Genomic DNA, 452,994 nt, shown 5'->3' with positions numbered 1-452,994 from the left:
TGATGATCAGGCCGCCGAGATTCTCGCCACGCATGGAGTTCACGCCCTTGGACACGATCTTCAGGGCGTCGACGTCGAGGCCGCTGTCGGTTTCGTCCATGATGATGTAGTTGGGTTCCAGCATCAGCATCTGGAGGATCTCGTTGCGTTTCTTCTCGCCGCCGGAGAAGCCGGCGTTCAGGTAGCGTTCGACGATGCTCTCGTCCCATTCCAGGGTCTTGAGGGCGCTCTGGAGCTTGCCGTAGAACTCGGTGAAAGATACTTCTTCGCCTTCGGCCTTGCGGGCCTGCATGGCGAGGCGCAGGAAGTTGGCGATGGTAACGCCGGGAATCTCGACGGGGTACTGGAAGGCCAGGAAGACGCCGAGGCGGGCGCGTTCGTCGGGTTCCATCTCGAGGATGTTCTGGCCGTCCACGAGGACTTCGCCCTGCGTGACGGTGTATTCGGGGTCGCCGACGATGACCTTGGCGAGGGTGCTCTTGCCGTTGCCGTTCGGTCCCATGATGGCGTGCAGTTCGCCGCGGGGGACGATCAGGTTGATGCCCTTGAGGATTTCGGTGTCGCCGACGGTGGCGTGCAGGTTGCGGATTTCGAGCTGGTGGGTCATGCGGGCTCCTTCGGGAATCAGGGGGTTTTGTTAGGAATGATTCCTACTTACGGGTCCATTTTACCCGCATCGCCCCTCAAAGTCGAGTGATTCACTGCGGATTCTGCGGGGGCGCGGTGCGCGAGAGGCGGGGCGCGGCGCCGGGGAAAGTGGCCCGTGGTGTGTCATGAGGGGGCAGGGGATGAACCCCCGCCCGGCCGGTACCCGACCAGTGCCTGATCGGTGAAAGTAGAACACCCTCACGGCCGCCCGCGAACCGCGCCCCCGCCTCCCATCCTCATGAGTGCCGCGCACGCCCCTTTCACGCTTGCCACGCGCGTGCGTGCTACCCGTGGGGGACATGAACGTCATTGACCTCTTCCGCGCCGCCGGACCCCTGTTGTGGGTCCTGCTGGCCCTGTCCGTGTACGTCGTGTACCTGAGTGCCGCGCGCGCCCAGGCTCTGTCCCGCATGGGCGCCGACGCCCGCACCCTGATCGAACGCGCCCGCGCCGTCACCGCCGAGAGCGGCCCGGCCGCCGCGCTGGCCGAGGTGGACCGCGCCGCGCACCCCAGCCCGGCCGCGCAGGTCCTGCGGGCCGGACTGGCCCGCGCCGACCGTGGCGCAGACGCCGCGCAGGCCGCCATGCAGTCCGCGCTGCTGGCCGAGGACGCCCGCCTGTACGCCGGACTGGGAGCGCTGGGCACCGCCGCGCAGGTCGGGCCGCTGCTGGGCCTGCTGGGCACCGTGATCGGCATGGTGCGGTCGTTCCTGGTGTTCAGTCAGACGACCAACCCCACGCCCGCGCAACTGGGCACCGGGATCAGCGAGGCGCTGGTCAATACGGCGGCCGGGCTGGTCGTGGCGATCATCGCGTACGTGTGCCGCAACGCCCTGCGCCTGAAAGCCGACCGGCTGGCCCTGCAGGCCGAGCAGGTGCGCGAGGATCTGCCCGGCTGGCTGACCCGCCCCGCGCCCGCCGCCCGCCCCGCCGTCGCCGCCGCGCCCCTGCCGGAAGTCGCGCTGAACTTCGGCGCGGCGCGGTGAGGCCCGGCCCGATGAGGTCCGTCACTGCGAGGGCCGCGTGAGCGCCGCCCGCCGCCGCTTCCGCGAGGACGGAGACGACGTGACCTTCGACTTCGCGCCCATGGTGGACATCGTGCTGCTGCTGCTGATCTTCTTCTTCCTGACCAGCAACCTGGGCGCCCGGCAGAACGCCCTGCCGCTGGACCTGCCGCGCGCCAGCAGCACCGTGCAGGAAACCCCGGACCTGCCCATCGTGAGCGTCACCCGCGCCGGGAAGGTGTTCCTGAACGGCCAGGAAACCACCCTGACCCGCCTGCGCGGCCGGCTGGAACCCTTGGCGAAGGCCTCGGGCGGGCTGGTGGGCCTGCGCGCCGACGAACGCGGGAACTACGGCACGGTCGTGCGCGTCATGGACGAGATCAAGAAGGCCGGCGGCTCCCGCCTGGCGCTCGGCACCCAGCCGGACGGCGCGGCGGGGGAGAGCGCGCCGTGACCACCGCGCCGCGCCCCGGCCCCAGCGGCGGCCCCGGTCTGCCCTCGCCTGAACGGCGCGAACGGGTCCGGGCGGGCGTGGTGGCCGTAGCCGTCCACGCGGCCCTGCTGACCGGCCTGCTGCTGCTGCGCCCGCAACCGCTGCCGCCCGCCGCCCCGCCCGACCTGACCGGCGCGCCCATGGAAGTCGTGACGCTGGCCCCGCTGACGCCGACCCCGGCCCCCGCCCGCACGTCCCCGGCAGCCACCCCGCTGCCCGAGGTGCAGGCTCCCGCAGCCCAGACGAGGGCAGACCCAACGCCAGCAGACCCGAAGCCAGCAACCCAGACGCCGGAGGCGACCCCCACCGAACCGACGCCGGCTGAACCCACGTCAGCCGCGCCGGATGCGCCGCTAGAGGCCGCCCCGGCCGCGTCGCCTGCCGGGTCGGCCCAACCCGTACCGGCCCAGGACGCACCGGCACCGGCCGCGGCTCCTGCCACCACTTCAGCCCCAGCCACTCCAGCACCAGCCGGGGCGGTCCCAGCTCCAGTCGAACCCGTGCCCGCTGCACCCACGCCCATCGAACCGGCTCCCGTCGCGCCGGCCCGCGTCACGCCTGCCGAGATCACGCCCGTTCCGGACGCGCCGGAACCCGCGAGAACCGCTCCGCTGACCCCCGACCCGGTGCCAGCCGCGTCCCCACGGGCGGAGGCGGCCGCTCCGGTCGAGGCGGTCCCGGCCCGTCCCCGGCCGCAGGACGCCCCGGCCCCCGCCGGGTCGCTGGCGACCCTGCCGCGCCGCGAGGACGCCGCGCCCGCCAGCCCGGCCCCCGCCGACGCAGCGCCGCGCGCCGCTGCGGGCCGCCCCACGGCCTCGCCGGACCCGCAGACCGTCACGGCCATCCCGGCCCGCCCGCAGTCCCGCCCCGCGCCGACCGGCACGCCCGCCGAGAGTGCAGCCCGCGCCGCCCTGCCGGAAGCCTCGCCAGCCGCGGCGCCTGCCCCGGTGCCGCCCAGCCGCGCGCAGGCCAGCGGTCCCACCGACGCGGGCAACGCGGCCGGCCGTGAGCCGCAGGCGTCCGCGCGGCCGGCAGTCACTCCGGCTCCCGCTGGCCCCGCCGCTGCGGCTGGAGCGACCCCGCGCCCGGCCACGCCAGCCGACGGGGCGGCTCCGGCAACCCCGGCCGCGCGGCCAGCGGTCACGCCCGCACCTTCTGCTGGGGCTGCCCCGGCAGAAGGTGCGGCGGCGCGCACCCCGACACCGAACCCGGCTCCGGCGGCCGGGGACGGCGCTCCGGCGGCCAGCGCGGCTCCACGCACGCCGGTCGGCGCAGCAGATGACGGACCGGCAGGTGGCGGATCGGCCCCCGCCCCGGCGCAGGGCAGCCGGGGGGCGTCCGGCACGGGCAGCGACAGCCCGCCCGGCGCGGACGGCCCGGCCCCCGCCGCAGCTTCCCGCAGCGGTCCCGGCGGAACCGGCGCGGCCGACGCGCCCGCCCCGGCAGCCGGAACGGTCGCGCGTGGCGGCGGCGCGGCCAGCGAAACGCGGCCCCTGAACTGCACGGTCGCGGTGGATGTGCGCGGCCTGGGAAACTTCCAGCGGGACATGACCAGCGTCGTGTACGCCGAGGGCGGCACGCAGCTGTGGCCGGACGCCGCGCTCATCAAGGGCGTCAGCAGCAGCCTCGTGCAGGAAGGTAACCTGCACACCTACGTGACCAGCGAGGCCGAACTGTCGGCCTTCAAGAACGTCACCCGTGTGAAGGCCAGCCGCATTCAACCCAACCGCTTCGCGCCCAACTCGAAGGTGTTCACGGACGTGACGCTCCCGGCCAGCGCCGCCGCGCAGTTCCGGTCGGCCGGGCAGGCCTGCCGCGTCGTGTACCTCAAATCCTGACCGTTCCCACCGACCCGGTCAGAGGCGCGTCACGTTCACCTGCCCTCATGCCCGGTACGCATCCCCTGTTCCACACCCTCCCGGAGGTCCTCATGATCCGCACCCCCATCCGCCTGACCCTGACCCTGAGCCTCGCCGCGCTGCTGGCCGCGCCCGCCCACGCCTGGGTTCCCAAACTGGAAGACACCACCGCCCGGAACGTCATCGACGGCGCGTACGGCCGCCGCGACCCGGTGCCCACGTACCTGATCACCAGCCTGAAGGTCAGGGACGGCCAGTTCGAGGCCGGGGAGGGCGCCGTCACCGCCTTCGACGGCGGCCCTGCCTGCGTCGCCGACTGGCTGGCCGCCCCGCAGGACTACGCGAAGGGCAGTCGCCCCGTCGCGCTGACCGTCAGCGGACAGGCCGATCAGCTGTTCTTCCAGGCGCAGGACGCCCGCGACAACTTCAGGAACCTCAGCGTAAAAGACGCCCTGGGCGAGGAGTTCGCGGCCAAGCGCCTCCCGGACGGCCAGCTGCGCATCGACATCACTGTGCAGGGCCTCCCCAGCGAGAAGGCCCGCGCCGCGTACCTCGTGCGCCTGAAAGGTGCGGACGGCAAACTCGTCGCCCCCGTGAAAAGCACCTACGTGAACGACTTCAAGCAGGAGGGCGCCACCTGGAGCGGTACTCTGGTGTACTACTTCGAGCCCCTGAAGGCTGGGCTGGGTGCCAGCGACACCGTGAGCCTCCTGCTGCGCACCGAGGCGGACACGAACTGCGCGTACTCCATTCCCGTGAACCTCGGCAAGTTCAGCTGAAGAGGGCTGTAGGAAGCGGGGAGTGGGTCGGTGGCCTGGGCGGCTGACCCCTCCCCACTCTCTATTCCCTGCTAGTCCCCACGGTCCACAGCCAGCAGCCCGCGCACGGTGTCGATGGCGTCCGGGTTTTCCAGGCTGCTCAGGTCGCCGCCCGCCTGCCCGGTGATCAGCAGGTCACGCAGGACGCGGCGCATGATCTTGCCGCTGCGGGTGCGGGGCACGGTGGGCGTGACGATCACGCGGGCGGGCCGCGCGATGGCGCCCACGCCCCTCACGACCGCCTCGGCCAGTTCGCGGCGCAGCTCCGGGCTGCCCTGCGCGTCGCCGCGCGGCACCACGAACGCCACGGGTACGGCGCCCTTCACGTCGTCGGGCATGGCGACCACGGCCGCCTCGGACACCGCCGGGTGCGTGATCAGCGCCGCCTCCATCTCCATGGTGCCGATGCGGTGCCCGGCGACGTTCATCACGTCGTCCAGGCGGCCCGTCACCCACAGTTGCCCGTCGTGGTCCAGCAGCGCGGCGTCACTGGCGGCGTAAGCGCCCGGATGGTCGCTCAGGTACGTGGCGCGGTAGCGGTCGTGGTCGCCCCACACGGTCCGCGCCAGGCACGGGAACGGCTCGGTCAGGGTCAGGGCGCCCAGTTCGCCCGGCGCGGCCTCATCGCCGTCGTCCCGCGCGATGCGGGCGCGGTAGCCGGGCAGCGGATGGCCGCACGCGCCGGGGCGGGTGGGGGTCAGGCCCGCCATGCTGCCCGCCCAGGCGGTGCCGGTCTCGGTCTGCCCGTACGTGTTGTTGATGAACACGTTCCCGCCGCCCAGCGTGTCGTGCGCCCAGTGCCACGTTTCCGGGTCCAGCGGCTCCCCGACCAGTCCGATCAGTTGCAGTCGGCTCAGGTCGTGCCCGCGCAGGGCGTCGTCCCCGGCGCGGCGCAGCATCCGCAGGGCGGTGGGGGCCGTGAAGACCTTCGTGACGCCGTGGGCGGCGATCAGTTCGTACGGCCGGGCGGGGGTGGGCGTGTCGATGCTGCCCTCGTACACGACGTGCGTGGCCCCGTGTGCCAGTCCGCCCACCAGCGCGAAGATCGGGAAGGTCAGCCAGCCCACGTCGGCGGTACACCAGTACGTGTCCTGCTCGCGCAGGTTCAGGGTCCACTTCACGTTCGCGTACGCGCCGGTCAGGAAGCCCAGCCCGGCGTGCACGAGGCCCTTGGGTTTGCTGGTCGTGCCGCTCGTGTAGATGATGAACCCCGGCTCGTTCGCCTCCAGCATGACCGGGTCGGCGCGGCGGGTGGTGGCGTCCAGCAGCGCCTGGAAGTCCAGTTCGCCGGCTCGCAGCGGGTGACCCGCGTTCACGCGGCGGGCCACGATCACCTGTGCGGGCGGCAGGCCGGTCAGCGCCTCGTCCAGCGTGGCCTTCAGCGGCACGACCCGCCCGCGCCGCAGCGTGGCGTCCGTGCAGACCACCACCTTCGGGCGGGCGTCCTCCAGCCGGTCGCGCACGGCGGCGGCACTGAATCCCGCGAAGATCACCGAGTAGATCGCCCCGATGCGGTAGCAGGCGTGAATGGCGATGAACGCCTCGGGCACGTTCCCCAGGTAGACGGCCACGCGGTCCCCGCGCTCCACGCCCAGGTCCTGCAGGGCGGCGGCGAAACGGGCCGCCCCGTCCGTCAGCTGGCCGTACGTCCAGGTTTCCTGCAGGCCGTCCTCACGCTCGTAGCGCAGGGCGACGCGCTGCGGCGGGTGGCGGTCCAGGCAGTTCACGCTGACGTTCCCGGTCGCGCCCGGAAAGTACCGGAAGTCCCCCAGCGTGCCCTCCAGGGCCGTGGTGGGCGGCTTGTCCCAGGTCAGTTCCTGCGCGATATGCAGCCAGTAGGGTTGCGGGTCCAGGTGGCGCAGGCGCTCGGCCTCGGCGGGCGGGACGGGCGGACAGGCGCTCAGGGCGGCGGTGGGCGACACGAGCGGAACAGACAGCAGGGCAGCGTCCATGAAACAACCTCCAGCGGGAGAGAGGAAAGGATGTCGGGTTGTGTGGACCTTCAGGGTAACGCCGCCGCATGAGCGCCGCCTCCCTGTTCCCCGCACAGGAACGCCAGGGTGGTGTGGACCACCACGCCGCGTCGTTCCCGACCGTCCGGTATCCCGGTTGCCCCACACGTCGGCTGCTCTACACTGCGGGGCGTGCCCGCCTTTCCCCTTCTGGCCGTGGATATCGGCAACACCAGCACCGTCATCGGACTCGCAGACGAACGCCTGGACCTGACGCACACCTGGCGGATCCGCACGAACCGCGAGCATCTGCCGGACGACCTCGCCATGCGCCTGCACAGCCTGCTGGCCCTGACCGGCGCGCCCATGCCGCGCGCCGCCGTCCTGAGCAGCGTCGCGCCGCCGCTGGGGCAGAATTACGTGCTGGCGCTGCGCCGTCACTTTGCCGTGGAGGCCTTCGAGGTCAGCGCCACGAACCTGCCGGACGTCCACGTGGAACTCGACGTGCCGGACGCCGTGGGCGCCGACCGCCTGTGCAACCTGTTCGGCGCCGAGAAGTACCTGAACACCCACGAGTACGCCGTGGTCGTGGACTTCGGGACGAGTACGAACTTCGACGTGATCGGCCGGGGCCGCCGCTTCCTGGGCGGCGTGCTCGCCACGGGCGCGCAGGTCAGCGCCGACGCGCTGTTCAGCCGCGCCGCGAAACTGCCGCGCATCACGTTGCAGGCGCCGGGCACGGCCATCGGGAAGAACACCACCCACGCCCTGCAGTCGGGTCTGGTGTTCGGGTACGCCGAGATGGTGGACGGCCTGCTGCGCCGCATCCGCGCCGAGTTGCCGGGCCCGGCAGTCGCCATCGCCACCGGGGGGTTCTCGCGCACCATCGAGGGCATCTGCCGCGAGATCGACCACTACGACGAGACCCTGACCCTGCGCGGCCTCGTGGAACTCTGGGCCAGCCGCTGAGCAGGAGCCGCTGAGCAGGACGAGGGAAGGCCGCCGGGAACGTGCTTCCTCCCGGCGGCCTCCACCCCGTGCGGCGGGTCATATGGATTCCGTTTGTTTCGCCAACAATCCGGAACTTCACCGGATTGCCGGCTCCACGTCCGGAATCCGCTTTTCTCCTACTCGCTCCGCTCGGATTGAATGTTCTTTGCAGCCCATTCAATCGGAGTCCATATCAGGCCCAGGGGTTCAGGACGACCTTCACGCAGCCGTCGTGCTTGTCGCGGAAGGTCTTGTACAGGTCCGGGGCCTCGTCAAGGGTGGCGCGGTGGGTGATCACGAAACTCGGGTCGATCTCGCCCGCCTCGATGCGGGACAGCAGCGGCGCGATGTGCCGGTGCGTGTGCGTCTGGCCCATGCGGAAGGTCAGGCCCTTGGCGAACGCCGCGCCCATCGGGACCTTGTCGATCAGGCCGCCGTACACGCCGGGCAGACTGACCGTGCCGCCCTTCGCGCAGCTCAGCAGCGCCCAGCGCAGCGCCGTGATCCGGTCGAAACTCAGCCGCAGCCGCTGCTTGGCGGTATCCACCACCGCGCCGGGACCGTGCCCGTGCGCCTCCATGCCCACCGCATCGATCACGTGGTCCGGGCCGCGCCCGCCTGTCGCCTCGCGCAGCGCCACCAGCACGTCGTCCTGCTCGTAATTGATGGTCTGGCACCCGGCCGCCTCGGCCATCGCCAGCCGCTCGGGCACCCGGTCGATCACGATCACGTGCGCGGCGCCCAGCATCTGCGCGCTGCGGGCCGCGAACTGCCCGACCGGCCCCGCCCCGAACACCGCCACCACGTCGCGGCCCGGCACGATGCCGCACTGCTCGGCCGCCTGATACCCGGTGGGAAAGATGTCGGTCAGGAACAGCACCTGCTCGTCACGCAGGTCCGACTCGATGCGGTGCGGCCCGACATCCGCGAACGGCACCCGCACGTACTGCGCCTGACCGCCCGCGTACCCGCCGTACATGTGCGAGTACCCGAACAGCCCGCCCCCGCTGACCCCGCCGTACAGCGCCTCGGCCATGCGGTGGTTGGGGTTCGAGTTGTCGCAGGCGCTGAACAGCCCCCGGCGGCAGGGGTCGCAGGCCCCGCAGGCGATGTTGAACGGCACCACCACGCGGTCCCCGACCTTCAGTTTCTTCACGTCCCGCCCGACCTCGACGACTTCACCCATGAACTCGTGACCCAGGATGTCGCCGCGCTCCATGCTGGGAATCACGCCGTCGAGCAGGTGCAGGTCCGACCCACAGATCGCCGTCGAGGTCACGCGCACGATGGCGTCGGTGGGCAGCAGCAGCGTAGGGTCCGGCACTGTCTCCACGCCCACGCGGTTCGTGCCCTGCCAGACGATGGCCTTCATGCCTGACCGCCCGTCGCGGCGCGGCCGCTGCTCTGACCCTGCGTGGTCGGCGCGAACCCCAGTTCCTGCTCACGCTTGAAGCGCATCAGGTCGTCCCGCAACTGCTGGGCGGGTTCCTCGCCGGCCAGCCGCGCCACGACGGCCCCGGCTGTGCCTGCTGGCGGTCGGTACGCGAGCCGCACGACGACCTCGGTCCCCCGGTCACCCGGCGCGGGGCGGAACAGCACCTCGCCGTGATTCTCGACCGCCGCGCCCGGCAGTGACTGCCACGCCAGCCGCTGGCCCGGCTCGTCCGCCGTGAGTTCCGCCTCCCAGCTGACGGTGCCGGCAGGAGCCTTCACGGTCCAGCGAGAACGGCGCCCGTCCAGCACCTCGACGGCCTGAAGGTGGGTCATCAGGTCCGGCAGCCGCGCCAGATCCCGCCAGCGGGCGTACAGCTCGGCGGCGGGTTTCCCGACCGTCACGGCGTCACTCACGAGCACCTCGCCCTGCGCGTTCTGCCGGATCTTCAGCGCCGTCGCCAGCGGGTTGCGGCCCGAGGCGGCCAGCGCGGTCAGGCCCGCCCCGACGCCGCCCAGCACGATCTTCTGCAGTGGACGGGCGCTGCGCAGCCCCGCGCCGATCAGGGCGACGCCCACGCTGCCCACCACCGAGCGTTCCAGGGGCGGCATGTGTGCGCCGGTACTGCCCTCCCCGGCCGGGTCGGGCGCGTCACCGCCCCCCTGGTCGGAAGTCCGGACGGAAACGGCCTGCCCGTCGGTCTTCTGGTTGTCTGGCTTCATATCGTCTGGGCTCATGGGATGACCTCCGGCAGAAAGAAAGGAGAGAAGGATGAAAGAGGAGCAGTGGAGAGGAGCGCGGCGCGCGTGGCGCGGTAAAGCCGGTGCGGCCAGTCAAGCCTGTTCGCCAGGGTTTCTTTGCATCTGGGCGCACTGTGTGACCCCCGCGTGAAGGCTCAGTCTTCCCGGTCACCCGGCCCGCGCCCGTGCACCCGGCGCTGATTGAAGGTTCCCTCGGCGGCCCGCTTCATGGGATTTCCCTGAGTGAACGTCCCCTCGGCGTCCCGGCCCGTCACCGCCCGGTTCGACGCTGCTGGCCCCGGCAGCAGCCGCGCCGCGAAGCCCATCAGGGACGCCGTCAGTTCCGGGGCGGCCCCCTGCACGGCGCGCAGCACCGCCGCAGGACCGCCGATCATGGTTTCCGCGCGGCCGGCCTCCAGGGCGTTCAGGATCCGCCGCGCCGCCTCGGAGGCGTCCAGCGACACCACCGGCAGCGTGGCCAGCGTGGCGATCAGCGCGTACTCGCGCCGCACCTGCCCCTTCACCGGCGCGTTCAGGGGACTGCCGGTGCGCATCAGGCCCGGCAGGACCGTGCTGACCACGATTCCCTCGCGGGCCAGTTCCGCCCGCAGCGCCTGCCCCAGCCCCGCCGACGCGAACTTGCTGACCGAGTACGGCCCCAGGTGCGGAATCGCCACCCGCCCCCCCACCGACGACACGATCAGCACCCGGCCGCCCCCGCGCAGGTAGGGCCGGGCCGCGCGGACCATCCGCAGCGGCCCCAGCGTGTTCACCTCCAGCGCGTCGCGGTAATCCTGCTCGGTGGTGTTCGCCTCCGGCCCGATCTGGATGATGCCGGCGTTGTTCAGCAGCACGTCCAGCCGGCCGTGGGCGCGCAGGGCTTCCTGCACGGCCCGCTCGGCGTCCCCGTCGCGGCGCACGTCGCCCGTCACGGTCTGCACGCGAGGCCCGGCGTTCAGGCGGTCCTGCGCCCGGCGCAGATCGTCGGCAGTGCGGGCCATCAGCGTGACGTTCGCGCCGCGCGACAGGCACTCCTGCGCCAGCGCCAGCCCCAGCCCGCGCGAGCCGCCGGTGATCAGCACGCTCCGGCCCGTCAGGTCGTACCGGCCGGCCGGGGAATGAAGGGCGCGTCGGGCCGCCAGGGCAGCGGCGGCCGTCAGGAGCAGACGTGTCGGGACTCGCATGGCTGCCATTGTGTGCCCCGCCCGTCCCGGCGCGGCGCTGCGTGAACAGCCTGCCAACGCGGCCTCTCATACGGCCGGCGGGTACCCGGACCTCCCCACTGCCGCGCGGGCGGGGTGGCGCGGTCGTCCGACCGACCCGGCCGTGCCGGACTGCACCCGGCTGCACGAATCCCCCCGGCTGCCCGAATCCCGCTGCGCGAACTTCAACCGCACGCGCGTATGCCGGGCTGGCCGGATCGGATGACCCGGTACCCGCACGCAGCGCGGAAATAAACGGTTTTCTCAGACGGGCGCCCGGCCGCCCGGGCACGACCCTGACCGTGCCACACGCCCTTCCCGGCCCTCGACCGGCCCCGGCCCGCATGAGGGTGGGCGGCGCAAGTCGCAAGGGTCACCGCGATCCTCTCAAGGTCGTGCCACACGGCGCCCGCATCATCGGTGCCAGGAGGAACCACCATGACCAAGACCAAGATGATGACCGCCCTGACCGCCCTCGCCCTGACCGCCGGTGTCGCCTCGGCGCAGACCAGCAGCACCGGCAGCGTCGGCGTGAACCTCGGCGCCGGACTGGGTGCGGGCCTCGCAGGACAGGCGCAGGGCAGTGACGGCGCGGGCAGCGCCAGCCTGCTCGGCGCGGTCGACAGCGCCCTGAACGTCGGCGTGAACGCCAGCGGCAGCACCACCACCACCGACCGTGAAGGCCTGGAATCGGGCAGCGAGGGCAGCCTGAACGTGGGCCTATCCGGCGCCCTGAGCGGGCTGCTGGGCGTCAGCGGCAGCAACAGCCAGGGCAGCGCCGGCCTGCTCGGCGGCCTCACCAGCGCCCTGAACCTCGGCGTGAACGCCAGCGGCAGCACCGAACGCCCCTGAGGAACAGACGGCAGCGGGTGTTAATACCCAAGCGCACAGATAGATAGAGACAGCGCATAGAGCAGGGCACAGGGATGAACGACAGGGAAGCGGGGCCTCCGGACGGCAGTGACGGAAGGCCCCGCTTCCCTGTCCTGTGGTCTGCGCGTGTCGCCCGGTGGCGCGGCCACACCACGCCGGAGCGCGGCGGGCCGTACCCTGGACGGATGACCCACCCGGCCTCCACCGCTCCCGCCGACCGACCGGCCCCGACCCGCATCGTGAGCCTGCTGCCCAGCGCCACCGACCTGCTGTTCGATCTGGGTCTGGGCGGGCGGGTGGTGGGTGTCAGTCACTCCTGCGACCACCCGCAGGCGCGGTCACTGCCGGTCCTGACCCGGTCCATCGTGGACAGCGCCGCCCCGCAGGCCGAGATCGACCGGGCCGTCAGCGACGCCGTCCGCGAGGGCCGCGCGCTGTATCAGGTGGACGGCCCGCTGCTGGACGCCCTGAACCCGGACCTGGTGGTCACGCAGGGCGTGTGCGAGGTCTGCGCCGTCACGCCCGGCACCATCGAGGCGGCCGTGCGGTACCTGCCGGGCTGCCTGCCCGCCGCGAACGTCCTGAGCCTGGAGGGCCGCTGCCTGAGCGGCATCCTGGACGACCTGCGGGCGCTGGGCGACGCGGCTGGCGTGCCGGAGCGCGCCGGGGCGCTGGCCGCGCAGGCGCAGGCCCGCTGGGACGCCGTGCAGCCCGTCCCGCACCCGCCGCGCGTCCTGACGCTGGAGTGGACGGACCCGCCCTTCTACGGCGGTCACTGGGTGCCCGAGCAGGTCGAGCGGGCGGGCGGCGTGAACGTGCTGGGCGCCGCCGGCACCGATTCGGGCCGCGCGGGCTGGGCACAGATCGAGGCCCTGCGGCCCGACGTGACGGTCGTCCTGTGCTGCGGGTACGGGCTGGGCGACAACGTCGCGTTCGCCCGCGCCCTGGACCCGCAGCGGCCGCTGGGACAGGTGTGGGCGGTGGACGCGAACGCCCTGTTCAGCCGCCCGGCGCTGGGCGTGGTGCGCGGCGCCGAGGTCCTGGCGGCCCTGCTACGCGGTGAAGCCACCCCCGGCCAGAGCGAACGCATCCGGGGCTGAACTCCGAAGGGTGCTACAAGGCAGTGGGGGAGAACGGCACACCCATGGCGCCCGTCCTCCCCCAATTTCACTTCAGCTTCTGGTCGGGCGGTGATCAGCCCAGCAGCAGCAGCGCCTTGTGGAACAGCCAGCCCAGCGCGATGCACACGGGAATCGTGAACACCCACGCCTGCATGATGCGCCCCGCGACCTGCCACTTCACCTTGCGGAAGCCCTTGGTGGTGCCCACGCCCATGATGCTGGTGCTGATGGTGTGCGTGGTGCTGACCGGGATGCCCAGCGCGGTCGCGCCCGTGATGATGGCGGCGGCGCTGGCCTCGGCCACGAAGCCGTCCACGGGTTTGAGGTCCACGACCTTGAAGCCCATGGTCTTGATGATCCGCCAGCCGCCCACGCTGGTGCCCAGGCCCATCGCGGCGGCGGCCGACAGGATGATCCACAGCGGCACCTGCTCGACCTGCGTGCCCAGGTAGGCGCTCAGGGCGAAGGTCATGATGCCCATGGCCTTCTGCGCGTCGTTCCCGCCGTGACTGAAGGCCATGAAGGCCGCCGAGCCGATCTGCAACCAGCGGAACGTGCCGGTCACGGTGCGGGGCCGCATGTGCCGCAGCACCAGCCAGGACAGCAGCGCCATCAGCACGATCGGGACCAGGAAGCCCAGCAGCGGACTGGTGAACAGCCCGGTCACGGTCTTCTGCACGCCCTTGGGAATGATGATGCCCCAGCCGCCGGCGGCGACCCCGGCCCCCACCAGCGAGAAGATCAGCGCGTGACTGGAACTGCTGGGCAGACCCTTCCACCACGTGAACAGGTTCCAGAAGATGGCGCTCAGCAGGGCCGCGCCGGTCAGTTGCAGGGTCGCGTACTCCTGCGGGACGATGGACGTGGCGATGGTCTTCGCGACGGCCGTACCTGCCAGCGCGCCCACCACGTTCAGGATGGCGGCCATGGCGATGGCCTGCGCGGGCGTCAGGACCTTCGTGGCGACCGACGTGGCGATCGCGTTGGCCGTGTCGTGAAAGCCGTTGATGAAATCGAAGGCCAGCGCCAGGAAGATAATCAGAAGAAAGCCGATCAGCAGGAGATCCATAACAGTCCGGTCCCGGCGCTCAGGCGTTCTTCAGCAGGATGCTTTCGACCGTCTTGGCGACCCGCTGCGCCTGATCGCTGGCGTCCTCGATCAGGGCCACGATCTCGCCGCCACGCATGGCGCGGATCATGCCCGGCACGTCGTTCACGCCGTCGTACAGGTGACGCTGCACCTCGTCGCTGATGGTGTCGCCCTGATCCTCCAGCGCGCGGATCTCGCGGGCGATGCGGGCCAGTTCGCCCAGTTGGCCCTTGTTCTCGATCAGCGGCATGCCCTGGGCCAGCAGCGCGCACTGCTGCTCGACCACGCGGGCCAGCTGCGCCATCTGCGGCAGGGGCTTTTCCACGCCGTACAGGCTGAGCTTGCGCGCGGCATCCTCCAGGTCGTCCACGAGGTCATCGAGTTCGTTGTTCAGACTGATGATGTCCTCACGGTCGAACGGCACGATGAAGGACTCGGCGAGCAGGTTGGTGATCTCGCCCGTCAGGCGATCGCCCTCGTGTTCCAGGTCGCGGACGCGCTGCACCTTGGCTTCCACGTCGGTGTAGTTCTCGAGCAGATCGACCAGCGCGCTGGCGGTGACATGGGCGTTACGGGCGGCTTCAGCGAACTTCAGGCTGAATTTGGGGTTGGTGGGCATGAATTTAGACAGAACCATGACAATCCTCCTGATTGTCCGCCCAAATGTCATGGGAATGTCAGCCCGAACGGAGCAGAGAAGGCGGGAGGCCACTCACTGCGCCTCCCGCCGCTCGCTTCAGTGTACGGGCCGCGACGGCCCCGGCGTCCTTACGGCACCCGGACGGGCGCGGTAAAGGTCGCTCTGCACGAGTCCGCGCAGTTGGTGCTGTTCGCGCCGGCCGGGGTGCTGCCCGCGTCCGGGATGATGTCCCCGGCGCCGTACCCGTCCCCGCCGAAGATGCCGCCCACCACGTTCAGGCCGGCGGCCGGCGCGCCGCCGAGGCCCAGGGCGGACCAGGGGATAGCCATCTCGACGGTCTGTTCGGGCAGGGTGCCGGTGCTCACGGCGGTGTACGCGCTGCTGCTCACGACGCTGGTGGCCGCCGCGCTGCCCACCAGCCGCAGTTCCGGGGCCTGATTCTCGTAGCGGGCGATGAAGGCGTCCACGCCGCCCATGGCTCCGCTGAAGGTGGCGGCGCGTTTCCAGGCGTCGAAGCTGTCGGCCTGCGCGGCGCCGCCGGGGGCGGTGTCCAGGTATACGATGGCCGAGTTGCCTGCCACGCGGTAGCGGTAGCCCAGGTACAGGTACTGCGCGTCACTGTCCACCCGCAGGTCCTGGAAGTTGTTATCCGCGCCGAAGGTGCCGGCGGCGGGGCTCTGCACGGCGGCTTTCGGGGCGGTCCAGTCGGTCAGTTTGCCGTCGATGCGGTACTTCCCGACGACCGTGCCGCTCAGGGCACCCAGGGTGAAGTTCACGCCGGTCTGCGGGGCCGCCGCGTCCTGCGTGGCCGCCTCGAAGCCGTCCGCGCTGGCCCGCAGCGTGTGCGTTCCGGCCGGGGCGGGCAGGACGTACCGGCCGTCCGGGAAGGTCAGGGCGTAGTTCAGGGCCGGGTCCGCGCCGGTCTGCCCCCCGGCGGGCTGGCTGCTGGCCTCGACCAGCGCGCCGCCCAGCGGCCCGGTTCCCCCATTGACGGTTCCCTCGATGAAGGTGGTCGGGGCGGGCTTCTCGGTGAAGTCGTACGTGCCGCTGGACGCCGCGCCGCCGCGCACCAGCAGGTTGCGGTCGCCCTGGCCGGGGCCCTCGTAACCGCTGTTCTTCGCGCCGGGTGCGTCGTTCCCGTACTTGAACTTCACCTCGCGGAACAGTGGGAGGTTCAGGGTGGTCTTCCACTGCCCGCGCGTGTCCTGCGTCATGGGGTACTCGATCTGGTTGCCGGTATCGAAGCGGCGCAGCTCGATGGGGCCGTTGCCCTGGCTGCGGGCGTCCACGCTGAACGTGACGGGCACGGTGTTCTTCTCGCTCGGCGTGCCGGTCACGCTCACGCCCCGGCTCTCGGCGCCGGCGCTGTCCACCGTGACCACCCGGAAGGTCGTGGCGGTCTCGTTCGTCAGGCCGCGCGCCAGCAGCGACGCCTGCGCGGCCGGAATGGGCGCGAAGTTCAGCAGGCGTTCGCTGCCGCCCGCCGCTTTCACGTACACGCGGTACCCGCTGACGGCCGGGTTTGTGGCGGGCGTCCAGCTCAGCTCGGCGGCCCCGTCGCCCGCCGTGACCTTCAGGCCGCTCAGTTCCGGCAGGGCCGGGTTCACGGTGCCGCTGCTGCCCGCGCCGGCCGGGGCGGTGACGGCCAGCACACTGCGGGCGGGCACGCGGCCCACCAGCTTGCCGCCGCTGACGCTCAGTGTGTTGGCGCGGCCCGTCACCTCGGTCAGGGCGCCGCCCGCGAAGGTGCCCAGCAGCGGAATCCCGCCGCCACTCAGGCTGCCCAGGTCCAGTTCCGTGTCGCCGCTGTTCACCACGAACACCACCGGTTGCCCCGCCGCGCCCGTCACGCCGCTCACCACGCGGCGGTACGTCAGGACGGGCGCGCCGCCGTTCGGGCGCCAGAGTTCCTGCTGCGCGCCGCGTGTCAGGGCCCGGTACTTGCTGCGGGCGGCGGCCAGGGCGCCCAGGCGCTCGTCCAGCGTGCTGCTGCCCAGTCGCGTGAAGTCCATGGGTTCGCGGTTCCCCTGCCCCAGCGTGTTGCCGTACGGGTCGCCCAGCCCGGCCTGCGCGATCTCGGTGCCCTGCCACACGCTGGGCGTGCCGCGCGAGAGGTACAGGGTGGACAGCGCCATGTCCAGTCGCTCGGCGGCCTGCGCGGCGGTGCCGCCCCGCTCCGTGACCTCGCTGACGAAGCGGCGCACGTCGTGGTTGTCCACGAAGGTCGTCAGGCGCGTCGGGTCGCGGTACGCGCCGTCCTGCGCGAACACGTCCGCCACGCGGTCCAGGTTGCCGCCGGCGCTGCTCAGGTGGTCCTTGAGCGCGAAGTACAGCGCGAAGTCGAACACGCTGGGTGACCCCAGTTTGTCCATGAAGCTCGCCAGGTACGCGGGGTTGCCGTCGAACACCTCACCGACCGACCAGATCTTCGCCGGGTCGCCCGCCCCGCCCGCCGCGAAGAACTGTTTCCAGTACGCGTCCGGGACGTGCTTCATGGTGTCGATCCGCAGGCCGTCGATGCCGGTCGTGTCGCGCCAGTACTTCACGAAGTCGTTCAGGTACGCCGTGACCGCCGGGAGGTCCTGCTTGAAGTCCGGCAGGCCCGCCAGATCGCAGTCGGTGGTCTTGTTGCCCGAGGCGTCGCAGTCCGCCTTGGTGTTGAACCACTCGGGGTTCGTTTTCGTGAGGGTCGCGCCGTACCCGGCGTGGTTCACCACGATGTCCTGAATGACCTTGAGGCCGTTGCGGTGCGCCGTGGCGATCAACGCCCGGTACTCGTCGAGCGTCCCGAGGTGCGGGTCGATCTTCCTGAAATCCTCGGCCCAGTACCCGTGGTACCCGGCGAACGCCTTGCCCCGGTTGGGGCCGTCCCCGACCGGAATGGCCGGCACCTGCAGCACGACGGGCGTGATCCACAGCGCCGTGAACCCCATGCGTTTAAAGTACCCTTCCTCGATTTTCGCTTTCAGGCCCGCAAAATCGCCGCCCTGCCACGCCAGGGGATTGGTGCGGTCCGCGCGGTCCCCGGCGTCCCGGTTGGGGCCGTTGTCGTTGCTGGGTTCACCGTTCGCGAAGCGGTCGGTCATGGCGAAGTAGATGACCTCGTCCTGCCACTCGCGGGCCTGGGTGCTGGGGGCTTTGAAGAGACTGCAGGCCGACAGGGACAGCGTGAGGGCTGCCAGGGCACCGGCGCGCCCGACCATATGGAAGCGTTTCATGTAGGCTTTCATTGAAAGCGGAAGCGCTTCCGGAAGTCAACCTTCACTGTTTGCTCACGCGGCAAGCCTGCCGACAGTTCGCTCCGGACCCTCACCGCTACCCTGAGCAGCATGAAAGCCACCTGGAACGGAGAGGTCATCGCGCAGTCCGCCGACACGGTGGTCGTGGAAGGCAACCATTATTTCCCGGCCGACAGCGTCAATCCCGCCTACCTGATCCCCAGCGACACCCACACCACCTGCCCCTGGAAAGGCGAGGCCAGCTACCACACCCTGCGGGTCGGTGGACAGGACAACCGCGACGCCGCCTGGTACTACCCCGCCCCCAAAGACGCCGCGCGACAGATCGCGGGCCGCATCGCGTTCTGGAAAGGCGTGACGATCAGCCAGGACTGATACGGATTCCTGCTCAGGCGAGCAGGGGAGGGCCCACGGGACTTCCGGAACCTGTGGTGCCCAGCAGCACGCGGTTCCAGCCTTCCTCGCCGCCGCGCAGGGTGTCCTGGGCGGCGTGCAGAAGTGCGGCGGCGCTGTCGTGCTCGTGTGGGCCGTGGAACGCCAGCCCGATGCTGACCGTGGGATTCACGCCCTCCAGCGGCCGCGAGGCGATCCGCACCCGCAGGCGCTCGCAGGCGGCGCGCGCCGCGCGGGCGTCCGGGGCGCGGAGCACCACGACCAGCTGATCCGGGTTCAGGCGGCCCAGCAGGTCCTCGTCCCGCAGGCCCCCCAGGGTCACGCGCGCCACGTGCGCCATCAGCCGCTCCGTGAAGCCCTGCCCGCGCTGCGTGGCCAGCGCCGTCATGTGATCCAGTTCGATCACGGCCACGCCCAGTCCCTCCGGGCGGCGGCGGAACTCGCGGGCCAGGGCATTCTCGACACTCCAGCGGTCCGGCAGGCCCGTCAGGGCGTCGCGGCCGTCCGGCAGGCCCTCGCCCAGCAGGTCGCGCCGCATCAGGCCCAGGGTCCGCACGACGGCGTTGCGCTGACCGCCCAGCAGCAGCAGTGAGGCCAGCAGGATCTGCGTGACGGCGCCGGTCGTGGCCGAACCGACCGAGCCGGCCGGACCGAGCACGAAAGCGAGCAGCAGCGCGCCGGTCCCGCCCAGGCCCAGCATGTTCAGCGGCCGGCTGTCCCGGCCTCCCAGCGTCCACAGGTGCGCGGCCAGCAGGACCGGCACCCACGGTCCCACCCCGACCACGGCGGCCAGTTGCAGGGATTCGGGCAGGCGGAACAGCACGAACCACAGGTGCGCCAGCAGGTACGTCCAGCTGCCCAGCAGCGTGATCAGGTGCAGGGTTCGCACGGGAACACGCGGACTGTGCAGCGCCGCCACCACCAGCGCGATCAGGCCCGACAGTGCCGGCAGGGCCACCCGGTCGAACTCGCTCAGGGGCAGCGAGGCCATGCGGACCAGCAGCGCGCCCAGCAGCAGCAGCAGCAGGCGACGGTTCACCGAGCGGCGTTCCGAGGAGTCCTGCATGGTACGCCCGGCAGCGTGCGGGTGGAGCGGACCAGTGGCAGGATGAAGGCGCATTCTGAGAGTCAGTGCAACACAGCTACTCTAACTCTGACCTGACAGTCAGTTCGGGGCGGCGGGTGGGTCGGGGGTACTGCTGGAGCCGGTACTGCGGTGGCCAGTATTGCAGTCACCCGCACCCGGCGCTCGTCAGTGGCCGGGCGCGGCCACCCGCACGCCCGCCGATTCCAGCGCCGCCCGCAGGTCACGGGCCAGGGCCGCCGCCTCGCTGCCGTCCCCGTGCAGGCACAGCGTCCCGGCCGGCACCCGGACCTCCTCGCCCGTCACGGCCTGCGTGCGGCCCTCGCGGGCGATCCTCACGCCCTGCGCGGTCGCGGCCGGCGCGGGCAGCAACGCCCCCGCCTGACCGCGCGGCCACAGGCTGCCGTCCGGGGCGTACCCCCGGTCCGCGAAGCCCTCACCGACCGCGCGCAGGCCCAGGGCGGCCGCCTCGCGCAGCATCACGCTGTCCTCGCCGGCCAGTCCGAAGTACAGCCCGACGCCGCTGTCGGCCGCCGCCTGCGCGACCGCCCGAGCCAGCGCCGCGTCACGCACGGCCATGTTGTACAGCATGCCGTGCGGCTTGACGTGGTTCAGCCGCACGCCCTCGCGCGCCGCGACCGCCTTGAGCGCCTCGATCTGCTCGCGCACGAAGGCCGTCACCTCGTCCGGCGGGAAGTGCCACTCGCGCCGCCCGAAGCCCTCGCGGTCCGGGAACCCCGGATGCGCCCCGGCCGCTACGCCGAACCGCGCCGCGAGCCGCAGCGAGTCCCGCATGGTCCCGGCGTCCCCCGCGTGGCCGCCGCAGGCGATGTTGGCGCTCGACACGAAGGCCATCACCGCCTCCTCGTGGGCGCTGCCTTCCCCCAGATCCGCGTTCAGGTCAATCTGCATGACGCCCAGCATAGGGGGCGGCACAGGGGCCAGCCGTAGCGGGAAGGCCGGCCGGCGCGAACCACGCCCGCAGCGACCCTTCCGCCTGCCGCAGCGCCCGCTCCTGCGCGTGCAGGGCCGCGCGGGCCTCTGGCCGCGTCACGGGTCGGACGGTCACGCGGTCGCCGGGCCGCAGTTGCCCCAGCCGGGGCAGGTCGGCGCGGATCACCACCAGCGGTGTGGGGTACCCGCCGTGCGTTCCGGCGTCCGGCAGCAGCAGGATCGGCCGCCCGTCCGGCGGGAGCTGCACCATGCCCGGCACGTTCGGCACGCTGACCCGCCCCGGATCGTGCGGGGCCGCCACAGGTCCTTCCAGCCGCACGCCCATGCGGTCGGCCTGCGCGCTCACCGTGAACGCGCGGCCCAGCAGCGCCCCCTCCAGCGGGCCGGTCAGGTCGGGCGTGGCGGTCACGCGCAGCACCTGCTCGGGCCCCAGCGGGGTGTGCAGGTCCGGCGCGACGAACGCCCGCCGGGCTGTCACGGGGGCCGCCGCGCCGCACGTCAGCCGGTCCCCGGCCCGCAGCGCCCGGCCCTCCAGGCCACCGAAGCCGCCGCGCAGGTCGGTCGAGCGACTCCCGAACACCTCCGGCACCTCCAGGCCGCCCCGCACCGCCAGGAACGCCCGCGCGCCCACCGGCGTGCCACCCACCCGCAGGGTCTGACCGGCCCGCACGGCCACCGCCCGCCAGGGCGGGAAGGGCGCGCCGTCCAGCTCGGCGCCGAACGGCGCGCCGCACAGACTGACCAGCGCCGCCCCGTGGAACAGCAGCGTGGGGCCGCCCAGCGTGACCTCCAGCCCAGCCGCCCCCGGCCCGTTCCCGACCAGCGCGTTGCCCAGCCGCCGCGCGACCGGGTCCGCCGCGCCGCCCGCCGGGACGCCCAGCGCCCGCACCTGCCGCCCGGCGTCCTGCACGGTGGTCTGCAGGCCGGGCCGCCGCACCTCGATCAGGGGCACCTCGATCAGCGCCGCGCCGCTCATGCGGACTCCGATTGAAGGGGCTGCAAAGGCCCTTCAATCCGAGCGGATGCGACTCGTAGAGCTGCCCCGCAGAGTAAGAGAGAAACGGGTTCCGGGCGTGGAGTTGGCAACCCGGCGCGTGGGCGGGTTGTCAGCGAAACAGACGGAATCCGTATCACGCGCCCCCCGCATGGCCGGAAGGGACCGACCCAAAGCGCACCCGGTCCCCGGCCCGCCACGGCACCGGTTCGGGGCGCGACAGGTCGAACAGCCGCAGGTCCGTGCGGCCCACGATCCGCCACCCGCCGGGCGTGGCGCTGGGGTACACGCCCGCCCACGGCCCCCCCAGCGCCACGCTGCCCGCCGGCACCCGTTCACGCGGGGCGTTCAGGCGCGGCATCCGCAACTCCGGCGGCAGCCCGGTCAGGAAGGCGAACCCCGGCGTGAACCCCAGAAACGCCACCTCCAGCGGCGCCCCGCACAGCGCCTCCACGAACGCAGCCTCACTCAGGCCCGCGTGGGCGGCGCACCAGGCCAGATCCGGCCCGACCTCCCCGCCAAAGCGTACCGGCACCACCAGCGTCCGCACGGTATCCGCCTGTGCGGGTCCGGTCAGGTCCAGCGAGGCCAGCCGCGCCTGCAGCGCCGCCTCCAGCTCCGCCGCGTCCAGGCGCAGCGGATCGAACAGCAGCGTCAGCAGGTGCAGCGCCGGAACGACCTCCTCCACGCCCGGCAGCGGAGAGTGTCGCAACGACTCCAGCAGCGGCCGCGCGTCCGGCGTGCCCACCGCCAGCGCCGCGTCCCCCAGCCGCGTGAAGGACACCTCTACACCCGCGCCGTTCATGCGCGCATCATCTCACGCGCCGCCCGGTACGCTGGGGCGCACATGACCTCCAGTTCCCGCCGCGTCCGCGCCGTCGCCGTCCAGCCCAGGTGGCACGCCACCGACTTCGTCACCGCCGACGCCTTCCGCCACTGGATGCGCGCCCAGCTGGAAGAGGCCCGCCCGCACCTCGCGCCGGACCGCCCGAACCTGGTCGTCCTGACCGAACTGAACGGCCTGCCGCTCGTGCTGCGCGGCGGCGGCTGGGCGCTGCGCCTGCGGACCTTCGAGCGCGTGGCGCTGGCCCTGTTCGTGGCCCGCCTGCCCCGCACGCTACCCGTCCTGCTGCGCGAACGCGTATCTCCCATCCGCGCCCTGCAACTCGCGGGCACAGACGCGAACACCGCCCTGTACCTGCGCACCTGCCGCGACCTCGCCCGCGAGTACGGCGTGTACCTGTGCTGCGGCAGCGCCCCCATGCCCCGCTACACCCGGCGCGGCGACCGCCTGACCCGCACGCCCGGCCTCCTGACCAACCAGACGGTCCTGCTGGACCCGCAGGGCGACCTGATCGGCGTGACCGACAAGATCCACCTGACCCCCGACGAGCAGGGCGGCGGCGTGGACCTCACCCCCGGCGACCCCCGCGAACTGCGCGTGTTCCCCACGCCCGCCGGGGACCTGGGCGTCGCCATCAGCCTCGACGCCTTCCGCCCCGACGTGATCGGCTCCCTTGAGGCGCAGGGCTGCACCGTCCTGCTGCAACCCGACGCGAACGGCTCCCCCTGGACCGCCAGGGAAGGCCTGCCGCCCGACCCGGCCAACCTGCGGGACCAGCCGGTCGCGTGGCTCGAAAGCAGCTGGCAGGTCACCAGCACCACCCGCATCCGCTACGCCGTGAATCCCATGGTCGTCGGGAACCTGCTGGACCTCACCTTCGACGGGCAGAGCGGCATCACTGGCCCGCACGAGGAGGCCCCCCGGCCGCGCAGCTACGTCATGACCGACCCCCGCCCCGGCTTCCTCGCCCTGACCCCCTGGGTCGAGGACGGCCCTCCCGAACAGCTGCGCCGCACCGGACAGCTTCTCGCCGCCGGCAGCGGCCACCCGCGCGAGAACGCCTACCGCACCGACACCCTGCACGCCGACCTGACCCTGCCCCCCACCACCCTCACCCCGCCCGCCCCCACCCCCCACGAGGACGCCCTGCGCGCCCTGCTCCGCGAGGAAATCCGCCCACCCAGCCGCGCTCCATGGGCAGTCCTGGCCCTGCTGCTGCTGCCGCTGCTGCTGCTTGTGCGCCGCAACCGTTGACAAGATCGCAAAGCCCCCCTATACTTCCCCTCGCGCTCAAGGAAACCCCGACAGCGCGCCCCGCCAGAAGGGGGGGTTGGCCGAGTGGTTGAAGGCAACGGTCTTGAAAACCGTAGTAGGGCAACCTACCGGGGGTTCGAATCCCTCACCCCTCGCCAGATGAAAACACGGTACGGCCATGGAGAGATGGGTGAGCGGCTTAAACCAAGCGTTTGCTAAACGCTCGTAGGGGTTATACCCTACCGCGAGTTCGAATCTCGCTCTCTCCGCCAAGTACCACCCAGCACCACTAACCGCAGAACAGGATGTGCCCGTAGCTCAGCTGGATAGAGCGTCTGACTACGGATCAGAAGGCCAGGGGTTCGAATCCCTTCGGGCACACCACGCAGACCCCCTCCCAGAGGGGGTTTTTCATTTCGGGCACGCGCACGGTCAGGGGCGCGTGCCTTGTTCGTGCCTTGCGGTCCGGACTCCGGTTCAGTGGAGCAGAGCGGAATCCGGACGTGAGCCGGAGAGCCCGGAGCCCCATCCGGCCTACTGCGGAGCCGGAGCGGGCCGCAGCAGCGGCAGTTGCCGGGTCTGGTCGCTGGTCAGTCCGGCGGCGTGTTCGAGGGCGGTGACGGTGCGGTCGAGTTCGCGGGCGAGGTCGTGAAGGCGGGGGCGGGTGTGCGTGGCGGGCGCGGCGAGGTACTGGTCGCTGAGCAGGCGGTAGTACTGGAGGGTCCCGTCCCGTCCTTCCCGGAAGCGCCCGAAGTAACTGTCGCGCTGGTCGGCAGGCAGGGCGCTGATGTCCGCGAGGATGGTGCGGGCGTTGTGGAGTTTGTCGGACGCGCTGACCAGCAGCGCCGGGGCGGGCTGGCCGGTCAGGTGACGCAGGTACTCGGTCTTGCGGTCCGCCCAGGGGCGTTTGGGCTGTCCGGGGGGTGGGGTGTCGTCGGTGGCGCCGTGCACGAGGGCGGCGACGGGTTCGCCGAAGCGCCGGGCGATCTCGGCGCGCAGGTCCTCGGGGGTGCGGCCGGTGTGGGCGGGGCCGTCCTCCAGCGCGTCGTGCAGCAGGGCGGCTATGGCTTCCGGCTGGTCGGCGCCGTATTCCAGGGCGATGGACGCCACGCCCAGCAGGTGAGAGACGTACGGGAGGCTGGGCGTCTGACCAGGCGGGACCTTGCGGTACTGGCCGGTGTGCCACGCGGCGGCCAGGGTCAGGGCGTCGGCGAAGGTCGCGTCGAGCGGAAAGTCGGGCATGTCCGTCACGATAGGGCAGGGGAGAGGGCGGCGCGCACGTGGTTGTGCAGCGACTGGAAGGGGCCGCCAGGAGGGGCGCCGCGCCCGGTCTTCATGAGGTCCGGGTCAGTAAGTTTTATGTGAGTTCCCTGGGTTTATGGTTCAGCCACGTTGAACGGTGGGCTAACCGTCGCGAGGAGGAACTGACATGGATCACGGGAATATGCTCCACACGCAGTGGAACACTTCATACATTGTGCTGTCGTACGTTATTGCGGCGCTGGCGTCGTACGTGTCGCTGGAGCTGGCCGGACGTGCCGGGCAGAGCTTCAAGACCAGCGCCAGCCGCTTCTGGCTGATCGCGCAGGCCCTGGTGCTCGGGTACGGCATCTGGGCGATGCACTTCGTGGGCATGCTGGCGTACCAGGTGGACGCCGCCGCGAGCTTCGGCGTGGGCCTGACCATCTTCTCGGGCCTTATTGCCGTGGCCCTGATCTACCCGGCGCTGCGACTGCTGCACGGCGGGCCGCTGACGCCCGTGCGCCTGGGTTCGGCCGCCGCGCTGGCCGGACTGGGAATCGTCGTCATGCACTACACCGGCATGGCCGCCTACCAGCTGCCCGGCACCGAGGCGCAGATCGTGTGGTTCCCGCTGGTCGGGTCCATCCTGATCGCCGTGGGCGCCAGCGCCGTGGCGTTCTACCTGTTCCGTATGCTGTCCAGCAGCTGGGCCGAGCGTCAGTCCCGCCTGACCCTGACCGGCGTGAAGATCGGCGCCGGACTGGTCATGGGCGGCGCCGTGATCGGCATGCACTACACCGGCATGGCCGCCCTGCAGTACCGCGTCGTGGATGAACTGAAGGTCGGTCTGGCCTCCAGCGGCGTGGACACCTCACTGCTGGCGCTGCTGGTGGGCGTCGTGTCGTTCCTGCTGATCGGTCTGGCCGTCACGAGCCTCCTGATGGACGCCGGCCGCAGCGTCGACAGTGGCGAGATGGATTTTACCAGCGCCGCCGACTGACCTTCGGCCCGTCCTGCCGGGCCGCGCTCCGCGCCCGCATTCCCCGTCTTCCCGTTTCGCCCCACTCTCCCGGAATGTTCCGGCTCTCCCCGCCGCCCCTGGCTGCGGCCCGTAAAGGAAGTTGAATCTGCATGGCACGAATCCTGATCGTTGATGACTCCCCCGCCGACCTGAAATTCATGGAAGCCGCCCTGAACGGCTCTGCCCACACCGTGACCGCCCTGAACGACCCCAATCAGGTCGAGGCCGTGGCCGACCAGCTGCGCCCGGACCTGCTGATGGTGGACGTCGTCATGCCCGGCCGCAACGGCTACGAGGTCGTGCGCGGCCTGCGCCGCCAGCCCGGCATGGACGCCCTGAAAGTCGTGTTCGTGTCCAGCAAGGGCAACGAGACCGACGTGAAATGGGGTCTGCGCCAGGGTGCCGACGACTACATCGTCAAGCCGTACACCCAGGATCAGCTGCTGGGCGTCATCTCCAAGCTGCTCGGCTGATGCCGGACGCGCTGCTGGTCCGCATTCAGGGCACGCGCCTGGCCCTGCCCCTGTCGGGTGAGCAGACCATCGCCGAACTGGGACCGGTGGCGCCCCTGCCGAACGGCGAACCGCTGCTGCTGGGCCTGACGACCGTGCAGGGCCGCGCGGTCCCGCTCGTGAACCTCGCCCCGCTGCTGCCCTCCACGGAAACCGGTCCGGGCGGCGCGGGCGGTATGCCGGACGGCCTGATGGTCCTGACCGACCTGGACGGCGACCGCGTGGCCCTGCTGGTCAGCGAGGTGCTGGGCGTCACGTCCCTGCCCACCCCGGCCCCCAGCGCCGCGCTGCTGATCGACCTGCCCGGCGGCCCGCTGCTGAACCCATCCGCGCTGCTGCTCGAACTGCGCGACTCCCTCGAACGCTGATCCCTGCCCCCTCACCTGCCCGCCGCCCGCTGCCCGTCGCCCTTCTGCTTCACCCCCCCCCTTCCGGAGGTTCACCCATGCAACTCCAGTTCCAGACTGCCCGACTGTCCCGCCCTGCCCGCCCTGCCAGTGAACAGCGAGTCGGCTGGCTGGGACAACTGCGCGTGGGTCAGAAACTCTCGCTGACCGCGCTGGCGTTCGGTGTGCCGCTCACGGTGCTCGTCAGTCTGCTGCTGGCCGCCGAGCAGCGCGACATCAGCTTCACGCAGCGCGAACTGACCGGCATCGCGCTGTTCGAGCCGCTCAAGGGCATCGAGACGAACGTGAACGCCTTCGTGGACAACTCGCTGGAAGGCAAGCTGGAAGAGGCCGCCAAGAACGCCGCCGCCGTGGACGCCTCCATCGCCTCACTGGAACGCCAGGCGGACCCCATCTACCGCGAACGTATCCAGGCGTTCAAGAACGAGTGGAAGGTCCTGCCGGACTCCATCGGGACGCAGGCGGACCTGGCGATCATCCAGAACTTCCAGAACCTGATCAGCACCTACCAGCGCGGCATGACCGAGGACGCCCTGACCCAGTCGGGCCTGATGCTCGACCCGGTCGCCGACAGCTTCTTCGTGATGGACTCCACGCTGCGCGTCCTGCCGGACATCCTGATCCGTCTGAACATCGCGTACCTGACCACCGAGGCCGGTGTGCGCGAGGGCGGCGACCCCGCCCCCTACCTGGACGTGCTGCGCCGCCTGGGTGTGGAATTCGAGACGGCCCTGAGCACCTACAACGGCAGCGTGGAACGCGCCGTGCGCGCCAACCCCGCCCTGCAGGACACCCTCGGCAAGTCCGCGCAGGCCTTCACGGACTCGCTGACGCCCGTGATCGCCGACATCAACCAGGCCGTGGAAACCCGCAGCCTGAAGGGCATCAACATCGACAACATCGAGAACGGCGCCTCGCTCAAGGGCAGCGCCGCCCTGAACACCGGCACGCAGTCCCTGGCCGGCATCCTCCAGCAGCGTATCGACGAGTCCCGCCGCCAGCTGCTGCTGACCCTGGCGCTGGTGGCCGCCGCGCTGATCGTGGCGTTCACGCTGCTGATCCGCCTGTCGCGCTCCATCGTCAAGCCGCTGGCCTCACTGACCCGCGCCAGCCGCGCCATGTCGCAGGGCGACCTGAACGTGCAGGTGCCGGTGCAGACCCGCGACGAGCTGGGCTTCATGGCCCACACCTTCAACAACGCCGCCGCGCAGCTGCGCGTCAACGAACAGAAGAACGTCGCCGAACGTGAGGAAGCGCAGCGCCTGCAGGGCAACATCGGCTCGTTCCTGGACGTGACCATGGACATCGCCAGCGGTGACCTGACCCGCCGCGGCGTCGTCAGTGAGGACGTGCTGGGGAACGTCGTGGACTCCATCAACGTGATGGTCGACGAGCTGGGCGCCGTTCTGGGTGAAGTGCAGAAGGCCTCCGCGTCCGTGACCGACGCCAGCCGCGAGATGCTGGGCACCACCGACCAGATCGTGCGCGGCGCCGACACCACCACCACCGAGACCCGCCGCGTGGCCGAGCAGGTGCGCGCCGTGACCGACGGCTTCCGCGAGATGGCCGAGGCCGCGCAGCAGAGCGCCGAGTCCGCCCGTCAGGCGCTCGCGGCGTCACAGCAGGGCCGCGAGGCCGTGCTGGGCACCCTGGACGGCATGCAGAACATCCGCCGCGAGGTGCAGGGCGTCTCCCGCCGAATCAAGACCCTGGGTGAACGCTCGCTGGAAATTCAGGAAATCGTGGACACCATCTCGCGCCTGTCGAGCCAGACCAACCTTCTGGCACTGAACGCCTCCATCGAGGCGGCCGGTGCAGGGGCCGCCGGCAGCCGCTTCGCGATCGTGGCAGACGAAGTGCGTAAACTCGCGGACTCGTCCGCGCAGGCCACCGCGCGCATCGCCAGCCTGATCCGCACGGTGCAGCTGGAAATCACGGAGGTCGTCACCAGCGTGGAAGACGGCACCCGCGAGGTGGAACAGGGCTACCGCGTCGCCGCGACCGCCGGGGAGCGCATCGAGGAACTGGGTCAGCTGGCCGCGCAGGCCGCGCAGTTCGCCGAACGAATCAACAACGCCACCAACGAACAGGTGCGCGGCGTGGAACAGGTAAACGCCGCCGTGCAGCAGATCGGTCAGGTCGCCGAGCAGTCCCACGAGAGCGTCGAGCAGGGCCGCGCCGCCGCGCAGCGACTCCAGCACCTCGCGCAGAACCTGCTGCAGAGCCTGTCGCGCTTCAAGCTGCCCAGCTGAGACGTCCGCCAGCCGGGGTGATCACCGGAGGGGGCCAGCCCCCCCGCGCCCCCGCTCTTCACTGTCCCCCTTCATGCCCACTGCGAGGAATCCTGAGATGACGTCCGTCCCTTACAACCCGGTCACCCTGGACGCGGACCTGACCGCCACGTACCTGCAAGACGCCCGCAGCGTCACGGCCGGGATCGAGGACGCGACCGTCGACCTGTGGGTGCCCGCCACGCGCCTTCAGGCCATGGAAACCCTCTGGGTGCTCGGTCACCGCCTGCAGGGCACCGCCGGCCTGTACGGCTACCCGCAGACGGCGGCCCTCGCGGGCCTGCTCGAACGGCTCATGGAAGGCCGCGCCAGCCTGCCGGAGGAAGCCGTCCCGCAGATCACCGAGGTGCTCGAACCGGCCGTCACCTGCCTGAACGCCGCGCTCGACCGCATCGAACGCGGCCAGGGCGAAGGGGACGTGGGCCTGATGTTCGCGCACCAGGGCGGCCCCGCGCGGGTCACCACCCTGCTGCGCGAGTACCCCTTCGAACTGCGCGCCCGTGAAAGCCGCGACCACACCCAGGAGGAGCAGCCGTTCGCGGTGATCAACGCGCCCATCTGGGAGGACTTCGGGCCGGAAGCGGCCGAACTGACCGCCGCGCTGCGCCAGGGGTTGATGGCCGACACGCCGGACCTGACGGCTCTGTTCCGCGCCGCGCACACCCTGAAAGGCAGCAGCGCCATGGTGGGGTTGCAGGACCTTGCGGACGCCGGGCACGCCCTGGAAGACCTGATGTCCAGCGCCCGCGAGGACGGCATTCCGCTGGACCGCGCCCTGCCGCTGCTCGAAGACGGCCTGAACGTCGCCGAGGCCGTCCTGGCACACGCCGAGGGTCGCCTGCCGTCCCAGACGCAACGGGTGCAGACCTACCGCGCCAGCGTCGCGGCGCTGCTGGGCGGTCAGGCGCCCGCCCTGCCGGTCCCAGCCGCCACGCCCGGCGACGCCGCCCGCCCGGAAACCCGCCTGAGCGTCCGCGTGGACAGCGCCCGCCTGGACGGCATGCTCGACGACGTGGCCGGACTGGTCGCCAGCCGCGCCCGCCTGAACGGCCTGCTGCTGCGCCAGCAGGGTCTGGCCCGCAGCCTGGACGCCGCACACGAACGCGTGCAGCGCACCGTGCGCGACTTCGAGGAACGCTACCTGAACCCGAACCTCACGCCGGGCGGCGCGGCGGCGTCCGGCATGGCCGGCGCGGCCTCCCCCCGCCCTTCCGGGGACCTGCAACTCCAGGACCGCCTCGCGGACTTCGGGGCGCTGGAACTCGACACCTACGACGACCTGAACATCCTGGCGCGCGCCGTGACCGAGCTGAGCGCCGACCTGACCGAGATCCGCGCGCAGAACGCTCAGGCCATCAGCGCGCTGGGCGACGAGCTGACCGGCCTGGAAAAACTGACCCGCCAGCTGCGCGTGGAACTCAGCCGCGCCCGCCTGCTGCCGGTCAGCCGCGTCACCGCGCCCCTGCACCGCTGGGCGGGCCGACGCGACGACCTGACCCTCAGCATCCACGGTGAGGACAGCCTGATCGACGCGCAGCACGCCGGGCCGCTCGGCGAGGCGCTGCTGCACCTGCTGACCAACGCCGCCGTGCACGGCGCGCAGCCCCCCGAGGAACGCGCCGCGCAGGGCAAACCAGAACGGCTGCAGGTGAGCGTCTCGGCGCGCGTCGCCGACGGTCACCTGAGCGTCACCGTGCAGGACGACGGGCGCGGCCTGAACTTCGCGGCGCTGCGTCAGCGCGCCCTGCAGTCCGGGCACGCCAGTGCCGGCGAACTCGCCGCGTACACCGACGAGCAGACCGCGCAACTGGTGTTCCTGCCGGGCCTCAGCACCGCCGGGCAGGTCACGCAGGAAGCCGGGCGTGGCGTGGGCATGGACGCCGTGCGCGACGCCATCGCCCGCCTGGGGGGCCGCGTCACCCTGAGCAGCCGCCCCGGTCAGGGCACCGCCATCACCCTGCACGTCCCGGTCGCGCAGCAGATCACGGACGTGCTGGTCATGCGGGTCGGCACGCAGCGCGTCGCGGTCCTCGCGTCGCAGATGCAGGGCATGAGCATCCTGGACGGAGACGCGCCCGCCGGCAGCGTCGACCTGAACGACCTGTGGGGCGAAACGCCCGACACCGTGCGGTACGTCGCCCGCATCGCCCTGAGCGGCGCCGGCACCCTGCACGTCCTGGTCGACGAATTCCTGAAACTCGAGGAAATCGTGCTGCGACCCGCCGGGAAACTGCTCGGCAGCCTCGGCTACCTCAGCGGCATGACCACCCTGAACGACCCCTCCGGGCAGGCGTTCCCGGTCGCGATTCTCGACCCGGCCGGACTGGCGCAGGCCAGCGCCCGTGGCGTGCGCCGCGCCGCCCGCCCCGCCGTGACCGCCCCCGACAGCGCCCACATCCTGCTCGTCGACGACAGCCTCAGCGTGCGCCGTCACGTGGGCCGCAGCCTCGAACGCTTCGGCTTTCAGGTCACCACCGCCAGCGACGGCCAGGAAGCCCTGGAACGCCTGCTGGCCGGTCAGCGCGCCGACCTGCTGCTCAGCGACCTCGAGATGCCGCGCATGAACGGCTTCGAACTGCTGCGCGCCGTGCGCAGCAGCCCCGCGCACGCTACGCTGCCGGTCGTGATCATGACCACCCGCGCCGGCGAGAAACACCAGCAGCTGGCCATGGAACTCGGCGCCAGCGACTACCTCGCCAAACCCGCCGAGGAACGCCTGCTGCAACGCCGCCTGAACGCCCTGCTGCCCGCCGGGAAGGTCCGCGCGTGACCTGGACCGGGTCGGACAGTTGCTGCCTGGTGATCTCACCGCAGCTGACCCGCGCCCTGTCGCACGCCGCGCTGATCGAGGCGGCCGGATGGACCGCCTCCACCGCCGCCGGCGGCCTGCACGCCCTGACGCAGATCGAACGCGAACGCCCGTACCTGGTGATCATCGACCCGCAGCTGGAGGACCTGAGTCCGGCGGACCTGCACGAGATCCTGCGGGACGACCCGGCCACCGCCGAGACGATCATCCTGATTCCTGGCGCGCAGCTGCCCAGCCGCTACGGCGGCCCGCACGACGTGATCATGCCCGCCGGACTGAGCGTCCCCGAGGGACTGGCCCGCGCGCTGGCCCGGCTGGCGGAACTGACCGCGCCCCGCTGGTCGGACCCGGCCACCGCCGCGCTCGCAGGAACCCTGACCGACCTGAACCTGACCGACGTGCTGCTGTGCGCCCAGGAACTGCAGCTCTCGGGGCTGCTGATCGTGCACCTGGGCGCCGAACCTGCGCACCTGGTGGTCCGCCGGGGTGAGATCATAGACGCGGAGTACGGCGCCCTGAACCCCTCGCAGGCCGCGACGCACCTGCTGACCGTGGCGGGCCCCGGCGACTTCCGGTTTCATCTGATCTCGCCGGACGCCCTGAACGGCTACCCCCGGCAGATCTCCCTCCCCACGTCCCGCCTGCTGATGGAAGCCGCCGTGCAGGTCGATCACACGCGCGCCGCCAATCCGCTCAACTCTGCCCTGGAGGCCTCATGAACCCGTCCGATCCGCACACTCCCGCCCCTACCACCATCCTGGTCGTGGATGACAGCGTCAGCGTCCGCAAAGCCCTGGAACGCATTCTCGCGCCGCAGGGCTACGCGGTCCGCATGGCCGACAGCGCCGAGAACGCCCTGCTGGCCCTCGAACCGCTGCCCGACATGATCCTGGCCGACATCCTGATGCCCGGCATGAGCGGCCTGGAACTGGCCCGCATCCTGGGCGACCGTCAGCTGAACATTCCCGTGATGCTCATGAGCGGCATCGTGGACGAAGTGACCCAGCGCGACGCACAGGCGGCCGGAGCCTGCGGCGTGCTGCGTAAGCCCTTCACGCCCACCGAACTGCTGCCCGCCATCGAACCGCACCTGCAGGCCGCCCTCGCGCGGCGCCAGGACGGCCCGGCCAGCACCGAGCCTGCCCCGGCGGTCAGTGAGCCCACGCCGGTTCCTGCCCCGCAGGCCGCCGCTGCCCCCGCCGCGCCTGCCCCCACCGCGCAGGCACCGGTCGCCGCCGCACCTGTCCCCGCTGCCCCCGTCCCGGCCGCGCCGGTTGCCCCGACGCACACCCACAGCGGCCCGCTGGCCTCGCTGCGCGCCGTTCCCGGCGTCCTCGGCGCGGTGCTGTACGACGCCGACGGCGAACGCCAGGACGAGTTCGGCGAGGCGCTCCCCGAGAGCTTCGGCATGTACGCCCGCTTCCTGGTGACGGCCGCCGCCACCGCCAGCTTCCACCTGAACCGCGGCGACCTGAGCGGCCTGCAGGTCACGTACGGCCAGCAGACGCTGCTGCTGACCCCCTACCGCGACGGGCAGCTCGTGACGCTGCTGGCCGCCGCCAGCGCCGCCGCCGCCGTACACGGCTGGCAGGGCGCCCAGCTGAACTGATACGGACTCCGATTGAATGGGCTGCAAAGACCGTTCAATCCGAGCGGAGCGAGTGGGAGCAAAACGGGTTCCGGACGTGGAGTTGGCAACCCGGCGCCCTTCCGGGTTGTCAACGGAACAAACGGAATCCGTATGAAGACCGCTGTCGCACGAGGAGGGGGCAACCTGGGCACACGCCCGGATTGCCCCCCTCCTGTCCGGAATCCGGGTGCCCGTCAGCGGCGCAGCCAGCCCATCAGCGGCGCAGCCAGGGGGTGGCCCAGCGGGTCACGGCGGGCATGACGAGGTAGGTCATGGACAGCACGACCACAACCATCTGCGGCAGCGCCCGCACGGGCATGGGGTAGTGGCCCAGCCAGGGTTTCAGGGCCTCACCGAACAGCCACGACGTGCTGACGCTGACCGGGTACAGGGCGGCCAGTGTCAGCAGCGCCATCTTCCAGCGGGGCGGCTGGCGCAGGCGGGCGGCGGCGGGCGGCGTGAACCAGAAGTCCAGGCCCGGTTGTTTCTCGAAACTGACGTGCTCGTCGACCAGCGGCGCGATGCGCGCAAGCCAGTCGGCGCGTTCTGGCGAGAGTTCCCAGTCGGCGGCGGCGTTCAGCGAGTCGAAACGGGCCAGCAGGGTGTACTCCTGCTCGCCGGGTGGGGGGCGGACCACGCCGGTGCCGCGGTGGCCGGGAATGCGGGCCAGCAGGGCGTTCGCCTCGGTCAGCAGGGCCTCGTACTCGGCTTCGCGGCCGGGGCGGATGCGGCGGCGCACGACCAGACTGACCGGGTCGCTGGGCCGCGTGTCGGTCAGGTGCAGGTCGCCGCTCACGCGCCCTCCCCGGCGGCCGGCTCAGCGGTCGGTTCGGCGGCCGCTCCGGTGGGCGCGCGGTGGGGCCACACGACGAGCAGCACGCCGGTCAGGATGACGCCCAGCGCCGCCCAGCCCAGCGTGCCCAGCCGCTCGCCGCCCAGGCCGACGCCCAGCGCGACCGCCACGACCGGGTTCACGTAGGCGTAACTGGTGGCCAGCGCGGGCCGGGTGTTCGCCACGAGGTACATGTACGCCGAGTACGCCAGCAGACTGCCGAACACCGTCAGGTACGCCAGCGCCCACAGGCTCGCGGCGCTGGGCGCGCCCCAGCGTTCGCCCATCAGCAGGCTCAGCAGCAGCAGGACGCCGCCGCCGGTCAGCATCTCGGCGGCGCTGCCCATCAGGCCCGGCGGGAGCGGCAGGTGCCGGGACCACTGACTGCCGAAGGTCCAGCACAGCGGCGCCAGCACCAGCAGCGCGGCGGCCAGCGGCGTGGCCCGCAGCTCCCCGGCGTTCAGCAGCGCGATCCCGATCAGGCCCACGGCGATGCCCAGCCACTCGCGGCCGCCCGTGCGTTCCCCCCACAGCCGCCCGAACAGCGCGGCGAACAGGGGCGAGACGGCAATGATCATGGCCGCCACCGAACTGCTCGCGTCCCGCTCGGCCAGCGTGACCAGTCCGGTGCCGCCGCCCAGCAGCAGCGTGCCGACGGCGGCGCTGGCCGCCCACTGCCGCGCGGTCGGGAGGGCCGCGCCGCGCAGCCGCAGCACCAGCAGCAGTAGCGCGCCCGCCACGCCGAACCGCGCGGCCAGCATCCCCAGCGGCGGCAGGGTCTCGATGGCGACCTTGATCCCGAAGTACGTGCTGCCCCACACGACGTACACGGTGCCCAGGCACAGCAGGACCAGCGGCGTCAGGACCCGCGCGGGCGCCGGGCTCAGGGCGGGGGCGCTCACGACGGGTCGCGGGGCAGGCGGCTCTCGATGGCGCGGGCGTGCGCCTCCAGACCCTCGGCGCGCGCCAGGGTCGCCCCGGCCGGCCCGATGCGGCGCAGCGTGCCCTCGGTCAGGCCCACCACCGAGATGATGTTCTGGAAGTCCCGCACGTTCACCGGGCTCATGAAGCGGGCCGTGCCGCCGGTCGGCATGACGTGACTGGGTCCGGCCACGTAATCGCCCAGCGCCTCCATGGAGTACTCGCCGATGAACACGCCCCCGGCGCGCTGCACCTGCCCCAGCAGGCTCCAGGGGTCACGGGTCAGCAGGCACAGGTGCTCGGGGGCGTACAGGTTCGAGAGCTCCAGCGCCTCGTCCAGCGTGCCGGCCAGCACGACCTTCATGCGCGCCGAGACGCTGTCACGCGCCCAGCCCCGGTTGGGTTCCGGCAGCGCCTCCAGTTGCGCGTTCAGTTCGGCCTGCACGCGCAACAGCAGCTCGCGGCTGGTCGAGACGAGCACCGGTTCCGCGCCGTTGTGCTCGGCCTGCGCGAGCAGGTCGGCGGCCACGTGGCGCGGGTCGGCGCTGTCGTCCGCCACGACCAGCGTCTCGGTCGGGCCGGGCAGACTCTCGATGCCGGTCTGGCCGTACACCAGTCGCTTGGCGATCACCACGAACAGGTTGCCCGGCCCGGCGATCTTGTCCACGGCGGGAATGCTGGCCGTGCCGTACGCGAGCGCCGCGATGGCCTGCGCACCCCCGGCGCGGAACACCTGCGTGAGGCCCAGTTCGCGCGCCGCGACCAGGATGGCCGGGTGAACGCTACCGTCACGGGCGGGCGGCGTGGCGATCACGATGTCCGTCACGCCCGCCACCTGCGCGGGCACCGCCGTGTGAATCAGGGTGCTGATCAGCGGGGCCAGCCCGCCCGGCACGTACACACCCACGCGCGCCAGCGGCCGCACCAGTTGCCCCAGCGCGCCGTCCGGGCCGTGGTTCAGGAACCCGTGCGCGGGCTGCTGCTCGTAGAAGGCCCGCACGCGGGTGATGGCGGTCAGGATGGCGGCGTGCAGGTCGGCCGGTACGCTCGCGGCGTGCAGGTCGTCGGCGCTGACGGCCAGCGTGTCGGGGCGCGCGCCGTCCAGCCGCTCGGTCCAGTCGCGCAGGGCGTCGTCGCCGCGCTCACGCACGTCGGCCACGATGCGTTCCACGACCTGCGTGGGGGTCAGGGCCTCGCCGAAGGTCGCCTCGATCCGGGCCAGCACGGCGTCCGGCACGGGCAAGTCATTGAAGGTGCGCGTCAGGGCGCGGCGGGCGTCAGAGCCTTGCAGAACTTGCATGATCACTCCAGAAAAAGGGGAGAGGGTGGGGCAGCTGGGGCAGGAAGAGGTCGGCCCTCAGGCGCGGCAGTGTTCAGGTATGGCAGTGTTCAGGCGCGGCGGCGGCGGCGTTCCGGCGCTCCGGCCGGCGCGGTCCGGCGACCCGGCGCGGCCGACACGTTCGCCTCGACCGGCCCGAAATCGGTGGGCTGAATCAGACGCATCAGCCGCCACGGCGCGGCCTGCTCGACGAACACGTACGCGCTGCCGGGCCGCAGGTAGAAGCCGCTGCACGGCACGCCCGCGATCTCCTGATCCGGCAGCCGCTGAATCAGGACGCGGCCGCCCGTCAGTTGCGCGTGCGTGCGTTCCGGCGTGGCCGGGTCGCCGCCGTCCTCCGGGGTGGCCTGCGCCACCTGGGCGCGCAGCCACAGCAGCAGACTGACCGGATCCTGGTAGTCGGTGGTCAGGGGCGCGCTGGCCTCGTCGCGCCCCTGCCGGAGCGTGACCGTTCCGGCGCGCCGGTCGAAGTTCACCTCGAACGACGCGCGGCCCCGCCCGTCCCCCTCCGCGTACCCGAGGCTGGTGTGCTGCCGGGGGTGCAGGCGGCTGGTCTGCACCCGCCGGATCTCGGGCAGCACCCCGCCGAAATCGGTCTGCACGCGCGCCACGACGGCGCTGCGTTCCGGGTGGATGGCCCAACTCTGCTCGCCGGCGTACCGGCCGCCCAGCGTCAGGGTCAGCGTGAACGCCTCCGGCGCGGCGTACAGCGGGCCGGCCGCTGCGCTCAGGGCAGGGTCGCCGGGCGCCGTCACGTGAGAAGCGGCCAGAAACTCTCGCCCGGGCCGGTCCAGTCGGCACCCAGCGCGTCGGCGGCGGTCGCGCCCACGTCCGCGAAGGTGGCGCGCTCACCCAGGTCCACGCCCGCCGCCCCGGCGCGGTGCGCCAGCAGCAGCCCGTACTCGCGGGTGTGGTCCGAACCCTTCCAGGTGGGATCATTGCCGTGGTCGCTGATGACGATCAGCGCGCCCCCGGCGGGCACGGCAGCGATCAGGTCCGGCAGGGCCGCGTCGAACTGCGCCAGGCAGGCGCTGTAGCCCTGCGGGTCGCGGCGGTGCCCGAAACGACTGTCGAAATCCACCAGGTTCGTGAAGATCAGGCCGCTCGTGCCCTCGGCAGCCGCGCGGCGCATCCGATCCAGTGTCTTGGCGATGCCGTCGGCGTTGTCGTCGGTGTGGATTTCCTCGGTGAAACCCCGGTGCGCGTAGATGTCCGGAATCTTCCCGATCCCCACGACCGCCTGCCCCGCGTCCTTCAGGGCGTCCAGCACCGTGGGCGGCGGGATCAGGCTGAAGTCCTTGCGGTGCTCGTTCACCCGCTCGAACGGCCGCTCGCCCCGGAACGGCCGGGCGATCACACGGGCCACGGCGTACTCGCCCTGCAGGATCTCGCGCGCGGCGGCGCACCACGCGTACAGCGTCTCCAGCGGCACCACGTCCTCGTGCGCGGCGATCTGGAACACGCTGTCCGCGCTGGTATACACGATGGGCTGGCCGGTCCGCACGTGCTCCTCACCGAAGTCCAGCAGCACGTCGGTGCCGCTGTACGGGCGGTTGCACAGGTGCCCGGTGCCGGTCGCCGCGTCGAACCGGTCCATCACCTCGGGCGGGAAACCGTCCGGGAACACCTGGAAGGCGTGCTCCAGCTGCACGCCCATGAACTCCCAGTGGCCGGTGCTGGTGTCCTTGCCGGGACTGACCTCCCGCATTCGCCCGAACGCCCCCTGCGCGGGCACGGCCGGAATGGTCGCCTCGCCGGTCTGCACGGTCGGGACGCGCGTCAGCCCCAGCGCCGCGAGGTTCGGCAGGTGAACGGGCGCGGCCTGCAGGGTGTGGTTCAGGGTGTGGGCGCCGGTATCCCCGAAACTTGCGGCGTCCGGCAGTTCGCCGACCCCCACGGAATCCAGTACGACAATCGTCAGCAACATGCCGCCCAGTCTAATCCGCTGGCCCCCGCCTGCACTCCCCGCGCCCACACTCTGGCGGGGGCCGGTGCCTGGGCTGGTGGCTGGACTGGTGGCTGGGCCGGTAACGGGGGCCGATCCGGAACTTCATCACGGGGCTCATGGGGGGTGCGTGGTACGCTGCGGACGTGACCGCCCCCGCCTCCCAGACTTCCTCTCAGACGGCCGTCACGTCCGCTTCCGGCGAGCCGCTGCGCCCGGTCCTGCACGCCGAGCACCTGGGCAAAAGCTATGGCCGCCGCGCCGTGGTGCGCGACGTGAGCCTGACCGTCCGGCCCGGCGAGATCGTCGCCCTGTTCGGCCCGAACGGGGCGGGCAAGACCACCACCTTCTACATGCTGGTGGGCTTCATCCGCCCCGGCGCGGGCCGCATCGCGCTGGGCGACCGGGACGTGACGCGCCTGCCCATGCATGAACGCGCCCGCCTGGGCCTGGGGTACCTGCCGCAGGAGCCCAGCGCCTTCCGGAAACTCACGGCCCGCGACAACCTGCTGGCCATCCTGGAGTACCAGAACCTGAGCCGCGCCGAGCAGGAAGCCCGCGCGGACTCGCTGCTCGCCGAGTTCGGCCTGACGCATCTGGCGGGCAGTTACGCCTACCAGCTGTCCGGCGGGGAACGCCGCCGCCTGGAACTGGCGCGCGCCCTGACCACCGACCCCGACTACCTGCTGCTGGACGAACCCTTCACTGGCGTGGACCCCAAGAGCATCCGCGAGATTCAGCGCCTGATCCATGAACTGCGCGACCGCCGGGGCATCGGCGTGTTCATCACCGATCACAACGTCCGCGAGACCATCGCCCTGACCGACCGGGTGTACCTGATGTTCGACGGGCAGGTGAAGTTCGAGGGCACGCCCGCCCAGTTCGCGCAGGACGAGGACGCCCGCCAGTACTACCTGGGCGACGACTTCGAGCTGTGACCTCTGCCCGGAGACCCTGACGATGCTGTGGCTGTTCCTTCCCTTCGTGATCGTGCTCTCGGGCGTGGTCGCCTACGCCGCCGACACCATCGCCCGCAAGGCCGGCCGCAAGCACATCCGCCTGTTCGGACTGCGCCCCAAGACGACCGCGCTGCTCGTGGCGGTGCTGTCCGGCATGGGCATCAGCGCCGCCAGCCTCGCCGCGTTCCTGGCCCTGAACAGCAGCGCCGTGAACACCATCGCGCAGGCCGACCAGCTGCGCCCGCAACTCGAGGCCCTGCGCGCCGAGATCGGGGGCGTGCAGGCCGAACTGCGCGCCGCGCAGGCCGACCGGGACCGCGCGCAGCAGGAAGCGCAGACGCTGCGCGCGCAGCAGCAGAACGCGCAGCGCGACCTGAAAAGCACCCGCGCCGACCTGGACGCCGCGCGCGCCGCCGAACAGGCCCTCGGGAAGCAGGCTGCCGAACTCGAACGCCGCGTCCGCACCCTGACCACCACCCGCACCTCACTGGAACGCCGCGCCGAGGAAAGCCGCCTGAAACTCACGCAGAGTGAGCAGGCGCTGAGCCGCAGCCAGCAGCGCGCCCAGACGCTCGACGCGCAGGTCGTGGACCTCGGCGCGCGCATCGCCCTGAGCGAACAGGAAACCCGGACCGCGCAGGAACGCGCCGCCGCCGCCCAGCAGGCCGCCGAACAGGCCCAGCAGCGCGCCGCCGCCCAGCAGGCCGCCGCGCAGGCCGCGCAGCGCGCCGCCGTCCAGCAGGCGCAGCAGGCCCGCGCGCAGGTGACGACCCTGAGCGGGCAGCTGCGGACCCTGAACGCCTCGCGCGCCGCTGCCGACGCCGCCCTGAGCAGCGCCCGGCAGACCCTGAACGCCGCGCAGGACGCCCTGGCCCGCGCCCGCGAGCAGCAGCAGGCCGCGCAGCAGGCCCGTGACCGCCTGCTGACCGAACGCGCCCAGCTGACTGCCGAACGCGACGCTGCCGCCCGCGACCGCGACCGCGTGCGCGCCGAACTGACCACCCTGCAGGCCCAGCAGGCGCAACTCCGCACGCAGCAGACCCAGCTGCGCGCCAGCAACGAGGCGCTCGGCCGGGACCTCGCCGCCGCCCGCGAAACGCTGGGCCGCCTTCAGGACGAGTACTCCAGCAGCCGCGCCGAACTGAGCGCCAGCCGCAACACCGACCTCGCCTACCCCAAGAACGACCTCGTGTACGCCGCCGTGGTGCCCAGCGTACGCAACCTCGACGCCTTCCTGGCCGACGCGGCCCGCAGCGCCCAGGCGCGCGGCGCCAAGGGAACCCCCAGCGTCCGCCTGAATGCCGGGGCGCGCAGCCTGCTCGAAACCAAGCTGCGCGGCCTGAACGTCAGTACCTTCGTGCAGTGCCGCGCCGCGCAGAACGCCGCCGTGGGCTTCCCGGTGGACCTGAGCTGCGACGCCCGCCCCAACGCCGTCCTGTACCGCGGGGATCAGATCATCCGCCGCGCCACCCTGAACCTGAACGTCACGCCCGGCGCGCTGCAGGAACAGGTGAACGATCTCGTCAAGGACACCGTGCTGGACATCACGGCGCGCGGCGTGCCCAGCGAGTACGTGCAGGGCCTGGACGTGACGGAACTCGTGACGCTCCTGAGCCGACTGGGGACCCGCAGCGGCGCGGCCGCCACGGTCGGCATCGCCGCGCGCCAGGACGTGCGGCCCGGCACCCGCGTGGACCTGTACCCCGTGCTGCCCTGAGCGCCGGGCCCACCTGTGGGGGCAGCTTCCAGTCAGGCGCAGCAGGTACACTCCGCGCATGCGTTCCCTGGCTTGCCTCCTGACCCTGTCCCTGCTCGTTCCGGCCTCCGCGCAGGCCGCGCCGGTCCGCGTGGAGTTCTGGCACGCCATGACCGGCGTGAAAGACACCGTCGCCGCCTATGCCCGCGACTTCAACCGCTCGCAGAGCACCTACGAGGTCGTGCCGGTCGCGCAGGGCAACTACCGCGAACTGCTGCCCAAATTCCAGGCAGCCCAGAAGGCCGGGCGCGCGCCCGCGCTGGTGCAGCTGGAATTCACGCAGTTCCCCGCGCTGGCCGCTGCCGGTCAGCTGACGGACCTGACCCGCACCGTGGACGCCCTGCCCGACGCCCTGAAGAACGACTTCTACCCGGCCGTCTGGCGGGCCGGCGAGATGGGCGGCCGCACCTACGGCCTGCCCTGGAATGTCAGCGTGCCGGTCCTGATGTTCAACGCCCGCATCCTGGAGAACGCCGAGCAGAAGGTTCCGGACACCTGGGCCGACCTGGAACGCGTCAGTCGCGCGCTCGCCACGGGCGGCCGACGCCCGCTGGTGGTCGCCGCCGACGCCTGGACCTTCGAGGCGAACGTCCTGTCGCGCGGCGGGACGCTCAGCAGCGGCCAGGAACCCCGCCTGAACAGCCCCGACGCGACCGAGGCCCTCACGCAGCTGGCCCGCATGAGTGCCGCCGGGCACGCGCAGCCCCGCACCCTGAACGAGGCCACCCGCGCCGCCATCGACTTCGCGCGCGGCCAGAACGTGTTCGTGCTGGCCAGCGTCGCCAACTGGACCGACGCGCGCAAGCTCCCGCTGTTCAAGCTGGGCGTCGCGCCGTTCCCCTGCGAGAAGGCCGGCGCGTGCACCGTCCCGCTGGGCGGCGCGACCCTGGCGATCCCGAAAGGCACCCCGGCCACCGAGCAGGCCGGCGCCGCCGCGTTCTGGCAGTACCTGAACGCCCCGGACCGACTGGCCAGCTGGGTGCAGGTCACCGCCTACGCCCCGCCGCGCCGCGCCACCGTGCCGCTGCTGGAAGGCTGGTACGCCAGGAACCCGCAGCTGCGCGCCGCGCACGCCCAGATGAACCGCGCCGTGCCGCGCCCCACCACGCCCGAGTACGCCGCCTGGACGGTCCTGCTGGAAGACGCCATGCAGAAGGCCACGACCGGCAAGCTGAGCGCGAAGGCCGCGCTGGACGAGGCGCAGCGGCAGGCGCAACGCTGAGGGCGGTGATCGGCGCCGTATGCTGCTCTCCATGAACGCCCTGTACCTGCTGCTGACCCTGGCTGTCGCCGCGCTGCTGCTGCTGTTCCTGCTGCGGCCCGGCGTGGCCCGCGCCGGGACCGTCTGGGGACTGGCCGCGCTGCTGCCGCTGCTGGCGGCAATGGTCGTGGCTCTCGGCCGGCAGTAGGCAGGGGGCAGGGAGAAGCGGGCCGTGAGGATCAACCCACGGCCCGCACCCCGCCTGCGGTATACGGACTCCGTCTGTTTCGCTGACAACCCGGAACCCGTTTTTCTCCCACTCGCTCTTCTGCGAAGCTCTGCGAGTCCGCTCGGATTGAACGGTCTTTGCAGCCCATTCAATCGGAGTCCGTATTACTCGCCCAGGTAGCGGCGCAGTTCGTCTAGGGCGTGGGTCGTGCCGATCAGGACCAGTTTGTCGTGGGGGCGCAGTTCGTCCTCGGCGCCGGGCGTGACCTCGATCTTCCCGGCGCGGCTCATGGCGATCACCTGCACCCCGAAGCGGCCCGTCAGGTTCAGGTCGCGCAGCGTGCCTTTCAGGCGCTCGTTCGCCTCGATCTCCACGACGGCGTAATCGCTGCCCAGGTCCAGGGTGTCCACGATGTTCGGCGTGGCGATCTGCCGCGCCAGGCGTACGCCCATGTCATGCTCGGGCCGGATGACGAGGTCCGCGCCAATGCGTTCCAGCACCCGGCGGGCCATCTCGTCGATGGCCTTGCACACCACGTACGGCGCGCCCAGGCTCTTGGCGTTCATGGTCGCCAGGATGTTCGCCTGCACGTCCGTGCCGATGGCGACCACGACCACGTCGAAGTCCGCGACGCCCAGGGTCCGCAGGGCGCGTTCGTCGCTGGCGTCCAGGATGGCGGCGTGCGTGACGAGGTTCATGACCCGTTCGACGTTCTCCTCGTGGTGATCGACGGCCACGACTTCGTGGCCCATCTCGTACAGGGTGGTGGCGACGGCCGTACCGAAGCGGCCCAGGCCGATCACGAGGCATTGTTTGCTTTTCATGTGTGCTTCCTTTCGCGCGCCGGCGGTCGGCCGGGCCGGTGTCCAAGAGAGTACTTCAGGAGAGGGGCCGCCGGGATCACCCGACCAGGATGTCCCGTTCCGGCGGGTAGCGGACGCTGCCGCTGCTGGTCTCGCGCAGGTTCAGGGCCAGCGCGAACGTGACCGGCCCGATGCGGCCCAGGTACATCAGGACACTCAGGATGATCAGGCCCGCATCGTTCAGCAGGTGCGTGGTGTTCAGGCTCAGGCCGACGGTGGCGGCGGCGCTGACCGTCTCGAACAGCAGCGGCGTGAAGCGCAGCGAGGGGTTCGTGACCAGCATCAGGAAGAAGCCCGTGAAGACCAGCAGCGTGTAGATGGTCGTGATCGTCCCGGCCCGCACGACATTCTCCGGCATGACCCGCCGCCCGAAGGTGATGAGTTCCGTGCGGCCCCGGATCAGGTTCCAGGCGCTGCCCAGCAGGATCGCGAAGGTGCTGGTCTTGATGCCGCCACCGGTCGAGCCGCTGTTTGCCCCGATGAACATCAGCGCGATCACCAGGAAGATCGTGGCGTTCCCCATGGCCGTGAAGTCCACCGTGGCGAACCCACCCGAGCGCGGCGTGACGCTCTGGAACACGGCGGCCAGGAGCTTCCCGCCCGGCCCGAGCGGCCCCAGCGTGCCGGGATTCTTCCACTCCAGCGCCAGGATCACGACCGCTCCCAGCAGCAGCAGCGCCAGGGTGGTCCACAGGGTCAGGCGGCTGTAGATCAGCAGGCGGTTGCGGCGCGGGGCGCGCCAGTGGGTCAGCAGGTTCAACTGCACCAGGAAGCCCAGGCCGCCCAGCACGATCAGCGCGGCGATCACGCCGCTGACCAGCGGGTCGGTCGCGTAGGGGGCCATGCCGCCGGGCAGCACCACGAAGCCCGCGTTGTTGTACGCGCTGATCGAGTGGAACACCGCCTGGTACAGGCCCTCGCCCAGCCCGAACTGCGGCACGAAGCGCAGCGACAGCAGCAGCGCGCCCAGACCCTGCGCGGCGAAGGTGTACAGGAAGATGATCCGCACCAGCGCCACCACGCCCCCCACGTTCAGGGCGTTTACCTGCTGCGCGAGGTGCTGGCGTTCGCTGAAGTTCACGCGTCGCCCGGCCAGCAGCGCGAACAGCGTTCCGAAGGTGATGATGCCCAGCCCCCCGACCTGCGCGAGCAGGATGATCGTCACCTGCCCCAGCCGCGTGAACGCCTCGCCCGTGTCGGCCACCACGAGGCCCGTGATGCAGATGGCACTGGTGGCGGTGAACAGCAGGTCCACGGTGGTCAGGGTCACGCCGGGACGGGTCATGCCGGGCAGGTGCAGCAGCGCCGCGCCCAGCGCGATGCCCAGCAGGTACACCAGCGCCAGCAGCTGCGGGGGACGCAGCCGCCGTCGCAGGCTGCGGCGGGGACCACGTGAACGGAACCAGTTCATCCGATCAGGATGTCCTTCTCGGCCGGGTAGCGGACCACGTCACCGGCCCCGGAGCGGCTGAAGGCCACGGCGAACGTCAGGGGCCCGATGCGGCCCAGGAACATCAGGATGATCAGCACGACGTGCTGGTTGGCGTTCAGGAGTGGCGTGGTGTTCATGCTCAGGCCCACCGTGGCGAAGGCGCTGACCGCCTCGAAGAACAGGTTCACGAAGCGCACGTCCGCTCTGGTGTTCAGGGCCAGCAGCAGCACGAACATGATGTTCACCAGTCCGATGCTCAGCAGTCCCACCGTCATGGCCCGCAGGATCGTGTCGGTATCCAGTCGACGGTGGAACAGCGTGGCGTCCCGCCGGCCCCGCACCATGCTCCAGGCGCTGGCCATCATGACGTAGAAGGTACTGGTCTTGATGCCGCCCCCGGTCCCGCCGGGGTTCGCGCCGATGAACATCAGGATGATGGTGATGAACAGCGTCGTGAGCCCCATCGCGCCGTAATCCAGCGTGTTGAAACCGGCGGTGCGGGTCGTGACACTCTGAAAGAAACTGGCCAGCAGTTTGCCGCCGAGGCCCAGCGGACCCAGCGTGGCCGGGTTGCTCCACTCGAAGATCAGGTACGTCAGTGTGCCGACCACCAGCAGGACCGTCATCATGGTCAGCACCAGTTTGCTGTGTACCGCCAGCCGGTGGCGGCGCGGGTTCATCAGGTGCGCCACGACGTTCAGCTGCACCAGGAACCCCATCCCGCCCAGGATGATCAGCAGCGCCACCACGATACTCACCAGTGGGTCCGTCACGAAGTTCATCAGGTTGTTGCTGTACAGCGCGAAGCCCGCGTTGTTGAACGCACTGATCGAGTGGAACAGCGAGTAGAACAGCCCGCGCCCCCAACCTTCGAGCGGCACGAACCGGAACGCCAGCAGCGCCGCGCCGATCAGTTCGATCAGGAAGGTGTACAGGAAGATGCTGCGGATCAGGGACAGCACCCCGCCCGTGTTCAGCGCCCCCACCTGCTGCGCCACCCGCATCCGTTCGCTGAAGTTCACCCGTCGGCGCGACAGCAGCGCAAACGACGTGCCGAACGTGATGATCCCCAGTCCGCCCAGCTGGATCAGCAGCATGATGATCACCTGCCCCAGACGGTTGAAGTCCTTGGCGGGATCTATGACGTTCAGGCCCGTCACGCACAGCGCGCTGGTGGCGGTGAACACGGCCTGCAGGAAGTTCACGGAGCGGCGGGTGCCGTCCTCGTTCAGGCCGTGCGTGATCGGCAGGCTCAGCAGCACGCCCCCGACCACAATGGCGACCAGAAACGAGAGCGAAATCAGCTGCGGTGGGCTCAGACGCGAGTACAGCGTCTTATGGCGACCAGGGCGCGGGGCGTCGGACGAACCGACAGAAGGACGGTGCGGGGGTGGGCGGGTCATAGAATGGCCGGATTCTACGCCCCGCGCACCCCCACCGCGCCGCCGGCCTATACTGTCCTGCTATGCCCCGACCTGCCCGCACAGACCGCGCCTCGCCCTACGGGCGGAAAACCAGCCGACCCAAGGTCGATCACCGCACCCGCGCCCCCGCGCGGGAGTACGAACTCGAGGCGCTGGCCGGCCTGGAGCACGTGGCTGCCACTGAACTCGACACCGTGCCGCTGGCCCGTGACATTCGCGGCCCGCGCTTCTGGTACCCCGGCGACCCGGAACGCCTGACCCGCCTGAAAAGCGTGACCGCCGTGTACCGCGTGCGCGGCTGGGACGTGCCCCGCCCGCGCGGCCTGCTGGGCCACCAGCAACTCGGGGAACTGACCGCCTTCCTGAAGGAAGTGATCGAGGTCGGCGGTCACACCTCCTTCCGGATCGGCGCGGCGGGGCGTGAGAGCAGCGTCATGCAGCGCATCGCCGAGGAACTCCAGACGGCGCTGCAACTGCCGCACGAACCCGAGATCGGCGAACTGCTGATCCGCATCCTGCCGCAGCAGCAGGGCGAGGGCTGGGACGTGCTGGCCCGCATCACCCGCCGCCCCCTGAGCGCCCGCGCTTGGCGCGAGTGCAACATGGCCGGCGGCCTGAACGCCACCATCGCCTACGCCGCGCACAAACTGGCCGGGCAGCGCGACAACGACCGCATCTTCAACCCCATGAGTGGCAGCGGCACCCTGCTGATCGAACGCGCACTGATGGGCCCCTACGACGCGATGGTCGGCGTGGATATCAGCGCCGACGCGGTCCGCTGCGCGCAGACGAACATCCGCGCCGCCAAACGCGAGATCGAGGTCGCGCAGATCGACGCGCTGCACACCGGCCTGCCCGCCCGGTCCTTCGATCTGGTCATGGCGGACCTGCCCTGGGGCGACGCCATCGGCACGCACGGCGGGAACGAGGCCCTGTACCCGGCCTTCCTGAAGGAAATGCACCGCCTGACCAGCCAGCGCGGCCGCCTGTGCGTCATCACCCATGAGATCCGCCTGTTCGAACGGGTGCTGGCCGAGCAGCAGAAGTGGAGCGCCCACGAACTCTTCCAGGTTGCCAGCGGCGGGCATCACCCCAAGGCGTACCTGCTCAGCAAGACCTGATCCGGACCTCCGTATGACCACGCGCGCCCCCACTGCCAGGGGGGGCCGCCCGCTGGTAGCGGGGCAGAACTGGCAGTGGGGCAGAACTGGCAGCGGTGTAGAAGCAGGGGGGCGCCCCACCGGTTCACGGCGGACGCCCCCCTGCGGCGGATCCGGATCAGTCGGCGGCGGCCAGCAGACCTTCGGGCTGCATGACGTTCGCACCCAGGCCGCGCAGGCGCTCGGCGAGGCGTTCGTAGCCGCGGTTCAGGTACTGCACGCCGTCGATCACGGTGTCGCCCTCGCAGGTCAGGCCCGCGATGAACAGGGCCGCGCCGGCGCGCAGGTCGGCGGCCTTGACCGGCGCGGCGTGCAGCGCGCCGCCCTGGATGACCTGGGTGTAGCCGCTGACGGTGATGTTCGCGCCCATGCGGGTCAGTTCGGCCACGTGCGTCAGGCGGTCGGGGTACACAGGGTCCTGCACGACGCTGGTGCCGGGCACCGTGGCGAGCAGGGCGCTCATCTGCGGTTGCAGGTCGGTGGGGAAGCCCGGGTAGCTCTGGGTGGTGATGTTCACGGGGCTCAGGGTGCGGTCGCGGGCATCCACGGTCAGGGTGTTGCCCTGCTCGGTGATGTCCACGCCCATCTCCTGCAACTTGCCGGTCACGGCGCGCAGGTGGTCGGGGCGGACGTTCGTGAGCGTGACGCGGCTGCGGGTGGCGGCGGCCAGCATCATGAAGGTGCCGGCCTCGATGCGGTCGGGAATGACCGTGTACGTGCCGCCGCGCAGGGCGCTGACGCCGCGCACCGTGATGGTGTTCGTCCCGGCACCCTGGATGTCCGCGCCGAGGCTGTTCAGGAACTCGATCATGTCGACCACGTCGGTATCGATGCTGGCGTTCTCCAGCGTGACCACGCCGTCGCCCAGCACGCTGGCCAGGATGGCGTTGTGCGTGCCGCCCACGGTCAGCAGTTCGAAGATGAACTGCCCGTTGAGGCTGCCCTGGCGGGTCGCCTCGAAGTTGCCGCCGTCCTCGCTGACCTGCGCTCCCAGGGCGCGCAGCGCCTTGACGTGCTGATCCACGGGGCGCGGACCCCAGGCGCAGCCGCCGGGCATGGAGACGGTCGCGTGTCCGGCGCGGGCCAGGATGGGGCCCATCACGATGAAGCTGGCGCGCATCTTGCTGACCAGCGCGTAGGGCGCGTCGGTGTTCAGGATCTCTGGGGTGTGCAGCTCCAGGCTGTTCTCGCCGATCCAGGCGTGGCGCGTGCCGATGTGGGCCAGCAGGTCCAGGATGGTCGCCACGTCGCTCAGGCGCGGGATGCCGTGCAGGATGACCTTCTCACTGCTCAGGAGGCTGGCGACGATGATCGGCAGCGCCGCGTTCTTGCTGTGCTGAACGGCGATCTCGCCGCTGAGTTCGCGGCCTCCCTGGACGTGCAGTGGGGTCAGTTGCATGGAAGTATCCTTTCGTGAAGGTCACGGGCGCGCGGGGACTGGGATTGGGTGGCCGGCAGACGGCCGATTCCCCACGCGGCATGGGTGCATGTTACACATCTTGCTCAGGATGTGTCCACACTGACCATACATCCAGTGGCCGCCCAGAGGATGAGCCACATCTATAGCCCAGTCGTCAGGGGAGTCTCATGTTGAGGGCACTCAGGTTGCGTGCTACGCTGCGAGTACGATCACACCCACCACCGCGACGCCCACGGCAGCGGGAGGTCCCTTTCAGGAGAGGCATGCCCAAGAAGGAACGTAAACGCCTGCAGGTGGTCATCAGCGATGAGCAGGACGCCCTGCTGACCCGCACGGCGTACGAACTGTCCAGTCCCGAACGACTGATCAGCAAGAGCGAAGTCGTCCGTCTGGCCATCGAAAAGATCGCCCGCGAGCTCGGTGAAGGTGAGAACCTCGAGCAGTACCGCTCCATCCTGGACACCGAACTGCTCAGCGACGACGCCTGACCCGACCCGCTCCGCAACGCCGCCGCGCGCCCCCCGAACCGGGACGGCGCGCGAATTCCTGTCATGCGGACTGCGCCTGTTCCCACTCGCCCTGCGCCGCAGCACTCCGGGTTCACCCGGACGGTGTTCACGAACCGGCTGGGCCGGAGTCCGGACGCGGACCATCCAGCCGGGGGCGACTCATACGGACTCCGATTGAATGGGCTGCAAAGCTCATTCAATCCGAGCGGAGCGAGTGGGAGCAATACGGGTTCCGGACGTGGAGCTGGCAATCCGGTGAAGTCCCGGATTGTCGGCGAAACAAACGGAATCCGTATCAGGGCCGCGTGAGGGCCACCGGGCCGTCCAGCACCCGCCGCGCCCACAGGTAGCGCGGTCCCCAGTAGCGGTCGCTGCGTAGCCGGTCCACGGACACCCGCCCCAGGTAACTGTTCGCGCTGATGAACTGGTCGTCACCCAGGTAGATGCCGACATGCGACACGCGCCCCCGGCCCTCGGTGTCGAAGAACAGCAGGTCGCCGGGCCGCAGGTCGCGGTCGTCCACCGCCGCGCCCGCCCGCGCCTGATCCGCACTGACGCGCGGCAACGCCACGCCCAGCGGCGTGAACACCTGCCGCACGAACCCGCTGCAATCCAGACCGCTGCGGGCCTCGCCGCCGAACACGTAGGGCGTGCCGAGCAGCGCCAGGGCCGCCCCGCGCCAGTCGCCCGGCAGGGGAGATGCGACCACCTCGCCGGACGCCTCGCCAGCCACGGCAGCAACTGGCAGCGTGGCCGGACCCTGCACGCGCGGCATCTCGCGCGCCGGTTGCAGCACCGGCGCGACCGGCGCGGGCGCGGCCGGCAGGAACGGCGAACCGACCACGCCCGCCGGCAGCGGCAGACCAGCCGGAACGGGGGGAGCCGGAGCGGGCGCGCCGGTCACGCCGCGGTCGATCGCTCCGGCCGGCAGGGTCAGCACCTGCCCGGCCCGCAGCGCCGCGCCCGGCGGCAGGCTGCTGGCGGCCAGCAGGGCGTCCACCGTGACCCCGTAGCGGCGGGCCAGGGCGTACAGCGTCTCGCCGGGCTGCGTGACGTGCGTGCGCGGCCCGTCACGCAGGGTCAGCACCTGCCCGACCCGCAGGTCCGGGCGGGTCAGGCCGTTCAGGGCCAGCAGCGCCTCGACGCTCAGGCCGGCGCGGCGGGCCAGACTGAACGCCGTATCGCCGGGCTGCACGGTCACGCTGGCCGCGCCCCGCAGGTCAGGGGCCGTCACGACCAGCGGCGCGGTGAGTGTCTGCGCGGCGGCCGGTAGCCCCCCGAGCGACAGGGACAGGGCCAGCACGGTCAGCGGGGGGCGCAGGAGCGTCAGAACGCGGGAATCAGGCAGGGACATGAAGGACTCGCAGGAAAGACCCGGCCGGAACGCACCGGACCCGGAAAGAATACGGAACGACTGAGAAACGTGAACGTTGACCCGCGCACCGTAACACGCCCCCGCCCGCCCTGCCAAGCTGTCCACCCTGCCAAGCCACCCGCCGCGCCGGGGCAGGGGGGAGCGTCCCGTCAGGAAGGCCGGTGCGGTCCCGGCGGGGCGTATGGTGGCAGGCGTGACTGCCCGCGCCCAGGCGTGGCGTACGCGCACCTTCAGTGCCCTGCGCCACCCCCACTACCGCCGCTACTGGTTCTCGCAGCTGCTCTCGCTGACCGGATCGTGGATGCAGGCCACTGCCCAGCAGTACCTCGTGCTGGAACTCTCGGGCGGCAGCAGCGCCGCGCTCGGCTGGGTCACCGCCGCGCAGTTCATGCCCAGCCTGCTGCTCTCGCTGTTCGCCGGGGCCGTCATCGACCGCGTGCCGCGCCGGAACGTGCTGCTGGCCACGCAGATCACGCTGCTGATCACTGCGACCGCCCTGGCCGTCACCACGCACCTGGGTCTGGTCACGTTGCCGCTGGTCATGGGCATCGCGTTCCTGTCCGGCTGCGCGAACGCCTTCGACATGCCGGCCCGGCAGAGCATGGTCGTGGACTTCGTGCCCAGAAGCGACGTGCCGAACGCCGTCGCCCTGAACAGCCTGTCGTTCAACGTGAGCCGCACGGTCGGGCAGGCGCTGTTCGGGGTGGTCGCCGCGCTGGGCGTCACGCTGCTGGCAGGCGGGAACGGCGACGACATCTCGCGGCTGGCGCTGCCGTTCTACCTGAACGTCGCGTCGTTCTTCGTGGTGCTGTACGTGATCGCCACGCTGCCCTTTCCCCCCCGCGAGGGCGGCCCGCGCGGCAGCATGGCCGAGGACGTCCGCGAGGGCCTGCGCTACGTGCGCGGCACGCCCGCCGTGCGCAACGTCATGCTGCTCGTCGGGGCGCTCAGCCTGACCATCATCAACTTCAACGTGATCATCCCCTACTACGCCCGCGTGGTGTTCGGCGCGCGCGAGGCGACCTTCGGCGCGCTGTCGGCCGCCTTCGGGATCGGCGCGATGGCCGGCGCGCTCTGGCAGGCCAGCCGTCCCAACCCGCTGCGCAACCTGCGGGTCGGCGCGGTCATCCTGACCCTCAGCGCCGTCGCGCTGGCCTTCACGCCCGGCCCGGCGCTGGCCTTCCCGGTCCTGGCCGCCTGCGGGTTCGGGATGCTGACCCTGCTGGTCAGCGCGAACTCCAGCGTGCAGCTCACCATCCCCGACGCGCTGCGCGGCCGGGTCATGAGCCTGTACTCGTTCGTGCTGGTCGGCATGGGCCCCCCCGGCGCGCTGATCGCCAGCAGCCTGATCAGCAGCAGCGGTCCCTTCGGGCCGCGCGCCGGCCTGATCGTCCTGGCCGCGCTGGGCGCCGCCGCCACTGCCGCCCTGTGGACCCGCCTGCCCCGTGATCCCCTCCCGAAAGCCTGAACCGAGCCTAAGCCCGCACGCCGCGAACGGCTGTTATGCTGCGTGCATGGCTTCAGACCGCAATCCTGACCAATCGCACGCCCTGATGACGTGGGCGCTGATCGTGGTTGCCCTGGGCGCGATCATCGGGATCGGCACCACCGCCGCGCTGTTCGCCCGCAAGGGACGCCCCCTGCCCGACGACCCCGACGCTCCCCTGTTCATCTGACCCGCCATTGCGGTTGAACAGTCTGCCAAACCGTTCAACCGGAGTGGCTGTGAGCAGAGAAACGGATTCCAGGCGTCGAGTTGGCAACCCGGCGCCCTGTCAGGTTGTCAGCGAAACAGACGGAATCCGCACGACCCGCGACCCGGCCCGGCCGTCTGTACAGACCGCCGGGCCGCAGTCCGTGTTCAGAACGGCCAGACGCGCGGAATGATCAGCAGGGCCGCCACGAACGTCACGGCGGTCAGGCCCGCCCCGACCCGCACGAAATCCATGAACGAGTACCGCCCCGGCCCGTACACCAGCATGCATGACGGCTCCAGCGGCGTGATGAACGAGTTGCTGGCCGCCACCGTGATCCCGATGATGAACGGCCGGGGATCGTAGCCCAGCGCCTTGGCGGTTCCGATGGCCAGCGGCAGCATGACCAGCGCCGCCGCCTGGTTACTCATGGGCTGGGTCAGCAGGACCGTCACCAGGAACAGCGCGCCCAGCAGTCCGTACGGCCCCAGCGGCTCCAGCACTCCCGACAGCGCGCCGGTCAGGGCGCGGGCCGCGCCGCTGTCCTCGAAGGCCGTGCCGAAGGCCAGCATGCACGCCACCAGCACGATCACCGGCCACTCCACCGACCCGTACGCCTCCTCGGGCGTGATCAGGCGGAACATCAGGCTCAGGGCGACCGCCACGACCACCGCCACCGCCAGCGGCACGACGCCCAGACCGCCCAGCAGCACGGACCCTCCGAACAGCAGCAGCGCCAGCGGGGCGCGCCGCAGGTCGCGCTGCCGCTCGGTCAGGTCACCCATGACCACCAGGTACTCGCCCAGCGAATCCAGGCGGTCCGCGCCGCCCTGCACCATCAGCACGTCACCGACCTGGATGCGCAGGCGGCCCAGGCGTTCGACGTTCCGCGCGCGGCGGTGCAGCGCCAGCACGGACGCCCCGTACCGCTCACGGAAACGCGCCTCTTTCAGGGTGCGGCCCAGCAGCGGCGAGCCGGGCATGACGACCGCCTCGACCAGCCGCACCGCGCCACCCTCGTCCTGCGGGAGTTTCTGCTCGCTCTTGCTGACCACGCCCAGCGTGCTCTTGCCCGCCAGGATGCGCTCGGTGGGCCCCTCGACGGTCAGGGTATCGCCCTCCTGCACGCGGAAGTCCGGTCCGGGCGCGTACTGCGTGGCCTCCTCGCCGCGCCGCACGGCGACGACCGTCAGGCCGTGATCGCGGCCCAGTCCGGTTTCCCGCAGGGTCTGCCCGGCCAGCGGACTGCCGGCGGCGACCGTCAGGTCCGCGAGGTACGCCCGCAGCGACTCCTCGAGCTGCGCGTCACGGGCGGGCAGCAGGCGCGGCGCGACGAAGAACAGGTACGCCAGACCCAGTACCGCCACCGGCACGCCCACCCACGCCAGTTCGAAAAACCCCAGCGGTTCCTGCCCGGCCGCCGGCAGCGCGCCCGACACGACGAGGTTGGTGCTCGTGCCGATCACAGTGATCGTGCCGCCCAGGATGCTCGCGAACGCCAGCGGCATCAGCGCGCGGCTGGCGGGAATCCCGGCGCGGCGCGCCGTGCCCGCCACGACCGGCAGGAACACGGCAGTCGTGGCGGTGTTGCTGGTAAAGGCGCTGACGCCCGCCACGGTTCCCAGCAGCGAGCGCAGCGTGGCCGTGGCGTTCCGGGAGCGCCGCGCGATGCTCACGCCGACCCACTCGATCACCCCGGCCCGCAGCAGCACCCGCGTCAGGATGAACAGCGACGCCAGCGTCAGGACCGTGTCGCTGCCGAAGCCCGCGAACGCCTCTTTCGGGGTCAGCAGGCCCAGCAGCAGCAGCGCCGAGAGCAGCCCCAGCGCGGTCACGTCGACCGGCAGCCACTCGGTGGCGAACAGCACCAGCGCGGCGACGAACAGAATCAGCAGGATCAGGATGGGGTCCATGTGTCACCGGGAAGCGTGCCGCGCCCACGGGCTGGCCGCGTGAGAGAAACCAGAAGACGTACCCGCTTGATTTCCGTGACCCTGCTTCCGGTTCAGGCCGGAGCGGACCAGCCGGTGGCGAGCCGGGTCAGGGCCTCGCGCAGCACCGTGACCGCCCGGTCGTATTCCGCCAGATCCAGGCGTTCCTCCGGCGTGTGATCCAGGGCGCTGTCGCCCGGCCCGTACGCCAGCGTCGGCACCGGCCAGTGCCCGGCCACCACGTTCATGTCGCTCGTGCCGGTCTTGACCTTGAACACGGGCGTGCCGCCCTGCGCGCGGATCGCGACCCGCATGGCCCGCGTCAGCGCGTTGTCCCGGTCGTGCCGCACGGCGCTCTCATGGCCGGTGAAGGTCACGGTTACGCTGTCCAGGTCGGCCAGCAGCTCACGGATGACCGCCTCGGCGTCGGCGGGGCTCACGGCGGGCGGCAGGCGCAACCCGAAGGTGCCGCGCGCCCGCTGCGTCAGGCCGTCCGTGCCGCTCGTGATGTCCTGCACGGTCGCCTGCACCCCGCCGAACACGCCGCCCGGCTCGCCCGCCCCGGCCGCCCAGGCCCGCACCCGGAACCACGCCTCGGTCAGGTCGTCCCCGGCGCTGCTGCCCTCGCCCGCCGTGTGGAAGTTCTCGCGTTGCGCCTCGGCCCGCACGACCAGGCGACCCTTGTAGCCCAGCGTCAGGCCCTCCCAGCCGCTCGGTTCGCCGATCAGGACCACGTCCGGGCTCAGCACCTCGCGGATGTGCCGCGCGCCCCGGCTGCTGGGCGCCTCCTCCTCGGTCGCGCCGATCACCACGAAGCGCGCCGCCGCCAGCGCCTCGGGCGGCAGGGTCGCCACGGCCGCCATGAACGCGCACAGCGGCCCCTTGGCGTCCACGCTGCCGCGCCCGTGCAGCACGCCGTGGCTGTCCACCCGCACCGGAATCTCGCCCGGCACGGTGTCCATGTGGCCCAGCAGCGCCACCGTCAGTGGCCCACTGCCGCGCTCGCCCACAGCGTTCCCGGCATCGTCCACCCGCGCCGTGAAGCCCCGCGCGGCCATCCAGCCGCTCAGGAAGTCGGCCACCGGCCCCTCCTGACCGGACAGCGACGCGGTCTGCACCGCACGGATCAGCAGCTCCCGCGCGTCCTGCACGTCCGGCGCGGCGGCCGGAACGTCAGTCGACATCCATCACCCCGCCCGAGGTGCCCGACGCCCGCGCCAGCGCCACGAGCAGCCGCGCGATGTCCGCCAGCGCCATCAGCGCGATGGTGCCCACGCCGCCCGCCAGCAGCGTCCAAAGCGCCAAGAGTTGCTCGCCGCCCGAGAACTGGAAGAACGCCAGCGCGACCGACGCCACGAACAGCACTGCGCCCAGCACCCGCAGGCGACCCGTCAGGCTGTCCACGAGGTCCGCCTGCCGGGTCAGCGCCGCCACCGCCGACGCCGCGCCCCGCAGCGGCACGCCGGCCGAGGCCGGAGCCGCCGCCGGCGCTGCGGTCGGCATCGGGACGGGGGCGGGCGCCGGGGCGGGCGCGACCTCGCTGCGCGGCGAGGCCGGCGATTTGGTGAGGTCCGGGGTGCGGCTGGGCGAGAAGCCGCTCGACGAGATCACGACCGGCGCCGCGCTGACCGGCGTGTGAACCGGAGCGGGTGCCGGCGTCGGTGCCGGACTCGGTGCGGGTGCCGGGGTGGGAACCGGCGTGGGTTCGGGAGCGGGCGTGGGAGCAGGCTGGGGCGTGGGCGCCGCCGGTTCCGGGGTGACCTCGGCCGCCTGCGCCGCTTCCTGCGCGGCCACGCGTTCCTTGGCCTGCGCGGTCGCGTCCCTGACCTGCCCGAAGAACGCCTGCACTTGCGCCGGATCGAAGCCCAGCAGGCTGGCCGTCAGGGCCGTCCCGGCCGGCGTCTCGACCCGCAGCGTGCCCTCCTGATCACTGTGGATGCGGGTCAGGTCGCGCAGCGTGACCCGGCGCGTACCGTCGCCGTCCTGGAACAGCAGCGTGTCGGCCGTCAGGACGAACAGCGCCTCGTCGCGTTCCAGCGACGTGAGGGGAGAAGCGGTCATTCCGATGGTCTGCAGGGCCTGCACGGCACGTTCACTGGGGGCACGCTGGGTCATGATCACTCCTTGAAAAACCCACAGGAGCCGGGCGCCGCCTGAACCGGCCCTCTCCTGCACCTGGGCGGCCCCGGTCACGCTACGCGCGGCCCGGAACCTGTCGGCACAGCATACCCAACCCTGCCCAGGCGCGCGGCGCCGCTCCCGGCTGTCACGGCCGCGCATGAAGACACGCCCGCGCCGCCTCTCACCGCGCCCCCCGGTAGGCGCGCCACACTGGGCGCATGACCGACCCACTGCACGACACCACCCCCCTGGGCCGCAGCGTCGAGGACATCGAACGCGAGAGCGGCAACCTCGTGAACGACCCGCGCGAGGGAGAAACCCTGCGCCGCGATCAGGGACCGGCCGTCATTCCGGCCGTGGCGAACGCCAACACCACCGGCCTGATCGCTGCCGTCGCCCCCGCCGACCTGATCGAGCCGGGCAGCGGCCCGGACGACGGGACCAGCACCGTCAACCGCGACAGCAGCGAGGAGTAAACCGAGACAGGAGTGGGCGGCACCGGAAGTTCCCCTGGTGCCGCCCACTCCTGCCCTGTGCGCGGGTCGCGTCAGCCGGTGCCCAGGTCGCGCGGGCGGTACGTGACCGCCTCGGCCAGGTGCGCCTCGCGGATGTCGGGGCTGCCCGCGAGATCCGCGACCGTGCGCGCCACGCGCAGCAGGCGGTCGTAGCCGCGCCCGGTCAGGCCCAGTTGCTTCGCGGCGGCCCGCGCAAAATTCTCGGGACCGGCCGCCAGCGGGGCGTGCTGCCGCAACGCCTGCCCGCCCAGATCCGCGTTCCGGCCGCCCTGCCGGGCCAGCATCCGCTCGCGGGCCGCCGCCACCCGTGAACGCACCGGGGCCGTGGGTTCCGGCTCGGGCGCGCGGGTCAGTTCCTCGACCGTCAGGCGCGGCACCCGCACCGTCAGGTCGATGCGGTCCAGCAGCGGCCCCGACAGCCTCGCCGCGTACCGCATCCGCTCGGACGGCGTGCACACGCAGGCCTTTTCCGGGTCGCCCAGGTGCCCGCACGGGCAGGGATTCATGGCGGCGATCAGCTGAAAGCGCGCCGGGTACTGCACGGTCGCCCGCGCGCGGCTGATCACGACCGCGCCGTCCTCCAGCGGCTGGCGCAGCGTCTCCAGGGCCTTGCGGCTGAACTCCGGGAATTCATCCAGGAACAGCAGGCCCCGGTGCGCGAGGCTGACCTCACCCGGCCGGGGCACGCCGCCCCCACCGATCAACCCGGCGTCCGACACCGTGTGATGCGGCGCGCGGAACGGCGCGCCCAGGTTCAGGCGGCCCCGCGACGCCAGCAGGCCCGCCGCCGAGTGAATCCGCGTGACCTCCAGCGCCTCGGCCCGCGTCAGGGGCGGCAGCAGCCCCGGCGCGCGGCGCGCCAGCATGGTCTTGCCGCTGCCGGGCGACCCGACCATCAGCAGGTTGTGCCCGCCCGCCACGGCGATCTCCAGCGCCCGGCGCGCCCCGCTCTGGCCCTTGAGGTCCGCGAGGTCCAGCAGCGTGTCCTCCGGCCCCTGCGCCTCGGGCGCCGGCGTGACCGGCAGCGGGTGAGAGCCGCCCAGGTGCCGGGCCGCCTCGGCCAGGGTGCCTGCCCCGAACACCGGCACGCCCTCGATCAGCGCCGCCTCGGGTGCGTTTCCCAGCGGCAGCAGCGCCGGCAGACCCAGCTGCGCCGCCAGCAACGCCAGATTCACCGCGCCCGAGATGGGCCGCAGGCTGCCGTCCAGCGCCAGTTCACCCGCCACCAGCGTGCCCGCCAGCGCCGCCGCCGGCAGCAGGTCCTGCGCGGCCAGCAGCCCCAGCGCGATGGGCAGGTCGTACAGCGGCCCCTCCTTGCGCAGGTCCGCCGGAGCGAGGTTCACCGTGATCCGCGCCGCCGGGAACGGCAACCCCGCGTTCCGCACGGCGGCCCGCACCCGCTCGCGCGCCTCGCTGACCGCCTGATCCGGCAACCCCACCACCGTGAAGGCGGGCAGGCCCGGCGAGACGTCCACCTCGACCTCGACCGGAACGGCGTCCACGCCGATCAGTGCGACACTGCGGGCGCGGGCCAGCATCAGCGGCCCCCACGAACTGTGCGGAATTTCACGCTTGCCAGCGTACCAGACGCTCCGCTGTGCGCCGGCCGCAGGACCTCACACCCCCGGCAGGGGACACGCGGGGCGCGGCCGGGGCCGTCAGCTGTGGGTGGGCTCCTTGGCGACCGTGACGGCCGGGGTGCTGTCCGGCGCGGCCGGCTGGGGCACCTCGACCGGCTGCACCGTCAGCGGCTGCACCGTCGCCGGTTGCGCCGCGACAGCTTGCGCTGCAACGGGCTGCGCCGCCATGGGTTGCGCGCCCGGCGCGACAGCCGCCGCGACCGGAACGGCCGCCTGCGCGTGAATCGTCTGCGCGGGAGCGGCGGGCGGCGGGTCGTTCAGGGTGCCGTCCAGGCCGTCTTTGAGGCTCTGGGTACTTTTGCGGAATTCACGCAGGCCAGCCCCCAGGCTCTTGCCCAGTTCCGGAAGTTTGCGGGGACCGAACACCACGAGCGCGACCAGCAGGATCACCAGCAGTTCAGCAGGACCGATATTGGGCATAACACTTGACCTCCAGGGAAAATCGGCGGTGACCACACCACCAGCCGGCAGACGACCGTCCGGCGCGGCCCGCCAGGAACCACCCCCGCAGTGTAGGGCCGCCCGTCCAAGCAAATGTCACGCGCCACCTTCAGCGCGGCGCGACCGGCCCCGGCACGCCCGCCGCTGCGGTCCCCTTCGCGTCGGCGGGCGGCACGTCCCGGTACGCGCGCAGCGTGCCGTTCATGAACGCCACGTACAGCGTCCCGTCTGCCGCCAGTGGCGTGGCCTGCACGCCCTGCGCCTCCCGGTGCGACCAGCGTACCGCCCCGCTGCGCACGTCCAGCGCCCGGAGTTCCCCCGCCTCGGACGCCAGAAACACCATCCCGGCGCTGATCACCGGACTGGCCGTCACGCGGCCCTCCATGCGGTGCGACCACAGGTCCTCGCCGTCCGACAGGCGCAGCGCCCGCACCTCGCCCCCCCACCCGGCCAGGATCGCCACGCCACCGTCCCGGTCCGCGCCGGTCAGCGCCGGGGACGCCCACACCTCATCCTCCAGATCGTACGTCCACAGCGTCGGCTCTCCCTGCGCCAGCGCCGGCCGCCCCCCCGCCGCGCTGAGCGCCAGCGCATGCACCTCGCCCTCCCAGGTCGCCACGACCAGCGTCGCCTCGCCCGGCCGGGTCGGCAGCAGCGCCGGCGTGCCGTGCACCGTCCCGATCTCGACCTTCCACATGGGCGCGCCGCTGCGGGCGTCCAGCGCGTGCAACCAGCCGCTCTCGTCGCAGATCAGCGCCGCGCCCGCCCACACCAGCGGACTGGCCGCCACCGGCCCGCCCGTCCGGTACGCCCAGCGCAGCTCGCCGGTCCGGTCGTCCAGCGCGTACAGGTGCCCGTCCCGGCTGCTGGCCAGCACCTGCCCGCCCCACAGCGTGGGCGCGCCCGTCAGTTCCGCCCGCGCCCGGTGCAGCCACACCTGCGCGCCGCTGTGCAGATCCACGCGCCGCAAGGTGCCGTCCCACGCGCCGAACAGCACCTGCCCGCCCTGGAAGGTCGCCGGGGCCGTCACCTCGTCGCGCGCCGCGTACGTCGCGAACGGCCGCCCCGACGCGTGCGTCAGGACCAGCTGCCCGCCGCGCGTGCCCACCGCCACCAGATCCCCCTCGCCCATCACGGCGGCCGGCCACGTCACCTCGCCCGGCAGCGGCACGCTCCAGACCTCCCGCAGGCCCGCCACGCGCGCCGGTCCGTCCGGATGCTCACCGGTCCGGGTGCGCCCACCCCGGTACTGCCCGCGCACGTGCGCCGTCCACACGTCCCGCCGCGCCAGCGCCCACAGGTGCGCCAGCGCCTCCCCACTCTCCGGGCGGTCCTCCGGACGCTTGGCCAGCAGCGACAGCAGCACCCGCGCCACCGCGTCCGGCACCGCCGGGTTCAGCTCGCGCGGGTCCGGCGCGGCCTCGTACACATGCTGGTACAGCACGCTCTGATCACTGTCCCCCACGAACGGCGGACTGCCGCACGCCACCCGGTACAGCACCGCGCCCAGCGCGTACAGGTCACTCAGCGGCCCCACGCCCACCCCGCGCGCCTGCTCGGGCGCCATGTACGCCGGGGTGCCCAGCGTCACGCCGCTGCGCGTCAGCTGCCGGGTGTGCTCACTGAGCGCCACCAGCCCGAAATCCATCACGCGCGGTAACCCCGCCCCGTCCAGCAGCACGTTCCCCGGCGTCAGGTCCCGGTGCGTGATCCCCTGCGCATGCACGAAATGCAGCGCCCGCGACACGAACGCCGCCGCCGTCAGGAACCGCCCCAGCGGCCCCGGCGCGTCCTCCAGCGGTCCCAGCGTCGTCACCGGCCCGCCCGTCATCAGCGGCATCGTGAAAAACGGCCGACCCCCCTCCGGCTCCGTTCCCAGGTCCAGCACCGGCACCACCCCAGGGTGCGTCAGGCGCGCCAGCGTCCGCACCTCCCGCAGAAAGCGCTCGCGGTCACTGGGCGGCACGTGCGCGTGCTGCACCTTCACGGCCACGTCCCGCCCCAGCAGCGTGTCGTGCGCCCGGAACACCCGCGCGCTTCCACCCTCGCCCAGCAGACCCAGCAGGTCGTACCGACCCACCAGCACAGAGCCCGAATCCAGCGGCATACTCCGCGAGTGTAGCGCCCGGCAGCCACGAGGGAGGCGCGGGGCGCGGCTCGCAGTGGGTGGGGAGTGGGTCGGTGGCTGACCTGCCGCCCTGCACCCCACTCCCTCCTGCGTTACTGGCCCATGGCCGCCAGCTGCCCCGGCGTGACGGGTTCGCGCAGCAGGTGGGCGAAGGTGTCACTGCCGCCGCGCTCGACGGCCTGCCGCACCAGATCGCCGCCGACGGCGTACGTGAAGATGTACGACCGGAAGGTGGGATTCCCGATGAACCGCAGGGACTGCCGGGCGCGCGCCTCGCTGGCCAGGGCGTAGGTCTGCAGGAACTCCAGCACCTCGCCTTCCGGGGCGCGGTCGGCGTGCAGGCGCATGGCCGCCTCGCCGCTCACGCCGCCCAGCGCCCGCTTGACCTGCGTGACCGCCAGGAACGCGCGGATGTCGTCGGCGTCCAGCCCGGCCAGCGCGGCGAGTTCCCCGGTCAGCCACGCCTCTGCCTCGTCCGGCGTCATGATGGCGCGCAGGGCGTTCACGGCGATGCCCTCCGACACCACACACTCCGGCGCGTTGATGAGTTGGATGCTGTGTTCCAGCCAGCCGCGCCCGCGCACCAGCCCGGCCTCCTTGGTGGCGTGCTCGGTGTGGTGGCCGGGGTAGCCCTCGTGCGCCAGCAGGTCCGGCAGGGCGGGCAACAGCACCGGCAGGTCCGTGTTGATGTCGATGCGACTCTTCAGGTTCCCCAGCGGCCAGTTGTACCCGCTCCAGGGCCGGTCGTTCACGAGTTCGATACTGAAATCCTCGCCGTCCGGCAGCCCGAAGCGTTCTGATACGCGTGAGCGCAACTCCGCCAGGATCGGGGCCGCGACCCGCAGGATGTCCCCGCGCGGCACCGCCACCCGCGAACGCAGCGCCTCCTCCCGCTCGATCAGGGAGCCGCTGCCGGGCAGCGCGGCGTCCAGCGCCCGCAGCGCCCCGTCCAGTTCGCCCAGATCCGCGCGGCGCGCCTCGATGTCGTACAGGCCGCGCACCTCATCGGCGTACGCGATGGCCTCGCCCGACAGCAGGCGCGTCATGGTGTGCATGGCCCGCACCTGCACCGTCAACCACTCGCGCCGCGCCTCCTCCGGCACACCCGCCACGTCCGCCAGCAACGCCGACGCCTCTGCCATCAGCGCCTGCGGCTCGCGGGCCTCCCGCACCGCCCATTCCGGCGGCCCCCCGTACCCGTCGATGAAGCCCTCCGAGTGCGCGTCGATGGCGTGCGCCAGCCGGATGTACCGCTCTGCAATGTCCGTCATGCAGGGCAGGATAGGCGCGCAGCCTTCCGTGCGGGCCACCCGTCGTCCCGCATGGCTGGCACCCCGACGCCGGGCGGGGGCCGGTTCAGTCGCCCACGAACACCAGCCGTTCGTAGGTGCCGTCCGTCCGGCGGGCGGGCAGACCTGCCTGGGCGGCCTGTTTCAGGCGGGTCAGGGCGGTGGCCACGGCGGGGCCCTCGCCGTACATGCGCCCGGCGTCGTCGGTCAGCTGGATTTCCAGGCCGCGTTCCTCGCCGTGCGTGGCGCGCAGGACCACGCCCGCGCCGGGCACCTGGGTCACGTGGACCCCGGCGGGCAGGTCGGCAAGTTCGATCTGGTGGCGGAGGGTCTGTTCGTCCATGCGGTCATTGTGCGCCGTGGGTGGGGGGCGCGCACCCCGCACCGCGCCTCAATTCCCCGACCGGCCCGCCCGTATCCTGCACGTGTGACGCTGTTCGACCCGCCCGCTCCCCTCGCCGAACGCCTGCGGCCCCGCACGGTCGCGGAGGTCGTGGGACAGACGCACCTGCTCGGCCCCGGCCGACCCCTGACGCGCGTGCTGCAATCCGGGCGGCTGGGCAGCCTGATCCTGTGGGGGCCGCCCGGCGTGGGCAAGACCACCCTGGCCCGGCTGCTGGCCGGCGAGGTCGGCGCGCATTTCATTCCGCTCTCGGCGGTCACGGCGGGCGTGAAGGACGTGCGGGACGCCACCGCAGAGGCCGAACGCCTGCGCGGCCGGGGCCAGAAGACCATCCTGTTCCTCGACGAGATCCACCGCTTCAACAAGGCGCAGCAGGACGCGCTGCTGCCGCACGTCGAGTCGGGCCTGCTGACCCTGATCGGCGCGACCACCGAGAACCCCAGCTTCGAGGTGAACCCCGCCCTGCGCTCCCGCGCCCGCACGCTGGTCCTCGAAGCCCTGAAGCCGGAAGAAGTACGCGGCCTGCTGGAACGCGCCCTGACCGACGAACGCGGCCTGAGCGGCGTGACCGCCGAGGAAGAGGCGCTGGACCTGCTCGCCCGCCTCGCGGAAGGGGACGCCCGCCGCGCCCTGAGCACCCTGGAAGTCGCCAGCACCCTCAGTAACCCCGTCACGCAGGGCGCGATCACCGAGGCGTTCGGGCGGCACCTGCCGCAGATGGACAAGAACGGCGAGGACTTCTACAACCTCATCAGCGCGCTGCACAAGAGCGTGCGCGGCAGCCACGTGGACGGCGCGCTGTACTGGCTGGCCCGCATGGTCGAGGGCGGCGCCGACCCCCTGTACGTCGCGCGGCGCGTGGTCCGCATGGCCGCCGAGGACATCGGCCTCGCCGACCCGCAGGCCCTGCGGCTGGCTGTAGCCGCGCGCGACACTGTCGAATTCCTCGGCAGTCCCGAAGGCGACCTCGCCCTCGCGCAGGCGGTCGTGTACCTCGCCCTCGCCCCCAAGAGCAACTCCGTGTACGTGGCGTGGAAGAACGCCCTGAACGCCGTGCGCGAGGGCGCCGGACCCGACGGAGGCAGCCTCGCCATCCCGCTGCACCTGCGCAACGCCCCCACCGCCCTCATGCGCCAGCAGGGCTACGGCAAAGGCTACGCGTACTACTTCGACGATCCCGAAGGCAGCTTCAACCAGAACTACCTGCCAGACGGCGTGCAACTGGACCTCTACGCGCCCACCGGCGAAGGCTGGGAAGCCCGCGTCGCCGAACGCTGGCGCAAACTCCGGGACGCCCACGGGGACGGGGAGAGCGCCGGGAACTGAAGACCGCTGTCAGCCCAGGCCCAGCCGCCGGGTGACGCTGGCCTGCGCGTCCTGTTCGGGGACGTCGGTCACGACCGCCTCGATCCGCCCGTCCGGCCCGGTCAGGACCAGGGTGGGGTAGACCTGCACGCGGTACGGGCGGCGCAGGCTGCCGTCCGTGTCGAGGTGCAGCGCGTCCCCGTAGGCGTGGGGGGGCAGGTCGCCGCGCCGCGCGTCGATCACGCGCAGGTCCAGCCCATGCGCGTGTGCCAGCTGCCCCAGAAACACGTCCAGCGTGTCGCACGCCACGCACGCCTCGGTCTTGAAGGACAGCAGCGTGCGCCGCGTGACGTTCAGCGCGGCGGGTGGCGGCACGACCGCGCCCGGCTGAATGGTGCGGGCGGCGACCAGCCGGGTCAGCAGCGCCCCGAGTGGGCGGGGCAGGCGGATGCGGATGGCTCTGGGCGCCGTCGTCATGGTGGGACCTCCGGGGATGCTGGAGCGGATGTGGTGGGTGGACTCCCTGATGGTACGTGGCAGGCCCGGCGGGCGGGACCGCACCTGCCGCACGAGCTGTCTGCGCGGGCCGTCAGCGGAAACCCCCCGCCGCTCCGGCGTGCGGAGGCTGGTGGGGGGCTGTGAAACTGGAAGTCTGTGAAGCTGGAGGGAGCGCCCGTCGTCGAGGCCGTGGGAGTGAGGGGTGCGCGGTGCCGGGTGAGGGGTGCCGTGTGCTGGGCGTGCCCGGTGGGGCCGGTCGGTCCGGCGACGCCGCCCCGGCGTCTTCAGGGGTGCAGCCTTTTCCCCGCTGCGAGGTAGGTCTCCGCCCGCGCGGACGCTCCCGACCGGCAGTGTGGGCTTACTCGGGCAGGTCCGTCAACCAGTTCGCCTGTTGCAGCTGCGTGTCCAGTTCCCGGCGTTCCTTCGCCAGGGCGTCCACCTGCACCTGCAACTCGCGGGTGGGAATGGCGGACAGGATCCGCACCTCGCTGTTGCTGTAGCGGGTGGGGCGGTCGCTGGCGGTCGCGGCGGCGCGGCGCAGCACCCGCAGGCGCAGGTCCAGCAGGTCGCGGCGGGTCAGGGCGTCCGTCAGGGTCCGGCCATCCGGGAGGGTGGCGCGCAGGTTCGCGCGGTGAATGCGGGGCAGCAGGGCCTCCAGCCGCGCGGCGACCTCCGCGAACTCGCGCAGCAGGGCCTGCGGGTCCTCGGCGGGCGCCTCGCCTTCCTGCACCAGCAGGTTCTTCACGAGGCGTTCTTCCAGTTGCGCGGCGCGTTTTTGCAGGTCGGCGCGTTCGATCAGGGCCTCGGCGAGTTTCATGCGTGCAGGGTAACGCGCGGCGGGTCTGACCTGAACGGCGTGCTGGCCTGAATGGTGGGCTGGCCTGAATTGAGATAAGGCTTTCTAAGCCACTCGGCGCACGGTGTTGGGGGGGCGGGGCCGGTATGCTCCCTGTGAGATGTCTTTCGATGCCCGCGCCCTGTCCGCTCTTGATTTTCCCCGTGTTCTCGATGCGCTGGCCGAGCGCAGTGCCACGTCGCTGGGCGTAGAACGTGCCCGTGGGTTGCGGCCCTCGGACGACCCGGAGCGGATCGCGCGGGAACTCGATGAGGTCGAGGACGCGCTGTTCGGCGTGAGCCTCAGCCTGGGCGGCATTCAGGACATCCGCGAGTTGCACGCCCGCGCCGCCGAGGGCCGCGTCCTGTCGGGTTCGGAGCTGCTGAGCGCGGCGTACTCGCTGGACGGCGCGATGACCGTCAAGCGGGCCATCGGCGTGAACTCGCGCGGGCCGCTGCGCGAGGTGGCGGTCGGGCTGGGCGATCACAGCGAACTGGTGCGCCGCGTCCTGAGCGCCCTGGACCGGGACGGCGCGGTGCGGGACGACGCCAGCCCCCGCCTGCGCGACCTGCGTAAGCGCATCGAGCCGCTGCGCGGCCGCATCCGCGAGCGCCTGACCGCCACGCTGGAGAAGTGGTCGGACGTACTTCAGGAGCACATCGTCACCATCCGCCGCGACCGGTACGTGCTGCCGGTGCAGGCCAGCCGCGTGGGGCAGGTTCAGGGCATCATCGTGGACGCCAGCGCGACCGGGCAGACGTACTTCGTGGAACCGGCCGCCGTGACGCAGCTGAACAACGAACTGACCCGCCTGATCCTCGACGAGGAAGCCGAGGTGCGCCGCATCCTGACGGAACTCTCGGGCCTGCTGGCGGGCGACGCGGACGTGCCCATGACGCTCGTGACGATCGGGGAACTGGACCTGATCGCCTCCAAGGCCCGATTGGCGCGTGACTGGCGCCTGAATCGCCCTGAGCAGGTCACGGACGGCACGTACGACCTGCGCGAGGTGCGCCACCCGCTGATCGAGAACCCAGTCGCGAACGACCTCTCGCTCGGCGAGACGAAACTGCTGCTGATCACCGGCCCGAACATGGGCGGCAAGACCGCGACCATCAAGACGCTGGGCCTCGCGGTCCTGATGCACCAGTGCGGCCTGTACGTCGCGGCGGCCAGCGCGAAACTCCCCGTGGTGCGCGACGTGCTGGTGGACATCGGCGACGAGCAGAGCATCGAGGCGAGCCTGTCCACCTTCGCCTCTCACCTCAAGCACCTGCGGTACGTGCTGCGGCACGCCGCGCCCGACACGCTGGTGCTGGTGGACGAGCTGGGCAGCGGTACCGACCCGAACGAGGGCGCGGCGCTGGCGCAGTCCCTGATCGAGACGCTGCTGGCGCAGGACGCGCGCGGCGTGATCACCTCGCACCTGTCCCCGCTGAAGCTGTTCGCCCTGGAAACACCCGGCCTGAAGAACGCCTCCATGGGCTTCGACGTGGACACCCTGGCCCCCACCTACGTGTTGCAGGTCGGGCAGCCGGGCCGGTCGTTCGCACTGGCCATCGCGCAGCGCATGGGCCTGCCCGCCGACGTGCTGCGCCGCGCCGAGGACCTGCTCGGTCCCGACGCCGGCCTGATGGAACGCATGCTGGAGGGCCTGGAACGCGAACGCGAGGACCTGCGCGCCCAGCTGGAAGGCACCGCCGCCGCCCGCCGCGACGCCGAGGCCGAACTGGGCCGCGTGCGCCAGGAACGCGAGACCCTCGAGCTGCGCCGCAACGAGATGCTCGCCGAGGCCAGCCAGAAGGCCGAATCCCTGTACGCCGACGCCATCGAACGCGTCCGCACGCTGCGGGCCCGCGCGCAGGAGGACAGCGCCCGCCCGCGCGTCATGCAGGAACTGCGCGAACTGCGCGTCTCGGCGCAGAAGGCCCGCCCGGCGCCGATCGTGCGGGAGGAACGCGGCGACCCCATCCGCGTGGGCAGCCGCGTGGACGTCCCCGCCTACAACGCCACCGGGCAGGTGCTCGAACTGCGCGGCGACGATCTGGTCGTGCAACTGGGCGTCATGAAGGTCGGCGTCAAACGCCGCGACGTGCGCCTCAAGCAGGAACCCAAGGTCACGGCCCCCAGAACGCGCGGCCCGCGCACCGCCTTCGCCGGGGCGGTCGCCGCCAGCACCTTCCAGAACGAACTGCAACTGCGCGGCATGGGCGTCGAGGAAGCCGTCGAGGAACTCCGGACCGCCGTTCTGGAAGCCCACGCCCTGAAGGAAAGCCCGCTGCGCGTCGTGCACGGCAAGGGCCAGGGCGTGTTGCGCCGCCTGCTGCGCGAGTACCTGAAGAGCGACAAGAAGGTCGAATCCTTCCACGACGCCGAGGCCAACCAGGGCGGGCACGGCGTCACCATCGTGAACATCCGCCGCTGACCCTGACCTGACCCGCCGCCTCATGAGGTCAGACTTTGACTGAACTCAGGCTCAGGCCCCAGGATGGGCGGGTGCGTTTCCTTCCTGAAGCTTCCGCCCTCCGTTCCCTGATGCTCGCGCTGACGCTGGGCAGCCTGCCGGGCGCCGTCGCCTCGGCGCAGACGGCCACCCCTGCCGCGCCGACCAGCACCGGCTTCAAGCTGCCCTCCGATTACCTGAACCGCTTCGGCAGCGCGCAGTTCGTGGCGTCCACCACCGACGGGTTCGGCGTGCGCTACCTGCCGCTCCCGCTGGACCGTGACGTGCGCTTCACGCTGCTGAAAGCCCCCACCTACTGGGATTACGGCCTGACCGCGCAGTTCGGCAGCCTGAGCGCCGCGCTGGGCCGCTTCTACAACGTACCCAAGGCCGAACTGACCAGCGCGCCCGGCAGCGGCCTGCAGTGGAGCGCGCTGGTGCAGGGCGGCGCGTCCCACTCGCACGCCACGGTCGGGTACGCCACGCAGGTCTGGGAGGGCCGCGTGCGCTTCCTGAACAACGTCGGGGTGGCGCAGCAGGGCGACGTGACCGCCGCGTACACACAGACGGAAGTCAGCGGCGGGTACAGCCGGGCCTACGGCAAGGTGAACACCGGCCTGTACTCCACGGTCCGCATGTACGCCTTCCCCACGCAGGGCAAGGCGCAGGGCAGCGCGGACGTGACGGCCGTCATCGGCGTGCCGCTGGCCGCCGGCCTGAACCTGGACGCCTCGCACTTCGAGCGCTTCGCAGTCGGCCAGACGGCCATCGGGGACTTCGGCTTCGGCCGGGCGCAGTCCAGCAACGCCAGCCTCACGTACCGACTGCCGCCCGCCGAGGGCTTCGGGCTGGGGGCCGTGCGGGTCCGCGCCACCCGCGACTGGCTGGGCAAGTCCGCCACGGCCGACGCGGACGTCGCCTTCCGCATCGACGGCCTGCCCGCCCTGATGGGTGGCAGCGTCGGCTACGAGTGGTACGAAACGAACGCCACCGCGAACAAGTGGCGCTTCGCGCTCGTCGCGCTGCCCCGCTGACCCCCTGCACCGCTGATTTCCTGCACCGGGTCTGAACATTAAGGCCAGCCCCTGGACAGGACGGGTCCGGCCGGGCAGCGCGGGTGATAGCGTCCCCGCGTGAGTCGTTCCGGGAAGCTGCCCGCCCATCCGTCCCCCACTGCCGCCGGGGGGCGGATGCCGCTGTCCCTGCTGGCGACCGGCACCGCCGCGTTCTTCACGCTGGGCCTGATCCAGGCGATGTACGGCCCCAGCTTCCCGCTGTTCCAGGCGCGGTACGGGGTCAGCACGGCGGGTGTGGGCGTGATCGCCAGCGCGCACTTCCTGGGGTCGGCCATCGCGCCGCCGCTGGTGGGCCTGCTGCTGCGGCGCCTGAGCGTCCGGGCCGGCATGTCGTTCAGTCTGCTGGTCCTGGCGGCCGGCATGCTGGGCGTGGTGTTCGCGCCCACCTGGGCGCTGGCGGTCGCGGCGGCCTTCGTGGGTGGCCTGGGCCTGGGCGGGGTCAGCGCCTGCCTGAACGCCGCGTACGCCAGCGTGGGCGCGCGGGCCGTGAATCTCGTGAACGCCGTGTTCGGGGTGGGCAGCATGGTGTCGCCGCTGCTGGTCGCGGGCCTGACGGGCGCGGGGGCCGGCGTGGCGACCGGCATCCCCGGCGGGCCGTTCCTGGTGGTGGCGGCCCTGTGCGCCGTGACGTTCGTGGTGGGCCGCGTGTGGGGCGTGCCGGACATCGCCCCGGCCCCCCCGGACGGCGCTCCGGCGCGGCCCGGCGTGCAGTTCGCGCTGTTCGCGGCATTGATCGCCAGTTACGTGGGCCTGGAAGCCGGGTACGGCGCGTGGACCGTGCGGTACCTGACCGAACTGCGCGTGGCGGACGCCGCGCTGATCCTGAGTGCGTTCTGGGCGGCCCTGACGGTCGGCCGGATCCTGACCGGCGTGTTCGCCGCGCGGCTGCGCCCCGAGCGGGTCGTGCTGGGCAGCGCGGCCGGGCTGCTGCTGTGCGCGCTGGCGGCGTCGGTGCCGGGACTGGCTGGCGCGGCGTTCGTGCTGGCGGGGCTGGCGCTCGCGCCGGTGTTCGGGACCACCCTGGCGTGGCTGACCCGCACCCTGTCGGCGCGGCTGGTGCCGTTCCTGCTGGTGGCCGGGTCGCTGGGCGGCGTGGTCGCCCCGGCGCTGCTGGGCGTGCTGTTCGCCCGCTGGGGCGCGCCGGCCATCCCGGTATTCCTGGGTGTTCTGGCCGCCCTGCTGGCGCTTTTCACCGTGCTGGCGGCCCGGCAGGCCCGCGCGGGGGCGGGGGGGGCGGCCATGCCCTAGCAGGGCGCATTGTCAGGGGTGGGGGCGTGTGGCAGAATGCGCGCTGATTCTCACCCAACCCGCGTCCCCTGCTTTCCCCCAGGGGAGCAACCGACTTCAGTTCATGAGTCCTCGCCGGAGTACCCGGCGGCGCAACGGAGGCCTAGAGTGGCACAAGCGACCAGACAGGTGAAACTCACACGTGAAGGGTTCGAACGCCTTCAGAAATCACTCGATCAGGAGATGGGCCGGCTGGCCGAGGCGACCCGCATCCTGCAGGAGCAGATGGAAACCAGTTCCGACACCGAGGACACCGGACTGGAGGACGCCAAGCGCGAGAAGATGAACATCGAGGCGCGCATCGAGGAACTCGAGGACACCCTGGCCCGCGCGACCGTCATCGAGGACCACGAGAACGAGGGCCGCGTGGAACTCGGCGCGATCGTGGTGCTGGGCAACGAGACCACCAAGAAGGACATGAAGGTGCAGGTCGTCAGCGCCCCCGAGGCGGCCGTGACCGGCGGGAGTCTGCCGCGCGTCAGCGAGGACAGCCCGGTCGGGAAGGAACTGATGGGCCGCAAGAAGGGCGAGGCTTTCGTGGTGAACCTCGACAACGGCCGGCAGATGAAGTACAAGGTCAAGAGCATCGAGTACTGATCGGGTTCCGTTTGTTTCGCTGACAATCCGGAACTTCACCGGAGTGCCAGCTCCACGTCCGGAACCCGTTTCTCTCCTACTCGCATCCGCTCGGATTGAACGGCCTTGTAAGCCGTTCAATCGGAGTCCGTATGACCTGCCCCGGCGTGGGCGGGTGACGGGTGGGGCGTGGGCGGTGGCCTGCGCCCCACCTGCCGTTCAGCCGGAGGCTGTCCCGGCTGGCGGGGAGGGGTGTGGCTGGACGTCGGTCCCGTCCGGGCTGGTGGGTGCGGCCTATACTGGCCGTTATGTCTGATGGTTCCACTCCCACCAACCGCCGCGAGGGTCTGCACGAGCAGACCGTCAGCCGCCTGAACAACCTGGACGCCCAGGTGGCCGCCGGCTTCGAGGCGTACCCGTACACCTACGCACGCACCCACCACGCCCGCGACGTGCTGGCCGCGCATCCCGCCGATGCGGTGGGCGAGGACGGCGCGCCGAAGTGGGAGGCCGGGCAGGAGTGGCCGGAAACGGAGTACGCCCTGGCTGGCCGCGTGACCCTGATGCGCCACATGGGCAAGGCAGCCTTCGCGGACCTCAACGACGAGTTCGGCAAGATCCAGTTGCACTTCTCCAAGCAGGACACCGGGAACTTCGATCCCACCAAGAAGATCGACCTGGGCGACATCATCGGCGTGCGCGGCTTCCCGTTCGTCACGAAGACCGGGCAGCTGACGCTGCGCGTGACCTCCTGGCAGCCGCTGGTCAAGAGCCTGCACCCGCTGCCCAGCAAGTTCCACGGCCTGCAGGACGAGGAACTGCGTGCGCGGCGCCGTTACCTGGACCTGATGGTCACCGACGGTGCCCGCGAGAAGTTCCAGGCGCGCAGCCGCATGATCCGCTTCGTGCGCAATGAACTGGACCGCATGGGATTCATGGAGGTCGAGGGGCCGACCCTGCAAGTAACGGCCGGGGGTGCCGAGGCGCGGCCCTTCATGACGCACCACAACGCGCTCTCACACGACTTCAAGCTGCGGATCAGCCTGGAACTGTACCTGAAGCGGCTGCTGGTGGGCGGCTTCGAGAAGGTGTACGAGATCGGCCGCGTGTACCGCAACGAGGGGATCGACCGGACGCACAACCCGGAATTCACGATGCTGGAACTGTACTGGGCTTACGTGGACTACGCGGACATCGCGAAGCTGGTCGAGGACCTGCTGAGCGGGCTGGCGATGGAGGTGCACGGCTCGTACAAGTTCGGGTACCAGGGCCGGGAGCTGGATTTCACGCCGCCGTTCGCGCGCGTGGATTACCTGGGTGGTCTGCGTGAGCACGTGCCGGGGCTGGATTTCGATCCGCTGGATCTGGATCGCCTGCGGGCGTTCTGTGACGAGCGCTTCCCGCAGTGGAAGGCGGTGCCCAGTTACAAGCTGCTGGACAAGCTGTTCGGGGAGTTCGTGGAGCCGCTGCTGACCAACCCGACGTTCGTGATGGACCACCCGGCGGTGATCAGCCCGCTCGCCAAGCGGCACCGCACCCGCACGGAGGACGTCACGGAGCGCTTCGAGGTGTTCTGCTCGGGCTTCGAACTGGCGAACGCGTTCAGCGAACTGAATGACGCCTTCGATCAGCGCGAGCGGTTCGAGGCGCAGAGTGCCCGTCAGGCGGCCGGGGACGACGAGGCGCACCCGCAGGACGAGGATTTCCTGCTGGCGCTGGAGTACGGCATGCCTCCGGCGGGTGGCCTGGGGATCGGCATCGACCGTCTGGCGATGCTGCTGACTGACAGCGACTCGATCCGGGACGTGCTGCTGTTCCCGCTGCTGCGCCCCGAGGGCACGGGCGGCGAGGCGGAGGCTGGCGAGTAGGACGCGGCTGACCAGCTGCTCTGACCGGTCGCTTCCCATGTGGAGGCGGCCGGTTTCTTCTGTCGGCTGGCGGGGGAGGGCGGCGGGCCGGGTACAGAGGGCTCGGATTAAATCTGTCTAGACAAATGAAACCGGTTTAGTTAATTCGTTTGTTTGACAAACAAAATACGCAACGCGCAAGATGACTTCACACAAGATTCATCTCAGGTGAGCAGGGCAGCCGTGACCGACGGCCCACCCGCCACGCTCCGTCGCGTTCTGATTTCCGTGCAGACGCCGCATTCCCCTCTGCTGCGCCCCGAGGTTCCCCCGCATGATCCGCACCGAACACCCCACCACGGACACCCTGGACCTCGCGGCCATCCGCGCGCGGCACACGCTGCTGCTGCTGGACCTGCTGTGGAACGGGGACCTGGCACGGGTGGACATCGCCCGCGAACTGGGCCTGTCGCGCAGCGCCATCAGCTCCATCGTCACGGAACTGATCAGCGTCGGACTGGTGCAGGAAGTCGGGACGCGCGGCAGCGGCGGCGTGGGGCGGCGCGCGACCCTGCTGAACCTCAACACCCGCGCCGCCGCCCTGCTCGCCATCGACCTGGGCGCCAGCCACGCCCGCGTGGACGTGCTGGACCTGCACTGCCACACTCTCTCCAGCCTGACCGTCCCGCACGACATCGTCAGCGGCCCGCAGGCCACCTACACCCTGCTCGGCGCCCTGAGCGCCCAGGCCATGCGCGCCGCCGGCATCCAGAGCGCGCAGGTCGCCCTGGTCGGTATCGGCGTGCCCGGACCGGTCGACCACGACACCGGCCGCGTCGTGCAGCCACCCAACATGCCCGGCTGGGACGGCGAGAACATCCGCGAGGCCCTGCAGAACCTGCTGCACCTCGAAGTCCTCGTCGACAACGACGCCAACCTGGGCGCCCTCGCCGAGGCCCGCTTCGGCGCGCACCGGGGCACGCAGGACCTGATCTACGTCAAGGCCGCCACCGGCATCGGGGCCGGCGTGCTGCTCGGCGGCCGCCTGCACCGGGGCGCGCGCGGCGGCGCCGGCGAGATCGGTCACATCAGCATCAACGAGCAGGGACCGGTGGGCCGCAGCGGCAACCCCGGCAGCCTCGAAAGTTACGCCGCCGCGCAGGTGCTCGTGGCGCTGGCCCGCTCCCGGCGGGCGGCCGGCGCGCCCAGCCAGCTGCCGGAACCCATCACCCTGGAAGGCCTGCTGGCGCACGCGAACACCGACCCGCTGGCCCGCGCCGTCTGGGAGGAAGCCGGGCACCACCTGGGCGTCGCCATCAGCACCACCCTGAACCTGTTCAACCCGCAGGCCGTGGTGATCGGCGGGCGGCTCGCACAGGCCGGCGAGGTGCTGCTCGGCGCCATCCGCGCCAGCGCGCAGGGCCGCACCATGCGCATCAACGTGGACCGCGCCCGCATCGACCTGGGCACCCTTGGCGTGGACGCCGGCGTGCGCGGGGCCGGCGCCATGATGCTCGACTCGCTGTTCACCCCGCGCGGCCTGCCGCACCTGTACGGCATCGCCCGCATGGCGCAGAACACCCGCGACATCGGCGAGGCCTCCGCCAGCCGCGCCCCACCGGCCGGCCCGTCCCCACCCCGCCCCGCCGAGCGCACCACCCACCCCCCGACCCGTCCCGTTTCTCACGGAGGAACACCATGAAAAAAGCACTGCTGATCGCCGCCGCCCTCGCCGTCACCACCAGCGCCTCTGCCGCTGGCAAGCTCGAGATCTTCTCCTGGTGGTCCGGTGACGAGGGTCCCGCCCTGGAAGCCCTGGTCAAGCTGTACAAGGCCAAGTACCCCACGGTCGCGGTGGACAACGCCACCGTCTCCGGCGGCGCCGGCACGAACGCCAAGGCCGTCCTGAAGACCCGCATGCTGGGCGGCACGCCCCCCGACTCCTTCCAGGCGCACGCCGGTCAGGAACTCATCGGCACCTGGGTCGTCGCCGGGCGCATGGAAGACCTGAGCAGCCTGTTCAAGAGCGAGGGCTGGGACAAGGCCTTCCCCAAGGACCTGCTGAAGCTGATCAGCACGAACGGCAAGCCCTGGAGCGTGCCCGTGAACGTGCACCGCAGCAACGTCATGTGGTACAACCCCGCCAAACTGAAGGCCTGGGGCGTCACCGTGCCCAAGACCTGGCCCGAATTCCTCAAGACCTGCACCACCCTGAAAGCCAAGGGCGTGGCCGCGCCGCTGGTCGTCGGCGAGAACTGGACCCAGCAGCACCTCTGGGAGAGCGTCATGATCGGCACGCTGGGCGCCGCCAACTGGGAGAACCTGTGGGCCGGCAAGCTGAAGTTCACGGACCCCAAGGTCGTCGCGGGCTTCACCACCTTCGGCAAGGTCATGGACTGCGCCAACAAGGACGCGTCGGGCCTCAGCTGGCAGCAGGCCAGTGACCGCATCATCGACGGCACCAGCGCCTTCAACGTGATGGGCGACTGGGCCGCCGGGTACTTCACGACCACCAAGAAACTCGCCCCGAACACCGGCTTCGGCTGGGCCGCCGCCCCCGGCACCACCAAGACCTTCGTGATGCTCGCCGACTCCTTCGGCCTGCCCAAGGGCACCAAGAACCGCGCCGAGGCCATCAACTGGCTGAAACTGATGGGCAGCAAGGCCGGCCAGGACGCCTTCAACCCCCTGAAAGGCTCCATCGCCGCGCGCATCGACAGTGACCTGAGCAAGTACAACACCTACGGCAAGAGCGCCGCCGCCGACTGGAAGAGCAACAAGATCGTCGGCAGCCTCGTCCACGGCGCCGTCGCCCCCGAAAGCTTCATGAGCGCCTTCGGCGCCGTGATCGACCAGTACGTGTCCAGCCGCAACAGCGCCGGCGCTGCCGCCGCCGCGCAGCAGCTGGCCGTGCGCGCCGGCATCGGCAAGTAAAGCAAGTCAGCGGTGCGCGGAGCGCGGGACGCGGTGAACAACCGCGCGCCGCTTCCCGCGCACCGCATCCTGTGAAAGGAGGCCCACCATGAAAGGCCTGAGTAAAGATCGCCTGTGGTCCATGGCCGTGCTGGCCCCCAGCGTCATCCTGATCGCCGTGTTCGTGTACGGCTTCATCGCGCGCAGCGTGTACGTCAGCATGACCGACTGGGGGAACGATCCAGCGCAGGCCCTCGCCCTCGACCCCATCATCCGCTGGGTGGGACTGGCCAACTACCAGGAACTGTTCACCGGATTCCTGCAGGGCCGGTTCCGTCAGGAACTCGTGAGCACCATCTTCTTCACGGTGTTCTTCATCCTGGGCTGCCTGGGCCTGGGCCTGGGCCTGGCGCTGATCCTGGACCGCAACCCGAAAGGGGAGGGACTGTGGCGCACCATCTTCCTGTTCCCCATGAGCCTGTCGTTCATCGTGACCGGCACCATCTGGCGCTGGATGCTGCAACCCGGCGGCGGCGTGAACCAGGCCCCGACCCTGCTGGGCGGCGAGGCCAGCACCTTCGGCTGGCTGAGCAGCACCGACGCCATCCTGAAATTCGACTGGAACAGGCTGCCGCTCCTGACCGCCGGGGTCGTGGGCGTGGTCCTGATCGTCCTGGCGGTGCGCGCCGCCCGCAGCGGTGACCGCACCCGCACGCTGGTCGCGGGCGCCTGCGCCGCGCTGCTGCTGGGCTGGGCGCTGCTGATCGGCCCGAACGTGAAGATGCTGCCCGCCCCGGAACTGCACGGCTTCAACCTCGCGCTGATCGGCATCATCATCGCGGCCGTGTGGCAGATGAGCGGCTACACCATGGCCCTGTACCTCGCGGGCCTGCGCGGCATTCCCGAGGAACTGCGCGAGGCCGCCAAGGTCGACGGCGCCAGCGACCTGAGCCTGTACCGGCACGTGATCTTCCCGCTGCTGGCACCCATCAGCCTGTCGGCCATGATCGTGCTGGGCCACATCAGCCTCAAGATCTTCGACCTGGTGTACGCCATGGCCGGCCCGGACAACATCTCGACCAGCGTCCCGGCGCTGAACATGTACCTGACCAGCTTCCGGCAGAACCAGTTCGCGCTGGGCGCCGCCATCGGCACCATCCTGCTGATCCTTGTGGCGTTCGTGATCGTGCCGTACCTCTCGTCCCAGTTCCGCTCCGAGGAGGGTCACGCATGACCGCCACACCCGCCAAGGCCGCCGCTGCCGCGCCCATCACGCCCCGCCGTCCCGTCCAGCCGGGCCGGGTCCTCATGTACGCGCTGCTGGTCGTCGCGGCGCTGTTCTTCCTGGTGCCGGTGTACCTGCTGTTCGCCACCGCCCTGAAAAGCCCGGACGCGATCAACCTCGCCACCACCTGGCACTGGCCGGCCGCGCTGAACTGGGCGAGCTTCAGTGAAGCGTGGGGCAAGATCGGCGGGAACATGCTCAACAGCCTGTTCCTGGCCGTGGTCGCCACGCTGCTGAGCGCCATGCTGGGCAGCCTGAACGGCTACGCCCTGAGCAAGTGGAAGTTCCGGGGCGCCAACACCCTGTTCGCGCTGATGCTGTTCGGGATGTTCATTCCGTACCAGGCGGTGCTGATCCCGCTGTTCCAGTTCATCAAGGAACTCGGCCTGTACGGCAGCATCTGGGGACTGATCCTGGCGCACGTCGTGTACGGCATTCCGATCACGACCCTGATCTTCCGCAACTTCTACGCCGACGTGCCCGACGCGCTCGTCGAGGCGGCCACCATCGACGGCGCGGGCTTCTGGGCCATCTACCGCCTCGTGATCTTCCCGATCAGCATCCCCGGTTTCGTGGTCGTGATCATCTGGCAGTTCACGCAGGTCTGGAACGAGTTCCTGTTCGCCGCCACCCTGACGAACACCACCAGCCAGCCGGTCACGTACGCCCTGTCGCAACTGGCGGGCGGGCAGGCCGTCAGCTGGAACCTGCCGATGGCCGGCGCGATCCTGGCGGCGCTGCCCACCCTGCTGGTGTACATCCTGCTGGGCCGTTACTTCGTGCGCGGCCTGCTGGCCGGGTCCGTCAAGGGCTGATCCTTCCCGCGCCCCCCGTCGTCCCCCAGCCCTGCGCGGCGCGGGGGACGCTTCCGTACCGGCCTCTGTAGTTTCTGCCGCGCCGGGAGCCGGAGGCGCGCGGTACACTCGGGGAACTTCATGACGACTACAGAGACCCTGAACGTGTTCGTCGTCGCCGCAGATCCGGGCCGCGCCCTGCAACTGCGGCCGCTGCTGGCGCGAGCGGACGTGCATCACATCGCGGACGCCGAGACGCTGCTGCGCGAGTCGCACGTGACGGTGCCGGACGTGGCGCTGCTGTACACCAGCACGCCCGGCGTGCCGCTGCATCAGGTGCTGCCCATGCTGCGCCAGCGCGCCGAACTGAGCGGCACGCAGTGGCTGGCGGTCGGCACGCAGGGCCTGGGCGAGATGCTGGCCGCCGGCGCGGACGCCCTGATCAGCGACGGCACGCCCCCCGAGGCGCTCGCCCTGCAGGTGCGGACCATGCTGGGCCGCGCGCAGCAGCACCGCGAATCCCTGACGCGCGTGGCGAGCCTGCAACGCCGCATGGACACCTGGGAACACGAGGAGCGCGTGCGCGACCAGCTGGTGCACATGCTCGTCCACGACCTGAAGAACCCCATCGCGGCCGTCATGGGCCTGATCGAGATCGTGCAGGACGACCCGCGCGTTCCCGAGGACAACCGCGAACTGCTGAAAGTCGCGCACGACGAGACGCAGCACCTGCTGCACCTCGCGGCGAACATGCTGGACGTCCGCAAGATCCAGGCCGGAAAGATGAACCTGAAACGCGAACTGATGTTCACGCCCATGTTCCGCGAGGTGATCGAGCAGGCGCGCGGCGACGTGGGCAGCGGCCTGCGCGACCGGCACGTACGGGTCGAGATCGAAGCGGACCTGAGCCCCGCGAGCGCCGACCCGGAAATCCTGCGGCGGGTGCTGGCGAACCTGATCAGCAACGCCCTGAAACACACCACGACCGGCGGCGTGATCACCCTGATGGTCCGGGGCCTGCCGGACGGCGTGCAGATCGTGGTCCGCGACGACGGCGAGGGCATCCCCGAAGAGGACATCCCCAACCTGTTTGCGGCGTTCGAGCAGTCCCGCCTGACCCTGCACGGCCGTTTCGATACCGGCATGGGGCTGGCGTTCTGCAAACTGGCCGTCGAGGAACACGGCGGGTCCATCCGCGTGGAATCCGAGCGGGGCAAGGGCGCGACGTTCATCTTCACGCTGCCGTCCCTGGAAGACAACGAGGACGACGACTTCGTGGAACTGGTGTAACCGGGCTGGTGTCATCGGGCTGGTGTCATCGGGAAGGCGGCCGCTCATACGGACTCCGATTGAAGGGGCTGCAAAGGCCCTTCAATCCGAGCGGATGCGAGAAGGAGAGAAACGGGTTCCGGGCGTGGAGTTGGCAACCCGGCGCCCTTCCGGGTTGTCAGCGAAACAGACGGAATCCGTATCAGGGCACCCCGGCCAGGGCTGGACCGCTGGCGTACAGGTCGATGTCCAGGCCCGCGCCGAGCGCCGCCAGTCGGCTGAGGTCTTCCCGCCCGATCGGCGCGCCCCACATCTGTTCCGCGTAGCCGCAGTACCCGACCGTGACGTTGATGTCGCAGGCGTCCCCCAGCGCCCGGATGCGCGGCGCGGCCTCCTGCGTCAGGTCCAGCAGTCGGGTCAGTTTGTCCTCGAACTCACCGGGTCGGTCACCTTCGGGGCAGAGGGTCCAGCGGGTGAACGTCCGGCGTGATGGGTGGCGTCCGGGTCGTGCCCAGGCGTCTCCGACACTGTAGGCGTCCGTGGGTTCCAGGCCCGTGGTGCGGGTGATGTCTTCGGCCAGCAGGGTCTCGCTGACGATGGACAACGCTACCCGCGCGCGTGCTGAAGCTCGCGCACCCAGGACCTTCCAGCCGTCCGGCGTGTCCAGCACAATGATCACGAGGAAATAGTCCTCGCTCTGCGGCCTGAAGTGCACCTGATGCACGTCACCGTCCATCAGGACGCCGTGGACGAGCGGTTCGCCGTCGGCGTGTTCGAGAACGTGCGGGGCGAAGAACTGTGTGGTGGTGGCGCAGGTCGGTGAGCGGAGTTCTGCGAGGGCGGCCTGCTCGGCGGTCGGTCGGGGTGCGGGCATGTGGGATGACCATACCTGTCCCTGACGGGGGCGGGGTTGGCTGTTTGTGCCTGCATGTCGTGTGAACCGTGATAAAACAGGGTGTACCAACAGTTCAGAAGTGCAGTTCGTTTCAGGATTTCTCTTTTTTTCCAGAACCTAGTGCCGTTTTTCACGAGCAGTGTGGAGTGGAACGCGGCGCAGACGCAGAAAGGAGACCGACCATCGAATACGCCAACTTCGTCATCATGCTGCTCGTCGCGCTCGGCATCGGCATCGTCGCCGTACTTGCCAGCGCCCTCCTCGGCCCCAAGAAGGCCAGCCGCGCCAAACTCATGGCCTACGAAAGCGGCAACGACCCCGAAGGCGGCGGCGTCGGCACCGGACAGCGCTTCCCGGTGCACTTCTACCTCGTGGCCATGCTGTTCATCATCTTCGACATCGAAACCGCCTTCTTCTACCCCCTGGCCGTCGCCTACCAGAAACTCATTCCCTTCGCCTTCTTCGAGGCCATCACCTTCGTGCTGCTGCTGCTCGTCGGGTACGTCTACATCCTGAAGAAGAAGGTGCTGGAATGGGCCTGACGCACGCCAGAAGCAGAAGGCAGATGGCAGATGGCAGATGGCCCGCAGTCTTCAGGCCATCAGCCATCTGCCATTGGCCCCAACCGGAGGTCGCCCCATGCCGCTGAAGGAACTGTTCGAGAAGGACTGGCAGGAACTGGAGTCCGAGGGTGTGCTGTTCTCCAGCCTGGAGAAGCTGGTCGCGTGGGGCCGCAGCAACAGCCTGTGGCCCGCGACGTTCGGGCTGGCGTGCTGCGCCATCGAGATGATGAGCTCCACCGACGGTCGTAACGACCTCGCCCGCTTTGGCAGCGAGGTGTTCCGCGCGTCGCCCCGGCAGGCGGACGTGATGATCGTCGCCGGCCGCCTGAGCAAGAAGATGGCGCCCGTCATGCGCCGCGTGTACGACCAGATGCCCGACCCCAAGTGGGTGATCAGCATGGGCGCCTGTGCCAGCAGTGGGGGCATGTTCAACAACTACGCCATCGTGCAGAACGTGGACAGCGTGGTCCCGGTGGACATCTTCGTGCCCGGCTGCCCCCGCGACCCGAGGCGCTGATCTACGCCGTCATGCAGCTTCAGAAGAAGGTGTGCGGCGAGGCCTTCGATCAGCTGGGGCATCAGCTGCCCATGGTGGACGCATGGACCCGCTGAACCCCACCGGTGCCAGGCCCATGGGCCGCGAGGGCGCCGCGCAGTCCAGCGCCAGCGCCGCGCCGGTCGTCACGCCCGCCCCACCGGCCCCGGCCGCACCCAGCCGCGACGTGAGCCCCCTGATCCGCGAACTGGGCCTGACCGAGGACCACGCCGCCGAACCCACCGCGCTCGTCACCCCGGACGACCTGCTGCGCGTCGCCCGCGCCCTCAGGGAACGCGGCTTCATGCTGATGGACACCGTCGGCCTGGACTACAGCACCTACCCAGAACGCCGCCCCAAGCGCTTCGCCGTGCTGCACAACATCTACCAGCCCCGCGACCACCGCCGGCTGTTCCTGCGCGTCTGGCTGGACGACGGCGAACCCCTGGCCAGCCTGTACCCCGTCTGGCGGGCCGCCAACTACCTGGAACGCGAGGTGTACGACCTGATCGGCGTGCCCTTCACCGGCCACCCCGACCTGCGTAAAGTCCTCACGCCCGACGACCTGGAAGGGCACCCGCTGCGCAAGGACTTCCCGCTGGGCGAGACGCCCACCCTGTTCCGCGACGGCCGGTTCCTGGACCCCGCCGCCTTCCGCGCCGGCCTGACCGGACAGACCGGCGGCCTCACCGGCTACCGCGGCGAACTGAGGCGCGGCCAGGGTGACGACCGCACCCCACCTGTCATGCCGGAAGGAGGGCCGAAATGAGGTTGATGGTCGACAGGAACCAGTTGATGGAACAGGGGCAGTCTGCCCTGCTTGCTTCCATCACCCATCACCCATCACCCATCACCCGCACCGGAGGTGCGCCGTGACCACCGCCCCCGAACGCCCCGCCGCGCCTGCCGAAGGGCAGATGCACACGCAGATCATGAGCCTGAACGTCGGCCCGCAGCACCCCAGCACGCACGGCGTGTTGCGGCTCGTGGTGGACATGGACGGCGAGGACGTCGTGAAAGTCACCCCGCACATGGGGTACCTGCACACCGGCTTCGAGAAGACCTTCGAGAACCGCACGTACCAGCAGGGCGTCACGTACGCGCCCCGCACCGACTACCTGCACTGCTTCGGGCATGAACTCGCGTACGTCCTGAGCGTCGAGAAACTCCTCGGGGCGGACGTGCCCGAGCGCGCCACGACCGTGCGCGTCATCCTGCACGAACTCGGACGCATCCACAGTCACCTCGTGTTCGTCGGCACCGGCCTGCTCGACCTGGGCGCCCTGACGCCGTTCTTCTACGCCTTCCGCGAGAAAGAAGCCCTGCAGGACCTGTTCGAGGCGGTGTGCGGCTACCGCATGAACCAGGGGTACTTCCGGGTGGGCGGCCTCAGCCGCGATATTCCCGACGACTGGGCGCCCCGCGTCGAGAAATTCCTGGATCAGATGGAACGCGGCGTCACCGAGTACACCACCCTGTTCGCGCAGAACCCCATCTTCCTGGACCGCGCCAAGGGGGTCGGTGTGATCCCGCCCGACGTGGCCCTGGACCTGGGCCTCACCGGACCTAACCTGCGGGCCAGCGGCGTGCCCCTCGACCACCGCAAGGACAATCCCTACTGCGGCTACGAAACCTACGACTTCAACGTCATCACCAGCCCCGACGGGGACAGTCTGGCGCGATTCAACATGCGCCTCCTGGAATTCGGCGAGAGCATCAAGATCGTGCGGCAGGGCCTGAAACGCCTCAAGCCCGGCCCGGTCAAGGACCCCAACCGCAAGATCAGCCTCCCGCCCCGCCCGGAACTCGAGACGAGCATGGAGGCGGTCATCCACCACTTCAAACTCGTCACCGAGGGCTTCCATCCGCCGCTGGGCGAGGTATACGTGCCGGTCGAGAGCGCGCGCGGCGAGGTCGGCTACTACATCGTCAGCGACGGCGGTTCCATGCCGTATCGCGTGAAGATCCGCGCGCCCAGCTTCGTGAACCTCCAGGCCCTCGAATATGCCTGCGTCGGCGTGCAGTTCGCCGACCTGATCACCATCCTGGCAACCATCGACCCCGTGCTGGGCGACGTGGACCGGTAAGGAGTCCTCACCTTGACGTATTTCGAAAACAGACAACCACTGGTGGCGGATATTTTCAGCCGTTACCCGGATTCGCCGCAGGGCCGCCGCTCGGCGCTGATGCCGCTGCTGCGCGAGGTGCAGGACGCAGAGGGCTTCGTGTCCGAATCTCGCATGGCCGAGATCGCGGCGTTGTGCGGCACGACGGCGACCGAGGTGCGCTCGGTCATGAGCTTCTACTCCACGTACCACACGGTTCCGACCGGGCGGTATCACCTGCAGGTGTGCTCCACGCTGATGTGCGCGCTGGCCGGGTCGGACGAGCTGTGGGATCACCTGGTCGAGACGCTGGACGTGCAGCCAGGTGAGGTCAGCGCGGACGGGCGGTTCAGCGTGCAGAAGGTCGAGTGCCTGGGCTCGTGCGGCACCGCGCCGATGATGCAGATCAACGACGACGGGTACTACGAGAACGTGGGGCCGGGTAAGTGCGCGCGGATTCTGGAGTCGCTGCGAAACGACCTGCAACCGCTGCCGGACAACCCGGTGCCGGTCACGGTGGGCGCGGACGGGCGGCAGGTGCTGGCGAACGGGCAGGCGGTCGGGTCGAGCGTGACGGGCCTGCACCGCCTGCCCGGACAGGCCGGAGGTGACGCGTGACCGTCACCGCCCCCACGCCGCCCAAACCGATCACCAGCGCGAAAGACCCACGCTTCGCGCCGACGCTGTACGCCCACGTTGGGCAGGCAGAAAGCTGGACGCTCGCGTACTACCGCGAGAACGGCGGGTACGAACCAGTCAAACGTGCCTTTGCGATGGGGCCGGACGCCGTGATCGACGAGGTGAAGAAATCCGGCCTGCGCGGGCGCGGCGGCGCGGGCTTCGCGACGGGCCTGAAGTGGTCGTTCATGCCTCTGAAGGACGGCAAGCCGCACTACATCATCTGCAATGCCGACGAGTCCGAACCGGGCTCCTTCAAGGACCGCTACCTGCTGAGTGAGGACCCGCACCAGCTGATCGAGGGGATGATCATCGCCGCGTACGCCATGCGCGCCTCTGTGGGCTACATCTACATCCGTGGTGAGTACGTGCATGCCGCCGAGCGCGTCTGGGCCGCCATTCACGAGGCCCGCGCGGCCGGGCTGCTGGGGCAGAACATCCTGGGCAGCGGCTTCGACTTCCAGCTGTACGTGCACCGGGGCGCCGGGGCGTACATCTGCGGCGAGGAAACCGCGCTGATGAACTCGCTGGAGGGCCTGCGCGCCAACCCGCGCCTCAAACCGCCCTTCCCGGCGGCGGCGGGCCTATACGGGCTGCCCACCACCATCAACAACGTCGAGACCTTCTGCGCCGCCACGCAGATCCTGCGCTACGGCGCGGACTGGCACGCGGGCATGGGCACCGAGAAGAGCAAGGGCATGAAACTCTTCCAGGTGTCGGGGCCAGTCGCGCGGCCCGGCGTGTACGAACTGCCGCTGGGCACCACCTTCCGCGAACTCATCTACGACTGGGCAGGCGGCCCCCTCGAGGAGATGAAGGCCATCATTCCCGGCGGCAGCAGCTGCCCCATGCTGCCCTGGACCGACGCCATTCTCGACACGCCCATGGATTACGAGGCGATTGCCGCCGCCGGCAGCATGCTCGGCACCGGCGGCGTGACCCTGATCCCGAAGGCGGACTGCATCGTGAACGCCACCTGGAACCTCGTGCGCTTCTACGGCCACGAAAGCTGCGGCAAGTGCACCCCCTGCCGCGAGGGCATCAGCGGCTGGATGACCCGCATGTACCAGAAACTCGTCACCGGACGCGGGCAGCCCGGCGACGTGCAACTCATCCTCGACATGAGCGACAACATCGGCGGCCGCTCCTTCTGCGCGCTGGCCGACGCCTGCCTCGGCCCGGTCCTGAGCTCCATCAAACTCTTCCGCGAGGAATACGACGCGCTGGCGACGACGCAGCAGCCGCTGTACCCCGCGCGCAAACGTTGGAAGGACGCGTGAACGGGCAGATGGCATATGGCAGAAGGCAGATGGTGAAGATGACGACGGATTTGATCCCTGGCCTTCAGCCTTCAGCCTTCTGCGCCGACCGAAGGGAGGCCCTGTGAAAGTTCATGTGGATGGAATCGAAGTCGAACTCCCGGCCGGTACCAGCGCCATCGACGCGGTGTTCTCGTCGGGGGGTGACGTGCCGTACTTCTGCGCGCACAAGTATTTAAGTCCGGTGGGCGCGTGCCGCATGTGCCTCGTGGAGTCCGGCTCGCCCCGCAAGAACCCGGACGGGTCGTTCGTGATGGAGGGCGAGGGGGACGCGGCCACGCCGAAGATCTTCTGGTTCCCCAAGCCGATGGCGTCCTGCACGATGCAGGCGACCGAGGGCATGCACATCCGTACCGCGAAAACCAGCGAGGTCGTGGCGAAGGCGCAGGCGGGCATGATGGAATTCACGCTGCTGAACCACCCGCTCGACTGCCCCACCTGCGACAAGGGCGGCGCGTGCGAGTTGCAGGACCGCGCGTTCGAGTACGGGTACGGCGCCAGCCGTTTCGGCTTCGACCGGCGCCATGCGGACAAGCACTACCCGCTGTCTGATTTCGTGATTCTAGATCAGGAACGCTGCATTCACTGCAAGCGGTGCGTGCGGTACTTCGAGGAGGTGCCGGGCCAGGAGGTGCTGGACTTCATCGAGCGGGGTGGGCACACCTTCATCGACACGCAGGAGGGCGGGCTGCCCACGGGCTTCTCGGGGAACATCACGGACATCTGCCCGGTGGGGGCGCTGCTGGACAACGTGGCGCGCTTCCGGGGCCGCAACTGGGAGTACGACCACACGCCCACCACCTGCACGCTGTGCCCGGTCGGGTGCTCGATCACGGTGGACGCCCGCAACGGCCGCCTGGAACGCATCGTGGCGGGCGAGAACCGCGACGTGAACGAGGCGTGGATCTGCGACGCGGGCCGCTTCGGGCACGTGTTCGCCAGCGAGGAGCGCCTGACCACACCCCTGATCCGCGACGAGGACGGGCAACTGGTTCCGGCCACCTGGGACGCCGCCATCGACGCCATGAAGCGCGGCTTCTCGGGCATGCGCACGGCAGACGTGGCGCTGTACCTGGGCGCGGACAGCACCCTGGAGGAGGGCGCGGCGCTGGAGGCCCTGGCCGCCGCGACGGGTGCGCGCAGCGTGGATCACTCCCCCCGCTACGAGGTGAGCGTGACGGCGCCGCAGGCGACCCTGACGGACGTGGCGACCGCCGACGCCGTCGTGGTGATCGGCGCAGACCTGGGCGAGGAAGCGCCCGTGCTGGAACTGCGCATCCTGGAGATGCTGCGCGGCGGCCTGATCCCGCCTGAGTTCGCGCACGGGACGGCCATCGCGGACCTGCGCCTCGTGGAACGCCCCGCCCGGAGGCCCGAGCGGCTGGCCGTGATCGGCCAGGAGAGCCGCCTGTGGGCGCACGCCGGGCACCGCGTCAGCGCGAATGGCAGGGGCGCCCTGGCCCGCCTGACCCACCCGGACACCGATGAACTCCGGGCCGTCCTGGCACTGCTGGAGGGCGCCGAGCGGCCCGTGATCATCCTGGGCGCGGACGTCCTGAACGGCGCGAGCGGGTCGTTCAGCGCGAACCTGTCGGACCTCGCCGCCCGGACCGGCGCGAAGGTCATCGCCATTCCCGCCGCCGCGAACAGCCGGGGGCTGGGGGCGCTGAACCTCGTGCCGCGCGCGGGTGGCCTGCCGCTCTCGCGGGCGCAGGAGGCACCTGCGGCGTTCATCAGTCGCCTGGACCCCGGCGTGCGCGCCGCCGGGTTCACGGTCGTGCACGACACGCACCTGACCACCACCGCCCGACTGGCGGACGTGGTCCTGCCCGCCCTCACGAACTACGAGAAGCGCGGCACCGTGCAGAACCTCGAAGGTCGCCTGCTGCCGCTGCACCCGGCCGCCATCCGCAGCGGTGAGGCCGCCGACCTGATCCGCACCCTGGTCGCCCTGGCCGAGGCGCTGGGCGTGAAGGCTCCCGCCCGCGGACTGCGCGGCGCACACGCGCTGCTGGCCGACCGGGTGGGCCTGAACCTGACCGACCTGCCCGCACGCGGCGCGCTGCACACCTTCCACCAGACCTTCGCGGCGCCCGCCGCGCCGCACACGCCGAAACTCTGGACGGAGCGCATGCACGCCCGGCGGCTCACCTGGGTGGACCGCATCGAGGAGCTCGTGCAGGGCGACTGGCAACTGCCCGTGGCGCCCGCCGCGCCGCCCGCCCGCGCCGGAGGGGACGACTGATGCCGGACCTCATCGCCACCCTGCTGATCTCGCTGCTCAAGGCCGTGCTGGTCGTCCTGGCCCTCCTGACCACCTTCGCGTACATGACCCTGATCGAACGCCGACTGCTGGGCCGCATGCAGCTGCGCCCCGGCCCGAACCGCGTGGGTCCCATGGGCCTGCTGCAACCCGCCGCCGACGCCATCAAGAGCATCTTCAAGGAAGACGTGACCGTCACGCTGGCCGACAAGCTGGTGTACACCCTGGCGCCCATCATCGCGATCGGCATGGCCCTGACCGCCTTCGGCGGCATTCCGGCCGGTCCCGCCGGGAGCCTGTTCGGCGAGAACCCCTGGGTGTACAGCCTGGACGCCGGGATTCTGGCGCTGCTGGCCCTGACCTCCATGGGCGTGTACGGCATCTTCCTGGGCGGCTGGGCGTCGGGCAGCAAGTACCCGATGCTGGGCGCGCTGCGCTCGAGCGCGCAGATGATCAGTTACGAACTCGGCATGGGCCTGAGCATCCTGGGCCTGCTGATGATCGTCGGCACCACCTCCTTCCAGGGCATCGTGGGCTGGCAGGCGCAGAACGGCGTGCTGCTGCTGTTCCAGTCGCTGGGTTTCGCGCTCTTTCTCATCTCGTCGTTCGCGGAGGTCAACCGTACGCCCTTCGACCTGCCGGAAGCCGAGCAGGAGATCGTCGCCGGGTACCTCACCGAGTACTCCGCCATCAAGTGGGCGCTGTTCCAGATGGCCGAGTACGTGAACATGATCACCGCGTCCGCCGTCATGGCCACTCTGTTCTTCGGCGGCTGGAAAGGCCCGCAGATCCTGAACGCCGTCATTCCCGGCATGTCCGACTGGCCGATCGTGTGGCTGGTCGCCAAGATCGCGTTCTTCCTGTTCCTGTTCATCTGGGTGCGCGGCACCCTGCCCCGGCTGCGCTACGACCAGCTGATGCGCTTCGGCTGGAAACTGATCCTGCCGCTGGCCCTGGCGAACACCGTCATGACCGCCGCGTTCCTGGCGTTCCGCGGCACCGGCGGCCTGTGGTTCCTGGGCGTCCTCAGCCTCGCCGGACTGCTGGCCCTGCTGATCATGAGCGACCGCGTGCGCGTCCTGTGGAACCAGCCCACCGTGCGCCGCCCCGAGAGCGAAGCAGTCCGCGCCGGAGGCGACTGATGAGGGGGTGCGCGGTGCTGGAGCCGCAGCCTGTCTCCCACCCACTGCCCACTTTCCACTCCCCACTTCCCACCCACAAAGGAGCCACACATGGGCGTTCTTGAGATTGCCAGGGGCATGGGCGTCACGCTGGGGAAACTGTTCCAGAAGCCCGTGACCGTCAGTTACCCCGAACAGCGAGCCACGCTGCAACCCCGCTTCCGGGGACGGCACGTCCTGACCCGCCACCCCGGTCAGCGCCCCGGCGAACTGGGCCTGGAAAAGTGCATCGGCTGCTCGCTGTGCGCCGCCGCCTGCCCCGCCTACGCCATCTACGTGGAGGCCGCCGAGAACGACCCGGCCAACCCCACCGCGCCCGGCGAACGCTACGCGAAGGTGTACGAGATCAACATGCTGCGCTGCATCTTCTGCGGCATGTGCGAGGAAGCCTGTCCGACCGGCGCGGTCGTCATGGGCAACGAGTTCGAGATGGCCGACTACCGCGCGGGCGACTTCGTGTACGCCAAGGAAGACATGCTGGTCGGCGTGACCGGCAGCCTCCCGCAGCGCCGCGAGGCCGCCCGGAGCGGGAAACCCGTGCGGCTGGGCTTCCAGCTCGAGGGGCAGCCCCGCGCGGAACTGGAAGGAGTGAAGTACCCGTGAGAGTCGATGGTCGATGGTTGAAAGTTGATGGTTGTCCTGCGCCCCGCGCCCCGCGCACGGCGTCCTTCCCGTGTCCCACTCCCCACACCCCACTCCCCGTGGCCGGAGGCCGCCCATGATGCTGGCGTTCATCCTGCTGGGTGCGCTGGCGATCGTGGGCGGCGTGATCACCATCGCGGCGCGTAACGCGGTGCACGCGTCGCTGGGGCTGGTGGGGACGCTGCTGTGCGTGGCGGGTCTGTTCGCCACGCTGAACGCGTCGTTCCTGGCGGCGACGCAGGTGATCGTGTACGCGGGCGCGGTGATGGTGCTGTTCCTGTTCGTGATCATGCTGCTGAACGCCAACCAGCCGGTCACGTCGCGCGACCCGGTGCCGTACGTGCGGGAACTCGCCGGGATCGGCGGCACACTTCTGGCCGGGGCGTTCGTGGTGCTGGCGTTCACGTTCAGGGATCCGCGCCCGCTGGCCGAGGGGGCCGAGGCGCTGCGCGGCGGCACGGCGATGGTGATGGGGGAGACCCTGCTGACCCGTTTCCTGCTGCCGTTCGAGGCGGTCAGTGTGCTGCTGCTGGTGGCGATCGTGGGGTCGGTGGCGCTGGTGCAGCGCCCGGCCGCGCAGCCGGACGGCGTGCCGGATGAACTGGAAGAACCGCTGGTCACGGCACGTGAGGAACGGGTCGCCGCGCCGCGCGGGGCCGCCCCGGCGCTGATGCAGGCCGCTCAGGACGGGGAGGTGCGTGCCTGATGGTGCCCACCACGTACTACCTGGCGCTGTCCGGGATCCTGTTCGCGCTGGGCATGATCGGCGTGCTGACCCGCCGCACCGCGATCATGGTGTTCCTGAGCGTGGAACTGATGCTGAACGCCGCGAACATCGCGCTGGTGGCGTTCGCGCGCTCCTGGGGCGACCCGACCGGTCAGACGGCCGTGTTCATCGTGATGACGCTGGCCGCCGCCGAGGTGGCGATCGGTCTGGCGATCATCGTCGCCATCTTCCGTAAACGCGAGACCACCAACGTGGACGACCTCGCGGCGTTGAAAGGCTGAGTGCTCATGGAGAGTCTTCCTGCTCTGTACCTGCTGCCCCTCCTGCCCCTGCTGGGCTTCACGGCCCTGATGGTGCTGCCCCGGCTGTTCCCCGGCAAGTCCGGGGGGTGGCTGGCGACCGGTCTGGTCGGCGCGGCGTTCGTCGTGGCCGTCATCCGTTACCTGAACCAGGGGGCCGCCCCCGCCCACGAGCTGCTGTGGACGTGGCTGCCGAACATGGCCCTGAACGCGAACCTGTCGGTGGGCTTCTGGCTCGATCAACTCTCGGCCCTGATGGCGCTGATCATCACGGGCGTGGGGTTCCTGATTCACCTGTACTCGATCTCGTACATGGGGCACGACCCGAAGTTCACGCGCTTCTTCGCGTTCCTGAACTTCTTCGTGGCGATGATGCTGATCCTGGTGCTGGCCGACTCGTACCCGCTGATGTTCGTCGGGTGGGAGGGCGTGGGCATGGCGTCGTACCTGCTGATCGGCTTCTGGTTCAGTGGCCGGAACAGCGAGGCCAGTGACGCGCAGGTCCGTGCCGCCAGTGACGCGGAGGCGGTCAGCAACTCCAACGCCGCGCGCAAGGCGTTCATCATGAACCGCATCGGGGACCTGGGCTTCATGCTGGGCATGTTCCTGCTGTTCAAGCTGTACGGCACCCTGAGCATCCCCGAACTCGCCGAGCGGGTCGAGGGCGCGCAGGTTGCGCAGGCGGGCATCGAACTGGCCTGCCTGTTCCTGCTCGTCGGCGCGGTCGGCAAGAGCGGCCAGCTGCCCCTGACGACCTGGCTGCCGGACGCCATGGCGGGCCCCACGCCCGTCTCGGCGCTGATCCACGCGGCGACCATGGTCACGGCCGGCGTGTACCTCGTGGCGCGCAGCCACTTCCTGTATGACCTCGCCCCGAACGCCAGCACCTGGGTGGCGTGGGCGGGCGGCCTGACCGCGCTGTACGGCGCGCTGTCGGCGCTGAACCAGACGGACATCAAGAAGATCCTGGCGTACTCCACGGTGTCGCAGCTGGGGTACATGTTCCTGGCGGTCGGCCTGCACGCCTACTCGGCGGGCGTGTTCCACCTGCTCACGCACGCGTTCTTCAAGGCGCTGCTGTTCCTCGCGGCGGGCGCTGTGATCCACGCGCTGCACGACGAGCAGGACGTCCGCCGGATGGGTGGCCTGCATAAATTCATGCCGTTCACGCACCTCGTGTCCGTGGCGGGCGTGCTGGCGATCGCCGGGATTCCTATCTGGAGCGGCTTCTTCTCCAAGGACGCCATCCTGGCCTCCGCGTACGAGCAGAACACGGCGCTATACCTGATCGGGCTGGGCGTGGCACTCCTGACCGCCTTCTACATGGGCCGCTGGTACTTCCTGGTGTGGCGCGGCGCGTACCGTGGGCACGGCCACCCGCACGAGGCCGACACCCTGACGAAGATCCCGCTGGGCGTGCTGGCCGCGCTGGCGACCCTGGCGGGCTTCCTGAACATCCCCACCTTCCTGGGTGGCAAGCACGCCTTCGACGACTACATCGGGCGGGCCGTGCCGCTGCACGCGCACGAGATTCCCGTCAGTACCGAGTGGCTGCTGACCGTCCTGGCCGTGCTGGCGGGCGTGATCGGGCTGGGCTGGGCGTTCCTGGCGCACCGCGCCGGGCGGCTCGCCAGCGGCCCGCTGGGCGCCGTCAGCTCGAACGCCCTGTACCTGGACGCCCTGTATGACGGCGTGATCGGCAACCCCAGCCGCGCCGTCGCGGGCGCGCTGGACACCGTGGACCGCGGCACCGACAGTGCCCTGAGCGGCATTGCCCGCAACGCCAGCGGCCCCGGCGGGCTGTTCACGCTGTGGCAGAGCGGCTTCGTGCGCGCCTACGCGGTCAGCATGCTGCTCGGCACGGCCGGCATCATCGGCTACTGGGCCCTCAAGACCATTGGAAGTGGCGCATGACCTTCACCGACTGGCTCCCCACCCTCATGATCTTCCTGCCGCTCCTGGGCAGCCTGCTGTTGCTGGTCACCCCGAAAACCTTCCGGGACGAGGTGGCGGGCTTCATCGCCGCCCTGACGCTCGGCGCGGGCCTCGCCATCTGGCGCGGTGGCGGCTCCGAGCTGTTCCGCTGGGACTGGATTCCGCCGCTGGGCATCACCTACTCGGTGCAGCTGGGCGGCGTGAGCCTCGCGCTGGCGCTCGTCACGGCGTTCATGTCCTTCATCGCGATCCTGTACGCCGCGCGCCGCATTCCCAACCCCGGCCCCATGCTCTCGCTGATCCTGGCGATGGAAACGGGTCTGATCGGCATCTTCGCCGCGCAGGACCTGCTGCTGTTCTACGTGTTCTTCGAGGACGCCCTGATTCCCGCTCTGCTGATGCTGGCCATCTACGGCAAGTCCGGTCGCATGGCGGCCCTCACGAAATTCGCGGCCTACACGCTGTTCGGTAGCCTGCTGATGCTGGTCAGCATCATCGGCGTGCGCTACATCGGCGGCAGCCCCACCTTCGCCATGACCGACCTGAAACAGCACCTCGTGCAGGGAAGCGCGCAGACGTGGCTGTACCTGGGCTTCCTGGCGGCCATGGCCGTCAAGCTGCCGCTGTGGCCCATGCACGCCTGGCTGCCGGACTTCCACGAGCAGAACCACGACAGCGGCATCCCCGACGTGATGGGCACCCTGTACAAGGTCGGCGGGTACGGCCTGTTCACCTTCGCCATCCCGCTGTTCCCGGACGCCAGCCTGGAACTGCGTCCCATCCTGATGGGACTGGCCGCCTTCACCGCGCTGTACGCCGCCTGGATCGCCTTCGGGCAGACCGACTGGAAACGCCTGCTCGCCTACGCGGGCCTCAGTCACATGGGCTTCGTGGCGCTCGGCGTGTTCTCACTGAACGAGACGGCCGTGATCGGCGCGATGTACCTGCTGGCCTTCCAGAACCTGTACACCGGCGCGCTGTTCCTGTCGGTCGGGATGCTTCAGGAACGCATCGGCAGCCTGGACACCCGCGTGGGCGGCGTCATGACCCAGGCGGGCGCGCTGGGCGGCCTGACCATGGCCCTGTGGTTCGCCAGCATCGCCGTGCCCGGCATGGCCGGCTTCATCGGGGAGTTCAGCATCCTGCTCGGCGCGTACCAGGTCTCGCCGTGGCTGGCGTTCATCGCGGGTGTCACCACCATCGGCGCCGCCGCGTACGCCCTGACCGCCTTCCAGACGACCTTCTGGCAGGCCCGGCCCGCCGGGTCCGTCGCCGTGCGCGACCTCGTGCATACCGAGTGGCTGATCCTGGCGTTGCCGCTGGCGGTGCTGGTGCTGTTCGGCGTGTACTCGGCGCCCGCCCTGAACCTCATGCAGCCCGCCGTGCGCGCCGTCCTGACCGCCCTGGGAGGCAACTGACATGCTCCAGCCGCCCGACGTTTCCCTCACGCCGCTGCTGCCGGTCCTGATCATCCTGGCCGGCGCGGTCAGCAGCACCCTGCTGGGCTTCTGGGTCAGCCGCCGCGTCCTGACCTTCATCAACCTCGGCGCCGTCACCCTGAGCGCCCTGAGCCTCGGGCTGCTCTGGAACGGCGCTGCCAGCGCCTTCGGCGGCAGCCTCCAGGCCGACAACGCCGCGCTGCTGCTGGCCTTCGTGATCCTGACCGGCACCCTCATGACCCTGCTCGTCACGCTGGACACCGCCTGGCGCGCCCGCGTGTCCTTCCCGGAATTCGACGCGATGCTCATGTACGCCGTGACCGGCTGCCTGCTGATCGCCTTTTCCGGCGACCTGATCGTCCTGCTGATCGGCCTGGAAATCATGAGCCTCAGCGGCTACGTCCTGGCGACCCTGCAGGGCTCACGACGCGCCGAGGAAAGCGGCCTGAAGTACTTCCTGCTCGGCGCGGCCGGCAGCGCCGTCCTGATCTACGGCATCGCCTTCGTGTACGGCGCGACCGGCAGCCTCAACTACGCCGCCATCGCCGAGAAGACCAGCGTCCTGAACCCCGAGAACACCGCCATCCTGGTCGGCGGGGCGCTGCTGATGCTGTGCGGCTTCGCCTTCAAGGTCGCCCTGGCCCCCTTCCACCAGTGGACACCCGACGTGTACGGCGGCGCGCCCACCAGCGTCAGCCTGTTCCTGAGCACCGTCGTGAAGGTCGCCGCGTTCGCCGGGATGCTCCGCGTCTTCTCCGGCGCGCTGGAAAACGCACCCGGCTGGCACTCCGTCCTGGCCGTCCTGATCGCCGCGACCCTGATCGTCGGGAACCTCGCCGCGCTGCGCCAGCTCAACTTCAAACGCATGCTGGCGTACTCGGCCGTCGCGCACACCGGCTTCCTGGCCATGGCCCTGCTCGGCACCCCCCAGGCCGGCGGCGCGGCCCTGACGTACTACCTGCTGGTGTACACCCTGATGACCGCCGCCGCCCTGGCCATCGTCGCCGCCCTGCAACGGGGCGAGGAAGGCATGAGCATCCCCGACCTGCGCGGCCTGTACTACCGCCACCCCGCCTACGCCGTCGCGCTGGCCGTGTGCCTCGCCTCGCTGGCGGGCCTGCCGCCCTTCGCCGGGTTCTTCGGCAAGTACCTGGTGTTCCAGGCGGCCTTCCAGAACGGCTACGAGTGGCTGAGCATCCTGGCCGCCCTGACCAGCGTCGCCGCCCTGGTGTACTACCTGCGGCCCGCCATGCTGCTGTTCATGCCCGACCGCACCCCCGCCCGCGAGTACGGCCTGGGCCAGCGCACGCCCACCACCCTCACGGTCGCGCTCGGCGTGGTCGGCGTCACCGCGCTGGGGCTGCTGCCGAACATCTGGTACAGCTGGGTCGCCAACCCCGCCATCTGGACGCTGCTCGTCGGGCAGTAATACGGACTCTGATTGAAGGGGCTGCAAAGACCCTTCAATCAGAGCGGATGCGACTCGTAGAGCTGCCCCGCAGAGTGGGAGAAAAACGGGTTCCGGACGTGGAGCTGGCAATCCGGTGAAGTTCCGGATTGTCGGCGAAACAAAGGGAATCCGGGTAAGAGGGGAGTGGGTCGGTGGCCGGTCTGCCGCCCCACTGACCGGGCACCCGGAGAAACACACCGCACGGAAGTGGCCCGCCATCTGCGTTGCAGAGGCGGGCCACTTCCCATTTCCCGTCTGCTCTAGCCCCGCTGTTCGCGCTGGTACTTCACGCGGTAACGGCTGCGGCTGGCCGCCTCGACCAGGTCGATGGGGGTCTGGATGTCCGGGCCGGTGCGGGCGGCGCCGACGCTGGTGCGGACGTGCAGGTCGCGGTAGCTGAGCTGGTCGAGGGAATCCTGGAGGCGCTGGGTGACGAGGGCCATGTCCTGGGTGCCGGCGTTGTCGAGCAGGACGGCGAACTCGTCCGGGCCCCAGCGGAAGATCAGGTCGCCGCGACGTTTGTGTTTCATGATGCGCCCGGACAGGTCGCGCAGCAGTTCGTCGCCGGCCTGCAGGCCGTACTGTTCGTTGACCTTGCGAAAGCCGCTCAGGTCGACGAGCAGCAGGCCGAGCGGGCGGGCGGCGCGGGTCGCCCAGCGCTGTTCGAGGGCGCGGGTGAAGGCGACGCGGTTGCCGAAGCCGGTCAGGGGGTCGCGGACACTGAGGTTGCGCAGGTTCCACCAGCGTTCCAGCACGACGAGGGCAGTACCCAGAATCGCGGCGTACGAGAGGGTCACGCCGGGCAGCAGGATGTTGCCCAGCCACAGGGGAATGGCGGCGCCCAGCGTCAGCATGGCCAGCGCGAAGCCCCACATGCCGCGTGCCAGGACGGCGGTGATGGCGGTGGCGACGGCCAGCAGCGCGGTCAGCCACTGCGGGAGCCGCGTGAAGGGTGGGCTCAGGAGGCTGGACACGGCGCGCGCCTGCAGGGCCGCTCCGGCGACGGTCTGTCCGGTCACGTCGCGGACGCTGGGGCCGCCGCTGCCGGTGGCGGTCAGGCCGATGATGACGATCTTGCCCTGAATGTCGCCGTAACGGACGTTGCCGTTCACCACGTCCCGGAAGGGAATGACGGGCAGACGGTCCTGGTCGGGGGAGCTGTAGCGCAGCAGTTGCGGTTCGGTGCTCAGGGGAACGCTGCTGCCGGCGGCGACAGCCAGCTGCCGCGCGAAGCTGGGGCCGGGCGTGCCGTCGCTGGTGGGGTAGCTGGTCTGGAAGGTGCGGACCACGCCGTCCGGGCTGACGTTCAGGGCGCTGATGCCGGTCGGGGAGAGCCAGTCGGGGCTGGCGAGCAGGCCGCTCTCGCCAGGGGCGGTGGCCAGGACGACGTTCGGCTGGCTGAACGCGTCGGCGAGGCGGCGGTCGTTCAGGGCGGGATCGCTGAGCAGCACGTCGATGCCGATGGCGGTCGCGCCGGCCTGATCGAGGGTGCGCAGAGCCTGACCGTACAGTTCGCGGGGCCAGGTGCCGATGCGGCCGTAGTCGCGCAGCGAGGCGTCGTCGATGCCGACCAGGACGACGCGCCGGTCGGTGGCGCTGGGCAGCGCGCGGTTCAGGGCGTCCCACAGGCGGGTGTTGTTCGGCAGCAGGAAGGTCAGCAGCAGCGCCAGGATCGCCGCCGCCGGGACGGTGTACAGCGCCAGTGACCGGTCAGGGGATCTCAACATGGCGTTCGTTGCCTGCCTCGTCCCTGGCGTTCAGGGTGACGGGAGTGCCGGGCGTGGCCAGCGGCAGGGTCCAGTGGAAGTCGGGGTGGTCGGTGGTGACGGTGCGGGTGTATGTCACGCCGTTCACGGTCGCGCGCAGGGTCACGCGGTTGCTGGTGTCGGTGCCGGGCTGCAGGCTGGCGTCCTGCACGCGGCCGGTCAGGGTCAGGACGCGGCCCTCGCGGCGGCCCTGCACGGTCACGGCCGGCGCGGTCCGGTCGATGACCAGCGGCAGCTGGCGCGTCAGGCTCTGGCCGTAGCGGGTGGCGGTGACGGTCACGGCGTACGTGCCTTCCGGCAGGCTGTCCTCCAGGCGTTCCAGGCGGAACACGCCGTCCGCGCCGCCCAGGGGCACGGTGCGTCCGGCGACGCTGGCCTGCACGGACGCGTCGGGCAGGCTGCGGGCCAGCAGGGTCAGGTCCTGCAGTTGCCGCGGGCCGCGCGGCAGGTCCAACGTGAGGGGCCGGGCGCGTTCGGCGTCCAGCGACTGGTTGAAACGGTCCAGGGCGTCGAGTTGCAAGGTGCCCACCCCGCCCGCCTCGGCACGTTGCTGCCCGGCACTGACCGCCTGATCGCTCTCGCCGGGCAGGGCCACCTGACCCTCGAAGACCTTCACGGTGCCGCTGGCATCCACCCGGAAGACCGTGCCGCGCACGGCGGTACTGACGACCGGGGTGTCCAGGCGGTAGCCGCCCTGCCCCTTCTGCACGACGTTCCAGGCGGTGCCGCGCGAGAGTTTCAGCAGCACCTCGCGGCCCCGTTCGGTACGTTCGACCGCCAGCACGCTCAGTTCGCTCTGTTCGTTCAGGCGCAGGTACCCGCCGCCCGTGAAGCCCACCTCGGCCCACGCGCCGGCGGCGGTGTTCAGGGTCACGCCGGGGTCCAGCGCGTCCCCGACGACCGCCACGCGCGCCTGTCCGGCGCGGTCCACGCGCACCTGCCCGCGCGTCGCCTCGACGGTGGCGCTCCCCAGTCCCCGGTACTGCGAGGCGTACCAGGGGTCCTGCTCACGGAAGGCCGTGACCCGGCCGCTGTTCAGGTCCACCTGCTGCGCGGCGCGCAGGGTCACGAGCTTGCCGTTGAGGCTCAGGCGCGCCTGTCCCTGTAAGACGGCCACGCGGCGGGTGGCCCTGCCGCTCAGGTCCACCCGTATCTGCCCGGCGCCCTCCATGACCACGTGAATGCCCTGTACGTGCACGGCCACCGGGCCGCGCAGGAAGAAGCGCCCGTCGAGCAGGTCCGCCTCGTCGAGGTAGCGGCGCAGCCGCGAGGCGCTGCCCACCACGACCTGCCCGGCCCCGGATTTCAGTTCGGCGCGGCCGGTGCCGGTGCGCAGCGAGGTGGTCACGTCGATCCCGGTGCCCTGAGGCGCCCAGGTGTTGGTGGTGCCCAGCACCTCAACGCTGCCCTGCGCGCCGCTGAGCAGCAGGGGGCCGCCGGCCGCGGTGCCGGCCGCGAGACTGGAAGAGGCGCTGCCCAGCAGGAGCAGCGCCGTCAGGGGAGCGACCCGGAGGTTCGAGTGGAGCTTCAGAACTGCTGCGGGGGCCGTCACCTTCATTCTGTCTAGTCTACGAGAAAAATCTGACAGTTTCGTAACGGGCGTATACTACAGGGCGTGCTTGTTGCCGTCGTGGATGCCAGTAAGGAGTACGGTCCGCTGACCGTGCTCAGCGAAGTGAATTTTGCCGTGCAGCCGGGCGACCGGGTGGGTCTGGTCGGCCGGAACGGGGCGGGCAAAAGCACGCTGCTGGGGCTCCTGACCGGGCGGCTCACCCCCGACGGGGGCACCGTGAAACGCGCGCCCGGCGTGCGGGTCCGGTCGCTGCAACAGGACCCGGTGTTCCCGGACGGCGCGACCATCGACAGCGTCCTGAACGCCGCCTTCCAGGACCTCGACGAGCTGGAGGCCGAACTGAGCGCCGCCGCCGACGCCATGAGCAGCGGCACGCCGGACAGCATCCTGCACCACGAGGCGCTGCTGGAACACTACCAGCGCCGGGGGGGCTTCGAGCGCCGCAGCCGCAAGGACGCCGTGATCCTCGCCTTCGGGTTCCGTGGCCGCGAGAACGACCTGGCGTCCAGCCTCAGCGGCGGGGAACGCACCCGGCTGGGTCTGGCGGCGCTGCTGGTCGAGAACCCGGACGTGCTGCTGCTCGACGAGCCCACCAACCACCTGGACATCGTGATGGTCGAGTGGCTGGAAGCCTTCCTGGGCCGCTATCCGGGCGCGGTACTGGTCATCAGTCACGACCGCACCTTCCTGGACACCGTGACCCGCGAGACCGCGTACCTGCGCGGCGGCACCCTGAAGATGTACCCGGGGAACTACACCAAGTTCCGCGAACTGCTGGAAGTCGAGCAGGAGCAGCAGGCCGCCCGGCACGCCATCGAGAGCAAGCAGATCGCCAGCCTGCAGGCCAGCGCCGACCGCATGAAGATCTGGGGCCTGGGCATGAGCAAACTCGCCCGGCGCGCCAAGGCCATGCAGGCCCGCGTGGACCGCATGCAGAGCCGCGCGACCGCCGCCCCGCCCGCCGATCAGCGCACGGCCCGCATCACCTTCCACGCACCCGAAAGTGGCGACGTGATCCTGGACGCCCGGCACGTGACCCGCGTGCTGCCGGGGGGCCGCACCCTGTTCCGGGACGTGAGCGTGCAGATCCGCCGGGGCGAACGCATCGCCATCATCGGGCGCAACGGCGCGGGGAAGACCACCTTCCTGCGCACCCTGCTGGGCCTGGAGAAGAGCGACGACCCCCGCACGCGCCTGCTGACCGGGGCGCGCGTGACGGTCGGCTACTACGATCAGGCGCTGCGCGGCGTGGACCCGAACGACACGCTGTACGACGTGGCCCGCACCTACACCCAGAAGGACCCGCAGGCGCACGACCTGCTGGGCACGTTCATGTTCCCCTACGACCAGCACGACAAGCAGACCCGCATCCTGTCGGGCGGCGAGCGGGCGCGCCTCGCCCTGCTGAAACTGGCCCAGGAGGACCACAACCTGCTGGTCATGGACGAACCCACCAACCACCTGGACATGGAGATGGTCGAGAGCCTCGAAGTGGCGCTGGAGGACTTCGGCGGGACCCTGATGATGGTCAGCCACGACCGCGCCTTCATCGAGGGCCTCGCCGACCGCATCTGGCTGATCGAGGACGGGCAGTTCTACGAGTACCCCGGCTGGGAGGACTACAAGGCCAAGCACCGCACGGCCGCCGAACTGGAAGCCGAGGCACTGGCCGCCGCGCCGAAGGCCGCCCCGAAACCCGCCGCGCCGAAGGGCAAGGGCCTGTGGCACCTCAAGCGCGAGGTCGAGGCCATCGAGGCCGACATCGCCCGCCTGGAAGCGGCGCTGGAAGAGGCACAGGCCGCCCTGAACGCCGCCCCCGTGGGCGCGGACTTCGTGGCGCTGGGACAGGCCGCGCACGACCTGGAAGTGCAGCTGGAAGCGAAGATGACCGCCTGGAGTGAGCGGCAGGCCGAGGTCGAGGAGAAGGGCGGCTGATACGGACTCCGAGTGAATGGGCTGCAAAGACCGTTCAATCCGAGCGAAGCGAGAAGGAGAGAAACGGGTTCCGGACGTGGAGCTGGCGATCCGGTGAAGTTCCGGGTTGTCAGCGGAACAGACGGAACCCGTATGACAGCCGGGAGGGCAGGCGACAGGCGGGACAGGTCCGGCCCCCTCGGACAGTCCCCCCCGGACGGTGCTTACGAATCTCACCCCCGCCCCCTTATCCTGAGTCCGGAAGTCAGGATTATGACCAGCCCCCACACCCAGACCCCCCAGGCCCCCGCCCCCACCGCCGCGCACGCCCGCTCGCTGCACCGGGCGGCCGAGGCGTTCCTGGCGCACACCCACCCGCGCGCCCCGCTGCGCCTGGACCGCGTGACCCTGCACGGCGTGACGTACGCCGCCGCGCCGGACCCGGCCGCGCTGCGCCTGAACCGAGCGCTGGCCGAGGAAGTCGTGATGGTCGCCCTGGCCCCCGCCGAGGCCGCCCACCTGAGCGGCACGCCCACCCCCGACGGCGGCCGGGACGCCCGCATGCTCCTCGACTGCGCCCTGACCGACCCGGACGAACGCGACACCCTGGACGCCTACCTGAGCGTCCTGCGGGGCCGCACCCGCGCCAGACTGCGCCGCGCCTGGACCGAGATCGAGGTCCTGGCCGCCGGACTGCGCGAACACGGCGAACTGGACGCCGCGCAGGTCGCGCACCGCGTCGCCTGCGCCCAGGGCATCCGCGCCAGCCTGCTCAACTGAAGCCGGGCTCCAGTCGAACGCCCTGTTGCCGGGCATGTGAAGGGCATGAGCAGGCCTGCCGTCCCCGACCGGTCCAGCATCGCCCGGAGTCGCCTCCAGCAGCCTCAAAAGCGCCTGGAACGGAGAAAACAGACCCGTTTACTCGGAATCCGCCCTTTCCCTTCACCGTGCAGCGCAGCTCACCATCCCCTGCCCGCCCCGGCCGCACGCTGAAGGCAGGAGGGTCCCATGAACGACGACACCCAGAGCATGGTCAGCCGCTGCGACGCCACCACCTGCCGCTTCAACGAGGACATGAACTGCACCGCCGGCCAGATCGAGGTCAGCATGAGCGGCCAGACCGCCCAGTGCCTCACCTTCGCCCCGGCCGACGCCATGAACGAAAGCCAGAGCGCCCGCGCCGACAACTGAACGCCCACGATCAAGGGCCGCCTTCACATGGAGGCGGCCCTGACTGTATCTACCGGGCCGTGACGATCCTGGGAGCGTTCAGGTCCGTGTAGTCCAGCACCACGCCCGCATGCGCTTCCGGATCGGCCTCGCGGAAGTACAGGCAGTGGCCCTCCACGTAGCGGCGGTTGCTGTCTGCCCGCGGATCGGGCGAGCCGTATCCCGGCCCACGGGCGGCGCCGCGTGGCACCGACACCTCGAACGGCACGCGCAGGAACACCGAATCGTGCCACCAGTCGCGCAGCTCCGGGCGGTGCAGGAACAGGCCGTCCACGATCAGGACGCTGCCCTGCCCGGCTTCCTGTGCGGGGGCATGAACAGGTTCGTCGCGCGTGACGTCAAACACCTGCGGGCGGTACTGCCCGCTGCCACCCGGCGACAGGGGAGAGAGTACCTCGCGTTCCAGCGCGGCCAGATCGTACGAGTCACGGTAGAAGCCCTCCGGTGAGGTGCGGCCCCTGCGGTACCGGGCCACGCGCGGCTGGTGGAAGCCGTCGATACTGACGCGGATCACGGGCCGCCCCAGCCTCCGCAGTCGCCGGGCCAGCTCGTCGGCCAGGGTCGTCTTGCCTGCCCCGGCCACGCCGTCCACGGCCACCCGCGCGACCGGAAGGGCCGGGAGGGCGTCCCAGCGGGCCGTCAGCCACGCCAGCACATCCTCCCGGCTGTCGGGGACGCGGCCGCTCAGATTTTCAGCTCGCCCTGTGGCGTGACGTTCAGGTCCTGCGCGAGTTCGCGGGACGCCTGCTGCCGCTCGCGGTCCAGGTACGTCTGCGCCTGCGCGACCTCCTTGTCCAGTACCTGCATGGTGTCCTGGAAGCGTTCCAGCGCCTGCTGCCGGTACGAGCTGATGGCGTCCAGCGCGCCGTACACGTCCCGGAATGCCGCCTGGATGATCTGCGGGTCCACGGTGGCGCTGCCCGCCTGCCGCTGGATCTCGGTGCTCTGCTGGCGCAGCAGGCTGGCGGTCGAGCCGATCATCTTGCCGGTCGTGTCGTTCAGGGCCGTCACCTGCCCCAGCACGGCCTGCTGCGTCCCGAGGGCCTGCGAGACCATCAGCGCGGTCTTCAGGGCGCTGACGGTGGTGGTCGTGGCGCGGTCCACGCCCTTGATCAGTTCGAGGTTGTTGCGCCGCACGAGGTCCAGCGCCAGGTACCCCTGGATGCTCACGGCCAGTTGCGTCAGCAGGTCGGTGACGCGCTGCCGCACCGCGAACAGCAGTTCCTCGCTGACCATGCGGGCCTTGTCGGGGTCGGTGACCTGCAACTCCTGAAGGCGCTGCGTGAGGGCCTCATCCACGGCCTTCCCGACGTGCGCGTACTGCCGGAGTTTCTGCATGGTGTCCCACAGGTGGACCTTCTCGGTCTCGATGGTGGCGTTGTCGCGCCGCAGCTCGTCCTGACCCCGGTACAGCGCCTCCAGGATGCCGTTCAGGTGCGACTGCGCGCTCTGGTACTTGTCCAGTGCGTTCTGCACCTTCTTCCCGCCGGGCAGCAGCCCCAGGAAGCGGCGGGGCGTGGCCGCGCGGCTGGGGTCCAGGTCCTCCACCGTGCGGCGCAGGTCCGTCAGGCCGCGCAGGATGTCGCTGCCCTCGGCGAGTGCGCCGACCTTGGTGGCGCGCAGGGGGCGGTCCAGCATGCGGTTGCTGCTCTGCGCGGCGGCCCGCTGTTCGGGCAGGCCGAGTTCATGCACGGCGTCCAGTTTGCGTTTGAATTCCGGGGTGTGCGCCCCGGCACTCAGGACGTCCTGCGCGAAGGCGCGGGCCATCTGGTCGAGCCGCGCGCGGTCCTCGGCGGACAGCGGCACCATCTCCGGCGCTTCCTGCGCCCGCACGGCCGGGACGGCGTCCGGCGCTTTCAGCAGGGAGTCGGGGGGAGTCAGCGGACCGGAAGTACCATCGCTCATGCCCTCCATTACGCACCCCGGACATGAGGAGTTGCATCCGGCAAAAGGCGCATGTCCCCACAAGCCCGGCCGGGGTACGCTGCGCGCCGATGCCCGCACAGCCCAGCCTGAACCTGCCGACGCTGACCCTGCCCGCCCTGACCTTGCGCAGCCGCCGCGACGACGATCTGCCCACCCTCTGGCGCTGGCTGCACGCGGAGAGCGACCCGGAATGGAAACGCTGGGACGCCCCGTACTTCCACGCGGCTGGCGGGCCGTCCACGCTGTCCCTGACCGACTTCACGGCCCGCGAGCACCGCCGCGCGCCTGACCCGCACGGGCGGATCATCGCGCTGGACGGCGCGTGTATCGGGCAGGTCACCCGCCACGAGGAAGCCCCGGAGGGCGGCGGCTGGTGGGATCTGGGCGTGCTGATCTTCGCCCCCCGGCACTGGGGCGGCGGGCTGGGCACGCAGGCGCTGCGGCTGTGGACCGACGCCACCTTCGCCCAGACCGGCGCGCACGTCCTGACCCTGACCACCTGGGGCGGAAACGAGCGCATGATCCGCGCAGCGGCCCGCTTGGGCTTCCGCGAGTGCGCCCGCATCCCACAGGCCCGCGCCTGGGCCGGGCAGCGCTGGGACAGCGTGAAACTCGCATACCTGCGAACCGACTGGGCGACCGGGGCTATGCCCTGACAGACCGGCACGAGAGAGCGGGCCGCGTGGAAGGCGGCCCGCTGCCCGGTGCGGGGGTCAGTTTTCCAGCGTGACCGGGTAGTCCTCGGCGACGATGCTCACGCCCGCCCCGTTGAAGTACGCGCGGATGGTGTACTCCCCGGCGGGCAGCGCCTTGCCGTCGCTGCCCCGGCCGTTCCAGCGGACGCTCTGCACGTCCATGGTCTCGCCCGGCGCGACGTTCGTCATGACGAGCTGCATGGTGCAGACCGTGTTCGTGGGGTTGGCGCGCACGACCTGCCCGGCGGCGTTCAGGACCTCGAAGCGCACGTCGCACGCACCGTGTTGCAGGTCGATGACGGCCTCGCCCAGGTTGGTCAGGTTGAAGGTCCAGGTGGTGTCCTGACCGCCGCGCAGGCTGCCGGGGCCGCTCAGGTTGGCGCTGTGCGGGGTAGCCAGCGCAGGGTTCAGGGCGGGCCGGGTCGGCGTGACGGGTGCGGGGGTCGTGGGCGCGGGCGTCGTGGGTGCCGGGGCGGCGCTGCGGGGCGGCAGGGCCGGAATGGTGAAGATGCTCACCTGGGCCTGGGCGGACAGCGTGCCCAACAGGCCGGTGGACAGCAGGGCGGTGGACAGCAGGGCCGTGCGGATGCGGGGCGTCATGCCCCTCACTGTGCGCGGCCCCGCCTGACGCTGCGTGAGGAACCCTGAGCGAACCTTCAGGGAGGGCGCGGTGTGTGGTGGGGGCGGGGTCAGCGCAGCAGGCGCAGCACGCCGCCGTACAGCGCCAGGAACTGCGGGTCGTTCAGGGCGCGGGCGTCGTTCCAGGTGGCGCTCACGCAGTACGTCCGGCCCGCCGGGGTGGTGACCTGGGTGGTCAGATTCAGCACGCCGGGTTCACTGCCGCCCTTGAAGCTGACGCTGCGGAAGGCGGCGGGGTCGGCCACGCCGGGGTTCAGTTGCGTTTCCTTCAGGGCTGCCACGTCGTTCATCAGGCGGCACAGGCGTCCCGTGCTGGCGAACCATTCCACGTCCCGCGCCAGGGGGCCGCCCGCAAAGGCCGAGGCGGCGGGCAGCGGCGCCACGCGCGCCCGTTCCAGCACCGCCTGCCGCGCCGGGACGTTCAGGACGGCGGCGCGGTACTCGGCGAGCAGCGCGGCGTTCGCGGGGTTCTTCAGGGCGAAGGCTTCACGGGTGCCCGGCATGGGCCTCTGACCGAACCGGGCCTCCACGCCCGCGCGGCCCACGGCGTTCAGCAGCAGGTCCGTGGCGGTGTTGTCACTCTGCGAGATCATGCGCGCCGCGAGGTCCCGCAGCGTGTACCGGCTGCCGGTCGGCGCGTCCTGCAACGTGCCGCTGGGGAGGCTGCGGTCGGCGTCCGTCAGGGTCAGTTCGTCGGTCCAGGCGCGCTGCCCGGCGCTGACCTGCGCCTGCAACTCGGCCAGGATCGCCAGTTTGAAGGTGGACCCGACTGCCAGGGGCCGCGCGGCGTTCAGGGCGATGAGCGGGGCGCCGCCCTGAACGCCCACCTCCTGCACCAGCAGGCTGACCTGTCCGGGCAGCGCGGCAAAGGCGGCGCGCGCCTCGTCGGGCGAGCCGAAGGTCACTTCTGGCGTGACGGGCGCGACGACCAGCCCGGTCACGCGGCCCTGAGCGTCCAGCGTGAACTGCGTGACGTTCAGCGGGCCGTTCTCGAAGATCAGGGTGGCGCCGGTCGCGCCCACCTGCACGTCCTGAAGCGGGCCGTACTGGGTGCGCAGGCCCTCCAGGAAGGACCGCAACTGCGCTTCGGGCAGCGCCTCCAGGAACGACGGGGAGAACAGCGCCGGGTCCAGCGGCCCGCTGAAGATGCGCTTCAGCAGCTCACGCGGCGAGTCGGCCCCGGTCGCGTCCGCGTTCGCCACCAGCGGCGCGAAGCGCAGGCCCGTGAAACGCCCCTGGTCGTCCAGCGCGGCCTGCACGCCCAGTTGTCCCTTCTCGAACACCGCGACGGTCACGCCGCCCTGCGTTCCGGCACTCACGAAGGCTCCCAGCTGCGCGCGCAGGCTGTCCAGCCCCGCCTGAAGCTGTTCGGCACTCAGGGCCGCCTGGAAGTCCGGGGCCAGCCACGCCGCCTGCACCGGCCCACTGAACAGCCGCGTCACGGCGGCCGGGATGTCCGGGGTGGCCTGCGCCTGCGCGGACGCCAGCAGAGAGACGCTCAGGAAGACCGGGGCACGCCAGGAAGGTCGCATGGCACCCGGTACGCGGCCCGCCGGGTCCGGGTTCCGCGCCTCTATACTTCTGGGCATGATCGACGCGGCCCAGATAGACCACCTCGCGCAGCTTGCCCGGCTGCACCTGACCCCGGAGGAACGCACCGCCATGCAGGGCGACCTGACCCGCGTGCTGGGGTACTTCGACCTGCTGGGCGAGGCGGACACCAGCGGCGTGCAGGAAATGCAGCGCCCGGTCGACCTCGTGAACGTGCTGCGCGACGACGTGCCCGGCGCGGTCTTCCCGCAGGCCGCCGTGACCGCCCTGGCCCCCGAGAGCATGCCCGACGGTCACATCCGCGTGCCGCGCACCGTGGAGGCCGACTGATGTTAGACCTCAAATTCATCCGCGAGAACGCCGGGGCTGTCAGGCACGCCGCGCAGGTCAAGGGCGTGAACATCGACATCGACGACCTGCTGCGCGTGGACCGCGAACTGGTGGACCTGAAGCAGCGCGTGGAGGCCATGCAGGCCGAACGCAACGCCAACGCGAAACTCGTGCCGAAAGCCGCGCCCGACGAGCGCGCCGCCCTGATCCAGAAAGGCAAGGACCTCGCCGAGGAGCTGAGGGCGCTGGAACCCGCCCTGCGCGCCCACGAGGACAGCCTGAAGCTCATGCTGCTGCGCGTGCCGAACATCCCGCACCCCTCGGTGCCGGTCGGGAAGGACGACAGCGAGAACGTCGAACTGCGCCGCGAGGGGCAGCTGCCCGAGTTCGACTTCACGCCGCTGGATCACGTGGAGCTGCTGGAGAAGCAGGGCTGGAGCGACCCCGAGCGCGTGGCCCGCGTGTCCGGCAGCCGCAGCTACCTGCTGAAGGGCGAGGCGGTCATGCTGGAGATGGCGGTGCTGATGTTCGCCATGGACTTCCTGTCCGGGCGGGGCTTCACGCCGCTGTCCACCACCGCCCTGGCCCGCCCGGACGCGTTCGTGGGCAGCGGGCACTTCCCCGGCGGCGAGGATCAGGTGTACAAGATCGAGGGCGACGAACTGATGCTGGCCGGGACCGCCGAGGTCCCCGTGAACAGCCTGTACGCCGGAGAGCAGCTTCAGCACGAGCAGCTGCCGATCACGTTCGCCGCGATCAGCGCCGCGTTCCGCAGCGAGGCCGGCAGCGCCGGGCGGGACGTGCGCGGACTGATCCGCGTGCACGAGTTCCGCAAGGTCGAGCAGTACGTGCTGTGCGAGGCCAGCGAGGAAGTCGGCCTGGAATGGTTCGCGAAGATCCTGGCAAACGCCGAGGCACTCCTGGCAGCCCTGGAACTCCCGTACCGCGTCGTGCAGAACTGCACCGGCGACATGGGTGCCGGCAAGGTCCTGATGTACGACATCGAAACCTGGGTGCCCAGCGAGCAGCTGTACCGCGAGACGCACTCCTGCTCGTACCTGGGCGACTGGCAGGCCCGCCGCACCGGCCTGCGCTACCGCGACGCGGGCGGCAAACTGGTCTTCGCACACACCCTGAACAACACGGGCGTCGCCGCGCCGCGCATCCTGGTGCCGCTGCTGGAAAACCACCAGCAGGCCGACGGGACCATCCGCATTCCCGCCGCGCTGCGCCCCTACCTGGGCGGCAAGGAAGTGATCGGCCAGCCCGTCCGCTGACGGACGGGAGGCGGGAGGGAGTGGGGTGTGGGTCGGTGGCTTGTCTGCCGGCCCGCACCCCACACCCGTTACGCTCAGGGCGTACTGGTATGCTGACCACATGGACATTCCAGCGGAGTTGGTGCAGGACACCCAGGCCCGGTTCCTGAATCGCCGGGCGCAGCGGACCGAGCAACTGGAGCGCCTGAACGTGCGCGGCCTGATCGAGACCGACTCGGCCGCGCGCGTCGAGGCCCGCCTCGCGCGGCTGGGCGTGCCCATGCCGGACGCCCACGCGCTGGTGCAGGGGCACGAACCGCTGGCGCAACTCACCTCGCGCCTCCCGCAGGACACCCGGCAGAACGTGGAACGCCTGCTCGGCGCGAACGATCTGGTGGGCGTGGCGTACCTGGACCTCGCGCGCGCCGCCGCCCGCGCCGTGGCCCGCGTGGTCCTGCGCGACCGGCGGGGCCGCACCACCGGGTACGGCACCGGCTGGCTGTGCAGCCCCCGACTGCTCATCACCAACAACCACGTCCTGACTGGCCCCGACGACGCCCGCACGGCCGCCGCCGAATTCGACTACGAACTGCGCCCGGACGGCACCCTGCGTGACCGCGTGACCCTGTCCCTGGACCCCGACACGCTGTTCCTGACCAGCGAGCCGCTGGACTACACGATCGTGGCCGTGGGGGGCGACACGGCGCCGTTCGGGTGGATTCCCTGCTTCGGCGGGGCCGACCGGAACGTGCTGGGCGAGGCCCTGAGCATCATCCAGCACCCCAGCGGCGAACCGAAACAGGTGGCGCTGCGCGAGAACCGCCTCGTGGACCGCCTGCCGGACTTCCTGCACTACGAGACCGACACCGCCCCCGGCAGCAGCGGCAGCCCCGTCTTCAACGACGCCTGGGAGGTCGTGGCCCTGCACCACAGTGGCGTGCCCCGCACCGACGCGCAGGGCCGGGTGCTGCGTCGCGACGGGCGGCCCACCGCGCCCGGCGACAGCGACAGCGATATCGACTGGATCGCCAACGAGGGCGTCCGCATCAGCCGGATTCTGGAGGACCTGCGCGCCGGCCCGGACGCCGCGCACCCGCTGATCGCGGAACTGCTCGCCGCGCCCCGCCCGCCCCGGCCCGCTCCCGAGAGGACGGTGGCGCCGACCCGCTCCGCCCAGGACCGCGCCACCCTGGACCTGGGCGAACTGGACCTGAAGGCCCTGAACGCCGATCCGGACGGCCGCGTGACCCTGCCCGTCACGCTCACGCTGCGGCTGAAAGCGCCGGAAGGGAGGCCCGCGCCGGTCGGGAATCGCCCGTACCTCGACCCGGCCGACGCGGACGCCGCCCGCGCCTACTACGCCGCGCTGAACGCCGACCTGAACGGTGGTGCCACGCCCCGCGAGCGGTTCCTGGCGCTGTCGGAACTCGTGACCGGCACGCACGCCCGCGTGCTGGCCTACGCGCCCGCCGAGCAACTGTACCCCTGGGTGGACGTGTGGCCCGACGGGCGGCTGCGCAGCCTGTACTCGGGCCGCGAGCACACGCCCGCCGAACTGATCGAGGCGGACCGCGCCGCCCAGGCCCGCCGCGACCGCCTCGCCGCCGCCGAGGGCCTGAACGCCGACGCGCTGGAGGACGCCCTGCCGTACAACTGCGAGCACGTCGTGCCGCAGAGCTGGTTCGCGAAGCGGCAGCCCATGCGCGGCGACCTGCACCACCTGTTCGCCTGCGAACCCGACTGCAACTCCTTCCGGGGCAACACGCCGTACTTCGACTTCCCCGACTACGGCGAGGCGATCCGCAGCGACTGCGGCCGCCGCGAACCCGGCGAGTTCGAACCCGCCCACGGCCGGGGTGCCGCCACCCGCGCCACGCTGTACTTCCTGCTGCGATACCCCGGCGTGATCCGCCAGTACGCGCCCCGGCACCTTCAGACGCTGCTGGCGTGGCACGCCGCGCACCCGCCCGGCGACTGGGAACGCCACCGCAACGCCGCCATTCACGCCGCACAGGGCAACCGCAACCCCCTGATCGACCACCCGGACTGGGCCGCCACGACCGACTTCACGGAGGGCCTGGGCCGCTGAGCAGCCCCCGGGAACTGCCGGGGAAGCAGGGTGTCTGTGGGCACCGGGCGCTACACTGACGGCATGACACAATCCCTGACGGACCCGGCCGTGCTGGCCGTGATGGGCGCCACGCCCGACGACGTGCGCGCCCGCCTGACCAAGGAACTCGACCGCTTCGAGGCGCAGCTGCGCACCCGGCAGGCCGACTGGACCCGCGTGCAACCGGGCCGCGAGTGGAGTCCCGCGCAGGACGCCGAGCACGTCATCCTGATCAACGATTCGATCTCGCGCGGCGTGGCGCTGCTGCTGTCGGACCGGGAGCTGCGCCCCTCGCCCCGCGCGCCCGGCGAGACCACCCCGGACGGCCGCCGCGTCGCCCCGCCCCACACCCGCCCCAGCGACACCGGCCTCGCCTGGGAGGACCTGGACACCCGCTGGGCGCAGAGCCGCGCCGGACTGGAACGCGCTGCCGCCGATCTGCGCCACACGCCGGGCCGCACGCTGTGGCACCCGTTCTTCGGGGAACTGGACGCCATGGACTGGATGCGCATGGTCGCCATTCACCTGAACAACCACCGCAAGCAACTGGAAGCCAGCGCCAGCGCATGACCGACCCCGCCTCCACCCCCCCTGCCTCCACCGCGCCCGCCAGCACCCGCACCGACAAGGGCGTGCGCGGCTTCGAACTCGACATCCACGTGGCGTTCACGCAGCCGCTCCCGGCCGCCCAGGCCCGCGCGGCCCTGCTGACCCTGGACGGCTTCACCGTGGACCTGTACCGCCCCCACCCGGCCGCGCTGCACGCCGACCAGTCCGGCGAAGATGCGCCCGACGAGGTGCCCTCGGCCCGCCTGACCGGCCCCCTGCGCGACCCGGAAACCCTGCGTGCGGGCCTGAGCGCCCTGCTGGGCGGCCCGGCCCGCTACGTGGAAGTCGGTGTGCGCGGCTTCCTGCGCAGCGCCGCCGGGCAGACCGAATGGATGCCCTGGAAACGCAACGCCGTGCTGCCCCGCGCGGACGTGGCGCGCGTGACCTTCGAGGAAGGCGTGCGCTTCGTACTGGAGTGAGATGGACTCCGATTGAATGGGCTGCAAAGACCATTCAATCCGAGCGGACTCGTAGAGCTTCGTAGAAGAGCGAGTAGGAGCAAAACGCCCCTCCGGGCGTGGAGCCGGCAACCCGGCGATGTTCCGGATTGTCGGCGAAACAAACGGAGTCCGTATGACGTCAGCAGCGATCAAGGGGCCGCCCCGCACCTGAATTGAACAGGTGCGGGGCGGCCCGTCTGCCTGCGCTCAGGCGCTCTGCGGCAGCACCAGCGCGCGGGCCTTCACGCCCTCCTCGGCCGGACGCAGGGCCAGCACCAGCAGCTTCGTGTCCGGGCGCAGCAGGTACGGCAGCACGCTGTTGTTCAGGGCGTTCAGGGCGCGGCCAGCCTCGCCGACCGGCAGGTCACGCAGGACCAGGACGGCGCGGGCGGCGGCCACGTCGGTCCAGATGTCCACGCGGCCCAGCAGGTCCTCGCCGCTGCGGGACCGGTACTCGAATTCATGGTGGCGTCTGAGCTGATGCATGGAAGTGGTCTTCTCCTCTGGGTGGATCGGGGCAATGAAACAGGAAGGCAGGCAGAGGCAGGTGAACGCCGGGAACGGAGGCGACTGAAACAGCCGGAAGTAAGCTGAGGGTGTTGTGCCGCACAGCTTAAGCGCTGCAGATGTGTCCTTTGTCCCGCCTGTCTGTGTTTTCTGTGCGTGGCCTGCCGCCGCAGATGCCCGCCCGCCCGCAGCGTGCCGTACCCCGATCAAACGTGCGTGAAAACGCACGGACTGACCCGCCCGGCCCCGTACACTGAAGGGGTGACCACGCCAGTCAGCGAACTGCTGCGCGAGTACCAGGGCTACGTCCTGGCGTACCGCCTGCGCCGCGCCGTGGGCGGCCGGGTCGCGCCGCCCCGCGAGCAACTGACCCTGGCGCAGTACGCCGCGCGGCGCCTGGAACGCCAGGAACTCGCGCGGTCCCTGATCCGCCGGGGCATGGGCAGCGGGCAGATGCGCCGCCTGGACGACCTGTCCGACGAACTGATGTTCGGTTTCTGGCTGAACCCGGCCGAGGTCGCGGCGTTCCTGCGCGCCGCGATCCGCGAGGGCAGCCACCCGGCGCTGGGCGACCCGGCCGCTTTTGCCGCCCTGCTCAGCTCCGCCGAACGCGCCCGCCTGGGCGAGAGCGGCGTGCGGCGCGTGTGCGCGCACCACATCGCCAGTTTCTCTCTGGCCGCGCCCATGCTCGACCCGACCGGCCTGAACGCCGCGTGGCAACGCATCGAGGACAACGAGCCGCCGCTGTTCGTGGATGAACTGCAACCGGTGGGCTCCTGAACGCCGCGCAGCTTCTCGGGGACGCCTTGCGCGCCCTGCTGCCGCGCGCCTGCCCCGGCTGCGGCGGGCAGCTGGGCCGCGCCGCCGGACTGTGCGCCGCCTGCCGCGCCGCCCTGCACGCTCGCGTCGAGGCCCACAGTCCCCTGCGTGCCCAGCCGGTCCCGCACCTCGTGACGCTGGGCGCGTACCGGGGCGTGAACCGCCGCGTGGTGCGCACCCTGAAATTCGGGGAGGCCCGCGACCTCGCCGCCGTGCTGGGCGAGGCCCTCGCCGGGGGCGTGCCCGCCCACTGGAACGTGCAGGCGGTCGTGCCCGTGCCGCTGCACCCGGCTCGGCAGCGGCAACGGGGTTTCAATCAGGCGGAACTGCTGGGCTGCGCCGTGGCTGCGGGGCTGGGCGTGCCGTGCGTGCCGGGCCTGCAACGCACCCGCCACACCGCTCAGCAGGCCCGCCGTCACGCCGCGCAGCGCGAGGACCTGCACGGCGCGTTCCGCGCCCGCCCGGACGCACTGCCGGGCGGCCCGGTCCTGCTGATCGACGACGTGTTCACCACCGGCAATACCCTGCTGGCCTGCCAGGACGCCCTGAAACAGGCGGGCGTGACGGAGCTGTACGCCGCCGTCATCGCCCGCTGACCAGCCCTGGGTGGATCAGGGCAGACGTTCGCCCGCCGTGACCGCGTCCGGCAGCCAGTTCTCACGCGGGGGCAGCGGGCAGGTCCAGCCGTCCCCGTACGCGCAGTACGGGTGGTACGCGAGGTTGAAATCCACCCGCACCAGCGCGCCCTCGCCGCCCAGCTGCCGGTCCAGCGCGGCGTCCAGGTAACGGCCCGCGCCGTACGTGCCGCCCTCGGCCGCGCCGCTCGTGGCGTCCCGGAACGGAATGAACACCCGGGCGGGCTGATCGTCGCCGGGCGGCGTGAACACCCACAGCGTGCGCTCGCCGCCCGGCAGCGGCAGCGTCACCTGCCCGTAGCGCACCATCACGCGTGTCTGGCCGGTGTTCGTCTCCAGCGTGAACTCGCCCCCCTCGTCCTGCGGCAGGCGGTCGAGCAGCACCGTGAACGCCCACGACTCGTCCGGCGCGAAGTACCGCAGGCCATGGAACGACTTCGGGTCCACCGGTCCCTTCCCGGCCGCGAAGTGCTGGTCCTTGCGGTTACGGAAGTCCAGCACGGCCTCCTCGTACAGGCCCACGCTGCTTACCACTCCACCGTGACGCGCTGCCCGGCGTACTCGATGATGTCGCCCCGGCGAAGCTTGCGGCGGCGGCGCGTCTCGATCTGCCCGTTCAGGCGGACCTCGCCGCCCTGCACGCGGAACTTGGCCTCGCCGCCCGTCTCGACCATGCCGCGCAGCTTCAGGAAGTCCTGCAGGTCGATGGTGTCCGGATCGTAGGGAGAGTAACTGGAATCGGTCATGCCGGGCAGCGTAGCAGGGCGGGCGGCGCGGGGACTGTACGCCCGTTCCTTCCCGCCCGGCGGCGCGGGTCAGCGTCTGCTGTACTGCTCGCTGAACAGGCGCAGGTCGGCGTCGTCCACCCGGCGGTCCTGGTTCAGGTCGCCGGTCGTGGTGCTCTTGCCGTAGTTGTTCATCAGGATCGCCAGGTCCGTCAGGTCGATGCGCCCGTCGCCGTTCAGGTCCGCGCCGCTCAGGCTGGTGCGGGCGGCGGCGGGCGTCCAGGCGCTCAGGCCCAGTTCGCGGGCCAGGGCGATCTGCACGGCCTCCTGAAGGGGGAGGGGACCGCGCGGGTTGAACTCGATGCGGCGCTCCGTGCCGCTGACGAACAGCCGCGCGGCGACGTCCGGGTTGAACGGCGCGGCGCTGGCCCCGCTGCCTCCCAGCGTCAGCAGCGGGCCGCCACTGGTGTCCAGCGTGACCGGCAGTTCCGGCGTGCTGATGGCCGCCAGCGCCGCCCGCACGGCCTGCGTCAGGGCCTCGCCCTGCGGGCGGAGCTTCACGCTGGCCGCCCCGGCGTGGCCTGTCAGGGCGGCGGCGAGCAGCAGCGTGACCAGTCGGGCGCCCCTCACGGGCGGGCCTCCCGCGCGGCCAGGATCGCGGCGCGCAGCTTCGCCGGGTCCGTGATGAGCGGGTTGGCCGGGTTGGCCGCTGGTGGGTCGGCGGGCGTACTGCCGGGCGCCGGGATGGGCGCGGGACTGGGCGCAGTGGTGGGTGCCGGAGTGGCCCCACCGCTGGCCGGGGCGGTGCTGGCGGGAGCGGCGCTGGCGGGAGCGGTGCTGGTCGGCGGGGTGGCCGTCCCCAGCGCAACGCCCGGCACGAGGCTGCCGTTCACGACCGGATACAGCCCCTGGTTGAAGCCCACCAGCGGACTGTCCATCCGCGCCGAGTACAGCAGCGCGATCACGTCCTGACCGGCCCGCAGCTGCGGCAGGTCGGATGCGCCCTTCAGGAACAGCAGCGCCGGAGCGCCTTCGTGGCGCGGCAGGGTGGCCGGGTCGCCCGCGATGGTTTCGGTGACGGTCAGCGGGTACGCGACGTACGTCACGTCGCCGTCCCTGACATCGACGGGCGAACCGAGGGTCGCGCGGACGATCACCTCGGCGCGGCGCGCCTGCTGCTCCAGGCTCAGGGTGGGGGCGACCGTGGCCTGCGCCGCGCCCAGCCCCAGCAGCCCGGCCAGCAGCGCTCCACGCAGGAACGCGGCCCTCACGGGGTGCCTCCGGGCGGGGTGCCTTCGCGTGGGGTGCTGCCGGGTGGAGTGGGCGCCGCCGGGTCCGGGGGACCGGCCGGGGCGGGGGAGACGGGCGTGCTGGGGGCCGGGGGAGTGGAGGCCGGGGGGACCGCTGGAGTGACGGGCGCGGCGGGCGCCGCCGGACCCGCCTTCTCGGCCGCAGCCCTGTCAGCCGCAGCCCTGTCCGCAGCGGCTTTCTCTGCGGCGGCTTTCGCGGCGGCCTCGTCGCGTTTCTTCTGCTCGTCGGGCATCAGTTTCTCGCTCAGCAGCTTGCCCTGACCGTCGCGCGCCTCGAAACCCAGCGCCGACCCGGCCAGCGTGACGGGTTTCGTGACCTTCAGGCTGAGTAGCGCCACGCGCGCCCCGCTGCGCGGCACGGTCTTGAAGCCCACGTCCACGGTCAGGCGCTGGCCGTCCTGCCGCCAGAACAGCACGCCGCCCGTCTGGCCCGGCTGCGCGCCGCTGACACTCACGCCGGCCGGCAGGTCCCACACCAGCCGCGCGGCCCGCACCGTCCGGGGCGCGCTGATCGTCACGGGAATGCGCGTGTCTCCGCGAATCTCGCCGACGGGCAACGTGGGGGCCAGCGACAGCGCCGGCAGGTCCTGCACGGTCAGGCGGTACTCCTTGCTGCGGGTGGAGAGCGTGGAGTCCGTGACCTCGACCGTGAAGGTGTACGTGCCGGTCCTGTTCGGCGTGCCGCTCAGGTTCAGGCCGCTGAGGGTCAGGCCCGGCGGGAGGGTGCCGCCCGCCAGCCGCGCCGTGTACGGCCCCGCGCCGCCCGCCGGGGTCAGGGTGGCCGCGTAGACCTCGCCGGTGTACAGCGGCGGCAGCCCGGACGGACTGTCCGCGAAGTACAGTGCGTCCTGCGTGCTGCTGGTCGTGCCGGTGATCTCCTGACCGCAGGCTGCCAGCAGGGCCGTGAGCAGGCCAGCCAGCGCGAGCCGGACGGCGGGTGCGTGAGGTGCCATATGTCCCGCAGTGTACCCGCCGCCGCCCGCCCCGGCGGTGAGATTCCCATGACATCCGCCCCGGCCGGGCGGCGGGCGGCGGGAATCGTCGCGAATCTCAGCGTTCCGGGCGCAGGCGCGGGATTAGACTCGGGAGCATGACTTCACTGCCAACTGCTGCGCTGCCATCTGCGCTGCCCGCCGCGCCCCGCGTGGGCGAGCGCCTGGGCCGTTACACCGTCGAGCGGGTCGAGACCCTCCCGGAAATGCAGGGCACGCTGGTGCTCCTCTCGCACGAACTGGGCGCGCGGCACGCGCACGTGATCCGCGAGGACGACAACGCCGCGTTCTCCGTGACCTTCCCGACCGTCCCGAAGGACAGCACGGGCGTGGCGCACATCCTGGAGCACATCGTCCTGATGGGCAGCCAGCGTTACCCGGTGCCGGACCCGTTCTTCGCGATGCTGCCGCGCAGCCTGAACACCTTCATGAACGCCATGACCAGCAACGACTGGACCACGTACCCGTTCAGCACCCGCAACGAGCAGGACTTCTTCAACCTGCTGTCGGTGTACCTGGACGCCACGTTCTTCCCGCTGATGCGCTACGAGTCCTTCCGCCAGGACGGGCACCGCTTCGAGTTCGAGACGCCCGACGACCCCACGACCCCGCTGAAGTTGCAGGGCGTGGTGTACAACGAGATGAAGGGCGGCATGGCGAACCCCGGCTCGGTCATGTGGCGGGCGTTCGGGAAGGCGCTGTACCCGGATCTGACGTACGCGAACAACTCCGGCGGCGCGCCCGAGAACATCCCGGAACTCACCTACGACAACCTGCGGGCCTTCCACGCGGCGCACTACCACCCCAGCAACGCCTTCTTCTACACCTACGGGAAACTCCCGCTGGAGCGCATCCTGGACGCCATCGAGGTGCACGTCATGGGGCAGTTCACGGCGCAGGTGCTGGACGTCAGCATTCCCGACCAGACGCCGTTTGCCGTGCCGCGCGCCGAGCGGGCCGAGTACCCCGGCACCGACACGGAACGCGGCTCGCAGGTCAGCGTGCTGTGGAAACTGGGCCTGAGCAGCGACGCCGACGCCAACCTGCGCTGGAGCGTGCTGAGCGACGTGCTGCTGGGCAACCCGGCTGCGCCGCTGACCCGTCCGCTCATCGAGTCCGGGCTGGGCGCGGGCCTCGCCGACCTCAGCGGCTACCGCGACTCGTTCCGTGAGGGGGCGTTCGCCGTGGGCCTCAAGGGCCTGGGGGCCGGGCAGGTGCAGGCCGTCGAGACGCTGGTGCTGGACACCCTGCGCGCCATTGCGGAGAGCGGCATCGACCCGGAACTGATCGAGAGCAGCCTGCACCAGTTCGAGATCGGGCAGAAGGAAGTCAGCAACGCCGGGTACCCCTTCGCGCTGCAGGTGATGTTCCGGATGCTGGGGCCTTGGCTGTACGGCGGCGACCCGCTGACCGGCCTGCGCCTGGACGCCGAACTGGACCGCCTGCGCGCCGACCTGAACGCCGGGCGCGTCTTTGAACCCATGATCGAGCGGGAGTTGCTGAACAACCCGCACCGCGTGACGCTGGAACTCGCGCCGAACCCGGAACTCGCCGCTCGCACCGAGGCCGACGAGCAGGCGCTGATCGACCGCCTGAGCGCGGGCTTCACCGACGAGGACCGCGCGCGCATCGTGGCCGAGAGCCTGCGCCTCAAGGAATTGCAGGGGCAGGAACACCCGCTGGATACCCTGCCCACCCTGAGCCTGTCGGACGTGCCGCCCAGCGTGCTGCGCCTCCCGTACCACACCGGGCAGGCGGGGGCCGCCCTGGTCGCCCGCATTCCCCAGCCGACCGGCGGCCTGAGCTACCTGGACGTGCAGGTGCGCCTGCCCGACGTGCCGGACGACCTGCTGGACGCCCTGCCGCTGTATGCCTTCGCGGTCACGCGCGGCGGCGCGGCCGGGCAGGACTACGCAGCCCTGGCGCGCCGCATGGAGGCCGTCACGGGCGGCGTGAGCGCCAGCGTCAGCAGCGGCGTGCGCCCCGACGACCTGAGCGCCCTGCGCCTGAGCCTCAGCTTCAGCGGCAAGGCCCTGGCCCGCAACGCCCCCGCCCTGACTGACGTGATCCGCGACCTGCTGGCCGCGCCGGAATTCACCCGCGACCGCCTGGAACAGCTGCTGCGCCAGCGACTCGCGGGCCTGAAGGCCAGCGTCGTGCAGAGCGGCAACGCCTACGCCGAGCGGCTGGCCGGGGCGCAGGTCAGCCCCGCCGGGGCGCTCGGCGAACGCTTCGGGGGCCTGAGCGCCCTGAACACCCTCAAGGGCATCGTGGAAGGCCGGGCCGTGGAGGGTCAGAGCGGCGGCATCAGCGGCCTCGACGACCTGATCGCCCGCTTCAGCCGCATCCGCGACCTGATCCTGGCCGGCACGCCCGTCCTGGCCCTGACCGCCACTGAACCGGACCTGACGCTGGACCTGAGCGGCGTGACCAGCCTGTTCACGGGCAGCGCCCCCGTCGGTCGCCCGGCCCCCGCCACTGCCCCCCGCACGCCGCAGGCCCGCACGACCGACTCGCCCGTCGCGTTCAACGCCGTGGCGTTCCAGACCGTGCCGTACACCCACCCGGACAGCCCGGCCCTGCTGGTCCTGTCGCGCCTGCTGCGCAGCAACTACCTGCTCAAGGAAATCCGCGAGAAGGGCGGCGCGTACGGCGGCGCCGCCAGCTTCGACACCCGCGAGGGCGTGTTCGCCATGAGCAGCTACCGCGACCCGAACATCGCCCGCACCTACCGCGTGTTCCGCGACGCCCGCGCTTTCCTCGACACCCCCCTCGGGCAGCGCGAACTGACCGAGGCGATCCTGGGCGCCAGCAAGGTCCTCGATCCCCTCACCAGCCCCGACACCGCCGGACGCATGCGCTTCTACAGCGACCAGGCCGGCTACACGCCCGACGTGCAGGAGGCCTTCAAGACCCGCCTGCTGGCCGTCACGCTCGACGACCTGCGCCGCGTCATGGACACCTGGCTGACCCCCGACCGCGCCGCGTACGCCGTTGTCACTGGCCGCGACCCCAACGACGACACCCTGAAAGAACTCGGCCTGACCTTCGAAGTTCAGGGCGTGTAAAGGAGGCCGGAGGGAGTGGGAGGGGCTGGAGGCGGCCCCTCACTTCCCACCCCCGAAAGCCGCACGACAGAGGAGGGCCGCACGGACGCGTTCCGTGCGGCCCTCTCTGTCTGTGGCGGGCGGTCAGCGGCGGGGTCGTCTTTCCCACTCTCCACTCGCTACGGCCTACTCCCCCCGCTTCAGCTCCAGTTCCAGAGGGTCGGTTCGTACTCGTACGAGCGGGCGTTCAGGCGGCGCAGGTGGCCGATGGCGTGGAACGGGAAGTGGTAGCCCGTCACCCACAGCCCTTCGGTGACGATGCGGTTGAAGATCCGCTGGCGGGTCTGCGCGGCCAGTGCGCCGTTCGTGTCGAAGCCCACGTACGCGCCCTGGTGCTTGAGGGAGATCAGGAAGTGGCCGCCGGCGTCCCCGAGAATCATGATGCCCTGCCCGCCGCTCTGCGCCAGGACACTCAGGTGGTTGGCGGTGTGGCCGGGGGTGGGGACGCTGGTCAGGCCGGGGACGATCTCCTGGCCGGGCGCGATGAGCCTGAACCGGTCTTTCAGGGCGATCAGGTTGTTCTTCACGGCGTCGTTGGGGTTGGCCTGCGTGACCCAGAAGTTGAATTCCGCCTCGCCCATGACGTGCTGCGCGTTCGCGAAGGTGGGTTTCCCGGCGGTGGTCAGGCCGCCGATGTGGTCACCGTGTCCGTGCGTGATGAACACCGTGTTCACGCTGTCCGGCTCGATGCCGGCGCGGCGCATGTTGGCCACGAGTTGCCCGTTGGCGCCGCCGCGCCCGGTGTCGATCAGGATGCGCTGCCCGCCCTGTTCGACCAGGACCGGGTTGAAGTGGTTGACGGTGTTCGCGGCGGCCACGTGGTACTCGGCGAGCGTCTGCGTGAATTCGGCCTGCCGGTCCGGGTTGGCGCCCCAGGTGGGGAGCAGCGCGGCGAGTGGCGCGGTGCCGTCGCTGAAGACCGTGACGGTCATGTCGCCGATCTTCTGGCGGTAGAAGCCGTTGCCGTTCATGGGGGCCATGGCGGCAGGCGCAGCGGGGGCCGTCTGGGCGCGGGCGAGCGGAGCGGCGGCGGCCAGGGCGCCGGCCGTGCCGATCAGGCGCAGCGCGTCACGCCGGGCAAGGGTGGGGGTGGGACGGTCGTCGGTGGGGGTATGGTTGGACATGCAGGAACCTCCGTGAAAGTGATCTGTAACCGCTTCACGTTAAACAGTGAGGCCATGCCGAATAGCAGCGCCGCCTACCCTTCCCTTGACCGTCCGTTCATGATCACCGCCCGGAGGGCACCCCGTCCCGGCACCCCCCTCATGGGGATTCCGTCTGTTTCGTCGACAATTCGGAACCGCACCGGTCTGCCAACTCCACGCCCGGAGGGACGTTTCTCTCCCACTCTGCGGGGCAGCTCTACGAGTCGCATCCGCTCGGACCCAGTGGCTCTACAAGCCACTCAACCGGAGTCCGGATCATACGGATTCCGTCTGTTTCGTTAACAACCCGGAACAACACCGGGTTGCCAACTCCACGTCCGGAACCCGTTTCTCTCCTTCTCGCTTCGCTCGGATTGAACGGTCTTTGCAGCCCATTCAATCGGAGTCCGTATCAATGGTCACGCAGCCAGGACAGCAGTTCGGCGCGGCCCAGCGGCGGCGTGATCGCATACCCCTGCGCGGCGTCGCAGCCCAGGCCGCGCAGCATGTGCAGCTGCTCGCTGGTCTCCACACCCACGGCCACCACGCCCAGCCCCAGCCGGTGCGCCAGGTCGATGGTCCCTTGCACCAGCGCCAGCGACTTGTCGTCGCCCGGCAGGCGGGCCGTCAGGGTCGGGTGCAGTTTCACGGCGCTCAGCGGGAAGCGCGTCAGCGACGCGAGGCTGCTGGCCCCGTCCCCGAAATCGTCCACGCTCAGGCGCGCGCCCAGGGACCGCAGCTGCTCGAGCAGCCCCAGCGTCTCCTGACTGTGATCGAGCAGGCTGCCGGCTGCCACCTCGATATCGGGGGCACCCTCGGCGGACAGCAGCGGCAGCAGGCGGCGCAGACCGGCGCTGCGGCGCAGTTCCTCCAGCCCCAGGTTCACGCTGACCGTCCAGTCCCCGTACCGTTCCGGCAACGCCGAGCGCACCGCCGAGCGGCCCAGCACGGCCTCCTGCACCACCCACTCGCTGATGCTGGTGATCAGGTCGCTGCGGCTCGCCAGATCCAGGAACCGGTTGGGGCTCAGCATGCCCAGCGTCGGGTGGTTCCAGCGCAGCAGCGCCTCGGCACTCACGGGCCGCCCCTCGCGCAGCGAGATCGCCGGCTGGTACAGCAGCGTGAACTGCTCGCCCTCGACCGCGCCGCGCAGCGCCTCTTCCAGCTCGAAGGCGCGCGCCACCTGCTCGCGCAGGTCCGGGTTGAACACGCTCACCTGATCACGGCCCTGCCGCTTGGCGTGCTGCATGGCCACCTCGGCGTCCCCGAGGGCCACGTCGCCCGGCACGCCCGCCGCCAGCATGACCACGCCCAGCGCCACACTGACCGACACGTCCCGCTGACCGACCCGCAGCGGCACCTGCTGCAGCGCCGCCCGCACCCGCCCCGCCGCGCCCAGTGCGTCCAGGCCCGGCAGCGTCACCGCGAAGGAATCGTCCGCCAGTCGCGCCGCCTGCCCGCGCGACTCGTTGGCCAGGTCGTTCAGGCGCGCCGCCACCTGAATCAGCAGCCGGTCGCAGGCCGTGCGGCCCAGCGCGGCGTTCAGCGCCCCGAACCCGTCGATGTCCAGGCACACCACGCTGCCCGCCCCGCCCGCCACGTTCAGCGCCTCGCGCAGCCCGGTGCGGTTCAGCAGCCCGGTCAGCGAATCGTGCCGCGCGTCGTGCCGGATCTTCGCCTGCGCCCGGCGCAGCGCCGTCAGGTCCCGCAGCGTCAGCAGCACGCTGCCGCGCGCCCCGCCGGCCTCGCCGCCCACGCCGGTGGCGCGCAGCTCCATCTGCCGCACCGTGCCGTCCGGCAGGGCCAGCAGCACCTCGCGCCGCAGCGGCAGCGGCACGTCCTTCCAGTCCGGCATGACCAGCGGTTCGCCTTCCGGCGTGAACAGCCGCACGCCCAGCTCTCCCAGCACCCGCGACACGCCCAGCCCCACCAGTCGCGCGGCCTCCACGCCCAGCAGCGCCGACGCCCGCTCACTGACCAGCTGCGCGCGGCCCAGGTGATCCACCAGGATCGTGGCGTCCTCGGACAGCGCCAGCACCTGCGTCATCACGCCCAGCGGCGCGCGCCCGTCACGGCCTCCCGCCTCGCCCTGCGCGACCAGCAGCCCCTCCTCGGAGGTGCGCCGCACACTGAGGGTCAGCGTGCCGCCCCCCTGCAATTCCACCTCGGCGCGCGCCGCGCCGCCCGTCGCGGCCAGCCGCACCAGATCCCGCACCGTGTCCGACGGAACGTTCGCGAAGCACGGCCACGCCCACAGCGGCGCGCCCGTCACGACCGGCGACGCCGCCGGCAGCAGTTCCAGCAGCCCGTGACTGGCCTGCAACACCGCCCCGGAATCCGACAGCAGCGCCGCCGGGGTATCGGTATCCAGCAGCGCCGAGACCCGCGCGGCCCGCTCGTACTCGCCCGTCACGTCCTGCAGGGTCAGCATCACGCCCGCCACCGCCCCGCCGTAGTACGGCCGGGCCTCGCCGCGCACCCACACGACCGCGCCGCCCCGGCGCACCTGCTCGTCCGGCAGCCGTACCGAGCGGCCCGCTCCGGCCTGCGCCAGCACCTCCAGGAACGCCTCACGCCCCGCGAACACCTGCTGCACTCCCTGACCGACCACCTGCGTTTCAGGCAGCCCGAACAGCTCCAGGAACGGGCGGCTGACCTTGCGGAACGTCAGTTCTCCCGTCAGCCACGCCGTCGCCACCGGCAACTGCGTGACCAGCACCTCGGTCTCGCGGTTCGTGCCGTCCACCCGCGCGGCCGCCAGCAGCATCGTCAGCACCTGCACGGCCGCCGCCGGCACATCGCCGTCCTCGGTCCACAGCAGGCCCAGCAGCGCTCCGTCCCGCGTGAGCCACGTCATCTCTCCCCGGTCGAACCACTCGTCCGGGGGTACCAGGTCCGGCCCGACCGACTCGGCCGGCGCGTCGGCCCGCACGCGCAGCACCTCATCGCCCAGCGAGGCCAGCAGCGTCGCCTGCGGCGCATGCACGCGCAGCAGGTCACTCAGGGTGGCGTGAACAGCTGAAAAAGTAGCAAGGGGAGTCACTTCTGGATTACCTCGCGTTCCGGAGCCGCGCAGCGGCGAACGCATGAAAGACGCGGATGAGGACAGCGGGAAGCAGGTGCAGGGACCAGCGCGGGCCGGTCACGCGGCGGGCAGGACCGGTCCTATCGTGTCACCTCAAGTCTTACCACCTTCATGCAAGCCCGGCCCCGACCTCCCCCCCCGCTCCGGTACGCCCGCGCCCGGCGCGCACTATCCTGAAGGCATGAAGCACAAGCTCTCCACCCTGGTCGCGCAGGCCCGCGGAGGCCGGGTCGTCCGCACCCCCTTCCTGGACGGCGACGACATCGACCGCCGACTCCTGACCGGCGACGACCTGAACCACAGGATCGCCGGCGGCTTCCCCGACGCCCGCCGCGTCATCCTGACCCTGCACCCCGCCCACATCCCCGAGGTGGACAGCGGCGTGCAGGTCTACCGCGTCACGCCCGAGGACGCCGCCCCCCACTGGGACGCGCAGGACTTCAGCGTGCAACTGCGCCGCCTGGAACTGGACGAGGAGCAGCTCGGTGACCTGCGCGAGGACCGCGGCGACTTCCTGATCGCCGCGACCGGCAAGGCCGCCCAGACCCTCGCCGCCCTGACCGAACTCGGCGGACGGCAGGTCACGGTGCAGCCCGTCGGCGAGAGCGCCGGCAAGAGCAGCAAGGTGCGCGAGGTGGTCGTGCCCTCCATGCGCGTCGACGTGGTCGGCGCCAAGGGCTTCGGCGTCAGCCGCGCGTACTTCCAGCAGGGCATCGACGGCGGCAAGGTCCGCCTGAACGGCAGCCCGGCGCGCGCCAGCAGCGAAATCCGCGAGGGCGACAGCCTCAGCGCCGACGGCCTGGGCCGCATCGACTTCAAACGCGTCGTGAACGAGACCCGGCGCGGAAACTACAAAGTCGAACTCGACGTTCACAAGTGACGCCCTCACAAGTGACGCCCCCACAAGTGACGCCCCCACAAGTGACGCCCCCACAAGTGACGCCCCCACAAGTGACGCCCCCACAAGTGACGCCCCCACAAGTGACGCCCCCACAAGTGACGCCCCGCCCGTGATCGACCTCACCACCCGCAACCCCGCCCTGCAGCCTGAACAGCTGACCCGCGACCTGACCCCCAGCCAGCGTTACGGACAGGTGCGGCTCAGCACCTACACCCCCAACCCCGCCTACCCCAGCCAGGAACAGGCCCGCACGGCCGTGCAGGTCTTCCTGAAAGGCGCGCAGGTGCGCCCCGGCGGGTTCCGGCTGTTCCGCCGCTCCAAACCCGAGGGACGCGGCCTGTACCTCGACGGCGGTTTCGGCGTCGGCAAGACCCACCTGCTGGCCAGCGCCTACCACGCCGCGCAGGGTGAACGCGCCATCATGAGCTTCCAGGACCTGATGTACATCATCGGTGCGCTCGGCATGACCCGCGCCGTCGACGCCTTCCGCCAGCACGACCTGCTGCTCATCGACGAATTCGAACTCGACGATCCCGGCAACACCCACATGGCCAACACCTTCCTCGGGCAACTCATGCCCGGCGGCACCAGCGTCATCGCCACCAGCAACACCGAACCCGGCGCGCTCGGCCAGGGCCGCTTCAACGCCAGCGACTTCCAGCGCCAGATCCAGGGCATCGCCGACCGTTTCGACACGTGGCGCATCGACGGCCCCGACTACCGCCAGCGCGGCGTGCGCCCCGAAGACACCCTGACCAGTGCCGAGTACGACACCTGGGAAGCCCGCCAGAACCCCGCCACGCTGGCCCGCCTCACGCACCGCGACCTGAGCCGCCACCTGCTGCTCGTGCACCCCAGCCGCTTCGGCCGCCTCCTGGCGGACGTGCAGGCCATCGCCATCACCGACCTGACCCCCATGCCCGACCAGAACGTCGCCCTGCGCTTCGTTCACTTTATCGACAAGCTGTACGACCTGGGCCTGAGCGCCGCGTTCACCGGCACCAGCCTCACCGGGCTGTTCAGCGACACGTACCGGCACGGCGCGTACGCCAAGAAGTACAGCCGCTGCCTGTCCCGCCTGTCCGAGATGCTGCAGGAAGCCCGCCAGCCCTGACCCCCGGAGTGTCCATGCACGACCTGCCGAACGACCTGCCCATCAGACGCTTCAGCCGCCGTGACGGCCTGCCCGGCACGCAGGTTCACGCGCTGACGTGCGATCACCTGGGGCGGTTCTGGTTCGCGGGGTCCAGTGGACTGGCCAGCTACGACGGCGTGAGGGTCCGCCGCTACCAGCAGCGCGACGGCCTCTCGACCCACGGCCTGCGCGCCCTGGCCGCCCGCCCCGGCGCGCCTCACGAACTGCTGGTCGGGAGCGACGCCGGCGTGGACCTGCTGGACCTGCGCGAGATCGGCCCGCCCCGCGTGCGGCCCCTGCTGACCACCCCCACCTGGACCGGCGGGCGGGTCGAGGCACTGCTGCCCGACCCGGACGCCGGCAGCGGCCTGTGGATCGGCACGGCGTCCGGCCTGTACCGCTGGGACCCGGACAGCGGCGCGCACCCCGTGACCGACCCGACCCTGGCGGGGCAGCACATCACCGCGCTGGTCCGCAGCGGCCCGCTGGTCTGGGCCGCCACGCAGAGTGGCAGCCTGCACTGCCACGCCCCCCAGCCCGGCGGCGCGCAGGGCGGCTGGACCGTTCCGGACCCGGCGCCGCTGCCGGGCGGGGCGATGACGGCGCTGTGCGCCGCGCCGGACGGCACGCTGTTCATCGGGGGAAGCCGCCAGCTGACCGAACGGGCCCCGGACGGCGCCGTGCGCGCCACGCTGCCGCTGCCCGCCCCGGTCACGGCGCTGCTGTTCCAGCCGCCCAGCGAGACGCACCCGGCGGAACTGTGGGTCGGGGTGGGCGCGCAACTGCTGACCTTCCGGCGCGGCGCGAGCGGCTGGCAGGCCCACGGCCCCGCGCTGTCCGAGGGCCGCGTGAACGCCCTGCACGGCGACCCGTTCGGGAACGTCTGGGCCGCCACCGACAGCCGGGGGGTGCTGCGAGTCAGTGCGCTGCGCCGCGTGTACCAGCGCCCCCTGACCCCCTCCCCGCAGGCCGCGTACTCGGTGCGGCCCGGCGGGCCACGCGGCTGGCTGATCGGCACCGAGCAGGCGCTGTGGCGCTTCGAGGAGAACGCGACCCCGCCGTCCGGCTGGCAGGCGCAGGTGATCGCGGACCTGCCCGCCGTGTGGGACACGCTGGAACTCGACTCCGGCGAGCGGTGGTTCGCCACGCAGCAGGGAGTGTGGCGCGCCGCGCCGGGGCAGGCCCCGCAGCCGGTCGCGCCGGACGACCCGGAAGCGCAGGCCCCGGCCCGCGCGCTGCTGTGCCTGCGCGGCAGGCTGTGGATCGGCACGGTCCGGGGGCTGCTCAGCGTGCTGCTGGCCGACCCGCAGGCCCCGCTGCGCCGCCACCTGAGCGGCGGGACGCCCCTGGGCTACGTGTACACCCTGTGCGCCGGACACGACGGCACCCTGTGGATCGGCACGCTGGGACAGGGCCTGTGGCGCGAACAGGACGGACCGCTGAGCCGCGTGACCGACCCGGCGCCGGACCTGCTCGGCGCCACCGGGAACGTGTACGCCCTGGCCCCCTGCGACGACGGCGACCTGATCGCCGTGCAGGACAACCGCGTGCTGCGCCTCGGGGCCGGCGGTAACCGCCTGCTGGCACGCAGCGAGGAGGCCGTGGCCGGCTGGACGCTCCTGGTGCAGGGCGACCGCCTGTGGGTGGGCGGCAGCGACGGCCTGTTCGAGTACGACGCCCGCAGCGGTGAGCGGCGCCGCCAGGGCAACTGGCCCGGCGCGGACAGCTGGGAATTCACCACCAGCCGCAGCCTCGCCGCCGGCCCCGGCGCGCTGCTGTGCGGCCTGAACACCGGCCTGCTGAAAGTGGACCTGACGGAACTCGCGCGCCTGACGGTACCGCCGCCCCCCACCCTGGCCTCGCTGGAATTCTGGCCCGGCCCGGCCCCGCTCCCCCCGGAAGTCGCGCAGGCCAGCGGGGCCGGGCCGCACACGCTGCCGCAGGGCCACTGGGGCCTGGAAGCCTGGCCCGCCTGCCCCTGGTACCTGGACGAGGACACCCTGCGCCTGCGTCACCGCCTGCTCGGCTGGGAGGCCGACTGGTCCGCTCCCCACCCGCCGGGACCCATCCGGTACCAGTCGCTGCCCGCCGGACGCTACACCCTGCAGGTGCAGGCCTTCGCGCCCCTGACCGGCTGGAGCGCCCCGCAGTCGCTGCTGCGGCTCCACGTGCAGCCACCCCGCTGGCAGCGGCGGCTGTACGCCGCCTTCACGACACTGACCGGCCCCTTCCTGCAGACCCGGCGACTGCGCCGCCAGAACCTGGCGCTGGAACAGCGGGTCCTGGAACGCACCCGCGAGGTCGAACGCGCCCACGACGCGCTCCTGAACGCCAACCGGGAACTGCACACCCTGTCCCTGACCGACGCGCTGACCGGCGTGCCCAACCGCCGCCAGTTCGACGCCGCGTGGCAGCAGGCCGCCGCGCAGGTGCAGGCGGGACACTCGGTGACGCTGGCCCTGCTGGACATCGACCACTTCAAGGGCTTCAACGACACCTACGGACACCAGGAGGGCGACCGCTGCCTGCAACGGGTGGCCGGCGCGCTACGCGGCGCCCTGCGCGGCCCCGCCGACCTGCTCGCCCGCTACGGCGGCGAGGAGTTCGCGGTGATTCTGCCCGGAGAATCGCTGCGCGACGCGGCCGGCGTCATCGAGCGCCTGCGCCGCAACGTCGAGGAGCTGGGCATTCCGAACGCCGCGTCCCCACACGCCACGGTCACGGTCAGCGTGGGGGCCGTGACCGTGGCGCCCGGCGCGCCGGGGCTGCCCGCAGACTGGCTCAGTCTGGCCGACGCCGCCCTGTACCGCGCCAAGGACCTGGGCCGTAACCGCGTCGTCCATGACCGCCCCTGATCCGCACTTCCCACGCCCCGCCCACGGCCCACCCGTGGCCCCCCGCTTCAGGCGCTGCGGCGGCTGCGTTTCTCGGCTTCTATGGCGCGTTGAAGATCCTGGATCTGGCGCAGCATGTCGAGTTGCTGGGCGGGCGGCGCGGCCGTCAGCTGGGTCTTGAGGTGGGTGACCTCGGCGCGCAGGGCGTCGATGCTCATGCTGACCTGAATGTCGTCGACGGCGGTGGCGGCGTACGCGCCGACTTTCTGTTCGTACTGCTGGCTGTTCTCGCGGCTGATGCTGCCGGCGTCCCGGCCCTCGAACATCAGGCGGATCAGGAGTTGCTCCTCGGGCTGCCCCCGGAAGATATCCAGCACGCCTTCCGGGGTGGGGGAGCCCTGCAGGGCCAGCATGACCTTGCGGACCGTCTCGTTACGCCAGGGGGTACTGCCGTCCAGTTTCGCGCGGAGGCTGGGGTCGACCAGCAGTTGCCGCAGCAGGGCCATCTCGCGGTCCTCCTCGCCCCGGTGGCTACTCATGCCCGCCAGGTGCGTGTCGGTCAGGACGCGGCGTTTGGCCTTGCTGGCAATCCATTCCAGCAGCGCTTCGGGCTTGATGCCCAGCGTCTCGCAGGCGGCGGCGCGCACGCCCTCGGCAATATCGTCGAGGGGGTCGAGGTTCTGCATGCGGGGCAGGAGTTCCATCAGGATGCGGCGTTTGCCCTCGCTGGTGCCCACTCCGTGTTTCTCGATGGCGGCCTGCACGCGGTAGTGCACCTCGTCGAGGCCGCCGCCGATGGCCTGCCGCAACTGCTCGTCCCCGCCGGCCAGGAGGGTGTCGGCGGGGTCCTTGCCGCTGGGGACGCTGGTGGCCCGCACGCGGAACTTGGCGCCCAGCACCTGATCCAGCCCGGACAGCGTGGCTTTCAGGCCCGCCTCGTCACGGTCGAACAGCAGCACGAGGCTCTGCGCGCCCAGGCGCTCCAGCAGCGTGGCGTGCTCGGCGGTCAGGGCGGTGCCCAGACTGGCGACCGCGCCGGTGAAGCCGTGCTGGTGCATGGTGATCACGTCCATGTACCCTTCCACGACCGTCAGTTCCGCGCCGCTGCCCAGGCCCGCGCGGGCCTTGTCCAGCCCGTACAGCAGTTCGCCCTTGCGGAACGCGTCGGTTTCCGGGGTGTTCAGGTACTTCGGTTTGCTGTCGTCCAGCACGCGCCCACCAAAGCCCACCAGTCGCCCCAGGTGATCGCGGATGGGGAACATCACGCGCGCACGGAACCGGTCGTACACCCGCCCGGACTCCGGGTTCTCGATCAGCAGCCCGGCCTCCAGCAGTTGCCGTTCCGTCAGGCCCTTCACGCGCGCGTGCTTCAGCAGGCCGTCCCAGCCGTCCGGCGCGAAGCCGATCTCGAACGACTCGATGGTCGCGTCCGTCAGGCCGCGCCGCCGCAGGTACGCCAGCGCCCCTTCACCCGCCGCGCCGGTCAGGTGCTCGCGGAAATACGCCAGCGCAAACGCGTTCACGTCGTACAGGTCGCGGTTACTGCGCTCGCCGTACTTCGCCTCGACCTGCACCCCGGCCCGCTCCGCGAGTTTGCGCAGCGCGTCCCCGAAACTCAGGTTCTCGGTGCGCTGCACGAAACTGAACACGTCCCCGCCCGCCTTGCAGCCGAAGCAGTAGAAGTACCCCTGATCCGTATCCACCTGGAACGACGGCGACTTCTCCTTATGAAACGGGCACAGCCCCTTCAGGCGGCCCTTCCCGGCAGGGGAAAGGCGCACGTACTCGCCCACCACCTCCGCAATGTTCAGGCGTGAACGAACCTCTTCTTTCGTTCCCATGCAACCTCACCCCCCCTGGACAGGCCGCCCGCACAACTGCGCAGGCGGCCCGGTAGACCCGCAGTGTACTCCACCCCCCGCCCACACCGCTACACCCCGAATTGTGCGTCTGGCACGAATAAAAACATGAGAGGCGCGGCGAGGGCCGTGCCACACGCACCCGCCCGCGTGAACGCACGCCCAGCGCTCCCTTCAGACCCCATGACCGCCCCTGAAGGCCCCCCTCACACCCCCGACCACCACGCGGCGCACCCTGAGGGGCATGAACTCCTACAAGGTCAGCCAGCACGACACCACCCACGGCAAAGACGGCGAACATCACCTCGTGAAAGGCCAGCACAGCCACATGCGCCTGTGGCACCGTGAGGAACCCAACGCCGACAAACCCCAGAGCACCAACCCCTACGAAACCCTCGGATACGTCATCGAGGGAGCCGCCGACCTGATCATCGACGGGCAGAGCATCGCCCTCCAGCCCGGCGACTCGTACCACGTGCCCGCGAACACGCCCCACACCTACCGCATCACGCAGACCCTCACCGCCGTTGAAGTGAACACCCCCGGCACCGACAAGTAACAGAAGACCCCTCACCCTTCCGCTGCTTCGCAGCTCCCTCCCTCTCCCCACAGGAGAGGGAATTTGCATGCCCGGCTACACACAGTCCCGCAACTCAAGCCGCGCTCAACCCCCGCTCAATGCGCCTTCAGACCCCCATCACGCCCCGCACCCCCCCACACGCCACGCTGAACGCATGACCGACCAACCCCTGAAAGGCAAGACCATCGCCATCCTCGCCGCCGACGGAGTCGAGCAGGTCGAACTCGTGAAACCCCGCGAGGCGCTGGAAGCCGCCGGGGCCACCACGCACCTCATCAGCCTCAAGAGCGGGCAGATCCAGAGCATGAAAGGCGACCTGGAACCGCAGGACAAATACGACGTGGACCACACCGTCACGCAGGCCAACCCCAGCGACTACGACGGCCTCCTGCTGCCCGGCGGCACCGTCAACCCCGACAAGCTGCGCCTGGACGCCTACGCCATGCAGTTCGTCCGCGCGTTCTACGACCACGGCGCACCCATCGCCGCGATCTGCCACGGCCCCTGGAGCCTCAGCGAGACCGGCATCAGCAAGGGCCTGAAGATGACCAGCTGGCCCAGCCTGAAACACGAACTCACCCTCGGTGGCGCCGAATGGGTCGACCAGCCCGTCGTCGTGGACAGAGGCATCGTGACCAGCCGCAACCCGGACGACATTCCCGCCTTCATCGAGAAGATGATCGAGGAATTCCAGGAAGGCGACCACAGCAGCAACCGCTGACCCCACCCCACCGACCCCAACGCAGCACAGCGGCCCTTCCATTTCTGGGAGGGCCGCTGTGCTGCTGCACACTTGCCTGGGCTGGAACGCCTGGGATTGAACGGCCTTGCCAGCCATTCAATCGGAGTCCGTCTTACTTGCCGCCCCCGATGCCGATGCCGATCCCGACACCCACGCCCACACCGACGCTGACGCCGCCCGACCCGCCAGCCGACCCGCCAGCCGACCCACCGGCCGACCCACCGGCCGACCCGGCTGCCGACCCGTTCCCGGCAGCGCTGCCCGAGCCGCCGCCCGTCGCGGGAACCGAACCAGCCCCGGCCGCCGCGCCCGAGACGAGTACCTGCACCAGCGTCCGCGCGCCCGCCTGCGTCTGCACCGCCACGTTCTCCAGACGCACCGCGCCCGAAGCGTCCACCAGCACGCGACCTGCCACGTCATACGTTCCCGCGCCCGCACCGCCCGACACGACCACGTCCGTCACCAGCGCCGCCTGCGCGCCACCCGCCCAGCGGCCCGCCGCGTCGAACTGACCCAGCACCTGCCCACGCGCGTCCAGCAGCGTCACCACGCGACCCTGCAACGCCGCGCGACCCTCGGCCGCCGCGCGCGCCAGCACCTGCCCCTCCGCGCGGATCGCGCTGCCCAGGCTCACGCCCGCCCCGCGACCCGACACCACCAGCGACTCCAGCGTCACGCGCCCCTGCGCCGCCGCGCCACCCGCCAGCCGGAACGACTGCTGCGCCCCGTTCTCGAACGTCACACGCGCCGTGGCCGCCGCGCGACTCGCGCCGCTGAACACCACCTGACCCGCCCCGTTCACCGTGCCGACCACGCGGCCCTGCGCGTCCAGCAGCACCACCGCGCTCGCCTGAACCGCCACGCCCGCCGAAGCGGCCGCCGCCGCCGAACCCGACGCGGACCCCACCGCGGAACCCGCCGCCGCCAGCGACACCGGAGCCAGAAGAGAGACCGTCATTACTACAGGAAAGAGAATTCGTTTCATGGTCACATCCTTTCCGGGCACCACAACCGCCCGGTGAAGCGGACTATAGAAAACGAATCTGAAAAGAATATGATTGACCCGAACTATATAGAAAGCGACGAAAGATCAATGATCCGCAACCGGAATCATTGAGCGCACCCCCGGCCACACCACCCACGCCGGACGCCCCCACTTCACCAGACCCCCCACAAAAAACCCTCAAAACACCCCCCCACACCCCTACACTGCACCCCATGACCCGACCCTGGCTCGTCACCGGCCTGACCGGCACCCTCGCCCCGCACGTCGCCCACGCCCTGCAAGCACAGGGGCACACCGTCACCGGCTGGGACCGCCACACCACCCCCGCTGACGACAGCGCCGCCGCCCACGCCTACCTGCAAGCCCTGAACCCCCAGGGCATCCTGCACCTCGCCCTGGGCAGCGAAGCCTGGGCGCACGCCCTCGCCACGCACGCCCACACGCACGACCTGCCGTTCGTGTTCACCAGCACCGCCATGGTCTTCGACCACCACCCAGACGGCCCACACCACCCCACCGACCCCACCACCGCCCAGGACGACTACGGCCAGCTGAAAGCCCGCACCGAACACGCCATCCGCACCGCCCACCCCCGCGCCGTCATCGCCCGCATCGGCTGGCAGATCCACCCCACCGCCACCGGCAACAACATGACCCAGCAACTCCAGGCACAACACGACCAGAACGGCCATATCCGCGCCAGCCGCCACTGGACACCCGCCACCTCCTTCATGACCGACACCGCCCACGCCCTCGCCACCCTCGCGCAGGACGGCACCACCGGCACCGTCCACCTGGACAGCAACGCCCACGACGCCCTCACCTTCCCGGAACTCGTGCGCGGCCTCGCCCGGCACCTGAACCGCGACTGGGTGGTCGAGGAGACGGACGACTACACGCACGACCAGCGGCTCGTGGACGACACCACCCGCCTGCCCAGCCTGCGCGAACGCCTCGGGTTGGCGTAAAGGTCACTTGAGATCAGTAGGCGCCTGTTCCGACTGAGTGGCGTGCTGCCCCACCCCCCCAGCCCCCTACCCCAGAGGCGCAGGGGGAGCAGTCGCTGCGCTCGGCAAGAGGTTCTACTGACACCATTAGATCTCCTGCGAAAGTGGGTTTTCGGCAACCTCGTTTCTTCGCTGTCGTCTGCAAGAAGGAATCCCTGCGCATGTTCAGGAGCTGGGGTGGCTTTCGCGTGAGATTTATTAAAAAATTATCAAATATATTATATCGCGAGATTGTTAACTGAAAATTAATCTCGTAAAACTAACTTCTCAAATTCATCAATGTTTAATACTGCCCTTCTAATCGACCTGTAGTCGTCCTGAGGTACTTCAATAAATGATTCCGACTCATCACCTGTGTCAAATAAGCCTTTTGGCGCATTTGAAGTATTTAGCAGTTCTACATAGCAGCCATAATCGATCTTGAATACCGTAAACCTTTTTCCCGGCTGATCTTTTGCGGACGAACTTCGTTTTAATATGTGCAATACGCGAGAATCGTATAAAAATGCCAAAAGAGGATTTGTTTTTGCTGAAGACTGTGGAACGAGAAAGGCGCGAGCTTTCCTTTGACCTATTATCTCATCTATTATATGCCGCAGTATTGATTCGGCTTTGCTATTGGCTGAGATTGTCTGCTCTTTGTCTCGCTGATACCACCTTCTTGCTGCATTGCGAATTATAGGAATTGAAATTTGATCCCCGTCGGCAGCTTGAGCTGCCATCATCGCAATATTTATTGCATCGCGAGGCACCCCTTCTGCTGCCTTAACTAGCTCATCGAAAGCATTTGACTGCGTGAAAGCCTTTCTGATGAAATCTGCTGAGTTAAGTATATTAAGTTCAGGATTTTCGGTTTTAAGGTGTTTGTAGAAAAGATTGCTAAAAAAGCCTGCTGCTTTTGCGGCATCATTATCAAAAACCATGAAATCGTCGAGATTAACATCAGCGGAAATATCCGCCCCTAGTTCTAGGCCCAGATAATTTTTCCCCGATATGTTTAATAGAAAATTAGATCTCTGCTCAATTGCGGCGATCTTTACGCTAATCTGCCTAACAGTCATATAAGATCGCTTGAGCATGTCAGCTAGATAAGGTTGTAATTCTTCTGGAATCGCGCTCCATTCGTCTAGAATGATATACAGTCTTTTATCTAGCAATTCCAGTAGAGAGCTAATTGGTTTATGGGTTGCTCCAAAGTGCACATTGGCATACATCATACCCTTTTTTGCGGTTTTCTCTAAAGTTTTTTCTTCACTAGTATTCGAATTAGTATTCGAATATTCTATCAAAGGATCCTTCCCTGCCGCTATCTTTAATCCGCTCGAAGAATTCCTATTTCGGGTGTCTCCCGCTTCAGTCTCTGAAGAAATTTCCCCTGTTATCTTTGTTGAATCTAAAGCAGCTGCAAAACTACTTAAATGTCCGGTGGCAATTGTGAATTTCTCGTTGCTATCTAATAGGCCCGGATTCATTACAGTAGTTTGGAGCTTATCATGTATTTCATTGCTAACATCAATGAGTAGGCGAGAAACCCGCTCGCTAATAGGCAGGCTTTCGTCATTATAAATTGAACCGTTTGATCCTATGGTGCGTAAATCTATATATATAGATAGGTTTTCTTTATTAGAAACGCTTTTGGAAAGATAAGTGAGCGCATGGGTTTTTCCTGTTCCTCGACGGCCGTAAATAACTTGATGATCGTAAGAAAGAAGCATGCTTCCGATCATGCCGGTATCGACGAATGTGTCAACTAATAGCTGGGCTTCGGACTGCTCAGCTCTACGAACTAGTCCTGACATCGCCATATTAATCAAGCTGGCCATGCCAAATCATAACATGTAAAAAAGTGTAGTAGGATCTTGTGTCTATTATCTAGGTACGCTTAAACTCCCCCCCAATCATCCATGGTGGGCAGCTGCACACAAAATTCCTATCGCCGTTGTCTACTCTATTATCGTTGGGCCAACATTTCCACTGCTTTTGCATGCTGATAGGGTAGGCGGCGGTTTCGCGACTGTACGCGCGGTTCCAGCCCATCTCGATCAGGTCGGCCTGAGTGTTGGGCGCGTGCGTCGCGCACGACGGCTCGGGGCTGGCGTCCCCACAGTAGTCGGGACAGAATGGGGCACAGCAGAAAGCCTCCCAGTCAGGGAGGCTCTCTGATTCACGGACGCTCTGGGTTTACGCCTCGATGTAGTCCTCAACCGGCGGGCAGCTGCACACGAAGTTTCTGTCGCCGTAGACGTTGTCCACGCGGTTGACGCTGGGCCAGTACTTCCACTGTTTCTGCGTACTGGTGGGGTAGGCGGCGGTTTCGCGGCTGTACGCGCGGTTCCAGTCCATGTCGATCAGGTCGGCCTGGGTGTGGGGCGCGTGCTTCAGCGGGCTGTCGGCGGCGGTGATCAGTTCGTCCTGCACGTCCTGAATCTCGCGGCGGATGCCGAGCATGGCCTGGATGAATCGGTCGAGTTCCGCTTTGGGTTCGCTCTCGGTCGGTTCGATCATCAGCGTGCCGGGGACGGGGAAGCTCATGGTGGGGGCGTGGAAGCCGTAGTCCATCAGGCGCTTGGCGACGTCCTCCTCGGTTATGCCGCTCTCGGCCTTCAGGGGGCGCAGGTCGATGATGCACTCGTGCGCCACACGGTCGTTGCGGCCGGTGTACAGGACGGGGAACGCGCCTTTCAGGTGGTGGGCGATGTAGTTGGCGTTCAGCAGGGCGACCTGCGTGGCGACTTTCAGGCCGCGTGCGCCGAGCAGGCGGATGTACAGGTAGCTGATGGGGAGGATGCTGGCGCTGCCGTACGGCGCGGCGCTGACGGCCCCCGTGCTGCTCTCGCTGGTGGGGCGCACGGCGTGGTTGGGGAGGAACGGGGCGAGGTGCGCCTTGACGCCGATGGGGCCCATGCCGGGGCCGCCGCCCCCGTGGGGAATGGCGAAGGTCTTGTGCAGGTTCAGGTGAGACACGTCGCTGCCGATCAGGCCGGGTTTGGTCAGGCCGACCTGGGCGTTCATGTTCGCGCCGTCCAGGTACACCTGCCCGCCGTGCTGGTGGATCAGTTCGCATGCTTCGGTCACGCGTTCCTCGTACACGCCGTGCGTGCTGGGGTACGTGATCATCAGCGCGCCCAGGTTCTCGCTGTGCTTCTCGGCCTGGGCTTTCAGGTCGTCCATGTCGATGTTGCCGTCCGCGTCGGTCTTCACCACGACGACCTGCATGCCCATCATGGCGGCGCTGGCAGGGTTCGTGCCGTGCGCGCTGGCGGGAATCAGGCAGATGGTGCGGTGGCTCTCGCCCCGGCTCTCGTGGTACTTGCGGATGACCAGCAGGCCCGCGTACTCGCCCTGCGCGCCGCTGTTCGGCTGGAGGCTCACGGCGTCGTACCCGGTGATGTCCGCCAGCCACGCCTCCAGTTCGGTCAGCATCTCGGCGTAACCCTCGGTCTGGTCGGCGGGCGCGAAGGGGTGCAGCTGGCCGAACTCGGGCCACGTCACGGGAATCATCTCGGTGGTGGCGTTCAGTTTCATGGTGCAGCTGCCCAGCGGGATCATGCCGTGCGTGAGGCTGTAATCCTTGTTCTCCAGGCTCTTCAGGTAGCGCAGCATGCCGTGCTCGCTGTGATGCGTGTTGAACACCGGGTGCGAGAGGTAGTCCGAGGTGCGCTTCAGGTCGGCGGGAATGCCGTCCACGGCCTGCGCGTCCAGCGCCAGCACGTCGGCGGCGCGGCCCGTGATGACCTCGATGATGTCCGCGAGGTCGGCCACGGTGACCGTCTCGTCCAGGCTGACGCTGACGCGGCCCTCCTCGTAGCGGAGGTTGATGCCCTTGCCCTCGGCGCGGGAGCGGATGGCCGCGCTGTCCCCGTCGAAGGTGACGGTGTCGAAGAAGCGGCGGCTGACGTTCAGGCCCGCGTCACCCAGCGCGGCGGCCAGGATGCCCGTCAGGCGGTGCGTGCGCTCGGCAATCGTGCGGATGCCTTCGGGGCCGTGGTAGACGGCATAGGCGGCGGCCATGTTCGCCAGGAGGGCCTGCGCGGTGCAGATGTTGCTGGTGGCCTTCTCGCGGCGGATGTGCTGCTCGCGCGTCTGCATCGCCATCCGCAGCGCGGGGCGACCCTTCACGTCCCGGCTCACGCCGATCACGCGGCCGGGCATGGAGCGCTGGAAGTCGCTGCGGCACGCCAGGAACGCCGCGTGCGGCCCGCCGAAGCCCATCGGAACGCCGAACCGCTGCGCGCTGCCGATCACGATGTCCGCGCCCATCTCACCCACGGGTTTCACGAGGGCGCTGGCCAGCAGGTCGGTCGCGGCGATCAGCAGCCCGCCGCTGGCATGCACACGCTCGGCGATGGGGGAGAGGTCGTGCAGGTCGCCGTACGTGCCGGGCGTCTGCACGAGTGCCGCGAACGTCCCTTCGGGCAGTTCGGCGTCGGCGGGTCCGGTGACGATCTCGAACCCGAAGTACTCCGCGCGGGTGCGGATCACGTCGATGGTCTGCGGATGCACGTCCTGCGCGACGTACAGCGTGTTGCCCTTGCTCTTGCCCGCGCGCTTGGCGAGGGTCATGGCCTCGGCGGCGGCGGTCGCCTCGTCCAGCAGCGACGCGTTGCAGACGGGCATGGCGGTCAGGTCCATGATCGCCTGCTGGAAGTTCAGCAGCATCTCCAGGCGACCCTGCGAAATCTCGGCCTGGTACGGCGTGTACGCGGTGTACCAGCCGGGGTTCTCCAGCATGTTCCGCAGGATCACGCCCGGCGTGTGCGTCCCGCTGTACCCCATGCCGATGTAACTGCGGAACACCCGGTTCTTCGCCGCGACCGCCTTCAGGTCGGCCAGCGCCTGCGCTTCCGTGACCGGGCCGCCCACGTTCAGGTCACCCTCGAAGCGGATGCTCTCGGGCAGGGTCGTGTCGCTCAGCTCATCCAGGCTGCTCACGCCCAGCTCCGCCAGCATGGCGGCCTGCTCGGCCTCGGTCGGGCCGACGTGACGGTCGAGGAAATCAGCGGTCTGAAGCAGATCAGTCAGGGAACGGGTCATGGAGTACTCCTGGGGGTGGGGCGTCGGGGGGGCATGGCGGCGCTGCGGCTCACCCCTTCCCGACCTCCCCCCGGTCAGGCGGAGGGAGGCAGACGTGTGAGCCTCTCTGGGCTCCCTCCCCCTTCAGGGGGGAGGGCTGGGGAGGGGGTGCTGCGGGAACGCGCGGCCCGCTGGGGGGTCAGTTGTTCGCGGCTTCGTACGCGGCGGCGTCCATCAGGTCGCCCTCAATGGTCACGTCGAGTTTGAACAGCCAGCCGCCCTCGTAGGGGCCGCTGTTCACGAGTTCGGGCGTGCCGGTCAGTTCGTCGTTCACGGCGACGATGGTGCCGCTGGCGGGCGCGTAGATGTCAGAAGCGGTCTTGACGCTCTCGACGACGGCGACGGTCTCGCCGGCGGTGACGACGCGGCCCACTTCGGGCAGTTCGACGTACACCACGTCGCCCAGCTGGTCCTGCGCGAAGTCGGTGATGCCGACGGTCCCGTCAGCGGCGAGCCATTCGTGCGAGGCGGCGTACTTCAGTTCGGTGGGGGTGTTCGTCATGGTCGTATTCTCCGGGTTTCGGGGGTGGGGGGTGTGTGCGGGGGGGCCGCAGTGCGCGGGAGGCGGGGTATGCCGCGTTCGGCTTAGCGTTTGTAGAACGGCAGTGGCACGCGCGTGGCGGGGTGGTCCTTGCCGCGCACCTCGACCTCGAACGCTTCGAGGGTGGCGTGCGCGGCGTCCACCAGTGCCATGGCGATGGGGTGTCCGAAGGTGGGGCTGCTGCTGCCGCTCGTGACGTGCCCGACGATCTCGCCGCCGACCTTGACGGGGTAGCCCTCACGCACCGGCACGCGCTCCAGCTTCAGGCCGATCAGGGTCTGGGTGGGGGCCGTGCGGATGTGCTCGTGCCCGACGTGGGTCTTGTCTTTCACGACCCAGCTGTAGGTGCTGCTCAGCGGGTGGATGGTGTCTGAAAATTCGTGCCCGTACAGCGGGAAGCCCGCTTCCAGGCGCAGGGTGTCACGCGCGCCCAGTCCGGCGGGCGTCAGGCCGATGGCCAGCAGTTTGTCCCAGATGGTCTCGGCCTCGCTGGCGTCCGTGAACACCTCGAAGCCGTCCTCGCCGGTGTACCCGGTGCGGGCCAGCATCACGTCGAAGCCGAAGAGCTTGGCGGGGAAGAAGGCGTTCTTCTTCTTGCTGCTCAGGTCGGTGTCGGTGTGGGGTTGCAGCAGGCTCTCGGTCTGGGGGCCCTGTGCGGCCAGCAGGCCCCAGCGGTCGCTCTCGTCGGTCAGGGTGACGTCGAACCCTTCGGCGTGGCGTTGCAGGTGCGCCCAGTCCTTGGCGATGTTGCTGGCGTTCACGACCGTCAGGTACTCGTCTGGCGCGACCATGTAGATGTAGATGTCGTCCACGAGGCCGCCGGACACGCCGGGCAGCCAGTTGTACTGCGCGCGGCCGGGTTTCAGTTTACTGACGTCGTTGGTGGTGACGTGTTGCAGGAACGCCAGTGCGCCGCTGCCCTGCACGCGAAATTCGCCCATGTGGGACACGTCGAACACGCCAGCCTTCGTGCGAACGGCGTCGTGTTCGGCTTTCACGCCGGCGTACTGCACGGGCATGTCCCACCCGCCGAAGGGCACCATTCGGGCTCCGGCGCGCAGGTGCGCGGCATGCAGGGGCGTCCGCTTCAGCGGCTCGGTGGGGGACTGGTTCACACCTGAAACTGTAGCCGACCCACCCCCGGCGCGTCCGGGCCGCCCGGACGCCCGTGGGGTGTACGCTGGGGCATGACGACCGGGAAAAAAGGCGTTCCGGAGGGTGAAAACGCCCGGACTGACACGGTGTACGAACAGCTGACAGGCCGGGCACTGGACGGCGCACGGCAGGGCCTGACCCCCCGCGAGGCCTGGGCCGCCGCGCAGCGTCTCGTGGAGGGAACGCCCAGTACCCTGAACAAGGGCTGTCCCCGCTCCACGTTCGTCTCGCTGGCCGAGCAGGGGTACGTCCGGGGCGTGCCTGCACAGGCGGCCACGCGCCCCCTGACCCTGAACGCCCGGCATGCGCTGCACGCCTGGAAGGTCGCTCAGGCCGACCCCACCCTCCTGAACCGCAAACGCGCGTGGTGGGCGGCGACCCGCGCGCACTCCGGCACCAGCCGCGAGAACCACGCGGGCATTCTGGACGTGCTGCGCGTCCTGATCATGCGGAACGCCCTGACCGACCCAGCCGCCCCGATCATCCCAACCGGCCCGTGAGCCCCTCGCACCTGCTGGCGCTGCGGCCCCCGCCGGACATCGAGGCCCGCGTCGTGGCTTTCCGGCAGGCTCAGGGCATCCGCGACGCGGCGGCCGTCCCTCACCTCACCGTCAAGGCCCGCAGTGGCCTGGACGACGACCTGGGCTGGCTGGAACTGGTTCCGGCGGTGGCAGCGGCGACCCCGCCCGTCCCGGTCGAACTGCTCGCGCCGCGCGTGTTCCCGAACGGCCGCGCCCTGTACCTGCCCGCCCGCAGTCCCGGTGCCGTGCGGCTGCACCTCGACCTGCTCGGCGCCCTGCGGCCCACCCGGCGCTTCGGGTATGAGGGGCCGCACCTGACCCCGCACCTGACGCTGGCGCTGGGGCGGCGGGACATGAGCATGGACGCCCTGCTGGACGCCGCGCGGCAGGCCTTCCCGCACCCGCTGTCATTCACCGCCACGGACCTCGTCTGGATGCGCAAACCCGGCCCCGGCGGCGCGTACCAACCCGTGCAGAGCTGGACGCTGGGCGGCACGCGCGACCCGTAGAGTGGCGGGCATGCCGACCCTCGCGCAGCTCCGGGAACTCCAGGCCATCGCCCAGGAGGGCCTGACCTACTCCCGCGATCCCTTCGACCTGACCCGCTTCGCGCGCCTGCGGGACCTGACCGCCGAACTGCTGGCCGAGCAGACCGGGCAGACGCCCGCCACCGTCGCCGGGTTGCTGCGGGTGGAGGAGGGGTACCTGACACCGAAAGTGGACGTGCGTGCGGTCGTGCTGAACCCGGCCGGCGAGGTCCTGTTGACCCGCGAGCGCAGCGACGGCGCGTGGAGCCTGCCCGGCGGGTGGGCCGACCCCGGCGAGAGCCCCACGCAGATCGCCGTGCGCGAGGTGTTCGAGGAGACCGGGCGCACGGTGCGCGCCGCGCGCCTGCTGGCCGTGATGGACAAGGCGCAGCATCCGCACCCGCCGGACCTGTGGGCGGTGTACAAGCTGTTCGTGCAGTGCGACCTGACCGGCGCCGGGGGCGCGGCCCACGCGGAGAACCTGGAGACGCTGGACAGCGCGTTCTTCGCCGTAGACGCCCTGCCGCCCCTGAGCCTGCCCCGCAACCTGCCGGAGCAGGTGCGGCGCGTGGTGGCGCTGGCTCGCGACCCGCACAGCGCCGTGCACTGCGACTGATACGGGTTCCGTTTGTTTCGCCGACAATCCGGGACTTCACCGGATTGCCAGCTCCACGTCCGGAACCCGTTTTTCTCCCACTCGCTTCGCTCGGATTGAACGGGCTTTGCAACCCATTCAATCGGAGTCCGTATGAACAGCGGGCGACCTGTACGCGCCCGTACCGACGCGCCGGGGCGTTTGAGGTTCACTGCCGTCATGAACACCCTGATCATCGGAGCGACCGGCGGGATCGGCGCGGCCACGGCCCGCGTCCTGGCCGCGCAGGGCGACACCCTGACCCTCAGCGGGCGGAACGAGGCGACCCTGACCGCCCTGGCGGCCGAACTGGGCGCCGCCCACCACGCCGCCGACGTGGGCTACGAGAGTCACGTCCGCACGCTGCTGGAGGGCGTGCCGCCGCTGGATACGCTGGTGTACGCGGCGGGCGCGGCCCTGCCCGAACCGCTCAAGGACGCCGATCCCGGTCACGTGCGCGCCGTGTGGAACGCCAATTACTTCGGGGCGCTGTGGGTGCTCAAGCACGGGCTGGGCCGCCTGAACGCGGGTGGGCGCGTGTACCTGATCGGCGCGCGGCCGGAACTGGTCACGGCGCGCGGTTTCAGTCAGTACGCGGCCAGCAAGGCCGCCCTGGCCCGCGCGGCCGAGATCGCCCGGCTGGAACACCGGGGGGTGGGGATCACGCTGGTGCTGCCGCCTGCCGTGGACACGGCGCTGTGGGCGCAGGTGGGCCGCGTGCCGAAAGGCGCGGTCACGCCGGACGTGGTGGCCCGCGCCATCGCCGCGCACCGCGCCGCCGAGCCCACCCCAGAACTCAGGGTGGACTGACCGGTCCGGTCACCGCGCGCGCACCCGCCTCGCTCAGCAGCCACCCCACCGGGCAGTCGTGCGGGTCGGTGGGCAGGCGCGGCACGATCAGCGCGCCCTGAATCACGCCCACCGTCAACCCCCGGAAGTCCGGTAGCAGGCGGTCGTAGAAGCCCCCGCCGTAGCCCAGGCGCACGCCGCGCGTGTCGAAGGCCAGCGCGGGCAGCAGGATCGCGTCCACCGAGTCCAGGGGCTCCTGCGGCGCGTCTGCGGGCGGTTGCAGCGCCCCGAACCGGCTGAGTTCCGTCGCCGACTCCCACGCGTGCAGCGTCAACCTCGGCACCGGCCGGAAGCGGGCGCGGGGGGTCAGCAACTCGAACTCGCCGTGCAGGGCCGACACGTCCGGCTCTCCCGGCAACGCCCGGTACGCCAGCACCCGCCGCACGCCGTGCGAACGCAGCAGCGCCCGCAGGTGGCCGCACAGTTCCGCCGACACGTCCGGCAACTCCGCGCGTGCGGCCCGCGCCCAGGCCCTCCAGGCAGCCTTATCAGGCAGGTCGGCGGGTGGGTCGGGTCGGGTCACGCCCGCCATTGTGCCCCGCCCACGCCACATAACGGTGAACGCCCCCACCGCGCAGGCAGGGGCGTTCACCGGAAACAGGCGCGCGGAGGGGTTACTGCGCGGCGAGTTTAAGCGCGAGGGACTTGAGCTCGACGCCGGTCAGTTTGCCGCTCAGGGCAGTGGTGGCGCCGCTGGTCAGGTTCACGGTGTACAGGTTGGTGTCGTTGCCCGACACGCTGCTCAGGTACGCGCTGTTGGCCCCGGCGATGTCGAAGCCGGTCGTGCCCGCCGTGACGTCCACGTTCAGTTTGCCCATCGTGACCAGGGTGTTGAACTGCGGGCCGACGGTGTTCATGATCAGCGTGTCGGCGCTGCCGTCGATCGTGTACAGGGTGGTCGTGGTGCCGGGCGCAATGGCCTTGGTAGCGCTGTTGTCGAACGAGTTGGTGTACGCGGCGGCCACGAGGTTGACGTTGATCGTCCCGTCGGGGTTGACGAAGGCGCCGTCGTCCGTCGTGCCGGTCGTGCCGGCCACGGGGTCAGCCATCAGCGTGTGGCGGAAGTTCTTGGCATTCGTGCCGGCCACGCGCAGGCGGTTGGCGGCGGGGTTGAAGTCCACGGCGACCACCGTGGCGTTCGCAATGGTGCTGTCCACCGTCGCCGCGCCGTTCTCGGTGCTGATCATGAACACCTTGCCGCTGGTCGCCACGCCGTACAGTTTGCCGTCGGTGTTACGCACGTCCAGGTCCACCAGGGTGTCGGTGCCCAGGCCCGTGATGTCCGTCTTCACGTAGCTGGCGTCGGGGTTGCCCAGGCCGAAGGTCACGAGTTTGCCGTCGTTGCTCAGGCCGTAGGCGAGCTGGCCGGTGGGGGCGTCGGGCGTGCGGTTCATGTTGCAGGAGGCGAGGGCGACGGTGGAGATCAGGGTCAGCAGGGCAACTTTTTTCATGGTGGTTCCTCCGGGGAAAGGGGGGCTTCGGCGGTCTGTGCGGGCGGGGCGACGGGTGGGGCGGTGCACGGAACTGCAGTGACGCTCTGTTCAGGTGTATGCGGCGCCGCCCCAGCTGGATCACCGGCGGGACTTCACATGAACTTGACCGGTTTGCCATGTAGGCCTCATGCGGCGGCGGGACGGGCCGCCCACCGGGGCGCGCTATGCTGCCCCGCGCACCCGCCCATGCTGATCGACTCCCTGACCCACCCCACACCCGAAGCCCTGCTGACCTTCCTGCGCGCGCACCTGCATGCCCGCGTGACCCTGCATCTGGCGGGTGAGGTCGAGGTGCTGTATGCCGGGCGAGCGACCAGCATGGCCGAGGCCGGGGACCGCCTGCTGCTGCTCAAGCCCGACGGTTCGTTGCAGGTGCATGGGCCGCGCGGCGTGAAACCCGTGAACTGGCAGCCGCGCACGGACCACCTGAGCGCCGAACTGGAGGGCGGCTGCGTGGTCCTGCACGCCGAACGCCGCAGTCCCGCCGAGGTGGTGCGGGTGCGCGTGATCACCTGCGCGCAGGTCACGGCGCTGCAACTGGGGGACGAGGCGCTGTTCCTGCTTCAGGGCAGCGAGGCGCAGATGCAGGCCGCGCTGGCCCGCACGCCCGAGCTGATCGAGCCGGGCCTGAGTGTCCTCGACCGCGAGCTGCTGGTCGGGGTGGGCGGCATCGACCTGTACGCCCGCGACAGCCAGGGGCGGTTCGTGGTGGTGGAACTCAAGCGCGGCAAGGCCGGGCACGAGGCGGTGCATCAGCTGGCCCGGTACGTGCAGGCCGTGCGGGAACAGGTGCCCGGCCCCGTGCGCGGCATCCTGGCCGCCCCGGACATCACGGTTCCGGCCCTGAAGGTCGCGCAGGCCGCCGGACTGGAGTACGTGAAAGTCGAGGCGCTTCCCCAGGTGCCCGAGGAAGCGCTGCAACCCACGCTGTTCTGAGGGGAGTGTGGGGCACAGTGACCGCCGCCGCCGCCCCCCTCGGCCCACTTCTTGCTTCCCTCAGCCCACTTCTTTCGGGCCTTTCAGGCCGGTTTTCCCCTCGCGTTCGTGCAGCACGGCGGCCACATCGGCGGGGGAGACGCCGACCTCGGCCATGGCGAACAGGGTGTGGAACAGCAGGTCGGCGACCTCGGTGGCCAGTTCGGCGCGGTCGTGGTTCTTCGCGGCCAGCAGAACCTCGCCGCTTTCCTCGCTGATCTTCTTCAGCACGCGGTCCAGGCCTCCGGCGTGCAGGCGGGCCACGTAGCTGTTCTCGGGCAGCGTGGCCAGCCGCTCGGTGATGGTCGCGTACACGCGGTCCAGCGTGCCGTCCAGCCCGGCGGGCGGGGCCTGGGTGGTCAGGAGCGGCTGGTGGTAGCAGGAGTACGCGCCGGTGTGGCAGGCGGGGCCGGTCTGCACGACGCGGTACAGCAGGCTGTCGGCGTCGCAGTCGGCCTGCACGTCCACGACCTGCTGCGTGTGGCCGCTGGTGGCGCCTTTCACCCACTGCTCCTGCCGGGAGCGGCTGTAGTAGGTGGCCTCGCGGGTGTCCAGGGTACGTTCGACGGCGGCGCGGTCGGCCCAGGCCTGCATCAGCACGGCGCCGCTGCGGGCGTCCTGGGTCACGACCGGGATCAGGCCGGTCTGGGGATCGAAGTTCAGGGAATCCAGGGAAATGGGGAGTGTCATGTCATGGCCCTCCGGAGGCCAGGGTGCAGTGGGGTGGGGGCGGGTTCAGGGGCGGTGCGTGTCGTGCCAGTCGGGCCGCACGGGCAGCCCCTCGCCCTTCAGGTACGTCTTGACCTGCGGGACGGTCAGTTCCCCGAAGTGGAAGACGCTGGCGGCCAGCGCCGCGTCGGCCCAGCCTCCGTCCTCGCCGCCGCGCAGCACGTCGCGGAAGTCCTCGAGCTTCCCGGCGCCGCCGGACGCGATCACGGGAATATCCAGCGCGCGGGCGACCGTGCGGGTCGCTTCCAGGTCGAAGCCGGCGCGGGTGCCGTCGGCGTCCATGATGTTCAGGCAGATCTCGCCCGCGCCGAGCGCCTGGCCGCGCACGGCCCACTCGATCAGGTCCAGGCCGGTGTCCACGCGACCGCCGGCCCGGAACACGTTCCAGCCGTGGCCGTCCGGGCGGCGTTTGGCGTCGATGCTCAGCATCACGCACTGCGCGCCGTGGTGGTCGCTGGCCTCGCGGATCAGTTCGGGGCGGCTCAGGGCGCCGCTGTTCACGCTGATCTTGTCCGCGCCGGCCATCAGCAGTTGCCGGAAGTCGCTGAGGGCGTTCACGCCGCCCCCGACGGTCAGGGGCATCATGACCTGCTCGGCGACCCTGGCCGCGACGTCCAGCATCAGGCTGCGGCCCTCGTGGGTGGCGGTGATGTCGTAGAACACCAGTTCGTCGGCCTGCTGCGCCTCGTACGCCTGGGCCAGCACCAGTGGGTCCCCGGCGTCGCGGTGGTCCTCGAAGAACCGGACGTTCTTCACCACGCGGCCGTTCTGCACGTCCAGGCAGGGAATGATGCGCTTGGTCAACATGGGGGCAAGTCTACGCGGTCAGGGTGCTGCAGGGCTGTGACCGCGTCATACGAGGGTCGTCCGGATGGCCGGATGTGGGGGCCGCGCCACCGAACAATATTAAACCGACTTTAGAAAGCCCTCATGTAACCTGCTAAGCTGATGGTCACCAGCGGCACGAGGCCGCCGGACGTCACCGCAAGCACGACGGCTGCCACCCCTGGGGGAACCGTGAACATCCGCAGGATTCTGATCATCGACGACAACCCGAACGACGTGGAACTCGCCCTGACCGCCCTGGCCGACGCACCCGCCGGCAGTCCCGGCCACGAGGTCAGTGTCGCGTCCGGCGGGCCCGAAGCGATCGAATGGCTGCGCGTCGCCCGGACGACCGGCACCCTGCCCGACCTGATCCTGCTCGACCTGAAGATGCCCCACATGGACGGTATCGCGGTCCTCGACGTGATCCGCGCCGACCCCGGCCTGCGCGGCATTCCGGTCGTCATGCTCACCACCAGCGGCGAGGGGCGCGACATCAGCGAATCCTACGCGCACGGCGCGAGCGCCTACGTCATCAAACCCATGGACTTCACGCAGTTCCGGGACGCCATGCAGACCATCCAGGCCTTCTGGACCACCCTGAACCGCCCCCCCAGCCTCAACGGCTGAGCCGGTCCCCGTCGCCGGGGCGACCCTCAAGAACGGCGCAAGACCCTCCGGTCCCCACCGCGCCCCGCTGGCCGCTACCCTGGCAGGCATGCGCGTGTACATCGGCTGCGGCGGCTACAGCAACGACGACTGGACGGCCCCCGGCCTGATCTACGAGGGCGTCCGCAAGGACGACTACCTAGCCACGTACGCCCAGCACTTCGACGCCGCCGAACTGAACAGCTCCTTCTACGCCATTCCGGGCCTGAAAGCCTTCGCGGGCATGGCCCGCAGGAGCGGCGGTCGCGTGCGCTTCACCGTGAAACTCCACCGGATCTTCACGCATGACCGCGCGCCCACCGACGCCGACTTCGACCGCATGCTCCAGAGCCCCGAACCGCTGCGCGAGGCCGGCGTCATGGGCCCCTACCTCGCGCAGTTCCCGTTCTCGTTCCACCGCACGCCCGCCAACCGCCGCTACCTGGGACAGCTGGCCGAACGCTTCGCCGGGCACGAACTGGCCGTCGAGATGCGCCATGAGGGCTGGGATCTCCCCGAAGTCCGCGAGGGCATGGCCGAGCGCGGCCTGATCTGGGTCAGTCCCGATTACCCGCCCGCCGGAGGCCTGCCCGAACCGCAACTGCACGTCACCGGCGACGTGGGCTACCTGCGCCTGCACGGCCGCAACGCCGGCAGCTGGTGGGAAGGGCAGAGCGCCGCCGAACGCCACGACTACCGCTACACCCGCGCCGAGATGGACGAGTGGGCCCAGAAGATCGCCCTGGCCGCCCCGGACCTGAGCGAACTGTACGTGCTGTTCGAGAACACCACCAAAGGCCACGCGCTGCACAACATTCCCCAGCTGCGCGAGGCCCTGAACGCCCACGGCGTGCCCGTGCAGACCCCCGACCCCGGCCCGGAACAGGGACGCCTGCTCTGAGCGCGCCCGCCCGGACCAGGCATGAAAAACCCCCACCGAAGTGGGGGCTTTGCGTGGCTCGGCAGGTTGGGGTCGAACCAACGACCGTCCGATTAACAGTCGGATGCTCTGCCACTGAGCTACTGCCGAATACCTGTGGCGGGCCGTTTCCGGCGCGAGAGGGATAGTAGCACGCACCCATATGCCGCGCAAGTCCTCCGGGTGTGGGGCACCCACCTGTCCAGACACCCGGCCCGGTTCAGGGCCAGTTCCGGGCTGGTGCAAGGGCCAGTTCAGGCCTGAGCGCCGCCCGGCATGATGGTGTCTGCCGTCACGCCCAGCCGGTCCAGCGCCGCCTGCCAGCGCTCCCCGGCCGGCACGTCCCACAGCAGTTCCGGGGTGTCCTGCTCCACCCACACCCAGCTGCCCTCGCGGGCTTCCTCGGTCAGCTGCCCCGCGCCCCACCCGGCGTACCCGAGGACCAGCATGAAGCGCTGCCCCGAGGCCATCACGGCGCGCAGCACGTCCAGGCTGCTGGACACGTTCAGCTCCGCCGTCAGCCGCATCTCGCCGTCCAGGCCTACGGGTTGCGGGTACAGGCACCACCCGAGCGTCGGGTCCACCGGGCCGCCCAGCCAGGCGGCGTCGGGTTGTCCGGGCGTGTCGGGCAGCAGGTCGCTGACGCTCTGGGTCATGGGGGCGTTCACGATCAATCCCATCGCGCCCTTGGTGTCGTGTTCCAGCAGCAGGATCACGGCGTGTTCAAAGACCCCGCCGCGCAGGTGCGGGCTCGCCACGAGGAAAGTCAGTGGACCGCTCATCAACTGGCAGGATACCGCGCTGCGACGGCGCCGGGCGGCACGGTCCCGCGACACGGAAAACCCCCACCGCGCCACGGGGCGGGTGGGGGCAGGGGAGGGCGTCGGCGCCTGGCAGTTCAGCTCAGGCGCGGGCGTCGGCGCTGCGGCGGGTGCTCTTGCGCTTGGCGGGCGCGCTGCCGTCGCGGGGCGTTTCCAGGGCTTTCAGGCCGCCCACGAGGGCCACGTCGAGCACCTGATCGACGGTCTCGCAGGGGTGGAAGCGCATGCTGGTGCGCAGGTGCTCCGGGATGTCGCGCAGGTCGCTCTCGTTCGCTTTGGGCATGATGATGTGCTTGATCCCGGCGCGGCGCGCACCCAGCACCTTCTCTTTCAGGCCGCCGATGGGCAGGTAGCGGCCGGTCAGGGTCATCTCGCCGGTCATGGCGACGTCGTGGCGGGCGGGAATGCCGGTCAGGGCGCTGATGAGGCTGGTGACCATGGCGCCCCCGGCGCTGGGGCCTTCCTTGGGGATCGCGCCGGCCGGCACGTGAATGTGAATCTCGCTGTCGTCGATGCGGGCCTTGTCGATGTGGAAGCGTTCGGCGTTGCTCTTGATGTACGTCAGGGCGGCGCGGGCCGATTCCTTCATCACGTCACCGAGCTGCCCGGTCAGGACCAGGCCCTTGCCGGGGCTGATGCTGGTCTCCACGAACAGGATGTCGCCGCCGACCGGGGTGTAGAACATGCCGGTGCTGACGCCCACGGTGTCCTCCTTGCCCTCGGTTTCCGGGGTGTGGCGGGCCTGCCCCAGGTAGCGGTCGAGTTCCTTGTCGGTGACCTTGGCGCGTTTGGTCTCGCCGGTGGCGATGCGGCGGGCGACCTTGCGGGCGACCGTGCCGATCTCGCGTTCTAGGTTACGCACGCCGGCCTCGCGGGTGTAGTGGCTGATCAGTTTTTCCAGCGCGGCGTCCGTGAACGCGATCTGGTTGCCTTTCAGGCCGTTCTGGGTCAGCTGGCGGGGCAGCAGGTAGCGTTTGGCGATCTCCAGTTTTTCCTGCTCGATGTAGCTGGAGAAGTCGATGACTTCCATGCGGTCCATCAGGGCCGGGGGGATCTGCTCGGGGTAGTTGGCGGTGGCGATGAACATGACCTCGCTCAGGTCGAAGGCCACGCCCATGTAGTGGTCGGTGAAGTGCTGGTTCTGCGCGGGGTCGAGCACTTCCAGCAGCGCGGCACTGGGGTCGCCCTGGTAGCCGCTGCCGAGCTTGTCGACCTCGTCGAGTAGGATCACGGGGTTCTTGGTGCCGGCGGTGCGGATGCCCTGGATCAGGCGGCCGGGCATCGCGCCGATGTACGTGCGGCGGTGACCGCGGATGTCGCTCTCGTCACGCGCGCCGCCCAGGGCGATGCGCACGTACTTGCGGCCCAGCGCCTTGGCGATGCTCTGCGCGATGCTGGTCTTGCCGACGCCGGGAGGGCCGGTGAACACCAGGATGGGTCCCTTGTTCACGTCCTCGGCGCTCAGTTCGCCGCGCGCGGCGCGTTCCTTGCGCAGTCGGCGCACCGCCAGGAATTCCAGCACGCGGTCCTTGACCTTCTCCAGGCCGTAGTGGTCGTCGTCGAGGATGGCGGCGGCGGCGGCCACGTCCAGCTGGTCCTCGCTGCGTTCGTTCCAGGGCAGTTCGGTGATCCAGGTGAGGTACGTGCGGATCACGCTGGCCTCGGCGGCGTCGGGGTGCATGCGGGCCAGTCGGTTGACCTCGCGGTCGATTTCCTTCTTGACCTCGGGTTTCAGGCCCAGCGCGTCGATCTTGGCGCGCAGCTGCTCGGCCTCGTCGCCTTCCTCGCCGTCCTCGCCGCCCTGGAGTTCCTTCTGGATGACTTTCATCTGCTCGCGCAGGTAGTACTCGCGCTGGTTCTTGTCGATCTCTTCTTTCACCTGCGCGCGGATCTTGGCCTGCACGGCCTGCACTTCCTGTTCGGTGTCGAGCAGGGTCAGCAGTTTGCGGATGCGGGCGGTCAGGCTGGGCAGTTCCAGCAGCGCCTGCTTGTCCTCAAGTTTGAAGTCGAGGTTGAAGGCGATGTGGTCGGCCATCTCGCCGATGTCTTCCTTGTTGCCGATGGTCTGCACGTTCTCAGCCGTGATCTTGCCGCCCGAGGCGATGGCCTCGAACCGTTCGCGCAGTTCGCGGCTCAGGGCCTGCAGTTCCACGGTGTCGCCCTGTTCGGGGGTCAGGAGCGTGATGTCGGCGCTGAGGTGGTCGCCGCGCGTGTAGTTGCTGGCGCGCACGCGGGCCACGGCGGACACGAGCATCTGCACGGTGCCGTCCGGGTTCTTGCGGACACGCAGGACGTTGCAGGCGGTGCCGACGTCGTACAGGTCGCTGCCTTTGGGATCGTCGATGTCCTTGTCTTTCTGCGAGACGATCAGGATGACCTTGTCGCTGGCCATGGCCGCCTCGATCGCGCCGATGGAGATGGCGCGGCTGGCGTCGATGTGCTGGACCATGGTGGGGTAGATGACGCTGCCGCGGACGGGGCAGACGGGGACGTTGCTGGGCAGGGTGTGGGTTTCGGTGGGCATGCGGAACTCCTTTGGCCCGGTCGGGTCTGGCTGAGATGCGGGGTTCCTGGCGTGCTCGATACCAAGAAACTTGAGTGCCACTATATCAAGTTGGAGGAGTTGCGGCAAGCGCGCCGCGCCCCTCCGCCGAACGGCCTATTCCCTGTGCTTCACGCTGAAATCCTACGCCCACAAGCCTGACACAACCCTCACGGGAAGCTGATGGGGCGTTCACACATGCGGCCCCCCACCTACGCGCTGGCCGGCGCGCTGGCCGTCCGCGCGCCGGGTCCCGTTATGCTGCGCCGCATGGCACGCCTGCGCTGGCGCATATCCCACCTTCCGCCCCTGCCCACCGGCAGCGCCGTGTTCCTGACCGGCGACCACCGCGCCTGGAGCAGCGATCCCACCGGCTGGACCTTCGACCCCGCCGGAGAACTGCTGGGCGAGCACCCGGAAGGCACCCTGCTGAGCGTCAAGGTCCGCGCCCGCCACCCCGACGGCACCGTCACCGAGGAAGGCGACGCCTGGGGAGGCCGCGCCGCCCCCCACCGGCACGTCGTGACCGGCGACGCTGGCATCGACCTGCACGTGGCTGGCTGGCAGGACGCCAGGGGAGGGCTGGACCGCCCCGCCCGCAGCGCCCCACCGCGCGAGGAAACCGTGCTGGAAGCCCCCTGGGGGGAACAGCCCGTGCGCCTGTGGTGGCCCACAGGACAGGACGGCCCGCTGCCGCTGCTGATCCTGCATGACGGGCAGAACGCCTTCGACGAGGCCCCCACCTTCGCCGGGGAGAGCTGGGACGCTGCCGGGGCCGCGCAGGCCCTCGCAGACGCCGGGCACCCGGTGCGCATCGCTGCGCTGCCCGTGAACCACGACCGCAACCGCCGCTACGTGCCGTTCCCCTTCGAACTGAACGACTTCGCCAGCGGCGCGGACGAGTACGCCGACTGGATCAGGGACACCCTGTTGCCGCACCTGCACGCCCGCTTCGGTCTCGTGCCCGCGCAGGACACCGCGCTGGCCGGCTCCAGCTTCGGCGGGCTGATCACCGCGTACGCGGGCCTGCGCGACCCCGGCACGTACGGCACGCTGGGCGTGTTCAGTCCCGCCGTGTGGCCCGCCGACCACGCCTTCCTGCGCTGGCTCGCCGGGCGCAGTGACCCGCAGGCGCGCGTGTGGGTGGACATGGGCGACCACGAGGGGAGCAGCGTGCAGGGCGCGCAGGACGTCATCACGCTGGCCCGCGACCTGACCGCGCAGCTCGCCCCGCACGTCCGCGAGGCCCGCTTCACCGTCGGCGAGGGCCACTGGCACGACGAACCCGCGTGGCGCGAACGCCTGCCCGCCTTCCTGCGCTGGTGGCGGACAGATCAGGGCTGATCAATGGTGCGGACAGGTTCAAGCAGCTTTGACGCCGAGATCCAGCGGCCTGGACGGATGTTCCTCCAATTCAACGAATCGCCGTGAAAGACCCAGATTGGCCAGAATTCGCGAGGCGAACAGCCGGTTAAACGCGCGCCGCTTCACGTCCTCGTACGAAAACGGCACCACATCAGCCGGTCTGCCCGTACGGGCAGACCGCTCCAGTAGGTACTCCGCACGACCCAACGAAAGCGCAAAACACGCGGCGTTCCAGTGATTCTCCAGCCCCGTCGTCGACCGGAGCTGGCAGGTCGTCAGCCCCGCGAACTGCTTGGCATCACGGAAGACGAACTCCAGCTGGAACCGGGCGCTGTACAGCGCCCGGATCTCCTGTGCCGGCATGGTCGTGTCCGTGCTGCACAGCACCACATGGGCCTTCACCTGACCCTTCCGATCAAGACGCTCGATCACCACCACCCGCAGAAAGCGGCCGAAGTGAGGGGCCCACACCACCCGCGTCCACACCCGCTCCTGAGCGTCACCCGGAACGCTCTGCCACCCGCTCCAATCTTTGAAATCGACCTTGCCACCCCACTTCCGCCGGGCACCCCGGCGTGTGGGATGCGCGCCAGTGAACGGGTAGAGCAGGTTGGCATTCGACTGGAGCTTGGTGACGAAAGCGATCTTCTCGGCATGGACGGCGTCCATGAACATCTTCTTGGCGTACTGGCCGTCAGCCACGACCGCGCGCAGATGGCCGGACAGCCAAGCGCGTCGCTGGGTGAAGACGTCTTTCAGTTGCTCCAGATACTGTTCGAGGCGATCTGCCCGGTCCTGTTTGGGCCGGGTCTGACGGATGTCCAGCGGGAAGGCATGCTGGCCGGTGAGGCTGATCAGGGCCAGGCAGGACAACTCCAGTCCGGTGTCGGAACGGCTCTGCGAGCCGTTCCAGAACGCCCCGAGCCCTTCGGTTTTCTTGCCTGACTTGGGGATGAAACTGGCGTCGATGGCCAGGATGAACCGTGAACCGAGGACCCCCCAGCGAATCAGGAGTCGCACCAGTCCCCAGTGGAGTTCATCCCAGGGCAGCGTCTTGTGCATCCATCGGCGGAAGGTGCGCTCGTCCCACTCGCTGTAGCGGCTGAAGTTCCTGGCGTTGACCCGGCCTGGAATGGCTTGCCAGAGGGGAATGAGGTGAGCGAAGAAGCGGGTCTGGTGGGCTGGGAGTCCGAGGAAGAGCAGCAGCAGGGGTAACATGGGTCAGGTCTCCTTTCGGTGGTGTCGTTTCAACTTCACCGTACAGGAGACCTCTTCCTTGCACCTTTTGAAAGTGTCCGCACCATTGGCTGATACGGACTCCGATTGAATGGGCTGCAAAGACCGTTCAATCCGAGCGGATGCGACTCGTAGAGCTGCCCCGCAGAGTGGGAGCAGGGCGGGTTCCGGACGTGGAGCTGGCAATCCGGTGAAGTTCCGGATTGTCAGCGAAACAAACGGAATCCGTATGGCTTACCGCAGCAGGTCGCCCGCAATGATGATCTTCTGGATTTCGCTGGTGCCCTCGTAGATGCGCAGCAGGCGCTGGTCGCGGTAGTAGCGTTCGACGGGGCTGTCTTTCATGTAGCCCATGCCGCCCGCGACCTGCACGGCCTTGTCGGCCACCTGCGAGAGCGCCTCGGTAGCGTGGTACTTGGCCACACTGGCCATGCGGCGCACGTCCTGGCCCTCGTCGACCATCCACGCGACTTTCTGCCACAGGACGCGGCTGGTCTGCACGGCGATTTCCATTTCGGCCAGCATGAACTGCACCGCCTGGAATTCCGCGATGGGCTTCCCGAACTGCTCGCGGGCCTTGGCGTGCGCGACCGAGAGGTCCAGCAGGCGCTGCATGGCGCCCGTGCTGCGCGCGGCGATGCCGACGCGGCCGTTGGTGAGGATGCCCAGCGCCTCGCGGTAGCCCAGGTGTTCGGGGCCCAGCAGGTTCGCGGCCGGGATCTCGGCGTCCTGGAAGATGACTTCGGCGCTCAGGGCGCCTTTCTGGCCCATCTTCTCGTCGATCTTGCCGATGCTCACGCCGGGCGTGGTCTGCGGTTCGACCAGGAAGGCACTCATGCCTCTGGTGCCCTGGCTGGGGTCGGTGATGGCGATGACGGTCAGCAGGCCCGCGATGGGCGCGTTGCTGATGTAGTGCTTGGTGCCGTTCAGGACGTACACGTCGCCTTTTTTCTCGGCGCGGGTGCGGATGTTCGCGGCGTCGCTGCCGGAACTGGGTTCCGTGATGGCGAAGCCCGCGACGCACTCGCCGGTCGCCATGCGCGGCAGGAAGCGGGCCTTCTGCTCGGGCGTGCCCAGTTTCACGAGGCCGCTGGTGCCGATGCTGGCGTGCGCGCTGATCACGCCGCCGAAGCCCATGTGGCCTATGCCGAGCGCCTCGTACGCGGCGCAGCGGCCCAGCGCGCCCAGGCCCACCCCGCCGTACTCCTCGGGGATGCTCAGGCCGAACAGGCCCAGCCCGGCGGCCTCGCGCAGCAGTTCCGGGGGGACGCTGTTCGTCTCCTCGATCTCGTGCGCTCTGGGTTCCACGCGCGACAGCATGAAATCACGGACGGTCGCCTGCACCTCGCGCAGGTCCTCTGGCAGATTGAAATTCATGTGACGACACACTACCGCTCCGGGCGGGCAAGGGCAGTGCAGATCACACGCCGGCCCCGCAGAACCTGTCAGGATACTTACAGTTCGTTCATTCCCCGGAGGTCGTATGAGTGCCCCCCAGTCCCACGCCGATCCTGCTCCCGCGCCCACCTGGCTGCTGCGCACGCTGGGGCAGGCGGAAGTGCTCGTGAACGGCGCGGCCGTCGTGTGGCCCGCCCGCAGCGCCGGGGAACTGCTGTGGTACCTGCACGCCCACCCGGACGGCCGCTACCGCCACGACCTGCTGCGCGACCTGTGGGACCTGGACGACACGCCCGCCGCCCTGAACCGGTTCCGGGTGACGCTGCACCGCCTGCGCCACGCGCTGGGCCGCGCGGACGCCGTCACCGAGAGCGGCGGCCGCTACGCGCTGCACCCGGACCTGCTGGCCGCCAGCGACACCGCCACCCTACACGACGCGCTGCGCGGCGCGCGGCAGGCCGGCCCCCCACGCGAACGTGAGGAACTGCTGCGCCGCGCCCTGGCCAGCGCGGACGGCGAGTACCTGCCGCACCTGAACGGCGACTGGGTGCAGGAGGCCCGGCAGGCGCACCGCGCGGCCGTCGTGGAAGCCCACCTGACCCTGGCGCGGCTGCACTGCGACGCGCACGAATGCCCGCTGGCGGCGCAGGAACTCGTGCGGGCCGCCGCGACCGACCCCCTGATCGGCGAGGACCACCACCAGCGCCTGATGGCCTGCCTCGCCATGACCAGGGACCGTTACGCCGCCACCGAACACTACCGCCGCTACCGGGCGTTCCTGGCCACCGAGATCGGCGACACGCCCATGGCGGACACCGTGGCCTTCGCCGAGCGCCTGAAAGGGGGCGAGCTGCCCTGCGTGGACACCCCGTTCCGACCGGCCGGCTCCCGCGACTGACGCGACTCCGGTTGAATGGGCTGCAAAGCCCGTTCAATCCGAGCGGAGGCGAGAAGGAGAGAAACGGGTTCCGGACGTGGAGCTGGCAATCCGGTGAAGTTCCGGATTGTCAGCGAAACAAACGGAATCCGTATGATTGACGGCCCCACGGCCTCACGTACCGACCTGCGTCACCGACTGCTGCGCCCCCTTCCCGCGCCCTGGCCGATGTCGGCGCACGCGCCTGTGCGGGCCTTCCGCATGGGCCGGCGCGTGGCCCGCATGGTCGCCCGTTCCCGTAATGCCCCGGTAACGCGCCGGTAATGCCCTCGCCGGACCCTCCAGGCATGGAGGTTTCCCATGCGAGTTCTTGACCTGATGAGTACCCCGGTGATCACGGCTGTTCCCACCCTCTCCCTGCTGGACGCCGCGCACCTGATGCGGTCGCACGGCATCCGGCGCCTGCCGATCGTGGCGGGCGACACGCTGGCCGGGATCGTCACCGACCGCGACCTGCGCGAGGCGATGCCCAGCCGCGTGTCCAGCCTGTCCCCCTGGGAGGCCACCACGCGGCTGGCCGCCGTGACGGTCGCCGACGTGATGCGCCGCTCGGTCCTGACCACCACCCCCGACGCGGACGCCCGCGACGCGGCGCACACCATGCTCCTGCACCGCGTGGGCGCGCTGCCCGTGATCGACGCGGCGGGACGCGTGGTGGGGGTCGTGACCGTCAGCGACGTGCTGCGCGATTACGCGGCGACCAGCCCGGCCGCCGCGCTGGCCGCCGCCCCGGACGGCGCGCGGTGAGTGTTCCGCCCCCCGAGGAGCGCGGCGCGGCCCCGCGCGGCACGCTGGTCGTGGTCCTCACGCTGCTGCTGAGCATCCTGGGCCTGTGGATGCTGGTGCTGGGCGTGTTGCAGGGGCGCGCGTGAGCGGCGCCGACCCCGCCCCCCGTCTGGACCACCACACCCTGGAACGCTACGAGACGGCGTGGCTGGGCATCGCGGTCGTCATGACGGTTCTGCTGTTCGTGGGTGTGATCGCCAGCCTGATCAGCGGCACGTACCCGCTGCTGAGCGCCGGGACCGGCCACGCGCACGAGGGGCCGATCGTGAAGGGCCGCGTGGACCCCGCGCAACTGGCCGCCACGCCCTTCGCGAAACCAGGACTGGTGGTGGACCGCGCCGGGCAGCCGGTCATGAACGACCGGGGCACCCTGGACGCCTACCTCGTGGCCGGGGGCTTCACGTTCCAGCCGGCGGTGCTGCGCGTCCCGGCAGGCGTGCCCGTCACGCTGCACGTGACCGCCACCGACGTCGTGCACGGCTTCCAGGTGACCGGCACGAACGTCAACGTGGAGATCCTGCCCGGCCACGTCGCCTCACTCACCGTGACCTTCCGCCACCCCGGCGAGCAGCACGTCATCTGCAACGAGTACTGCGGCGCCGGGCACCACAACATGATCACCCGCTTCATCGTCGAAGCGCCCACGGAGACCCCATGACCACGGCCCTTCCGTCCCGACCGACTTCCAGCCCGGCGCTGCCCGGCCTGGACAGCGCCACCCTGACCAGCCTGAAGAAACTGACGCAGTACTACGCGGTCACGGCCTTCCTGGCCCTGATGATCGGCGTGCTGCTGGGGCCGCTGCAGGCCCTGAACTACGGCGGCGTGAACGTGTACGAGTTCCCGCTGCTCAGGGTGCTGATCAAGTCCTACTACCAGGGCCTGACGCTGCACGGCGTGCTGAACGCGCTGGTGTTCACGCAGTTCTTCATCAGCGGCTGGATGCTGTACCTCCCGGCCCGCGACCTGAACGTCCGCCCGAACATGCGCTTTGCGTGGTTCACGTACCTGACCATGACCGCCGGGCTGCTCACGGCTGCCGTCCCGCTCCTGATGAACGACGCGACCGTGCTGTACACCTTCTACCCGCCGCTGGAAGGCAGCCCCGTGTTCTACATCGGCGCGGCCGTCATGGTCGCCGCGAGCCTGCTGGTGGCCGGGCAGGTCGTGGGGCTGTGGCTGAGCTGGAAACGCGCCCACCCGGGCCGCGTGACGCCCGTCGTGACGTACATGAGCGTCGCCACGTGGCTGATGTGGATCGTGGCGGCTCTGGGACTGGTGACCGAGGTCGTGGTCATGCTGATTCCCTGGTCGCTGGGCCTCACGCGTGGCGTGGACCCGCTGCTGGCCCGCACGCTGTTCTGGTGGACCGGGCATCCCATCGTGTACTTCTGGCTGCTGCCCGCGTACATCTCGTGGTACGCGTTCCTGCCCCGGCAGGCGGGCGGCCGCATGGCCAGCGAGGGCCTGACGCGCCTGGCCTTCGCGATGTTCCTGGTGTTCAGCGTGCCGGTCGGCCTGCACCACCAGTACGCCGACCCGAACGTGCAGAACACCTGGAAGGTCATTCACATGTTCCTGACGTTCCTGGTGGCCGTGCCCAGCCTCCTGACGGCCTTCAGCGCCGCCGCGTCCCTCGAGGACGCCGCCCGCGCCCACGGGGGCCGGGGTCTGGTCGGCTGGGTGCGCCGCCTGCCGTGGGGGAACGCCAGCATGACCGCGCAGGTCCTGGCCATGGTGTCATTCATCTTCGGCGGGGCGGGCGGCATCGTGAACGCCTCCATGGCCTTCGCGCCGGTCGTGCACAACACCGCCTGGATTCCCGGTCACTTTCACATCACGGTGGGCACCGCGACCACCCTGACGTTCATGGGCGTGATGTTCTGGCTGGTGCCGCACCTGACCGGCAAACGCCTGTTCTCGCCGCGTCTGGCGCTCGCATCGGTGTGGTGGTGGTTCGGCGGCATGATGCTGTTCGCGCTCGGCATGCACTGGCAGGGACTGGCGGGCGTGCCCCGGCGCGCGCAGGTGAGCGCCGCGGCGCAGCAGGCGGCGTACGACAGCATGAACATCGCCCTGCCGAAACTCCTGACCGCGATCAGCGGCGGCGTGCTGTTCGTCGCGTCGGTGCTGTTCTACACCGTCCTGATCCGCACGCTGCTCTCGCCCCGCCTGGACGACCCGGAAAGCACACCCATCCCGGTCAGCGAGGCCATCAGCCCCGCCGGGGAGAACCTGCGCGGGGCCAGCCTGCTGGTGCGCCGCACTGAACCGCTGCTGGCCCTGACCTTCGCCGCGCTGGTGCTGGTGATCCTGGTGTACGGCCCGGTGATCGCCCCGATGCTCGCGAACTACCAGTTCATTCCCGGCCAGAGGCTCTGGTGAGCGGCCCCCACCCCGGCAGCCCCCGCCCCGGCCCCGAGGACCGCTGGTTCACCCGCCGGCAGGTCACGGCCCTCGTCGCCGTGCTGGCGCTGGCGGCCGCGCTCGGCACCGCCGCGTACCAGGCGGGCGAACGGCTGGCCGGCACCGGGGGCGGCGCGGTCGTCACGGCCGCCACCGGCACCGTCCCCGACGGCGGCGCCCTGTACGCCGCCAGTTGCGCCGGTTGCCACGGCGCGGACGCCGGCGGCGCGCTCGGCCCGGCCCTGCGCGCCTCGGCCGCCTGGAGCGGCGCCGACTTCACGCAGGCCGTTCTGGAGGGCCGGACCCCCGACGGCCGCACCCTGGGCGCGGTGATGCCGCGCTTCGCGGCTGCCGGTCTGGACGGCGCGCCTCCCACCCAGGCGCAGCTGGACGCCCTGCACGCCTACCTGAAGACCCTGCCCTGAGCGGCGCGGCGTGGGGGCGGGATTGACACATCGCCCCCACGCCTTTAAGCTGTGTGGGCCTGACAGGACGTGGGCAGAGATACGGTGGGTTTAGCTCAGTTGGTTAGAGCGCCGCTCTGTGGAAGCGGAGGCCGGGGGTTCAAGTCCCCTAATCCACCCCACACCTTCCGGCCCACAGCAGCGATGCGGCGGGCCGGAATTCTTTTATTACAAAACGGCGGTGCGCGGGGATGGCGGAACTGGTAGACGCACCAGACTTAGGATCTGGTTCCCGTAGGGAGTGAGGGTTCAAGTCCCTTTCCTCGCACCACAGCGCAGGCCGGCTCCTTCCTTGCGGGGGAGCCGGCCTGCGCGTGCGCCTTCGCTGGGGCAGGCGCGGCCAAATGCACTATGATGCTTGGCGGCATGTCGCGCGGCCCCGCCCCGGTGGGGCCGCAAGCGGCACGGCAGAATCAACAGAGGAACGCGTCCCTGACCGCCGCCCCCCTGTGGGGCGCAGGTCCGGACACGCAGACGGGAGACCCAATGGCAGAGCTGATCAGCAGAGAAGGCAACAAGGTGGAATTCAAGGTGTCGGTGCCGGCCGCCGAAGTGAACCGCGCATACGACCAGGTGTGGGCCGGACTGGCGCGCGACGTGCGCGTCCCCGGTTTCCGCCCCGGCAAGGCGCCCCGCAAGGTCATCGAGGGCCGCGTCGGGAAGGGTTACGTCGAGCAGGAAGTGCGTGACCGTCTGCTGGAAACCCACTACTCCCAGGCTGCCCGTGAACTGAAGCTCAGCCTCGTGGACGCCAACATCGACCCGCAGCCCCTCAAGAGCGGTCAGGCGTTCGAGTTCACCGTCAAGGGCGAGACCTACCCCGAAGTGAAACTCGCGGACTGGAGCGGCCTGAGCCTCAGCGCCGCCGCGCCCGAGATCACCGACGAGGTCCTGGACCGCACCCTGAGCGACCTGCAGGAGCGCAACGCGACCTTCGACGACGCCGACCGCGCCATCGAGGCCAGCGATCAGGTGACCATCGAGGAGCAGGGCGAGGACGGCGGCACGTACCCCGTGTACCTGGACGTCGCCGAGGCGCACGTGCGCGACGCGCTGCTGGGCAAGAACAAGGGTGACACCGTCGAGATCACCGTGCCCGCCCACCAGCACGGCGACCACGAGCACGCCGAGCACACCGTCACCGTGAAGATCGTGGACGTGAAGACCAAGAAGCTGCAGGCACTGGACGACGAGTTCGCCAAGAGCCTGAACTTCGACTCCCTGGAGCGCCTGCGCACCGACCTGAAGGCCGAGCTGGAACGCCGCGCCACCCAGGAAGGCGAGGCGGCCCGCCGCGAGGAGTTCATCGATCACCTCGTCGCCGGCATGACGGCCGACATTCCCCAGGCGCTGCTGGACCGCCGCCGCGAGTCCATGCAGGCCGAGATCCAGGATGACCTGGGCCGCCAGGGCGTCAAGTGGGGCGAGTACGAGGCCTTCATGAAGGAGCAGGGCAAGCTCGACGAGTTCATGGCCGACCTGGGCAAGAACGCCGAGACCCGCGTGAAGCGCGACCTGGCCCTGGAGAAACTGGCCGAGGACCTGAACGTTCAGGTCAGCGACGCCGAGTTCAACCAGACCATGACGGCCCTGGCGCAGGCGAACGGCCTGAGCCCCGCCGACCTGAGCAAGCAGCTCGGGCCGAACGGCATCAACTCGTACTACATCAGCCTGACGCGCGAGAAGGCGCTGCAGCAGGCCATCGCGCAGCTGTCCAAGGGCAGCGAGGCCACTGCCGGCGACGCCAGCAGTGACGAGGCCAGCAGCGCCGAGTAATAGCGAAGGCGACTCGTTGCTCTGCAGAGCGCGAGAATAACCGGCGGACTCCGTGTCAGGAGCGCCGCACGGGGCAGGGGGTGCAACGTCCGCACAGGGCGTTGCACCCCCTGCTTTCCTTGCGGGCCTGTGGGGACGCTGGTGGCGGTTGGCGGCTCCCCTGAACTCCGGGCGTGGAACTGCCAGATCGGTGATGTTCCGGCCAGCGAAACAGACGGAACCCTTATCATCGGGTTCCGTCTGTTTCGTTGACAACCCGGAAGGGCGCCGGGTTGCCAACTCCACGCCCGGAACCCGTTTCCCTCCTACTCGCATCCGCTCGGATTGAACGGCTTTGCAAGCCATTCAATCGGAACCCTTATCACCAATGGTGCGGACAGGTTCAAGCAGCTTTGACGCCGAGATCCAGCGGCCTGGACGGATGTTCCTCCAATTCAACGAATCGCCGTGAAAGACCCAGATTGGCCAGAATTCGCGAGGCGAACAGCCGGTTAAACGCGCGCCGCTTCACGTCCTCGTACGAAAACGGCACCACATCAGCCGGTCTGCCCGTACGGGCAGACCGCTCCAGTAGGTACTCCGCACGACCCAACGAAAGCGCAAAACACGCGGCGTTCCAGTGATTCTCCAGCCCCGTCGTCGACCGGAGCTGGCAGGTCGTCAGCCCCGCGAACTGCTTGGCATCACGGAAGACGAACTCCAGCTGGAACCGGGCGCTGTACAGCGCCCGGATCTCCTGTGCCGGCATGGTCGTGTCCGTGCTGCACAGCACCACATGGGCCTTCACCTGACCCTTCCGATCAAGACGCTCGATCACCACCACCCGCAGAAAGCGGCCGAAGTGAGGGGCCCACACCACCCGCGTCCACACCCGCTCCTGAGCGTCACCCGGAACGCTCTGCCACCCGCTCCAATCTTTGAAATCGACCTTGCCACCCCACTTCCGCCGGGCACCCCGGCGTGTGGGATGCGCGCCAGTGAACGGGTAGAGCAGGTTGGCATTCGACTGGAGCTTGGTGACGAAAGCGATCTTCTCGGCATGGACGGCGTCCATGAACATCTTCTTGGCGTACTGGCCGTCAGCCACGACCGCGCGCAGATGGCCGGACAGCCAAGCGCGTCGCTGGGTGAAGACGTCTTTCAGTTGCTCCAGATACTGTTCGAGGCGATCTGCCCGGTCCTGTTTGGGCCGGGTCTGACGGATGTCCAGCGGGAAGGCATGCTGGCCGGTGAGGCTGATCAGGGCCAGGCAGGACAACTCCAGTCCGGTGTCGGAACGGCTCTGCGAGCCGTTCCAGAACGCCCCGAGCCCTTCGGTTTTCTTGCCTGACTTGGGGATGAAACTGGCGTCGATGGCCAGGATGAACCGTGAACCGAGGACCCCCCAGCGAATCAGGAGTCGCACCAGTCCCCAGTGGAGTTCATCCCAGGGCAGCGTCTTGTGCATCCATCGGCGGAAGGTGCGCTCGTCCCACTCGCTGTAGCGGCTGAAGTTCCTGGCGTTGACCCGGCCTGGAATGGCTTGCCAGAGGGGAATGAGGTGAGCGAAGAAGCGGGTCTGGTGGGCTGGGAGTCCGAGGAAGAGCAGCAGCAGGGGTAACATGGGTCAGGTCTCCTTTCGGTGGTGTCGTTTCAACTTCACCGTACAGGAGACCTCTTCCTTGCACCTTTTGAAAGTGTCCGCACCATTGATCACATGGCGTGGCGCAGGGTGAAATCCCGTATGCTCCTCGTTGCTCATGTCGAAACCTTCCGGAGAGTTTGACCTTACCCAGGGCCTGTTCGCGGGGGGTGGGGAGATGGCGCGGCGGATGCTGGCGCTGGACTGGACTCGCACCACCCTGGGACCTCCTCACCAGTGGCCGCAGAGCCTGAAGACGGCCGTGCGGATCATGCTGACCTCGCGTTTCGCGATGTGGATGGCGTGGGGTCCGGACCTGACCTTCTTCTGCAACGACGCCTACCTGCCGACGCTGGGCGTGAAGGGATCGTGGGCGCTGGGGGCCCGCTCGGACGTGGTGTGGGCCGAAATCTGGAAGGACATCGGGCCGCGCATCTCGCAGGTGCTGTCCGAGGGGCACGCCACCTGGGACGAGGGCCTGCTGCTGTTCCTGGAACGCAGCGGGTACACCGAGGAGACGTACCACACGTTCTCGTACTCCCCGCTGGCCGACGATACCGGCGCCGTGACCGGCATGCTGTGCGTGGTGACCGAGGAGAGCGAACGGGTCGTGGGCGAGCGGCGGCTGCGGGTGCTGGGAAGTCTGTCGTCCCGCCTGAACGGCGCGCGCACCACTGACGAGGTCTTCCGCGCGCTGCACGCCGGACTGCAGGACGAACCGCAGGATCTGCCGTTCGCGCTGGCCTACCTGCCCGCCCAGGAGCGCGACACGGCCGAGCTGCGCTGCGCGCTGCGGTTCGGTGTGGGGGCCGACCATGCGCTGGCGCCCGGAGTGATCGGTCCGCAGGGGGAGTCCGGTCAGCAGGAGCCGGCGCCGTGGGTGGTGGCTCCGGTCCTGTCCGGCGCGGTGCCGGCGCAGCTGCAGGACCTTCAGGGGTGGCCGGACGTTCCGCGCGGCCCCTGGGACCGCCCGCCGCTGCGCAGCCTGACCCTGCCGATCATTCAGCCGGGCATGACCCTGCCGGCCGGGGTGCTGATCGTGGGCCTGAACCCTTACCGGCCGCTGGACGACGCCTACCGCAGTTTCCTGGACCTGTGCGTGACGCAGCTGGCGTCCGCGCTGACCAGCGTGACCGCCTACGAGCAGGAGCGGCAGCGGGCCGAGGTGCTGGCGCAGCTGGACCGCGCCAAGACGGCTTTCTTCGCGAACGCCAGCCACGAGCTGCGCACGCCCCTGACCCTGATGCTGGGGCCGCTGGAGGACCTGCTGACCGGCGAGCAGGGCGAACTGAGCGCGCAGCAGCAGCAGACGCTGAGCATGGCGCACCGCAACAGCCTGCGGTTGCTGCGGCTGGTGAACAGCCTGCTGGATTTCTCGCGGCTGGAGGCGGGCCGGGCGCAGGCGCGGTTCGTTCCCACGGATTTCGTGGCGCTCAACGCCGATCTGACCAGCAGTTTCCGGTCGGCCATGAACCGCGCGGGCCTGGCGTTCCGGGTGGAGCTGGAGTCGCTGCCCGCCCCGGTGTACGTGGACCTGGACCTGTGGGAGAAGGTGCTGCTGAACCTGCTGTCCAACGCTTTCAAGTTCACCCTTCAGGGCGAGGTGGCCGTGACGCTGCGCGCCGAGGACCGCCACGTGGTCCTGGCCGTGCAGGACACCGGCGTGGGCGTTCCGGCGGCCGAGGTGGAGCGTCTGTTCGAACGCTTTCACCGGGTCGAGGGGCAGCGGGGGCGGTCGTTCGAGGGCAGCGGGATCGGGCTGGCGCTGGTGCGTGAGATCGTGTTGCTGCACGGCGGGACCATCGAGGCCAGCAGCGAGGAGGGGCGCGGCACGACCTTCACGCTGCGCCTGCCGTTCGGTTCGGCCCACCTGCCGCCGGACCGGGTCGCGGCGCCCACCGGGGAGCAGCCCAGCACGCAGGGCGCCCTGCCGTTCGTGGAGGAGGCGCTGCGCTGGCTGCCCAGCGCGCCCGCACCGCTGGCCGACCCTGAGCCGGACGGTCCGGCGCAACCCACCGAGCGGCGGCAGGTGCTGATCGTGGACGACAACGCCGACCTGCGCGAGTACCTGCAGCGGCTGCTGGAGCCGCACCATGACGTTCAGGTGGCGCGCGACGGCCTGGAGGCGCTCGAAGCGATTCGCGGCCGCCTGCCGGATCTGATGGTCACGGACGTGATGATGCCCCGCCTGGACGGACTGGGCCTGCTCGCGGCGGTGCGGGAGTCGCCCGCGACCCGTGACCTGCCGGTGATCATGCTCTCGGCCCGCGCGGGCGAGGAGGCGCGCGTGCAGGGGTTGCAGTCCGGGGCGGACGATTACCTGGTCAAGCCGTTCAGCGCGCGGGAGCTGCTGGCGAAGGTGAACGCGAACCTGAAGCTCTCGCAGCTGCGGCGCGAGGCGCTGGAGCGTGAGCAGGCGTACTCCGCCGAACTCGAGGCGCGTGTGGAGGCCCGCACCCGCGAGCTGCGCGAGGCGCTGGATCACAGCGAACGCCAGACGCTGGAACTGAACACCGTCCTGGCCAGCATGCCGGACGCCGTGTACGTGGGCGACCTGAGCGGCATCCAGCGGGCCAACCGCCCGGCGCTGGACATCGTGGGGTTCGGCAGCATGGAGGAGTTGCGCCGGTCGGTGATCGACCTGAGCGTGCAACTGCAGAACCGTGATCTGGAGACCGGCGCGCCGCTCCCGCCGGAGCAGACGCCGTTCGTGCGGGCGCTGCGGGGCGAGGCGGTGCGGCAGGACGTGCGGCTGCGGCACATGCGGACCGGTGAGGACCGCGTGGTGCGGGTGGCGGCGGCTCCGCTGCGCCGCGACGGGCAGGTGTTCGGGGCGGTGGCGGTGGTGTCGGATATCACCGATCAGGTGGCGTTGCAGGGCGATATCCTGCGCGCCAACCAGGAGCTGTCGCGCAGCAACGCCGAACTGGAGAGGTTCGCGTATATCGCCAGTCATGACCTGCAGGAACCGATCCGGACCGTGGGTTCCTACGCGGGCCTGCTGGCCCACCGTTACGGTGACCGGCTGGACGAACGCGCCGAGATGTACCTCCAGACCGTGCAGAAGGGCGCCGAGCGGATGCAGACGCTGGTGAACGACCTGCTGGTGTTCTCGCGCCTGAACGGCGAGCGGCCGTTGCCGTCGCCCGTGCCGCTGCGCGAGGTGGTGCAGGAGGCGCTGGCGCGGCTGGAAGCGGCGCGGGTCGAGGCGGACGCGCAGGTGGAGCTGGGCGAGTTGCCGGTGGTGCTGGGGGCCGCGTCGCGTCTGGCTCAGCTGTTCCAGAACCTGATCGGGAACGCGCTGAAGTTCCGGGCGCCGGACCGCGCGCCGCTGGTGTCGGTCCGCGCGGAGCGGGAGGGGGCGTTCTGGCGTGTGAGCGTGCAGGACAACGGGATTGGGATCGCGCCGGAGTACCACCAGCGGATCTTCGAGATGTTCCAGCGGTTGCATATCCGTGATCAGTTCGAGGGCAGCGGGCTGGGGCTGGCGATCTGCGAGAAGATCGTCGCGCAGCACGGGGGCCGCCTGTGGGTGACGTCCGAGCCGGGGCAGGGATCGGCGTTTCACCTGACGCTGCCGGCCGTGTCCGACGACGGGAGCGGCTGAACGTGACCGCTGACCGGTGAAGGCGGCACGGACGGAGCCGTCGGACTGGCCGGGTTCCGGGCGGTTGAACTCTGTACCGAATTCATTGAACGGCCGTTCAAAGAATGTTAGCGTGCGGGCATGAGTGACCCCTCCGCCCGCCCCAGCCTCGGCATCACCGCGCTGGGCATGTACGTCCCGGACCGCGTGGTGCCCAACGCGGAATTCGAGGCCCGCATGGAGACCAACGCCGACTGGATCGAGTCCCGCACCGGCATCCGCGAACGCCGCTTCGCCGCGCCGGAACAGTTCACGTCCGACGTGGGCGTCATGGCCGTACGCAACATGCTGGAACGCGACCCACAGGCCCTCCAGGGCGTGGACGCCATCATCTGCGCCACCGTCAGCCCCGACGCGCTGATGCCCTCGACCGCCGCCCTGATCGGCATGCAGGTCGGTCTGGTCGGCGCGGCCGCCTTCGACCTGAGCACCGCGTGCAGCGGCTTCGTGTACGGCCTGAGCGTCGCGCAGGGCCTGATCATGAGCGGCGCGGCCCGCCGCGTGCTCGTCGTGGGCGCCGAGGCCCTCAGCAAGATCGTGGACCAGGACGACCGCAACACCGCCATCCTGTTCGGGGACGGCGCGGGCGCCGCCGTGGTCGGCCCGGTCCCCGCCGGGTACGGCTTCCAGGAATTCGTGATGGGCGCCGACGGCAACGGCGGGTCCAGCCTCTACCTGCGCTGCGTGGCCCCCACCCTGCCCGGCGGCTTCGACATGGGCCACTCGGTCGGCATGAACGGCCGCGAGGTCTTCAAGTTCGCGGTGCGCGTGCTGGGCGAGAGCGGCGCGCAGGTCCTCGCCAAGAGCGGCCTGACCAGCGCCGACGTGGACTGGGTCATTCCGCACCAGGCGAACGTGCGCATCATCGAGGCGGCCATGGACCGCTTCGGGCTGCCCATGGAGCGCGCCGTCGTGAACCTCGACCGCTACGGCAACACCAGTTCCGCGACCGTGCCCATGGCCCTCGACGAGGCCGTGCAGGACGGCCGCGTTCAGGACGGCCAGCAACTGCTGCTGATCGCCTTCGGCGGCGGCCTGAGCTGGGTGGCGGGCACCATGAAGTGGTGGGACGGCGCACCCAGCCTGAAGCCCGCACCGCACGCCGGGGTGAGCGCATGAAGATCGCTGCTCTGTTCCCCGGTCAGGGCAGCCACAGCGTCGGCATGGGCACCGACCTGACCGCCGCGTTCCCCGAGGCCGCCGAGGTGTACACGCAGGTCGAGCACGTCCTGCCGGGCCTGCGCGCCCTGATCGAGTCCGGCCCACTGGACGACCTGACCCTGACCGCCAACCAGCAGCCCGCGCTGGTGGCCGCCAGCGTCGCTGCTTACCGTGCGTGGCGGGCGCAGACTGGCCTGACCCCCGCCTTCGCGGCCGGGCACTCGCTGGGCGAGTACTCCGCGCTGGTCGCCGCCGACGCCCTGAGCCTCGGGGACGCCCTGCGCCTGACCCGCCGGCGCGGCGAACTGATGCAGGCCGCCGTGCCCGTCGGAGCCGGAGCCATGAGCGCCGTCATGGGAGACCCGGCCGTCGTCCAGGAGGTCTGCGCCGCCACCGACGGCGTGCAGCCCGCCAACTTCAACGCGCCCACCCAGACCGTCATCAGCGGCACGAAAGAAGGCGTGGAAGCCGCGAACGCCGCCCTCAAGGCACGCGGCCTGAAAGCCATTCCCCTGAAGGTCAGTGCGCCCTTCCACTGCCCCCTCATGGACCCCGCCGCCAGCGGCCTCGCCCCGGACCTCCAGACGACCGCGTTCGCGCCGCCCGCCTTCCCGGTGTACGCGAACGTGACCGCCCAGCCGAACACCGACCCGACCGCCCTGCCGGGGCTGCTGACCGACCAGATCACAGGTGCGGTCCGCTGGGTCGAGACCATCCAGGCCCTCGCGGCGGCCGGCGCGGACGTGTTCATCGAGTTCGGTCCCGGCACCGTCCTGACCGGCCTCGTCAGGCGCATCCTGCCCGACGCCCGCACCATCAACGTCGGCACGGCCGCGCAGGTGCAGGACTTCACGCTGTAATTCACCCGCCCCACCGGAGAACCCACCCATGACCGAAACCCCCCGTAAAGTCGCCCTGATTACCGGCAGCAGCCGTGGCCTGGGCCGCGCCATGGCCCTCAAACTCGCGCAGGACGGCTTCGATGTCGCCGTCCACTACGGCCGGAACGCCGACGAGGCCCACAAGGTCGCCGACGAGGCCCGCGCTGCCGGCGTGCGCGCCGAGGTGTTCGGCGCCGACCTGACCGTGCCCGCCAACGCCGGAACGCTCGTCGAGACGGTCATCAAGGAGATGGGCCGCCTGGACGTGCTGGTCAACAACGCCGGGATCACCCGTGACACCCTCGCCATCCGCATGAAGGACGAGGACTGGGACGCCGTCATCCAGACGAACCTGTCGAGCGCCTTCATCGCCTGCCGCGCCGCGATCAAGCACATGATGCGCGCCCGCTCGGGCCGGATCATCAACATCGCCAGCGTGGTCGGCCTGACCGGCAACCCCGGACAGGCGAACTACGTGGCTAGCAAGGCCGGACTGATCGGCCTGAGCAAGGCGCTGGCCAAGGAGTACGGCGGGCGCGGCATCACCGTGAACGCGGTAGCGCCGGGCTTCATCGAGAGCGACATGACCGCCCAACTGCCCGAGAACGTGCAGCAGGGGTACCTGGGCAGCATTCCCCTGGCGCGCTTCGGGCAGCCGCAGGAGGTCGCGGCGGTCGTGGCGTTCCTCGCCAGTGACGCCGCCGGGTACGTGACCGGGCAGACCATCGGCGTGGACGGCGGCCTGAACCCCCACTGACCGGGGCAGATCCGGGTGGCGCCGGGGGAGTTGAACCCCGTTCAGATCAGCCGACTCTCATGGGCGCCGCGTGTAGACTGGCGCAGACTTCAGTATCAGGAGGTACGAACTCATGGCAACTTTTGATGATGTGAAAGACGTGATCGTTGACAAGCTCGGCGTGGACGGCGACAAGGTGGTCCCCGAAGCCCGCTTCGTGGAAGACCTGGGCGCCGACAGCCTCGAAACCGTGGAACTGATCATGGGCCTCGAAGACAAGTTCGGCATCACCATCAGCGATGAGGACGCCGAAACGATCCGCACGGTCCAGGCCGCCGTGGATTACATCGAGAGCAAGCAGTAAACGCGCTGGCCCCCTCCGACCGTGGGGGCCACAGGATGACGGGGCGGGGCGCGGTGCATTGCCGCTCCCGCCCCCATCCGTTGCGTGACCGAACACCTGCCACGCCGCAGGTCAAACCAGCACCACTGCCAGCAGGTCGCGGCGCCGTCGCGCGGACCTCCGGCACACCAAAGGGGGGGATGCAGTGAGCGTCTCAGGGTTGAAACGGGTTGTCATCACGGGCCTCGGGCCGGTCACGCCGATCGGCGTGGGCGCGCAGGCCTACGCGCAGGCGCAACGCGCCGGACAGAGCGGCATTGCCACCATCACGCACTTCGATCCGGCCGACACGGCCAGCCGGATCGCCGGGGAAGTCAACGACGACCTGTCGCCCTTCGTGGACCCCCGCGAGGCCCGCAAGCTCGACCGCTACGTGCAACTCGCGCTGGCCGCCGCCGCACTGGCCGTGCAGGACAGCGGCCTGACCGAGGAACAGCTGCGCGGCGAGGGCACCGGCACCATCGTCGGCAGCGGCATCGGCGGCGTGAAAACCTTCGAGGATCAGGCGGGCGTGCTGCACTCACGCGGCGCGGGGCGCATCAGCCCCATGTTCATCCCGATGATGATCGCCAACATGGCCACCGGGCACGTCGCCATGCGCTACGGCGCGACCGGCCCCAGCAGCACCGTCGTGACCGCCTGCGCCACCGGCACCGGCGCCATCGGCGACGCCGCCCGCTACATCCAGCTGGGCCTCGCGGACACCATGATCGCCGGGGGCAGCGAGGCCGCCGTCACGCCCATCGCCATCGGCGGCTTCTCGAACATGAAAGCCCTGTCCACCCGCAACGACGACCCCCAGCGCGCCAGCCGCCCATTCAGCGCCACCCGCGACGGCTTCGTGCTGGGCGAGGGCGCGGGCGTCGTGATCCTCGAGGAGTACGAGAAGGCCGTGGCGCGCGGCGCGACCATCTACGCCGAGATCGTCGGGTACGGCACCAGCGCCGACGCGCACCACATCACCACGCCCGCCCCCGAGGGACGCGGCGCGCAGGTCGCCATGCGCATGGCCCTGAAGACCGCTGGCGTGAACCCCGAACAGGTCGGGTACATCAACGCGCACGGCACCAGCACGCACTTCAACGACCTGCACGAAACGCAGGGCATCAAGCACGTGTTCGGCCAGCACGCCCACACCCTGGCCGTCAGCTCCACCAAGAGCATGACCGGCCACCTGCTCGGCGCGGCCGGCGCCATCGAGGCCATCGCCGTCGCCCAGGCGCTGCGGGACGGCATCCTGCCGCCCACCATCAACCTGACCGACCCCGACCCGGAACTCGACCTCGACTACATCCCCGAAGGCGCGCGCGAGGTGCAGGTCGAGTACGCCCTGAGCAACTCCTTCGCGTTCGGTGGACAGAACGCCGCGCTGCTGTTCAAGCGCGTCTGATCGCACAACCGGAACGCGCCGGTTGCCGCTCCTGGCCCTGAACACCAGGGCGCAGGAATCGGCGACCGGCAGCGGCGATGGTCACATCGAGCATCGTCCCGTCTGGCCCCGGTGAACATGAAATCCGGGGCCAGCGGCCTGCCAGGATGCTGGCCCAGACCGCCGCAGGAACGGGCGGCCGGGCCGGCGCAGTCGCACGGGCGCGGGCGGCGCGGCGGGGCGTCTGCTTTAATGCGGGGGATGATCGTGGGCGCGCCGTGGGTGACGCTCACCTGACTGCCCGCCCGTCTACTGAAGAGGAGTCATGACTGTGCCCCCCAAGAACCCCGAGCGTTCCAGCCAACCCCCGTCCTCCGCGACCCCGCGCCGGCCGCGCCGCGCCGCCGACCGTCCTGCCAGTGGGGCGGGGGAGACGCGGACGCACAGCGCTGTCGCGAATGCCCAGAGTCCGTTCCTGAACCGCGAGCTGTCGTGGCTGGCGTTCAACGAGCGGGTGCTGGCCGAGGCGCGTGATGAACGCAATCCGCTGCTGGAACGCCTGAAGTACACGGCGATCTGCGGCAGCAACCTCGACGAGTTCTTCATGGTGCGCGTGGCGGGCATTCACCGGCAGATCGCGGCGGGCGTGAACGTGCCCGGCCCGGACGGCCTGCAGCCGCGTGAGACGCTGGCGCTGGTGCGTGAGCGGACGCAGGTGATGCTGCGCGAGATCGAACGGACGACCCGGCGGGTGCTGCGGGACCTGCACGCGCAGGGCGTGCGCCTCACGCGGGTGCATGACCTGGGCAAGCGGGCGCGGGCGCAGCTACGTGAACACTACCTCGCCGAGATCCAGCCGGTGCTGACGCCGCTGGTCGTGGATCCCAGCCACCCGTTTCCTTACCTCAGTAACCTCAGTCTGAACCTGGCGGTGCTGCTGGACGCCGGCGACGGCGAGGAACCGGATTTCGCGCGGGTGAAGGTGCCGGTGGGTGTCCTGCCGCGCATCGTGGTGATCGGGGAGGCGCTGCTGCTGCTCGAGGACGTGATCGCGGCGCACATCTCGGAGCTGTTCAAGGGGCGGCGCGTGCTGGCCGCGCACGCGTTCCGGGTGACCCGCAACACCGACTACGAGTTCGAGGAAGAAGAAGCCGAGGACCTGCTCGCCACCATCGAGGACGGCCTGCGCCGCCGCCGCTTCGGTTCGGCCGTGCGGATGGAAGTCATGCGCGACACCCGTCCGGAGATCATCAGTTTCCTGCAGGTGCGGCTGCGACTGGCGCCCGAGGACATCTACCTGCTCGAGGGGCCGCTGGGTACCGCCGACCTGATGGGCCTGCCCGTCAACCGCCCGGACCTGTCGTACCCGGCGTACGTGCCGGCCGTGCCGGACCTGGACGGCGACGAGGACAGCGGCATCTTCGAGACCCTGCGGGCCGGGGACGTCGTGCTGCATCACCCGTACGACGGATTCACGAACATCCTGGATTTCCTGGAGGAAGCCAGCCGTGACCCGCAGGTCCTGGCGATCAAGCAGACGCTGTACCGCACCGGGGACGACCCGCGCCTGCTGGGCGCGCTGCGGACCGCCGCCGAGAACGGCAAGCAGGTCGTGGCCCTGATCGAACTGAAGGCCCGTTTCGACGAGCAGCGCAACATCTCGTGGGCGCGGAAGCTGGAGCGTGCCGGGGCGCACGTGGTGTACGGCGTGCCGGGCCTGAAAACGCACGCGAAGGTCGCGATGGTCGTGCGGCGCGAGGCGGGCGGCCTGCGCCGCTACGTGCATATCGGGACCGGGAACTACAACGCCAAGACCGCGCGCCTGTACACGGACCTGAGCCTGCTCTCGGCGCACCCGGACCTGGGGGCGGACGTCGCGGAACTGTTCAACCACCTGACCGGGTACGCCGCCGCCGAGTACACGCACCTGCTGGTCGCCCCCGACACCGCCCGTCCGGGCCTGGAGGCGCTGCTGGAACGCGAGGCCGTGCACGCCCGCGCCGGACTGGACGCCTGGGTGCGCGTGAAGGTCAACCAGCTGACTGACCCCGGCATGATCGACGCGCTGTACCGCGCAGCCGGGGCGGGCGTGCGGATCGAACTGATCATCCGTGGCGTGTGCTGCCTGCGTCCCGGCGTGAGCGGCCTGTCGGAAAGCGTCCGCGTGCGCAGCCTGCTGGGCCGCTACCTGGAGCACGCGCGGGTGTTCGCGTTCGGCAATGCCGGCAGCCCCGAGGTGTACTTCGGCAGCGCCGACTGGATGAGCCGCAACCTGGACCGCCGCGTCGAGGTGATTGCCCCAGTCCTGGACGACCGGCACCGTGAAACCTTCCTGAGCATCCTGGATACCGAGTGGGCCGACACGCGCGGCTCCTGGGAACTGAGTGCCACCGGAGAGTACGAGAAGCTGCCGGGCGATTTCAGCGCGCAGCAGGCCTTCGCGGTGGCCCGACACCCCGCCTGACGCGCCGGGCGGAGGGGGCAGCCGAGTCTCAGCTGCCCCCTCCGCTCTTGCTCCGCGCAGGAAACGGGAACTCCCGGCCAGACCACGAGGGTCCGGTCGGGAGTTCCCGTTCAGGGTGGGGGCTCAGGCACTTCTGCCTGAGCGTCCCGCTTAGCCCTGGTTGTCTTCGGTGGTGGTGTCGGCCTGCGCTTCGGGGGCGTCGGCTTTCTTGTCGCCGCCCAGACCGAACTGCGCGAACAGGTCGGCGTACACGTCACCCAGTTTGGTGCTGATCTTGCCACCCTGGCTGGCGTCCTTGGCGTTGTACGCGTAGTCCGCGTCGCCACGGCGTCCGCCACGGCCACCGGCGCGGGGTGCGCCGCCGCCCTGACCGCTGCTGTAGCGGTCGCTGCGGGCGCCGCCACCCTGGCTGACGTAGTCGCGCTGGGTGGGGACCGGGCCGCCGCCCAGGAAGCGGCGACGGCTGAGGCTGGCGCGCTGCTCGACGGGGTCGATGTTCAGGATGACGGCTTCGATCTCGTCGCCCTTCTTGAACAGGTCGGCGGGGTTGTTGACGCGCTGCACGTCGAGTTCGCTGATGTGGATCAGGCCCTCGATGCCTTCTTCGATCTCCATGAACACGCCGAAGTCGGTCATGCCGGTGATCTTGCCCTTGACGGGGGTGCCGGGCGGGTAGCGGTCAGGCAGGGCGCTCCAGGGATCGTCGGTGGTCTGACGAATACCCAGGGAGATGCGGCGGTCCTTCGGGTCGATGCGCAGGATGACGGCCTCGACTTCGTCGCCTTCCTTCATGACTTCGTTGGGGTGACGCACGCGCTTGGTCCAGCTCATCTCGCTGACGTGAACCAGGCCTTCCAGGCCGGATTCCAGTTCGATGAAGGCGCCGAAGTTGGTGAGGTTCGTGACCTTACCGCTGACCTTCTGGCCGATGCTGTAGCGGTCGGTGGCACCTTCCCAGGGGTCCTGGGTGAGGGCTTTCATGCTTAGGTTGATGCGCTCGCGGCCGCCGTCGACGTCCATGACCTGCACCTGCACCTTGTCGCCCACCTTGACCACGTCGCGGGGGTGGTTGAAGCGGCCGTAGGTGAGTTCGCTGCGGTGAACGAGGCCGTCGATGCCGCCCAGGTTCACGAACACGCCGAAGTCGGTGATTTCCACGACTTCACCCTCGAACTGCGCGCCGGCTTCCAGCTGGCCGACGGTTTCTTCGCGGGCCTTGGCTTTCTGGGCTTCGAGGATGGCGCGGTGGCTGATGATCACGCGGTTGCGCTTGCGGTTGAGCTCGATGAGCTTGACCATCAGGGGCTTGCCCACGTAGGGGTCGAGGTCGTTCACGCGGCGGGTGTCCACCTGCGAAGCGGGCAGGAAGGCGCGGATGCCTTCCACCTGCGCGACCAGACCGCCGCGCACCTTCTCGAGCACCTCGACTTCGAAGGCTTCGTCGGCCTCCTGCATCTTCTCCAGGACGCGCCAGCCCTTGTCCTGATCGGCGCGCTTCTTGCTCAGCACGATCTGGCTGTTGGGCAGGTCGACGCGCACGACGTACGCTTCGATCTGCTCACCGGACTTGTACATCTCCTGGGCCTGTTCCAGCGTGACGGGCTCGTCGCCGAGCTGGTTGAGGGGGATGATGCCCTCGACCTTCGCACCGATGTCCACGGCAATGCCTTCCTGGCCGATGAACACGATGGTGCCGTCCACGATGTCCCCACGGGTGACGCTCTGGGGTTCCTGCGCCTCACTGGCGAGGATGTCCTCCATGGTCATGGCGGGGTACTCGCGCTCCTCCACGGGGGTGGGAACGCTGGTCTGGGTGGTGCCCGTCGCGGGCTGAGTCCCGCCTTGCTGGGCGGGGGTCTGGGTGTTGTCTTCCATGAACTCCTGTCCTCCTGGGCGCGCCTCCCTGCGGACGGCGCGCCAGCCTGATACCTGTCTTCCGTGCGAGCCCGGCCCTGGGGCCAGGGGTGCATACGGCGCGGCAACACCTTAGTGTACCAGAGTCTGAGGAGCGCGGCAACTGCGGTCTGTACGCGGTCCAGCGAGTCCTGGCCCGCGTTCGCTCTGGCGGGACTGACACGCAGTGCAGGGGGGAGGCTTGACGGACCGGCAGGGCTGTGGCTATACTCCCTCACGCTTCCCTTCAAGGAAGTTCGGTCAGAGCGAAGCCGCGTTGGGGCATCGTCTAATGGCAGGACAACAGTCTCTGACACTGTCGATCTAGGTTCGAGTCCTAGTGCCCCAGCCAACTGAAAGAACCCCCGTCTCCGGACGGGGTTTTTTCTTGTGCCTACCCTGCGGCTGACATCCGCCTGCTCACAGCCCGCGTTGAGAACCGGTTCACGCCCGGCCCTCATGGCAGCGCTTCCAGCGGCAGGCTGAATTACACTGCGGGGCATGACCCAGTCCTCCCTGCCCGAGTGGTACAAGAGCGCCGTCTTCTACGAACTCTCGGTCCGCACCTTCGCGGACGGCAACGGCGATGGCAAGGGTGACTTTCCCGGCCTGACCGGCAAACTCGATTACCTGAAGAACCTGGGCGTGGACTGCCTGTGGCTGCTGCCGTTCTACCCCAGCCCCCTGCGCGACGACGGCTACGACGTGGCCGACTACACGGACATCCACCCGGACCTGGGCACCCTGGAGGACTTCAAGGTCTTCCTGCGCGAGGCCCACGCGCGCGGCCTGCGCGTCATCGGGGACTTGGTCACCAACCACACCAGCAGCGACCACCCCTGGTTCCAGGCGGCGCGGCGCGGCCCCATCCTTCCCGACGGCAGCCCCAACGAGTACCACGACTACTACGTCTGGAGCGATACCGGCACCGAGTACGCCGGCGCGCGGATCATCTTCACCGACACCGAGACGAGCAACTGGACGCTGGACGAGCAGACCGGCCGCTACTACTGGCACCGCTTCTTCTCCAGCCAGCCGGACCTGAACTTCGACAACCCCCGCGTGGTCGAGGAACTGCTGTCGGCCGCGCGGTTCTGGCTGGACCTGGGCGTGGACGGCTTCCGGGTGGACGCCGTGCCGTACCTGATCGAGCGCGAGGGCACCAACTGCGAGAACCTGCCGGAAACGCACGACATCCTGAAAAAGATGCGCCAGATGGTCGATCAGGAGTACCCCGGCCGCCTGCTGCTGGCCGAGGCGAACCAGTGGCCCGAGGAGGTCGCCGAGTACTTCGGGACCGAGCAGGACCCGGAATTCCACATGTGCTTCAACTTCCCGGTCATGCCCCGGCTGTACATGAGCCTGAAAAAGGAGGACACCACCTCCATCCGCGAGATCATGGACCGCCTGCCCGCCATTCCCAGCTTCGGGCAGTGGGCGACGTTCCTGCGTAACCACGACGAACTGACGCTGGAGATGGTCAGCGACGACGAACGCGCCTTCATGTACGCCGCGTACGCGCCCGACACCCGCATGAAGATCAACGTGGGCATCCGCCGCCGCCTGGCGCCGCTGCTGGACAACGACCGCCGCCGCATCGAGCTGCTGAACACGGTCTTGCTGGCCCTGCCGGGCAGCCCGATCCTGTACTACGGCGACGAGATCGGCATGGGCGACGACCTGTCGCAGGCCGACCGCAACGGCGTGCGCACCCCCATGCAGTGGAACGCCGGCATGAGCGGCGGCTTCTCGACCGCCACGCCGGACCAGTGCTTCTTCCCGCCCATCAGTGACGCCGTGTACGGCTACGCCCGCGTGAACGTCCACAGCCAGGAACGCGATCCCAGCAGCCTCCTGAAGTGGACCGCGCGGCAGCTCGAACTGCGCCGCAGCCACCCGGCCTTCGCCACGGGCGAGTTGCAGTTCGTCGATACCGACAACCCCGCCATCCTGGCCTTCACGCGCCGCACCGCCGACGAGACCCTGCTGATCGTCAGTAACTTCGCCGGGAACGCCCAGGCCGTCCACCTGAACTTGGGGGAGCACGTGGGCCGCACGCCGGTCACGCTGGCCGGCGGCAGCCACTTCCCGCCCGTGACCGAGGCGGCGTACCCCATGATCCTGGGCAAGTACGACTACTACTGGCTGCGCCTGAACTGAATCCGCCGCGCACAGAAGGCCCGCCGCATTCAGCGCGGCGGGCCTTCTCGTGGACTGGTCGGGTCAGCCGTTCAGGCGGGCCGTGACCTCGACGAGGCGGCGGGCCTGATGGGCGATGGTGGCGCGGTCCTCGTCGCTCAGGGGCTGGCCGCCGGCCGTAACGCTGGCGCCGTAGGGGTTCCCGCCGGACGCGAAGATGACCGGGTCGGTGTAGCCGGGCGGCACCAGGATGGCGCCCCAGTGCATGGCGGTGGTGTACAGGGTCATGAGGGTGGTTTCCTGCCCGCCGTTGGGGTTCTGGGCGCTGGTCATGGCGCTGAAGGTCTTGTTCGCCAGTTTGCCGGTGCCCCACAGACCGCCGAGCGTGTCGATGAAGGCGCGCACCTGGCTGGCCGCGCCGCCGAAGCGGGTGGGGCTGCTGAACAGGTAGGCGTCGGCCCATTCGAGGTCGGCGGGCGTGGCGGTCTGGACGTCCGCGCTGCGTTCCTGCTGGGCTTTCCAGGCGTCCTGGGTGTCGATCACGGCCTGCGGGGCCGTTTCCGGCACTTTCAGCAGGTGCACCTCGGCCCCGGCGGCGCGGGCGGCCTCGGCGGCGACCTGGGCCATGGCGTGGTTGGTGCCGTAGGTGGAGTAGTACACGATGGCCAGTTTCACCGGGGTGGGAGTGGGGTTCGTCATGACCGGAGTGTACGGCTCGAGGCTGAATAGTTCAATGTTAAGCCATTTAGCAAACATGAAGCAACAACTCATTATTTCTCATACCGGTACTGGCTCCCCCACGCCCGGCCGACAGCACGATCCTCCACCCCAGGAGGCGCAGGGCCATCCCGGAGCAGGGGAGAACAGAACGGGTCAGTTGCGGCAGGTCAGACGCGGATCGTGACGCGTGCCCCGTCGTCTTCCAGGTGCACCGAATCGATGAACCGCACCACGCGCGTGGCGTACCCCATGACCAGCGTGTGGGTCCTGGCCCCGCCACCGAAGTGACGCACGCCGCTGAGCAGTTCGCCGTACGTGATGCCGGTGGCGCTGAACACCATCTGCGACCCCGGCGCGAGGTCGTTGGTCTTGTACACGCGCTTCTCGTCCACGCCCATCGTCTTGAAGCGCTCACGCATGGCGTCGTCCTCGGCGATGAAGCGGCCCTGAATTTCCGCGCCCAGGCACTTCATGGCCGCTGCCGACAGCACCCCTTCCGGCGCGCCGCCCGACCCCATCAGCGCGTGAACGCCCGTGCCGCGCACGCCGACCTGCAGGCTGGCGACCACGTCGCCGTCACCGATCAGTTTCACGCGGGCGCCCGTGGCCCGCACCTGCCGGATCAGGTCCGCGTGCCGCTCGCGGTCCAGGATGGTGATCATCAGGTCGTCCACGTCGCGCTCCAGGCTCTGCGCCAGCACGTTCAGGTTCGCCTCGACCGGCCAGTCCAGGTTCACCTTCCCGGCGGCGGGGGGCGGCACGACCAGCTTGTCCATGTAGCAGTCCGGCGCGTGCATCAGGCCGCCCCGTTCGGACAGGGCAATCACGGCCAGTCCGTTCGGAAGGCCCTTGGCGGTCACGCTGGTGCCCTCAACCGGGTCCACGGCGATGTCCACCTCGTACTGCCCGGTGCCGACCTGCTCGCCGATGTACAGCATGGGCGCCTCGTCCATCTCGCCCTCGCCGATCACGACCGTGCCCCGGATGTCCAGCGAGTTCAGCAGCTCCCGCATGGCCTCGGTGCCGGCGCCGTCCACGGCGTTCTTGTCGCCCATGCCCATGAAGCGGCTGGCGGCCAGCGCCGCGCCCTCGGTCACGCGCGCCGTTTCCAGCACCAGCGCGTGCTCGAAGTGGTTGCTGCCCGCGCGCGTCTCTGCGCCCTTCCCGGAAATCCTGTCCGTGCCTTTCTGCCGTTTGACCGTCATGCACCGAACGTAACACGGCCCACATGAGGCGCGGCGCCGGGAGCGATTCCAACCCGCGCGCCGCGTGTCACCCGCCGGGGGAGCGGCCCCCGACCAGCGGCTCACTGGCCCGGCGGCCCGTCACTTCAGGACGCCCGCCCACACCAGCAGTCCCCACAGCACCACCGGAATCGCCAGCGACCCCACGATCAGCTTCAGCAGCCGCCACCAGTCGTTCAAGAACTCCCTCATGCCGCCCAGCGTAGCAGCTGCCCGTCACCGCGACCGGGTCACCCGTCACCGGGAGGCCCAGCCACCGGAAGGCCCAGTCGCCGGGCGGCACTTCACGCTGTCTTACCGCAAGCGCCTGCGCGGGGGCCGCACTCCTTACACTGGGCGGCATGACCCTCAGCGAACTGGCCGGTAAACGCGCTCCCCGGAGCCTGCTGACGAACATTCCCCGTCTGGTGGCCCACTACTACGAGACCCGCCCGCTGCCCAGCGACCCCCTGCAACGCGTGGCGTTCGGCACCAGCGGCCACCGTGGCAACAGCATCGCCGGAACCTTCAACGAGATGCACATCCTGGCCATCGCGCAGGCCGTCGCGGAGTACCGCGCGCAGGCCGGGATCACCGGGCCGCTGTACATGGGCCTGGACACGCACGCCCTGTCCGAACCCGCCTGGATGACCGCGCTGGAAGTCCTGATCGCCAACGGCGTGCGCGTGCGCGTGCAGCCCGGCCTGTTCACGCCCACGCCCCTGGTCAGCCACGCCATCCTGGAACACAACCGCGCGGGCGTGGACGGCGTGGCCGACGGGATCGTGATCACGCCCAGCCACAACCCCCCACAGGACGGCGGCTTCAAGTACAACCCGCCCAGCGGCGGCCCGGCCGACACCGACGTCACGAAAGTCGTGCAGGCCCGCGCCAACCAGATCATGGAAGACGAACTGCGCGACGTGCAGCGCGTCTCGCTGGAAGACGCCATGGCGGCCCTGGAGGAATTCGACTTCATCACGCCCTACGTCACGCAACTGCCGGACGTGATCGACCTGGATGTCATCCGCGCCAGTGGCGTGCGGATCGGCGTGGACCCGCTGGGCGGCAGCAGCCTCCCGGTCTGGCAGGCCATCGGGGCGGCGCACGACCTGAACCTGACCATCGTGAACGACGTGATCGACCCCAGCTTCGCGTTCATGAGCGTGGACCGCGACGGCAAGATCCGCATGGACTGCTCCAGCCCCCACGCCATGGCGGGCCTGCTGGCCCTGAAAGGCGACTTCGACGTGGCCATCGGGAACGACCCGGACGCCGACCGGCACGGCATCGTCACCGCCGACGGCCTGATGAACCCCAACCACTACCTCGCCGTGATGATCGAGTACCTGTTCCAGAACCGTCCCGGCTGGCGCGAAGGCGCCGCCATCGGCAAGACCCTGGTCAGCAGCGCCCTGATCGACCGGGTGGGCGCCAGCATCGGCCGCCGCGTCGTGGAGGTGCCGGTGGGCTTCAAGTACTTCGTGGCGGGCCTGCAGGACGGCTCCTTCGGCTTCGGCGGCGAGGAGAGCGCCGGGGCCAGCTTCCTGCGCCGTGACGGCCGCGCCTGGAGTACCGACAAGGACGGCCTGATCCCCGGCCTGCTCGCCGCCGAGATGACCGCCCGCACCGGCCAGACCCCCAGCGCGCGCTTCGCGGACCTGACCGCCCGCCTGGGCGCGACCGCCTACGACCGCCAGGACGCGCCCGCCACGCCCGACCAGAAGAAGATTCTGGGCAGCCTCTCGCCCGAGCAGGTCACCGCCACCACGCTGGGCGGCGACCCCATCACCGCGAAACTCACCCGCGCGCCCGGCAACGACGAGGCCATCGGCGGCCTGAAAGTCACCACCGACGAGGCCTGGTTCGCCGCGCGCCCCAGCGGCACCGAGGACGTGTACAAGATCTACGCCGAGAGCTTCCGGGGCGCCGACCACCTGAAACAGGTCATGAACGAGGCCCGCGACGTGGTCGCCGCCGCGCTGGGAGGGCAGTGACCATGAGTCACGCCCCCACCGATACCCCCCTCACCGAGGAGGAACTGTTGCAGGTCGTCATCACCCGCGAGGAAATCCGGGACGTGGAATTCGACTGGTTCGCCACCGACACACGCGGGCACGTCGCGCAGTTCCTGGCCGCCGGGGACGACACCGTCCCCCAAGCCGCCCTGCAGAGCGAGGGCCTGCTGGAACGCACGCACGTCTGGATCGACGTGCGCCCAGAAGCCGAGGAACCCAACGCCCCCGCCGGAGGCTTCGACGAGCACCTGACCCCCGCCCAGCGGCGCGGCGCGTTCGTCTACGACCGCCTGCCCGGTCAGACTGGCGTGTACCGCCTCGTGGCCGCCCCCCGCGCCCCCTTCACCCTCAGCGACATGCCCGCCAACCTCCAGGCGTACCTGAACACCCTGCGCCTGAACGTCAGCTTCGGCGCGCCGCACCTGTTCATCGGCCCGGACGGCAGCGCCCACGAGATCACCCCCGACGAGCAGAGCCCACCCCCGACCTGAACGCCGCATGAAGGCCGGGCGGAACGGGCGGTACAGTGACCCCCGTGAGTCTCCCGCCGTCCGGCCCGCCCCCCGCACCACCCGAACTGAACATGTCCTTCGAGGACGCCGGGCCGCCCGCCGCGCCCCCACCCGCCGGGCCGAAAAAGTCCCTGCGGGCCAACACCATCATCGTCATGCTCGGCACGCTCGGCTCACGCCTGAGCGGCATCCTGCGCCAGATGGCCCTGAACAACCTGTTCAGCGTGACGCTGGTCGAGGCGTTCAACACGGCCGTCACGATCCCGAACCTGCTGCGCGAACTGCTGGCCGAGGGCGCGCTCGTCAACTCGTTCATCCCGGTGTACAAGACCCTGGACGATGCCGAGCGCAGAAAGCTGGCGCAGGCGTTCAGCGGCGTACTGATCGCCGTGAACCTGCTGCTGATGGCGGCGGGCATCCTGGCCGCCCCGTACCTCGTGGACCTGCTGCTGGCCGGGCAGTCGAACATCGACCGGGAGCTGGCGCTGTTCATGACCCGCATGGTCATGCCGTTCCTGATGCTGATCAGCCTGTCCGCCATCGCCATGGGGCTGCTGAATGCCGACGAGCACTTCCGGGAAAGCAGTTTCGCGCCCGTGGCGTTCAACATTGCCAGCATCGCGGCGCTGGTGCTGCTGCCCAAGCAGGCCGAGTGGCTGGCCTTCGGCTGGCTGATCGGGGGCGCCGCGCAACTCCTGGTGCAGTTGCCCGCCCTGCACCGCTTCGGACTGCTGCCCACCCCGGCCCTGAGGGGGCACCCGGCGGTGGGGCGCGTGCTGCGCCAGATGGCCCCGTTCACCCTGACGGCCGGGGCGCGGCAGTTCCTGAACGTGTACGTGCTGCGGCTGCTGTCCGACGCGCGGCTGTTCGATTCCGGCACGCAGGCCGGGTACTTCAACGCCCAGGCGCTGTTCACCACCGTGAACGGCCTGTTCGTCGTCTCACCTGTCCTGGCCGTCTTCCCGCGCTTCTCGCAGGCTGCCGCCGAGAAGAACTGGCCGCAGTTCCGCGCACTCACCGCCAGCACCATCCGCACCACCACGTTCCTGGCCGCGCCCATGAGCGCCCTGATCATTGCGCTGGCCCCCCACGTGATCAGCGTCATCAACACCCACGCTCCCCGCACTCCGGAGGAAACCGTGAAATTCCTGGCCGGGGCGGGCATCCTGAGCAGCTGGTCTCTGGCTCTGGTCCCGTGGGCGCTGGTCACGGTGCTGCTACGCACCTTCTACGCGCGTGAACGCACCCGTGAGGCCGTGACGATCAGCGCCATCGGCTTCGTGCTGGAGGTCGGGCTGTACCGCCTGCTGGTACCCAGCCTGGGCCTGATCGGCTTCGGCCTGAGCACCACCATCAGCGGCCTGCTGATGACGGCCGCGCTGATCATCCTGTACCGCCGCGCCGTGGGCTTCCCAGCGCGCGAGGTGACGGGCCATCTGCTGCGCGTCGTGCCACTGGCTGCCGTCTCGGGCGGCGTGGCGTGGCTGATCGCGCGGGCCGTGCCGATCGAACCGGGCTTCATCCTGACCAGCATTCCCGTGCTGGCCCTGGCGGGCGGGGCGGGCCTCGCCGTGTACCTGGGCGGCGCGCTGGCCCTGAGAATGCCGGAAGTGGCGGCGGTGACGCGGCGACTGAAACGCTGATCGATAGAGGAAGTGGGGTGTGGGTTGTGGGAGCAATCTCCTACAACCCACACCCCACTTCCTACACCCCTTCTACAGCCGGATGCCGATCAGGGCGTAGGCGGCCAGGGCGACTTTCTCGCGCAGCAGGTACGAGCGGCTGACCCGCGCGCTGAGGGGGCTGGCGCTGACGTTGGCGTTCAGGCCGATGGCGCGGGCCAGGGCCAGGGCGCGGGGGGCGTGGGCCTCGTCGGTGACGAGCGTGACGGGTGTCTCCGGGCGCAGGGCGGCGCGGGCGTTCTGGAGGTTCTGCACGGTGGTGCGGCTGCGTTCCTCGGCGATCAGGTCGCCTGCGGGCACGCCCTGGCGGGCGAGGTAGGCGGTGCCGACGCCACCTTCGGTGTAGGGGTCCCCGGCGCGGCGGCCGCCCGTGACCACGATCTGCTCCACGCCTCCGGTGCGGTAAAGGGTCAGGGCGTGGTCCAGGCGGCGCTGGAAGGCGGGGCTGGGTTTCCCGGCGTACTGCGCGGCGCCCAGGACGACCAGGGTGGGGTGGGGCGTGGCGGCGTTCTGGACGCGCAGGTTGGGCGTCAGGACGAATCCCGCGACGAGCAGGGCCGCCACGGCCAGTGGCAGCAGGGTGAGGGTGGCGCCCCGGGAACGCATCAGCGGCAGCCTAGCATGAAGAAAATGATAAGCCTGACGGGTTGCGTGCCGGTCCCGCGCGGCGCCGTCCGGGTGAGGTGGCCGGGCGGGTGGGATGGCCGGGCGGGTGAGGGGCGTACAGTGTGGGACCTCGGCCGGAGTCGGAACGGGAACGCGTGCTACGCTCGGCCCGTACCCCGGCCTACGGGGGAGAGACCTTACTTATGCCCAGAACCCTTGTCATTGTCGAGTCGCCTGCCAAAGCCCGCACCATCGAGAAGTACCTCGGACAGGGGTACGCGGTGGAGTCTTCCATCGGGCATATCCGCGACCTGCCGAAAAGTGCGGCGGACATCCCGGAGAAATACAAGGGCAAGGCCTGGGCCCGCCTGGGCCTGGACGTCGAGCATGACTTCCAGCCGCTGTACGTCGTGTCGCCCGAGAAGAAGGCGCACGTGGCGAAACTGCGCAAGCTGGCGGCCGAGGCCGACGAGATCATCCTGGCGACCGACGATGACCGCGAGGGTGAGAGCATCGCGTGGCACCTGTTTCAGGAACTGAACCCGAAGGTGCCGGTCAAGCGCATGGTGTTCCACGAGATCACCCGGGAAGCCATTCAGGCGGCGATTGCCAGCCCGCGCCAGATCGACACGAACCTCGTGGAGGCGCAGGAGGCCCGCCGCGCCCTGGACCGCCTGTACGGTTACGAGGTCAGCCCGGTCCTGTGGAAGAAGGTCAAGCCGAAGCTCTCGGCGGGCCGCGTGCAGAGCGTGGCGACCCGCATGCTGGTGGAACGTGAGCGCGAACGCATGCGCTTTGTCAGTGCGTCGTGGTGGGATCTGCTGATCACCGGGAAAACGGCGGACGCGCAGACCTTCCCGGCCCGCCTGACCGACGTGGCCGGCCCGGATAAGACGGTGCAGAAGCTGGCGCTGGGCCGTGACTTCGACCCGCTGACCGGGCGACTGAAAGCGGGTGTGACCGCCCGATTGCTGACCGAGGCCGAGGCCCGCGCCCTGGCCGAAGGTCTGACCGGGCAGCCCCTGACGGTCACGAGCGCCGAGGAGAAACCCTTCACGCAGCGGCCCTACCCGCCGTTCATCACGTCCACGTTGCAGCAGGAGGGGAGCCGCAAGCTGGGCTTCGCCGCCACGCGCACCATGCGCGCCGCGCAGCGACTGTACGAGCAGGGCTACATCACGTACATGCGCACCGACAGTACCAACCTGAGCACCGAGGCGGTCACGGCGGCCCGCACGCAGGTCACGCAGATGTACGGCCCCAGTTACCTGTCGCCGCAGCCGCGCGTGTACGCCAAGAAAGCCAAGAACGCCCAGGAGGCCCACGAGGCGATCCGCCCGGCCGGAAGTGCCTTCCGCACGCCCGAGAGCCTGCGCGCCGAACTGAGCGGCGACGAGTGGCGCCTGTACGACCTGATCTGGAAACGCACCGTCGCCTGCCAGATGGCCGACGCGCGCGGCCGCAGCCTGCGCGTCCGCCTGGGCGGACAGACCAAGGCGGGCGAGGCGGTCGGCCTGAGCGCCTCGGGCCGCACCATCGACTTCCCCGGCTTCCTGCGCGCCTACGTGGAGGGCAGCGACGACCCGGGCGCCGCGCTGGAAGACCGCGAGACGCCCCTGCCGCCCCTGAAGGAAGGCGAGCGCGTCACCGCCGAGAGCGTCAAGCCCGAGGGCCACGACACGCAGCCCCCCGCCCGCTACACCGAGGCGTCGCTGGTGCAGTCGCTGGAAGGCGCGGGCATCGGCCGCCCCAGCACGTACGCCAGCATCCTGGGCACCATCCAGGACCGTGGGTACGCCACCAAGAAAGGGCAGGCGCTGGTGCCGACCTGGACGGCCTTCGCCACCAGCGCCCTGCTGGAACACCACTTCGCGTCGCTGGTGGACTACGACTTCACCGCCAAGATGGAAGAGGACCTCGACGACATCGCGGGCGGCCGCGCCCAGCGGGTGCCGTACCTGCGGCGCTTCTACCTGGGTGACCAGGGCGAGGGCATGGCCCTGCGGCCCCTGATCGACCGGCAGATGGGCGAGATCGACGCGCGCAGCATCGCCACCATCAGCGTGCCCCGCCTGGAAGGCACCGGTATCGAGGTCCGCGTGGGCCGCTACGGCCCGTACATGGAACGCGGCGAGCAGAAAGCCAACCTGCCCGAGGACATGGCCCCCGACGAACTGACCGCCGAGAAGGCCGAGGAGATCATGGCCCGCCCCAGCGGCGAGCGGCCCCTGGGCACCGACCCCGACACCGGCCTGCCCGTCGTGGCCCGCGCCGGACGCTACGGCCCGTACGTGACGCTGGGCGACACGAACCCCCCGGTGCGCAGCGCCAGCCTGTTCCCCACCGACGACCTGGACACCCTGAGCCTGGACCGCGCCCTGAAACTCCTGAGTCTGCCCCGACTGGTCGGCACGAGCGGCGGCGAGGAAGTCTGGGCGCTGAACGGCAAGTACGGCCCGTACCTCAAGCGCGGCAGCGACAGCCGCAGCCTGACCAGCCACGAGCACCTGTTCGAGGTCGGCATCCAGGAGGCCGAGGCGCTGTTCCTGCAACCCCGCTTCGGGAAGGGCCGCGTGGCCGCCCCGCCCCTCCAGACCTTTGAGATCGAGGGCCGCGCGCCCATCCTGCTGAAATCCGGCCGTTTCGGACCGTACCTGACCGACGGGGAACGCAACGCCACCCTGCGCAAGGGCGAGGACGAGGGCACCCTGAGCGCCGAACGCGCCCTGGAAATCCTGGAGGAACGCGGCAAGGAACCCAAGAAGAAACCCGGCAAGGCCAGCCCGAAGAAAGCGGCCGCCAAAACCCCGGCCAAGGCGGGTGCCAAGAAACCCGCCGCCAGCAAGGCCAGCACCGGCAAGAGCAGCACCGGTAAGGCCAGTGCTGGCAAGACCGCCACCAAGAAACCGGCGACCAAGACCGCTGCAAGGAAACCCGCCGCGAAAGCCGCGCCCGCCAAGGCGACCTTCACCTGGGCGCAACTCAAGGCCCACCTGGGCGTCCTGAGTGCCCAGGAGCAGCAACTCGTGACCGCCACCCGCGAACAGGGCCGCAAGGTCGACGACGTGGCCCCCGAACTGGGCCTGGATGTCAAGAAGGCCAAGGGCATGGCGTTGCAGGCCAGCAAGAAACTGAACCAGGCGGCGCGCGGAGAGTAAAGTGCCGACCCGCGCCCGCCCCGACACCCCCCAGGCCCTGCACCTGCCCCGGCTGGCGCAGGGCACACCCGGCGAGTGGGTGCGGCTGCCGGGCGGGAACGTGCAGGTCGTGACCCTGAGCGGCACGCTGACCGGCCCGGCCACGCCCGGCTGGCTGGTGTGCCTGACCGGAGAGGCGGTCGTGGACCTGCCCCTGAACAACTTCGTGCGCCTGCGCCCCGGCGAGGGGTACCACGTGACCCCGGAGCAGCCCTGGACGGCCTTCGGGACGCGCGACGGCACCACGCTGCTCCTGAACGCCGGGGAGTCCTTATGACCCGCCCCGTTCCGCACACCCGCGCACAGTACCCGTACCACCATCCCACCCCGACCCGCTGGGCGGACAACGACGTGTACGGGCACGTGAACAACGTGACGTACTACGCGTACTTCGATACGGCCGTGAACGCCTACCTCGCGGCGCGCGGCGCGCTGGACATTCATGGGGGGGCGGTGATCGGGCTGGTCGTGGAGAGCGGCTGCGCGTACTTCGCTCCCGCCGCGTTCCCAGACACGCTCAGCGTGGGCCTGCGCGTGGGCCGCCTGGGCAGCAGCAGCGTCCGCTACGAACTGGCCGTGTTCCGCGAAGGGGACGACGCGGCCTGCGCGCAGGGGCATTTCGTGCATGTGTACGTGGACCGGGACACCCGCCGCCCCGCCCCGCTGCCACCCGCGTTGCGCGCCGCGCTGGACGCCCTGCACCCCGGCTGACGGCCCTTACGGAAGGCAGGCGCCCGGCAATTGCAGTGCCGGGCGCCTGCCGTTTACGGGCTCAGCGTTTCTTCTTCGCGGCCTTCGCCGCTTCCTTGGCCGCTTCCTTGGCCGCTTTCTGCTCGGCCTTGCGGCGCTCCTGCATCTCGCGGCCCATGTCTTCCATCAGCTGCGCGCCCTGGGCGTCCACGGTACGCTGCAACTCCAGCAGGGTCGTGGCGACCATGTTGTTCAGCACCCGCTCGACCGGCGTACGCACCCAGCGGTAGCGGACACGGGCATTCAGGCTGAACGTCACCTCGGTCCCGCCGGGCATCGGCTTGAACACCCAGCCCTGCGTGAGCTTCTCCAGCGGCCCCACATGCCGAACGCTCTCCCAGCCGCCCCGCTGCGGCGCCTGCAACTGCCCGTACTTCGCGGTGAAACTCAGGCCCAGCAGGCGGCGCGTGAACTTGAACCGCACCAGCGTGTTGTTCGCCAGCCGGGCGTTCTCGCCCTCATAATCGGCTTTCGCGAGGTTGGGGTCCCACTTGACGCGCCGCCTGGGTTCCAGCGCCAGCCGGTACAGCACGTCCGGACGGGCCCTGACCACGATGGTCTGCTTGATACTGATGGACTCGGACATAGTAACCGTCACTGTAGCGCGAAGCCGCCCGCACCCGCGCGGGGGCGGTCAGTCCAGGTAGGCCCGCGCCGGTAGCTGCGACACGCGCAGGTTGAAGCGCTCGGCGTACCGCACGCCCGTCAGCCGCCCCACGCCCGCGCGGCCCTCCAGAAACTGCTCTTTCGTCCACTGCCAGCGGTAGAAGTCGTGGTAGTACTCCATCACGCGGCCCGCCACGTCGATGGTGTCCGTGATGTCCACGCTGACCTCCGGGTACGGACTGGCCGGCGCGTAGTACTGATAGAAGCGCACCGGCTCGCGCCACGCGTCCAGACGGCGCACGTCCTCGCCACTTTCCACGGCGTCGTCGCCGCTCAGGTCCGGGGCGGGCGGCATGGCCACCCCGCCGCCCACCTCGTTCACGATCTTCGGAATGCGGGCCAGCGTGACCGCATCGAAGGCGATCTTCGCGGTCATGCGGTGATCCGGGTGCGGGTGATCGTCACTCCAGGTGATCACGGCGTTCGGCCGGAACCGCGCGTACAGCCGCGCCAGTTGCAGTGCCTCGCCCCGCCCGCCCGTCATGCGGCTGTCCCCCATGTCGAAGAAGTGATGCTGCGCCCCGATCTGCGCCGCCACCCACGCGCCATGCTCGCGGCGCACCCGCGTGACCTCCGCGTGAGGCGCGTCCCCGAACTGACTGGCCAGTTCGCCCAGCGTCGTCCAGACCAGCATGACCTCGTCGCCACGCGCCGCGTGCTTCGCCAGGGTCCCCATGCACCCGATCTCGTCGTCCGGGTGCGCAAACACAGCCATGATCCGCATGCGACACAGCATACGCGCCCGCGCCCAGATTCCTCAGCGCAGGAAACGGATGCTCAGCGGGTACCGGTACGGCTGCCCCGCACTGACCCGCACGACCGCCACGATCATGAACACGAACGGCACCAACCCCAGCACCGCCATCACCGGCAGGAAGAACAGAAAGAACGCCCCGAACGTCCCCAGGAACGCCAGCGCCCCCAGGTCCGGCGTGCCCGCCGCCGCCCCCACCGCCCCACCGATCAGGCCCGCGCTGAACAGCACGAACGCCAGCACTCCCACCACCAGCCCGTACAGCCAGAAACTCAGCTGGAAATTCAGGGCTTCCTTCCCCTGCTCGTCCAGCGCGCTGCTCCGGTCCCGGAACGCCAGCCACGCCACCAGCGGCCCCAGCACATTCCCCAGGGTCGGCAGCAGCAACCCCGCCAGCGGCGACAGGTGCGTGATGATCGCCGGAGTACGGTCGGGTTCCGGAATGACAGGTAACGGACGGCTCATGCTTGACAGTACGCCCCGCGCCTCCCTACAGTTCCCGGACAATGACCCGCCCCCGCCCCGCCCCCCGCAAGTCCCCCGCCCAGAAAGCGCAGGACGCCGCGCGCGACCGCCAGGCCCTCCCGGCCGGCATTCAACCCGCGCAACCCGTGGTGGGCGACCACGTCGAACTGTACAGCGACGGCGCCTGCGACACACAGGCCGGACACGGCGGCTGGGCCACCATCCTCAACTGCAAAGGCAAGGAACTCGTCCTCAGCGGCCACGAGGAAGGCACCACCAACAACCGCATGGAACTGCGCGGCCTGCTCGAAGGCCTGAAAGTCCTCAAACGCCCCTGCCACGTCACCGTCGTCACCGACAGCCAGTACCTCCGCAAGGCCTTCACGGACGGCTGGATCCTGAACTGGCAACGCAACGGCTGGAAAACCGCCGCCAAGGACCCCGTGAAAAACCAGGACCTCTGGGAAGAACTGATCGCGCAGGCCAAAACGCACGCCCTGACCTTCGTGTGGGTCAAGGGCCACGCCGGGCACGGCGAGAACGAACGCGTCGACGAACTCGCCGTGCAGGAACGTAAGAAACTGCGGCAGAAGTAACTCAGCGCCCCAGGGTGCAGCGGTAGCGGCGCAGCATGCCCGGCAGGGTAGAGGGGAGGGGCGCGGGGGTGCATCGGCCAGTGTGCGGATTCGCGGCGGTGGGCGCTGGCCTAGGCTGGGCGTATGACCCTGCTGCCGCCTGCTGACTCCCTGCCCGACCCGCCCGCCCTGTCGGACGCGGCCCGCTGGCGGACGTTCCTGTGGCTGTGGGGTTCGCAGGCCTTGAGTGTGCTGGGGGGCGGCCTGAGTGCGTTTGCCATGAATATCTACCTGACGCAGTCCCGCTTTCCGCTGGAGGCGCAGAAGCCGGAGCTGGCGGCGGCGCTGGCCCTGACCGGGCTGGGGTGGGGCGCGGCGGCGATTCTGGGGGCTCCGCTGGCGGGGGCGCTGGCGGACCGCTGGAATCGGCGGCGCATGATGATCACCTGCGACCTGCTGGGGGCGCTGCTGCTGGCGCTGGGCGTGCTGATGGTCACGCTGGGCACACCGCCCGTGTGGCTGCTGACGCTGTTCACGGTGGGTCTGGGTCTGGTGGGTACGTTTCACGGGTCGGCGTTCGACACGAGTTACTCGTCGCTGGTCACGCGGGACCGCCTGCCGCGCGCGAACGGCATGATGCAGACCCTCTGGAGCCTGTCGGGGCTGCTGAGTCCGGCGCTGGCGGCGCTGCTGATCGGGTTGCCGGCCCTGGCGCGGCAGGGAGAGGTGCCCCTTGTGGCGGGGGCGCTGGCGGGCCTGCCGGACGGCGTGGCGCTGGCGCTGGGCATCGACGCGGGGTCGTTCCTGCTGGCGGCGCTGGTGGTGTCGCGCCTGCACTGGCCGCAACCGCCGCGCCGGGACGGGGGGCGCGGCCGGCCCTCGCTGGCGCAGGACATGCGTTTCGGGTGGACGTTCATCGGGCGGCGGCCCGCGCTGCTGCACCTGCTGCTGACCTTCGCGGGCGTGAACCTGCTGACCAGCGGCGTGGGCGTCCTGCACCCGCTGCTGCTGCGCTTCACGCTGGGCGTCCCGGCCGACGGGACCGGCGCGGCCCTGGCGACCGTCTGGACGGCCCTGAGTGCCGGGGGGCTGCTGGGCGGCCTGCTGGTCAGCGTGACGGGCGGCCTGAAGCGGCGGCGGGTGCTGGGCGTGCTGGTGCCCATGATCGCCGCCGGAACCGCGCACGCCCTGAGCGGCGTGGCGGGCAGCCTGCCGCTGACGGCCGCGTGCGTGCTGGCCTTCGGGGTGATGACGCCGATCATGAACGCGCACTCGCAGAGCATCTGGCAGGCGCAGGTCGCGCCGGAACTGCAGGGCCGGGTGTTCAGCGTGCGCCGACTGATCGCGCAGTTCACCGCGCCGCTCAGTACCGCGCTGGCCGGACTGCTCGCCGCGCACGGTGGGGCCGGGTCGATCCTGCTGTGGTCCGGAGTGCTGATGGCCGTCCTGGCGAGCGCGCAACTCCTGAACCCGCACCTGCGCCGCGTGGAGGACCCGCTGCCCGAAGCGCCGCCCCTCACGGCGTGAATCCAGCATGAAGGGGGGACGCCACCGGTCGGCGTCCCCCCTTCATATTCCGTTCTTCAGCCCTGCCGGTCGAGCCAACCGGCCAGCCACGGCAGTTTCGTCTGCACCTTCTCGCGCAGGCCGCTCCAGTAGCGGTGGGACCAACCTTCGAGGTTGCGCTGCTTGCCGCGCGCGACGGCCAGGGCTCCCTCGGGCACGTCGTCGTGGACGGTGCTGCCGCCCGCGATGAAGGCGGCGTCCCCGATCACGCGGGGCGCGACGATGGTGGAGTTACTGCCGATGAACACGCCGGCCCCGATGCGGCTGGGGTGTTTGTTCACGCCGTCGAAGTTCGCGATGATGGTCCCGGCCCCCACGTTCGTCTCGTCGCCGATGCTCACGTCACCCAGGTACGCGAGGTGCCCGGCCTTCACGCCCTGCGCGAGACGGGCGTTCTTGGTTTCCACGAAGTTCCCGATGTGCACCGCCTCGCCCAGCACCGTGCCGGGGCGCAGGCGTGCGAACGGCCCCACATCACTGCGGGCGCCCACCTGCGCGCCTTCCAGCACGCTGTGGGGCTTCACGATCACACCCTCTTCCAGCACGCTGTCCGTGATGACCGAGTACGCACCGATCTGGGCGCCGTCCGCCACGCGCGTGTCGCCGCGCAGGATCACGCCGGGCTCCAGGGTCACGTCGCGGCCCAGCACGACCGTGTCCTCGATGTACACCGTCTCCGGCATGTGGATGGTCACCCCGGCCCGCATGTGCGCCTGCGTGATGCGCGCCCGGATGATGTTCTCCGCCTCGGCCAGCCCCGTGCGGTCGTTGGCGCCCATGACCTCGTCCGGGTCGTTCAGGCGGAACGCGTGCGCCTCGGCCCCCTCGGCGCGGTACAGGCCGAGCAGGTCCGTCAGGTAGTACTCGCCGCTGGCGTTCTCGTTCGTGATGCGGTGGGCCAGTTCGTTCGCGCGGGCGTCCATCAGGTACACGCCCGAGTTGAATTCACCCACGGCGCGTTCCTCGGGCGTGGCGTCCTTCTGCTCCACGATGCGTTCCACGTTCCCCTGCGCGTCCCGGATGATCCGGCCGTACCCGGTCGCGTCCGGCAGCACACCGGTCAGGACCGTGAACGCCCCGCTACGCTCGCGGTGGTCGGCCAGCAGGTCGCGCAGCGTCTCGGTGCGCAGCAGCGGCGTGTCGCCGTACAGCACCAGCACGTCCGCCTCCCGGTGGTCGTCCAGGGCGTCCATGCCCGCCAGGAACGCGTGCCCGGTGCCCAGCTGCTGCTCCTGGCGCGCGAACACCACGCCGCTCCCGGCCAGGGCCGCCTCGACCGCCTCGGCCCCGTGCCCGGTCACGACGACCACGTTCCGGGCGCCCAGTTCCCGCGCGGCCTTCACGGACCACGCGACCATCGGGCGGCCCGCGACCGGGTGCAGTACCTTCGGCAGCGAGGATTTCATGCGCGTGCCCTGACCGGCGGCCAGGATCACCACGTCCAGCGGACGGTTCGTATCAGTCATACCGCCGCCAAGTGTACCAGCGGCCCCACACTCTCGCGGTCAGGGCGCGTGGCCCATCACAGCAGCAGGGGCCGCCACGCGTTCAACGTGGCGGCCCCTGCGTGCGTGCGGGTCAGGAAGGTTTGAGGGTCGTGTCGGCCGGCGCCGCGGCGGGCGCACCCTGGCGGCGCAGGCGCACCAGCATCCAGATGCTGATCAGGATCAGCGGAATGCTGATCACGTGCGTGTCGGTGAACAGGCCGATGCCGGGGGCGTCCAGACCCTGGTCCAGGTACGCCTTGGGCGACAGGGGGTTCAGGCGGAAGGTTTCCTCCCAGCCGGCGCGCAGCACCGAGTACCACAGCCAGAACTGCCAGAACGCCCAGCCGGGAATGCGGCTGCGCAGCCAGAAGTACGCCGCGACCGACAGGATCACGCCGATGATCACGCCGTACAGCTGCGCGAAGTGAACGGGGGCGGTCATGACCATCTGCCCGCCGATCTGCTGGCAGTACTGCGACAGGTCCAGGTCCGCGTTGGGGTTGCGCACGCACATGCCGTCATGGAAGGCGCGGGCGCTGTCGGGCCAGCGGTAGCCGACCGGCCAGCCGGTCACGCGGCCCACGGTGTCCGTGCCGTTCATGATGTTCCCGATGCGCCCACCGATGATCCCGAACGCCACGCCGGGCACGCACAGGTCCGCGTAGCGGTAGAAGTCCATGCCCTTGCGTCGCGCGTAGTACAGCATGACCAGAATCCCGCCGATCAGGCCGCCGTGAATGCTGATGCCCCCCTGCCGGAGGTTCACGATGTCCAGCAGCACGCGCGGGAACGGCGTGTTCTCGAACTGGTTCCAGGAGGTCGCCACGAACACGATCCGCGCGCCCACCAGTCCCCAGATGATCATCCAGAGAATCATGTCGTTGAAGAGGTCCACGTCCAGGCCGCGTTCGCGCGCCATTTTCGTGCCGACCCACACGCCTGCCACGATGCCGAGCGTGATGAGCACGCCATACCAGGCAATCGTGAAACTGCCTATCTGAAGAAATACAGGATCCATACGTGCCTCGCAGTCTAGGGCTTTCTGCCCGCCGGGGTCCGGGCCACAGCGCCCGGCACCTGCCCGGCATGAAGAGGCGCGTCCGGCTGCTGCGAGCCTGAACGCGCCAGGGAGAGGGGGCGGTGAGGATTACAGACCCAGGGCGGGCGTCTCGTCGGTGCTCTCCTCGATGGGCGGCAGGCGGAACGCGCGGGACAGGATCACGCCGAGTTCGTACAGCACGTACAGCGGCACGGCGACCATCAGCATGCTGGTGGGGTCCGGGGTGGGCGTGATGACGGCCGCGAAGATCATGATCACGATCAGCGCGATGCGCCAGCCCTTACGCAGCATGGTGTGATTCACGATCCCGATGCGGGTCAGGATCACCGACAGGATCGGCAGTTCGAACGACAGCCCGAACGCGATCAGGAACGTCGTGACTGTCCCGATGTAATCGCGCAGGTTCAGCAGCGGCGTGACCGTTCCGGCCAGGAAGTCCAGCAGGAACCCCACCATGGTCGGCAGGACGAGGTAGTACCCGAACACCGCGCCGCCCATGAACGAGAAGCCTGCCCCGATGATGAACGGCAGCGCCCAGCGCCGCTCGTGGTCGTACAGGCCCGGCGCGATGAACGCCCACACCTGCGACAGGATGAACGGCAACGCCAGCGCGAACCCGGCCCAGAACGAGATGTTCAGCGACAGCACGAACTGGTCGGTCAGGCCCTGCGTGACAACCTCCACATCTCCGCCGCGGTACTGCTCGCTGGCGTTCAGCGGCACCTTGGTCAGGTTGATCAGCTGCACGCGGTACTGAAAGGCCACGACCAGTCCCACCGCCAGGAAGATCACACTGATCACGATGCGTTTACGCAGTTCGTCCAGGTGGTCGAACAGCGGCGCGCTTTTCAGGTTGGCGTTCGGATCGGCGCTCACGGCCCGGTCCTCAGTTGCGCCGTTCGGTGACGGGCGCGGCCTGCTCGGTGACGATGGGCGCGCCCGTCACGGGGTCCAGCTGACGCGAGGCGACGTCCGTGACGGGCACGACCGGTTCGTGCGTTTCCTTCTTGAATTCCTTGATGCCCTGCCCCAGGCCCTTGCCGAGCTCCGGGAGTTTGCGGGCGCCGAAGATCAGGGCGATGACGACAACGATCAGGATGATTTCGAGGGGTCCCATGAGTGGCTCCTTGCGGGCCGGGCAGGTGCGCGGCCACGGGTGAATGAGGTCGGGGGTAGGGAAGGGGGGTCCGAAGCGTCCGGCCTCGTGGCCGGGCGGAAGCTCCTCTGACATGAAGGTATGCGATGACGCCCGAATCGGATCAGACGCAGCTTACCTATCAAACCTTAATGGGGGACGGTCAGGGAAGCGTAAAAGCCGTGCAGGGCGGCGCATGTATTGGGCGTCAGATGCTCCAGCCACCGTCCACCAGCAGTTCCTGACCGGTGATGTACGCGGCTTCCTTCGAGGCCAGGAACGCCACGGCGGCCGCCACCTCGTTCGGCTCGCCGAAGCGCCGGGCCGGGATGCGCGCCGCGAGCTTCTGCGCGTCCTGCGGGTCGGCGTGCAGTTGCCGCAGCCGCTCGGTGGCGGTGTAGCCGGGCGCGACCGTGTTGCAGGTCACGCCGTCCGGGGCGACCTCCAGCGCCAGCGTCCGCAGGTAATTGGTCACCCCGGCCCGCAACGCGTTACTGACCGGCAGGGTGGGTGAGGGGCGGCCCACCGTCAGGCTCGTGATGGCGATCACCCGCCCCCAGCCGCGTGAACGCATGCCCGGCACGGTGGCGTTCGCCAGCCGCACGGTGCTCATGAAGGTCGTCTGGAAGCCCTGCGCCCAGGCGTCCTCGCTGACGCCGCTGGGCAGTCCGGCCGCCGGGCCGCCCGCGTTGCTGACCAGGATGTCCACGTCACCCGCCGCCGCCACGGCCGCCGCCACACCCTCCGGGGTGCTGACATCCGCGACCACCCAGCGCGCCCCGATGGCGTCGGCGGCGCGTTTCAGGGCGTCCTCGCCGCGCGCCGCGACCGTCACGTGCGCCCCCATGCGGATCAGGTCGTGCGCTGCCGCCAGCCCGATCCCCTTACTGCCACCCGTCACCAGCGCGCGCCTGCCGTCCAGTCGAAACAGCGTCATACCCACCAGGGTACACCCGCCCCCGTCCACCTACGCCCGCCGCGTTACCCTGCCCGCATGACCCACCCGGACTCCACACTCCTGGCCGCGCTGATCGTGGTCGCCACGCCCGGCGAGGCCGCGCACCTGACCCCCCTGACCGGCGCGTTCCGGGAGCGGCTGCGCGTGCAGGTCACGGTCAGCGGCGTGGGGCCGGTCGCGGCCGCCCTCGCCACGCAACGCGCCCTGCTGAGCGCCCCGTACGCCCTGGCGATCAGCGCCGGGATCGGCGGCGCGTACCCCGCCTCAGGCCTCGCGCCGGGCGACCTGGCGGTGTCCAGCCGCATCATCCAGGCGGACCTGGGCGCCTGGGACGACGGGCAGTTCCTGAACTTCACGGCGCTGGGCCTGTCCGTATTGCCCGGACCACTGGAGTCACCTGAACCCCACGCTGATCCAGATGTGCAGGCCGGGCACTTTCCCGCCTGGGAGAAGGCCGCGCAGGTCGCCGCGCGCGCCGGGGCGCAGCTGGGGCCGCTGCTGACGCTGGGCAGCGTCACGGGCGACCACGCGGCGGCGCGGCACCTCCAGGCCCGGTACCCCGGCGCCCTCACCGAGGGCATGGAGGGGGCCGGGGTGGCGCACGCCGCGCTGCTGGCGGGCGTGCCCAGCCTGGAAGTGCGCGGCGTGAGCAACCCCGTCGGCCCCCGCGACCGCGCCGCGTGGCGCATCCCGCAGGCACTGGCCGCGACCCGCCGGGGCGTGGAGGCCGCGCTGCTGACCCTGCTCGACTGAACGCACGACAAGCACGCCGCCCCGCACGAAGGGAACGGCGCGCTGCGGCGGGTCAGTTCAGTTGGGGTTCAGGAGCGACTGCACCGGCGTCACCTGCGCCGGGAAGTTCACGGTGATGTTCACGGTCGTGCCGGGAGGCGTGGCGGGGTCCACGTTGATCCAGTGGCTCGCCAGGACCGGCGGGTTCGGCTGCGGGTCGATGGCGCGCACCAGCACGCGCCCCTGCGCCGGCACGAACGCGCACCAGCTTTCCGGCGCGGCCGTGAACGCCCGCACCGGCAGCACGCTCTGCAGGGTCAGGTCGTCCGGCGTCGCCCAGTACTCGATCAGCAGGCTCGCCTGCACGCGGTTCAGGTCGGCGCTGGCCACGTCCAGCTGGATCTCGACGGCGTCCGCGCGGTTCGGCACGAGGTTCATCCAGCCGGGAACCACCAGGCGGCCACTCTGGGCACTCTTGAACTGCTGCGGAGCGGGATCAGTCATGCCCGACAGAGTAGCGCGCCAGGGTCGTTCCCGCCGCCCACCCGACGGGCGGCCTGCCGGACCCTCAGCCGCGCTGCGCCGTGCGGATCACGGCCCGCACCGCCAGGAACCCCACCACGAAGAACAGCAGCGGGGTGAGGTTCACGCTGATCTCGGCATCTTTCTCGGGCTCCAGCGGGTTCTGACGACGGTACTTGATCATGCCCCCAGCCTACGGCACCCCGCCGGGCCGGGCCTTAAGTCACACTTGCGACTCCCGCCCCCCGCCCGGCCGTCCAGCCCAGGCGACCCCCCTGTAAGCCCGGCCGTTGCGTCCGCCCCGCGCGGGGGGGTAGAACTGCGCCCGTGACCTCCACCCCGACCGACGCCCCCGCCACCATGCGCGCCCTGAGCAAACAACACGCCCAGGAGGGCATCTGGATGACCGAGGCGCCGGTCCCCACGCCCGGCCCGAACGACCTGCTCATCCGGGTCCGCAAGGGCAGCATCTGCGGCACCGACGTGCACATCTACAAGTGGGACACCTGGGCGCAGAACACCATCCCCGTGCCCATGATCGTCGGGCACGAGTACGTGGGCACGGTCGCCGGGATGGGAAGCGAGGTGCGCGGCTTCCAGATCGGGGACCGCGTCAGCGGCGAGGGCCACGTCACCTGCGGGCACTGCCGTAACTGCCGCGCCGGCCGCCGCCACCTGTGCCGCAACACCCTGGGCGTCGGCGTGAACCGCCCCGGCTCCTTCGCCGAGTACCTCGTGCTGCCCGCCTTCAACGCCTTCAAACTCCCGGACGACATTCCCGACGACATCGCCGCCATCTTCGACCCCTTCGGGAACGCCGTCCACACCGCCCTGAGCTTCGATCTGGTCGGCGAGGACGTCCTGATCACCGGCGCTGGCCCCATCGGCGTGATGGCCGCCGCCGTCGCCCGGCACGTCGGCGCGCGCAACGTCGTGATCACCGACATCAACGACTACCGCCTGGACCTCGCGCGCCGCATGGGCGTCACCCGCGCCGTGAACGTCGCCCACGAGGACCTGCGCGCCGTCATGCAGGAACTCGGCATGACCGAGGGCTTCGACGTCGGCCTGGAAATGAGCGGATCGGGCCCCGCCTTCGCACAGATGGTGGACGTCATGAACAACGGCGGCAAGGTCGCCCTGCTCGGCATCCCCAGCGGCCGCGTGGACATCGACTGGAACGCCGTCATCTTCAAGATGCTGACCATCAAGGGCATCTACGGCCGCGAGATGTTCGAAACCTGGTACAAGATGGCCGCCCTGATCCAGTCCGGCCTGGACCTGACCCCCATCATCACGCACCACTACCCCATCAGCGAGTACCAGAAAGGCTTCGACGCCATGCTCGGCGGCCAGAGCGGCAAGGTCATCCTGAACTGGGAGTGAGGGACGCGGTACGCAGGAGGCGGGGCGCGGGCGAGAGCGATTCGCCGCGCACCGCTTCCCCCTCGCCATCTGGCGGATGCCCAACTTCGCGTCCCTGCGGCATGCTGCCTCGCATGAGCGTTCTTGTGCAGGTGTGGTGGCCCGGTGATCCGGGTGCCCTTGCCTGTTGACGTTCATCGTCGCGCCGCGCCCGGATTCAGTGTCCGGGCGCGGCTTTTTTGTGTCTCTGGTGGAGGAGTGGATCATGTCGAGTACAGGAACTGGAATGGGGCAGAGGATGGAGGGGCGGCCGCGTGTGCTGACCGGGGACCGCCCGACGGGACGGTTGCACCTGGGGCATCTGGCGGGATCACTGCGGTCGCGGGTGGCGTTGCAGGACTCGCATGAGGTGTTCGTGCTGGTCGCGGACGTGCAGGGCCTGACCGATCACTTCGACAGGCCGGAGGTGCTGCGCCGCAACATTCCGGAAGTGATGCTGGATTACCTGGGCGCGGGCCTGGACCCGGCGCGGGTGACGTTCGTGCGGCAGTCGGGCGTGCCGGAACTGACCGAGCTGACCGTGTACCTGCTGAATCTGGTGACCGTGTCGAAGCTGCGGCAGAACCCGACCGTGAAGACCGAGATCGCGCAGAAGGGTTTCGGCGATTCGGTTCCGGCAGGGTTTTTCATCTACCCGGCGGCGCAGGTGGCGGACATCGTGGCGTTCGGCGCGCAGGTCGTGCCGGTCGGAGAGGACCAGCTGCCCATGCTGGAACTGACGCGCGAGGTGGTGCGGCGCTTCAACGGGCTGTACGGGCCAGCCACTGACGGGACGCCCGTGCTGGTGGAACCGCAGGCGCTCCTGTCCGCGTCGCCGCGCCTGCCGGGCCTGGACGGGCAGGCGAAGATGGGCAAGAGCCTCGGGAACGCCGCGTACCTGAGCGACCCGCCGGACGAACTGCGCCGCCGGGTGATGGGCATGTTCACGGACCCGGCCCACCTGCACGCCGACGACCCCGGACAGGTCGAGGGCAATCCCGTCTTCGCGTACCTGGACGCCTTCGACCCGGATGCGGCCCGCGTGCAGGCCATGAAGGACCACTACCGCGCCGGGGGCCTGGGCGACGTGACCGTCAAACGGCACCTGCTGGACGTACTGGAGGCCGAACTGACCCCCATCCGTGAACGCCGCGCCGCGTGCGCGCAGGACCCGCAGGCCGTCATGGACCTCCTGCGCGACGGCACCGGGCGGGGCCGCGAGGTCGCCGCGCACACGCTGGGGCAGGTGCGGGCGGCGCTGCAACTGGGGGAGTAGGCGGCCCGGCTGTAGCAGGGAGGGAGCGGGGAGTGGACCCCCCACCCACTCCCCGCTGCCTACGCCCCCCCCCGTGTGCTCCCGTGCCTACTTTTCCTGAGTGTGGTCGTGTTAACCTGCTGGCTGGAGGCCCGGCACCGGCCCTGGCGGCTTGACGCTGCCTGTGGGAGTCTGGAAGGCGCCGAGGCGATAAACGACTCATGGACTACTACGAACTGCTGGGCGTGGCCCGTACGGCGAGTGCCGATGAAATCAAATCCGCTTACCGCAAACTGGCGCTGAAGTACCACCCGGACCGCAACAAGGAAGAGGGCGCGGCCGAGAAGTTCACGCAGATCAACGAGGCGTACGCGATCCTCAGTGACGCCGAGAAACGCGCGCACTTCGACCGGTACGGCAGCGCGCCGGGCGCCGGGATGCCGGGCGGCGATCCGTTCGGCGGGATGGGCGGCGCGGGCTTCGACCCGATGGACATCTTCGAGCAGCTGTTCGGGGGCGCGGTGGGCGGCCGGGGTGGCCGCCGTGGCCCGGCACGCGGCGACGACCTGGAAACCGAGGCGCACGTGACGCTGGCCCAGGCCCGCGCGGGCGAGGAGATTCAGGTCAGCGTGGACCGCCTGACGGCCTGCGATCACTGCCACGGTACGAAAACCGAGCCGGGCGGGAAGCCCCCGAAGACCTGCTCGACCTGTGGCGGCGCGGGCGCGGTGCGGGCGCAGGCGCGCACGATCTTCGGCGTGGTCGAGACGCAGCAGGCGTGCCCCACCTGCCGGGGCGAGGGTCAGATCGTTCAGGACCCCTGCACGGTCTGCAAGGGCCGGGGCCGCACCCTGAAGTCCGAGAAGGTCAGCGTGAAACTCCCCAGGGGGATCGACGAGGGCTACCGCATCCGCGTGAGCGGCATGGGCAACGAGGGTCCGGGCGGGAACGGCGACCTGTACGTGCACATCGAGATGGAAAAACACCCGGAGTTGCGCCGCGAGCAGGAGCACCTGATCTATGCGGCAAAAATCGGGTTCGCGAAGGCCGCGCTGGGCGGGCAGGTCACGGTCCCCACCCTGGACGGCCCGCAGGTGGTCGAGGTGAAGGCCGGCACGCAACACGGCGAACTGCACCGCCTGCGCGGCCAGGGCATGCCGCGCCTCCAGGGATCCGGCAGCGGCGACCTGATCGTCGAGTACGACGTCATCGTGCCGAAACCCGGTCAGTTGACCCCCGAGGCGCGCGAGGCCCTGCACGCCTACGCCCGCGCCGTCGGGGACGAGGTGAACGAGCGGCACGAGGGGCTGCTCGGCAAGGTCGGGAAGATCTTCCGGGGCGAGTAGGGGAGTAGATGGTTGAAAGTTGATGGTTGATGGAGTCAGACCCCGTCAACCATCAACTTTCGACTTTCAACCTGAATTCATCCTGTAGGGCGGCCAGCGCCGCGTGGTGGCCGGCCATGCCGTGAATGCCGCCGCCGGGCGGCGTGGCGCTGGAGCACAGGTACACGCCGCGCACCGGCGTGCGGTACGGGGTGGGCGTGAGGACCGGGCGGGCCAGCAGGCCGGGCAGGTCGCCGCGCCCGCCGTTCACGTCGCCGCCATGAAAGACCGGGCTGAAGGCCTGGAGTTGCGTGGCGGTCGTGCGGGTGCGGGCCAGGATAAGGTCGCGCCAGCCGGGCGCAAACCGGTCGATCTGACCCTCGATCTGTGCCTGGGCGTCGTGGTTGCTGCCGTTTGGGACGTGCGCGTACGCCCAGAAGGTGTGCCCCCCGGCGGGGGCGCGGCTGGGGTCGAACAGGGTGTGCTGCGCGGCCAGCACGTACGGGCGCGGGTGCAGGCGGGTCTGCGCGGCGGCCTCGGCGGCGGCGATATCCGGCGCGTACCCGCCGATGTGGACGGTCGCGGCGCGGGCCACGCGCGGGTCCTGCCAGGGCATGGGGCCGGACAGGGCGTAATCGAACTTCTGAATGCCCGGGCCGTAGCGGTAGCCTTCCAGCGCGTCGCGGTAGCGGGCGGGGGCGCGGTCGCCCAGGATGCCCAGCAGCACGGCGGGACTGCTGTCCACCAGGGTCACGCGGGCGGGTGGCAGGTCGCGGGCGTCCGTGACGGTCACGCCGGTCACGACCGTGCCGCCCAGGTACTCCAGGTAGGCGCGCAGGGCGTCGGCCAGCGCCTGCGCGCCGCCGCGCGGGAACGGCCAGCCGACCGCGTGGCCCAGCAGCGCCAGCACCAGCGTCATGGCGGACGTGCCGGGCGTGCTCAGCGGCAGGGTGCTGTGCGCGGCCAGTCCGGCCCACAGGGCGCGGGCCTCGGGCGTGCGGAACAGGGTGTCTCCCAGCAGCGCGGCGGGCGGCAGGCCCCGCACGCCGAAGCGCGCCAGGGTCAGCGGGTGGCGCGGCACGCGGGGCAGCGGGCGCAGGATGTCGTCCAGCAGGCCCTCCCAGTCGGCTAGCAGCGGGGCCATCAGGCGCACCCAGGCCGGGCCGTCGCGGCCCAGGGCGTCGGCGGTGGCGTGCAGGTCGCGTTCCAGCGTCACGCTGCGCCCGCCGGGCAGTGGGTGCGCCACGGGCGCGTCCGGGTGAATCCAGTCCAGCCCGAAGGCGTGCAGCGGCCACTGCCGGAACGCGGGGCTCGCGGCGGCCAGCGGGTGAATCGCGGACCCGAAGTCATGCACGAAGCCGGGCAGGGTCATGGGCGCGCTGCTCAGGCCGCCCCCCACCTGCGCGCGCGCCTCGATCACCTGCACGCGCAGGCCCGCGCGGGCCAGGGTCACGGCCGCCGACAGGCCGTTCGGTCCGGCCCCGACGATCACGGCGTCCAGCGCGGGGGGCGGTCCTGCGGGGGGAGCGGTCATTCGGGCAGCGTACCGCCCGTCGCCCCCCGTCCCCGTTGAGCAGACGTTCATGTGGGCGCGGGGCGGTGTTCCCGGCGCGGGCACGCCCCCGTTCCATGACACCTGTGGGGGCAGACGGGTATGCTGCTTGGCGGTCGGTTCCATGCCGGGAGGCTCTGCTTCCAGTGGCGTTCACGGGAACCGCGTTGCGTGCCGCCCCACCGCCCCCCTTTCCTTCCGGAGGATCACCCCTTGCCCGTTTCACACCGCGCCCCGTCCGAACTGCTGAACAGTCGTCGTTCCCCCCTGCTGGTGTTCGCCGGTCAGAGCAACCGCGCCCTGGCCCAGTCCATCTGCGATCACCTGGGGGTTCCGCTGGGGCGCAGCAAGACCGAGAAGTTCACGAACGACAACCTCATCGTGCACTACGAGGAGTCCCTGCGGGAAGGTGACGTGTTCATCGTGCAGACCTTCAGCACCCCCGTCAGCGACGCCATCATGGAACTGATGCTGATGATCGACGCCGCCAAGAGCGCCAGCGCCGGGCGCGTCACGGCCGTCATCCCGTACTACTCGTACGCGCGCAGCGACAAGAAAGACAGCCCCCGCATCTCCATCGCGGGTCGCCTGGTCGCGGACCTGCTTCAGGAGGCGGGCGCGGACCGCATCCTGACCATGACCCTGCACGCCCCGCAGGTGCACGGCTTCTTCAAGGTGCCGGTCGATCACCTGTCCGCCGATCTGGTCCTCAGCCAGCACTTCAAGAGCTGCGTGCCCGACGCGCACAACGGCGTGGTCCTCGCGCCCGACGCCGGGAGCATCAAGCGCGCCTCTCAGATCGCCCGCCGCCTCGACAGTGGGCTGGCCATGATCGACAAGGAACGCATCTCGGACACCGAGGTCCGCCCCCGCGCCCTGATCGGCGACGTGGACGGCAAGACCGTGTTCATCGTCGACGACGAGATCAGCACCGCCGGGTCGCTGGTCGAGACCGTGAACATCGCCCGCAGCATGGGCGCCAAGGACGTGTACGTGGCCGTCACGCACGGCGTGTACACCGGCCCCGCCATCCAGCGCATCGCGGGCCTGGATGTCACGCAGGTCGCCAGCACGAACACCGTGCACGTCAGCCAGGACAAGCAGGAAGCGGCGGGCGGCAAGCTGGCCGTGCTGGACGTGGCCCCGCTGTTCGCGGACGCCATCACGAACATCCACACCGGCGCGAGCGTCAGCACGCTGTTTACGTAAACGGGCGGCGCGGACGGTGGGCGGCGGGTGATCCCGGCCGCCTGCCGCCCGCTGTCGTAAGGGACGGTGACGGTCCGCTGCACCGCTGCCAGCGGCCGGCGGTGCATGCTGAGCCATGAACACCGTGCTGCCGGACGCCCTGCGGCCCCTGACCCCCCTGATCGAGATGCACCTGGGCGCGGCGGTGCAGGGTGGCGTGCGCCTGCACGGCGGGGACATCAGCGCCGCGTACCGCCTGCGGACCACGCGCGGCGACTTCGTGCTGAAGGCCGCGCGGCCCGTCGGGCCGACTCCTGCCGGCTCGCAACACCTGCCCCTGTACGCGCCGGAAGCCGGGGGGCTGGCGCTGCTGCGCGCGGCGGGACCGCTGGCCGTGCCGGACGTGATCGCGTTCGGGGACGGGCCGGGCGGCTGGCAGTACCTGCTGCTGTCGTACCTGACGCCCGCCGACGACACACCGGCCCTGCACGCGGCGCTGGGGCGGGGGCTGGCGGCGCTGCATGCGCGGCCCGCGCCGGGGTTCGGGGGCACGCCGGACAACCTGTTCGGGTCACTCCCGCAGCGCAACCGGCCGGCCGGGTCGGCGGCCGAGTTCTTCTGGTGCAGTCGCCTGCTGCCGCAGCTGGAGCGGGCCGGGGCGGCGCTGGGGGCGGCCGACCGGGCACGGTTCGCCGAGCTGCGCGGGCGGTTGCCGCGCCTGATTCCGCCGGAGCCCCCGGCGCTGGTGCACGGGGATCTGTGGCACGGGAACCTGCTGTTCACGGCGCGCGGCCCGGCGCTGATCGATCCGGCCGTGGCGTTCAATCACCGGGAGGTGGATCTGGCCGCCATGCAACTGTTCGGCGGGGTGCCCGGACAGGTGTTCGCCGCCTATGCCGGGGCGCTACCACCTGCCGAGGGCTGGGAGGACCGCGTGGCGCTGTGGAACCTGTACCCGCTGCTGGCGCACGTGAACATGTTCGGGGCGGGGTACCTGTCGCGGCTGCGGGAGGCGCTGGAGGCGTCGCTGCGCCTCCCCGAACGCTGGAGCGGCTGACCGCCGGGGGAGGGCAGACGCCCCCTGGTGATAAATAAACCGGTTGATTTTATAAACCACCGAGCGCACACTACAGGCATGACTGCCGCCCCCACCCTGCCCGTCCTGCCCGCCAGCACCCACGTCGGCGCCGTGCACCTGAACGTCCGCGACCTGCCGGGCCTCACGCACTTCTACGCCGACCTGCTGGGCCTGGACGTCCTCTGGCCTGACTCCACCCAGGCGGTCCTGGCCGCCCACGGCACACCGCTGCTGCACCTGCACGCCGCGCCGGACCTGCCCCGCGCGCCGGTCAGCCGCCCCGGCCTGTACCACACCGCCTTCCTGCTTCCCACGCGCGCCGACCTGGGCCGCTGGCTGGCACACGCCGCGCGGCTGGGCCACCGCATCGGCAGCGGCGACCACCTCGTCAGCGAGGCCTTCTACCTGAGCGACCCCGAAGGCAACGGCACCGAGGTCTACGCCGACCGTCCCCGCGACACCTGGACGTGGCGGGACGGACAGGTGCAGATGGGCACGAACGCCGTGGACGCCGCCGGGGTCCTCCAGGCGGCCGGGATTGACCCCGCCACCCTGGACGGCGCCGCACCCTTCAGCGCCCCCGCCGGAACCACCGTCGGGCACGTGCACCTGAAAGTCGGCAGCGCCGCGCAGGCCGCCCGCTGGTACGCGGAGACCCTGGGCCTGGACGTGGTGGCGGACCTGGGCAGCGCCGCCTTCCTGTCCTGGGGCGGCTACCACCACCACATCGGCCTGAACGAATGGCACAGCGCCGGGCAGCCCACCCCCGCCGCGCCCGCCGCCGGCCTGCGCGCCCTGACCGTGCAGACCCCGGACCTGAACGCCCTGCGCGCCCACCTGCATGGCCGCCCGGACGTGCAGACCGCCCCGGACGCCCTGACCCTCACCGACCCCTGGGGCAACCGCGTAATCGTGACGCCGGGCTGAACCGCCCCCCCGGACTGAACCTTGCCCCGGACGGAAGAGGGTACGCTGGATCATGCGCCCCTTCCTCCGGTCCCTCCCGCTGGCCCTGGCACTCGTCACGGCGCAGGCCGCCGCGCCCGCCGGACTGCACCCGGTCCTGGCTGTCATGCCCGGCGCCCCCAGCTCCGATACGCCCACCGCGTACCTGCTGGGCGGCTGGGAGGGGGGCCGCTGGCTGAACGCCACGCAGACCCGCGCCCGCCTGCGCGGCAACGAACAGTACCGCCGCCTCGCGCCCGGCGCGGCCCCCACCCCGCTGCGCGCCGGAGGGCCCGCCGCGTCCCTGGGCGCCCCCTGCGAGGAAACCTTCGAGGTGCCCGTGCCGTCCCTGCCGCGCGGACTGGCCGTCCTGGCGCCCGCCACCCTGAACGCCCAGCCCCGCCCCGTCACGGAACTGCCCACCCGCAACGCCACGTACGAACGGATCGTGCGGGACGAACTGATCCGCCGGGGCGTCCGGTCCCCGCAGGTCACCCTGACCCGCCTGACCCGCACCGACCTCGACGGCAACGGCACGCAGGAGGTCATCATCGAGGCCCGCCGCTTCCGCGAATCCAGCGGCGACTTCCCGCCCCCCACCGGCCAGCCCGGCGACTACAGCCTGCTGCTGCTGCGGCACGTAGCGGCCGGACGCGCCGTCACCACCGTCCTGGCCTCCCACGTCGCCCCCCGCACCCCCTGGAACCCCGAGAGCAGCGACCCCATGCCCATGGCCACCCAGTACCGGCTGGCCGGCGTGGCCGACCTGAACGGCGACGGCCGCATGGAACTCGTGCTGCACGACGCCTACTACGAGGGCGCCGGCTTCACCGTCAGCGAGTGGACACCCGCCGGCCTGCGCGCCACCCCCCTCGATAGCGGCTGCGGTGCCTGAACGCCGGCGCGCCGGACGCTACACTCGGCAGTCATGAGCGACTCCCAGCGCGTCCTGGCCGGACCCATCACCGAGATGCCCGAAGGCCACCAGAGTACCGTCGACCTGAACGGCGTCAGCGTCCTCGTCGTGAACTTCGAGGGCACCTACTACGCCCTGCGGAACAACTGCACCCACAAGGACTACCCGCTGCTGGGCGGCGACGTCAGCATGGGCCGCATCACCTGCGAGAAGCACGGCGCGAAATTCGAACTCGCGACCGGCAAGGCCAGAACCCTGCCTGCCGTGAAGCCGGTCAAGCTCTACCGCACCGAGATCGAGGACGGCCTGCTGTACCTCTCCGAGCTGTAACCACGTACCAGAAGGCGGTACGCCGTCACCGCGCCCCGCCCCCGTTTTTCTTTCAGAATCCCCGGTCGCCGTCGCCGCGCACCTGATGCTCCAGTTCGCTCGGCTCGCCTTCCGGCAGGTCGCCCGGACGCTGACTGACATGCGGCGGTCCCTGCTCGCTGGGCGGCGTGTAGCCAGGATTGGGGTCCACGGCCGCCTGACGCGACTCCAGGGCCGTCAGCGTGGACGCCGTGATGCCCACGCCCGCCGACGGCACGATCGCGTCCAGATGCTCGCCGCCCAGGCCCGCCACCGTCTGCGCCCCGGCGAACTCGGCGTCCTGCGGCGTGTGCTCCATCGCCGTCACGTCGCGCGTGGCGAGATGATCGAACTGCCCCGTCACTTTACGGGCACTGTCCACCTCGACCGGCTCGTACTTGCCCTGATCGGCGCTGCCCACGCGGTCACCGCCGGGTGTCGTCGTATACGCCTCCTGATGGTCGTCCTTGCGGTCCGGCGTGTCGAAGCCGGTCTGCGCGCCGTGCTCGCCCGTCCGGGGCGGATTGCCGTTGCGTTCGCTGTCCATACCCGTCAGTCTGCGCCGCCCCGACCGCCCGCGCATTCCGGCTTTCTTGAGGCAGAGCGACACGAACCTTCAGAGAAGCGGCGCCCCCGCGTCCAGCGGGCGTTCCAGCGCCTCCGCCAGCCCCGCATGCCCCTCCTCGCGTGCCAGATCGGCGGCGCCCTGACCCGCATCAGTCACGGCGTCCACCCGCGCTCCCCGGCCCCGCAGGAACAGCACCAGCCCCGCGTCGCCGTTCTGCGCCGCCGCCATCAATGGCGTGAACCCGCCCGCCTGCGCCGCATTCACGTCCGCGCCTGCCATCACCAGCGCCCGCGCCAGCCCCGCGTGACCGCCCGCCACCGCCGAATGCAGCGGCGTCACCCCCATCGCGTTGCGGCTGACCGCGTTGACGTTTGCGCCGCGCGACAGCAGTGCCTCGGCCGCGCCCGCCTGCCCGAAGAACGCCGCGAGGCCCAGCGGACTGAACCCGTCCCCGCTCACGCCATTCACCAGCGCCGGGTCGGCGTCCAGCGCCCGCGTCAGGGCCGCCTCTTCCCCCAGGGCCGCCGCCTCGAACACGTTCAGCGGCGCGCCCAGCTCGACCAGTACGCGCGCCATGTCCGGGCGGCCGTAGTACACCGCGAACAGCACCGGACTCACGCCCATCGGGCTGGGCAGGTTCAGCAGCCCCGCGTCCCCGTCCACCAGAGCGCGCAGCAGCGCCTCGTCCCGCGTCTTGATCGCCAGGAAGAACGCCGCCTCGCGGTCCCCCACCGTGTCTACACCGTCAGTCATGCGCCCAGGGTAGAGGGTCGGGCACTCAGCGTGTGGCCCTCGCCGTAGTGCGGGGCGCACAACCCCACGCTCAGGGGTGCGTCCGGCGCGGGCCAGCGCACCTCCCAGCGGGCGCCGTCCTCGATCAGCAGCAGCGTCAGGGCCAGCGTCCCGTCGGCCTGCCAGCCCGCCCGGACGGTCAGGGCGACGGTGGTGCCCCAGGTGTCCAGCGTCTGCTCCTCCCAGGTGTTCAGCGTGAAGCGGACCGTGTTCGGGGTCGGCCCGTCAAGGGCGAGTGTGCCGCGTTCACCCGTGACGGTCAGGGTCGCGGCCTCCCAGCCGTCGTCGTTCGGGTCGAACGTGAAATGCGCCTGCGTGTCCCGCAACGGGGGCGGATCGAGGAGCTCCGGCACGTCCAGCGTGAGGGTTTCACAACGCACCCGCAGCGCCTCCGTGTCCGCACCGGGCGGCAGGGGAGACTCCTGCGCGTTCCCCAGCAGGTGCGTCCAGGTGTGATCCAGCACCCGCCCCATGTCCCTCACGCCCGCCGTGACGGCCAGCACCATGTCCTGCCCCGGCAGGACCACGCAGAACTGCCCGAATGCGCCGTCCGCCCGGTACGCGCCGTGACGGCAGCGCCACAGCTGGTACCCGTACCCCTGCGCCCAGTCACTGCGTTCGTCGCCGGGGTTCGTGCCGGGCGGGACGTGCGCGCCACTCATCGCGTCCACCCACGCCGGAGCCAGCAGCGTCCGCCCCTGCCACTTTCCCCGGTTCAGCAACAGCTGCCCGAACCTCGCCGCGTCCCCGGTCCGCAGGTGCAGGCCCCACCCGCCCAGGTTCACGCCCCCCGCGTTGCTCACCCAGCGCGCCCCCCGGAACCCCAGCGGCTCCAGCAGGCGCGGCGTCAGGAACTCCAGCAGCGTCTCCCCGGTCACGCGCTGCACCAGCGCCGACAGCAGGAACGACGCGCCGCTGTTGTACACGAAGTGCGTGCCCGGCGTGAACTCGACCGGTTGCGCCAGAACGGCCCGCACCCAGTGCTCCTCACCCGCCGCGTACAGGACGTCCGTCACGTCCGCCGCGTGTCCGGTGCGCATGGTCAGCAGGTCCTCGACCCGCATGGCCCGCAGGTGCTCACCCACCACCGGCGGCAGCGCGTCCGGAAAGAGGTCCACCACCCGGTCCTCCACGCTCAGGCGACCCTCCTGTACCAGCAGCCCCACGCCCACCGCAGCGAACGCCTTGCTCAGCGAGTACACGTGATGCACCCGCTCCGGCCCGTACGGGAACCAGTGCCCCCCGGCCACCACCCGACCCGAGCGCCGCAACGTGAACCCGTGCAGCTCCAGCCCGTCCGCCGCCAGGGCGTCCAGCCACGCCAGCACCGCCCCGGACGGCAGACCCTGAGACTCCGGCGAAATCTGATCAAGTGAAAGAGGCACGCCCCACGCTATGGGAGATGCCACGGCGGCGGCATCCGCCAGGTGGCGCACCGACCGGTGAACTTCCGCACTGGTGACACGGTGGCCTGCTCATCGTTGCCCTGCGCCCGTCCACACCCGCAGCCTCTCGATTCCGCTGTTCATGCCAGGATGCCGCATGCACTCCCCAATTCGACTCCTGAACGAGGCTGGCGTGACCTTCTTTCCGGCTGTCACTTTGACGCAGATTCAGGTTGTCGAGGATAGATTCGGCTTCTCCCTTCCAGATGAAATCAGGTCGCTGTACCTCGACCACGATGGGGAGCAGGAGAGTATGGACCCTGTTCTTGTCGAGAGGTTGCAGAGCCTCGCTGAATTAATGAGCACACTGGACGAGATGGACGAGTTCCTGCTTGAGGAGGCTCCAGCTCTTAGGGGATTGTTCATGCCGCTCTGGTCAGACGACGGCAGTAACTTTTTCGTGTTCTTCCTGCATGGGGCCGAGCGCGGAATGATCGGCTGGACGAACCATGAGGAGCCCTATTTTATCGCACCACACTACCGGGACATGGCTGGGCTGTATGCGGCACTGGTGTCGGCATACAACCGTAACGGTTTTGAGCTCAAGAGGGAGTACACCGGGGATTCTTTGATTGGCGAGCGTGAAGAGCGAGTGTTCGACGCGCATCTCGCCGCGTACGATCCTGCCCTGGACGCGCCGCTCAGGGAATATCACGGAGCGTTCCTCCTGACCCTGTGCCCCCTGGGCCGTGAGCAGGAGCTGCTGCCCCTCCTCCGTGATGATGGCCTGGCAGTGTTCACCAGTCGCCTTTTGGTTCGGCGGAAGTGTCACTGGGCATTGCCAGCCCTGACTGACGCCGTGCGGGAGCATGCCTCGAATAGCTCCATCTCGTTCAATCTGCTGAACGCCATCACCGACCTGGATGCCCCGAACACCGGCGAGGCGCTGGTGAATCTGGCGCGCGACTACCCCGTCACATTGAGCGCCCACTATCTGGCCGAGGCGCTGCAACGCTGTGGCTTCAGGGTGGAACGCCCGCAGAATGCACAGGGTCGTTTCGTGCAGGCCCGGATCAGCGTCGAGACGGAACCGGACGGTTGGCTGGTCCTGGCGTGGGCAGACCGTTGATGGACGTGTGGCCTGCGCAGGGAGGCTGAGCGGTATGTGAAAGACACGCCCCCACTTCTGGAGGCGTGTCCCGGCAGAAAATTCGTCAGGTGGCGCAGCGTTACGCCCGCGCGCGCACCACGACGGCGATGCCCATGCCGCCGCCGATGCAGAGGCTGGCGACGCCGGTTTCCTTGCCGAGGCGGCGCAGCTGGTGGATCAGCGTGACGAGCACGCGCGCCCCGCTGGCCCCGATGGGGTGCCCGAGGGCGACGGCGCCGCCTGTGACGTTCACGCGGGCGGGGTCGGCGTTCAGGTCGCGCACGACGGCGAGGGACTGCGCGGCGAACGCCTCGTTCAGTTCGAACAGGTCCACGTCGGCGACGCTCATTCCGGCGCGGTTCAGGGCGACGGGAACGGCTTTGGCGGGGCCGATGCCCATGATGGCGGGGTCCACGCCGATGGCGGCGTAACTGGCGATCTCGGCCAGGATGGGCAGGCCGTGCGTCTGCGCGTACTCCTCGCTGGCGACCAGCAGCATGGCGGCGCCGTCGTTGATGCCGCTGGCGTTCCCGGCGGTGACGGTCCCGTCCTTCCTGAACGCGGGGCGCAGTTTGGCCAGGGCCTCGGCGGTGGTGGCGCGGGGGTATTCGTCGGCGCTGAAGGTGGTGGGGCCCTTGCGGCCGGGGACTTCCACGCTGACGAGTTCCTCCGCGAAGAAGTTTCCTTCCAGCGCGGCGGCGGCGCGGGTCTGGCTTTCCAGCGCGAAGGCGTCCTGTTCCTCGCGGGTCAGGTGCCACGCCTCTGCGATGTTCTCGGCGGTGATACCCATGTGGTAGTTGCCGAACACGTCGGTCAGGCCTTCCGAGAGGATGCTGTCCAGCGCCTGCGCGTGCCCCAGCCGGTACCCTTCGCGGGCGCGGGGCAGCAGGTACGGGGCGCCGCTCATGCTCTCGGTGCCGCCCGCGAGGTACAGCTGCCCGTCCCCGGCGCGGATGCCCTGCGCGGCGCTGATGACGGCCTGAAGGCCGCTGCCGCACACGCGGTTCACGGTCAGGCCCGGCACGTCCTGCGGGAGGCCCGCGCCGATGCCGATCTGACGGCCCACGTTCATACCGTTTCCGGCCTGAAGGACGTTCCCCACGATCACGTCGGCCACGTCCGCGCCATTCACGCCGTCCAGCACGGCCTTCGCCGCCGTGACGCCCAGGTCCGCCGCCGAGACGTCCTTGAGGCTGCCCATAAAGCTTCCGATCGGCGTGCGCTTCGCCGCCACGATCACCAGTTTGCTCATGCCCGGAGAATAACGGTCGTTAGGGGGCCGCGCCGGTCACCGGGGTGGGAACGGGGGCGACCGGGGGTCTGGTGCGGACCACAGGGTGTGACGGCATCGTGTCGCCGCGCCGCTATACTGGCAGGCACCACACAATTACAGGACGAGCCGGGGAAGTGCAGAGGCCACCGGGGCCTCGCCCGGATCGGGAGGTCCAGATGGGAATCAACCGCCGTAAGTTCCTGAAGGGCGCCGCCGTCACCGCGGCCGCCAGCACCGTCTTCTCGCCGCACAGCTTCGCGCAGAGTGGCAACGTGCGCTGGCGCTGCGCCTCGAGCTTCCCCAAGAGCCTGGACACCATCTTCGGCGGGGCCAGCACGGTCGCCGACCGCGTGGCCGCCATGACCGACGGGAAGTTCCAGATCCGCGCCTACGAGGCCGGGGAACTCGTGCCGGGCCTGCAGGTGCTGGACGCCGTGCAGCAGGGCACCGTGGAGTGCGGTCACACCTGCGGGTATTACTTCGTGGGGAAGGACGCCACCCTGGGCTTCGCGACCAGCGTGCCGTTCGGCCTGAGCGTGACCGAGCAGAACGCCTGGATGTACCACGGGGGCGGCATGGCGCTGCTGCGCGAGGTGTACGGGCAGTTCGGCGTGATCAACTTCCCGGCCGGGAACACCGGCGCGCAGATGGGCGGCTGGTGGAAGCAGGAGGTCAAGACGGCCGCGCAGCTTCGCGGGAAGAAGGTCCGCATTCCGGGGCTGGGCGGGCAGGTCATGGCGAAACTGGGCGCGAACGTGCAGGTCATCCCCGGCGGCGAGATCTACCTGGCGCTGGACCGAGGCGCCATCGACGCCGCCGAGTGGGTCGGGCCGTACGACGACGAGAAACTCGGGTTGCACAAGGCCGCGAAGTTCTACTACTACCCCGGCTGGTGGGAACCCGGCCCGAACGTGGATTTCATCGTGAACCAGAAGCAGTACAACGCGCTGCCCAAGGCGTACCGCGAGATTCTGGCGACCGCCTGCGCCGAGGCGAACGTGACCATGATGGCCGAGTACGACGCGAAGAACCAGGCGGCGCTGGTGCGCCTGCAACGTGGCGGCACCCAGTTGCGCCGCTTCTCGAACGACATTCTGTCCGCCGCGAACAAGGCCACCCAGGAGCTTCACGCCGAGAACGCCGCCAAGAACGCCCGGTACAAGAAGGTCTACACGCAGTGGAACGGGTTCCGCGCCAGCGTCCGCAACTGGCATCAGGTGAACGAGAAGGCCATGATGGACTTCAAGAGCTGATACGGACTCGGATTGAAGGGACTGCAAAGACCCTTCAATCCGAGCGAAGCGACTCGTAGAGCTGCTTCGCAGAGTGGGAGAGGAAGCGGGCTGCCGGGCGTGGAGTTGGCAAGCCGGCGATGTTCCGGGTTGTCAGCGAAACAGACGGCAGTCCGTATGAAGGTCCGTCCGGGCGTGCGCTCCTGCTTCAGGGTGGGAGTGCACGCCTTCTGTGTGGCCCCCGGCGTTTCACCTGCATGAAAGAAAGCGCCCCTGGCCGGGGAGCGGGTGGCCAGGGGCGTAGGAGCGGGTGAGGTCAAGGACCGGCGGCGCGCAGGCCCGTCAGGCCGGGGAACACCATGCACAGCGCCAGCACGAGCAACTGGATGGCGATGAACGGCACCACCCCACGGTAGATGTCGGCGGTCGCCAGGGCGCGCCCGGCGATGCCGCGCAGGTAGAACAGACTGAAGCCGAACGGTGGGGTCAGGAAGCTGGTCTGCAGGTTGATGCCGATCAGGATGCCGAACCAGATCATGTCGATGCCCAGTTCTCGCGCGACCGGCGCGAACAGCGGCAGCACGATGAACGCGATCTCGAAGAAGTCCAGGAAGCAGCCCAGGATGAAGATCACGAGGTTGGTCAGGATCAGGAATCCGATCACGCCGCCGGGCAGGGTGGTCAGCAGGTTCTGCATGAACAGGTCGCCGTCCAGCGCGCGGAACACCAGCGCGAACGCGGTCGAGCCGATCAGGATGAACATCACGAAACCCGTCAGGCGCGCCGTGGAGAGCGTCACGTCCCACAGGGCCGCGCGGGTCAGGCGGCGGTTGGCCAGGGCCAGCAGCACCGCGCCGAGCGCGCCGACCGCGCCGGCCTCGGTGGCGGTCGCCACGCCGTAGAAGATCGAGCCGAGCACCACGAAGATCAGGATCAGGGGCGGCACCATGGCGCGCGCCACCTGCTTCAGCAGCGCGCCCCGGCTGATGTTCAGTTCCTCGGCGGGCATGGCGGGCGCCAGGGCCGGGTTCAGGCGGGCGCGGATCAGCACGTACGCGATGTACAGGCCGCCCAGCATCAGCCCCGGCACGATGGACCCCAGGAACAGGTCACCGACCGACACGCCCAGTTCGCTGCCCAGCACCACCAGCACCACGCTGGGCGGAATGATCTGCCCCAGCGTGCCGGACGCGACGATCACACCGCTGGCGAGCGCCTTGTCGTAGCCGTACTTCAGCATGATCGGCAGGCTGATCAGGCCCATGGTCACGACGGTCGCGGCGACCACGCCGGTCGTGGCGGCCAGCAGCATGCCCACCAGCACCACGGCCACCGCGATCCCGCCGCGCAGCCGTCCGAACAGCAGGCCCGCCGTGCGCAGCAGGTCCTCGGCCAGTCCGCTCTTGCCCAGGATGCCGCCCATGAACACGAAGTACGGAATGGCCAGCAGCGTGAAGTTGCTCATGTTCCCGAAGATGCGGTCCGGCAGGGCGCGCAGCAGCAGCGCGTCGAACTGCCCGGTCGCCAGTCCGATCAGGCCGAAGACGATGGCGGTCCCGGCCAGCGCGAACGCGACCGGGTACCCGGTGAAGATCAGGGCGAAGGCGCCCAGGAACATCCACAGTCCCAGGGCGTCCATCAGTTGCCTCCGGCGGGCGGGTCGCGCCGCAGCGCCTCGACCCGCGCGAGTTCCAGTTCGTCCAGCGCGCGGCGTTCCTCGTCACTGAGTTCCACGTCGGCCAGCGCGGCCTGCACCTCGTCATGCTCCTCGTAGTGGTGGTGGCCGCTCAGGACGCCCAGCGCCTTGAGGGCCATGCCCACGCCCGCGATCAGCAGCAGCACGAAGCCCAGCGGCACCAGCAGTTTCACCGGCCAGCGCAGCAGACCGCCGGGGTCCGGGCTGCCCTCGTTGCCCCGGTAGCTCAGCAGGAACCACGGCCAGGACACGTTCAGCATCAGGACGCAGAACGGCAGCAGGAACAGCAGCGTGCCCAGCAGGTTGATCCAGGCCCGGCCGCGCTGGGTCAGGCGGGTGTACAGCAGGTCCACGCGCACGTGCTCGTCGCGGCTCAGCACGTACGCGCCGCCGATCAGGAACACCGCGCTGAACAGGTACCACTGCGCCTCCAGCAGCGAGTTGCTGGACAGCGCCGTCCCGGCGTAACGGTCCACGAACCGGCCGATGACGTTGAAGAGGCCCACTCCGATCATCAGGAGCGTGATCAGGCCGGTCAGGATGCCCAGGCCATGCGAGAAACGGTCAATGCCCCGTGCGAGGCCCATCAATGCCGACAAGATGCCCACCTTTGCCGGATGCGCCGTCACGCCTGCCGGAACCGGTCAGAGCGCAGAGCCTCCGGACTTCCTGAACTGTGTACTTGGGCACAAGTATACGGGGTGGGTGTTACGCGCGTGTCGCACATCGACACGGACTGCGACGGAGCTGTCATACGGACTCCGATTGAATGGCTTGCAAAGGCGTTCAATCCGAGCGGATGCGAGTGGGAGCAAAACGGGTTCCGGACGTGGAGCTGGCAATCCGGTGAAGTTCCGGATTGTCAGCGAAACAAACGGAATCCGTATCAGCCAGGACGGTCGGTCCGCCCCGCGCGCCACACGGCCCACATCAGCAGGGGTTGCAGCGGCAGCCGCGCCCACAGCGCCCAGCCGGGCAGCCCGAACTGCTGCGGGTGCTGAGCCATGTTCACGTTCGCCGGGAAGACCGCCAGCAGCAGCGCCAGCAGACCCCAGCGGGCCGCCGGGCGCGTGGCGGGGTGCAGCAGCCCCAGGCCGCCCAGCACCTCGGCCGCGCCGCTCAGGAGCGTGGCGGTGCGCGCCGGGAACGGCACCCACGCGGGCACGATGCTGTCGAAGGGGCGCGGCGTGACGAAATGCAGCGCGCCCGCCCCGACGAACAGGGCGCTCAGCAGCAGCACGCCGGGCGTGGGGCGCTGCGCTTCACGGGGGCGGTGGTCATGGGCTGGGCGGGGCATGGCGCAGCCTCGCGCATTTCGGGGCAAAAGAAAAGGAGCCCGCAGGCTCCAGGAGAAGATAAAGAGGTGTTCAGCCGTTGCTGGAGGGAACGTTGCGGGCTTCCTCGCGGTCCCTGAGTTCCTTGTCGCTCAGGCCGTTGTCGTTGTTGCGGGGGGCCTGGGCTTCGCGGTCGTTGGCACTCTTGACCGACGGCTGGTTGTCGTGCTCGATCTCGTGCACTTCCTTCTTGTTGCGGTCGTAATCCTGGGGCTGGCTGGTGTGGCCCTTGTTCTTGTCGTCTTTGTCAGGCATACCCCTACCCTGACAGGTCGGTGCCAGCCGTCCTTGTGCCGCGCGTGAACGGCACTTCAGAGATGAAGTGAGCCTCAAGTCGCTATGCTGCGCCGCATGAGGGTCGCGGTGATCAGTGACGTGCACGGGAACGCCTTCGCGCTGGAGGCCGTGCTGCGGGACATCCGGGCCGCCGCGCCGGACCTGACCGTGAACCTGGGCGATCAGGTCGAGGGCAGCGCCGACCCAGCCCGCGCCCTGAGCATGCAGGCGGAACTGGCAGCAAGCGGGGCGCTGGAAGTGCGGGGCAACAACGAGGAGAAACTCTGGCCGGGCGGCCGCCGCTCGCCGCTCTCGCAGTCATACGGCGCGTGGCTGACGGCGAACACCGACCCGGCCCTGCTGGCGCGCGTGGCCGCCCTGCCGCTGACCGCGCGCGCCGGGGAGCTGCTGGCCTTTCACGGCACCCCAGACAGCGCCTGGGACAGCCTGCTGTGGGTGTGGGACCCGGCCGGGTACTACCGCGCCCGCGACCCCCGCAGTCTGCTGGCGCTGGTGCAGCCGCTGGACGCCGCCGTGGTCGTGTGCGGCCACACCCACCGGCCCGGCGCGACCCGCGTGGCCGACACGCTGGTCGTGAACGCCGGGGCGGTCAGCGATCAGGTGGACGGCGACCCCCGCGCCCGCTGGACGCAACTGGACCGCGTGAACGGCCACTGGACCGTCACCTTCCACGCCACGGAGTACGACATCGAGGCGGCGGTCGCCTGGGCCGCCACCCACACACCGTTCGGGAACGGGGAGGGCAGCCTGCTGCGTACCGGCACGATGGACGCGCGCGGCGACGGCGTGTGGGAAGGGCCGGCCCGCGCAGGGGACGTTCCGTAGAGCGCCGGGCCGTAGAGCGCCGGGCGTCAGGGGAGGGCCGCGCCGCATGAGGACTCCCGGCGCGCGGTACGCTGACACCATGCGCAACAGGGCGGAACGGGCCGGAGGGGCGGTAAGCAGGCCGGACAGGGCAGCAGTGGGCAGAAGCGGAGGGGGGGCAGGCCGGACGCGGCCGGGCAGGGCGGCCCGCACGGTGACGCTGCTGGCGGCCCTGCTGGGGGCGGGCAGCGCCGCCGCGCAGGACCAGGCGGCCTGCGGCGGCACGCCCGGCGCACCCGCCTGGGCTAGGAACGCCGCGTACCGGGGCACGCTGGGCGCCCACCCCATCGCGCTGCAACTTCAGCTCACGCCGGGCCGCTTCGAGAGCCGGTACTTCTACGAGCGGCGCAGCCTCGACATCACCCTGGAGGAATTCCGGTCCGGCGAGCAGCTGATCCTGCAGGAAACGGTGCGCCGGGAACGCGGCGGCGACAGCGTCGTGACCGGCTGCTTCACCCTGATGCCCACCGACAGCGGACTGAAAGGCACCTGGCAGGCGCCGGGAGGCCGCGCTCAGCCCGTGACCCTCGCCGCCTTCGACCCGCTGAAGACGCCGCTGAAAGCGCCGGACTCGCCGGGCCTGCAACGCCTGCGCCGCGAGGACCCGCTGGCGTTCCTGAAGTTCAACCGCGCCTGGGTCCGCACGCCGACCAGTGTCCGTGAGCCGCTGTCCGGCCTGAGCTACCCGCGCGTGGCGAACGCCAGCGGCCCCCTGAACGCCGCCCTGCAGGACCGTCTGCTGGAGAACGCCGTGAGCGCCCTGGACTGCCGCAGCCTGCTCCCGCAGGACGTCCAGGCGGACCCGGCAGCCGGGTACGAACTGCGCGCCGCGCTGACCCTCCAGAAGACCCGGCTGGTCAGCCTGCGCGAGGACGTGTACTACGAGTGCGGCGGCGCGCACCCGGACAGTTTCACGCTGGGTCTGCTGCTCGACCGCCGCACCGGGGCGTCCGTGCCGGTCACGGCCCTGTGGCCGAAACTGAATGCGGCGCGCCAGAAGACGCTGTACCTGAAGGCCGTCAGTGGCGGCCTGGAACCCGACTGCCGCGAGGTCCTGACCGAACGGGCCTCCCGTTTCACCGCGTACCTCAGCGCCGCCGGGTTGCACCTGACGCCCACGGACCTGCCGCACGTCGTCGCCGCCTGCGCGGATACCGCCGTCCTGCCGTACGCCACGCTGCGCGCCGAGGCGAACGCCGCCTCGCCGTACTTCGCGGACCTGTACGCCCGCTGACGGGGGCTGCAAGCACTTCACTGCCGGGCAGCGCAGCCCACACAAAAGCCCCAGCTGAATGCTGGGGCTTTTGTGTGGGTCGCGCGGATCAGTCGCGGCTGCCGCCACCGATGCCGAACAGACGCAGGATGAACAGGAACATGTTGATGAAGTCCAGGTACAGGGCCAGCGCGCCGTTGATGGCGGCCCGCTCGGCCTGCTCGCCCTGCACGCCGCTCAGGGCGAGGTTGCGCAGCATCTGGGTGTCGTAGGCGGTCAGGCCCGCGAACAGCAGCACGCCCACGACGGAGATGCCCAGCGTCAGGGCGCTGCTCGCCACGAACAGATTCACGATCATGGCGACGAACAGGCCGATCACCGCGAACATGAAGAAGCGGCCCATGGCGCTCAGGTCCTTCTTGATCACGAAGCCGGCCACGCTCATCAGGCCGAAGGTGCCGGCGGTCGTGGCGAACGCGGCCGTCACGGCGCTCGCGTCATAGGCCAGCAGGATCGAGGAGAAGGTCAGGCCGGTCAGGGCGGCGTACACGATGAACAGCACCCCGGCCAGGGCGCTGGGAAGCCGCTGCGCGCCGAGGCTCAGGACGAACACCAGGGCCAGCTGCGCGATGATCAGCGGCATGCGCAGATTCAGGACCTGCAGGGCGAGGACCTCGTTGCTGGCGGTCAGCCACGCGATGCCGGCCGTGAGGGCCAGACCGGCCGCCATCCATGAATACGTGCGGGCCATGAACGTCCGGACGATGTCCGTGGTTCTTGACTGGGTGGAAGGATAAGTCTGCATACACCAAGGATACGCGGCCGACCTGACGGGAGTTCCCGGCAGTCCGGCCGCGTTCTTGAGCGTGCGTTGATCCAGCGATCCAGCCCCGAACCTACCCCCGGATCAGCAGGGCCAGTGGGAAGTTCTCCAGCACCTTCGCCAGGGGCGTGCGGGCCGCCCGGACACGCAGTGTTTCGCCGGTCAGGACGTTGGTGTACGTTCCGGCCGGCAGGGTGATCTGCCGGTTCCCCCACGCCTCGGCGGTCGCCCAGGGCCGCTCCTCACGGGTGAGGGTCAGGGTCAGGCGCGGCGCGACCGTCACGGCCAGTTGCCCGGCGTGTTCGCGGCGGAACGCCACGATGTGCCGCCCGGCATCCACGGCGTGGTACGAGCCGTGCCGGAACAGTTCCGGGTGTTCGGCGCGGGCCTTCAGGGCCGCCCAGGTGACCAGGACCTTCACGCTACCGTCCTCGAAGGTGTCCAGCAGCCGCCCGGCCAGCGCGGGGCCCGCACCACGTTCCAGGCGGCCCAGCGTGCGGTTCAGCGCGCCGTAATCCACGGGGCGGCGGTTGTCGGGGTCCACCAGACTCTGGTTCCAGCCCTCGCTGCCCTGGTAGGTGTCCGGCACGCCCGGCGCGCTCAGGCGCACCAGCGCGGCGCTCAGGCCGTTCTGCGCGCCATAGGGACTGATCCGGACATGCAGTTCCCGCAGCGAGGTCATGAAGCCGTCGTCGCCCAGCAGGCCGCGCACCAGGGCGTCCAGCGCCGCCTCGTAATCGCTGTCCGGCGCGGCCCAGCTGGTCCGCAGCTTCGCCTCGCGCGCCGCCTTGAGCATGTACGCGCTCAGGCGGTCGGCGAGGTCGTCGCTGCGGCCGTCGAGCGGGTACGCGCCCAGCACGTTCTGCAGCAGCACGAAGGCGTCGGCGGTGCTGGGCGCGCGGCCCAGGTCCAGTTCGGTCTCCAGTGACCGGATCAGCGGGGACCAGCGGCTCAGGTACGCCGCCCAGGTCTGCGGAATTTCAGACAGCACACTGATCCGCGCGCGGGTGTCCTCGCCGCGTTTGGTGTCGTGCGTGCTGCCGGCCAGCATCGCCTGCGGCCAGTGCGCGGCGCGCGCCGCGACCGACTCGTGGAAGGACCGCAGCGGCGTGCCGAACAGGGACGGGTCGCCGCCCACCTCGTTCAGGGACAGGAGGCGGGCGTAGCGGTAGAAGGCGGTGTCCTCGGCGCCCTTGGCCGTGACGGGGCCGGTCAGCTGCTGGAATTTCAGCGTGAAGTCCGCGTACGCGTCCCGCGTGCCCGCATCCGGGGCCTTCAGGGTCAGGACCGCGTGCAGGTAATCGAACACGCTGGGATCCAGCGGCGCCCCAGCGCGGCGGTTCTGGATTTTCGCGTCGCGGATGGCGTGCGCGATCTTCGCGTCGTCACCGGGTTCCCGCGCGCCATCCGCGCGGATGTACGTCCGGTACACCGGAAACGACGCGATGACCTCGCGGATCGCGGCGCGCAGCGTACTCAGCGTGAAATCCCGCGCGTGCAGGTCCGCCTCGGCCAGCCGCTCCAGGTGTTCGGCCAGCACGTTCACCTCGCCCGGCAGACTGACCCGCTGGATCAGATGCTTGCCCCGGTACAGGTGCTCGCCGTACGAGGAGCGGTCCCCGGTGAAGCGGCGGTACACGGCGCTGATCTCCTCCTCGTTCGCGCCGTCCACGAACACGCCGTTCAGCTGCGCCAGGAAGTCGTACCCGGTCGTGCCGTGAATCGCCCAGGCGTCCGGCAGGACCTCGCCGGGCTCCAGGATCTTCTCGGCCACCACGTACAGCGGCAGCGGCCCGTCCCGCAGCGCCGCGACCGGGTCCAGGCCCAGCGCGTTCGCGGCCCCGGCCTGCAGCGACTGGAAGTACCCGGCCGGGTCGAACAGGCCGTCGGTGTGGTCCAGCCGCACGCCCTGCACCAGACCCTCGCGCAGCAGTTCGAACAGCGTGGCGTGCGCCCAGGCGAACACGCGCGGGTCCTCCATGCGCAGCGCCGCGAGGTCGTTGATGTCGAAGAACCGGCGGTAGTTGATCTCCTCGGCCGCGACCTTCCAGAACGCCAGTCGGTAGTTCTGCTCGCTCACCAGCGCGTCCAGGCGGGCGGGATCGGCGTTCACGGCCTTCACGGTCGCGTCCAGCGCGGCGCGCACCGCGCCCGACGCCTCGGCCAGCGCCTGCACGCGCCGGGTCATGACCTCGACCTCCTGCGCGCGGATCACGCGGTCCGTGTCGGTCAGGTCGCCGGACGTGCTGCGCGGCAGGTTGTCCACGCTGCGGCGGATACTCGCCAGTTCCGCGCGGGTGGCCGTGTCCGTCCCGGACGGCAGCGCCTCCTGCACCCACGCCAGGACATGCGCCGTGGAACGCGGCGACATCGGCAGCGCCCGCTCCCAGTACCGCAGGTTGAACACGCCGCCCTGGCGTTCCAGTTGCAGTTCGCCGCGTTCCAGCACCCGGCCGTACTGGTCGCCCAGCACCGGCAGCAGCACCCGGCCCTCCAGCGCGCGTTTCAGCGGCTGCCACGAGATGTCGAAGAAATGCGCGTACCGGCTGGCCTGCCCGTGGCGCAGCACGTCCTCCCAGTAGGGGTTATGCCCGCCCTGGATACCCATGTGGTTCGGCACGAAATCCACGATCAGGCCCAGGCCCAGCTCCCGCGCCCGCGCGGACAGGCGGCGCAACCCCGCCAGGCCGCCCAGTTCCGGGTTGATCTGCGCGTGGTCGGTCACGTCGTACCCGTGCGTGCTGCCGGGCGTGCTGGTCCAGATGGGCGACAGGTACACGTCGGTCACACCCAGCCGTTTCAGGTAGGGCAGGGTGCGCCGCGCCGCCGCGAAATCGAAATCGCGGTGCAGTTGCAGGCGGTACGTGGCGGCCGGCAGGTGCGGCGTGAAGCCGTCCGGGACGGCCCTGTCACTCACGCCCCCGTCCCTCACGGTCGCGCCGCTCACGCCGGGTCTCCCAGCAGCAGCGCCTCGCCCGGCACCAGCGGCCGCGCGCCCAGCGGTGAGCCGTCCGGGTCCTCCGAGCGCAGCATGACCGGCGCGCCGGGCGTGACCGGCAGTCCGCCCAAGCTGTCCAGCGGCTGCGAACCCAGGTTCCACACCAGCGTCCGCTGGCCCTGCGGCGTCCGCCACTGCACCCACAGCACCTGACCGTCCTCGCGGCTGCCGGCCGACAGGAACTGCCGGGACCGCTGGCACAGCACCGGATCATGCCGCCGCAGGTGCAGCAGACGGCGGTACAACGCGAGCGTGCGCGCGTGCTCGCCGCGCTCCGGTTCGGACCAGTCGAGTTTCGCGCTCAGGAACGTTTCCTCCGCCTGCGGGTCCGGGATGTTCTCACCGTCGAAGCTGGAGAAGTACGCGAACTCGCGGCGGCGGCCCTCGCTGACCAGCTGCCCCAGCTCGCCGTGATGATCGCTGAAGAACGGGAAGGGTGTCCCGGCCGCCCACTCCTGGCCCTGGAAGATCAGCGGCGTCATGGGCAGCGTCAGCAGCAGCGTGCCCGCCCCCCGGTACTCGGCGAGGGTCACGCCGTCCATCTGGTGCAGCCGGTCCCCCAGCGCCCGGTTCCCGACCTGATCGTGGTTCTGGATGCAGTACACGAAACTCGGCGCCTCGAGCGCGTCGGCCGGCTGGCCCCGCTGGTGCTCCTCGCCCGTCACGTTCCAGAACTGCCCCTCGTACTGCCAGCCGCGGTTGATCACATTGGCCAGTTCGGCCGCGCCGCCCCGGAACCCCCCGTAGTAGCCTTCCTGCTCGCCGGTCAGGGTCACGCGCACCTCATGATGAAAATCATCGACCCAGATGCCGTCCAGGCCGTCCTCGGTGACCAGCGACGGCTCGTTGCGGTGATCCTCGGCCAGCAGGACGTGACGGCCGCCCAGCGCGTGAACCTCGCGCGCCAGTTCCCGCAGGATGTGCAGCTCGCTGTCGTCCTGCATGGCGGCCGTCGCGTCCAGCCGCAGGCCGTCGATGCGGTACTCCTGCAACCACAACCGGGCGTTCCCGGTGACATAGCGCCGCATGTGTTCCTCGGCGTAGTCCAGCCCCTGCCCCCACGCGGTATGGAAGCGGTCCGTGAAGTACGACGGGCTGTACGACAGCAGGTAATTCCCGTCCGGCCCGAAATGGTTGTACACGACGTCCAGAAACACGGCCAGCCCCAGCCCGTGCGCGGCGTCCACGAAGGCCATCAGGTCCTCGGGGCGGCCGTACGGCGCGAACGGCGCGTACATCGCCACGCCGTCGTACCCCCAGCCGCGCCCGCCGGGGAAGGCCGCCAGCGGCATCAGCTGCACGGCCGTCACGCCCAGGTCCCGCAGGTACGGCAGCCGCTCCTGCGCGGCCCGCAGCGTGCCCTCTGGCGTGAAGGTCCCCACGTGCAGCTCGTAGAACGCGCACTCGGGCAGCGGCAGGCCGTTCCAGTTGGTGTGCTGCCACTGATACGTTCCCAGGTCCACGACCTCGGCCTCGCCGTGCACCCCGTCCGGCAGGAACAGCGCATACGGGTCCGGGGTGGGCTGACCGTCCAGTTCGAACAGGTAGCGGCTGCCCGCCCCGACCGGCAACACCAGCTCGAAGTACCCGCCGGGAAGCGCTTCCATCTGGTGTCGTTCGCCGTTCACGCGCACCGCCACCTGAGCGGCGCGGGTACTCCACACCCGGAAGCGTGTCTCCTGACCGCCGGGCAGCAGGTGCGCTCCCAGCCTCGACCTCACCTGATCCTGCGGACTGTCCCGACGGGCCGCGTATTCCGAGTCACTCATGATTTCACCCCTTGCAGACCACCCGGACAGGCGTGGCAATAGTCCCAGGCTAGTGGCCCCCCACCCCCCCACCATGAGAAGAGCCTCAACCTCCCCTCCATACCCGGCCCACCCGGGGCCGCCGCGCCAGGGCAACAGAGCGCGGCCAGGGGAGAGAACCCCCCCCCGGCCGCGCCACCCATTTCATGTCCCGCAGCTTGCAAGCCCGCACATCGCGATCACGCACATCGTAATCGCACAGTCGCGGGCTGCCTTTCGCGGCTCACAACGGGCCGCAGTGCCGTTGACGGGAGAGGCTGCCCCCCGTCAACGGGGCTGTCAGCCCTGCGGCGTGCCGCTGCCGTTGCCGCGCCGGCCCCGGCGGCGGCGGCGGCGTTTGGCGTCGTCCGCGTTGCCGGTCGCGGCGGCCGTTTCCGGCACCTGCGCCGTGACGGACTCGCGCTGGGTGTTCTGCGCGCCGCGCCCACCCTGCGGTCCCTGGCGGCCGTTCACGCGCTGCACTGCGCCGCGGTCGCTGCCGCCCCGCGTGAAGCCGCGCCCACCGCCGGCGCCGCGCTCGCCTGCGCGCTCACCACGGCCCGGCGGGCGCCCACCGCTGCGGCCCCCCTGACCTTCCTCGGGCGGCATGTTCTCCAGCGTCCAGTCCCCGAAGTACATGCGCTGCACCGTGATGTTCACGGGACGCAGGTGCTCGTTGCGGGGGCGTTCCAGCGTGATCACCCGGCGGGCACGCCCGCCCATGCTGACGCCGCCGAAGGTGCGGCCCGGCGCGCGGCCCTCGCGGCCACCACCCTCACGGCCCCCGTCACGGCCGCGGCCACGGCCACCCCGGTCCGGCGCGGCCGACAGCGCCGGCTGCTGCGAGGGATCTTCCAGCGTGAACTTCTTAGGTTCGCTCACGGGAACGCTCTGCAACTTCTCACGCTTTTCCTGCTCGCGGTCTTCGCGGCGGCGGGCGCGCGGTTTAACGGGTGAATCCATGTCGGTCTCCTGATGAATGTCGCCCGGTCGGTAATCCGGGCTGGTCGGGTCGGCCAGCGTGAAATCCGTCTGGCGGGCCAGCGGGTTCACGGTATTGATGGTCACGTGCACCGGGTCGCCCAGACGGTACGAGCGGCCCCGGCTGCGGCCACGCAGCATCTGCGCGTCCTCGATGAACGCGTAGTAATCGTCGTCCAGGTTACTGATGTGCAGTTTACCTTCCACGCCGTTGTCCAGCGCCACGAACAGCCCGCTGGCCACCACGCCCGACACGTTCCCGGTGAAGCTCTCGCCCAGGTGCTCCTGGGCCCACTTTGCCTGGTAGTACTTCGTCAGGTCACGCTCGGCCTCGCTGGCCGTGCGCTCGCGGTCACTGGTGTGGTCGCCCATGGCCGGCAGGCGACCCTGCAGCTTGGCGACCTCGCGGTTCCCGGCCTTCAGTTCACCGCTCAGCATGCCCTTGAGCACGCGGTGAACGAGCAGGTCCGGGTAGCGGCGGATGGGGCTGGTGAAGTGCAGGTACTCGTCGAACGCCAGCCCGAAGTGCCCCAGGTTCTCCCCGGCGTACTTCGCCTGCTGCATGGAACGCAGCAGCAGCGTGTTCACCACGCTCTCGCGTGGCGTGCCCCGCACCTGCTTCAGGACCGCCTGGTACGCCTGCGGCGTCGGTTCCCCACCGGGGAACGAGAAGCCCAGCCGCCCGATGGCGTTCGTCACGTCCTGGAAGCGTTGCAGGGTCGGTTCCTCGTGAATGCGGAACAGCGCCGGAATCTCGCGTTGCAGCAGTTCGTGCGCCACGACCTTGTTCGCCAGCAGCATCAGGTCCTCGATCATGCCGCGCGCCGTCTCCTCGCGGATCGGGATGAGTTCCATGCGGCCGTCGGTCCCCACGTCCACCTTCACCTCGCGCAGCTTGAAGTCCAGCGACCCCTCACGCAGACGCTTCTGGCGCAGCTTGGTCGTGATCTTCAGCAGCAGGTGCAGGTCCCCTTCGAGTTGACGGGCCTGCTCGGGCAGAGGCGCGGTCGCCTCGCTGTACGCCTGCACCTCGTCGTACGTCAGGCGGGCCTTGGAGTTGATCACGCTGGGCGCGATCTGCACCTTCAGGATCTCACCCTCGGCCGACAGTTCCACCATGGCCGTCATGGTCAGGCGGTCCTCGTACGGCACCAGCGAGCACACGCCGTTACTCAGGTGCTCGGGCAGCATGGGCAGCACCCGCCCCGGCAGGTACACGCTGGTCGCGCGGGCGTACGCCTCTTCGTCCAGCGGCGTGCCCTCGGTCACGTAGTGGCTCACGTCCGCGATGTGAATGCCGACCACGAACGTCCCCTCGGGGGTCGGCTGGATGTGGATCGCGTCGTCGAAATCCTTCGCGTCCCGGCCGTCCACCGTGAAGATGTTGAACTCCCGCAGGTCCAGGCGACCCACCAGGGCCTCCTCGGGAATCTGCGTGGGAATGGCGTTCGCCTGCTCCTCGACCTCGGGCGGGAACTCGCCGCGCAGCCCGAACTTCACGATCACGGCCTCCGTCTCGGTGACGGGATCGTCCTCGGCGCCCAGCACCCGCGTGACCTGCCCGAACACCTCGTCCTCGCCGGTGTTCTCCGGCCAGAACAGCTCGGTCACGACGCGCGCGCCGGCCTCCAGCTCGCCCAGCCCGTCGGGTAGCACCAGGATGCGGTGCCGCGCCCGGTGATCGTCGGGTTTCAGGATCGGGTGCCCGTGATGGAATTCCAGCGTGCCCACCAGCTGACGGTACGCGCGCTGCACGATCCGCACGACGCTGGCGCGCGGGTTCCCGTCACCCTTCTGCCCACGGCGCGGCCCGCCGCCCCGGCCACCGTCGCCGCGGCCCTCCATGCGGACCAGCACGATGTCGCCGTTCCAGGCTTCCATGGTCTGCTCGGCCGGGACGTAGTAATCGTCCCCGCCACTGTCCGGAATCACGAAGCCGAAGCCCGCCGCCGACGCCTGGAAACGCCCACGGATCAGGCTCATCGCCTCGGGCAGTCCGTACGTCTTCTTGCGCGTGCGGATGACCTGCCCCTGCTCGACCAGCGATTCGAGCAGGTCCGTCAGGTCCCGCCAGTTCCCCAGGCGGCGGATGGTCTGCCGCGTGAAGGTCCGCTCCAGGTCCTTGACGTGCACCGGGCGGCCCAGCTTGCGCAGCTGCGCCACGACGATGTCCCGCGCCGGGTTCGCTTCCAGCATGCCCGTGCCTTCGTCCGCCTCGTCCGAGGCGCCCTCATGCTCGGCGTCATCGCTCCCGGCCTGCTCAGCCGCTGGCAGCGGCCCGGCCTGGGGAACATGGGTCACGTCCGACGCGCTGGCCTCGTGACTGACCGGGGTGTCTGCCGCCGTGTCGGCCAGTTCCGGCGCGGCTGCCTGCACGCGCGGCTTGCGGCCACGCCGGGCCGGTTTAGCCGGAGCGTCCGCCGGTACGGCCCCGGTGTCCGGAGCGCCCGGCTCCCCGATGGCCTCCACGCCCGACAGCACGTCCGGCAGCGCCTGATCCGCCGCGAGCGGCGCGCGGCCACCACGGCCGCCCCGCTTTTTCGGCACTTCCAGAATCACGGGATCGGCCGCAGGGTCCAGTGCCACAGGGTCCGGCTGCACAGGGTTCAGTTGCACAGGCTCCGGGGTGGGGGAGAGGGCCGCCGCGTCCACATCCGCCGCAGCGGCCGGGGCCACGCTCGCGCGGGGTTTGCGGCCGCGCCGGGCCGGGGCGACCGCCTCGACGGGCGCGGTCACTTCGGCAGCTGTGGGCGCTTCGGCCGGCGCTTCCGTGGCAACGGCCCCGGACGCGGCGGCTGGCACGTCGGCGGTCGCGGCGCGGCGTCCACGGCCCCGGCGGGGGGCGGGCGCGTCCACGACCGGCTGGTCATCCGGCACGGTCATTTCTGGCACGGTCGCTTCCGGTGCGGCCGATTCTGGCACGGTCACTTCTGGCCCGGCCACTTCCGGTGCGGCCGTCTCGGCGCGCGGCTTGCGGCCCCGGCGCGGTTTCGCGGGCGCGTCCGGCGTGAGCTGCTCGGCCACGGCAGGCTCGGTCGGGGCAGGTTCAGCCAGGGCAGGCTCAGCCGGGGCGGGCTCGGTCGGGAGGGTCGCGCCCCTGCGGGCCGGGGTCCGGCGTCCCTTCGCTTTCGCGGGGGTGCTGGCTTCCAGCTCGGCCGGTTCCTGCGGGGCCGGAACGTCGGCGCTCACGGCCTCTGGGGCCGGTGCCTCTGGGGTCGTGGCCTGGAGGGCGGCGCGCTTGCCACGACTCCGTTTGACCGGGGTTTCGGCCGCAGCAGCCTCGGCGGGCAGGTCGGCAGCGACCGGATCAGCCGTCTGCTGAGCGGTGGCCTTACGGGGGGCGGATTTCCGTCTGGTCGGCGCGGCCTTCCCGGCGGGCGCGGTGACGGACGGCGTGGGGGCCGCGGGGTCGGCGGCGGTGCGGTTCGGGGTGGCCTTGCGGGCCGTTTTTCTGGGAGTTTCTGCCAATGCACTCGCCTCCGGGCGGGGTTGAGCGCCGCTGGAGTCGCGGCGACGTGCGCCCGCAGGCTTCCGGGCCGCTCTGGATGCGCCGGTCGCGGCGGGCGCGTCCGGCTGGCTGGTCGTGGGGATCGTGGCGTCCGCCTCGGGTTGGGTCGCGGTCACGTCCGGCCGCTGCTTCTGCTTGCGCTGCACTTTCTTGGTGGCTCCGGCGTCGGCACTCTGGGGAGCCGGCGCCGTTTCCGTTTTCTTCGGTTTCGGCATGGAACGTACCTGGTCACTCAGGACGCGCCCGTGGGGGTGAACTCGTTTGGGACGCGGTCAGTCTGCCTGCATCTGGCACGCGGAACACGCGCGCAACCCGCCCACGGGAACTGGTTTTCGCTTCCTCGGGTTGCGCCTTGAACCCACCGCCCGAACAGGCAGTTGCCCGGAGCGGGCGTGGTGGGGGCGCTGTCCTGAACCCGGCAGCACGGTCAGCATAACACGCGCCGCCCCGCTCTCACCTGACCGGTCCTTCACCCGCCGGGGTGCCTGCCACGCCGCGCCGCACGGACCCGCTGAGCGGCGCGTGATCGCTCAGGCGAGCGTCGCGCCCTACCCGCACGTCCCGCACGTCCACGCCCGAGGCCAGCAGGTAATCGATGCGCCACCCCACGTTGTTCGTGTAGGCGTTGGCGCGGTTACTCCACCAGGTGTACTCGGTCTGCTCGCCCAGGCAGGCCCGGTGCGTGTCGGTCAGGCCCGAGGCGAGGTGACGGGTCATCCACTCCCGCTCGTGCGGCAGGAACCCGCTGTTCTTCTGGTTGCCGCGCCAGTTCTTCAGGTCCACCTCGCGGTGCGCGACGTTGTAGTCCCCGCCGATCACCACGGGCCGCCCCTCGGCCAGCAGCGCGTCCGTCCAGGTCTGAAAGTCGCCCAGCACGCGGTCCTTGAAGCCCTGACGTTCCGGGCCGCTGCTGCCGCTCGGCAGGTACACGCTCACGAACCGCACGCCCCGCACCACGGCGCTGACCACGCGGCCCTCGGCGTCCATCTCGGCGTGCGCCATGCCGGTCCGCACGTCCTCCAGCGGATGCTGGGACAGGACCGCCACGCCGCTGTACCCGGCCTTCTGCGCCGGGAACCACGCGCCCTGATACCCCAGGTGCGCCAGCGCGTCCGGCATGGGGTCGGCGCGCACCTCCTGCAGCAGCAGCACGTCCGGCTCCTCACGGGCCGCCCAGTCCACCAGGCCCTTTCGCAGTGCGCTGCGCAGCCCGTTCACGTTCAGCGTCGTGACCTTCAACCCGCTGTCCCGGCCCACTTCCACGTCCTTCATCGCGCTGTCCGTCATCGCGCCGGAGCATACCGCCCCGGCCGCGCGTGCCTGAAGGGACGCTCAGCGCCGCCCCTGTCCCCGGCACGCGGCCATTCTGTTACGCTACGTCCACCATGGTCGAGATCAAGTTCCGCAACGAGGCAGACGGCAAGGAATTCGAAATGACCCACCCCAAGGCCGGCCGGGTCCTCACGGACATCCAGGCCTGGGCCGAGAAGAACGCCTTCGAACACGTCGCCTTCTGGCGCGACCCCGAGGACGAACACAAGTTCTGGGTGCAGCTCGGCGACGACCGCCTCAACTACTGGATTCACGACAGCACCTTCACCGAGGGCAAGCACGACACCGTCGAGATGCAGATGGACTACGCCCGAGGAGCGCAGCGCCGCAGCGCCGCCGGGTACGGCAAGTTCGACAAGTAAACACGTTCTGCCGCCTGTTTCGCCGACACCCCCGCGCTCCCGTGGGCTGTCAACACAAGGCCACGCAGATAGAAGTGCCGTGAGGCGCAGCCGACATGAACGGCCCGCGCCTCACGGCTGTCGTCAGGCGGCCGGGACGGTCCCCAGCAGCCGCGCCGCTTCCTGCAGCACCTCCGGCGGCTGCACCAGCGCGAAGCGCACGAAGCCCTCACCGCCCGCCCCGAACGCCGCGCCGGGACTGACCGCCACGCCCGTCTGCCGCGCGGCCCGCACGGCGAACGCCACGCTGTCCCGCAGGCCCGGCACGCGCGCCCAGGCGTACATGCTGGCCTGCGGCGTCGCGACCTCCCAGCCCAGCGCCCGGAGCGCCGGGATCAGCGCGTCGCGCCGCGCCTCGAACACCGCTGCGCCCGCCCGGCCCACCGCGTCCGGCAGGCCCAGCGCGTGCGCCGCCGCCCGCTGAATCCCCAGGTAAGGGTGGAAATCAATGGCGCCCTTCACGCGCGCCAGCGCCGCGATCGCCCCGGCGTCCCCCGCTGCGAACCCCACCCGGAACCCGCCCATGTGGTGCGTCTTGCTCAGCGAGTGCAGTTCGACCACACCGTCCAGCCCGGCCTCCAGCGCACTCGGCGCGCGGTACTCCCCGAAGGTCAGTTCCGCATACGGGTGATCGTGAATCAGCAGCGTGCCCCGCGCCCGGCACCACGCGGCCACCTCCCGGAAGAACGCCGCGTCCGCCACCGCCGACGTGGGATTGTTCGGGTAGTTCAGCAGCAGCGCACGGGGGCGCACGCCGTCCGGCACGCTCTCCAGGTCCGGCAGGAAGCCCCGCTCGGGCCGCAGCGGCAGCGTCACCACGTTCAGGCCCGCCACGGCCGCCGCGCCCAGGTACGGCGGGTAGCACGGGTCCGGCAGCAGCAGCGTGTCACCGGAGTCCGTCACGGCCAGCAGCAGGTGCGCCAGTCCCTCCTGCGCGCCGATCAGCGGCAGCACCTCCGCATCCGCATTCACCGTCACCCCGAAACGACGGCCCAGGTAGTCGGCGGCCGCCTCCCGCAGCGGGGCAGTGTCACTGAACAGCGGGTAGCGGTACGTCGCGGCGTCGCGCGTCGCGTCGCGCAGCACGTCCAGCACCACGTCCGGCGGCGGCAGGTCACTGCTCCCGATGCTCAGGTCGATCACGTTCAGACCCGCCGCCCGCGCCTCACCCTTCGCCGCGTCCATCAACGCGAACACACTACCCGGCACCGCCCCCGCCCGACCTGACAGCCACATGCCCCCAGGGTAGCCCACGCCGGACAGGGGGCCCACCTCCGAAGAAGTGGACCCCCTGTTCCCTGCGTGGATTACTGGTCGTACCCGGCGCCGTACACCGGGATGTTCACGGTCGTCAGGGCCTTGCCACCGGCATTCACGGTGATGCTGGCGATGTCGTTCACGTAGCTGCTGGTGTCCGAGCGCTCGACGGTCACGTACAGCAGCGCGGTGTTACCGCGAATATCGGTGCTGTTCAGCGTGATGGTCGTGCCGGCGCTCAGGCCGCTGGTGGTGAGGCTCAGGTCGCCGGGCAGCGTGCCGCCCAGGTCGGCCAGGGGCACCTCGATGGCCATCCAGCTCGACTCGGTGTACAGGGCGGTGTACTCCTGACCGCTGTCGTCGGTGGCGTAGGCCATGCCCGAGGCGGCCAGGGCGTTCCCGGTGGCGAAGGTCAGGGCGAGGGCAGCGGTCACGGTCATCAGGGTCTTTTTCATGGTGGGTCTCCTTGGGTGGCGGGTGCGCCTCGTGGCTGCCTCCCGTCTTGAGACAGAGAATGCCCCCCTCCCGTGCAGAGCCCGTGCAGGCCATGTGCAGATTTATCGAAGACGGCGTCTGCCCACGCCCGCCCCCGCGGCAGTACCCTGAAGGCATGGCGGACCCCAGTCTTCAGGTGCTCACGGCCATGATCACGCCCGCCGTGCTGATCAGCGGCGCCGGCACCCTGCTCATGAGCACCAGCAGCCGCCTGGGCCGCGTAACAGACCGTGTCCGGCAGCTCACGGCCCGCTTCAAGGTCCTGGTGACCGAGGAAGGCCGTCAGGAGGGTCTGGCCCGCGAGGAGAAACGCCTGATCGTCAAGCAACTCCCGCGCCTCGCGCGGCGCAGCCGCATCATCGTGCGCGCCATGACTGCCCTGTACCTCGCCGTGGCGATGCTGGTCCTGACCAGCATCCTGATCGGCGGCAGCGCCCTGCTCGGCCAGGACGCCGGACTGCTGCCCGTCATGATCGCCATCGCCGGGTCCGGCAGTCTGGCGTACGGCGCGCTGCTCCTGAGTTTCGAGACGCGCCTGAGCGCCAGCACCACCCGCGAGGAGATGAAATTCCTGGTGTCCCTCGGCGAACACTACGCCGGGCTGTACGACGAACAGCTGCTGCGCGAGGTCGAGGAGAAACTGAACGAGTGAACCTGACCCGCCGCGCGGCCGGGTACGCTGCTGGCATGTCTCTGACCTTCACGGCGACCCTGTTCGAGTGGCGCGGCCCGGCCCCTCACTTCTTCCTGCGGGTGCCGGACGATCAGGTGCCGGACCTGCGGAGCGCGGCGCGGCTGGTCACGTACGGCTGGGGCATGATTCCCTGCCACGCGCGGGTGGGGGAGACGACCTTCCGCACAGCGATCTTCCCGAAAGGCGGCGGGTACCTGCTGCCGGTCAAGGTCGCCGTGCGCCGCGCCGAGGCGCTGGAGGAAGGGCAGGACGTGACCGTGACCGTCATGCCCGGCTGAAGCCCAGGCAACAGCATCACAGCAGAAACCCCCACCCGTCGTCAGGTGGGGGGTTCTGCCTTGAATTGGCGTCAGTTCATCAATTTCAGTTGGTGTACGTGACGTTGTCGTTCACGACGCCCGGACGGGTGTCGTCGTAGGAGCGGTCCCCGGTGACGGAGTCGCTGCTGGTGTTGTTCTCGCCGTACTTCTCGAGCGTGCGGTCGTCGGCGACCTGCATGTCGCGTACGGTCTGGAGGCCCGTCCCGGCGGGAATCAGCTTCCCGAGGATGACGTTCTCCTTCAGGCCGATCAGTTCGTCGACCTGACCCTTCATGCTGGCTTCCGTCAGGACGTGGGTGGTGTGCTGGAAGCTCGCGGCGGACAGCCAGCTCTTGGTGGTCAGGCTGCTCTTGGTGATGCCCAGCAGCACGGGCTTCCAGGAGCTGGGCGTCTGACCTTCCTCGAGCAGGTCGTTGGCCTGATCGACTTCCCAGCGTTCCACGGTCTGACCCTCGAGCAGTTCGGTGTCGCCGCCGTCGGTGATCTCGACCCAGCGGAGCATCTGGCGCACGATCACTTCGATGTGCTTGTCGTGGACCTTCACGCCCTGGCTGCGGTACACGCGCTGCACTTCTTCCACCAGGTAGCGCTGGGCGGCGTCGGTGTCCTTGTACAGCAGCAGGTCGTGCGGATTGATGGCGCCGCGCGTGAGCGGCTGGCCGGCCTCGACGCGGTCGCCGTCCTTGACGATCATGCGCAGGCTCTTGCCGATCTTGGTGGCGGTCTTGCTGGAGTACTGGTCGTCGTCGGCCTCGATGCGCACGAGGTAACGCTCTTCCTCTTCCTCGATACGCACGGTGCCGTCACGGTCCGCCACGGCCGCGCTGGTCTTGGGCTTGCGGGCCTCGAACAGTTCGATCACGCGGGGCAGACCCATGGTGATGTCACCGCCGCCGCTGCCGGCGACCCCACCGGTGTGGAAGGTTCGCATGGTGAGCTGCGTGCCGGGCTCGCCGATGGATTCGGCGGCGACCACGCCGACCGCCTCGCCCATGGAGACGGGCTTGGCCTGCGAGAGGTCGTAGCCGTAGCACTTCTGGCACACGCCGCTCTTGACGCGGCAGTTCAGCGGGGTGCGCACGAACACGCTCTGGAGGGTCTTGGCATTCTTGGTGATGGCCTTGACGTCTTCCAGGGACAGCATCTCGCCGGCCTCGATGGTGTGGCCGTCGACCTCGACGCTGTCGGTCAGGGTGCGGCCGTAGATGCTGGTTTCGATCTCGCTGGCCTTGCGGCTGCGCCACTCGCCGGTGCGCTCGTCGATGGCGCCGAGCGGAATGGAGGTGTAGTCGGTGGTGCCGCAGTCCACGTCACGCACGACGACTTCGTGGGCCACGTCGACCAGCTTACGGGTCAGGTAACCGGAGTCGGCGGTACGCAGCGCGGTGTCGGCCCCACCCTTACGGGCGCCGTGGGTGGAGATGAAGTACTCCAGCACGGACAGACCTTCACGGAAGCTGGCGCGGATCGGCACTTCGATGGTGCTGCCGTCGGGGCGGGCCATCAGGCCGCGCATCCCGGCGAGCTGCGTGATCTGCTGCGCGTTACCACGGGCGCCCGAGAGGCTCATGATCCACAGGGGGTTGAAGGGGTAGTTCTTGCTGAAGTTGTCGAACATGGCGTTCTTGACTTCGTCTTTGGTGTCGTTCCAGAGCTGCACGACCTGCTTGTAGCGCTCTTCTTCGGTCATGAAGCCGAACTCGAAGTTCTGCTCGATCTCGGCGACCTTGGCGTCCGCTTCGGCCAGGATCTCGGTCTTGGCGGGCGGGATGACGATGTCGTCGATGCCGATGGTGATGCCGGAGGTCGTGGAGAGCTTGAAGCCCGCGTCCTTCAGGCCGTCGAGCAGCCCGGCGGTCGCCTCGATCCCCAGGTGCTTGAAGCACGCCATGATCATGTCTTTCAGGTGGTCTTTCTCGTACGCCGTTTCCAGGTTCACGAGGGTGTCGACCAAGGCGGCCTGGGTGCCCAGCGCCTCCTGCACGATCCGGCGGAACATCACGCGGCCCGCGCTGGTGTCGTACGTCACGCCGTTCAGGCGGATGCGCACGTGATCCTGGTGGTCGATGGTGCCGCGGTTGACGGCCATGATGGCCTCGTCCGGGTTGGCGAAGATGTACTTCAGGCGTCCGGCGCTGGTGTCCTTCCCGGCGACCTTGATGGCGCTGTTCAGGGCGATCTTGCCGGCTTCGAGGGCCGCCAGGGCGTCCTGTTCGTCTGCGAACTCGCTGCCCGCGCCGAGGTTGTCGGTGCGCAGCAGGGTCAGCGTGAAGATCCCCAGGATGATGTCGCGGCTGGGCTTGACGTTCGGCTCACCGTTCGCGGGGGACAGCAGGTTGTGCGCGCTGAGCATCTGGATGCGCGCCTCGGCCTGCGCCTGGGCGCTCAGGGGGACGTGGATGGCCATCTGGTCGCCGTCGAAGTCGGCGTTGAAGGCTTCACAGACCAGCGGGTGCAGCTGGATGCTCTGACCCTCGACCAGCACGGGCTCGAAGGCCTGGATGCCCAGTCGGTGCAGGGTCGGCGCGCGGTTGAGCAGCACGACCTTGTCCTCGATGACCTCTTCCAGGGCGTCCCAGACGCTGTCGCGGGTGTCGCGGTAGCGTTCGAGCATCTTGCGGGCCTGCTTGATGTTCGTGACCTCGCCCTTCTCCTCAAGCACCTTGAACAGGAACGGCTTGAACAGTTCGAGCGCCATGCGCTTGGGCACACCGCACTGGTGCAGTTTCAGCTGCGGGCCGACCACGATCACGGAGCGGCCGGAGTAGTCCACGCGCTTACCCAGCAGGTTCTGACGGAAACGGCCCTGTTTCCCGCCGAGCAGGTCGGTCAGGGAACGCAGCGAGCGGTCGCTGCCGGGGTTCGTGACGGGGCTGCCGCGGCGGCCGTTGTCGATCAGGGCGTCCACCGCTTCCTGAAGCATGCGCTTCTCGTTGCGGATGATCATGTCCGGCGCGCCCTGGCCCATCAGTTTCTTCAGGCGGTTGTTGCGGTTGATCAGGCGGCGGTACAGGTCGTTCAGGTCGCTGGTCGCGAAACGGCCGCCGTCCACCTGCACCATCGGACGCAGGTCCGGGGGCATGACGGGCACGGTGTTCAGGATCATCCAGCTGGGGTGGTTGCCGCTGCGTTTGAACGCGCGGGTCACTTCCAGGCGCTTGCGGGCCTTGGCGCGCTTGTGGCGGCTGGAGTCCTTCATCATCTCGTTCAGTTCGACTTCCAGCTCGTCGAGGTTCAGGTCGTCCAGAAGTTCCTTGACGGCCTCGGCGCCCATCTTCGCTTCGAAGTCGTACGACTCGATCACGCGGACCTGCTTGCGGACCAGGTCGATCTCGATGCGGCCGCTGATGTCGCTCTGGAGGTTGCCGCCGTCGGCGAGTTCATCGCCGGGCTCGACGCGGTCACCGTTCACGACGAGGGGCTCGTCCTCGTAGGTGTACACCTTGGCCTTGCTGACGATGATGCTGGCGGGGTTGTGCAGGGTGATGACGCCGTCGGCTTCCGCGATGACTTCCTCTTCCTTGTCGATGGCCCCGATGATCTTCTGACCACGGCGGACCTCGCTGCCGTCCCCGACCAGGACGTGCATCTGCGGCTGGATGCCGTACTCGGCGCGGCGCGTCCAGTGCGCGGTGACGGTCACGTCCCCCTTCTTCTTGGGGAAGGTGACGGCCGAGAGGCGGCTGTCACGGCTGACGCGCAGGCGCGTGCCGCTCGCGGCGTCGGCCAGGACGGCGCCCGCCTCGATGATCTCGCCGTGCACGACCTGCACGTTCATGCCGTGAGGCACGTACACGCGGCTCAGGACCTCACCCATGGGCGCGGCCGTTTCCTCGTCGTCACCGGAGGCGGCGACCGTCTCACGGATCTCGACCATGACACTGTCCTCGCCCATCTCGTGCAGGAACACCGTGCCGTCCACCGGAGCGGTGATCTGCACGTCGGCTTCCAGCTCCGCGAGGATCTCGCCGGCGCGGAAGGACTCCTGCTCGACCAGCGCGTCGGCGGGCAGCGGCAGGGTCGCCTCGACTTCCTCGGCGTACGCGATCACGGCGCGGCGCGGGAAGCGGTACTGCGCCAGGCCGTCCATCTTGCTGACGACCGTGCCGCCCAGGATCTGGCCGCGCGTGACGTACTCGCCGTCACGCACCTCGGCTTCCACGCCGCCGGTCAGGGCGTATGTTTCCTGACGACCGAAGCGCAGTTCGCGGTACTCGTCGTCGCTGAGCAGCTCGCCGCGCTTGAGCGGGCGGCCGTCCTTCTGGGCGTTGCGGGGCGTGGTGACCAGGAAGGAGCTGAAGTACAGCACCTTCTCCAGCTGACCGGCCGAGAGGTCCAGCAGCGTGCCGATCTTGCTGGGCGTGTCCTTCACGTACCAGATGTGCGCGGCGGGCGTCGCGAGGTCGATGTGACCCATGCGGTAGCGGCGCACCTTGCTGCTGGTCACCTCGACGCCGCAGCGCTCGCAGACCTTGCCCTCGTACCGCTGGCGCTTGTACTTCCCGCAGGCGCACTCGTAGTCCTTCTGCGGCCCGAAGATACGCTCGTCGAACAGACCCTCACGTTCGGGTTTCAGGGTGCGGTAGTTGATGGTTTCGGGTTTCTCGACCTCACCGAACGACCACTCGCGGATCTTCTCCGGGCTGGCGATGGCGATACGAACTTTGCTGAAATCTTTCATGATTCTCCTTCGGAGAAGGCAGAAGGCGGAAGGCTCATGGCCGATGGCAAAAAGCGGGACTCAGGCCTGCGCTGGTGTGCAGTTGGCCATCTGCCATCTGCTCTCTGCCATCTGCGGCGCACGTCAGTGCGCCTTAGCGCTTGGGCATCATGCCTTCGAAGATGTCGACGTTCTTGTCGTGCGTGTCGAGCACTTCGACGTCCAGGCCCAGCGAGTGGAGTTCCTTGACGAGCACCTTGAACGACTCGGGGATGGTGCTGCCCGAGACTTCCTCACCCTTGACGATGCTCTGGTACGCGGCGTCGCGGCCGTCGATGTCGTCGGACTTGATCGTCAGCATTTCCTGCAGGACGTGCGCGGCGCCGTACGCTTCGAGCGCCCACACTTCCATCTCGCCGAAGCGCTGGCCGCCGAACTGGGCCTTACCACCGAGCGGCTGCTGGGTGATGAGGCTGTAGGGTCCGGTGGAGCGGGCGTGCAGCTTGTCTTCCACCATGTGGTAGAGCTTCATGACGTACATGGTGCCGACCACGACGGGGCCCGAAATGGGTTCGCCGCTGCGGCCGTCGTACAGGACGCTCTTGCCGGTGCGGGCCAGCTGCATCTGGGCGCGTTCGTAGTCGCCGTTCGGGGCGTCCACGACGCCGACCTTGCCGGCGCGGTCGAGGACTTCCTGCTCGCGCTTGTCGAGTTCGAAGCCGTCGTCCTTGCGGGCCTGGAGGCGCTCGGCAGCGGCGACTTCCAGCATTTCCTTGATGGTCGCCTCGGTGACCGAGTCGAACACGGGGGTCTCGAATTTCTGGCCGGTCAGGCGGGCCACTTCACCCAGGTGGGTTTCGAGGATCTGCCCGAGGTTCATGCGGGACGGCACGCCCAGCGGGTTGAACACGAGGTCGACGGGGGTGCCGTCTTCCAGGTAGGGCATGTCCTCGGGGGCCATGATCTTGGAGACCACGCCCTTGTTCCCGTGGCGGTTGGCGACCTTATCGCCGACCTGCAGCTGACGCTTCTGGGCCACGTACACGCGCACCATCTCGCGCACGCCGGGCTTGAGGTCCACGCCCTCGTCGCCGCGGCGGAAGCGCACGGTCTTCACGACGATGCCGCCCTGACCGGACTGCACGCGCAGACTGGTGTCCTTCACTTCGCGGGCCTTCTCACCGAAGATCGAACGCAGCAGGCGCTCTTCCGGGGTGGGTTCGCTTTCGCCCTTGAAGGAGGTCTTGCCGACCAGGATGTCACCGGGCTTGACTTCGGCGCCGACGCGCACGATGCCGTCCTCGTCGAGGTCGCGCAGCGCGGCTTCACTGAGGCCGGGGATATCGCGGGTGATCTTCTCGGGCCCGAGCTTGGTGTCACGCGCCTCGATCTCGTCTTTCTCAATGTGCACGGACGTGTAGAAGTCCTTGCGCACCAGACCCTCGCTGATGCAGATGGCATCCTCGAAGTTGAAGCCGTCGAAGGGCATGATCGCGATGGTGATGTTCTGACCCAGCGCGAGGCGGCCCAGGTCGCTGGCGGGACCGTCGGCGATGACCTGTCCGGCCGTGACCATGTCGCCGGTATCCACGATGGGATGCTGGTCGAGGTTGGTGCCCTGGTTGCTGCGGGTGAAGCGCACCGTTTCGAAGGTGCGGACGTTCCCGACGCTCAGGCCCAGGGCGGGGGCGTCCTCGGTCAGGGTGATCTGGATGACGCGGGCGTCCACGTAGCTCACGCGGCCGGTCACGTCACTGACGACGCTGGTGCCGGAGTCCGTGACCACGCGGCGCTCCACGCCGGTACCCACGGCGGGGCTGTCGGCCCGCACGAGCGGCACGGCCTGCGACTGCATGTTGGAACCCATGAGCGCGCGGTTGGCGTCGTCGTGTTCCAGGAAGGGAATCAGGCTGGTGTTGATCGAAACGATCTGTTTCGGGGACACGTCCATGAAGTCCACTTCTTCGGGCGTGTACCAGAGCGGATCGCCCTTGCGGCGGGCCAGGACGCGCTCGTCGCTGAAGGTGCCGTCCTCGTTCAGGGGGCTGTTCGCCTGCGCGACGGTGTAACGGTCCTCGATGTCGGCCGTCATGTAGACGACGTCGTTGGTGACCAGGCCGTTCTCGACGCGGCGGTACGGCGCCTCGATGAAGCCCAGGCCGTTCACCTTCGCGTAGGACGCCAGACTGCTGATCAGACCGATGTTCGCGCCTTCCGGCGTCTCGATCGGGCAGATGCGGCCATAGTGGGTACGGTGCACGTCACGCACGTCGAAGCCGGCGCGCTCGCGGGTCAGACCGCCCGGCCCCAGCGCGGAGATACGGCGCTTGTGGCGCAGGTCCGACAGGGGGTTGGTCTGGTCCTTGAACTGCGAGAGCTGGCTGCGCCCGAAGAATTCGCGCATGGCCGCCACGATGGGGCGGTTGTTCACGAGCTTCGTGGGGGTCGCGGCGTCCGGGTTGCCCAGCAGCATGCGCTCACGCACGCCACGTGCCATGCGGCCCATGCCCACGCGCAGCTGATCGGCCAGCAGTTCGCCCACGGTGCGCACGCGGCGGTTGCCGAGGTGATCGATGTCGTCCTCGCCGACCGGGACTTCGTGCAGCACGCCGTCCGCGTCAGCCATGCTGACGGTCTCGCGGCCGTACTGCAGCGCCATCAGGTAACGGATGGTGTCGACCAGACCGGCGTCCGTGAACTTGCCGTCCTGGAAGTTCAGCAGGGTGCGCTCTTCACGCTGCACGCCCAGCTTGGTGTTCATCTTGAACCGGCCCGGTTCGCCCAGGTCGTAGCGGCGCGGGTCGGCCAGCAGCCCGTACAGGTACTGCACGGCCTTGTCACGCTTGGGCGGGTCGCCGGGACGCAGCACCGTGAACAGGCGCAGCAGGGCCTCGTCGGCACCCATGCCCGCGCTCTTGTCCTCGGGCAGTTCCATGTCCGGCTCGAACTCCGTGAACAGCGCCTTGAGGCTGGCGTCGTCGTAACCCAGGACGCGCAGCAGCATCGCCACGGGGAACTTGCGCTTGTTCACCTTCATTTCCAGGATGCCGCCCGCGAACTCCAGTTCGATCCAGGGGCCGCGCTTGGGCATGGGAATGATCGCGCCGGTGTACATCTTCTTGATGCCCTTGTAGGAGCTCGTGAAGTACACGCCGGGGCTGCGGTGAATCTGCGAGATGATCACGCGGTCCGCGCCGTTGATGACGAAGCTGCCGTCCTCGGTCATCAGGGGCAGGTCGCCCAGGAACACCTGATCTTCCTTGATCAGGCCGCTGTCCTTGTGGATCAGCTGCAGCTTGGCGTACATCGGCGCCTGGTACGTGACGTCCTTCTCGCGGCATTCCTCGGGCGTGTAGGGCGGCTCGCCCAGACGGTACTCGAGGTAGTCGAGGACCAGGCCCGTGCTGCGGCCCTTCTCGGTCTCGTCGATGGGGAAGACTTCCTTGAAGGCACTCTGAAGCCCGACGTTCTCGCGGTCTTCCGGAGCCTTGTCGGACTGCAGGAACGCCCTGAAGGAGTTCACCTGGATTTCTGTCAGGTTGGGAAGCGGAATCACTTCCGCGATGTCACCGAAACGCTCGATGCGGGGTCCTTTACCGGTCAAACTCATGTCCACCTCGCACGCACCCTGGGTCTCGCGCTGGGCCTTCCGGGGCTGGAAAAGACGCAGGCGGAACACGCAACCCCTCCGGTCGCGGTCCCTGAATTAAGGCTTAGTTTTGCAGACCCGTTCGCCGCAAATAACTCCTGCCCGACCCATCATGGTCAGCACAGGACAGTATAGGCCCGGGCAGCTTGACAGGTCAATGGGCGCGCAGGACACCCAGGCTTGCAGGACACCGGAGCGCCGCGCGGCGGATCAGATGCCGGGCAGTATGCCTCAGCTTCCCGCACGAATCAATCCATTCTGCCGCCCCGCTGCCCCGCCCCCCATCTTCACCTGATCTGATGAAACCCGCGCATTCCCGCCGCGCTGACGGTTCCGGCCTCCGCGCCTTCCGTACCATGGGACCGTGGACGCCCTGCAACCCTACCTGCCCTTCCTGATGAACCTTCTGCGCCTGCTGGCGATCATCGGCCTGATTCACGCGGTCGTCACGCGGCAGCAGGTGTACTGGATCGTCATGCTGCTGTTCGGCGCACTGTTCGGCGGCCTGTTCGGACTGGCCTTCGCCGCCGTGTACACCTTCATGGTCCTGATTCCCGCCGCGCGCGGAGGCAGCCGCGCCGCCGGGCAGGCCGTGACACGCGGCGTGGAAGCCCTCAAACCGCTCGACACCCGCATCCGCGAGGCCCAGGAGCAGTTGCAGGACAGCGACACCCTCCAGAACCGCGCCGACCTGGCCGCCCTACAGGCCCGCGCCGGCCGCCCCGACGACGCGCAGGCCACCCTGGCCCCCCTCCTGAGCGGCATCTACGCCGACGACCCGGTCGTGCTGCTCACCAGCGCCGAACTGGACCTCGCCCGCCACAACCCGGCCGACGCCGAAACGAAACTGAACCGCGTGGACCTGAAAACCAGCGCCGCCACCCGCACCCGCACCCTGACCCTGCTCGCCCAGGCGCAGGACGCCCAGGGCAAACCCGAAGCCGACCAGACCTACCGCGACGCCATCACCGGCGCCACCACCGAGGAACCCCGCGCCCGCCACGCCGCGTACCTGATCCGCCAGGGCCGCGCCGCCGAGGCCCGCGCCCTGCTGGACGCCCTGGCCAAAACCGAGCAGAAGGCCAGCGGCCTCTACCGCCGCCAGGAACGCGAATGGTTCCAGATGGCCGCCGGACTGAGGAAAGAGTTGAAGTGATTACGAAGGGGAATACCATCTCTCATATTTATTTGAAGTCGAAAGACGTTTATCGCTTTTGCTTGAATTGCATTCTTCGCAGAGGAGTTGCAGATTTGTTACGTCATTGATGCCTCCCGCTGCAAGCGGAACTATATGGTCTAAATTTATTTTTGAACCCATGCTAAGAGAGCCAGAGACATCTCTTTGGCAAAATGTGCATCTCCCTCTGTCACGATAATAGACTGCTCTGCTAGTCCAGCGTGGAATGCTTGATCTTTTAATAAATCCAGATTTAGTAAACCTTTCTTGGTGATCGGGTGTAATTCTGCTAAAATCTCCAGCCCCTCCGAAATTTGCTATCCAATCGTTAAGTAGCTGCATAGCAGCACGATTATTAAACATGACATAAAATATTTCATCTGTCATCCTTTGTATAAGATTGTCTAAGTCTCCGATTAATGACAGTTCCGTAAAATAATCATGACTACTATCAACATCTGGTCGACGTCCGTTCAGATATGTCTGCATGCTTAGGTGGTCGACTGAATATGCCTCGAATGTCTTTGTGATAGGAAAAATTTGATCGTGCGCAGATGATTCAGAATCAAAAAATTTTTCCATAAAAATCCCTCTTATGCAATGCTCAGAAAATACATGAAGAGCACTATACTTTGGGAAAGGATGCGAAAATCGCAGCCAATTTTCATCTTCAAATAAATCGTACATCGTCCGCATATATTCTGATTGATTCTTAAGAATATTGAATATTACATTGCAATAGTAGTACGTGTCAAAGTAAGTCATTTCAAATAATCCTCTGTGCATTTTTCGATCCTACCAGAAGGGGATTGTCCTTTCGAGAGCATCTGCGTCGCGGTAGTAGGCCATTCTTATTACCCGGCTGATATTGCCTTTCTTCAATTCATCCGGGTAAAATATGGCATGGATACCGAACCCACCTTCACCACCTTCGAGGGACACACCCGCCGCCTGACCGCGTCCCTCGCCGAGATCCTCACCCTGCTGCACGCCCAGCCGCGCGCGGGTCTGCTGACCTTCGATGACCGGACCGGGCGCAGCGTGGACTTCGACCTGAGCGGCACCCTGGACGAGGTGCTGGCCCGCCACGCACCCGAAACGCCCCGCACCGGCCCCGGTCGCCCGAAACTGGGCGTCGTGTCGCGCGAGGTCAGCCTGCTGCCCCGCCACTGGGAGTGGCTGGAACGCCAGCGCGGCGGGGCGTCGGCGGCGCTGCGTCGCCTGATCGACGAGGCCCGTCAGGCCGACCCGGACGGCGAACGCCGCGCGCAGGCCCAGGCAGCCACCGACCGTTTCCTGGGCGCGGTGGCCGGCGACCTGCCCGGGTATGAGGAAGCCACCCGCGCCCTGTACGCCGCCGACCGTGGCGGCTTCGAGGCCCGGCTCCACGACTGGCCGGAGGACGTCCGCCAGCACGCCCTGTTCCTCGCTGCGCCGGCCTTCACGACCAGCCCACCCCCGTCCGGTGTGTCCTGGTCCAGCCAGGAATGATCCCAGGGAGCCACATGGCCACAGATCCCCCATCTATAGAGCCCACTCTCCCGGCGGACACCCCGGCTGCCGTACTGGAAGCCCTGGCCCGCCAGGATTCCCCGGCTCTGCGCGCCGCCGTGGCGCGGCATCCGAACACGCCCCCGGCGCTGCTGGAAGCTCTGGCCGCCACCGAACCCGGCGCGGTCCTGAGCAACCCGGCCCTGCCACTGCTGCGACTGGCGCACCCGCGCCTGCTGCTGGACACGCCACGGGCCACCCTGATGGCCCTGGTCGGCAGTCCCGCCGCGCCCGACTGGCTGAGGCGACATACCCTGACCCACCCGGACGCCGGGCTGGTCGCAGCCGTGGCCAGTCACCCGCACCTGACCCCCGCCCAGCTGGCCGCGCTGGCGGGTCACCCGGCCTGGCAGGTGCGTTCCCGCGTGGCGGCCCGGCCCGACCTGCGGGAGGACACCCTGCGGGCGCTGGCGGCCGACCCGGATTACGGAGTGCGGATGTACGTGGCGGCCCGACCAGACCTGCCGCACGGCGTGCAGGCGCAGTTGCAGCAGGACGCGTCGGTGTTCGTGCGGCAGGTGCTGGCCCGCCACGCGCGGTAGAGGACGGCGCGGTAACGGCACGAAAAAACCCCCAGCCGGAGCTGGGGGTCTTGCACTCCCGGTAGGGGGGGACTTACTTGAGTTCGACGCGGGCGCCAGCAGCTTCCAGCTGGGCCTTGATCTTCTCGGCTTCGTCCTTGCTGATGGCTTCCTTCAGCGCGCCGCCCTTCTCGCTCATGTCCTTGGCTTCTTTCAGGCCCAGGCCGGTGATAGCGCGGATTTCCTTAATGACGTTGATCTTGCTGGCGCCGGCGTCGACGAGGATGACGTCGAACTCGGTCTTCTCTTCAACGGCGGCGGCGGGGCCGGCGGCGGGGCCAGCGGCGACGGCGGCGGTGACGCCCCAGGTTTCCTTCAGACCGTCGATGAGGTCCGCGAGTTCCATGATGGTGAGCTGGCCGAGCTGGTCGATAAGAGCCTGTTTGTCGTAAGCCATGATGTGTTCCTCCGAAATTGAAGTGGGTGGTGCTGAGAGTGGGAAAGAAGGGCGTTCCGGTGTGGAACGCTCAGGCGTTCAGGCCTGTTCTTCGAGTTTGGTCTTGTACGCTTCGAGGACGCCCACGAAGTTGCTGAGGTGCGCGCTGAGCACGCCCACCAGCTCGCCCTGAAGGCTCTGCTTGCTGCCCAGGCTGGCCAGACGCTCGACGACTTTCACGTCGACGCGGTTGCCTTCGACAAAGCCGGCCTTGACGGCGGGGATACCCTTGTCGTTGCCTTTGGCGGCGTCGCTGAGGGCCTTGGCGACCCCGGCGGGGTCTTCCTGGGCGACAACGATGGCGCTGGGGCCTTTCAGAGCGTCGGCAAAGTCACGGCCGCCGTCCTGAAGGGCGAGGTTGATCAGGGTGTTCTTGGCAACAATGAGCTGCCCGCCCTTCTCGCGGATGTCTTTACGCAGTTTGCCCAGCTGGCCGGCGGTCAGGCCCTGGTAGTCGACCACGTAGAACGTGTCGACGCCCGTAAGGCTGCCCTTGAGGCTGCTGAGGGTCTGCTGGTTCTTGTCGTTCGCCACGCAGTACCTCCTAGGTGGGAACAAGTCCAGGTGCAGTGCTCGTCACCTGACAACTCGGCGGGATGTTTAAACCTGGCAAGGGTCCCCGCTGTCATGGATGCCTGAAAAGAAACGGATTGGAAAAGGTGCGAGGATTGCACCGGGGTGCCAGCGGTTGGGTGAAGCTCGGTGGGTGCAGCCGGGTGGGAACCGGTCCCCCGTGAGGGCAACGGTTCCCGGTGGGCTTAGCCCTGCGACAGGCTCAGCGGAATGCTGGGGCCCATCGTGGTGGTCAGGAAGGCGCTGCGCAGGAAGACGCCCTTGGCGCTTCCGGGCTTGGCGGCTTCCAGCGCGCTGATCAGCGAGGCGTAGTTCTCGCTCAGGCTGCCGGGCTCGAAGCTGGCCTTGCCGATGGGCGCGTGAACGACGCCGGTCTTGTCGTTACGGAACTCGATACGACCGGCTTTCAGGCTCTTGACCATGCCGGCCACGTCGGGACCGACGGTGCCGCTCTTGGGGTTGGGGAGCAGGCCGCGCGGCCCGAGCAGACGCGCGAGCTTCTGGCCGACCTGGGCCATCATGTCGGGGGTGGCGACGACGGCGTCGAACTCCATGAACCCACCGGCGATGCGCTCGATCAGCTCGTCGCTGCCGACCACATCGGCGCCAGCGGCCTCGGCGGCCTGCACGTTGTCACCCTTGGTGATCACGGCGACGCGCACGGTACGGCCGGTGCCGTGGGGCAGGGCGACCGTGCCACGCACGTTCTGGTCGCTCTTGCGGGGGTCGATGCCGAGGCGGAAGTGCACTTCGACGGTCTCGTCGAACTTCGCGGTGGCGATGTCCTTGACCAGGGCGGCGGCCTCGTCGATGGTGTACTGCTTGTTGCGGTCCACCTTGGCGACCAGGGCCTCGTAACGTTTACCGTGCTTAGGCATTCGGGGCCCCCTCGATGGTCACGCCCATGGAGCGGGCGGTGCCGGCGACGGTGTTCGCGGCGGCTTCGATGCTGCCGGCGTTCAGGTCGGGCATCTTGGTCTTGGCGATTTCCAGGACCTGCTCCCAGCTGAGCTTGCCGACCTTGGCCTTGTTGGGGGTCGCGCTGCCTTTCTGCAGGCCGGCGGCCTTGCGGATCAGGTAGCTCATGGGAGGGGTCTTGGTGATGAAGGTGAAGGAGCGGTCGGCGAAGATGGTGATCTCGACGGGGATGATCGCGTCACCCTTGTCGGCCGTCATCGCGTTGAACGCCTTCGTGAACTCCATGATGTTCGCGCCGTACTGACCGAGCGCGGGACCCACGGGGGGGGCCGGAGTGGCCTTACCCGCCGGGAGTTGCAGTTTGACTAAACCTGCGACTTTTTTCATGCATTCCTCCTTAGCTCCCCCAGGCCGGCCGCTGGGGCGCGGGCCGGGGTGCTGACGCTAAGTTCTGCGCTTCCACCCTGGGGTGGATTGACAGCAACTTTTCGATTTTACTCCACGCCGCCCCTGTTTGCCAAGGTGTGCGGCTGGCCGGGCTGGCGCAGAGCGGGATGACTGACCTGAGCGGCCAGTCTGCTTACTTGGCGACCTGGCCGAAATCGAGTTCGACCGGGGTTTCACGGCCGAAGATGCTGACCAGCACCTTGACCTTGGCCTGCGGGATGTTGACCTCACTGATCACGCCGCTGAAGTCCGCGAAGGGGCCGCCGGTGACGCGCACCATGTCGCCCGCCTTGAAGTCCACCTTGACGCGGGGCGCTTCCTCGATGACCGGCTGCGCCGCGACGCCGACCGAGGCCAGCAGACGCTGCACTTCCTCGGGAGAGAGCGGCACGGGGCGCGTGGCGGTTCCGACAAAGCCGGTGACGCCGTTCGTGCCACGCACCACTTCCCACGACTCGCCCAGTTCACCCGGCGCGTCGTCGTCCTCGACGTCCATCTGCACGAAGACGTAACCGGGGAACAACTTGCGTTTCACGGTTTCCTTCTTGCCGCCGTCGCGGAGTTCCACGGCTTCCTCGGTGGGTTGCAGCACCTGGAAGATCTTGGTGCCGCGCATCCCGAGTTTGGTGGCGCGGTCCATCAGCTGTGATTCCACGCGGTCTTCCTGACCCACGTAGGTATGCACGGCGTACCACTCGATGCCCATCACAGCACCGCCCGGATCAGGCTGCTGAACAGCAGGTCAAGCGCGTACACGATGATGGTCAGGGCGATCACGAAGATCAACACGGCCTGGGTGCCTTCCAGCACCTGCTGGCGGGTTGGCCACGAGACGCGCGACAGTTCCGCGCGCGAGTCACGGAAGTACTGAATCAAGTTCATGCGTTCACCTGCAAAGAGAGAAAAGGTCTGCCCGGAGCGGCGGGCGTCACGCCCGGCTGGGAAGGATCAGACCTTCTTCTCTTTGAAGACCACGTGCTTCTTGGCGACGGGGTCGTACTTGCGCAGTTCCATCTTGGCCTGCGTGTTGCGGCGGTTCTTGGTGGTCGTGTAGTAGAAGCCGGTGCCGGCGCTGCTTTCCATTTTCACGATGATGCGGGGGCCGTCTTTCGCCATGATGTTGCTCCTTCGCAGTCCCCGGTGGGGGTCTGCTCCCAGCGTTCCTGATGGTGGTCGTTCTGCCGCGCTGGGCGTCCGGACCCGCTGGTAAAAGCCCGCCTTCTGGCGGGCAACATTCCAATTATAGAGAGTTCAGGGTCAGGTGTCCACTGTGCCGGGCGACCCGGTCGGAAAACCGTCGATGCTGCGCAGGTTTTTCCGCTGCCGGTAGTCGCTCAGCTGCTCTGGCGTCTGCCGGGCGGCCCAGGCGTTCAGGTCGTCACGGTCCCCGGCGAATTCCAGAAGCGGCACGGCCATGCCGCAGGAGGTCTGCACCAGCTCGACGTCCAGGATGAACACCTGCCGCGCGCCCGGCAGCGGCGGGAACAGCGCCGCCCAGTCGTCCCATCCGGGTTCGCCCGCATGGACGGCGCGGGCCTGTCCGTACAGCCGCAGGATCAGCGGTGGCCCCTGCACCGCGCAGAACATCAGGGTCATGCGGGGGCTCATACGGACTCCGATTGAATGGGCTGCAAAGACCGTTCAATCCGAGCGGACGCGAGTAGGAGAGAAACGGGTTCCGGATTGTCAGCGAAACAAACGGAATCCGTATCAGCGCAGGTGGGCCGCCGTCTCGTTCCCGCTGCCGGTCACGTTCAGCCACGCCACGCGGTTCGGCCCCAGCACCCGCAGGCAGTCCATCCCCTTGGGCAAGACGTTCACGCGTCCATCCGGGGCGGCCGTACTCACAAAGAACAGGTGCTGGGCCTCCATGAACGCCCGCAGGTGATCGCTGATCCCCGGAAGTTGCTTCGCCATGCCCCAGGGTACGCTCCCCGCCGCAGCGGATAGAGCCACAACAGAAAAAGGGGGAGACCCGCAGGCCTCCCCCTCAGTGAAACTGGATTACTCGATGACTTTGGCGACGACGCCGGCGCCGACGGTACGGCCACCTTCGCGGATGGCGAAGCGCAGGCCTTCTTCCATCGCGATCGGCTTGATCAGTTCCACCACGAACGTGATGTTATCGCCGGGCATGACCATCTCCACGCCTTCGGGCAGTTCCACCACGCCCGTCACGTCCGTCGTGCGGAAGTAGAACTGCGGGCGGTACCCGCCGAAGAACGCGCTGTGACGCCCGCCTTCGTCCTTGCTCAGCACGTACACGCTCGCTTCGAACTTCGTGTGCGGCTTGATGCTGCCGGGCTTCGCCAGCACCTGACCGCGTTCCACGTCGTCACGCGCCACGCCGCGCAGCAGCACGCCCACGTTGTCGCCCGCCATGCCGCTGTCCAGCAGCTTGCGGTGCATTTCGATCCCGGTCACCGTGGTCTTCTTCGTGTCGCGCAGACCGATGATTTCCACTTCGTCCTGAACCTTGACCACGCCACGCTCGACGCGGCCGGTGGCCACGGTGCCACGACCGGTGATCGTGAACACGTCTTCGACGGGCATCAGGAAGGTCTTGTCCGTGGCGCGCTCGGGGGTGGGGATGTAGCTGTCCACCGCGTCGAGCAGGTCCCAGATGCGGTCGACCCAGTTGTTCTCGCCGCGGGCGGTCTTGGGGTTGGCCTGGAGGGCTTCGAGGGCCTGCAGGGCGCTGCCCTTGACGACGGGGAGGTCGTCGCCGGGGAACTCGTACTTGCTGAGGAGTTCGCGGACTTCCATCTCGACGAGCTCGAGGAGTTCTTCGTCGTCGACCATGTCGACCTTGTTCATGAAGACGACGATGTAGGGCACGCCGACCTGACGGGCGAGCAGGATGTGCTCGCGGGTCTGGGGCATGGGGCCGTCAGCGCTGCTGACCACCAGGATGGCGCCGTCCATCTGGGCGGCTCCGGTGATCATGTTCTTGACGTAGTCGGCGTGGCCGGGGCAGTCAACGTGGCTGTAGTGGCGGGTGGGGGTGTTGTACTCGACGTGGGCGGTGTTGATGGTGATACCGCGGGCTTTTTCCTCGGGGGCCTTGTCGATCTGGTCGTAGGCCAGTTTTTCGATGGTGGGGTCCGAGGCGGCGGCGGTGAAGGTGATGGCCGCGGTGAGGGTGGTCTTGCCGTGGTCGACGTGACCGATGGTGCCCACGTTCACGTGGGGTTTGGTGCGTTCAAACGTTCCTTTAGCCATGTGTGTGTCCTCCTGGGATGGAACTGCCCGCAGTGCAGGCAAGCCTTGACAGTGTACAAGTCCGCCGCGGAAACGCAAAGGGCCTTCGGGAAGGCTGGACTCAGGGTTCTCACGGCAGATCAGGTGAAGGGGGAGATAAGAGAAGACGCGACCTACAGGGTGCAGGTCGCGCCGGTTGTTGGAGCTTCTGATCGGGTTCGAACCGATGACCTCTCCCTTACCAAGGGAGTGCTCTGCCACTGAGCTACAGAAGCGCTGGGAAAAGCGGGAAACGAGACTTGAACTCGCGACATTCAGCTTGGGAAGCTGACGCTCTACCAACTGAGCTATTCCCGCGTGATCGTGGTGGGCAGGGGCGGATTCGAACCGCCGTACACGTACGTGAACAGATTTACAGTCTGTCGCCTTTAACCACTCGGCCACCTACCCGGATTGTCATACCCACTGTCTCGAATCTAGCACGCTCGGGCCTGTGGAAGTCCTTTGCGCTTGGAGCCACCCAGGAGAATCGAACTCCCAACCTTCCGATTACAAGTCGGGTGCTCTACCAGTTGAGCTAGGGTGGCACCGTCCCTGTTCGAATGCTGGAACAATGTCCGGCCTCTGAGTGCGGTTGCTGCGGCGCTTTTCGGCGCGTTCACTTCCGGCTGTGAATAGTAGCAGTCACCCCCGAAGGTGTCAATCATTCCCGCCACGCGCCCGGCGCCCACCCGGCCCCGGCGACCTGCCACGCACCGTCCGAACGTCTCCAGGACGCACTTCTGGGCCTGTGCGCGTCGGGTCGGGGTTGCGCTGCCCACCCCGCCCCGACCCGTCCTTGAGCAAACCCTGAACGAGACGGTGGTATGCGCCATGTGGCGCATTTACCCCTGAGCCAGCGGGCGTATGCTGACCCGCGCACGGGACCGCGCAGCCGCCCCGACCGGCCCCATCAGGCCAGAGCGGCTGAGGCCCCCTGAAAGACCCCCTGCCCTTCCCGCCCGTCCTCACCCGTCTGTTCCCACGAGGTTTCCCTTGGACAGTTTCCGCACCCTGATCCCGTACCTGCGGCTGCACCAGCGCCAGTACGTGATCGGCCTGATCGCCGTCGTGATCGCCAACTCGTTCAGCCTGCTGCCCTACTACTTCATCCGCCTGACCATCGACGGCCTGACCGGGCAGGTGGACGCCGACCCCGCCACGACCGGCATCGCGCTTGGCACTGCCGGCTTGTACGCGCTGGGCATCGTGGGCGCCGCGCTGACCTCCGGCGCGTTCATGCTGCTGATGCGCCGCATGATCGTGATTGCGTCCCGCCAGACCGAGTACGAGATCCGCCGCGACCTGTTCGCGCACCTGCAGGGCCTGGACAAGCCCTACTACGACCGCGCCCGCACCGGCGACCTGATGAACCGCCTGACCGGCGACCTGAGCGCCGTGCGCGAGATGCTGGGCTTCGGCGCGTGGCAGATCGTGAACATCGTGTCGGGCTTCGTCACGGCCTTCGCGGTGATGTTCAGCCTCAGCTGGCAGCTCACGCTGATCGTCCTGGCCATCGTGCCGGTCATCGTGGGCGTCCTGACGTACCTGGCGCGGCAGATCAACGTCCGCCACCGGCTGGCGCAGGAGCAGAACTCGCTGATCGCCGCCAAGGCCCAGGAGAACTTCAGCGGCGCGCGCGTCGTCAAGGGCTACGCCATCGAGAACCGCGAGATCGACGACTACCGCGCCATGAACCTGGAGTTGCTGCGCCGCAACATCGCCCTGACCAAGGTGGACGGCCCGCTGCGTTCTTTCATGAGCCTGCTGCTGGGTCTCGCCTTCGGCGTGATCCTGCTGGTGGGCGGACGGCTGATCCTGGCGCCGGACAGCACCTTCACGGTCGGGATGTTCGTGCAGTTCGTCGGGACCCTGGAACGCCTGACCTTCCCGATGCTGATGGTCGGCTGGATCACCGGCGTCACGCAGCGCGGACTGGCCTCCTGGCTGCGCCTGAAAGAGATCTTCGACTCGCAGGCCCTCGTGCGCGACGAGCCGGGCCGCACCGACCCGACGCTGCGCACCGTGAGCGGCGACGTGACCTTCGAGAACGTCAGCCTGCGTTACGGCGACAAGCCCGTCCTGAACGGCGTGAACCTGCACGTCCCCGCCGGGACCTTCCTGGGCATCACCGGCCCCACCGGCAGCGGCAAGACCGTGCTGGGGCAACTGCTGACCCGCTCGATGGACCCCAGCAGCGGGCGCGTCCTGGTGGACGGCCACGACGTGCGGGTCATGCCGCTACGCACCCTGCGCGACGCGATCAGCGTGGTCCCGCAGGAACCGTTCCTGTTCAGCGACACCATCGCCAACAACATCGGCTTCGGCCTGGACAACCGCGACCTGCCGCCCGTCCCGACCGGCGTGAGCGTGGTCGGCGCGCCCCCACCCGACGACATTCCCCAGCAGCCCGACCCGGCCCGCGTGCGCGAGGCCGCCCGCCTCGCCGGGCTGACCGAGGACGTGGACGGCTTCCCGCAGGGCTTCGACACCAGCCTCGGCGAGCGCGGCGTGACCCTCAGCGGCGGGCAGCGGCAACGCACCGCCATCGCCCGCGCCATCGTCCGCGAACCCCGCATCCTGATTCTCGACGACTCCCTGAGCGCCGTGGACACCGAGACCGAACGCCGCATCCTGGACGGGCTGCGCGAGATCAGCCGGGGCCGCACCGTCATCCTGATCGCGCACCGCGTCAGCACCCTGCGCCACGCTGACCAGATCGTCGTCCTGGAGGAAGGCCGCGTGACCGAACAGGGCAGCCACGACGACCTGCTCGAGCAGAACGGTCACTACGCGCAGCTCGAGCGCCTGCAACGCCTCGCCAGCGACCTCGACGCGGACGACGAGGCCCCCCTCGACCCCGAAGCGGCCGCCGACAGGCTGGAAACCGCCCCCACCCCCGAACAGGTGACCCGATGACCCGCCCCGACGCTACCGACGCCTTCCAGAAAGGCTTCGACACCCAGCTGACCCGCCGCATCCTGCACTACGTCCGCCCGTACCTGCCGCTGGTGATCGGCGGGGTCCTGCTGGCCCTGCTGATCTCGCTGGCCGCGCCACTGTTCGCGCTGATCCAGCGGCACGCCATCGACACCTACCTGTCGCCGCTGGCGCTGCGCACCGAACCGGACCGCGACCTGCTGCGGCGCGGCCTGACCGGCGCAGCCCTGCTGTACATGGGCCTGAAGGTCGTGGAGTTCGCCCTGCAGTACGCCTTCACGCTCGCCATCGGCTACCTGGGCCAGAACGTGCTGCGCGACATCCGCGCCGACGTGTTCGGCAAGTTGCAGAGGCTGCCGCTGTCGTACTTCGACCAGAACCCGGTGGGCCGCCTGATCACCCGCGTCACCAGCGACGTGGACGCCATCAACCAGTTCATCACGGGCGGACTAGTGAGCCTGATCCAGAGCAGCTTCATCATCGTCGTGTACGTGGTCATCATGCTCAGCGTGAACTGGCAGCTGGCGCTGATCTCGTTCACGGTCCTGCCCGTCCTGTTCCTGGCGACCAACTTCTTCCGCGCCCGCCTGCGCGACTCCTTCCGCGAGACCCGCACGCAGCAGGCCACCGTGAACAGCAAACTGAACGAGAACATCACGGGCATGCTGACCGTGCAGCTGTTCGGCCGCGAACGCCGCAGCGCCCTGGACTTCAACCTCAGCAACCGCGCCCTGCTGAGCGCCAACGAGAACTCCGTGAAATGGTTCTCGCTGTTCATGCCGGTCGTGGCGGTCCTCGGGCAGGTGGCCGTCGCGCTGATCCTGTACTTCGCGGCCCGCCAGATCCTGGGCGTGGACGCCAGCGGCGCCATTGCCGGGGCCATCACGGTGGGCACGCTGTTCGCGTTCGTGCAGCTCTCGCAGCAGCTGTTCCAGCCCATCCAGGACCTCGCGGACGTGTTCAACAACCTCCAGGCGGCCATGGCCAGCAGCGAACGCATCTTCGGCGTGCTGGACACCGAGGAGAGCATCAAGGACAAACCCGACGCCCGGACCCTCACGAACTTCGAGGGCAGCGTCGAATTCCGCAAGGTGTGGTTCGCGTACGACCAGACCGTCACCGCCGACACCCCCGACACCGACGACCGCTGGATCCTGCGCGGCATCGACCTGCACATCCGCCCCGGCGAGAGCGTCGCCCTGGTCGGCGCGACCGGCGCCGGCAAGACCAGCGTCACCGCCCTCGTCAGCCGCTTCTACGACGTGCAGCGCGGCAGCGTGAACGTGGACGGCAACGACGTCAAGGACCTCGCGCAGCACGACCTGCGCCGCCACGTGGGCGTCGTGTTGCAGGACGTGTTCCTGTTCGCCGGGACCATCGAGAGCAACCTGACCCTGAACAACCCCGACATCCCCCACGAACGCGTCATCGAAGCCTGCCGGTACGTCGGCGTGCACGACTACATCCTGAGCCTCGAACACGGCTACCAGACCGAGGTCCGCGAACGCGGCGCGACCCTGTCCACCGGGCAGAAACAACTGCTGGCCTTCGCCCGCGCCCTGATCCAGAACCCGGACATCCTGCTCGTCCTCGACGAGGCCACCGCCAACGTCGACACTGAAACCGAACTGCGCATCCAGCAGGCCCTGACCCGCGTCATGCAGGGCCGCACCAGCATCATCATCGCCCACCGCCTCAGCACCATCGAACACTGCGACCGCATCGTCGTCATGCGCCGGGGCCGCATCGTCGAACAGGGCAGCCACCACCAGCTGCTCGAAAAGGGCGGCTACTACGCCCGCCTCCACCGCCTCCAGTACGCGCAGGCCGACGCCGCCGACTGAGCAGAGGGACGCGGGAAGCGGGGCGCGGAGGTCAGTGTCGACTGCCTCCTGCGCCCCGCTTCCCGTGACCCTTACCGGTAGGTGAGGGCCAGCGTCACCTGCGCGCCCTCGCCCAGCGTGAGGTAATCGCTCAGGCGGTTGCTGCGCGCGGCACCTCCCACGAACGACAGACGGACCTGCGTGCGGCCGGTCCTGTCGATGGCCGCCAGACCGGCCGGACTCAGGGGCGCGCTGAGCGTCGTGCCGACCCCTGTGCCGGCCGGCGCGCTGAAGGTGACCGCTCCCGCCGCCGTGACAGCCGCCGCGAAGTCATCCGTGCCCAGCGTGCAGGCCGCGCCCAGGCATCCGCCCTTCACGTCCCCTTGCAGCGCCGCCCCGCCCGCCCAGGGATTCCCGTTCGGGGCGAGACTGTAGCGCACCGTGAGGACCGCGCCTGTCACCGTCGCCCCGTCCGGCAGGCTGGCCGTGTCGAACGACAGCACCCCCTTCCACGGAGCGTCGGCGTTGTCGCCCACGCCGATCCCGCCGGACGCCACCACGTAGCCGCCGGTCGTGGCGGACGGTGTGTTCGCCGCCACGTACCCGTCCTGGGAAACCGCGGAACTGAACGACACGGACGTGTCTGGCGCGGCCGTCAGCGTATACGTCGAGGCCTGCGTCGCAGAGACGTTCCCGGCCACGTCCACCGCGGACGCCCGGACCGTGCCACTGCTGCCCAGGGTGAGGCTGCCTCCGCCCACCAGCGTGAGCCGCGTGGCGCTGCTGGCCGGGTCGCTTCCGTCCGTCGTGGCGTACACCGTGCCGGGTTCATTCAGGGACAGCGTGACCGTCAGCGGCGCCGTGTAGGTGCCCGGTGCGGGCGACACGCTCAGGACCGGCGCGGTCGTGTCCGGCGTCGTGCCTCCTCCACCTGTGCCGCCCGCACTGAAGAAGCGCCACATCTCCGCGCTGGCATCCGGCCCTTTCGGGTCCGTGTACGACCCGGCGGTACTCCCGCCACTCCAGGCGTGCCCCATGCCCGTCACCGACCACTGCTCGACCACGCCGCCCGCGAAGGACTTCACGCTGTACGCCCGGCCGCCACTGACCGTGCCCGAACGGGTCGTGACCTGCGCCGCGCTGCGACTCCCGTTGTCCTGCCCGTCGTCGGCCCAGTCGTTCGTCTGCACCCACTGCGCCGCCACCTGAGCACCGTTCACGGGGGACACCGTGTAATCGCTGCTGCCGTGAAACACGATGGTCCGCACGGTCCGCCGGAAGCTGCCCATCGCGCCGTACGCGGCCGTGCCCTGCGCGTCCGGGTCCGGGCCGCCACTGCTCATGGCCGTGAACGCCGCAGCAGAACCCGTGGCCGCCTTGAACTCCAGTCCCGACGCCACGCCCACGGCACTGAACACGTCCGGGTACGTGGCCCCCATGATCACGCTCATGGCGGCGCCGGCCGACAGTCCCGCCACATACACCCGCGCGGCGTCCACGTTGGCGCGGCCCTTCACGGCCTCCACGACGGCCCGGATCGCGGCCGGTTCGCCCTGCCCGCGCGCCTGGTGCGCCGGCTCGAACCAGTTCCAGCACCGGCTCTGATTGGCGCTGCTGGGCTGCTCGGGGTACACCACCAGGAATCCCTGCGTGTCCGCGAGGTCGTTCATGCGGGTGCCTGCCGCGAAATCGGCTGCCGACTGCGTGCAGCCGTGCAGCATGACCACCAGCGGCCGCGCTGACCCCGCTCCGATCGGCGGCGTGTACAGCGTGTAGGCGCGGGTCACGCCCGAGCCGGTGGCGCTGCCCGTGATGGTGGTTCCGGTCGCCTGGGCGCTGTACGCGCCTGACAGCGATGCGGTCGCCCCAGGAACCGCAGGAGAGGAAGAAGGAGCCTGCGCGCAGGCAGCCAGCAGCAGCGGAAGGAACAGCAGGGCGGCGCGGTTCATGACGGACCTCACGAGGGCGCGGCGCACCCTGGGGCCGGAACAGCCAGAGAGCCGGTACAGGTCGCCGGAAGAACGGGTTGAGACTGACCGGCACATCCTACGGGCCAGTCGTCACTCCCCGGTTACAGCCGGGGCAGGGGACGGGGGAGGCGTGGCGTGAGACACTTCCACGCCACGCCTCCCCCCGATCCCCTGCGATGACCGTCCGCGCTACAGGTACGCCAGTTCCCAGCCGTCCACGCCGTGATCCAGTCCGGCGCGCAGCAGGGCCAGTCCGTCCGGGGCGGGGTCGCGGTGGTGGGGCAGGGGAGCGGTCAGGGCCTCGAAGTCCTCCAGGGCGTGCTTGGCAGGTGCGTGGCGCACCCCGGTCACCGTGCCGGCCTGCACGTCGTACGCCGCGCCGTACACGTTGCCCTTGCGGGCGTCCATGGAGACCGCCTGCGGGCCGTCGCCGCTCACCAGGGACTCCAGGGTGCTCACGCCGCGCACCGCCGCGCCCCACACCCGCGCGAGGCCCAGCGCGTAACTCGCGCCGACCCGCACGCCCGTGTAAGAGCCGGGGCCGGTCCCGATGATCAGCAGGTCGGCCCGCAGCGGCAGGCCCGCCTCCGCGAACAGAGCTTCAACCGCGCCGGGCAGCTGTTCGGCGTGCGCGCGGCCCACCTCGCGGGACACCACGCGCTCGCCGCCCGGCCAGCGCAGGGCCAGCGTCAGCCAGGGTGTGGCGGTATCCAGGGCGAGAATCACGGTGGGAGCGGGCGCAGCGGCGGTACTCATCGCCGGGCATTCTAGGCCCCGCGGGGCGGGCGCTGTCACCCCGGCGGGAACGTCCGCTGGACCCGGCGGAAAGCGGCCGGGTGGTATGCTCGGTCATCATGACGAACATCGCCAAAGGACTCGAAGGCGTCCTCTTCACGGAGAGCAAACTCACGTTTATCAACGGGACCGAAGGCATCCTGACCCACCTGGGTATTCCCATTCAGGAATGGGCCGAGAACAGCACCTTCGAGGAACTGTCCCTCGCCCTGCTGAACGGACAGCTGCCCACCGCTGCGCAGCTCGCCACCTTCGACGCGGACCTGAAAGCCAACCGCGCCATTCCCGACGCGCTCGCGCAGGTCATCCGTGACATGCCGCGCGGCGTGCACCCCATGCAGGCGCTGCGCACCGCCGTGTCGTACCTGGGTCTGCTGGACCCGCAGTCCGAGGACACCAGCGCCGAGGCCCGCCGCGCCATCTCGGTGCGCATGATCGCGCAGTTCTCGACCATCATCGCCGCCATCAACCGCGCGCAGGAAGGCCAGGAGATCGTCGCGCCCCGCATGGACCTGACGCACGCCGGGAACTTCCTGTACATGCTGACCGGCAAGGAACCCACCCCCGAGCAGGCCCGCCTGTTCGACATCGCGCTCGTGCTGCACGTGGATCACGGCATGAACGCCAGCACCTTCACCGCCATCGCCACCAGCAGCACCCTGTCGGACATGTACTCCTGCATGACCAGCGCCATCGGCGCCCTGAAAGGCCCGCTGCACGGCGGCGCGAACGAGGCTGTCATGGACATGCTCGACGAGGTCGGCACCCCCGACCGGGCCGAGGCTTACATCAACGCCAAGCTGGACGCCAAGTCCAAGATCATGGGCGTCGGTCACCGCGTGTACAAGTACTTCGACCCCCGTAGCCGCGTCCTGCGCGACTACGCCGAAGTGGTCGCCAACAAGGAAGGCAAGAGCAACTACTACCAGATCCTCGAAACCATCGAGAAGGTCGTCGTGGACCGCATCGGGTCCAAGGGCATCTACCCGAACGTGGACTTCTACAGCGGCACCGTGTACAGCGACCTGGGCATCCGCAAGGAGTTCTTCACGCCCATCTTCGCGCTGGCCCGCATCAGCGGCTGGTGCGCCAGCGTGATCGAGTACACCGGCGACAACCGCCTGCTGCGCCCCGACGCCGTGTACACCGGCGCCACCGACGCGCACTACGTGCAACTGCAAGACCGCCAGTAACCGGCAGGTGAGAGGGGCCGGCTGACCCGTGAGGGCGGCCGGCCCCTCTTCCTGTTCCGTTCCCGCCGCTTATGCGCTGAGCGGCTCGACCACCCACGCGCCGTAGTGGTTCACGAAGTGCGCGCCGCTCTCCCGGAACGCCTGCGCGACCTGCGGCACTTGCCCCGGCTGCCCGGCCACGTCCACGCTGAGCAGGATCTCCCCCCAGCCGAGCGCCTCCGCGTAGCGTTCCACGTGCGCGCGCTCGTCGGTCATGCCCTGCATCAGCCGCAGCAGCCGCGCCCACAGCCCGTGGCGGCGGCCGTCGCAGTCCAGGGCGGCCGCGCCGTCCTCGCCCATCAGCAGCTGCACGGACTGCCCTGCCAGGCCCAGGTCCAGCAGCCGCGCCGTGCAACCCTGCACGTCTTCCAGCGACCGGAACAGGCCGTACACCCGCCCGCGACTGAGCATGGTCAGGTGCATGGCGGCGGGGCGCGCGGCCCGGCTGCCATCAGGGGAGCGGCCATCGGTGAATCGGGTCATGGGAACCACCTTCGCGTGCCGGGCACGCCTGTGGGACGGGGCCGCCGAGGGGGGGAGAGGACGGCCCGGAAGCGACCGGACGGACGCCGCACCTGCATCTGAAGTTGACCCTGCCAGCGTACCGGCCCGCCCGTGACGGGACCATGGGAGAAGACACACACCGCCGCTCCCAGTCAGGAAGGCAGCGGTGTGCGTGCGGGATTCAGGGGCGCTGGCGGCCGGTCAGGCGCTCATGCCGCGGCTGCCGTGCAGGGTGCGTTCCACGGACTCCGTGACTTCCGCCTCGAAGCGGCGCAGGTGCTCGCGCAGGCGGTCCATCTCGGCCACGCCCAGGTCCGGCATCCACAGGACGCTGCGGCCCAGCACCGCGAAGGTCAGCGGCGCGTCCTCGTCGGCGTCGTCTTCCGGGTCGACCGGGTCGAGGTTCAGCGCGCCGTAATCCAGGCCCTGGTTCATCAGGTTCATACCCATCAGGATGTCCGGCAGGCTGTCCTCCTCGACGTACAGGTCGAGGTCCAGGTGCAGGCGCACGATCACGCCACCCTGGTGGTCCGGCTCGGCGAACAGCGCCACGCGCGTCTCGCCGTCCTGGATGAGCGCGCCGTCCTCGACGGCTTCGACGGTCAAACCGCTCTCTTGCAACGCAGTCATGATCCGTTGCAGCTCTGACTGGGAGGCCGTCATGCGCTGGAGTATAGAGCGCGGCGGTGGTCGGTGTCGGTCACGTCAGGCACGGTCCACGGGGGGCAATGGTTGATGGTTGATGGTTGAACGTTGATGGAGAGGGACAGATCCATCAACCATCAACCTGAAACCCTTACGCGTGGTACAGCCACACGCCGCGCGGTTCGTTCCAGGTGCGGTACAGCTGCCCCAGCAGGCGCAGGTGCTCCAGGTGCGCCAGCGTCTCGGCCAGCGCGAAACGGCGACCGCTGACGTTCAGTTCGCGGTTGAACATGACCAGCGACAGGTCGTAGGCGCTGCGGGCCTCGCGGGCCGCCTCGGCCTTCATGAAATCCAGCCGCTCGTGGTGATGGCCACGCAGTTCCCGCGCGCGGGCCTGCACGCCCTCCATGACCGGCCCGTGATGCCCGACGACCGCGCGGGCCGGGTTCAGCGCCTCCAGTTTCCCCAGCGTCTGCAGGTAGTCGCCCAGCGGGTCCGGGCGGGTGTACGCGTACAGGCCCACGTTCGGACTGATGCGCGGCAGGATGGCGTCCCCGGCGATCAGCACGCTCTGCTGCTCGTTCCACAGCCCCAGGTGCCCGTCCGCGTGACCCGGCAGCCACAGCACCTCCCATTCCAGGCCCGAGAGCGTGACGTGCTGCCCCTCGCGCAGCGGCTGCACGCGGGCGGCCGGGTGGACCCGCTCGCGGCCCCGGCGGTTGTCGGCGCCCATGTCGTTCAGGGACTCGGCGGGCAGGCCGTGGTCGCGCATGTGCTTGAGGTGGCCGGGCAGCCACTCCTCCCACAGGTGCCAGTAGCGTTCGCCGCGCCCGATCTCGACGTCCAGCATGTGCACGGACGCGCCGCTGCGTTCCTCGACCACGCCCGCCAGTCCGTAGTGATCCGGGTGGTGGTGCGTGATGATCACGCGGTCCACGTCCGCCCAGTGCAGGCCCAGCGCGCCCAGCCCGTCCTCGATGGCCTGCCGCGCCTCGGGCGTGTCGAGCGCCGTGTCGATCATCGTGACCGGCCCCCCCGCTGGCCGGTCGATCAGGACCGTCACGTACTTCATGGGGTACGGGATCGGGACCTGAAGGGCGTGCAGGTCGCCCAGGACATGGGTCAGCAGCGGGGAGGCGGGTTCGGCAGTCATACCCGGCAGCGTAGCGCCTGACCTGCCACCGGGACCGTGCGTCAGGCGGCGCAGGCGCAACCGCACGGGGAACACGCCCCTGCGGTGCCAGCCGGTCCGCGCCGGGGGCCGGTCAGCGGATCTCGCAGCGGTACTGGCCGCCCGTGACGCTGCACACCAGCGCCGACACGCGGCTGGCGTTCACGCGCACCAGCAGGTTCTGCGCCCTCAGGGCGCGGTCGGCGGGAACCACGTTCACAGAGAACACGCCGGGCCGCACCGCGAGGTCCAGCGGGGTCGCGCCGACAGGCTGTCCCTCGACGAGCACACTGGCAGGCACGTCGCTGCGCGCGCTCAGGGTGCCGGTCACGGGTCGCAGTCGCGCCGCGACCTCGGTGGTGACGTCGGCGCGCACCGTCACGCGCTGCGTGAACGGCTGGTAACCGCCCAGCGACACGCCCACCGTCACCTGCCCCTCCGGCAGGTCCGTCAACGTGACGGGCGCCGCGCCGACCGCGCGGCCGTTCACGCTGACCTGCGCGCCCGCCGGGGACGCCGACACCCGCAGCGTGCCCAGCGGCTCGACGCGGTAGACGGTCGTTGCGACCGTGTAAGACCCGCGCGGCAGGCTGGCCGCCGCCGCCTCGACGGCGCGGGCCACCTCGGACACGCTGCGTGCGCCCGCCGCGCTCCCCAGGTTCAGGGGTTCCAGGCTGGCGACCGTGAACACCTGCGTGAACCCCAGCGTGCCGGGGAGCGCCACCGTGACCGGCACGCCCGCCGCCGCGCGCACGGTCGGCTGCACCAGCGCCCCGCCCGTCGCGGGCAGAACCACGCTGGTCAGGAACGCCGCGCGGTCCGACTGCACCCGCAGTGCCCCCGGACCCGGCGGGCGGTACAGGCCCTGTTCGCCCGTCACGGGCTGCGCGGCGGGCAGGGCCGGTGCGGCGCTCACGGACAGCCGGGCATCCGGCTGCGCCCGCAGTGGGGCGGGCACGCAGCCCACCAGCAATCCGGCCAGGATCAACCCGGCCCACCCCCGTCCACCCGCGCCCCGACCCTTCATGCCCCGAACCGTCATGCCCGCAGCGTAGACCATACCGGCGCGGCGGGGGGTAAGAGTGTCTGACGCGACCTTGAGCGTGCGGGGGCTTGAGCGGCCGGGAGTCACATGAGCGGGGCCACATGAGCGGCGCGGCCCCCGCCTGAACGGGAGCCGCGCCGGAGAAAGCCGGTGGGGATTACTGCAGGCGCTTCATGATGGCCTGGAGGCTGGCGCTGTCGGCCCAGCTCATGCCCTTCTCGACGTACGTGCGGGCGGTGGCGGTGTCGCCACGCTGCAGCGCGAGGTAGGCGAGCTTGGCGGCGCTCAGGGAAGCCCACTGCTTCTCCTGGTCGTTCAGGTCGCCCAGGCGGTTCCAGGCGTTGTACGCGTTGATCCACCACTGGGTCTTGGTGTACAGCTGCGCGAGGTACGCGCCGTAGTCACGGTTGCCGGCTTCCATGCTGGCGGCGTAGTACGAGTGGTCCACGGCCGCTTTCCACAGCGTGCGGTCGTAGAAGGGCACGGGGTAGGCAACGTCGGCCTGCACGGCGTACTCCTGAGCCTTGGCGAAGTTCTCGCTGGCGCTCATGGCGGCCGGTCCGGTCATTTCCATGTCCGTGGTGGTGGGGGCGGTGTCCTGCGCGGCAGCGAGGCCAGTCAGCGCGAACGCGGTCAGCATGAGAATCTTCTTCATAACAGTTCGCATCTTAGGCCGTACCCTGACAGGCGTCCACACCCCGCCACCCCCTGTTGCCCTACCGTAAAGGGACTGTAAAGGAGCTTACCTTCAGATGAGGATCACCCACGTACTTGCCCTTTCCAGCCTGATGACACTGGCTGGTTTCACTCAGGCCCCTGCCCAGCAGACCCCCACCCAGACCGCCCCCAAGGTCGCGGTGTTCAAGGAACTGCGCGTCATCTCCGGCGTGACCGTCAGCCCCAGCGGCGACCTGACCTTCGTCGGCTCGGACGCCCGCGTGCGCCGCACCGACGCCACCGGCAGCGAGAAATGGTCGTTCCTGACCGGCGACATCGGCCGCGCCTACCCGGTCGTGACGCCGCAGGGCGTGACCATCGCCGCCTCGTACGACGACCACGTGTACGCCCTGGACCCCGGCGGCAAACTGCTGTGGAAGACCAAACTCGACGGTGACATCTTCGCCACGCCCGCCCTGCGTCCCGACGGCAGCGTGATCGTCGCCACGGCTGGCGGCACCGTCCACGCCCTGGACGCCGCCGGGAAGACCCTGTGGACCTTCAAGGTCGGCGCGCCCGTGTTCAGCAGCCCGGCCGTCGCCGCCGACGGCACCATCTACTTCGGGGCGCAGAACAGCCGCATGCACGCCCTGAGCCCCGACGGCCGCCTGAAATGGACCTACGCGGCCGGTTCGCTGGTGTTCAGCAGCCCCGCCATCGGCGCGGACGGCAGCGTGTACTTCGGGTCCAGCGACCGCCGCCTGCACGCCCTGAGCCCCGACGGCAAGCCCCGCTGGACCCACCTGACCAACCTGTTCGTGAACGCCAGCCCCATCGTCACCAGCGGCGGCCTGGTCGTGGTCGGCAGTTACGACGGCAACGTGTACGCCGTGAACACCACCGGCGAACTCGAATGGACCTACCGGGCCGGGGCGGGCATCGCCGGAACGGCCGCCGAACTGAGCGACGGCAGCGTGATCGTCCCGGACCTGTCCGGCACCGTCCACGCTATCGGCAAGGCCGGGCAGGGCCTGTGGCAGATCCGCACCGGCAAGAAGATCGACCTGGGTGTCAGCGTGAGTGACCAGGGCAGCGTGTACTTCGTGACCGACGGCGGCGGCCTGAACATCCTGCAAAAGCAGCGGCCGCTGGCTGTGGCCCCCTGGCCCACCTTCCACGCCACGCCCACCGCCTGGGGCCGCGCGCACAGCGAGGCCGAACTGCAGGCGCAGGCGCAGGTCCGCCGCGCCGCCGCCACCGCCGTCATCAGCGCCCCGAAACCGGCCCCGCCAGTCGCCGTGACGCCCGCCCCGCAGCCGGTCACGCCCAGGCCCACCACCCCGGCCCCCACCACCCCGGCTCCCAGGCCCACTGTTCCGGCACCTGTTACGCCGGCTCCAGCGACCCCAGCTCCAGTCACCCCGGCTCCAGTAACCCCAGCTCCGGTCACGCCGCCCCAGCCTGCACGCACGCCCGCGCAACTGGCGCAGGACGCCGCCGCCCGCGCCCGCAGCGCCGACGGACAGGTGTTCCTGCCGCTGACCGAGGCCGCCGGGGCGCTGGGCGTGGGCGTGCAGAACGTCACGGTCCGCACCGCCACCCTGACGCTCGGCGCGGACCGGGTGCCGGTCACGGTCCGGACCTTCGGCCGCGAGGTCTTCGTGCCGCTCGCCGCGCTCGGGGACCTGCCCGGCACCCGCGCCCGCCTGGATCGCGGCGCAGTGATCTTCACGCGCGGCACCCAGGAGGTCCGCTTCCCGCTGAGTGTCGCGAAACTCGTGCCGCTTCAGGGCAAACCCGAATTCCTGGGACCCCTCCAGAAATCCTGATACGGACTCCGATTGAATGGGCTGCAAAGCCCGTTCAATCCGAGCGGAGCGAGTGGGAGAGTAACGGGTTCCGGACGTGGAGCTGGCAATCCGGTGAAGTTCCGGATTGTCAGCGAAACAAACGGAATCCGTATGACCGCCGCCCTGCACCCGCACGCCAGTGTGTCGGGGTGCAGGGCGGCGCAACAAAAACGGCACCCGCCTGCGTTGAAACAGGCGGGTGCGGTGTGTGGTGGAGCCAAGCGGGATCGAACCGCTGACCTCGTCATTGCGAACGACGCGCTCTCCCAGCTGAGCTATGGCCCCACGGGCGAGAGGGAATCTACCACGCCCCCCGCGCCGGGCGCAAGGGTGCCGGGCGTGGTCGGCCGACATGGACACGCTTACCTTCTGTTCACGTCCGGGCGCTTACACTCGCCTGCATGAGTGCGCCTGCCACGCCCGTCCCCGCTGCCCAGGGCAGTGACCGTTTCGCCTACAAGTTCGCGCAGGAGGGCATCACCTTCGATGACGTGCTGCTGCAACCCCGGCACTCGCAGGTGCTGCCGCACGAGGTGAACATCGAGGCGCAGCTGACCCGCCGCGTCCGGCTGAACATCCCGTTCCTGTCGGCCGCCATGGACACCGTCACCGAGACGAACATGGCGGTCGCCATGGCCCGCGAGGGCGGTATCGGCGTGGTGCACAAGAACATGCCCATCGACGCGCAGGCCGAGATGATCCGCAAGGTCAAACGCTCCGAGAGCGGCATGATCGTGGACCCCATCACGCTGCCCCCGCACGCGCCCGTCGCGGACGCCGAGCGCCTGATGGGCGAGTACCGCATCAGCGGTGTGCCCATCACCGACCCGAACGGGAAACTGCTGGGCATCATCACCAACCGCGACATGCGCTTTATCGAGGACATGCACACGCCCATCGCGGACGTCATGACCCGCGAGAACCTGATCACCGTGCCGGTCGGGACCACCCTGGAAGAAGCGCAGGAGATCTTCAAGCGCCACCGCATCGAGAAACTGCTCGTCACGGACGCCGACCACACCCTGCGCGGCCTGATCACCATCAAGGACCTGACCAAACGCGTGAAGTACCCGCGCGCCGCCAAGGACAGCCTGGGCCGCCTGCGCGTCGCGGCCGCCATCGGTGTGGGCGCCGACCTGATGGACCGCGCCGGGGCGCTCGTGCAGGCCGGCGTGGACGTGCTGGTGCTCGACAGCGCCCACGGGCACAGCCAGGGCATCCTGAACGCCCTGAGCCGCGTGAAGGAAGCCTTCGACGTGGACGTGATCGCCGGGAACGTCGCCACGCGCGCCGGCACCCGCGACCTGATCCTGGCCGGCGCGGACGCCGTGAAGGTCGGCATCGGGCCGGGCAGCATCTGCACCACCCGCGTCGTGACCGGCGTGGGCGTCCCGCAGATCACCGCGATCTTCGAGGCCAGCGCCGCCGCCATGGAAGCCGGGATTCCGATCATCGCGGACGGCGGCATCAAGCAGACCGGCGACGTGCCCAAGGCCATCGCGGCGGGCGCGAACGTGGTCATGATGGGCAGCATGCTGGCCGGCACCGACGAGAGCCCCGGCGAGAGCATCCTGCGCGACGGCCGCCGCTACAAGAGCTACCGGGGCATGGGCAGCATGGGCGCCATGGACCAGGGCAGCGCCGACCGCTACTTCCAGAGCGGCAGCCGCAAGTTCGTGCCCGAGGGCATCGAGGGCATCGTGGCGTACAAGGGCACGGCGGGCGAGGTCATCTACCAGTTCGTGGGCGGCCTGAAAAGCTCGATGGGCTACTGCGGCGCGCCGGACCTCCAGACGCTGCGCGACGAGGCTCAGTTCGTGCGGATCACCGGGGCCAGCCTGGTGGAGAGCCACCCGCACGGCGTGACCATCACCAAGGAAGCACCCAACTACGGCGGTCGCTGAGCGGCCCACCGGACGGGGAAGAGGTGGGGTGCGGCGAAGGCTTGCCGCGCCCCTTCTTCTTGCACTCCTTGCACCTCTTGCACCCCGTCCCAGTTGACAGACTGTCATCAGCGGCGGGGAGTAGGGTGGGGGCATGCGCTTCCTGACCGCCCCCCGCGAACCCGTGAACGCCCTGACCCACTGGGGCGGCGCGCTCGCCGCGCTGATCGTGCTGGGGCCCCTGCTGAGCTGGGCGAACAGCCGGGGCCTGACCCTGTGGCCGTTCGTGGTGTTCAGCGTCAGCATGGTCGCCCTGTACGCCGCCAGCGCCAGCTACCACTCCTTCAGCCCCAGCGAACGCGGCCTGCTGTGGCTCCGCAAACTCGACCACGCCGGGATCTTCCTGCTGATCGCCGGCACGTACACCCCGGTCGCTTACTTCGGCCTTCAGGGACCCTGGCAGGCCGCCGTCCTGTGGCTCATCTGGGGCATCGCCCTGAGCGGCATCACCCTGAAACTCGTCACCATGAGCCTCCCGCGCTGGATCAGCACCGCCCTGTACCTCGGCATGGGCTGGCTGGCCGTGGCGTTCCTGCCACAACTGGCCCGCAACCTCCCGGCCGCCGCCATCTTCTGGCTCGCGGCAGGCGGCGTGCTGTACTCCATCGGGGCCGTCGTGTACGGCACGAAACGCTGGAACCCCCGACCCGGCGTGTTCGGCTTCCACGAGATCTGGCACCTGTTCGTGCTGGCCGGCACCGCCGCGCACGTCGTGATGATGTTCACCCTGCGCTGAACACCCTGCGCCGGCACAACACAGAGAACCGGGCCGGAGGTGAGCAATCACCCTCCGGCCCGGCCAGCGTGGAGTCCGTATCATACGGGTTCCGTCTGTTTCGTTGACAACCCGGAAGCCCACCGGATTGCCAACTCCACGCCCGGAACCCGTTCTGCTCCCACTCGCTCCGCTCGGATTGAACGGCTTTGCAAGCCATTCAATCGGAGTCCGTGTCAGACGCCGATGAACCCGATCACCCACGCCTGCACCGTGCGGATGATCCCGCCGATCTGCCCCTGGAACAGCAGGATGAAGCCCATCACGATCAGGAAGCTGAACGGCTGCGCCTCGAACTGATTCAGCGCGCGGCCCAGCGACGGCACGATCGCGCCCAGGATGCGGCTGCCGTCCAGCAGCGGAATCGGAATCAGGTTGAACACCGCCAGCACCACGTTGATGCTCAGGACCGTCATCAGGATCGTGTACGTCAGGCTGGTCAGCGGCAGCACCTTCAGCAGCACGGCGCACACCACGGCGATCAGCAGGTTGCTCAGAGGGCCGGCCGCCGACACCCACATGGTGCCCCAGCGGCCCAGGTTGTTCGGGTTGATCGGCACGGGCCGCGCGAAGCCGAACCCCACCAGCAGCATCAGCAGCGTCCCGAACGGATCGAGGTGCTTGATGGGGTTCAGGGTCACGCGCCCGTAGCGGCGGGGCGTCGGGTCACCCAGGCGGTCTGCCGTGTACGCGTGCGCGAACTCGTGAAAGGCGAGGGACAGGACCAGCGCCGCCGCGATGATCACGAACGCGGTCGGGTTGCTGGTCAGCAGAGAGATGAGACCCATACCCCGGCATTCTAGAGGCTGGACCTAGCGGGCTTTCGTCGCCAGGAACGCTTTCAGGGCGGCGCGCTCGGCGTCGGCGCTGTCCAGCGTCCCGGCGCGGCGCAGGCCAGCCAGATGGGCCAGCGCCTCACCCACCGCCCGGCCCGGCGGGACGCCCAGTGCCAGCACGTCCTTCCCGGTCAGGGGTTGGTGTGCGTGTGGGCGCAGCAGGGCGCGCAGTTCGCGTTCCGGCGTGCCGTCCGGGAAGTGGGTATCGGACAGGGCGCGCCCCAGCAGCGCCCCCGGCCGGTCGCCCAGGCTCAGGCGCTCTGCCAGCCCTTCCGGGTCCGGCGCGGCGTGCAGCAGCGCCGCCGCGTAGGCGTGCATGGGCAGGGTCGCCCCTGCGTCCCGCCGGGCGTCCAGGGCGTCCAGCAGCTCCGTGTCCGGCAGCAGCGCCCCTGCCCCCCACCCGCGCAGCACACCTGCCGCGCGGCCCGGCCGGGGCTCGTGCAGCAGCAGCCGCAGTTCCGCCCACAGCCGGGGGGTGCGCCCGGCCATGTCCAGAGCGTCTGGCACCTGTGCCAGTAACTCCGGCGCGGCGCTCAGGCCCAGCCGCGCCGCCAGCCTCGCCCCGCGCACCAGTCGGCTGGCATCCTCGCGCAGCGAGTCGCCGTGCAGGGGCCGTAGCTGCCGCGCCCGCAAGTCCTCCAGGCCGCCCGTCACGTCCAGCAGCGTGCCCTCTCCAGCCGGGGAGAGGTGCAGCGCCAGCGCGTTCAGGCTGAAATCCCGCCTCCGCAGGTCGTCGGTCAGCGAGCCCGGCTGTGGCAGCGGATTCCCGCCCGGCACCGGGTACACCTCGCGCCGTGCCCGCACCAGATCCGCCGCGCGGCCGTCCGGCAGGGTCACGGTCGCGTTCCCGAACGCCGGGTGGAACACGAACGGCAACCCCGTCGCGCCCGCCAGTGCCTCCATGTCCGCGTCCGGCAGCACCACGTCTAGGTCCAGCGGGGTCACGCCCAGCAGCGCGTCGCGCACCGCGCCGCCCACCAGCGCCGCGCCGCCCGGATCCGCCTGCGCCGCCACGCTCAGCAGCCACGCCCGGTCCTCCGGACGCAGCGCCTCCCAGACGGCCTGCGCTGCGCCCTCAGCGGAACGAGGTTTCATCCAGCGTGACCTTCACCTCACGCGACTCCCCGCCCCGCACGACCGTCAGCGTCACGGTATCGCCCTCCCGGCGGTCGATCAGGCCCGCCTGCAGGTCTTCCAGCGCGTCCACCGGGTCGCCGTCCACCGCCGTGATCACGTCCCCGCCCAGGCGGATCGCGCCGCCCCGGAACGCCTCGGTGCGCGTGCCACCCTGCAACCCCGCCCGCGCGGCCGGCGTGCCCGGCGTGACCTCCCCGATCACCAGCCCCCGCTCCGGCAGGCCCAGCTCCCGTTTACCCTCCGACGACAGCACGCTCAGGCCCACCGCCAGCACCTGCTGCTGCCCGCGCACCAGCAGCCCCGCCGCCACACCCAGCGTCGGGGCGCGCACCTCCTGCCCGTTCGCCGCCTGCAGGCGCGGCAACAGGTTCTTCGCGGTGTTCACCGGAATCGCGAAGCCCACCCCGGCACTCTGCCCCACCCCGGTCGCCTGCCCGCTCGGAGAGTAGATCTGCGTGTTGATGCCGATCACGCGCCCCCCGCTGTCCAGCAGCGGCCCCCCGCTGTTCCCCGGATTGATCGCCGCGTCCGTCTGGATCGCCTTCTGCGTGATGCCCTCGGACGCGCCGCTGCCCGAGAACCCGATCGGAATCTGCCGCGCCGTGCTGCTCACGATGCCCTCGGTCACACTGAAATCCAGCCCGAACGGCGCGCCCATCGCAATGGCCTTCTGCCCCACCTTCAGGGTGTCACTGTCTCCCAGCGGAATCGGCCGGATCAGTTTGGCGTCCAGGTCCACCGGGCGGATCAGGGCCAGATCGTACTGCGGGGCCAGCCCGATCACGCGCGCCTCCACGCTCTGCTCCTGCCCCATGACCCGCACGCTGATCTTCTGCGCCGCGCCGCCGGACTCGCCGGCCACCACGTGGTAGTTCGTCAGGATGTCCCCCGCGTCGTTCACGAAGAACCCGCTGCCCAGCCCGCGCTGCACCTCGCTGCCACCGAACATCCCGAACGGGTCCTGGCCCATCACCTCGTTCTCGGTGCTGATGAACACCAGCCCCGGCTCGAAACGCCCCACCACGTCAATGGTGTTCTGCTCGTTCTGGAGGCGCGCGCCCGCCTCCGCCGCGACCGGATCGGCCGCCGCGCCACTCACGGCCGGAGCCTGCGCCCCACCCACCGGCACCTGATCGCGCAGCAGCGTCGCCCCCAGACCCAGTCCCACCAGCACCAGCACGATCCCCACGCCACGACCCTTCATGAAAGGCATTATCCGCCAAGGGGCGGATGCCGGGTGGGGACGCGCTGTGGTGTGCTTCATGCATGAACCCCGAGCGCGCCATGCAGGACCTCCGCACGCACCTGGGCGACTTCCTGGGCGGCCACCGCCCGGACGGCGTCGTTCACGTCCAGACCGGCGGCCCCGGCAGCGTTCCCACCCTGGCCGACCTGGACACCCCGGAACTGCACCTGGACCTGCTGCCCGACCCGCCCACCCAGGAGCAGCGCGCCGCCCTGAGCCGCCTCGGCTACCAGCCCCACGACGAACGCACCTGGACGCACCCCGGCGGCTGGCGACTGATCATCAGCGACCACGGCAGCGGCTGGCGCGCCGAACAGGCCGCGCTGCAAGGCGTGCTGCGCCACGACCCCCACGCCGCCCGCGCCTACCGCGCCGCCTTCACCGCCGGAGGCCGCGACCACGCCGACCACGCCCTGCGCCCCGCCGCGCTGGCCCACCACGCCCGCACCGTCGGCCTGACCCCCGCCCGGCAGGTCGCCCACCTGCTGGCCCCGCTGGACGCCCCGTGGATGATCGCCGCCGGAGTCGCCCTCGACCTGCACCTGGGCGTGACCGCCCGCTCTCACGACGACCTCGACGTGATCCTGCCCCGCGAAACCCAGGCCCGCCTGCCCGACCTGCTGCGCGGCTGGCGACTCGACGCGTCCATCCACGGCACCTACCGGCCTTACGCGGCCCCCCTCGACCCGCCCCACTTCCAGATTCACGCCCGGCACCCCGACCTGAGCGGCGTGCTGATGCTCGACCTGATGCTCAGCGACCTGAGCGGCGGCCTCTGGCACTACCGCCGCGACCCCCGCATCACGCTGCCGCTGGAGCGCGCCCGGAAGGTCAGCCCAGACGGCCTGCCGTACCTCGCGCCCGAAGCCGTCCTGCTGTTCAAGGCCGGCAGCGCGGCACGCCCCCCACGCGGCAAGGACCAACAGGACTACCAGCGCGTCCAGCCAACACTGACTGCACCGGCCCGCGCGTGGCTGCGCGGCGCCCTGACCCTCACCCGACCGGACCACCCCTGGCTGACCGGGCTGGAATGACAAAACCGCCCCCGGAGGGGCGGCGAGAAGCGTGAATTCAGTTGAGGGTCTGACCGGTATTCACAGCACTCTTGGTGTTCGCAGCGGGCGCAACCCAGGTGAAGTCGCTGTATTTATTGCCACTACCAGTCAGCTGCATGGACAGCCCCGGAGTTGACTGTGTGGCCTGCGAGACGATGACATCAGTGCTAAGGATGCCAGCCGCACAACCGCCCACGCCCGTGAACGTTCCCTCGTAACTCAGGAACTGAATTAGTCCGGCAGTCGAGCTGCACAGTGCCATGCCATCAGGTGCGCCGTTCTGGAAGTTGTTGCCACTTCCGCCGAAATTGAACAGGTAAGACGTGTAGCCACCAGTCAGGGGTGTGGCTGTAACAGTAGTGTTGGCCGTCACATTGTTGACGAATGCGTCAGTGCGGTAGACGGCTCCACCGCTGCCGTTGTACAGCACCAGGCTCAGGGTGTTGACGTCCACGCCGCTGGGCACGATGACCTCCACGTACTCGTCTCCTAGGTCGCTACCGGCCGTGGAGTCGTAGCTGAACTCATTGATCCAGGGCGTGCCTGCCCCTGTGACGGGGGGCGCTGTCGTGACGGTCACCGTGAAGGTGGTGGTCGCGTTGCTGATGCCGGTGCCGCTGCCGGTCACGGTGACGGTGTAGGTGCCGGCGGTGGCGCTGGTCGCGTCGATGGTCAGGGCGCCGCTGTTGCCGGTGCCGGGCTGCGTGGTCACGGTGAGGGTAGGGGCGGTGCCGCTGCCGCTGACGCTGGTGGCGAGGTTCACGCTGCCGGTGTAGTTGCTGCGATTGACGTTGATGGTGTTCGTGGTGCTCTGGCCCGCCACGACGTTCACGCTGGCGGTCGCCGGGGAGAGGCTGACGCTGCTGGTCGGGGCGGGGGGGGTGAGGGGCGTCTGGGCGGTCAGGTTCAGGCCGATCAGCAGGGGGTCGTGGTCGCTGCTGCGGAAGGCGTCGGCGGCGTAGAGGCTGGCCTTCTGTCCGGCGCTCTTGAATTCAGTGTTGTAGTCCAGTGCGGTGGGTTCGTCGGCGTTGATGTGCCACTTGGTCTTCCCGGTGACCTGCGCGGCGAGGCTGGCGCTGCCGGTGGCGTGGTCAAGGCTGCCCCACTGACCATCGAACTGGTATGAGTAGCTGCTGTTGCTGAACAGGTTGGTGTAACCGGCCGTCGCCAGGATGGAGAGCGGTTTTTCCATGGCGTAGGCGTTGTAGTCGCCCATCAGGAGGATGTCGGACTCACCGGTGCCCGTGGGGTCGGTCGCCAGCCAGTTCACCAGGGCGTTGGCGGCGTTCTCGCGGGCCCTGTAGCCGTTCCCCTGACCGTCGCCGGTATCGGCATCAGCCAGTCCGGAGCAGGAGCCGCCCTTGCTCTTGAGGTGCAGGGCCACGGCGGTGAAGCGGCCGCCGTTCGCGTTGCTCTGGAAGGTCTGCGCCCAGCTGGGTCGGTTGCAGGTGTCGGTGTAGTTCGGATCGAAGCGGTTGTCGAGCAGCGCGAGGTTCCCGACCGGCGTGACGGCGGCCGGCTTGTAGATCATGGCGACGCTGATGGCGTCCGTACCGACCTTCGCGCCGGGGTTCACGTAGGCGTACGTGCCCGCCCCCAGGGTCGCGTTCAGCTTCTGCACCAGCAGGGCCACGGAGCTGTTGCTGCCCTTTTCGAAGTCGTTCTGGATTTCCATCAGGTTCAGCACGTCGGCGTTCAGGCCGCTGATGGCCGCCACGATCTTGTCCTGCTGACGCAGGAACTCCTCGCAGTTGTTCGCGCCGCGGGCTGCGCTGCCCACGCCATTGGGCGTGCATGGAGTGTTGCTGGGCAACGTGGTGTTGCTGTTCACCAGCGTCGTGAAGTAGTTCAGGACGTTCATCGCGCCGACGCGCAGGTTGGTGTTGCCCACGGCTTCCGGGGCGCTCTGGCGCGGGTTGACCGGGTCGAACTGAGCGCTGGTGGTCATGACGCGGTACATGAAGTTGCTGCCGCTGCGGTTGCCGAAACCGTCGTGTTCGTAGTGCAGGACGCCGGTGGCTGTGCCGCGGTCACCGCCTCGCAGGGAGTTGCCTGCCGAGAGTGGCTGGCCGTTCAGGCCATAGATCGGATCGGGATTCTGCTGGAGACTGGAGTTATCGATGCGCAGTGTCTGGTTGGGCAGGTCGCTGGCATAGGCGCTGTACCCGGAAACGCTGGGCGCGTTGGTCTGCGTGTAGTTCGTGATGCGGCTGGCGGAGAGATCCACATTCCCGAAGCGGCCAAGCGTGAAATTGCTGGTGACGGTGCCGGTTGTGGTGACGAGCATGCCTTCAAACCGCTCGCGCTGTGAGACGGGCAGGTTGGGGGCGATACTGGCCGCCTCGGGGAGGGGAACGCCCGAGCTGAGCGTCGTCACGGTCGGCGCGGTGAGCCGCGTGGTCGTGAGGGGAGCCGTCACGGTCACCGCCGGATTGTTGCCGGAGGGTGGATACGTGTAGGTGCTCCTGTATTCCGTGACGGTGGCGCCGACGCGCACCCGGTCACCCACCTTCACCGTGGAGCAGCTGGTGTCGCAGAACACGAACACGCCGTCACTGGTGGTGGCGTCGCCGTCCGCGTCGATGCCTTCTTCCTGCAGGAAGAAGCCTTTCAGCGAGTCTATGTCACTTGACGGGTGAACGGACGTCACCACGCCCTCGACCGTCACGCTCTGGCCGCTGAGGGGGCTGGCGGCGTCCCCGCTGGGCGTGGTGCCCTGCACGCTGGCGACGTTGGTCAGGGCGACCTGTCCAGGCGTGTCGGCCACGGCGAACACCAGTTTGAACGCGAAGGGGTCGGCGTCGCTGATCTGGGTGCCCTGAAGGGGAACGCGCGCGGCGAACGTGATCGTCTGGGACGTGCCGGGAGCGAGCGCGCCGCCTTCCCAGCCCTGGTGGCTGAGGCCCGCGACGCTCTGCCCGGCGGGCGTGGTGACCTGCAGGCCGCCGGTATCCAGGCCGCTGCGCAGGGGCGTGGCGTTCGGGTCGGCCTGGATGGTGCCGCCCGAGACGTGGTGGGCGACTTCGACCTGCATGCCGGTCGCGCTGACGGGCGCGCCGGTGCGGGTGCGGACCTCGCCGAAGGGGGTGGCGCCGCTGGTACCGCCGGTTCCATCGGTGTCCACGGGAATGTAGGTGGGCAGCGTGATGGGCGTCTGGGTTGTGTTCGTGACGGTGAAGGTGGCGGTCATGTGAACCACGCGGTTCGTCTCGTCCACGACGTTGGACATGTTCGTCCGCGTGAAGGTCAGGCCGCCCGTGACCTCGGTGGCCTGGGCGCTCAGGCTGCCGGCGGGACGGACGGTGGCCTGGGCGGACGGGCCGTTCAGGCCGTTCACGTTCAGTTCGTACAGGCCAAGCACACGGGCCGTGCTGGGCGTGGGGGCCGGCGCGGTGGTGGGGGTTCCGGTGGTGGCGCAGCCGCTCAGGGCGAGCAGGCCGGCGAGCAGCAGGGCGCGGGATTCAGTACGAGCCACGGTTGTTCTCCTGTCCCGGCAGGCCGGGGAAACGGTTGAAGCCGACAGAGCCGATCAGGGTGACGGCCTGCCACGCGCCGAGGTCCTGAACGCGCGGCGGTTCGTAGTGGCGGGGTGGGCCCTGCTGGCCGGTGGGGCTGGGGGGGGACTGGACGGTGGGACATGGTTCATTCGGGCTCCTGGGTAATGCCTGGATAAGAATTCGGAACGCAAGTCGGCGCGGCCGGACAGCCCCTTCAGACAAGGGAGTCTGTCGGTGTGGGTGGAACGGGAAGTCGCATGGCAGCAGGCGAAGCGGGGGGTACCTTAAGGTCTGACTGTCATGGTTTGTTCAGAATTCTCTGGCAGAATCTCGCGCCCGGCCGGTTGACGTCAAGGGCGCCGAGTCACCTGCGCCGGGCGGCGCGCCGCTGCGCTACGCTGCCTGCCATGTGGCGCGGAAACGAGGATGTGCTGGTCACCGATCTGGACGATGAACTGGTCCTGATGCACGCCGGCCGGAGCGAGATGTTCAGCCTGAACGCGGCCGGGCGACTGCTGTGGCAGGCCCTCCCGGCCAGCGAGGAGACCCTGACGGAGCTGCTGCGGCGCACCTTCGACCTGAACGGCGCGCAGGCGCAGTCGGACGTGCGCGCCGTCCTGCAAGATCTGGCCGCCCGCGACCTGATCCGGCCGGAGTGACGGGTGAATGAAGTGCCGCCGGCCGGTATTCAGCGCGCCGACTGGGTCAGCCTGGACGCCTTGGTCGTCTGCGCGCCCGGCGTGCCGTCCACCTGGCAGGACGCCCTGCACCACGACTGGGGTCTGGGCCGCGTTCAGGCCAGTGACCGGCCGGTAGACACGGCTGCGCGGACCATCGAGATCCGCGTGGGAACGCTGCCTCCCGCGCCGGCCGGGGTGGTCACGCGGGAGGTGACGCTGCCGGACGGCGCGGCGCCGGTGCAGGTGCTCGGGGATGAGCTGTGGCTCGGCGGTCACCTGCACATGCAGCTGGGCGCGCATCTGAGCGTCCTGACCTGCGCGCCGCAGGGTGCCGCGCAGGACCTGTGGGCGCTGGCCTTCACTGAGGCGCACCGGGCGGCCGGCTGGGTGCCGCTGCACGCTGCGTTGATCGCCGGGCGCGGCGGCGTGGTGGCGATCACGGGACCCAGCGGGGCCGGCAAGACGACTGCCTGTCTGCGCCTGCGGGCGGCCGGCTGGACGGTCCTGGCCGAGGACCGCGCCTGGATCGGCCCGGACGGCCGCGCGGCCGGTCTGGACCGCACCCTGCGCGCCCTGGACGACAGCCTCGCGCGCTTTGCGCCGGAGCTGCTGCTGGACGGGCCGGGCATTCGGCGGGACGCGCGGGGCAAGCGGCTGCTGCCGCTGACCGTGCCGCCCGTGTCGCTGCCCCTGACGGCCGTACTCCTCCTGGGTCATCCGGGACCGCTGGGGGCAGCCGACCGGGTGCGGGAGTTCTGGCAGGCGACCGGCGTGCCGTTGGGCACGTCGGGACAGCAGGCGGTGAGTGGCGCGGCCCAGCGGCTGGTCAGGACGGTCCCGTGGCGTCCGGCGGACCGGCAGGAGCTGATGACGCTGATTCCGGAACTGCTGGGCTCGCCCCTCCCGGCCCCGCCGTGACGGGCGGCGGGTACGTGAACAGCACCCGGAAAGCCTGCCGGTTGAAGTCCTCGCCGTAGATCTCGATGGTTCCCCGGTTGTCCTCGACCCAGGCGTGACCTGTGATCTGGGTGCCGTGCCGGGCCGCGCCGCTTACGAACACGGCCGGGTGACCCAGGCGTCGCAGCGCCCGGTACGTGGCGTATGCACGCGGCACGCACACCCCGGCGCGTTTCTGGCGGGGATGCAGGGCGCGCGTGATCAGCCGCGCGTTCGTGACGGCGCGGTCCAGGCGGGCGGGATCCAGCGGGCGGGTCGGGCCGGGTGGGGTCCAGCGGCGCAGGTGGTCGCGCGGATCACCGCCACGCCGCACGGCGGTCATGGCGCCCAGCACGTCCGCCGCTGCCTGCGGCACGCCCGGCAGCAGGAACGCGGCCCGCTGGACGCGAAGCCAGTTGCGCCGCAAGACCGGATTCAGGCCGTCACCGCGCAGCGCGCGGGCCAGGACCGGCCTGGTGCGGGCGGGATCCAGGCTCAGGTGCCGGGGGTCACACAGCCGCTCGAAGGCCGCCCAGGTGTGCGCGGCGCCCAGTTCGGCGGCGCGGGCGGCCAGCTGCGCGTCCCCGGCGGGGCCGGTCAGGGCGTGCTGTTCCCGCAGGCGGGGCAGGTCCAGCGGGTCAGCGGGTTTCAGGCCGCCGGTGTCGCCCCCCCAGCTGCGGCTGACGGCGAGCGCCGCGACCAGCTCGTCCGTCGGGTGGGGCCGCCAGATACTCAGGCCGTCCCAGTCGTGCGGCCGGGCGGCCGCCCAGACCTGCCGGGTGAGGCGGACGCTGCGGCGGCGGCCCGCGTACCAGTCGGGAATCAGCCAGCGGTGGACGTCCAGCCGCGCGTGCCCACCGGGACTGAACAGGTGCATGGTCTCGTGCGTCCAGCGGTCCGGGTGCGCGTGCTGCCCGTCGCTGCTCCAGCCGCGTGCCAGGGCGAGGTGCGCGGCGCGCGCCACCATCACGGGGTCACCCGGCAGCAGCAGGTCCACGTCGCCGTAGAATCGTTCGGTGCGGGTTGCGTACACGAATTCGCTCAGGGCGAAGCCCTTGAACAGCAGCGACGGAATACCTTCCGCCTCCCAGGCGCTCAGCAGGTCACGCAGTTCCGCGCGGATCAGGGCGTGCCGGGCGCCGAGGGCCAGGGCGCCGGCCCGCAGCGCTCCCCGCAGCGGGTCCTGCGGGTGCAGGCGGGCGCGCACGGCCCCGTCCAGCCCGGCGGCGCGCAGGTGAGGCAGATCGCCTGCCGTGGGAAGCCCGCCCCGCAGAACCCTTTCCAGAACCCTCAGGTCAGGAACGGCCGGGCCGGTCGGGGCGGGGTCAGGCATGGGTGCCCAGAGTGTAGCGGGCAGACCTTGGCGGGTGGCTGGTCTTCAGGCGCGGGCGTGGGCGTCGGTGGCGTCGAGGGCGGCGATCTCGTCGGGGCTGATCTGGTAGTGTTCGCCGCACCAGTGGCACACGATTTCCTGCCCGCCGGCGTCGATCATGTCCTGGCGTTCGGCCGCGTCGAAGAATTTCAGGGAGTCGCTGGCCTTCTCGCGGGAGCAGCGGCACTCGAAGCGCGAGCCCTGCGCCTCGGCGGCGAGTTGCACGTTCAGGCCGTCGGTGGCGCGGTTGATGGCTTCCATCAGGCCGCCCCGGCGCAGGTTGTCGGTGATCTGGCCCATGGCGCGGATGTTCGCCTCGAGTTTCCCGAGCGTCTCGTCGGTCACGCCGGGCATCGCCTGGATGAGCAGGCCGCCGGCGTGCGCGACGCGGCCGCCTTCCTCGTACACGCCGAGCAGCACAGCGTTCGGGATCTGTTCGGATACGCCCAGGTAGGTGCTGATGTCCTCGGCGATCTCGCCGCTGACGAGGTGGGCGCTGCCGGTGTACGGTTCGCCGTTGTCGAGCAGGCGGGTGACGCTCAGTTCGCCCTGCGTGCCGACGATGCCGCTCACGTCGAGTTTGCCGTCCCGTTCGCGCAGCGGCAGGTCGGCGTCGGGCTGGCGCACGTAGCCGCGCACGCGGCCGTCCACGCTGCCCTCGGCGACGATGAATCCGACCGGGCCGTCACCCTCGACGCGCACGGTGACTCGGCTGTCGCTGCGTTTGCCGAGTACGGTGGCGAGCAGCACGCTGCCGGTCAGGGTGCGGCCCAGCGCGGCGGTGGCGGTCTTGCTGAGGTGGTGGCGAACGCGGGCGTCCTCGACGACCTGCGTGGCGTCCATGCCGACGATCCGCAGGGTGCCGCCGGCTGCGGTGCCGCGCAGGACGTAGGAGGCGGGAGTGGAAGCAGTCATCCCGCCACCTTAACGGGCGGGCCGTGGGGGCGCTGTGGGTGGCCTCTCATTCGTGCCCGCGCCGGTAACAGGTTGCTCCCCCACAGGGAACGGTTTCGCACAGCGCCCGTGTTTCGTTTGCAGTACCTTCAGCCTTCTGGGCCGCAGCTCTCACAGAGGCTCTCTAGGATGAGAACCCGTGACGATCTGCCATGCGTATACGCGCCAGCGGACAGGGCTGAAGCAGGCCGGTCCGGTGAAGGGGGAACCCCCCGGTCCAGACACCACCGCGCCCGCATCCGGGGGCGCGAGCCGAACACGTACGCCCTGAGCCGGCGTGAACGTAAGGAGAGACAGATGAAGCGTAACAAGATCTTCGGAGCCGTGGCGTTTACCACCCTCGCCATGACCCTGGCCGCCTGCAACAACGAAGGAAACGCCAGTGACGGCGCCGGCAGCACCCTGGTCATCCAGGAATCCGCCGACATCCCCACCCTGGACCCGGGCACCACCTACGACACGGCCAGCGGTCAGGTCGTCGAGAACCTGTACGAGACCCTGGTCGGGTACAAGGGCAGCAGCCTGACGGAACTCGAGCCCCTGCTGGCCACCGAGTGGGAAGCGAACGACGCGGGCACCGAGTACCGTTTCACGCTGCGTGAAGGCGTGAAGTTCCACAGCGGCAACGACTTCACCTGCGCCGACGCCGAGTACACCCTGCGCCGTAACCTCGTGACGAACACCGCCGACAGCGGCAACTGGTTCATCAGCGAGAGCCTGCTGGGCACCCCCGCCAACGCCAACGACGACAAGAGCGTCACGTGGCAGCGCATCACGGACGCCGTCAAGTGCGACGGTAACGTGCTGGTCCTGAAACTCCCGAAGACCGACCCGGCCTTCCTGGCCAAGCTGGCGTACGTCGGCCAGGCCATCGTGGACAGCAAGCACGCCACCGAGATCGGCGAGTGGGACGGCACCGAGGCCACCTGGAAGGAAGCGGTCGGTCAGGACCTGATGGGCAGCCCGCTGGCGCAGAAGCCCAGCGGCACCGGCGCGTACAAACTGGTCGGTAAGGACGCCACCAGCGTCACCGCCACCGCCTTCGACGGGTACTGGGGCGAGCAGAAGCCCAGCATCAAGAACGTGATCATCCAGAAGGTCCCCGAGCAGGCCGCGCGGATCCAGGCGTTCCTGAAGGGCGACGCGGACTTCATCGAGGAGGGCGGGCGCCCCATCATCTCCAGCCAGCTGTCCGGCAAGGACGGCGTGGCCGTGCTGGACGACCTGCCCAACACGGTCGCGGCGGGCTTCAGCATGAACCAGAACATCGCCAAGGGCGGCGCGCTCGGCAGCGGCAAACTGGACGGCCAGGGCATCCCCGCGAACTTCTTCAGCGACGTGGACGTGCGCCGCGGCTTCGTGGCGGCCTTCGACGTGCCCACTTACATCGAGCAGGTGCAGGAAGGCAAGGGCGCGGCCCGTAACTTCCTGCTGCCCGACTCCTTCCCCGGCTACGACACCAACCTCGAGGCGCCCGAGTTCAACCCGGAAGTCGCCCGCGCGGCCTTCCAGCGTGCCTGGGGCGGTCAGGTCTGGGAGAACGGCTTCACGGTCAGCATCTCCTACCGCGCCGGCGCGCAGACCCAGCAGACCGCCATGGAACTGCTGAAGAAGAACATCGAGGCCCTGAACCCCAAATTCCGCGTGAACATCGTCGCCAAGGAATGGAGCGAGCTGATCAAGTCCGACAACGCGCCCAAGGAAGCCATGATCCTCTCGGCGTGGGCGCCGGACTACGCCGACCCGGACAACTTCGTCACGACCTTCTACGCCAGCACCGGCTACTACGGCCCGCGCCTGAACGCCAAGGACCCCGAGATGGACGCCCTGATCACCGAGGCCCGCAGCACCACCGATCAGGCCAAGCGTGACGAACTGTACGCGCAGATCGCCAGGCGCGCCCAGGATCAGGCGTACTACGTGGTCATGCCCGCCTCCCCGACCGTGTTCACGTACCGCGACAACATCAGCGGCGTGGGTGAGGCCACCTTCAACCCCATGAACGCCTTCCGGGCCGGCACCTACTGGAAGAACCTCAGCAAGAGCTGAGCGTCAGTCTCCCCCCGGCATGTCCGGACAGACCGGGCCGTCCTCTCCTGCGGGGGGGCGGCCCGCCGCCGTTCCAGCCGGGGACCCGCCCTGTCGGGACTTGCACTATCCTGCGCGTATGCTTGACGCCGACACGCTGGAATCCGGGGCGACCGCGCCCATCACGCTGCTGCTGGTCGACGACCACCCGGTCGTGCGCAAGGGCACGCGCGAACTGCTGGAAACCGAGGCGGACCTGCGCGTGGTCGGCGAGGCGTCCAGCGGCGAGGAGGCCATCCTCAAGGCGCGCGCCCTGAACCCGCACGTGATCCTGATGGACGTCAGCATGCCCGGCATGAACGGCATCGACGCCACCCGCGCCATCAAGGCCGAGCAGCCCGGCGTGGGCGTGCTGGTCCTGACCAGCTACGACGACGACGCGTACGTGTTCGCGCTGCTGGAAGCCGGCGCGGCCGGGTACCTGCTGAAGAACGCCAGCGAGGACGACCTGCTGGGCGCCGTGCGGGCCGTCGCGGCGGGCGAGAGCGCCCTGCATCCCAGCGTGGCCCGCAAGGTGCTGGAACGCTTCAGCGCGCACACCACCCCCACCCCGCCCGAGGACGACCTGTCCCCGCGTGAACTGGAAGTCCTGCGGGTCGCCGCGACCGGCCGCACCAACAAGGAGATCGCCCGCGACCTGGAGATCAGCCCCCGCACCGTGCAGGTGCACCTGGCGAACATCTTCTCGAAGCTGGGCGTCGGCAGCCGCACCGAGGCGGTCCTGCACGGCATCAAGCGCGGCTGGATCGACCCGCAGTCCATCTGACGGCGTGAGCGCCTCCCTCCCGGACGAACCGGGCCTGACCCTGCCGCCCCTGCCGCCGGGCCTGTCGGCCGCGTCGAGCGTCACGCAGTTCGCGCAGATGCTGGCCGCCTACGCCTGCCGCGCCACGCACGCGCACGGCACGCGGGTCTGGGTGGTCACGGACGGTCAGCCGCTCCCGGTGGCCGAGGAGGGGCGCGGACTGGCCCTGAGTGATGGCACGCTGGTCAGTGAAGCCATGACCGGCGGAACGCTGCTGCACGAAGGCATGCTGGCCGCCCTGCCGTTCGGGTGCGGCGCCCTGGAATTCGTGGGGGCCGACCCGGCCGCCCTGCGCGCCCTGCTGCACGCGGGACCGCTGCTGACCCTGGCGGTCGAGGGCGTGCAGGCCAGGGAAGCCCGGCGCGGACACGGCCGCATCGCCGAGACCGTCGAGGGCCTGATGCGCCGCCTGGGCGGCAGCCTGGACCTCGCGGAAGTCCTGACCGTCACCGCGCAGAGCGCGGCGCTGGCGCTGGGCTTCCGGCGGGCGTTCGTGGCGCTGTTCAGCGAACTGCGCGACGGGGGCGCCCGCACCGGCGAGGTGTTCACGTACGGGTTCACGCAGCCGTTCACGGGCGGCATCGGCGTCGGGCCCGTCACCTTCGAGACGCTGGTGCAGCGCGGCGAGGCCATCCGCTTCGAGCGGGGCCGCGACCACGAGTCGCCGCTGGCACGCGGCCTGCGCGAACTCAACCCGGAAACGGCCGTGATCGCGCCGCTCAGCGCGCGCGGGCAGGCGCTGGGCCTGCTGTACGTGGACACCACCGACCCGGTGCCCGCCACCGAGGACGACGCCCGCATCGTGCTGGCCCTGGCCGAGCAGGCGGCCCTGGCCATCGACAACGCCCGGCTGTACGGCATCGAGACCCGCAAACGCGAGGCGGCCGAGGCGCTGCGCGAGGCCGGCGCGGCGCTGGCCGGCAGCCTGCACCTGAGCGAGACGCTCCAGCAGGTGCTGGAACGCGCCGTCACGCTGTTCCACGCGGACGCCGCCGCCGTCTACGAGACGCAGCCGGACGGCCGCAGCATCAACATCCGCTCGGCAGTGGGGCTGCCCAGCGAGTACATGCTGCGCGTCCGCGCGAAGGTCGGCGTGGGCGTCACGGGCCGCGCGGTCGCGCAGGGCACGCTGGTCGCGGCGCGCGACCTGACCGCCGAGGACTACGGCGGCAGCAGCCGCTACGCCCGTCAGCTGCTGGCGAACGGCACGTACCCCTACCGGGGCGTCGTGAGCCTGCCGCTGCGGGTCGGTCCGACCGTGTTCGGGGCGCTCACGCTGTACTGGACGGCCCCGCTGCCTCTGGACAGCGACGACCTGGCGCTGGCGGGCGTGTTCGCCTCGCAGGCGGGTCTGGCCATCGAGAACGCCCGCCTGTACGAGGAAGAGCAGCTGCGTGAACGCGAGGCCGGCGCGCTGCTGGCCGTCAGCCGGGTCCTGAGCGAACGCGCCGACGGCAGCGCCGGCCCGGTCACCAACGCCGGCCCGGTCACCGACGAGGCCCTGCAGGGAGCCGTGCGCGAGGCGACCCTGGCCCTGCACGCCGGGCGCGGCCTGCTGGCCCTGTTCAGCGAGGAACCGGACCCGCCGGGCGGGAGCGCGCGGCCCGTGACGCGCTGCTCGGCGTACAACCTGTACCCGCCGCACCCGCAGGAACTCGCGGACCTCGCCGCGCAGCTCGGGCGCGGCCCCCGCCCACTGACCCGCCGGCACACCCTGCCCGTCGCGGGCAGCGGCCTGATCGTGCCGCTGATCGGCGCGCCACCCGAACCGCTGGGCTTCCTGTACTTCGACGATCCGGGCCTCGACGCGCCGGGCGCACGGACCCTGCAGTTCGCGCGCAGCCTCGCCGATCAGGTCGCGCAGACCCTGACCCGCGAGCGCCTGCTGGCCGCCCTGGAACGCGAGGAAGCCCGTTACCGGCAACTCGCGGAGGGCGCGCACGACCTGATCGTCAGCACCGACGCGCGCGGCGTCATCGACTACGCCAACCCGGCCGCCCGCACGCTGCTCGAACCCCTGACCGGCCCGCTGACCGGCGCGAACCTCCTGACCCTCCCCACCCGCGACACGCAGGCGGCCCTCCAGGCGGCCTGGACGGACGCGCAGACCCGCGCCAGCGGCAGCCGCGCCGAGATCCGCATCGGCCCGTACCACCTGGAAGTCCGGCTGGGCAGCGTGGACGACGGGCGCGGCATGCTGACCGTCAGCCGCGACCTCTCGGAACTCCAGACCCTCGCCGACGAGATCGCCCGGCGCGGGCAGGCGCTGGAGGCCGCCACCAGCCGCCAGAGCGAACTGCGCAGCTTCCTGACGCTGTTCACGCAGGCGCAGGAGGAAGAACGCCGCCGCATCAGCCGCGAACTGCACGACGACACCGCGCAGGTCCTGACCGCCACCACCCGCCGCGTGGCGAGGCTCGCCCGTGACCTGAGCGGCGAGCAGAAAGCCCGCGCCGACGACATCCTGCTGGACCTGAACGCCGCCATCGACGGCGTGCGCCGCTTCGCGCGGAACCTGCGCCCCAGTGTCCTGGACGACCTGGGCCTGCTCCCGGCCCTGGAATGGCTGGCCACGCAGGCGCTGACCGCCACCCGCCTGGAGGTCAGTGGCGCCGAACGCCGCCTGAGCCCCGCCACGGAACTCACGGTGTTCCGGCTGGCGCAGGAAGCCCTGAACAACGTCGACAAGCACGCCCACGCCCACACCGCCGCCATCCGCGTGGCCTTCGGCGAGCCGCCGCAGGGCGGCGTGCGGGTCGCCATCACCGACGACGGCCGGGGCTTTACCACCGAACAGGCGCACGCGCAGGCGCAGGCCGGACACCTGGGCCTGCTGGGCCTGCGCGAACGCGTGACCCTGGCCGGCGGCACACTGGCCGTGCAGAGCGCTCCCGGCGAGGGCACCACCCTGACCTTCACCCTGCCCGGCTGAGGGTGAAGGTCAGCGGCGCAGCAGTTCCTCGATGGCGTCCGCGAGGTGTTCGGGGCTCAGGTAGTCGTCGCCGCGTGCCACGCGCAGTTCGTAGGCGCGGCGCAGCACGTCCGCGTCGCGCAGGCCCCCGGGCGTCTCGAACTTGTAGCAGGCCAGTTCGACCTTCATGCCGTTCGGGTCGCGGAAGTACAGCGAATCCATGAAGCCCCGGTCGCGTTCCAGCACCTCGATGCCGCGTGCCCGCAGCCGCGCGGGGGCCAGCTCGAAGGTCGCGCGGGACACGTTGAACGCGAGGTGCTCGACGGTGCCCGGTTCGCGCGGCGCGTCCCGCCCGGCGTCCACGCGGCCCTCGTCGGTGAACACGGTCAGCAGGCGGCCGTCGCCGGGGTCGAAGTACAGGTGGTTCTCGGCCGGGTTGCCGAGGTTGGGTTGCTCGAACACGAACGGCATGCCCAGCACGCCCTCCCAGAAGTCCAGGGCGCTCTGGCGGGTGGAACCGACGATGGTGACGTGATGCAGGCCCTGCACCTGCACCCGGCGGCTGATGGCGTCGCGGGTCATGCCCCAGGGTACGCGCTCAGCCGTAGCGGCGCAGGAATTCCTCGCGGGGCAGCCACGCCATCTTCGGGGTGCCCTCGCTGGGGGTCCGGGTCGTGCCGTACGCGGCGCGTAGCAGCCGGAAGCCCAGGCCGTACCAGCGGGCCTGGGCGGGCGGCAGGTCCAGCAGCGTGAACCCCGCCTGTTCCAGCGGGCCGTGGAACAGCGTGACGGCGAACACGGCCTGCGCGGAGGCCAGTTCCGGGCGTTCGCGTAGCGCGCGGGCCACGTCCTTCAGGCTTCTCTGGTACGCCCGGTACGCGCCGAGCAGGCTGCGGGACGCCAGCCCCACCACCCGCTGGGAGTGCAGGTGCAGTTCGGCGGTGGGCGTGCCGGGCGGCAGCGGCAGCGGGGCGGGCGCGTGCCCGAGCGGCGCGATCCGCATCACGCCGTCGGCCCGCTGCGCGAGGTCGATCACGCCCTGCGAGCGCGCGTACCGGTCCTCGACGACCCGGACGTACAGGTCGGTCAGCAGATCGCGCGGCGTGCCGGCCCGCGCGCCCGGCAGGTCCCGCAGCGGCACCGGCCGGTAGCCCAGCGCCCGCCACGCCGTCAGGGTCGCGCCTAGGTCGCCGGGCGTGACGGTCCGCAGCGCTCCGGGTTCGGGCGATCCCCCGGTGCCCGGCAGGGACCGCAGCCCACGGGTCAGTAGGCCGCGCAGGGCCGCCACGCTGTCCGGCGCGGCCCAGCTCGTGATCGCCTGACCGGCCACGGCTTCCAGCAGGGTCACGCCGGCCGGGTCGCCCTGTCCGGCCAGTTCATGTCCGGCCTGCGCGGCGGCCCGCACGCCCTGTGGGTCCAGGCGGGCCAGGGCAGGGGAGAGCAGCAGCGTGGCGGGCGTTCCGGTCAGGGCTGACAGGGCCACCTGCAACTGCCCGGCGTCCGCGACCGGCACCAGCAGCGCCACCTGCGGCGCGCCGGGGTGCCCGCCGTGCCACGCGCCGCCCGCTCCGGCCCGCAGCGCCGCCCGTATCATGAAGGTTCGTGCGTTCACTCCCGGACTGTAGCGCCCCGTGCCCACACGCGCCCGCGCGCGCCCGGCCCGCTCACGCGTCAGGGGGGAGGGGGAAGATCTGACGACACTCTCATCTCCGGCGTCGTATGCTCGGCAGTAACGATGCTTCAGGATTCCTTAAACTTTCACGGGTTCCGGACAGCGGAACGCCGCTGCGGTAGGACCGCATGAAACCGCTTCGCATCGGGCTGTTCACCGATACGTTCCTGCCGGACCAGAACGGCATCGTGACCAGCGTGGCGCTGCTCAGCGACGAACTGCGCGCCCAGGGACACCACGTCGACGTGGTCGCCCCGGACTTCCCGGAACACGTGGACACCCGCACCGACGTCGTGCGCGTGGACAGCCTGCGCTACATGTTCCTGCCCACCTACCGCCTGGCGTGGCCCACCCGTAAGGACTTCCAGCAGAAGTACGACGTGGTGCACACCCACACGCCCCTGACCCTGGGTCTGGCCGGGGCGCGGCTGGCCCGCAAGTGGGACGTGCCGCACGTCGCCACGTACCACACGCACATCGAGGCGTACACGCATTACGTGCCGGGCATGACCGCCCTGCAGCGCCACACGGGCGTCGTGACGCGCGCCATGAGCCTGCTGTACGGCCGCGCGGACGCCGTCATCACGCCCACGGCCGGCATGATGGACGTGCTGCGCGCCATGCGGGTGCGCCACCCGGTCGTGATTCCCACCAGCATCGACCCGCGCGCCCTGGAGGCCGCCCCGCCCGTCACCAGCCCCTGGCCGGCCGGGAAACGCCGCCTGCTCAGCGTGGGCCGCCTCGCCCGCGAGAAACGCTTCGACCATGTGCTCGACACTCTGACCGGCCTGCCGGACGCTCACCTCGTGATCCTGGGCGAGGGACCGGAACGCCAGCATCTCGAAGCGCACGCCGCCCGCATCGGCGTGGCCGACCGCGTGACCTTCCTGGGCGTGCGTCCCTGGACCGAGATCGGCGCGTACTACCGCCTCGCGGAACTGTTCCTGTTCGCCAGCGACACCGAGACGCAGGGCCTGGTGTTGCAGGAGGCGCAGCTGATGGGCGTGCCGGTCGTCGCGGTCGGCGCGCGCGGCACCCTCAGCGGCGTCGCGCACGAACACAGCGGGTACCTCGTGCCGCCCGCCGACGTGAACGCCCTGACCCGCCACGCCCGCGACATCCTGGACGACCCGGCCCTGTGGGCGCGGCTGTCGGCCGGCGCGCGCGCCTTCGGGGCGTCCACCACCCCGGCCGGCGTGGCCCGGCAGGTGCTGGACGTCTACGCCGCCGTGCTGGGCATGCCGAGGATCACCTTTCCGGGGGAGTCGGGGGCTCAGCCCCGAAATACCCTCGCGTATGACCAGTGATGTTGCGCAGGTGCTGCCACAGGAACGGCCCCACGCCCCGGTCCAGCCGGCGCGCACTGGTCTCCACCAGCGCGCCCGGCACGTACGCCACCTCGCCCAGCCGCGCCAGGGCCTGCCCCAGGATCACGTCCTCGTAGGCTTCCACGTCCGCGTACCCGCCGGCCAGCAGCGCCGCCTCGCGCGAGAAGGCCATGTTCGCGCCCGCCAGGTTGGGTTTGCCCACGGCCCGGCAGGCGTGCAGGAACGCGCTGTACCCCACGCCCGACAGCCGCGACCAGTGCGGCGCGACCCCGCAGAACCGCATGGAGCCGTACAGCGCCACGCGGCCCGGCGCGGCCTCGGAGAGCGCCTCGAGCCAGCCGGGGCTGGGCAGCGAATCCGCGTCGGTCGTGGCGACCCACTCGCTGCGCGCCGCCTCCAGGCCCATCTGACGGGTGCGGGCCACGCCCGGCTGCTCGCAGCGCAGTACGGTGGCCCCCCAGGCCCGCGCGGCCGCCACCGTGCCGTCCCGGCTGCCGTTGTCCACGACGATCACCTCGTCGGGCGCCCGGCGCTGCGCCTCCAGGGCACGCAGGGTCAGTGGAAGGAAGACCTCCTCGTTACGGGCGGGAATGACAACGGTAAAGCCGGGCACCGGCACAGGCTATCAGGCCGCGCCCCCGCGCGCCGGACCTCCCGGCGGCCCGCAGGCCTCAGAATGGAAGGGTTGTGACCCTCCGATCCCGCCTTCCCCTCCGCCCCGGCACCCTGCGCGCCGTGATCGCCGCGACCTTCTCGCTCGCCTGCGCCGAACTGATCCGTTCGGGCCTGTACCTGTCGTACCTGGGTCAGAGCATGCAGGCGCAGGACACGCTGGGCATCGCGCCGTCCGTGGTCGGGCTGGCCTGGGCGCTGCACGTCGGCGCGGACACCGTCATGCGCGGCCCGGCCGGCCTGATGATCGCCCGTTACGGCCTGCGCCCGGTCATGATCGCCGGCGCCCTGCTGAGCCTGATCGCCATGGCCCTGCTGCTGGTCGCGCAGGCCGGCTGGGTGCTGCTGCTGGCGGCCGCGCTGCACGGCGTGGGCTTCAGCACGGCGTGGCCCGGCGCGATGAACCTGACCGCCGACTCCACCCCGGACGGCGCGCAGGGCCGCGCGCTGACCGCCGTGTCCATGGCCGTCCTGCCGTTCATCGGGCTGGGGTACTTCGTGTTCGGGTTCCTGCGGGACTTCCCGGTGACCGGCGTGTTCCTGCTGTGCCTGGGCATGGTGGGCGTCTCGCTGATCAGCGCGTTCCTGCTGCCCGCCCACGCGGTCCGCGGCCCCGACCGCACCCGGCCGGAACCCGGCGAGCGGCGCGACATGCTGCGCCGGCTGCAACCCCTGATCCCGGCCGCGATCATGCAGACCGTCACGCTGTCGCTGTTCGGGCAGGTGCTGTTCAAGCTCACGGACGTGCTGGAACTCCCGTACTGGACCATGATCGCCGTGCTGGTCACGGGCGCCCTCGTCGCGTTCGGCACTCTGCCGTTCGTGGGCCGCGTCGCCGACCGGGGCCGCGCCCTGCTGACCCTGACCGGCGGGTTCGCCCTGATCGGCGTGGGCATGGCCGGCATCGCCACCCTGCCGCCCACCTGGGTGCTGTTCCCGCTGGCGGCGCTGGTCGGACTGGGCTTCGCCGGCGTGCAGCCCGGCTGGGGCGCCCTGGTGACCCGCACCCTGCCTGAGGGCCAGCGGCCCGCCGCATGGGGATTCCTGATGACCCTGGAAAACATCGGCACGGCCGTCGGACCGCTGCTGGGCACCCTGGCGTTCGCGCAGTTCGGTGCGCGCGGTCCGTTCGGGCTGGGAGCCGCGCTGGCCCTGCTGGCCGCCGCGTTCTACCTGCTGTTCCGCCACGCCTTCCCGGCCAGCGCCGCGCCCGCCGCCGCGCCGGCCTCCGGGGGGCCGTCCTGAACCGCCCGGCCACCCCGACCGTCCGGAGGGCCGCGGCGCTGCTGGCCGCGACCCTGCTGGGCAAACTGCTCCTGAGCGACCTGATCTTCCGCGCCGCCGGGCTGGGCGCCCTGGGCGCCGGTTCCCGCCACGTTCCCAGGGTCGCGCTGACCTTCGACGACGGCCCCGGCCCCCGCACCCCGGAGCTGCTGGCCGTCCTGGCCGCCCACGGCGCGCCCGCCACGTTCTTCGTGACCGAACCCGCCTGCCGCGCCCACCCCGACGGGCTGCGCGCCGTGCACGCGGCCGGGCATCAGGTCGAGGCGCACGGCTGCTGGCACCGCCACGCCCTGCGCCTGACCCCCTGGCAGGAGTGGGCGCAGATCGCGTGGCACCCCCGCGCCGGTCAGCGCGGCCCGCACCTGTACCGCCCCCCCTACGGCGGCCACAGCCCCCTGACCCGCCTGCTGGCCCACCTGACCGGCCGCCAGATTGCCCTGTGGGACGTGGAAAGCCGCGACTGGACCGCCCGGCCCGCCGCAGAACTGGCCGCCCACACCCTGGCCTGCACCCGCCCAGGCAGCGTGATCCTGCTGCACGACGGTCCCCAGGTCACGCCCGCCCTGCTGGGCGCCCTGCTGACCGGCCTACGCGAACGCGGCCTGAAGCCCGTCACCCTGAACGACCTGCACCCCCGCTGCATTGGCCTGAGAGAAGGCTGGGCGCGCCTGCGCGGCAGTTACGGGAGGTAGGGAGCAGGAACACGAAAAAGCCCTCTCCGTTGGGGAGAGGGTTGGGTGATACGGATTCCGATTGAATGGGCTGCAAAGCCCGTTCAATCCGAGCGAAGCGAGTGGGAGCAAAACGGGTTCCGGACGTGGAGCTGGCAATCCGGTGAAGTCCCGGATTGTCGGCGAAACAAACGGAACCCGTATGAGGGGTCCTTCAGCCGGGTTTGGTGACGCGGGTGCGGCCCGCCAGGGCGCGGCCCAGCGTGACCTCGTCGGCGTATTCGAGTGCGCCGCCCACCGGCAGGCCGTAGGCGATGCGGCTCACGACGGCGCCCAGGGGTTCGAGCAGGCGCTGGAGGTACAGCGCGGTCGCGTCGCCCTCGACGGTCGTGCCGGTCGCCAGGATGACCTCCTGGCCTGCCTGCACGCGCGGCAGCAGCGGCCGGATGTGCAGTTTGTCCGGGCCGACGCCGTTCATGGGGCTCAGCACGCCGTGCAGCACGTGGTACAGGCCACGGTACTCGCCGCTGCGTTCGATGGCGATCACGTCACCGGGTTCCTCGACCACGCAGATCAGGTCCTGGTCGCGGGTGGGATCGCTGCACACGTCGCAGCGGTCGGCGTCCGTGATGTTGAAGCACACGGGGCAGGTGTGCAGGTCCCGCTTGGCTTCCAGCAGCGCCCGCGAGAGCCGCTCGATGTCCTCGCGCGGCTGCTCGAACAGGTGGAACGCGAGCCGCTGTGCGCTTTTCGGGCCGATGCCCGGCAGGCGCGACAGTTCGCGGATCAGCGCCACCAGCGATGGAGGGTACTTCAAGTGCGCCTCAGAATCCGGGGATGCCCAGGCCGCGCGTGGCGTCCTGTTGCAGGGCGTCGGCCTTGGCGCCCGCGTCCTGCAGGGCCACCAGAATCAGGTCTTCCAGGGCTTCCACGTCGTCGGGGTCCAGCGCCTCGGGCTTGATCTTCAGGGCCGTGACCTTCCCGTGGCCGTTCATGGTGACGGTGACCAGTCCGCTGGCGCTGCCTTCCACGCTCTTGGCGGCCAGGTCGTCCTGGATCTTCGCGGCGGCGGCCTGCGCCTGCTGCATCTGCTTCATCAGCTTCTTCATGTCCATGACGCTCAGTCTAGCGGGCCGGGGCGGGGCAGAAGGTGGCGCGCGGCGCTGATGGGCAGAAACCGGCTTTACAGCGCGGGCGTGCGGGTGCCCTTGGCGCGGCGGTACAGTTGCGCGGGGCGGCCCACGCCGCTGCGGCGCTCGCCGCTGACGGTCAGGGTACCCTGCGACAGCAGCCGCTTGCGGAAGTTGCGTTTGTCCAGTTTGCGGTTCAGGATCGCCTCGAACACGCCCTGAAGCTCGGGCAGGGTGAAGGTGTCGGGCAGGAATTCCAGCGCCAGGTTCGCGTACTCCAGGCGCAGTTGCAACCGGGCCAGGGCGCGGTCCAGGATCGCCTGGTGATCGAAGGCGAGGCGGGGCGGGCGGTGCGCGCTGACCCACTCGGCGCCCAGGGTGTGCCCGCCGCCGCTGACGCTGACGGTGCCGTGCGGCAGGACCGCGAGGTGCGCGACGCTGACGATCCGGCCGCGCGGGTCGCGGTTGACCTCCCCGAACGTGAAGAACTGTTCGAGGTGGCGGGGTTCGAGTTCCACGCTGGTCTCGGTGCGCAGTTCGCGCAGGGCGGCCTCGTGCAGTTCCTCGCCGGGGTGGACGAAGCCGCCGGGCAGCGCCCAGTCGCGGGCGTGCGGCAGTTCGCCGCGTTGCACCAGCAGCACCATCAGTTCTCCGGCGTGCATGGCGAAGGCGGCGACGTCCACCGCGAGGCCGACCTGGGTGGCCTGCGGGGGAAGGGCGAGGCTGTTCATCCCTGAATGCTAGGGTTTGTGTCCCTGGTACGTCAAGGATAAGTGTCGCCTCCCTGCCTGCCGGACGCCTACGCCAGCGCGCTTCAGGTCAGGTTTTGGGTGGACAGCGGCAGCGGCCCGGCTGGCACGGTGGCCGGGGCTGGCCGCGCCGCGCGCGCCTCGGCCAGCGAGACCAGCACGTGCGCGCGCAGCAGTTCCGCCGTGCTCCACGCCTGGAAGGGGCAGCCGCCGGGCCGCAGCGAGTCCCCGGCGAACACCTCGGACACGTGCCCGATCCCGGCCTCCCAGACGTGCCCGGTCAGGCCTGCCAGGGCCGCGCGCGCCCGCCGCACCTCGCCGCGCGAGAGCAGCAGCTCCACGAACGCCGTCAGCGGCCACGGCCACACGGTCCCCTGGTGGTACGCGGCGTCGCGTTGCACCTGCGCGCCCCCGTAATTGCCCCGGTAACGGGCGTCCAGCGGCGAGAGCGTGTGCAGCCCGACCGGCGTGAGCAGTTGCGACTCGACCTCGCGGATCACGCGGTCCACCTGCGCGGGCGTGGTGGGCGTGTCCGGCAGCGCCAGCGCCAGCGCCACGTTCGGGCGCACGCTGCGGTCCGGGGTGCCGTCGGCGGCCAGCGTGTCGGCGTACGCGCCGCCCTGCCAGAAGGCCGGGAAGGACTCGCGCGCGCGGGCCAGGGCACCCACGTACTGCGGGCGTTCCCCCAGCGCGTCCGACAGCCGCGCCTCGGCGCCCAGCGCTGCCAGCCACAGTCCCTGCACCTCGACCGGCTTGCCGTGCCGGGGCGTGACTACCCAGCCCTCTATCTTCACGTCCATCCAGGTGAGCTGCACGCCCGCCTCGCCCGCCAGCAGCAGCCCGTCGCGGTCGTCGGCGCGGATGCCGTGATCCGTGCCGCGCAGGTGCCAGTCCAGCAGTTCCCGCAGCGCCGGCAGCGACGAGCGCGCAAACCCCAGGTCGCCGGTCACGCTCACGTAGCGTTCCAGTGCCACGGCCAGCCACAGCGCCCCGTCCACCGTGTTGAACCCGGCGCCGCCACCGTCGTCATGGAAGTTGTTGGGTGTCAGGCCCCGGCGCAGGCTGGCCAGGAACGTGCCCAGCAGGTCGCGCGCCTCGGCGTGCCGGCCGGTCAGCAGGGTCAGGCCCGTCAGGGCGATCATGGCGTCCCGGCCCCAGTCCGCGAACCACGGGTACCCGGCGATCACGGTCACGCCCGCCGGCCGTTCGCGCCGCACCAGGTAGGCGTCGGCGGCGACGGCCAGCGTGGCGACCAGTTCGTCGCGCACGCCGCTCGTGTCCTGCGCCCGCCGCGCCAGTTCACTCCGGCGCGCCGCCTCCTGCGCGTACGCCGCCCAGGGGTCCGTGACCGTGTGCCCGGCTGTCGCGGGCGTCATGCCCTGCACGACCAGCGCCGCGCGCCCCCCGCCCGCCGGGAAGCTGATCTCCCACAGGTCGCTGCCCAGCGTCACCTCGTGGTCCGGTTCGCCGCGCGCCGCGTCGTGCCGGTAGTACACCCGCTGCGGGTGCGGCTGCGGGGTCAGGGCGTCGATCACCGCGCCCGGCGCGTGCAGCGTGGCCCGCGTGACCGGCCCGCCCTCTGCACGGCCGTCCCCACTGCCGCCCCCACTGTCTTCCGGGCCGCGCACCGTCACCTCGCGCCCCCCGGCGCTGAAGTGCAGCGCCGGCACCCGCTCGTGTACGTGGTGCATGTCGCGGTTCACGAACAGCCCGCCCAGGCGCAGCGTGACCGGCTCGCGGCTCTGCACGTCGTACAGGAACACGGCCGCGCCGGAACCGGGCGGCATGAACACCCGCCGCCGCACCCGCACGCCCGCGAACAGCTGCTCACGCTCGGGCAGCAGGTCCCACACGGCCGCGCCGGTCAGCAGCTCCAGGCCCCGGCCCTCGAACACGCCGGGCGCGATCTCCAGTGCGTGCAGCTTCGCCTCGCGCCCCGCGACGTGCAGGGTTTCGAGCGGCGAGACGAACAGCGTGCGGCGGCGCACCGGCGGCTGCTCGCTGACCACCAGCCCCGAGTAGCAGCGGGTGGGCACGCCCGCCACGCTGCCCAGCGCAAAGCCGCCCAGCCCGTCGGTCAGCAGCACCTCCAGATCCGGGTCGCGGGCCGCCAGCGGACCGTACGTGTAGGCCGAGACGGGGCCGGGGGCGGCGGGACGGGCAGGGCCGGAAGTTGAGGAACCGCTCATGCTCACAGCATGGCAGAACCCCGGTGGGTCCGGCGCAACGAAGCCGCGTGGTAGACTGAGGTTCATTCGCCCGCGCACCGCGTGGGCACAGCCGCCCGGACGGCCAGCGTGCACCGGGCGCGTAAGAGGTGATGAACATAGCGAAAGAACACAAGGTCAACGAGCAGATTCGTGTGCGCCAGATCCGCCTGATCGGCGCGGAAGGCGAGCAGGTGGGCATTATTGACACTCGCGACGCCATGCAGATGGCCCGCGAGGCGAGCATGGACCTCGTGATGGTCAGCCCGCAGGCCGTGCCCCCTGTCTGCCGCCTGCTCGACTATGGCCGGTTCCGCTACGAGCAGCAGCAGAACGAGAAGGAAAACCGCAAGCGCGCCCGCGCCCAGGAAGTCAAGGCCATCAAATTCCGCGTGAAGATTGACGGCAACGACTTCAAGACCAAGACCGGGCACGTGCGCCGATTCCTCGAGGAAGGCCACAAGGTCAAGGTCACCATCATGTTCCGCGGGCGCGAACGCACCCACCCGGAACTCGGTGAGCGCATCCTGGTGCGCGTGGCCGAGACCCTGGCCGACATCGGCGCTCCCGAAGGAACCCCCAGCATGATGGGCATGGACATGAACATGATCATGGCCCCCAAGGCTGCCCCGGCTCCCAAGAAGGAACGCACGGACGACGCCCCGGCGGAAGGCGCGCCCACCACGGCCGCCGCCGCCCCGGCCGAAGCTCCCGCCAAGGCCGACGCGCCCGTCGCTGCTCCCAGCGAAGCCGCCAGCGCCTGACCCCCGGTCAGACCACCCACCGCTGAGCATTGACCCAGCACAGAACGCGCGGCCTGCCCTGTACCGGGGTGGGCCGCGTTTCTGTCGGGACGAACGGCGCGTATGAATGGACGCTCAGTGCGCGGGTGGCCCGTATTGTTGCCCGCACCTCAATCCACCGGATGCTTTATTTTATAAACTGATGTGCGATTCGGGCTGGGCCACCCCAGCCCCCCACCCCAAGGAGAACCCACCATGATCAAGATGTACACGACCAGCTGGTGCCCCGACTGCCACGCCACCAAACGCGCCCTGACCAGCAAGGGCCTCGCCTTCGAGGAAATCAACATCGAACAGGACGACCAGGCCGCCCAGTACGTCATGAGCGTCAACGGCGGCAAACGCAGCGTTCCCACCCTCGTCCACGGCGACGTGGCCGCCAGCCTCAGCGGCTTCCGCCCACAGAAACTCGACGCCTTCCTCGCCGAAGCCGGCCTGTAAGACACGTCGAAAGGAGAAGGTTGATGGTTGATGGAGGACACCCCTCTATCAACCATCAACTTTTGACCATCACCCCTTGCGCAGTCGGGCGGCCCCGCGCGCGGTCACCACGCCGTCCTCTGTCACCGTGTACGCCCAGACGGTCAGTGCGTCCGGCGTGATCTCCAGGCGCAGGAAGCCCGGCTGACCGTACGCCGCGAAAGCCGCTGGGCGCGTCCCGACCGGACCACCCCCCACCTCGCCCGCCGCGCCCGACACGGCCGTCCACGTGCCCGCGCAACCCGGCTGCGGCGCGAAGACCTCCAGCGCGTGCACGTGCCCGCTGAGAATCACGTCGGCCACACCGCACGCCGCGCCGTACAGGTCCCGCACCGCGCCGCCCCGCTGGAACGTCAGCGGCAGGTCGTCATACCGCCCGGCGTCCCCGTGCCGCCCGTTACTGAAGGGCGGATGATGCCCCAGCACCAGCCGCCAGCGCGCCCCGCTGCCCCGCACCGCACCCGACAGCCACGCCCGCTGAGCAGCGTCCCACGCGCCACCCGGCCGCTCCGCAGGGCGCAGGCCCGGCAGGTACGCGGCCAGCGGCGCCGTATCCACCGCGAAGAACTCCGCCAGCGCCCCGACCGGTGCGCGGTACGAACGGCCCGGCATCACCCACTGCGCGTTCAGCCGCGAGTACGCCACCTGAACCTCCGCGCCACGTGCATCGGCGCCGTCACCGCCCACCAGCCACGACTCGTCATGATTGCCCGGCACCATCAGGAACGGCACGCCCAGCGGCCCGTACACGTCCGCGAACCGCTCCCGGAACAACCGTGAATTCACGTCCTTCGGCCCGGCCGGGTAGAAGTTATCCCCCAGCCCCACCCCCAGGTCGCAGCCCTCCCGCGCGCAGACCTCCCGCATGGCCGCCGCCACCCGCCGCTGCACGTCCGTCCCCGTGCCCTGATCCCCCATCACCAGCACCCGCAGCCGCTCAGCGGGCAGGGCCGGGAGCGCCGCCTGCACGTCCGGTACGGTCATGGTGCCCGTCAGAGCAGGCGCGCACGCTCCCAGCGTGACCCCCAGCAGCAGACCCAGCGCACCCCTCCACAAAGTTGGCAGCATGACCGCAATGTGACGCTTAGAGTGTTCTCACGCAACAGCCAGGAGGGAACCATGAACGACTACATCAACGCCATCCGCAACAACTACGTCAACTTCCAGGGCCGCGCCCGCCGCCGCGAATACTGGATGTACACCCTGATCAACAGCATCATCACGTTCGTGCTGGCCATCCCGATCTCCGGTGTCCTGATGGGCCTGGCCATGCAGACCGACGCGGGCATGGACCCCAGCGCCGCCCTGACCGGCAGCACCCTGATCTTCGCCGCGATCTACGCGCTCTACGCACTCGCCACCTTCATTCCCAGCCTCGCCATCGCCGTGCGCCGCCTGCACGACACCGGCAAGAGCGGCTGGTGGTACCTGCTGAACCTCGTGCCCTTCGGCAGCCTCGTAATCCTCGTCTTCATGGTCCTCGACAGCGAAGGCGGCAGCAACAAATGGGGCCCCAACCCCAAAGGCGTGACCGACGGCGCCCCTGTCCCCGCGCAGAACTGGTAAATCCACCCGGCGGGTGAATGCCCTGCTCTCTCATCTGAGGCAACGGGGCATTCATCTTTTACTTATTCTTTGCACATGAAAGATTCTTTGCACGTGAATGAAGTCGTCGAAGCCGTCACCAAGAAGTACGCGCAGTTTACCGGCCGCGCCCGCCGTCGCGAATACTGGATGTTCACGCTCATCTACGGCGCGACCAATATCATCCTCACCGCGCTGGATAACTCACTTGGACTCAGTACCGGTAACACCCTGAATGATGTCGGTGTGTTCTCGGGGCTGTTCGCACTGGCGATGCTGATCCCTCATCTGGCCGTCAGCGTCCGCCGCCTGCACGACACGGAGCGCTCCGGCTGGTGGATGCTGCTTGGCCTGATCCCGTTTCTCGGCTGGATTTTCCTGATTGCCTTCATGGCGACGGACGGGGAAGCTGGCCGCAACAAGTGGGGACCCGACCCCAAAGGCGTGACCGACGGCACTCCTGTCCCCGCGCAGAACTCCGTGCAGAACTGGTAAGCCTCCGCCCCGAACGCCGCTTCCGGTCACCCGGGGCGGCGTTCGGGCGTGGGTGCCGCACCTGCGCCCTGCCGGGACTGCGCGCACCGTTACGCTGAGGGCATGATCAGAACGTCAGGAATGATGCGTGCCGCCCTACTCCTGGGCTGGTTTGGGCTGGGCTGGGCGGGCGGCGCACACGCCGCAGACTGGAGTGTCGGCGCGCAGGTCGCGGGCGGCAACGCTGTCAGCGGATCCGGCGCGGCCGTCGCCGAGGGAGGCGTGCAGGTCGCCGTGACCGGCACGCTCCTCGGCACGGCCGGCGCGGTGCGCGGCACGCTGGAACTGAACGCCGCCACACCCGCCGCGTTCAGCCGCGCGCTCGTGCGCGTGGACGCCACGTACCTGCGCCCCAGCGGCAACTGGTACTACGGGGTGGGGGTGGGGTCGGGCGTCAGTCTGGACGTGTGGACGTCCAATTCCGGGTTGCCGGACGCGCTGCTCTCACCGGTCGCACTGGCCAACGCGCACGCGCTGGTGGGCTGGCGCGGCCCCGGCGTGAACGTGGAAGGCATCGTGCGGGCCGGACCGACCAGCCTGATCGGCCTGCGCGTTCTGGTGCCGCTGCGCTGATGCGGTGCGGTTCGTGACCCTGACCACGCATGTCACGCCCCGCGCGGCCCTCACGCCGGAACTGGAGGCCGGGCTGCGGCGTCGTACCCGCACTTCGCGGACTTCTGGGAGGGCACGTCGTACTGGGGCAGCGAACCGGAGTGGCACCTGTGGCTGGCCGACCCGGCTGGAGTGCCGATGGCTCAGATGGGATTCGGGCGGCGTGTAGCGCAGATCGGCGGGCGTGACGTGACCATCGTGGGAGTCGGCGGGGTCGCCACGCACCCCGCATTCCAGCGCCGGGGGGTGGGCCACCGCCTGCTGCGCGACCTGCACGCCTTCCTGCTGACCCTCCCGGACGTGGAATTCGCGTTCCTGCAATGCCGTGAGGAGGTCGCGCCGTTCTACGAGCGCGGCGGCTTCACCCGCGTGCCGAACGCCGCCCGTTACCTCGACCCCGACGAAGGGCACTGGGTCACGGACGCCGGGCCCACCCTGATCCTGCCCGTGCACGGGGCCCTGGGGGACTGGCCGGTGGGGGAGAGGGTGAACCTGCGCGGGCTCCCGTGGTGAGTGGACAGGACCGGATCAACTCCCGGCTGGGGGGACAGCCTGGGGCACCGTGCCGGTGCTGAACCAGTCGATCAGCGCCTGCGGGTCGCTGGGTGTCAGGTAGTACTCCCGGTCGTGGTGGGTGAGAATCACGGCCTGCCCTGGGCGTGCGGCGCCCGCTGCGGCCTGGATCTTCCCGCCGGTTCCGGCGCGGCTGATGAACGTGCCAGTGTAGTAACCGGGCGTGGCGGTCCCGAACAGCCGCGCGCCCAGGGGGGTGTGCGTCAGGGCGGCGCGGGTGTCGTGCCGGGGGAACCGCAGGGTGGTCGCGGCAGTCCGGACGGTCAGGGTGTCACCGTCCAGCCGGTAGGTCAGGCGCGGCCGGGCGAGCAGCAGAACAGCGATGGGCAAGAGCGGGAGCAGGAGCAGCAGCGTCCAGTCGGGTCTGGCGGGGCGGGCGGGCCGGAAGATGCCGTTCTCTCCGGCCTGCCAGGAGCGCAGCAGCGCCTGCGGGTCGGCGGGCGTCAGGACGGTGGGCGGCCGGGTGGCGAACACCAGCGCCGAGCGCCCCTGCGAACCGTCGCTGAACACCTGGGCACGACCGGTGGGCGTGCGGAACAGGCCGACCGTGTACCCCGGCAGGGCGCTGCCGATGACCTTGCCGCGCAGTGTGATGGCCCGAGACTGAACCGGCGTGCCGGGCGGAATGACCACCCGTGCGCCCAGCGACCGCGCCGTGAGCGTGCCGCCCTGCACCGAGTACACCGGCAGCCTCAACACGGGCGGGAGCAGCAGCAGGGCTGGCAGGATCAGCAGGGGAAGGAGCAGCAGCAGGCGCGCGGCGGGCCACCACCGCGGCGTTTCCTCGATGTGTACGGGCAGCAGGGTCATGCCGTTCAGTACGTGCCGCGTGCGTCTCTGGTTGCCGCTGCGTGCTCCCGGGCGCTATCCTGCCCCCATGAAGCTTCCCGCCCGTCACTCCGGTCTGGTGATGCGTGGCGTGGGGCTGCACCGAATGCCGCTGTTGCCCGGACTGGTCACGCGAACTCTCAGCGCCTGAGAACCCACTTTCCGTGGTTTTCAGGCGTTCTGCTGGGTGTGGTCAGACCGGGCTTTCTCTATGGACGCTGGTGGGCGCTGAAGGCGACCTGCCAGGAAAGAGGTTGATATGCACGTAGTTCTTCCCGACGGTAAACAACTGGAACTCGCTCAGGGCGCCACCGCGCTGGACGCCGCGCGCGCCATCGGTGAACGCCTTGCCGGTGACGCCGTGGCCGCCACCGCGAACGGTGAACTGGTGGACCTGATGACGCCCCTGCCCGACGGCGCGGCCATCACGCTGATCACCAAGAAGAACCCGGGCGACGCCGCCCCGCTGTTCCGGCACTCGCTGGGCCACGTCATGAGTCAGGCGGTCGGCGAGTACTACCGCGCCAAGGGGTACGCGGACGACCAGATCAAGCGCGGCGTGGGCCCCAGCATCGAGAACGGCTGGTACCAGGATTTCGACCTGCCCGAACCCATCAAGGAAGAGGACCTGCCGGAAATCGAGAAGGTCATGCGGGACATCATCAGCCGGAACCTGCCGTTCACGCGCCGCGAGATCACGCGCGCCGAGGGCCTCGCGCAGTTCCCGCACGACCCGTACAAGCAGGAACTCATCGCGGGCCTCCCCGAGGACGAACCCATCACCTTCTACACCCAGGGTGACTACACGGACCTGTGCCGTGGGCCGCACTTCCCGAGCACGGGCCGTCTGCCCGGCGCGTTCAAGCTCATGAGCACGTCCGGCGCGTACTGGCGCGGCAACGAGAAGAACCCTATCCTCCAACGCGTGTACGGCGTGGCGTTCGCCAGCCAGAAGGAACTCGACGAGTACCTGCACGCCCTGGAAGAAGCCAAGCGCCGCGACCACCGCAAACTCGGCAAGGAACTCGAACTGTTCACCATCGACCCCATGGTCGGCAAGGGCCTTCCGCTGTGGCTACCGAACGGCACGGTCCTGCGCGAGGAACTCACCGCGTTCCTCAAGGAACAGCAGTTCAAGCGCGGCTACCAGGGTGTCATCACGCCCAACATCGGGAACCTCGACCTGTACCGCACCAGCGGCCACTACCCGTACTATGCCGAGTCGCAGTTCAACCCCATCGAGGTCGATGACGAGCAGTACATGCTCAAACCCATGAACTGCCCGCACCACGTGCGCATCTACGGCAGCAAACCCCGCTCCTACCGCGACCTGCCGGTCCGACTGGCGGAATTCGGCACGGTGTACCGTTACGAGCAGAGCGGCGAACTGAACGGCCTGACCCGCGTGCGCGGATTCACGCAGGACGACGCGCACATCTTCTGCCGCCCGGATCAGCTGAAAAGGGAATTCCTGGACGTCCTCGACCTGACGGTGCTGGTCCTCAAGACCTTCGGCATGACCGACGTGCGCTTCCGCGTCGGCACCCGCGACCCAGAAAGCGACAAGTACGTCGGCGACGAGGCCAACTGGAACCTCGCCGAGAGGCAGATCATCGAGGCCGTCGAGGAAGTCGGCCTGCCGTACACCATCGAACCCGGCGACGCCGCCTTCTACGGCCCCAAACTCGACTTCGTCGTCAAGGACGTCCTGGGCCGCGAATGGCAGCTCGGCACCATCCAGGTCGACTACAACCTCCCTGAACGCTTCGACATCAGCTACGTCGGCGAGGACGGCCAGGACCACCGCCCCATCATGATCCACCGCGCCCCGTTCGGCAGCGTCGAACGCTTCACCGGCATCCTCATCGAACACTACGCCGGGGACTTCCCGCTGTGGCTCGCGCCCCGCCAGATCATGATCATCCCCATCGCCGACCGCCACAACGACTACGCCTGGGCGCTGCGGGACGAACTGCACGCCGCCGGCCTGCGCGCCGAAGTCGACGACTCCTCAAACCGCATGAACGCCAAGGTCCGCACCGCCGAACTCAGCAAGATCCCCGTCATGCTCGTCGTGGGCGACAAGGAACAGGAAGGCCGCGAAGTCAGCGTCCGCGAACGCACCCCAGACGGCCTCAAGGAACGCAAGGGCGTGGGCTTCGACGACCTGAAAGCCGAACTGCTCACGCGCTACAAGACCCGCAGCTGAGGCTGAACCGCAACAGAAACGCCCGGTCCCTGAAGGCCGGGCGTTGTCATTCATCAGCGATTGAACGTCAACGGGGTCAGGTCAATGGATGCATCCGTTCGGTCGGGCAGCGCCACGAGGATGGCCGGGAAGCTACTGGTATCTGCCCTGAGCCAGTCGTTCATGTTCGACTTGAGGGTCAGGTCAACGACCCTCATAGCGTGCGGTATGCGGACAGGAAGGTTAACCGTCCCCTGATCGCTGACTGGCAACGTGAACGAGAAGAACATGGGTGCCGAATACTTCCGTTTGTCCGACCAAGAGGTTCCGTTGAGCTGGAACCGGACGAGTAATCCCACATTCCGCGCAGTCGTCTCGACGTGGCGTGCGCTCCATGTAATCTCTGATGAAGCGCTCGAATACGCAATCACGCTGGGCTCATTCTGTGGCGTGGGCGCAGTCGGGCTAGACCAGAGGTGGCGGGGCAATTTGCTGAGGCTACGGGTGAGTTGCGGCACGTAGAACATGGCGGCGATCTCTCTGGTCCATGCGTCAGGGAAAGCTTTTCCTTGCAGTTTCACCTGTTGTCCGTCCAATTCAAGTGGCCACCCTGCCTCGCTCATGCAGACCAGCAGGGCGGAAGGATTGACGTAGGCGACGGTCGGCATGCCAGAAAGCAGGTAGCGGGGTTGATCGGCGGCCATGGACGTCATGGGTCTCTTGCAGTTCCAAGAGTTTTCTGATGAGCCGATGCTTGCGGTTGGGAGTGCTGCATTCCGTAATTCCCACGACTCGCCGTGGTGCCGGAGTTGAATGCCGTATGGCTTCAGCTGAGAGTTCGCCTCCCGGACGGTCAGGTAACCCGCTGCACGGAGTTCGCGGATGGGTTGAGTGGTCGTACTGTTGAATGGATCAGTCCGTGCATACAGCAATTCCGGCACGGGCCACAGCAGCAGGGTGGCGAGTGCGAGGAGTGCGGCGGCACTCAGGGCGGGGTGGACGTGTTTTCCGGCACGCAGGCTGCGGGCGACGGTGGGGGCGGGGCCGAGTTCCTGCATGGCCTGGGTGCGGGCCTGTTCGGGACTCAGGCCGGTCAGGGTGAGTTGCCGGCTGCGTTCGGTGATGTGGTCGAGCAGTTCGGTCTGGGTCTCCTGGCGCTCCTTGCCACGCAGGCCGCGGGTGGCGTTGCGGACGTACTGCTGTTCGGGGCTCATGCGAATTCCAGGTAGGGGCGCAGGGCGCTGGCGTGGGCGCGTTGCGCGTCGCGCTGGTGGGTCAGTTCGGTGTGGCCGGTGGGGGTGAGGTGGTAGTACTTGCGGGGGGGACCGCCGGTGTCGCTGGGGCGGGTTTCGGCGCGGATCAGGGCGCGTTTTTCCAGGCGGTGCAGGGCGGGGTAGAGGGTGCCTTCCTTGAAGTTGAAGTGACCGCCTGTGCGCTGCTGGACGTCCTGGATGATGCGCAGGCCGTAGAGGGGACCGTGTTCGAGGCTGGCGAGGAGCAGGAAGTCCAGGGTGCCGCGCAGCAGATTGCCGTCCGCGTTGCTACTTTGCATGACTACATAGTGATGCAAAGTAGAGGCGGGAGTCCATACCCCCGCCGGTGGTGTGATCCGCCCGAAGCGGGCCGACCCTGATTACCGGAACAGTTTCAGCCGCGCGTCGATCAGCGTGGCGGCGCCCGGTCTGGCGGTCGTGACGGCGCGGACGCGGGCCAGTTCGGCTGTGTCTGAATAATCCGTGAGTTTCATGCCGTTCAGGAACACGGTCGGCGTGCCCTGCACGTTCACTGCCATCCCGGCTTTCATCTGGGCTTCCACGTCGGCCCGGAAGGTCCGCTGCCCCACGCAGGTCTTGAAGGCTGCCGTGTTCAGCCCGGCGGCCTTGGCGTAGCCGGCGTACTTGGCAGGAGCGTCTTTCGGGTCCAGCGGCGTCCAGGCCGCGAAGTTGGCGAACAGTTGATCTGCGAAGGGCATGAAGCGTCCCTGCGCGGCGGCGCATTCGCTGGCCTCGGCGGCGCCCTGCGCGTTGCGGTGGAACGACAGCGGAAACTCGTAGTGTACGACCCGGTACGTGGCGGGAGCCGCCCGCCAGTCGCGCATGGAGGTGTCCCACAACTGCTTGCAGTACGGACACTGGAAGTCACTGAAGATCCGCAGGACGTTCGGCGCGCCGACCGAGCCGGCGGCGGCCTTGACGGGCGGGAAGGCGCTGTCCGGCCAGACTTTCATGGCGACGTACCCCAGGTAGCGGGTCGAGTTGCCTTCCCCGGTGACTTTCAGGGCGATCAGGTCGGTGCCGGCGTCGTCCGTCAGGTCCACGAAGCCGGTGCGGGCGGCGGTCAGCAGTTGCGGGTTCGAGAGGTTCTGCGTGAGTTTCGGCAGGTCCTTCTCGGCGACGTTCCAGCCGGCAGCGACGCCACGGGTCAGGCCGTCCACGGAGTCGGATTCCACGAACACCCCCACCACGCGTCCGCCTGCCACGTCCGGCGTGACGCGGGTGGCGCCGCTGACCAGGGCGCTTCCCTGCGCCGTGAAGCCTTTCAGGGCCGGCTGGGCGGCCAGTTCGGCGGGGGTTCCCATCAGTTGGGCCTGCGCGCCGCCCAGGATCAGCGAGGCTGCCAGGGTCACGGCGCGGGCCGTCGTTCGCATGTGTTCAGGGTTCACCGGATCAGTCTAGGGCCCGGCCGGTCGGGTGTGTGGCGGGTGTGCGTGCCCGGCCTGGAAGGCGTGCCGGTGCGCTTCCGGGGACTTCTTGCGCCCGCGTGTGATGCCCCTGTTTACAGACCAGAAAAGCCGTGCTAACATTCCTTCCGCTGGAGAGGAAGACCCACCAGCCGCCCGCAAGGGACAGCACAAGCCTCACGGCGCTGTAGCCAAGTGGTAAGGCAGAGGTCTGCAAAACCTCCACCACCGGTTCGAGTCCGGTCAGCGCCTCCAAATCAGTACCCGGCCGTTCAGGCACGCAGACTCGTAGCTCAGGGGTAGAGCACTACATTGACACTGTAGGGGTCAGGAGTTCAAATCTCCTCGAGTCTACCAATCGATAAACTCCCGCTCAGGCGGGGGTTTTTCTTTGTTGCCGTCAGGCGGTTCCCGACCTGCCCCGGCCATTATCCAATGAGAACGGGCTGTGAGAACTGCAAAGGGTTCCTGCGAGAAAAGTCCGTTCAGGCCGCACCCCCCGGAGTACACTGCGCAATTGCATGTCCGACCTTGATCTTCTGCTGACTGTGATGGCTGCGGGGGCCAGCCTGTACTCCCTCTTCACCCTGCGGGCCGATGCGCGGCGTCTGCATTACCGTGACCGCAGTGGGTTCTGGCGGGGCGTGCTGCCCCTGCTTCTGGGCGTGGCGCTGACCGTCACGTTGCTGCTGCTGCCGCCACTGACCGGCACGCATCTGAATTGGGTGCCGTCTGTGGCACTGGCGCTGGCAGTCGCCGTGGCTGGCCTGACGTGGTGGGTGGACCTGGAGCCCGGCCGCGTGCTGCGCGTGCGCGCTTCCCGCCGCTGACAGTCCTTCTCAGTTCCGCTGAGGGCGTGAAGTTCACTCCCGCTCCCTCTTGCGACTGCTATGAGGTACGCCGCGCAGACCCGGTCACTCAGGCCGCGCTGCTGGACAGGAACCGGCGCCGGGCGACGGCCAGCACCCATACCTGCGCCGGAAGCTGCGTGCGGGGCCACTGCCCGCAGTGCTGGCGGATGTCGCTCAGGGCGTCGCCTACCGCCGCCTCCCGCAGCTCTTCCGGCAGGTGCAGGCGGCGCGCCAGGGCGAACAGCATCGGCGTGAGCGTCTCGATGCAGCGCCGCAGGTCGTCCTGACCGGCCGCGAGTCCGCGCAGGGCTTCCTCGCACGGAGAGGGGATGGCAGTCGGTATCACCGCCTCAGTCTGGGGGCTGAGCGGAATCTGAGATGTGCCCGGTATTCATGAAGTGAGCAGTAACCGCCGGGCGTTTCTTCATGAGGCAACTGCAGTCCATGAGAGGCTGCTGCCAGCAGCCGGACCCGCAGTTCAGGACATTCTGCGGGGCAGACCCGGTAGACTACGCCCCGTGCTGCCTGTTCGCCTCTTTGTCATGCTTCTCGGTCTGCTGCTCGGCTGGGCGGCGGGCCGCGCCCTGGCGGCCGTGCAACCCACCGAACTCGGGTACGTGAACACCCTGAGCCTGATGCTGGCCGGAATGCTGAGTGCGCTGCTGCTCGCGCCACGCATCGAGGGACTCTCGCAGACCCTGCTGACACGCCTGTCACGCTGGTACGCCGGTCTGTCCCCCCGCACCGTGGCCGCCGCGACCTCCGGCCTGATCGTGGCGCTGCTCCTGAGCGTGCTGCTCAGCAGCCTGCTCCGGAGTCTGCCCTTCTACAACTGGGTGTGGAACCTCGTGATCACGGCCGTGCTGGGGGCGTTCTTCGTGTCGTTCGCCGTGCGCAACGCCGAGGCCTTCGGACTGCTGGCCTTCCCGCAGGTGCGCCGCCGCCCCGGCAGCAAACTGCTCGACAGCAACGTGATCATCGACGGCCGCATCCTGGAACTGGCCCGCACCGGCTTCCTGGACGGCGACATCGTCGTGCCGGGTTTCATCCTGCGCGAGTTGCAGACCCTCTCGGACAGTCACGACGCGCAGAAACGCACGCGCGGCAAACGCGGCCTGAACGTCCTAGAGGAACTGCGGGAACTGCGTCCCCTGCGCGTCGAGGACTGGGACGACCCGGCCCTGCCCACCACCGACGACAAACTGATCCGCCTGGCGCGGGACACCGGCGCGCGCATCATCACGAACGACGGGAACCTCGGCAAGATCGCCCGCCTGCACGGCGTGCAGATCCTGAGCATCCACGAGGCGGCCGTGGCCCTCAAACCCCAGGTGCAGGCCGGGGATCACCTGACCGTCACCATCAGCAAGGGCGGCCAGCAGAAGGACCAGGGTGTCGGGTACCTCGAGGACGGCACCATGGTCGTCGTGGAGGAGGGCCTGAAGTTCCGGGGCAAGCCCACCCGCGTACTCGTCGTGAACAACGTGCAGACGAACGTGGGCCGCATGATCTTCGCCAAGCTGGACCGGGAAGAGAACCAGCCGTAACCGGACGTGGCAGGGGGGACGCGGTGGGCAGTGTCGCACTGCTTCCCGCGTCCCCCCTTCGCCTGTGCCACTACAGTCCTACAGGTCCAGTCGCTGCACGGAGCTGCCCGCCACGCTCTTGGTGACGAGCAGGCGGCTGGGCAGGCGTTCGCTCAGGCTCTCGACGTGCGTGACGACGCCCACCATGCGGCCCTGCGTGCGCAGGTTCTCCAGTGCGTTCGCGACCGCCTCCAGCGCCTGGGGGTCCAGCGTGCCGAAGCCCTCGTCCAGGAACAGGGCGCCCAGCACGTGATTCCCGGCGAGGTAGTCGCTCAGGGCGATGGCCAGTGACAGCGAGGCCAGGAAGGTCTCGCCGCCCGAGAGGGTACGCACGCCGCGCGCCTCGCCGGCGTTCCAGAGGTCCTGCACGACGTACTCGCCGGTCTGGAGGGCCAGCCGGTAGCGGCCGTCGCTGATCTCGTGCAGCAGCAGGCCCGCGCGGGTCAGGAGTTGCGCCTCGACCTCGGCCAGCAGGAACTGCTGGAACTCGTTCGCCTTGAGGGTGTTCGTGAGGGTCTGCCAGGTATCCAGCGTGCGGGAGACCGCCAGGGCGCGTTCCTGCAGTTCGGCGCGGCGTTCCAGGCGTTCGCGCATGGCGCGTTCCTGTTCGGCCAGACTGCCGGCGCGTTCGCGGGCGGCGCCCAGCGCGGCCTCGGTGGCGGTCAGGTCGCGGGCCACCTGGGTCAGCGCGGCCGGGTCGAAGGGCGCGGCGCCCAGCTGCCGGTCCAGGTCGGCTAGGGCTTCCCGCAGTTGCGCGAGCTGCGCGGCGTGCGTGCGGGCCGTCTCCTCCAGCGCGGCGATGTCGCTCTCGGGCAGGGCGGCGGCGCGGGCCTGCGCGGCGTCCAGGTTCAGGGCGCCCAGGGCGGCGTCCAGGCTGGCCTGGGTTTCGGTGGCCTCCTGGGCGCGGCGGGTGGCGCTGGCCTGCACGCCGCGCAGCGTCGCGGCGGTCGCGGCGGCCTCGCCCTGCGCGCGGGCCACGGCGCCCAGGGCGGTCTGCGTGGCGGTCCGCAGGGCCTGGATCTCGGCCAGGGTCGCCTGCCGGGCGCGGGCCGGGTCGGGGCCGGCGGCTCGCACGCGGGCGGCCAGTCCGGCCAGCAGGCGGGCCGCGTCGGTCTGCGGGTCGCCCGTGACCAGCGCCTCGGCGGCGCGCAGGTCCGTCTCGCGCTGCGTGAGCTGCTCGTCCCAGTTGCGGTACTCGGCGCGTTTCTCGTCCAGCCACGCCTGTCGGGATTTCTGCGCGGCGCGCAGGTCCGTGAAGCGGGTGCGGCGCTCGTCCAGTGTGGCGCCCAGGGCGGTGACCTGCGCTTCGAGGGCGCTCAGGTCGGCGGCGGGCGTGTCGGGCAGGGTGCGGACCACCTGACCGCACAGCGGGCAGTCGTCCCCGACGTGCAGGTGCGCGCGGTACGAGGCGAGGCCCGCGTCGAGGCGCGCGGCTTCCAGTGTGCGCTGCGCGGCCTCCAGGTCCGTTTTCGCCCGGGTGCCCTCGCGCTGCACGCGCTCCAGTTCCGCCTTTCCCTGCTCCTGCGCGCGTTCCTCGGCCGTGAAGCGGTCCTGCGCGGCCCGCAGGCTCACGCGTTCCGTGGCGAGCAGCGTGCGTTCCTGCCGGTGCTTCTCGGCCCGCTGCGCGCCCTCGCGGGCCGTCTGGAAGGCGTCCTCGTCCCAGTCGAGCGGCTGGGCGTGGGTGGTCTGCGGGGTGCCCCCGGCGCGTTTCAGGCGCGCGGCGTCCCCCTCGGCGTCCCGCAGCGCCTCGGCGCGGGCTTCCAGGTCCGGGATGCGGGTCTCGGCGGTCTGCGCGGCGGCCAGGGCGGTGTCGGCGGCGTGCGCAGCCTGCGTGGCCCGATCGGCGGCGACCTGCGCGGCCTGCCGTTCGCGCTCCTCGCGTTCGGCGGCGATGCGGGCGCGTTCGGCGGCGTCCAGCAGCGGCAGCACGCCCGACACGCGCCGCGCGCGCGCGGCCTGTTCCGCTCCGGCCTGCACGCCGGCCGCGCGGGCTTCCAGGGCGGTCAGGCGGCGGGCGGTGTCCTCACGGGCCTTCCAGACGCGTTCCTGCTCACGCAGCCGCAGTTGCGTGGCCTGCAGGGCCTCACGCGCATCGGTCAGGCGTTCGGCCTCGGCGTCCGTGGCTTCCCGCTCGGCGCGCAGCGCGTCGGCCGCCTCGGGCGTCACGCCCGCGTACTCGGAGTCCAGCAGGGTGTTCAGGCCCTGCGATTCCACCTTCAGCGCCTTGGCCCGGTCGGACGCGACACGCTGCATGGCGCCCACGTGATCCAGGCCGGTCAGTTCGCCCAGCAGCGCCTGCCGCTCCTTGCCCGTACCGTGCAGCACGCGTGAGAACTCGCCCTGCGGCAGCATGACGCTGCGGGCAAACGTCTTGAAGTCCAGGCCCACGGCCCGCCGGATGCGGTCGTTGATGCCGCGCGCCCCGCCGTCCGACAGGTTCGCCCAGCGGCCGTCCGCGTCCAGCCGCTCGAAACGGACCTCGTTCTCGGCCTGCTTGCGGCCCTTGGTGCGCGACGCGCGGTACGTCGCGCCGCCCACCTCGAAGGTCAGGCTGACCGACAGGCCCCGCTCGCCCTGCGAGATCAGCGCGTCCAGGCCCGCCGCGCCCAGCCGCGCCGTCTGCCCGTACAGCGCGAAGGTGATGGCGTCCAGCAGGCTACTCTTACCGCTCCCGGTCGGCCCGACCAGCGCGAACAGTTCCAGATCCCCGAACTCCAGGCTGGTGAACTGCCGGAACGCCGTGAAGCCCTGCAACTCCAGTTTGATCGGCTTCATCGCTTCGCCTCCGGCGTGTGGATGGTCGATGGTTGATGGTTGATGGTCTGACTTCTATCGACCATCCACTTTCTACCTTTCACGGCGCTCACGCGCCCTCCTCGGTGCGGGCGAGTTCGTCGGCTTCGCGGAAGGCGGCGCGCAGGTCGTCGGGCAGTTCGCCGCGTTTTTCCTGGTGGTAGCGTTCGTACAGGTCGATCAGGCTCAGGCCCTCGCGTTTCAGGTCGGGCGTGGCGAGGTCCTCCTGCGCCGCGTCGAGTTCGACGGCCAGGGTGGTGGGCGCGAGTTTCAGCACGCGGTCCTTCAGGCCGGGCAGGGCGGTCCCGGCGGGGGCGCGCACCACGACTTTCAGCAGGCCGCCGAAGTCGCTCAGGGCCGCGAGTCGCGACTCGACGTTCTCCAGGTCCACGCGCAGGGTCCGCAGTTCGCGTCCGCTGGCGAGCGGCAGGGCGTGGACCTGCGCGGGCCGCCCGGCCTCCACCTCGATCAGGTTCACCTGTTTCTTCTCGCCCGCCTCACCGAAGTCCAGCTGGATGACGCTGCCGGGGTAGTACGCGGGCGGCGCGTCGGAGACCTGCTGCGGCTTGTGCACGTGCCCCAATGCCACGTACTGCGCGCCGGGCGGCAGTTGCAGGCCCGACAGGGTGTAACTGTTCGTCAGGTCGAACTGCATGGTGCGCTCGGACCCGCTGGGCACCGCGCCGTCCATGGTGGCGTGCGCCATGAGCATGTTCACGCTGCCCCCGGTAAAGCCCTCGCCCAGGCGGCGCAGGAAAAAGCCCATGCCCTCGCGGTACTTCTGCCGCCACGCGCCGGTATCGCCGCCCAGCAGGTCGGCGGCTTTCACCAGCCGCCGTTCGGACAGGTACGGCAGGGCGCCCACGACCAGCCGCTCGCCGCCGCGCGTTTCGACGGTGCGGATCATGTCGACCGGGTTGGCGGTGGGCTGCGCGACGACCTGCACGCCCACCCAGCCCAGCAGCCCGGTGACCGAGGCGAGGCGGGCGGCGCTGTCGTGGTTCCCGGCGATGACCACGCCCGGAATGCCCTGGTCGCGCAGGCGCAGGAAGAAGTCGAACACGGCGGCCTCGGCGTCGGCGCTGGGGTTGGCGGTGTCGAACAGGTCGCCGGACACCAGGACCACGTCGGCGCGTTCCGTGCGGGCCAGTCCGGCGATCTCGGTCAGGGCGTCGTGGACTTCCGGGGTGCGGTCGAAGCCCCGTAGGGATCGCCCGGCATGGAAATCGGCAGTGTGAAGTACGCGCATCACAGAAAAAAATAGCATGGAGGGTGCTGAGGCCCGGCCGTGCCTGCATATGGTCCGATCGCCTGTGTATACGCTGTCGCGGTCGCCTGCGGTCCGACCTGCCACACGCCCTGTTCGGCGGCCTCTGATCTGTCGATCGGCAGGTTTTCAGGCTCTTGTGGAACCAGAGGGACCATTGGAAAGAATGGAAAGATTGATAGCCCTCTGAATATGTATTCAACGGGTCATTTATCATATTTATCTGCTGCCACGAGTGTAAAGATGTGGCCATGTATAGCAGTGACCTCGATCTGTACACCAAAGCCCGCCTCTGGGAAACGCAGGACGTGGCCCGCTCCCAGCGCCCGGCCCCCGCCCTGACCCGCTGGGTGCGCCGCGCCGCCCGCCGTATCAGCCGCCGCTGAGCCCCTTCCCGCACCCCGGCCCCGTTTTGTTCATGGCGGAATGGGCCGGGGATTGCTATGCTGTGGGTCTATGTCGTTTTCCTCTCCTGCCGAGACTTTCCGCGTGTCCGGCGGTGTGAACAGGGTGCGCTTCCGCGCGGACTCGGGCTTCACGGTCATGACCGCCCGCATCCGCAACGAGGAGGGCGAGGACCCAGACGCCACCGTGATCGGCGTCATGCCGCCCCTGGAGGCCGGGGACACCTTCAGCGCCGACGTGCTGATGGAAGAGCACCGCGAGTACGGCTACCAGTACCGCGTGCTGAACCTCGTGCTCGAAGCCCAGCCGGCCGACCTGACCGAGGCGGGAATCGCCGCGTACCTGGAAGCGCGGGTGGGCGGCGTGGGCAAGGTCCTGGCGGGCCGCATCGCCAAGGCGTTCGGCGCGGCGACCTTCGACATCCTGGAAAACGACCCGGACCGCCTGATGCAGGTGCCGGGCGTGACGAGCAGCACCCTGCACAAGATGACCTCCAGCTGGTCGCAGCAGGGCCTGGAACGCCGCCTGCTGGCCGGGTTGCAGGGCCTGGGCCTGAGCATCTCGCAGGCGCAGCGGGCCGTGAAGCACTTTGGAGAGGCGGCCCTGGAACGCCTGCAATCGGACCTGTTCGTGCTGACCGAGGTCGAGGGCATCGGCTTCCTGACCGCCGACAAGCTGTGGCAGGCGCAGGGCGGCGCCCTGGACGACCCGCGCCGCCTGACGGCCGCCGCCGTGTACGCGCTGCAACAGGCGGCGCAGCAGGGCGGGCACTCGTTCCTGCCGCGCGTGCGCGCGGAGCGGGGCGTGGCGCACTACACCCGCGTGACCCCCGCCCAGGCGCGGCTGGCCGTGGAGACCGCCGTGGAACTGGGCCGCCTGAGCGACGACACGCCGCCCCTGCTGGACACGCAGGACGCGCTGCACGATGCCAGTCGCATCTACCTGCCGCCCACCCTGCGCGCCGAGAAGAAACTCGCGGGCCTGATCCGCACGCTGATCGCCACGCCCCCCGCCGGGGACGAGTGGATCGTCCCGAAGGGCGCGGCAAAGGGCCTGTCCGCCGAGCAGGCGGGCGTGCTGGACCTGCTCGGCGAGCACCGGCTGGTCGTCCTGACCGGCGGCCCCGGCACCGGCAAGAGCACCACCACCCGCGCCGTCGCGGACCTCGCCGAGAGCCTGGGCCTGGAAGTCGGCCTGTGCGCCCCGACCGGCAAGGCCGCCCGCCGCCTGGGCGAGGTGACGGGCCGCACGGCCAGCACCATTCACCGCCTGCTGGGGTACGGCCCGGCGGGCTTCCGGCACAACCACCTGGAACCCGCCCCGTATGACCTGCTGATCGTCGATGAGGTCAGCATGTGCGGCGACGGCCTGATGCTCTCGCTGCTCTCGGCGGTCGCGCCGGGCGCGCGGGTGCTGCTGGTGGGCGACACCGATCAGCTGCCCCCGGTGGACGCCGGGCTGCCCCTGCACGCCCTGACACAGACCGCGCCCACCGTGCGCCTGACCCAGGTGTACCGGCAGGCGGCCGAGAACCCCATCATCCGCGCCGCGCACGGCTTGCTGGAAGGGCAGGCGCCGCAGTGGGGCGACCCCCGGCTGAACATCACGGAAACCGAACCGGACGTCGGCGCGCGCCGCGTGGCCCTGCTGGTCCGCGACCTGGGCGGTCCCACGCAGGTGCAGGTCCTGACCCCCATGCGCAAGGGACCGCTGGGCGTGGACATGCTCAACCACCACCTGCAGGGCCTGTTCAACCCAGGCGAGGGCGGCGTGCGGATCGCCGACGCGCACGCCCGGCCCGGCGACGTGGTCGTGCAGACCAAGAACGACTACACCAACGAGGTCTTCAACGGCACGGTCGGCACCGTCCTGAAAGCCGACGGGTCGCGCCTGACCGTCGATTTCGACGGGAACATCGTGGAACTTGCGGGTGCGGAACTGTTCAACCTGCAACTCGGGTACGCGCTGACCGTGCACCGCGCGCAGGGCAGCGAGTGGGGCACCGTGCTGGGCGTGCTGCACGAGGCGCACATGCCCATGCTGAGCCGCAACCTGGTGTACACCGCCCTGACCCGCGCCCGCGAACGCTTCTTCGCGGTGGGGTCCGGCAGCGCGTGGCAGCGGGCAGCGGGCCGCCAGCGCGAGGAGCGGCACACGGCGCTGCTGGAACGTATCCGCGCCCGGTAGGTCCAGGCATCCGGCGGCGCGTCCCGCAGCAGGGCAGACCATCTTACAGAACCGTCACGGAAAGTGGTGCAAGTTTGAGGATTTTCACACCCCCCGATTCGGGGAGTGAGATTTTCCTCACTGGGCGACCATACTGATCTCATGCGCACTTCCGAACGGACCCAGGGCGCGACCCTGATCGTGTCGCTCCTGTTCGTCATGCTGATCCTGGCCGTCATCATGAGCGTCACCGCCCAGGTGACCCTCTCGGCCCGGCGATCCAGCGTCGATCAGGACGCCATCCTGCGCGCCCAGTTCGCCGCCGAGTCCGGCGCGGCGCGCGTGCAGGCCCGCCTGCGGGTCATGGGCAACCTGCTCAGCAGCGCGTCGCTGCCCCCGGACGGCGCCCAGGTCCTGAGCGACCTCGCCGCACTGTGCGGCCTGGGCAGCCTGCCCACCGCCGCCGACGGTCAGACCCTCTGCACCCTGGATCCCACGACCGGCCTGAACAGCGCCGCGACTGGCGTGAACCCCCGCGTGGCCCTGCTGGTCAACGCCGTGAATCAGCAGGCCTTCGAGGACGCCGGCATCGGCGGCGCGACCCCCGAGGTCCGCAGCCGCTTCTGGTCCGACCTGTTCTCCGGCACGCAGGGCGTCCCGCTGGACGGCAGCCAGGACGCCTCCGCGTACTCGGTCAGCTACGGCCTGAAACCGCTGGCGGTCATCCGCGACAGCGCCACCCAGTACCGCGTGACCTTCGAGGTCCCCGACGTGACCGTCACCGGCAGCGCCGGCACCGCCACCCGTACCGTCGCCGTGCGCGCCAACCTGCCCACCCTGAGTCTGGTCATTGCCCAGCCCTCCCTGGCGCAGTTCGCGTTGCTGACCAACCACCACTTCAACAGCGCCGCCTCCGAGGCCAGCGAGAACCGCATCACCTTCACCAGCCGCACGCTGTTCAGCGGTCCCGTGCACACCAACCAGCAGTTCATGTTCCAGGGCAAACCCTGGTTCGGGGGAGCCGTCACCAGCGCCGGGTGCCCTGCCGGGAGCCTGGGCCCCAGCTGCAACGCCACCAGTAAGGCGGCCGCACAACCCGGCGCGTACTTCGCCGGCACCTACCGCAGCGTCGGCAGCATGACCCCCAGCCCCGACGCGCCCACCGAATGCGCTCCCGGCGACGCCGCCTGCGCCGCCAGCCCCAATGTGCAGCCGGCCTTCCCGCTGGGCGTGGACTGGGACTCCCCGGTCCTGCCGCTGCCCACCAACAGCAACAACCAGCAGGGGGCGGCGCAGGCGGGCGGAATCGCCATCGCCGGGAACGTCAGCAGCCTCAGCCTGTACCGCGACACGGTCGGCGGGCAGGACGTGCAGCGCGTCAGCTTCACCACCGACGCGAGCGGCACGCCCGTCACCACCGAGCTGGCCTTCGGCACGGACCGCCGCCTGCGCATCCTGGCACCCGACGGCAGCTGGCAGGACGCCACCCGCAACCCGGACGGCACCTTCGCGCCCGGCAGTCCCGCCGCCACCTTCAACGGCGTGATCCACGTCGCCGGGGACGTCGGCAGCCTGAACGCCGGACCGAACGCCGCGTCGGGCGCGGCGGTCGCTCCCTTCGCCGGTCTGACCCTGGCCGCCACCGGCGACATCGACATCACCAGCGACCTGCGCTACGCCGACCCGCCCTGCAGCGGCGCGCACACCCGCAACCCCGACGGCACCGTCACGCCCGCCCCCTGCACCAACCTGAACGCACAGAACATCCTGGGCATCTACGCCAGCGAGGGCGACGTGAACCTGATCCGTCCCGGCGGCACCAAACCCACCGAACTCGGGAACGACCCCACCATCCACGCCGTCCTGATGGCCGGCCAGGGCGCCGTGCAGGTCGACGGCTACAACACCGGCAGCGCCCTGGGCAGCGTCAACCTGATCGGCGGCGTCATCGAGAACTACTACGGCGCGTTCGGCACCACCAGCGGCGACGTGCAGCAGACCGGCTACAGCCGCAACTTCGTGTTCGACCCGCGCACCCTGGCCGGCCTGCGCCCCCCGTACTTCCCGACGGCCGAAACCTGGACGGTCGCCCTGTACGACGGCGCGTCCCCGCTGCCCGACCCCCGCCTGCGCGGCGACACCATCAGCACGGCAGGGACCCCGTGAGGCGCCTGCACGCCCGGCAGGCCGCCTTTACGCTGCTGGAACTGCTGATCGCCATGGCGATCCTGGCCATCGTGGCTGGCATCTTCAGCTTCTCCCTGATCGGCACGCTGCGCGCCAGTCAGGTCCGCGAGGCCGCCGCGCAACTCAGCGCCGACCTGCGGCAGGCCCGCAGCGACGCCCTGCGAACCGGGCAGTCCACCAGCGTCACCGTCGCCGCCAACTCGTCGGTGTACACCTTCACCCGCGCCGGCGTCCCGCAGACCCGCACGCTGCCCGCCGGCGTCACCCTGACCGGCGTGACCGGCGTGACCAGCGTCGTGTACACCGCCCCGACCGGCACCACCGGCGGCAACGGCGCGACCTGGACCCTCACCAGTCCCGGCGGCACCCGCAGCCTGAAAGTCAAAGTCATCGGAATCACCGGAAAGGTCATGACAGATGCGACGAACTGACGCCCGACTTCCCCACACCCAGCCTCCCCACACCCAGCCCACCCACAGTCAGGGCTTCACGATCATCGAGGTCCTGGTGGCCGTGCTGCTTACCAGCATCATCGCCTTCGTGGTCCTGACCCCCCTGACCGGCTTCTTCGGCCTGACCCGCCGCAGCACCGAACAGGTCACTGCCACCCAGCAGGCCCAGCAGGTGCTCGAAAGCGTGCGTGGCGACTGGCTGAGCGTCGCCAACTACGACCAGCGTTGCGCCACCCAGCCCGTCCCGGCCTCCGCGCAGGTCACCCTCACGAACCTCGACGTGAACGGCAATCCCACCGGCACCCCCGCCCTGAACGCCAGCTGCGGCAGCAACGCCCCCGATCCCGCCCCGGTGCGGCGCGTGAACGTGCAGGTCACGCTGGGTACCGTCACCTCCAGCCTCAGCGTGGACGTGGCCCGCCCATGACCACCCCGCCCGCCGCCCGCCGCGCCGTGCAGACGGCCGCCTTCACCCTGATCGAACTGCTCGTGGCCGTCGCACTGGCCCTGATCATCCTGTTCGCGGCGTCCTCGCTGCTGATCTCGTCGTCGCGGTCCTCCAGCGACCTGCAGGTCAGAAACGACCTGCTTCAGGAACAGCAGATCGCGCAGAACTACCTGATCGCCAACGTCCGCGAGGCCGCCTACGTGTACCCGCAGGGCACCACCCTGAACCTCGGCAGCGGCGTGACGACCGAACGGCCCGGCGGAGGCGCCTGGGTGGTCGGCAGCACCACGGCCCCGATCCTGGCCATCGTGAAAGCCCCGGAACTGCCGGTCAGCGGCTGCAGCGCCAGCAACGACCGCGCCTGCTACAAGTTCAAGGCCTACTACCCGGTGCTGCGCGCCACCTGGGTCAGCGGCCTGGGCCCCACCAGTCAGAACAACCCCGGCGCGGACCCCGCCAACGAGACCAGCTGGCTGCTCGTCGAGTACACCAGGAACCTCGTGCAGACCACCCCGCCCACCATCACGGAACTGACCGACCTGACCCTGGTCCCCTTTACCGGCGCGAGCGGCAAGCTGCTGCTGGACTACGTGCAACCCGCCGTGACCGGCCTGCCCCCCCTCTTCGAGGTGCCGGCCGCCGGACCGCAGGCCGCCGGACAGACCCGCGTCACCGTGAACCTCAGCGTCAGCCGCGCCGCATCCGGCAAGATCGTCGCCGTGCCCGCCCGCGCCAGCACCGACCCGGCCACCTGGGTGCAGCCTGTCCTGGTCGCGCCCCGCAACGTCGGCCGCCTCACCCCCTGACCGGCGCCCCCTGACCGGAACTACCGGGCCGGATTCCGGTCGTCCGGCAGGCGCTGCACCCCCGCCTCATCCACGCTCAGGCGCAGCGTGCTGCCCTGCAGAGCCGCCGCTTCCCGCGCGCTCAGCGTCAGGGTCAGCGGCCCCCAGGCGTGCGCGACCGTCACCTGCACGCCCCCCTCCACCGGATGGCGCGCCGTCACCGGCCACGCCTCACCCACACCGGGCCGCAGCGCCCCCTCCGGCACGAACCGCACCCAGCCCGGCCCGTCCGGCAACAGGTTCGACTCGCCCAGGAACGCCGCCACCCACGCCGACGCGGGCCGCGCGAACACCTCCTCGGCCGCCCCCACCTGCACCAGTTCCCCGGCCCGCATGACCGCCACCCGACCCGCCAGGGACCGCGCCTCCCGCTGATCGTGCGTGACCAGCAGCACCCCCGCCCCCACCCGCGCGAACAGCGCCCGCAACCCCTCCCGCAACTCCGCGCGCAGCCGCTCATCCAGGTTGGACATCGGCTCATCGAGCAGCAGCAACGGCGACCCCGTCGCCAGCGCCCGCGCCAGCGCCACCCGCTGCGCCTGCCCCCCCGACAACTGCGCCGGCCGCCGCGCCTCCAGCCCCGGCAGGTCCACCAGCGCCAGCGCCTCGCGCGCCCGCGCCTCCGCCACCACGCGCCCCGCCCCCCGCACGCGCGGCCCGTACGCCACGTTCCCCAGCACACTCAGATGCGGAAAGAGCGCGTAATCCTGAAACACCAGCCCCACGTGCCGCGCCTCCGGCGGCAGGGCCGTCACATCCCGCCCCCCCACCGCAACGGACCCACTGTCCGGCCGTTCCAGGCCCGCCACCACCCGCAGCACCGTGCTCTTCCCGCACCCGCTCGGGCCCAGCAGCGCCACCGTCTCACCCGCCGCCACGTCCAGCGACACACCCCGCACCGCCTGCACCGCACCAAACGATTTCTGAATGTCGCGCAGGGACAGGGCAGGGGGCAGATCAGGCATGGCTGTCAGCTTTCCGGCGACTCTCGAACTGCCACAGGGCATTATCCAGGCGCGCAGCAGTGGTGCCCATCTGGGCCGCGACTTCCCGAATCGCCTGGGTGATGCGGACCCGGTCGCCGTCGTGCCCCATGCGAGGCTGCCAGTCACCGATCCGGGCGAACAGGCGAATCAACAGGGAATCCACCTTGACGTGATCTTCCCGGCCCAGGAGCCACAGCAGGTAGTGCGCCAGCGTCGGCCCGATGCCCTTGACGTCCTGCACCAGATCGACCAGCACTAGGGTCTCGGCGGTCTCGTCATCCCGCAGCCGGAAGTCGCCCACGGTCTGAATGCGGTGCCGGATGAAGAACGCCGCCACCTCGCGCGCCACCTCAACCTTCAGGCGACCTGAGAGTTGCTGCCGGTTGCGCAAAATGTCCTCGGCGTACCCCTGGACGCCCAGCGAGTCCACGTCGTCCACAAACGTCTGGAAGGTCAGTTCCGGCACGTCCGGCAGGCGGTCATTGAGCCGTTTCAGCAGGGGCAGCACCACGACCTCGAAGCGGGCCTGCGCGCTGAACACGCAGTTCACCACGGAATGGACCCCGCTGGGATGCAGGCTGAACTCCGGATCGACCACGATGCCCTGCTTCTGGACGAACGCGGACAGCTGCGCGGGCAGAGGATCGGTCATGCCGGATTCTCTCACGTGACCTCGCCCTCGCCGCCGTCCAGCAGGGTGAAGGCCAGGGTGGACAGCAGCAGCAGCGCGGTCGCCAGCGCGCAGGCCTCGCCCAGGTTGCGTTCGCCGGGGCGGCCCAGCCGTTCGTACAGGCCGGTGCTCAGGGTCGCCCATTCGGGCCGGGAGAGGACGAGGGTCGCGCCGAACTCGCCCAGCACGGTCGCCAGGGCCAGCGCCCCGCCGCCCCGCAGGGCCGGGAACGCCAGCGGGAACGTGACGGAACGGAACGCCGCGCCGCGCGACGCGCCCAGGGACCGCGCGGCCTCGTGCAGGCGGGGCGGAATGGCCCGCAGCGCCGGGAGCACCGAGCGCACCACCAGCGGTAGCGCCAGCAGCGTGTACGCCGCGATCAGCATGGGCAGCGTGGCGGCCAGCGCCGGGAATGCCAGCAGGTACCCGACCGCCAGACTGACCGGCGAGACCATCAGCGGCAGCAGCGAGATCAGGTCCAGCACCCGCGACCGCGCCCGCCACGCGCCCAGCGCGTACAGGCCACCCAGCAGGCCCGCGCCCAGCAGCGCCAGCAGCCCGAAGCGCACGGTGTTCCACGCCAGCAGCGGCGTGTCCGGGTCCGCCAGGACCGCCTGCCAGTACGCCAGGGTCGGGCCCCCGGACCCCAGCAGGCCCCGCACCACGACCGCCAGCAGCGGCGCGAAGCACACCACGACCACCAGCGCCCCCAGGCCCAGCAGCGCCGCCCGCGCCCCACCTCGCGCCCCCGGCAGGCCGCCCGCCGCCACACCCACCCCGCCCGCTGATAAGCGCACGTACGCGGCCGTCGCCACCAGCGTCAGCAGCAGTTGCCCCACGATCAGCGCACTCGCCTCCGGCAGGCGCAGTTGCAGGGCCGTCAGGGTGTAGATCTCTACTTCCAGCGTCCCGTACCGCTCGCCGCCCAGCGCCAGGGGCAGACCGAAACTCAGCGCCGAGTACAGGAACACCAGCACCGCCCCCGCCAGCACGCCCGGCAACGCCAGCGGCAACGCCACCCCCAGCGCCGCCCGCCACGCCGAGGCACCCAGCGACCGCGCCGCCCCCACCGCGTTCACCGGCACCCGCGAGAACCCCGCGTACCCCAGCCGCACCATCACCGGCAGGTTAAAAAACAGGTTCCCCAGCAGCAGCAACGCCGGCGTGTCACTCAGATTCACGCCCGTCAGCTTCGTCACCCACCCCTGCGGCCCCAGCAGCGCACTCAGGCCCAGCACCGCCACCAGCGTCGGCGTCACGAACGGCAACAGCAGGAGCCGCAGGAACAACGCCTTCCCCCGCACCTCGAACCGCGACAGCAGAAACGCCAGCGGCACCCCCACCAGCAGCGCCGCCAGCGTCGTCACGCCCGCCTGCGCCAGCGTCCACCACAACCGACCCTGAAAGTACGGGTCCGCCCACACCGACAGGTTCACGCCGCCCTCCGACAGCGTCCTGGCCAGCGGCAGCACCAGGAACACGGCCACGAAGATCAGGCCCGGCAGGGCGAGGAGCCAACCTGTCAGCCTGGGCGGGGTCATGGGTGGGCGCCTGCGGCGGGCTTCCCCACCCCCCAGCCCCCATCCCCAGGGGGGACGGGGGAGCGGCGCTGCGCTGGGCAGGTATTTCTCTGGCCTGCCTGGCGGGGACCGGGCGGGAACGGCCACTGACGGGGTTGCAGACCTCCGAATGCGCGCCGTTCGCCCCGCGCGCTGCGCGCACGACGGGCCCGGTGGCTGCTTCGGTTGGTTGGCAGGGTGTCTGGGTGCATGTCGGCAGGTTCTACTTTTCCAGCTTGAGCAGAGATGTCAGTCCTGGCTCCCCTTGAGGGGAGCTGTCAGCGCAGCTGACTGAGGGGTCCTGCGAAGCAGAGGGGTTGTTCTTTCCGCATCCTCATCGTGCCCGGAGCACCTGTGTGATCCAGGCGTCCACGAGGCGTTGGGGGTTGGCGGCGATGTCGGGCTTGATGGGGGTGGGGGTGGGTTCCTGCGCGAATGTGTAGACGGGGTTGAGGGGGGTGCCTTTCACGGCGGGGTAGATCCACATGCGGGTGGGGATGTCGGTCTGGACGGGTGCGCTCAGCATGAAGTCCACGAATTTGCGGGCCAGGGCGGTCTGTTTGCTGCCTTTGAGGATGCCGACGCCTTCGAGTTGGGTGTAGGTGCTGCCGGGCAGGAACAGGTTGGCGGTCGGGGCCTGCGCGGGGAGTTTGCTGGGGTTGAAGCCGTCGGCGTAGAACACTTCGGCGGCGGGGCTGCTGGCGTAACTGAGGACGATGGGGTAGCGGCCGCCGTTGCGGGTGAAGTCCTTGTAGTAGGCGTCGCTCCAGCCGCGTGTGACTTTCATGCCGCCGGCGCGGGCGGCGCGCCACCAGTTCCAGGCGCCCGCCTCGCCGTAGTGGTTGACGGTGGCGAGCAGGAACGCGAGGCCGGGGCTGCTGGTGGCGGGGCTCTGCACGACGGTCAGCCGCGCGTAGGCGGGGGTTTTCAGGTCGTCGAGGCTTCTGGGCAGGGCGACCTTGTTCTTCTCGAACCACGCGCGGTCGTAGTTCAGGGCGACGAAGCCGTAGTCGACGGTGTTCAGCAGGCCGTCCTCGCTCAGGCGGTACGCGGCGGGCACGCGGGAAAGCGCGGGGCTCCTGTACGGCTGGAGGAGGTCGGCCTGCCGAGCGCGGGGCAGCAGGCTGTTGTCCAGGCCGTACACCACGTCGGCAATCGGGGCGCGGCGGGTGAGGATCAGGCGGTTCAGGAGTTCCCCGGCGTCGCCGCCCTTGATGAAGCGGACCTTCGCCCGGTTCTGCGTCTCGAACGCGGCGATCAGCTTCCTGTCCACGTCGAAGGAGTCGTGCGTGATGACGGTCAGCGTCGTCTGGGCTGGGTTGCTCTGGGCGCTGGCGGCGCTGGCAAGGGCAAGTGCGGCAAGTACGGTCAGTGTGTTACGCATATAGAAAAGTCCCCTCGCGTCACGAGGGGAAGCGGTGGGCAGTCGCCACACGTGGGGTGTGGGCTGCCGGTCACGCTCCCTCCGCCGGTATGACCCGGATCAGGTTCCTGGGGTAATTCTCAGCCCGCCTCTGTCGGCAGGCACCCCCGGTGACGCATCCGGCAGGATAGCGCAGGCCGCCGCGCGGGGGTGTCCTGCGTCACCTGTTGCGGTTGCGGGGCGCGGCGCGTGCCACGCTGGGCCATGCGGAATCTGCTGGTGTGGGTGGTCGTGCAGGATGAGCGGGGCCGGGTGCTGCTGGGCCGCCGGGACGGCTCGGCGTATGGGCATGGTCTGTGGGGCCTGCCGGGCGGTCAGGTGGAGCCCGGCGAGGGTCTGCCCGAGGCGGCGGCGCGCGAGGTGCGCGAGGAGGTGGGCCTGAGCTTGAACCCGACCGGCCTGCGGGTGCTGGGCGTGCGGCGTTACGAGGTGGACGGCGCGCAGGGCACGGACTTCCTGTTCCGCGCGCCGGACTGGGCGGGCGTGCCGCAGGCGCTGCACAAGACCTCGGAGGTCGCGTGGTTCGCGCCGGGCGACCTGCCGGACGACGCGCTGCCCTGGCTGGCGCCGCTGCTGGACGCGCACCTGAACCGGGGTGTGTTCGTGACCGAGCAGCTGTCCGACGTGCGCGCGGCGCGGGAGATCGCGTGACGTTTCACCTGGTGGCGTGGGCGGTGCTGCTGGACGGGCAGGGGAGGGTGCTGCTGGGGCGGCGCAGCGGCGCGTCGTACGCGGACGGCCTGTGGGGGCTGCCGGGCGGGCATGTGGAGGCGGGGGAGACCCTGGCGGGCGCGGCGGCGCGCGAGGCGGCCGAGGAGGTGGGCGTGACGCTGGACCCGGCGGCGCTGGCGTGCCTGGGCGTGGCCCGGTACGACCTGGACGGTTCGCAGGGGCTGGACGTGTTCTTCGAGGCGCGTTCCTGGGCCGGAAAGCCGCGCCCGCTGGACAAGACCTCGGAGGTCGCGTGGTTCGCGCCCGACGCCCTACCAGAAGACGCGCTGCCGTGGCTGGGCGCGGCGCTGGACTTGCACCTGCGGGGCGGCGTGCGGCTGGCCGAGCAGGTGGACGGCATGGCGCAGGTGCGGGCGTTGCCACTGGCGGTGGTGGGCCGGCCCAACTAAGGGTGTCCTGCGGAAGACCGGGTGCGCGGCTCTGTGACGGACACCGCAGTCCCGTTTCTTTCCAACTGGAATACTTCCAGATGAAATGAAAACGGCGACTTCCCTCCAACCCCCACCCGCCGCCAGAGACACGGACGACGCCCTGTACCTGCTCGTGCGCACCACGCTGCGCTTCTCGCGGCGATTCCGGCAGGCGCTTGACGAACCGCTGGAACGTGCGCTGGGCCTGAACACCAAGGAACTGCTGGTGCTGGCCAGCGTGATGGACGGTTTCGATACGCCCGGCGCGGTCGCTGCCCGCCAGAACCTGCCCGCTCCCACCGTGACCCGCATCGTGACCAAACTGGTCGGCGCGGGCCTCGTACAGCGCGTCACGGACCCCGCCGATCTGCGCCTGCAACGCCTGCGCCTCACCCCGCAGGGCGAGGCGACCCGCGTCCGCACCCGCGCCACCGGGCAGGACATCGTGCAGGCCCACTTCGGGCACCTGCCGCCCGAGCGCGTGCAGGCCGCCCTGGCCGCCCTGAACGCCCTGGACGACGCCCTGAACGCCGCTCTGCCTACCCCTGCCGGAGAGCGCCCATGACCGCCCCCACCCCGGCCCCCACGCACAGCGGCCTGAACGAACGCGAGAAGATCCTGGCGTTCGCAGGCATCCTGACCGTGCTGTTCCTGTCCAGCCTCAACCTGACCGTGGTCGGCAGCGCCATGCCGCGCGTCATCAGCGACCTGGGCGGCTTTCACCTGTACGCCTGGGCGTTCACGGCGTACTCGCTGGCGACCACCATCACCATTCCCATCGTGGGCACCATCAGCGACCGCTACGGCCGCCGCCCCCTGATCCTGCTCGGGATCGCCGTCTTCGCCCTGGGCAGCGTCGGGCTGGGCTTCGTGCAGAACATGGAAGGCCTGATCGCCCTGCGCGCCGTGCAGGGCATCGGCGGCGGCACCCTGATGGCCATGAGCTTCACCGCCATCGCCGACCTGTTCACGCCCATCGAACGCGGCCGCTACCAGGGCTACACCGGCGCCGTCTGGGGCGTCAGCTCGGTGGTCGGGCCGCTCGTCGGGGGGTTCCTGACCGACCACCTGGGCTGGCGCAGCGTGTTCTTCGTGAACCTGCCCTTCGCGCTGCTCGCCGCGTACTTCATCTGGCGCTTCTTCCGGCTGCCCGCCCCCGCGCACGATCCGGCCGCGCACGCCCGCTTCGACACCCCCGGCGCATTCCTGCTGGCCGCGTCCGTCACCACCCTCACGCTGGCCCTGTCGTGGGGCGGAGGCACGTACGCCTGGACCAGCCCGGTCATCCTGGGGCTGCTGCTCGGCACCGCCGCGCTGTTCACCGGGTACGTGCTGCACAGCGCCCGCCAGGAACGCCCCATCCTGAACCTGCGCCTCCTGAAGGACCGCGGAATCGCCGTCGCGTCCTTCGCGGGCTTCCTGACCAGCGCCGGCATGTACGCCGCGATCCTGTACCTCCCGCTGTACATGCAGGGCGTGCGTGGCTCCAGCGCCAGCAGCAGCGGCCTCGCCCTGGCCCCGCTGATGTTCGGGATGATCCTCACCAGTACCCTGAGCGGGCAGATCGTCAGCCGCACCGGCCGCTACAAGCACCTGATCCTGATCGGCGGCCTGATCGCCACCGCCGCGCTGCTGCTGGCCAGCACGCTGGGCACCACGACCCCCATCCTGATCGCCGTGGGCATCATGGTCCTGCTGGGCCTGGGCCTGGGCCCCGTGAACAGCCAGCTGACCCTGGCCGTGCAGAACGCCGCGCCGCGCGAACAGCTCGGCAGCGCCACCGGCGGCAACCAGTTCTTCCGGCAGATCGGCGGCACGCTGGCCGTCAGCCTGTTCGGCGCGCTCGTGAACGCCCACCTGGGCAGCCACCTCGCCGCCAGCCTGCCCGCCCAGGCCCGCGACCTGCCCGCCCCCGTGCAGGAGGCCATCACCAACCCGAACCTCCTGACCAGCCCGCAGGCCACCGCGCAACTCGGCGCGGGCCTCAGCAGCAGTGGCGACGGCAACCTGCTCCAGCCCATCCTGGACGCCCTGCGCGGCGTGATGGCCGGCGCCATCGATCAGGTGTTCCTGGTGTCTGCCGTGCTGGTCGGCCTCGCGTTCCTGGCGACCCTGATCCTCCCGGAACGCCCCCTGACCGGTCGCCCGGCCGCCGGAGACCTGAAAGCCAGCGCCACCGACTGAAGCGGACTCCGACTGCATGGTCTGCCAGAACCATTCAGTCCGAGCGGACGCGAGTTGGAGTGGAACGGGTTCCGGGCGTGGAGTTGGCAACCCGGTGCTGTTCCGGGTTGTTAACGAAACAGACGGAACCCGTATGAAGCAATGGTGCGGACACTTTCAAAAGGTGCAAGGAAGAGGTCTCCTGTACGGTGAAGTTGAAACGACACCACCGAAAGGAGACCTGACCCATGTTACCCCTGCTGCTGCTCTTCCTCGGACTCCCAGCCCACCAGACCCGCTTCTTCGCTCACCTCATTCCCCTCTGGCAAGCCATTCCAGGCCGGGTCAACGCCAGGAACTTCAGCCGCTACAGCGAGTGGGACGAGCGCACCTTCCGCCGATGGATGCACAAGACGCTGCCCTGGGATGAACTCCACTGGGGACTGGTGCGACTCCTGATTCGCTGGGGGGTCCTCGGTTCACGGTTCATCCTGGCCATCGACGCCAGTTTCATCCCCAAGTCAGGCAAGAAAACCGAAGGGCTCGGGGCGTTCTGGAACGGCTCGCAGAGCCGTTCCGACACCGGACTGGAGTTGTCCTGCCTGGCCCTGATCAGCCTCACCGGCCAGCATGCCTTCCCGCTGGACATCCGTCAGACCCGGCCCAAACAGGACCGGGCAGATCGCCTCGAACAGTATCTGGAGCAACTGAAAGACGTCTTCACCCAGCGACGCGCTTGGCTGTCCGGCCATCTGCGCGCGGTCGTGGCTGACGGCCAGTACGCCAAGAAGATGTTCATGGACGCCGTCCATGCCGAGAAGATCGCTTTCGTCACCAAGCTCCAGTCGAATGCCAACCTGCTCTACCCGTTCACTGGCGCGCATCCCACACGCCGGGGTGCCCGGCGGAAGTGGGGTGGCAAGGTCGATTTCAAAGATTGGAGCGGGTGGCAGAGCGTTCCGGGTGACGCTCAGGAGCGGGTGTGGACGCGGGTGGTGTGGGCCCCTCACTTCGGCCGCTTTCTGCGGGTGGTGGTGATCGAGCGTCTTGATCGGAAGGGTCAGGTGAAGGCCCATGTGGTGCTGTGCAGCACGGACACGACCATGCCGGCACAGGAGATCCGGGCGCTGTACAGCGCCCGGTTCCAGCTGGAGTTCGTCTTCCGTGATGCCAAGCAGTTCGCGGGGCTGACGACCTGCCAGCTCCGGTCGACGACGGGGCTGGAGAATCACTGGAACGCCGCGTGTTTTGCGCTTTCGTTGGGTCGTGCGGAGTACCTACTGGAGCGGTCTGCCCGTACGGGCAGACCGGCTGATGTGGTGCCGTTTTCGTACGAGGACGTGAAGCGGCGCGCGTTTAACCGGCTGTTCGCCTCGCGAATTCTGGCCAATCTGGGTCTTTCACGGCGATTCGTTGAATTGGAGGAACATCCGTCCAGGCCGCTGGATCTCGGCGTCAAAGCTGCTTGAACCTGTCCGCACCATTGATGAAGCGGGGTTGTGGGACGTGGGGTGTGGGCTGTAGGGAGGAGGTTCCCGCAGTCCACACCCTTTACGGCAGCGGCCAGGTGATCGTGCCGTTCTGGTCGGTGCGCCACGTCCGGGTGTTCGTGGCGGCCAGTCTGCCCAGCACGTCCGGGTGGGGGTGGCCGTAGGTGTTGCGGCCCACGCTGATCACGGCGTCGGCGGGGCGCGTGCCGGCCAGCAGGGCCGCGCCGGTGCTGTGGCGGCTGCCGTGGTGCGCGACTTTCAGCAGGTTCAGCGGGCCGAGGTTCAGGGCCTCCTCGGTGTGGGCGGGCAGGTCGCCCAGGAACGCGGCGCGCCAGTCGCCCACGTCCAGGCGCACGGCGACGCTGTTGTCGTTGTCCTCGGTACTCCACACGTTGCCGGGGGGCCACAGGACCGTCAGGGCCGCGCGGCCCGCCTGCACGCGGTCGCCGCGCCGCACCTCGCGCACCGGGACGCCGCGCACCTGGGCCTCGTTCAGCACGGCGGTCAGAACCGGGTCATCCGTCTTGCGTTGCCCGATCCACAGCTCCCCGACCGGCAGGGCCCGCAGCACGCCGCTCACCCCCTCGATGTGATCCGTGTCGGCGTGCGTGGCGATCACCACGTCCAGCTTCCGCACGCCCAGCGCCCGCAGGGCCGGGACGACCGTGCGCCCGCCCACGTCGTAGTCGCTGCCGACCGAGCCGCCCGCGTCGATCAGGACCGTCAGGCCCGGCAGCCTCAGCAGCGTGCAGTCGCCCTGGCCCACGTCCAGGAACACGATGTGCTGCGCGGGCCGCACCCAGCCGGGCAGCGCCGTGAGCAGCGTCCCGGCCAGCACCGCTGCCAGGACCGCCCGGCCCGGCAGGCGCCCCAGCAGCCACAGCCAGCCCGCCCCGGCCGCCGTGACGAAGGCCAGCATCCCGCCCGGCCCGATCACGCCCCAGGTCAGGACCGGCGCCTGCCCGAAGGTCTGCGCGACCAGCAGCAGCGCCGACGCCAGCGGCCCGTTGATCAGGTTCAGCGGCGCGGCCAGCGGCCCCAGCAGCCCCGCCAGGAAGCCCAGCGGCACCAGCGCCGCCATGATCACCCCCGCCACGAGGTTGGCGGGCAGGCCCACCAGCGGCACCTGCCCGAATGTCCCCGCGATGACCGGCAGGGTGCCCAGTTCGGCCAGCACGGTCGCCGCGACCGCCAGCCGCAGCGCGTACGGCCAGCGCGCCGGGAGCCGCCCGGCCAGCCGCGCCGAGCCGGTCAGGGCCAGCACCGCCAGGAACGACAGGACGAACCCCAGGTCCAGCAGCCACAGCGGGAACAGCAGCAGGCACAGCGCCGCCGCCAGCGCGATCAGGCCCAGCGGGTCGGGCCGCCCGCGCCCCACCGCCAGCGCGACCAGCACCACGCCGCCCATGATCACCGCCCGCGTGATACTCGGCGAGGGCTGCACCAGCATCAGCAGGTACGGGGCCAGCAGCGCGGCCGGAACCCCGAAGCGCCAGGCGGGCGAGGCCCCGGCGCGGATCATCAGCCACACCAGCACGCCCGTGATCAGCGCGACGTTCTGCCCGGACAGCGCCATCAGGTGCGCCAGCCCCGCACGGGTGAAGGCGTCCCGCACCGAGTACCCTGCGGCGAACTCCTCGCGGGTGATGTCACTGCGGTCCCCGAGTTCGATGGCCTGCATCAGCGCCGCGCGCCGTTCGTCCAGTCCGGCACTCAGGCCCCGCCGGAACCAGCCGCGCAGCCCGCGCTCCGGCTCGTGCGTCCGGACCTGCGCCGCGACCAGCACCGCGCCGGGGGCTGGTACGAACAGCCCGCCCTGCGAGCGCAGCCACGCCGCCTGATCGAAGCCGCCGGGCGTGCGCCGCCCCTCCGGCGCGACCAGACGCCCCGCCACCGTCAGCTGCCCCGGCCCCTGCGTGGGTTTCGGCGCGACCACCACCCGCGCGCGCGGCTCGGTCAGCGTCAGGAACTGCCCGTCCCACTCGCCCCGCAGGGTCACCTGCGCGCCCAGCCACGGGGTCATGGGGTCCGGGCGGATCAGCACGGTGCGCGCCGACAGGAACCCGGCCCCCATCCCCGCCACGGCCAGCGCCAGCAGCAGCGCCCGCCGGGGCTCACGCCATGCCAGCGCCCCCAGCAGCCCGGCCAGCCCCGCCAGGGACAGCGCGCCGTTCCCGCCGAAGCCCAGCGTCACCCCCAGCGCCAGCAGGATGCCCGCGATCATGCCCAGCGCCGCCGGAACCGACCACGCCGTGCGCGCCGCCACCCCAGCCGGCACGGTCGCGGTCACGGCGCCCGGCGCGGTGCGGGGCGGCGCCAGCTCTGCCCCCGGCGCGTGCCGTCCGCTCAGAACGACACCAGCGGCGACAGGGTCTTCAGGGTGGACGGCCCCACGCCCTTCACGCGGTCCAGGTCGGCCAGCGAGCGGTACGGGCGGCCCGCGATCAGCTTCGCCGCCAGCGACGGACCCACCTTCGGCAGCGCCTCCAGTTGCTCCTGGGTGGCCGTGTTCAGGTTCACGCGGCCCGAGATCAGCGGCTGCACGCTGGCCGTTGCCGGGTAGACCGGCGGCTCCTGCCCGCTCCCGGACGGGGCCGCCGTGGGCGAGGGAGGTGAGAGCGGCACGCGCGTCACCACCGGCACCTGCGGGCGCGGCAGCAGCGCCGGCCCCAGGCTCAGCGCGGCGCACAGCAGCGTGCCCACCGCCAGCAGGGCCGTCCAGCCCCGGTCAGTGCTGATCATGCGGTCAGCTTAAGCGGCGGGTCGCCAGCTGTCATGCGAAGTTGACCTGCCCGCACCGACCGGCGACCGGCGCGGGCCTCTTGGATGGTGTCCGCCTTCCGTGATACACTCCCGGAGTTTGCCCTCCGTAGGGGGGCGCTATCGCGTCAGGCTGGCCCGGCCCCCAGGGTGCAGGGCCACGGCGCGAGCAAGGAGAGCACCATGAAGCGTACCTACCAACCCAACGTCCGCAAGCGCGCCAAGACCCACGGCTTCCGCGCCCGCATGAAGACCAAGTCCGGCCGTAACATCCTCGCGCGTCGCCGTGCGAAGGGCCGCCAGCAGCTCACCGTCTCCGACGAGTAAGCCCCTTCCTTCAGGAGCGACCCTTATCGCCCGTGCAGTTCAGTCCAGCGCCACGCAGGAACGGCCCCGCCGTCCGGTGGCGCTGGATTCGTTGCGGGGCGACCGCGAGTTCCGCAAGGTCCGCAGTCACGGCGTCGCTGTGCGCGACCCGCTGTTCACGCTGCGCGTCACCGAGTACCGCCCCCGTCACGGCGAGGCGTGGCGGCCCCGCGCGATCATCGGTCTGGTCGTCAGTAAAAAGACCCTCAAGCGCGCCGTGGACCGCAACCGCGCCCGCCGCCGCGTCCGCGAGGCGCTGCGCACCCTGCCCGGCGGCCTGCCCGCCTGCCGCGCCATCCTGCTGCCCAACCCGGCGGTGCTGACCGTGCCGTTCACCGAATTGCAGGCCGCCCTGACCCGCGCGCTCTCCCGCGCACCAGGGCGACCGAAACGCGGCGGCAACGGTGGTCAGCCGGGTGGCGGTGGGCAAGGCGGGGGACAGGGCAGGAGTGACGGGAACGCGGCGGGGCCGCGCCCCGTACCTGCTTCCGTGCCTCCCCAGGATTCAGTCCCACCTTCCCCGGACGGCCCCCAGTGAGCGGCCCCGGGCCGCGCCCGGCCGGGGGGCTCGCCGCGCGCGGCCTGCTGCGCGCCGTCCGTTACTACCAGTCGGCCCTCTCGCCCCGCAAACCCGCGCCCACCTGCCGCTTTACGCCCACCTGTTCGGAGTACGCCGCGCAGGCCATCGAACGGCACGGCGCCGTGCGGGGCGCGTGGCTGGCCTCCTGGCGCGTCATGCGCTGCAATCCCCTCGTGCCCGGCGGGTTCGACCCGGTTCCGGAACACTTTCCCAAAAGGCGACCCCACACCCCATGAAGACAAGACACCTGCTGCCCCTCGTGGCTGTCGGCGGCGCGCTGCTCCTGAGCAGCTGCGGTCAGACCGGCCCCCTCCCCACCTTCGGCAAGGCCATCACGCCCGAATGGATCACCACCGACTTCGACGGTCAACCCGGCGACGAGTTCATCGCGACCAGCAACCTGCAGGACGTGGTGTTCAACGCGCGCGGCGAGGTCATCGGCTGGTACATCAAGAGCTACGCCGGCACGCCGTACATCAAGCAGCGCGCCGACGGCACCTACGACTTCAGCGCCCTGAAAGACCAGAAAGGCATCGTGAACATGGTCGCCGGCCGCAAGGCGCTGGCCGTGCAGGCCGAAGGCGCGCTCGACCCGGCCGCCGACGCCCAGGTCACCGCCCCCACCGGCCTGACCACCGACGCGACCGCCAACCGCCAGGACGCCGTGTTCCGCTACACGCAGGGCGGCGTGACCGTCACCAAGACCGTCACCCTGCACCCCCGCAACTTCAAGATCGACCTGAAGACCGAGGTCACGGGCGGCCCCGAGCGCGTGAACATCTTGTTCCCCGGCCTCGGCAAGGCCGACAACCCCCGCGTACAGGGCCTCTCCCAGACGGGTGCGCAGCCCGCCACGGTGCAGGGCAGCGGCACGCTGGTCGTCGAGAACGTCCGCTACGCCGCGCTGCAGGAGAACCCCAGCCAGATCGCGCACGCGCTGATCATCCTGCCGCAGGTGACCGCTGGCGCGAACGCCGCCGATCCCGCCAGCCAGCCCGACGCGGCCGTGAACGCCACCCTGACCGGCGGCGCGCAGAGCCTGATCAGCGCGTCCGTGCCGGCCAGCAGCAACCTCGAAGTGTACGGCGGCAAGAACGAACTGATTCACCTGTACCAGAGCGGCTACACCACCCTGCCCGGCCTGTTCCAGCCGAACTTCTTCGGGCAGATCAGCCTGTACATCGTGAAACTGATGGAAGCGCTGTACAAGGTCATCGGGAACTGGGGACTGGTGCTGGTCGTCCTGACCGTCCTGCTGCGCGCCATCATGTGGCCGCTGATGCAGGTGCAGGGCCGCACGACCGCCCGCATGCAGGTCATGCAGCCCAAGATCAAGGAAATCCAGGAGAAGTACAAGGACCGCAAGGACGCTGACGCGCAGCGCGCCATGCAGCTGGAGATGGCGCAGCTGTACCGCGACTACAACTTCAACCCGGCCGGCTGCTTCTCCACGTTCATTCCGTTCCCGGTGCTGATCGCCCTGTGGTCCACCATCCGCAACTTCGAGTTCGACAGCGGCTTCCTGTGGCTGCCGGACCTCGCCATTCCCGATCCGTTCTACCTGCTGGCCCTCGTGTACCTCGTCGTGAACATCGGCCAGCTGTACGTCATGACCCGCAAGACCCCCGAGATGTTCCGCCAGCAGGCGTTCATCTACCTGATCTTCCTGTACTTCGCCCTGACCTTCCCGGCCGGCGTGACCATCTACATCATCCTCTCCACCCTGATCGGCATCGGACAGCAGATCCTGATCAACAAGCAGGTCGAGAAGGAAACCGCCACCATCGGCCAGAAGGTCGAGAAGGCCCCCACCCGCCCCGCTGCCAAGAGCAAGGCCAGCAAGACCATCGACGCGCCCAAGAAGTAAGCACGCGCCACGCCAAGCAGGCCCCGACGATTGAACGTCGGGGCCTGCCTTGTGTGGGATTAAAGCGCTGCGAGTGCCTGCCCCGCCTCCGCGTAGCCGGGGCGCAGGCGCAGCGCCTCGCGGTACGCGGCCTGCGCCTCGGCAGTGCGGCCCAGTCCGGTCAGGGCGCGGGCGCGCCAGTAGTGCGCTTCCTCGTGCGTGGGTACCGAACGCAGCACCGCGCCGGTCAGGGTCAGCACCCGCGCGTACTGACCGGTGCGGGTGTACGCCTCCAGCGGCCCGAACGAGTACCACAGCGCGCGCCACGCCAGCCCGCCCTGCACCCACGCGGGCCGGGTCGGGTCCAGGGTGCGGTCGGGTGCGGCAGCAAACGCCCGGTCGAAGGTGCGGGCGGCGGCGCGGGCGTCCCCCGCGTCCAGTTGCGCCTGCCCCAGCGTCAGGAAGCCCACGGCGTCCTTGCGCCGTTCCGCCTCCCGCCCGGCGACCCGCAGCGTCTCGGCCTGCTCCTGCGCGCGGTCGGCCCGCCAGTCCAGCACGCCCGCCAGGGCCGCCCGTTTCGACGGTGGCGTGACGATCAGGAACGTGCGCCCGAAGGACCGCCACAGCTCGTCGAACTTCGCGTAGTCCATCCGCAGCGGCCCCAGGTACGAGTCCAGCGCGCTGAACTGCCCGGCCCGGTCGTCGTACCCGGTCAGCAGGCGGTAGTGGCCCATGCCGCCCGAGTCCGGCGTGACGAACCACGTCTCGACGATCACCGGGAAACCCGAGGCCAGCAGCGACCGCAGCAGCGTCCGGTCCCCGCCGCGCGCAAGGTGCACGTCCATGCCCTGCGCCCGCGCGAACGCCGCGAGTTCCTCCGGCGAGACGTTCACGTCCCCCTGGGCCGGCTTGAGCTTCGGGGCGATGTCGTACTGGTTCAGCGCGGAGCCCCAGCGGCTCAGGGCCATGCCGATCGTGACCGGCCCGCAGTTGTTCAGCCGCTGGTACTCGTGCCGCACGCCGGAAACGCTGGCCCGCGCGGGCAGAGCCCTGGGTGGCGTGGCGGCAGGAGGCGCGGGCGTGACCTCCGGCGTGGGAGGCGGCACCGGGGCGGGCGCCGCTGGTTCAGGTTCGGGGATTGGCTCGGGGGAGGGCTCTGGCGCGACTGGCGCAGGTGTGGCCGCAGGCGGGAGCGCGGGCACCGCTGCCTGCTGAACGGCGGCCGTCTGGGCGTTCGCCCCCGACTGAAGACGAGTGACACCGAACGCGGCGGCCCCCACGAGCAGGGCAGCCGTCAGCAGCAGGGCAGGGGAGCGCATTCCCTCCATCGTCCACGCCCTTCATGATCCGCGACTGAGTCGCAAAGGTCGCGCAGATCACGCTTGTGGCGCAAGTACCCCGCGACCGCTCCGAGAACCCCACCCCTGCTGAAGCAGGAAAAAGTAGAACCTTCCCGCACACACCAAGACACATGGCCCCACAAGCGTCGTGGCAACCCGGCCCGTCGTGCGCGAAGCGCGCGGGGCGCACGGCGCGCGGTTGAAAGATGGCGTGTGAGGCGTGGCCGTCCCCGCCCAACACCCACCCAGAACGCCCGCAACATACCTGCTCAGTGCCAACGCTGGCTCCCCCGTCCCCCCTGGGGATGGGGGCTGGGGGTGGGGAAGCCCGCCGCAGGCGCCCCCCTTCCAGATTCAGTAGTTCATGACCTGCCGGATCGCCTTCGCCACGCGCACGGGGTTGGGTCGGTACACGTCCTCGACGGCGGTGAACGGCGGGTACGGCGCGTCGTAGCCGGTGACGCGGACGATGGGTGCGCGCAGGTGCTCGATGGCTTCCTCGGCGATGACGGCGGCGATTTCGCTGTGGAATCCGGCGGTGCGGGGTGCCTCGGTGACGATGACGGCGCGGCCGGTCTTTGCGACGCTGGCCAGCACGGTGTCGGTGTCCATGGGGACGAGGGTGCGCAGGTCAATGACTTCCACGCCGATTCCGGCGGCCTGCGCGGCGGCGGCGGCTTTCTGGGCGACTTCGACCATGCCGCCGTAGCAGATGACGGTCACGTCGTCGCCCTGGGTGACGAGGCGGGCTTTGCCGATGGGGACGCGGTAATCACCGACTGGGACGTCTTCTTTGGTCGAGCGGTACAGTTTGATCGGTTCGAAGAAGAAGACGGGGTCCGGGTCGTTGATGGCCGAGAGCAGCAGGCCCTTGGCGTCGGCGGGGGTGCTGGGGATCACGACTTTCACGCCGGGTGTGTGGGCCAGGATCGCTTCGGGGCTGTCGGCGTGCTGTTCGGGGTGTGGACGCCGCCGCCGTAGGGGGCGCGGATGACCATGGGGAGGTGGTAGCGGCTGCGGGTGCGGTGCCGGTAGCGGCCGAGGTGCGAGAGGATCTGGTCGAGCGCGGGGTACAGGAAGCCTGCGAACTGGATTTCCGCGACGGGTTTCAGGCCCGCGAGGCCCATGCCGATGCCCATGCCGACGATGGCGGCCTCGGCGAGGGGGGTGTCGAACACGCGCGCCTCGCCGTACTTGGCCTGGAGGCCGTCGGTGGCGCGGAACACGCCGCCCATCACGCCCACGTCCTCTCCGAAGATGTGCACGGTGTCGTCGGCGCCGAGGGCGATGTCGAGGGCGTCGTTGATGGCGGCGACCATCGTCATGTTTTTCGTGGTGCCGGTGGGGGGGGTGGCGGTGGCGGTCATGCCTGCTCCTTCTTGTCGTGCGCGTGTTCGGCGAGGATTTCCGCGCGCTGCTTTTTCAGTTGCGGGGTGGGTTCCGCGAACACGTGATCCAGGATCTCGGCGGGGGTGGGTTCGGGGTAGCTGTCGGCCTCGGCCAGCGCGGCCTCGAACTCGGCGGCGATGTCGGCGAGCAGTTCGGCCTCGCTCTGCTCGGTCATCAGGCCGGCCGAGAGCAGGTGCGTGCGCAGGCGCGTGACCGGGTCCTTGGCGTCCCAGCCGGCGTTGTCGGCGTCCGTGCGGTAGCGGCTGGGGTCGTCTGCAACCGTGTGCGGCTTGACGCGGTACGTGACGGTCTCGATCAGGGTGGGGCCGCCGCCGCTGCGGGCGCGCTCCACGGCCTCGCGGGTCACGTGGTAGGTGGCGAGGGCGTCGTTGCCGTCCACGCGCACGCCGGGAATGCCGTACCCGTCGGCGCGGCGGCTCAGGTCCGTGGCTTTCGTCTGGTGGCGGGTGGGGACGCTGATGGCCCAGCCGTTGTTCTGGAGGATGAACACGCACGGTGCGTTCAGCGCCCCGGCGAAGTTCAGTGCCTCGTGAAAGTCGCCCTCGCTGCTGCCGCCGTCCCCGATGAACGCCATGGCGACGTTCCGGGTGCCCTGGCGCTGCTCGGCGAGGGCGGCGCCCACCGCCTGCGGGTACTGCGTGGCGATCGGGATGTAGAACGGCAGGACCTTCAGGTCGGCGGGCATGTGCCATCCGTGCGGTGACGTGCGCCAGTACGCCAGGGTCCGGGCGATGGGCAGGCCCAGCGTCAGGGCCGCGCCGGTGTCGCGGTAGGTGGGAAACAGCCAGTCGTCCTTCGTCAGCGCGGCGGCCGTGCCGACCTGACTGGCCTCCATGCCTCCGAACGGCGGGAACACGCCCAGGCGGCCCTGGCGGTACAGCACCCAGCCGCGCTCGTCGAAGTGCCGGGCGCGGCGCATCTGGCGGTACAGGTGCAGGCGCGTCTCAGGGTCGGGCAGCAGGTCCTCGCGAACGACCGTGCCGTCCGGCGCGAGGCACTGCACCATGTTCGTGTCCTGCTGGGCGGCGTCGTAGGCGGCCTGCGCCGCCGCGTAGCCGGGGCGGTGTCCTGCGACTCTGGGGCTGGGGCTGGGGCTGGGGCTGGGGCTGGGGCTGGGGCTGGGGCTGGGGCGTGGGGCTGACGGGCAGCCAGTCTGGTATCTGGGGTCATGAAGTCTCCTGGGTGGGGGGCAGGCGCGGGGTCCGGGGCAGAGGAGTGGCGGCCCACCTCAGGGCGCGCGGCGCTGGTTCAGCAGCCGGTCGCTGCGCGGGGGCAGGCCAGGAGCGGGACAGGTCGGGGCGTCAGGCATGGCAGGACAGGGGGGGAAGCGGGCGCTTCCGGACATGTTGAAGTGCCTCCCAGCGTAGCAGCCGGGAGGCACCTTTCCAAACGGGCGTTCGTTTTCAGCGGGTGGGCCGGACGGCCACGCCGGACATCACTGCCAGTTGCCGCCGTTGTACGTGGCGCTGCCCGAGGCGGGCGTGGTGTAGGTGCGGTTGCTGCCGCCCTCCCAGCTGACGCTGGCGCCGCTGTCGCCGGGCTTCTTGATGAACTTGAACTGCGCGGCCACGCTGGGCGGCAGGCTCACGGTGGTTTTCCAGGTGCAGGTGCTGCCCGAGCAGTCGCCGGGCGTCATGGCAAGGGCCGACGCGGTGTTCCAGGCGCCCAGTTCAGCGCGGTTGCCGGTCAGGTACACGTCCTGCCCGAAGAAGGTGCTGGCCCGCACCTGGAAGGTCACGCTGACGGCCGTGCCGCCCGTGCCACCGGTGCCGGTCGCGCCGGCCCGGTAGATGCCCATCTTGCCGGCGCCGATGGTCACCGGGAGTTTCCCACCCGTGACGGTCGCGCTGCTGGGCGCCCCCTCGGCGAGCAGGTCGTTGAAGACCGTGCCGTTGCTCAGGGCGCTCTTGTCGGCCGCGCTGATGCCCGCGTTGCCCTGGATGTCCAGGTTCACGGTCGCGGCGCTGCCCGAGGTGTTCACGACCACCACGACGCGGTTCGTGCCGCTACCCCGGTAGAAGGCGTACACGTTCTGCCCGCCGTTCGGGCGCCACAGCTCGGCGTAGTTGCCCTTCCAGAGGCCGGGGTTCGCCTTGCGGATTCCCACGAGCTTCTTCGTGAGGTCGAAGGTGTTCTTCGGCGTGCCGCCGCCCGCCACGAAGTTCGCCTGCGTGGCGGCGCGCCCGGTGTCGGTCCAGGCCCAGCCGGGCATGTCGCGGCGGTTGTCGGGGTCGTTCGCGCCGTACATGCCCAGTTCGTTGCCGTAGTACAGCTGCGGAATGCCGGGCAGGGTCATCAGCAGGCCCAGGGCGTTGCCGTAGCGCGCGCGGATCTCGGCCTCGGCGACGCCGCTACCGGGTTCGTTCACGAAGCGCGGCACGTCGTGGTTGTCCAGCAGGTTCACCTGCAGCAGCGTGCGGTCCAGACCCAGGGTGCCGACCGTGTCCTGCACGCTGCCGGCCACTCGGTCGAGGCTGCCGCCCTTTCCGACCGAGTCCACCAGCGCCTGTCGCAGCGGGAAGTTGAAGGTCGAGTCGAATCCGGCGTCCAGGAACGGTTTGAGCTGCGAGGCGCTGCCCGACAGGAACGCCTCGCCCAGCAGGAAGGTGTTGGGCCGCGCGGCCAGCACGCCCGGCACCCAGGAGTTCTCCCAGTAACTGTTCGGGACGTGCTTGACGGTGTCCATGCGGATGGCGTCCACGGCGTAGTTCGTGACCCAGGTCTTGCTGAGGTTGGTCAGGTACGTGGCGACCGCGCTGTCCTCCTGCCGGAAGTCCGGCAGACCGGCCAGCGGGCAGACGATCTCGTCGCCCGTGCAGTTGCCGTGGAACCACGAGGGGTTCTGGGTGGTGATCCGCGCGCCGTACCCGGCGTGGTTCACGACCATGTCCATCATGTACTTCTGCCCGCCGGCTTTCAGGTCGCTGATCAGGCCGGTCAGGTCGGCGGCCGTGCCCAGTTTGGGTTCGACGGCGGTGTCGTCGGGGTTGGTGTAGTCGGGCCAGTACCCGTGATACCCGCAGGAGTTGCCGTTCACGATCCCGACCTGCCGGTAGACCGGGGTGGTCCACACGGCGGTGGCACCCAGGTCGCGGATGTACCCGAGCCGGTTACGCAGGCCCTGGAGGTCGCCGCCGTGGAATTTGGTGGGGCTGGCCGGGTCGAAGCAGTTCGGCTGCCCCAGCCCGTCGTTGGAAGTGTTTCCATTCGAGAAACGGTCGGGCATGACGAGGTAGATGACCTGCTGCCTCCAGGCGTCTATGGTGCTGCCGCTGATCGCCTGCGGCTGCACGCCCGCCACTGTGGAAACGGTTCCAGACTGGGCAGCCGACAGCGGCGCCGGAGCAGGAGCCTGAGAGCAGGCGGACAGGAGCAGGGCGGCGGACAGGGCGCCCCCGATCCCGGTACGGACGGCAGGAGAGTAGACAGAACGTTTCATGACGAAACCTCCAGAAGAGTGCTCCGCAGCGGCGCGGAGCGAGCACGGATTGAATTGTGGTGCGTGCCCATCATAATGGTCGGCCCCGCCCGGAACGCAAGGGGAGGGGCCAGTCCAAACAGACTGACCCCTCTAGACAACCCGGCTGTGATGTCCTCAGATTCGCTTGCGGCCACCGCTGATCGGTGCCCACTCGCCGGACCTCAGCGGCGCTCGACCGTGATCTCGGTGCGGTTGCCCTTGCGCTTGACCTTCAGTTCGGCCTTGCCGCCACCGGCGCGGCGGAACTCGCTCTGGATCTCGTTGTTCTTCACGCTGGTCTTCACCAGCACGTACCCTTCGCTGCGCAGTTTCGCGGCGTAGGCGTCGTGCTGCTGGCGCAGGTCCGTGCGGTTATCGATGGTGATCCGCCACTCACGCTGCGTGCCCCAGGGGTTCACCACGACCGGCGCCGGGGTGGGCCTGACGGGCTGCGGCGCGCTGACCGCGCGGGCCGCCACCGTGTAGAAGGCGGTGTCGCTGACCCAGCTGTTCTGCGGCAGCGGCGTCACGACGATACTCAGCGCCTGCGCCAGCCCCTGCTGCCCCGTCACCTTCACGCTCGCGAAGCTGTTCTGCTCGGCCCTGAACGTGGCGATCTGATCGAGGTTCAGCGGCGTGCGGCTGGCCACGGCCAGCACCTTGTTCACGCCGTAGGGCGCGGCAATATCGAAGCTGAAGGGATCACCGGCCGACGGGAACGCCTTGACCACGTTCGCCTTCAGGAAGTTCGCGCCGCCCTGGTAGCGGTTGGGCAGGATCAGGTCCACCTGCCCCTGAGGGTCCACGTTGAACAGGTAGACGTACGCGTCCTGGGTCACGCTGGTGTACAGACGGATCTTCTCGCCCGGCGCGTAGGCCGGCGTGCCGGTGCCGCTGCTGTCGCGGTCCGTCCAGACCTTCACGTTCAGTTCCGAGGTCACGGGGTTCACGATGATGCTCTGGGCGCTCAGGGTCGGCGCGGCCTGCGCGGGCCCCGTGGAGGACACGGCAGCCAGGGCGATCGTCACGGCGAACAGATGCTTGGGTCGGAAGGAAGTCATGCCGGCAGTGTGCCCGGCGCGCGTGACGCCCACCTGACCCGTGCCCACACGCCCGCCCCCCGATTTCTCACGGACCGGTCAGCTTCCGGAGATCCCGCCGCGCTGACCGTCCCGCCGCTTGCGCCGCCCACTGTCCAGCTCCGAATCGGAATACGTGTCACAAAGTAAATTGTGTTCATGCGCATCTTGTGATCCGCTCATCCGGGCACTAGACTGGCCGGCGTGTTCCCCCGCAACCCACACCCACCGTCACGCTTCCGCGTGTGGCGCCGCCTGGGACTGATCACCCTCCTCACGCTGGCGCCGGTCATGGCCGGTCAGGTGAGCCCGGCCTCCAAGACGCGACTGCCCGTCTTCACGTACGTCCGCGCCGCGCAACCCACCCCGAAAGCCAAGCCGGGCGAACGCCGCGCCCTGACCATCAGCACCGGCCAGCGCGAGCTGAACCTCACGCTCGGGCAGTTGCAGGCCATGCCTGCCGTGCGCTACACCACCCACCACCCGCAACTGAAACGCAGCTTCACCTACGAGGGCGTCACGCTGCGCGACCTCGCCGCGCGCGGCGGATTCCTGGGCCGCGACCTGCGCGTGTACGCCGCCAACGGCTTCGCCAGTACCATCCGCGCCGAGGATTACATGAACTGGCCGATCATGCTTGCCTACCGCGCCGACGGCGCGCCCATCCCGATCCTGCAGAAAGGCCCGCTGACCGTCGTGCTGCCCGAACGCCCGGAACGCTTCCACGCCGGTGAGTACTCGGCCGCGTGGGTGTGGTTCGCCGAGCGGATCGCCCCCGCCCAGTGACCGCTCCCACCGGGCGCCAGGGGCCCGCGCGGCTGTTGCTTCTGGCGCGTGAACTGCTGCTGGCCGTCCTGCCGGGCCTGCTGACGACCGCCGTGCTGCTGGCCACCACCCTGCCCGCCTACAACGCCCTGAAGAACACCGGGACCGGCTGGACCCCCTACGCGTACCAGGGCTTCGCGCAGGACGTCCTGCAGTACCAGGTGTCCCGGCATCCGGACGTGCCCGCCGAGGACCGCGAACGGATCCGCCTGAGGGCCCTGTCCAGCGCCCTGAACCGCGCGCAGTTCGGACTGCTCGACGACGTGGAACGCCTCGGCGAACGCCGCCTGTCGGTCGTGGCCCGCAACCTGCAGGAAGACACCGACGCCTCGGCCGCGCGGGCCGTGCAGGAGGCGCTGGGCCTGAGCGCCCAGGCCACCGAGTACGCCAAGGGCCTGGGCATCCGCTACGAGCAGGAACTCCTGCGGCTGCGCTACGCCCTGATCGGCACGTCCGCCCTGACCGGGCTGCTCAGCGCCCTGCTGATCCTGCGCGCCCTGCTGATGTGGCGCGGCGAGCACCTGCGCACCCGCCAGCGCGAGGAACGCCAGATCGAGGCGCTGAACCTCGCCAGCCACGAGATGCGCCGGCCCCTCCAGACCCTGCTGCTCGCCAGCGACCTGCTGCGCCGCGCCGAGACGCCCGACCAGCAGCAGCGTCTGCTGAGCATGATCGAGGACAGCGCCTCGCAGATCTCGAACCGCGCGGACCTGGGCCGCCTGAAAGACCTGTACCTCGACGTGACCCTGAACCCGCAGCGCACTGACCTGCGCCCCCTGCTGCGCCGCTTCAGTGCGGAACGCGTGCACGTCGTCACGCCCGACGCGCCCGTGCCGTGGCCCGTGGACGCCGGCCGCTTCCGGCAGATGATCGAGAACCTCGTCGAGAACGCCCTGAAGTACACCGACGGCGTCGTCGAGGTCAGCCTGGCCACCCCCGGCGGCCGCCCGCAGGTGCAGGTCCGTGACTTCGGCCCCGGCATGAGCGCCGAACTGCAGGGCCGGGTCTTCGAGCCCTACGAGCGCGGCCCGGTCAGCCTGGGCAGCGGCCAGGGCCTGGGTCTGCCGCTGGTGCGCCGCTACGCCCGCGCGCACGGCGGGGACGTGACCATCAGCCACGCGCCCGGCGGCGGCCTGATCATGACCGTCACGCTGGGCGACCCCGCCACGCACCTGCGCGCCCCGGTCAGCGCCACCCCCGCCCCCGCCCGGCGGAACTGACCGGCAACTGACGAACGGGGTTTCCGCACAGCACCCGGGCCCGCCGCGCCCTACGCTGGGCAGCGTGACCCGCCGCCCACTCCTCCTCCCGTTGTTGGGCCTGCTGCTGGGCCTGCTGGCCGCGCCATTCACCCTGACCGCCCACGCCCAGGAGATGTTCCGGATCGGGTACAGCGCCGACTCGGCCCGGCAGGCTCCGCTGACCGTCACGTTCACCGCCACCTTCCCGGCCACCCACACCGTCCGCTGGTCCTTCGGGGACGGCGCGGCCGCGCAGGGGCCGCAGGTCACGCACACGTACTACCGGCCCGGCACCTTCACGCTGGTCGCCACGCTGGTCAACGCGCAGGGCCGCGAGGTCAGCCGCGCCCAGACGCCCATCGAGGTGCGCAGCGGCGGACCGGAACGCGCGGAACTGACCGTCCTGCACGCGCCGGACAGCGTGCGCCTCGGCACGGCCGGCAGCGTCCTGTACCGCCCGGAAACGCCGCGCGTCTTCCTCGACGGCCGCGAGGTCGGCACCGGCCCCACCCCCCTGGCCTCCGGCCCGCACGCGGCGCTGGCCCAGGCGACCGGCAGCGCCGGGCAACGCCTGGAACGCCGCCTGACCCTGAACGCCGCGCCCTTCCAGACGAGCGCCGCCTTCGACAGCGAGGTGCTGCGCCTCACCAACCGCGCCCGCGCGCAGGGCTGGAACTGCGCGGCCCTGCGCGCGGGCGGCCCGGCCCTGCCGCCACTGAAACTGCACCCGGCGCTGGATCTCGCCGCGCAGGGCCAGTCGGCCGGGATGGCCCTGTACGGGTACTTCGACCACACCAGCGCCCTGGACGGCAGCAGCCCCATGCGCCGCGTGCAGACGGCCGGCCTGAGCCCCAGCAGTGTCGCCGAGAACATCGCCGCCGGGCAGACCAGCCCCGACGAGGTCGTGAACGGCTGGCTGCGCAGCCCCGGCCACTGCCGCAACATCATGGGCGACTTCACCCTGATCGGCCTGTCGTACGTCTCCCGCCCCGGCACCACCTACAAGCACTACTGGACGCAGGTCTTCGCGCGGCCCTGAGTCCGGTATGCCGCTCCATCGAGGGACCGGCCGTTCGACCCCGCTGCCGACGAAACAGACGCAGGGCGGATCATCGGGTTCCGTTTGTTTCGCTGACAAATCGGAACACCACCGATCTGCCAGCTCCACGTCCGGAACCCGTTTTTCTCCTACTCGCTCCGCTCGGATTGAATGGGCTGCAAAGCCCGTTTAATCGGAGTCCGGATCAGTTCACGTCGGCGACGCTTTCGAGCAGGTCGGCCAGCTGCTCCTTGGCGCGGAACACGCGGCTCTTGGCCGTGCCGAGCGCCACGCCCTGAATCTGCGCGATCTCGTCGTAACTCAGGTCCTCCATGAAGCGCAGCACGACCGCCTCACGGTACTCGGGCGGCAACTGTTGCAGGGCGCGCTGCACGCGGTCCTGCGCGTCGGCACTCTCGGCCGCCTGCACCGGCGAGCGCTTCTCGCTGGTCACCTCGAACCCCACGTCCTCGCGCGCCTGCTCCAGCGAGAAACGCTGCAACTGCTTGCGGCGGTGCGATTCGATCTGCGTGTTCCTGGCCACCTGATACAGCCACGGCAACACCCGCTCGCCCGCCCGGAAGGTGCGGATGCTGCGCCACGCGCGGTAGAAGACCTCCTGCGTCAGGTCCAGGGCGTCCTCGCTGTTGCCCTCCAGGCGGTACAGGTACCCGTACATGCGGCCCTCGTACTCCTGCACGAACTCGAACCACGCCCGCTCCTCACCGGCCGTCAGCCGCTCCAGCAGCTCGGGCGAGATCAGGTCGGCAGGCGCAGGATCGGTCGGCGCAGGGTCGGTCGGAAGGTCCACAGTGTTCCTACCATAGCGTCCCGGCCGGGCCTGACGTGCCGCAGACCGCCCGGCGGGACGTGCCGCTGCGCTACCATGCGCGCCACCCGCCCATGACGACCCCGCCTCCCACCCCCGTTCCCGCCGCGACCCTGTCCGCCCCCTCGGCGCCGCCGGATTCGTCTGCCCTGAGCGAGGCGCTGCGCGGCATGCTGCCCGACCTGAGCGTGGGCGCGCTGCTGGGCTTCGCGACGGGCGTGGCCCTGCGGCACATCGGGCGCGTGGCGCTGATCGCGCTGGGCGCACTGTTCATCACGCTGCAACTGCTGTCGTACTTCGGGCTGATCACCGTGAACTGGTTGCAGGTGCAGGCGCTGACCGAACCGTGGCTGCGCCAGGGCAGCGAGCAGGGCGGCGCGTGGATCACGCGGGTCCTGACCGCCAACCTGCCGTTCGCCGGGGCGTTCACCGCTGGACTGCTGCTGGGCCTGCGCGCAAGGGTGTAGACAGTGAACGGCCGACGGTTGATAGAGGGCTGCGTCTATCAACCATCAACTTTCAACCTTTGATACGGACTCCGATTGAATGGGCTGCAAAGCCCGTTCAATCCGAGCGAAGCGAGTGGGAGCAAAACGGGTTCCGGACGTGGAGCTGGCAATCCGGTGAAGTCCCGGATTGTCGGCGAAACAAACGGAATCCGTATGACTTCTTTACGCGCTGCCGCGCACGATCAGGCGGGGTTCGAAGCGGCGGGCGCGGGGCGGACCCTTGTAGCCGTTCAGGCGTGAGAGCAGCAGTTGCGCGGCCTCGTAGCCCATGCTCTCGACCGGTTGGTGCAGGGTGGTCAGGCCGCGCTCGGCCGCCCAGGGCTGGTCGTCGAACCCGATGACGCGCACGTCCTGACCGATGCGCAGGCCGCGCAGTCGCACCTCGTCGAGCAGCGCCCCGGCCAGCATGTCGGCGGACGCGAACACCGTGCAGGGCAGCCCGGCGGCCTGCGCGTCGTCGAGCAGGGTGGCGGCGGTGTTGCGGGCGGCCAGCGAGTCGAAGCTGGAGGTGTACTCGGCGCGGACGCTGCGCCCGGCGGCCTGCACCTCGCTCATGAAGCCGGTGCGGCGGTCCTCGAACACGCGGGTGGTGAACAGCTGGTCGAGTTCCGTCTCGACCCACACGGCGTACAGCTGCCCCGGCAGTTTCGCGGCGTACTCGCCGGCCAGGCGACCCCCGGCGACGTTGTCCATGAACGAGGAGTCCACGTTCTCGGCGTAGGCGTCGACCAGCACGGTCGGCTGCTGGGTGCGCAGTCGGCGTTCATGGAACATCTGCGTGAGGTTGTACGTCGCCATGACCAGCCCGTCCGCCTGGTACGCCAGCGTGTGCGAGCCCAGGTAGCGTTCCAGGCGGGAGCGGTCCAGCAGCGGGAAGATCGCCACATCGTAGCGGGCTTCCTGGAAGGCGCTTTCCAGCCCGTCGAGGAGCCGCACGTAGAATTCGGTGGTCAGGACCGGTAGCAGCACGCTGATGGTGTAGCTCTTGCCGCCGGCGATGCGGCGGGCGTGCGGGTTGGGGGTGTACTCGAGGTCCGCGATGGCCTTGAGCACGCTTTCGCGCGTGGCTCCCTTGACAGCCACGTGGTTGTTCAGCACCCGTGAAACGGTGCCGACTCCAACCCCGGCCTGCCGGGCTACGTCCTGAATGGTGGGTTTGCGCATGGTCTTGCCCTCACCATACTCCCTTTATGGAACCCTTTCCACAGCCCGGCGTGGGCGGGCGCGGTGGGACAATGCGGCCCCCGGCGCGGCCTAGACTGCCCCGTGAAGGCCCGTGCCGGCGCTTTCGGTGCCTGCACCGCCCGGCCGCCGAAAGGAGTGTCATGACTGCACCTGCCCACCCGCACCGCCGCTGCGCGCCCGCCCTGGCCCTGCTGACGCTGCTGGCCCTGACCGCCTGCGGCCCCCGCGCGGAGTCCGAACCGGCCGCCAGCGCTGTCCCGTCCGCCAGCACCGAAACGTCCGCAGGTACCGAACCGTCCGCAGGCACCGAATCGTCTGTAGGCCCCGCCGCCCAGGATATGGCCGGACACGACATGGCCGACATGGATCACGGAACCATGAACCACAGCGGGGCTCCCCAGAACGCCGCCCCGGCGGTTCCCGCGAACGCCGCGCCGCTCCCGCTGACCGTGACGGACGGGCGCGTGGTGGCCGTGCCGCCCGGCGTGCCGGACACCAGCGTGTTCGCCACCCTGACGAACACCGGCCCCGACGATGTGCAGCTGAGCGGCGTGAGCAGCCCCGCCGCGACCGGCGGCCTGCTGATGATCACCCGCACCGACCCGGCCGGCCTGACCGGCATGAGCGCGGTGGACACCCTGACCGTCCCGGCCGGCGGCACCCTGACCCTCAGCGACATGGGGGATCACCTGATGCTCAGCGGCCTGAAAGCCCCGTTGCAGGAGGGCGAACGCCTGAGCCTCACCCTGACCGACACGCAGGGCCGCGCCCTGACCCTGGACCTCCCGGTCCTGAAACCCTGACCCGCCCCGGAGACTCCTGTGACCGAAACGCCCCCCCACCCGCCCCTGCCGGACCCCGGCCCGCCCGCCCGCCCCTGGTACGTGTCGGCGCTGCTGGCCGCCGCCGCCGTGACCCTGCTGCTGCTGGCCGTGTGGGGTTACGCCCGCCTGAAGAGCCCGTACCCCTTCTTCGGAACGGCGTACCCGGCCGGGACGCTGGCCGCCGGGTTCAGCGGGACCGTGCAGGCCGGGGGGCGCGAGCGGCCCTTCACGTTCACGCCGGACAGCGGGCAGGCGGGCGGCCCGGTCACGGCGCTGTTCTTCGGGTTCACGAACTGCCCGAACATCTGCCCGCTGACCCTCTCGTACCTCAACCGCGTGCGTGACGCCCTGCCCCCCGCACAGCGCGAAAGGCTGCGCGTCGTGCTGGTCAGCGTGGACCCCGACCGGGACACGCCCGCCCGCCTGAACGAGTACGTGTCGTTCTTCGGGAAGGCGGGCGTGGGCGTGCGCGTGCCGGAATCGGCGCTCTCCACCCTGGCCGCCGCGTACGGCGTGGCGTACCAGAAGGCCGACGTGAAAGGCCCCCAGTCGTACCAGATCAACCACACCACCGCCACGTACCTGATCGACGCGCGCGGGCGGCTGCGGGTCCTGTGGGACTACACCCAGCTGCCGCAACTCGAACGCGTGAAAGCCGACGTGCAGTACGTCCTGGAGACCCCATGAGCGCCCCCACCCCCGTCAACCTGAACCCCACCCTGGCCGACCTGCTGGCCCCCACGCCCGACCCGGCCTTCCTGATTCCCACGCTGCTGGTCGCCGCCGCGTACACCTGGGGCTTCCTGCGCGCCCGGCGCGGCGCAGCGGGCGGCGCCGCGTGGCCGGCGTGGCGGGCCGTGCTGTTCGCGCTGGGGACGTTGCTGCTGCTGATCACCACCCAGAGCCGCGCCGCCACCATGACCCAGAGCAGCATGGCGCTGTACATGGGCCGCCTGATGGTCCTGGCGGAACTCGTGCCGCCCCTGCTGGTGCTGGGCCTGCCACGCCTGAATCTGAATCCGCGCCGCGCCCTGGGCCGCGTGCTGGGCGTCCTGCTGGACCCCTGGGTGGCGCTGGCCGTCTGGACGGCCGTGATCGTGTTCTGGAACGTCCCCGCCGGATTCAACGCCAGCGTCGTCTCGAACACCGCCGGGGCGCTGCTGCCCGCGCTGTACCTGCTGAGCAGCCTGATGGTCTGGAGCGTCATCCTGCGCCCGCTGCCCAGCGTGCAGCCCGCCGACATCGGCTCGCGCGGCTGGTTTGGCCTGATCAGCGCGCTGCCCATGATGGCCGTCGCCAGCGTCTGGCTGTACTCCCCCCAGGTCCTGTACACGCCGTACGTGAGCGCCCTGTGCCTGTGGAACTACACGCCGCTGCAGAACCAGCAGCTGAGCGGCTGGATCATGATGCTCGCCGGCCTGCCCGCCCTGGCCCTGGCGTTCATCCAGCTGTTCGCGTGGCTGGTCAAACTCTCCGAGGGGCAGGGCATGCCGCCCCAACCTCCCACCCAGCCGCCAACACAGCCCCCGGCCCGTCACTGATTTCGCTCCCACGCCCTGCAACCTTCACGCCCCCTGCGCTAGCCTGCGCGCATGCATGACGCAGTGGTGATCGGCAGTGGGCTGGCAGGACTCACGGCGGCGCGGGTTCTGGCGCGCGCCGGGCAGCGGGTGCGGGTGCTGGAGGCCGCGCCGTTCGTGGGGGGCCGCGTGCACTCGCGCGCCGTGAACGGGTTCACGCTGGACGCCGGGTATCAGGTGCTGTTCCCGGCGTACCCGGCGGTGCGGCGGCACCTGGACCTGGGCGCGCTGGACCTCGTGCCCGTGCCGTCGGCGGCGGTCGTGCGGCGTGGCGCGCGGACCGACACGCTGGGCAGTCCCCTGAGCGACCCGGCGGCGCTGCCCTCGACGCTGCTGAGCGGCGTGCTGAGCGTGCCCGACAAGGCGCGCGTGGCGGCGCTGGCCCTGAAGCTGCGCGCCCCGGCGCCGCACACGCTGCTGCGCGGCGACGACCAGTCCACCGAGGCGTTCCTGCGGGAGTTCGGGTTCAGCGAGGGCGCGCTGGACCGCTTCTTCCGGCCGTTCTTCGGGGGATCTTCCTGCGGCGCGAACTGGACACCAGCGCCCGCCTGTTCCGTTACTACTTCCGGATGCTGATGGACGGCGGCGCGGCCCTGCCCCGCGCGGGCATGGGTGAGGTGGCGGCGCAACTGGCGGGCGGGCTGGACGTGGTGACCGGCGTGCGCGCCACCCGCCTGAAGTCCCACGCGTCGCACGTGACCGTGACCACCAGCGCCGGGGAACTGGACGCGCGGCAGGTGATCGTCGCGACCGACCCGGACGGCGCCGCTGCCCTGACCGGCCAGCCGACCGGGCGCGGCAGCCTGGGGGGCACGTACCTGCACTACGCCGCGCCGCACGGCCTGGACCGCGAGACGCGGCTGCTGCTGAACGCCGAGGCGGGCTTCATCAACAACGCGCACTGGCTGTCGAACGTGATCCCGCAGCGCGCCCCGCAGGGCCAGTCGCTGCTGACCGTGACCGTCCTGGGCCTCCCGGACCTCGACGACGACGCCCTGGATGCCCGCGTGCGCGGCGAACTGGACCGCTGGTACGGCCCGCAGGCCGCCACGCTGCGGACCCTGCTGGTCGAACGCATCCGGCACGCGCAGTACCCGCAGCCTGCCGGGTACGCCGCCACCCTGGCCGGTCACGCCACGCCCCTGCCCGGCGTGATCCTGGCGGGCGAGGCGACCTCCATGAGCGGCATTCAGGGCGCCATGGAAAGTGGCGAGAAGGCCGCCGCCATCGTCCTGAACGACCCGGCCGGCATGAGCCGCCCCAGGGGCGCATGACCGCCCACCCCGCCCCGAGCCAACCGGGCGCCCGCCTGGACCATCTGGTCATCGCCGCCCGCACCCTGGAGGAAGGCCGCGCGTGGCTCGAAGGCCGCCTGCACTGCCCGCTGGAACCCGGCGGCGAGCACGGCCTGTTCGGCACGCACAACACCCTGCTGTCCCTGGGCCCCGACGCCTACCTGGAAGTGATCGCCGTGAACCCGCAGGCACCCGCCCCAGGGCGCCCCCGCTGGTTCGGCCTGGACACCCCCGACATGCAGCGGCGGCTGTCGCACGGCCCGGCCCTGATCCACTGGGTGGCGGGCGTGGCGCACCTGCCGGCCGGTCCCGATGTGCTGGCCCTGTCACGCGGCGCGAACCGCTGGACCCTGACCGTCCCCGCCGACGGCCACCTGCCCGGCGGCGGCCCGCACCCGTCCCTGATCTGCTGGGAGACCCTGCCGCCCCCCACCCGCCTGAGCGACCGGGGCGTGCGCCTGGGCACCCTGCACCTGGGCACGCCCGACCCCGACGCGCTGCGCGCCGCGCTGAACACCCTGAACTTCACGGGCGAGGTCGAGGTTCAAAGGGGCCCGCAGCCCGAACTGCGCGCGGTCCTGACCACCCCCGGCGGCCCGGTCGAACTGTGAATGCCCACGGGCCACTGCCGCCCCCGGACGCCACCCACTACTGCCGCCCGGACGGTGTGCCGGACCGTCCCAGCGTGGGCGGGGTCATCCTGCGTGCCCCCGGACCGGACGCCGCCACACTGGAAGGTGCGCCCGGCGGCTGGCAGGTCGCGGTGGTCGTGGAACCCGGCCCCTACCCGCAACTGCCCAAGGGTGGCCTGGAAATCGGCGAAGCCCACCTGGACGCCCTGCACCGCGAACTGCGCGAGGAGGCCGGACTGGAGGGCGTGCAGATCCTCCGCGAACTGGCGACCCTGGAACGCCTGAACTACGCCCGCACGAAGTGGCAGGTCACCCGCTACTACCTGGGCATCAGCACCCAGCAGGAGGCCCTGCCCCCGCTGGAGCCGGGCTACCGGCTGGAATGGCATCCCCTGCTGGGCGGGCAGGTGCCGGACCTGTTCTGGCCCGAGCAGACCCGGTTACTGCGGCAGGTAGCCCGCCAGCTTCAACGGAACGGCACGCCGTTCTGACCTGCCGCCCGGCGGGGCCGCCGCCCGTGCAGCAGCGCCGCCGCCAGCAGGCCCGCCAGGAACCCGAACAGGTGCGCCTCCCACGACACGTACGGGTTGCCGGGCAGCACGCCCCACAGGATGCCCCCGTACAGCGCGAACGCCGCGACCGCCACGCCGATGGCGACCGGCGTGCGCTCCCACCAGCCCACGCCCAGCAGGTACGCCAGGAACCCGAACACCAGTTCGCTGGCGCCCAGGTGCACGCTGCCGCCCCGCCCGAACAGCCACACCAGCGCGCCCCCCACCAGCACGATGATCAGCGTGGCGGTCAGGAAACGGGTCACGCCGCGCACGGCTCCCATGAACGCCAGCACCGCCAGCGGCACCGTGTTCGCCATCAGGTGCCCGAAGCCCGCGTGCAGGAACGGGGCGGTCAGGATGTTCCAGAACGCGCCCGTGTCACGCGGGAGGATGCCGTAACGGTCCAGCGACCCGCCGAACAGCAGCTGATCGGCCACCTCCTGCCCCCAGATGCCCGCCACGAGCGCCGCCGTCAGGGCCGCCGCCGGGCCGGGCTGACCCATGCGGGCGGGCTGACCCACGCGGGAAGGCGGGCGCGCGGGACGGAACCGGTCGGGTCGGGTCATGCGTCCAGTGTGCCGCATGCGGGCCGGGCGTGGCGTCCACCGGAGGGTGCAGGGACGTTCACGATCGGCGCAGGCGGGTGCATTACCCTGCCCGCATGAACAACCCGGAAGCAGGCACCCAGGCGGCAGGCAGCAGCACCCCCGCACACAGGACCCTCGGGCACAGCGGACTGAGCGTCTCGGCGGTCGGCCTGGGCTGCAACAACTTCGGCGGTCGCCTCGATCAGACCGCCACCACCGCCGTCGTGCGCCGCGCGCTCGATGCGGGCATCACGCTGTTCGACACGGCCGACATCTACGGCAACCGGGGCGGCAGCGAGGAGATGCTGGGCCGCGCCCTCGGCCCGGAACGCCGGAACATCGTCCTGGCCAGCAAGTTCGGCATGGACATGGGCGACGGCCAGCAGGGCGCCCGTCCTGAGTACATCCGCCGGGCGCTGGAGGCCAGCCTGCGCCGCCTCGGCACGGACTACCTGGACCTGTACCAGCTGCACACCCCGGACCCGCACACGCCCATCGAGGACACCCTGGGCACCCTGAACGACCTCGTGCAGCAGGGGCTCGTGCGGGCCGTCGGCGTGAGCAACATGCCCGCCGCCGACGTGCGCGCCGCCGACACCCTGGCCCGCCAGCACGGCTGGGCGCGCTTCACGTCCTGCCAGGACGAACACAGCCTGCTGGTCCGCGACATCGAAACCGACCTGATCCCCGCCGCCCACGACCTGAACCTGGGCCTGCTGCCCTACTTCCCGCTCGCCAGCGGCCTCCTGACCGGCAAGTACCACGCCGGGCAACCCCTCCCGGACGGCGCACGCATCACGGGCAGCCAGGGCGCGCAGGACCGCTACCTGACCCCGCAGAACTGGACGGTCGTCGAGAACCTGCGGACCTTCGCGCAGGCCCAGGGTCACACGCTGCTGAAACTGGCCTTCAGTTGGCTGCTGTCCTTCCCCGAAACCAGCAGCGTGATCGCCGGAGCGACCAGACCCGAACAGATCGACGAGAACGTCGCCGCCGCCAGCTGGACCCTGAGCGCCGACGAACGCGCCGAGGTGGACCGCATCACGCGCGGCTAGGGAGTAGGACGTGGGTGGGGGAGACCTCCGGTTCCGCTGAACAGGGATACAGAAAAAGCCGGGGCAGGACGCTCCGGCTTTTCTGGGATCGGGGCGAGTCGGGGAGCAATCCCCCGACCCCACTCCCCGCTTACGCCCGCTGTTTCGCCTTCAGCGCGCCCTTCTGCTGGAGGTACTCGGCGATCTGCACGGCGTTCAGCGCCGCGCCTTTCAGGAGCTGGTCGCCCGCGACGAACAGGTCGATGCCGCCGTCGAACACCAGCGACTCGCGGATGCGGCCCACCTCGACGTCGTACTTGCCGCTGGCGGTCAGGGGCATGGGGTACAGCTTGCCTTCCGGGTTGTCGCGCACCTCGACCCCGGCGGCCCCGGCCAGCAGTTCACGCACGGCCTCGGGCGTGGCGGGGCGTTCGAGTTCCAGGGTAATGGCCTCGCTGTGCGTGCGGAGGGTGGGGATGCGCACGGCAGTGCAGCTGATCTTCAGGCTGTCGTCCCCGATGATCTTGCGGGTCTCCCAGGCGACCTTCATCTCTTCCTTGGTGTACCCGTTGTCCTGGAAGGAATCGATGTGCGGAATCACGTTGAAGGGAATCGGGTGCGCGAACACGCTCGCCTGCGCCTGCTCACCGTTCAGTTCGGCGCGGGTCTGTTCCAGCAGTTCCTCCATGCCCTTGGCCCCGGCGCCGCTGGTGGCCTGATACGTGCTGACGATCATGCGTTTCACACCATAGGCGCGGTGGATGGGAGCCACGGCGACCACGGCGATGGCGGTCGTGCAGTTCGGGTTGGCGATGATGCCCTTATGGCTCAATGCGGCGTCCCCGTTTACCTCGGGCACGACCAGCGGCACGTCGTCGTCGTAGCGGAAGGCGCTGCTGTTGTCGATCACGACCGCCCCGCCCTCCACCCATTTGGGGGCCAGCGCCTTGCTGATGCTGCCCCCCGCCGACGCCAGGATCACGTCCGCGTCGATCGCCCCGTCCGGCGTGACCTGCACCGTCAGCGGCTGCCCCTTGAAGGTCAGCTGCGTGCCCGCGCTGCGCGGACTGGCAAACAGGAGCAGCTCATCGAATTGCAGGCTGCTGCCCTCCAGCACCTTGAGAAGTTCGTGCCCCACCGCTCCGGTCGCTCCGACAATCGCTACGCGCATGCTCGTCTCCTTCCCACAAAAAAACCGCCCGGCGTGTCTCGCGGGGCGGCTGCCATCAAGACACCGCCCTCACGGGGTAATGGTGGTCATGACGGCGTTCATGCCCCCCAGCGTAGGCGCTGCCCCTCCGGGGGTCAAGGCTGCCTGCCTAGCGTGAAGGGACCGTGGGAGTCATACGGACTCCGATTGAATGGCTTGCAAAGCCGTTCAATCCGAGCGGATGCGAGAGGGAGAGAAACGGGTTCCGGACGTGGAGCTGGCCATCCGGTGAAGTTCCGGATTGTCAGCGAAACAGACGGAATCCGTATCAGAGGCGCATGGGAGCGCTGCCCACGCCCTGATGCACGCAGGGTCCGGCGGTGGGGACGGTCAGGGTGATGGTCGTCTGATAGATGAGCGAGTTCATGTCGAGCATCCCGCCCCGCCAGACGGTCAGCGTGCCGAACGTCCGGGGTTCGAGGCTCTGGGTGGCGAGCCAGTCCGTCAGGTCGCGGACCTGCGGGCCGCTCAGCTTCAGGCAGGTGCGTCCGGCGCGTCCCAGGAACTCCTGCATCAGGTTCAGTTGCGTCCCGCTGAGGGCGTGCCTGGGCACCGTGATCTTCAGGTCGCGGATGGGCTGTTTCGGCGCGGCGCTCGTGGTGAACGCGAAGAGGAAGTCCGGTTCGGTCAGGCTCCGCAGGATGAACCCGTCATGTCCGGTCTTCCAGATCACTGTGCCGGTCACGGCCACCTGCGCCAGCGTGGTCGGCGCGGCGCCAGTCGGGGCAGGAACAGTCTGGGCCTGGGTGGCAGGCAGGGTCAGCAGGGCAGCCAGAAGCAGGGAACGGGTCATGCCTCACGGTACGCGGCAGGACGGAACGGAGTTGCCGCAGGTGCCCTACTTGCGCCGGCGTAGGAAGCTCAGCCATCCGGCGCGTTCGGGTTGCCGGGCCGGGGCGAAGTCCTCCATCTTGATTTCCGCCTCCGGGTGCGGCGCGGCCTCCCAGCCGTACTCGGTGGCGATCAGGCCGCCGAAGCGTCCGGCGGCGTACAGCGCGTGCGTGCGTTCCTGATCCTCGGTCATGGCGCGTGGGTCGGCCAGCGCCTGCAGCATTGCCTGGAGGCTCTCGTCGTCGCACTGCCACGCGCCCTGCGCGAACACCGCTTCCTTACCGTAAACGCGAATCCTGGCCGACATGCACTCCTCGCAACGTGACGGGGCCGGGGTCCCGCCGCTCAGTTGTCTTGACCCGCCCAGCATAGCGCACGCCGGGCCGCGACCTGCGATACGGATTCCGTTTGTTTCGCTGACAATCCGGAACTTTACCGGATTGCCAGCTCCACGTCCGGAACCCGGTTCTCTCCTCCTCGCATCCGCTCGGATTGAACGGCTTACAAGGCCGTCCAATCGGAGTCCGTATGAGGTGCGCGCGGCCCGGCGTGCGTGAGGATCAGCTGACTTTCTCGCCGAAGCGGCGTTCGTTCCCGGCGTGCAGTTTGCGGATGTTCTCGCGGTGCTGCCACACAATCAGCGCGGCCAGCGCCGAGACGACCAGCGACAGCCACAGCGGCGCGCCCAGCAGGTACGCCGTGAACGCGCCCGTCAGCGCGCCCAGGATGCTGCCCGCCGATACGAAGCGCGTGAGCCACACGGTCGTGATGCCCATCAGGAAGAAGCCCAGGCCCGCCACGGGCAGCAGCGCGCAGATCGTCCCGAACGTGGTCGCCACGCCCTTGCCGCCCTTGAATTTCAGGAACGGACTGAAGTTATGGCCGATCACGGCCGCCACGCCGCACGCCGCCTGCATGGGCGCGTCCAGGCCCAGGGCGCGCGCCAGCCAGATCGCCAGCGCGCCCTTGAGGATGTCGAAGACGGCCACGAGGATGGCCGGGCCCTTGCCCAGGGTTCGCAGGACATTCGTGGAACCGCTGTTGCCACTCCCGACTTTCAGGATGTCCACGCCACGCGTGCGGGCCACCCAGGCCGCCGCCGGAATCGCTCCGACCACATAAGAAATCAGCACCGCCAGCACGGCAAGAAAGGTCACAGTTGCATTCTAGGGCATCCGCGCGCCGCGCATCCGTCCGGGCCGGACGGCACACGGGTCGGCCCCCAGATTTGATTTTCCAGCCCTGACCCGCTAATCTGCTGTGCGCTGGAACGGTGCCCGAGTGGTTGAAGGGGCACGCCTGGAAAGCGTGTGTACGGGCAACCGTACCGAGAGTTCGAATCTCTCCCGTTCCGCCAGCCAGAAACAGAGCGTCGCAGTCGGCCCCAGGCCTGCTCGGCGCTCTTTTCGTTGGGCTCCTGTTGCCTTGCCTGAACGGCCCCCCCACGCCGGGGGGTTTTTTCATTCGCCGGAAATCTTGAACTGCGGGGACTGTTTTCAGGCCGGCGGGGTGACGTATGGTGCCGCTTGCACCTACAACTTCAGTTTCCGGCCGGCGCGCCGTTGCCCGGCCCTGCCCATCCCTGTTCAGCCCGCCGCGCCCCGCTCTGCCCGGAGGAAATCCCGTATGCCCAGATCGTTCCTGTCGTCTGCCGGTCTGCCTGCCGCCCTGATCCTGAGTGCCGCGCTGGCGGCCTGCTCGTCCGCTCCGCAGCCGCAGGGAGCGGCCACCGCTGGCCTCCCGGCGGGGTTCAGTGAGGCGCAGACGGCCCTGCTGGCCGAGGGAGGCGGCCGGGGCGGTGCCCTGAGCGCGCAGGCGGCCGCGTGCCCCACGGCGCTGGCCCTGCCGTTCGGTCAGAGTGGCCTGGATACCGGCGTGTACTGGTACGCCAGGGGCGAGACCGGCAGCCCCGGCGGTGTGGGCTGCAAGGCCCGCGCAGACGGCGCGGCGATCAGCGGGTACTACGATCCCGCCAGGCCCGTGATGCTGTTCGTGCACGGCTGGCAGGACGGCAGTACGGTTGCGGGCGTGCGCGACAACTTCTACTTCAGTGACGGCAAACTGAATGTCGCGGACGCCTGGATCAACGCCGGGTGGAACGTGGCGCTGTTCCACTGGACGCAACTGGCCGATGACGAGGGCACCGGCAGCGTTCCGTACCACTCTCAGGCGAAGATCTGGACGGCCGGGTACTCGTACCGCGACACGCTGGGCCGCACGCAGAACATCGGCATGCGCTACCGCACCCCGACCGGCGCGTACTCGGTGACGGGCGCCCCCACCGTCAGTGCGGGGCAGCTGTTCTACAACGCGTACCGCAGCGCCCTGAGCCAGTGGACGTACAGCGGCGCCGAGGGCGTGCGCGTCATGGGGCACTCGCTGGGCGCGCAGATGGCCCTCGCCATGACCGAGAAAGCCTACGCCGACGCTGCCCTGAGCGCCGCGAAACGCCCCCGGCGCGTGATCCTGGCCGACCCGTTCTGGTCGCCCGCCACCGCCGACTACGGTCACTCGTACGCCTACCTGAGCCCCGACACGAACCCCGCCGCCCGCAGCGCCCGCATCGCGCAGGCCCTGAAAAGCAGCGGCGTGGCCGTCGAATGGATCAAATCCAGCCGCCTGCTCGACCTGGGCGGCGACAACAACCTGAACATGGCGAAGTCCGTCAGCCGCACCGAGGTCTTCCCGGACTACGTGTTCGACCTGAACCCCGCCAGCGGACTGGCCCGCAAGCACGGCGTCGCGCCCCGCTGGTACCTCTGGACCCGCTCGTTCGCCGCGAACGGGGCCGTCAGCGCCGCGAACACCCAGTCGGTCGCCGTGACCCGCATGAACAGCGGCGTGCGCTACGACCAGAGCGGCGGCAAGAGCAGCGCCACGCCCGGCGACGACACCTTCGTCAGCGCCCCCAATCCCTGACCAGCGGCCTCTGACCGGTGGGGAAGAGGGAGTTGACCCTCGCCCCCTGCGGGAGAGGGTGCCCCGAAGGGGCGGGTGAGGGGGCCGGTCACGGGTCAGGCAGCCCGGACCCGCCACGCGCTGATCAGCGGCAGCAGTGCCAGGACGGCGCAGGCTCCGGCCAGCACGGGGAAACCGGCGCGGGCGATGATCACGCCGCCCAGCGCGGTGCCCACGCCCGCTGCGACGTACCCCAGGCCGTCCGTGACGCCCTGCGCGGCCGGGAAGCGGGTCAGGGACTTGCTGCCCGCCACGAACGCGAGGTTCCAGCCGAGGCCCAGCAGGAACATGCTGACGGCCAGCCACGCCGCGCCGCTCAGGGGGGCGCTCAGGGCGGCGGCAGCCAGCAGCAGCGCGCCGCTGACGTAGCCGAAACGCAGGCCCAGGCGGTCGATCAGGGGGCCGGTCAGCCAGCCGAAGCCGAACATGCCCAGGATGTGCCCGCTGATCAGCGCGGCGACCGCGCCGTGATCCATGCCCATGTGGTGCGCCCGCAGCGGCGTGAGGCTCATCAGGGTGACCATCAGGCCCTGCGCGGTGGCCAGGGCCAGCGCAGTGCTGCGCACGCCGGGAATGGCGAAGGCCTCCCGGACCGTCAGTTTCGCGGGGGCAGCCTGGGCAGGCCGCGCGGCGGGCGCAGGGGTGGGGGCGGTGGGGCGCCACAGGCGGATCAGCAGGGCGGCCGCGCCCAGCAGTACGCCGCCGACCAGCCACCCGGCGACTTCCGGGGTGCTGCCCAGCGCCGCGCCCAGGGTCTCGATGGGCCGGGACGCCCCGGTGATCAGGAACGATCCGAGTACGCTCATGAGCATCAGCGCGCCCAGCGCCGTGCCGCGCCGGTCGTCGGGGACGCTCTCGGCGGCGGCGTAGCGGGCCTGCTGGTACCCGCCCTGCGCCGCGCCCATCAGGCACGCGCCGATCAGGAACACCGGCAGCAGCGCGAAGCGGGCGCCCACGAAGCCCACGGCGGCCCCCAGCGCCCCGAGCGTGAAGGCGGCGCTCAGGCCGGTGCGGCGGCCCCGGCGCAGCATCAGCGCCCCGAACGCCCCGGCCGACAGCGCCGCCGACGTGCTGATCAGCGTGCTGGGCAGGCCCACCAGCGTCTCGAAGTGCAGGCCGCTCATGATCAGGCTGGCCAGCACGGTGCTGACGGTGGTCGCGCCGGTCGCCAGGGCCTGCGCGGCGTACAGCGGGGCCAGCTGCCCCACGTTCAGGGCGGGGCGGGGCAGCGCGGCGTCACTCATGCCGGCATGATGACAGCCCCGCGCCGCTCACGCCTCGCACCACTCACGCTGCGCAGCGCTCACGCCTCGCCCTGCGCCTGCCAGCGGGCCTGCACCGCGCCGCGCAGGTACGTGGCGGCGTCCTCGGTGCTGGCGCCCGGCGTGAACACGCGCCCCACGCCCAGTTCCGCCAGGGTGGGCAGGTCCTGATCCGGGATGATGCCGCCCCCGAACACGATGATGTCCTGCGCGTCCTGTTCGCGCAGCAGGGTCATGACCTCCCGGAAGTAATGCATGTGCGCGCCCGACAGCACGCTCAGGCCGATGGCGTCCACGTCCTCCTGCACGGCGGCGTTCACGATCATCTCGGCGGTCTGGCGCAGGCCGGTGTAGATGACCTCCATGCCCGCGTCACGCAGCGCGCGCGCCACGACCTTCGCGCCACGGTCGTGGCCGTCCATGCCGGGTTTGGCGATCAGTACTCGAATTCGGCGGTCCTGTGTCATGTCGTTCCTCCTGCCCCCGTCCCGGCTGACCGGGCGGCGCACACTTGCATTCAGAGGGGCCGGAGGGCGGTTCGCGCCGCACCTCCCGGACCCTAACGGGCGTTTGGTTACCATTCTACGCACCGCCGCGCCCGACTGTCCCGCCCTGCCGTCCTGACCGCCCGTCACCTGCCCATCAGGAACGCGGTGTACAACCCTTCTCATGAGTGCCCTGCTGCCCCTGACCCTGGCCGTCCTGACCTCGCTGCCCGCGCCCACCCCGGCCTCTCCCGCGCTGGTGGGCACGACCTGGGTGCTGCAGACCGTGCAGCCCGCCGGAAGCGCGCCCATCATGCCCGGCGCGCGCCTGACCCGCCCCACCCTGACCCTGACCGGCAGCGGCGCGGAGCTGACCGTGGGCGGCACGACCGGCTGCAGCCCCCTGACCGGCGCGGCCCGCCTGGGCACGGCCGGCCCGCTGAAGACCGCCACGCTGCTGCTGCGCGGCGTGCAGGGCGGTAGCAGCCAGAACTGCACCGACGCCGCCCTGAGCCTGCGCGAGGACTACCTGAACCTGCTGACCCGCGTGACCCGCTCTGAGCTGAGCGGCGACACCCTGACCCTGAGCGCCGGGAAGGGCCGCCTGACCTTCCGCGCGCTGGAGGCCCGTCCCACGGCCCCTGTGAACACCAGCCTGAACGGCGCCTGGACCGCCCTGCGCCTGACCGCCTCGGGCCGTGACCTGCCCACCACGGGCCTGCTGAACGTCACCTTCGACGGGCCGAAGGTCACGCTGGGCGGCGCGGTCGGCTGCAACGCCCTGCGCGGCACCGGGGCGCTGCTGGGCAGTCCGGCCCGCGTGACGTTCGGGCCGGTCAGTTCGACCCGCATGGCCTGCCCGCCCGCCCAGGCGCAGGCGGAAACGGCCCTGCTCAGCCTGCTGCGTGCGCCCCTGACCGTCACGCAGGCGGGCAGCACGCTGACCCTGAGCGGCACCGGCGGCACCCTGACCCTCACGCGCGGCCCCCAGCCCACCGCGACCCCGGCGCCCACTCCGGCCACGCCCGACCCGGCCGCCACGTACACCCTGACCCGCGTGAACGGCGCGCCCGCCCCCGCCACCGCGCGCCCCGTCAGCCTGACCTTCCGGGACGGACGGGTGGGCGGCGTGGACGGCTGCAACAACGTCGGCGCGCCCTACGCCCTGCGCGGCACCGTGTCGGGCGGCACTGTACTGAGCCTGACCGGCCCGGCCTTCACGACCCGCATCGCCTGCCCGGAAACCGGCGTGAACCTGATCGGCCTGCTCGACCGCGCGCCCACCCTGACCGTGCAGGGCGCCGCCGGGCGCGGGCAGACCCTCACCCTGACGGTGCCTGCCACGGCCGACGCTCCCGCCGAACGCTGGGAATTCCAGGCCCGCTGAGGACGGCACATCCACGAGGGCGGCGCTCCATGTTCGGAGGCGCCGCCCTCTCGGTTGTCTGGGGCCGGGCCTTCAGCGGGCCAGCAGGACCGCCAGCGCTGCCAGCGCGGCCGGGACCGTCTGGATGAACAGGATGCGGCGGTTCGCGGTGGCCGCGCCGTACAGACCCGCGACCGCCACGCACGCCAGGAAGAACAGCTGAATGGCCGCCGAACCCGTGATCAGGCCCCAGATCAGCCCGGCTGCCAGGAAGCCGTTGTACAGGCCCTGATTGGCTGCCAGCGCCTGCGTCTGCGCCGCGAATTCCGGGGTGGTGCCGAAGGCCTTCATGGCGCGCGGAGTGGTCCACAGGAACATCTCCAGCACCAGGATGTACCCGTGCAGCAGGGCGATCAGGCCCACCAGAACCGAGGCGATCAGGGTCATGCGCCCAGCTTCCCGATCCGGGCGACCACCCGCTCACGGCCCAGCGTGGCGAGCAGGTCCGGCAGGTCCGGGCTCTCCATGGTGCCCGCCACGGCCGCGCGCACGGGCGGCATGACCTTCCCGAGCTTCAGCCCCTTCTCCTCGGCGAACGCCGCGAAGGCTGCCTTGATGGACGCCGCGTCGAAGGTCGGCAGGTTCTTCAGGGTGGCGGCCAGTTCCGGCAGCAGCTCGCGCGCGCCGTCGATGGCGGCCTGCGCCTTCTCGGTCACCGGGTACTCCTCGGACCAGAAGTAGGGCGTCTTCTCCAGGAACTCGCTGAACACCTCGATGCGCGGCGTCATCAGACGCACCACTGCCCGGAAATAGTCGTCGTGCGGCAGATCCACCTTCTGGTCGGCCAGGAAGGCGTGCAGGCGGCGGGCGACCTCGTCTTCCGAGAGCACCTCGCGCAGGTACTTGCCGTTGTACCAGCGCAGCTTCGCCTGATCGAACACCGGGCCGCCCAGCGTCACGTCAGAGAGGCGGAACACCCGCTCGAACTCGGCCAGATCGAACACCTCCAGGCCGTCCGGGTGCGTCCAGCCCATCGTCGCCAGGAAGTTCAGCATCGCCTCGGGCAGGAAGCCCTGCCCCTGGTACCACTCCACGCTCGTGGGGTTCTTGCGCTTGCTGATCTTCGACTTGTCCGAGTTACGCAGCAACGGCATGTGCGCAAATACCGGCTCCGGCCACCCGAAGGCGCGGTACAGCAGCACGTGAATGGGCGTGCTGGTGATCCACTCCTCGGCCCGGACGACGTGCGTGACGCCCATCAGGCGGTCGTCCACCACGTTCGCCAGGTGGTAGGTGGGGAACCCGTCGGCCTTGAGCAGCACCTTGTCGTCGATCTCGCGGTTCTGGAAGTGAATCGGGTCGCGCAGCAGGTCGTTCACGACCGTCTCGCCCTCACGCGGGACCTTCAGGCGGATCACGGCCGCCTCGCCCGCCTCTACCCGTGCCTGCGCCGCCGCCGGGTCCAGGTCGCGGCTGGGCACGGCGATCACTCGGCCCTCCGCCTGCGCCGCCTCGCGCAGCGCCGTCAGCTCATCGGCCGTCTCGAAGGCGTAGTAGGCGTGACCGCCCGCGACCAGCCCACGGGCGTAATCGCCGTACAGGTCGAAACGCTCACTCTGACGGTAAGGGCCGTTCGGGCCGCCCTGAAGCGGCGACTCGTCGGGCGTCAGGCCCAGCCACGCCATCATCTGGAAGATGCGCTTCTCGCTGTCCGGCACGTAGCGGTTGCGGTCGGTGTCCTCGACGCGCAGGATGAACTTCCCGCCCGACTGGCGGGCCAGGGTGTGGTTGAACAGGCCGATGTACGCGGTGCCCACGTGGGGGTCACCCGTGGGACTCGGAGCAATGCGGGTCACGACAGACATGACGCACAGCATACGGGCCTGCGGGGTCTTCCTGCCTTCCCACACGTCCCGCCGCCCGCCCCCTCGGCTGCCAGGGCCTATGCTGCCAGGGCATGTCCCCGCACCCCGACCCGTCCCCGACCGATCACCCGGCCCCCGCCACACGGCTGACGCAGACCACCACTCGCCTCTTCGGGTACTACCCCGGCACGGTCGCGCTCGTCACGGCCGCGCACGCCGGCACGCGCAACGTCATGGCCGCCGGCTGGCACACGGCCCTGAGCGAAACGCCGCCCCTGTATGGCGTGTCGCTGGGCCGGGAACGCGCCACGTACCCGCTGATCCGCGCGTCCGGCACGTTCGGCGTGAACTTCCTGCCGCTGGACCGCGCGGGCGCCATTCACGGCAGCGGCCTGCACAGCGCCCACGACGGCACCGACAAGCACGCTCTGCTGAACCTGTCCACCCTGAGCGAGCAGCCGCTGGCCCTGAGCGGCGCGTACCTGCACTACACCTGCCGCGTCACGCAGGTCATCCCGGTCGGGGACCACGACCTGATCGTCGGGCACGTGCAGGAGGTCCGCTTCGACCCGGACGCCTTCGACGCGCGCGGCCTGCTCGCCGCCCCGCCCGCCCTGTACCTGGGCCGCAGCCTGTACGCCACCCTGGGCGCCGACCGGCTGGACGCCCGCCCAGACGGGCTGTAACGAACCTCACACCCGCCGACACCGACCTGACGCGCCTCCCCGATGGTCAGGGGCGTGAACCTCTCCGCTTGCAAGTCCGTCCGTCTCGTCCAGGCCCTGCTGCCGCTGCTGCTGACCGGCGCCGCGCACGCCACCTCGTTCAGCGTGGGCGGCGAGATCCGCAACCCCGCCGCGACCCGCGCCCTGGGCAGCGGCGACCTGCGCGTCCTGATGACCAACCTGGGCGGCGGCTGGCTGCTGGGCATGGGCCCCCTGAACGGCACGCGCTTCAACGTCGTGGTGCCCGGCACCTTCCGGCCGCCCGTGCAACCCCTGGACGTCTGCCCCGGCGTGAACGTCACGCCCGCCGGGGCGCGCACGTACACCGCCGAGACGCTGCTGGTCTTCAATCCCGCCACGAACGCGGTCGCCACGCTCGTGCAGGCCGACGCGCCCACCGACCCCGCCGAGCGCGGCCAGTGGATCTACAGCGACCGCACCGTCACCCTGCGCGGCCGCTGCGCCGGCCTGAACACCTACTACGACCTGACCCTGCGCCCCGGCTGGACCGGCGTGACCACCGAGAGCCGCGACGGACGCTTCGAGATCCGCAACGCCCGCCGCAACCTGCCGTACTGGGTGCAGCCGGTCCTGAGCACCGCCGCCCGACAGACCTTCCCGACCCTGTTCAGCGGGCAACGCAGCGCCTTCAACCGCTGAAGGGCCTTCGGTACGCCTAGCGCGGCGCGGCGTCCCGGCCGCGTGGCACGTCCCGCACGCCGCGCCGTCCGAACGAGTGCGCCAGCTCCCGTTCGCTCAGGCGCAGCACGGTCGGACGCCCGTGCGGGCAGGCCCAGGGGTGCTCGCAGGCCGACAGGGCGCGCAGGACCGCCTCGCCGCGCGCGTGGTCCAGCATCCCGGCTTTCAGGGCGGGCGCGCAGGCCAGTCGCGCCAGCACGTCCCGGCGCGGGTCCGGGTGGTCGCCCAGCGCCGCCTCCACGATCTGCTCGTGCAGGCGCGGCACGCCCAGCGCCGCCAGCGTGGCGGGCACGGTCCGCAGCCGCGCCAGTCCCGCCCCGAAATCCTCCAGGGTCAGGCCCCAGCCCTGGAGCGCAGCGGCGCGCTCGTGCAGGCGGGCCGTCTGCTCGGGCGTCAGGTGCAGCAGTTCCGGCTCGGGCAGTTCGGCGGGCGGCTCGGCCTCCAGGGTGCGGGTCAGGTGCTCGAACAGGGCGCGTTCGTGCGCGGCGTGCGCGTCCACGATCCACAGGTCCCCCTCGCCCTGCGCCAGCAGGTACAACTCCTGATACACGCCCAGCAGCGTCAGGGCCGGAAAGGACCCGCTCGCGGCCTCTGCGCCCCCGGCCTCCGCTGGCGGGATCAGCGCTGGGGCTGCCCGCGCCAGCGGATGCGCGGCCAGCGCCGCCGCCACCGCCGAACGCACCCGCGCCGCCACGCCCGGCAGGTCCGCCAGCGCCACGACCTGCTTGGCCGGATGCACGTTCGGATTGTGATCCTCCGGCGCGACCGTCAGGTCCAGCACGCACAGCGGCGCCGCGCCCGCCGGGAGCAGCTCCGCGAAGCCGTCGATCACGGCCCGTTCCAGTTCCGGCGGGGCCAGGACGGGCCGCCCGTTCACGCTGAAATGCATCCGGTCGCGCCGCGCCCGCGTCAGCTCCGGGCGGGACACCACGCCCCGCACGCCGTCAGCCATGACGGTCAGCACCCGGTTCGCGCTGAGCGGCCCGTACACGCTGGCCACCGCGCCCCGGTGATCGCCCGGCGCGTGCGTCAGGCGCACGTCTCCGTCCACGCACAGCCGCCAGTACAACCCCGGATGGTGCAGCACGTACCGGCCCAGCAGCGCCGTCACCTCGCGCACCTCGGCCGCCGCCGGAGCCTGCGTCCGCAGCCGCCCCGGCAGCGCCGCGAACAGCTTCCGTACCGTCACGGTCGTGCCCGCTGGCGCTGACGTGCGCGACACGAGCACCTCGTCCCCGCAGGCCCGCACCTCGCACGCGCCCACCTGCGCCGCCGGACGCGTCACCAGCTGCACCTCGCCCGCCTGCGCCGCCGCCCACAGCGCCTCGCCCCGGAACCCCAGCGTGGTTACCGCGTCCACCGACGCCGCGTCCGGCGCGAGCTTGCTCGTCGCGTGCCGCCGCGCCGCCAGACCCGCCGAGGCCGCCGGAATGCCCGACCCGTTGTCCCGCACCCGCACCAGCTCCAGGCCGCCGCCCTCCAGGTCCACCTCCAGGCGGGTCGCCCCGGCGTCCAGCGCGTTCTCGATCAGTTCCCGCACCACGTCCAGCGGCCGCGACACCACCTCACCCGCCGCGATCAGCCGCGCGACATGAGGAGGCAACACATGAATCGTCATCGTGCTCCGAGGCTAGCGCAGCCGCGCCCCACCAATCCCGCCCCGCACCGCTTTTTCAGGGACGACCGGGTGTTCAGCGTTCGTCCGGCAGCACCTTCCCCGGATTCAGGATATTCAGCGGGTCCAGCAGCGCCTTGACCTCGCGCATCAGGTCCAGCGCCTCGCCGTGCTGCGCCCGCAGGAATCTCCGCTTGTGCAGGCCCACGCCATGCTCGCCGCTGCATGTGCCGCCCACCCGCAGCGTCTCGGCTACCATCCGGTCGTACGTCGCCCCGATCCGCTCCCAGGTGCCCGCGTCACCGGCCGGGGCGTGGAACAGCACGTGAAAATTCCCGTCTCCCACGTGCCCCAGCACGCTCGCGTCCAGCCCGGCCTCCTGAAGCTGCGCCCCGGTGAACGCGATCACGCCCGCCAGTTCATGCAGCGGCACGCACAGGTCCGTACTCAGGAACACCTCGCCCGGATACAGCGCCCGGAGCGCGTAGAACGCCTGATGCCGCGCCTCCCACAACCCCTCCAGTTCCGCCGCGCCGCGCGCCACCTGCACGTCCCGCGCGCCCGCATCCTGGAACAGCTCCGCGCACAGCGACAGCGCCTCCTCCAGCGCCGCCCCGGACGGTCCGGTCAACTCGGCCCACAGGGTCGGCACTTCCGGGAACGCCCGGCCCAGGTGCCGGTTCACGGCCCGCAACCCCTGCGCGTCCATCAGTTCCAGCCGCTCGGGTTGCAGGGCCGCGCCCATCACCCGCGCTGCCGCGTCCGCCGCTGCCGTCACGTCCGGGAACGCCCCACGCAGCGCCGCCCGGTGCGCCGGAAGCGGCCACAGCCGCACCGTCAGCTGCGTGATCACCCCCAGCGTGCCCTCCGCGCCCAGGAACAGGTGCCGCAGGTCGTACCCGGCGCTGCTCTTGCGCGCCCGGCTGCCCAGGCTCAGCACCCGCCCGTCCGCCAGCGCCACCCGCAGCGCCAGCACGTTCTCGCGCGTCGTGCCGTACCGCACGGCCGCCGTGCCGCTCGCGTTCGTGGACGCCATGCCGCCCAGCGTCGCCTCCGCCCCCGGATCCACCGGAAAGAACAACCCGTGCGGCCGCAACGCCCGGTTCAGCTGCGGGTACGTCACGCCCGGCTCCACCACCGCCAGAAACCCGGCCGGACAGACCTCCACGATGCCCGTCAGGCCGCTCAGGTCCAGGCTCAGCGCACCGGGCGGCGGAATCAGCTGACCCTCCAGACTGCTGCCCGCCGCGAACGGCACCACCGGAAAGGCGAACTCGCGCGCCAGCGCCAGCACCTCCACCACGTCGGCCTCGCCCCGCGCGAACAGCACCGCGCCGGGCCGCGCGAACTCCAGCCCGCTCTCGTCGCGGCCGTGCGCGTCCAGCACCGCGCCCGCCGTACTCAGGGACTCCCCGAACGCTTCCCGCAACGCCGCGAGCGCCCCCGCCGACAGCTCAGATTCAGGCATGCCCCACTATGACGTGCCTGTTCCCCGCTGTTCGTCAGGTCTGGGCGGTCAGGGTTGGGCGACCGGCTCTGCGGCCGCGCCCAGTTCGCGTTGCCAGCGGTGCAGGGTTTCTAGGGCCTGCAGGGGCGTCAGGCGGCCGAGGTCCAGCGTGGCGAGTTCGCGCCGGAGGCGGGTGTCGTCGCCCTGCACGCTCAGGGCGCCCAGCAGGCGGGCGGCGCGGGTGGTGACCGCTCCCGGCAGTCCGGCCAGCCGGGCGACTTCCACGCCGTAGCTCTGGCGGGCCGCGCCGGGCACGACCTGATGGTAGAAGGTCAGGCCGCCGCTGCCGGCGGCATCCTCTTCTGCCGCCACGTGCAGGTTGATCAGGCCCGGCAGGTCGGCTTCCAGGCGGGTGAGTTCGAAGTAGTGCGTGGCGAACAGCGTGTGCGCGCCCGCCGCGTGCAGGTGTTCCAGCGCGGCCTGCGCGATGGCGAGGCCGTCCAGGGTGCTGGTGCCGCGCCCGATCTCGTCGAGAATGACGAGGCTGCGGGCGGTGGCGCCGTGCAGGATGGCGGCCAGTTCGCTCATCTCGACCATGAACGTCGAGCGGCCCCCGGCGAGGTCGTCGCTGGCGCCGATGCGGGTGTGAATGGCGTCGTAGACCGGCAGTTCGGCCCGGTCGGCGGGCACGAACGACCCGATCTGGTGCAGCAGGGCGCACAGGGCGGCGGTGCGCAGGTACGTGCTTTTCCCGGCCATGTTCGGGCCGGTCAGCAGCAGGGTGCGCTGGCCCTCGCCGAGGTGCACGTCGTTCGGCACGAACCGCCCGCCCAGGCTGCCCTCCACGACCGGGTGCCGGGCCTGCGTCAGTTGCGTGTGGCCGGACGTGGTGCTGGGCCGGACCCAGCCGCCCAGCGCGGCCATCTCGGCCAGGGCGGCCAGGACGTCCAGTTCGCTCAGGGCGCCGGCGGCGTCGGACAGCGCCTCGGCGTGCGCGGCCAGCGAGTCGCGCAGGTCCGTGAACACCTCCAGTTCCAGGCGTTCGCTCGCGGCGTCCAGGCGGGCGATCTCGCGTTCGCGTTCCCGCAGGTCCGGGCGGGTGAAGCGCGCGCGGTCCTTCAGCGTGGCGATCTGCCGGTAGTCGGCCGGGACCTTGCCCAGGTGCGCGCCCGTCACTTCCAGGTAGTAGCCGAACACGCCGTTGAACCCGACCTTGAGGCTGGGAATGCCGGTGCGGACGCGTTCGCTGACCTCCAGTTCCGCCAGCCACGCGCGGTGCCCGATGGCCGCGCCGCGCAGTTCGTCCAGGCCGGCGTGGAAGCCGTCGCGGATCAGGCCGCCGTCGCCCGCGCGGATGGGCGGCTCGTCCACCAGGGCCGCGCGGATGCGGGTCACGACGTCCGGCAGGCCCTCCAGGCGCGCGCGGACGGTCGCCAGCAGGCCCGACTGGCCGTCCAGCAGCGCCGCCGCCTCGGGCAGCAGGTCCAGCGTGCGCGCCAGGGACGCCACCTCGCGCGGCGTGGCCCGGCGGGTCGCCACGCGCGCCGCCAGCCGCTCCAGGTCGTGCGCTCGGTACAGCAGGGACCGGGCGGCGCCGCGCAGGTCCGGCGCGCGGGTCAGGGCCTCCACGCTGTCCAGCCGGGCGCGGATGCTCACCTCGTCCAGCAGCGGGGCGCGCAGCCACGCCCGCAGGCGCCGCCGCCCGCCGGCCGTGCGGGTGTGGCCCAGCGTGTCGGTCAGGGTGCGGCCCTGCGGGGACTGCGCCGTGAACAGCTCCAGCGCCCGCACGGCCGCGTCCGGCAGGCGCATGTGCGCGCCCGGCTCGAAGCGCACCACGCGCCGCACCATGTCCAGCCGCCCCTGCTGCGTCACGCGCGCGTAGCCCAGCACCGCCCCGCAGGCCCGGCGCAGCGCCGCCGACGCCAGTTCCGGCGACACCTCGCCCAGCACGGTCAGCAGTTCGGTGTGCGCGGCGTCCTCGTCGAAGGTGGCGGGCGAGAGCATCACGGGAAAGCGCGCCTGGAAGTCCGAGAGCAGCGCCGCGTTCCCCGACAGTTCCGGCGCCAGCAGCACCTCCCGCGCCCGCCAGCGCGACAGCTCGTCGTACAGCGCCAGGCGCGTGTGGAACGCCGCGCAGCGGAACTCGCCCGTCGACACGTCCAGCAGCGCCAGCGCGTACCCGTCCCCGGTGGCGACCGCCGCGAGGTAATTCTCGTCCGCGCCCAGGTGCCGCTCCTCGGTCACGGTGCCCGGCGTGAGCAGCTGCGTGACCTTGCGCTCCACCAGTCCGCTGCCGGGTTCCTCGACCTGATCGGCGACCGCCACGCACACGCCCGCCGAGAGCAGCCGCTCCACGTGCCCGTCCAGGGCGCGCAGCGGGATGCCCGCCATGGGCGTACTGAAGTCCCGGCTGCTCTTGTGCGTCAGGGCCAGCCCCAGCAGGCGCGCGGCGCGCTCGGCGTCCTCGCCGAAGGTCTCGTAGAAATCACCGACCTGAAACAGCAGCAGCGCGTGCGGCAGCTGCGCGGCCACCTCGTCGCGCATCCGCACGTACTGCTCCAGCATGGGCGGGAGTGCTCCCGACCCGGTTCCCTTCAGGACGTTCTGAGCCCGCATCCCGCGCAGCATAGCGGCGGCGCGCCCCGCCCGACAGCGGCGGCGGCACAAACGGAGACGCGGCAGGGGAGAGGTGGCCGGACGGCGCAGCGAAAACGCCCGGCGTGACCGGGCGGGAGGGGTGGGGGTGTGCGGTTACTCGTCGCAGCCGAGGGCGCGTAGCAGGTCCAGTTCCGTGATGGGACGGGGCGTCATGGCCGGCGCAGCGGGCTGAACGGGACGACGCAGGAAGAGACGGCGCAGCAATGCAGTCATGAGGGCTCCTGAACTTCGGTGAATCTGATGTAACCCTGACTGTACATGAAGCGATATTCATGCCGCTGTGATGAACCTCACCGTGCGCTGCCGGGCCCGACGTGGTTGACGGCGGGCGGCGCGCTGAACCGTGTCCCGGTTCACCCGCCCGGCGGCGCGGCGCGGCCTACCATGCCCGGCATGGCTTACGATCCCCGCATGAACTACGATCCCGCGCGCAAACTGACGGACGGCGACGTGCAGGACCTGAAACCCGACGGCTGGTACGGCGACGACGGCAAACTGTTCCGCGAATTCGAGTTCGGTACGTATCAGGAAGGCGTGGACTTTGCCGTGCGGGTCGCCGCGCAGGCCGAGGAACGCGGCCACCACCCGGACCTGCACATCTACTTCCGCAAGGTGCGCGTCAACTTCTTCACGCACGACGCGGGCGGCGTCACCCAGGCCGACATCGACGGCGCGCGGGCCGTGGACACCCTGCTGCCCGCCCCGGACACCCAGGCGCAGGCGGCCCAGGATTGAAACTCCGGATTCCTGACGCGGACGTCCTGTGGGACACCCTGCCCGCCCCGCGCCGCCACGAACGGACCCTGCACGTCCAGCCGGGTGACCTCGACGACCTGCATCACGTGAACAACACCGTGTACCTCGCGTGGTGCGAGCAGGTCGCCCGCGAACACGCCCTGCGCCTGGACATGGGCACCGACGCCCTGAGCGCCCTGGGCGCCGTGCCGGTCGCGCGCCAGCACGTCATCACGTACCACCGCCCGGCCGTGCTGGGCGACGCGGTGCGGGTCCGCACGGCCCTGACCCTGCACGCCGGGGTGCGCAGCGTCCGTGCCTACGCCCTGGACCGCGTGAACCCCGCCGACCCCGAGGGTGGCGTGCGCCTCGCCGAATGCCAGACCGAGTGGGTGTGGGTGGACCCCGTGACCGGGCGGCCCAAACGCGCGCCCGAGACGGTCACGGAGCGCTTCGGGTTCAGCGACGCCGTGTTCAGCCGCTGAAGCCAGAGCCGCTGCACCCGGCCGGGCGGCCTACCCCAGGTCGCCCAGCGTCCCGGCGGGCAGCAGCACGGCCCGCGCGGGCGCGCCGTCCACGTCGGTCAGCGGCAGCGGCAGGCAGATCAGGTCGTACCCGCCGTCCGGCACGCCGCTCAGGTTCAGGCCCTCCAGGATCAGGACGCCCGCCTCGCGGCACGCGTGGTGCCCGTCGAGCGTCTTGCTCGTCAGCGGGTCCACGCTGGGGGCGTCCGTGCCGATCAGGGTCACGCCGCGCCGCGCCGCCTCCCGCACGAACGCCGGGGACAGCGCCGTAAAGACCTGCGGGAACTCCAGCCAGTGCGCGGGCTGCCCGGTGTTCAGCAGCAGCCGGGGCGGCAGCGCGTCCGGCAGGCCCGCCAGGGCGTCCGCCCCGACCGCCAGCGGCTCGCCGCGCCCCGACACGCTGATCACCCGGCACGGCCCGATGTACACGCCCAGCGGCACGCCGTCCATCTTCACGCCCGCGTCGTCGTAGTGCCAGGGGGCGTCCACGTGCGTGCCGGTGTGCGTGCTGGTGGCCAGTTCGCCGGTGTTCACGCTGTCCCCCTGCGCGATGCGGGCGCCCGGCGTGACCCGGAACAGGGCGTCGCCGGGCCAGTTGGGATGGCCGGGCGTGAGCTGACGGGAGATGTCGATGGGGTAACGCGGCATGCCCCACCATAACAACCGCCCCCGCCCCCCCCGGCGGCAGCGTCCGGGCGGCGCCCCATTGCGCCCATGACACGCATCCCGGACAATGGGGCATGAACCTGCGGACGCTGGGCGAACTGTCCGTGGAGGGCGTGACCTTCCGCCGCGAGAAGGTGCTGCTGCTGCTGGCGTTCCTGTGCCTGGAGGGACCGCAGCCGCGCCGCCGCCTCGCGGACCTGTTCTGGCCGGACGCGGCGAATCCCATGAACTCGCTCGCGCAGCATCTCGTGCACCTGCGCGGCCTGAGCGGCGCGCTCGGCGAGGACGGCCCGCGCGTCGCCGCCGGCCCGCAGGTCCGCTGCGACGCCACCGATCTGAGCGGAGCCGTGCGCCGCGGCCGCCCGCAGGACGCCGCCGACCTGTACCGGGGCCCCTTCCTGGACGGCCTGACCATCCCGCTCGGCGCGGACTTGGAAGAGTGGCTGTTCGACACCCGCGAGGCCGTCGCCCGCGACGCCCGCACCGCCCTGACCACCCTGGCCGCGCAGGCCGCCGCGCACGGCGAGACCGCCCGTGCCGGGGACCTCGCCGCGCGGGCCCTGACCCTGCCCGGCGCGCCCCCCGCCGACGAACTGGAACTCCCGCGCCTGCACCACCTGCTGACCCTGGCCGGGCACCCGCTGGCCGCGCAGGTGGACCGCGAGGCCCGCACGCTGGGCCTGCACCTGGACGCCGTGCCCGTCACGCCGCCCGCCCCGTTCGCCGGGCGGGAAACCGAACTGGCCGCGCTGGGCGCCCTGCTGCCCGGACAGGTCGCGTGGGTCAGCGGACACGCCGGGATGGGCAAGACCGCGCTGCTGGACGCCCTGGCCCGCACCGGCGGCTGGACGGTCCTGCCGGGCCGCGCGGACCTGCCCTTCGGCACGCTGGCCCCGCTGTGCGCCGCGCCGCCCACCAGCGCCCACGCCGCCCTGAGCGCCCTGCGCGACCCCCAGGTGCGCGTCGCCGTGGACGGCTGGGAGGGCACGGACCCCGGCACGCAGGCCACCCTGACCCTCGCCGCGCAGTCCAGGTCAGGCAAGGCAGACACGCCCGCGCGGCCCGGCGCGGCCCTGCTGATCACGGGCCGCACCCACCCGCCCTTCGACGTGGACCTGCACCTGCACCTGGGACCACTGGAGCCGGGCGACCTGAGCGCCTGGCCGGACCTGCACGTCCGCACGGACGGGCACCCCACCCTGGTCGGCGCGGCCCTGCGCGGCCAGCCGCTGGACCTGCAGTTCGGGGCGCGGGTCCGCTCGTACCCGGACCCGGTGCGCGACACGTTCCTGACGCTCGCCGTTCAGGACCAGCCGAACCTGCGCGCCACCCGCGCCGCCATGAACCTGGGCGCGCAGGACTTCGCGAGGATCCTGTCCTTCCTGACCACCGAGGGCCTGACCACCGAGACGGGCCGCGCCTACGCCGCCGCCGCCACCCGCGACGCCCTGGCGCAGATTCACGTGCACGCCGCCCTGATTCACCTGCAACTCGCCCGCGCCCTGCCCGACGAGGACGCCTGGCCGTTCTACGACCGCAGCCGCGACCTGTGGGAAGACGCGGACGAACGCCGCGCCGCCCGCGCCGCCCGCCTGCGCGCCCACGCCCACCTGAAACGCGGCTACCCCGGACAGGCCGCCGCACTGCTCGACACCCTCGCGCACCTGAGCGAACTGGCCGTTCCGCACGCCTGGGCGCTGATCGGCGTGGGCCGCTACCAGGACGCCCTGACCCGCCTGGACACCCTCAGCCCCCACGACCAGCAGGTCAGCGACGCCCTGGCCGCCCGCGCCGTCGCGCTGGTCTACCTCGGGCGTGCCGACGAGGCAGTGGTACTGGCCGACCGGATCAGCGGCAGCGGCCCCGATGCGGCCCACGCCGCCAGCGTCCGCGCCCACGCCGCCCGGATGCGCGAACAGTGGGACGCTGCCCGCCGTCACAGCCAGATCGCCGCCGATCTCTGGAACCTCCACGGGGACGACGAGGCGCACCTGACCGAGTTGGGCATGGTCGCCCGCGCCCAGGTGGGGCTGGGGGCGGACCCCGGCACCGTCTTCGGGCCGCTGCTGGACCGCGCCCGCGAGATTCCCAGCGCCCGCAGCCGCCTGCTGATGAACTACGTGATGCTGCTGGGCAGCCTCGGCCAGCGCCCGCAGGCCGAGGCACTGTACCCCGCCCTGATGCAGGCCCTCCAGGAGGCCGGCGACACCCTCGGACTGGCGAACGTCCACATCAACCGGGGCGTGGATGCCCACGAGAACGGCCAGCACGCCGAGGCCGCCGCGCATTACCGCGCGGCCATCACCCAGCTGCGCGGTACCGGGAACACCCGCCTGCTGGGCGTCGTCCTGAGCAACCTCAGCGAGATCGACGGCAACCTCGGGGCGTTCGAGGACGCCCTGACCCTGCTGATCAGCGCCGGGCAGCAGGAACTGGTCGCGCAGATCCGCCGCAACGCCCAGCTCCAGACACCGTGAATTCCTGATCATGGCTTGGTCACGACCCACCTGACATGCTGCGCCCCGGAGGGACACCCATGATCCGAACCGCATTCCGCACCCGTCTGCCCGCCCTGCTACCTCTGCTCCTGCTGGGGGCCGTCCAGGCCCAGGTCAGCGCGCCCGCCGTCACGGCCGCCCGCGCCGCCGGGGTGTACCCGCGCGCCGCCGCGCCCGGCGAGACCGCCTGGATCTTCGGGCTGAAGGGCGTGGCTCCGGAAGGCAACCTCAATGTGGGTGGACAGACGACCGGGTACCGCCTCGACCCGGCCAGCGGCTGGCTGGCCTTCCAGGTGCCGAAGGCCGCCGCCGGGGGGCCGCAGACCCTGACCCTGCGCGGCGCCCCGCAGAACCTGAGATTGAACGTCCTGACCGTGCCGACCGGCACCGACGCCCTGATCTACGTGCGTCCCGACGCAGCAAAGACCGTGCAGGCCGAGTACACCCGGCGCCTCCAGGCCCTGGCTGAGACCTGCACCAAAAGCTGCCCGGCAGAGGTGCAGACCGTCCTGAAAAGCCTGGGTGCCCAGCCGTCCCCCGCCCTGACCCCCATCACTGCACCTGTGAAGGGCCAGAGCGTCACGCCGGGACTGGCGGCGCGGGTCACGGTTCCACCCACGCTGGCCGCCCGTGCGCCCCTGGTGAACCTGACCACCCTGAAAGCCGCGAACCTGCCCCAGCTGCTGAACCCGGCCGCGCGCCCCCCCACCGCGCCCACTGACTCCATCTGCTCGGCGCTGGCCGGCACCGTCCCGACGGCCGGGCTTCCGCTGGGGCAGGTGCTGACGCTGCTGGAACTGATCTTCGCCGGAGACCTGCAGACTGATCCCACGCGCGTCGGCTGGCCCAATCAGGCCAAGGAACCTCCCCACGCGAAAACGCCCCCTGCCACCGTGCTCGGCCGCCTCCTGAACTTCAAGGGAGGCAGCGGCAAGGGCGTGACCATCCACATTCTCGACACGGCCAGCCCCACAGAGGACCCCTTCACGTACAGCGGCCAGTACTACAACGTGCCCTTCGCGGATCGCCCCCACCACGGCCGGGCCATCGGAGAGATCGCGCAGGCGGTCGCACCCGGCGCGGCCGTGCAATACCGGCAGGTGTGCGACAAGGACGGCACCTGTGCGACCCTGAAGACCGTGCAGGCCCTGTGCGCCGTCGCGGCCGAGGCCCGGCGCGGCGGGCGGCACGTCGTGAACCTCAGCGTGGGCGGCCCGAACCCCACGCGCGGCCTGGAACTCGCCCTGCGCGAGGTCGCCGCGCTGGGCGTACCGACCGCCGCCAGTTACGGCAACCGCGACGACTGCGCCCGACTGGTCGCCGGGGACCGCTGCAACCATTACCCCGCCGACTGGACCCGCACCTTCGAATTCGGCCTGGCCGTCAATCTGGCGTCCCGCAGCCTGCGGCCCACCATGCTGTTCAGCGTGGCCGGGTGGGACATCGCCGGGGGGCAGCTGGCCACGTACAACCGCGGCGTGGGAAACCCCGGCATCCTGAGCGAGGCGCCCAGCGTGCAGGCCCCCGGCGAATTCTGGCTGGGCGGGTACCCGTACTTCGGCACCAGTTTCGCCGCGCCGGTCGTGAGCGGCGTCCTGGCGAACTGGATGAGCTGCCAGCCCGGCGTGCCCCTGCTGCCGCTGACCAACACGCCCGGCCAGCCCCCCCTCGCAGCGAGCGTCGTGAACGCCTGCCCCTGATCCCCCGCGTTCTTCCGGTGTGACCACCTGCCTGCCGGGCCGGGTGGTCACACCCACTTGACCCCCCCACCGGGTGTGTCGCTACAATGTTCTATGAAACTTCTCACATTCGGCGGAGTGTCAGTCGAGGGCGTCACCTTCCGCCGCGAGAAGCCCCTGCTGCTGCTGGCGTACCTGTGCCTCGAAGGGCCGCAACCCCGCCGCCGCCTCGCCAGCCTGTTCTGGCCCGACGCCGCCAACCCCATGAACTCCCTGGCGCAGAACCTCATCCGCCTGCGCCCCCTGACCGGCGCCGTCCTCGAACACGGCAGCCGCGTCGAGGCCCTGATCCCCAGCGACACCCAGGCCTTCCGCGACCACTGCCGCGCCGCCCGCCCCGCCGACGCCCTGACCCTGTACCACGGCGCGTTCCTCGACGGCCTGACCGCCGACCTGAACCCCGACCTCGAGGAATGGCTGCTCGACACCCGCGAAACCCTCGCCCGCGAAGCCCGCGCCGCCCACCTGAGCCTCGCCGAACACCACCACGCCCGCGCCGACCACCCCGCCGCGCACACCCATGCCGAACGCGCCTACCACACCCCCGGCGCACCCCCCTGCGACCCCGAAGACCTCCAGCACCTCTGGCAGATCCTCGGGCACACCGACCACCCTCTGATCCTCACCCTGCGCCGCGACGCCAGCGACCTCGGCCTCGCCCTGCCCGCCCCCACGCCCCCCCTGCCCACCTCCCCCCTGATCGGCCGAACCGCCGAACTCGCCGCCCTGACCACCCTGCCACCCGGACAGATCGCCTGGATCAGCGGCCCCCCCGGCATCGGCAAGACCGCCCTGCTCTCCGCTCTCGCCCATCACGGCTGGCGCGTCCTGCCCGCCCGGGGCGGCCCGCCCCTCGCCACCCTCGCACCCCTCAGCGCCCACCCACTGGGCAGCGCCGCCGATGTCCTGAACCTCCTGCGCGACACCCGCCTCAAACTCGCCCTCGACGACTGGGAGGACATGGATGACATCACGCGCGCCGCCCTCACCCTCGCCGCCCGCCAGCACCCCGGCGCGACCATCGCCATCACCGCCCGCCAACCCCCCGCCCTGCCCACCCACCACCACCTGCCCCTGCACTCCCTGACCGAACACGACCTGCAGGGCCACCCCGGCGCGCACGCCGCCACCGGCGGCCACCCCACCCTGCTCGCCTCATACCTGAACGGCACCCCACCCGACCGCACCCTCGACGCCCACCTGACCCTCCTCGGCCCAGATCACCGCCGCCTGTTCCTCGCCCTCGCCGCGCAGGACGCCCCCAACCTGGCCGCCACCCGCGCCGCCCTGAACTTCACCCCCGCCATCCTGGCCGCCACCCTGGACACCCTCACCTGCGAAGGACTCACCACCCCAGGCGGCACCCTCCGCGCGAGCACTCCCGCACGGCAACTCCTCGACGCGCACCCCCTTGACACCGCCCTGACGCACCTGCACCTCGCCCGGCACCACCCCACGGACACCGCCTGGCCACACTGGCTCGCCGCCCGCGACCTCTGGGAAGACCACGACCACGCCCCCTGCGCCGCCGCCGCCCACTGGCACGCCGACCAGCAGATGAAAAGCGGCCACCCGGTGAAGGCGGCCAGAACGCTGGAAGTCGCCCCGCAGACCGACGCCGTGAACCTCCTGCGAGGCTGGGCGCAACTGAGAACCGGCAACGCCACCGCCGCGCAACGCATCGTGGACGACACGCACCCCGCTCCGCCCCACCGCCCCCGACCCTGGCAGATCCTGGCCGCCGCCTGCGCCCTGAAACTCGGCCACCTGAACGTCCTGCGCGAACTCTTGGACACCCTGGACCACACCGGCGCCCCCCCCGAAGCCCGCACCGTTCACCTGCGCGGCATGCTCGCCCTGCGCGAAGCGCGGGACGCCGAAGCCAGAACCCTCTTCCGGCAGGCAGGCCTGCGCTTCCGCAGCGAAGGCCTGCCCGGCGACGCCGTCATCGCAGAATCCCTGGTCGCCATGCTGAACGTCAGGCAGGGCCAGTCCGTCCACGCCGCCTTCAGGGACGTCCTGCACGCCTCACGCCCATTCCCCCGCGAACGCGTACACGTCCTCACCAACTACGTGTACTCCCTGACCGCCACCCACGCCCCCGACACTGACGTGAACGCCGCCTACGAAGAAACCGTCACCCTGGCCGAACAGACCAACGACCTCGAAGGGGGCGCCGCCGCCTGGAACACCTGGGGCGTCCACGCCCACCTCGCCCGCGATTACGAACAAGCCGCCCACCGCTACCGCCGCGCCCTGCACCTCGTCGAGGGCACCGGCAACCTCAGACTCCACGGCCTCATCCAGAGCAACCTCAGCGAACTCACGGACGACCACGCCCAACTCGCCGCGACCCTCGACCTCCTGAGCGGCGCAGGCCACGACACCCTCAGTCAGACCATCCAGAACAACATCCTGCGCTGAACCGCCACCCCCTGACCGAAAAGGAGTCACGCCCCGGTCACGCCTCACATGGTGCACTGCTTCCCGGAGGGAACCATGAACAAGAGACGGAATCTCGGCCTCATCCCACACCTGTGCGCGGCCCTGACCATGCTGACCAGCCACGCGGCAGCGCAACAGTTGGACCTAGGTGAGGCGTTGCGCGGCCCCTTGTTCGCAACACAGGGGCAAATGCTAAAAGTGAAGGGAAGTGAGGCGGGAACATCTATTTATGTGGGCGGCAGAAAAGAATCTTGTAGTGTTGAAGAATGCGTAATACCTCAGAACGCCGCACTCGGCCGCCAGACTCTGAGATTTGAGCCTCCCGGCAATTTAACAGTGAATGGACTATTAACTCCGAAAAACATTTATATTTTGCCGTCAGACAAAGCAAAAGTCAAGGTGTTCCTTAATGAGATTCCGTTTCAGGACAATGACCTAAGAAGTATAGACAGGGAATTGGCCTATTTTAATAGTTCCAGTGGTTATATAAATGATAATTTTTTAACGATAAATGATCTCGATTATGTGATGTCGAGCAGGCTCGGGGAAAGCTTTAGTCTCAGTAGTAGAATTACTCCAGGTGACCTCAAAAATATCAGGCAGGTGGATTCTTCGAGCGCATCTTACCCTCTGTGGGCCTATCTGAGTCCGACTGAGGCTAAAATCTTGGAAAAATACTTGAAAGAGTTAAAAAATAAGAACGGCGGAGCGGTAGCTATCAGAATTCCATTCGGAAAGCCTGCTAATATTGCGCTTGATAATTTTACTAGTAGGAAAAGCGTCATAAATCTGCCGAACAGCATTACCAGGAGTAATAGTTTCGCCGAGAAATTACTAAGGCAATATGAGCAAACTAATGGAGAAAAAATAAGCCAAAATACCCGACAATTACTCACTAGCCGTTTAATGGCTGGCAATCTACCGGTAATTTTATATGGAATAAGTGATATTGCTAAGAAAAATCTTGGTTTTAGTTCATACTCAGTCCCTCGAGCCTGCAGCAAACTGAGATATTTAACCGTGAAAAGTGCAGATGAGTTCGGATTTTATACATGGCTTTCCCGAGAATATTCCCTCGGTGTAAGTATCGACCCAACTGCGGAGCCTATCGGTGGCCAATTGCCCGAACAAGAAGGCGTAGAAACATTCTTAAAATCTGTAAGTGAATCGCGTCAGGAGGCATTGATCTCCCGCAATTACGGACATGCTGAGATGAGTTCTGGATTAGATGCTTCGCAGCCGAAATTACCTGCCATCGTTTTCATCTTAGATACCATGGAGGATGATGGGATTGACAAATATAGCAGAAAAGTTAAAATTTCTAACAGTGTCGAGTTATTTTTTGAAGGACACGGTAGATTGATCAAGGATATCATATCAGCAGTAAACGAAGACGCGCCGATTCAATTTAAAGCCATAAAAATCTGCGAAAATGGTGTTTGCGGAATGGAAAAACTGATTGCTTCAGTATGCCAAGCTGCGGCTGTAAAGATTGGCAATCCAGAGCATCGCGTTCTCATAAATATGAGTTTCAGCACGCCTCTGCCAGGAAAAACGCTTCAGAGTGTCATTGAGTATGCAGCAAAAGAGGGAGTCGAAATAATCGCGTCTCACGGCAATGCTCCAAAGGAGAGGCAGAATGATAGCCCCGCTGAACCGCTCGGATATTCATGTCGCAACTACACTCTTGGTGATATGTGCCATCACTTTCCGGGCGATTGGAGTAAAAATCAACAGTCAATAATTAGCGTTGCGCCCGTAGATTGCGGACCGGACAAGAAGTGGAGTATCTCAAAGTATTCCCGCGCCGCCCTGCCTGCGGGTAGCGCCCAGAGCGTGCCGCCTAGCGTCTACTTCCCAGGGTCGTGGCCGTTCCCGGTCAAGCTGAACGGACAGGAGACGTACGCCGACTACAACGGCGCCTCGTTCGCGACGGCTGTTGCCACAGCCATCATGATCCGCAATGGTCACCTGAAAGGCCATGCACGCCCGGACGGGCGGTGTTGACAGAACGCAAGAATGGCCGGACCTGATACGGGTCCGGCCACTCTCAGTGGTGAATGGTTACACGCTGATTTCGGCGAACCTCGCGTTTTCCTGAATGAAGACTTTGCGGGGGGCGACTTCGGTGCCCATGAGGTTCTCGAAGACTTCGTTGGCGACGATGAGGTCTTCGATGCCGACGCGTTTGAGGACGCGGGTTTCGGGGTTCATGGTGGTGTCCCAGAGCTGGTCGGCGTTCATCTCGCCGAGGCCTTTGAAGCGTTGGATGTCGTACTTTTTGCCTTCGCGGTTGGCCTGGGCGACGGCGACTTTCAGGGCGTCGTTGTCGTAGAGGTAGGTGCCTTTCTTTTCGCGGCCGATCATGATGCGGTACAGGGGAGGCTGGGCGATGTAGAGGTAGCCGGCTTCGACGATGGGTCGCATGTAGCGGTAGAAGAAGGTCAGGAGCAGCGTGGCGATGTGGCCGCCGTCCATGTCGGCGTCGGTCATGATGATGATCTTGTGGTAGCGGAGGTTGGTGAGGTCGAAGTGCATGCGGTCGCCGGTGCCTTCGACGCCGGCGCCGATGGTGCCGATCAGGGCTCGGATCTCGGCGTTTTTGAGGATCTTGTTCAGTTCGGCTTTTTCGACGTTCAGGATCTTGCCGCGCAGGGGCAGGATCGCCTGGAAGCGGCGTTCGCGGCCGCCCTTGGCGCTGCCGCCGGCGCTGATGCCTTCGACGATGAACAGTTCGCTTTCGGCGGGGTCCTGGCTGCTGCAGTCGGCGAGTTTGCCGGGCAGGTCGTCGTTTTCCAGGGGGTTGCTGCGGCGGACGATGTCGCGGGCCTTGCGGGCGGCCTCGCGGGCGCGGGCGGCTTCGGCGGCTTTCTCGACGATGGTCTTGCCGACTTTGGGGTTCTCTTCGAGGAATTCAGCGAATTTCTCGCCGACGACGGCGTTCACGGCGGTCTGCGCTTCGCTGTTCAGGAGTTTGACCTTGGCCTGCGATTCGAACTGGGGGTCGCCGAGTTTGACGCTGACGACGCAGTAGATGCCTTCGAGGAGGTCGTCGCCGCTGGGGACGGGGTTCCCGGCTTTGATCATGTTCTTGTCGCGGGCGTACTTGTTCAGGATGCGGGTGTACGCGGTCTTGAAGCCGGTCAGCGGGGTGCCGCCGTCGCGGGTGCGGATCATGTTGGCGTACGTGAGGATGTTGTCGCTGGCGTAGGTGTTGGCGTGGATGAACGCCACTTCGACTTCCACGTCGCTGTGCTTGCCGCGCATGACGATGGGCTGGTCGTACAGGAGTTTGCTGTCGTCGGTGACGAGTGCGCGGGCGAAGTTGGCGACGCCGCCTTTCTCGTGGAAGGTTTCTTCCTTGATCTGTCCGGCGTGCAGTTCGGTGCGTTCGTCGCGGATGACGATTTTCAGGCCGGTCAGGTAGCCGAGTTCGCGCAGGCGGTTGCGGATGCGGTCGTAGTTGAACTGGTTGTCGAATTCTTTGAAGATGCTGGGGTCCGGGTGGAAGGTGACGCGGGTGGCCCAGGTGATGTCCGTGGGGGTGGGGCCTTCGTCGCGCAGGGGTTTGACGAGCAGGCCTTTTTCGAAGCGGATGTTGTGCAGGTGGCCGTGTTTGTTGACGGTCACGTCGAGGTAGGTGCTCAGGGCGTTGACGACGGTGCTGCCGACGCCGTGCAGGCCGCCGCTGACCTTGTAGGCGCCCTGGCCGAATTTGCCGCCGGCGTGCAGTTCGCTGAAGATGACTTCGATGGCGGGGCGGCCCTTGCTCTGCATGATGTCGATGGGGATGCCGCGGCCGTTGTCGGTGACGGTGGCGGCGCCGTCGGCGTGCAGGATGACGTGGATTTCGTCGGCGAATCCGGCGAGGCCCTCGTCGATGCCGTTGTCGATGATTTCGGTCAGGAGCTGGTGGTAGCCGTCGATGCCGGTGCCGCCCTGGACGTACATGCCGGGGCGTTTGCGGACGGCGTCCATGCCTTCCAGGACGCTGATGTCGGCGGCGGTGTAGTCGGCGCTGGGGCCGGCGCTGGTGGTGATGTCCTGCACGGGGGCGTTGACGGGGTCGTCGATCTGGGTCATGGGGCTCCTGGGGCGCGGCTCCCGGTGGGGCCGGCGCTGGTGTGTGTGGTGGTGAGGTGGTGGGGCGCGCGTTGTGGGGCGCCTTCCGGGTCTGTCCAGTATACTACTGCGGTTGAAAAGGGTCAAATATTTTACGTTTATAACGTAATACGGCGGCAAAGTCCGACCGCCCTGCCAGCCACCGAAACGCCGTGCAGCAGGCACTCCGGCCCCCAGGTGCCGCCCACCCTCACGGGACGCGCCGCTGCCCCCGCCTCCGGAAGCGTCAAAATACGGCACGAATGGACCGCGCCTCCCAGATCACAGCCCCGATCACCGCCCCGCCACCGGCCGGCCAGCCGGGGCGTTCCCGGCCACTGACCGCCCTGCTGCTGACCGGCCTGCTCCTGAACCCAGCCGCGCACAGCGCCCAGCCAGCGCAGCCCGCGCAGCCCCCGCAGGGAGCACCGGCCCAGCCGATCTGCGCCCTGCCGGGTGAACCGCTGCCCACCCGCACCCGCGCCGTGATCGTGCTGGACACCAGCGGCAGCATGCGCGGGCTGGGCGACGGACGCGCCGACATCTTCGAGCAGGTCAAGGCCAGCGTCGCCCGGTACGTGCAGGTCCGCACCCCGGACGAACTGACCCTGATCACCTTCGACGGCGGCCTGCGCACCCGCCGCACCTTCAGCGACCCCGCCCGCAACCCCAACTGGACGGCCGCGCTAACCGCCACCCGCGCCGACGGTAACAACACCTACCTGTACCGCAGCCTCCGGGCCGCGCTGACCCCCCTGACCCGGCAGCCGGACACCCTGACCACCGTGTTCGTCCTGACCGACGGCATCGACAACGATAGCGCCGCCACGGCCGGGGCCGCGCAGGCCGCCCTGGACGCTTTCACCGCCCGCGGCCCCCTGGACCGGCTGCACTACGTGGCGCTCGGCACCGACATTCCCGCCGCCGCCCGCGCCGCCCTGGAGGGCAGCGACTACGCCAGCGGCCTGACCCTCCCGCTGGGCCGCATTCCCGACCTGACCGGCCGGACGGCCGCCGGCACCGGACTGGAAGGCGGCCTGCTGACCGTCACGGACCCCGCCGCGGCGGGCGCCGCCTTCCCGCCCGGCACGCCCCTGACCCTCGCGGTCAGCCCCGGCGCGCGGAACCTGCGACTGAACGCCGCCCCGGCCGGCCCGGAGAGCCTGACCCTGACCGGACCCGTGCAGGCCGGAGCGGCCGCGCTGCTGTGCGCCCCGCCCAGCGAGGCGGCGGGGCAGGTGGCCCCCCGCGCCCGCCGCGTGCTGCTGCGCCTGACCGGCACCGCCCCCCTCCTGACCTGGCTGAACCCCGGCGAGGACCGCACCCTGAAAGCCGGCGAGCACGCCACCCTGCGTTACCGCGCCGCGCCCGGCCTGCCGCTCGATCAGGCGAGCGTCACGGGTGCGGGCGGCCTGCGCGCCGAGGTGCGCGCCCTGCCCGGCGGCCGCGAACTGAGCGTGCAGTTCACGGGCCTGGGCCTCCCGGCCGGTCAGAGCGTCACGCCCACCCTGCTCATTCCGGGCCTGCCCGCGCAGGCGCTGCCCACCCTGACCGGCGCGGCCGGGGGACGCCTGCCGCCCACCCCACTGGCCGCGCCGCCGACCACCCCGCCGACCACACCGCCGCCCACCTCCCCGGCTCCCCCCACGGACCCCGCCCCGCCCGCAGGGTCCCGCCCCGCGCCGCTTCCCGCCGCGCTGATCTGGCTGGTCGCGCTGGCGCTGGCCGGCGCGCTGCTGCTCGGCTGGCGCGCCCGCACGCGCGCACCCATCCCGCCCGCCCGCCCGGCCCGCCCCGCGCCGCCCACACCCGTCGAGGGTCTGGAGTACCGCGACGACCGCACCCTGGCCCTGGTCGGCGCGGACGGCGAGGTCAGCAGCGTGCCCACCCCCCTGGGCGGCCCCTTCGACCTGGGGCAGATGGCCCGCGTGCCGCACCTGAGCGGCCTGCGCGCCGAACAGCACCGCGACGGCCTGCGCATCCTGCGCTTCCCGCCGGACCTGGAAATCAGCCAGGGCACCCGCCTGCTCAACCCCGGCGACGTCGTGCGCCCCGGCACCCTGCTGGGCGTGGCGGTCGCCCGGCGGTCCCGCGCTCCGCATCCCACCCTCGGCAGTCTGGCCGGGCTGGGCCTTCCCCTCGCCCTGCACAGCCGCGGTCCCGTCCTGCACGTGCGCGGCCCGTACGGCGAGCACGCCCTGCGCGTCCACGCGCCCGTCACCGACCTCGGCGAGACCCTGCGCGCCCCCGCCCTGGAGGGTCTGAGCGTCAGCCTCAGTGGCCGCGACCTGCTGCTGCTGCACGCCCCGGACACCCTGCAACTGCGCGTCGCCGGCGAGAACACCGTCCTGACGCCCGGCACGCCCCTGCCCCCGCACGCCGTCGTGGACTTCCTGGGCTGACAGGGTTGACAGGGGAGGGGAGGCGGGGACGCCCGCCCACTCCCCGCCGCGATACGCTGCTGGCATGGAGCTGATCCGTCTCATTCACAACGTCCGGTTCGACACGCCGGTGGGCCTCTTTCTCTCAACCCCGCTGACCGTCGCGTGCCTGATCCTGACCGTCTGGAGTCTCGTTCCGGCCATCCGGGGCCGCGTGGACATCCCCTTCCTGATCTGGCTGCGCCTGACCTGGGTGACCCTGCTGCTGCCGGGCGTGACTGGCATCCTGCTGGCCCTGGGCGGCCTGAAGGTCGCCAGCGCTACTGACGCCGGCAACGGCGCCACGCGCTATGGCTTCCTGCCCGACCCCAGCCGCAACTGGGAACACTGGATGTACGTGGCTTTTTGCCTGCTCAGCCTGTACGTCTTGGAAGTGCTGGTCCGTGGACGCCTGATCGAGCACCAGGAGGGGCTGCGGTTCCTGCCGGTCGCCACACTGTTCCTGTACGGTTGCGCGTTCATGATCGGGCGGGTCGCGGTGTTCCCCGGCAGCACCCCCGGTACCTGAACGGCCCCCCGGCGGGCGGGTCCGGCATGAACGTCGCGTCAGGCCCGCTTCATACTGGGCCGACACAACTGTGGTCAGGTGGGACGTCATGCGCCGAACCTCCCTGCTGTTCCTGATTCTCCTCGGCCTGACTGGTCCCGCCGGCCCTGCGCTGGCGGCCAGTGCTCCGCGCACCGTCACGGTCCGCGCCGGGGATACGCTGTACCGCATCGCCACCCGCACCGGCACCAGCGTGGCCGCCCTGCGCGCCGCGAACGGCCTGAAGGGCGACGTGATCCGCGCCGGGCAGGTGCTTCGCCTGAGCGGAAGCGCTTCCGTTTCTGCCGCCGCTCCCGCCGCCACTTCTGCTGCCCGGCGGCACACCGTGAAGAGGGGCGACACCCTGAGCCTGATCGCGCGCCGCTACGGCGTGAGCGTCTCTGCCCTGAAAGCCGGGAATAGCCTGAGCAGCAGCGTCATCCGCACGGGTCAGGTCCTGAAGATCCCGGCCCGCAGCGCCCGTCCCGCCCCGGCCCCCACCACCGAGGTCCGGGTCGTGTACCGCTACGTGCGCATGGCGGCCGGGGACACGCCCACCCGCTTCGCCGCCCGCTACCGCCTGAGCGTCGATCATCTGCGCCGCCTGAACGGCCTGAACACCGCCCGCCTGATCGTGCCGGGCCGGAAACTGCTTGTCCCGAGCCGCGTGCCGGTCCCGATCCCGCCCCGCCCGGTGCGTGCGCCCGTCAGTTTCAAACGCCTGTCCCCGCTGAACGTCCCGGTCCGGATCGCGAACGTGGACCTGCGGCACCGCGACACGCTGGTCGCGCCGGTCCTGGCCAGTCCGCGCGCCGCGTTCGGCAGCGGCGCGCGCGTCAGCCAGCTGGCCCGCAACAGCGGCGCGAAGGTCGTCATCAACGGGTCGTACTTTCACCCGCAGACGTACGCGCCCGCCGGGGACATCGTCATGCAGGGCCGCATGCTCACCTGGGGCCGCATTCCGATGGCGCTGGCCATCACGCCCGACAACCGCGCCACCATCCGCGCCAGCACCACCCCGCTGCTGCTGCGCCCCCTGGACACCACCTGGGCCGGCATGGAGACGGTCGTGGCGACCGGACCCCGCATCCTGAGCGGCGGGCAACTGATCACGCGTTACAGCGCCGCGTTCCGCGACCCGGCCCTGTTCGGCCGCGCGGCCCGCAGCGCCATCGGCCTGATCAGCAACCGCGACCTCGTGCTCGTCAGCACCCACATGAAACTCACGACCACCGAGATGGGCCGCGTCATGGCCCGCCTGGGCATCCGGGACGCCCTGCTGCTCGACGGCGGCAGCTCCACCGGCATCGCCTGGAACGGACAGGCGGCGCTCGACAGTGTCCGCAAGGTCAGTTACGGCATTGGCGTCTTCACCGACTACACCGGCCGCCGCTACGCCCGCTGACCCCGCCGCACGCACGCCATCAGGTCAGTGGGCGGTGACGCTCTGCGGCAGATCAGGCCACCCTGCGTACAGGTCGACCTGCACGGGCGACACGCCGCCCACCACCGCGTACTGTGCCTGCCCGGCCGGGCCGGTCAGCAGGTACAGGTGACGGCGCTCACCGTGCATGAACGACACGGCGACCAGCGTCCAGCCGTCCGCCTCCAGCGAAGCGCACACCTGCTCGTGCGTGCCGGGCACTTCCACCCGGCCCGTCATGGTCGGTCCACCCGTGAGGACTGCCCCGGACGTGGTCAGGGACGCCAGCCCCTGTGCGGGCGCGCCGCATCCGGCGAACAGGGCCGCGCCGACCAGCAGCGGTACGGGGCGCAGCCGACGCACAGAGATCGGCAGACGGAGAAGGGAGATCAGGTTCCGCATGGGGTTCCTCCTGCCCGCCCGGTGAGAGGGTCCGGGCCGCCTGCGCGGCTGCCGGGTGAGGCGGGTGCCGTTACCCTGCGCCGACCCCCGTGACCGGAGCGTGCCTGTCCTGTGACCGCCTCCCGATCCGGTCCGCGGCCACCGGCTGGCCGCGTGGATCAGGGCGGCCGCGCGGCCCCTTACGGAAACGTTCAAACCCGCACGGGCCTGCGGGAAGGAGCGCGATCCGTATTACCATGCGGGGATGTTGATCTTCTCCCGGCTGCCCGCCACCCCGGTGCGCGCATGAAACCCGAACAGCTTCAGTCGCAGCTGACCCGCGTGCTCAGCGAGGCCATCTCGGGCCTGCGGGACCCGCGCGTGCCCATGATCGTGACCGTCGAGCGCATCAGCGTGACCAGCGATTACGGCATCGCGCGGGTGTACGTGAGCGCCATGACCGGCGACATGGACGAGCTGCTCGACGCGCTGCGCGGCGCACGCGGGCACCTGCAGCGGCAGGTGGCGGATCAGGTGAAACTGCGCCGCACGCCCACCCTGGAATTCCACGCCGCGTCGGACACCATCCTGTGAACCCCGGCGAGCCGTCCCTGACGGTCATCCGCGTGCGCTACGCCGAGACGGACGCCATGGGCGTCGCGCATCACGCCACGTACCCGGTGTGGTTCGAGGTGGCGCGCACGGACCTGATGAACGCCCTGGGCCTGCCGTACCGGGAGGTCGAGGCGCGCGGGTACTACCTGATGCTCTCGGGCCTGAACGTCGAGTACCGCCGCGCCGCCCGCTACGACGACACGCTGCACGTCCTGACGCGCGTCACGTCCGTGCGTTCCCGCACCCTGACCTTCACGTACGAGGTCCGGCGCGGCGACGAACTGCTCGCCACGGGCGAGACGCGTCACATCGCCACCGATCACGCCTACCGCCCGGCCCGCCTGCCGGACGACGTGCTCGCGGCGCTGTCTTCACCCCGTCCCTCCTGAGCGGGCCGGCGCGCTAGACTGCCCTTCACATGAGTAACCTGTCGCGCACCCTGCCCATCAAGCGCGCCGCGCACGTGTACCTGATCCGCGACGGGCACCTGCTGCTGGTCGAGGAACGCATGGACGACGGCAGCATCTTCTACGGCCTGCCCGGCGGCAAGGCCAACGCCGGCGAGACCCTCGGGGACGCCGCCGTGCGGCAGGTGCTGTACGAGACGGGCCTGACCGTCACGGACCTGATGTTCGTCAGCCTGCTCGAAGGCGAACTGCTGCCCGGCACCCGCAACGAGTGCTACGCCATCTTCGGGCGCTTCACCGCGACCTTCCACGGCGAACTGGACCCCACCGACCCCGAGGTCGTGGGCGTCAAGTGGGTGCCGTTCGAGCAGGTCGAGTCCCTCGTCCGTTACGGCCCGCCCCCCGAGGTCGAGGAACGCAACCCGCTGATCTGGGTGCCCACCCGCGACTTCGTGCGCGGCCAGCCCCGCGCTTACTACCCCATCTAGGCCCGGATTTCCGGTGCATTCCGTCGTTCGTTTCTCCAACCCCCTCCGGGGCGGGCTGCTGGTCGGCGCGATGCTGCTGCCCGCCCCGTTCCTGGCCGCCGCGCAGACCGTTCCAGCAGCGAGCCCTGCCACCCAGGTCCGCCCGGTGGGGGACACCCTGTACCCCACGCTGGGGCAGGCGGGCCTGGACGCCGTGCACTACGACGTGCACCTGACCGTCACGCAGCCCGGCACCCGCGCCCTCAGCGGCGACGTGACCGCCACCCTGCGCGCTCGACAGTCCCTGCCGCTGATCAGCCTGGATTTCCTGGGACCGGCCGTCACCGCGGCCCTGTGGGACGGGCAGCCCGTCCCGTTCCGGCAGGACCGCGCGGGCGGGAAGCTGCTGATCCTGCGCGCCCTGCCTGCCGGTCAGGAGGCCCGCGTGACCCTGCGCTACGCGGGCTTGGCGGGCGTCCTGCCGGACCCGGTCTTTCCGTTCACGCTGGGCTGGCAGGCCGTCCCGGACCCCCTGAACGCCGCAGGCGGCGCGAACTTCGCGTTCAGCGAACCGGACGGCACCCGCACCTTCCTGCCGGTCAACGATCACCCCTCGGACCCCGCCACGTTCACCGTCACCCTGACCGTCCCGCCCGGCACGACCGCCGCCGCCAGCGGCTTTCGCGGTCAGGTGACCGACACGCCCGGCGCGCACACCGTCACCTTCCACCAGACGCGGCCCATCCCCACCTACGCCCTGGCCGTGCACCTGGGCCCCCTGGAGGCCGTGGACAGTCCGGGCGTGCCCGTGGGGCCCGGCGGAACGCTGATCACCCGCCGCGACTACTTTCCGCCCGGCACGGCCGACGCGGCGCGCGCCCCCTACCGCCGCACCGGCGAGATCCTGGAGGCCCTGAGCGACTGGTTCGGGCCGTACCCGTTCGCCACGTACGGCTCGGCGGTCGTCACGGCCCGCCTGCCCGCCCTGGAAACCGCGACGCTCTCCACCATGCCCGTCACGTCCAGCAGCGAGCGCGTGATCGTGCACGAGGCCGCCCACCAGTGGTTCGGGAACACGGTCGCGCTGCGCGACTGGTCCGACGTGTGGCTGAACGAGGGCTTCGCCACGTACGCCGAACTGCTCTGGGCCGAACACCAGGGTCAGGACGGACAGGCCCTCGCGCACGCCTGGCACGCCACCCTCCAGCGGCGCGGCACCCGTCCGCTGATTGCCGTCACCCCCGACCAGATGTTCGACACCAGCGCCTACCAGCGCGGCGCGCTGGCCCTGCACGCCCTGCGCCTGCACGCCGGTGATCCCGCCTTCCGGCGGTTCCTGCGCGGGTACGCAGCGGGCGAGGCGGGGGCGGTCGTCGGCACCGGCGACCTGCTCGCCTACGTGCACCGTACCCTCGGACCCGGCGCGGCGGTCCTTCTGCGGCAGTGGGTGGAGGCCCCGGAACTGCCCTCATACCGACTCCGATTGAATGGGCTGCAAAGCCCATTCAATCCGAGCGAAGCGAGTGGGAGCAACACGGGTTCCGGACGTGGAGCTGGCAATCCGGTGAAGTCCCGGATTGTCGGCGAAACAAACGGAATCCGTATCACGCCCCCACGCTCAGGGAATCCTGACTTTGCCTTAAGGAACGTGGGGTATCTCACACTGCCTGTGCCGGGCGGTGTACGCTTCCCTCATGTGGCCATTTGGAAAGAGCACCGCTGACCGAGTCAAAGACGCCATCAACGAGCAGGCCCGCCTGAAAGACCTGGGTCTGCAGGTGCAGGAACGTGGCGGCACCGTCTCCGTGACTGGCATGGTCCCCAACGAGCGGTACGTGGGCCTGATCAACGCGGTCGCCGGGGGTATCAACGGAGTCAAGAACGTCGACACCAGCGGCGTGACCTTCGAGCAACAGGTCGCCGCGCCGGCCCAGCCAGCCCCGCAGGCACCGGCCGCGACCGTGCAGGAAACCGCGCCGGCGACCGCCCCGGAAATTCAGCCCACGACCGGGAATCTGAACGCCCGTCCGGCCAGCCCTGCCCCGGCCAGCGCCGACGACACCGAGTTCGAGGACAACAGCCGGGTCGCCAAGGCCGTCCTGAAGGCCCTGCGCGGCAACGTGGAACTGGCCGACGATCCCATCGACGTGCTGCAGAGCGGCAAGAGCGTCATCCTGCGCGGCGTGGTGGACAACGACCACGAGAAACGCCTCGCCGAGAAGCTGGCCCGCGAGGTGCAGGGCGTGGCGTCCGTGGATGTCAGCGGCCTGCGGGTCGCCGCCGGAGCCAAGGAACTGGCGAAGGAAAAAGACCAGGACACCGGCGACACCGTGTACACCGTCAAGGCCGGCGACACCCTGGGCGCCATCGCGCAGAAGTACTACGGCAACGCCGCCGAGTACAGGAAGATCGCGCACTTCAACAACATCAGCAACCCGGACCTGATCAAGGTCGGGCAGAAGATCCGCATTCCCGGCTGAGCCGGAGCGTCCTTCCGGGCGGGTCGGTCCTCACGGGGACCGGCCCGCCTGTTCGTGCCGCACCCTGCGGCGGCCGGACGCGTGCCGGGCGCCACCTCCCCCTTTGGTGGGACGAGGTGCGGCCCGCGCGGCGCTACGCTGCGCGGCATGATGAAGGTCATGGGAGCGGTGCGGGAACCGGGCGGGTCACGCGGGGTGCGTGGCGGCCCGCTGCGTGACCTGACCGATCCCACCACGTACCGCGCGGCCGCGTACGTCCTGCTGACCCTGCCGGTCGGACTGCTGGTCGCCACGCTGCTGACGGTGGTGATCGCCGGTGGCCTGCTGACCCTGCCGCTGCTGATCGGCGCGCCGGCCCTGCTGGGGGCCGTGTGGCTGGTCCGGACGCTGGGTGATCTGCAACGGGGGCTGGCGGGCGTGCTGGGCGTGCGGTTCGCGCGGCCCGCCCCGGTCGCGTACGCGGGCGTGCTGGCGTGGCTGGGCGCGCAGCTGTCCTCGCCGGTCACGTACCGCACGCTGCTGTTCCACGTGGTGCAGCTGCCGCTGGGGGTGCTGTGCTGGCTGGTGCTGGCCGCGCTGCTGAGTCTGGCGCTGCTGGGGCTGGCCGCGCCGGGCTGGGCGCTGGGGTCGGCCGTGCCGGTCGTGTGGAACGAGTGGACGGTGCAACCGGGCCCGGTGGCCGTGGCGGGCCTGATGCTGGCCGGTCTGGGGGTGCTGATCGTCGCGGCGGGCGTCCTGAACCTGATGGGCCGCCTGTGGACGCGCCTGACGGCGGCGCTGCTGACCCTGGACGCCGGGGACGAGGCGGCGCGGCGTGAGGTCGTGGCCCTGCGCCGCGCCGCCGGGCGGGTCGCGCTGGGCGACGACCTGAATGCCACGCTGGCCGACCTGACCACCCAGGCCTGCGCCGCCAGCACGGCCGCGCAGGTCACGCTGCACGCCCCGGATGGCACGCTGCGGGCCTCGAGCGTCTCGGACCCCTGGGCGGGCGACACGGAGCCGCCCTCCAGCGCTCCGGACACGGCCCTGCCGCATCCGGGAGAGGCGAACGTGCTGCCCCTCCCGGATGGTGGGCTGCTGGCTGTCCTGCCGGTGTCGCTGCCCGCGTCGGCCGGGACGCTGGAGGGCGGCACGCTGCGCGCCCGGTACCGTCCGGGCGTGCGGCCCGGCGCGGACGAACTGGCGTTCCTGCTGAGCATCGCGGATCACGCGGGGACCGCGCTGCACGCCGCGCAGCTGATCGAGCGGGCGGGCGCGCGGGCCGGAGAGCAGGAACGCGCCCGGCTGGCCCGCGAACTGCACGACAGCGTCGCGCAGGCGCTGTACGGCATCACGCTGGGCGCCAAGACCGCGCGCGCCACGCTGGAACGCGACCCGGCCCGGACCCTCCAGAGCCTGGATTACACCATCCGGCTCGCGGAGGGCGGCGTGTCCGAGATGAAGGCGCTGCTGTTCAGCCTGCGCCCGGACGCGCTGGAGGAGGGCGGCCTGATCGCGGCGCTCACGCAGCACGCGCACGCGCTGGAAGCCCGGCACGGCCTGCAGGTGCACGCCGAGCTGCGCCGCGAACCGGACCTCGCGCCGGACGTGCAGGCCGCCGCCTACCGCGTGGCGCAGGAAGCGCTGCACAACGTGGTCAAGCACGCCCGCGCCGCGCAGGTGTGGGTGTCGCTGGTGCAGGACGGCCCTCACGTGACCCTGACCGTCCGGGACGACGGGCGCGGCTTCGACCCGCAGGCGCAGGGGCGCGGCACGCTGGGGCAACGCAGCATGCGCGAGCGCGCCGCCGGGGCGGGCGGGCACCTGCACGTGCAGTCCGCGCCGGGAGAGGGCACGGCCGTCACCCTGACCCTCCCGGCCGCCGCGCCCCTGGCCGCGCCGGTCGCCGCTGCGGGCGAGGAGGGCGCGTGACCACCGTTCCGCCCTCGCGGCCCCTGCTGCCGGTCCTGGGCCGCATGGCGGCCGGGCTGCTGCTGGTGGCGGGCGGCGGGCTGCTGGCGTGGCAGAACGTCACGCTGCAGCCCACGCCCGGCATGAGCGTGCTGGACACGCCCGTCAGCGTGCCCCTGGACGGCCCGCTCCCGCTGGACCTGGCCCGCACGGCTGGCCTGAGCTTCAGCGGCGACCGCGTGAACCTGACGCTGGAAGCCCTGCCGGCCGGCAGCGCCCTGGCCGTGCAGGGCCGCGTTCACCACCGCGCCCGCAATCCCGTGCAGGCCGACGTGACCCGCCAGGGCCGCGCCCTGAACGCCGCGCTGTCCCTGCGCGTCCAGCCGCTGGACCGGGGCGGCGTGATCGTGACCGGCCCGGAACAGGTGCAGCACACGGCCGACCTGCGCCTCACGCGGGACCTGCCGCTCACGCTCTCGGCCGTCACGACCAGCGGGAATGTCATCGCCGACCTGGGGCCGCTGCGCCTGCGGACCCTGAGCCTGCGCAGCGACAACGGCGACCAGACGCTCGACCTGCCCGCCCGGCCCGCCGGGGCGCTCAGTGTCGTGACCCGCAGCGGCGAGGTCACCGTCCGCGCCGCGCCCGGCTCGGCCCCCGACGCGCTGCGCGTGAACACCGCCAGCGGCGACCAGACGCTCGACCTGAGCGCCATGCGCACCCAGACGCTGGGTGTGGGGACCGAGAGCGGCGACGTGCGCCTCACGCTGCCCACCGTCACGGGCCGCGCCACCCTGACCACCGCCAGCGGCGACCTGACCGTGACCGCCACGCCCCTCACGCGCGGGAACCTCGACATCCGCACCCAGAGCGGCGACGTGACCCTGCGCCTGCCGCCCGCCCTGAAGGTCCGGGTGCGGTTCACGGACCGCGACACCCTCTCCTGGCCGCGTGGCGCGCCCGCCTCGCTCGCGCCGGACCTCGACGTGTTCGTGGACGCCCCCCGTGCCAACTTCACCCTGACCCCCCTGGAGGACACCCCATGACCCACCCCACCCCCGACCCTGCGGCCTCCGGCCCTGCCGTGCGCGTCCTGCTGGTCGACGACCACGCGGTCGTCCGCCAGGGCCTGCGCCTGTTCCTGGGCCTCGACCCCCTCATCGACGTGATCGGCGAGGCCGCCAACGGCGAGGAAGCCCTGACGCAGGTCGCCGCGCTGCACCCCGACGTGGTCATCATGGACCTGATGATGCCCGTCATGGACGGCATTACCGCCACCCGCGCCCTGAAACGCGCCCACCCCGACACCGAGGTGATCGCCCTGACCAGCACCCTGGAGGAACACAAGGTGAACGGCGCCATCGAGGCCGGCGCGATCAGCTACATGCTCAAGGACGCCTCGTCGGACACCCTGGCCGACGCCATCCACGCCGCCGCGCGCGGCGAGGTGCGCCTGCACCCGGAAGCGGCCCGCCGCCTCGTGCGGGACTTCCGGGGCGGCGAGATGCGCGAGAGCCTCACGCCCAAGGAAACCATCGTCCTGCAACTGATCGCGCACGGCTACAGCAACCGCGACATCGCCACCGACCAGAACGTCAGCGAGGCCACCGTGAAAACCCACGTCTCGCGCCTGCTGGGCAAACTCGGCCTGGACAGCCGCACCCAGGCCGCGCTGTACGCCCTGAAACACGGCGTGGCCACCCTGGACGGCGTGGACCTGTAACCACGCCGGACAGGGCAGGGGGGACGCCCGGTGATGGCGTGCCCCCCTGCCCTGCTTGCTGCGCCCGGACGGTCAGCCCAGGTCGTCCAGCACGCTGCTCAGGTCCTTCTTCACGCAGGTGAACATGGGGGTGTCCTGCAACGTGAACATGCTCGCCTCGGTGTAGCGCAGGCGGTGCACGAGATCCACGAACTCCTGCGGGTAGTCGCTGTCGAAGCTCACCACGAATTCCTGATCGTCGATGCCGTACGAGTAACTGGTGTTGATGCGCACGCCCTTGAACGGCACGCTGGCGTTGATGTGCTCGTCCATCATGCCCTGGCGGGAGTGCGGGGTCAGGTCGTACCACGCGCGCGTCTTCACGAACGGGTAGATGAACAGGTACTGACCCTGGCCGGGCAGGATTTCCAGGCCGTGCCCGCTGCCCTCCACGCGGTTCACGTACTGGCTGCGTTTGTTCATGGAGATGAAGTTGTACGGCTGCGTCAGGTAGCCCATCAGGCGCGTGCGGTTCAGACGGGCCTGGGATTCCTGGAAGTCGCGCACGTCGAACGCGATGCGCCACAGCATGAAGTCCACGTCGCCGCGCACGCCGACCAGCGAGTACGGACGCAGGATCAGGCCCTTCTCGGCGGGCGCGTCGGTCACCCAGCCGTTCGCGGCGGCGAGGAACTCGGCCTTCAGTTCGTCGCGTTCCGCCTGCGGCAGGCGCCGGAAGGCGGGGTCCAGCTTGAAGAACGCGTAGTTCAGGAACTGCCGGTTGGCGCGGTCGGCCTCGCGGCCCGTCACCTGACCGCTCGGGTCGAGGTCCACCATCATCTTCGGGCGGCCCGGACGCGCGGCGGGCGCGGGCGCTCCCGTCTCGGCGGGCATCGCCCCTTCCGGGCGGGTGCCTTCGGGACCGATGCTGTCAGGACGGCCGCTCACCTGGCGCCTCCCGCGACAACCTCGCCGCGCAGGTCGTGCGTCAGGCCGAAGTTCTCCCGGTACAGCGCCTGAATCGCGCCGAATTCCTCGTCGGTCAGCGGCGCGGCGTCGAAGGTCGCGGCGTACTCCTCGAGGTTCTGCGCCGAGTAGATGTTCGGCAGGACGCTCGCCATGACCGGGGAACGCAGCGCGAACTGGATGGCCAGCTGCCCGATCGTGCGGCCATGACCCTCCACGAACTGCGCCTGAAGCTGCTCGACCTTCTTCAGGCCGTCCTCCATCCAGGCCTTGCGGCGGGCGTTGGTGGTCATGCGCCAGTTGCGGTGGTCACCGGGCTCGAACTCGGTGTCCAGCGTCATGTACCCCTCCAGCAGCCCGGAGGCGTGCGGCACGCGGGCCATCACGCCCACCCCCGCCGCCTCGCCCGCCGGGAGGATCGCCTCGCCCAGCATCTGCTCGAGGAGGTTGTAGATGATCTGCGTGGGCGCGCGGCGGTCCCGGACGCTGGCAATGCCTTCCTCGATCTGCCGTTCGTTCAGCGCCGGCCCCAGCGCCGTGCCGTACGCGCGGATCAGCCCCTCGGACTTGGCGCGGTCCAGTTCGGCCCACAGGTCGTCGTTCAGCACGGCGTCCATGCGCGGGTTGTGCAACTGGTAGTAGTCGATGTAATCGGTACCCAGGCGTTTCAGGCTGCCTTCCAGCGCCTTTCGCAGGTAAGCGGGCGTCCAGTCGTGCGGACGCTCCTGCTGCCCCGGACGGTCCGGGTGGTTGTAGATGTCGTACCCGAACTTCGTGCCGATCACGATCTGATCGCGCACGCCGCCCAGCGCCTCACGCTGAAGCTCCTCGGCGCGGCCCGACGCGTACGTGTCCGCGTTGTCGAAGAACGTGACGCCCAGATCGAAGGCCCGGCGCAGCAGCCCCCTCCCCATCTCCTCGTCCTTGACGCCCCACCAGGTCGTGCCGACCGTCCACACGCCAAACCCGACCGCGCTGACGGTCAGGTCGGTGCCCTGCAACTTGCGGTATTCCATGACCGGCACTATGTCACCGCGCGCCGGGGAAGGATGACCCCGAACGACCGGTCAGGCAGGCCGCCCGTCTGACCGGACCACGCGCGGCACCGGGAACACCATCCGGAATTCCGGGGCCGCCAGCGTCAGCAGCGGCCGCGAATCCATCAGGGCCGGATGAAACGCGCCCTGCGCTGCGCTCAGGCGAGCCGCCTGCACCCGCCCGCGCGCCTGCACGGTGGTCAGCACGGTGGACAGTGGCGTCCCGCGCGGGCCTGCGGCGTCCGGGTCCGGCGTCAGGTCCGGCTGGGCCAGCGTCCGCCACGCCCCCGGCACCACCCCCGTCCACACCGGCAGGCGCGGCCCGCCCGCCCGGAATCCCAGGTGCGCCAGCATCTCACCCCCGGCCCCCGTGACCCGCACCTGCCCACCCTCGCCACGCCAGCCGTCCGGCCCGCCAACCAGCCCGGCACCCGACCACCCGAACGACGCGAGTTCCTTCGGAATGCCCCAGTTCCGGCGGCCCCACACCACGCTGGCCTCCGTGCTCACCACGATCCGCGTCACCTGCGGGCGCCGCCCCACCGGACTGCCACGCACCTCGGCCCACAACAGCTCGTCATACGGCCCCACCGGCGACGACGCGTACCGCACCAGCATCAGCACGCCCCGCCCGGCGAACACCGCGACCAGCCCGGCCCCCCGCAGCGTCCACGGCGGCCCGGCCCTGTCCAGCGCGGCAGGCATCATGCCGCCCAGCGTATACCCTGACCGCATGCTGAAACACGTCTCCTTCCTGACCCGCGACCTGAACGCCACCGTCGCCTTCTACGAGGCGCTCGGCGCGACCACCGAGAAGAACCTCACCACCCCCGAGGGTTACCGCCGCGCCGTCCTGCGCCTCGGGGAGGGCCGCCTCCAGTTCTTCCAGATCCCGGAGCAGGCCCCCGCCCCGCACCCCCACTGGGCCGAACACATCGCCCTGCACGTCACCGGCCTGCGCGCCCTGCTGCCCACCCTGCGCGCCAGCGGCGTCACCGTCACCCGCGACCTGCAACCCAGCCCCGGCGGCCGCGACATGGCCTTCGTGCAGGACCCCGACGGACGGCAGGTCGAACTTCTGGAGGCGTGAGGGGGTTGCAGGAAGGAGGGAGTGGATGGGGCCTGACGGAGTCGGGCACGCCGCGCCCATGCTCTTGACCATCAACCATCAACCATCAACCAGGCGCTAGCCTGAACCCATGACACCGACCATCGTGATCGTGCCGGGCCTGGGGGACAGCGGCCCGGAACACTGGCAGTCCCTGTGGACCGAGAAGTTCGGCGCGGCGCGCGTGCGGCAGGACGACCCGGACCGCCCGACCCCGGCGGCGTGGTCGCAGCGGCTTCAGGAGGTCATCGAGGCGACGCCGGGTGATCTGGTGCTGGTGGGGCACTCGTGTGGGGTGCTGACCATCGTCCACTGGGCGGCCCTGACGGGCGGGCACGAGCGGGTGAAGGGCGCGCTGCTGGTCGGCCCGACCGACGCGGACCGGGCGTTCGACGAGTACCCGGCGGTGGCGGACATGGCCCCCGTGCCCACGCAGCCCCTGCCGTTCCCGGCGCTGGTGGTCGCCAGCGAGAACGACCCCTTCGCCAGCTTCGAGCGGGCGCAGGCCTTCGCGGAAGCCTGGGACGCCGAGTTCATCTCGGCCGGTGAGGCGGGTCACATCAACGTCGCCAGTGGTCACGGCGACTGGTCCGACGGCGAGGTGCTGCTGGGCGAGGCGCTGCACGCCTGGACGCCGCCGGACATCGTGCGCCTCTGACGTTCCGACCTACAGAGGTCCGACTCACAGGGGCTGCCGTCGGGCCGCTTCCTTTGTGGACCGGCGCCGACACAGGAGAAAGGGCCACCTGCCGGGTTGACCGGGGCGGCCCTTCTTACTGGAGGTTGCACTGAGGGTTCAGTGCGGGTGGGTGGTGCTCAGACGCTGGGCTGGGCGGCGGCTTTGTCGGCCGGGGTGAGGTGCTTGTCGAGCAGCGTCTCGAAGGCGCGTTTGGGCTGGGCACCCACGACGCCCTCGACGGGCTGGCCGTCCTTGAACAGGATCAGGGTGGGGATGCTCATGACGCGGTACTGGCCCTGCGTGACGGGGTTCTCGTCGACGTTGACCTTACCGATCTTGACGCGGCCCTCGTACTGCCCGGCGAGTTCCTCGATGACGGGCGCGATGATGCGGCACGGTCCGCACCAGGGGGCCCAGAAGTCCACCAGGGTCAGGCCGCTGGCGATCTCGTCGTTAAAATTGCTGTCCGTGAGTTCCACAGGCTTCATGCCAGTCACTATACGCCCGGGGGGCATACGTGTGATGGGGGAGAGATGGGCAGGATGCTCACCGCTTGTTTAACCGCTGTGACGGGGCTCTCAATCCCCCGCCGGGCCGCGCTAGGCTGGGCGGATGAACGGCCCTGACCACTGGACGGAGCGCGACGCTCAGGCCTTCGCGCGCGGCGCGGCCCTGTTCGCGCGTGGCGAGTGGTGGGAGGCGCACGAGGCCTGGGAGGCGCCGTGGCTCCGGGCCGCCGGGCCGGACCGGGCGTTCCTTCAGGCGCTGATCCTGCTGGCGGCGGCACTGCACAAACGCTGGCATCACGGGAGCCTCACGCACCGCAACTACCACAAGGCCACGCGGTACCTGGATACCCTGCCGCCCGTCTACGCGGGCATGGACCTGGCCCGCCTGCGCGCCGGGGTCTGGGACGCGCTGCACGATCCGGCCCTGCGCCCAGCCGTGTGCCCGGCGCTGTCGCCCGGCCGTCCGGAGGGGGCCGGACAGGGGAGGGGGGCTGGGTGAGCTGTGCGGGCGTCGGGTATCCTGACGGGCGGACGTTCCCCATCCGGGGGCGTGACGCGGCCTGCCCGTGGGGAGGCTGCACAGGAGAGACATCAGATGGAACGTATTGCACTTTTTATTGACGGCGCGAATGTGTACGCAGCGGCCAAACGACTCGGCTGGAACTTCGATCACCGCAAGATCCTGGAGCACTTCTCGGCGGGTGGCGCGCTGTACAACGCCTTCTACTACACGGCCGTGCCCACGCCCATCGACGACAAGCAGAAGCGCTTCACGGACGCCCTGACGTACATGGGCTACACGGTCCGCACCCGCCCGCTGCGCGAGGCGACCGACGAGGGCGGCGACACGTACCGCCGCGCCAGCCTGGACATCGAGATCGTCACGGACCTGCTGTCCACCAGCGACCGCTACGACACGGCGGTGCTGCTGACCGGCGACGGCGACTTCGAGCGTCCGGTCGAGGTGCTGCGCGCCCGTGGCAAGCGCGTGGTCGTGGCCTGCATCGCCGAGATGACCAGCTACGAACTGCGTAACGCCGCCGACGAGTACGTGGATTTCAAGGACATCCGCGAGCACGTCGAGCGTCCCGGTTACCGCCTGCCCAGCGAGTCGCGCGGCAACAGCGGCGAGCACCGCCCGTTCTACACTTCGGCGGCTCTGCAGGAACCCGATGAGCGCTGAAACCCCGAAGCCCCTGCCGGTCGCGCTGGACGCCATGGGGGGCGACCACGGCGCGCCGCCGAACGTCGAGGGCGCCGTCCTGGCCGCCCGCGCGGGCGTGAGCGTGCTGCTGGTCGGGGACCGCGTGAAACTGCACGCGGAACTCGGCAAGCACGCCGGGAGCGCCGCGCTGCCCATCGAGGTGGTCGAGGCGACCGACGTGATCGGCATGGACGAGCACGCCAGCGACGTGCGCCGCCGCACGCAGGCCAGCATCAACGTCGCCACCCGCCTCGTCAAGGAGGGCCGCGCGTCGGCGGCCGTCAGCATGGGGCACAGCGGCGCGACCATGGCGTCCGCGCTGCTCACGCTGGGCCGTATCGGGGGCGTGGAACGTCCCGCCATCCTCACGCACCTGCCGGCCCGTGGGGGCTTCACGACCCTGCTGGACGTGGGCGCCAACGCCGACGTGAAGGCCACGTACTACGCGCAGTGGGCGCGGCTGGCCAGCGTGTACCTGCGGGTCGTGGAGGACCGCGAGAACCCCACCGTGGGCCTGCTGTCCATCGGCGAGGAAGACCACAAGGGCAGCGCCCTGGTGCTTGAGGCGCACGCGCTGCTGCGCGAACAGCACGGCCAGGGCATCAATTTCCACGGGAACGTGGAGGGCCGCGACATCTTCCGTAACACCACCGACATCGTCGTCACCGACGGCTTTACCGGGAACGTCGTCCTGAAACTTGCCGAGGGTGAAGCCAAGGTGCTGTTCGGCTGGGTCAAGGAAGCCCTGAGCGGCAGCCTGAAGACCAAGCTGGGCGGCCTGCTGGTGCGCGGCGCGCTGCGCGGACTGGCCGACCGCATGGACCCCAGCACCTACGGCGCGAGCCTGCTGATCGGCGTGCGCGGCCTGGCGTTCATCGGTCACGGCAGCGCCGACGCCCGCGCCGTCAAGAACGCGCTGCTGCGCGCCGCCCGCGCCCACGAATCCAACCTGATTCCCCGCCTGGAAGCGGCCTTTCAGGATCAGGCCCGCTGACCCGGCGAGGCTGATCTGGCGCGGCTGATCTGGTTGGGCCGCCCAGGCCCCGCAGCCCCCGCCTCCCCGCCATGGCGGCCGGATGGCGGGGGCTGAACCGTCCCCCCACACCCCTCACGTTCTCATGAGTAAGGTGGGAGGCATGCTGGATGAACTGAGTATCCAAATCACCAAGCCGCAGGTGTGGATCGGGCTGGCCCTGACGGCCCTGTTCGCCTACGCCATCTACCGTTTCGGACGGCTGCTGATCAGGACCCTGAGCCCCCACATTCACCGCGGCCTTCCCGGCGTCCTCAAGTGGGTGTGGCTGCTGGTCGTCAGCGTGTCGTGGCTGGCGGTCGCCACGTTCGTCGCGTACCTGCCCAGCGTGCCCGTGCTGTTCGAGCTGGGCCGCGACATCACGCAGGGATTCCGGCACAGCGCCGGACAACTGGTCGTGGTGATCGCCATGGCCCTGATCGCCTGGAACCTGATCAGCACCCTGGCGGCCCGCATCGTCGCGGAACAGGAATTCAACCGCCGCAGCGTGCGCGTGCAGACCCTCAAGGGCGTCGTGGAAAGTACCCTGCGGGTCGTGGTGGTCATCATCAGCGCCATTGCCGCGCTGCAGGCCATCGGCCTGAACGCCACCAGCCTCCTGGCCGGGGTGTCCGTGCTGGGCCTCGCGGTCGGCTTTGGCGCGCAGAGCCTGATCAAGGACGTCTTCAACGGCTTTTTCATCCTGCTTGAAGACCAGTACGGGGTGGGCGACGTGATCACCATCAATACCGGGCAACTCTCGGGCGGCGTGGAACGGCTGAACCTGCGCGTGACCGCCCTGCGCGCCCTGGACGGCACCATGCACATCGTCCCGAACGGCCAGATTCAGACGGTCAGCGTCAGCAGCAAGGACTGGTCCCGCGTGGTCGCCGCCGTGGACGTCACGTACAACGCCAACGTGGACGAGGCCCTGAAGGTCCTGCAGGCCGTCAGCACCGAACTGTACGAGTCGCCCGACTGGCGGCACTTCTTCCTGGAAGAACCCGAGATGCAGGGCGTGGTGCAGCTCGCCCCGGACGGCGTGACCCTGCGCGCCCTGTACAAGGTGCAGCCCAAGAGCCAGTGGGCGCTGGGCCGCGAGTTCAACCGCCGCATCAAGATCGCCATGGACGAGGCCGGCATCGAGATTCCCTTCCCTCAGCGCAGCGTGAATTTCGGCTCCAACCCCATCGAGATCCGCCTGACCCGCGACGACGTGCCTGCCCCGTCCCCCGCGCAGGACACCAGCACCCAGAACCGCCGCACACCCCCCGTGGAACCCAGCCTGGGCCGCGACCCCGAGGAAGAGGAGATCTGATACGGACTCCGGGCGTGGAGTTGGCAACCCGGACAGGTGGGTGCCCGCGTCACAGGCCCGGTGACTATCGTTCAGGGCAGACGCCCCCGCCCTTCGGGGCGGGGGCGCCGCCCTGTGCTCGCCGTCTGTCTGTGCGGCTTCAGCCGGGCAGGCTGGCCGGGGCAGGCGGCGCGACGGGCGGCAGCGGTTCGAGTTCCTGACCGTTCAGCAGGGCGCTGAATTCCTCGCCACTGAGGGTCTCGCGGACCATCAGGACCGTCACGATCTCGTGGACGCGGCTCAGGTGCTCGCCGATCAGGGTCACGGCGCGGGTGTACGCGGCGTCCATCAGGGTGCGGACCTCGGCGTCTATCTGCGCGGCGGTGGCCTCGCTGATGGGGAGCAGCTGCGCGCCGCCGCCCAGGAAGCCGCCCTCGCTGCTGGCCAGCGCCACCTTCCCGATGGTGTCCCCCATGCCCCACTCGGTCACCATGCGCCGCGCGATGCCGGTCGCCTGCTGGAAGTCGTTCTGCGCGCCGGTCGTGACCTCGCCGAACACGACCTCCTCGGCCGCGCGGCCTGCGAGGGCCACCGCGATCATGTCCTCCAGCGCGGGTCGGGTGACGTGCAGGCGGTCGTCGGCGTCCGGCATCATGAATCCGGCGGCGCGGCCCCGTGGCACGACCGTCAGTTTCGCCACGCGGTTCGCGTGCGGCAGCAGCTGCGCAGCGAGGGCGTGGCCGACCTCGTGGTACGCCGTGACTTTCCGATCCGCCTCCCGCACCACCAGCGACCGCCGCTCCGGCCCCATCAGCACCCGGTCCCGCGCCTCGTCCACGTCCCGCCCCACGATCCGCGTCCTCCCCGACCGCGCCGCCTGCAACGCCGCTTCGTTCAGCAGGTTCTCCAGGTCCGCTCCCACCATCCCCGCCGTCCGCCGCGCCACCACCCCCAGGTCCACCGATGCGTCCAGGGGTTTCCTGCGCGCGTGAATCCGCAGGATCTGCTCGCGGCCCCGCACGTCCGGCGCGTCCACCACCACCTGCCGGTCAAACCGCCCCGGACGCAGCAGCGCGGCGTCCAGCACGTCCGGGCGGTTCGTGGCGGCCAGGATGATCACCTCCTGCCCGCTACTGAAGCCGTCCATCTCGACGAGCAGCTGATTGAGGGTCTGTTCGCGTTCGTCGTTGCCGCCCTGCATGTTCACGCCGCGTTTGCGGCCGACGGCGTCGATCTCGTCGATGAAGACGATGCAGGGGGCGGCCTTGCGGGCCTGTTCGAACAGGTCGCGGACGCGGGCGGCACCGACGCCGACGAACATCTCCACGAAGTCGCTGCCCGAAATGCTGAAGTAGGGCACGCGGGCCTCACCGGCAACGGCTTTGGCCAGCAACGTCTTGCCGCTGCCGGGAGGGCCGACCAGCAGGACGCCGTGGGGGATGCGGGCGCCGAGCTGGTGGTACTTCTCGGGGTGGCGGAGGAAATCGACGACTTCCTGGAGGTCCTGTTTGGCCTCGTCGCAGCCGGCGACGTCGGTGAAGTTGAGTTTGATCTGGCCCTCGCTGATGACGGCCGCCTTCGACTTCCCGAACGTCCCCGCCGCGCCGCCGCCGCCGCCCTGTCCGCGCATGTTGCGCCACAGCACCACCAGGATCAGCGCCGTCAGGATCAGCGGCAGCACCTGCACCAGCCACCCGAACGACGATCCGCCCGTCGTCACCTGAAGCGGCACCCGCGCCGCGCGGATGCGTTCCAGCGTCGCGCCGTCCGCCGGAACGACCAGCGAACGCGGGCGGCTGCCGTCCACGAAGGTCACGCTGGCCTGCCCCGCGCTGGACAGCACCACCCGCGACACCCGCCCGGCCTTCAGGTCCGCGAAGAACCGGTTGCTGGAGTACCCGGCCCCGCCCGCGTCCGGCGTCGCCCCCGGAGGCCGGGCCGGCGTGGTGGCCGGCGTGGTGGTCGCGGGGGGGACTGCGGCCGGGGTGACCGCAGCGGCGGCCCCGTCCGGCGACAGGCCGCCCAGCAGCAGCGCACTGACGGCCAGCGCGGCGACCCGTCGGGCGGCCACACGTCGGGCCGCCACGCCTGGGGCAGCCGGGAATGACGGAACGCGGTTCATGCTCCATGCTACGCCGCTTTCCCGCCCGGTGAACGCGCCCCCGCTGACCATCTGTCCCCCCGCCGGTCGCCCCCGCTGGTGGGGCGCTCAGGTTTCCGTCAGGCTCGGCAGGTATGCTGACCGCATGCGCACTGCACTTCTGCTCGGCACGCTGGCCCTGGGTCTCAGCGCCTGCACCGTCACCGTCCGCCCCAACCTGGGCCTGCAGGGATCGGGCAGCAACCTGATCACCAGCCTCCGCCCGGATCGCGGCGAGGGCAGCACCTACGCCGTGGGCGAACCGCTGCGCGTCAGCGTGACCACCCGCACGGCCGGGTACGTCACCCTGATCGCGCTGCAGAGCAACGGGTACACCAGCACCCTGATCCGCAACGCCTACGTGCCGGCCGGCACCACGACCTTCCCGCGCGCGCAGGACGGCGTGACGTACAACGTCGCCGAACCGCGCGGCCTGCAACGCGTGCGCGCCATCTTCACCCGCGTGCGCCCCACCACCGACCTCGTGCTGCGCGGCACGTACGACGACGGCCGCTGGAACGCCACCAGCGACGCGTACCTGCAACCCTACGACGCCGCCGACCGCGACGTGCAGGAAACCTACCTGTACATCCGCTGAGGCCACGCCGACCAGTTGCAGGGGGGGAATCCAGACCGGGTTCCCCCCTCGCCCGTTCAGCCCGCCGGGCGGGGGCGGGGCAGGCGGCCCCCGTGCGGCCGGCCCGGCAGGGGAGAGACTGCGCCCCGCCACGCGCCGCACAGGGCGCGCACCGCCGCCACCCGCTGCCCCCCGGCGGCGTTCAGGGCGGCTGTCATGGCCTCCCGCTCGCCACGCCGCTGCCCCAGCAGGAACAGCGTGCGGGCCTGCGCCAGCGCCGCCAGCCGCTCCGGGTCACGCGCGGGCAGCCCGCCGGGGGGCGCGGCCCAGGCGTCGGCCGGGAAGCGCGGCGCGACCTTCTCTCCGTGCTCGGCCAGCCAGAACCACAGGCCCGCGCCGGTCAGGACGCTGCGGGCCTGCACGCCCCGCAATTCGGGCTGCGCGTTCCAGCGGTGCGCGGCGGGCCGCGCGTACCCGCCGCGCAGCAGGCCCACCAGCCGCACCCGCCGGGTCACGCAGCGCCCACCCAGACCGTCCTGCTCTGCCCACTCGCGCAGAGCCCGGTGCAACTCGGCAAACGTTCCGCCCGACGCGACCACGTCCACCAGCGCCGCCCGGCGCCCCGAACGCACCAGTTCGCGCGGGTGCAGGCCCGCCCCGGCCAGCAGGGGCCGCAGCGCCCGCACCTGCCCGGCGTCCAGGGTGGCGTTCAGCAGCGACACGTTCAGGCCCGACACCCGCCACGGCACGCCCACGCACCACAGCAGGCCGCCCAGGTACGCACGCAGCGGCTCGGGCGAACGGCCCACGAACACCAGATCCGCGCCGCCCGCCGCGACCAGCACGCCCGCCAGCGCCGAACGCAGGTCCGGCAGGAACGCCTCCAGCGCGTCCGGACTGGCCGGGAGCACCCCCAGGCCGTCGGCGCGGGTCACGTCCCACACGGGCGGCCCGGCACTGTGCAGCGGGTGGTGCAGCGGGCGCGGCGCGGTCATACCCGCATACTGCGCCCGGCGGGGCGGCCCGCGCATCGGCCAGCTGGCGCACGGCCCCCCCCGCCATTGCCGGTATGCTGACCCGCATGAGCCTGACCTTCGAGGACGCCAGCGCCCGCGTGGACGCCTACATCAGCCAGTTCCGGGAGGGGTACTTTCCGCCGCTGCTGATGCTGGCCCGACTGACCGAGGAGACCGGCGAGATCGCCCGCGTCATCGCGCACGCCAACGGCAAGACGCCCAAACCCGGCGAGGATGCCGGCGACCTCGAGATGGAACTCGCGGACCTGCTGTTCGTGACCATCTGCATGGCGAACGAACGCGGCCTGAACCTGGAACGCGGTTTCGAACGCATGATGGCCAAAGTCGAGAAGCGCGACGCGACCCGTTGGACGCTCAAGGACGCCGGCGAGCCCAGCGAACCCAGCAAGACCGAGGCCACCCCGTGACCGGCGACCTGCGCTACCCGCTCGGGCCGATGCCCACCCCGCAGACCCTCACGCCCGTCGAGCGCGTCGAGGCCCTCGGGCACCTGTTCGCCCTGCCCGCCGACCTGTTCGAGGCCGTGCAGGGCCTCGGCGACGGGCAACTGGGCACCCCGTACCGCGAGGGCGGCTGGACCGTCCGGCAGGTCGTGCACCACGTCGCCGAGAGCCACATGAACGCCTTCATCCGCCTGAAACTCGCGCTGACCGAGGACAACCCCACCATCAAACCTTACGAGGAGGACCGCTGGGCGACCCTGTCCGACCACGAACTGGTGCCCGACGTCAGCCTGAACCTGATCGACGCCCTGCACTCGCACCTGGGCATGCTGTTCGCCTCGCTGGACCCCGCCGGCCCCGACTGGGCCAGGCCCTGGACGCACCCCGCGCAGGGCCGCACGTACACCGTGGACACCCTGCTCGCCATGTACGCCTGGCACGGACGGCACCACACCGCCCAGATCACCGCGCTGCGCGAACGGAACGGCTGGTAAGTGCAGTTCGGCCCCGAACTTCACACGCCCATCTCTCACCGCGCGGCGGGCGTGGTCATCCTGAACGCCTCCGGTGACCTCCTGATGGTCCGGGAGAACGGAGTGCCGGGCCAGCGGCAGAAGGCGGGCCTGTGGCACATCCCCAGCGGCACCGTCGAGGACGGCGAGAACCCCCAGGACACCGCCGTGCGCGAGGCGTGGGAGGAAGCGGGCGTGCGGGTCCGCCTCCTGAAATTCCTGGCCGCGTACCTGGGTCACTTCCCGGACGGCGTGCCCGTCCTGCGGCACGCGTGGCTGGCCGAGGCGCTGCCGGACTCCACCTTCCGCCCTGCCCTGCCGGACGAGGTGACCGAGGTGCGGTTCGTGCCGAAAGCTGAATTCGACGCCCTGTACGACGCCCAGCTAATCCGCATGCACCACACGAAGCTGTTCTACGAGGACGCACTGCGGGAACGGGGGCGCTGACCGTCAGGACAGCAGCGGGGCGGAACGCAGGTCAGCGCGTTCCGCCCTGGCTGGTGCCGCTGTCAACCCTGGCTGCTTACTCGTACCCGAGTTCGCGCAGGGCTTCCTCGTCCTCGCGCCAGTTGTTGATCACGATGACTTCCAGGCCCAGGTACACCTTGCGGCTCAGGAACACTTCCAGCTGCTTGCGGGCGGCCTGACCGATCTCACGCAGTTGCTTGCCGCCCGCGCCGATGACCATGCCCTTGTGGGCGTTCTTCTCGACGACGATCTCACCCTCGATGCGTTGCAGGCCGTCCTGGCGCTCGGTCCAGGAGTTCACGCGGGTCGCGACGGCGTACGGCAGTTCGTCGCGGAGTTTCTTCATGGCCTCCTCGCGGATGATCTCGGCCGCCCACTGCTCGCGGGTCTGGTCGCTGGCGGCGCCCTGCGGGAAGAAGAATGGGTTTTCCGGCAGGACCTCCAGCAGCTGCTCGCGCAGGGTCGCCACGGCGGCCGGGTTGTTCTGCGCGCTCAGCATGGTCTCGCTGGTGTCGTGATCGCGGCCCTCCAGCAGCGCGCGGTACAGTTTCATGGCCTCGTCCGGGTACTTGGCGGCGTCGGTCTTGTTGCCGACCATGAACACGGGTTTGGGCAGTTCGCGGATCTGCCGGGCGACCAGCTGGTCCTCGTCGGTGGGCGGGTGGCGCAGGTCCACGACCCACACGACGGCGTCCACGTCGGCCAGGGCGCTGTGCACCTCGTGGTTCATGTACTTGCCCAGGGCGTCCTTGGCCTTGTGCAGGCCGGGCGTGTCCACGAACACGATCTGGCGGTCACCGCTGGTGTGGATGCCGCGCACGCCCCGGCGGGTGGTCTGCGGGCGGGGGCTGGTGGGGGCGACCTTGGTGCCCAGGAAGCTGTTCAGCAGGGTGCTCTTGCCCACGTTGGGTTTGCCGATAATGGCAATGAAGCCCGAGTGGGTCTGTTGCTCTCCGGTGGAGGAAAAATCCGTCATCGTTTCTATTCTCTCATGCCGCGCGCCTCTCAAAGGTGCCGGGGCGGGTTCAGCGGGCGCGGCGGCCCTGCACGCGCGCGATCAGCCGCGTCACGACCGCGCGGGGCAGCAGGCGGGGCAGCAGCGTCTGCACGCGGTTCAGGCGGCCCGCCACGACGACCCGCTGCCCGACGAGCATGCCGCGGACGCCCAGCCGGGCGACCTCGTCGGCACTCAGGATGGCCAGCCGGGCCGGGCCGCTCAGCAGGTCGCTCTCGCCCAGGCGACTGACCGCCTGGAAGCCGGTCTGCACCGGGCCGGGGCACAGCGCCGTGACGGACACGCCACTGCCCGCGACCTCCTCGGCAATGGCCTCGCTGAAGCTCAGGACGTACGCCTTGGTGGCGTAGTACACGGCCATCAACGGCCCCGGCTGGAACGCGGCGGTACTGGCGACGTTCAGCACGCGCCCGCGCCCGCGCGCCAGCATGTCCGGCAGGAACGCGCGGGTCAGGCCGGTCAGGGCGCTGATGTTCACGGCAATCATGCGGTCGATCTCGTCGGAGGGCTGCGTGCTGAACTCGCCGTAACCCCCCAGCCCGGCGTTGTTCACCAGGATATCCACGTTCAGGCCGCGCGCCTGCACGGCGGCGTGCAGTTCGGCGCCCGCGCCGGGGAGGTTCAGGTCGGCGGGCAGGACGTGGACCTGCACGCGGTAACGCGCGCCGAGTTCGGCGGCCAGGGCGTGCAGGCGGTCCTCGGTGCGGGCGACCAGGATCAGGTCTGCGCCGTGCGCCGCGAGCTGCCGTGCGAGGCTCTCGCCGATGCCGCTGCTGGCCCCGGTGATCAGGGCGGTCGAGGTGCGTATATTCAGGGCCGACGGGGCAGGGGGGTGTGTCATGGCTCCCAGCATGACGCAGCACTGCCGTGCATGAAGACACGGTGAAGTGAACGGACGGTCAGAGGGGCGCAACTTCCCTGACCGGCCCCCCGTACTCTGGGGCATGAGAAACCCCGTCACCGGACCGGAAGCGACCGTGCAGAACATGTTCGCGCAGAGCACCGCCGTCCTCACGCAGCCCAGCCCCGCCACCTTCGAACGCTACGAGCGCGGCGGCGGCCTGCGCAGCGCCCTGACGTACGTGATGGTGGCCGCCGTCGTCTCGGCCGTGATTGCCGCCGTGTTCTCGTTCCTGCACAGCGACGTGACCTTCTTCGGGCAGCTGTTCAGCCGCCTGATCGGCGTGCCCGTCGGCTTCCTGATGTTCACGGGCGCGGTGTACCTGATCGGCCGCACGCTGTTCAAGGGCACCGGCACGTACCCGGAAGTGGCGTACACCTTCGCGCTGTTCTACGTGCCGATCAGCATCGTCATGACCCTCCTCGGCATCATCCCGATCCTGGGGTGGCTGATCAGCCTCGCCCTGAGCCTCGTGCTGGTGTACTTCGGGTTCCTGGCCGTGCAGAGCAGCATGAACCTGCGCGACCAGACGCAGGCCGCCGTCACGCTGGTTCTGGCGTGGATCGCGCAGGCGGTCGTGACCGGCCTGATCGCCCTGTTCTTCGGCACGCTGTTCGCCGTGGGCCGCGCCGTCACCGGCGGCTGAACCGCACGTGATACGGATTCCGTCTGTTTCGCTGACAGATCGGAATACCACCGATCTGCCAGCTCCACGTCCGGAACCCGTTTCTCTCCCACTCGCATCCGCTCGGATTGAATGGTCTTTGCAGCCCATTCAATCGGAGTCCGTATGACCACGGGGCGGGGCCGGTTCGGAAACGACCGGCCCCGCCCCCCTTCTGCCGGCCGTTATACGAATTCCGTTTGTTTCGCTGACAATCCGGAGCTTCACCGGATTGCCAGCTCCACGTCCGGAACCCGCTTGACTCCTACTCTGCGGAGCAGCTCTACGAGTCGCATCCGCTCGGATTGAATGGCTTGCAAAGCCATTCAATCCGAGTCCGTATTACTGGTCGCCGTACACGTGCACCGCCACGTCCATGCGGCCCTGCCCGCCCCCGTAGTACGTGCCGCGCACCGGGGACACGTCGCTGTACTCGCGGCCGTGCCCGATCTTCACGTGCTTCTCGCGTGCCACGCAGTTGTTCGTGGGATCGAAGCCCAGCCAGCCGTACCCCGGAATGAAGCACTCCACCCAGGCGTGCGTGGCCTCCGCGCCGACCATCTCGCCGCCGCTGTACAGGTACCCGCTCACGTACCGTGCCGGGATGCCCAGCTGCCGCGTCACGCCCAGCATGGCGTGAGTGAAGTCCTGGCACACGCCGCGCTGGTGCGTGGCGAACTCGGCCAGCGGCGTGCTGACGGTCGTGGCCTGCGTGTCGTACGTGAACTGCCGGTACAGCTGCGAATTCAGGTCCGACAGGAACGACGGCAGGTCGTCCCCGCCGGCCGGGCGGGCCACGCCGAACAGTTCCGGCCACGCGCCGCCGGGCACGCGCGGACTGGCCACCAGGAACTCGGTGTGCTGGCCCCTCAGCGCCGCCAGCGTCCCGAACGTCACGGCCGCCGGGTCCGGCACCGGGTGCGTATCCACGATGGCCTGCGCCTCGATCAGCAGGTGCGTGTGCGGGTCGTGCACGTGCACGTGATGCACGATCGCCCCGAAGTAATCCTTGTGCGAGGTCACCTCGGCGTCCGGCGCGACGTGCAGATGAAAGGACCGCACGGTCTGCCGGGTCTCCTGACTGGGGTGCAGCCGCACCTGATTGAACGAATCCCAGGCGGGCTTGGGGTAGCGGTACTCGGTGGCGTGCCGGATCTCGCAGCGCATCAGTCCTGTCCTTGTGCGGGGGCCTGTCCTGTCACGTCAGTCTGTCCTTTCGCGCCGGGTACTGCTGCGCCGGCGCGTGCTGATACGGATTCCGTCTGTTTCGCTGACCACCCGGCGATGTTCCGGGTTGTCAGCTCCACGCCCGGAGGGGCATTTTTCTCCCACTCTGCGGAGCAGCTCTGCGAGTCGCATCCGCTCGGATTGAAGGGTCTTTGCAGCCCCCTCAATCGGAGTCCGTATGACACGTTCATTCCTGCTGGAAGTACGCCGCGTCGATCGCGCCGCCCACCCGGTTGATCTCGACCAGCAGCTCCGGCAGTGTCGGTCCCGGCGTTCCCAGCACGTCGTCGATCCGGGCGTACTGCAGGCGCGCGACCAGCCAGCGGGACAGCCGCAGGATCTCCGGGTGCGCGTCCGGGTGGCAGCGGTCGATCTGCGTCAGGGCGTCGTGCAGGTTCTCGGCGCTGTAGCGCACGCTGCGCGGGAAGTACTCGTCGAACAGCAGGAACCCCGCCACGCCGCGCGGATCGATGCCGCTGTGAACGCTCTTGCGGTACGCCTCGAAGGCACTCGCGCCCTTCAGGACGCTCACCCAGCGCTGCTCCTGCAGGGCCCGCCACGTCGGGTCGGCCGGACCGCCCGCCGCCGCCGGGTCGTCGGGGCTGTCCAGCCGTGCCTGCAGCACCCGCACGGTGTTGTCGGCGCGTTCCAGCATCTGACCGGAGCGCAGGAACGACCAGCCCTCGTCGCGCGGCAGGGTCGCGAACGCGATCCCGAAGAAGAACTGCGACGCCTCGCGCGCCGCCACGCAGTACTCGTACAGGCCGTCGCGGTCCATCACGCCGCCCGTCTCGAAACACAGGTTCAGGTACGAGCGGTTCAGCGCCTCCCACATCTCGCTGGGAATGCGGTCGCGCAGGCCGCGCGCGTTCTGCCGGGCGCGCGCGAGGCTGCTGGCGATACTCGAGGGGTTGTCCAGGTCGAAGGCCAGCCACGTCGTGGCGCTGCGGGTGTCGACCCGCCCGTACCGCTCGATGACCGGACCCTCGCCGCCCGTGAGTTCCAGCAGGGGCCGCCAATGTTCGCGGATTCGTCCGGCGGATTCCAGCGTGGCGTAGTAGTTGACGTTCAGCAGCCGCGCGGTGTTCTCGGCGCGTTCCATGTACCGACCGATCCAGTACAGGTTCTCGGCCAGTCGTGACAGCAGCAGCATCAGTTCTCCTCTCCGGGCTGGCCGGTGCCCAGTTCCGTCTTCTCCAGCTGCTGCTGGTACGAGTGCGCGCCGCCCTGCGACTGCGCCTGTGTCTGACCCTGGCCCTGCGTCTGCGTCTGGCCCTGCGACTGGCCCTGTGTCTGGCCCGGCGGCTGTGGCACCGGGGCAGCGCCCTGCGCCGCGCCCGGCACGGGATCACCGTGGAGGTGCTGCGTCATGCCCTGCGCCTGCCCCGGCCCGTCATGATCGAGCACCCAGGTGTCCTTGCTGCCGCCCCCCTGCGAACTGTTCACGACCAGACTGCCGCGCGTCAGGGCCACCCGCGTCAGGCCGCCCGGCACGATCGTCACGTCCCGCCCGAACAGCACGTACGGCCGCAGGTCGATGTGCGCGCCCTCGAAGGTGCCGGTGTCCGGGTACAGCGTCGGGTGGCGCGACAGGCCTACGACCGGCTGCGCGATGAACTCGCGCGGGTTGGCCCGCACCCGTTCCAGGTACGCGGCCGTCTCGTCACGCGTGGCGGCCGGACCGATCAGCATGCCGTACCCGCCCGCCTCGCCCACCGACTTGAACACCAGTTCCGGGGCGTTCGCCAGCATGTGCTCCAGGTGATCGGCGTTCCAGCCCAGGTACGTGGGCACGTTGTTCAGCAGCGGCGTCTCGTTCAGGTAGTAGCGGATCATGTCCGGCACGTACGCGTACACGGCCTTGTCGTCCGCAACGCCGGTGCCCACGGCGTTCGCGATCGCCACGCGGCCCTGCCGGTAGACTTCCATCAGGCCCGACACGCCCAGCGAACTGTCCCGGCGGAACGCCAGCGGATCCAGGAAATCGTCGTCGATGCGGCGGTAGATCACGTCCACCTGCCGGCGGCCCCCGGTGGTGCGCATCCAGACCCGGCCGGCGTCCACGAACAGGTCGCGGCCCTCCACGAGTTCCACGCCCATCTGCTGCGCGAGGTACGCATGCTCGAAGTACGCGCTGTTGTACATGCCGGGCGTCAGGACGACCACCGTGCCGTTCGGTTTGGGACTCACGGCCTGCAGGTTCGCCAGCAGCGCCGTCGCGTAGTGCTGCACGGGCCGCACGCCCTGCCCCTCGAACATGCCGGGGTAGATGCGGGTCATGGCCTGCCGGTTGGCCAGCAGGTACGACACGCCGCTGGGCGAGCGCAGGTTGTCTTCCAGCACCAGGTACTCGCCGTGCTCGTCGCGGATCAGGTCCGTGCCGACCACATGAATGAACACCCCGCCCGGAGGCGTGACCCCGTGCACCTCGCGCCGGAAGTGCGAGGACGTGAATACCAGCTCGGCCGGAATGACCCCGTCCGCCAGGATCTGCGCGCCGCTGTAGATGTCGGTCAGGAAGGCGTTCAGCGCCCGCACCCGCTGCGTGAGCCCCGCCTCGACGTGCGCCCACTCGGCTGCCGGAATGATGCGCGGCACCGGATCGAACGGGAAGGTCCGCTCGGTCCCCTGTGCGTCCCCGTACACCGTGAACGTGATGCCCTGATTCCGGAACGCGGCGTCCAGCAGGTGCCGTCGCCGCTCGAATTCCGGCACGCCCAGCTGCTCCAGGTACGCGCGTACTCCCTCATAGTGCGGCCGGACCTGCCCGTCCGGGGTGAACATCTCATCGAAGAATCTGGTGCCTGGATCGTACTTCATGCCATCCATCCCCCCTACGTGCCGCGCGTTGCAACAAGATACGGGTTCCGCTCCCCTCCACCGGGCGCGCGGCGCAGACAGCGGCCCGACCGGCAAGGGACCATGAAGGCCCGGCCCCGACTTACACTGCCAGCCATGACCAGCAACGCCGGCACTCCCATCACCCCCGACGACCGCGCCCGCCTGGACCCGGTGTTCATGCAGGTGATCCTCGACGCGCAGGCACAGGCGCAGCAGACCCAGCCCGCCCAGGGCGGCAACCTGGCCGCCATGTTCCACCGCGAGACCGTCACCGACGCCCTGCAGGGCTGCGCCATGCTGATCGCCGGCTGGAACCAGGGCCGCGTGGACGAGGCCGGACTGACCCGCGCCGCCAAGGCCCTGCGCGCCCTGAACCTCTCGGACCTCGCCGGACGCCTGGAGAACCTGCGGAACATCGCCGCGCCGCAGGACTGATACGGACTCCGATTGAATGGGCTGCAAAGCCCATTCAATCCGAGCGAAGCGAGTGGGAGCGGGGCGGGTTCCGGACGTGGAGCCGGCAGGGGCGGTGAAGTCCCGGATTGTCGGCGAAACAAACGGCAGTCCGTATGAACACCCCCGCGAGACGGCCGCCGGTCAGGTGGCCTCCTGCGGGCCGGGTCTGGACAGGTTTCTGACACTGCCCTAGACCGCCGCGCCGCCCCCCCGCGCGCAGGGGACCTACACTGCCCTCATGACCAGTCGCGGCGCCTTCTTTTATTGGTTCGGTTCACACCGGGCCTAGGTGCGCTGTACCCCCGCCGCCCGGTGAGCCCCCAGAGGCCACCGGGCCTTTTCTTTCCCTCTCCACCCCCGAGGAACCCCCCATGACGCACCCGGACCCCATCATCGAAGCTGGCCGCACCGAGAACCTCAACGTGAGCGGCTTCACGCCCCTGATCACCCCCCGCGCCCTGAAGGCCCGCTGGCCCCTGACCGCGCCGGCCGAGGCGACCGTGCTGGCCGGACGGCAGGCCGCGCAGGACATCCTGCATGGCCGCGACGACCGCCTGCTGGTCGTGGTCGGCCCCTGCTCGATCCACGACCACGAGCAGGCGCTCGAGTACGCCCACCGCCTCGCGGCGCTGCGTGAACGCGTGAAGGACCGCCTCGAAGTGCACATGCGCGTGTACGTCGACAAACCCCGCACCACCGTCGGCTGGCGCGGCTACCTGCTCGACCCGGACATGAACGGCACGAACGACATCAACAAGGGCCTCGAACTGACCCGCAAACTCATGGTGCAGGTCAGCGAACTGGGCCTGCCCGTCGCCACGGAACTGCTCGACCCCTTCGCGCCGCAGTACGTGTTCGATGCCGTCGCCTGGGCCTGCCTGGGTGCCCGCACCACCGAAAGCCAGACGCACCGCGTCATGAGCAGTGCCGTGTCCGCCCCGATGGGCTTCAAGAACGGCACGGGCGGCGGCATCAAGCTCGCCGTGGACGCCATCGTGGCCGCCGCCGCCCCGCACGCCTTCTTCACCGTCGACGACGACGGACAGGCCTGCATCGTCCACACACTCGGCAACCCCGACGGGCACGTCATCCTGCGCGGCGGACGCGGCGGCCCCAACTACGCCCCGCAGTTCGTCAAGGAGGCCGCCAGCCTCATGACCGCCGCCGGCCTGACCCCGGCCGTCATGGTGGACTGCTCGCACGCCAACAGCGGCAGCGACCACACCCGCCAGAGCCTCGTGTGGCGCGACGTGCTGCACCAGCGCGCCGCCGGACAGAGCGCCGTGCGCGGCCTGATGATCGAGAGCAACCTCCGCCCCGGCAAACAGGGCATCCCCGCCGACCTGAGCACCCTGGTGCCCGGCCTGAGCGTCACGGACGCCTGCGTCGGCTGGGATGAGACTGAGGCCCTGCTGCTCGAAGCGCACGCCGCGCTGGGCCGCGAGACCGTCAGCGGCTGAGGTCCGGTTGCGGCCAGGGAAGGTCCGGCGTGCCCTTGCGCCAGTTGGTCGCCCCGTCCTGGATGAAGGTCACGTCCGGGGCGGCGCCATCCCTGGCCGGGTGCCGCCGGTGGTCAGCGGGCATCACCGAGTACAGGTACGCCACGTTCATCTCCTGCCCGTCCTCCCGCCAGATCACGCTCCGCTGCTTCCCGCCCGCCTGCGTGTAGTCCAGGCCATACACGGCCAGGGGCGTCCACTCGTTCATGGGCAGCGTCCGGGCCGAGCGGTGGTCGCTGTTAAGGACGTCCCTGACAGTCCATGAGGTTCGTCCCCAGCTGCCCTGAACCCAGTCGAGGCCAGCACGGGGCGGAAGGTCCGCCAGACAGGTGGGAGATTCGCGGGAAGGGTCTTTCTCGGCGGGCCAGGTCAGGGCCGCGAACAGCGCCAGCCCGTCGCCGTGACACAGGCTGGCGTCCCAGGGACTGCTCCCCAGCACGGCCCGTGCCAGCCGCACCCGGTTCGGCCCTGTGCCCGGTGCGGGAACCAGCCGGTGGGCGGACAGTGAGGCGCGCCCCTTCGTCTGCGCCAGCGGCGTCAAGGCCACGTACACCCACTCGGTACGTGGGGGGACACGCAGGGTGGCGGCCAGCATCTGACCCCGGGGGGCGTCCGGTGTGGCGAGCACGTCCCGCAGGTCGTCGCTGCTCAGGTCCTGCGACCAGTTCCAGCTGGCCTCGCGCACGCCGGGCAGCGGGAGCGGCACGTGGGTCCAGGTCCACCAGCCTCCGCCCCCGATCATCAGGGCGGTCAGGACCGTCCAGCCCAGCGCGGTGGTGAACACGTGCCCCAGCAGGGCGCGGTTGGTGCCCGCCGGGTGGCCCATGGCGGACACGGCCAGATGCTCGGCCTCCTGGCGGCTGAATCCCTCGGCCTCCAGTTGCCGCACCCGGTCGAGCAGGTGGGTGCGCAGTTCGGCGGCGACCTCCAGTCGTTCGTGGCGGGGCAGGCCGGTCGTGGCGCGGCGGATGTAACGGGAGACGCGGCTCACGCGAGTTCCGTTCGCCGGCTGATCAGGGCGTTCACGGCCGCCTGGAGTTTCTGCCACTCGCCGCGCCGCCTTTCCAGTTCCTGACCGCCGCTGTCGGTCAGTGTGTACACCTTGCGGGGACTGCCGCCGCCGGGGGTGGGGTGCCACTGGCCCTCGATGAGTCCGGCGCGACTGAGGCGCAGCAGGGCGGGGTAGAGGGTGCCCTCGCTGAGTTCGAACAGGCCGCCGCTGCGGGTGCCGATGTGCTGCGCGAGTTCCAGGCCGTAGCGGGGCTGTTCCTGAACGGCCGCGAGGATGACGAGGTCGATGGTGCCGGATTTGAGTGGGTTCAAGGAGGACCTCCGGAGCAATGCCTTGTGATGCAAGACTTGCTGGGAAAATCATGCGACAGGCCGCCAGCCACGGCAAGCGAGAATGACCAGCAGCGAAATCCCCCACCCTGGCAGGCGTCCAGGGTGGGGGAGAGGTTCCGTTCAGGTCAGGGGTTCTGCACGAGCCTGAAGTCGCGGAAGCTCAGGCCGTAGCTGCTGCCGGGCGTGCCGACCGCGCCGAGAATCTGGAGTTGCGCGGCGGGGTTCGTGGCGGCCGCCGTGAAGGTGTACGTGAAGGTCTGCTCGGTGGCGTTCAGGGCGGCGGTCTTATCGAGGTAGCGGGCGTAGCTGCCGCCGTTCTCGCCGATCACGACGGCGACCTCGCGGGCGTCGGTGGCCCTGCCCTTGAAGGTCAGGGTGTAGGACTTCCCGGCGGTCAGGGGCACGTCGGTCTGGTTCAGCTGGATGTGCCAGTTGTTGGCGGGGTCCACGTCCTTGACGTTCAGGGTGACGGTGCCGCCGCTGACGCTGGTGTTCAGGCGTTCCGGAACATTGCTCCAGGTGGTCCAGTAGGCGGTGCCGGGCACGCCCGTGATGCCGGGGTGGGTGGGGCTGTCCTGCGTGAACGCGGCGTTGTACAGCAGGTTTCCGTCGGCGGCGGGTGGGCGGGCCCCGGCGGCGTTCCCGACGCGCTTGACGACCACGTTGTCGATCCAGACGGGGCCGGTCCCGGCGTTCCCGAGGTTGAATTCCAGGCGGGTGGCGGCGTCCGTGGTGGCTTTCATGTCGAAGGTGACCGTCTTGCGCTCCTTCGTGGTGCCCAGCTGGATGGTCTGCTCGCCGGAGTACGCGGCGTACCCGCGGTCCTGGCCGCCACCGACTTTCAGCATCATGGGCCGCGCGGTCTGCGCCCAGGCGTCGAAGGACACCTCGTACTTCCCGCCGGTTTCGAGGTTCAGGCCGTCCTGCCGGACCTGCACGGCGTAATTCACGCTGCCGGGGTTGGTGATATCCACCTTCAGGGCCTTCCCGGCGGCGGTGTCGTTACTCAGGGTGGCCTGCCCGTCGCTGCGGAATAGCGTCCAGTACGCGCTCTGGGTCACGCCGTCCAGGCGGGAGGCGTCAGCCGTGACGCGCGGATCGGTGTCGGCCCAGTCGAAGGATTCGTTGAACACGAGGTTGCCGTCGGGCTGGGCGGGCCGGGCCACGGCGGGCGTCCAGGGGAATTTCGTGGCGGGGCGGGGGCCGGGGCTGGCGGTCTCGCCGGTCAGGCCGTACACGCGCACGTAATCCACGCGCATCTCGGCGGTGTCGGGGGTGCTGGCGTTCGGGTTGCCGTCGAAGTTGCCGCCCACTGCGAGGTTCAGCAGCAGGTGGAACGGCTTGTCGAACGGGGCGGGCCAGGAGTGCAGGTCGGCGTCGCTGGTGGGGGGCGTGCCCTTGGCGCTCCACCAGCCGGTCTTCTCGCTGGTCAGTTGGCCGTCGATGAACCACTGGATCTTGCCGGGCGTCCACTCCACGGTGTAGGTGTGCCACTGGTCCATGGTGCCGCCGTTCGGGAAGTTCACGGTGGTGCCGGAGTACACGTTGTTCGGCCACTGCCCGCCGTAGTGCAGGGTCTGCGCGAGTTCCGTGGGTTTGCTGCCCCAGCCCTCGGCGATGTCGATCTCGCCGCCGGCCGCCCAGGTGCCGTAGGGGTTGGGTTCTTCCGGCAGCATCCAGATGGCGGGCCACAGGCCCTTGCCGGTGGGGAATTTCGCGCGGATCTCGAATTTGCCGTAGGCGCGGCTGAACTTCCCGGCGGTGCGGACGCGGGCCGAGGTCCAGTCGAAGGTGCTGGTCTGGCCGTTCGCGATTCCCTGGTAGGCGCCCCGGCGGGCCGTGATGACCAGTTCGCCGTTCTCGACGCGCACGTTTTCGGGCCGGTCGGTGTAGTACTGGAGTTCGTTGTTGCCCCAGCCACTCACGTACTCGCTGCCGGACATGAACCCGTTGCCGATCTGCGGGGTCCAGCGGGCGCTGCTGAGGGTGGTGCCGTTGAACTCGTCCTGCCAGACGGGTTGCGGTCCGGTGGGGCCGGAGCGGGCGCAGCCGGCGAGCAGCGCGGCGCACAGGGCGAGGGTCAGGGTGGACGGCAGGCGGGATCGGGTCATGGCGGGGCTCCTTGCAAGCGTGCCGTGAAGGTCGCCCCGCTGCGGATCAGTGGGGGACGGTGGTGGGCCGGTGGCCCGCTGGGTTGCGTTGTCCTTCCGAGCCTAAGCATTTCTGAAAGCGCTGTCAAGACTCTGCCGGAGAGGACGGCACGCCGGATCATGCAGGACGCGTCCCTCAAAACCGCCCACGGCAAGGGAGTTTGCGATCTTTCATGAAATGGGGTCTTCGGGTCGGGTCTGGTGAAACGGTTCCACGCCGGAGTCCCAAAAACCCCCACTTTTGAAAGGCCTTTCAGAATCGGGGGGGAACCGAACCATCAGAAACGATGACGGCCCCTGGCATCCCCGCCCACACATCTCTGCCTGCCCACGCGCCACACTCGGACGCATGAGCCCCACCCCTGCCAAACGCCCCGGCGGCGGCCGCCCCCCCAGCCAGCGCCCCAGCAAAATCTGCGCCCACTGCGGCCTGCCCTTCACGTGGCGCAAGAAATGGGAACGCGACTGGGATCAGGTCCTGTACTGCTCGGACCGCTGCCGCGCCGCCGCCAAGCGGGACCGCCCGTGACCACGCCACCCGCCCCCACCCCCGTCAGCCCCGCCTACGGTCTGGTGTGCCTGACCGCCGGCCCCGAGGTCCGCTTCCGGACCATCACCCTCACCCGTTACCGCGCCCTGACCCCCGCCGCGCGCGAGGGTGCCCTGCTGGACCTGTACGCCGACAACACCGCCCGGCTGCGCGCCGCCGCCGCCTTCTGTCAGGAGCGCGGCATCCGGCTGTACCGCCTGAGTTCCAGTCTGTTCCCCATGCTGGACCTCGCCGGTGACGACGTGGGCGCGGCCGTCCTGACCCACCTCGCCCCGCAGCTGACCCGCGCCGGGCAGGCCTTCGCGGACGCCGGTATCCGCGTGCTGATGCACCCCGAGCAGTTCATCGTGCTGAACAGCGACCGACCCGAAGTCCGCGAGAACAGCCTGCGCGCCATCGGCGCCCACGCCCGCGTCATGGACAGCCTGGGCCTGAGTCGCACCCCCTGGAACCTGCTGCTGCTGCACGGCGGCAAGGGCGGCCGCGCCGCCGAACTGCGCGCCCTGATCCCCGACCTGCCGGACGCCGTGCGCCTGCGCCTAGGCCTGGAAAACGACGAACGCGCCTACAGCCCCCGCGACCTGCTGCCCGTCTGCGAGGCCACCGGCACGCCCCTCGTGTTCGACGCGCACCACCACGTCATCCACGACCGCCTGCCCGACCAGGAACACCCCAGCGTCCGCGAGTGGGTCCTGAGTGCCCGCCGCACCTGGACCCCCCCGGACTGGCAGGTCGTGCACCTCAGTAACGGCATCGACGGCCCCCAGGACCGCCGCCACAGCCATCTGATCACCCACCTGCCCAGCGCCTACCACGACGTTCCCTGGATCGAGGTCGAGGCCAAGGGTAAGGAGGAAGCCCTGGCGGCCCTGAGCGCTCCCACCTGACGGCCCTCACTCGAACGCCGCGCACACCCCACAGAAGCCCCGCCCCGCACGCGCTACGCTGCGGGGCGTGAATGTTGTCGTGTTCGACCTTGAAACCACGGGCCTCTCACCGGAACGGGACGGCATCGTGGAAATCGGCGCGGTGCGGATCGTGGACGGTCAGGTGCAGGAACACCTGAAGTACGAGACGCTGGTGCGCCCCACCACCCCGGACGGGCAGACCCTGATGATCCCCTGGCGGGCCGAGCAGGTGCACGGCATCAGCAACGCCATGGTCCGCGCCGCCCCGACCATCGCCGAGGTTCTGCCGGAATTCATCGAGTACGTGAACGGCTGGCCGGTCGTGGCGCACAACATCGGCTTCGACGGCGGCTTCATGCGCGCCAACGCCCAGCGGCACGGCCTGACCTGGGCGCCCGCCAGCGAACACTGCACCGTGCAACTCTCGCGCCGCGCCTTCCCCAAGGAACGCGCGCACAACCTGACCGTCCTGGCCGACCGTCTGGGCCTGAACTTCGCGCCCGGCGGCCGCCACCGCTCGTTCGGTGACGTGCAGGTGACCGCGCAGGCCTACCTGCGCCTGATGGAACTGATCAACATCCGGGCGTAGAGGAGCCGTGGGGAGTGGGAAAGGCCCTCACTTCTTCGCGGCGGCCGTGCCGGGGCGCGGCACCAGCACCAGCGCGTTGGGCACGCTGCGGCTCCAGACGGTGTTCAGGTACCCGCCCAGGTCGGCGTACCCGCCCGTGACATACGCGGTGGCGCTGCTGCCACTGTCGAGGCGCACGGCATCCCGCAGGCCCGCCCCGGCCAGCGCGGCGGCGAAGGTTTCGGGACTGCCGTGTTCCAGGTAGGCGATCGTGGGCTGGCCGCCCAGCGTCCCGAACGCCACCTGCCGGGTGGGCCGCCAGATGCTGGCGCTGGTGTTGAACCCCTCGCGAACCGGGTCCAGCACGACCCGGCCGCCCTGCACGAGCAGCGGCCCGGCACTCAGGGCGTCCACCGCGCCGTCCCAGGGGGCGTCGGCCCGCCAGTTCAGACTGACGGTCAGGGGCGCGCCGGCCGAGCGTGGCAGTTGCGGGTAGCGGGCCGGGTCGAAGGTGAAGCTGAGCGTCCCGGCGGGCGGCGTGACCGGGCCGGTCAGGGCGCGCAGGACCGTGGCGCTGCCCGGCGCGGCGTACAGGGTGGTCAGGCCGTCCGCGCCGACGCTGCTGCGCCCGTCCCCGACGAAGGCAGTCAGCAGGTCCGGGGCGGACCGGGCGCGCACGCTGTTCACGGTGACGCTGAACGGCGCGCCCAGGCTGTCCGTGCCGCTCAGGACGTAGCGGGGGCGGGGGTAGCCGAACAGCGTGTCGCCCTGCGCCGTGACGCCCAGCGTGGCGCGTTTCTCCAGGCTGCCGGCCGTCATCAGGCCGCCCGTGGCGACCAGATCCACCGGGAGGCTGCTGGCCGGGTCGAAGTATCCGCCGTTCACGCCGGCCACGCCGCCCACCGACCGCACGAGGTCCGCCACGCCGCTCGTCCGGCCGGCCGGGGCGCTCACGACGCGGGTCTGGTACTGCGCCGGGTCGAAACTCAGCAGGTGCAGTTTGCCCTGCTGCCGGTACGTGACGCCGGGGGCCAGGGAGTCCGGGTTGATGGGCGGCGGCACGCGCGTGTCGGTGTAGGTGGTCGTGTCGATGACCACGCGGGCCGGGTTGTCCAGCGTGAAGATCTCGCTGCGGCCCCCGCCGGTGCCGAGCCGGACGGCCGCGCCGGTCGCGGTGGGCTGCACGGACAGCTGATCGCCGGACTCCAGTTTCTGCGTGACGGGCGCAGCACTCACGCCGGGCAGCGTGACGGTCAGCCCGGCCGCCTCGCGCGTCACGGCGAACGGCGTGAGGCGCGAGTCTGCCACGTTCAGTTCCAGCACGACGCGCTGCACCTCGACCGTGCGGTGCAGCGCGCGGCTCACGCGGACCGTGCCCAGCGACGCGACCGGCGTGAAGGTCGGGACGGGCGGTGTGGTGGTGGGCGGTGTGGTGGTGGGCGGCGTGGTGGTGGGCGGCACCGGGAGCGGCGTCACGCCTGCCGGGGTGCCCGTGGCCGGAGAAGGAGTGCCAGTGCCGGGAGTGCCAGTGCCGGGAGTGCCAGTGGCGGGAATCGTGGGCGAGGGTGGCAGCGTCTCGAGTGGCACCTGTGTGGGCGCCGCGAAATCCAGCAGGTCCGGGGCGTCCGCCGTGACGGTCACGCCCAGCGCCGTCAGCGCCTGAAGCGGCACGAACAGGCTGCCGCCCGCCAGTTCCGGCAGCGGCAGTTTCGTGTTCAGCGTGAACCCCACGGCCCGCCACCCGGTCTGCGGCGAGAAGCGCAGTTCGCGCGTCACCTGATTGCGCGTCAGTTGCAGGCGCAGGTCCTGCGGGTCGTTGCGCACCGCCACGCCCAGCCTCGGCAGGGTCCACACGGCCAGTGCCTCGCCACCCGCGAACTGCCGCGAATCGAGCGCGGCACTCTGTTTCACGCCGCCGATCGCAACGGGCCGCGCCGACGCTGCCCCGCCCAGCAGCGCGGTCAGCAGCAGCAGCCGCCACCCCGCCCCTGCCCGCCGCAGGAATGGCAGCCGTGCTGAACGACAAAAAAGAACGGAACGGCGCAGACTCACGCGGGCGAGTGTAACGCCCACGGGCGGGGCGGCGGGTGAGCGGCCCGTCAGCTTCGGAGCCGGGGCGGCCGCCCGCCGCGCGGAGTTTCTCACGCGGCCCCGCAGGTCCGTCAGGCTCTTGTGCCAAACGCTTCCTATACTGACTTTCATATGATCGAACCTTCACTGGCGCTGTACGGCGACGCCTTCGAGCGCGTGGATCAACTGATTCAGGACCTGCTGGAAACCACGGGCGTCCGCTACGGGTTGCTCGTCGACCGCAAGGGCTTCGTGCTGTCGCACAAGGAGGCGCTGTGGGCGCCGCGACCCCCGGCGCTCGACAGCGTCGCCACGCTGGTCGCCAGCAACGCCGCCGCGACCGCCGCGCTGGCGAACATGCTGGGCGAACGGACCTTCAGCGAGCAGATCCACCAGGGCGAGAACGGCACCCTGTACGTCGAGTCGGTCGGCGCGGACTCGCTGCTGACCCTGATCTTCGACGCCAGCGTCCCGCTCGGCAAGGTGAAGGTGTACGCCAAGAAGAGCATCACGCAGATCGCCGCGATCCTCGAGGAACTCAAGGACATTCCCCCGGTGCAGCTCGGCGAGGACTTCAGTCAGGGCGCCAGCGCGCTGCTCGACGATCTGCTCGGCTGAAGCGGCCCCGGCTCCCGGCCTGACCTGCGTACCTCCCCTCACCCTGACCCGGCGTCACAGGAGAACCCGTCCATGAGCACCATCAACTTCGCTGCGCGCGAAATCAACTGCAAGATCGTGTACTACGGCCCCGGCATGAGCGGCAAGACCACCAACCTCAAGCACGTCTTTTCCAAGGTGCCCGGTCACCTGCGCGGCGAGATGGTCAGTCTGGCCACCGAGGACGAACGCACGCTGTTCTTCGACTTCCTGCCGCTCGACCTGGGCACCGTGCAGGGCTTCAAGACCCGCTTTCACCTGTACACCGTGCCGGGGCAGGTGTTCTACAACGCCAGCCGCAAACTGATCCTGCGCGGCGTGGACGGCATCGTGTTCGTCGCGGACAGCGCCCCGAACCGCCTGCGCGCCAACGCCGAGAGCATGCGCAACCTGCGCGAGAACCTGCACGAGCACGGCATCGACGTGCGCGACGTACCCATCGTGTTGCAGATCAACAAACGCGACCTGCCCGACGCGCTGCCCACCGCCATGATCCGCTCCGTGATCGACCCCAAGGGCGAACTGCAACTGTTCGAGGCGATGTCCGACAAGGGCGTGGGCGTGTTCGAGACCCTCAAGACCGTCAGCCGCCTCGTGCTGGAACGCCTCTCCCAGAACAAGTAATACGGACTCCGATTGAATGGGCTGCAAAGCCCGTTCAATCCGAGCGGATGCGAGTAAGAGAGAAACGGGTTCCGGACGTGGAGCCGGCAATCCGGTGAAGTTCCGGATTGTTGGCGAAACAATCGGAGTCCGTATAAGCGCGGGAAAGGAAGGTGGGCAGCGGGGAATTCCCTCCGCTGCCCACCTTCTGTCCTGCTACCTGCTGTCCCCTTCAGTCGGCGCTGAGCGGCAGGGCGTCCGGACTCTCCTCCGGCAGGTGGCGGCGCACCTCACGCATGGCCGAGTGGATCACGGCCAGGGCGAGGCTCATGGTGAGCATGCTGGAAAAGCCGTAACTGACCAGCGGCAGGGGCACGCCGGTCACGGGGAACACCCCGGCCGCGACGCACAGGTTCACGAAGGCCTGCCCGACGATCATGAACATCGCGCCGATGGCCAGGATGCTGGCGCCGTGAATTTCGGGGGTCATGGGGCGCACGCGACTGGCGAGGTGCGCGACTTCCAGCGCGGTCGCTACGATCAGCCAGTACGCGAACATCAGCATGGCGACGCCCAGCAGGCCGGACGTGAACCCGACCGACGCGACGATCATGTCGGTGCGTTCCGCGAAGTACTCGTAGCGGGGGGCGTCCGGGCCCAGGCCCCACAGTCCGCCGAAGTTCAGGTCGCGGTGCGCCATGCCGATCTGGTCCAGGCCGACGCTGACGTCCTCTTCGCGGGTCTGGTGACCGTTCCAGCGTTCCAGGATGTACGGGTGGCTTTGCAGGTACAGGCCGGCGAACGGCAGGGCGATCAGGGTCAGCGCCAGCATGAAGCCGCCGATCTTGGTGATGCGGACCCCGGCGGCGTACATGAGGATGATGCCCAGCCCGAACATCAGGACGCTGGTGCCCAGGTCCGGTTCGAAGAACACCAGTGCGGTCGTGACGACGATCATGCCGGTCGCGCTGATCAGTTTGTTCTGAACGCCCCGCCGGGAGAAGAACGACGCGAGCATCAGGATCAGCCCCAGTTTCGCCATCTCGGACGGCTGGAAGCGGAACGGGCCGCCGAAGTCCAGCCAGCGGCGCGTGCCGCCACTTTCCTGCGTGCCCTCCCCGATGAAGAACACCAGCAACAGCAGCACCAGCGTCACGCCCCACACGGCCGGCCCGATCTTCAGGAAGGTGCGGGGCCGCAGCCGGGCGATCAGCAGCGTGGCCAGCAGCGCCAGCAGCGCCTTGGCACCGTGATCCACGATGTGTTCCGGTTCCACGGCCGCGATGCCCAGCAGGCCCAGGCTGAGCAGCATCACCTGCGCGATCAGCAGTTGAACGCTCACGCGCCTTCCTCCGGACGGGCCGCCAGGGCCTGCGCGGCGCGGCGGAAGCTGTCGCCGCGCGCCCGGTAATCCCGGAACTGATCGAAGCTCGTGCCGATCGGGGCAAGCAGCACCGTGCCCCCGGTGGCCGCGCCCTGGCCGTTCAGGGCGTCCAGACCCGCCTGCACCGCGCGGTCCATGGACTCGTCGCCGGTGTCGCCCGGCACGACCCGGTAGGGGAGCCCCAGCCCGCGCGCCAGGGTCTCGCCGTCCTCTCCGAACGCAATGACCTGCGCGACCCGCCCGGCCGCCGCCGTGCGCAGCGGCGCGAGGTCCGCGCCCTTGTCACGCCCGCCCACCAGCCACGCGACCGGCGGCGTGGCCCGCTCCAGCGCCGCCTGCACCGCCAGGGTGCGCGTGGCGATGGAATCCTCGATGAACCGCACGCCGCCCACGCGGGCGACCGTCTCGAAGCGTCCCTTCACGGGCGCGGCCGTGCCGAGCGCGCCGGCCAGCACGCCCGTATCCACCGGGCGGCCCAGGTGGCGCAGCAACGCCTCGGCCGCCAGGATCGCCGCCGCCGCGTTCGCCGGGTGAATGCCGTCCGGCAGGGCGTCGGCGTTCAGCACGGGCGTCCCGTCGGCCAGGGCCAGCCTCGCGGGCGTGAAGGGCTGAAGGCGGGCGCGCGTGGGCACGGTCAGGTCCGCCGGGACGATCAGCACGTCCCCGGCCTCCTGCGCCGCCGTGATGTTCAACTTGGCCGCGTGGTACGCCCCGACCGTGCCGTGCCGGTCGATGTGATCCACGCCCAGGTTCGTGATGACCGCGACCGGCAGCCGCACGCCCGGCACCCGCTCCAGCTGAAAGGAGCTGAGTTCCACGACCGCCACCTGCGCCGTGTCCACCACGTCCAGCAGCGGCGGGTCGATGTTCCCGCCCTCGCGGGCGTTCAGGCCGCACGCACGCAGCAGATGCGCGATCAGGACCGTCGTGCTGCCCTTTCCGGCCGTGCCGGTCACGCCCACCATCGGCAGCGCGGGCCGCAGCCGCGCCGCGAGCGCGACCTCCCCGATCACCTCGGCCCCCGCTGCCCGCAGCGCCGTCAGGTCCGGGTGGTCGATGGGCACGCCCGGCGCCGCCACCACTGTCCGGTAGGGCCGCGTCACGTCCCCCTGCGCCCAGCCGAGTTCCTCCATCAGCGCGAGATCCTCGGGGGCGGGCCGGGCGTCCAGCCACTCGGCCTGCGTGCCCTCCCGCGCGAGGAACCGCGCCGCGCCGCGCCCACTGCGTCCCAGTCCGTACACCAGCACCCTGTCAAGCTTCACGCCACCCACCATAGAACAGCGTCCCTCCCCTTGTGTTCTGCGGGTTCCAGGGCAAACAATCGAACACCACACCCCGCGCCGCTTTCCCCCTGGAGGTCACCCATGCCCACCCACCCCGCGCCGTCCGTCCTGACCCTGCTGGGCGCGGCCCTCGCGTGCGCCGCGTCTGCGGGGGGCAGCGCTCCCGCTGACCGGTCGCTGCGACCTCCCGTCCTGACCACGCCCGTGCGGGAGGTCGCGGTGGCCGCCGCACCCGACGGCACCGTGTTCCTCGCGGCCCTCAGCGACAGCGGGCAGTTCAGCAGCGGCCGGGGCACCTTCACGGCCCGCACGCTGCGCGCCTGGAAGGCCGCGCCCGGCGCCCCCTGGACGCCGCTGCCCCGCCAGGATGGAGCCGGGGTGGGCGGCCCCCTGGGTCTGAACGACCGCCACCCGCGCCCCGCCGCGAATCTGAACCTCAGCGCCGACCGGCACGGCAGCGCCGTCCTGGCCTGGAACGAGAACTACGGTGACAACGACATCGTGCACCTGCGCGCCCTGCGGCCCGGCGGCTGGACCGACTGGCCCGGCCGTTACCTGGGCGACGACCTGCCCTACGCCGCCCGCACCCGCGCCGTCGCCGCCTGGAAGGGCGAGGCGGTCCTCGCCTGGGGTGAATTCCTGCGCAGCCCCGACGGCAGCCAGCTCACCGTGCGCCGCTGGAACGACGCGGCCCGCAGCTGGGTACGCGGCCCCGCCTTCAACGACCGCCGCGCCTACGCCCGCACGCCCGCGCTGGCCCTCACCCGCGCCGGGCAACCCGTCGTGGCGTGGCTCCAGGGCGACGTGACCGCCGCCCGCATCCTCGCCGCCCGCTGGGACGGACAGGCGTGGCAGGCACTCGGCGGCCCGCTGAACCGCCACCCGCCCGGCTACGTGGCCGCCACCCGCCTCGTGCTGGACGGGCAGGACCGCCCCATCGCCGCGTGGCTGGAGGACCACGCCGGACAGGACACCCTGTACGCCGCCCGCTGGAACGGCCAGCGCTGGCAGGCCATGGGCGGCCCGCTCAGCGCCGCGTTCGCCTCGGCCCCCACCCTCAGCACCGACCCCGCCGGGCACGCCATCCTCGCCTGGGTGCAGGAACGCGGCGGCCAGGGGCAGGTGCACGCCGCCCGCTGGACCGGCGGGCACTGGCAGGCGCTGGGCGTGCAGAACCGCGACCCGCGCCGCGACGCCCGCAGCCCCAGCGTCACCACCGACGACGCCGGACACACCACCCTCGCCTGGAGGGAAGACTTGTCCGGCGTCTATCAGATTCAGATACGGCAGTTTTGACCCTGGATTGCCCAGCGCCTTACGCCCCGGCGGGCTCTGCCACTTCCGGTTCACGCGCGGGCGGCGGCGTGACCGTCAGGCCCGCCTCGTCCTGCGCCCACGCCATGAAGGCCCCCAGGCCCCGGCGGAACATCACCGGGCGTTTCTCGCGCTTGCCCAGCTTGCGGGGCTTGCCGGTCTTCTCGTTGATCTCGGCGGGCAGTTCCGGCACCAGCGCCCAGTTCACGTTCATCGGCTGGAAGCCCTTCGGGTTCGCGCTCGCCAGGTAACGGGTCAGGCCGCCCAGCATGCTCTCGGCGGGAGGCGTGAGGGGTTCGAGGCCCAGCGCGAGGCGCGCGGCGTTCGTTCCGGCCAGCCAGCCGGTCGCCGCGGACTCCAGGTACCCCTCAGTGCCCGCCAGGACGCCCGCCACCAGCTTCGTGGGGTCGGCCTTCAGTTGCAGCGTGGATTCCAGCACCAGCGGCGCGTTCAGGTACGTGTTGCGGTGCATCACGCCGTACCGGACGATCTCGGCGTTCCCCAGGCCCGGAATCAGGTTCACGACCGCCTTCTGATCCCCCCACTTCAGGCCCGTCTGGAAGCCCACCAGCGACCACATGCGGCCCTCGCGGTCCTCCTGACGCAGCTGCGCCACCGCGTACGGCCAGCGCCCGGTCTTCGGATCGTCCAGCCCCTTGGGCGACATCGGCCCGAAGCGCGGCGTGTCGATCCCGCGCCGGGCGATCTCCTCGATGGGCATGCAACCCTCGAAGAACTCCAGCTTCTCCCAGTCATGCGGCGTGTGCGCGCGCGCCTGCTCCAGCGCCCCGAAGAACGCCAGGTACTCGTCCTTCGTGAACGGGCAGTTGATGTAATCCGCGCTCTGGTCGTACCGCCCCGCCCGCCACGCCACGTCCATGTCGATGGAGTCGAACGCGATCACGGGCGCCGCCGCGTCATAGAAGCTCAGGCGTTCGCTGCCCGTCAGGCGCGCCATGTCCGCCGCCAGCGCGTCCGACGTCAGCGGCCCCGACGCGATCACCGCGATGCCCTCCGGCACGGCCGTGACCTCCTCGCCGCGCACCTCGATCAGCGGATGCTCCCGCACCGCGCGCGTCACCCGCTCACTGAACTCGTCGCGCTCGACCGCCAGCGCATTCCCGGCGGGCAGTTTGGAGGCGTCCGCCGCGCCCACGATCGCGCCCCCCACGCTGCGCAACTCGGCCTGAAGCAGGCCCTTACTCTGCAACTCACCCTCGCCGCCCAGCGAGTTGCTGCACACCAGCTCCGCGAAATTCCCGCTGCGGTGCGCCGGGGTCATCTTCACCGGCCGCATCTCATAGAGGCGCACCCGCACGCCCAGCCGCGCCGCCGCCAGGGCCGCCTCGGACCCCGCCAGTCCCGCACCAATCACCGTGATCATTCGCTCGCTCATCAAGACGGCAGTGTAGGGCAGCTTCGCAGCGGCATTTGTGCCGCGAGGTCATGGCAGGCGGGCAGTGGTGGTCCGCTGTACCTCGGGGCGAGGCACACGCCTCAGCGTTCCGGCGTGCCGCCCAGCGCGGCCTTCACGCGCGACAGGCCCTCGTAGGCCAGAATCCGCACGGCCCACAGGCGGTCCAGGGGGAGGGGGAGGGTGGTGTCGAAGCGGGTTTCGGGTGCGGGCACGCTGATCACGTTCACGCCGTACGTGCGGAACAGGGCGGCGGCGCGGCGGCTGTGGCTGGGGCTGGTGACCAGCAGGACGGTCGTCCAGCCGCGCGTGCGGGTCAGGTCGCGCACGCGGGCGGCCTCGTCGCGGGTGGTGGTGACGTTCCTCAGGGGCAGGACTTCCGGGCCGTCCGTGCCGAGTTGCCGCGTGATGATCTGACGTTCCAGCGTGCTGATTTTCGGGCAGTCGCGCGGCCCGATCAGGCCCGACTGCTCGGAGACGGTCAGGGTGGGCGCGTAGTCCTGTCCCCACAGTTCCAGGCCGCGCGTCAGGCGGGCCAGACTGGCGGATTCCAGCGTGCGCGTCCCGCACTGCACGCCGCCGCCCAGCACCACGATCGCGTCCGCCTTCACGGGCGGCTGCGACAGGGTCAGGGCCGCCAGTGGGCCGCGCAGAACGGGCGTCAGCAGGCAAGCGGCCAGCGTCAGGGCCGCGCCAGCGGCGGTGGCGTGCAGGGCGCGGCGGGATGGGCGGAAGGCTCCGGCCAGTGCGCCCAGGACCAGCAGCACCCACAGCAGGGGCGTGCCCACGCGCACTTCTCCCAGAAAGGCGGCCAGCACGCCCAGGGCCGCGCCCACGGCGGCGCCACCCAGCGCGCCCCTGATCTGCTCGTTGCGGTCCGGTGCGGTCATCGGTGGGCAGTGTAACGGCCGCAGGACACTTCCCCCTGCCGGTCCCGGCGTGGGGGTGCCTATACTCGCGGGCATGTTGCGCCGCCTTGCCCTGCCCCTGCTGGTCGTTCTCGCTGCCGTGCTGGGCGGCCTGCTGCTGCTGCCGCGCCTGGGCGGCCCGGCCGAGAGCAGTACCGAGGTGCGGTTCGTGCGTGAGATGATCCAGCATCACGCGCAGGCCGTGGACATGGCCACCCGCGTGCGTGAGGCAAGCGGTGATCCGGAGGTGCGGGTGCTGGCGCTGGACATCATGCTCTCGCAGCAGGAGCAGATCGGGCAGATGCGCGGCTGGCTGACCCTCTGGAAGCGCCCCTGGGGAGGGGAGGGCATGAGTGCCGGGCACGCCCGCGCGATGGGCATGGCCACGCAGGCGCAGGTCGAGAACCTCAGCACCCTGAACGGCCGCGCCGCCGACGTGAGGTTCCTGCAACTCATGACCCGCCACCACCAGGGGGCGCTGGCGATGGTCACGCCCGCCCTGAAGTCCGGCGTGCGCCCCGAGGTGCAGGCCCTGGCCCGCCAGATTCAGGGAACCCAGTCGGCCGAGGTGACCCTGATGACCCGCCTGCTGCGCGAGCGGGGGGCGCAGCCGCTCCCCGCGCCAGCGGCCAGTCACGGTGACATGGACGGTATGCAGCACTGACACGGACCCGGGTTGAATGGTTCTGCAAGCCCCGAGCGGACGCGAGTAGGCGCCAAGCGGGCTGCCGGGCGTGGAGTTGGCAACCCGGTGTCATTCCGGGTTGTCAGCGAAATAGACGGCAGTCCGATGACACGGCCCCGCGTTGGAAGGCCTGCACAGCCGTTCAATCTGCGGAGCTTCAGCCGGGGCTTACCAGGTGTCCTCGTCCCAGACGTCGGTCTTGGCGTCGCGGCGGGCCTTGCGGCGGGCGTCCTTGCCACCTTTCTTTTTCGGCTGGGGGGGCAGGGCCAGTTCGTAGGTGCGGTCCGGCTGGCAGGGGGCCGGGTGTTCGCCCAGCGACTCGCCGGGGTCGCTGCGGATGTTCCCGGCGACGTGCAGGTGCCGCTCGCCGCAGTACGGGCAGGCGTCCACGACCCAGAACATCACGCGGGTGCCGGGCATGTCGCGCAGGGTCACGAAGGCCTGCTGGGGGGTGCGTCGGTCCTTCTTCGCCATGCCGCGCAGAGTACCGCCCGCTCCACGCCGAGTCTGTGGCGGGTATGGCGTTCCGGTCAGGGCTGCCCGGCCTACACGTCCTCGTCGCCTTCTTTCATGTACGTGACGACGCTGCGGCAGTGTTTCAGGCCGGCGCGGGCGTACAGGGCGCGGGCGGGTTTCATGTGGTCGTGCGCGCGGACGCGCAGGGTGCGGAGTTCCGGGTGGGTGTCGGCCTCGGCGGCGGCCAGGGCCAGCAGGGTCAGGCCCAGGCCCTGGCCGCGCTCGGCGGGGTGCACGGCCACGTAGGTCACGTCGGCGCGGGCTTCCTCGGGGCAGAATTCCAGTTCCGCGAAGCCCAGCGGCTGCTCGCCGCGCAGCAGGGCCACGAGGCGCACGTCGTCATGCGCGAAATGGGCGTCGAACTGTTCGGGCGTCCAGTCGAGCCGCCCGGCCCAGGCGTCCTCGCTGCTGCGGTACAGCGCGCGGTACGTCTCGAAGGGCAGGCGGCGCGTGATGCGCGTCCCGGCCGGCGCGCAGGCGTGCGGGGTCAGCAGCGACAGCGGGCCGCTGTAGAAGTCCGTGGTGTGCATGGCCGCGAAGCCCGCCGCTTCCAGGGCGTCCCGGACGGGCGTGTTGTCGCGCGCGCTGAAGGCGTATACCGGAAGGCCGTCGGCGTGTTCCAGCGCGCGGCGCAGCAGGGCCGGCAGGTGCCCGCCGTCACTCACCGGCCCTTCGAGCACCAGTCCGTCCCGGAAGGGTGACAGGGCGCAGTAGGCGCGCACGCCCTCGTCGTCGGTGTCCACGAGGCAGGTGCTGTCCTCGCATTCCAGTTGCAGTTCGCGGGGGTCGCGGGCGTCCGGGGAGAACACCTCGCGTTCCGGGGCGTCGTCCATCCAGTTCAGGAGGGCGAGAACGTCCGGGACATCGGTGGGCAGCATGGGTCGGATCATGGGAACCTCCGGAAGCGGCGGCTGGGCTCTCATCCCGGCGGGCGGGACGGGGCTGGGCAGCGGGGAGACGGCAGGACCGGGACGACAGGGTTGACGGTACGCTGACCTTCAGCCTAGTCAGCGGCGCCCCCCGCTGTCTGCCGTGCGCTTCACCCCGCGCCCCGGCCCCCCCGTGCTATGCTCTGCGTATGCCCTGAACAGGGTACGCCGCCTGCCTCCCCACAGACACGAAGCCGTGTTTGAGGGGCGTTTTCCTTTTGAGCCGGGGCGGAAGGCGCCAGCCGCACCCCCCCCGGCCCCGCCGGAGAGCCGACCGGGCAGTCCGGCATCATCTCGGAGGTGTTCGCCGTGACGAAACAGTCCAGCAGACCGGGCGTGAGCCCCCCGCCCCGCGCCGCCCGCCCCGCCCCGACCAGCGACCCGCACACGGGCATGGACCTGCTGGTCCTGCGGGCGCAGCTGGCCCGCGCCGAGAAGGCCGCCCGGCGCGCGCAGCACGCGCCGCCCCCGGTGCGCGCCGCGCCGCAGGCGCCGGTCAAGCCGCAGCGTGAGGCGGACCTGGCGGGCATCAGCACCGACGAGTTCAGCCTGAGCCGCGCGCACGCCCGCCTGCGCGAAGCCGTGTACGACGGCCGTTACCACCTGTGCGAGCACGCCATCGGGCACGCCCGCGCCGAGGGCTTCCTGGAGCACGACGTGATGAACGTCCTGCTGACCGGCCGGGTGCGGGCCGTGTACCCCGAGGACCGCCGCTGGCTGGTCTGCGGGTACTTCGAGGCCTGCGGCGTGAAACTCCCGCTGCACGTGGTCGCCGAGCACGCCCGCGACGGGTTCGTGGACATCGTGACGGCGTTCGTGCCCAAGCAGCCGCATCACATCATCAGCCGCGCCCGGCTGGCCGTGATGCTGCGGTACGACGACCAGACCATCCGCGCCCGCACCGCGCAGGCCGGGAACCGCGTGGGGTACCGGGGCAAGGGCCGCTGGAAGAAGAGCGCCTGACGATACGGGAAGAGGCCCGCAGGACAGGTGGGGGAGACAGCAGGGGGGCCGGGACACACGTTGTCCCGGCCCCCCCCTGCCTGTCGGCGGTCAGTGCCGGAAGTGGCGGCTGCCCGTGAACACCATGCTGATGCCCAGTTCGTTGCAGGCGGCGATCACCTCGGGGTCGCGTTTGGCGCCGCCGGGTTGCAGGATCGCGGTGACGCCCGCGCCCGCGGCGAGGCGCACCACGTCGTCGAACGGGAAGAACGCCTCGCTGGTCAGCACGGCTCCCTGTGCCCGCTCGCCGGCGTTCGCCACGGCCCGCTCGGCCGCCCAGATGCGGCTGACCGCCCCGGCGCCCAGGCCGACCGTCACGCCGCCGCGCGCCAGGACCACGGCGTTGCTGCGGGCGTTCTTCACGACCGCCCACGCGAAGCGCAGGTCATGCCACTCCTGATCGGTGGGCTGGCGGGCCGTGACGACTTCCGGGCACAGGTCGTCCCAGGGGCGGGCGTCGCGTTCCTGCACGGCGAAGCCGCCGGTCAGGGGGCGCACGTCCAGCACGCTCACGCCCTGCGGCGCGGCGGCCACCAGCACGCGCAGGTCCGGTTTCTTCTCCGCGAACCACGCGGCGGCCTCGGGCGTGACTTCGGGCGCGATCAGCACTTCCAGGAAGGTGCCGCGCGTCGCCTGCGCCGCCTCCAGCGTCACGGGCGCGCTGACGGCGACCACGCCGCCGAACACGCTGAGGGTGTCGGCGTCACGGGCGCGTTCCCAGGCGGTTTTCACGTCGTCCGCGACGGCCACGCCGCAGGGGTTGGCGTGCTTGACGGCCACGCACACCGCCACCGGGTCGCCGTGCTGCGCCTGCGTCTCCTGCGCCGCGAGTTCCTGGCACAGCGCCCATGCGGCGTCCGCGTCAGCGTAGTTGTTGAAGCTCATGGGTTTGCCCGCCACGACCTGCGCGTCGATGACCGGCCCGACCGCGCCGCCCAGACGGTAGATCGCGCCCGGTTGGTGCGGGTTCTCGCCGTAGCGGACCCCGGCAGCCCGGCTGAGGTTCAGGGTCAGCGTGCCGGGCAGCGCGGTGGGCAGCTCGTCGCTGCGGCCTTCCAGGTACGCGGTGATGGCCGCGTCGTACTCGCTGGTGTGCCGGTACGCCTTGGCGGCCAGCCGCTGCCGGTCGGCAGCGCTCACGTCGTCCTGAAGCGCCACCGGGTAGTCGGCGGGGTCCACGAGGACCAGCACGCCCGCGTGGTTCTTCGCGGCCGAGCGGATCATGGCCGGGCCGCCGATGTCGATGTTCTCGATGGCCTCGTCGAACGCCGCGCCGCGCGCCACCGTCTCCCGGAACGGGTACAGGTTCACGCACACCAGATCGATGGCGCCGATCCCGTGCGCGTCCAGCTGCCCCAGGTGACCGGGTTCACGCCGCGCCAGGATCCCGCCGTGCACGGCCGGGTGCAGCGTCTTCACGCGGCCGTCCAGCATCTCCGGGAAGCCCGTCACGTCACTCACCTGCCGCGCCGCGACGCCCGCCGCCACAATGCTGGCGTATGTGCCGCCGGTACTCAGGATCTCCCAGCCGCGCGCCTCCAGTTGCCGCGCGAACTCCACCACGCCCGTCTTGTCACTGACCGAAATCAGCGCCCGTTTCCGCCCCTGCCCCGTGCCCTGCCCGCCCAATTCCGTGCCGTGCTGCGTCATGTGCCTTCCTCCCAGTACCAGAAAAACGCGAACGGTTCCCACCGACAGGGAGCCGTTCGACCCAGGCGCGCGATCATTCACTCTTCCGGAGGCTCCCCCGTGGTCAGCCCACGTTCAGCGCCAGTCGCCCCCGCGCTCGCCGCAGCATACCGGGTTCACTCCCGGCGGGGTCCGGCAGACGCAGACAGGGGGCCGGGCGAGGTTGCGTCCCGCGTCCGGAGCGGCCCGGCTACACTGAAGTTCCTGGCCGCCCCGCCGTGAATGGCGTTTCCGGATGCCTGTTCCCTCCCGGCCGTTTCCTGCGGCTGCCTGACCGGAGATCCTCTTGCCTCACCCGCACGCCCACCCTGCCGCGCCCCTGCCGGACGCCCCGCCCGCCGGGATTCCAGAGCTGCTGACGCTGTTCCGGCCGCTGGCCCGGACCGGGTTCCTGCCGCCCACCGCGCCCCTGCTGAACCTGCCCGCGCCGTTCCAGGGGCTGCTGGACGCGCCGGCGGCGCTGGCCCCCGCGTACCAGGGGGGCGGCGTGCGCGCGGCCCTGCTGGACATCGACGTGGCCCTGGGCGACCGCCGGGACGACGCCCGGCAGCTGAGCGCCGCGCAGCAGGAGGCGCTTCTCTCGGCCACGGCGATCCTGATGCACCTGTACCGCTGGAACGCCGTGCCGGTCGCGCCCGCCCGCTTTCAGGAACGGCCAGAGTTCCCGCCGCACCTGCACGCCCTGTTCCGCGACCTGAGCGCCGCGCACGACCTGCCGGCCTGCGGCACCATGCACACCCTGAAGTACCTGAACTGGCGCTCGGACGCCCTGCCGCCCGGCCAGCCGTACCACGCCGATCAGGTGCAGGCCGGGCAGGTACGGATCGCGCACAACTGGCACGCCTCGCCCGCCGGGGACGACCGGGACCTCGCGGGGCAGCTGGACCTGTGGATCCAGACCTTCGTGCTGACCGAGGCGCGCGGACAGGCGGTCCTGAGCGCCGCCGCGCAGGCGCTGGCCGCCGCGCACCAGCAGGACCGCCCCGCGCTGGAAACGGCCCTGGAGGCGCTGCACGCCGCCGTGCAGGCCATGACCCGCCAGATCAACACCCTGATGCGGTTCCGGGTGGTGCGCAGCGACCTGTGGCGGGTGTTCATCCAGCCGACCTTCGGCTGGGGTCTGCCCGTGGACGGAATACCGGACGGCCCGGCGCTGGAGGGAGCCAGCGGCCTGCAACTGGGCGGCACGCAGGTCGCGGACCTGGCGCTGGGCGTGCCGTTCGACTCGAACCTGGGCCGCGCCATCCGGCACTCGCGCACGTACATGACGCCGCCGCAGCGGGCGCTGCTGAACGCCTGGGAGCCGCACCGGAACGTGATCCGCGCGGCCGTCCTGGACTGGGGGGGCAGCCGCGCGCGCGGAGCTTTCGACGCGGCGCTCGACGACCTGAACCGCTGGCGGGTCAGTCACCGCGAGCGCGGCGCGGTCTACCTGCGCGGCGACGGCCGCGAGCACGTCATGGCGTCCACCGGCACCCAGCTGGACGCCGGCACCCCCCACGAGCAGGCCTTCCGTGACCTGATGAACGAACGCATCGAGGAAACCCGCGCCCAGACGGTCGGGGCAGAGCAGCCGGAAAGCTGATCGGCAGGCCTGCTGAACGGCAGCGGGGCGCAAGAGGTCTGTCCCTCCGCGCCCCGCTGCCGGTCCGTGCCGGATTCATACGGATTCCGTTTGTTTCGCTGACAGATCGGAACACCACCGATCTGTCAGCTCTACGTCCGGAACCCGTTTTTCTCCTACTCGCTCCGCTCGGATTGAATGGGCTGCAAAGCCCATTCAATCGGAGTCCGTATCAGCCGCTGTTGCCGCTGCCGTCCGGGGCGGGGGCGGGCATGTCGGAGGCGGTGGTGGCGGCCATTCCGTCCGGGAACAGCAGGCGGCGCAGTTCGTCCAGCACTTCCTGTTCCTTCTCGTCGACCAGCTTCCCGCCGATGCCCAGGAACCCGCCCTCCTTGGCGGCGTTCGCGGTGCGTTCCGCCACGCGCATCAGCATCTGGCGGTAGGCGGCGTTGTCGTCCGGGCTGGCCTTGGCGCTGACCAGCCACGCCGCCTGCCGGACGGCCTGAAGGCTCTGGTCGCGGGCTTCCCCGGCGTTGCGGGCGCGTTCCTGGGGGGTTGCGCGTCGGGGGCGGTGCCGAGCATGTCGGCGGCCATGGCCTCCAGCAGCGGGGTGCGGGTCGCGGCGCTCACGCTCTCGCGGGTGGCGTCCGAGATGGCGCGCGCCTCGGCGATCAGGCCGGTCAGGCCACTGGGGCTGGCGGCCATGACGGCCGCGCCGGCCCGGCCGGGTCCGGTCATGATCTTGAACCACTCTTCGGACGTGAAGTTATCCTTGATGCTCATGCGCTCAGGGTAACGGGCGGTGCGGGCGGCGGCGTTCGCCGTTCATTCACGCTCGCGCGGGTCGGGCCGGGCGGGCAGCCCGCTCAGGTCGAAACGCACGGGCTCGGTGTCCTCGCGGACGCTGCGGGGATCGGCCGCCAGACCGTGACTGCCGAACAGCCCCCCGGAGGCCAGATTGACGCCCAGCACGTCGCGGGGCCCCTCGTCGGCCGGGACCAGTGGCCGCATCCGGAACGACAGGGCGATCAGGGCGGCGGGCAGGACGATCAGCAGGATGAAAGCCAGCATGGGGACCTCCGGGTGCGCGGGGCGCCCTGCGGATTCAGCAGGGAGTGGGTTCGGCGGGCGAGACAGTGCCCGTGGGGGTGACGGGGGCGTTCAGGTGCGTCTTGGCCCAGCCGTCGATGGCGTCTATGACGCTCTGCAGTTCGCGGCCAGCGGGGGTGAGGGTGTAGACGCTGCGGGCCAGTTTACCGTGGCTGTCCTCGGTGCGTTTGTTGATCAGTTCGAGTTGCTCGAGGTGCTCGAGGCGCTGCGTGAGGGTGGCGCTGTTGCAGCCGCCGACGGCCCGTGCGAGTTCGTTGAAGCCCTTCTCGCCGTCGAGCAGGGCGCGGACGATGTGCAGCACCCATTTCTCCTGCAACACCCCGATGGCCCGGTAGACCGGGCAGAATCCAGTGTGTTCGCTCATAGCTGGAGTTTACACCGCGTGGCTGACCAGATCATGACGGATCTCACACCGCTTGACTTTTCAAAGTGATTGACATAGCGTGAGTCCATGACCGCGACCATCCCCCAGACCCTGAACGTCAAAGAAGCCATCGAGACCCGCCGCAGCATCCGCAAGTACGTCCAGGAGCCCATCAACCAGGACGACCTGCACGAGATCCTGCGCCTCGCCAGCCTCGCCCCCAGCGCCTGGAACGCCCAGACCTGGCGCTTCGCCGTCGTGCAGGACGCCGCCATCAAGCAGCAGCTTCAGGACGCCTCCTACGGCCAGGGTCAGGTCACCAACGCCCCCGCCGTCATCGTCGTGTACAGCGACATGGAAGACACCCTGGCCACCGTCGAGGAAACCGCGCATCCCGGCATGGGCGAAGCCGGCCGCGAAGGCCAGCGCAAGACCTTCGACGGCGCCTTTGGCGGCCAGGACGTCGCCCAGCGCGGCCAGTGGGGCCTGAGCCAGGCGAACATCGCCTTCGCCTTCGTGATGATCGCTGCCCGTGGCCTCGGCTACGACACCGTGCCCATGCTGGGCTTCCAGCCCGACCGGGTCAAGGAAATCCTGGGCCTGCCCGAGCACGTCCAGTTCGCCGGCCTGCTGCCCGTCGGCAAGCGCGCCGAGGAAGGCTTCCCCCACCACCGCCACAGCGTCGAGCGCATCACCAAGTTCTACTGAACTCCGCGCCGCACTGATCCGGGGTGCCGGGCCCGCGCTCGCGGGCGCACCCCAGCGCTGAACCTACAGGTCGGCCGCTTCCACACCGGAGGCGGCCGACCTGTCCTGCCGGGTGCCGCCTGCCGGTCACGGCTCTGACCCAGGGCAGACGATCACCGCGTTACAATGAACGGCGCATGAAAAACAATCTCCTTCTGATCGGCGCCGCCCTCAGCCTCAGCAGCTGCTCCATGATTCTCGGCCCTTCCACGGTGGACGTCACCGTGATCGGCGTGAACGACTTCCACGGCAACCTGCTGCCCACCAGCTTCCGCGTGCCTGACCCCGCCGACCGCACCAAGACCCTGACCGTCCAGGCCGGCGGCGTCGAGGCCATCGGCGGCATCCTCGCCGAGGCCCGCAAGGCCAACCCCAACACCGTCTTCGTGGGCGTGGGCGACATGACCGGCGCCAGCCCCCTGATCAGCGGCCTGCTGCGCGACGAACCCACCATTGGCGCCCTGAACGGCCTGGGCATGGCCGTCAACGTCGTCGGCAACCACGAATTCGACTACGGCTTCGCCGAACTGCAGCGCTACCAGAAGGGCGGCTGCAACAGCAACGACGCCGCCAAGGCCTGCAAATTCAACAACACCTTCGAGGGCGCCAAGTTCCCCTACATCGCCGCGAACGTCATCGACGAGAAGACCGGCCAGCCCGCCCTGCCCGCCTACAAGATCGTGCAGGTCGGTAGCGCCAAGGTCGCCTTCGTCGGAGCGGTCCTGAAAGACACGCCCACCGTCGTCACGCCCGCCGGGGTCGCCGGCCTGAAATTCGAGGACGAGGTCAAGAGCATCAACGCCGCCATCCCCGCCATCAAGCGCATGGGCGCCGACGCCATCGTCGCGCTCGTCCACCAGGGCGGCACCAGCGGCGATGCCTTCGACATCGTCAACTGCAAGACCCTCACCGGCCCCATCGTGGACATCGCCAAGAACCTCGATCCGGCTGTCAGCGCCATCATGACCGGCCACACCCACCGCGGCTACAACTGCCTGGTGCCCGGCCCGGACGGCAAGGACCGCACCGTGATCCAGGGTGACGCCCTGGGCCACCTGCTGCAGCGCCTGGACATGACCATCGACACCCGCGCCAACCGCGTGACCGCCATCCGCGCCAGCAACGTCGTCGTGGACGCCGCCAAGACCCCCAAGGACGCCGCCATGACCGCCCTGGTCCAGAAGGCCAAGGACCTGACCGACCCCATCTCCCGCACCGTGATCGCCACGCTGGGCGTCGAGCAGATCACCCGCGCCGCCGCCCCCAACGGCGAGAGCCTGCTGGGCCGCGTCATCGCCGACAGCCAGCTCGCCGCCGCCGCGCCCGCCACCAAGGGCGGCGCCGTCATCGCGTTCATGAACCCCGGCGGCATCCGCGCCGACCTGCCCGTGAACGTCCCCAACGCCAGCAAGCAGGTCACGTACGGCGACGCCTTCACCGTGCAGCCCTTCGGGAACATCCTGACCGTCATCACCCTGACCGGCGCGCAGATCAAGGCCGCGCTCGAGCAGCAGTTCGACAACCCCTCGGCCGGCAGCAACCGCCTGCTGCAGGTCAGCCGGGGCTTCACGTACACCTGGGACAACGCCAAGGCCAAGGGCGACAAGGTCAGCGAGATCAAACTGAACGGCCAGGCCATCGACCCCGCCGCCAGCTACCGCGTCGTGCTGAACAACTTCCTCGCCGACGGCGGCGACGGCTTCACCACCTTCGCGCAGGGTACGAACCGCCTGGGCGGCGACCTGGACATCGACGCCTTCCGCGCCTTCCTGACCAGCGGCACCGTCACCCCCGACACCACCGAACGCATCAAGCGCCTGAACTGAACCTGGACGCAAGATGACAGGAGGCCGCCCCCGTGCGGCCTCTGTTTTATTGCGGCCGCCTCACGCCTCCTGCACCCGGCCGCCCCCGACGCGCCACTCGCGCGTGGCGACCCGTTCCACCAGCCGCCGGTCATGACTGGCGAGCAGCAGCGTGCCCGGAAAGTCCAGCAGCAGCGCCTCGAGCGCCTCGATGGCCCGCACGTCCAGGTGGTTGGTGGGTTCGTCCAGCAGCAGCACCTGCGCGCGCGTGACGCTCAGCCGCGCGAGGCTCAGGCGGGTGCGCTGCCCGCCCGACAGCCCGGAGAGGGGGAAGGCCGGGCCGCCCGGCACCTCCAGCGCCGCCGCGACCTCGTGCAGCTGGTGCGGGGTCAGCAGGGGATTGGCGTCCAGCAGCGCGTCCCCCACCGTGCACAGGCCGAGCAGTTCCTCGCCGTGCTGCCCGGTCAGGCTGACGGTCAGGCCCGCGCCCCAGGTCACCGCCCCCGCGTGCGGCACCTCGCCCAGCAGGGCGCGCAGCAGCGTACTCTTGCCGCCACCGTTCGGGCCGGTCAGGGCCACCCGGTCACCACGCCGCACGTGCAGGTTCACGCCGGACAGCACCACCCCTGAGCCGCGCGTCACGCCCAGGTTCCGGACGGTCAGCACCTCCAGCGGCCCCGGCGGCACGGGCGGCAGCGTCAGCCGCACCTGACGGTGATCCTCGTGGGGTTTGGGCGTGGCGTCCGCGTCCGCCCGTTCGATCTGCCGCTCCAGCCGCCGGGCCACCGAGGCATTCACCGCCTGCGCGTTCTGCGCCTTGCCCTTCGCCAGGAGTTTGTCCCCATCGCTGGCGCGCCGGTGGTTGTACTGCCCGGCACTCCGCGCCCGGCTGGCCCGCCGCGCCCGCTCCTCGTCCAGCGCGGCGCGTTTGCGGCGGTACGCTTCGAAATCACGGGCCTGCGCCCCCCGCAGCGTGGCTTTCAGGGCCATCGCCTCCGAGTACGTGCCGGGGTACACGGTCAGCGTGCCGCGTTCCAGTTCCGCCACGCCGGTCGCCACCTCATCCAGGAACGCCCGGTCATGACTGGCCAGCACGAACGCGGCTCCCGACGCCCGGATCCAGTCGCGCAGCCACGCCGCGCCCTCCGCGTCGAGGTGGTTCGTGGGCTCGTCCAGCAGGTACACGTCCGCCGGGGACAGCAGCAGCGCCGCCAGCAGCACCCGCCGCGCCTGCCCGCCCGACAGCCGGTCCGCCCGCGCCCCGGCGTCCAGACCCAGCCCGGCCAGCACCGCCGCCGCCCGCCCCGGGAAGTCGTAGCCACCCGCGAGCCGGTAGGCTTCCTCGGCGTCCGCGAAGGCCAGCAGCGCCGCCTCCGACCCGCCCGACAGCGCCGCCGAGGCCGCGTCGAACACCACCTGCGCCCGTGCCAGTGCCGGGGGCGTCACCGCCTCCAGCACCGATCCGCCCGGCAGCGATCCGCCCAGTGACTGCGCCTGCGCCAGCAGCGCCACCCGGCCTGCGCGGGTCACCACGCCCGCATCCGGCGCGTCCAGCCCCGCCAGCACCCTCAGCAGCGTGCTCTTGCCACTGCCGTTCTCGCCGACCAGCGCCGGCCGCTCCCCGGCCCCCACGGTCAGCTCCACACCCGAGAACACCACATGGTCCGCGAACGACCGCGCGACCCCACTTGCCATCAACAACATGTCATCCCCCTGACGGGACAGGCCAGCCCACACGCAGCAGGCGGCAACTCGGAACACGGCAGTCAGGGGTTACAGGCGCAAGGCGGGGGTAGTCCTTTGAATGAGCGGAGGGCAGAGCAGCCGGGCAACCCCGGCGGTCAGGGCCGACCGTACCACGCGCCGCGCGGCGGGAACATGCGCCGGATGGCGGAGGGACCCCTCACCCTTCCGGCGCTCCGCTCCACTGCTTCGCAGGTCTGCGACTCCCTCTCCCCAGGGGAGAGGGCTGGGGTGAGGGGGTTCACCCTTCGGCGGGCACGTCCGGGAAGTTGCTGAGGGGGAAGGTGTCCACGTTCGCGCTGCGCTGCTGCACCAGCACCCCGCCGTCCACGACCACGAACTGCCCCGTCACGTACGCCGCGTCGTCCGACGCGAGGAACGCCGCCGCGCCCGTCAGGTCCTCGGCGGTGCCGTAGCGGCCCAGCGGCACGGTCTTCTCCCGCTGCGCCAGATCCTCGCCTTCCAGGCCGTAGGTGTTGATGAAGCCCGGCGTGATCCCGTTCACCCGCACCCCGTACGGTGCCATGTCCAGCGCCAGCGCCCGCGTGAACGCCTCCACGCCGCCCTTGGCCGCGTCGTACGACGTGAAGCCCCGGTGCGAGCGGGTCGCGCCGCCGCTCGACACGTTCAGGATCACGCCGCGCCGCCGCGCCGCCATGCCCCGCGCCGCGCGGTGGCTGCACAGGAACACGCTCTTGAGGTTCACACGCAGGAACAGATCCCACCAGTCCTCATCGGCATTCAGGAAGTGCCGCTGGTCACTCGTGAGCGCCGCGTTGTTCACGAGCACGTCCACCGGCCCCAGCGTCGCCTCGGTCGCCGCGAAGATCGCCTCCACGCCGTCGCGCACACTCACGTCGCCCGGCACGCTCAGCGCCTGCGCGCCCGCCGCCGTCAGGGCGCCCACGACCGCCTGCGCCGCCGCCTCGTTCACGTCGTTCACGGCCACGCACGCTCCCTCTGCGGCATACCGGTGCGCCAGGGCCGCACCGATCCCACCCCCCGCCCCCGTGATGAGCACTGTCCTGCCTGTGAACCGCTGCAAAGTCGTCATGACGCACAGGCTACGGCAGGGGAGAGGGAATCATGAAGACCGCCCCCTGCCAGATCGGAAGGGGGCGGCGTTGTGGGCAGGAAGTGCCGGTCACTCCCGCCTGCGGAAGGCGAGTGCGGTCAGGAAGATGGCGGTGTTCACGAGGACGATGGTCGCGCCGGGGGCGGTGTTGGCGTAGTAGCTGATGTACAGGCCCGTGACGCCGCCGACGGTGCCGAGCAGCGCGGCCAGCAGCATCATCTTCTTGAGACTGCGGGCCAGCAGGCGCGCGGCGGCGCTGGACGTGATGAGCAGGCTGACGCTGAGGGTCGTCCCGACGAGCTGCACGGTCAGGACGACCACGAGGCCGATCAGGATCAGCAGCAGGCTCTCCAGGCGGCGCACCGGGAGACCGACGGCGCGGGCCTCGGTGGGGTCGAAGGACGCGAGCAGCAGTTCCTTCTGGATGGCGGTCAGGATGCCGCCCACGACGAGCGTGACGGCCAGCGCGCCCCACAGGTCGGCGGGCGTGACGCCCAGGGGGTTGCCGATCAGGAAGTTGCTGAGGTCGGTGGTGAAGGTGGGCGCGCGGGACAGCATCACGACGCCCAGCGCGAACATGCCGACGAACACGATGCCGATGGCGCTGTCCTGTTTCAGGCCGCTCTGCCGTCCGACCGCGCCGATGCCGAGGGCCGTGAGGACGGCGGCGATCAGTGCGCCGAGCAGCAGGTTCCCGCCGGTCAGGAACGCGCCGACGATGCCGGGGAACACGGCGTGGCTCATGGCGTCCCCGATGTAACTCAGGCCGCGCAGCACGACCCACGCGCCGACGAGGGCGCACAGGACGCTGACGAGGATCACGGCGATCAGCGCGCGGTTGAAGAAGGCAAACTGGAGGGGGTCGGTCAGCAGGTGCAAGGGAAGCCTCGGAGGTGCAGGAAGGTGGTCGGCGCGCGTACGTGTTCCATCAACTATCAACCATCCGCCTCACGCCTCGGCGTGCGTATGGCCCAGGAAGCTGGTGCTGAACGTCGCCTCGATGTTCTGGGTGGTGTACACCTGTTCGGGCGTGCCGTCGGCGATCACGCGGCGGTTCACGAGGACCAGATGGTCGCACCAGCGCCGCGCCTGTTCCAGGTCGTGCGTGACCATCACGACCGCGCGGCCCCTGTCGGCCTGCGCGCGCAGCAGGCCCATCAGGGTTTCCTGCGTGGCGGCGTCCACGCCGGTCAGGGGTTCGTCCAGCAGCAGCAGGTGCCCCTGGCGGGCCAGCATGCGGGCCAGCAGCACCCGTTGCCGCTGCCCGCCGGACAGCGCCCCGATGTGCCGGCCGCGCAGGTCGTACACCCCGGTTTCTTTCAGGGCGCCTTCCACGATCTGCCGATCCTTGCGGCCCGGCCAGTGCAGCCAGCCCAGGCGGCCGGTGCGGCCCATCATGGCGACGTCCCAGACGGTTACGGGAAAGCCCCAGTCGAGCGTCTGCTGCTGCGGCACGTAACTGATGCACGAGCGGGCGCTGTGGCCCTCGTCGAAGCGCACGGCGTCCGCGTGGTCCGGCAGCAGGCCCACCAGCGTCTTGAGCAGCGTGCTCTTGCCCGCGCCGTTCGGGCCGATGATGGCGCTGAACGTGCCGGCCTCGAAACGGACGCTGGCGTTCTCCAGGGCCGTCTGCGGCCCGTACTTCACGGTCAGGTTCTCGACGCCCAGCATCAGACCAGCATACCCCCTCGCGCGGTGATGTTGCGAGCGCAGAATCAAAAGGAAGACGGATGGGGACGTGGGCCACGCCTCCACCCGCCGCTCCCGCTGACGGTCAGCCCTTCAGGGCCTTCACCATGATGTCCACGTTCGTCCGGAACGCTTTCAGGTAGGTGTCGCCGCTGCTGCCCCTGGCGCCGAGGGCGTCGGTGTACAGGGGCGGGGCGACGCGCGCGCCGGTCTCGCGGGACAGCGTCTGGGCGAGGCGGGCGTTAACGGTGTTCTCGGTGAAGATCACCCGGGCGCCCGCTTTCTTCATGGCCTGCGCCAGGGTCGCGAGTTCACGGGCGCTGGGTTCGCGTTCGGTGCCCACGCCGGGGATGACGGCGCCCACGACGCGCAGGCCGTAGCGCTCGGCGAAGTAGCCGAGACTGTCGTGGTTGGTGACGATCACGCGCCGCGCGGCGGGAATGCTGGCGAACTGTTTTTTCGCGTAGGCGTCGGCGGCGCCCAGGGCTTTCAGGTAGGCGGCGGCATTCTTCGCGTACGTGACTTTCCCGGCGGGGTCCAGTTGCGTCAGGGTGGCCTGGGCGTTTTTCACGTACCCGGCGGCCAGCGTGGCGTCCCACCAGGCGTGCGGGTCGAGCGGGCCGTGTTCGCCGGCATGTTCGTCCGCGTGCCCGTCGCCGTGTTCTTCGTGGTCGGCCTCGTGGAGTTTCAGGCCGGCGGTCAGTTCCTTCACCGGGACTCTGGGGGCGCTGGCTTTCAGTTTGGGCAGCCAGGGTTCCAGGCCCGCGCCGTTGGCGAACAGCGCGCGGCTCTGCGCGAGGCTACGGATGGCGCCGGTGGTGGGCTGGAAGGAGTGCGTGTCGGCCCCGGCGGGAACGATGACGTTCACCTGCACGCGGCTGCCGCCGACGACCTGCACGAAGTCCGCGATGATGGTGGTCGTGGCGCTGACCTGTAGGGGTGCGGCCTGCGCAGTGGGCGCGGCGCAGGCGGCCAGCAGCAGCGCAGGGATCAGCAGCGTGGGGCGTTTCACAGCAGTTCGATGCCCTTGTAGGGGCCGCGGCTGAGGGTGCGCAGGGCGTTGGCGCTGAGCCAGACGGTTTTCTCGGTGCTCTTGCCGTTCACGGTCTCGCGGATGGCTTTCTTCAGCAGGTTGGCGCGCTGCACGCGTTTGGTCACGCCGGTGACCTTGCGGCCCACGCCGCCCTGCGCGCGGGCCTTGCCGCGGCGGGTCACGCTGTTCACCACGAGGTTCTTCTTGCCGGTCAGGTAGCATTCACGACTCATATTGATATCTCCTTATCACGTCTGGGGGTGGGGGAAAGGTTCAGCAGCGCACGTTCCGGCACAGGGGCTGACAGGATGGAACTGAATCGCTGATCGCTCGAATGACTTCCGTTTTCCCCTCTCCCCAGTGGGACTCGTAGAGCTGCGCAGCAGAGAGGGAGGGACTCGCAGAGCTGTGAAGCAGTGGAGCGGAGCGACGGAAGGGTGAGGGGGCAATCACGCAACAGAAATTGATCTGACGGTGACGGAGTCATACGGACTCCGATTGAATGGGCTGCAAAGACCGTTCAATCCGAGCGGATGCGAGTGGGAGAAAAACGGGTTCCGGACGTGGAGCTGGCAATCCGGTGAAGTTCCGGATTGTCAGCGAAACAAACGGAATCCGTATCAGGTCTCAGGCGCGCAGGGCGCCGTTCATCAGGCTGTCCAGCGCGGCGCTGTCGAGGTCGCGGCCGATGAACACCAGTTCGCTGAAGGCCTCGTCAGGGCTGAGCCACTCGCCCGCCGTTTCCAGGGCCAGTTGCCGTCCGGTGTGGTTCCACAGGGTCGCCACGCCATTGCCGAGGTTCACCCAGCCTTTGGAGCGGATTACGTTGCGTGGCAGGCCCAGGGTCAGGGCCTCGTTCAGGCGGTCCGGGTCGAAGGGACGGTCACTGCGGTAGATGTGGGTGCTCAGGCCGTACGTCTCGGATTCCGGGGTGTGCTCCTTTTCCAGTTCGGTCATCCAGGCGTCCAGCTGGCTGGAGTGGTCGAAGTCGAACAGGCCGGTGTTCAGCAGCTCTGCGGCGGGCAGGCGGCCCTGGGTGGCGTCCAGCACGCGGGCGCGCGGGTTGGTGATGCCGACCAGTTCGCGCAGCTGCTTCACGTCGTCCGGCAGGGCCAGGTCGAGTTTGTTCAGCACGACGATGTCCGCGAATTCCAGCTGCTCGGCCAGCAGTTCCCCGAAGCCGCGTTCGAAATCGTCGCCGGGGATGGCGTCCTGGCGGTTCCAGAGCGTGAAGAACTGCGCGGTGTCCACGACCGTGATCATGGCGTCCACGTGCACGCGGCCCAGCAGGTTGGGAATGGGCGCCTGACCGTCCTCCGGTTCGATTTCCAGTTCCTCGGGGGTCAGGCAGAAACTCTGCGCGATGGGCAGGGGCTCGCCGATGCCGGTGGATTCGATCAGGATGGCGTCCAGTTCGCGGGCCTCCAGCAGGTCGTTTACGGCGTGCAGCAGGTCGCCGCGCAGGGTGCAGCAGATGCAGCCGTTGCTGAGTTCGATGGTCTGTTCGTCGGTCTTGACGACCAGGCTGGCGTCGATGTTCACGGCGCCGAATTCGTTGACGATCACGGCGATGCGCTGGCCTTCGGTCTGGGTGAGCAGGTGGTTCAGGAGGGTGGTTTTCCCGGCACCCAGGAAACCGCACAGGACGGTGATGGGTACGGAGGGGCGGACGGGGGGGACAGTCACCATAGCCTGATAATGATATTCTATTATCAATTTTATGGCAAGGTTCCACACCCTCCGACGCTGCCCCCTGACCGCCCAGTTCTGGTTCCTGGGCCTCGATGCCCGCCAGGGCGACCTGGCCCTGCGCGGCTTTCGCAAGAGCCCCAGCCCGCAGGGCAGCAGCCTGTACACCCTGGGCCACCTGACCCTGCACTCGGCCGGTCTGACCCTGGACCTGCCCGGCGGCGCGCTGCACTTCAACCGCCGCACCCAGACGTTCACCCGGAACGGGCGCACCGTGCCGCCCCAGCAGGGACGCCTGCACCTGCGCGCCGCCCTGGCCAGCCACGAGGCCTGGATCGCCGCGCGCCACGGCGAGGGCTACCGCGAAGAACTGGTGCGCCTGCACCGCCCGCCCCGCCCGGTGGTGGGGGCGCTGGAGCCCTGGCGCGCCTACCTGCGCGGCGGAGGGCCGGCCGGCGGCGCGGGCCTGTCGTTCCAGCCGCCGGTTCCGGTGGTCGGCTGGGTACCCGGCATGGGTGTCCAGGCTGGCCAAGTGCTTTAAAAAGTAAAGTGTGCGTGGCTGACCATGTACAAACGTGCCCGGTGGTACGCTTCACACATGACGGGCAACACTCCCAGCACCCAGCACTACGACGTAGTGATCGTCGGCGGCGGCCCCGCCGGACTGACCGCCGCCATCTACACCGGCCGCGCCAGCCTCAGCACCCTGATCCTCGAAAAGGGCCTGCCCGGCGGCCAGATCGCCCAGACGGAAGAAGTCGAGAACTACCCCGGCTTCCCCGAACCCATCAGCGGCATGGAACTCGCCAGCCGCATGCAGCAGCAGGCCGAGAAATTCGGCGGCAAGATCGAGATGGACGAGGTTCAGAGCATCGTCCGCGCCGACGACGACCGCGAACACGCCTACCCCTTCACCGTCACCGGCTACAGCGGCACCTACCACGCCAAGGCCGTGATCCTCGCCACCGGCGCCAACCCCAAACGCCTGGGCATCCCCGGCGAGCAGGACTTCTGGGGCCGTGGCGTCAGCACCTGCGCCACCTGCGACGGCTTCTTCTACCGTGGCAAGAAGGTCGTCGTGATCGGCGGAGGCGACGCCGCCGTCGAGGAAGGCCTGTTCCTGACCAAATTCGCCGACGAGGTCACCCTGATCCACCGCCGCGACACCCTGCGCGCCAACAAGGTCGCCCAGGCCCGCGCCTTCGCCAACCCCAAGATGAAATTCGTCTGGGACACCGCCCCCGTCGAGATCCTGGGTGACGAGGCTGTCAGCGGCGTGAAACTCAAGAACCTCAAGACGAACGAGGAATACGACATGCCCACC

Annotated in this window: 405 protein-coding genes, 15 tRNA genes, 5 pseudogenes and 2 riboswitches (2 of these 427 only partly in view); of the genes and pseudogenes, 224 read left to right on the top strand and 201 right to left on the bottom strand. The window is 70.1% G+C overall.

Translation table 11 applies throughout. The features are described 5' to 3' along the window. Nucleotides 1-607 carry the 5' portion of a Fe-S cluster assembly ATPase SufC gene (gene sufC / locus BXU09_RS04150; protein WP_078300758.1) on the bottom strand. It extends 149 nt beyond the left edge of the window, so 607 of the gene's 756 nt are visible here — the first part of the coding sequence; it begins with the start codon at nt 605-607; its stop codon lies off the left edge, out of view. Nucleotides 608-947: 340 nt separating this feature from the next. Here sufC and BXU09_RS04145 point away from each other — a divergent pair, with 340 nt between their 5' ends. From BXU09_RS04145 to BXU09_RS04130, 4 genes are all read left to right on the top strand, one after another. Then, nucleotides 948-1,634, top strand: a complete 687-nt coding sequence (locus BXU09_RS04145) for a MotA/TolQ/ExbB proton channel family protein (RefSeq protein ID WP_078300756.1) — start codon at nt 948-950, stop codon at nt 1,632-1,634. 37 nt (nt 1,635-1,671) lie between these two features. Further along, a complete protein-coding gene (locus tag BXU09_RS04140) occupies nt 1,672-2,106 on the top strand; it encodes a biopolymer transporter ExbD (RefSeq protein ID WP_078300755.1) in 435 nt (144 codons plus the stop codon). Next, nucleotides 2,103-3,983 carry a hypothetical protein gene (locus tag BXU09_RS20105; protein ID WP_144011967.1) on the top strand — a complete coding sequence of 627 codons (1,881 nt, stop codon included), beginning with the start codon at nt 2,103-2,105 and terminating at the stop codon, nt 3,981-3,983. Before BXU09_RS04140 ends, BXU09_RS20105 begins: the two co-directional genes overlap by 4 nt. A 92-nt stretch (nt 3,984-4,075) precedes the next feature. Then, complete coding sequence (locus tag BXU09_RS04130) at nt 4,076-4,783, top strand: hypothetical protein (RefSeq protein WP_078304728.1); 708 nt, start codon at nt 4,076-4,078, stop codon at nt 4,781-4,783. Between the two features lie 71 nt (nt 4,784-4,854). Here BXU09_RS04130 and BXU09_RS04125 read toward each other — a convergent pair whose 3' ends face one another. Continuing rightward, complete coding sequence (locus BXU09_RS04125) at nt 4,855-6,774, bottom strand: acetate--CoA ligase (protein WP_078300752.1); 1,920 nt, start codon at nt 6,772-6,774, stop codon at nt 4,855-4,857. Nucleotides 6,775-6,966: 192 nt separating this feature from the next. On the opposite strand from BXU09_RS04125, the gene BXU09_RS04120 reads away from it, so the two are divergent. Then, entirely contained in the window at nt 6,967-7,743 is a 777-nt protein-coding gene (locus BXU09_RS04120) for a type III pantothenate kinase (RefSeq protein ID WP_078300750.1), read from the top strand. Between the two features lie 214 nt (nt 7,744-7,957). On the opposite strand, the gene BXU09_RS04115 is transcribed toward BXU09_RS04120, so the two are convergent. From BXU09_RS04115 to BXU09_RS04105, 3 genes are all read right to left on the bottom strand, one after another. After that, complete coding sequence (locus tag BXU09_RS04115; protein WP_078300749.1) at nt 7,958-9,136, bottom strand: zinc-dependent alcohol dehydrogenase; 1,179 nt, start codon at nt 9,134-9,136, stop codon at nt 7,958-7,960. Beyond that, nucleotides 9,133-9,933, bottom strand: a complete 801-nt coding sequence (locus BXU09_RS04110) for an SRPBCC family protein (protein WP_240501008.1) — start codon at nt 9,931-9,933, stop codon at nt 9,133-9,135. Before BXU09_RS04110 ends, BXU09_RS04115 begins: the two co-directional genes overlap by 4 nt. A 158-nt stretch (nt 9,934-10,091) precedes the next feature. After that, nucleotides 10,092-11,120 (bottom strand): SDR family NAD(P)-dependent oxidoreductase, encoded by a 1,029-nt coding sequence (locus tag BXU09_RS04105; RefSeq protein ID WP_078300747.1) that lies wholly within the window; start codon nt 11,118-11,120, stop codon nt 10,092-10,094. On the opposite strand from BXU09_RS04105, the gene BXU09_RS20100 reads away from it, so the two are divergent. The 3 genes from BXU09_RS20100 (at nt 11,119) to BXU09_RS04095 (ending at nt 13,111) form a co-directional block, all read left to right on the top strand. Next, the gene (locus BXU09_RS20100) at nt 11,119-11,364 is read left to right on the top strand and encodes a hypothetical protein (protein ID WP_144011966.1); all 246 of its coding nucleotides are present in this window, start codon (nt 11,119-11,121) and stop codon (nt 11,362-11,364) included. The two genes, BXU09_RS04105 and BXU09_RS20100, sit on opposite strands and share 2 nt — an antisense overlap. A gap of 212 nt (nt 11,365-11,576) precedes the next feature. Continuing rightward, entirely contained in the window at nt 11,577-11,990 is a 414-nt protein-coding gene (locus BXU09_RS04100) for a hypothetical protein (protein ID WP_078300745.1), read from the top strand. Between the two features lie 206 nt (nt 11,991-12,196). Continuing rightward, nucleotides 12,197-13,111 carry a cobalamin-binding protein gene (locus tag BXU09_RS04095; RefSeq protein ID WP_078300744.1) on the top strand — a complete coding sequence of 305 codons (915 nt, stop codon included), beginning with the start codon at nt 12,197-12,199 and terminating at the stop codon, nt 13,109-13,111. Between the two features lie 94 nt (nt 13,112-13,205). On the opposite strand, the gene BXU09_RS04090 is transcribed toward BXU09_RS04095, so the two are convergent. From BXU09_RS04090 to BXU09_RS04080, 3 genes are all read right to left on the bottom strand, one after another. Beyond that, nucleotides 13,206-14,201 (bottom strand): inorganic phosphate transporter, encoded by a 996-nt coding sequence (locus tag BXU09_RS04090; RefSeq protein WP_078300742.1) that lies wholly within the window; start codon nt 14,199-14,201, stop codon nt 13,206-13,208. A gap of 19 nt (nt 14,202-14,220) precedes the next feature. Next, complete coding sequence (locus BXU09_RS04085) at nt 14,221-14,859, bottom strand: DUF47 domain-containing protein (protein ID WP_078300741.1); 639 nt, start codon at nt 14,857-14,859, stop codon at nt 14,221-14,223. Nucleotides 14,860-14,990: 131 nt separating this feature from the next. After that, nucleotides 14,991-18,080 carry an alpha-amylase family glycosyl hydrolase gene (locus tag BXU09_RS04080; RefSeq protein ID WP_078304725.1) on the bottom strand — a complete coding sequence of 1,030 codons (3,090 nt, stop codon included), beginning with the start codon at nt 18,078-18,080 and terminating at the stop codon, nt 14,991-14,993. Nucleotides 18,081-18,191: 111 nt separating this feature from the next. On the opposite strand from BXU09_RS04080, the gene BXU09_RS04075 reads away from it, so the two are divergent. Continuing rightward, nucleotides 18,192-18,476, top strand: coding sequence for a DUF427 domain-containing protein (locus BXU09_RS04075; protein WP_055363603.1), 285 nt, complete (start codon nt 18,192-18,194; stop codon nt 18,474-18,476). Nucleotides 18,477-18,489: 13 nt separating this feature from the next. Here BXU09_RS04075 and BXU09_RS04070 read toward each other — a convergent pair whose 3' ends face one another. The 4 genes from BXU09_RS04070 to BXU09_RS04055 all read right to left on the bottom strand — a co-directional run bounded on the left by BXU09_RS04070 (nt 18,490) and on the right by BXU09_RS04055 (nt 22,331). Further along, a complete protein-coding gene (locus BXU09_RS04070; RefSeq protein WP_078300739.1) occupies nt 18,490-19,560 on the bottom strand; it encodes a GGDEF domain-containing protein in 1,071 nt (356 codons plus the stop codon). A gap of 186 nt (nt 19,561-19,746) precedes the next feature. Beyond that, a complete protein-coding gene (locus BXU09_RS04065; protein WP_078304723.1) occupies nt 19,747-20,490 on the bottom strand; it encodes a 5-oxoprolinase subunit PxpA in 744 nt (247 codons plus the stop codon). Further along, nucleotides 20,480-21,508: a biotin-dependent carboxyltransferase family protein gene (locus tag BXU09_RS04060; protein WP_144011964.1), complete on the bottom strand. Its 1,029-nt coding sequence runs from the start codon at nt 21,506-21,508 to the stop codon at nt 20,480-20,482. Before BXU09_RS04060 ends, BXU09_RS04065 begins: the two co-directional genes overlap by 11 nt. Nucleotides 21,509-21,662: 154 nt before the next feature. Continuing rightward, nucleotides 21,663-22,331, bottom strand: coding sequence for an allophanate hydrolase subunit 1 (locus BXU09_RS04055; protein ID WP_078300738.1), 669 nt, complete (start codon nt 22,329-22,331; stop codon nt 21,663-21,665). Nucleotides 22,332-22,373: 42 nt separating this feature from the next. Here BXU09_RS04055 and BXU09_RS04050 point away from each other — a divergent pair, with 42 nt between their 5' ends. From BXU09_RS04050 to BXU09_RS04035, 4 genes are all read left to right on the top strand, one after another. Beyond that, on the top strand, nt 22,374-23,624 hold the full coding sequence (locus BXU09_RS04050) for a nitrilase-related carbon-nitrogen hydrolase (protein WP_078300736.1): 1,251 nt from the start codon (nt 22,374-22,376) through the stop codon (nt 23,622-23,624). 70 nt (nt 23,625-23,694) lie between these two features. Beyond that, nucleotides 23,695-23,782, top strand: a tRNA-Ser gene (locus BXU09_RS04045). Nucleotides 23,783-23,804: 22 nt separating this feature from the next. After that, nucleotides 23,805-23,896 (top strand) — tRNA-Ser (locus BXU09_RS04040). A gap of 35 nt (nt 23,897-23,931) precedes the next feature. Further along, a tRNA-Arg gene (locus tag BXU09_RS04035) sits at nt 23,932-24,008 on the top strand. A 150-nt stretch (nt 24,009-24,158) separates the two neighbouring features. On the opposite strand, the gene BXU09_RS04030 is transcribed toward BXU09_RS04035, so the two are convergent. After that, complete coding sequence (locus tag BXU09_RS04030; RefSeq protein ID WP_078300735.1) at nt 24,159-24,866, bottom strand: HD domain-containing protein; 708 nt, start codon at nt 24,864-24,866, stop codon at nt 24,159-24,161. Between the two features lie 187 nt (nt 24,867-25,053). On the opposite strand from BXU09_RS04030, the gene BXU09_RS04025 reads away from it, so the two are divergent. From BXU09_RS04025 to BXU09_RS03995, 7 genes are all read left to right on the top strand, one after another. Next, nucleotides 25,054-25,866, top strand: a complete 813-nt coding sequence (locus BXU09_RS04025) for an MHYT domain-containing protein (RefSeq protein WP_078300733.1) — start codon at nt 25,054-25,056, stop codon at nt 25,864-25,866. Nucleotides 25,867-25,997: 131 nt separating this feature from the next. Continuing rightward, nucleotides 25,998-26,360: a response regulator gene (locus BXU09_RS04020; protein ID WP_055363772.1), complete on the top strand. Its 363-nt coding sequence runs from the start codon at nt 25,998-26,000 to the stop codon at nt 26,358-26,360. Next, nucleotides 26,360-26,767: a chemotaxis protein CheW gene (locus BXU09_RS04015; RefSeq protein ID WP_158235725.1), complete on the top strand. Its 408-nt coding sequence runs from the start codon at nt 26,360-26,362 to the stop codon at nt 26,765-26,767. Before BXU09_RS04020 ends, BXU09_RS04015 begins: the two co-directional genes overlap by 1 nt. Before the next feature lie 77 nt (nt 26,768-26,844). After that, entirely contained in the window at nt 26,845-29,058 is a 2,214-nt protein-coding gene (locus tag BXU09_RS04010) for a methyl-accepting chemotaxis protein (protein ID WP_144011963.1), read from the top strand. A 97-nt stretch (nt 29,059-29,155) separates the two neighbouring features. Further along, complete coding sequence (locus BXU09_RS04005) at nt 29,156-31,867, top strand: hybrid sensor histidine kinase/response regulator (protein WP_168174553.1); 2,712 nt, start codon at nt 29,156-29,158, stop codon at nt 31,865-31,867. Between the two features lie 29 nt (nt 31,868-31,896). After that, nucleotides 31,897-32,625 (top strand): DUF4388 domain-containing protein, encoded by a 729-nt coding sequence (locus BXU09_RS04000; RefSeq protein WP_144011962.1) that lies wholly within the window; start codon nt 31,897-31,899, stop codon nt 32,623-32,625. Continuing rightward, nucleotides 32,622-33,515: a response regulator gene (locus BXU09_RS03995; protein ID WP_078300728.1), complete on the top strand. Its 894-nt coding sequence runs from the start codon at nt 32,622-32,624 to the stop codon at nt 33,513-33,515. Before BXU09_RS04000 ends, BXU09_RS03995 begins: the two co-directional genes overlap by 4 nt. 235 nt (nt 33,516-33,750) lie before the next feature. Here BXU09_RS03995 and BXU09_RS03990 read toward each other — a convergent pair whose 3' ends face one another. The 5 genes from BXU09_RS03990 to BXU09_RS03970 form a co-directional block, all read right to left on the bottom strand. After that, entirely contained in the window at nt 33,751-34,332 is a 582-nt protein-coding gene (locus BXU09_RS03990; RefSeq protein WP_230285791.1) for an antibiotic biosynthesis monooxygenase, read from the bottom strand. Beyond that, nucleotides 34,329-35,270 carry a drug/metabolite exporter YedA gene (yedA, locus tag BXU09_RS03985; RefSeq protein WP_240501006.1) on the bottom strand — a complete coding sequence of 314 codons (942 nt, stop codon included), beginning with the start codon at nt 35,268-35,270 and terminating at the stop codon, nt 34,329-34,331. Before yedA ends, BXU09_RS03990 begins: the two co-directional genes overlap by 4 nt. Continuing rightward, on the bottom strand, nt 35,267-36,589 hold the full coding sequence (gene hisD, locus BXU09_RS03980) for a histidinol dehydrogenase (protein ID WP_078304716.1): 1,323 nt from the start codon (nt 36,587-36,589) through the stop codon (nt 35,267-35,269). Before hisD ends, yedA begins: the two co-directional genes overlap by 4 nt. An 89-nt stretch (nt 36,590-36,678) precedes the next feature. Beyond that, entirely contained in the window at nt 36,679-37,383 is a 705-nt protein-coding gene (locus tag BXU09_RS03975) for a DUF3108 domain-containing protein (protein ID WP_240501003.1), read from the bottom strand. Beyond that, entirely contained in the window at nt 37,380-38,555 is a 1,176-nt protein-coding gene (locus tag BXU09_RS03970; protein WP_078300727.1) for a phosphopentomutase, read from the bottom strand. The genes BXU09_RS03975 and BXU09_RS03970 overlap by 4 nt, the downstream gene beginning before the upstream one ends. A 227-nt stretch (nt 38,556-38,782) precedes the next feature. On the opposite strand from BXU09_RS03970, the gene lptB reads away from it, so the two are divergent. Genes lptB through BXU09_RS20875 form a run of 4 tightly spaced genes read left to right on the top strand, consistent with a single transcriptional unit; the run spans nt 38,783 to nt 42,697 of the window. After that, on the top strand, nt 38,783-39,511 hold the full coding sequence (lptB, locus tag BXU09_RS03965) for an LPS export ABC transporter ATP-binding protein (RefSeq protein ID WP_168174602.1): 729 nt from the start codon (nt 38,783-38,785) through the stop codon (nt 39,509-39,511). A gap of 22 nt (nt 39,512-39,533) precedes the next feature. Continuing rightward, the gene (locus tag BXU09_RS03960; protein WP_078300726.1) at nt 39,534-41,249 is read left to right on the top strand and encodes a DUF3084 domain-containing protein; all 1,716 of its coding nucleotides are present in this window, start codon (nt 39,534-39,536) and stop codon (nt 41,247-41,249) included. A gap of 58 nt (nt 41,250-41,307) precedes the next feature. Beyond that, entirely contained in the window at nt 41,308-42,510 is a 1,203-nt protein-coding gene (locus BXU09_RS03955; RefSeq protein WP_078300724.1) for an ABC transporter substrate-binding protein, read from the top strand. A gap of 31 nt (nt 42,511-42,541) precedes the next feature. Then, nucleotides 42,542-42,697 carry a hypothetical protein gene (locus BXU09_RS20875; protein ID WP_168174525.1) on the top strand — a complete coding sequence of 52 codons (156 nt, stop codon included), beginning with the start codon at nt 42,542-42,544 and terminating at the stop codon, nt 42,695-42,697. 185 nt (nt 42,698-42,882) lie between these two features. Here BXU09_RS20875 and BXU09_RS03950 read toward each other — a convergent pair whose 3' ends face one another. From BXU09_RS03950 to BXU09_RS03940, 3 genes are all read right to left on the bottom strand, one after another. Next, nucleotides 42,883-43,542 carry a TrkA family potassium uptake protein gene (locus BXU09_RS03950; RefSeq protein WP_078300723.1) on the bottom strand — a complete coding sequence of 220 codons (660 nt, stop codon included), beginning with the start codon at nt 43,540-43,542 and terminating at the stop codon, nt 42,883-42,885. A gap of 76 nt (nt 43,543-43,618) precedes the next feature. After that, on the bottom strand, nt 43,619-44,992 hold the full coding sequence (locus BXU09_RS03945) for a TrkH family potassium uptake protein (RefSeq protein WP_078300722.1): 1,374 nt from the start codon (nt 44,990-44,992) through the stop codon (nt 43,619-43,621). Then, nucleotides 44,989-46,416 (bottom strand): TrkH family potassium uptake protein, encoded by a 1,428-nt coding sequence (locus BXU09_RS03940; RefSeq protein ID WP_078300721.1) that lies wholly within the window; start codon nt 46,414-46,416, stop codon nt 44,989-44,991. The genes BXU09_RS03945 and BXU09_RS03940 overlap by 4 nt, the downstream gene beginning before the upstream one ends. Before the next feature lie 62 nt (nt 46,417-46,478). Here BXU09_RS03940 and BXU09_RS03935 point away from each other — a divergent pair, with 62 nt between their 5' ends. Then, the gene (locus BXU09_RS03935) at nt 46,479-47,558 is read left to right on the top strand and encodes a methyltransferase domain-containing protein (RefSeq protein ID WP_078300719.1); all 1,080 of its coding nucleotides are present in this window, start codon (nt 46,479-46,481) and stop codon (nt 47,556-47,558) included. A 157-nt stretch (nt 47,559-47,715) separates the two neighbouring features. Here BXU09_RS03935 and murA read toward each other — a convergent pair whose 3' ends face one another. Continuing rightward, nucleotides 47,716-48,996 (bottom strand): UDP-N-acetylglucosamine 1-carboxyvinyltransferase, encoded by a 1,281-nt coding sequence (gene murA, locus BXU09_RS03930; RefSeq protein WP_078300718.1) that lies wholly within the window; start codon nt 48,994-48,996, stop codon nt 47,716-47,718. Between the two features lie 284 nt (nt 48,997-49,280). On the opposite strand from murA, the gene BXU09_RS03925 reads away from it, so the two are divergent. Beyond that, nucleotides 49,281-49,505, top strand: a complete 225-nt coding sequence (locus BXU09_RS03925; protein WP_055362750.1) for a hypothetical protein — start codon at nt 49,281-49,283, stop codon at nt 49,503-49,505. A gap of 316 nt (nt 49,506-49,821) precedes the next feature. Here the strand turns inward: BXU09_RS03925 and BXU09_RS03920 are convergent, their stop codons facing one another. Beyond that, nucleotides 49,822-50,880: a C40 family peptidase gene (locus BXU09_RS03920; RefSeq protein WP_078300717.1), complete on the bottom strand. Its 1,059-nt coding sequence runs from the start codon at nt 50,878-50,880 to the stop codon at nt 49,822-49,824. Nucleotides 50,881-51,094: 214 nt separating this feature from the next. Here BXU09_RS03920 and BXU09_RS03915 point away from each other — a divergent pair, with 214 nt between their 5' ends. Together BXU09_RS03915 and BXU09_RS20870 are read left to right on the top strand one after the other, a co-directional pair. Next, complete coding sequence (locus BXU09_RS03915) at nt 51,095-52,369, top strand: MFS transporter (RefSeq protein WP_078304713.1); 1,275 nt, start codon at nt 51,095-51,097, stop codon at nt 52,367-52,369. Nucleotides 52,370-52,415: 46 nt separating this feature from the next. Next, nucleotides 52,416-52,577 carry a hypothetical protein gene (locus BXU09_RS20870; RefSeq protein WP_168174552.1) on the top strand — a complete coding sequence of 54 codons (162 nt, stop codon included), beginning with the start codon at nt 52,416-52,418 and terminating at the stop codon, nt 52,575-52,577. Between the two features lie 185 nt (nt 52,578-52,762). On the opposite strand, the gene BXU09_RS03910 is transcribed toward BXU09_RS20870, so the two are convergent. The 3 genes from BXU09_RS03910 to BXU09_RS21170 all read right to left on the bottom strand — a co-directional run bounded on the left by BXU09_RS03910 (nt 52,763) and on the right by BXU09_RS21170 (nt 56,641). Continuing rightward, complete coding sequence (locus BXU09_RS03910) at nt 52,763-54,508, bottom strand: SLC13 family permease (RefSeq protein WP_078300715.1); 1,746 nt, start codon at nt 54,506-54,508, stop codon at nt 52,763-52,765. Between the two features lie 92 nt (nt 54,509-54,600). After that, complete coding sequence (locus BXU09_RS03905; protein ID WP_078300714.1) at nt 54,601-55,710, bottom strand: [LysW]-lysine hydrolase; 1,110 nt, start codon at nt 55,708-55,710, stop codon at nt 54,601-54,603. Beyond that, the gene (locus tag BXU09_RS21170) at nt 55,700-56,641 is read right to left on the bottom strand and encodes a hypothetical protein (protein ID WP_205684132.1); all 942 of its coding nucleotides are present in this window, start codon (nt 56,639-56,641) and stop codon (nt 55,700-55,702) included. The genes BXU09_RS03905 and BXU09_RS21170 overlap by 11 nt, the downstream gene beginning before the upstream one ends. 224 nt (nt 56,642-56,865) lie before the next feature. Here BXU09_RS21170 and BXU09_RS03885 point away from each other — a divergent pair, with 224 nt between their 5' ends. After that, nucleotides 56,866-57,123: a hypothetical protein gene (locus tag BXU09_RS03885; protein WP_078300704.1), complete on the top strand. Its 258-nt coding sequence runs from the start codon at nt 56,866-56,868 to the stop codon at nt 57,121-57,123. A 71-nt stretch (nt 57,124-57,194) separates the two neighbouring features. On the opposite strand, the gene BXU09_RS03880 is transcribed toward BXU09_RS03885, so the two are convergent. From BXU09_RS03880 to BXU09_RS03860, 5 genes are all read right to left on the bottom strand, one after another. Next, the gene (locus tag BXU09_RS03880) at nt 57,195-58,700 is read right to left on the bottom strand and encodes a YifB family Mg chelatase-like AAA ATPase (RefSeq protein WP_078300702.1); all 1,506 of its coding nucleotides are present in this window, start codon (nt 58,698-58,700) and stop codon (nt 57,195-57,197) included. Between the two features lie 120 nt (nt 58,701-58,820). Continuing rightward, the gene (tatA, locus tag BXU09_RS22070; RefSeq protein WP_078300700.1) at nt 58,821-59,222 is read right to left on the bottom strand and encodes a twin-arginine translocase TatA/TatE family subunit; all 402 of its coding nucleotides are present in this window, start codon (nt 59,220-59,222) and stop codon (nt 58,821-58,823) included. Nucleotides 59,223-59,352: 130 nt separating this feature from the next. Beyond that, nucleotides 59,353-61,350, bottom strand: a complete 1,998-nt coding sequence (locus BXU09_RS03870; protein ID WP_078300696.1) for a serine/threonine-protein kinase — start codon at nt 61,348-61,350, stop codon at nt 59,353-59,355. A 113-nt stretch (nt 61,351-61,463) separates the two neighbouring features. Next, nucleotides 61,464-62,642 carry a hypothetical protein gene (locus tag BXU09_RS03865; RefSeq protein ID WP_078300695.1) on the bottom strand — a complete coding sequence of 393 codons (1,179 nt, stop codon included), beginning with the start codon at nt 62,640-62,642 and terminating at the stop codon, nt 61,464-61,466. 85 nt (nt 62,643-62,727) lie between these two features. Beyond that, a complete protein-coding gene (locus BXU09_RS03860) occupies nt 62,728-63,003 on the bottom strand; it encodes a hypothetical protein (protein WP_078300691.1) in 276 nt (91 codons plus the stop codon). Between the two features lie 84 nt (nt 63,004-63,087). Here BXU09_RS03860 and BXU09_RS03855 point away from each other — a divergent pair, with 84 nt between their 5' ends. Then, the gene (locus BXU09_RS03855) at nt 63,088-64,389 is read left to right on the top strand and encodes a replication-associated recombination protein A (protein ID WP_078300690.1); all 1,302 of its coding nucleotides are present in this window, start codon (nt 63,088-63,090) and stop codon (nt 64,387-64,389) included. Nucleotides 64,390-64,398: 9 nt separating this feature from the next. On the opposite strand, the gene BXU09_RS03850 is transcribed toward BXU09_RS03855, so the two are convergent. Together BXU09_RS03850 and BXU09_RS03845 are read right to left on the bottom strand one after the other, a co-directional pair. Then, nucleotides 64,399-64,845 (bottom strand): hypothetical protein, encoded by a 447-nt coding sequence (locus BXU09_RS03850; protein ID WP_078300688.1) that lies wholly within the window; start codon nt 64,843-64,845, stop codon nt 64,399-64,401. 379 nt (nt 64,846-65,224) lie between these two features. Continuing rightward, nucleotides 65,225-65,683 (bottom strand): DIP1984 family protein, encoded by a 459-nt coding sequence (locus tag BXU09_RS03845; protein ID WP_078300687.1) that lies wholly within the window; start codon nt 65,681-65,683, stop codon nt 65,225-65,227. A gap of 139 nt (nt 65,684-65,822) precedes the next feature. On the opposite strand from BXU09_RS03845, the gene BXU09_RS03840 reads away from it, so the two are divergent. The 10 genes from BXU09_RS03840 (at nt 65,823) to BXU09_RS03795 (ending at nt 79,212) form a co-directional block, all read left to right on the top strand. Next, complete coding sequence (locus BXU09_RS03840) at nt 65,823-68,126, top strand: endonuclease MutS2 (protein ID WP_078300686.1); 2,304 nt, start codon at nt 65,823-65,825, stop codon at nt 68,124-68,126. Nucleotides 68,127-68,197: 71 nt separating this feature from the next. Continuing rightward, entirely contained in the window at nt 68,198-69,178 is a 981-nt protein-coding gene (locus BXU09_RS03835) for a hypothetical protein (RefSeq protein ID WP_240501002.1), read from the top strand. Nucleotides 69,179-69,277: 99 nt separating this feature from the next. Then, on the top strand, nt 69,278-70,468 hold the full coding sequence (locus BXU09_RS03830; protein WP_240500999.1) for an MFS transporter: 1,191 nt from the start codon (nt 69,278-69,280) through the stop codon (nt 70,466-70,468). Nucleotides 70,469-70,615: 147 nt separating this feature from the next. Next, the gene (locus BXU09_RS03825) at nt 70,616-71,104 is read left to right on the top strand and encodes a GreA/GreB family elongation factor (RefSeq protein WP_055362427.1); all 489 of its coding nucleotides are present in this window, start codon (nt 70,616-70,618) and stop codon (nt 71,102-71,104) included. Nucleotides 71,105-71,391: 287 nt separating this feature from the next. Continuing rightward, nucleotides 71,392-72,951 carry a lysine--tRNA ligase gene (gene lysS / locus BXU09_RS03820; RefSeq protein ID WP_078300684.1) on the top strand — a complete coding sequence of 520 codons (1,560 nt, stop codon included), beginning with the start codon at nt 71,392-71,394 and terminating at the stop codon, nt 72,949-72,951. A gap of 313 nt (nt 72,952-73,264) precedes the next feature. Then, nucleotides 73,265-74,632 (top strand): ROK family protein, encoded by a 1,368-nt coding sequence (locus BXU09_RS03815; protein ID WP_078300682.1) that lies wholly within the window; start codon nt 73,265-73,267, stop codon nt 74,630-74,632. After that, nucleotides 74,629-75,864 (top strand): extracellular solute-binding protein, encoded by a 1,236-nt coding sequence (locus tag BXU09_RS03810; RefSeq protein WP_055362421.1) that lies wholly within the window; start codon nt 74,629-74,631, stop codon nt 75,862-75,864. The genes BXU09_RS03815 and BXU09_RS03810 overlap by 4 nt, the downstream gene beginning before the upstream one ends. An 88-nt stretch (nt 75,865-75,952) precedes the next feature. After that, nucleotides 75,953-77,077: a sugar ABC transporter permease gene (locus BXU09_RS03805; RefSeq protein WP_055362411.1), complete on the top strand. Its 1,125-nt coding sequence runs from the start codon at nt 75,953-75,955 to the stop codon at nt 77,075-77,077. Continuing rightward, nucleotides 77,074-77,943: a carbohydrate ABC transporter permease gene (locus BXU09_RS03800; protein WP_078300681.1), complete on the top strand. Its 870-nt coding sequence runs from the start codon at nt 77,074-77,076 to the stop codon at nt 77,941-77,943. The genes BXU09_RS03805 and BXU09_RS03800 overlap by 4 nt, the downstream gene beginning before the upstream one ends. 120 nt (nt 77,944-78,063) lie before the next feature. Then, on the top strand, nt 78,064-79,212 hold the full coding sequence (locus BXU09_RS03795) for a HAMP domain-containing sensor histidine kinase (RefSeq protein WP_078300679.1): 1,149 nt from the start codon (nt 78,064-78,066) through the stop codon (nt 79,210-79,212). Between the two features lie 181 nt (nt 79,213-79,393). Here the strand turns inward: BXU09_RS03795 and BXU09_RS03790 are convergent, their stop codons facing one another. Further along, nucleotides 79,394-80,065 (bottom strand): DUF4279 domain-containing protein, encoded by a 672-nt coding sequence (locus BXU09_RS03790; protein WP_078300678.1) that lies wholly within the window; start codon nt 80,063-80,065, stop codon nt 79,394-79,396. Nucleotides 80,066-80,292: 227 nt separating this feature from the next. On the opposite strand from BXU09_RS03790, the gene BXU09_RS03785 reads away from it, so the two are divergent. The 14 genes and pseudogenes from BXU09_RS03785 to BXU09_RS03720 all read left to right on the top strand — a co-directional run bounded on the left by BXU09_RS03785 (nt 80,293) and on the right by BXU09_RS03720 (nt 95,201). Further along, on the top strand, nt 80,293-80,628 hold the full coding sequence (locus tag BXU09_RS03785) for an NADH-quinone oxidoreductase subunit A (RefSeq protein WP_055362422.1): 336 nt from the start codon (nt 80,293-80,295) through the stop codon (nt 80,626-80,628). Nucleotides 80,629-80,725: 97 nt separating this feature from the next. Continuing rightward, nucleotides 80,726-81,261: pseudogene (locus BXU09_RS03780) on the top strand (NADH-quinone oxidoreductase subunit B family protein). Then, nucleotides 81,249-81,953 carry an NADH-quinone oxidoreductase subunit C gene (locus BXU09_RS03775; protein ID WP_276205830.1) on the top strand — a complete coding sequence of 235 codons (705 nt, stop codon included), beginning with the start codon at nt 81,249-81,251 and terminating at the stop codon, nt 81,951-81,953. Before BXU09_RS03780 ends, BXU09_RS03775 begins: the two are co-directional and overlap by 13 nt. A gap of 148 nt (nt 81,954-82,101) precedes the next feature. Beyond that, nucleotides 82,102-83,271: an NADH dehydrogenase (quinone) subunit D gene (gene nuoD / locus BXU09_RS03770; RefSeq protein WP_078304708.1), complete on the top strand. Its 1,170-nt coding sequence runs from the start codon at nt 82,102-82,104 to the stop codon at nt 83,269-83,271. A gap of 12 nt (nt 83,272-83,283) precedes the next feature. Continuing rightward, nucleotides 83,284-83,907 (top strand): NADH-quinone oxidoreductase subunit NuoE, encoded by a 624-nt coding sequence (gene nuoE / locus BXU09_RS03765; protein WP_078300676.1) that lies wholly within the window; start codon nt 83,284-83,286, stop codon nt 83,905-83,907. After that, nucleotides 83,904-85,247, top strand: a complete 1,344-nt coding sequence (gene nuoF, locus BXU09_RS03760; protein ID WP_078300675.1) for an NADH-quinone oxidoreductase subunit NuoF — start codon at nt 83,904-83,906, stop codon at nt 85,245-85,247. The genes nuoE and nuoF overlap by 4 nt, the downstream gene beginning before the upstream one ends. A gap of 103 nt (nt 85,248-85,350) precedes the next feature. After that, nucleotides 85,351-87,531 carry an NADH-quinone oxidoreductase subunit NuoG gene (gene nuoG / locus BXU09_RS03755; protein ID WP_078300673.1) on the top strand — a complete coding sequence of 727 codons (2,181 nt, stop codon included), beginning with the start codon at nt 85,351-85,353 and terminating at the stop codon, nt 87,529-87,531. Continuing rightward, entirely contained in the window at nt 87,531-88,691 is a 1,161-nt protein-coding gene (gene nuoH, locus BXU09_RS03750; RefSeq protein ID WP_078300672.1) for an NADH-quinone oxidoreductase subunit NuoH, read from the top strand. The genes nuoG and nuoH overlap by 1 nt, the downstream gene beginning before the upstream one ends. A 90-nt stretch (nt 88,692-88,781) precedes the next feature. Next, a complete protein-coding gene (gene nuoI / locus BXU09_RS03745) occupies nt 88,782-89,333 on the top strand; it encodes an NADH-quinone oxidoreductase subunit NuoI (protein ID WP_055362416.1) in 552 nt (183 codons plus the stop codon). Nucleotides 89,334-89,448: 115 nt separating this feature from the next. Then, nucleotides 89,449-90,078: an NADH-quinone oxidoreductase subunit J gene (locus BXU09_RS03740; protein ID WP_078300670.1), complete on the top strand. Its 630-nt coding sequence runs from the start codon at nt 89,449-89,451 to the stop codon at nt 90,076-90,078. Continuing rightward, nucleotides 90,078-90,380 (top strand): NADH-quinone oxidoreductase subunit NuoK, encoded by a 303-nt coding sequence (nuoK, locus tag BXU09_RS03735; RefSeq protein ID WP_055362417.1) that lies wholly within the window; start codon nt 90,078-90,080, stop codon nt 90,378-90,380. Before BXU09_RS03740 ends, nuoK begins: the two co-directional genes overlap by 1 nt. Before the next feature lie 6 nt (nt 90,381-90,386). Continuing rightward, on the top strand, nt 90,387-92,312 hold the full coding sequence (nuoL, locus tag BXU09_RS03730; protein ID WP_078300669.1) for an NADH-quinone oxidoreductase subunit L: 1,926 nt from the start codon (nt 90,387-90,389) through the stop codon (nt 92,310-92,312). Then, complete coding sequence (locus BXU09_RS03725) at nt 92,309-93,751, top strand: NADH-quinone oxidoreductase subunit M (protein ID WP_078300667.1); 1,443 nt, start codon at nt 92,309-92,311, stop codon at nt 93,749-93,751. Before nuoL ends, BXU09_RS03725 begins: the two co-directional genes overlap by 4 nt. Nucleotide 93,752: 1 nt before the next feature. Continuing rightward, nucleotides 93,753-95,201: an NADH-quinone oxidoreductase subunit N gene (locus BXU09_RS03720; RefSeq protein ID WP_078300666.1), complete on the top strand. Its 1,449-nt coding sequence runs from the start codon at nt 93,753-93,755 to the stop codon at nt 95,199-95,201. 281 nt (nt 95,202-95,482) lie between these two features. Here BXU09_RS03720 and BXU09_RS03715 read toward each other — a convergent pair whose 3' ends face one another. Both BXU09_RS03715 and BXU09_RS03710 read right to left on the bottom strand, forming a co-directional pair. After that, nucleotides 95,483-96,949 carry a CHASE2 domain-containing protein gene (locus BXU09_RS03715; protein WP_078304706.1) on the bottom strand — a complete coding sequence of 489 codons (1,467 nt, stop codon included), beginning with the start codon at nt 96,947-96,949 and terminating at the stop codon, nt 95,483-95,485. Next, entirely contained in the window at nt 96,933-98,546 is a 1,614-nt protein-coding gene (locus BXU09_RS03710) for a FecR family protein (protein WP_078300664.1), read from the bottom strand. Before BXU09_RS03710 ends, BXU09_RS03715 begins: the two co-directional genes overlap by 17 nt. Nucleotides 98,547-98,603: 57 nt before the next feature. Between BXU09_RS03710 and BXU09_RS03705 the strand changes: the two genes are divergently transcribed. The 3 genes from BXU09_RS03705 to BXU09_RS03695 all read left to right on the top strand — a co-directional run bounded on the left by BXU09_RS03705 (nt 98,604) and on the right by BXU09_RS03695 (nt 101,666). Then, entirely contained in the window at nt 98,604-100,496 is a 1,893-nt protein-coding gene (locus BXU09_RS03705) for an ABC-F family ATP-binding cassette domain-containing protein (RefSeq protein WP_078300663.1), read from the top strand. A 252-nt stretch (nt 100,497-100,748) separates the two neighbouring features. Beyond that, the gene (locus BXU09_RS03700; protein WP_078300661.1) at nt 100,749-101,255 is read left to right on the top strand and encodes a hypothetical protein; all 507 of its coding nucleotides are present in this window, start codon (nt 100,749-100,751) and stop codon (nt 101,253-101,255) included. A 228-nt stretch (nt 101,256-101,483) separates the two neighbouring features. Next, nucleotides 101,484-101,666: a DUF1540 domain-containing protein gene (locus BXU09_RS03695; protein ID WP_055362967.1), complete on the top strand. Its 183-nt coding sequence runs from the start codon at nt 101,484-101,486 to the stop codon at nt 101,664-101,666. Between the two features lie 49 nt (nt 101,667-101,715). On the opposite strand, the gene BXU09_RS03690 is transcribed toward BXU09_RS03695, so the two are convergent. Beyond that, nucleotides 101,716-102,360 carry a uridine kinase gene (locus BXU09_RS03690; RefSeq protein WP_078300660.1) on the bottom strand — a complete coding sequence of 215 codons (645 nt, stop codon included), beginning with the start codon at nt 102,358-102,360 and terminating at the stop codon, nt 101,716-101,718. A 29-nt stretch (nt 102,361-102,389) separates the two neighbouring features. Next, entirely contained in the window at nt 102,390-103,610 is a 1,221-nt protein-coding gene (locus tag BXU09_RS03685) for a toxic anion resistance protein (protein ID WP_078304705.1), read from the bottom strand. 89 nt (nt 103,611-103,699) lie between these two features. On the opposite strand from BXU09_RS03685, the gene BXU09_RS03680 reads away from it, so the two are divergent. Further along, nucleotides 103,700-104,287: a GNAT family protein gene (locus BXU09_RS03680; RefSeq protein WP_078300658.1), complete on the top strand. Its 588-nt coding sequence runs from the start codon at nt 103,700-103,702 to the stop codon at nt 104,285-104,287. A gap of 57 nt (nt 104,288-104,344) precedes the next feature. Here BXU09_RS03680 and BXU09_RS03675 read toward each other — a convergent pair whose 3' ends face one another. Together BXU09_RS03675 and BXU09_RS03670 are read right to left on the bottom strand one after the other, a co-directional pair. Further along, nucleotides 104,345-104,926: a FlgD immunoglobulin-like domain containing protein gene (locus BXU09_RS03675; protein WP_078300657.1), complete on the bottom strand. Its 582-nt coding sequence runs from the start codon at nt 104,924-104,926 to the stop codon at nt 104,345-104,347. Between the two features lie 89 nt (nt 104,927-105,015). After that, on the bottom strand, nt 105,016-106,497 hold the full coding sequence (locus tag BXU09_RS03670) for a serine hydrolase (protein ID WP_078300655.1): 1,482 nt from the start codon (nt 106,495-106,497) through the stop codon (nt 105,016-105,018). A gap of 55 nt (nt 106,498-106,552) precedes the next feature. On the opposite strand from BXU09_RS03670, the gene gatC reads away from it, so the two are divergent. From gatC to BXU09_RS03645, 5 genes are all read left to right on the top strand, one after another. Then, nucleotides 106,553-106,846, top strand: a complete 294-nt coding sequence (gatC, locus tag BXU09_RS03665; protein WP_078300654.1) for an Asp-tRNA(Asn)/Glu-tRNA(Gln) amidotransferase subunit GatC — start codon at nt 106,553-106,555, stop codon at nt 106,844-106,846. Next, nucleotides 106,846-108,123: a serine--tRNA ligase gene (serS, locus tag BXU09_RS03660; protein ID WP_078300652.1), complete on the top strand. Its 1,278-nt coding sequence runs from the start codon at nt 106,846-106,848 to the stop codon at nt 108,121-108,123. Before gatC ends, serS begins: the two co-directional genes overlap by 1 nt. A 100-nt stretch (nt 108,124-108,223) precedes the next feature. Next, nucleotides 108,224-110,191 (top strand): endonuclease, encoded by a 1,968-nt coding sequence (locus BXU09_RS03655; RefSeq protein ID WP_078300651.1) that lies wholly within the window; start codon nt 108,224-108,226, stop codon nt 110,189-110,191. Nucleotides 110,192-110,254: 63 nt separating this feature from the next. Further along, nucleotides 110,255-110,782 (top strand): DinB family protein, encoded by a 528-nt coding sequence (locus tag BXU09_RS03650; protein ID WP_078300649.1) that lies wholly within the window; start codon nt 110,255-110,257, stop codon nt 110,780-110,782. After that, entirely contained in the window at nt 110,779-111,240 is a 462-nt protein-coding gene (locus BXU09_RS03645) for a hypothetical protein (RefSeq protein ID WP_078300648.1), read from the top strand. Before BXU09_RS03650 ends, BXU09_RS03645 begins: the two co-directional genes overlap by 4 nt. Before the next feature lie 228 nt (nt 111,241-111,468). On the opposite strand, the gene BXU09_RS03640 is transcribed toward BXU09_RS03645, so the two are convergent. Then, the gene (locus BXU09_RS03640) at nt 111,469-111,747 is read right to left on the bottom strand and encodes a hypothetical protein (RefSeq protein ID WP_055363435.1); all 279 of its coding nucleotides are present in this window, start codon (nt 111,745-111,747) and stop codon (nt 111,469-111,471) included. Nucleotides 111,748-112,029: 282 nt separating this feature from the next. Here BXU09_RS03640 and BXU09_RS03635 point away from each other — a divergent pair, with 282 nt between their 5' ends. Beyond that, the gene (locus BXU09_RS03635) at nt 112,030-112,548 is read left to right on the top strand and encodes a hypothetical protein (protein WP_240500994.1); all 519 of its coding nucleotides are present in this window, start codon (nt 112,030-112,032) and stop codon (nt 112,546-112,548) included. A 26-nt stretch (nt 112,549-112,574) separates the two neighbouring features. Continuing rightward, nucleotides 112,575-113,183 (top strand): ComF family protein, encoded by a 609-nt coding sequence (locus BXU09_RS03630; protein ID WP_240500993.1) that lies wholly within the window; start codon nt 112,575-112,577, stop codon nt 113,181-113,183. 15 nt (nt 113,184-113,198) lie between these two features. On the opposite strand, the gene BXU09_RS03625 is transcribed toward BXU09_RS03630, so the two are convergent. From BXU09_RS03625 to BXU09_RS03605, 5 genes are all read right to left on the bottom strand, one after another. Further along, nucleotides 113,199-113,756 (bottom strand): DUF1684 domain-containing protein, encoded by a 558-nt coding sequence (locus BXU09_RS03625; RefSeq protein WP_078300646.1) that lies wholly within the window; start codon nt 113,754-113,756, stop codon nt 113,199-113,201. Continuing rightward, a complete protein-coding gene (locus BXU09_RS03620; RefSeq protein ID WP_055363436.1) occupies nt 113,750-113,968 on the bottom strand; it encodes an RNA-binding S4 domain-containing protein in 219 nt (72 codons plus the stop codon). Before BXU09_RS03620 ends, BXU09_RS03625 begins: the two co-directional genes overlap by 7 nt. 69 nt (nt 113,969-114,037) lie before the next feature. Continuing rightward, nucleotides 114,038-114,577, bottom strand: a complete 540-nt coding sequence (locus BXU09_RS03615) for a hypothetical protein (RefSeq protein ID WP_078300645.1) — start codon at nt 114,575-114,577, stop codon at nt 114,038-114,040. Next, nucleotides 114,574-115,218 (bottom strand): hypothetical protein, encoded by a 645-nt coding sequence (locus tag BXU09_RS03610; RefSeq protein ID WP_240500991.1) that lies wholly within the window; start codon nt 115,216-115,218, stop codon nt 114,574-114,576. Before BXU09_RS03610 ends, BXU09_RS03615 begins: the two co-directional genes overlap by 4 nt. Continuing rightward, complete coding sequence (locus BXU09_RS03605) at nt 115,215-116,210, bottom strand: Ig domain-containing protein (protein WP_078300643.1); 996 nt, start codon at nt 116,208-116,210, stop codon at nt 115,215-115,217. The genes BXU09_RS03610 and BXU09_RS03605 overlap by 4 nt, the downstream gene beginning before the upstream one ends. 137 nt (nt 116,211-116,347) lie before the next feature. On the opposite strand from BXU09_RS03605, the gene BXU09_RS03600 reads away from it, so the two are divergent. After that, nucleotides 116,348-119,317, top strand: coding sequence for an insulinase family protein (locus BXU09_RS03600; RefSeq protein WP_078300642.1), 2,970 nt, complete (start codon nt 116,348-116,350; stop codon nt 119,315-119,317). 179 nt (nt 119,318-119,496) lie between these two features. On the opposite strand, the gene BXU09_RS03595 is transcribed toward BXU09_RS03600, so the two are convergent. Continuing rightward, complete coding sequence (locus BXU09_RS03595; protein WP_078300640.1) at nt 119,497-120,480, bottom strand: MBL fold metallo-hydrolase; 984 nt, start codon at nt 120,478-120,480, stop codon at nt 119,497-119,499. Between the two features lie 433 nt (nt 120,481-120,913). Continuing rightward, entirely contained in the window at nt 120,914-123,544 is a 2,631-nt protein-coding gene (locus BXU09_RS21850) for an EAL domain-containing protein (RefSeq protein ID WP_276205829.1), read from the bottom strand. Nucleotides 123,545-123,767: 223 nt separating this feature from the next. On the opposite strand from BXU09_RS21850, the gene BXU09_RS03585 reads away from it, so the two are divergent. From BXU09_RS03585 to BXU09_RS03570, 3 genes are all read left to right on the top strand, one after another. Continuing rightward, complete coding sequence (locus BXU09_RS03585) at nt 123,768-124,466, top strand: S4 domain-containing protein (RefSeq protein WP_078300637.1); 699 nt, start codon at nt 123,768-123,770, stop codon at nt 124,464-124,466. 130 nt (nt 124,467-124,596) lie between these two features. Further along, nucleotides 124,597-125,601 (top strand): cell division protein ZapE, encoded by a 1,005-nt coding sequence (gene zapE, locus BXU09_RS03575; protein WP_078300635.1) that lies wholly within the window; start codon nt 124,597-124,599, stop codon nt 125,599-125,601. Between the two features lie 14 nt (nt 125,602-125,615). Beyond that, complete coding sequence (locus BXU09_RS03570; RefSeq protein ID WP_078300633.1) at nt 125,616-128,477, top strand: ligand-binding sensor domain-containing diguanylate cyclase; 2,862 nt, start codon at nt 125,616-125,618, stop codon at nt 128,475-128,477. Between the two features lie 47 nt (nt 128,478-128,524). On the opposite strand, the gene dnaG is transcribed toward BXU09_RS03570, so the two are convergent. Continuing rightward, complete coding sequence (gene dnaG, locus BXU09_RS03565) at nt 128,525-130,297, bottom strand: DNA primase (RefSeq protein ID WP_078300631.1); 1,773 nt, start codon at nt 130,295-130,297, stop codon at nt 128,525-128,527. Nucleotides 130,298-130,559: 262 nt separating this feature from the next. On the opposite strand from dnaG, the gene BXU09_RS03560 reads away from it, so the two are divergent. Next, complete coding sequence (locus BXU09_RS03560; RefSeq protein ID WP_078300630.1) at nt 130,560-130,874, top strand: cupin domain-containing protein; 315 nt, start codon at nt 130,560-130,562, stop codon at nt 130,872-130,874. A 175-nt stretch (nt 130,875-131,049) separates the two neighbouring features. Further along, entirely contained in the window at nt 131,050-131,616 is a 567-nt protein-coding gene (locus BXU09_RS03555; RefSeq protein ID WP_055364631.1) for a type 1 glutamine amidotransferase domain-containing protein, read from the top strand. Between the two features lie 133 nt (nt 131,617-131,749). Here the strand turns inward: BXU09_RS03555 and BXU09_RS20090 are convergent, their stop codons facing one another. Next, on the bottom strand, nt 131,750-132,595 hold the full coding sequence (locus BXU09_RS20090) for a hypothetical protein (protein ID WP_144011960.1): 846 nt from the start codon (nt 132,593-132,595) through the stop codon (nt 131,750-131,752). A 260-nt stretch (nt 132,596-132,855) separates the two neighbouring features. Here BXU09_RS20090 and BXU09_RS03545 point away from each other — a divergent pair, with 260 nt between their 5' ends. Beyond that, the gene (locus BXU09_RS03545) at nt 132,856-133,611 is read left to right on the top strand and encodes a sugar nucleotide-binding protein (protein ID WP_078300627.1); all 756 of its coding nucleotides are present in this window, start codon (nt 132,856-132,858) and stop codon (nt 133,609-133,611) included. 284 nt (nt 133,612-133,895) lie between these two features. Here BXU09_RS03545 and BXU09_RS20085 read toward each other — a convergent pair whose 3' ends face one another. The 4 genes from BXU09_RS20085 to gcvT all read right to left on the bottom strand — a co-directional run bounded on the left by BXU09_RS20085 (nt 133,896) and on the right by gcvT (nt 140,379). Continuing rightward, a complete protein-coding gene (locus BXU09_RS20085; RefSeq protein WP_144011959.1) occupies nt 133,896-135,473 on the bottom strand; it encodes a hypothetical protein in 1,578 nt (525 codons plus the stop codon). A gap of 358 nt (nt 135,474-135,831) precedes the next feature. Continuing rightward, nucleotides 135,832-138,684: an aminomethyl-transferring glycine dehydrogenase gene (gcvP, locus tag BXU09_RS03535; RefSeq protein WP_078300625.1), complete on the bottom strand. Its 2,853-nt coding sequence runs from the start codon at nt 138,682-138,684 to the stop codon at nt 135,832-135,834. Between the two features lie 178 nt (nt 138,685-138,862). Continuing rightward, complete coding sequence (gene gcvH / locus BXU09_RS03530) at nt 138,863-139,225, bottom strand: glycine cleavage system protein GcvH (RefSeq protein WP_055363871.1); 363 nt, start codon at nt 139,223-139,225, stop codon at nt 138,863-138,865. 83 nt (nt 139,226-139,308) lie between these two features. Continuing rightward, a complete protein-coding gene (gene gcvT / locus BXU09_RS03525; protein ID WP_240500989.1) occupies nt 139,309-140,379 on the bottom strand; it encodes a glycine cleavage system aminomethyltransferase GcvT in 1,071 nt (356 codons plus the stop codon). Between the two features lie 72 nt (nt 140,380-140,451). Between gcvT and BXU09_RS21315 the strand changes: the two genes are divergently transcribed. The 4 genes from BXU09_RS21315 to BXU09_RS03505 all read left to right on the top strand — a co-directional run bounded on the left by BXU09_RS21315 (nt 140,452) and on the right by BXU09_RS03505 (nt 142,911). Further along, entirely contained in the window at nt 140,452-140,919 is a 468-nt protein-coding gene (locus BXU09_RS21315) for a hypothetical protein (RefSeq protein WP_240500987.1), read from the top strand. Continuing rightward, the gene (locus BXU09_RS03515) at nt 140,916-141,449 is read left to right on the top strand and encodes a 2'-5' RNA ligase family protein (protein ID WP_078300620.1); all 534 of its coding nucleotides are present in this window, start codon (nt 140,916-140,918) and stop codon (nt 141,447-141,449) included. Before BXU09_RS21315 ends, BXU09_RS03515 begins: the two co-directional genes overlap by 4 nt. Before the next feature lie 10 nt (nt 141,450-141,459). Beyond that, nucleotides 141,460-142,083 (top strand): NUDIX hydrolase, encoded by a 624-nt coding sequence (locus BXU09_RS03510; RefSeq protein ID WP_078304696.1) that lies wholly within the window; start codon nt 141,460-141,462, stop codon nt 142,081-142,083. 198 nt (nt 142,084-142,281) lie between these two features. Then, entirely contained in the window at nt 142,282-142,911 is a 630-nt protein-coding gene (locus tag BXU09_RS03505) for an SDR family NAD(P)-dependent oxidoreductase (protein WP_078300618.1), read from the top strand. Here BXU09_RS03505 and BXU09_RS03500 read toward each other — a convergent pair. Both BXU09_RS03500 and BXU09_RS03495 read right to left on the bottom strand, forming a co-directional pair. Continuing rightward, the gene (locus BXU09_RS03500; protein WP_078300616.1) at nt 142,898-143,482 is read right to left on the bottom strand and encodes a 5-formyltetrahydrofolate cyclo-ligase; all 585 of its coding nucleotides are present in this window, start codon (nt 143,480-143,482) and stop codon (nt 142,898-142,900) included. The two genes, BXU09_RS03505 and BXU09_RS03500, sit on opposite strands and share 14 nt — an antisense overlap. 82 nt (nt 143,483-143,564) lie before the next feature. Further along, nucleotides 143,565-144,401: a DUF4394 domain-containing protein gene (locus BXU09_RS03495; protein WP_078300614.1), complete on the bottom strand. Its 837-nt coding sequence runs from the start codon at nt 144,399-144,401 to the stop codon at nt 143,565-143,567. Nucleotides 144,402-144,629: 228 nt separating this feature from the next. Here BXU09_RS03495 and nucS point away from each other — a divergent pair, with 228 nt between their 5' ends. Next, nucleotides 144,630-145,379, top strand: a complete 750-nt coding sequence (nucS, locus tag BXU09_RS03490) for an endonuclease NucS (protein ID WP_078300612.1) — start codon at nt 144,630-144,632, stop codon at nt 145,377-145,379. Between the two features lie 60 nt (nt 145,380-145,439). Here the strand turns inward: nucS and hisIE are convergent, their stop codons facing one another. Then, a complete protein-coding gene (hisIE, locus tag BXU09_RS03485) occupies nt 145,440-146,108 on the bottom strand; it encodes a bifunctional phosphoribosyl-AMP cyclohydrolase/phosphoribosyl-ATP diphosphatase HisIE (RefSeq protein WP_055363720.1) in 669 nt (222 codons plus the stop codon). Nucleotides 146,109-146,153: 45 nt separating this feature from the next. Continuing rightward, nucleotides 146,154-146,954 (bottom strand): imidazole glycerol phosphate synthase subunit HisF, encoded by an 801-nt coding sequence (hisF, locus tag BXU09_RS03480; protein WP_078300610.1) that lies wholly within the window; start codon nt 146,952-146,954, stop codon nt 146,154-146,156. A gap of 210 nt (nt 146,955-147,164) precedes the next feature. On the opposite strand from hisF, the gene BXU09_RS03475 reads away from it, so the two are divergent. Together BXU09_RS03475 and BXU09_RS03470 are read left to right on the top strand one after the other, a co-directional pair. Further along, complete coding sequence (locus BXU09_RS03475; protein ID WP_055363722.1) at nt 147,165-147,602, top strand: response regulator; 438 nt, start codon at nt 147,165-147,167, stop codon at nt 147,600-147,602. Between the two features lie 88 nt (nt 147,603-147,690). After that, nucleotides 147,691-148,521 (top strand): DUF72 domain-containing protein, encoded by an 831-nt coding sequence (locus BXU09_RS03470; protein WP_078300606.1) that lies wholly within the window; start codon nt 147,691-147,693, stop codon nt 148,519-148,521. 54 nt (nt 148,522-148,575) lie between these two features. Here BXU09_RS03470 and BXU09_RS03465 read toward each other — a convergent pair. From BXU09_RS03465 to lon, 3 genes are all read right to left on the bottom strand, one after another. After that, nucleotides 148,576-148,650: transfer RNA gene (locus tag BXU09_RS03465), tRNA-Asn, on the bottom strand. A gap of 143 nt (nt 148,651-148,793) precedes the next feature. Further along, on the bottom strand, nt 148,794-149,321 hold the full coding sequence (locus BXU09_RS03460) for a YqgE/AlgH family protein (protein WP_078300604.1): 528 nt from the start codon (nt 149,319-149,321) through the stop codon (nt 148,794-148,796). A gap of 121 nt (nt 149,322-149,442) precedes the next feature. Next, complete coding sequence (lon, locus tag BXU09_RS03455) at nt 149,443-151,884, bottom strand: endopeptidase La (RefSeq protein WP_078300602.1); 2,442 nt, start codon at nt 151,882-151,884, stop codon at nt 149,443-149,445. A gap of 216 nt (nt 151,885-152,100) precedes the next feature. Here lon and BXU09_RS03450 point away from each other — a divergent pair, with 216 nt between their 5' ends. Next, nucleotides 152,101-153,246 (top strand): alpha/beta hydrolase-fold protein, encoded by a 1,146-nt coding sequence (locus BXU09_RS03450; protein WP_240500985.1) that lies wholly within the window; start codon nt 152,101-152,103, stop codon nt 153,244-153,246. Between the two features lie 18 nt (nt 153,247-153,264). On the opposite strand, the gene BXU09_RS03445 is transcribed toward BXU09_RS03450, so the two are convergent. Next, on the bottom strand, nt 153,265-154,485 hold the full coding sequence (locus BXU09_RS03445; RefSeq protein ID WP_144011945.1) for a transposase: 1,221 nt from the start codon (nt 154,483-154,485) through the stop codon (nt 153,265-153,267). A 252-nt stretch (nt 154,486-154,737) separates the two neighbouring features. Continuing rightward, complete coding sequence (locus BXU09_RS03440; RefSeq protein WP_078300600.1) at nt 154,738-155,880, bottom strand: acyl-CoA dehydrogenase family protein; 1,143 nt, start codon at nt 155,878-155,880, stop codon at nt 154,738-154,740. A 106-nt stretch (nt 155,881-155,986) separates the two neighbouring features. Between BXU09_RS03440 and BXU09_RS03435 the strand changes: the two genes are divergently transcribed. The 9 genes from BXU09_RS03435 (at nt 155,987) to tig (ending at nt 162,270) form a co-directional block, all read left to right on the top strand. Further along, nucleotides 155,987-156,799, top strand: coding sequence for a bacterial transcriptional activator domain-containing protein (locus BXU09_RS03435; RefSeq protein ID WP_078300598.1), 813 nt, complete (start codon nt 155,987-155,989; stop codon nt 156,797-156,799). A 339-nt stretch (nt 156,800-157,138) separates the two neighbouring features. Further along, complete coding sequence (locus BXU09_RS03430; protein WP_078300596.1) at nt 157,139-157,585, top strand: CBS domain-containing protein; 447 nt, start codon at nt 157,139-157,141, stop codon at nt 157,583-157,585. Beyond that, nucleotides 157,582-157,710, top strand: a complete 129-nt coding sequence (locus BXU09_RS21845; RefSeq protein ID WP_255579092.1) for a hypothetical protein — start codon at nt 157,582-157,584, stop codon at nt 157,708-157,710. The genes BXU09_RS03430 and BXU09_RS21845 overlap by 4 nt, the downstream gene beginning before the upstream one ends. After that, nucleotides 157,707-158,282 carry a cytochrome C oxidase subunit II gene (locus tag BXU09_RS03425; protein WP_240500983.1) on the top strand — a complete coding sequence of 192 codons (576 nt, stop codon included), beginning with the start codon at nt 157,707-157,709 and terminating at the stop codon, nt 158,280-158,282. Before BXU09_RS21845 ends, BXU09_RS03425 begins: the two co-directional genes overlap by 4 nt. Further along, a complete protein-coding gene (locus BXU09_RS03420) occupies nt 158,279-160,009 on the top strand; it encodes a b(o/a)3-type cytochrome-c oxidase subunit 1 (protein ID WP_078300594.1) in 1,731 nt (576 codons plus the stop codon). The genes BXU09_RS03425 and BXU09_RS03420 overlap by 4 nt, the downstream gene beginning before the upstream one ends. Then, entirely contained in the window at nt 160,006-160,455 is a 450-nt protein-coding gene (locus BXU09_RS03415; protein ID WP_078300593.1) for a cytochrome c, read from the top strand. Before BXU09_RS03420 ends, BXU09_RS03415 begins: the two co-directional genes overlap by 4 nt. Nucleotides 160,456-160,539: 84 nt before the next feature. Next, nucleotides 160,540-160,616 (top strand) — tRNA-His (locus BXU09_RS03410). A 63-nt stretch (nt 160,617-160,679) separates the two neighbouring features. Continuing rightward, nucleotides 160,680-160,765, top strand: a tRNA-Leu gene (locus BXU09_RS03405). Nucleotides 160,766-160,980: 215 nt separating this feature from the next. Continuing rightward, nucleotides 160,981-162,270 (top strand): trigger factor, encoded by a 1,290-nt coding sequence (gene tig / locus BXU09_RS03400; protein WP_078300592.1) that lies wholly within the window; start codon nt 160,981-160,983, stop codon nt 162,268-162,270. A 382-nt stretch (nt 162,271-162,652) separates the two neighbouring features. On the opposite strand, the gene BXU09_RS03395 is transcribed toward tig, so the two are convergent. Further along, nucleotides 162,653-163,873, bottom strand: a complete 1,221-nt coding sequence (locus BXU09_RS03395) for a transposase (protein WP_144011945.1) — start codon at nt 163,871-163,873, stop codon at nt 162,653-162,655. 136 nt (nt 163,874-164,009) lie between these two features. Between BXU09_RS03395 and BXU09_RS03390 the strand changes: the two genes are divergently transcribed. The 7 genes from BXU09_RS03390 (at nt 164,010) to ppk1 (ending at nt 174,551) form a co-directional block, all read left to right on the top strand. After that, the gene (locus BXU09_RS03390; RefSeq protein WP_078300591.1) at nt 164,010-167,498 is read left to right on the top strand and encodes an ATP-binding protein; all 3,489 of its coding nucleotides are present in this window, start codon (nt 164,010-164,012) and stop codon (nt 167,496-167,498) included. A gap of 120 nt (nt 167,499-167,618) precedes the next feature. Further along, on the top strand, nt 167,619-168,656 hold the full coding sequence (locus tag BXU09_RS03385) for a beta-ketoacyl-ACP synthase III (RefSeq protein WP_078300589.1): 1,038 nt from the start codon (nt 167,619-167,621) through the stop codon (nt 168,654-168,656). Next, complete coding sequence (fabD, locus tag BXU09_RS03380; protein WP_078304688.1) at nt 168,653-169,558, top strand: ACP S-malonyltransferase; 906 nt, start codon at nt 168,653-168,655, stop codon at nt 169,556-169,558. The genes BXU09_RS03385 and fabD overlap by 4 nt, the downstream gene beginning before the upstream one ends. 28 nt (nt 169,559-169,586) lie before the next feature. Continuing rightward, on the top strand, nt 169,587-170,336 hold the full coding sequence (gene fabG, locus BXU09_RS03375; RefSeq protein ID WP_078300588.1) for a 3-oxoacyl-[acyl-carrier-protein] reductase: 750 nt from the start codon (nt 169,587-169,589) through the stop codon (nt 170,334-170,336). Nucleotides 170,337-170,448: 112 nt separating this feature from the next. Continuing rightward, on the top strand, nt 170,449-170,679 hold the full coding sequence (gene acpP, locus BXU09_RS03370) for an acyl carrier protein (RefSeq protein ID WP_078300586.1): 231 nt from the start codon (nt 170,449-170,451) through the stop codon (nt 170,677-170,679). 184 nt (nt 170,680-170,863) lie between these two features. Continuing rightward, nucleotides 170,864-172,108, top strand: coding sequence for a beta-ketoacyl-ACP synthase II (gene fabF / locus BXU09_RS03365; protein WP_078300585.1), 1,245 nt, complete (start codon nt 170,864-170,866; stop codon nt 172,106-172,108). 304 nt (nt 172,109-172,412) lie between these two features. After that, the gene (gene ppk1 / locus BXU09_RS03360; RefSeq protein ID WP_078300584.1) at nt 172,413-174,551 is read left to right on the top strand and encodes a polyphosphate kinase 1; all 2,139 of its coding nucleotides are present in this window, start codon (nt 172,413-172,415) and stop codon (nt 174,549-174,551) included. 150 nt (nt 174,552-174,701) lie between these two features. On the opposite strand, the gene BXU09_RS03355 is transcribed toward ppk1, so the two are convergent. Continuing rightward, entirely contained in the window at nt 174,702-176,426 is a 1,725-nt protein-coding gene (locus BXU09_RS03355; RefSeq protein ID WP_078300583.1) for a 30S ribosomal protein S1, read from the bottom strand. 296 nt (nt 176,427-176,722) lie between these two features. On the opposite strand from BXU09_RS03355, the gene BXU09_RS03350 reads away from it, so the two are divergent. Together BXU09_RS03350 and treS are read left to right on the top strand one after the other, a co-directional pair. After that, nucleotides 176,723-176,796, top strand: a tRNA-Gln gene (locus BXU09_RS03350). A gap of 149 nt (nt 176,797-176,945) precedes the next feature. Continuing rightward, nucleotides 176,946-178,604 carry a maltose alpha-D-glucosyltransferase gene (gene treS / locus BXU09_RS03345; RefSeq protein ID WP_078300581.1) on the top strand — a complete coding sequence of 553 codons (1,659 nt, stop codon included), beginning with the start codon at nt 176,946-176,948 and terminating at the stop codon, nt 178,602-178,604. 63 nt (nt 178,605-178,667) lie between these two features. Here treS and wrbA read toward each other — a convergent pair whose 3' ends face one another. Together wrbA and glpX are read right to left on the bottom strand one after the other, a co-directional pair. Beyond that, complete coding sequence (wrbA, locus tag BXU09_RS03340) at nt 178,668-179,282, bottom strand: NAD(P)H:quinone oxidoreductase (RefSeq protein ID WP_078300580.1); 615 nt, start codon at nt 179,280-179,282, stop codon at nt 178,668-178,670. 188 nt (nt 179,283-179,470) lie between these two features. After that, nucleotides 179,471-180,508, bottom strand: coding sequence for a class II fructose-bisphosphatase (gene glpX, locus BXU09_RS03335; RefSeq protein WP_230270561.1), 1,038 nt, complete (start codon nt 180,506-180,508; stop codon nt 179,471-179,473). Nucleotides 180,509-180,888: 380 nt separating this feature from the next. Here glpX and pgm point away from each other — a divergent pair, with 380 nt between their 5' ends. From pgm to murJ, 3 genes are all read left to right on the top strand, one after another. Beyond that, a complete protein-coding gene (gene pgm / locus BXU09_RS03330; RefSeq protein WP_078300578.1) occupies nt 180,889-182,523 on the top strand; it encodes a phosphoglucomutase (alpha-D-glucose-1,6-bisphosphate-dependent) in 1,635 nt (544 codons plus the stop codon). 2 nt (nt 182,524-182,525) lie between these two features. Further along, nucleotides 182,526-183,035 (top strand): hypothetical protein, encoded by a 510-nt coding sequence (locus tag BXU09_RS03325; RefSeq protein WP_078304687.1) that lies wholly within the window; start codon nt 182,526-182,528, stop codon nt 183,033-183,035. 176 nt (nt 183,036-183,211) lie between these two features. Then, on the top strand, nt 183,212-184,699 hold the full coding sequence (gene murJ, locus BXU09_RS03320) for a murein biosynthesis integral membrane protein MurJ (protein ID WP_346417583.1): 1,488 nt from the start codon (nt 183,212-183,214) through the stop codon (nt 184,697-184,699). Nucleotides 184,700-184,771: 72 nt separating this feature from the next. Here murJ and BXU09_RS03315 read toward each other — a convergent pair whose 3' ends face one another. After that, nucleotides 184,772-185,344 carry a YdcF family protein gene (locus tag BXU09_RS03315; protein WP_078300577.1) on the bottom strand — a complete coding sequence of 191 codons (573 nt, stop codon included), beginning with the start codon at nt 185,342-185,344 and terminating at the stop codon, nt 184,772-184,774. Nucleotides 185,345-185,547: 203 nt separating this feature from the next. Here BXU09_RS03315 and topA point away from each other — a divergent pair, with 203 nt between their 5' ends. From topA to BXU09_RS03300, 3 genes are read left to right on the top strand one after another with little or no spacing between them, the layout of a single operon-like run. After that, nucleotides 185,548-188,502: a type I DNA topoisomerase gene (gene topA / locus BXU09_RS03310; RefSeq protein WP_078300575.1), complete on the top strand. Its 2,955-nt coding sequence runs from the start codon at nt 185,548-185,550 to the stop codon at nt 188,500-188,502. A 1-nt stretch (nt 188,503) separates the two neighbouring features. Beyond that, nucleotides 188,504-188,818, top strand: coding sequence for a hypothetical protein (locus BXU09_RS03305; RefSeq protein ID WP_078300574.1), 315 nt, complete (start codon nt 188,504-188,506; stop codon nt 188,816-188,818). Further along, complete coding sequence (locus tag BXU09_RS03300; RefSeq protein ID WP_078300573.1) at nt 188,815-189,252, top strand: thioesterase family protein; 438 nt, start codon at nt 188,815-188,817, stop codon at nt 189,250-189,252. Before BXU09_RS03305 ends, BXU09_RS03300 begins: the two co-directional genes overlap by 4 nt. Before the next feature lie 61 nt (nt 189,253-189,313). On the opposite strand, the gene BXU09_RS03295 is transcribed toward BXU09_RS03300, so the two are convergent. From BXU09_RS03295 to BXU09_RS03285, 3 genes are read right to left on the bottom strand one after another with little or no spacing between them, the layout of a single operon-like run. Beyond that, nucleotides 189,314-189,877: an SRPBCC family protein gene (locus BXU09_RS03295; protein ID WP_078300572.1), complete on the bottom strand. Its 564-nt coding sequence runs from the start codon at nt 189,875-189,877 to the stop codon at nt 189,314-189,316. A 48-nt stretch (nt 189,878-189,925) separates the two neighbouring features. Further along, entirely contained in the window at nt 189,926-190,681 is a 756-nt protein-coding gene (locus BXU09_RS03290; protein WP_078300571.1) for a PIG-L deacetylase family protein, read from the bottom strand. A gap of 33 nt (nt 190,682-190,714) precedes the next feature. Beyond that, on the bottom strand, nt 190,715-191,176 hold the full coding sequence (locus BXU09_RS03285) for a DUF4870 domain-containing protein (protein ID WP_078300569.1): 462 nt from the start codon (nt 191,174-191,176) through the stop codon (nt 190,715-190,717). A gap of 149 nt (nt 191,177-191,325) precedes the next feature. Here BXU09_RS03285 and rnhA point away from each other — a divergent pair, with 149 nt between their 5' ends. Further along, nucleotides 191,326-191,772, top strand: coding sequence for a ribonuclease HI (rnhA, locus tag BXU09_RS03280; protein ID WP_221592292.1), 447 nt, complete (start codon nt 191,326-191,328; stop codon nt 191,770-191,772). A 123-nt stretch (nt 191,773-191,895) separates the two neighbouring features. After that, a complete protein-coding gene (locus BXU09_RS03275) occupies nt 191,896-193,278 on the top strand; it encodes an MFS transporter (protein ID WP_078300566.1) in 1,383 nt (460 codons plus the stop codon). Between the two features lie 56 nt (nt 193,279-193,334). On the opposite strand, the gene glmU is transcribed toward BXU09_RS03275, so the two are convergent. The 5 genes from glmU to BXU09_RS03250 form a co-directional block, all read right to left on the bottom strand. Further along, nucleotides 193,335-194,783 (bottom strand): bifunctional UDP-N-acetylglucosamine diphosphorylase/glucosamine-1-phosphate N-acetyltransferase GlmU, encoded by a 1,449-nt coding sequence (gene glmU / locus BXU09_RS03270; protein WP_078300564.1) that lies wholly within the window; start codon nt 194,781-194,783, stop codon nt 193,335-193,337. A gap of 112 nt (nt 194,784-194,895) precedes the next feature. Beyond that, on the bottom strand, nt 194,896-195,822 hold the full coding sequence (locus BXU09_RS03265; RefSeq protein ID WP_078300563.1) for a prolipoprotein diacylglyceryl transferase: 927 nt from the start codon (nt 195,820-195,822) through the stop codon (nt 194,896-194,898). Between the two features lie 129 nt (nt 195,823-195,951). Then, complete coding sequence (gene tatC, locus BXU09_RS03260; RefSeq protein ID WP_078300560.1) at nt 195,952-196,740, bottom strand: twin-arginine translocase subunit TatC; 789 nt, start codon at nt 196,738-196,740, stop codon at nt 195,952-195,954. A gap of 10 nt (nt 196,741-196,750) precedes the next feature. Continuing rightward, the gene (locus BXU09_RS03255) at nt 196,751-196,981 is read right to left on the bottom strand and encodes a twin-arginine translocase TatA/TatE family subunit (RefSeq protein ID WP_055363530.1); all 231 of its coding nucleotides are present in this window, start codon (nt 196,979-196,981) and stop codon (nt 196,751-196,753) included. A 226-nt stretch (nt 196,982-197,207) separates the two neighbouring features. Beyond that, nucleotides 197,208-197,936 carry an SDR family oxidoreductase gene (locus BXU09_RS03250; protein ID WP_078300555.1) on the bottom strand — a complete coding sequence of 243 codons (729 nt, stop codon included), beginning with the start codon at nt 197,934-197,936 and terminating at the stop codon, nt 197,208-197,210. 57 nt (nt 197,937-197,993) lie between these two features. On the opposite strand from BXU09_RS03250, the gene mqnB reads away from it, so the two are divergent. Further along, nucleotides 197,994-198,710, top strand: coding sequence for a futalosine hydrolase (mqnB, locus tag BXU09_RS03245; protein ID WP_078300554.1), 717 nt, complete (start codon nt 197,994-197,996; stop codon nt 198,708-198,710). Between the two features lie 57 nt (nt 198,711-198,767). On the opposite strand, the gene BXU09_RS03240 is transcribed toward mqnB, so the two are convergent. Both BXU09_RS03240 and BXU09_RS20865 read right to left on the bottom strand, forming a co-directional pair. Then, on the bottom strand, nt 198,768-199,193 hold the full coding sequence (locus tag BXU09_RS03240; protein WP_078300553.1) for a uracil-DNA glycosylase: 426 nt from the start codon (nt 199,191-199,193) through the stop codon (nt 198,768-198,770). Between the two features lie 64 nt (nt 199,194-199,257). Then, complete coding sequence (locus tag BXU09_RS20865; RefSeq protein WP_168174551.1) at nt 199,258-199,395, bottom strand: hypothetical protein; 138 nt, start codon at nt 199,393-199,395, stop codon at nt 199,258-199,260. Nucleotides 199,396-199,571: 176 nt separating this feature from the next. Between BXU09_RS20865 and tdh the strand changes: the two genes are divergently transcribed. From tdh to dnaJ, 3 genes are all read left to right on the top strand, one after another. Next, the gene (gene tdh / locus BXU09_RS03235) at nt 199,572-200,597 is read left to right on the top strand and encodes an L-threonine 3-dehydrogenase (RefSeq protein ID WP_078304684.1); all 1,026 of its coding nucleotides are present in this window, start codon (nt 199,572-199,574) and stop codon (nt 200,595-200,597) included. A 277-nt stretch (nt 200,598-200,874) separates the two neighbouring features. After that, a complete protein-coding gene (trpS, locus tag BXU09_RS03230) occupies nt 200,875-201,891 on the top strand; it encodes a tryptophan--tRNA ligase (RefSeq protein ID WP_078300552.1) in 1,017 nt (338 codons plus the stop codon). Between the two features lie 200 nt (nt 201,892-202,091). Next, complete coding sequence (dnaJ, locus tag BXU09_RS03225) at nt 202,092-203,216, top strand: molecular chaperone DnaJ (protein WP_078300551.1); 1,125 nt, start codon at nt 202,092-202,094, stop codon at nt 203,214-203,216. A 52-nt stretch (nt 203,217-203,268) separates the two neighbouring features. Here the strand turns inward: dnaJ and BXU09_RS03220 are convergent, their stop codons facing one another. Next, nucleotides 203,269-204,729, bottom strand: coding sequence for an NAD(P)/FAD-dependent oxidoreductase (locus BXU09_RS03220; protein WP_078300550.1), 1,461 nt, complete (start codon nt 204,727-204,729; stop codon nt 203,269-203,271). 231 nt (nt 204,730-204,960) lie between these two features. On the opposite strand from BXU09_RS03220, the gene BXU09_RS03215 reads away from it, so the two are divergent. The 5 genes from BXU09_RS03215 (at nt 204,961) to BXU09_RS03195 (ending at nt 209,204) form a co-directional block, all read left to right on the top strand. Continuing rightward, nucleotides 204,961-205,956: a ribose-phosphate pyrophosphokinase gene (locus tag BXU09_RS03215; RefSeq protein WP_078300549.1), complete on the top strand. Its 996-nt coding sequence runs from the start codon at nt 204,961-204,963 to the stop codon at nt 205,954-205,956. A 115-nt stretch (nt 205,957-206,071) separates the two neighbouring features. Beyond that, nucleotides 206,072-206,992, top strand: coding sequence for a fructosamine kinase family protein (locus tag BXU09_RS03210; RefSeq protein ID WP_078300548.1), 921 nt, complete (start codon nt 206,072-206,074; stop codon nt 206,990-206,992). A gap of 78 nt (nt 206,993-207,070) precedes the next feature. Beyond that, nucleotides 207,071-207,940: a VOC family protein gene (locus tag BXU09_RS03205; protein ID WP_078300547.1), complete on the top strand. Its 870-nt coding sequence runs from the start codon at nt 207,071-207,073 to the stop codon at nt 207,938-207,940. A gap of 52 nt (nt 207,941-207,992) precedes the next feature. Further along, nucleotides 207,993-208,853 (top strand): hypothetical protein, encoded by an 861-nt coding sequence (locus BXU09_RS03200; RefSeq protein ID WP_078300546.1) that lies wholly within the window; start codon nt 207,993-207,995, stop codon nt 208,851-208,853. Nucleotides 208,854-208,886: 33 nt separating this feature from the next. Next, a complete protein-coding gene (locus BXU09_RS03195) occupies nt 208,887-209,204 on the top strand; it encodes a non-heme iron oxygenase ferredoxin subunit (protein WP_078300545.1) in 318 nt (105 codons plus the stop codon). A gap of 52 nt (nt 209,205-209,256) precedes the next feature. Here the strand turns inward: BXU09_RS03195 and BXU09_RS03190 are convergent, their stop codons facing one another. From BXU09_RS03190 to BXU09_RS03180, 3 genes are all read right to left on the bottom strand, one after another. Next, nucleotides 209,257-209,769: a hypothetical protein gene (locus BXU09_RS03190; RefSeq protein ID WP_078300544.1), complete on the bottom strand. Its 513-nt coding sequence runs from the start codon at nt 209,767-209,769 to the stop codon at nt 209,257-209,259. Between the two features lie 69 nt (nt 209,770-209,838). After that, complete coding sequence (locus BXU09_RS03185) at nt 209,839-210,543, bottom strand: ankyrin repeat domain-containing protein (protein ID WP_078300543.1); 705 nt, start codon at nt 210,541-210,543, stop codon at nt 209,839-209,841. Next, nucleotides 210,540-211,967 (bottom strand): serine hydrolase, encoded by a 1,428-nt coding sequence (locus tag BXU09_RS03180; protein ID WP_168174550.1) that lies wholly within the window; start codon nt 211,965-211,967, stop codon nt 210,540-210,542. The genes BXU09_RS03185 and BXU09_RS03180 overlap by 4 nt, the downstream gene beginning before the upstream one ends. A 193-nt stretch (nt 211,968-212,160) precedes the next feature. On the opposite strand from BXU09_RS03180, the gene BXU09_RS03175 reads away from it, so the two are divergent. Further along, a complete protein-coding gene (locus BXU09_RS03175) occupies nt 212,161-213,096 on the top strand; it encodes an SMI1/KNR4 family protein (protein WP_078300540.1) in 936 nt (311 codons plus the stop codon). 100 nt (nt 213,097-213,196) lie between these two features. Here BXU09_RS03175 and BXU09_RS03170 read toward each other — a convergent pair whose 3' ends face one another. Next, nucleotides 213,197-214,369 carry an acetyl-CoA C-acetyltransferase gene (locus tag BXU09_RS03170; RefSeq protein ID WP_078300539.1) on the bottom strand — a complete coding sequence of 391 codons (1,173 nt, stop codon included), beginning with the start codon at nt 214,367-214,369 and terminating at the stop codon, nt 213,197-213,199. A 197-nt stretch (nt 214,370-214,566) separates the two neighbouring features. On the opposite strand from BXU09_RS03170, the gene BXU09_RS03165 reads away from it, so the two are divergent. Then, entirely contained in the window at nt 214,567-215,643 is a 1,077-nt protein-coding gene (locus BXU09_RS03165; RefSeq protein WP_078300538.1) for a TRAP transporter substrate-binding protein, read from the top strand. A gap of 295 nt (nt 215,644-215,938) precedes the next feature. Here BXU09_RS03165 and BXU09_RS03160 read toward each other — a convergent pair whose 3' ends face one another. The 4 genes from BXU09_RS03160 to BXU09_RS03145 all read right to left on the bottom strand — a co-directional run bounded on the left by BXU09_RS03160 (nt 215,939) and on the right by BXU09_RS03145 (nt 218,907). After that, entirely contained in the window at nt 215,939-217,261 is a 1,323-nt protein-coding gene (locus tag BXU09_RS03160; protein ID WP_078300537.1) for a TRAP transporter large permease subunit, read from the bottom strand. Beyond that, complete coding sequence (locus BXU09_RS03155) at nt 217,261-217,926, bottom strand: TRAP transporter small permease subunit (RefSeq protein WP_230284969.1); 666 nt, start codon at nt 217,924-217,926, stop codon at nt 217,261-217,263. Before BXU09_RS03155 ends, BXU09_RS03160 begins: the two co-directional genes overlap by 1 nt. Before the next feature lie 278 nt (nt 217,927-218,204). Next, nucleotides 218,205-218,615: a hypothetical protein gene (locus tag BXU09_RS03150; RefSeq protein ID WP_078300534.1), complete on the bottom strand. Its 411-nt coding sequence runs from the start codon at nt 218,613-218,615 to the stop codon at nt 218,205-218,207. Nucleotides 218,616-218,685: 70 nt separating this feature from the next. Beyond that, entirely contained in the window at nt 218,686-218,907 is a 222-nt protein-coding gene (locus tag BXU09_RS03145; protein WP_055362209.1) for a hypothetical protein, read from the bottom strand. 96 nt (nt 218,908-219,003) lie between these two features. Here BXU09_RS03145 and BXU09_RS03140 point away from each other — a divergent pair, with 96 nt between their 5' ends. Together BXU09_RS03140 and BXU09_RS03135 are read left to right on the top strand one after the other, a co-directional pair. Continuing rightward, the gene (locus BXU09_RS03140) at nt 219,004-219,774 is read left to right on the top strand and encodes a metallophosphoesterase family protein (RefSeq protein WP_078304681.1); all 771 of its coding nucleotides are present in this window, start codon (nt 219,004-219,006) and stop codon (nt 219,772-219,774) included. Nucleotides 219,775-219,967: 193 nt separating this feature from the next. Further along, on the top strand, nt 219,968-221,047 hold the full coding sequence (locus BXU09_RS03135) for a hypothetical protein (RefSeq protein ID WP_240500976.1): 1,080 nt from the start codon (nt 219,968-219,970) through the stop codon (nt 221,045-221,047). Nucleotides 221,048-221,135: 88 nt separating this feature from the next. Here BXU09_RS03135 and BXU09_RS03130 read toward each other — a convergent pair whose 3' ends face one another. From BXU09_RS03130 to BXU09_RS03110, 5 genes are all read right to left on the bottom strand, one after another. After that, nucleotides 221,136-221,831, bottom strand: coding sequence for a Bax inhibitor-1/YccA family protein (locus BXU09_RS03130; RefSeq protein ID WP_055362758.1), 696 nt, complete (start codon nt 221,829-221,831; stop codon nt 221,136-221,138). A 91-nt stretch (nt 221,832-221,922) separates the two neighbouring features. Continuing rightward, entirely contained in the window at nt 221,923-224,766 is a 2,844-nt protein-coding gene (treY, locus tag BXU09_RS03125) for a malto-oligosyltrehalose synthase (protein WP_078304674.1), read from the bottom strand. A 26-nt stretch (nt 224,767-224,792) separates the two neighbouring features. Continuing rightward, nucleotides 224,793-226,616 carry a malto-oligosyltrehalose trehalohydrolase gene (gene treZ / locus BXU09_RS03120; protein WP_078300532.1) on the bottom strand — a complete coding sequence of 608 codons (1,824 nt, stop codon included), beginning with the start codon at nt 226,614-226,616 and terminating at the stop codon, nt 224,793-224,795. A gap of 318 nt (nt 226,617-226,934) precedes the next feature. Next, the gene (gene rnr / locus BXU09_RS20860; RefSeq protein ID WP_078300531.1) at nt 226,935-231,338 is read right to left on the bottom strand and encodes a ribonuclease R; all 4,404 of its coding nucleotides are present in this window, start codon (nt 231,336-231,338) and stop codon (nt 226,935-226,937) included. Between the two features lie 238 nt (nt 231,339-231,576). Then, nucleotides 231,577-232,410 (bottom strand): exodeoxyribonuclease III, encoded by an 834-nt coding sequence (locus tag BXU09_RS03110; protein ID WP_144011955.1) that lies wholly within the window; start codon nt 232,408-232,410, stop codon nt 231,577-231,579. Between the two features lie 98 nt (nt 232,411-232,508). On the opposite strand from BXU09_RS03110, the gene BXU09_RS03105 reads away from it, so the two are divergent. Then, entirely contained in the window at nt 232,509-232,817 is a 309-nt protein-coding gene (locus tag BXU09_RS03105; RefSeq protein ID WP_055364067.1) for a hypothetical protein, read from the top strand. 123 nt (nt 232,818-232,940) lie between these two features. Here BXU09_RS03105 and BXU09_RS03100 read toward each other — a convergent pair whose 3' ends face one another. Then, the gene (locus BXU09_RS03100; RefSeq protein ID WP_078300530.1) at nt 232,941-234,092 is read right to left on the bottom strand and encodes an aminotransferase class I/II-fold pyridoxal phosphate-dependent enzyme; all 1,152 of its coding nucleotides are present in this window, start codon (nt 234,090-234,092) and stop codon (nt 232,941-232,943) included. A 71-nt stretch (nt 234,093-234,163) separates the two neighbouring features. After that, a complete protein-coding gene (locus tag BXU09_RS03095; RefSeq protein WP_055363960.1) occupies nt 234,164-234,568 on the bottom strand; it encodes a hypothetical protein in 405 nt (134 codons plus the stop codon). Nucleotides 234,569-234,723: 155 nt separating this feature from the next. Between BXU09_RS03095 and BXU09_RS03090 the strand changes: the two genes are divergently transcribed. Both BXU09_RS03090 and BXU09_RS03085 read left to right on the top strand, forming a co-directional pair. Beyond that, a complete protein-coding gene (locus BXU09_RS03090; protein WP_078300529.1) occupies nt 234,724-235,260 on the top strand; it encodes a DUF2721 domain-containing protein in 537 nt (178 codons plus the stop codon). A 35-nt stretch (nt 235,261-235,295) separates the two neighbouring features. Then, nucleotides 235,296-235,580: a DUF1905 domain-containing protein gene (locus BXU09_RS03085; protein WP_078304666.1), complete on the top strand. Its 285-nt coding sequence runs from the start codon at nt 235,296-235,298 to the stop codon at nt 235,578-235,580. 85 nt (nt 235,581-235,665) lie between these two features. Here the strand turns inward: BXU09_RS03085 and BXU09_RS03080 are convergent, their stop codons facing one another. Continuing rightward, the gene (locus BXU09_RS03080; RefSeq protein WP_078300527.1) at nt 235,666-240,303 is read right to left on the bottom strand and encodes a DNA-directed RNA polymerase subunit beta'; all 4,638 of its coding nucleotides are present in this window, start codon (nt 240,301-240,303) and stop codon (nt 235,666-235,668) included. Nucleotides 240,304-240,436: 133 nt separating this feature from the next. Then, the gene (locus tag BXU09_RS03075) at nt 240,437-243,892 is read right to left on the bottom strand and encodes a DNA-directed RNA polymerase subunit beta (protein ID WP_055363964.1); all 3,456 of its coding nucleotides are present in this window, start codon (nt 243,890-243,892) and stop codon (nt 240,437-240,439) included. Between the two features lie 403 nt (nt 243,893-244,295). On the opposite strand from BXU09_RS03075, the gene BXU09_RS03070 reads away from it, so the two are divergent. Beyond that, nucleotides 244,296-245,087 (top strand): hypothetical protein, encoded by a 792-nt coding sequence (locus BXU09_RS03070; protein ID WP_240500974.1) that lies wholly within the window; start codon nt 244,296-244,298, stop codon nt 245,085-245,087. On the opposite strand, the gene BXU09_RS03065 is transcribed toward BXU09_RS03070, so the two are convergent. Next, nucleotides 245,088-245,894, bottom strand: a complete 807-nt coding sequence (locus tag BXU09_RS03065; RefSeq protein WP_078300526.1) for an HNH endonuclease signature motif containing protein — start codon at nt 245,892-245,894, stop codon at nt 245,088-245,090. A gap of 117 nt (nt 245,895-246,011) precedes the next feature. On the opposite strand from BXU09_RS03065, the gene BXU09_RS03060 reads away from it, so the two are divergent. Continuing rightward, on the top strand, nt 246,012-246,599 hold the full coding sequence (locus tag BXU09_RS03060; RefSeq protein WP_078300525.1) for a DUF2239 family protein: 588 nt from the start codon (nt 246,012-246,014) through the stop codon (nt 246,597-246,599). Nucleotides 246,600-246,613: 14 nt separating this feature from the next. Further along, complete coding sequence (locus tag BXU09_RS03055; RefSeq protein ID WP_168174549.1) at nt 246,614-247,201, top strand: hypothetical protein; 588 nt, start codon at nt 246,614-246,616, stop codon at nt 247,199-247,201. 73 nt (nt 247,202-247,274) lie between these two features. On the opposite strand, the gene rplL is transcribed toward BXU09_RS03055, so the two are convergent. From rplL to BXU09_RS02990, 14 genes are all read right to left on the bottom strand, one after another. Further along, complete coding sequence (gene rplL / locus BXU09_RS03050) at nt 247,275-247,637, bottom strand: 50S ribosomal protein L7/L12 (RefSeq protein ID WP_055362214.1); 363 nt, start codon at nt 247,635-247,637, stop codon at nt 247,275-247,277. A gap of 78 nt (nt 247,638-247,715) precedes the next feature. Further along, the gene (gene rplJ / locus BXU09_RS03045) at nt 247,716-248,210 is read right to left on the bottom strand and encodes a 50S ribosomal protein L10 (protein ID WP_078300520.1); all 495 of its coding nucleotides are present in this window, start codon (nt 248,208-248,210) and stop codon (nt 247,716-247,718) included. Nucleotides 248,211-248,434: 224 nt separating this feature from the next. Beyond that, complete coding sequence (rplA, locus tag BXU09_RS03040) at nt 248,435-249,127, bottom strand: 50S ribosomal protein L1 (protein ID WP_055362216.1); 693 nt, start codon at nt 249,125-249,127, stop codon at nt 248,435-248,437. Further along, a complete protein-coding gene (gene rplK / locus BXU09_RS03035; RefSeq protein ID WP_055362217.1) occupies nt 249,120-249,554 on the bottom strand; it encodes a 50S ribosomal protein L11 in 435 nt (144 codons plus the stop codon). Before rplK ends, rplA begins: the two co-directional genes overlap by 8 nt. Nucleotides 249,555-249,747: 193 nt before the next feature. Beyond that, on the bottom strand, nt 249,748-250,320 hold the full coding sequence (nusG, locus tag BXU09_RS03030) for a transcription termination/antitermination protein NusG (protein WP_055362218.1): 573 nt from the start codon (nt 250,318-250,320) through the stop codon (nt 249,748-249,750). Continuing rightward, on the bottom strand, nt 250,320-250,496 hold the full coding sequence (secE, locus tag BXU09_RS03025) for a preprotein translocase subunit SecE (protein ID WP_055362219.1): 177 nt from the start codon (nt 250,494-250,496) through the stop codon (nt 250,320-250,322). The genes nusG and secE overlap by 1 nt, the downstream gene beginning before the upstream one ends. A gap of 66 nt (nt 250,497-250,562) precedes the next feature. Further along, nucleotides 250,563-250,730, bottom strand: a complete 168-nt coding sequence (gene rpmG, locus BXU09_RS03020) for a 50S ribosomal protein L33 (RefSeq protein ID WP_022800165.1) — start codon at nt 250,728-250,730, stop codon at nt 250,563-250,565. A 141-nt stretch (nt 250,731-250,871) separates the two neighbouring features. Next, the gene (locus BXU09_RS20855) at nt 250,872-251,222 is read right to left on the bottom strand and encodes a hypothetical protein (RefSeq protein ID WP_168174548.1); all 351 of its coding nucleotides are present in this window, start codon (nt 251,220-251,222) and stop codon (nt 250,872-250,874) included. 102 nt (nt 251,223-251,324) lie between these two features. Next, nucleotides 251,325-251,531: a pyridoxamine 5'-phosphate oxidase family protein gene (locus BXU09_RS20850; protein WP_168174547.1), complete on the bottom strand. Its 207-nt coding sequence runs from the start codon at nt 251,529-251,531 to the stop codon at nt 251,325-251,327. Between the two features lie 87 nt (nt 251,532-251,618). Beyond that, nucleotides 251,619-252,836 carry an elongation factor Tu gene (gene tuf, locus BXU09_RS03010; RefSeq protein ID WP_078300518.1) on the bottom strand — a complete coding sequence of 406 codons (1,218 nt, stop codon included), beginning with the start codon at nt 252,834-252,836 and terminating at the stop codon, nt 251,619-251,621. Nucleotides 252,837-253,015: 179 nt separating this feature from the next. Continuing rightward, a tRNA-Thr gene (locus tag BXU09_RS03005) sits at nt 253,016-253,090 on the bottom strand. Nucleotides 253,091-253,099: 9 nt separating this feature from the next. Next, nucleotides 253,100-253,172, bottom strand: a tRNA-Gly gene (locus BXU09_RS03000). Between the two features lie 7 nt (nt 253,173-253,179). Beyond that, nucleotides 253,180-253,265, bottom strand: a tRNA-Tyr gene (locus BXU09_RS02995). Nucleotides 253,266-253,326: 61 nt separating this feature from the next. Then, nucleotides 253,327-253,402: transfer RNA gene (locus BXU09_RS02990), tRNA-Thr, on the bottom strand. Between the two features lie 448 nt (nt 253,403-253,850). On the opposite strand from BXU09_RS02990, the gene BXU09_RS02985 reads away from it, so the two are divergent. Together BXU09_RS02985 and BXU09_RS02980 are read left to right on the top strand one after the other, a co-directional pair. After that, nucleotides 253,851-255,773 (top strand): ABC transporter ATP-binding protein, encoded by a 1,923-nt coding sequence (locus BXU09_RS02985; protein ID WP_078300515.1) that lies wholly within the window; start codon nt 253,851-253,853, stop codon nt 255,771-255,773. Beyond that, nucleotides 255,770-257,638: an ABC transporter ATP-binding protein gene (locus tag BXU09_RS02980; RefSeq protein ID WP_078300514.1), complete on the top strand. Its 1,869-nt coding sequence runs from the start codon at nt 255,770-255,772 to the stop codon at nt 257,636-257,638. The genes BXU09_RS02985 and BXU09_RS02980 overlap by 4 nt, the downstream gene beginning before the upstream one ends. A 71-nt stretch (nt 257,639-257,709) precedes the next feature. On the opposite strand, the gene BXU09_RS20845 is transcribed toward BXU09_RS02980, so the two are convergent. Both BXU09_RS20845 and tsaB read right to left on the bottom strand, forming a co-directional pair. Next, complete coding sequence (locus tag BXU09_RS20845; RefSeq protein ID WP_168174546.1) at nt 257,710-259,566, bottom strand: PHB depolymerase family esterase; 1,857 nt, start codon at nt 259,564-259,566, stop codon at nt 257,710-257,712. Between the two features lie 210 nt (nt 259,567-259,776). Beyond that, nucleotides 259,777-260,343, bottom strand: coding sequence for a tRNA (adenosine(37)-N6)-threonylcarbamoyltransferase complex dimerization subunit type 1 TsaB (tsaB, locus tag BXU09_RS02970; protein ID WP_078300512.1), 567 nt, complete (start codon nt 260,341-260,343; stop codon nt 259,777-259,779). Nucleotides 260,344-260,441: 98 nt separating this feature from the next. On the opposite strand from tsaB, the gene BXU09_RS02965 reads away from it, so the two are divergent. Beyond that, nucleotides 260,442-261,575 (top strand): citrate/2-methylcitrate synthase, encoded by a 1,134-nt coding sequence (locus BXU09_RS02965; protein WP_078300511.1) that lies wholly within the window; start codon nt 260,442-260,444, stop codon nt 261,573-261,575. Nucleotides 261,576-261,644: 69 nt separating this feature from the next. Here BXU09_RS02965 and BXU09_RS02960 read toward each other — a convergent pair whose 3' ends face one another. The 5 genes from BXU09_RS02960 to BXU09_RS02940 all read right to left on the bottom strand — a co-directional run bounded on the left by BXU09_RS02960 (nt 261,645) and on the right by BXU09_RS02940 (nt 265,634). Continuing rightward, nucleotides 261,645-262,097 carry a hypothetical protein gene (locus BXU09_RS02960; protein ID WP_099748999.1) on the bottom strand — a complete coding sequence of 151 codons (453 nt, stop codon included), beginning with the start codon at nt 262,095-262,097 and terminating at the stop codon, nt 261,645-261,647. Between the two features lie 222 nt (nt 262,098-262,319). Continuing rightward, nucleotides 262,320-262,781, bottom strand: coding sequence for a hypothetical protein (locus BXU09_RS02955; RefSeq protein WP_055363577.1), 462 nt, complete (start codon nt 262,779-262,781; stop codon nt 262,320-262,322). Nucleotides 262,782-262,914: 133 nt separating this feature from the next. Further along, on the bottom strand, nt 262,915-263,916 hold the full coding sequence (locus BXU09_RS02950) for an MBL fold metallo-hydrolase (RefSeq protein WP_078300507.1): 1,002 nt from the start codon (nt 263,914-263,916) through the stop codon (nt 262,915-262,917). Between the two features lie 112 nt (nt 263,917-264,028). Further along, nucleotides 264,029-264,976: a PEGA domain-containing protein gene (locus BXU09_RS02945; protein WP_168174545.1), complete on the bottom strand. Its 948-nt coding sequence runs from the start codon at nt 264,974-264,976 to the stop codon at nt 264,029-264,031. A gap of 160 nt (nt 264,977-265,136) precedes the next feature. Further along, nucleotides 265,137-265,634, bottom strand: coding sequence for a hypothetical protein (locus BXU09_RS02940; RefSeq protein WP_230275944.1), 498 nt, complete (start codon nt 265,632-265,634; stop codon nt 265,137-265,139). Between the two features lie 133 nt (nt 265,635-265,767). On the opposite strand from BXU09_RS02940, the gene BXU09_RS02935 reads away from it, so the two are divergent. Next, complete coding sequence (locus BXU09_RS02935) at nt 265,768-267,465, top strand: PQQ-binding-like beta-propeller repeat protein (protein ID WP_144011951.1); 1,698 nt, start codon at nt 265,768-265,770, stop codon at nt 267,463-267,465. A gap of 230 nt (nt 267,466-267,695) precedes the next feature. On the opposite strand, the gene BXU09_RS02930 is transcribed toward BXU09_RS02935, so the two are convergent. After that, nucleotides 267,696-267,771: transfer RNA gene (locus BXU09_RS02930), tRNA-Ala, on the bottom strand. Nucleotides 267,772-267,887: 116 nt separating this feature from the next. On the opposite strand from BXU09_RS02930, the gene guaB reads away from it, so the two are divergent. Beyond that, entirely contained in the window at nt 267,888-269,390 is a 1,503-nt protein-coding gene (gene guaB / locus BXU09_RS02925) for an IMP dehydrogenase (RefSeq protein ID WP_078300498.1), read from the top strand. 133 nt (nt 269,391-269,523) lie between these two features. Next, on the top strand, nt 269,524-270,165 hold the full coding sequence (locus BXU09_RS02920; RefSeq protein ID WP_078300496.1) for a hemolysin III family protein: 642 nt from the start codon (nt 269,524-269,526) through the stop codon (nt 270,163-270,165). 215 nt (nt 270,166-270,380) lie between these two features. On the opposite strand, the gene BXU09_RS02915 is transcribed toward BXU09_RS02920, so the two are convergent. Genes BXU09_RS02915 through BXU09_RS02905 form a run of 3 tightly spaced genes read right to left on the bottom strand, consistent with a single transcriptional unit; the run spans nt 270,381 to nt 273,381 of the window. Continuing rightward, complete coding sequence (locus BXU09_RS02915) at nt 270,381-270,992, bottom strand: site-2 protease family protein (protein ID WP_078300495.1); 612 nt, start codon at nt 270,990-270,992, stop codon at nt 270,381-270,383. A 24-nt stretch (nt 270,993-271,016) separates the two neighbouring features. Next, complete coding sequence (locus BXU09_RS02910) at nt 271,017-272,135, bottom strand: CCA tRNA nucleotidyltransferase (protein ID WP_078300493.1); 1,119 nt, start codon at nt 272,133-272,135, stop codon at nt 271,017-271,019. After that, a complete protein-coding gene (locus tag BXU09_RS02905; protein WP_078300491.1) occupies nt 272,116-273,381 on the bottom strand; it encodes a trypsin-like peptidase domain-containing protein in 1,266 nt (421 codons plus the stop codon). Before BXU09_RS02905 ends, BXU09_RS02910 begins: the two co-directional genes overlap by 20 nt. 62 nt (nt 273,382-273,443) lie before the next feature. On the opposite strand from BXU09_RS02905, the gene BXU09_RS02900 reads away from it, so the two are divergent. Then, nucleotides 273,444-274,457 (top strand): hypothetical protein, encoded by a 1,014-nt coding sequence (locus BXU09_RS02900; RefSeq protein ID WP_144011950.1) that lies wholly within the window; start codon nt 273,444-273,446, stop codon nt 274,455-274,457. Between the two features lie 37 nt (nt 274,458-274,494). Here BXU09_RS02900 and BXU09_RS02895 read toward each other — a convergent pair whose 3' ends face one another. Continuing rightward, nucleotides 274,495-277,953, bottom strand: a complete 3,459-nt coding sequence (locus BXU09_RS02895) for an ExeM/NucH family extracellular endonuclease (protein ID WP_240500970.1) — start codon at nt 277,951-277,953, stop codon at nt 274,495-274,497. A gap of 429 nt (nt 277,954-278,382) precedes the next feature. Here BXU09_RS02895 and BXU09_RS02890 point away from each other — a divergent pair, with 429 nt between their 5' ends. Together BXU09_RS02890 and BXU09_RS02885 are read left to right on the top strand one after the other, a co-directional pair. Beyond that, the gene (locus BXU09_RS02890; protein ID WP_078300488.1) at nt 278,383-278,634 is read left to right on the top strand and encodes a PqqD family protein; all 252 of its coding nucleotides are present in this window, start codon (nt 278,383-278,385) and stop codon (nt 278,632-278,634) included. 3 nt (nt 278,635-278,637) lie between these two features. Beyond that, nucleotides 278,638-279,573 (top strand): hypothetical protein, encoded by a 936-nt coding sequence (locus BXU09_RS02885; RefSeq protein WP_078300486.1) that lies wholly within the window; start codon nt 278,638-278,640, stop codon nt 279,571-279,573. Here the strand turns inward: BXU09_RS02885 and BXU09_RS02880 are convergent. Next, complete coding sequence (locus BXU09_RS02880) at nt 279,482-280,924, bottom strand: lasso peptide biosynthesis B2 protein (RefSeq protein ID WP_078300485.1); 1,443 nt, start codon at nt 280,922-280,924, stop codon at nt 279,482-279,484. The genes BXU09_RS02885 and BXU09_RS02880 overlap by 92 nt on opposite strands. Before the next feature lie 45 nt (nt 280,925-280,969). Further along, nucleotides 280,970-281,878 carry an Hsp33 family molecular chaperone HslO gene (gene hslO / locus BXU09_RS02875; protein ID WP_078300483.1) on the bottom strand — a complete coding sequence of 303 codons (909 nt, stop codon included), beginning with the start codon at nt 281,876-281,878 and terminating at the stop codon, nt 280,970-280,972. A 336-nt stretch (nt 281,879-282,214) separates the two neighbouring features. Between hslO and BXU09_RS02870 the strand changes: the two genes are divergently transcribed. The 3 genes from BXU09_RS02870 to BXU09_RS02860 all read left to right on the top strand — a co-directional run bounded on the left by BXU09_RS02870 (nt 282,215) and on the right by BXU09_RS02860 (nt 287,742). Next, nucleotides 282,215-283,966, top strand: a complete 1,752-nt coding sequence (locus tag BXU09_RS02870; RefSeq protein WP_078300482.1) for an ABC transporter substrate-binding protein — start codon at nt 282,215-282,217, stop codon at nt 283,964-283,966. 118 nt (nt 283,967-284,084) lie between these two features. Beyond that, nucleotides 284,085-284,771, top strand: coding sequence for a response regulator transcription factor (locus BXU09_RS02865; protein ID WP_078300480.1), 687 nt, complete (start codon nt 284,085-284,087; stop codon nt 284,769-284,771). A 4-nt stretch (nt 284,772-284,775) separates the two neighbouring features. Then, nucleotides 284,776-287,742 (top strand): GAF domain-containing protein, encoded by a 2,967-nt coding sequence (locus BXU09_RS02860; RefSeq protein ID WP_346417550.1) that lies wholly within the window; start codon nt 284,776-284,778, stop codon nt 287,740-287,742. Between the two features lie 9 nt (nt 287,743-287,751). On the opposite strand, the gene BXU09_RS02855 is transcribed toward BXU09_RS02860, so the two are convergent. Both BXU09_RS02855 and BXU09_RS02850 read right to left on the bottom strand, forming a co-directional pair. Beyond that, the gene (locus BXU09_RS02855; RefSeq protein ID WP_078300478.1) at nt 287,752-288,303 is read right to left on the bottom strand and encodes a VOC family protein; all 552 of its coding nucleotides are present in this window, start codon (nt 288,301-288,303) and stop codon (nt 287,752-287,754) included. 16 nt (nt 288,304-288,319) lie between these two features. Continuing rightward, nucleotides 288,320-289,333, bottom strand: coding sequence for a Sectered polysaccharide deacetylase (locus tag BXU09_RS02850; RefSeq protein WP_240500969.1), 1,014 nt, complete (start codon nt 289,331-289,333; stop codon nt 288,320-288,322). 188 nt (nt 289,334-289,521) lie between these two features. Here BXU09_RS02850 and BXU09_RS02845 point away from each other — a divergent pair, with 188 nt between their 5' ends. Beyond that, a complete protein-coding gene (locus BXU09_RS02845) occupies nt 289,522-290,700 on the top strand; it encodes a glycosyltransferase family 4 protein (RefSeq protein ID WP_078300477.1) in 1,179 nt (392 codons plus the stop codon). Here the strand turns inward: BXU09_RS02845 and BXU09_RS02840 are convergent. Then, nucleotides 290,642-291,334, bottom strand: a complete 693-nt coding sequence (locus tag BXU09_RS02840; protein WP_078304654.1) for a glycosyltransferase — start codon at nt 291,332-291,334, stop codon at nt 290,642-290,644. The two genes, BXU09_RS02845 and BXU09_RS02840, sit on opposite strands and share 59 nt — an antisense overlap. Before the next feature lie 74 nt (nt 291,335-291,408). Between BXU09_RS02840 and BXU09_RS02835 the strand changes: the two genes are divergently transcribed. Both BXU09_RS02835 and BXU09_RS02830 read left to right on the top strand, forming a co-directional pair. Next, nucleotides 291,409-292,638 carry an MFS transporter gene (locus BXU09_RS02835; RefSeq protein ID WP_240500967.1) on the top strand — a complete coding sequence of 410 codons (1,230 nt, stop codon included), beginning with the start codon at nt 291,409-291,411 and terminating at the stop codon, nt 292,636-292,638. Beyond that, nucleotides 292,635-293,369: a polysaccharide deacetylase family protein gene (locus tag BXU09_RS02830; RefSeq protein WP_240501306.1), complete on the top strand. Its 735-nt coding sequence runs from the start codon at nt 292,635-292,637 to the stop codon at nt 293,367-293,369. The genes BXU09_RS02835 and BXU09_RS02830 overlap by 4 nt, the downstream gene beginning before the upstream one ends. 193 nt (nt 293,370-293,562) lie before the next feature. On the opposite strand, the gene recR is transcribed toward BXU09_RS02830, so the two are convergent. From recR to BXU09_RS02810, 4 genes are all read right to left on the bottom strand, one after another. Next, on the bottom strand, nt 293,563-294,165 hold the full coding sequence (recR, locus tag BXU09_RS02825) for a recombination mediator RecR (protein ID WP_055362193.1): 603 nt from the start codon (nt 294,163-294,165) through the stop codon (nt 293,563-293,565). A 7-nt stretch (nt 294,166-294,172) separates the two neighbouring features. Beyond that, nucleotides 294,173-294,463 (bottom strand): YbaB/EbfC family nucleoid-associated protein, encoded by a 291-nt coding sequence (locus tag BXU09_RS02820; RefSeq protein WP_055362194.1) that lies wholly within the window; start codon nt 294,461-294,463, stop codon nt 294,173-294,175. A 68-nt stretch (nt 294,464-294,531) separates the two neighbouring features. Further along, entirely contained in the window at nt 294,532-295,209 is a 678-nt protein-coding gene (locus BXU09_RS02815; RefSeq protein WP_078300475.1) for an NUDIX domain-containing protein, read from the bottom strand. A gap of 83 nt (nt 295,210-295,292) precedes the next feature. After that, nucleotides 295,293-297,416, bottom strand: a complete 2,124-nt coding sequence (locus BXU09_RS02810) for an amylo-alpha-1,6-glucosidase (RefSeq protein WP_078304649.1) — start codon at nt 297,414-297,416, stop codon at nt 295,293-295,295. Nucleotides 297,417-297,544: 128 nt separating this feature from the next. Here BXU09_RS02810 and infC point away from each other — a divergent pair, with 128 nt between their 5' ends. Both infC and BXU09_RS02800 read left to right on the top strand, forming a co-directional pair. Then, entirely contained in the window at nt 297,545-298,198 is a 654-nt protein-coding gene (infC, locus tag BXU09_RS02805; RefSeq protein ID WP_055362195.1) for a translation initiation factor IF-3, read from the top strand. Nucleotides 298,199-298,432: 234 nt separating this feature from the next. Then, nucleotides 298,433-298,678, top strand: coding sequence for a glutaredoxin domain-containing protein (locus BXU09_RS02800; protein WP_055362196.1), 246 nt, complete (start codon nt 298,433-298,435; stop codon nt 298,676-298,678). A 69-nt stretch (nt 298,679-298,747) separates the two neighbouring features. Here BXU09_RS02800 and BXU09_RS02795 read toward each other — a convergent pair whose 3' ends face one another. Continuing rightward, nucleotides 298,748-299,785, bottom strand: a complete 1,038-nt coding sequence (locus BXU09_RS02795; protein ID WP_078300473.1) for a metallophosphoesterase — start codon at nt 299,783-299,785, stop codon at nt 298,748-298,750. A gap of 51 nt (nt 299,786-299,836) precedes the next feature. Between BXU09_RS02795 and BXU09_RS02790 the strand changes: the two genes are divergently transcribed. The 4 genes and pseudogenes from BXU09_RS02790 to BXU09_RS02775 form a co-directional block, all read left to right on the top strand. Beyond that, the gene (locus BXU09_RS02790) at nt 299,837-300,283 is read left to right on the top strand and encodes a DUF805 domain-containing protein (RefSeq protein WP_078304647.1); all 447 of its coding nucleotides are present in this window, start codon (nt 299,837-299,839) and stop codon (nt 300,281-300,283) included. Between the two features lie 75 nt (nt 300,284-300,358). Next, nucleotides 300,359-300,796: a DUF805 domain-containing protein gene (locus tag BXU09_RS02785; protein ID WP_078300471.1), complete on the top strand. Its 438-nt coding sequence runs from the start codon at nt 300,359-300,361 to the stop codon at nt 300,794-300,796. A gap of 102 nt (nt 300,797-300,898) precedes the next feature. Then, nucleotides 300,899-301,408: a hypothetical protein gene (locus tag BXU09_RS02780; RefSeq protein ID WP_144011949.1), complete on the top strand. Its 510-nt coding sequence runs from the start codon at nt 300,899-300,901 to the stop codon at nt 301,406-301,408. A 102-nt stretch (nt 301,409-301,510) separates the two neighbouring features. Next, a pseudogene (locus BXU09_RS02775) lies at nt 301,511-301,960 on the top strand (GNAT family N-acetyltransferase); the annotation flags it as partial. A gap of 15 nt (nt 301,961-301,975) precedes the next feature. Here the strand turns inward: BXU09_RS02775 and BXU09_RS02770 are convergent. Next, on the bottom strand, nt 301,976-302,830 hold the full coding sequence (locus BXU09_RS02770; protein WP_078300465.1) for a PH domain-containing protein: 855 nt from the start codon (nt 302,828-302,830) through the stop codon (nt 301,976-301,978). 277 nt (nt 302,831-303,107) lie between these two features. Here BXU09_RS02770 and thrS point away from each other — a divergent pair, with 277 nt between their 5' ends. Beyond that, the gene (gene thrS, locus BXU09_RS02765; RefSeq protein ID WP_078300463.1) at nt 303,108-305,057 is read left to right on the top strand and encodes a threonine--tRNA ligase; all 1,950 of its coding nucleotides are present in this window, start codon (nt 303,108-303,110) and stop codon (nt 305,055-305,057) included. 53 nt (nt 305,058-305,110) lie between these two features. On the opposite strand, the gene BXU09_RS20070 is transcribed toward thrS, so the two are convergent. The 3 genes from BXU09_RS20070 to BXU09_RS02745 all read right to left on the bottom strand — a co-directional run bounded on the left by BXU09_RS20070 (nt 305,111) and on the right by BXU09_RS02745 (nt 307,698). Then, on the bottom strand, nt 305,111-306,250 hold the full coding sequence (locus tag BXU09_RS20070) for a permease prefix domain 1-containing protein (protein ID WP_144011947.1): 1,140 nt from the start codon (nt 306,248-306,250) through the stop codon (nt 305,111-305,113). Then, nucleotides 306,247-306,588: a PadR family transcriptional regulator gene (locus BXU09_RS02750; RefSeq protein WP_078300458.1), complete on the bottom strand. Its 342-nt coding sequence runs from the start codon at nt 306,586-306,588 to the stop codon at nt 306,247-306,249. The genes BXU09_RS20070 and BXU09_RS02750 overlap by 4 nt, the downstream gene beginning before the upstream one ends. Before the next feature lie 81 nt (nt 306,589-306,669). Next, nucleotides 306,670-307,698: a thioredoxin domain-containing protein gene (locus BXU09_RS02745; protein WP_230286641.1), complete on the bottom strand. Its 1,029-nt coding sequence runs from the start codon at nt 307,696-307,698 to the stop codon at nt 306,670-306,672. 199 nt (nt 307,699-307,897) lie between these two features. Here BXU09_RS02745 and BXU09_RS02740 point away from each other — a divergent pair. The 3 genes from BXU09_RS02740 (at nt 307,898) to BXU09_RS02730 (ending at nt 308,546) form a co-directional block, all read left to right on the top strand. After that, nucleotides 307,898-307,971, top strand: a tRNA-Cys gene (locus BXU09_RS02740). Nucleotides 307,972-307,998: 27 nt separating this feature from the next. Continuing rightward, nucleotides 307,999-308,073 (top strand) — tRNA-Val (locus BXU09_RS02735). 164 nt (nt 308,074-308,237) lie between these two features. Then, nucleotides 308,238-308,546, top strand: coding sequence for a hypothetical protein (locus BXU09_RS02730; protein ID WP_078300454.1), 309 nt, complete (start codon nt 308,238-308,240; stop codon nt 308,544-308,546). 88 nt (nt 308,547-308,634) lie between these two features. Here BXU09_RS02730 and BXU09_RS02725 read toward each other — a convergent pair whose 3' ends face one another. Continuing rightward, on the bottom strand, nt 308,635-308,913 hold the full coding sequence (locus BXU09_RS02725) for a hypothetical protein (protein ID WP_078300453.1): 279 nt from the start codon (nt 308,911-308,913) through the stop codon (nt 308,635-308,637). Nucleotides 308,914-309,085: 172 nt separating this feature from the next. Between BXU09_RS02725 and BXU09_RS02720 the strand changes: the two genes are divergently transcribed. Next, the gene (locus BXU09_RS02720) at nt 309,086-310,114 is read left to right on the top strand and encodes a PIN/TRAM domain-containing protein (RefSeq protein WP_055363446.1); all 1,029 of its coding nucleotides are present in this window, start codon (nt 309,086-309,088) and stop codon (nt 310,112-310,114) included. A gap of 78 nt (nt 310,115-310,192) precedes the next feature. On the opposite strand, the gene BXU09_RS02715 is transcribed toward BXU09_RS02720, so the two are convergent. Next, on the bottom strand, nt 310,193-312,928 hold the full coding sequence (locus BXU09_RS02715; protein WP_078300451.1) for an SMC family ATPase: 2,736 nt from the start codon (nt 312,926-312,928) through the stop codon (nt 310,193-310,195). 88 nt (nt 312,929-313,016) lie between these two features. Further along, nucleotides 313,017-314,195: an exonuclease SbcCD subunit D gene (locus BXU09_RS02710; RefSeq protein ID WP_078300450.1), complete on the bottom strand. Its 1,179-nt coding sequence runs from the start codon at nt 314,193-314,195 to the stop codon at nt 313,017-313,019. A gap of 269 nt (nt 314,196-314,464) precedes the next feature. Between BXU09_RS02710 and BXU09_RS21840 the strand changes: the two genes are divergently transcribed. The 6 genes from BXU09_RS21840 to BXU09_RS02685 all read left to right on the top strand — a co-directional run bounded on the left by BXU09_RS21840 (nt 314,465) and on the right by BXU09_RS02685 (nt 320,677). After that, nucleotides 314,465-314,599, top strand: a complete 135-nt coding sequence (locus BXU09_RS21840) for a hypothetical protein (protein ID WP_255579232.1) — start codon at nt 314,465-314,467, stop codon at nt 314,597-314,599. 70 nt (nt 314,600-314,669) lie between these two features. Then, a complete protein-coding gene (locus tag BXU09_RS02705; protein WP_078300448.1) occupies nt 314,670-316,805 on the top strand; it encodes an ATP-dependent RecD-like DNA helicase in 2,136 nt (711 codons plus the stop codon). Between the two features lie 141 nt (nt 316,806-316,946). After that, on the top strand, nt 316,947-318,950 hold the full coding sequence (locus BXU09_RS21835; protein WP_078300447.1) for a DUF4900 domain-containing protein: 2,004 nt from the start codon (nt 316,947-316,949) through the stop codon (nt 318,948-318,950). Next, nucleotides 318,947-319,402 carry a GspH/FimT family pseudopilin gene (locus tag BXU09_RS02695; RefSeq protein ID WP_168174544.1) on the top strand — a complete coding sequence of 152 codons (456 nt, stop codon included), beginning with the start codon at nt 318,947-318,949 and terminating at the stop codon, nt 319,400-319,402. The genes BXU09_RS21835 and BXU09_RS02695 overlap by 4 nt, the downstream gene beginning before the upstream one ends. Continuing rightward, nucleotides 319,389-319,850: a prepilin-type N-terminal cleavage/methylation domain-containing protein gene (locus BXU09_RS02690; RefSeq protein WP_078300445.1), complete on the top strand. Its 462-nt coding sequence runs from the start codon at nt 319,389-319,391 to the stop codon at nt 319,848-319,850. Before BXU09_RS02695 ends, BXU09_RS02690 begins: the two co-directional genes overlap by 14 nt. Beyond that, a complete protein-coding gene (locus BXU09_RS02685; RefSeq protein WP_078300444.1) occupies nt 319,847-320,677 on the top strand; it encodes a prepilin-type N-terminal cleavage/methylation domain-containing protein in 831 nt (276 codons plus the stop codon). The genes BXU09_RS02690 and BXU09_RS02685 overlap by 4 nt, the downstream gene beginning before the upstream one ends. A gap of 20 nt (nt 320,678-320,697) precedes the next feature. Here the strand turns inward: BXU09_RS02685 and BXU09_RS02680 are convergent, their stop codons facing one another. The 4 genes from BXU09_RS02680 to BXU09_RS02665 form a co-directional block, all read right to left on the bottom strand. Then, nucleotides 320,698-321,681 (bottom strand): ABC transporter ATP-binding protein, encoded by a 984-nt coding sequence (locus tag BXU09_RS02680; protein WP_078300442.1) that lies wholly within the window; start codon nt 321,679-321,681, stop codon nt 320,698-320,700. Further along, on the bottom strand, nt 321,674-322,354 hold the full coding sequence (locus tag BXU09_RS02675) for a hypothetical protein (RefSeq protein ID WP_078300441.1): 681 nt from the start codon (nt 322,352-322,354) through the stop codon (nt 321,674-321,676). Before BXU09_RS02675 ends, BXU09_RS02680 begins: the two co-directional genes overlap by 8 nt. Before the next feature lie 11 nt (nt 322,355-322,365). Continuing rightward, nucleotides 322,366-323,913: an iron ABC transporter permease gene (locus tag BXU09_RS02670; RefSeq protein ID WP_078300439.1), complete on the bottom strand. Its 1,548-nt coding sequence runs from the start codon at nt 323,911-323,913 to the stop codon at nt 322,366-322,368. A gap of 352 nt (nt 323,914-324,265) precedes the next feature. Next, nucleotides 324,266-325,315 carry a thiamine ABC transporter substrate-binding protein gene (locus BXU09_RS02665; protein WP_078300438.1) on the bottom strand — a complete coding sequence of 350 codons (1,050 nt, stop codon included), beginning with the start codon at nt 325,313-325,315 and terminating at the stop codon, nt 324,266-324,268. A 58-nt stretch (nt 325,316-325,373) separates the two neighbouring features. Continuing rightward, nucleotides 325,374-325,473: riboswitch (TPP riboswitch) on the bottom strand. An 85-nt stretch (nt 325,474-325,558) separates the two neighbouring features. On the opposite strand from BXU09_RS02665, the gene BXU09_RS02660 reads away from it, so the two are divergent. The 5 genes from BXU09_RS02660 to BXU09_RS02640 all read left to right on the top strand — a co-directional run bounded on the left by BXU09_RS02660 (nt 325,559) and on the right by BXU09_RS02640 (nt 330,128). Continuing rightward, the gene (locus BXU09_RS02660; protein ID WP_078304643.1) at nt 325,559-326,005 is read left to right on the top strand and encodes an NUDIX hydrolase; all 447 of its coding nucleotides are present in this window, start codon (nt 325,559-325,561) and stop codon (nt 326,003-326,005) included. Further along, on the top strand, nt 326,002-326,475 hold the full coding sequence (locus tag BXU09_RS02655) for an NUDIX domain-containing protein (RefSeq protein WP_078300436.1): 474 nt from the start codon (nt 326,002-326,004) through the stop codon (nt 326,473-326,475). Before BXU09_RS02660 ends, BXU09_RS02655 begins: the two co-directional genes overlap by 4 nt. Nucleotides 326,476-326,560: 85 nt before the next feature. Next, on the top strand, nt 326,561-327,061 hold the full coding sequence (locus BXU09_RS02650) for a MarR family winged helix-turn-helix transcriptional regulator (protein ID WP_078300435.1): 501 nt from the start codon (nt 326,561-326,563) through the stop codon (nt 327,059-327,061). Further along, complete coding sequence (locus BXU09_RS02645) at nt 327,058-328,680, top strand: MDR family MFS transporter (RefSeq protein WP_078300433.1); 1,623 nt, start codon at nt 327,058-327,060, stop codon at nt 328,678-328,680. Before BXU09_RS02650 ends, BXU09_RS02645 begins: the two co-directional genes overlap by 4 nt. Before the next feature lie 227 nt (nt 328,681-328,907). Then, nucleotides 328,908-330,128, top strand: a complete 1,221-nt coding sequence (locus BXU09_RS02640; protein ID WP_144011945.1) for a transposase — start codon at nt 328,908-328,910, stop codon at nt 330,126-330,128. A gap of 82 nt (nt 330,129-330,210) precedes the next feature. Here the strand turns inward: BXU09_RS02640 and BXU09_RS02635 are convergent, their stop codons facing one another. Both BXU09_RS02635 and BXU09_RS02630 read right to left on the bottom strand, forming a co-directional pair. Continuing rightward, nucleotides 330,211-332,373, bottom strand: a complete 2,163-nt coding sequence (locus BXU09_RS02635) for a DNA internalization-related competence protein ComEC/Rec2 (RefSeq protein WP_078304640.1) — start codon at nt 332,371-332,373, stop codon at nt 330,211-330,213. A 122-nt stretch (nt 332,374-332,495) separates the two neighbouring features. After that, nucleotides 332,496-332,891 carry a ComEA family DNA-binding protein gene (locus BXU09_RS02630; RefSeq protein ID WP_078300432.1) on the bottom strand — a complete coding sequence of 132 codons (396 nt, stop codon included), beginning with the start codon at nt 332,889-332,891 and terminating at the stop codon, nt 332,496-332,498. Nucleotides 332,892-333,092: 201 nt separating this feature from the next. Between BXU09_RS02630 and rpmH the strand changes: the two genes are divergently transcribed. From rpmH to yidC, 4 genes are all read left to right on the top strand, one after another. Continuing rightward, on the top strand, nt 333,093-333,236 hold the full coding sequence (gene rpmH / locus BXU09_RS02625) for a 50S ribosomal protein L34 (RefSeq protein WP_055362370.1): 144 nt from the start codon (nt 333,093-333,095) through the stop codon (nt 333,234-333,236). A 91-nt stretch (nt 333,237-333,327) separates the two neighbouring features. After that, entirely contained in the window at nt 333,328-333,813 is a 486-nt protein-coding gene (rnpA, locus tag BXU09_RS02620) for a ribonuclease P protein component (RefSeq protein WP_078304638.1), read from the top strand. After that, nucleotides 333,810-334,091, top strand: a complete 282-nt coding sequence (yidD, locus tag BXU09_RS02615) for a membrane protein insertion efficiency factor YidD (protein WP_099748972.1) — start codon at nt 333,810-333,812, stop codon at nt 334,089-334,091. The genes rnpA and yidD overlap by 4 nt, the downstream gene beginning before the upstream one ends. Next, nucleotides 334,088-335,722 (top strand): membrane protein insertase YidC, encoded by a 1,635-nt coding sequence (gene yidC, locus BXU09_RS02610; RefSeq protein WP_078300430.1) that lies wholly within the window; start codon nt 334,088-334,090, stop codon nt 335,720-335,722. The genes yidD and yidC overlap by 4 nt, the downstream gene beginning before the upstream one ends. Before the next feature lie 59 nt (nt 335,723-335,781). Here the strand turns inward: yidC and BXU09_RS02605 are convergent, their stop codons facing one another. The 5 genes and pseudogenes from BXU09_RS02605 to BXU09_RS02585 all read right to left on the bottom strand — a co-directional run bounded on the left by BXU09_RS02605 (nt 335,782) and on the right by BXU09_RS02585 (nt 342,972). Beyond that, nucleotides 335,782-337,020 carry a C39 family peptidase gene (locus BXU09_RS02605; RefSeq protein WP_240500964.1) on the bottom strand — a complete coding sequence of 413 codons (1,239 nt, stop codon included), beginning with the start codon at nt 337,018-337,020 and terminating at the stop codon, nt 335,782-335,784. A gap of 375 nt (nt 337,021-337,395) precedes the next feature. Further along, nucleotides 337,396-338,408, bottom strand: a pseudogene (locus BXU09_RS02600) (alpha-ketoacid dehydrogenase subunit beta). Then, nucleotides 338,405-339,457: a pyruvate dehydrogenase (acetyl-transferring) E1 component subunit alpha gene (gene pdhA, locus BXU09_RS02595; protein ID WP_078300427.1), complete on the bottom strand. Its 1,053-nt coding sequence runs from the start codon at nt 339,455-339,457 to the stop codon at nt 338,405-338,407. Before pdhA ends, BXU09_RS02600 begins: the two are co-directional and overlap by 4 nt. Nucleotides 339,458-339,886: 429 nt before the next feature. After that, complete coding sequence (locus BXU09_RS02590; RefSeq protein WP_240500961.1) at nt 339,887-341,890, bottom strand: alpha-amylase family glycosyl hydrolase; 2,004 nt, start codon at nt 341,888-341,890, stop codon at nt 339,887-339,889. A 203-nt stretch (nt 341,891-342,093) separates the two neighbouring features. Continuing rightward, entirely contained in the window at nt 342,094-342,972 is an 879-nt protein-coding gene (locus BXU09_RS02585) for a DUF4384 domain-containing protein (protein ID WP_078304632.1), read from the bottom strand. A gap of 222 nt (nt 342,973-343,194) precedes the next feature. Here BXU09_RS02585 and BXU09_RS02580 point away from each other — a divergent pair, with 222 nt between their 5' ends. From BXU09_RS02580 to BXU09_RS02570, 3 genes are all read left to right on the top strand, one after another. Beyond that, complete coding sequence (locus BXU09_RS02580; protein ID WP_240500959.1) at nt 343,195-343,776, top strand: molybdopterin-dependent oxidoreductase; 582 nt, start codon at nt 343,195-343,197, stop codon at nt 343,774-343,776. Beyond that, nucleotides 343,773-345,035: a HAMP domain-containing sensor histidine kinase gene (locus BXU09_RS02575; RefSeq protein ID WP_078300425.1), complete on the top strand. Its 1,263-nt coding sequence runs from the start codon at nt 343,773-343,775 to the stop codon at nt 345,033-345,035. Before BXU09_RS02580 ends, BXU09_RS02575 begins: the two co-directional genes overlap by 4 nt. A gap of 64 nt (nt 345,036-345,099) precedes the next feature. Continuing rightward, nucleotides 345,100-346,095, top strand: coding sequence for a CAP domain-containing protein (locus tag BXU09_RS02570; protein WP_240500956.1), 996 nt, complete (start codon nt 345,100-345,102; stop codon nt 346,093-346,095). 205 nt (nt 346,096-346,300) lie between these two features. Here BXU09_RS02570 and BXU09_RS02565 read toward each other — a convergent pair whose 3' ends face one another. Further along, the gene (locus BXU09_RS02565; RefSeq protein ID WP_078300424.1) at nt 346,301-346,906 is read right to left on the bottom strand and encodes a sigma-70 family RNA polymerase sigma factor; all 606 of its coding nucleotides are present in this window, start codon (nt 346,904-346,906) and stop codon (nt 346,301-346,303) included. Nucleotides 346,907-346,941: 35 nt separating this feature from the next. Here BXU09_RS02565 and BXU09_RS02560 point away from each other — a divergent pair, with 35 nt between their 5' ends. Further along, nucleotides 346,942-347,391 (top strand): FUN14 domain-containing protein, encoded by a 450-nt coding sequence (locus tag BXU09_RS02560; RefSeq protein WP_346417549.1) that lies wholly within the window; start codon nt 346,942-346,944, stop codon nt 347,389-347,391. A 204-nt stretch (nt 347,392-347,595) separates the two neighbouring features. Here BXU09_RS02560 and BXU09_RS02555 read toward each other — a convergent pair whose 3' ends face one another. Continuing rightward, nucleotides 347,596-348,597, bottom strand: coding sequence for a LacI family DNA-binding transcriptional regulator (locus BXU09_RS02555; RefSeq protein ID WP_078300422.1), 1,002 nt, complete (start codon nt 348,595-348,597; stop codon nt 347,596-347,598). Between the two features lie 161 nt (nt 348,598-348,758). On the opposite strand from BXU09_RS02555, the gene BXU09_RS02550 reads away from it, so the two are divergent. From BXU09_RS02550 to BXU09_RS02525, 6 genes and pseudogenes are all read left to right on the top strand, one after another. After that, a complete protein-coding gene (locus BXU09_RS02550; protein WP_144011944.1) occupies nt 348,759-349,421 on the top strand; it encodes a copper chaperone PCu(A)C in 663 nt (220 codons plus the stop codon). 18 nt (nt 349,422-349,439) lie between these two features. Beyond that, a complete protein-coding gene (locus tag BXU09_RS02545) occupies nt 349,440-350,129 on the top strand; it encodes an SCO family protein (RefSeq protein ID WP_240500953.1) in 690 nt (229 codons plus the stop codon). After that, nucleotides 350,126-350,983, top strand: a complete 858-nt coding sequence (locus tag BXU09_RS02540) for a cytochrome c oxidase assembly protein (protein ID WP_078300419.1) — start codon at nt 350,126-350,128, stop codon at nt 350,981-350,983. The genes BXU09_RS02545 and BXU09_RS02540 overlap by 4 nt, the downstream gene beginning before the upstream one ends. A gap of 51 nt (nt 350,984-351,034) precedes the next feature. Further along, nucleotides 351,035-352,296 (top strand): annotated as a pseudogene (locus tag BXU09_RS21300) (NAD(P)/FAD-dependent oxidoreductase). Continuing rightward, the gene (locus BXU09_RS02530; protein WP_078300418.1) at nt 352,293-352,928 is read left to right on the top strand and encodes a VOC family protein; all 636 of its coding nucleotides are present in this window, start codon (nt 352,293-352,295) and stop codon (nt 352,926-352,928) included. Before BXU09_RS21300 ends, BXU09_RS02530 begins: the two are co-directional and overlap by 4 nt. Continuing rightward, a complete protein-coding gene (locus BXU09_RS02525; protein WP_078300416.1) occupies nt 352,925-353,440 on the top strand; it encodes an NUDIX domain-containing protein in 516 nt (171 codons plus the stop codon). Before BXU09_RS02530 ends, BXU09_RS02525 begins: the two co-directional genes overlap by 4 nt. On the opposite strand, the gene BXU09_RS02520 is transcribed toward BXU09_RS02525, so the two are convergent. After that, nucleotides 353,416-354,006 carry a rhomboid family intramembrane serine protease gene (locus tag BXU09_RS02520; protein ID WP_230284713.1) on the bottom strand — a complete coding sequence of 197 codons (591 nt, stop codon included), beginning with the start codon at nt 354,004-354,006 and terminating at the stop codon, nt 353,416-353,418. The two genes, BXU09_RS02525 and BXU09_RS02520, sit on opposite strands and share 25 nt — an antisense overlap. Nucleotides 354,007-354,164: 158 nt before the next feature. On the opposite strand from BXU09_RS02520, the gene BXU09_RS02515 reads away from it, so the two are divergent. Continuing rightward, nucleotides 354,165-355,145, top strand: a complete 981-nt coding sequence (locus BXU09_RS02515) for an aldo/keto reductase (protein WP_078300411.1) — start codon at nt 354,165-354,167, stop codon at nt 355,143-355,145. A 130-nt stretch (nt 355,146-355,275) separates the two neighbouring features. Here the strand turns inward: BXU09_RS02515 and BXU09_RS02510 are convergent, their stop codons facing one another. From BXU09_RS02510 to plsY, 4 genes are all read right to left on the bottom strand, one after another. Further along, nucleotides 355,276-356,295, bottom strand: coding sequence for an aspartate-semialdehyde dehydrogenase (locus BXU09_RS02510; protein WP_078300407.1), 1,020 nt, complete (start codon nt 356,293-356,295; stop codon nt 355,276-355,278). A 307-nt stretch (nt 356,296-356,602) separates the two neighbouring features. Further along, the gene (locus BXU09_RS02505) at nt 356,603-357,127 is read right to left on the bottom strand and encodes a hypothetical protein (protein ID WP_078300405.1); all 525 of its coding nucleotides are present in this window, start codon (nt 357,125-357,127) and stop codon (nt 356,603-356,605) included. Between the two features lie 45 nt (nt 357,128-357,172). After that, on the bottom strand, nt 357,173-357,472 hold the full coding sequence (locus BXU09_RS02500; protein ID WP_078300403.1) for a hypothetical protein: 300 nt from the start codon (nt 357,470-357,472) through the stop codon (nt 357,173-357,175). Between the two features lie 253 nt (nt 357,473-357,725). Then, a complete protein-coding gene (gene plsY / locus BXU09_RS02495; protein ID WP_078300401.1) occupies nt 357,726-358,322 on the bottom strand; it encodes a glycerol-3-phosphate 1-O-acyltransferase PlsY in 597 nt (198 codons plus the stop codon). 110 nt (nt 358,323-358,432) lie between these two features. Here plsY and BXU09_RS02490 point away from each other — a divergent pair. After that, nucleotides 358,433-358,522 (top strand) — tRNA-Ser (locus BXU09_RS02490). Nucleotides 358,523-358,791: 269 nt separating this feature from the next. After that, nucleotides 358,792-360,084, top strand: a complete 1,293-nt coding sequence (locus BXU09_RS02485) for a hypothetical protein (RefSeq protein ID WP_078300398.1) — start codon at nt 358,792-358,794, stop codon at nt 360,082-360,084. Between the two features lie 95 nt (nt 360,085-360,179). On the opposite strand, the gene BXU09_RS02480 is transcribed toward BXU09_RS02485, so the two are convergent. Then, nucleotides 360,180-361,367: an MFS transporter gene (locus tag BXU09_RS02480; RefSeq protein ID WP_078300395.1), complete on the bottom strand. Its 1,188-nt coding sequence runs from the start codon at nt 361,365-361,367 to the stop codon at nt 360,180-360,182. Nucleotides 361,368-361,426: 59 nt separating this feature from the next. After that, on the bottom strand, nt 361,427-361,852 hold the full coding sequence (locus BXU09_RS02475) for a cobalamin B12-binding domain-containing protein (protein ID WP_078300392.1): 426 nt from the start codon (nt 361,850-361,852) through the stop codon (nt 361,427-361,429). Between the two features lie 202 nt (nt 361,853-362,054). Here BXU09_RS02475 and BXU09_RS02470 point away from each other — a divergent pair, with 202 nt between their 5' ends. After that, nucleotides 362,055-363,257, top strand: a complete 1,203-nt coding sequence (locus tag BXU09_RS02470; RefSeq protein WP_078300390.1) for an META domain-containing protein — start codon at nt 362,055-362,057, stop codon at nt 363,255-363,257. Between the two features lie 72 nt (nt 363,258-363,329). On the opposite strand, the gene BXU09_RS02465 is transcribed toward BXU09_RS02470, so the two are convergent. Both BXU09_RS02465 and gltX read right to left on the bottom strand, forming a co-directional pair. After that, nucleotides 363,330-363,683 (bottom strand): DUF1304 domain-containing protein, encoded by a 354-nt coding sequence (locus BXU09_RS02465; protein WP_078300388.1) that lies wholly within the window; start codon nt 363,681-363,683, stop codon nt 363,330-363,332. Next, a complete protein-coding gene (gene gltX, locus BXU09_RS02460) occupies nt 363,680-365,101 on the bottom strand; it encodes a glutamate--tRNA ligase (RefSeq protein ID WP_078304623.1) in 1,422 nt (473 codons plus the stop codon). The genes BXU09_RS02465 and gltX overlap by 4 nt, the downstream gene beginning before the upstream one ends. A gap of 92 nt (nt 365,102-365,193) precedes the next feature. Between gltX and BXU09_RS02455 the strand changes: the two genes are divergently transcribed. Together BXU09_RS02455 and BXU09_RS02450 are read left to right on the top strand one after the other, a co-directional pair. Next, complete coding sequence (locus tag BXU09_RS02455) at nt 365,194-365,787, top strand: flavin reductase family protein (protein ID WP_078300387.1); 594 nt, start codon at nt 365,194-365,196, stop codon at nt 365,785-365,787. A 54-nt stretch (nt 365,788-365,841) separates the two neighbouring features. Continuing rightward, complete coding sequence (locus BXU09_RS02450; RefSeq protein WP_144011940.1) at nt 365,842-366,486, top strand: hypothetical protein; 645 nt, start codon at nt 365,842-365,844, stop codon at nt 366,484-366,486. A gap of 16 nt (nt 366,487-366,502) precedes the next feature. Here the strand turns inward: BXU09_RS02450 and mutL are convergent, their stop codons facing one another. From mutL to mutS, 3 genes are all read right to left on the bottom strand, one after another. Further along, nucleotides 366,503-368,143: a DNA mismatch repair endonuclease MutL gene (mutL, locus tag BXU09_RS02445; RefSeq protein ID WP_078300384.1), complete on the bottom strand. Its 1,641-nt coding sequence runs from the start codon at nt 368,141-368,143 to the stop codon at nt 366,503-366,505. Between the two features lie 73 nt (nt 368,144-368,216). After that, the gene (locus BXU09_RS02440) at nt 368,217-369,608 is read right to left on the bottom strand and encodes an FAD-linked oxidase C-terminal domain-containing protein (RefSeq protein ID WP_078300382.1); all 1,392 of its coding nucleotides are present in this window, start codon (nt 369,606-369,608) and stop codon (nt 368,217-368,219) included. A gap of 48 nt (nt 369,609-369,656) precedes the next feature. Continuing rightward, on the bottom strand, nt 369,657-372,203 hold the full coding sequence (gene mutS, locus BXU09_RS02435; RefSeq protein ID WP_078304620.1) for a DNA mismatch repair protein MutS: 2,547 nt from the start codon (nt 372,201-372,203) through the stop codon (nt 369,657-369,659). A gap of 435 nt (nt 372,204-372,638) precedes the next feature. On the opposite strand from mutS, the gene BXU09_RS02430 reads away from it, so the two are divergent. Next, the gene (locus BXU09_RS02430) at nt 372,639-372,980 is read left to right on the top strand and encodes a 4a-hydroxytetrahydrobiopterin dehydratase (protein WP_099749007.1); all 342 of its coding nucleotides are present in this window, start codon (nt 372,639-372,641) and stop codon (nt 372,978-372,980) included. After that, nucleotides 372,977-373,465: a thioesterase family protein gene (locus BXU09_RS02425; protein ID WP_078300381.1), complete on the top strand. Its 489-nt coding sequence runs from the start codon at nt 372,977-372,979 to the stop codon at nt 373,463-373,465. Before BXU09_RS02430 ends, BXU09_RS02425 begins: the two co-directional genes overlap by 4 nt. 30 nt (nt 373,466-373,495) lie before the next feature. Here BXU09_RS02425 and BXU09_RS02420 read toward each other — a convergent pair whose 3' ends face one another. Further along, a complete protein-coding gene (locus BXU09_RS02420) occupies nt 373,496-374,152 on the bottom strand; it encodes a cyclase family protein (RefSeq protein ID WP_078300379.1) in 657 nt (218 codons plus the stop codon). A gap of 92 nt (nt 374,153-374,244) precedes the next feature. On the opposite strand from BXU09_RS02420, the gene BXU09_RS02415 reads away from it, so the two are divergent. The 4 genes from BXU09_RS02415 to BXU09_RS20050 all read left to right on the top strand — a co-directional run bounded on the left by BXU09_RS02415 (nt 374,245) and on the right by BXU09_RS20050 (nt 382,859). Further along, entirely contained in the window at nt 374,245-376,647 is a 2,403-nt protein-coding gene (locus tag BXU09_RS02415; protein ID WP_078300378.1) for an ATP-binding protein, read from the top strand. 59 nt (nt 376,648-376,706) lie between these two features. Next, a complete protein-coding gene (locus BXU09_RS02410; RefSeq protein ID WP_078300376.1) occupies nt 376,707-378,368 on the top strand; it encodes a S8/S53 family peptidase in 1,662 nt (553 codons plus the stop codon). 93 nt (nt 378,369-378,461) lie between these two features. Further along, on the top strand, nt 378,462-380,831 hold the full coding sequence (locus BXU09_RS20835; RefSeq protein ID WP_078300375.1) for a bacterial transcriptional activator domain-containing protein: 2,370 nt from the start codon (nt 378,462-378,464) through the stop codon (nt 380,829-380,831). 75 nt (nt 380,832-380,906) lie between these two features. Continuing rightward, nucleotides 380,907-382,859 (top strand): S8 family serine peptidase, encoded by a 1,953-nt coding sequence (locus BXU09_RS20050; protein ID WP_168174543.1) that lies wholly within the window; start codon nt 380,907-380,909, stop codon nt 382,857-382,859. A 57-nt stretch (nt 382,860-382,916) separates the two neighbouring features. On the opposite strand, the gene BXU09_RS02400 is transcribed toward BXU09_RS20050, so the two are convergent. Beyond that, nucleotides 382,917-384,935: a DNA gyrase subunit B gene (locus BXU09_RS02400; RefSeq protein WP_078300373.1), complete on the bottom strand. Its 2,019-nt coding sequence runs from the start codon at nt 384,933-384,935 to the stop codon at nt 382,917-382,919. A 281-nt stretch (nt 384,936-385,216) separates the two neighbouring features. On the opposite strand from BXU09_RS02400, the gene BXU09_RS02395 reads away from it, so the two are divergent. The 3 genes from BXU09_RS02395 to BXU09_RS02385 all read left to right on the top strand — a co-directional run bounded on the left by BXU09_RS02395 (nt 385,217) and on the right by BXU09_RS02385 (nt 389,325). Continuing rightward, nucleotides 385,217-387,355, top strand: coding sequence for a vWA domain-containing protein (locus BXU09_RS02395; protein ID WP_078300371.1), 2,139 nt, complete (start codon nt 385,217-385,219; stop codon nt 387,353-387,355). 64 nt (nt 387,356-387,419) lie between these two features. Further along, complete coding sequence (locus tag BXU09_RS02390) at nt 387,420-387,902, top strand: hypothetical protein (RefSeq protein ID WP_078300370.1); 483 nt, start codon at nt 387,420-387,422, stop codon at nt 387,900-387,902. Nucleotides 387,903-387,990: 88 nt separating this feature from the next. Then, nucleotides 387,991-389,325: a LysM peptidoglycan-binding domain-containing protein gene (locus tag BXU09_RS02385; RefSeq protein ID WP_078300368.1), complete on the top strand. Its 1,335-nt coding sequence runs from the start codon at nt 387,991-387,993 to the stop codon at nt 389,323-389,325. A gap of 24 nt (nt 389,326-389,349) precedes the next feature. On the opposite strand, the gene BXU09_RS02380 is transcribed toward BXU09_RS02385, so the two are convergent. After that, nucleotides 389,350-389,745 carry a hypothetical protein gene (locus BXU09_RS02380; protein ID WP_078300367.1) on the bottom strand — a complete coding sequence of 132 codons (396 nt, stop codon included), beginning with the start codon at nt 389,743-389,745 and terminating at the stop codon, nt 389,350-389,352. A gap of 285 nt (nt 389,746-390,030) precedes the next feature. Between BXU09_RS02380 and BXU09_RS02375 the strand changes: the two genes are divergently transcribed. The 8 genes from BXU09_RS02375 (at nt 390,031) to BXU09_RS02340 (ending at nt 397,306) form a co-directional block, all read left to right on the top strand. Further along, entirely contained in the window at nt 390,031-390,318 is a 288-nt protein-coding gene (locus BXU09_RS02375) for a ribosome-binding factor A (protein WP_055362806.1), read from the top strand. Continuing rightward, the gene (locus BXU09_RS02370; RefSeq protein WP_276205827.1) at nt 390,315-390,728 is read left to right on the top strand and encodes a thioesterase family protein; all 414 of its coding nucleotides are present in this window, start codon (nt 390,315-390,317) and stop codon (nt 390,726-390,728) included. Before BXU09_RS02375 ends, BXU09_RS02370 begins: the two co-directional genes overlap by 4 nt. A 29-nt stretch (nt 390,729-390,757) precedes the next feature. After that, nucleotides 390,758-391,234, top strand: coding sequence for an NUDIX hydrolase (locus tag BXU09_RS02365; protein ID WP_055362805.1), 477 nt, complete (start codon nt 390,758-390,760; stop codon nt 391,232-391,234). A 13-nt stretch (nt 391,235-391,247) separates the two neighbouring features. Continuing rightward, the gene (locus tag BXU09_RS02360) at nt 391,248-392,936 is read left to right on the top strand and encodes a M1 family metallopeptidase (protein ID WP_240500951.1); all 1,689 of its coding nucleotides are present in this window, start codon (nt 391,248-391,250) and stop codon (nt 392,934-392,936) included. After that, a complete protein-coding gene (locus tag BXU09_RS02355; protein ID WP_078300365.1) occupies nt 392,908-393,693 on the top strand; it encodes a BON domain-containing protein in 786 nt (261 codons plus the stop codon). Before BXU09_RS02360 ends, BXU09_RS02355 begins: the two co-directional genes overlap by 29 nt. A 147-nt stretch (nt 393,694-393,840) precedes the next feature. Continuing rightward, a complete protein-coding gene (locus tag BXU09_RS02350) occupies nt 393,841-395,604 on the top strand; it encodes a sensor histidine kinase (protein ID WP_078300364.1) in 1,764 nt (587 codons plus the stop codon). Next, a complete protein-coding gene (locus BXU09_RS02345; protein ID WP_240500948.1) occupies nt 395,601-396,629 on the top strand; it encodes a DUF4097 family beta strand repeat-containing protein in 1,029 nt (342 codons plus the stop codon). The genes BXU09_RS02350 and BXU09_RS02345 overlap by 4 nt, the downstream gene beginning before the upstream one ends. Continuing rightward, the gene (locus BXU09_RS02340; protein ID WP_078300362.1) at nt 396,626-397,306 is read left to right on the top strand and encodes a response regulator transcription factor; all 681 of its coding nucleotides are present in this window, start codon (nt 396,626-396,628) and stop codon (nt 397,304-397,306) included. The genes BXU09_RS02345 and BXU09_RS02340 overlap by 4 nt, the downstream gene beginning before the upstream one ends. A 72-nt stretch (nt 397,307-397,378) precedes the next feature. On the opposite strand, the gene BXU09_RS02335 is transcribed toward BXU09_RS02340, so the two are convergent. The 3 genes from BXU09_RS02335 to BXU09_RS02325 all read right to left on the bottom strand — a co-directional run bounded on the left by BXU09_RS02335 (nt 397,379) and on the right by BXU09_RS02325 (nt 399,996). Further along, the gene (locus BXU09_RS02335; RefSeq protein WP_078304611.1) at nt 397,379-398,125 is read right to left on the bottom strand and encodes a chlorite dismutase family protein; all 747 of its coding nucleotides are present in this window, start codon (nt 398,123-398,125) and stop codon (nt 397,379-397,381) included. 104 nt (nt 398,126-398,229) lie between these two features. After that, nucleotides 398,230-399,267, bottom strand: coding sequence for an aldo/keto reductase (locus tag BXU09_RS02330; RefSeq protein WP_078300361.1), 1,038 nt, complete (start codon nt 399,265-399,267; stop codon nt 398,230-398,232). A 51-nt stretch (nt 399,268-399,318) separates the two neighbouring features. Continuing rightward, the gene (locus BXU09_RS02325; RefSeq protein WP_240500945.1) at nt 399,319-399,996 is read right to left on the bottom strand and encodes a hypothetical protein; all 678 of its coding nucleotides are present in this window, start codon (nt 399,994-399,996) and stop codon (nt 399,319-399,321) included. 25 nt (nt 399,997-400,021) lie between these two features. On the opposite strand from BXU09_RS02325, the gene BXU09_RS02320 reads away from it, so the two are divergent. Together BXU09_RS02320 and BXU09_RS02315 are read left to right on the top strand one after the other, a co-directional pair. Continuing rightward, nucleotides 400,022-400,378 carry a VOC family protein gene (locus BXU09_RS02320; protein ID WP_078300359.1) on the top strand — a complete coding sequence of 119 codons (357 nt, stop codon included), beginning with the start codon at nt 400,022-400,024 and terminating at the stop codon, nt 400,376-400,378. A gap of 109 nt (nt 400,379-400,487) precedes the next feature. Further along, nucleotides 400,488-401,054, top strand: coding sequence for an alpha/beta hydrolase (locus BXU09_RS02315; RefSeq protein WP_078300358.1), 567 nt, complete (start codon nt 400,488-400,490; stop codon nt 401,052-401,054). 158 nt (nt 401,055-401,212) lie between these two features. Here BXU09_RS02315 and trxA read toward each other — a convergent pair whose 3' ends face one another. Next, complete coding sequence (gene trxA, locus BXU09_RS02310; protein WP_078300356.1) at nt 401,213-401,563, bottom strand: thioredoxin; 351 nt, start codon at nt 401,561-401,563, stop codon at nt 401,213-401,215. Nucleotides 401,564-401,687: 124 nt separating this feature from the next. On the opposite strand from trxA, the gene BXU09_RS02305 reads away from it, so the two are divergent. The 4 genes from BXU09_RS02305 to BXU09_RS02290 all read left to right on the top strand — a co-directional run bounded on the left by BXU09_RS02305 (nt 401,688) and on the right by BXU09_RS02290 (nt 405,118). Further along, on the top strand, nt 401,688-402,083 hold the full coding sequence (locus BXU09_RS02305; RefSeq protein WP_078300355.1) for a DUF309 domain-containing protein: 396 nt from the start codon (nt 401,688-401,690) through the stop codon (nt 402,081-402,083). A gap of 96 nt (nt 402,084-402,179) precedes the next feature. Continuing rightward, the gene (locus BXU09_RS02300; protein WP_078300353.1) at nt 402,180-402,767 is read left to right on the top strand and encodes an NYN domain-containing protein; all 588 of its coding nucleotides are present in this window, start codon (nt 402,180-402,182) and stop codon (nt 402,765-402,767) included. Next, nucleotides 402,757-403,782: a phosphate acyltransferase PlsX gene (gene plsX / locus BXU09_RS02295; protein WP_078300351.1), complete on the top strand. Its 1,026-nt coding sequence runs from the start codon at nt 402,757-402,759 to the stop codon at nt 403,780-403,782. The genes BXU09_RS02300 and plsX overlap by 11 nt, the downstream gene beginning before the upstream one ends. Before the next feature lie 142 nt (nt 403,783-403,924). Then, the gene (locus tag BXU09_RS02290) at nt 403,925-405,118 is read left to right on the top strand and encodes a mechanosensitive ion channel family protein (protein WP_078300349.1); all 1,194 of its coding nucleotides are present in this window, start codon (nt 403,925-403,927) and stop codon (nt 405,116-405,118) included. A gap of 139 nt (nt 405,119-405,257) precedes the next feature. Here the strand turns inward: BXU09_RS02290 and ftsH are convergent, their stop codons facing one another. Further along, complete coding sequence (gene ftsH, locus BXU09_RS02285) at nt 405,258-407,219, bottom strand: ATP-dependent zinc metalloprotease FtsH (RefSeq protein WP_240500943.1); 1,962 nt, start codon at nt 407,217-407,219, stop codon at nt 405,258-405,260. A 124-nt stretch (nt 407,220-407,343) separates the two neighbouring features. Between ftsH and BXU09_RS02280 the strand changes: the two genes are divergently transcribed. After that, the gene (locus tag BXU09_RS02280) at nt 407,344-407,835 is read left to right on the top strand and encodes a DUF4384 domain-containing protein (RefSeq protein ID WP_078300347.1); all 492 of its coding nucleotides are present in this window, start codon (nt 407,344-407,346) and stop codon (nt 407,833-407,835) included. A 56-nt stretch (nt 407,836-407,891) separates the two neighbouring features. Here the strand turns inward: BXU09_RS02280 and BXU09_RS02275 are convergent, their stop codons facing one another. Beyond that, the gene (locus BXU09_RS02275) at nt 407,892-408,809 is read right to left on the bottom strand and encodes a hypothetical protein (protein WP_078300346.1); all 918 of its coding nucleotides are present in this window, start codon (nt 408,807-408,809) and stop codon (nt 407,892-407,894) included. A gap of 86 nt (nt 408,810-408,895) precedes the next feature. Between BXU09_RS02275 and BXU09_RS02270 the strand changes: the two genes are divergently transcribed. From BXU09_RS02270 to BXU09_RS02260, 3 genes are read left to right on the top strand one after another with little or no spacing between them, the layout of a single operon-like run. Next, a complete protein-coding gene (locus BXU09_RS02270) occupies nt 408,896-409,258 on the top strand; it encodes a nucleotide pyrophosphohydrolase (protein ID WP_078304603.1) in 363 nt (120 codons plus the stop codon). Next, nucleotides 409,255-409,788, top strand: a complete 534-nt coding sequence (locus tag BXU09_RS02265) for a YfiT family bacillithiol transferase (protein WP_144011936.1) — start codon at nt 409,255-409,257, stop codon at nt 409,786-409,788. Before BXU09_RS02270 ends, BXU09_RS02265 begins: the two co-directional genes overlap by 4 nt. After that, nucleotides 409,789-410,253, top strand: coding sequence for a Nudix hydrolase (locus BXU09_RS02260; protein ID WP_078300344.1), 465 nt, complete (start codon nt 409,789-409,791; stop codon nt 410,251-410,253). A 76-nt stretch (nt 410,254-410,329) separates the two neighbouring features. Here BXU09_RS02260 and era read toward each other — a convergent pair whose 3' ends face one another. Further along, nucleotides 410,330-411,250, bottom strand: a complete 921-nt coding sequence (gene era / locus BXU09_RS02255) for a GTPase Era (RefSeq protein WP_078300342.1) — start codon at nt 411,248-411,250, stop codon at nt 410,330-410,332. Nucleotides 411,251-411,299: 49 nt separating this feature from the next. After that, on the bottom strand, nt 411,300-412,130 hold the full coding sequence (locus BXU09_RS02250; RefSeq protein WP_078304598.1) for an SDR family oxidoreductase: 831 nt from the start codon (nt 412,128-412,130) through the stop codon (nt 411,300-411,302). Nucleotides 412,131-412,233: 103 nt separating this feature from the next. Between BXU09_RS02250 and BXU09_RS02245 the strand changes: the two genes are divergently transcribed. Further along, nucleotides 412,234-412,836: a YIP1 family protein gene (locus BXU09_RS02245; RefSeq protein WP_055362824.1), complete on the top strand. Its 603-nt coding sequence runs from the start codon at nt 412,234-412,236 to the stop codon at nt 412,834-412,836. Between the two features lie 360 nt (nt 412,837-413,196). On the opposite strand, the gene BXU09_RS02240 is transcribed toward BXU09_RS02245, so the two are convergent. The 3 genes and pseudogenes from BXU09_RS02240 to BXU09_RS02230 form a co-directional block, all read right to left on the bottom strand. Further along, nucleotides 413,197-414,021, bottom strand: coding sequence for a transglutaminase family protein (locus tag BXU09_RS02240; RefSeq protein ID WP_078300341.1), 825 nt, complete (start codon nt 414,019-414,021; stop codon nt 413,197-413,199). Between the two features lie 247 nt (nt 414,022-414,268). After that, nucleotides 414,269-415,234 carry an alpha-E domain-containing protein gene (locus tag BXU09_RS02235; RefSeq protein ID WP_078300339.1) on the bottom strand — a complete coding sequence of 322 codons (966 nt, stop codon included), beginning with the start codon at nt 415,232-415,234 and terminating at the stop codon, nt 414,269-414,271. A 245-nt stretch (nt 415,235-415,479) separates the two neighbouring features. After that, nucleotides 415,480-416,901 (bottom strand): annotated as a pseudogene (locus tag BXU09_RS02230) (circularly permuted type 2 ATP-grasp protein); the annotation flags it as partial. Between the two features lie 135 nt (nt 416,902-417,036). On the opposite strand from BXU09_RS02230, the gene BXU09_RS02225 reads away from it, so the two are divergent. Continuing rightward, on the top strand, nt 417,037-417,357 hold the full coding sequence (locus tag BXU09_RS02225; protein WP_078300336.1) for a hypothetical protein: 321 nt from the start codon (nt 417,037-417,039) through the stop codon (nt 417,355-417,357). A 392-nt stretch (nt 417,358-417,749) separates the two neighbouring features. Next, nucleotides 417,750-418,838 carry a 3-deoxy-7-phosphoheptulonate synthase gene (locus BXU09_RS02220; protein WP_078300334.1) on the top strand — a complete coding sequence of 363 codons (1,089 nt, stop codon included), beginning with the start codon at nt 417,750-417,752 and terminating at the stop codon, nt 418,836-418,838. On the opposite strand, the gene BXU09_RS20830 is transcribed toward BXU09_RS02220, so the two are convergent. From BXU09_RS20830 to BXU09_RS02205, 3 genes are all read right to left on the bottom strand, one after another. Beyond that, nucleotides 418,828-419,868 (bottom strand): permease prefix domain 1-containing protein, encoded by a 1,041-nt coding sequence (locus BXU09_RS20830; protein WP_078300332.1) that lies wholly within the window; start codon nt 419,866-419,868, stop codon nt 418,828-418,830. The two genes, BXU09_RS02220 and BXU09_RS20830, sit on opposite strands and share 11 nt — an antisense overlap. Next, nucleotides 419,865-420,200 (bottom strand): PadR family transcriptional regulator, encoded by a 336-nt coding sequence (locus BXU09_RS02210; protein WP_078300330.1) that lies wholly within the window; start codon nt 420,198-420,200, stop codon nt 419,865-419,867. The genes BXU09_RS20830 and BXU09_RS02210 overlap by 4 nt, the downstream gene beginning before the upstream one ends. A gap of 146 nt (nt 420,201-420,346) precedes the next feature. After that, nucleotides 420,347-422,332, bottom strand: coding sequence for a family 16 glycosylhydrolase (locus BXU09_RS02205; protein ID WP_078300329.1), 1,986 nt, complete (start codon nt 422,330-422,332; stop codon nt 420,347-420,349). Nucleotides 422,333-422,785: 453 nt separating this feature from the next. Here BXU09_RS02205 and uvsE point away from each other — a divergent pair, with 453 nt between their 5' ends. Further along, nucleotides 422,786-423,808 carry a UV DNA damage repair endonuclease UvsE gene (gene uvsE, locus BXU09_RS02195; RefSeq protein ID WP_240501298.1) on the top strand — a complete coding sequence of 341 codons (1,023 nt, stop codon included), beginning with the start codon at nt 422,786-422,788 and terminating at the stop codon, nt 423,806-423,808. A 67-nt stretch (nt 423,809-423,875) separates the two neighbouring features. Continuing rightward, nucleotides 423,876-424,418, top strand: a complete 543-nt coding sequence (locus tag BXU09_RS02190; RefSeq protein ID WP_078300323.1) for a 3'-5' exonuclease — start codon at nt 423,876-423,878, stop codon at nt 424,416-424,418. A gap of 27 nt (nt 424,419-424,445) precedes the next feature. Here the strand turns inward: BXU09_RS02190 and BXU09_RS02185 are convergent, their stop codons facing one another. Continuing rightward, nucleotides 424,446-426,371, bottom strand: coding sequence for a phosphodiester glycosidase family protein (locus tag BXU09_RS02185; RefSeq protein WP_144012150.1), 1,926 nt, complete (start codon nt 426,369-426,371; stop codon nt 424,446-424,448). Between the two features lie 228 nt (nt 426,372-426,599). Between BXU09_RS02185 and BXU09_RS02180 the strand changes: the two genes are divergently transcribed. Beyond that, nucleotides 426,600-427,085 carry a roadblock/LC7 domain-containing protein gene (locus BXU09_RS02180; RefSeq protein ID WP_055362537.1) on the top strand — a complete coding sequence of 162 codons (486 nt, stop codon included), beginning with the start codon at nt 426,600-426,602 and terminating at the stop codon, nt 427,083-427,085. 72 nt (nt 427,086-427,157) lie between these two features. Continuing rightward, nucleotides 427,158-427,748, top strand: coding sequence for an ADP-ribosylation factor-like protein (locus BXU09_RS02175; protein WP_055362538.1), 591 nt, complete (start codon nt 427,158-427,160; stop codon nt 427,746-427,748). A 211-nt stretch (nt 427,749-427,959) separates the two neighbouring features. Here the strand turns inward: BXU09_RS02175 and BXU09_RS02170 are convergent, their stop codons facing one another. After that, a complete protein-coding gene (locus BXU09_RS02170; RefSeq protein ID WP_055362539.1) occupies nt 427,960-429,069 on the bottom strand; it encodes an FtsW/RodA/SpoVE family cell cycle protein in 1,110 nt (369 codons plus the stop codon). Continuing rightward, nucleotides 429,066-430,373: a UDP-N-acetylmuramoyl-L-alanine--D-glutamate ligase gene (gene murD / locus BXU09_RS02165; protein WP_240500941.1), complete on the bottom strand. Its 1,308-nt coding sequence runs from the start codon at nt 430,371-430,373 to the stop codon at nt 429,066-429,068. The genes BXU09_RS02170 and murD overlap by 4 nt, the downstream gene beginning before the upstream one ends. A gap of 102 nt (nt 430,374-430,475) precedes the next feature. On the opposite strand from murD, the gene BXU09_RS02160 reads away from it, so the two are divergent. Next, complete coding sequence (locus BXU09_RS02160) at nt 430,476-431,690, top strand: hypothetical protein (protein WP_078300318.1); 1,215 nt, start codon at nt 430,476-430,478, stop codon at nt 431,688-431,690. A 19-nt stretch (nt 431,691-431,709) separates the two neighbouring features. Here BXU09_RS02160 and trmFO read toward each other — a convergent pair whose 3' ends face one another. Both trmFO and BXU09_RS02150 read right to left on the bottom strand, forming a co-directional pair. Next, the gene (trmFO, locus tag BXU09_RS02155) at nt 431,710-433,104 is read right to left on the bottom strand and encodes a methylenetetrahydrofolate--tRNA-(uracil(54)-C(5))-methyltransferase (FADH(2)-oxidizing) TrmFO (protein WP_078300316.1); all 1,395 of its coding nucleotides are present in this window, start codon (nt 433,102-433,104) and stop codon (nt 431,710-431,712) included. 101 nt (nt 433,105-433,205) lie between these two features. After that, nucleotides 433,206-434,012 carry a YdcF family protein gene (locus BXU09_RS02150; protein WP_078300313.1) on the bottom strand — a complete coding sequence of 269 codons (807 nt, stop codon included), beginning with the start codon at nt 434,010-434,012 and terminating at the stop codon, nt 433,206-433,208. A 73-nt stretch (nt 434,013-434,085) separates the two neighbouring features. On the opposite strand from BXU09_RS02150, the gene BXU09_RS02145 reads away from it, so the two are divergent. Further along, complete coding sequence (locus BXU09_RS02145; protein ID WP_078300309.1) at nt 434,086-434,694, top strand: DUF305 domain-containing protein; 609 nt, start codon at nt 434,086-434,088, stop codon at nt 434,692-434,694. A 189-nt stretch (nt 434,695-434,883) separates the two neighbouring features. Here the strand turns inward: BXU09_RS02145 and BXU09_RS02140 are convergent, their stop codons facing one another. Then, nucleotides 434,884-435,189, bottom strand: coding sequence for a hypothetical protein (locus BXU09_RS02140; RefSeq protein WP_055363646.1), 306 nt, complete (start codon nt 435,187-435,189; stop codon nt 434,884-434,886). 71 nt (nt 435,190-435,260) lie between these two features. Next, entirely contained in the window at nt 435,261-436,121 is an 861-nt protein-coding gene (locus tag BXU09_RS02135) for a GNAT family N-acetyltransferase (protein ID WP_078300306.1), read from the bottom strand. 432 nt (nt 436,122-436,553) lie between these two features. On the opposite strand from BXU09_RS02135, the gene BXU09_RS02130 reads away from it, so the two are divergent. Next, nucleotides 436,554-437,123, top strand: a complete 570-nt coding sequence (locus BXU09_RS02130) for a DUF4258 domain-containing protein (protein WP_144012149.1) — start codon at nt 436,554-436,556, stop codon at nt 437,121-437,123. A gap of 90 nt (nt 437,124-437,213) precedes the next feature. Here the strand turns inward: BXU09_RS02130 and purH are convergent, their stop codons facing one another. Then, nucleotides 437,214-438,812, bottom strand: a complete 1,599-nt coding sequence (gene purH, locus BXU09_RS02125) for a bifunctional phosphoribosylaminoimidazolecarboxamide formyltransferase/IMP cyclohydrolase (protein WP_078300302.1) — start codon at nt 438,810-438,812, stop codon at nt 437,214-437,216. A gap of 52 nt (nt 438,813-438,864) precedes the next feature. Then, nucleotides 438,865-438,950, bottom strand: a riboswitch (ZMP/ZTP riboswitch). Between the two features lie 187 nt (nt 438,951-439,137). On the opposite strand from purH, the gene BXU09_RS02120 reads away from it, so the two are divergent. Further along, nucleotides 439,138-440,436 (top strand): hypothetical protein, encoded by a 1,299-nt coding sequence (locus BXU09_RS02120; protein ID WP_168174542.1) that lies wholly within the window; start codon nt 439,138-439,140, stop codon nt 440,434-440,436. Between the two features lie 211 nt (nt 440,437-440,647). Here the strand turns inward: BXU09_RS02120 and BXU09_RS21295 are convergent, their stop codons facing one another. From BXU09_RS21295 to BXU09_RS02105, 4 genes are read right to left on the bottom strand one after another with little or no spacing between them, the layout of a single operon-like run. Further along, nucleotides 440,648-440,836: a hypothetical protein gene (locus BXU09_RS21295; RefSeq protein ID WP_240500938.1), complete on the bottom strand. Its 189-nt coding sequence runs from the start codon at nt 440,834-440,836 to the stop codon at nt 440,648-440,650. A 5-nt stretch (nt 440,837-440,841) separates the two neighbouring features. Next, the gene (locus tag BXU09_RS21290; RefSeq protein ID WP_240500937.1) at nt 440,842-441,198 is read right to left on the bottom strand and encodes a hypothetical protein; all 357 of its coding nucleotides are present in this window, start codon (nt 441,196-441,198) and stop codon (nt 440,842-440,844) included. 42 nt (nt 441,199-441,240) lie between these two features. Further along, nucleotides 441,241-441,486, bottom strand: coding sequence for a hypothetical protein (locus BXU09_RS02110; RefSeq protein WP_078300297.1), 246 nt, complete (start codon nt 441,484-441,486; stop codon nt 441,241-441,243). 34 nt (nt 441,487-441,520) lie between these two features. Further along, nucleotides 441,521-441,889: a helix-turn-helix domain-containing protein gene (locus tag BXU09_RS02105; RefSeq protein ID WP_078300295.1), complete on the bottom strand. Its 369-nt coding sequence runs from the start codon at nt 441,887-441,889 to the stop codon at nt 441,521-441,523. A gap of 87 nt (nt 441,890-441,976) precedes the next feature. Here BXU09_RS02105 and BXU09_RS02100 point away from each other — a divergent pair, with 87 nt between their 5' ends. Together BXU09_RS02100 and BXU09_RS02095 are read left to right on the top strand one after the other, a co-directional pair. Next, on the top strand, nt 441,977-442,597 hold the full coding sequence (locus BXU09_RS02100; RefSeq protein ID WP_055363297.1) for a nitroreductase family protein: 621 nt from the start codon (nt 441,977-441,979) through the stop codon (nt 442,595-442,597). 176 nt (nt 442,598-442,773) lie between these two features. Continuing rightward, entirely contained in the window at nt 442,774-444,462 is a 1,689-nt protein-coding gene (locus BXU09_RS02095; RefSeq protein WP_078300293.1) for a bifunctional metallophosphatase/5'-nucleotidase, read from the top strand. 60 nt (nt 444,463-444,522) lie between these two features. On the opposite strand, the gene BXU09_RS02090 is transcribed toward BXU09_RS02095, so the two are convergent. From BXU09_RS02090 to BXU09_RS02060, 7 genes are all read right to left on the bottom strand, one after another. Next, nucleotides 444,523-446,145: an ABC-F family ATP-binding cassette domain-containing protein gene (locus tag BXU09_RS02090; protein WP_168174541.1), complete on the bottom strand. Its 1,623-nt coding sequence runs from the start codon at nt 446,143-446,145 to the stop codon at nt 444,523-444,525. Nucleotides 446,146-446,425: 280 nt separating this feature from the next. Continuing rightward, nucleotides 446,426-447,238 carry an SDR family NAD(P)-dependent oxidoreductase gene (locus BXU09_RS02085; RefSeq protein ID WP_078300291.1) on the bottom strand — a complete coding sequence of 271 codons (813 nt, stop codon included), beginning with the start codon at nt 447,236-447,238 and terminating at the stop codon, nt 446,426-446,428. 90 nt (nt 447,239-447,328) lie between these two features. Beyond that, complete coding sequence (locus BXU09_RS02080) at nt 447,329-448,138, bottom strand: metal ABC transporter permease (RefSeq protein ID WP_055363858.1); 810 nt, start codon at nt 448,136-448,138, stop codon at nt 447,329-447,331. Between the two features lie 69 nt (nt 448,139-448,207). Then, complete coding sequence (locus tag BXU09_RS02075) at nt 448,208-448,930, bottom strand: metal ABC transporter ATP-binding protein (RefSeq protein ID WP_078300289.1); 723 nt, start codon at nt 448,928-448,930, stop codon at nt 448,208-448,210. Nucleotides 448,931-449,033: 103 nt separating this feature from the next. Continuing rightward, a complete protein-coding gene (locus BXU09_RS02070; RefSeq protein WP_078300287.1) occupies nt 449,034-449,960 on the bottom strand; it encodes a zinc ABC transporter substrate-binding protein in 927 nt (308 codons plus the stop codon). Beyond that, the gene (rpmB, locus tag BXU09_RS02065; RefSeq protein WP_078300285.1) at nt 449,957-450,214 is read right to left on the bottom strand and encodes a 50S ribosomal protein L28; all 258 of its coding nucleotides are present in this window, start codon (nt 450,212-450,214) and stop codon (nt 449,957-449,959) included. Before rpmB ends, BXU09_RS02070 begins: the two co-directional genes overlap by 4 nt. A gap of 394 nt (nt 450,215-450,608) precedes the next feature. Continuing rightward, nucleotides 450,609-451,670, bottom strand: a complete 1,062-nt coding sequence (locus tag BXU09_RS02060) for a GTP-binding protein (protein WP_078300284.1) — start codon at nt 451,668-451,670, stop codon at nt 450,609-450,611. A 31-nt stretch (nt 451,671-451,701) separates the two neighbouring features. Here BXU09_RS02060 and BXU09_RS02055 point away from each other — a divergent pair, with 31 nt between their 5' ends. Next, nucleotides 451,702-452,211 (top strand): hypothetical protein, encoded by a 510-nt coding sequence (locus BXU09_RS02055; RefSeq protein WP_078300282.1) that lies wholly within the window; start codon nt 451,702-451,704, stop codon nt 452,209-452,211. 57 nt (nt 452,212-452,268) lie between these two features. Beyond that, on the top strand, nt 452,269-452,994 hold the 5' portion of the coding sequence (trxB, locus tag BXU09_RS02050) for a thioredoxin-disulfide reductase (protein WP_078300280.1). 258 nt of this gene lie beyond the right edge of the window; the window shows 726 of its 984 coding nt (coding positions 1-726); its start codon is at nt 452,269-452,271; the stop codon falls past the right edge of the window.

The organism is Deinococcus sp. LM3 (assembly GCF_002017875.1).
Taxonomy (GTDB): Bacteria; Deinococcota; Deinococci; order Deinococcales; family Deinococcaceae; genus Deinococcus.
Note: the sequence above shows the minus strand (reverse complement) of the source record. Positions and strands in the feature narration are given on the sequence as shown.

Excerpts from the sequence above, each read along its gene's own strand:
- BXU09_RS04095 (WP_078300744.1), top strand. The coding sequence starts at position 12,197 with ATGACCCACCCGGCCTCCACCGCTCCCGCCGACCGACCGGCCCCGACC.
- BXU09_RS03935 (WP_078300719.1), top strand. The coding sequence starts at position 46,479 with ATGCCCCGACCTGCCCGCACAGACCGCGCCTCGCCCTACGGGCGGAAA.
- BXU09_RS03950 (WP_078300723.1), bottom strand. The coding sequence starts at position 43,542 with ATGAAAAGCAAACAATGCCTCGTGATCGGCCTGGGCCGCTTCGGTACG.
- BXU09_RS02250 (WP_078304598.1), bottom strand. The coding sequence starts at position 412,130 with ATGACACACCCCCCTGCCCCGTCGGCCCTGAATATACGCACCTCGACC.
- BXU09_RS02675 (WP_078300441.1), bottom strand. The coding sequence starts at position 322,354 with ATGACCGATCCTCTGCCCGCGCAGCTGTCCGCGTTCGTCCAGAAGCAG.
- BXU09_RS02485 (WP_078300398.1), top strand. The coding sequence starts at position 358,792 with ATGCCCAGATCGTTCCTGTCGTCTGCCGGTCTGCCTGCCGCCCTGATC.
- BXU09_RS03800 (WP_078300681.1), top strand. The coding sequence starts at position 77,074 with ATGACCGCCACACCCGCCAAGGCCGCCGCTGCCGCGCCCATCACGCCC.
- tdh (WP_078304684.1), top strand. The coding sequence starts at position 199,572 with ATGCGCGCCCTGAGCAAACAACACGCCCAGGAGGGCATCTGGATGACC.
- BXU09_RS03600 (WP_078300642.1), top strand. The coding sequence starts at position 116,348 with ATGACTTCACTGCCAACTGCTGCGCTGCCATCTGCGCTGCCCGCCGCG.
- mutS (WP_078304620.1), bottom strand. The coding sequence starts at position 372,203 with ATGCGGGCTCAGAACGTCCTGAAGGGAACCGGGTCGGGAGCACTCCCG.
- BXU09_RS02515 (WP_078300411.1), top strand. The coding sequence starts at position 354,165 with ATGAACAACCCGGAAGCAGGCACCCAGGCGGCAGGCAGCAGCACCCCC.
- BXU09_RS03870 (WP_078300696.1), bottom strand. The coding sequence starts at position 61,350 with ATGCCGCTGGATTCGGGCTCTGTGCTGGTGGGTCGGTACGACCTGCTG.
- rnr (WP_078300531.1), bottom strand. The coding sequence starts at position 231,338 with ATGCCGAAACCGAAGAAAACGGAAACGGCGCCGGCTCCCCAGAGTGCC.
- BXU09_RS02960 (WP_099748999.1), bottom strand. The coding sequence starts at position 262,097 with ATGACCCGATTCACCGATGGCCGCTCCCCTGATGGCAGCCGGGCCGCG.
- BXU09_RS20850 (WP_168174547.1), bottom strand. The coding sequence starts at position 251,531 with ATGGCGAAGCAACTTCCGGGGATCAGCGATCACCTGCGGGCGTTCATG.
- BXU09_RS02455 (WP_078300387.1), top strand. The coding sequence starts at position 365,194 with ATGTCCCCGCACCCCGACCCGTCCCCGACCGATCACCCGGCCCCCGCC.
- BXU09_RS03060 (WP_078300525.1), top strand. The coding sequence starts at position 246,012 with ATGGATACCGAACCCACCTTCACCACCTTCGAGGGACACACCCGCCGC.
- trpS (WP_078300552.1), top strand. The coding sequence starts at position 200,875 with ATGGAGGGGCGGCCGCGTGTGCTGACCGGGGACCGCCCGACGGGACGG.
- BXU09_RS02275 (WP_078300346.1), bottom strand. The coding sequence starts at position 408,809 with ATGACCGCGCCGCGCCCGCTGCACCACCCGCTGCACAGTGCCGGGCCG.
- hisF (WP_078300610.1), bottom strand. The coding sequence starts at position 146,954 with ATGTTGACCAAGCGCATCATTCCCTGCCTGGACGTGCAGAACGGCCGC.
- BXU09_RS02710 (WP_078300450.1), bottom strand. The coding sequence starts at position 314,195 with ATGCGCGTACTTCACACTGCCGATTTCCATGCCGGGCGATCCCTACGG.
- pgm (WP_078300578.1), top strand. The coding sequence starts at position 180,889 with ATGACCCTCAGCGAACTGGCCGGTAAACGCGCTCCCCGGAGCCTGCTG.
- BXU09_RS20070 (WP_144011947.1), bottom strand. The coding sequence starts at position 306,250 with ATGAGCCCCGAACAGCAGTACGTCCGCAACGCCACCCGCGGCCTGCGT.
- dnaJ (WP_078300551.1), top strand. The coding sequence starts at position 202,092 with ATGGACTACTACGAACTGCTGGGCGTGGCCCGTACGGCGAGTGCCGAT.
- BXU09_RS20835 (WP_078300375.1), top strand. The coding sequence starts at position 378,462 with ATGAAACTTCTCACATTCGGCGGAGTGTCAGTCGAGGGCGTCACCTTC.
- BXU09_RS02325 (WP_240500945.1), bottom strand. The coding sequence starts at position 399,996 with ATGATGCCTGCCGCGCTGGACAGGGCCGGGCCGCCGTGGACGCTGCGG.
- BXU09_RS02900 (WP_144011950.1), top strand. The coding sequence starts at position 273,444 with ATGAACCCCGAGCGCGCCATGCAGGACCTCCGCACGCACCTGGGCGAC.
- BXU09_RS02920 (WP_078300496.1), top strand. The coding sequence starts at position 269,524 with ATGCGCTTCCTGACCGCCCCCCGCGAACCCGTGAACGCCCTGACCCAC.
- BXU09_RS02715 (WP_078300451.1), bottom strand. The coding sequence starts at position 312,928 with ATGAAGCCGATCAAACTGGAGTTGCAGGGCTTCACGGCGTTCCGGCAG.
- rplK (WP_055362217.1), bottom strand. The coding sequence starts at position 249,554 with ATGAAAAAAGTCGCAGGTTTAGTCAAACTGCAACTCCCGGCGGGTAAG.
- BXU09_RS02205 (WP_078300329.1), bottom strand. The coding sequence starts at position 422,332 with ATGACCCGATCCCGCCTGCCGTCCACCCTGACCCTCGCCCTGTGCGCC.
- BXU09_RS03150 (WP_078300534.1), bottom strand. The coding sequence starts at position 218,615 with ATGCCCCGCCCAGCCCATGACCACCGCCCCCGTGAAGCGCAGCGCCCC.
- BXU09_RS02965 (WP_078300511.1), top strand. The coding sequence starts at position 260,442 with ATGACGAACATCGCCAAAGGACTCGAAGGCGTCCTCTTCACGGAGAGC.
- BXU09_RS03445 (WP_144011945.1), bottom strand. The coding sequence starts at position 154,485 with ATGTTACCCCTGCTGCTGCTCTTCCTCGGACTCCCAGCCCACCAGACC.
- BXU09_RS03055 (WP_168174549.1), top strand. The coding sequence starts at position 246,614 with ATGGCCACAGATCCCCCATCTATAGAGCCCACTCTCCCGGCGGACACC.
- era (WP_078300342.1), bottom strand. The coding sequence starts at position 411,250 with ATGACGGATTTTTCCTCCACCGGAGAGCAACAGACCCACTCGGGCTTC.
- BXU09_RS03725 (WP_078300667.1), top strand. The coding sequence starts at position 92,309 with ATGACCTTCACCGACTGGCTCCCCACCCTCATGATCTTCCTGCCGCTC.
- BXU09_RS02430 (WP_099749007.1), top strand. The coding sequence starts at position 372,639 with ATGGCTTACGATCCCCGCATGAACTACGATCCCGCGCGCAAACTGACG.
- BXU09_RS03880 (WP_078300702.1), bottom strand. The coding sequence starts at position 58,700 with ATGCTGGCCCGCGCCCGCAGTGTCGCACTGATCGGCGTGGACGCCGTT.
- BXU09_RS03695 (WP_055362967.1), top strand. The coding sequence starts at position 101,484 with ATGAACGACGACACCCAGAGCATGGTCAGCCGCTGCGACGCCACCACC.
- BXU09_RS02590 (WP_240500961.1), bottom strand. The coding sequence starts at position 341,890 with ATGAAACGTTCTGTCTACTCTCCTGCCGTCCGTACCGGGATCGGGGGC.
- BXU09_RS04060 (WP_144011964.1), bottom strand. The coding sequence starts at position 21,508 with ATGAGCGGCGCGGCGCTGATCGAGGTGCCCCTGATCGAGGTGCGGCGG.
- rplA (WP_055362216.1), bottom strand. The coding sequence starts at position 249,127 with ATGCCTAAGCACGGTAAACGTTACGAGGCCCTGGTCGCCAAGGTGGAC.
- BXU09_RS03840 (WP_078300686.1), top strand. The coding sequence starts at position 65,823 with ATGTCTTTCGATGCCCGCGCCCTGTCCGCTCTTGATTTTCCCCGTGTT.
- BXU09_RS02245 (WP_055362824.1), top strand. The coding sequence starts at position 412,234 with ATGAGAAACCCCGTCACCGGACCGGAAGCGACCGTGCAGAACATGTTC.
- BXU09_RS02685 (WP_078300444.1), top strand. The coding sequence starts at position 319,847 with ATGACCACCCCGCCCGCCGCCCGCCGCGCCGTGCAGACGGCCGCCTTC.
- rpmB (WP_078300285.1), bottom strand. The coding sequence starts at position 450,214 with ATGAGTCGTGAATGCTACCTGACCGGCAAGAAGAACCTCGTGGTGAAC.
- BXU09_RS02555 (WP_078300422.1), bottom strand. The coding sequence starts at position 348,597 with ATGCGCAAACCCACCATTCAGGACGTAGCCCGGCAGGCCGGGGTTGGA.
- BXU09_RS02420 (WP_078300379.1), bottom strand. The coding sequence starts at position 374,152 with ATGCCGCGTTACCCCATCGACATCTCCCGTCAGCTCACGCCCGGCCAT.
- murJ (WP_346417583.1), top strand. The coding sequence starts at position 183,212 with ATGCTCGGCACGCTCGGCTCACGCCTGAGCGGCATCCTGCGCCAGATG.
- BXU09_RS02770 (WP_078300465.1), bottom strand. The coding sequence starts at position 302,830 with ATGACCCTGCTGCCCGTACACATCGAGGAAACGCCGCGGTGGTGGCCC.
- BXU09_RS04010 (WP_144011963.1), top strand. The coding sequence starts at position 26,845 with ATGCAACTCCAGTTCCAGACTGCCCGACTGTCCCGCCCTGCCCGCCCT.
- BXU09_RS02670 (WP_078300439.1), bottom strand. The coding sequence starts at position 323,913 with ATGACCCCGCCCAGGCTGACAGGTTGGCTCCTCGCCCTGCCGGGCCTG.
- BXU09_RS02480 (WP_078300395.1), bottom strand. The coding sequence starts at position 361,367 with ATGAGTGACGCCGCGCTGCCCCGCCCCGCCCTGAACGTGGGGCAGCTG.
- BXU09_RS02280 (WP_078300347.1), top strand. The coding sequence starts at position 407,344 with ATGCGCACTGCACTTCTGCTCGGCACGCTGGCCCTGGGTCTCAGCGCC.
- BXU09_RS03100 (WP_078300530.1), bottom strand. The coding sequence starts at position 234,092 with ATGTGGCTGTCAGGTCGGGCGGGGGCGGTGCCGGGTAGTGTGTTCGCG.
- BXU09_RS03300 (WP_078300573.1), top strand. The coding sequence starts at position 188,815 with ATGACCCGCCCCGTTCCGCACACCCGCGCACAGTACCCGTACCACCAT.
- BXU09_RS03850 (WP_078300688.1), bottom strand. The coding sequence starts at position 64,845 with ATGACGACGGCGCCCAGAGCCATCCGCATCCGCCTGCCCCGCCCACTC.
- BXU09_RS03325 (WP_078304687.1), top strand. The coding sequence starts at position 182,526 with ATGAGTCACGCCCCCACCGATACCCCCCTCACCGAGGAGGAACTGTTG.
- BXU09_RS02915 (WP_078300495.1), bottom strand. The coding sequence starts at position 270,992 with ATGGGTCTCATCTCTCTGCTGACCAGCAACCCGACCGCGTTCGTGATC.
- BXU09_RS03940 (WP_078300721.1), bottom strand. The coding sequence starts at position 46,416 with ATGACCCGCCCACCCCCGCACCGTCCTTCTGTCGGTTCGTCCGACGCC.
- BXU09_RS03945 (WP_078300722.1), bottom strand. The coding sequence starts at position 44,992 with ATGAACTGGTTCCGTTCACGTGGTCCCCGCCGCAGCCTGCGACGGCGG.
- lysS (WP_078300684.1), top strand. The coding sequence starts at position 71,392 with ATGTCTGATGGTTCCACTCCCACCAACCGCCGCGAGGGTCTGCACGAG.
- BXU09_RS02150 (WP_078300313.1), bottom strand. The coding sequence starts at position 434,012 with ATGACCGCACCGGACCGCAACGAGCAGATCAGGGGCGCGCTGGGTGGC.
- nuoK (WP_055362417.1), top strand. The coding sequence starts at position 90,078 with ATGGTGCCCACCACGTACTACCTGGCGCTGTCCGGGATCCTGTTCGCG.
- BXU09_RS02235 (WP_078300339.1), bottom strand. The coding sequence starts at position 415,234 with ATGCTGCTGCTGTCACGACTGGCCGAGAACCTGTACTGGATCGGTCGG.
- BXU09_RS02630 (WP_078300432.1), bottom strand. The coding sequence starts at position 332,891 with ATGATCAGCACTGACCGGGGCTGGACGGCCCTGCTGGCGGTGGGCACG.
- BXU09_RS02780 (WP_144011949.1), top strand. The coding sequence starts at position 300,899 with ATGATCAGAACGTCAGGAATGATGCGTGCCGCCCTACTCCTGGGCTGG.
- rpmG (WP_022800165.1), bottom strand. The coding sequence starts at position 250,730 with ATGGCGAAAGACGGCCCCCGCATCATCGTGAAAATGGAAAGCAGCGCC.
- BXU09_RS04020 (WP_055363772.1), top strand. The coding sequence starts at position 25,998 with ATGGCACGAATCCTGATCGTTGATGACTCCCCCGCCGACCTGAAATTC.
- BXU09_RS03720 (WP_078300666.1), top strand. The coding sequence starts at position 93,753 with ATGCTCCAGCCGCCCGACGTTTCCCTCACGCCGCTGCTGCCGGTCCTG.
- BXU09_RS04030 (WP_078300735.1), bottom strand. The coding sequence starts at position 24,866 with ATGCCCGACTTTCCGCTCGACGCGACCTTCGCCGACGCCCTGACCCTG.
- glpX (WP_230270561.1), bottom strand. The coding sequence starts at position 180,508 with ATGACGGTCAAACGGCAGAAAGGCACGGACAGGATTTCCGGGAAGGGC.
- BXU09_RS03510 (WP_078304696.1), top strand. The coding sequence starts at position 141,460 with ATGCCGACCCTCGCGCAGCTCCGGGAACTCCAGGCCATCGCCCAGGAG.
- BXU09_RS02335 (WP_078304611.1), bottom strand. The coding sequence starts at position 398,125 with ATGATGGTGGACCTCGACCCGAGCGGTCAGGTGACGGGCCGCGAGGCC.
- BXU09_RS02090 (WP_168174541.1), bottom strand. The coding sequence starts at position 446,145 with ATGTTGTTGATGGCAAGTGGGGTCGCGCGGTCGTTCGCGGACCATGTG.
- BXU09_RS03240 (WP_078300553.1), bottom strand. The coding sequence starts at position 199,193 with ATGACTGATCCCGCTCCGCAGCAGTTCAAGAGTGCCCAGAGTGGCCGC.
- BXU09_RS02505 (WP_078300405.1), bottom strand. The coding sequence starts at position 357,127 with ATGACCCGTTCCCTGCTTCTGGCTGCCCTGCTGACCCTGCCTGCCACC.
- nuoL (WP_078300669.1), top strand. The coding sequence starts at position 90,387 with ATGGAGAGTCTTCCTGCTCTGTACCTGCTGCCCCTCCTGCCCCTGCTG.
- BXU09_RS21170 (WP_205684132.1), bottom strand. The coding sequence starts at position 56,641 with ATGACCCAGCGTGCCCCCAGTGAACGTGCCGTGCAGGCCCTGCAGACC.
- rplL (WP_055362214.1), bottom strand. The coding sequence starts at position 247,637 with ATGGCTTACGACAAACAGGCTCTTATCGACCAGCTCGGCCAGCTCACC.
- BXU09_RS03250 (WP_078300555.1), bottom strand. The coding sequence starts at position 197,936 with ATGACGCTGTTTCGACTGGACGGCAGGCGCGCGCTGGTGACGGGTGGC.
- topA (WP_078300575.1), top strand. The coding sequence starts at position 185,548 with ATGCCCAGAACCCTTGTCATTGTCGAGTCGCCTGCCAAAGCCCGCACC.
- BXU09_RS02160 (WP_078300318.1), top strand. The coding sequence starts at position 430,476 with ATGCCCACCCACCCCGCGCCGTCCGTCCTGACCCTGCTGGGCGCGGCC.
- guaB (WP_078300498.1), top strand. The coding sequence starts at position 267,888 with ATGAGTGCGCCTGCCACGCCCGTCCCCGCTGCCCAGGGCAGTGACCGT.
- BXU09_RS02935 (WP_144011951.1), top strand. The coding sequence starts at position 265,768 with ATGACACTGGCTGGTTTCACTCAGGCCCCTGCCCAGCAGACCCCCACC.
- BXU09_RS03095 (WP_055363960.1), bottom strand. The coding sequence starts at position 234,568 with ATGAAAAAGACCCTGATGACCGTGACCGCTGCCCTCGCCCTGACCTTC.
- BXU09_RS02730 (WP_078300454.1), top strand. The coding sequence starts at position 308,238 with ATGTCCGACCTTGATCTTCTGCTGACTGTGATGGCTGCGGGGGCCAGC.
- BXU09_RS03130 (WP_055362758.1), bottom strand. The coding sequence starts at position 221,831 with ATGCAGACTTATCCTTCCACCCAGTCAAGAACCACGGACATCGTCCGG.
- BXU09_RS03165 (WP_078300538.1), top strand. The coding sequence starts at position 214,567 with ATGGGAATCAACCGCCGTAAGTTCCTGAAGGGCGCCGCCGTCACCGCG.
- BXU09_RS04085 (WP_078300741.1), bottom strand. The coding sequence starts at position 14,859 with ATGGTTCTGTCTAAATTCATGCCCACCAACCCCAAATTCAGCCTGAAG.
- BXU09_RS02110 (WP_078300297.1), bottom strand. The coding sequence starts at position 441,486 with ATGCTGGCTTTCATCCTGCTGATCGTCCTGCCCGCCGCCCTGATCGCC.
- BXU09_RS20090 (WP_144011960.1), bottom strand. The coding sequence starts at position 132,595 with ATGACGGTCTCTCTTCTGGCTCCGGTGTCGCTGGCGGCGGCGGGTTCC.
- BXU09_RS02475 (WP_078300392.1), bottom strand. The coding sequence starts at position 361,852 with ATGACACAGGACCGCCGAATTCGAGTACTGATCGCCAAACCCGGCATG.
- hslO (WP_078300483.1), bottom strand. The coding sequence starts at position 281,878 with ATGACTGCTTCCACTCCCGCCTCCTACGTCCTGCGCGGCACCGCAGCC.
- hisIE (WP_055363720.1), bottom strand. The coding sequence starts at position 146,108 with ATGACACTCCCCATTTCCCTGGATTCCCTGAACTTCGATCCCCAGACC.
- BXU09_RS04145 (WP_078300756.1), top strand. The coding sequence starts at position 948 with ATGAACGTCATTGACCTCTTCCGCGCCGCCGGACCCCTGTTGTGGGTC.
- BXU09_RS03460 (WP_078300604.1), bottom strand. The coding sequence starts at position 149,321 with ATGAGCGGTCCACTGACTTTCCTCGTGGCGAGCCCGCACCTGCGCGGC.
- BXU09_RS03210 (WP_078300548.1), top strand. The coding sequence starts at position 206,072 with ATGAACACCGTGCTGCCGGACGCCCTGCGGCCCCTGACCCCCCTGATC.
- BXU09_RS04090 (WP_078300742.1), bottom strand. The coding sequence starts at position 14,201 with ATGGATCTCCTGCTGATCGGCTTTCTTCTGATTATCTTCCTGGCGCTG.
- BXU09_RS02520 (WP_230284713.1), bottom strand. The coding sequence starts at position 354,006 with ATGGGTCAGCCCGGCCCGGCGGCGGCCCTGACGGCGGCGCTCGTGGCG.
- BXU09_RS03645 (WP_078300648.1), top strand. The coding sequence starts at position 110,779 with ATGACCGACCCCGCCTCCACCCCCCCTGCCTCCACCGCGCCCGCCAGC.
- BXU09_RS03555 (WP_055364631.1), top strand. The coding sequence starts at position 131,050 with ATGACCGACCAACCCCTGAAAGGCAAGACCATCGCCATCCTCGCCGCC.
- BXU09_RS04075 (WP_055363603.1), top strand. The coding sequence starts at position 18,192 with ATGAAAGCCACCTGGAACGGAGAGGTCATCGCGCAGTCCGCCGACACG.
- serS (WP_078300652.1), top strand. The coding sequence starts at position 106,846 with ATGTTAGACCTCAAATTCATCCGCGAGAACGCCGGGGCTGTCAGGCAC.
- nucS (WP_078300612.1), top strand. The coding sequence starts at position 144,630 with ATGCTGATCGACTCCCTGACCCACCCCACACCCGAAGCCCTGCTGACC.
- BXU09_RS03845 (WP_078300687.1), bottom strand. The coding sequence starts at position 65,683 with ATGAAACTCGCCGAGGCCCTGATCGAACGCGCCGACCTGCAAAAACGC.
- BXU09_RS04105 (WP_078300747.1), bottom strand. The coding sequence starts at position 11,120 with ATGCGAGTCCCGACACGTCTGCTCCTGACGGCCGCCGCTGCCCTGGCG.
- BXU09_RS03255 (WP_055363530.1), bottom strand. The coding sequence starts at position 196,981 with ATGGGACCCCTCGAAATCATCCTGATCGTTGTCGTCATCGCCCTGATC.
- yidC (WP_078300430.1), top strand. The coding sequence starts at position 334,088 with ATGAAGACAAGACACCTGCTGCCCCTCGTGGCTGTCGGCGGCGCGCTG.
- BXU09_RS02660 (WP_078304643.1), top strand. The coding sequence starts at position 325,559 with ATGCGGAATCTGCTGGTGTGGGTGGTCGTGCAGGATGAGCGGGGCCGG.
- BXU09_RS04130 (WP_078304728.1), top strand. The coding sequence starts at position 4,076 with ATGATCCGCACCCCCATCCGCCTGACCCTGACCCTGAGCCTCGCCGCG.
- BXU09_RS03435 (WP_078300598.1), top strand. The coding sequence starts at position 155,987 with ATGAGTGCCCCCCAGTCCCACGCCGATCCTGCTCCCGCGCCCACCTGG.
- gltX (WP_078304623.1), bottom strand. The coding sequence starts at position 365,101 with ATGTCTGTCGTGACCCGCATTGCTCCGAGTCCCACGGGTGACCCCCAC.
- BXU09_RS02855 (WP_078300478.1), bottom strand. The coding sequence starts at position 288,303 with ATGACCCGCGACGCCATCAGCCGCCGGGTGCAGGTGCAGGGCCTGCAT.
- BXU09_RS02240 (WP_078300341.1), bottom strand. The coding sequence starts at position 414,021 with ATGCGCTGCGAGATCCGGCACGCCACCGAGTACCGCTACCCCAAGCCC.
- BXU09_RS04115 (WP_078300749.1), bottom strand. The coding sequence starts at position 9,136 with ATGAAGGCCATCGTCTGGCAGGGCACGAACCGCGTGGGCGTGGAGACA.
- BXU09_RS21835 (WP_078300447.1), top strand. The coding sequence starts at position 316,947 with ATGCGCACTTCCGAACGGACCCAGGGCGCGACCCTGATCGTGTCGCTC.
- BXU09_RS02800 (WP_055362196.1), top strand. The coding sequence starts at position 298,433 with ATGATCAAGATGTACACGACCAGCTGGTGCCCCGACTGCCACGCCACC.
- BXU09_RS02355 (WP_078300365.1), top strand. The coding sequence starts at position 392,908 with ATGTGGCCATTTGGAAAGAGCACCGCTGACCGAGTCAAAGACGCCATC.
- BXU09_RS03450 (WP_240500985.1), top strand. The coding sequence starts at position 152,101 with ATGCGGCCCCCCACCTACGCGCTGGCCGGCGCGCTGGCCGTCCGCGCG.
- lon (WP_078300602.1), bottom strand. The coding sequence starts at position 151,884 with ATGCCCACCGAAACCCACACCCTGCCCAGCAACGTCCCCGTCTGCCCC.
- BXU09_RS03970 (WP_078300727.1), bottom strand. The coding sequence starts at position 38,555 with ATGTTGCTGACGATTGTCGTACTGGATTCCGTGGGGGTCGGCGAACTG.
- BXU09_RS03605 (WP_078300643.1), bottom strand. The coding sequence starts at position 116,210 with ATGGCACCTCACGCACCCGCCGTCCGGCTCGCGCTGGCTGGCCTGCTC.
- fabD (WP_078304688.1), top strand. The coding sequence starts at position 168,653 with ATGAAGATCGCTGCTCTGTTCCCCGGTCAGGGCAGCCACAGCGTCGGC.
- gcvP (WP_078300625.1), bottom strand. The coding sequence starts at position 138,684 with ATGACCCGTTCCCTGACTGATCTGCTTCAGACCGCTGATTTCCTCGAC.
- pdhA (WP_078300427.1), bottom strand. The coding sequence starts at position 339,457 with ATGGTGCAGTGCCTCGCGCCGGACGGCACGGTCGTTCGCGAGGACCTG.
- BXU09_RS03390 (WP_078300591.1), top strand. The coding sequence starts at position 164,010 with ATGTCGAAACCTTCCGGAGAGTTTGACCTTACCCAGGGCCTGTTCGCG.
- BXU09_RS03355 (WP_078300583.1), bottom strand. The coding sequence starts at position 176,426 with ATGGAAGACAACACCCAGACCCCCGCCCAGCAAGGCGGGACTCAGCCC.
- BXU09_RS02890 (WP_078300488.1), top strand. The coding sequence starts at position 278,383 with ATGTGGCGCGGAAACGAGGATGTGCTGGTCACCGATCTGGACGATGAA.
- BXU09_RS02500 (WP_078300403.1), bottom strand. The coding sequence starts at position 357,472 with ATGTCGGCCAGGATTCGCGTTTACGGTAAGGAAGCGGTGTTCGCGCAG.
- BXU09_RS02510 (WP_078300407.1), bottom strand. The coding sequence starts at position 356,295 with ATGCGCGTAGCGATTGTCGGAGCGACCGGAGCGGTGGGGCACGAACTT.
- BXU09_RS02400 (WP_078300373.1), bottom strand. The coding sequence starts at position 384,935 with ATGACCCAGATCGACGACCCCGTCAACGCCCCCGTGCAGGACATCACC.
- BXU09_RS20875 (WP_168174525.1), top strand. The coding sequence starts at position 42,542 with ATGAACGCCCTGTACCTGCTGCTGACCCTGGCTGTCGCCGCGCTGCTG.
- BXU09_RS02605 (WP_240500964.1), bottom strand. The coding sequence starts at position 337,020 with ATGCGCTCCCCTGCCCTGCTGCTGACGGCTGCCCTGCTCGTGGGGGCC.
- BXU09_RS02550 (WP_144011944.1), top strand. The coding sequence starts at position 348,759 with ATGACTGCACCTGCCCACCCGCACCGCCGCTGCGCGCCCGCCCTGGCC.
- BXU09_RS03585 (WP_078300637.1), top strand. The coding sequence starts at position 123,768 with ATGAAGCACAAGCTCTCCACCCTGGTCGCGCAGGCCCGCGGAGGCCGG.
- BXU09_RS20865 (WP_168174551.1), bottom strand. The coding sequence starts at position 199,395 with ATGATCAAGTACCGTCGTCAGAACCCGCTGGAGCCCGAGAAAGATGCC.
- BXU09_RS02665 (WP_078300438.1), bottom strand. The coding sequence starts at position 325,315 with ATGCGTAACACACTGACCGTACTTGCCGCACTTGCCCTTGCCAGCGCC.
- BXU09_RS21840 (WP_255579232.1), top strand. The coding sequence starts at position 314,465 with ATGTATAGCAGTGACCTCGATCTGTACACCAAAGCCCGCCTCTGGGAA.
- BXU09_RS03090 (WP_078300529.1), top strand. The coding sequence starts at position 234,724 with ATGGCGGACCCCAGTCTTCAGGTGCTCACGGCCATGATCACGCCCGCC.
- BXU09_RS02645 (WP_078300433.1), top strand. The coding sequence starts at position 327,058 with ATGACCGCCCCCACCCCGGCCCCCACGCACAGCGGCCTGAACGAACGC.
- BXU09_RS03865 (WP_078300695.1), bottom strand. The coding sequence starts at position 62,642 with ATGACGGACATTGCAGAGCGGTACATCCGGCTGGCGCACGCCATCGAC.
- BXU09_RS21315 (WP_240500987.1), top strand. The coding sequence starts at position 140,452 with ATGACGACCGGGAAAAAAGGCGTTCCGGAGGGTGAAAACGCCCGGACT.
- BXU09_RS02060 (WP_078300284.1), bottom strand. The coding sequence starts at position 451,670 with ATGGTGACTGTCCCCCCCGTCCGCCCCTCCGTACCCATCACCGTCCTG.
- BXU09_RS03105 (WP_055364067.1), top strand. The coding sequence starts at position 232,509 with ATGGTCGAGATCAAGTTCCGCAACGAGGCAGACGGCAAGGAATTCGAA.
- BXU09_RS03295 (WP_078300572.1), bottom strand. The coding sequence starts at position 189,877 with ATGTCCGAGTCCATCAGTATCAAGCAGACCATCGTGGTCAGGGCCCGT.
- nuoD (WP_078304708.1), top strand. The coding sequence starts at position 82,102 with ATGCACACGCAGATCATGAGCCTGAACGTCGGCCCGCAGCACCCCAGC.
- BXU09_RS03420 (WP_078300594.1), top strand. The coding sequence starts at position 158,279 with ATGACCACGGCCCTTCCGTCCCGACCGACTTCCAGCCCGGCGCTGCCC.
- BXU09_RS02820 (WP_055362194.1), bottom strand. The coding sequence starts at position 294,463 with ATGGACATGAAGAAGCTGATGAAGCAGATGCAGCAGGCGCAGGCCGCC.
- BXU09_RS02785 (WP_078300471.1), top strand. The coding sequence starts at position 300,359 with ATGAAAGATTCTTTGCACGTGAATGAAGTCGTCGAAGCCGTCACCAAG.
- ppk1 (WP_078300584.1), top strand. The coding sequence starts at position 172,413 with ATGACTGTGCCCCCCAAGAACCCCGAGCGTTCCAGCCAACCCCCGTCC.
- BXU09_RS02375 (WP_055362806.1), top strand. The coding sequence starts at position 390,031 with ATGAAACCCGAACAGCTTCAGTCGCAGCTGACCCGCGTGCTCAGCGAG.
- BXU09_RS03655 (WP_078300651.1), top strand. The coding sequence starts at position 108,224 with ATGGACATTCCAGCGGAGTTGGTGCAGGACACCCAGGCCCGGTTCCTG.
- thrS (WP_078300463.1), top strand. The coding sequence starts at position 303,108 with ATGCACGTAGTTCTTCCCGACGGTAAACAACTGGAACTCGCTCAGGGC.
- BXU09_RS03495 (WP_078300614.1), bottom strand. The coding sequence starts at position 144,401 with ATGAAAAAAGTTGCCCTGCTGACCCTGATCTCCACCGTCGCCCTCGCC.
- BXU09_RS03160 (WP_078300537.1), bottom strand. The coding sequence starts at position 217,261 with ATGGACGCCCTGGGACTGTGGATGTTCCTGGGCGCCTTCGCCCTGATC.
- hisD (WP_078304716.1), bottom strand. The coding sequence starts at position 36,589 with ATGCAAGTTCTGCAAGGCTCTGACGCCCGCCGCGCCCTGACGCGCACC.
- BXU09_RS02085 (WP_078300291.1), bottom strand. The coding sequence starts at position 447,238 with ATGACGACTTTGCAGCGGTTCACAGGCAGGACAGTGCTCATCACGGGG.
- BXU09_RS03805 (WP_055362411.1), top strand. The coding sequence starts at position 75,953 with ATGAAAGGCCTGAGTAAAGATCGCCTGTGGTCCATGGCCGTGCTGGCC.
- BXU09_RS02980 (WP_078300514.1), top strand. The coding sequence starts at position 255,770 with ATGACCCGCCCCGACGCTACCGACGCCTTCCAGAAAGGCTTCGACACC.
- BXU09_RS03650 (WP_078300649.1), top strand. The coding sequence starts at position 110,255 with ATGACACAATCCCTGACGGACCCGGCCGTGCTGGCCGTGATGGGCGCC.
- BXU09_RS03790 (WP_078300678.1), bottom strand. The coding sequence starts at position 80,065 with ATGCCCGCACCCCGACCGACCGCCGAGCAGGCCGCCCTCGCAGAACTC.
- BXU09_RS02905 (WP_078300491.1), bottom strand. The coding sequence starts at position 273,381 with ATGAAGGGTCGTGGCGTGGGGATCGTGCTGGTGCTGGTGGGACTGGGT.
- BXU09_RS03675 (WP_078300657.1), bottom strand. The coding sequence starts at position 104,926 with ATGACGCCCCGCATCCGCACGGCCCTGCTGTCCACCGCCCTGCTGTCC.
- BXU09_RS03075 (WP_055363964.1), bottom strand. The coding sequence starts at position 243,892 with ATGAGTTTGACCGGTAAAGGACCCCGCATCGAGCGTTTCGGTGACATC.
- BXU09_RS03500 (WP_078300616.1), bottom strand. The coding sequence starts at position 143,482 with ATGGCGGGCGTGACCCGACCCGACCCACCCGCCGACCTGCCTGATAAG.
- trmFO (WP_078300316.1), bottom strand. The coding sequence starts at position 433,104 with ATGAGCGAGCGAATGATCACGGTGATTGGTGCGGGACTGGCGGGGTCC.
- fabG (WP_078300588.1), top strand. The coding sequence starts at position 169,587 with ATGACCGAAACCCCCCGTAAAGTCGCCCTGATTACCGGCAGCAGCCGT.
- purH (WP_078300302.1), bottom strand. The coding sequence starts at position 438,812 with ATGACGCAGCACGGCACGGAATTGGGCGGGCAGGGCACGGGGCAGGGG.
- BXU09_RS03290 (WP_078300571.1), bottom strand. The coding sequence starts at position 190,681 with ATGCGGATCATGGCTGTGTTTGCGCACCCGGACGACGAGATCGGGTGC.
- treZ (WP_078300532.1), bottom strand. The coding sequence starts at position 226,616 with ATGAGTGACTCGGAATACGCGGCCCGTCGGGACAGTCCGCAGGATCAG.
- nuoH (WP_078300672.1), top strand. The coding sequence starts at position 87,531 with ATGCCGGACCTCATCGCCACCCTGCTGATCTCGCTGCTCAAGGCCGTG.
- BXU09_RS04015 (WP_158235725.1), top strand. The coding sequence starts at position 26,360 with ATGCCGGACGCGCTGCTGGTCCGCATTCAGGGCACGCGCCTGGCCCTG.
- BXU09_RS02680 (WP_078300442.1), bottom strand. The coding sequence starts at position 321,681 with ATGCCTGATCTGCCCCCTGCCCTGTCCCTGCGCGACATTCAGAAATCG.
- secE (WP_055362219.1), bottom strand. The coding sequence starts at position 250,496 with ATGAACTTGATTCAGTACTTCCGTGACTCGCGCGCGGAACTGTCGCGC.
- wrbA (WP_078300580.1), bottom strand. The coding sequence starts at position 179,282 with ATGACGAACCCCACTCCCACCCCGGTGAAACTGGCCATCGTGTACTAC.
- BXU09_RS20050 (WP_168174543.1), top strand. The coding sequence starts at position 380,907 with ATGAACAAGAGACGGAATCTCGGCCTCATCCCACACCTGTGCGCGGCC.
- BXU09_RS02950 (WP_078300507.1), bottom strand. The coding sequence starts at position 263,916 with ATGACTGCCGAACCCGCCTCCCCGCTGCTGACCCATGTCCTGGGCGAC.
- BXU09_RS03925 (WP_055362750.1), top strand. The coding sequence starts at position 49,281 with ATGCCCAAGAAGGAACGTAAACGCCTGCAGGTGGTCATCAGCGATGAG.
- BXU09_RS02880 (WP_078300485.1), bottom strand. The coding sequence starts at position 280,924 with ATGCCTGACCCCGCCCCGACCGGCCCGGCCGTTCCTGACCTGAGGGTT.
- BXU09_RS02795 (WP_078300473.1), bottom strand. The coding sequence starts at position 299,785 with ATGCTGCCAACTTTGTGGAGGGGTGCGCTGGGTCTGCTGCTGGGGGTC.
- BXU09_RS03955 (WP_078300724.1), top strand. The coding sequence starts at position 41,308 with ATGCGTTCCCTGGCTTGCCTCCTGACCCTGTCCCTGCTCGTTCCGGCC.
- BXU09_RS20855 (WP_168174548.1), bottom strand. The coding sequence starts at position 251,222 with ATGAGCCCCCGCATGACCCTGATGTTCTGCGCGGTGCAGGGGCCACCG.
- BXU09_RS02380 (WP_078300367.1), bottom strand. The coding sequence starts at position 389,745 with ATGCGGAACCTGATCTCCCTTCTCCGTCTGCCGATCTCTGTGCGTCGG.
- BXU09_RS02945 (WP_168174545.1), bottom strand. The coding sequence starts at position 264,976 with ATGACGGTTCGGGGCATGAAGGGTCGGGGCGCGGGTGGACGGGGGTGG.
- BXU09_RS03395 (WP_144011945.1), bottom strand. The coding sequence starts at position 163,873 with ATGTTACCCCTGCTGCTGCTCTTCCTCGGACTCCCAGCCCACCAGACC.
- BXU09_RS02140 (WP_055363646.1), bottom strand. The coding sequence starts at position 435,189 with ATGGCGAAGAAGGACCGACGCACCCCCCAGCAGGCCTTCGTGACCCTG.
- BXU09_RS03640 (WP_055363435.1), bottom strand. The coding sequence starts at position 111,747 with ATGCATCAGCTCAGACGCCACCATGAATTCGAGTACCGGTCCCGCAGC.
- gatC (WP_078300654.1), top strand. The coding sequence starts at position 106,553 with ATGATCGACGCGGCCCAGATAGACCACCTCGCGCAGCTTGCCCGGCTG.
- BXU09_RS02105 (WP_078300295.1), bottom strand. The coding sequence starts at position 441,889 with ATGAGCGAACACACTGGATTCTGCCCGGTCTACCGGGCCATCGGGGTG.
- BXU09_RS02095 (WP_078300293.1), top strand. The coding sequence starts at position 442,774 with ATGAAAAACAATCTCCTTCTGATCGGCGCCGCCCTCAGCCTCAGCAGC.
- BXU09_RS02100 (WP_055363297.1), top strand. The coding sequence starts at position 441,977 with ATGACCGCGACCATCCCCCAGACCCTGAACGTCAAAGAAGCCATCGAG.
- BXU09_RS04125 (WP_078300752.1), bottom strand. The coding sequence starts at position 6,774 with ATGGACGCTGCCCTGCTGTCTGTTCCGCTCGTGTCGCCCACCGCCGCC.
- BXU09_RS03570 (WP_078300633.1), top strand. The coding sequence starts at position 125,616 with ATGCACGACCTGCCGAACGACCTGCCCATCAGACGCTTCAGCCGCCGT.
- gcvH (WP_055363871.1), bottom strand. The coding sequence starts at position 139,225 with ATGACGAACACCCCCACCGAACTGAAGTACGCCGCCTCGCACGAATGG.
- BXU09_RS03385 (WP_078300589.1), top strand. The coding sequence starts at position 167,619 with ATGAGTGACCCCTCCGCCCGCCCCAGCCTCGGCATCACCGCGCTGGGC.
- BXU09_RS02350 (WP_078300364.1), top strand. The coding sequence starts at position 393,841 with ATGATGAAGGTCATGGGAGCGGTGCGGGAACCGGGCGGGTCACGCGGG.
- treS (WP_078300581.1), top strand. The coding sequence starts at position 176,946 with ATGACCCAGTCCTCCCTGCCCGAGTGGTACAAGAGCGCCGTCTTCTAC.
- nuoI (WP_055362416.1), top strand. The coding sequence starts at position 88,782 with ATGGGCGTTCTTGAGATTGCCAGGGGCATGGGCGTCACGCTGGGGAAA.
- BXU09_RS02705 (WP_078300448.1), top strand. The coding sequence starts at position 314,670 with ATGTCGTTTTCCTCTCCTGCCGAGACTTTCCGCGTGTCCGGCGGTGTG.
- acpP (WP_078300586.1), top strand. The coding sequence starts at position 170,449 with ATGGCAACTTTTGATGATGTGAAAGACGTGATCGTTGACAAGCTCGGC.
- BXU09_RS02585 (WP_078304632.1), bottom strand. The coding sequence starts at position 342,972 with ATGACTTCCTTCCGACCCAAGCATCTGTTCGCCGTGACGATCGCCCTG.
- BXU09_RS02640 (WP_144011945.1), top strand. The coding sequence starts at position 328,908 with ATGTTACCCCTGCTGCTGCTCTTCCTCGGACTCCCAGCCCACCAGACC.
- BXU09_RS03430 (WP_078300596.1), top strand. The coding sequence starts at position 157,139 with ATGCGAGTTCTTGACCTGATGAGTACCCCGGTGATCACGGCTGTTCCC.
- nusG (WP_055362218.1), bottom strand. The coding sequence starts at position 250,320 with ATGGGCATCGAGTGGTACGCCGTGCATACCTACGTGGGTCAGGAAGAC.
- BXU09_RS03200 (WP_078300546.1), top strand. The coding sequence starts at position 207,993 with ATGCGCCCCTTCCTCCGGTCCCTCCCGCTGGCCCTGGCACTCGTCACG.
- BXU09_RS03145 (WP_055362209.1), bottom strand. The coding sequence starts at position 218,907 with ATGCCTGACAAAGACGACAAGAACAAGGGCCACACCAGCCAGCCCCAG.
- BXU09_RS03470 (WP_078300606.1), top strand. The coding sequence starts at position 147,691 with ATGCGCGTGTACATCGGCTGCGGCGGCTACAGCAACGACGACTGGACG.
- BXU09_RS03170 (WP_078300539.1), bottom strand. The coding sequence starts at position 214,369 with ATGAGCAAACTGGTGATCGTGGCGGCGAAGCGCACGCCGATCGGAAGC.
- BXU09_RS02145 (WP_078300309.1), top strand. The coding sequence starts at position 434,086 with ATGTTGCGCCGCCTTGCCCTGCCCCTGCTGGTCGTTCTCGCTGCCGTG.
- BXU09_RS04080 (WP_078304725.1), bottom strand. The coding sequence starts at position 18,080 with ATGAAACGCTTCCATATGGTCGGGCGCGCCGGTGCCCTGGCAGCCCTC.
- BXU09_RS03265 (WP_078300563.1), bottom strand. The coding sequence starts at position 195,822 with ATGGATCCTGTATTTCTTCAGATAGGCAGTTTCACGATTGCCTGGTAT.
- rpmH (WP_055362370.1), top strand. The coding sequence starts at position 333,093 with ATGAAGCGTACCTACCAACCCAACGTCCGCAAGCGCGCCAAGACCCAC.
- BXU09_RS03190 (WP_078300544.1), bottom strand. The coding sequence starts at position 209,769 with ATGGACAGCGAACGCAACGGCAATCCGCCCCGGACGGGCGAGCACGGC.
- BXU09_RS03440 (WP_078300600.1), bottom strand. The coding sequence starts at position 155,880 with ATGAATTTCAATCTGCCAGAGGACCTGCGCGAGGTGCAGGCGACCGTC.
- BXU09_RS03700 (WP_078300661.1), top strand. The coding sequence starts at position 100,749 with ATGACCAGCCCCCACACCCAGACCCCCCAGGCCCCCGCCCCCACCGCC.
- BXU09_RS03815 (WP_078300682.1), top strand. The coding sequence starts at position 73,265 with ATGATCCGCACCGAACACCCCACCACGGACACCCTGGACCTCGCGGCC.
- BXU09_RS02530 (WP_078300418.1), top strand. The coding sequence starts at position 352,293 with ATGACCGCCCACCCCGCCCCGAGCCAACCGGGCGCCCGCCTGGACCAT.
- BXU09_RS02845 (WP_078300477.1), top strand. The coding sequence starts at position 289,522 with ATGAAACCGCTTCGCATCGGGCTGTTCACCGATACGTTCCTGCCGGAC.
- BXU09_RS03795 (WP_078300679.1), top strand. The coding sequence starts at position 78,064 with ATGACGACTACAGAGACCCTGAACGTGTTCGTCGTCGCCGCAGATCCG.
- BXU09_RS02130 (WP_144012149.1), top strand. The coding sequence starts at position 436,554 with ATGGACCTGCTGGTCCTGCGGGCGCAGCTGGCCCGCGCCGAGAAGGCC.
- BXU09_RS03560 (WP_078300630.1), top strand. The coding sequence starts at position 130,560 with ATGAACTCCTACAAGGTCAGCCAGCACGACACCACCCACGGCAAAGAC.
- BXU09_RS04065 (WP_078304723.1), bottom strand. The coding sequence starts at position 20,490 with ATGCAGATTGACCTGAACGCGGATCTGGGGGAAGGCAGCGCCCACGAG.
- BXU09_RS02870 (WP_078300482.1), top strand. The coding sequence starts at position 282,215 with ATGAAGCGTAACAAGATCTTCGGAGCCGTGGCGTTTACCACCCTCGCC.
- BXU09_RS02220 (WP_078300334.1), top strand. The coding sequence starts at position 417,750 with ATGACGCACCCGGACCCCATCATCGAAGCTGGCCGCACCGAGAACCTC.
- BXU09_RS03620 (WP_055363436.1), bottom strand. The coding sequence starts at position 113,968 with ATGACCGATTCCAGTTACTCTCCCTACGATCCGGACACCATCGACCTG.
- BXU09_RS02135 (WP_078300306.1), bottom strand. The coding sequence starts at position 436,121 with ATGATCCGACCCATGCTGCCCACCGATGTCCCGGACGTTCTCGCCCTC.
- BXU09_RS02635 (WP_078304640.1), bottom strand. The coding sequence starts at position 332,373 with ATGATCGCGGGCATCCTGCTGGCGCTGGGGGTGACGCTGGGCTTCGGC.
- BXU09_RS03685 (WP_078304705.1), bottom strand. The coding sequence starts at position 103,610 with ATGAGCGATGGTACTTCCGGTCCGCTGACTCCCCCCGACTCCCTGCTG.
- BXU09_RS03740 (WP_078300670.1), top strand. The coding sequence starts at position 89,449 with ATGATGCTGGCGTTCATCCTGCTGGGTGCGCTGGCGATCGTGGGCGGC.
- BXU09_RS02175 (WP_055362538.1), top strand. The coding sequence starts at position 427,158 with ATGAGCACCATCAACTTCGCTGCGCGCGAAATCAACTGCAAGATCGTG.
- tsaB (WP_078300512.1), bottom strand. The coding sequence starts at position 260,343 with ATGAGTACCGCCGCTGCGCCCGCTCCCACCGTGATTCTCGCCCTGGAT.
- BXU09_RS04070 (WP_078300739.1), bottom strand. The coding sequence starts at position 19,560 with ATGCAGGACTCCTCGGAACGCCGCTCGGTGAACCGTCGCCTGCTGCTG.
- plsX (WP_078300351.1), top strand. The coding sequence starts at position 402,757 with ATGAGCGCTGAAACCCCGAAGCCCCTGCCGGTCGCGCTGGACGCCATG.
- tatA (WP_078300700.1), bottom strand. The coding sequence starts at position 59,222 with ATGCCCAATATCGGTCCTGCTGAACTGCTGGTGATCCTGCTGGTCGCG.
- BXU09_RS02365 (WP_055362805.1), top strand. The coding sequence starts at position 390,758 with ATGAGTAACCTGTCGCGCACCCTGCCCATCAAGCGCGCCGCGCACGTG.
- BXU09_RS02415 (WP_078300378.1), top strand. The coding sequence starts at position 374,245 with ATGAACCTGCGGACGCTGGGCGAACTGTCCGTGGAGGGCGTGACCTTC.
- BXU09_RS02750 (WP_078300458.1), bottom strand. The coding sequence starts at position 306,588 with ATGCAAAGTAGCAACGCGGACGGCAATCTGCTGCGCGGCACCCTGGAC.
- BXU09_RS04050 (WP_078300736.1), top strand. The coding sequence starts at position 22,374 with ATGACCTCCAGTTCCCGCCGCGTCCGCGCCGTCGCCGTCCAGCCCAGG.
- BXU09_RS02940 (WP_230275944.1), bottom strand. The coding sequence starts at position 265,634 with ATGAAGAAGATTCTCATGCTGACCGCGTTCGCGCTGACTGGCCTCGCT.
- BXU09_RS03205 (WP_078300547.1), top strand. The coding sequence starts at position 207,071 with ATGACTGCCGCCCCCACCCTGCCCGTCCTGCCCGCCAGCACCCACGTC.
- ftsH (WP_240500943.1), bottom strand. The coding sequence starts at position 407,219 with ATGAACCGCGTTCCGTCATTCCCGGCTGCCCCAGGCGTGGCGGCCCGA.
- BXU09_RS02865 (WP_078300480.1), top strand. The coding sequence starts at position 284,085 with ATGCTTGACGCCGACACGCTGGAATCCGGGGCGACCGCGCCCATCACG.
- tuf (WP_078300518.1), bottom strand. The coding sequence starts at position 252,836 with ATGGCTAAAGGAACGTTTGAACGCACCAAACCCCACGTGAACGTGGGC.
- BXU09_RS02270 (WP_078304603.1), top strand. The coding sequence starts at position 408,896 with ATGAGCCTGACCTTCGAGGACGCCAGCGCCCGCGTGGACGCCTACATC.
- BXU09_RS02180 (WP_055362537.1), top strand. The coding sequence starts at position 426,600 with ATGATCGAACCTTCACTGGCGCTGTACGGCGACGCCTTCGAGCGCGTG.
- BXU09_RS20100 (WP_144011966.1), top strand. The coding sequence starts at position 11,119 with ATGGCTGCCATTGTGTGCCCCGCCCGTCCCGGCGCGGCGCTGCGTGAA.
- BXU09_RS03185 (WP_078300543.1), bottom strand. The coding sequence starts at position 210,543 with ATGACTGACGGTGTAGACACGGTGGGGGACCGCGAGGCGGCGTTCTTC.
- BXU09_RS03505 (WP_078300618.1), top strand. The coding sequence starts at position 142,282 with ATGAACACCCTGATCATCGGAGCGACCGGCGGGATCGGCGCGGCCACG.
- BXU09_RS21290 (WP_240500937.1), bottom strand. The coding sequence starts at position 441,198 with ATGAGCATCAAGGATAACTTCACGTCCGAAGAGTGGTTCAAGATCATG.
- BXU09_RS02390 (WP_078300370.1), top strand. The coding sequence starts at position 387,420 with ATGGAGCTGATCCGTCTCATTCACAACGTCCGGTTCGACACGCCGGTG.
- BXU09_RS03285 (WP_078300569.1), bottom strand. The coding sequence starts at position 191,176 with ATGAGCCGTCCGTTACCTGTCATTCCGGAACCCGACCGTACTCCGGCG.
- BXU09_RS04005 (WP_168174553.1), top strand. The coding sequence starts at position 29,156 with ATGACGTCCGTCCCTTACAACCCGGTCACCCTGGACGCGGACCTGACC.
- tig (WP_078300592.1), top strand. The coding sequence starts at position 160,981 with ATGGCAGAGCTGATCAGCAGAGAAGGCAACAAGGTGGAATTCAAGGTG.
- BXU09_RS02440 (WP_078300382.1), bottom strand. The coding sequence starts at position 369,608 with ATGCCTGAATCTGAGCTGTCGGCGGGGGCGCTCGCGGCGTTGCGGGAA.
- BXU09_RS02810 (WP_078304649.1), bottom strand. The coding sequence starts at position 297,416 with ATGAGCGGTTCCTCAACTTCCGGCCCTGCCCGTCCCGCCGCCCCCGGC.
- BXU09_RS03885 (WP_078300704.1), top strand. The coding sequence starts at position 56,866 with ATGACCGACCCACTGCACGACACCACCCCCCTGGGCCGCAGCGTCGAG.
- dnaG (WP_078300631.1), bottom strand. The coding sequence starts at position 130,297 with ATGGGAACGAAAGAAGAGGTTCGTTCACGCCTGAACATTGCGGAGGTG.
- BXU09_RS02815 (WP_078300475.1), bottom strand. The coding sequence starts at position 295,209 with ATGAACAGCCTCGCCCTTCCCCCGCAGGCCACCCAGGTCGGCCTCGCG.
- BXU09_RS02465 (WP_078300388.1), bottom strand. The coding sequence starts at position 363,683 with ATGACCCTGATCGCCTCGGTTCTGGTGGGCCTGATCGCCCTGCTGCAC.
- BXU09_RS03710 (WP_078300664.1), bottom strand. The coding sequence starts at position 98,546 with ATGAAGGTGACGGCCCCCGCAGCAGTTCTGAAGCTCCACTCGAACCTC.
- BXU09_RS03085 (WP_078304666.1), top strand. The coding sequence starts at position 235,296 with ATGTCTCTGACCTTCACGGCGACCCTGTTCGAGTGGCGCGGCCCGGCC.
- BXU09_RS03905 (WP_078300714.1), bottom strand. The coding sequence starts at position 55,710 with ATGTCGACTGACGTTCCGGCCGCCGCGCCGGACGTGCAGGACGCGCGG.
- mutL (WP_078300384.1), bottom strand. The coding sequence starts at position 368,143 with ATGACGATTCATGTGTTGCCTCCTCATGTCGCGCGGCTGATCGCGGCG.
- BXU09_RS03595 (WP_078300640.1), bottom strand. The coding sequence starts at position 120,480 with ATGTCCAACCATACCCCCACCGACGACCGTCCCACCCCCACCCTTGCC.
- BXU09_RS02690 (WP_078300445.1), top strand. The coding sequence starts at position 319,389 with ATGCGACGAACTGACGCCCGACTTCCCCACACCCAGCCTCCCCACACC.
- BXU09_RS03220 (WP_078300550.1), bottom strand. The coding sequence starts at position 204,729 with ATGACCGCTCCCCCCGCAGGACCGCCCCCCGCGCTGGACGCCGTGATC.
- BXU09_RS04100 (WP_078300745.1), top strand. The coding sequence starts at position 11,577 with ATGACCAAGACCAAGATGATGACCGCCCTGACCGCCCTCGCCCTGACC.
- BXU09_RS20845 (WP_168174546.1), bottom strand. The coding sequence starts at position 259,566 with ATGAACCGCGCCGCCCTGCTGTTCCTTCCGCTGCTGCTGGCTGCCTGC.
- BXU09_RS02340 (WP_078300362.1), top strand. The coding sequence starts at position 396,626 with ATGACCCACCCCACCCCCGACCCTGCGGCCTCCGGCCCTGCCGTGCGC.
- BXU09_RS02075 (WP_078300289.1), bottom strand. The coding sequence starts at position 448,930 with ATGCTGGGCGTCGAGAACCTGACCGTGAAGTACGGGCCGCAGACGGCC.
- BXU09_RS02910 (WP_078300493.1), bottom strand. The coding sequence starts at position 272,135 with ATGAAACCTCGTTCCGCTGAGGGCGCAGCGCAGGCCGTCTGGGAGGCG.
- BXU09_RS02410 (WP_078300376.1), top strand. The coding sequence starts at position 376,707 with ATGATCCGAACCGCATTCCGCACCCGTCTGCCCGCCCTGCTACCTCTG.
- BXU09_RS02290 (WP_078300349.1), top strand. The coding sequence starts at position 403,925 with ATGCTGGATGAACTGAGTATCCAAATCACCAAGCCGCAGGTGTGGATC.
- BXU09_RS02300 (WP_078300353.1), top strand. The coding sequence starts at position 402,180 with ATGGAACGTATTGCACTTTTTATTGACGGCGCGAATGTGTACGCAGCG.
- BXU09_RS03785 (WP_055362422.1), top strand. The coding sequence starts at position 80,293 with ATGCTGCTCGTCGCGCTCGGCATCGGCATCGTCGCCGTACTTGCCAGC.
- BXU09_RS02330 (WP_078300361.1), bottom strand. The coding sequence starts at position 399,267 with ATGGAATACCGCAAGTTGCAGGGCACCGACCTGACCGTCAGCGCGGTC.
- glmU (WP_078300564.1), bottom strand. The coding sequence starts at position 194,783 with ATGACTGATACGAACCGTCCGCTGGACGTGGTGATCCTGGCCGCCGGT.
- BXU09_RS02225 (WP_078300336.1), top strand. The coding sequence starts at position 417,037 with ATGACCAGCAACGCCGGCACTCCCATCACCCCCGACGACCGCGCCCGC.
- mqnB (WP_078300554.1), top strand. The coding sequence starts at position 197,994 with ATGACCCACCCGGACTCCACACTCCTGGCCGCGCTGATCGTGGTCGCC.
- BXU09_RS03275 (WP_078300566.1), top strand. The coding sequence starts at position 191,896 with ATGACCCTGCTGCCGCCTGCTGACTCCCTGCCCGACCCGCCCGCCCTG.
- BXU09_RS03680 (WP_078300658.1), top strand. The coding sequence starts at position 103,700 with ATGCCCGCACAGCCCAGCCTGAACCTGCCGACGCTGACCCTGCCCGCC.
- BXU09_RS02320 (WP_078300359.1), top strand. The coding sequence starts at position 400,022 with ATGCTGAAACACGTCTCCTTCCTGACCCGCGACCTGAACGCCACCGTC.
- BXU09_RS03545 (WP_078300627.1), top strand. The coding sequence starts at position 132,856 with ATGACCCGACCCTGGCTCGTCACCGGCCTGACCGGCACCCTCGCCCCG.
- BXU09_RS04110 (WP_240501008.1), bottom strand. The coding sequence starts at position 9,933 with ATGAGCCCAGACGATATGAAGCCAGACAACCAGAAGACCGACGGGCAG.
- BXU09_RS02790 (WP_078304647.1), top strand. The coding sequence starts at position 299,837 with ATGAACGACTACATCAACGCCATCCGCAACAACTACGTCAACTTCCAG.
- BXU09_RS02955 (WP_055363577.1), bottom strand. The coding sequence starts at position 262,781 with ATGACGGCCTCCCAGTCAGAGCTGCAACGGATCATGACTGCGTTGCAA.
- BXU09_RS03140 (WP_078304681.1), top strand. The coding sequence starts at position 219,004 with ATGAGGGTCGCGGTGATCAGTGACGTGCACGGGAACGCCTTCGCGCTG.
- BXU09_RS03715 (WP_078304706.1), bottom strand. The coding sequence starts at position 96,949 with ATGTTGAGATCCCCTGACCGGTCACTGGCGCTGTACACCGTCCCGGCG.
- BXU09_RS20870 (WP_168174552.1), top strand. The coding sequence starts at position 52,416 with ATGGCTTCAGACCGCAATCCTGACCAATCGCACGCCCTGATGACGTGG.
- BXU09_RS03065 (WP_078300526.1), bottom strand. The coding sequence starts at position 245,894 with ATGCACAGAGGATTATTTGAAATGACTTACTTTGACACGTACTACTAT.
- BXU09_RS03670 (WP_078300655.1), bottom strand. The coding sequence starts at position 106,497 with ATGCGACCTTCCTGGCGTGCCCCGGTCTTCCTGAGCGTCTCTCTGCTG.
- BXU09_RS02540 (WP_078300419.1), top strand. The coding sequence starts at position 350,126 with ATGAGCGCCCCCACCCCCGTCAACCTGAACCCCACCCTGGCCGACCTG.
- BXU09_RS03775 (WP_276205830.1), top strand. The coding sequence starts at position 81,249 with ATGGACCCGCTGAACCCCACCGGTGCCAGGCCCATGGGCCGCGAGGGC.
- BXU09_RS20085 (WP_144011959.1), bottom strand. The coding sequence starts at position 135,473 with ATGGCCAGCTTGATTAATATGGCGATGTCAGGACTAGTTCGTAGAGCT.
- murA (WP_078300718.1), bottom strand. The coding sequence starts at position 48,996 with ATGCAACTGACCCCACTGCACGTCCAGGGAGGCCGCGAACTCAGCGGC.
- BXU09_RS03960 (WP_078300726.1), top strand. The coding sequence starts at position 39,534 with ATGCTGTGGCTGTTCCTTCCCTTCGTGATCGTGCTCTCGGGCGTGGTC.
- BXU09_RS03810 (WP_055362421.1), top strand. The coding sequence starts at position 74,629 with ATGAAAAAAGCACTGCTGATCGCCGCCGCCCTCGCCGTCACCACCAGC.
- BXU09_RS02470 (WP_078300390.1), top strand. The coding sequence starts at position 362,055 with ATGAGTGCCCTGCTGCCCCTGACCCTGGCCGTCCTGACCTCGCTGCCC.
- BXU09_RS04025 (WP_078300733.1), top strand. The coding sequence starts at position 25,054 with ATGGATCACGGGAATATGCTCCACACGCAGTGGAACACTTCATACATT.
- BXU09_RS02055 (WP_078300282.1), top strand. The coding sequence starts at position 451,702 with ATGGCAAGGTTCCACACCCTCCGACGCTGCCCCCTGACCGCCCAGTTC.
- BXU09_RS03920 (WP_078300717.1), bottom strand. The coding sequence starts at position 50,880 with ATGTCCCTGCCTGATTCCCGCGTTCTGACGCTCCTGCGCCCCCCGCTG.
- BXU09_RS03110 (WP_144011955.1), bottom strand. The coding sequence starts at position 232,410 with ATGACGGACAGCGCGATGAAGGACGTGGAAGTGGGCCGGGACAGCGGG.
- BXU09_RS03315 (WP_078300577.1), bottom strand. The coding sequence starts at position 185,344 with ATGCGTTCCCGGGGCGCCACCCTCACCCTGCTGCCACTGGCCGTGGCG.
- BXU09_RS02315 (WP_078300358.1), top strand. The coding sequence starts at position 400,488 with ATGACACCGACCATCGTGATCGTGCCGGGCCTGGGGGACAGCGGCCCG.
- BXU09_RS03860 (WP_078300691.1), bottom strand. The coding sequence starts at position 63,003 with ATGGACGAACAGACCCTCCGCCACCAGATCGAACTTGCCGACCTGCCC.
- BXU09_RS03080 (WP_078300527.1), bottom strand. The coding sequence starts at position 240,303 with ATGAAAGATTTCAGCAAAGTTCGTATCGCCATCGCCAGCCCGGAGAAG.
- trxA (WP_078300356.1), bottom strand. The coding sequence starts at position 401,563 with ATGAAGCCTGTGGAACTCACGGACAGCAATTTTAACGACGAGATCGCC.
- BXU09_RS02305 (WP_078300355.1), top strand. The coding sequence starts at position 401,688 with ATGAACGGCCCTGACCACTGGACGGAGCGCGACGCTCAGGCCTTCGCG.
- BXU09_RS02650 (WP_078300435.1), top strand. The coding sequence starts at position 326,561 with ATGAAAACGGCGACTTCCCTCCAACCCCCACCCGCCGCCAGAGACACG.
- BXU09_RS02395 (WP_078300371.1), top strand. The coding sequence starts at position 385,217 with ATGGACCGCGCCTCCCAGATCACAGCCCCGATCACCGCCCCGCCACCG.
- BXU09_RS03995 (WP_078300728.1), top strand. The coding sequence starts at position 32,622 with ATGAACCCGTCCGATCCGCACACTCCCGCCCCTACCACCATCCTGGTC.
- BXU09_RS03910 (WP_078300715.1), bottom strand. The coding sequence starts at position 54,508 with ATGGACCCCATCCTGATCCTGCTGATTCTGTTCGTCGCCGCGCTGGTG.
- BXU09_RS03195 (WP_078300545.1), top strand. The coding sequence starts at position 208,887 with ATGAGCGACTCCCAGCGCGTCCTGGCCGGACCCATCACCGAGATGCCC.
- BXU09_RS02385 (WP_078300368.1), top strand. The coding sequence starts at position 387,991 with ATGCGCCGAACCTCCCTGCTGTTCCTGATTCTCCTCGGCCTGACTGGT.
- BXU09_RS04055 (WP_078300738.1), bottom strand. The coding sequence starts at position 22,331 with ATGAACGGCGCGGGTGTAGAGGTGTCCTTCACGCGGCTGGGGGACGCG.